The 443,762-nt window shown below is 63.5% G+C and carries 459 protein-coding genes, 2 tRNA genes and 3 pseudogenes (2 of these 464 cut by a window edge); 218 read left to right on the forward strand and 246 right to left on the reverse strand.

Features of this window, described 5'->3' with window-relative positions:
- On the reverse strand, nt 1-693 hold the 5' portion of the coding sequence (locus KJP30_RS07950) for a LysR family transcriptional regulator (RefSeq protein WP_218448509.1). 273 nt of this gene lie to the left of the window's left edge; the window shows 693 of its 966 coding nt (coding positions 1-693); it begins with the start codon at nt 691-693; its stop codon lies off the left edge, out of view.
- A gap of 65 nt (nt 694-758) precedes the next feature.
- Between KJP30_RS07950 and hisD the strand changes: the two genes are divergently transcribed.
- From hisD to cuyB, 3 genes are read left to right on the forward strand one after another with little or no spacing between them, the layout of a single operon-like run.
- Complete coding sequence (gene hisD / locus KJP30_RS07955; protein WP_218448510.1) at nt 759-2,072, forward strand: histidinol dehydrogenase; 1,314 nt, start codon at nt 759-761, stop codon at nt 2,070-2,072.
- A 3-nt stretch (nt 2,073-2,075) separates the two neighbouring features.
- The gene (gene cuyA, locus KJP30_RS07960; protein WP_218448511.1) at nt 2,076-3,086 is read left to right on the forward strand and encodes a D-cysteate sulfo-lyase; all 1,011 of its coding nucleotides are present in this window, start codon (nt 2,076-2,078) and stop codon (nt 3,084-3,086) included.
- Nucleotides 3,083-3,748, forward strand: a complete 666-nt coding sequence (gene cuyB, locus KJP30_RS07965) for a cysteate racemase (RefSeq protein WP_218448512.1) — start codon at nt 3,083-3,085, stop codon at nt 3,746-3,748. The genes cuyA and cuyB overlap by 4 nt, the downstream gene beginning before the upstream one ends.
- 7 nt (nt 3,749-3,755) lie before the next feature.
- Here cuyB and KJP30_RS07970 read toward each other — a convergent pair whose 3' ends face one another.
- Both KJP30_RS07970 and KJP30_RS07975 read right to left on the reverse strand, forming a co-directional pair.
- Nucleotides 3,756-4,106: an arginine transporter gene (locus KJP30_RS07970; protein WP_218448513.1), complete on the reverse strand. Its 351-nt coding sequence runs from the start codon at nt 4,104-4,106 to the stop codon at nt 3,756-3,758.
- An 89-nt stretch (nt 4,107-4,195) separates the two neighbouring features.
- Entirely contained in the window at nt 4,196-5,863 is a 1,668-nt protein-coding gene (locus KJP30_RS07975; protein ID WP_218448514.1) for a tetratricopeptide repeat-containing sulfotransferase family protein, read from the reverse strand.
- Nucleotides 5,864-6,049: 186 nt separating this feature from the next.
- Here KJP30_RS07975 and KJP30_RS07980 point away from each other — a divergent pair, with 186 nt between their 5' ends.
- From KJP30_RS07980 to KJP30_RS07990, 3 genes are all read left to right on the forward strand, one after another.
- Entirely contained in the window at nt 6,050-6,670 is a 621-nt protein-coding gene (locus KJP30_RS07980) for a hypothetical protein (RefSeq protein ID WP_218448515.1), read from the forward strand.
- A 117-nt stretch (nt 6,671-6,787) separates the two neighbouring features.
- Nucleotides 6,788-8,593, forward strand: a complete 1,806-nt coding sequence (lepA, locus tag KJP30_RS07985; protein WP_218448516.1) for a translation elongation factor 4 — start codon at nt 6,788-6,790, stop codon at nt 8,591-8,593.
- Between the two features lie 204 nt (nt 8,594-8,797).
- Nucleotides 8,798-9,112 carry a hypothetical protein gene (locus tag KJP30_RS07990; RefSeq protein ID WP_218448517.1) on the forward strand — a complete coding sequence of 105 codons (315 nt, stop codon included), beginning with the start codon at nt 8,798-8,800 and terminating at the stop codon, nt 9,110-9,112.
- 21 nt (nt 9,113-9,133) lie between these two features.
- Here KJP30_RS07990 and KJP30_RS07995 read toward each other — a convergent pair whose 3' ends face one another.
- The gene (locus KJP30_RS07995) at nt 9,134-9,412 is read right to left on the reverse strand and encodes a hypothetical protein (protein ID WP_218448518.1); all 279 of its coding nucleotides are present in this window, start codon (nt 9,410-9,412) and stop codon (nt 9,134-9,136) included.
- 99 nt (nt 9,413-9,511) lie between these two features.
- Entirely contained in the window at nt 9,512-10,378 is an 867-nt protein-coding gene (locus KJP30_RS08000; RefSeq protein WP_218448519.1) for a DUF1353 domain-containing protein, read from the reverse strand.
- 142 nt (nt 10,379-10,520) lie between these two features.
- Between KJP30_RS08000 and KJP30_RS08005 the strand changes: the two genes are divergently transcribed.
- Nucleotides 10,521-10,700, forward strand: coding sequence for a CTP synthetase (locus KJP30_RS08005; protein ID WP_218448520.1), 180 nt, complete (start codon nt 10,521-10,523; stop codon nt 10,698-10,700).
- On the opposite strand, the gene KJP30_RS08010 is transcribed toward KJP30_RS08005, so the two are convergent.
- Entirely contained in the window at nt 10,691-11,140 is a 450-nt protein-coding gene (locus KJP30_RS08010) for a low molecular weight protein-tyrosine-phosphatase (RefSeq protein WP_218448521.1), read from the reverse strand. The two genes, KJP30_RS08005 and KJP30_RS08010, sit on opposite strands and share 10 nt — an antisense overlap.
- 45 nt (nt 11,141-11,185) lie before the next feature.
- Here KJP30_RS08010 and KJP30_RS08015 point away from each other — a divergent pair, with 45 nt between their 5' ends.
- The gene (locus tag KJP30_RS08015) at nt 11,186-11,878 is read left to right on the forward strand and encodes an NAD-dependent deacylase (RefSeq protein WP_218448522.1); all 693 of its coding nucleotides are present in this window, start codon (nt 11,186-11,188) and stop codon (nt 11,876-11,878) included.
- 53 nt (nt 11,879-11,931) lie between these two features.
- On the opposite strand, the gene KJP30_RS08020 is transcribed toward KJP30_RS08015, so the two are convergent.
- The 4 genes from KJP30_RS08020 to meaB form a co-directional block, all read right to left on the reverse strand.
- Complete coding sequence (locus KJP30_RS08020) at nt 11,932-12,417, reverse strand: copper chaperone PCu(A)C (protein WP_218448523.1); 486 nt, start codon at nt 12,415-12,417, stop codon at nt 11,932-11,934.
- 39 nt (nt 12,418-12,456) lie between these two features.
- On the reverse strand, nt 12,457-12,804 hold the full coding sequence (locus tag KJP30_RS08025) for a hypothetical protein (protein ID WP_218448524.1): 348 nt from the start codon (nt 12,802-12,804) through the stop codon (nt 12,457-12,459).
- Between the two features lie 105 nt (nt 12,805-12,909).
- Nucleotides 12,910-13,197 (reverse strand): 50S ribosomal protein L28, encoded by a 288-nt coding sequence (gene rpmB, locus KJP30_RS08030; RefSeq protein WP_218448525.1) that lies wholly within the window; start codon nt 13,195-13,197, stop codon nt 12,910-12,912.
- 264 nt (nt 13,198-13,461) lie between these two features.
- Entirely contained in the window at nt 13,462-14,442 is a 981-nt protein-coding gene (gene meaB / locus KJP30_RS08035) for a methylmalonyl Co-A mutase-associated GTPase MeaB (protein WP_218448526.1), read from the reverse strand.
- Between the two features lie 106 nt (nt 14,443-14,548).
- Between meaB and hrpB the strand changes: the two genes are divergently transcribed.
- Nucleotides 14,549-17,005, forward strand: a complete 2,457-nt coding sequence (gene hrpB, locus KJP30_RS08040; protein WP_218448527.1) for an ATP-dependent helicase HrpB — start codon at nt 14,549-14,551, stop codon at nt 17,003-17,005.
- Between the two features lie 75 nt (nt 17,006-17,080).
- On the opposite strand, the gene argF is transcribed toward hrpB, so the two are convergent.
- Together argF and KJP30_RS08050 are read right to left on the reverse strand one after the other, a co-directional pair.
- Nucleotides 17,081-18,007, reverse strand: a complete 927-nt coding sequence (argF, locus tag KJP30_RS08045; RefSeq protein ID WP_218448528.1) for an ornithine carbamoyltransferase — start codon at nt 18,005-18,007, stop codon at nt 17,081-17,083.
- A 69-nt stretch (nt 18,008-18,076) separates the two neighbouring features.
- On the reverse strand, nt 18,077-19,252 hold the full coding sequence (locus KJP30_RS08050) for an aspartate aminotransferase family protein (RefSeq protein ID WP_218448529.1): 1,176 nt from the start codon (nt 19,250-19,252) through the stop codon (nt 18,077-18,079).
- Between the two features lie 253 nt (nt 19,253-19,505).
- On the opposite strand from KJP30_RS08050, the gene KJP30_RS08055 reads away from it, so the two are divergent.
- Nucleotides 19,506-20,486 (forward strand): membrane dipeptidase, encoded by a 981-nt coding sequence (locus KJP30_RS08055; RefSeq protein WP_218448530.1) that lies wholly within the window; start codon nt 19,506-19,508, stop codon nt 20,484-20,486.
- 9 nt (nt 20,487-20,495) lie between these two features.
- On the opposite strand, the gene KJP30_RS08060 is transcribed toward KJP30_RS08055, so the two are convergent.
- The gene (locus KJP30_RS08060; protein ID WP_218448531.1) at nt 20,496-21,665 is read right to left on the reverse strand and encodes an amidohydrolase; all 1,170 of its coding nucleotides are present in this window, start codon (nt 21,663-21,665) and stop codon (nt 20,496-20,498) included.
- 123 nt (nt 21,666-21,788) lie between these two features.
- Here KJP30_RS08060 and KJP30_RS08065 point away from each other — a divergent pair, with 123 nt between their 5' ends.
- From KJP30_RS08065 to KJP30_RS08075, 3 genes are all read left to right on the forward strand, one after another.
- A complete protein-coding gene (locus KJP30_RS08065; protein WP_218448532.1) occupies nt 21,789-23,438 on the forward strand; it encodes a hypothetical protein in 1,650 nt (549 codons plus the stop codon).
- On the forward strand, nt 23,435-23,956 hold the full coding sequence (locus KJP30_RS08070; protein ID WP_218448533.1) for a hypothetical protein: 522 nt from the start codon (nt 23,435-23,437) through the stop codon (nt 23,954-23,956). The genes KJP30_RS08065 and KJP30_RS08070 overlap by 4 nt, the downstream gene beginning before the upstream one ends.
- 68 nt (nt 23,957-24,024) lie before the next feature.
- Nucleotides 24,025-24,822 carry a phytanoyl-CoA dioxygenase family protein gene (locus KJP30_RS08075; RefSeq protein WP_218448534.1) on the forward strand — a complete coding sequence of 266 codons (798 nt, stop codon included), beginning with the start codon at nt 24,025-24,027 and terminating at the stop codon, nt 24,820-24,822.
- A 4-nt stretch (nt 24,823-24,826) separates the two neighbouring features.
- Here KJP30_RS08075 and truA read toward each other — a convergent pair whose 3' ends face one another.
- Entirely contained in the window at nt 24,827-25,597 is a 771-nt protein-coding gene (gene truA, locus KJP30_RS08080) for a tRNA pseudouridine(38-40) synthase TruA (RefSeq protein ID WP_218448535.1), read from the reverse strand.
- 192 nt (nt 25,598-25,789) lie between these two features.
- Here truA and KJP30_RS08085 point away from each other — a divergent pair, with 192 nt between their 5' ends.
- The 5 genes from KJP30_RS08085 to KJP30_RS08105 all read left to right on the forward strand — a co-directional run bounded on the left by KJP30_RS08085 (nt 25,790) and on the right by KJP30_RS08105 (nt 32,322).
- A complete protein-coding gene (locus KJP30_RS08085; protein ID WP_218448536.1) occupies nt 25,790-27,205 on the forward strand; it encodes a YcjX family GTP-binding protein in 1,416 nt (471 codons plus the stop codon).
- Entirely contained in the window at nt 27,202-27,669 is a 468-nt protein-coding gene (locus tag KJP30_RS08090; protein ID WP_343222754.1) for a GNAT family N-acetyltransferase, read from the forward strand. Before KJP30_RS08085 ends, KJP30_RS08090 begins: the two co-directional genes overlap by 4 nt.
- Before the next feature lie 2 nt (nt 27,670-27,671).
- Nucleotides 27,672-28,685, forward strand: coding sequence for a YcjF family protein (locus KJP30_RS08095; RefSeq protein WP_218448537.1), 1,014 nt, complete (start codon nt 27,672-27,674; stop codon nt 28,683-28,685).
- A gap of 94 nt (nt 28,686-28,779) precedes the next feature.
- Nucleotides 28,780-31,518 carry a DUF2339 domain-containing protein gene (locus tag KJP30_RS08100; RefSeq protein WP_218448538.1) on the forward strand — a complete coding sequence of 913 codons (2,739 nt, stop codon included), beginning with the start codon at nt 28,780-28,782 and terminating at the stop codon, nt 31,516-31,518.
- A 96-nt stretch (nt 31,519-31,614) separates the two neighbouring features.
- Entirely contained in the window at nt 31,615-32,322 is a 708-nt protein-coding gene (locus KJP30_RS08105; RefSeq protein WP_224874236.1) for a VIT1/CCC1 transporter family protein, read from the forward strand.
- Between the two features lie 15 nt (nt 32,323-32,337).
- Here the strand turns inward: KJP30_RS08105 and KJP30_RS08110 are convergent, their stop codons facing one another.
- Nucleotides 32,338-33,522, reverse strand: a complete 1,185-nt coding sequence (locus KJP30_RS08110) for an FAD-dependent oxidoreductase (RefSeq protein ID WP_218448540.1) — start codon at nt 33,520-33,522, stop codon at nt 32,338-32,340.
- A 155-nt stretch (nt 33,523-33,677) separates the two neighbouring features.
- On the reverse strand, nt 33,678-33,926 hold the full coding sequence (locus KJP30_RS08115) for a hypothetical protein (protein ID WP_218448541.1): 249 nt from the start codon (nt 33,924-33,926) through the stop codon (nt 33,678-33,680).
- A 412-nt stretch (nt 33,927-34,338) separates the two neighbouring features.
- On the opposite strand from KJP30_RS08115, the gene ileS reads away from it, so the two are divergent.
- A complete protein-coding gene (gene ileS, locus KJP30_RS08120) occupies nt 34,339-37,257 on the forward strand; it encodes an isoleucine--tRNA ligase (RefSeq protein WP_218448542.1) in 2,919 nt (972 codons plus the stop codon).
- A 137-nt stretch (nt 37,258-37,394) separates the two neighbouring features.
- Entirely contained in the window at nt 37,395-37,886 is a 492-nt protein-coding gene (locus KJP30_RS08125; protein ID WP_218448543.1) for a histidine phosphatase family protein, read from the forward strand.
- A 37-nt stretch (nt 37,887-37,923) separates the two neighbouring features.
- Here KJP30_RS08125 and KJP30_RS08130 read toward each other — a convergent pair whose 3' ends face one another.
- The gene (locus KJP30_RS08130; RefSeq protein ID WP_218448544.1) at nt 37,924-38,526 is read right to left on the reverse strand and encodes a response regulator; all 603 of its coding nucleotides are present in this window, start codon (nt 38,524-38,526) and stop codon (nt 37,924-37,926) included.
- Between the two features lie 270 nt (nt 38,527-38,796).
- Between KJP30_RS08130 and KJP30_RS08135 the strand changes: the two genes are divergently transcribed.
- Both KJP30_RS08135 and KJP30_RS08140 read left to right on the forward strand, forming a co-directional pair.
- Nucleotides 38,797-41,406 carry a hybrid sensor histidine kinase/response regulator gene (locus KJP30_RS08135; RefSeq protein ID WP_218448545.1) on the forward strand — a complete coding sequence of 870 codons (2,610 nt, stop codon included), beginning with the start codon at nt 38,797-38,799 and terminating at the stop codon, nt 41,404-41,406.
- Between the two features lie 82 nt (nt 41,407-41,488).
- The gene (locus tag KJP30_RS08140) at nt 41,489-43,000 is read left to right on the forward strand and encodes a malonate--CoA ligase (protein ID WP_218448546.1); all 1,512 of its coding nucleotides are present in this window, start codon (nt 41,489-41,491) and stop codon (nt 42,998-43,000) included.
- Here the strand turns inward: KJP30_RS08140 and tsaA are convergent.
- Genes tsaA through KJP30_RS08155 form a run of 3 tightly spaced genes read right to left on the reverse strand, consistent with a single transcriptional unit; the run spans nt 42,992 to nt 45,202 of the window.
- The gene (tsaA, locus tag KJP30_RS08145; RefSeq protein WP_218448547.1) at nt 42,992-43,489 is read right to left on the reverse strand and encodes a tRNA (N6-threonylcarbamoyladenosine(37)-N6)-methyltransferase TrmO; all 498 of its coding nucleotides are present in this window, start codon (nt 43,487-43,489) and stop codon (nt 42,992-42,994) included. The two genes, KJP30_RS08140 and tsaA, sit on opposite strands and share 9 nt — an antisense overlap.
- 57 nt (nt 43,490-43,546) lie before the next feature.
- A complete protein-coding gene (locus KJP30_RS08150; RefSeq protein WP_218448548.1) occupies nt 43,547-44,407 on the reverse strand; it encodes an SMP-30/gluconolactonase/LRE family protein in 861 nt (286 codons plus the stop codon).
- A gap of 9 nt (nt 44,408-44,416) precedes the next feature.
- The gene (locus KJP30_RS08155; protein WP_425515702.1) at nt 44,417-45,202 is read right to left on the reverse strand and encodes an SDR family NAD(P)-dependent oxidoreductase; all 786 of its coding nucleotides are present in this window, start codon (nt 45,200-45,202) and stop codon (nt 44,417-44,419) included.
- A gap of 142 nt (nt 45,203-45,344) precedes the next feature.
- Between KJP30_RS08155 and KJP30_RS08160 the strand changes: the two genes are divergently transcribed.
- The 6 genes from KJP30_RS08160 to KJP30_RS08185 all read left to right on the forward strand — a co-directional run bounded on the left by KJP30_RS08160 (nt 45,345) and on the right by KJP30_RS08185 (nt 50,249).
- The gene (locus KJP30_RS08160) at nt 45,345-45,581 is read left to right on the forward strand and encodes an Lrp/AsnC ligand binding domain-containing protein (protein ID WP_043136551.1); all 237 of its coding nucleotides are present in this window, start codon (nt 45,345-45,347) and stop codon (nt 45,579-45,581) included.
- A 23-nt stretch (nt 45,582-45,604) separates the two neighbouring features.
- Complete coding sequence (locus KJP30_RS08165; protein WP_218448549.1) at nt 45,605-46,741, forward strand: ABC transporter substrate-binding protein; 1,137 nt, start codon at nt 45,605-45,607, stop codon at nt 46,739-46,741.
- Between the two features lie 75 nt (nt 46,742-46,816).
- Nucleotides 46,817-47,737 carry a branched-chain amino acid ABC transporter permease gene (locus KJP30_RS08170; protein WP_218448550.1) on the forward strand — a complete coding sequence of 307 codons (921 nt, stop codon included), beginning with the start codon at nt 46,817-46,819 and terminating at the stop codon, nt 47,735-47,737.
- 100 nt (nt 47,738-47,837) lie between these two features.
- Nucleotides 47,838-48,821 carry a branched-chain amino acid ABC transporter permease gene (locus KJP30_RS08175; RefSeq protein ID WP_218448551.1) on the forward strand — a complete coding sequence of 328 codons (984 nt, stop codon included), beginning with the start codon at nt 47,838-47,840 and terminating at the stop codon, nt 48,819-48,821.
- Nucleotides 48,814-49,563, forward strand: coding sequence for an ABC transporter ATP-binding protein (locus KJP30_RS08180; RefSeq protein WP_218448552.1), 750 nt, complete (start codon nt 48,814-48,816; stop codon nt 49,561-49,563). Before KJP30_RS08175 ends, KJP30_RS08180 begins: the two co-directional genes overlap by 8 nt.
- Nucleotides 49,560-50,249, forward strand: a complete 690-nt coding sequence (locus KJP30_RS08185) for an ABC transporter ATP-binding protein (protein WP_218448553.1) — start codon at nt 49,560-49,562, stop codon at nt 50,247-50,249. The genes KJP30_RS08180 and KJP30_RS08185 overlap by 4 nt, the downstream gene beginning before the upstream one ends.
- 10 nt (nt 50,250-50,259) lie before the next feature.
- Here the strand turns inward: KJP30_RS08185 and KJP30_RS08190 are convergent, their stop codons facing one another.
- Both KJP30_RS08190 and KJP30_RS08195 read right to left on the reverse strand, forming a co-directional pair.
- The gene (locus KJP30_RS08190; RefSeq protein WP_218448554.1) at nt 50,260-51,774 is read right to left on the reverse strand and encodes an SH3 domain-containing protein; all 1,515 of its coding nucleotides are present in this window, start codon (nt 51,772-51,774) and stop codon (nt 50,260-50,262) included.
- A complete protein-coding gene (locus tag KJP30_RS08195) occupies nt 51,771-53,030 on the reverse strand; it encodes a trypsin-like serine peptidase (protein WP_218448555.1) in 1,260 nt (419 codons plus the stop codon). Before KJP30_RS08195 ends, KJP30_RS08190 begins: the two co-directional genes overlap by 4 nt.
- Nucleotides 53,031-53,125: 95 nt before the next feature.
- On the opposite strand from KJP30_RS08195, the gene KJP30_RS08200 reads away from it, so the two are divergent.
- The 5 genes from KJP30_RS08200 (at nt 53,126) to KJP30_RS08220 (ending at nt 57,857) form a co-directional block, all read left to right on the forward strand.
- Nucleotides 53,126-53,761 (forward strand): OmpA family protein, encoded by a 636-nt coding sequence (locus KJP30_RS08200; RefSeq protein ID WP_218448556.1) that lies wholly within the window; start codon nt 53,126-53,128, stop codon nt 53,759-53,761.
- A gap of 25 nt (nt 53,762-53,786) precedes the next feature.
- On the forward strand, nt 53,787-54,446 hold the full coding sequence (locus tag KJP30_RS08205; RefSeq protein ID WP_218448557.1) for an OmpA family protein: 660 nt from the start codon (nt 53,787-53,789) through the stop codon (nt 54,444-54,446).
- A gap of 181 nt (nt 54,447-54,627) precedes the next feature.
- Nucleotides 54,628-55,953: an NAD(P)-dependent oxidoreductase gene (locus KJP30_RS08210; protein ID WP_218448558.1), complete on the forward strand. Its 1,326-nt coding sequence runs from the start codon at nt 54,628-54,630 to the stop codon at nt 55,951-55,953.
- A 123-nt stretch (nt 55,954-56,076) separates the two neighbouring features.
- Complete coding sequence (preA, locus tag KJP30_RS08215; RefSeq protein ID WP_218448559.1) at nt 56,077-57,381, forward strand: NAD-dependent dihydropyrimidine dehydrogenase subunit PreA; 1,305 nt, start codon at nt 56,077-56,079, stop codon at nt 57,379-57,381.
- A gap of 179 nt (nt 57,382-57,560) precedes the next feature.
- On the forward strand, nt 57,561-57,857 hold the full coding sequence (locus tag KJP30_RS08220) for a hypothetical protein (RefSeq protein ID WP_218448560.1): 297 nt from the start codon (nt 57,561-57,563) through the stop codon (nt 57,855-57,857).
- Here KJP30_RS08220 and KJP30_RS08225 read toward each other — a convergent pair.
- Nucleotides 57,854-58,483 carry a TetR family transcriptional regulator C-terminal domain-containing protein gene (locus KJP30_RS08225; protein WP_218448561.1) on the reverse strand — a complete coding sequence of 210 codons (630 nt, stop codon included), beginning with the start codon at nt 58,481-58,483 and terminating at the stop codon, nt 57,854-57,856. The two genes, KJP30_RS08220 and KJP30_RS08225, sit on opposite strands and share 4 nt — an antisense overlap.
- Before the next feature lie 150 nt (nt 58,484-58,633).
- Here KJP30_RS08225 and KJP30_RS08230 point away from each other — a divergent pair, with 150 nt between their 5' ends.
- The 4 genes from KJP30_RS08230 (at nt 58,634) to KJP30_RS08245 (ending at nt 62,286) form a co-directional block, all read left to right on the forward strand.
- Nucleotides 58,634-59,884 carry a Zn-dependent hydrolase gene (locus KJP30_RS08230; RefSeq protein WP_218448562.1) on the forward strand — a complete coding sequence of 417 codons (1,251 nt, stop codon included), beginning with the start codon at nt 58,634-58,636 and terminating at the stop codon, nt 59,882-59,884.
- A 126-nt stretch (nt 59,885-60,010) separates the two neighbouring features.
- The gene (locus tag KJP30_RS08235) at nt 60,011-60,292 is read left to right on the forward strand and encodes a GIY-YIG nuclease family protein (RefSeq protein ID WP_343222756.1); all 282 of its coding nucleotides are present in this window, start codon (nt 60,011-60,013) and stop codon (nt 60,290-60,292) included.
- Nucleotides 60,293-60,350: 58 nt separating this feature from the next.
- Nucleotides 60,351-61,805, forward strand: coding sequence for a dihydropyrimidinase (gene hydA / locus KJP30_RS08240; protein ID WP_218448563.1), 1,455 nt, complete (start codon nt 60,351-60,353; stop codon nt 61,803-61,805).
- A 58-nt stretch (nt 61,806-61,863) separates the two neighbouring features.
- The gene (locus tag KJP30_RS08245) at nt 61,864-62,286 is read left to right on the forward strand and encodes a VOC family protein (protein WP_218448564.1); all 423 of its coding nucleotides are present in this window, start codon (nt 61,864-61,866) and stop codon (nt 62,284-62,286) included.
- A gap of 11 nt (nt 62,287-62,297) precedes the next feature.
- Here KJP30_RS08245 and KJP30_RS08250 read toward each other — a convergent pair whose 3' ends face one another.
- On the reverse strand, nt 62,298-62,696 hold the full coding sequence (locus KJP30_RS08250; RefSeq protein WP_218448565.1) for a cupin domain-containing protein: 399 nt from the start codon (nt 62,694-62,696) through the stop codon (nt 62,298-62,300).
- A 79-nt stretch (nt 62,697-62,775) separates the two neighbouring features.
- Here KJP30_RS08250 and KJP30_RS08255 point away from each other — a divergent pair, with 79 nt between their 5' ends.
- The 5 genes from KJP30_RS08255 to KJP30_RS08275 are packed head-to-tail and all read left to right on the forward strand — an operon-like array spanning nt 62,776 to nt 66,768.
- A complete protein-coding gene (locus tag KJP30_RS08255) occupies nt 62,776-63,597 on the forward strand; it encodes an ABC transporter ATP-binding protein (RefSeq protein ID WP_224874074.1) in 822 nt (273 codons plus the stop codon).
- Complete coding sequence (locus KJP30_RS08260) at nt 63,594-63,935, forward strand: EamA family transporter (RefSeq protein ID WP_218448566.1); 342 nt, start codon at nt 63,594-63,596, stop codon at nt 63,933-63,935. The genes KJP30_RS08255 and KJP30_RS08260 overlap by 4 nt, the downstream gene beginning before the upstream one ends.
- A complete protein-coding gene (locus tag KJP30_RS08265; protein WP_218448567.1) occupies nt 63,932-64,882 on the forward strand; it encodes an ABC transporter permease in 951 nt (316 codons plus the stop codon). Before KJP30_RS08260 ends, KJP30_RS08265 begins: the two co-directional genes overlap by 4 nt.
- Nucleotides 64,879-65,730, forward strand: coding sequence for an ABC transporter permease (locus KJP30_RS08270; RefSeq protein ID WP_218448568.1), 852 nt, complete (start codon nt 64,879-64,881; stop codon nt 65,728-65,730). The genes KJP30_RS08265 and KJP30_RS08270 overlap by 4 nt, the downstream gene beginning before the upstream one ends.
- A gap of 51 nt (nt 65,731-65,781) precedes the next feature.
- Nucleotides 65,782-66,768, forward strand: coding sequence for an ABC transporter substrate-binding protein (locus KJP30_RS08275; protein ID WP_218448569.1), 987 nt, complete (start codon nt 65,782-65,784; stop codon nt 66,766-66,768).
- Between the two features lie 52 nt (nt 66,769-66,820).
- Here KJP30_RS08275 and KJP30_RS08280 read toward each other — a convergent pair whose 3' ends face one another.
- The 3 genes from KJP30_RS08280 to rfbA are packed head-to-tail and all read right to left on the reverse strand — an operon-like array spanning nt 66,821 to nt 68,994.
- The gene (locus tag KJP30_RS08280; protein ID WP_218448570.1) at nt 66,821-67,336 is read right to left on the reverse strand and encodes a thioesterase family protein; all 516 of its coding nucleotides are present in this window, start codon (nt 67,334-67,336) and stop codon (nt 66,821-66,823) included.
- Between the two features lie 3 nt (nt 67,337-67,339).
- Nucleotides 67,340-68,122, reverse strand: a complete 783-nt coding sequence (locus tag KJP30_RS08285) for an enoyl-CoA hydratase-related protein (protein WP_218448571.1) — start codon at nt 68,120-68,122, stop codon at nt 67,340-67,342.
- Nucleotides 68,119-68,994, reverse strand: coding sequence for a glucose-1-phosphate thymidylyltransferase RfbA (gene rfbA, locus KJP30_RS08290; protein ID WP_218448572.1), 876 nt, complete (start codon nt 68,992-68,994; stop codon nt 68,119-68,121). The genes KJP30_RS08285 and rfbA overlap by 4 nt, the downstream gene beginning before the upstream one ends.
- 169 nt (nt 68,995-69,163) lie before the next feature.
- Here rfbA and rfbC point away from each other — a divergent pair, with 169 nt between their 5' ends.
- The 5 genes from rfbC to KJP30_RS08315 all read left to right on the forward strand — a co-directional run bounded on the left by rfbC (nt 69,164) and on the right by KJP30_RS08315 (nt 75,798).
- A complete protein-coding gene (gene rfbC, locus KJP30_RS08295) occupies nt 69,164-69,736 on the forward strand; it encodes a dTDP-4-dehydrorhamnose 3,5-epimerase (RefSeq protein ID WP_425515703.1) in 573 nt (190 codons plus the stop codon).
- Nucleotides 69,733-70,776 (forward strand): dTDP-glucose 4,6-dehydratase, encoded by a 1,044-nt coding sequence (gene rfbB / locus KJP30_RS08300; RefSeq protein ID WP_218448573.1) that lies wholly within the window; start codon nt 69,733-69,735, stop codon nt 70,774-70,776. Before rfbC ends, rfbB begins: the two co-directional genes overlap by 4 nt.
- Nucleotides 70,773-71,618 (forward strand): dTDP-4-dehydrorhamnose reductase, encoded by an 846-nt coding sequence (gene rfbD, locus KJP30_RS08305; RefSeq protein WP_218448574.1) that lies wholly within the window; start codon nt 70,773-70,775, stop codon nt 71,616-71,618. Before rfbB ends, rfbD begins: the two co-directional genes overlap by 4 nt.
- Nucleotides 71,619-71,806: 188 nt before the next feature.
- Entirely contained in the window at nt 71,807-73,549 is a 1,743-nt protein-coding gene (locus tag KJP30_RS08310) for an alpha-amylase family glycosyl hydrolase (protein WP_218448575.1), read from the forward strand.
- Between the two features lie 149 nt (nt 73,550-73,698).
- Nucleotides 73,699-75,798 carry a DEAD/DEAH box helicase gene (locus KJP30_RS08315; RefSeq protein ID WP_218448576.1) on the forward strand — a complete coding sequence of 700 codons (2,100 nt, stop codon included), beginning with the start codon at nt 73,699-73,701 and terminating at the stop codon, nt 75,796-75,798.
- A gap of 7 nt (nt 75,799-75,805) precedes the next feature.
- Here KJP30_RS08315 and KJP30_RS08320 read toward each other — a convergent pair whose 3' ends face one another.
- The 4 genes from KJP30_RS08320 to KJP30_RS08335 form a co-directional block, all read right to left on the reverse strand.
- Nucleotides 75,806-77,038, reverse strand: a complete 1,233-nt coding sequence (locus KJP30_RS08320; RefSeq protein WP_218448577.1) for a glycosyltransferase family protein — start codon at nt 77,036-77,038, stop codon at nt 75,806-75,808.
- A gap of 5 nt (nt 77,039-77,043) precedes the next feature.
- Nucleotides 77,044-77,814 carry an HAD-IIB family hydrolase gene (locus KJP30_RS08325; protein WP_218448578.1) on the reverse strand — a complete coding sequence of 257 codons (771 nt, stop codon included), beginning with the start codon at nt 77,812-77,814 and terminating at the stop codon, nt 77,044-77,046.
- 133 nt (nt 77,815-77,947) lie between these two features.
- Complete coding sequence (locus KJP30_RS08330; protein WP_218448579.1) at nt 77,948-78,580, reverse strand: nucleoside triphosphate hydrolase; 633 nt, start codon at nt 78,578-78,580, stop codon at nt 77,948-77,950.
- Nucleotides 78,581-78,990: 410 nt separating this feature from the next.
- Complete coding sequence (locus KJP30_RS08335; protein WP_218448580.1) at nt 78,991-79,293, reverse strand: hypothetical protein; 303 nt, start codon at nt 79,291-79,293, stop codon at nt 78,991-78,993.
- 530 nt (nt 79,294-79,823) lie between these two features.
- Here KJP30_RS08335 and KJP30_RS08340 point away from each other — a divergent pair.
- Nucleotides 79,824-80,618: an alpha/beta fold hydrolase gene (locus KJP30_RS08340; protein WP_281421412.1), complete on the forward strand. Its 795-nt coding sequence runs from the start codon at nt 79,824-79,826 to the stop codon at nt 80,616-80,618.
- Between the two features lie 4 nt (nt 80,619-80,622).
- Nucleotides 80,623-81,885: a DUF2254 domain-containing protein gene (locus KJP30_RS08345; protein WP_218448582.1), complete on the forward strand. Its 1,263-nt coding sequence runs from the start codon at nt 80,623-80,625 to the stop codon at nt 81,883-81,885.
- Nucleotides 81,886-81,890: 5 nt separating this feature from the next.
- Here the strand turns inward: KJP30_RS08345 and KJP30_RS08350 are convergent, their stop codons facing one another.
- From KJP30_RS08350 to KJP30_RS08375, 6 genes are all read right to left on the reverse strand, one after another.
- Nucleotides 81,891-82,907 (reverse strand): AI-2E family transporter, encoded by a 1,017-nt coding sequence (locus KJP30_RS08350; protein WP_218448583.1) that lies wholly within the window; start codon nt 82,905-82,907, stop codon nt 81,891-81,893.
- Between the two features lie 16 nt (nt 82,908-82,923).
- Nucleotides 82,924-83,310 carry a hypothetical protein gene (locus KJP30_RS08355; protein WP_218448584.1) on the reverse strand — a complete coding sequence of 129 codons (387 nt, stop codon included), beginning with the start codon at nt 83,308-83,310 and terminating at the stop codon, nt 82,924-82,926.
- Nucleotides 83,303-83,698 carry a phage holin family protein gene (locus KJP30_RS08360; protein ID WP_218448585.1) on the reverse strand — a complete coding sequence of 132 codons (396 nt, stop codon included), beginning with the start codon at nt 83,696-83,698 and terminating at the stop codon, nt 83,303-83,305. The genes KJP30_RS08355 and KJP30_RS08360 overlap by 8 nt, the downstream gene beginning before the upstream one ends.
- On the reverse strand, nt 83,685-84,044 hold the full coding sequence (locus KJP30_RS08365) for a hypothetical protein (RefSeq protein WP_218448586.1): 360 nt from the start codon (nt 84,042-84,044) through the stop codon (nt 83,685-83,687). The genes KJP30_RS08360 and KJP30_RS08365 overlap by 14 nt, the downstream gene beginning before the upstream one ends.
- Nucleotides 84,045-84,186: 142 nt before the next feature.
- Nucleotides 84,187-84,447 (reverse strand): DUF883 family protein, encoded by a 261-nt coding sequence (locus tag KJP30_RS08370; RefSeq protein WP_218448587.1) that lies wholly within the window; start codon nt 84,445-84,447, stop codon nt 84,187-84,189.
- Between the two features lie 114 nt (nt 84,448-84,561).
- Nucleotides 84,562-84,723, reverse strand: coding sequence for a DUF1328 domain-containing protein (locus tag KJP30_RS08375; RefSeq protein WP_218448588.1), 162 nt, complete (start codon nt 84,721-84,723; stop codon nt 84,562-84,564).
- Between the two features lie 206 nt (nt 84,724-84,929).
- Between KJP30_RS08375 and KJP30_RS08380 the strand changes: the two genes are divergently transcribed.
- From KJP30_RS08380 to KJP30_RS08395, 4 genes are all read left to right on the forward strand, one after another.
- Nucleotides 84,930-86,084 (forward strand): GAF domain-containing protein, encoded by a 1,155-nt coding sequence (locus KJP30_RS08380; protein WP_218448589.1) that lies wholly within the window; start codon nt 84,930-84,932, stop codon nt 86,082-86,084.
- A 217-nt stretch (nt 86,085-86,301) separates the two neighbouring features.
- Complete coding sequence (locus KJP30_RS08385) at nt 86,302-88,014, forward strand: sensor histidine kinase (RefSeq protein ID WP_218448590.1); 1,713 nt, start codon at nt 86,302-86,304, stop codon at nt 88,012-88,014.
- A 12-nt stretch (nt 88,015-88,026) separates the two neighbouring features.
- Nucleotides 88,027-89,502: a phospholipase D family protein gene (locus KJP30_RS08390; RefSeq protein WP_218448591.1), complete on the forward strand. Its 1,476-nt coding sequence runs from the start codon at nt 88,027-88,029 to the stop codon at nt 89,500-89,502.
- 110 nt (nt 89,503-89,612) lie between these two features.
- Complete coding sequence (locus KJP30_RS08395; protein ID WP_218448592.1) at nt 89,613-89,810, forward strand: CsbD family protein; 198 nt, start codon at nt 89,613-89,615, stop codon at nt 89,808-89,810.
- A gap of 66 nt (nt 89,811-89,876) precedes the next feature.
- Here KJP30_RS08395 and KJP30_RS08400 read toward each other — a convergent pair whose 3' ends face one another.
- Both KJP30_RS08400 and KJP30_RS08405 read right to left on the reverse strand, forming a co-directional pair.
- Entirely contained in the window at nt 89,877-90,578 is a 702-nt protein-coding gene (locus KJP30_RS08400; RefSeq protein ID WP_218448593.1) for a gamma-glutamyl-gamma-aminobutyrate hydrolase family protein, read from the reverse strand.
- Entirely contained in the window at nt 90,575-91,537 is a 963-nt protein-coding gene (locus KJP30_RS08405; RefSeq protein ID WP_218448594.1) for an amidoligase family protein, read from the reverse strand. Before KJP30_RS08405 ends, KJP30_RS08400 begins: the two co-directional genes overlap by 4 nt.
- Nucleotides 91,538-91,698: 161 nt before the next feature.
- Here KJP30_RS08405 and KJP30_RS08410 point away from each other — a divergent pair, with 161 nt between their 5' ends.
- From KJP30_RS08410 to KJP30_RS08420, 3 genes are all read left to right on the forward strand, one after another.
- Nucleotides 91,699-91,959 carry a DUF7218 family protein gene (locus KJP30_RS08410; RefSeq protein WP_218448595.1) on the forward strand — a complete coding sequence of 87 codons (261 nt, stop codon included), beginning with the start codon at nt 91,699-91,701 and terminating at the stop codon, nt 91,957-91,959.
- A gap of 62 nt (nt 91,960-92,021) precedes the next feature.
- Nucleotides 92,022-92,210, forward strand: coding sequence for a PLDc N-terminal domain-containing protein (locus KJP30_RS08415; RefSeq protein WP_425515711.1), 189 nt, complete (start codon nt 92,022-92,024; stop codon nt 92,208-92,210).
- Nucleotides 92,211-92,319: 109 nt separating this feature from the next.
- Entirely contained in the window at nt 92,320-92,817 is a 498-nt protein-coding gene (locus KJP30_RS08420) for a Dps family protein (protein WP_218448597.1), read from the forward strand.
- Nucleotides 92,818-92,886: 69 nt separating this feature from the next.
- Here the strand turns inward: KJP30_RS08420 and KJP30_RS08425 are convergent, their stop codons facing one another.
- Nucleotides 92,887-93,699 carry a response regulator gene (locus tag KJP30_RS08425; RefSeq protein ID WP_218448598.1) on the reverse strand — a complete coding sequence of 271 codons (813 nt, stop codon included), beginning with the start codon at nt 93,697-93,699 and terminating at the stop codon, nt 92,887-92,889.
- Between the two features lie 101 nt (nt 93,700-93,800).
- On the opposite strand from KJP30_RS08425, the gene KJP30_RS08430 reads away from it, so the two are divergent.
- Together KJP30_RS08430 and KJP30_RS08435 are read left to right on the forward strand one after the other, a co-directional pair.
- Nucleotides 93,801-93,971, forward strand: coding sequence for a NepR family anti-sigma factor (locus KJP30_RS08430; RefSeq protein WP_218448599.1), 171 nt, complete (start codon nt 93,801-93,803; stop codon nt 93,969-93,971).
- Entirely contained in the window at nt 93,964-94,509 is a 546-nt protein-coding gene (locus KJP30_RS08435; protein WP_218448600.1) for an RNA polymerase sigma factor, read from the forward strand. The genes KJP30_RS08430 and KJP30_RS08435 overlap by 8 nt, the downstream gene beginning before the upstream one ends.
- 67 nt (nt 94,510-94,576) lie before the next feature.
- Here KJP30_RS08435 and KJP30_RS08440 read toward each other — a convergent pair whose 3' ends face one another.
- From KJP30_RS08440 to KJP30_RS08480, 9 genes are all read right to left on the reverse strand, one after another.
- Nucleotides 94,577-95,317, reverse strand: coding sequence for a class I SAM-dependent methyltransferase (locus KJP30_RS08440; RefSeq protein ID WP_218448601.1), 741 nt, complete (start codon nt 95,315-95,317; stop codon nt 94,577-94,579).
- Between the two features lie 115 nt (nt 95,318-95,432).
- Nucleotides 95,433-96,359 (reverse strand): metal ABC transporter permease, encoded by a 927-nt coding sequence (locus tag KJP30_RS08445; protein WP_218448602.1) that lies wholly within the window; start codon nt 96,357-96,359, stop codon nt 95,433-95,435.
- Entirely contained in the window at nt 96,359-97,576 is a 1,218-nt protein-coding gene (locus KJP30_RS08450) for a metal ABC transporter permease (RefSeq protein WP_218448603.1), read from the reverse strand. The genes KJP30_RS08445 and KJP30_RS08450 overlap by 1 nt, the downstream gene beginning before the upstream one ends.
- Nucleotides 97,573-98,388 carry a metal ABC transporter ATP-binding protein gene (locus KJP30_RS08455; RefSeq protein ID WP_218448604.1) on the reverse strand — a complete coding sequence of 272 codons (816 nt, stop codon included), beginning with the start codon at nt 98,386-98,388 and terminating at the stop codon, nt 97,573-97,575. Before KJP30_RS08455 ends, KJP30_RS08450 begins: the two co-directional genes overlap by 4 nt.
- Nucleotides 98,385-99,311, reverse strand: a complete 927-nt coding sequence (locus KJP30_RS08460) for a metal ABC transporter solute-binding protein, Zn/Mn family (RefSeq protein WP_218448605.1) — start codon at nt 99,309-99,311, stop codon at nt 98,385-98,387. Before KJP30_RS08460 ends, KJP30_RS08455 begins: the two co-directional genes overlap by 4 nt.
- Nucleotides 99,312-99,522: 211 nt before the next feature.
- Nucleotides 99,523-100,335 carry a class I SAM-dependent methyltransferase gene (locus KJP30_RS08465; RefSeq protein WP_218448606.1) on the reverse strand — a complete coding sequence of 271 codons (813 nt, stop codon included), beginning with the start codon at nt 100,333-100,335 and terminating at the stop codon, nt 99,523-99,525.
- 58 nt (nt 100,336-100,393) lie between these two features.
- Nucleotides 100,394-101,104, reverse strand: coding sequence for a hypothetical protein (locus KJP30_RS08470; RefSeq protein ID WP_218448607.1), 711 nt, complete (start codon nt 101,102-101,104; stop codon nt 100,394-100,396).
- Between the two features lie 79 nt (nt 101,105-101,183).
- On the reverse strand, nt 101,184-103,727 hold the full coding sequence (locus tag KJP30_RS08475; protein ID WP_218448608.1) for an ATP-binding protein: 2,544 nt from the start codon (nt 103,725-103,727) through the stop codon (nt 101,184-101,186).
- Nucleotides 103,728-103,794: 67 nt separating this feature from the next.
- A complete protein-coding gene (locus KJP30_RS08480) occupies nt 103,795-104,193 on the reverse strand; it encodes a response regulator (protein ID WP_218448609.1) in 399 nt (132 codons plus the stop codon).
- Nucleotides 104,194-104,463: 270 nt separating this feature from the next.
- On the opposite strand from KJP30_RS08480, the gene KJP30_RS08485 reads away from it, so the two are divergent.
- From KJP30_RS08485 to otnC, 5 genes are all read left to right on the forward strand, one after another.
- Entirely contained in the window at nt 104,464-104,829 is a 366-nt protein-coding gene (locus tag KJP30_RS08485) for a hypothetical protein (RefSeq protein ID WP_218448610.1), read from the forward strand.
- 117 nt (nt 104,830-104,946) lie between these two features.
- Nucleotides 104,947-107,523 carry a protein translocase subunit SecD gene (secD, locus tag KJP30_RS08490; RefSeq protein WP_218448611.1) on the forward strand — a complete coding sequence of 859 codons (2,577 nt, stop codon included), beginning with the start codon at nt 104,947-104,949 and terminating at the stop codon, nt 107,521-107,523.
- Between the two features lie 222 nt (nt 107,524-107,745).
- Nucleotides 107,746-108,864 (forward strand): isocitrate/isopropylmalate dehydrogenase family protein, encoded by a 1,119-nt coding sequence (locus KJP30_RS08495; RefSeq protein WP_218448612.1) that lies wholly within the window; start codon nt 107,746-107,748, stop codon nt 108,862-108,864.
- 15 nt (nt 108,865-108,879) lie between these two features.
- Nucleotides 108,880-110,145 carry a 3-oxo-tetronate kinase gene (gene otnK, locus KJP30_RS08500; protein ID WP_218448613.1) on the forward strand — a complete coding sequence of 422 codons (1,266 nt, stop codon included), beginning with the start codon at nt 108,880-108,882 and terminating at the stop codon, nt 110,143-110,145.
- A complete protein-coding gene (otnC, locus tag KJP30_RS08505) occupies nt 110,142-110,780 on the forward strand; it encodes a 3-oxo-tetronate 4-phosphate decarboxylase (protein WP_218448614.1) in 639 nt (212 codons plus the stop codon). Before otnK ends, otnC begins: the two co-directional genes overlap by 4 nt.
- A gap of 1 nt (nt 110,781) precedes the next feature.
- Here otnC and KJP30_RS08510 read toward each other — a convergent pair whose 3' ends face one another.
- The 5 genes from KJP30_RS08510 to KJP30_RS08530 form a co-directional block, all read right to left on the reverse strand.
- Nucleotides 110,782-111,579, reverse strand: a complete 798-nt coding sequence (locus tag KJP30_RS08510) for an N-acyl homoserine lactonase family protein (protein WP_218448615.1) — start codon at nt 111,577-111,579, stop codon at nt 110,782-110,784.
- Complete coding sequence (locus KJP30_RS08515) at nt 111,576-111,866, reverse strand: putative quinol monooxygenase (RefSeq protein ID WP_218448616.1); 291 nt, start codon at nt 111,864-111,866, stop codon at nt 111,576-111,578. Before KJP30_RS08515 ends, KJP30_RS08510 begins: the two co-directional genes overlap by 4 nt.
- An 11-nt stretch (nt 111,867-111,877) precedes the next feature.
- Nucleotides 111,878-113,158 (reverse strand): TRAP transporter large permease, encoded by a 1,281-nt coding sequence (locus KJP30_RS08520; RefSeq protein WP_218448617.1) that lies wholly within the window; start codon nt 113,156-113,158, stop codon nt 111,878-111,880.
- On the reverse strand, nt 113,155-113,658 hold the full coding sequence (locus KJP30_RS08525) for a TRAP transporter small permease (protein ID WP_218448618.1): 504 nt from the start codon (nt 113,656-113,658) through the stop codon (nt 113,155-113,157). The genes KJP30_RS08520 and KJP30_RS08525 overlap by 4 nt, the downstream gene beginning before the upstream one ends.
- Nucleotides 113,659-113,721: 63 nt before the next feature.
- On the reverse strand, nt 113,722-114,726 hold the full coding sequence (locus tag KJP30_RS08530) for a TRAP transporter substrate-binding protein (RefSeq protein ID WP_218448619.1): 1,005 nt from the start codon (nt 114,724-114,726) through the stop codon (nt 113,722-113,724).
- A gap of 144 nt (nt 114,727-114,870) precedes the next feature.
- On the opposite strand from KJP30_RS08530, the gene KJP30_RS08535 reads away from it, so the two are divergent.
- Nucleotides 114,871-115,920: a Gfo/Idh/MocA family protein gene (locus KJP30_RS08535; protein WP_218448620.1), complete on the forward strand. Its 1,050-nt coding sequence runs from the start codon at nt 114,871-114,873 to the stop codon at nt 115,918-115,920.
- The gene (locus KJP30_RS08540; protein WP_343222757.1) at nt 115,917-116,588 is read left to right on the forward strand and encodes a GntR family transcriptional regulator; all 672 of its coding nucleotides are present in this window, start codon (nt 115,917-115,919) and stop codon (nt 116,586-116,588) included. The genes KJP30_RS08535 and KJP30_RS08540 overlap by 4 nt, the downstream gene beginning before the upstream one ends.
- An 18-nt stretch (nt 116,589-116,606) precedes the next feature.
- Here the strand turns inward: KJP30_RS08540 and KJP30_RS08545 are convergent, their stop codons facing one another.
- The 3 genes from KJP30_RS08545 to KJP30_RS08555 all read right to left on the reverse strand — a co-directional run bounded on the left by KJP30_RS08545 (nt 116,607) and on the right by KJP30_RS08555 (nt 118,489).
- Entirely contained in the window at nt 116,607-117,386 is a 780-nt protein-coding gene (locus KJP30_RS08545) for an SDR family NAD(P)-dependent oxidoreductase (RefSeq protein ID WP_218448621.1), read from the reverse strand.
- A gap of 72 nt (nt 117,387-117,458) precedes the next feature.
- The gene (locus tag KJP30_RS08550) at nt 117,459-117,761 is read right to left on the reverse strand and encodes a DUF1330 domain-containing protein (protein ID WP_218448622.1); all 303 of its coding nucleotides are present in this window, start codon (nt 117,759-117,761) and stop codon (nt 117,459-117,461) included.
- Between the two features lie 20 nt (nt 117,762-117,781).
- On the reverse strand, nt 117,782-118,489 hold the full coding sequence (locus KJP30_RS08555) for an NAD(P)H-dependent oxidoreductase (RefSeq protein ID WP_218448623.1): 708 nt from the start codon (nt 118,487-118,489) through the stop codon (nt 117,782-117,784).
- 108 nt (nt 118,490-118,597) lie between these two features.
- On the opposite strand from KJP30_RS08555, the gene KJP30_RS08560 reads away from it, so the two are divergent.
- Nucleotides 118,598-119,503 (forward strand): LysR family transcriptional regulator, encoded by a 906-nt coding sequence (locus KJP30_RS08560; protein ID WP_218448624.1) that lies wholly within the window; start codon nt 118,598-118,600, stop codon nt 119,501-119,503.
- A gap of 81 nt (nt 119,504-119,584) precedes the next feature.
- On the opposite strand, the gene KJP30_RS08565 is transcribed toward KJP30_RS08560, so the two are convergent.
- From KJP30_RS08565 to KJP30_RS08580, 4 genes are all read right to left on the reverse strand, one after another.
- Complete coding sequence (locus tag KJP30_RS08565) at nt 119,585-121,876, reverse strand: adenosylcobalamin-dependent ribonucleoside-diphosphate reductase (RefSeq protein ID WP_218448625.1); 2,292 nt, start codon at nt 121,874-121,876, stop codon at nt 119,585-119,587.
- A gap of 179 nt (nt 121,877-122,055) precedes the next feature.
- Nucleotides 122,056-122,295 (reverse strand): hypothetical protein, encoded by a 240-nt coding sequence (locus KJP30_RS08570; RefSeq protein WP_218448626.1) that lies wholly within the window; start codon nt 122,293-122,295, stop codon nt 122,056-122,058.
- A gap of 153 nt (nt 122,296-122,448) precedes the next feature.
- Nucleotides 122,449-122,661 carry a hypothetical protein gene (locus KJP30_RS08575; RefSeq protein WP_218448627.1) on the reverse strand — a complete coding sequence of 71 codons (213 nt, stop codon included), beginning with the start codon at nt 122,659-122,661 and terminating at the stop codon, nt 122,449-122,451.
- Nucleotides 122,662-122,789: 128 nt separating this feature from the next.
- Nucleotides 122,790-123,674 carry a sulfotransferase gene (locus KJP30_RS08580; RefSeq protein ID WP_218448628.1) on the reverse strand — a complete coding sequence of 295 codons (885 nt, stop codon included), beginning with the start codon at nt 123,672-123,674 and terminating at the stop codon, nt 122,790-122,792.
- A 116-nt stretch (nt 123,675-123,790) separates the two neighbouring features.
- On the opposite strand from KJP30_RS08580, the gene KJP30_RS08585 reads away from it, so the two are divergent.
- Nucleotides 123,791-124,222 (forward strand): DUF1489 family protein, encoded by a 432-nt coding sequence (locus tag KJP30_RS08585; RefSeq protein ID WP_218448629.1) that lies wholly within the window; start codon nt 123,791-123,793, stop codon nt 124,220-124,222.
- Between the two features lie 149 nt (nt 124,223-124,371).
- On the forward strand, nt 124,372-124,761 hold the full coding sequence (locus KJP30_RS08590) for a hypothetical protein (protein WP_218448630.1): 390 nt from the start codon (nt 124,372-124,374) through the stop codon (nt 124,759-124,761).
- Nucleotides 124,762-124,784: 23 nt separating this feature from the next.
- On the opposite strand, the gene KJP30_RS08595 is transcribed toward KJP30_RS08590, so the two are convergent.
- Nucleotides 124,785-125,255 carry a YdcF family protein gene (locus KJP30_RS08595; protein WP_218448631.1) on the reverse strand — a complete coding sequence of 157 codons (471 nt, stop codon included), beginning with the start codon at nt 125,253-125,255 and terminating at the stop codon, nt 124,785-124,787.
- 106 nt (nt 125,256-125,361) lie between these two features.
- Between KJP30_RS08595 and yghU the strand changes: the two genes are divergently transcribed.
- On the forward strand, nt 125,362-126,192 hold the full coding sequence (yghU, locus tag KJP30_RS08600) for a glutathione-dependent disulfide-bond oxidoreductase (RefSeq protein ID WP_218448632.1): 831 nt from the start codon (nt 125,362-125,364) through the stop codon (nt 126,190-126,192).
- A gap of 69 nt (nt 126,193-126,261) precedes the next feature.
- Here yghU and hisG read toward each other — a convergent pair whose 3' ends face one another.
- The 3 genes from hisG to hisS are packed head-to-tail and all read right to left on the reverse strand — an operon-like array spanning nt 126,262 to nt 129,505.
- Nucleotides 126,262-126,954 (reverse strand): ATP phosphoribosyltransferase, encoded by a 693-nt coding sequence (gene hisG, locus KJP30_RS08605; protein WP_218448633.1) that lies wholly within the window; start codon nt 126,952-126,954, stop codon nt 126,262-126,264.
- On the reverse strand, nt 126,951-128,036 hold the full coding sequence (locus KJP30_RS08610) for an ATP phosphoribosyltransferase regulatory subunit (protein ID WP_218448634.1): 1,086 nt from the start codon (nt 128,034-128,036) through the stop codon (nt 126,951-126,953). The genes hisG and KJP30_RS08610 overlap by 4 nt, the downstream gene beginning before the upstream one ends.
- Nucleotides 128,033-129,505, reverse strand: coding sequence for a histidine--tRNA ligase (hisS, locus tag KJP30_RS08615; RefSeq protein WP_218448635.1), 1,473 nt, complete (start codon nt 129,503-129,505; stop codon nt 128,033-128,035). The genes KJP30_RS08610 and hisS overlap by 4 nt, the downstream gene beginning before the upstream one ends.
- 132 nt (nt 129,506-129,637) lie before the next feature.
- Between hisS and KJP30_RS08620 the strand changes: the two genes are divergently transcribed.
- Nucleotides 129,638-129,844, forward strand: a complete 207-nt coding sequence (locus tag KJP30_RS08620; RefSeq protein ID WP_218448636.1) for a SlyX family protein — start codon at nt 129,638-129,640, stop codon at nt 129,842-129,844.
- Between the two features lie 23 nt (nt 129,845-129,867).
- On the opposite strand, the gene KJP30_RS08625 is transcribed toward KJP30_RS08620, so the two are convergent.
- Both KJP30_RS08625 and dnaE read right to left on the reverse strand, forming a co-directional pair.
- A complete protein-coding gene (locus KJP30_RS08625; protein ID WP_218448637.1) occupies nt 129,868-130,686 on the reverse strand; it encodes a hypothetical protein in 819 nt (272 codons plus the stop codon).
- Nucleotides 130,687-130,785: 99 nt separating this feature from the next.
- A complete protein-coding gene (gene dnaE, locus KJP30_RS08630) occupies nt 130,786-134,286 on the reverse strand; it encodes a DNA polymerase III subunit alpha (protein WP_218448638.1) in 3,501 nt (1,166 codons plus the stop codon).
- Nucleotides 134,287-134,424: 138 nt separating this feature from the next.
- On the opposite strand from dnaE, the gene KJP30_RS08635 reads away from it, so the two are divergent.
- Nucleotides 134,425-135,375 carry an alpha/beta fold hydrolase gene (locus tag KJP30_RS08635; protein ID WP_218448639.1) on the forward strand — a complete coding sequence of 317 codons (951 nt, stop codon included), beginning with the start codon at nt 134,425-134,427 and terminating at the stop codon, nt 135,373-135,375.
- Nucleotides 135,376-135,380: 5 nt separating this feature from the next.
- Here the strand turns inward: KJP30_RS08635 and KJP30_RS08640 are convergent, their stop codons facing one another.
- Nucleotides 135,381-136,889 carry an MDR family MFS transporter gene (locus tag KJP30_RS08640; protein ID WP_218448640.1) on the reverse strand — a complete coding sequence of 503 codons (1,509 nt, stop codon included), beginning with the start codon at nt 136,887-136,889 and terminating at the stop codon, nt 135,381-135,383.
- 143 nt (nt 136,890-137,032) lie between these two features.
- Between KJP30_RS08640 and KJP30_RS08645 the strand changes: the two genes are divergently transcribed.
- The 8 genes from KJP30_RS08645 to KJP30_RS08680 all read left to right on the forward strand — a co-directional run bounded on the left by KJP30_RS08645 (nt 137,033) and on the right by KJP30_RS08680 (nt 147,165).
- Complete coding sequence (locus KJP30_RS08645; protein WP_246594450.1) at nt 137,033-137,656, forward strand: MarR family winged helix-turn-helix transcriptional regulator; 624 nt, start codon at nt 137,033-137,035, stop codon at nt 137,654-137,656.
- Between the two features lie 209 nt (nt 137,657-137,865).
- Nucleotides 137,866-139,242, forward strand: a complete 1,377-nt coding sequence (gene xdhA / locus KJP30_RS08650; RefSeq protein ID WP_218448641.1) for a xanthine dehydrogenase small subunit — start codon at nt 137,866-137,868, stop codon at nt 139,240-139,242.
- Nucleotides 139,239-141,581 carry a xanthine dehydrogenase molybdopterin binding subunit gene (xdhB, locus tag KJP30_RS08655; protein ID WP_218448642.1) on the forward strand — a complete coding sequence of 781 codons (2,343 nt, stop codon included), beginning with the start codon at nt 139,239-139,241 and terminating at the stop codon, nt 141,579-141,581. The genes xdhA and xdhB overlap by 4 nt, the downstream gene beginning before the upstream one ends.
- Complete coding sequence (gene xdhC, locus KJP30_RS08660; RefSeq protein ID WP_218448643.1) at nt 141,578-142,516, forward strand: xanthine dehydrogenase accessory protein XdhC; 939 nt, start codon at nt 141,578-141,580, stop codon at nt 142,514-142,516. The genes xdhB and xdhC overlap by 4 nt, the downstream gene beginning before the upstream one ends.
- Complete coding sequence (locus tag KJP30_RS08665; protein WP_218448644.1) at nt 142,483-144,006, forward strand: ABC transporter ATP-binding protein; 1,524 nt, start codon at nt 142,483-142,485, stop codon at nt 144,004-144,006. Before xdhC ends, KJP30_RS08665 begins: the two co-directional genes overlap by 34 nt.
- Nucleotides 144,007-144,045: 39 nt before the next feature.
- Nucleotides 144,046-145,131, forward strand: coding sequence for an ABC transporter permease (locus tag KJP30_RS08670; RefSeq protein WP_218448645.1), 1,086 nt, complete (start codon nt 144,046-144,048; stop codon nt 145,129-145,131).
- Nucleotides 145,131-146,054, forward strand: a complete 924-nt coding sequence (locus KJP30_RS08675; RefSeq protein WP_218448646.1) for an ABC transporter permease — start codon at nt 145,131-145,133, stop codon at nt 146,052-146,054. Before KJP30_RS08670 ends, KJP30_RS08675 begins: the two co-directional genes overlap by 1 nt.
- 34 nt (nt 146,055-146,088) lie before the next feature.
- A complete protein-coding gene (locus KJP30_RS08680) occupies nt 146,089-147,165 on the forward strand; it encodes a BMP family ABC transporter substrate-binding protein (protein WP_218448647.1) in 1,077 nt (358 codons plus the stop codon).
- Nucleotides 147,166-147,272: 107 nt separating this feature from the next.
- Here KJP30_RS08680 and KJP30_RS08685 read toward each other — a convergent pair whose 3' ends face one another.
- From KJP30_RS08685 to KJP30_RS08695, 3 genes are all read right to left on the reverse strand, one after another.
- Nucleotides 147,273-147,779, reverse strand: coding sequence for a pilus assembly protein N-terminal domain-containing protein (locus tag KJP30_RS08685; RefSeq protein WP_218448648.1), 507 nt, complete (start codon nt 147,777-147,779; stop codon nt 147,273-147,275).
- A 93-nt stretch (nt 147,780-147,872) separates the two neighbouring features.
- Complete coding sequence (locus tag KJP30_RS08690; protein WP_224874081.1) at nt 147,873-148,601, reverse strand: vWA domain-containing protein; 729 nt, start codon at nt 148,599-148,601, stop codon at nt 147,873-147,875.
- Nucleotides 148,602-148,670: 69 nt separating this feature from the next.
- A complete protein-coding gene (locus KJP30_RS08695) occupies nt 148,671-149,105 on the reverse strand; it encodes a CBS domain-containing protein (RefSeq protein WP_218448649.1) in 435 nt (144 codons plus the stop codon).
- A 128-nt stretch (nt 149,106-149,233) separates the two neighbouring features.
- Here KJP30_RS08695 and KJP30_RS08700 point away from each other — a divergent pair, with 128 nt between their 5' ends.
- Nucleotides 149,234-150,163, forward strand: coding sequence for an aldo/keto reductase (locus KJP30_RS08700; RefSeq protein ID WP_218450095.1), 930 nt, complete (start codon nt 149,234-149,236; stop codon nt 150,161-150,163).
- 7 nt (nt 150,164-150,170) lie between these two features.
- On the opposite strand, the gene KJP30_RS08705 is transcribed toward KJP30_RS08700, so the two are convergent.
- Nucleotides 150,171-150,839, reverse strand: a complete 669-nt coding sequence (locus tag KJP30_RS08705) for a nitroreductase (RefSeq protein WP_218448650.1) — start codon at nt 150,837-150,839, stop codon at nt 150,171-150,173.
- Nucleotides 150,836-151,912 (reverse strand): CaiB/BaiF CoA transferase family protein, encoded by a 1,077-nt coding sequence (locus KJP30_RS08710; RefSeq protein ID WP_218448651.1) that lies wholly within the window; start codon nt 151,910-151,912, stop codon nt 150,836-150,838. The genes KJP30_RS08705 and KJP30_RS08710 overlap by 4 nt, the downstream gene beginning before the upstream one ends.
- 175 nt (nt 151,913-152,087) lie before the next feature.
- On the opposite strand from KJP30_RS08710, the gene KJP30_RS08715 reads away from it, so the two are divergent.
- From KJP30_RS08715 to KJP30_RS08725, 3 genes are all read left to right on the forward strand, one after another.
- Nucleotides 152,088-154,526: a ligase-associated DNA damage response DEXH box helicase gene (locus tag KJP30_RS08715; RefSeq protein ID WP_218448652.1), complete on the forward strand. Its 2,439-nt coding sequence runs from the start codon at nt 152,088-152,090 to the stop codon at nt 154,524-154,526.
- Between the two features lie 66 nt (nt 154,527-154,592).
- Nucleotides 154,593-155,273 (forward strand): ligase-associated DNA damage response endonuclease PdeM, encoded by a 681-nt coding sequence (gene pdeM, locus KJP30_RS08720; protein ID WP_218448653.1) that lies wholly within the window; start codon nt 154,593-154,595, stop codon nt 155,271-155,273.
- Nucleotides 155,274-155,377: 104 nt separating this feature from the next.
- Complete coding sequence (locus KJP30_RS08725) at nt 155,378-155,758, forward strand: PaaI family thioesterase (protein WP_224874083.1); 381 nt, start codon at nt 155,378-155,380, stop codon at nt 155,756-155,758.
- Between the two features lie 50 nt (nt 155,759-155,808).
- On the opposite strand, the gene KJP30_RS08730 is transcribed toward KJP30_RS08725, so the two are convergent.
- The 10 genes from KJP30_RS08730 to tolQ all read right to left on the reverse strand — a co-directional run bounded on the left by KJP30_RS08730 (nt 155,809) and on the right by tolQ (nt 165,846).
- A complete protein-coding gene (locus KJP30_RS08730; RefSeq protein ID WP_218448655.1) occupies nt 155,809-156,396 on the reverse strand; it encodes an MOSC domain-containing protein in 588 nt (195 codons plus the stop codon).
- A 12-nt stretch (nt 156,397-156,408) separates the two neighbouring features.
- The gene (locus tag KJP30_RS08735) at nt 156,409-157,224 is read right to left on the reverse strand and encodes a methyltransferase domain-containing protein (RefSeq protein WP_218448656.1); all 816 of its coding nucleotides are present in this window, start codon (nt 157,222-157,224) and stop codon (nt 156,409-156,411) included.
- On the reverse strand, nt 157,221-159,137 hold the full coding sequence (ftsH, locus tag KJP30_RS08740) for an ATP-dependent zinc metalloprotease FtsH (RefSeq protein ID WP_218448657.1): 1,917 nt from the start codon (nt 159,135-159,137) through the stop codon (nt 157,221-157,223). The genes KJP30_RS08735 and ftsH overlap by 4 nt, the downstream gene beginning before the upstream one ends.
- Nucleotides 159,138-159,215: 78 nt before the next feature.
- A complete protein-coding gene (gene tilS, locus KJP30_RS08745) occupies nt 159,216-160,532 on the reverse strand; it encodes a tRNA lysidine(34) synthetase TilS (RefSeq protein ID WP_343222758.1) in 1,317 nt (438 codons plus the stop codon).
- Nucleotides 160,533-160,536: 4 nt separating this feature from the next.
- On the reverse strand, nt 160,537-161,367 hold the full coding sequence (gene ybgF, locus KJP30_RS08750) for a tol-pal system protein YbgF (protein ID WP_218448658.1): 831 nt from the start codon (nt 161,365-161,367) through the stop codon (nt 160,537-160,539).
- 3 nt (nt 161,368-161,370) lie between these two features.
- Nucleotides 161,371-161,886: a peptidoglycan-associated lipoprotein Pal gene (gene pal / locus KJP30_RS08755; protein WP_218448659.1), complete on the reverse strand. Its 516-nt coding sequence runs from the start codon at nt 161,884-161,886 to the stop codon at nt 161,371-161,373.
- Between the two features lie 67 nt (nt 161,887-161,953).
- On the reverse strand, nt 161,954-163,279 hold the full coding sequence (gene tolB, locus KJP30_RS08760; protein ID WP_218448660.1) for a Tol-Pal system beta propeller repeat protein TolB: 1,326 nt from the start codon (nt 163,277-163,279) through the stop codon (nt 161,954-161,956).
- 196 nt (nt 163,280-163,475) lie between these two features.
- Nucleotides 163,476-164,663, reverse strand: a complete 1,188-nt coding sequence (gene tolA, locus KJP30_RS08765; protein ID WP_218448661.1) for a cell envelope integrity protein TolA — start codon at nt 164,661-164,663, stop codon at nt 163,476-163,478.
- Between the two features lie 7 nt (nt 164,664-164,670).
- Nucleotides 164,671-165,147 (reverse strand): protein TolR, encoded by a 477-nt coding sequence (gene tolR / locus KJP30_RS08770; protein ID WP_218448662.1) that lies wholly within the window; start codon nt 165,145-165,147, stop codon nt 164,671-164,673.
- A gap of 3 nt (nt 165,148-165,150) precedes the next feature.
- Nucleotides 165,151-165,846 carry a protein TolQ gene (gene tolQ / locus KJP30_RS08775; protein WP_218448663.1) on the reverse strand — a complete coding sequence of 232 codons (696 nt, stop codon included), beginning with the start codon at nt 165,844-165,846 and terminating at the stop codon, nt 165,151-165,153.
- A 216-nt stretch (nt 165,847-166,062) separates the two neighbouring features.
- Between tolQ and KJP30_RS08780 the strand changes: the two genes are divergently transcribed.
- Complete coding sequence (locus KJP30_RS08780; RefSeq protein WP_218448664.1) at nt 166,063-166,767, forward strand: SDR family NAD(P)-dependent oxidoreductase; 705 nt, start codon at nt 166,063-166,065, stop codon at nt 166,765-166,767.
- A gap of 15 nt (nt 166,768-166,782) precedes the next feature.
- Here the strand turns inward: KJP30_RS08780 and ybgC are convergent, their stop codons facing one another.
- Both ybgC and KJP30_RS08790 read right to left on the reverse strand, forming a co-directional pair.
- The gene (gene ybgC, locus KJP30_RS08785) at nt 166,783-167,169 is read right to left on the reverse strand and encodes a tol-pal system-associated acyl-CoA thioesterase (RefSeq protein WP_218448665.1); all 387 of its coding nucleotides are present in this window, start codon (nt 167,167-167,169) and stop codon (nt 166,783-166,785) included.
- A gap of 79 nt (nt 167,170-167,248) precedes the next feature.
- Nucleotides 167,249-167,551: an HNH endonuclease family protein gene (locus tag KJP30_RS08790; protein WP_218448666.1), complete on the reverse strand. Its 303-nt coding sequence runs from the start codon at nt 167,549-167,551 to the stop codon at nt 167,249-167,251.
- A gap of 70 nt (nt 167,552-167,621) precedes the next feature.
- On the opposite strand from KJP30_RS08790, the gene KJP30_RS08795 reads away from it, so the two are divergent.
- Together KJP30_RS08795 and KJP30_RS08800 are read left to right on the forward strand one after the other, a co-directional pair.
- A complete protein-coding gene (locus KJP30_RS08795) occupies nt 167,622-168,971 on the forward strand; it encodes a mechanosensitive ion channel family protein (RefSeq protein ID WP_218448667.1) in 1,350 nt (449 codons plus the stop codon).
- Nucleotides 168,968-170,176: a TIGR03862 family flavoprotein gene (locus KJP30_RS08800; protein WP_343222759.1), complete on the forward strand. Its 1,209-nt coding sequence runs from the start codon at nt 168,968-168,970 to the stop codon at nt 170,174-170,176. Before KJP30_RS08795 ends, KJP30_RS08800 begins: the two co-directional genes overlap by 4 nt.
- On the opposite strand, the gene KJP30_RS08805 is transcribed toward KJP30_RS08800, so the two are convergent.
- From KJP30_RS08805 to dgcN, 4 genes are all read right to left on the reverse strand, one after another.
- Nucleotides 170,173-172,350, reverse strand: coding sequence for an OmpA family protein (locus KJP30_RS08805; RefSeq protein WP_218448668.1), 2,178 nt, complete (start codon nt 172,348-172,350; stop codon nt 170,173-170,175). The genes KJP30_RS08800 and KJP30_RS08805 overlap by 4 nt on opposite strands.
- Before the next feature lie 4 nt (nt 172,351-172,354).
- Nucleotides 172,355-173,218 carry a D-amino-acid transaminase gene (locus KJP30_RS08810; RefSeq protein WP_218448669.1) on the reverse strand — a complete coding sequence of 288 codons (864 nt, stop codon included), beginning with the start codon at nt 173,216-173,218 and terminating at the stop codon, nt 172,355-172,357.
- A gap of 117 nt (nt 173,219-173,335) precedes the next feature.
- Nucleotides 173,336-174,301 carry an N-acetyl-D-Glu racemase DgcA gene (gene dgcA, locus KJP30_RS08815; RefSeq protein WP_218448670.1) on the reverse strand — a complete coding sequence of 322 codons (966 nt, stop codon included), beginning with the start codon at nt 174,299-174,301 and terminating at the stop codon, nt 173,336-173,338.
- A 157-nt stretch (nt 174,302-174,458) separates the two neighbouring features.
- Nucleotides 174,459-175,460: an N-acetyltransferase DgcN gene (dgcN, locus tag KJP30_RS08820; protein WP_218448671.1), complete on the reverse strand. Its 1,002-nt coding sequence runs from the start codon at nt 175,458-175,460 to the stop codon at nt 174,459-174,461.
- Between the two features lie 220 nt (nt 175,461-175,680).
- Between dgcN and KJP30_RS08825 the strand changes: the two genes are divergently transcribed.
- Nucleotides 175,681-177,186 (forward strand): COG3904 family protein, encoded by a 1,506-nt coding sequence (locus KJP30_RS08825; RefSeq protein ID WP_218448672.1) that lies wholly within the window; start codon nt 175,681-175,683, stop codon nt 177,184-177,186.
- A 99-nt stretch (nt 177,187-177,285) separates the two neighbouring features.
- Nucleotides 177,286-178,245, forward strand: a complete 960-nt coding sequence (locus KJP30_RS08830) for an HpcH/HpaI aldolase/citrate lyase family protein (RefSeq protein ID WP_218448673.1) — start codon at nt 177,286-177,288, stop codon at nt 178,243-178,245.
- Between the two features lie 30 nt (nt 178,246-178,275).
- Here KJP30_RS08830 and KJP30_RS08835 read toward each other — a convergent pair whose 3' ends face one another.
- A complete protein-coding gene (locus KJP30_RS08835; RefSeq protein ID WP_218448674.1) occupies nt 178,276-179,073 on the reverse strand; it encodes a hypothetical protein in 798 nt (265 codons plus the stop codon).
- A gap of 57 nt (nt 179,074-179,130) precedes the next feature.
- The gene (locus KJP30_RS08840) at nt 179,131-179,583 is read right to left on the reverse strand and encodes an Lrp/AsnC family transcriptional regulator (RefSeq protein WP_218448675.1); all 453 of its coding nucleotides are present in this window, start codon (nt 179,581-179,583) and stop codon (nt 179,131-179,133) included.
- Between the two features lie 72 nt (nt 179,584-179,655).
- On the opposite strand from KJP30_RS08840, the gene KJP30_RS08845 reads away from it, so the two are divergent.
- The 4 genes from KJP30_RS08845 to KJP30_RS08860 all read left to right on the forward strand — a co-directional run bounded on the left by KJP30_RS08845 (nt 179,656) and on the right by KJP30_RS08860 (nt 182,565).
- On the forward strand, nt 179,656-180,249 hold the full coding sequence (locus KJP30_RS08845; protein WP_218448676.1) for a LysE family translocator: 594 nt from the start codon (nt 179,656-179,658) through the stop codon (nt 180,247-180,249).
- A gap of 106 nt (nt 180,250-180,355) precedes the next feature.
- Nucleotides 180,356-181,318, forward strand: a complete 963-nt coding sequence (locus tag KJP30_RS08850) for an acetyl-CoA carboxylase carboxyltransferase subunit alpha (protein ID WP_218448677.1) — start codon at nt 180,356-180,358, stop codon at nt 181,316-181,318.
- Nucleotides 181,319-181,409: 91 nt separating this feature from the next.
- Nucleotides 181,410-182,123 carry a cytochrome c biogenesis CcdA family protein gene (locus KJP30_RS08855; RefSeq protein WP_218448678.1) on the forward strand — a complete coding sequence of 238 codons (714 nt, stop codon included), beginning with the start codon at nt 181,410-181,412 and terminating at the stop codon, nt 182,121-182,123.
- A 25-nt stretch (nt 182,124-182,148) separates the two neighbouring features.
- Nucleotides 182,149-182,565, forward strand: coding sequence for a thioredoxin family protein (locus tag KJP30_RS08860; RefSeq protein WP_218448679.1), 417 nt, complete (start codon nt 182,149-182,151; stop codon nt 182,563-182,565).
- Between the two features lie 6 nt (nt 182,566-182,571).
- Here KJP30_RS08860 and KJP30_RS08865 read toward each other — a convergent pair whose 3' ends face one another.
- Together KJP30_RS08865 and KJP30_RS08870 are read right to left on the reverse strand one after the other, a co-directional pair.
- On the reverse strand, nt 182,572-183,747 hold the full coding sequence (locus KJP30_RS08865) for a cation:proton antiporter (RefSeq protein ID WP_218448680.1): 1,176 nt from the start codon (nt 183,745-183,747) through the stop codon (nt 182,572-182,574).
- Between the two features lie 56 nt (nt 183,748-183,803).
- Nucleotides 183,804-184,451, reverse strand: a complete 648-nt coding sequence (locus tag KJP30_RS08870; RefSeq protein WP_218448681.1) for a GntR family transcriptional regulator — start codon at nt 184,449-184,451, stop codon at nt 183,804-183,806.
- A gap of 177 nt (nt 184,452-184,628) precedes the next feature.
- Here KJP30_RS08870 and KJP30_RS08875 point away from each other — a divergent pair, with 177 nt between their 5' ends.
- A complete protein-coding gene (locus KJP30_RS08875; protein ID WP_218448682.1) occupies nt 184,629-185,129 on the forward strand; it encodes a J domain-containing protein in 501 nt (166 codons plus the stop codon).
- A gap of 4 nt (nt 185,130-185,133) precedes the next feature.
- On the opposite strand, the gene KJP30_RS08880 is transcribed toward KJP30_RS08875, so the two are convergent.
- Nucleotides 185,134-185,823 carry a M48 family metallopeptidase gene (locus KJP30_RS08880; protein ID WP_218448683.1) on the reverse strand — a complete coding sequence of 230 codons (690 nt, stop codon included), beginning with the start codon at nt 185,821-185,823 and terminating at the stop codon, nt 185,134-185,136.
- Between the two features lie 106 nt (nt 185,824-185,929).
- On the opposite strand from KJP30_RS08880, the gene KJP30_RS08885 reads away from it, so the two are divergent.
- From KJP30_RS08885 to KJP30_RS08895, 3 genes are all read left to right on the forward strand, one after another.
- Nucleotides 185,930-186,253 (forward strand): TIGR02300 family protein, encoded by a 324-nt coding sequence (locus tag KJP30_RS08885; RefSeq protein ID WP_218448684.1) that lies wholly within the window; start codon nt 185,930-185,932, stop codon nt 186,251-186,253.
- 195 nt (nt 186,254-186,448) lie between these two features.
- Nucleotides 186,449-186,524, forward strand: a tRNA-Ala gene (locus tag KJP30_RS08890).
- A 99-nt stretch (nt 186,525-186,623) separates the two neighbouring features.
- Nucleotides 186,624-187,112 (forward strand): DUF6653 family protein, encoded by a 489-nt coding sequence (locus tag KJP30_RS08895; RefSeq protein WP_246594451.1) that lies wholly within the window; start codon nt 186,624-186,626, stop codon nt 187,110-187,112.
- 6 nt (nt 187,113-187,118) lie between these two features.
- On the opposite strand, the gene KJP30_RS08900 is transcribed toward KJP30_RS08895, so the two are convergent.
- Nucleotides 187,119-187,436, reverse strand: a complete 318-nt coding sequence (locus KJP30_RS08900) for a hypothetical protein (RefSeq protein WP_218448685.1) — start codon at nt 187,434-187,436, stop codon at nt 187,119-187,121.
- Between the two features lie 5 nt (nt 187,437-187,441).
- Entirely contained in the window at nt 187,442-188,209 is a 768-nt protein-coding gene (locus KJP30_RS08905) for a sulfite exporter TauE/SafE family protein (RefSeq protein ID WP_218448686.1), read from the reverse strand.
- A gap of 226 nt (nt 188,210-188,435) precedes the next feature.
- Between KJP30_RS08905 and KJP30_RS08910 the strand changes: the two genes are divergently transcribed.
- The 3 genes from KJP30_RS08910 (at nt 188,436) to KJP30_RS08920 (ending at nt 191,255) form a co-directional block, all read left to right on the forward strand.
- Entirely contained in the window at nt 188,436-190,121 is a 1,686-nt protein-coding gene (locus tag KJP30_RS08910; protein ID WP_218448687.1) for an acyl-CoA dehydrogenase family protein, read from the forward strand.
- A 237-nt stretch (nt 190,122-190,358) separates the two neighbouring features.
- A complete protein-coding gene (locus KJP30_RS08915; RefSeq protein ID WP_218448688.1) occupies nt 190,359-190,700 on the forward strand; it encodes a carboxymuconolactone decarboxylase family protein in 342 nt (113 codons plus the stop codon).
- Nucleotides 190,701-190,784: 84 nt separating this feature from the next.
- On the forward strand, nt 190,785-191,255 hold the full coding sequence (locus KJP30_RS08920; RefSeq protein WP_218448689.1) for an EF-hand domain-containing protein: 471 nt from the start codon (nt 190,785-190,787) through the stop codon (nt 191,253-191,255).
- A gap of 54 nt (nt 191,256-191,309) precedes the next feature.
- On the opposite strand, the gene pheT is transcribed toward KJP30_RS08920, so the two are convergent.
- The 7 genes from pheT to KJP30_RS08955 all read right to left on the reverse strand — a co-directional run bounded on the left by pheT (nt 191,310) and on the right by KJP30_RS08955 (nt 198,498).
- Nucleotides 191,310-193,715 carry a phenylalanine--tRNA ligase subunit beta gene (pheT, locus tag KJP30_RS08925; protein WP_218448690.1) on the reverse strand — a complete coding sequence of 802 codons (2,406 nt, stop codon included), beginning with the start codon at nt 193,713-193,715 and terminating at the stop codon, nt 191,310-191,312.
- Nucleotides 193,716-193,815: 100 nt separating this feature from the next.
- Entirely contained in the window at nt 193,816-194,604 is a 789-nt protein-coding gene (locus tag KJP30_RS08930) for a type 1 glutamine amidotransferase (RefSeq protein WP_218448691.1), read from the reverse strand.
- A 99-nt stretch (nt 194,605-194,703) separates the two neighbouring features.
- A complete protein-coding gene (locus KJP30_RS08935) occupies nt 194,704-194,985 on the reverse strand; it encodes a YrhK family protein (protein ID WP_218448692.1) in 282 nt (93 codons plus the stop codon).
- Nucleotides 194,986-194,993: 8 nt separating this feature from the next.
- Entirely contained in the window at nt 194,994-195,383 is a 390-nt protein-coding gene (locus tag KJP30_RS08940) for a hypothetical protein (RefSeq protein WP_218448693.1), read from the reverse strand.
- A gap of 68 nt (nt 195,384-195,451) precedes the next feature.
- On the reverse strand, nt 195,452-196,504 hold the full coding sequence (locus KJP30_RS08945; protein WP_218448694.1) for a hypothetical protein: 1,053 nt from the start codon (nt 196,502-196,504) through the stop codon (nt 195,452-195,454).
- A 120-nt stretch (nt 196,505-196,624) separates the two neighbouring features.
- Nucleotides 196,625-197,698 (reverse strand): phenylalanine--tRNA ligase subunit alpha, encoded by a 1,074-nt coding sequence (gene pheS / locus KJP30_RS08950; protein WP_218448695.1) that lies wholly within the window; start codon nt 197,696-197,698, stop codon nt 196,625-196,627.
- A gap of 74 nt (nt 197,699-197,772) precedes the next feature.
- Complete coding sequence (locus KJP30_RS08955; RefSeq protein ID WP_218448696.1) at nt 197,773-198,498, reverse strand: gamma-glutamylcyclotransferase; 726 nt, start codon at nt 198,496-198,498, stop codon at nt 197,773-197,775.
- Nucleotides 198,499-198,812: 314 nt separating this feature from the next.
- On the opposite strand from KJP30_RS08955, the gene KJP30_RS08960 reads away from it, so the two are divergent.
- Nucleotides 198,813-199,391, forward strand: a complete 579-nt coding sequence (locus tag KJP30_RS08960) for a hypothetical protein (RefSeq protein ID WP_218448697.1) — start codon at nt 198,813-198,815, stop codon at nt 199,389-199,391.
- An 80-nt stretch (nt 199,392-199,471) separates the two neighbouring features.
- Here KJP30_RS08960 and rplT read toward each other — a convergent pair whose 3' ends face one another.
- Together rplT and rpmI are read right to left on the reverse strand one after the other, a co-directional pair.
- A complete protein-coding gene (gene rplT, locus KJP30_RS08965) occupies nt 199,472-199,837 on the reverse strand; it encodes a 50S ribosomal protein L20 (protein ID WP_218448698.1) in 366 nt (121 codons plus the stop codon).
- 15 nt (nt 199,838-199,852) lie between these two features.
- On the reverse strand, nt 199,853-200,053 hold the full coding sequence (gene rpmI, locus KJP30_RS08970; protein ID WP_218448699.1) for a 50S ribosomal protein L35: 201 nt from the start codon (nt 200,051-200,053) through the stop codon (nt 199,853-199,855).
- 238 nt (nt 200,054-200,291) lie between these two features.
- Here rpmI and KJP30_RS08975 point away from each other — a divergent pair, with 238 nt between their 5' ends.
- Nucleotides 200,292-201,407 (forward strand): AI-2E family transporter, encoded by a 1,116-nt coding sequence (locus KJP30_RS08975; protein WP_218448700.1) that lies wholly within the window; start codon nt 200,292-200,294, stop codon nt 201,405-201,407.
- A gap of 13 nt (nt 201,408-201,420) precedes the next feature.
- On the opposite strand, the gene KJP30_RS08980 is transcribed toward KJP30_RS08975, so the two are convergent.
- Together KJP30_RS08980 and pyk are read right to left on the reverse strand one after the other, a co-directional pair.
- Entirely contained in the window at nt 201,421-201,645 is a 225-nt protein-coding gene (locus KJP30_RS08980; RefSeq protein ID WP_218448701.1) for a hypothetical protein, read from the reverse strand.
- Nucleotides 201,646-201,671: 26 nt separating this feature from the next.
- Nucleotides 201,672-203,117, reverse strand: a complete 1,446-nt coding sequence (gene pyk / locus KJP30_RS08985) for a pyruvate kinase (RefSeq protein WP_218448702.1) — start codon at nt 203,115-203,117, stop codon at nt 201,672-201,674.
- Nucleotides 203,118-203,278: 161 nt separating this feature from the next.
- Between pyk and KJP30_RS08990 the strand changes: the two genes are divergently transcribed.
- Together KJP30_RS08990 and KJP30_RS08995 are read left to right on the forward strand one after the other, a co-directional pair.
- Nucleotides 203,279-204,019, forward strand: a complete 741-nt coding sequence (locus KJP30_RS08990) for an N-formylglutamate amidohydrolase (RefSeq protein WP_218448703.1) — start codon at nt 203,279-203,281, stop codon at nt 204,017-204,019.
- 14 nt (nt 204,020-204,033) lie between these two features.
- Entirely contained in the window at nt 204,034-204,348 is a 315-nt protein-coding gene (locus KJP30_RS08995) for a DUF1244 domain-containing protein (protein ID WP_218448704.1), read from the forward strand.
- A gap of 42 nt (nt 204,349-204,390) precedes the next feature.
- On the opposite strand, the gene KJP30_RS09000 is transcribed toward KJP30_RS08995, so the two are convergent.
- The 6 genes from KJP30_RS09000 to KJP30_RS09025 form a co-directional block, all read right to left on the reverse strand.
- Nucleotides 204,391-204,978 carry a glutathione S-transferase family protein gene (locus tag KJP30_RS09000; RefSeq protein WP_218448705.1) on the reverse strand — a complete coding sequence of 196 codons (588 nt, stop codon included), beginning with the start codon at nt 204,976-204,978 and terminating at the stop codon, nt 204,391-204,393.
- Nucleotides 204,979-205,000: 22 nt separating this feature from the next.
- Nucleotides 205,001-206,026 carry a DNA polymerase III subunit delta gene (holA, locus tag KJP30_RS09005; protein WP_218448706.1) on the reverse strand — a complete coding sequence of 342 codons (1,026 nt, stop codon included), beginning with the start codon at nt 206,024-206,026 and terminating at the stop codon, nt 205,001-205,003.
- Nucleotides 206,023-206,511 (reverse strand): LPS assembly lipoprotein LptE, encoded by a 489-nt coding sequence (lptE, locus tag KJP30_RS09010; RefSeq protein WP_218448707.1) that lies wholly within the window; start codon nt 206,509-206,511, stop codon nt 206,023-206,025. The genes holA and lptE overlap by 4 nt, the downstream gene beginning before the upstream one ends.
- Nucleotides 206,498-209,053 carry a leucine--tRNA ligase gene (leuS, locus tag KJP30_RS09015; protein ID WP_218448708.1) on the reverse strand — a complete coding sequence of 852 codons (2,556 nt, stop codon included), beginning with the start codon at nt 209,051-209,053 and terminating at the stop codon, nt 206,498-206,500. The genes lptE and leuS overlap by 14 nt, the downstream gene beginning before the upstream one ends.
- Nucleotides 209,054-209,130: 77 nt before the next feature.
- Entirely contained in the window at nt 209,131-209,493 is a 363-nt protein-coding gene (locus tag KJP30_RS09020; protein WP_218448709.1) for a hypothetical protein, read from the reverse strand.
- A 75-nt stretch (nt 209,494-209,568) separates the two neighbouring features.
- A complete protein-coding gene (locus tag KJP30_RS09025) occupies nt 209,569-209,841 on the reverse strand; it encodes a hypothetical protein (RefSeq protein WP_218448710.1) in 273 nt (90 codons plus the stop codon).
- 224 nt (nt 209,842-210,065) lie between these two features.
- Here KJP30_RS09025 and KJP30_RS09030 point away from each other — a divergent pair, with 224 nt between their 5' ends.
- The gene (locus KJP30_RS09030; protein ID WP_218448711.1) at nt 210,066-211,325 is read left to right on the forward strand and encodes a glycosyltransferase family 4 protein; all 1,260 of its coding nucleotides are present in this window, start codon (nt 210,066-210,068) and stop codon (nt 211,323-211,325) included.
- A gap of 83 nt (nt 211,326-211,408) precedes the next feature.
- Here KJP30_RS09030 and KJP30_RS09035 read toward each other — a convergent pair whose 3' ends face one another.
- Nucleotides 211,409-211,918, reverse strand: a complete 510-nt coding sequence (locus KJP30_RS09035) for a DUF3576 domain-containing protein (protein ID WP_218448712.1) — start codon at nt 211,916-211,918, stop codon at nt 211,409-211,411.
- A 290-nt stretch (nt 211,919-212,208) separates the two neighbouring features.
- Between KJP30_RS09035 and KJP30_RS09040 the strand changes: the two genes are divergently transcribed.
- The 7 genes from KJP30_RS09040 to KJP30_RS09070 all read left to right on the forward strand — a co-directional run bounded on the left by KJP30_RS09040 (nt 212,209) and on the right by KJP30_RS09070 (nt 219,426).
- Nucleotides 212,209-213,168: a porin gene (locus tag KJP30_RS09040; protein ID WP_218448713.1), complete on the forward strand. Its 960-nt coding sequence runs from the start codon at nt 212,209-212,211 to the stop codon at nt 213,166-213,168.
- 93 nt (nt 213,169-213,261) lie between these two features.
- Nucleotides 213,262-214,722, forward strand: coding sequence for a tetratricopeptide repeat-containing sulfotransferase family protein (locus tag KJP30_RS09045; RefSeq protein ID WP_218448714.1), 1,461 nt, complete (start codon nt 213,262-213,264; stop codon nt 214,720-214,722).
- Nucleotides 214,713-215,372, forward strand: coding sequence for a YggS family pyridoxal phosphate-dependent enzyme (locus KJP30_RS09050; RefSeq protein ID WP_218448715.1), 660 nt, complete (start codon nt 214,713-214,715; stop codon nt 215,370-215,372). The genes KJP30_RS09045 and KJP30_RS09050 overlap by 10 nt, the downstream gene beginning before the upstream one ends.
- Before the next feature lie 55 nt (nt 215,373-215,427).
- On the forward strand, nt 215,428-216,894 hold the full coding sequence (gene pdxR / locus KJP30_RS09055; protein ID WP_218448716.1) for a MocR-like pyridoxine biosynthesis transcription factor PdxR: 1,467 nt from the start codon (nt 215,428-215,430) through the stop codon (nt 216,892-216,894).
- 68 nt (nt 216,895-216,962) lie between these two features.
- Entirely contained in the window at nt 216,963-217,895 is a 933-nt protein-coding gene (locus KJP30_RS09060) for a bifunctional riboflavin kinase/FAD synthetase (RefSeq protein WP_218448717.1), read from the forward strand.
- Complete coding sequence (locus KJP30_RS09065; RefSeq protein ID WP_218448718.1) at nt 217,892-218,362, forward strand: YcgN family cysteine cluster protein; 471 nt, start codon at nt 217,892-217,894, stop codon at nt 218,360-218,362. Before KJP30_RS09060 ends, KJP30_RS09065 begins: the two co-directional genes overlap by 4 nt.
- Nucleotides 218,359-219,426, forward strand: coding sequence for a threonine aldolase family protein (locus KJP30_RS09070; protein WP_218448719.1), 1,068 nt, complete (start codon nt 218,359-218,361; stop codon nt 219,424-219,426). The genes KJP30_RS09065 and KJP30_RS09070 overlap by 4 nt, the downstream gene beginning before the upstream one ends.
- 62 nt (nt 219,427-219,488) lie before the next feature.
- On the opposite strand, the gene hspQ is transcribed toward KJP30_RS09070, so the two are convergent.
- Nucleotides 219,489-219,815, reverse strand: a complete 327-nt coding sequence (gene hspQ, locus KJP30_RS09075; RefSeq protein ID WP_218448720.1) for a heat shock protein HspQ — start codon at nt 219,813-219,815, stop codon at nt 219,489-219,491.
- 248 nt (nt 219,816-220,063) lie between these two features.
- Here hspQ and KJP30_RS09080 point away from each other — a divergent pair, with 248 nt between their 5' ends.
- Nucleotides 220,064-220,657 (forward strand): transglycosylase SLT domain-containing protein, encoded by a 594-nt coding sequence (locus tag KJP30_RS09080; protein WP_218448721.1) that lies wholly within the window; start codon nt 220,064-220,066, stop codon nt 220,655-220,657.
- Nucleotides 220,658-220,694: 37 nt separating this feature from the next.
- Here KJP30_RS09080 and KJP30_RS09085 read toward each other — a convergent pair whose 3' ends face one another.
- The 4 genes from KJP30_RS09085 to KJP30_RS09100 all read right to left on the reverse strand — a co-directional run bounded on the left by KJP30_RS09085 (nt 220,695) and on the right by KJP30_RS09100 (nt 228,101).
- Nucleotides 220,695-221,297, reverse strand: a complete 603-nt coding sequence (locus tag KJP30_RS09085; protein WP_218448722.1) for a LolA family protein — start codon at nt 221,295-221,297, stop codon at nt 220,695-220,697.
- A 943-nt stretch (nt 221,298-222,240) separates the two neighbouring features.
- Nucleotides 222,241-225,414 (reverse strand): DNA translocase FtsK, encoded by a 3,174-nt coding sequence (locus KJP30_RS09090; RefSeq protein WP_218448723.1) that lies wholly within the window; start codon nt 225,412-225,414, stop codon nt 222,241-222,243.
- A gap of 30 nt (nt 225,415-225,444) precedes the next feature.
- Nucleotides 225,445-226,623, reverse strand: a complete 1,179-nt coding sequence (locus KJP30_RS09095; protein ID WP_218448724.1) for an aminotransferase class I/II-fold pyridoxal phosphate-dependent enzyme — start codon at nt 226,621-226,623, stop codon at nt 225,445-225,447.
- A 146-nt stretch (nt 226,624-226,769) separates the two neighbouring features.
- Nucleotides 226,770-228,101, reverse strand: a complete 1,332-nt coding sequence (locus tag KJP30_RS09100; RefSeq protein WP_218448725.1) for an amidase — start codon at nt 228,099-228,101, stop codon at nt 226,770-226,772.
- 49 nt (nt 228,102-228,150) lie between these two features.
- On the opposite strand from KJP30_RS09100, the gene KJP30_RS09105 reads away from it, so the two are divergent.
- Together KJP30_RS09105 and KJP30_RS09110 are read left to right on the forward strand one after the other, a co-directional pair.
- Nucleotides 228,151-229,398: a UbiH/UbiF/VisC/COQ6 family ubiquinone biosynthesis hydroxylase gene (locus tag KJP30_RS09105; RefSeq protein WP_218448726.1), complete on the forward strand. Its 1,248-nt coding sequence runs from the start codon at nt 228,151-228,153 to the stop codon at nt 229,396-229,398.
- A gap of 57 nt (nt 229,399-229,455) precedes the next feature.
- Nucleotides 229,456-230,208 (forward strand): SDR family NAD(P)-dependent oxidoreductase, encoded by a 753-nt coding sequence (locus KJP30_RS09110; RefSeq protein ID WP_218448727.1) that lies wholly within the window; start codon nt 229,456-229,458, stop codon nt 230,206-230,208.
- A gap of 63 nt (nt 230,209-230,271) precedes the next feature.
- On the opposite strand, the gene KJP30_RS09115 is transcribed toward KJP30_RS09110, so the two are convergent.
- Nucleotides 230,272-231,798 carry a DUF2125 domain-containing protein gene (locus KJP30_RS09115; RefSeq protein WP_218448728.1) on the reverse strand — a complete coding sequence of 509 codons (1,527 nt, stop codon included), beginning with the start codon at nt 231,796-231,798 and terminating at the stop codon, nt 230,272-230,274.
- Between the two features lie 154 nt (nt 231,799-231,952).
- Here KJP30_RS09115 and KJP30_RS09120 point away from each other — a divergent pair, with 154 nt between their 5' ends.
- Both KJP30_RS09120 and KJP30_RS09125 read left to right on the forward strand, forming a co-directional pair.
- Entirely contained in the window at nt 231,953-232,708 is a 756-nt protein-coding gene (locus KJP30_RS09120; RefSeq protein ID WP_218448729.1) for an SDR family oxidoreductase, read from the forward strand.
- Nucleotides 232,705-233,319 (forward strand): enoyl-CoA hydratase/isomerase family protein, encoded by a 615-nt coding sequence (locus tag KJP30_RS09125; RefSeq protein WP_218448730.1) that lies wholly within the window; start codon nt 232,705-232,707, stop codon nt 233,317-233,319. Before KJP30_RS09120 ends, KJP30_RS09125 begins: the two co-directional genes overlap by 4 nt.
- Here the strand turns inward: KJP30_RS09125 and KJP30_RS09130 are convergent.
- Nucleotides 233,316-233,543, reverse strand: a complete 228-nt coding sequence (locus tag KJP30_RS09130) for a hypothetical protein (protein ID WP_218448731.1) — start codon at nt 233,541-233,543, stop codon at nt 233,316-233,318. The genes KJP30_RS09125 and KJP30_RS09130 overlap by 4 nt on opposite strands.
- A 95-nt stretch (nt 233,544-233,638) precedes the next feature.
- Here KJP30_RS09130 and KJP30_RS09135 point away from each other — a divergent pair, with 95 nt between their 5' ends.
- Nucleotides 233,639-234,526, forward strand: a complete 888-nt coding sequence (locus tag KJP30_RS09135; protein WP_218448732.1) for a LysR family transcriptional regulator — start codon at nt 233,639-233,641, stop codon at nt 234,524-234,526.
- A 3-nt stretch (nt 234,527-234,529) separates the two neighbouring features.
- Here the strand turns inward: KJP30_RS09135 and choV are convergent, their stop codons facing one another.
- The 4 genes from choV to choX form a co-directional block, all read right to left on the reverse strand.
- On the reverse strand, nt 234,530-235,537 hold the full coding sequence (gene choV, locus KJP30_RS09140) for a choline ABC transporter ATP-binding protein (RefSeq protein ID WP_218448733.1): 1,008 nt from the start codon (nt 235,535-235,537) through the stop codon (nt 234,530-234,532).
- Complete coding sequence (gene choW, locus KJP30_RS09145) at nt 235,534-236,364, reverse strand: choline ABC transporter permease subunit (RefSeq protein WP_218448734.1); 831 nt, start codon at nt 236,362-236,364, stop codon at nt 235,534-235,536. Before choW ends, choV begins: the two co-directional genes overlap by 4 nt.
- A gap of 48 nt (nt 236,365-236,412) precedes the next feature.
- Nucleotides 236,413-238,539: a methyl-accepting chemotaxis protein gene (locus KJP30_RS09150; protein WP_218448735.1), complete on the reverse strand. Its 2,127-nt coding sequence runs from the start codon at nt 238,537-238,539 to the stop codon at nt 236,413-236,415.
- 172 nt (nt 238,540-238,711) lie between these two features.
- Nucleotides 238,712-239,632, reverse strand: coding sequence for a choline ABC transporter substrate-binding protein (choX, locus tag KJP30_RS09155; RefSeq protein WP_218448736.1), 921 nt, complete (start codon nt 239,630-239,632; stop codon nt 238,712-238,714).
- 247 nt (nt 239,633-239,879) lie between these two features.
- On the opposite strand from choX, the gene ade reads away from it, so the two are divergent.
- Nucleotides 239,880-241,574: an adenine deaminase gene (gene ade, locus KJP30_RS09160; protein ID WP_218448737.1), complete on the forward strand. Its 1,695-nt coding sequence runs from the start codon at nt 239,880-239,882 to the stop codon at nt 241,572-241,574.
- A 78-nt stretch (nt 241,575-241,652) separates the two neighbouring features.
- Here ade and KJP30_RS09165 read toward each other — a convergent pair whose 3' ends face one another.
- Nucleotides 241,653-242,828: a lytic murein transglycosylase gene (locus KJP30_RS09165; RefSeq protein WP_218448738.1), complete on the reverse strand. Its 1,176-nt coding sequence runs from the start codon at nt 242,826-242,828 to the stop codon at nt 241,653-241,655.
- A gap of 236 nt (nt 242,829-243,064) precedes the next feature.
- On the opposite strand from KJP30_RS09165, the gene KJP30_RS09170 reads away from it, so the two are divergent.
- A complete protein-coding gene (locus tag KJP30_RS09170) occupies nt 243,065-243,427 on the forward strand; it encodes a response regulator transcription factor (RefSeq protein ID WP_218448739.1) in 363 nt (120 codons plus the stop codon).
- A gap of 6 nt (nt 243,428-243,433) precedes the next feature.
- On the opposite strand, the gene KJP30_RS09175 is transcribed toward KJP30_RS09170, so the two are convergent.
- The 7 genes from KJP30_RS09175 to def (KJP30_RS09205) all read right to left on the reverse strand — a co-directional run bounded on the left by KJP30_RS09175 (nt 243,434) and on the right by def (KJP30_RS09205) (nt 247,659).
- Complete coding sequence (locus KJP30_RS09175; protein WP_218448740.1) at nt 243,434-244,423, reverse strand: glutathione S-transferase family protein; 990 nt, start codon at nt 244,421-244,423, stop codon at nt 243,434-243,436.
- A 108-nt stretch (nt 244,424-244,531) separates the two neighbouring features.
- Nucleotides 244,532-244,765: a GlsB/YeaQ/YmgE family stress response membrane protein gene (locus tag KJP30_RS09180; protein ID WP_218448741.1), complete on the reverse strand. Its 234-nt coding sequence runs from the start codon at nt 244,763-244,765 to the stop codon at nt 244,532-244,534.
- Nucleotides 244,766-244,837: 72 nt separating this feature from the next.
- The gene (locus KJP30_RS09185) at nt 244,838-245,074 is read right to left on the reverse strand and encodes a hypothetical protein (protein WP_218450099.1); all 237 of its coding nucleotides are present in this window, start codon (nt 245,072-245,074) and stop codon (nt 244,838-244,840) included.
- 58 nt (nt 245,075-245,132) lie between these two features.
- Nucleotides 245,133-246,044, reverse strand: a complete 912-nt coding sequence (gene fmt / locus KJP30_RS09190) for a methionyl-tRNA formyltransferase (protein ID WP_218448743.1) — start codon at nt 246,042-246,044, stop codon at nt 245,133-245,135.
- Nucleotides 246,045-246,140: 96 nt separating this feature from the next.
- Complete coding sequence (gene def / locus KJP30_RS09195) at nt 246,141-246,635, reverse strand: peptide deformylase (RefSeq protein WP_218448744.1); 495 nt, start codon at nt 246,633-246,635, stop codon at nt 246,141-246,143.
- Complete coding sequence (def, locus tag KJP30_RS09200; RefSeq protein ID WP_218448745.1) at nt 246,632-247,135, reverse strand: peptide deformylase; 504 nt, start codon at nt 247,133-247,135, stop codon at nt 246,632-246,634. Before def (KJP30_RS09200) ends, def (KJP30_RS09195) begins: the two co-directional genes overlap by 4 nt.
- Nucleotides 247,132-247,659 carry a peptide deformylase gene (gene def, locus KJP30_RS09205; protein WP_218448746.1) on the reverse strand — a complete coding sequence of 176 codons (528 nt, stop codon included), beginning with the start codon at nt 247,657-247,659 and terminating at the stop codon, nt 247,132-247,134. Before def (KJP30_RS09205) ends, def (KJP30_RS09200) begins: the two co-directional genes overlap by 4 nt.
- Nucleotides 247,660-247,763: 104 nt before the next feature.
- On the opposite strand from def (KJP30_RS09205), the gene KJP30_RS09210 reads away from it, so the two are divergent.
- Nucleotides 247,764-248,939 (forward strand): MalY/PatB family protein, encoded by a 1,176-nt coding sequence (locus KJP30_RS09210; protein WP_218448747.1) that lies wholly within the window; start codon nt 247,764-247,766, stop codon nt 248,937-248,939.
- A 66-nt stretch (nt 248,940-249,005) separates the two neighbouring features.
- On the opposite strand, the gene KJP30_RS09215 is transcribed toward KJP30_RS09210, so the two are convergent.
- The 6 genes from KJP30_RS09215 to KJP30_RS09240 form a co-directional block, all read right to left on the reverse strand.
- Complete coding sequence (locus KJP30_RS09215; protein ID WP_218448748.1) at nt 249,006-249,626, reverse strand: trimeric intracellular cation channel family protein; 621 nt, start codon at nt 249,624-249,626, stop codon at nt 249,006-249,008.
- On the reverse strand, nt 249,623-250,075 hold the full coding sequence (gene rnhA, locus KJP30_RS09220) for a ribonuclease HI (RefSeq protein ID WP_218448749.1): 453 nt from the start codon (nt 250,073-250,075) through the stop codon (nt 249,623-249,625). Before rnhA ends, KJP30_RS09215 begins: the two co-directional genes overlap by 4 nt.
- Nucleotides 250,068-250,658 (reverse strand): class I SAM-dependent methyltransferase, encoded by a 591-nt coding sequence (locus tag KJP30_RS09225; RefSeq protein ID WP_218448750.1) that lies wholly within the window; start codon nt 250,656-250,658, stop codon nt 250,068-250,070. Before KJP30_RS09225 ends, rnhA begins: the two co-directional genes overlap by 8 nt.
- Nucleotides 250,659-250,743: 85 nt before the next feature.
- Complete coding sequence (locus KJP30_RS09230) at nt 250,744-251,196, reverse strand: DUF3429 domain-containing protein (protein WP_218448751.1); 453 nt, start codon at nt 251,194-251,196, stop codon at nt 250,744-250,746.
- A 129-nt stretch (nt 251,197-251,325) separates the two neighbouring features.
- Nucleotides 251,326-252,282: a 4-hydroxy-3-methylbut-2-enyl diphosphate reductase gene (gene ispH / locus KJP30_RS09235; protein WP_218448754.1), complete on the reverse strand. Its 957-nt coding sequence runs from the start codon at nt 252,280-252,282 to the stop codon at nt 251,326-251,328.
- Between the two features lie 167 nt (nt 252,283-252,449).
- Nucleotides 252,450-253,022 carry a LabA-like NYN domain-containing protein gene (locus tag KJP30_RS09240; protein WP_043142294.1) on the reverse strand — a complete coding sequence of 191 codons (573 nt, stop codon included), beginning with the start codon at nt 253,020-253,022 and terminating at the stop codon, nt 252,450-252,452.
- Nucleotides 253,023-253,159: 137 nt separating this feature from the next.
- Between KJP30_RS09240 and folK the strand changes: the two genes are divergently transcribed.
- The 10 genes from folK (at nt 253,160) to rnc (ending at nt 261,606) form a co-directional block, all read left to right on the forward strand.
- Complete coding sequence (gene folK / locus KJP30_RS09245; RefSeq protein WP_218448755.1) at nt 253,160-253,720, forward strand: 2-amino-4-hydroxy-6-hydroxymethyldihydropteridine diphosphokinase; 561 nt, start codon at nt 253,160-253,162, stop codon at nt 253,718-253,720.
- 108 nt (nt 253,721-253,828) lie between these two features.
- Nucleotides 253,829-254,182 (forward strand): DNA-directed RNA polymerase subunit omega, encoded by a 354-nt coding sequence (gene rpoZ / locus KJP30_RS09250; RefSeq protein WP_218448758.1) that lies wholly within the window; start codon nt 253,829-253,831, stop codon nt 254,180-254,182.
- A gap of 22 nt (nt 254,183-254,204) precedes the next feature.
- The gene (locus KJP30_RS09255) at nt 254,205-256,349 is read left to right on the forward strand and encodes a RelA/SpoT family protein (RefSeq protein ID WP_218448759.1); all 2,145 of its coding nucleotides are present in this window, start codon (nt 254,205-254,207) and stop codon (nt 256,347-256,349) included.
- A 16-nt stretch (nt 256,350-256,365) separates the two neighbouring features.
- A complete protein-coding gene (locus KJP30_RS09260) occupies nt 256,366-257,004 on the forward strand; it encodes a DUF2062 domain-containing protein (RefSeq protein WP_218448760.1) in 639 nt (212 codons plus the stop codon).
- Nucleotides 257,005-257,092: 88 nt separating this feature from the next.
- The gene (locus KJP30_RS09265; protein ID WP_218448762.1) at nt 257,093-257,842 is read left to right on the forward strand and encodes a pyridoxine 5'-phosphate synthase; all 750 of its coding nucleotides are present in this window, start codon (nt 257,093-257,095) and stop codon (nt 257,840-257,842) included.
- A 113-nt stretch (nt 257,843-257,955) separates the two neighbouring features.
- A complete protein-coding gene (locus KJP30_RS09270) occupies nt 257,956-258,789 on the forward strand; it encodes a 2OG-Fe(II) oxygenase (protein ID WP_218448763.1) in 834 nt (277 codons plus the stop codon).
- 89 nt (nt 258,790-258,878) lie between these two features.
- The gene (locus KJP30_RS09275) at nt 258,879-259,337 is read left to right on the forward strand and encodes a hypothetical protein (protein WP_218448764.1); all 459 of its coding nucleotides are present in this window, start codon (nt 258,879-258,881) and stop codon (nt 259,335-259,337) included.
- Between the two features lie 67 nt (nt 259,338-259,404).
- The gene (gene acpS, locus KJP30_RS09280) at nt 259,405-259,809 is read left to right on the forward strand and encodes a holo-ACP synthase (RefSeq protein ID WP_218448766.1); all 405 of its coding nucleotides are present in this window, start codon (nt 259,405-259,407) and stop codon (nt 259,807-259,809) included.
- Nucleotides 259,810-259,997: 188 nt separating this feature from the next.
- Entirely contained in the window at nt 259,998-260,831 is an 834-nt protein-coding gene (gene lepB / locus KJP30_RS09285) for a signal peptidase I (RefSeq protein WP_218448767.1), read from the forward strand.
- A 91-nt stretch (nt 260,832-260,922) separates the two neighbouring features.
- Nucleotides 260,923-261,606, forward strand: a complete 684-nt coding sequence (rnc, locus tag KJP30_RS09290; RefSeq protein WP_218448770.1) for a ribonuclease III — start codon at nt 260,923-260,925, stop codon at nt 261,604-261,606.
- Here rnc and KJP30_RS09295 read toward each other — a convergent pair.
- Nucleotides 261,593-262,264 (reverse strand): thermonuclease family protein, encoded by a 672-nt coding sequence (locus KJP30_RS09295; RefSeq protein ID WP_246594453.1) that lies wholly within the window; start codon nt 262,262-262,264, stop codon nt 261,593-261,595. The genes rnc and KJP30_RS09295 overlap by 14 nt on opposite strands.
- A 144-nt stretch (nt 262,265-262,408) precedes the next feature.
- On the opposite strand from KJP30_RS09295, the gene KJP30_RS09300 reads away from it, so the two are divergent.
- The 8 genes from KJP30_RS09300 to KJP30_RS09335 all read left to right on the forward strand — a co-directional run bounded on the left by KJP30_RS09300 (nt 262,409) and on the right by KJP30_RS09335 (nt 267,709).
- Nucleotides 262,409-263,281 (forward strand): DMT family transporter, encoded by an 873-nt coding sequence (locus KJP30_RS09300; RefSeq protein ID WP_218448772.1) that lies wholly within the window; start codon nt 262,409-262,411, stop codon nt 263,279-263,281.
- An 85-nt stretch (nt 263,282-263,366) separates the two neighbouring features.
- Nucleotides 263,367-264,275 carry a GTPase Era gene (era, locus tag KJP30_RS09305; protein WP_218448775.1) on the forward strand — a complete coding sequence of 303 codons (909 nt, stop codon included), beginning with the start codon at nt 263,367-263,369 and terminating at the stop codon, nt 264,273-264,275.
- On the forward strand, nt 264,275-264,604 hold the full coding sequence (locus tag KJP30_RS09310) for a DUF1491 family protein (protein ID WP_218448776.1): 330 nt from the start codon (nt 264,275-264,277) through the stop codon (nt 264,602-264,604). The genes era and KJP30_RS09310 overlap by 1 nt, the downstream gene beginning before the upstream one ends.
- Before the next feature lie 136 nt (nt 264,605-264,740).
- Nucleotides 264,741-265,472 carry a DNA repair protein RecO gene (gene recO, locus KJP30_RS09315; RefSeq protein ID WP_218448780.1) on the forward strand — a complete coding sequence of 244 codons (732 nt, stop codon included), beginning with the start codon at nt 264,741-264,743 and terminating at the stop codon, nt 265,470-265,472.
- Between the two features lie 58 nt (nt 265,473-265,530).
- Complete coding sequence (pgsA, locus tag KJP30_RS09320; protein WP_218448781.1) at nt 265,531-266,196, forward strand: CDP-diacylglycerol--glycerol-3-phosphate 3-phosphatidyltransferase; 666 nt, start codon at nt 265,531-265,533, stop codon at nt 266,194-266,196.
- Nucleotides 266,196-266,441 (forward strand): molybdopterin converting factor subunit 1, encoded by a 246-nt coding sequence (moaD, locus tag KJP30_RS09325; RefSeq protein WP_218448782.1) that lies wholly within the window; start codon nt 266,196-266,198, stop codon nt 266,439-266,441. Before pgsA ends, moaD begins: the two co-directional genes overlap by 1 nt.
- A 4-nt stretch (nt 266,442-266,445) precedes the next feature.
- Nucleotides 266,446-266,889: a molybdenum cofactor biosynthesis protein MoaE gene (locus KJP30_RS09330; RefSeq protein ID WP_218448783.1), complete on the forward strand. Its 444-nt coding sequence runs from the start codon at nt 266,446-266,448 to the stop codon at nt 266,887-266,889.
- Between the two features lie 49 nt (nt 266,890-266,938).
- Nucleotides 266,939-267,709 carry an FCD domain-containing protein gene (locus tag KJP30_RS09335; protein ID WP_218448786.1) on the forward strand — a complete coding sequence of 257 codons (771 nt, stop codon included), beginning with the start codon at nt 266,939-266,941 and terminating at the stop codon, nt 267,707-267,709.
- Nucleotides 267,710-267,830: 121 nt separating this feature from the next.
- Here KJP30_RS09335 and KJP30_RS09340 read toward each other — a convergent pair whose 3' ends face one another.
- Both KJP30_RS09340 and KJP30_RS09345 read right to left on the reverse strand, forming a co-directional pair.
- On the reverse strand, nt 267,831-269,189 hold the full coding sequence (locus KJP30_RS09340) for an ammonium transporter (RefSeq protein WP_218448788.1): 1,359 nt from the start codon (nt 269,187-269,189) through the stop codon (nt 267,831-267,833).
- A gap of 32 nt (nt 269,190-269,221) precedes the next feature.
- Nucleotides 269,222-269,560: a P-II family nitrogen regulator gene (locus KJP30_RS09345; RefSeq protein WP_094033158.1), complete on the reverse strand. Its 339-nt coding sequence runs from the start codon at nt 269,558-269,560 to the stop codon at nt 269,222-269,224.
- A 256-nt stretch (nt 269,561-269,816) separates the two neighbouring features.
- Between KJP30_RS09345 and KJP30_RS09350 the strand changes: the two genes are divergently transcribed.
- On the forward strand, nt 269,817-271,967 hold the full coding sequence (locus tag KJP30_RS09350; protein WP_218448790.1) for a transglycosylase domain-containing protein: 2,151 nt from the start codon (nt 269,817-269,819) through the stop codon (nt 271,965-271,967).
- Between the two features lie 70 nt (nt 271,968-272,037).
- Here the strand turns inward: KJP30_RS09350 and KJP30_RS09355 are convergent, their stop codons facing one another.
- Both KJP30_RS09355 and KJP30_RS09360 read right to left on the reverse strand, forming a co-directional pair.
- Entirely contained in the window at nt 272,038-272,637 is a 600-nt protein-coding gene (locus KJP30_RS09355; protein ID WP_218448792.1) for an MlaC/ttg2D family ABC transporter substrate-binding protein, read from the reverse strand.
- 34 nt (nt 272,638-272,671) lie between these two features.
- Entirely contained in the window at nt 272,672-273,418 is a 747-nt protein-coding gene (locus tag KJP30_RS09360; RefSeq protein ID WP_218448793.1) for an MlaA family lipoprotein, read from the reverse strand.
- Nucleotides 273,419-273,618: 200 nt separating this feature from the next.
- Here KJP30_RS09360 and KJP30_RS09365 point away from each other — a divergent pair, with 200 nt between their 5' ends.
- The 6 genes from KJP30_RS09365 to KJP30_RS09390 all read left to right on the forward strand — a co-directional run bounded on the left by KJP30_RS09365 (nt 273,619) and on the right by KJP30_RS09390 (nt 279,476).
- Nucleotides 273,619-275,343, forward strand: coding sequence for a type I secretion system permease/ATPase (locus KJP30_RS09365; RefSeq protein WP_425515704.1), 1,725 nt, complete (start codon nt 273,619-273,621; stop codon nt 275,341-275,343).
- On the forward strand, nt 275,340-276,644 hold the full coding sequence (locus KJP30_RS09370; protein WP_218448796.1) for an HlyD family type I secretion periplasmic adaptor subunit: 1,305 nt from the start codon (nt 275,340-275,342) through the stop codon (nt 276,642-276,644). Before KJP30_RS09365 ends, KJP30_RS09370 begins: the two co-directional genes overlap by 4 nt.
- Nucleotides 276,645-276,741: 97 nt before the next feature.
- On the forward strand, nt 276,742-277,206 hold the full coding sequence (locus KJP30_RS09375; RefSeq protein ID WP_218448797.1) for a RidA family protein: 465 nt from the start codon (nt 276,742-276,744) through the stop codon (nt 277,204-277,206).
- Nucleotides 277,206-277,955 (forward strand): glycerophosphodiester phosphodiesterase family protein, encoded by a 750-nt coding sequence (locus KJP30_RS09380; RefSeq protein WP_218448799.1) that lies wholly within the window; start codon nt 277,206-277,208, stop codon nt 277,953-277,955. Before KJP30_RS09375 ends, KJP30_RS09380 begins: the two co-directional genes overlap by 1 nt.
- Nucleotides 277,956-277,989: 34 nt before the next feature.
- Nucleotides 277,990-279,189, forward strand: coding sequence for a GNAT family N-acetyltransferase (locus KJP30_RS09385; RefSeq protein ID WP_218448801.1), 1,200 nt, complete (start codon nt 277,990-277,992; stop codon nt 279,187-279,189).
- Nucleotides 279,186-279,476, forward strand: coding sequence for a 4a-hydroxytetrahydrobiopterin dehydratase (locus tag KJP30_RS09390; RefSeq protein ID WP_218448803.1), 291 nt, complete (start codon nt 279,186-279,188; stop codon nt 279,474-279,476). The genes KJP30_RS09385 and KJP30_RS09390 overlap by 4 nt, the downstream gene beginning before the upstream one ends.
- A gap of 93 nt (nt 279,477-279,569) precedes the next feature.
- On the opposite strand, the gene KJP30_RS09395 is transcribed toward KJP30_RS09390, so the two are convergent.
- A complete protein-coding gene (locus KJP30_RS09395) occupies nt 279,570-280,058 on the reverse strand; it encodes a peroxiredoxin (protein ID WP_218448805.1) in 489 nt (162 codons plus the stop codon).
- Between the two features lie 82 nt (nt 280,059-280,140).
- Here KJP30_RS09395 and KJP30_RS09400 point away from each other — a divergent pair, with 82 nt between their 5' ends.
- On the forward strand, nt 280,141-281,346 hold the full coding sequence (locus tag KJP30_RS09400; RefSeq protein ID WP_218448806.1) for an NAD(P)/FAD-dependent oxidoreductase: 1,206 nt from the start codon (nt 280,141-280,143) through the stop codon (nt 281,344-281,346).
- Entirely contained in the window at nt 281,343-281,918 is a 576-nt protein-coding gene (gene rsmD, locus KJP30_RS09405) for a 16S rRNA (guanine(966)-N(2))-methyltransferase RsmD (RefSeq protein WP_218448822.1), read from the forward strand. The genes KJP30_RS09400 and rsmD overlap by 4 nt, the downstream gene beginning before the upstream one ends.
- Here rsmD and KJP30_RS09410 read toward each other — a convergent pair.
- Nucleotides 281,894-282,940 (reverse strand): TRAP transporter substrate-binding protein, encoded by a 1,047-nt coding sequence (locus KJP30_RS09410; RefSeq protein ID WP_218448823.1) that lies wholly within the window; start codon nt 282,938-282,940, stop codon nt 281,894-281,896. The two genes, rsmD and KJP30_RS09410, sit on opposite strands and share 25 nt — an antisense overlap.
- Nucleotides 282,941-283,195: 255 nt before the next feature.
- Here KJP30_RS09410 and KJP30_RS09415 point away from each other — a divergent pair, with 255 nt between their 5' ends.
- Nucleotides 283,196-284,176: an MBL fold metallo-hydrolase gene (locus tag KJP30_RS09415; protein ID WP_218448825.1), complete on the forward strand. Its 981-nt coding sequence runs from the start codon at nt 283,196-283,198 to the stop codon at nt 284,174-284,176.
- Between the two features lie 40 nt (nt 284,177-284,216).
- Here the strand turns inward: KJP30_RS09415 and KJP30_RS09420 are convergent, their stop codons facing one another.
- From KJP30_RS09420 to KJP30_RS09440, 5 genes are all read right to left on the reverse strand, one after another.
- On the reverse strand, nt 284,217-284,666 hold the full coding sequence (locus tag KJP30_RS09420) for a hypothetical protein (RefSeq protein ID WP_218448827.1): 450 nt from the start codon (nt 284,664-284,666) through the stop codon (nt 284,217-284,219).
- Entirely contained in the window at nt 284,663-285,793 is a 1,131-nt protein-coding gene (locus KJP30_RS09425) for a saccharopine dehydrogenase family protein (protein ID WP_218448835.1), read from the reverse strand. Before KJP30_RS09425 ends, KJP30_RS09420 begins: the two co-directional genes overlap by 4 nt.
- The gene (locus KJP30_RS09430; protein WP_218448836.1) at nt 285,790-286,845 is read right to left on the reverse strand and encodes a saccharopine dehydrogenase; all 1,056 of its coding nucleotides are present in this window, start codon (nt 286,843-286,845) and stop codon (nt 285,790-285,792) included. Before KJP30_RS09430 ends, KJP30_RS09425 begins: the two co-directional genes overlap by 4 nt.
- A gap of 75 nt (nt 286,846-286,920) precedes the next feature.
- A complete protein-coding gene (locus KJP30_RS09435) occupies nt 286,921-287,580 on the reverse strand; it encodes a histidine phosphatase family protein (RefSeq protein ID WP_218448838.1) in 660 nt (219 codons plus the stop codon).
- 64 nt (nt 287,581-287,644) lie between these two features.
- On the reverse strand, nt 287,645-288,589 hold the full coding sequence (locus KJP30_RS09440; protein ID WP_218448840.1) for a mechanosensitive ion channel family protein: 945 nt from the start codon (nt 288,587-288,589) through the stop codon (nt 287,645-287,647).
- A gap of 130 nt (nt 288,590-288,719) precedes the next feature.
- On the opposite strand from KJP30_RS09440, the gene map reads away from it, so the two are divergent.
- Both map and KJP30_RS09450 read left to right on the forward strand, forming a co-directional pair.
- Nucleotides 288,720-289,529: a type I methionyl aminopeptidase gene (map, locus tag KJP30_RS09445; protein WP_218448848.1), complete on the forward strand. Its 810-nt coding sequence runs from the start codon at nt 288,720-288,722 to the stop codon at nt 289,527-289,529.
- Between the two features lie 6 nt (nt 289,530-289,535).
- Nucleotides 289,536-290,738, forward strand: coding sequence for an MFS transporter (locus tag KJP30_RS09450; protein ID WP_218448849.1), 1,203 nt, complete (start codon nt 289,536-289,538; stop codon nt 290,736-290,738).
- Nucleotides 290,739-290,810: 72 nt separating this feature from the next.
- On the opposite strand, the gene KJP30_RS09455 is transcribed toward KJP30_RS09450, so the two are convergent.
- Genes KJP30_RS09455 through KJP30_RS09465 form a run of 3 tightly spaced genes read right to left on the reverse strand, consistent with a single transcriptional unit; the run spans nt 290,811 to nt 293,152 of the window.
- The gene (locus KJP30_RS09455; RefSeq protein WP_218448851.1) at nt 290,811-291,935 is read right to left on the reverse strand and encodes a CaiB/BaiF CoA transferase family protein; all 1,125 of its coding nucleotides are present in this window, start codon (nt 291,933-291,935) and stop codon (nt 290,811-290,813) included.
- Entirely contained in the window at nt 291,935-292,603 is a 669-nt protein-coding gene (locus tag KJP30_RS09460) for a DsbA family protein (protein ID WP_218448854.1), read from the reverse strand. The genes KJP30_RS09455 and KJP30_RS09460 overlap by 1 nt, the downstream gene beginning before the upstream one ends.
- A gap of 36 nt (nt 292,604-292,639) precedes the next feature.
- Complete coding sequence (locus KJP30_RS09465) at nt 292,640-293,152, reverse strand: DUF721 domain-containing protein (protein WP_218448862.1); 513 nt, start codon at nt 293,150-293,152, stop codon at nt 292,640-292,642.
- A 94-nt stretch (nt 293,153-293,246) separates the two neighbouring features.
- Here KJP30_RS09465 and mutY point away from each other — a divergent pair, with 94 nt between their 5' ends.
- The 3 genes from mutY (at nt 293,247) to KJP30_RS09480 (ending at nt 296,527) form a co-directional block, all read left to right on the forward strand.
- Nucleotides 293,247-294,293: an A/G-specific adenine glycosylase gene (mutY, locus tag KJP30_RS09470; protein WP_218448864.1), complete on the forward strand. Its 1,047-nt coding sequence runs from the start codon at nt 293,247-293,249 to the stop codon at nt 294,291-294,293.
- Between the two features lie 67 nt (nt 294,294-294,360).
- Nucleotides 294,361-295,494 carry an alkane 1-monooxygenase gene (locus tag KJP30_RS09475; protein ID WP_218448867.1) on the forward strand — a complete coding sequence of 378 codons (1,134 nt, stop codon included), beginning with the start codon at nt 294,361-294,363 and terminating at the stop codon, nt 295,492-295,494.
- Between the two features lie 112 nt (nt 295,495-295,606).
- Nucleotides 295,607-296,527 (forward strand): manganese-dependent inorganic pyrophosphatase, encoded by a 921-nt coding sequence (locus tag KJP30_RS09480; RefSeq protein ID WP_218448869.1) that lies wholly within the window; start codon nt 295,607-295,609, stop codon nt 296,525-296,527.
- A gap of 107 nt (nt 296,528-296,634) precedes the next feature.
- On the opposite strand, the gene sfsA is transcribed toward KJP30_RS09480, so the two are convergent.
- Nucleotides 296,635-297,357 (reverse strand): DNA/RNA nuclease SfsA, encoded by a 723-nt coding sequence (gene sfsA, locus KJP30_RS09485; RefSeq protein ID WP_218448871.1) that lies wholly within the window; start codon nt 297,355-297,357, stop codon nt 296,635-296,637.
- A 48-nt stretch (nt 297,358-297,405) separates the two neighbouring features.
- Between sfsA and KJP30_RS09490 the strand changes: the two genes are divergently transcribed.
- From KJP30_RS09490 to KJP30_RS09505, 4 genes are all read left to right on the forward strand, one after another.
- A complete protein-coding gene (locus tag KJP30_RS09490) occupies nt 297,406-298,146 on the forward strand; it encodes a competence/damage-inducible protein A (RefSeq protein ID WP_218448873.1) in 741 nt (246 codons plus the stop codon).
- A gap of 80 nt (nt 298,147-298,226) precedes the next feature.
- Complete coding sequence (locus KJP30_RS09495; RefSeq protein ID WP_218450101.1) at nt 298,227-298,964, forward strand: GNAT family N-acetyltransferase; 738 nt, start codon at nt 298,227-298,229, stop codon at nt 298,962-298,964.
- Nucleotides 298,961-299,530 (forward strand): peroxidase-related enzyme, encoded by a 570-nt coding sequence (locus tag KJP30_RS09500; RefSeq protein WP_218448875.1) that lies wholly within the window; start codon nt 298,961-298,963, stop codon nt 299,528-299,530. The genes KJP30_RS09495 and KJP30_RS09500 overlap by 4 nt, the downstream gene beginning before the upstream one ends.
- The gene (locus KJP30_RS09505) at nt 299,502-300,464 is read left to right on the forward strand and encodes an OmpA family protein (protein ID WP_218448877.1); all 963 of its coding nucleotides are present in this window, start codon (nt 299,502-299,504) and stop codon (nt 300,462-300,464) included. Before KJP30_RS09500 ends, KJP30_RS09505 begins: the two co-directional genes overlap by 29 nt.
- Nucleotides 300,465-300,485: 21 nt before the next feature.
- On the opposite strand, the gene KJP30_RS09510 is transcribed toward KJP30_RS09505, so the two are convergent.
- On the reverse strand, nt 300,486-301,391 hold the full coding sequence (locus tag KJP30_RS09510) for a LysR family transcriptional regulator (RefSeq protein ID WP_218448879.1): 906 nt from the start codon (nt 301,389-301,391) through the stop codon (nt 300,486-300,488).
- Nucleotides 301,392-301,598: 207 nt separating this feature from the next.
- Between KJP30_RS09510 and KJP30_RS09515 the strand changes: the two genes are divergently transcribed.
- A complete protein-coding gene (locus KJP30_RS09515; protein WP_218448881.1) occupies nt 301,599-302,039 on the forward strand; it encodes a DUF4399 domain-containing protein in 441 nt (146 codons plus the stop codon).
- 88 nt (nt 302,040-302,127) lie between these two features.
- Here KJP30_RS09515 and KJP30_RS09520 read toward each other — a convergent pair whose 3' ends face one another.
- Nucleotides 302,128-304,152 carry an NADPH-dependent 2,4-dienoyl-CoA reductase gene (locus KJP30_RS09520; protein ID WP_218448882.1) on the reverse strand — a complete coding sequence of 675 codons (2,025 nt, stop codon included), beginning with the start codon at nt 304,150-304,152 and terminating at the stop codon, nt 302,128-302,130.
- 169 nt (nt 304,153-304,321) lie between these two features.
- On the opposite strand from KJP30_RS09520, the gene deoC reads away from it, so the two are divergent.
- The 6 genes from deoC to rlmH all read left to right on the forward strand — a co-directional run bounded on the left by deoC (nt 304,322) and on the right by rlmH (nt 309,345).
- Nucleotides 304,322-305,317, forward strand: a complete 996-nt coding sequence (deoC, locus tag KJP30_RS09525; protein ID WP_218448884.1) for a deoxyribose-phosphate aldolase — start codon at nt 304,322-304,324, stop codon at nt 305,315-305,317.
- A 4-nt stretch (nt 305,318-305,321) separates the two neighbouring features.
- A complete protein-coding gene (locus KJP30_RS09530) occupies nt 305,322-305,612 on the forward strand; it encodes a hypothetical protein (RefSeq protein ID WP_218448886.1) in 291 nt (96 codons plus the stop codon).
- Nucleotides 305,613-305,620: 8 nt separating this feature from the next.
- Nucleotides 305,621-305,974, forward strand: a complete 354-nt coding sequence (locus KJP30_RS09535) for a hypothetical protein (RefSeq protein WP_218448888.1) — start codon at nt 305,621-305,623, stop codon at nt 305,972-305,974.
- Nucleotides 305,971-308,307 carry an aldehyde dehydrogenase family protein gene (locus tag KJP30_RS09540; protein WP_218448890.1) on the forward strand — a complete coding sequence of 779 codons (2,337 nt, stop codon included), beginning with the start codon at nt 305,971-305,973 and terminating at the stop codon, nt 308,305-308,307. Before KJP30_RS09535 ends, KJP30_RS09540 begins: the two co-directional genes overlap by 4 nt.
- 213 nt (nt 308,308-308,520) lie before the next feature.
- Complete coding sequence (gene rsfS, locus KJP30_RS09545; RefSeq protein WP_218448897.1) at nt 308,521-308,871, forward strand: ribosome silencing factor; 351 nt, start codon at nt 308,521-308,523, stop codon at nt 308,869-308,871.
- Between the two features lie 3 nt (nt 308,872-308,874).
- Nucleotides 308,875-309,345 (forward strand): 23S rRNA (pseudouridine(1915)-N(3))-methyltransferase RlmH, encoded by a 471-nt coding sequence (rlmH, locus tag KJP30_RS09550; RefSeq protein WP_218448899.1) that lies wholly within the window; start codon nt 308,875-308,877, stop codon nt 309,343-309,345.
- A 9-nt stretch (nt 309,346-309,354) separates the two neighbouring features.
- On the opposite strand, the gene KJP30_RS09555 is transcribed toward rlmH, so the two are convergent.
- The gene (locus KJP30_RS09555) at nt 309,355-310,158 is read right to left on the reverse strand and encodes an undecaprenyl-diphosphate phosphatase (protein WP_218448901.1); all 804 of its coding nucleotides are present in this window, start codon (nt 310,156-310,158) and stop codon (nt 309,355-309,357) included.
- Nucleotides 310,159-310,386: 228 nt separating this feature from the next.
- Between KJP30_RS09555 and KJP30_RS09560 the strand changes: the two genes are divergently transcribed.
- From KJP30_RS09560 to mtgA, 4 genes are all read left to right on the forward strand, one after another.
- Entirely contained in the window at nt 310,387-311,823 is a 1,437-nt protein-coding gene (locus KJP30_RS09560) for an NAD(P)-dependent oxidoreductase (protein WP_218448903.1), read from the forward strand.
- 71 nt (nt 311,824-311,894) lie between these two features.
- Nucleotides 311,895-312,644 (forward strand): hypothetical protein, encoded by a 750-nt coding sequence (locus tag KJP30_RS09565; RefSeq protein ID WP_218448905.1) that lies wholly within the window; start codon nt 311,895-311,897, stop codon nt 312,642-312,644.
- A 147-nt stretch (nt 312,645-312,791) separates the two neighbouring features.
- Nucleotides 312,792-317,327, forward strand: a complete 4,536-nt coding sequence (gene gltB / locus KJP30_RS09570; protein ID WP_218448907.1) for a glutamate synthase large subunit — start codon at nt 312,792-312,794, stop codon at nt 317,325-317,327.
- Nucleotides 317,328-317,447: 120 nt separating this feature from the next.
- Nucleotides 317,448-318,188, forward strand: coding sequence for a monofunctional biosynthetic peptidoglycan transglycosylase (mtgA, locus tag KJP30_RS09575; protein WP_218448908.1), 741 nt, complete (start codon nt 317,448-317,450; stop codon nt 318,186-318,188).
- 62 nt (nt 318,189-318,250) lie between these two features.
- Here mtgA and KJP30_RS09580 read toward each other — a convergent pair whose 3' ends face one another.
- From KJP30_RS09580 to KJP30_RS09600, 5 genes are all read right to left on the reverse strand, one after another.
- Nucleotides 318,251-331,132 carry a DUF7933 domain-containing protein gene (locus tag KJP30_RS09580; protein ID WP_218448911.1) on the reverse strand — a complete coding sequence of 4,294 codons (12,882 nt, stop codon included), beginning with the start codon at nt 331,130-331,132 and terminating at the stop codon, nt 318,251-318,253.
- Between the two features lie 289 nt (nt 331,133-331,421).
- A complete protein-coding gene (locus tag KJP30_RS09585) occupies nt 331,422-332,633 on the reverse strand; it encodes a type II secretion system F family protein (RefSeq protein ID WP_218448913.1) in 1,212 nt (403 codons plus the stop codon).
- A complete protein-coding gene (locus KJP30_RS09590; protein WP_218448915.1) occupies nt 332,630-334,099 on the reverse strand; it encodes a GspE/PulE family protein in 1,470 nt (489 codons plus the stop codon). Before KJP30_RS09590 ends, KJP30_RS09585 begins: the two co-directional genes overlap by 4 nt.
- A gap of 87 nt (nt 334,100-334,186) precedes the next feature.
- Nucleotides 334,187-336,121 carry a secretin GspD/PilQ domain-containing protein gene (locus KJP30_RS09595; protein WP_218448917.1) on the reverse strand — a complete coding sequence of 645 codons (1,935 nt, stop codon included), beginning with the start codon at nt 336,119-336,121 and terminating at the stop codon, nt 334,187-334,189.
- 132 nt (nt 336,122-336,253) lie between these two features.
- Complete coding sequence (locus KJP30_RS09600) at nt 336,254-336,727, reverse strand: type II secretion system protein N (protein WP_218448918.1); 474 nt, start codon at nt 336,725-336,727, stop codon at nt 336,254-336,256.
- Nucleotides 336,728-336,843: 116 nt separating this feature from the next.
- On the opposite strand from KJP30_RS09600, the gene KJP30_RS09605 reads away from it, so the two are divergent.
- On the forward strand, nt 336,844-337,356 hold the full coding sequence (locus tag KJP30_RS09605) for an outer membrane protein assembly factor BamD (RefSeq protein ID WP_218448920.1): 513 nt from the start codon (nt 336,844-336,846) through the stop codon (nt 337,354-337,356).
- 7 nt (nt 337,357-337,363) lie between these two features.
- On the opposite strand, the gene KJP30_RS09610 is transcribed toward KJP30_RS09605, so the two are convergent.
- Complete coding sequence (locus KJP30_RS09610; RefSeq protein WP_218448922.1) at nt 337,364-338,338, reverse strand: DMT family transporter; 975 nt, start codon at nt 338,336-338,338, stop codon at nt 337,364-337,366.
- 133 nt (nt 338,339-338,471) lie between these two features.
- Between KJP30_RS09610 and KJP30_RS09615 the strand changes: the two genes are divergently transcribed.
- Both KJP30_RS09615 and KJP30_RS09620 read left to right on the forward strand, forming a co-directional pair.
- Nucleotides 338,472-339,410, forward strand: a complete 939-nt coding sequence (locus KJP30_RS09615) for an ABC transporter ATP-binding protein (protein ID WP_218448923.1) — start codon at nt 338,472-338,474, stop codon at nt 339,408-339,410.
- Complete coding sequence (locus tag KJP30_RS09620; RefSeq protein ID WP_218448924.1) at nt 339,407-340,168, forward strand: ABC transporter permease; 762 nt, start codon at nt 339,407-339,409, stop codon at nt 340,166-340,168. Before KJP30_RS09615 ends, KJP30_RS09620 begins: the two co-directional genes overlap by 4 nt.
- Before the next feature lie 19 nt (nt 340,169-340,187).
- On the opposite strand, the gene KJP30_RS09625 is transcribed toward KJP30_RS09620, so the two are convergent.
- Genes KJP30_RS09625 through gspG form a run of 7 tightly spaced genes read right to left on the reverse strand, consistent with a single transcriptional unit; the run spans nt 340,188 to nt 344,599 of the window.
- A complete protein-coding gene (locus KJP30_RS09625; protein ID WP_218448925.1) occupies nt 340,188-340,676 on the reverse strand; it encodes a type II secretion system protein M in 489 nt (162 codons plus the stop codon).
- Nucleotides 340,673-341,836 carry a type II secretion system protein GspL gene (gspL, locus tag KJP30_RS09630; RefSeq protein ID WP_218448926.1) on the reverse strand — a complete coding sequence of 388 codons (1,164 nt, stop codon included), beginning with the start codon at nt 341,834-341,836 and terminating at the stop codon, nt 340,673-340,675. Before gspL ends, KJP30_RS09625 begins: the two co-directional genes overlap by 4 nt.
- Nucleotides 341,829-342,710, reverse strand: a complete 882-nt coding sequence (gene gspK / locus KJP30_RS09635) for a type II secretion system minor pseudopilin GspK (RefSeq protein ID WP_218448927.1) — start codon at nt 342,708-342,710, stop codon at nt 341,829-341,831. The genes gspL and gspK overlap by 8 nt, the downstream gene beginning before the upstream one ends.
- Entirely contained in the window at nt 342,707-343,354 is a 648-nt protein-coding gene (locus KJP30_RS09640; RefSeq protein WP_218450102.1) for a type II secretion system protein GspJ, read from the reverse strand. Before KJP30_RS09640 ends, gspK begins: the two co-directional genes overlap by 4 nt.
- Nucleotides 343,351-343,719: a type II secretion system protein gene (locus KJP30_RS09645; RefSeq protein ID WP_218450103.1), complete on the reverse strand. Its 369-nt coding sequence runs from the start codon at nt 343,717-343,719 to the stop codon at nt 343,351-343,353. The genes KJP30_RS09640 and KJP30_RS09645 overlap by 4 nt, the downstream gene beginning before the upstream one ends.
- Nucleotides 343,704-344,159, reverse strand: coding sequence for a prepilin-type N-terminal cleavage/methylation domain-containing protein (locus tag KJP30_RS09650; RefSeq protein WP_218448928.1), 456 nt, complete (start codon nt 344,157-344,159; stop codon nt 343,704-343,706). The genes KJP30_RS09645 and KJP30_RS09650 overlap by 16 nt, the downstream gene beginning before the upstream one ends.
- Nucleotides 344,144-344,599 (reverse strand): type II secretion system major pseudopilin GspG, encoded by a 456-nt coding sequence (gene gspG, locus KJP30_RS09655; RefSeq protein ID WP_281421413.1) that lies wholly within the window; start codon nt 344,597-344,599, stop codon nt 344,144-344,146. Before gspG ends, KJP30_RS09650 begins: the two co-directional genes overlap by 16 nt.
- Before the next feature lie 118 nt (nt 344,600-344,717).
- Here gspG and KJP30_RS09660 point away from each other — a divergent pair, with 118 nt between their 5' ends.
- The 6 genes from KJP30_RS09660 to KJP30_RS09685 all read left to right on the forward strand — a co-directional run bounded on the left by KJP30_RS09660 (nt 344,718) and on the right by KJP30_RS09685 (nt 352,515).
- Nucleotides 344,718-345,452, forward strand: coding sequence for a prepilin peptidase (locus KJP30_RS09660; RefSeq protein ID WP_218448929.1), 735 nt, complete (start codon nt 344,718-344,720; stop codon nt 345,450-345,452).
- A gap of 80 nt (nt 345,453-345,532) precedes the next feature.
- On the forward strand, nt 345,533-347,110 hold the full coding sequence (locus KJP30_RS09665; protein ID WP_218448930.1) for a tetratricopeptide repeat protein: 1,578 nt from the start codon (nt 345,533-345,535) through the stop codon (nt 347,108-347,110).
- A 2-nt stretch (nt 347,111-347,112) separates the two neighbouring features.
- The gene (locus tag KJP30_RS09670; RefSeq protein ID WP_218448931.1) at nt 347,113-348,312 is read left to right on the forward strand and encodes a tetratricopeptide repeat protein; all 1,200 of its coding nucleotides are present in this window, start codon (nt 347,113-347,115) and stop codon (nt 348,310-348,312) included.
- Nucleotides 348,313-348,397: 85 nt separating this feature from the next.
- Nucleotides 348,398-348,820 carry a hypothetical protein gene (locus KJP30_RS09675; RefSeq protein ID WP_218448932.1) on the forward strand — a complete coding sequence of 141 codons (423 nt, stop codon included), beginning with the start codon at nt 348,398-348,400 and terminating at the stop codon, nt 348,818-348,820.
- A gap of 144 nt (nt 348,821-348,964) precedes the next feature.
- Entirely contained in the window at nt 348,965-352,024 is a 3,060-nt protein-coding gene (locus KJP30_RS09680) for an FG-GAP-like repeat-containing protein (protein WP_218448933.1), read from the forward strand.
- 104 nt (nt 352,025-352,128) lie between these two features.
- Nucleotides 352,129-352,515: a VOC family protein gene (locus tag KJP30_RS09685; RefSeq protein ID WP_218448934.1), complete on the forward strand. Its 387-nt coding sequence runs from the start codon at nt 352,129-352,131 to the stop codon at nt 352,513-352,515.
- 47 nt (nt 352,516-352,562) lie between these two features.
- Here KJP30_RS09685 and KJP30_RS09690 read toward each other — a convergent pair whose 3' ends face one another.
- Nucleotides 352,563-353,180, reverse strand: a complete 618-nt coding sequence (locus tag KJP30_RS09690) for a GNAT family N-acetyltransferase (protein ID WP_218448935.1) — start codon at nt 353,178-353,180, stop codon at nt 352,563-352,565.
- A 340-nt stretch (nt 353,181-353,520) separates the two neighbouring features.
- On the opposite strand from KJP30_RS09690, the gene fzlA reads away from it, so the two are divergent.
- The 5 genes from fzlA to KJP30_RS09715 all read left to right on the forward strand — a co-directional run bounded on the left by fzlA (nt 353,521) and on the right by KJP30_RS09715 (nt 357,236).
- Nucleotides 353,521-354,186, forward strand: coding sequence for an FtsZ-binding protein FzlA (gene fzlA, locus KJP30_RS09695; RefSeq protein WP_218448936.1), 666 nt, complete (start codon nt 353,521-353,523; stop codon nt 354,184-354,186).
- Between the two features lie 99 nt (nt 354,187-354,285).
- Nucleotides 354,286-355,317, forward strand: coding sequence for a tRNA epoxyqueuosine(34) reductase QueG (queG, locus tag KJP30_RS09700; protein WP_218448937.1), 1,032 nt, complete (start codon nt 354,286-354,288; stop codon nt 355,315-355,317).
- A 237-nt stretch (nt 355,318-355,554) separates the two neighbouring features.
- A complete protein-coding gene (gene msrB, locus KJP30_RS09705; protein ID WP_218448938.1) occupies nt 355,555-356,004 on the forward strand; it encodes a peptide-methionine (R)-S-oxide reductase MsrB in 450 nt (149 codons plus the stop codon).
- A complete protein-coding gene (gene msrA, locus KJP30_RS09710; RefSeq protein ID WP_218448939.1) occupies nt 356,001-356,507 on the forward strand; it encodes a peptide-methionine (S)-S-oxide reductase MsrA in 507 nt (168 codons plus the stop codon). The genes msrB and msrA overlap by 4 nt, the downstream gene beginning before the upstream one ends.
- 84 nt (nt 356,508-356,591) lie before the next feature.
- Complete coding sequence (locus tag KJP30_RS09715) at nt 356,592-357,236, forward strand: class I SAM-dependent methyltransferase (protein WP_246594454.1); 645 nt, start codon at nt 356,592-356,594, stop codon at nt 357,234-357,236.
- A 3-nt stretch (nt 357,237-357,239) separates the two neighbouring features.
- Here KJP30_RS09715 and KJP30_RS09720 read toward each other — a convergent pair whose 3' ends face one another.
- Nucleotides 357,240-358,127, reverse strand: coding sequence for a LysR family transcriptional regulator (locus tag KJP30_RS09720; protein ID WP_218448940.1), 888 nt, complete (start codon nt 358,125-358,127; stop codon nt 357,240-357,242).
- A 112-nt stretch (nt 358,128-358,239) separates the two neighbouring features.
- Here KJP30_RS09720 and KJP30_RS09725 point away from each other — a divergent pair, with 112 nt between their 5' ends.
- The 4 genes from KJP30_RS09725 to KJP30_RS09740 are packed head-to-tail and all read left to right on the forward strand — an operon-like array spanning nt 358,240 to nt 361,211.
- Nucleotides 358,240-358,995: a class II aldolase and adducin N-terminal domain-containing protein gene (locus KJP30_RS09725; RefSeq protein WP_218448941.1), complete on the forward strand. Its 756-nt coding sequence runs from the start codon at nt 358,240-358,242 to the stop codon at nt 358,993-358,995.
- 3 nt (nt 358,996-358,998) lie between these two features.
- Entirely contained in the window at nt 358,999-360,027 is a 1,029-nt protein-coding gene (locus tag KJP30_RS09730) for a fatty acid desaturase (RefSeq protein WP_218448942.1), read from the forward strand.
- 1 nt (nt 360,028) lies between these two features.
- Complete coding sequence (locus tag KJP30_RS09735; protein WP_218448943.1) at nt 360,029-360,877, forward strand: 3-methyl-2-oxobutanoate hydroxymethyltransferase; 849 nt, start codon at nt 360,029-360,031, stop codon at nt 360,875-360,877.
- A 19-nt stretch (nt 360,878-360,896) separates the two neighbouring features.
- A complete protein-coding gene (locus tag KJP30_RS09740; RefSeq protein WP_218448944.1) occupies nt 360,897-361,211 on the forward strand; it encodes a non-heme iron oxygenase ferredoxin subunit in 315 nt (104 codons plus the stop codon).
- Here the strand turns inward: KJP30_RS09740 and gloA2 are convergent.
- The 7 genes from gloA2 to uraH form a co-directional block, all read right to left on the reverse strand.
- Nucleotides 361,208-361,630, reverse strand: coding sequence for an SMU1112c/YaeR family gloxylase I-like metalloprotein (gloA2, locus tag KJP30_RS09745; protein WP_218448945.1), 423 nt, complete (start codon nt 361,628-361,630; stop codon nt 361,208-361,210). The two genes, KJP30_RS09740 and gloA2, sit on opposite strands and share 4 nt — an antisense overlap.
- Nucleotides 361,631-361,724: 94 nt before the next feature.
- Complete coding sequence (locus tag KJP30_RS09750) at nt 361,725-364,718, reverse strand: error-prone DNA polymerase (protein ID WP_218448946.1); 2,994 nt, start codon at nt 364,716-364,718, stop codon at nt 361,725-361,727.
- A 165-nt stretch (nt 364,719-364,883) separates the two neighbouring features.
- The gene (locus tag KJP30_RS09755; RefSeq protein WP_218448947.1) at nt 364,884-366,068 is read right to left on the reverse strand and encodes an amino acid aminotransferase; all 1,185 of its coding nucleotides are present in this window, start codon (nt 366,066-366,068) and stop codon (nt 364,884-364,886) included.
- Between the two features lie 12 nt (nt 366,069-366,080).
- Nucleotides 366,081-366,938 (reverse strand): 3-mercaptopyruvate sulfurtransferase, encoded by an 858-nt coding sequence (gene sseA, locus KJP30_RS09760; RefSeq protein WP_218448948.1) that lies wholly within the window; start codon nt 366,936-366,938, stop codon nt 366,081-366,083.
- Between the two features lie 66 nt (nt 366,939-367,004).
- Nucleotides 367,005-368,264 carry an alpha/beta fold hydrolase gene (locus KJP30_RS09765; protein WP_218448949.1) on the reverse strand — a complete coding sequence of 420 codons (1,260 nt, stop codon included), beginning with the start codon at nt 368,262-368,264 and terminating at the stop codon, nt 367,005-367,007.
- Nucleotides 368,265-368,331: 67 nt separating this feature from the next.
- Nucleotides 368,332-368,808 carry an SsrA-binding protein SmpB gene (gene smpB, locus KJP30_RS09770; RefSeq protein ID WP_218448950.1) on the reverse strand — a complete coding sequence of 159 codons (477 nt, stop codon included), beginning with the start codon at nt 368,806-368,808 and terminating at the stop codon, nt 368,332-368,334.
- A 47-nt stretch (nt 368,809-368,855) separates the two neighbouring features.
- Nucleotides 368,856-369,212 carry a hydroxyisourate hydrolase gene (gene uraH, locus KJP30_RS09775; protein WP_218448951.1) on the reverse strand — a complete coding sequence of 119 codons (357 nt, stop codon included), beginning with the start codon at nt 369,210-369,212 and terminating at the stop codon, nt 368,856-368,858.
- Between the two features lie 89 nt (nt 369,213-369,301).
- Between uraH and puuE the strand changes: the two genes are divergently transcribed.
- On the forward strand, nt 369,302-370,714 hold the full coding sequence (gene puuE, locus KJP30_RS09780; protein WP_218448952.1) for an allantoinase PuuE: 1,413 nt from the start codon (nt 369,302-369,304) through the stop codon (nt 370,712-370,714).
- Nucleotides 370,715-370,743: 29 nt separating this feature from the next.
- Nucleotides 370,744-371,253 (forward strand): ureidoglycolate lyase, encoded by a 510-nt coding sequence (locus tag KJP30_RS09785; RefSeq protein WP_218448953.1) that lies wholly within the window; start codon nt 370,744-370,746, stop codon nt 371,251-371,253.
- Nucleotides 371,254-371,318: 65 nt separating this feature from the next.
- Here KJP30_RS09785 and KJP30_RS09790 read toward each other — a convergent pair whose 3' ends face one another.
- Entirely contained in the window at nt 371,319-371,618 is a 300-nt protein-coding gene (locus tag KJP30_RS09790) for a hypothetical protein (protein WP_218448954.1), read from the reverse strand.
- 174 nt (nt 371,619-371,792) lie between these two features.
- Here KJP30_RS09790 and KJP30_RS09795 point away from each other — a divergent pair, with 174 nt between their 5' ends.
- Together KJP30_RS09795 and KJP30_RS09800 are read left to right on the forward strand one after the other, a co-directional pair.
- Entirely contained in the window at nt 371,793-372,110 is a 318-nt protein-coding gene (locus KJP30_RS09795) for a hypothetical protein (protein ID WP_246594455.1), read from the forward strand.
- A complete protein-coding gene (locus tag KJP30_RS09800) occupies nt 372,085-372,789 on the forward strand; it encodes a winged helix-turn-helix domain-containing protein (protein WP_218448955.1) in 705 nt (234 codons plus the stop codon). The genes KJP30_RS09795 and KJP30_RS09800 overlap by 26 nt, the downstream gene beginning before the upstream one ends.
- Before the next feature lie 11 nt (nt 372,790-372,800).
- Here the strand turns inward: KJP30_RS09800 and KJP30_RS09805 are convergent, their stop codons facing one another.
- The 7 genes and pseudogenes from KJP30_RS09805 to KJP30_RS25215 form a co-directional block, all read right to left on the reverse strand.
- Complete coding sequence (locus KJP30_RS09805; protein WP_218448956.1) at nt 372,801-374,411, reverse strand: tryptophan halogenase family protein; 1,611 nt, start codon at nt 374,409-374,411, stop codon at nt 372,801-372,803.
- A 64-nt stretch (nt 374,412-374,475) separates the two neighbouring features.
- Nucleotides 374,476-375,000 carry a 2OG-Fe(II) oxygenase gene (locus KJP30_RS09810; protein WP_246594456.1) on the reverse strand — a complete coding sequence of 175 codons (525 nt, stop codon included), beginning with the start codon at nt 374,998-375,000 and terminating at the stop codon, nt 374,476-374,478.
- A gap of 162 nt (nt 375,001-375,162) precedes the next feature.
- Nucleotides 375,163-376,065, reverse strand: a complete 903-nt coding sequence (locus KJP30_RS09815; protein ID WP_218450107.1) for a 5-dehydro-4-deoxyglucarate dehydratase — start codon at nt 376,063-376,065, stop codon at nt 375,163-375,165.
- A 21-nt stretch (nt 376,066-376,086) separates the two neighbouring features.
- Nucleotides 376,087-376,893 carry an NAD-dependent epimerase/dehydratase family protein gene (locus KJP30_RS09820; RefSeq protein ID WP_218448958.1) on the reverse strand — a complete coding sequence of 269 codons (807 nt, stop codon included), beginning with the start codon at nt 376,891-376,893 and terminating at the stop codon, nt 376,087-376,089.
- 45 nt (nt 376,894-376,938) lie between these two features.
- Nucleotides 376,939-377,820, reverse strand: a complete 882-nt coding sequence (locus tag KJP30_RS09825) for an SMP-30/gluconolactonase/LRE family protein (RefSeq protein ID WP_218448959.1) — start codon at nt 377,818-377,820, stop codon at nt 376,939-376,941.
- On the reverse strand, nt 377,810-378,514 hold the full coding sequence (locus KJP30_RS09830) for a FadR/GntR family transcriptional regulator (RefSeq protein ID WP_218448960.1): 705 nt from the start codon (nt 378,512-378,514) through the stop codon (nt 377,810-377,812). The genes KJP30_RS09825 and KJP30_RS09830 overlap by 11 nt, the downstream gene beginning before the upstream one ends.
- 605 nt (nt 378,515-379,119) lie before the next feature.
- A pseudogene (locus KJP30_RS25215) lies at nt 379,120-380,738 on the reverse strand (DUF6537 domain-containing protein); the annotation flags it as partial.
- Nucleotides 380,739-381,463: 725 nt separating this feature from the next.
- Between KJP30_RS25215 and KJP30_RS25220 the strand changes: the two are divergent.
- The 8 genes and pseudogenes from KJP30_RS25220 to KJP30_RS09875 form a co-directional block, all read left to right on the forward strand.
- A pseudogene (locus tag KJP30_RS25220) lies at nt 381,464-381,946 on the forward strand (3-methyl-2-oxobutanoate hydroxymethyltransferase); the annotation flags it as partial.
- Nucleotides 381,947-382,203: 257 nt separating this feature from the next.
- On the forward strand, nt 382,204-382,503 hold the full coding sequence (locus KJP30_RS24895) for a Rieske 2Fe-2S domain-containing protein (protein ID WP_246594460.1): 300 nt from the start codon (nt 382,204-382,206) through the stop codon (nt 382,501-382,503).
- On the forward strand, nt 382,504-382,737 hold the full coding sequence (locus tag KJP30_RS09850) for a hypothetical protein (RefSeq protein ID WP_218448963.1): 234 nt from the start codon (nt 382,504-382,506) through the stop codon (nt 382,735-382,737).
- Nucleotides 382,738-382,817: 80 nt separating this feature from the next.
- Entirely contained in the window at nt 382,818-382,976 is a 159-nt protein-coding gene (locus KJP30_RS09855) for a hypothetical protein (protein ID WP_218448964.1), read from the forward strand.
- A 27-nt stretch (nt 382,977-383,003) separates the two neighbouring features.
- Nucleotides 383,004-383,264, forward strand: a complete 261-nt coding sequence (locus tag KJP30_RS09860; protein WP_218448965.1) for a hypothetical protein — start codon at nt 383,004-383,006, stop codon at nt 383,262-383,264.
- Nucleotides 383,261-383,563, forward strand: a pseudogene (locus KJP30_RS25225) (GntR family transcriptional regulator); the annotation flags it as partial. The gene KJP30_RS09860 and the pseudogene KJP30_RS25225, both read left to right, overlap by 4 nt.
- Nucleotides 383,544-383,933, forward strand: a complete 390-nt coding sequence (locus KJP30_RS09870) for an FCD domain-containing protein (RefSeq protein ID WP_281421422.1) — start codon at nt 383,544-383,546, stop codon at nt 383,931-383,933. The pseudogene KJP30_RS25225 and the gene KJP30_RS09870, both read left to right, overlap by 20 nt.
- A gap of 154 nt (nt 383,934-384,087) precedes the next feature.
- Complete coding sequence (locus KJP30_RS09875; protein ID WP_218448967.1) at nt 384,088-384,465, forward strand: hypothetical protein; 378 nt, start codon at nt 384,088-384,090, stop codon at nt 384,463-384,465.
- A gap of 81 nt (nt 384,466-384,546) precedes the next feature.
- Here KJP30_RS09875 and KJP30_RS09880 read toward each other — a convergent pair whose 3' ends face one another.
- The 10 genes from KJP30_RS09880 to KJP30_RS09925 all read right to left on the reverse strand — a co-directional run bounded on the left by KJP30_RS09880 (nt 384,547) and on the right by KJP30_RS09925 (nt 392,032).
- Nucleotides 384,547-385,206: a DUF3592 domain-containing protein gene (locus tag KJP30_RS09880; protein ID WP_218448968.1), complete on the reverse strand. Its 660-nt coding sequence runs from the start codon at nt 385,204-385,206 to the stop codon at nt 384,547-384,549.
- Nucleotides 385,207-385,386: 180 nt separating this feature from the next.
- Nucleotides 385,387-386,265: a TonB family protein gene (locus tag KJP30_RS09885; protein WP_218448969.1), complete on the reverse strand. Its 879-nt coding sequence runs from the start codon at nt 386,263-386,265 to the stop codon at nt 385,387-385,389.
- Nucleotides 386,262-386,651, reverse strand: a complete 390-nt coding sequence (locus tag KJP30_RS09890; RefSeq protein ID WP_218448970.1) for an ExbD/TolR family protein — start codon at nt 386,649-386,651, stop codon at nt 386,262-386,264. Before KJP30_RS09890 ends, KJP30_RS09885 begins: the two co-directional genes overlap by 4 nt.
- A complete protein-coding gene (locus KJP30_RS09895) occupies nt 386,648-387,031 on the reverse strand; it encodes a biopolymer transporter ExbD (RefSeq protein ID WP_218448971.1) in 384 nt (127 codons plus the stop codon). Before KJP30_RS09895 ends, KJP30_RS09890 begins: the two co-directional genes overlap by 4 nt.
- Entirely contained in the window at nt 387,024-387,677 is a 654-nt protein-coding gene (locus tag KJP30_RS09900; RefSeq protein WP_218448972.1) for a MotA/TolQ/ExbB proton channel family protein, read from the reverse strand. The genes KJP30_RS09895 and KJP30_RS09900 overlap by 8 nt, the downstream gene beginning before the upstream one ends.
- The gene (locus tag KJP30_RS09905) at nt 387,674-388,108 is read right to left on the reverse strand and encodes a hypothetical protein (protein WP_218448973.1); all 435 of its coding nucleotides are present in this window, start codon (nt 388,106-388,108) and stop codon (nt 387,674-387,676) included. The genes KJP30_RS09900 and KJP30_RS09905 overlap by 4 nt, the downstream gene beginning before the upstream one ends.
- Before the next feature lie 118 nt (nt 388,109-388,226).
- Complete coding sequence (locus KJP30_RS09910; protein WP_218448974.1) at nt 388,227-389,009, reverse strand: heme ABC transporter ATP-binding protein; 783 nt, start codon at nt 389,007-389,009, stop codon at nt 388,227-388,229.
- Nucleotides 389,006-390,073: a FecCD family ABC transporter permease gene (locus KJP30_RS09915; protein ID WP_218448975.1), complete on the reverse strand. Its 1,068-nt coding sequence runs from the start codon at nt 390,071-390,073 to the stop codon at nt 389,006-389,008. Before KJP30_RS09915 ends, KJP30_RS09910 begins: the two co-directional genes overlap by 4 nt.
- 4 nt (nt 390,074-390,077) lie before the next feature.
- The gene (locus KJP30_RS09920) at nt 390,078-390,977 is read right to left on the reverse strand and encodes a heme/hemin ABC transporter substrate-binding protein (RefSeq protein ID WP_218448976.1); all 900 of its coding nucleotides are present in this window, start codon (nt 390,975-390,977) and stop codon (nt 390,078-390,080) included.
- On the reverse strand, nt 390,974-392,032 hold the full coding sequence (locus KJP30_RS09925) for a hemin-degrading factor (protein WP_218448977.1): 1,059 nt from the start codon (nt 392,030-392,032) through the stop codon (nt 390,974-390,976). The genes KJP30_RS09920 and KJP30_RS09925 overlap by 4 nt, the downstream gene beginning before the upstream one ends.
- 200 nt (nt 392,033-392,232) lie before the next feature.
- On the opposite strand from KJP30_RS09925, the gene KJP30_RS09930 reads away from it, so the two are divergent.
- The 3 genes from KJP30_RS09930 (at nt 392,233) to KJP30_RS09940 (ending at nt 398,480) form a co-directional block, all read left to right on the forward strand.
- Entirely contained in the window at nt 392,233-394,260 is a 2,028-nt protein-coding gene (locus tag KJP30_RS09930) for a TonB-dependent receptor domain-containing protein (RefSeq protein WP_218448978.1), read from the forward strand.
- Nucleotides 394,261-394,497: 237 nt separating this feature from the next.
- Nucleotides 394,498-396,387, forward strand: a complete 1,890-nt coding sequence (locus tag KJP30_RS25175) for an acyltransferase family protein (protein WP_343222782.1) — start codon at nt 394,498-394,500, stop codon at nt 396,385-396,387.
- 203 nt (nt 396,388-396,590) lie between these two features.
- On the forward strand, nt 396,591-398,480 hold the full coding sequence (locus tag KJP30_RS09940) for an acyltransferase family protein (RefSeq protein WP_218448980.1): 1,890 nt from the start codon (nt 396,591-396,593) through the stop codon (nt 398,478-398,480).
- 25 nt (nt 398,481-398,505) lie between these two features.
- On the opposite strand, the gene kce is transcribed toward KJP30_RS09940, so the two are convergent.
- Genes kce through KJP30_RS09955 form a run of 3 tightly spaced genes read right to left on the reverse strand, consistent with a single transcriptional unit; the run spans nt 398,506 to nt 400,372 of the window.
- Complete coding sequence (gene kce, locus KJP30_RS09945; protein WP_218448981.1) at nt 398,506-399,435, reverse strand: 3,5-dioxohexanoate:acetyl-CoA acetone transferase; 930 nt, start codon at nt 399,433-399,435, stop codon at nt 398,506-398,508.
- Nucleotides 399,432-399,593, reverse strand: a complete 162-nt coding sequence (locus KJP30_RS09950) for a hypothetical protein (protein ID WP_218448982.1) — start codon at nt 399,591-399,593, stop codon at nt 399,432-399,434. Before KJP30_RS09950 ends, kce begins: the two co-directional genes overlap by 4 nt.
- Nucleotides 399,590-400,372, reverse strand: coding sequence for a 3-hydroxyacyl-CoA dehydrogenase NAD-binding domain-containing protein (locus tag KJP30_RS09955; protein ID WP_218448983.1), 783 nt, complete (start codon nt 400,370-400,372; stop codon nt 399,590-399,592). Before KJP30_RS09955 ends, KJP30_RS09950 begins: the two co-directional genes overlap by 4 nt.
- On the opposite strand from KJP30_RS09955, the gene KJP30_RS09960 reads away from it, so the two are divergent.
- The 7 genes from KJP30_RS09960 to KJP30_RS09990 all read left to right on the forward strand — a co-directional run bounded on the left by KJP30_RS09960 (nt 400,360) and on the right by KJP30_RS09990 (nt 405,866).
- Nucleotides 400,360-400,812, forward strand: coding sequence for a type 2 periplasmic-binding domain-containing protein (locus KJP30_RS09960; RefSeq protein ID WP_343222783.1), 453 nt, complete (start codon nt 400,360-400,362; stop codon nt 400,810-400,812). The two genes, KJP30_RS09955 and KJP30_RS09960, sit on opposite strands and share 13 nt — an antisense overlap.
- Nucleotides 400,813-400,914: 102 nt before the next feature.
- Nucleotides 400,915-401,430 (forward strand): TRAP transporter small permease subunit, encoded by a 516-nt coding sequence (locus tag KJP30_RS09965; protein ID WP_218448985.1) that lies wholly within the window; start codon nt 400,915-400,917, stop codon nt 401,428-401,430.
- On the forward strand, nt 401,427-402,740 hold the full coding sequence (locus KJP30_RS09970) for a TRAP transporter large permease (protein WP_218448986.1): 1,314 nt from the start codon (nt 401,427-401,429) through the stop codon (nt 402,738-402,740). The genes KJP30_RS09965 and KJP30_RS09970 overlap by 4 nt, the downstream gene beginning before the upstream one ends.
- A gap of 431 nt (nt 402,741-403,171) precedes the next feature.
- Nucleotides 403,172-403,360 (forward strand): type II toxin-antitoxin system HicA family toxin, encoded by a 189-nt coding sequence (locus KJP30_RS09975; protein ID WP_218448987.1) that lies wholly within the window; start codon nt 403,172-403,174, stop codon nt 403,358-403,360.
- Nucleotides 403,361-403,423: 63 nt separating this feature from the next.
- Nucleotides 403,424-403,852: a type II toxin-antitoxin system HicB family antitoxin gene (locus KJP30_RS09980; RefSeq protein ID WP_218448988.1), complete on the forward strand. Its 429-nt coding sequence runs from the start codon at nt 403,424-403,426 to the stop codon at nt 403,850-403,852.
- A 252-nt stretch (nt 403,853-404,104) separates the two neighbouring features.
- The gene (locus KJP30_RS09985) at nt 404,105-404,920 is read left to right on the forward strand and encodes a KilA-N domain-containing protein (RefSeq protein ID WP_218448989.1); all 816 of its coding nucleotides are present in this window, start codon (nt 404,105-404,107) and stop codon (nt 404,918-404,920) included.
- A 193-nt stretch (nt 404,921-405,113) separates the two neighbouring features.
- Nucleotides 405,114-405,866 carry a DUF3800 domain-containing protein gene (locus tag KJP30_RS09990; protein ID WP_281421414.1) on the forward strand — a complete coding sequence of 251 codons (753 nt, stop codon included), beginning with the start codon at nt 405,114-405,116 and terminating at the stop codon, nt 405,864-405,866.
- A gap of 381 nt (nt 405,867-406,247) precedes the next feature.
- On the opposite strand, the gene KJP30_RS09995 is transcribed toward KJP30_RS09990, so the two are convergent.
- The 37 genes from KJP30_RS09995 to KJP30_RS10170 all read right to left on the reverse strand — a co-directional run bounded on the left by KJP30_RS09995 (nt 406,248) and on the right by KJP30_RS10170 (nt 433,091).
- Complete coding sequence (locus tag KJP30_RS09995; protein ID WP_218448991.1) at nt 406,248-406,427, reverse strand: hypothetical protein; 180 nt, start codon at nt 406,425-406,427, stop codon at nt 406,248-406,250.
- Complete coding sequence (locus KJP30_RS10000; RefSeq protein ID WP_218448992.1) at nt 406,387-406,629, reverse strand: hypothetical protein; 243 nt, start codon at nt 406,627-406,629, stop codon at nt 406,387-406,389. Before KJP30_RS10000 ends, KJP30_RS09995 begins: the two co-directional genes overlap by 41 nt.
- Nucleotides 406,626-407,111 (reverse strand): N-acetylmuramoyl-L-alanine amidase, encoded by a 486-nt coding sequence (locus tag KJP30_RS10005; RefSeq protein ID WP_218448993.1) that lies wholly within the window; start codon nt 407,109-407,111, stop codon nt 406,626-406,628. Before KJP30_RS10005 ends, KJP30_RS10000 begins: the two co-directional genes overlap by 4 nt.
- 3 nt (nt 407,112-407,114) lie before the next feature.
- The gene (locus tag KJP30_RS10010; protein WP_218448994.1) at nt 407,115-407,546 is read right to left on the reverse strand and encodes a hypothetical protein; all 432 of its coding nucleotides are present in this window, start codon (nt 407,544-407,546) and stop codon (nt 407,115-407,117) included.
- A complete protein-coding gene (locus tag KJP30_RS10015; RefSeq protein ID WP_218448995.1) occupies nt 407,536-407,718 on the reverse strand; it encodes a hypothetical protein in 183 nt (60 codons plus the stop codon). The genes KJP30_RS10010 and KJP30_RS10015 overlap by 11 nt, the downstream gene beginning before the upstream one ends.
- Entirely contained in the window at nt 407,715-407,936 is a 222-nt protein-coding gene (locus tag KJP30_RS10020; protein WP_218448996.1) for a hypothetical protein, read from the reverse strand. The genes KJP30_RS10015 and KJP30_RS10020 overlap by 4 nt, the downstream gene beginning before the upstream one ends.
- 3 nt (nt 407,937-407,939) lie before the next feature.
- Entirely contained in the window at nt 407,940-410,168 is a 2,229-nt protein-coding gene (locus KJP30_RS10025; protein WP_218448997.1) for a hypothetical protein, read from the reverse strand.
- Between the two features lie 12 nt (nt 410,169-410,180).
- Nucleotides 410,181-412,115 (reverse strand): phage tail protein, encoded by a 1,935-nt coding sequence (locus tag KJP30_RS10030; RefSeq protein WP_218448998.1) that lies wholly within the window; start codon nt 412,113-412,115, stop codon nt 410,181-410,183.
- Nucleotides 412,108-412,500 (reverse strand): DUF6950 family protein, encoded by a 393-nt coding sequence (locus KJP30_RS10035; protein WP_218448999.1) that lies wholly within the window; start codon nt 412,498-412,500, stop codon nt 412,108-412,110. The genes KJP30_RS10030 and KJP30_RS10035 overlap by 8 nt, the downstream gene beginning before the upstream one ends.
- Nucleotides 412,500-413,081 (reverse strand): hypothetical protein, encoded by a 582-nt coding sequence (locus KJP30_RS10040; RefSeq protein ID WP_218449000.1) that lies wholly within the window; start codon nt 413,079-413,081, stop codon nt 412,500-412,502. Before KJP30_RS10040 ends, KJP30_RS10035 begins: the two co-directional genes overlap by 1 nt.
- Nucleotides 413,078-413,818, reverse strand: coding sequence for a hypothetical protein (locus tag KJP30_RS10045; protein WP_218449001.1), 741 nt, complete (start codon nt 413,816-413,818; stop codon nt 413,078-413,080). Before KJP30_RS10045 ends, KJP30_RS10040 begins: the two co-directional genes overlap by 4 nt.
- Nucleotides 413,815-416,091, reverse strand: a complete 2,277-nt coding sequence (locus KJP30_RS10050) for a phage tail tape measure protein (protein ID WP_218449002.1) — start codon at nt 416,089-416,091, stop codon at nt 413,815-413,817. The genes KJP30_RS10045 and KJP30_RS10050 overlap by 4 nt, the downstream gene beginning before the upstream one ends.
- The gene (locus KJP30_RS10055; protein WP_218449003.1) at nt 416,081-416,242 is read right to left on the reverse strand and encodes a hypothetical protein; all 162 of its coding nucleotides are present in this window, start codon (nt 416,240-416,242) and stop codon (nt 416,081-416,083) included. The genes KJP30_RS10050 and KJP30_RS10055 overlap by 11 nt, the downstream gene beginning before the upstream one ends.
- A 161-nt stretch (nt 416,243-416,403) precedes the next feature.
- Entirely contained in the window at nt 416,404-416,745 is a 342-nt protein-coding gene (locus tag KJP30_RS10060; RefSeq protein ID WP_218449004.1) for a hypothetical protein, read from the reverse strand.
- Nucleotides 416,745-417,188 (reverse strand): phage tail protein, encoded by a 444-nt coding sequence (locus tag KJP30_RS10065; RefSeq protein WP_218449005.1) that lies wholly within the window; start codon nt 417,186-417,188, stop codon nt 416,745-416,747. The genes KJP30_RS10060 and KJP30_RS10065 overlap by 1 nt, the downstream gene beginning before the upstream one ends.
- Nucleotides 417,189-417,228: 40 nt before the next feature.
- Entirely contained in the window at nt 417,229-417,582 is a 354-nt protein-coding gene (locus KJP30_RS10070) for a hypothetical protein (RefSeq protein ID WP_218449006.1), read from the reverse strand.
- Nucleotides 417,582-417,716: a hypothetical protein gene (locus KJP30_RS25080; protein WP_281421415.1), complete on the reverse strand. Its 135-nt coding sequence runs from the start codon at nt 417,714-417,716 to the stop codon at nt 417,582-417,584. Before KJP30_RS25080 ends, KJP30_RS10070 begins: the two co-directional genes overlap by 1 nt.
- The gene (locus tag KJP30_RS10075) at nt 417,716-418,180 is read right to left on the reverse strand and encodes a hypothetical protein (protein ID WP_218449007.1); all 465 of its coding nucleotides are present in this window, start codon (nt 418,178-418,180) and stop codon (nt 417,716-417,718) included. The genes KJP30_RS25080 and KJP30_RS10075 overlap by 1 nt, the downstream gene beginning before the upstream one ends.
- The gene (locus KJP30_RS10080; protein ID WP_218449008.1) at nt 418,177-418,515 is read right to left on the reverse strand and encodes a head-tail adaptor protein; all 339 of its coding nucleotides are present in this window, start codon (nt 418,513-418,515) and stop codon (nt 418,177-418,179) included. Before KJP30_RS10080 ends, KJP30_RS10075 begins: the two co-directional genes overlap by 4 nt.
- Complete coding sequence (locus KJP30_RS10085; protein ID WP_218449009.1) at nt 418,512-419,084, reverse strand: head-tail connector protein; 573 nt, start codon at nt 419,082-419,084, stop codon at nt 418,512-418,514. The genes KJP30_RS10080 and KJP30_RS10085 overlap by 4 nt, the downstream gene beginning before the upstream one ends.
- Before the next feature lie 6 nt (nt 419,085-419,090).
- Complete coding sequence (locus tag KJP30_RS10090; protein ID WP_218449010.1) at nt 419,091-419,324, reverse strand: hypothetical protein; 234 nt, start codon at nt 419,322-419,324, stop codon at nt 419,091-419,093.
- 95 nt (nt 419,325-419,419) lie between these two features.
- Complete coding sequence (locus tag KJP30_RS10095; RefSeq protein ID WP_218449011.1) at nt 419,420-420,712, reverse strand: phage major capsid protein; 1,293 nt, start codon at nt 420,710-420,712, stop codon at nt 419,420-419,422.
- A 13-nt stretch (nt 420,713-420,725) separates the two neighbouring features.
- Nucleotides 420,726-421,571, reverse strand: a complete 846-nt coding sequence (locus tag KJP30_RS10100; RefSeq protein WP_218449012.1) for a head maturation protease, ClpP-related — start codon at nt 421,569-421,571, stop codon at nt 420,726-420,728.
- A 13-nt stretch (nt 421,572-421,584) separates the two neighbouring features.
- A complete protein-coding gene (locus KJP30_RS10105; RefSeq protein ID WP_218449013.1) occupies nt 421,585-421,746 on the reverse strand; it encodes a hypothetical protein in 162 nt (53 codons plus the stop codon).
- Nucleotides 421,733-422,977: a phage portal protein gene (locus tag KJP30_RS10110; protein WP_218449014.1), complete on the reverse strand. Its 1,245-nt coding sequence runs from the start codon at nt 422,975-422,977 to the stop codon at nt 421,733-421,735. The genes KJP30_RS10105 and KJP30_RS10110 overlap by 14 nt, the downstream gene beginning before the upstream one ends.
- Nucleotides 422,974-424,710, reverse strand: coding sequence for a terminase large subunit (locus KJP30_RS10115; protein WP_218449015.1), 1,737 nt, complete (start codon nt 424,708-424,710; stop codon nt 422,974-422,976). The genes KJP30_RS10110 and KJP30_RS10115 overlap by 4 nt, the downstream gene beginning before the upstream one ends.
- The gene (locus KJP30_RS10120) at nt 424,711-425,184 is read right to left on the reverse strand and encodes a hypothetical protein (protein WP_218449016.1); all 474 of its coding nucleotides are present in this window, start codon (nt 425,182-425,184) and stop codon (nt 424,711-424,713) included.
- Between the two features lie 85 nt (nt 425,185-425,269).
- Nucleotides 425,270-425,626 (reverse strand): HNH endonuclease, encoded by a 357-nt coding sequence (locus KJP30_RS10125; protein WP_218449017.1) that lies wholly within the window; start codon nt 425,624-425,626, stop codon nt 425,270-425,272.
- 109 nt (nt 425,627-425,735) lie between these two features.
- Complete coding sequence (locus tag KJP30_RS10130) at nt 425,736-426,644, reverse strand: hypothetical protein (protein WP_218449018.1); 909 nt, start codon at nt 426,642-426,644, stop codon at nt 425,736-425,738.
- Nucleotides 426,645-427,106: 462 nt separating this feature from the next.
- Complete coding sequence (locus tag KJP30_RS10135; RefSeq protein ID WP_218449019.1) at nt 427,107-427,397, reverse strand: hypothetical protein; 291 nt, start codon at nt 427,395-427,397, stop codon at nt 427,107-427,109.
- Nucleotides 427,394-429,247 (reverse strand): DNA primase family protein, encoded by a 1,854-nt coding sequence (locus KJP30_RS10140; RefSeq protein WP_218449020.1) that lies wholly within the window; start codon nt 429,245-429,247, stop codon nt 427,394-427,396. Before KJP30_RS10140 ends, KJP30_RS10135 begins: the two co-directional genes overlap by 4 nt.
- A gap of 26 nt (nt 429,248-429,273) precedes the next feature.
- On the reverse strand, nt 429,274-429,717 hold the full coding sequence (locus KJP30_RS10145; protein WP_218449021.1) for a hypothetical protein: 444 nt from the start codon (nt 429,715-429,717) through the stop codon (nt 429,274-429,276).
- Nucleotides 429,718-429,955: 238 nt separating this feature from the next.
- Complete coding sequence (locus KJP30_RS10150; protein ID WP_218449022.1) at nt 429,956-431,122, reverse strand: DUF7146 domain-containing protein; 1,167 nt, start codon at nt 431,120-431,122, stop codon at nt 429,956-429,958.
- A complete protein-coding gene (locus KJP30_RS10155; RefSeq protein ID WP_218449023.1) occupies nt 431,119-431,448 on the reverse strand; it encodes a hypothetical protein in 330 nt (109 codons plus the stop codon). Before KJP30_RS10155 ends, KJP30_RS10150 begins: the two co-directional genes overlap by 4 nt.
- Nucleotides 431,445-431,768: a hypothetical protein gene (locus KJP30_RS10160; RefSeq protein WP_218449024.1), complete on the reverse strand. Its 324-nt coding sequence runs from the start codon at nt 431,766-431,768 to the stop codon at nt 431,445-431,447. Before KJP30_RS10160 ends, KJP30_RS10155 begins: the two co-directional genes overlap by 4 nt.
- Nucleotides 431,765-432,397, reverse strand: coding sequence for a hypothetical protein (locus KJP30_RS10165; protein WP_218449025.1), 633 nt, complete (start codon nt 432,395-432,397; stop codon nt 431,765-431,767). Before KJP30_RS10165 ends, KJP30_RS10160 begins: the two co-directional genes overlap by 4 nt.
- 211 nt (nt 432,398-432,608) lie before the next feature.
- Nucleotides 432,609-433,091 (reverse strand): hypothetical protein, encoded by a 483-nt coding sequence (locus KJP30_RS10170; RefSeq protein ID WP_218449026.1) that lies wholly within the window; start codon nt 433,089-433,091, stop codon nt 432,609-432,611.
- An 83-nt stretch (nt 433,092-433,174) separates the two neighbouring features.
- Between KJP30_RS10170 and KJP30_RS10175 the strand changes: the two genes are divergently transcribed.
- Both KJP30_RS10175 and KJP30_RS10180 read left to right on the forward strand, forming a co-directional pair.
- Entirely contained in the window at nt 433,175-433,537 is a 363-nt protein-coding gene (locus KJP30_RS10175; RefSeq protein WP_218449027.1) for a hypothetical protein, read from the forward strand.
- An 81-nt stretch (nt 433,538-433,618) separates the two neighbouring features.
- Nucleotides 433,619-433,945: a hypothetical protein gene (locus KJP30_RS10180; RefSeq protein ID WP_218449028.1), complete on the forward strand. Its 327-nt coding sequence runs from the start codon at nt 433,619-433,621 to the stop codon at nt 433,943-433,945.
- A gap of 59 nt (nt 433,946-434,004) precedes the next feature.
- Here KJP30_RS10180 and KJP30_RS10185 read toward each other — a convergent pair whose 3' ends face one another.
- Nucleotides 434,005-434,208 (reverse strand): hypothetical protein, encoded by a 204-nt coding sequence (locus KJP30_RS10185; RefSeq protein ID WP_218449029.1) that lies wholly within the window; start codon nt 434,206-434,208, stop codon nt 434,005-434,007.
- On the opposite strand from KJP30_RS10185, the gene KJP30_RS10190 reads away from it, so the two are divergent.
- Nucleotides 434,207-434,935, forward strand: coding sequence for a helix-turn-helix domain-containing protein (locus KJP30_RS10190; protein ID WP_218449030.1), 729 nt, complete (start codon nt 434,207-434,209; stop codon nt 434,933-434,935). The two genes, KJP30_RS10185 and KJP30_RS10190, sit on opposite strands and share 2 nt — an antisense overlap.
- A gap of 286 nt (nt 434,936-435,221) precedes the next feature.
- Here the strand turns inward: KJP30_RS10190 and KJP30_RS10195 are convergent, their stop codons facing one another.
- Nucleotides 435,222-435,431 (reverse strand): hypothetical protein, encoded by a 210-nt coding sequence (locus KJP30_RS10195; RefSeq protein ID WP_218449031.1) that lies wholly within the window; start codon nt 435,429-435,431, stop codon nt 435,222-435,224.
- Between the two features lie 262 nt (nt 435,432-435,693).
- Here KJP30_RS10195 and KJP30_RS10200 point away from each other — a divergent pair, with 262 nt between their 5' ends.
- The 6 genes from KJP30_RS10200 to KJP30_RS10225 all read left to right on the forward strand — a co-directional run bounded on the left by KJP30_RS10200 (nt 435,694) and on the right by KJP30_RS10225 (nt 438,260).
- Nucleotides 435,694-435,948, forward strand: coding sequence for a hypothetical protein (locus tag KJP30_RS10200; protein ID WP_218449032.1), 255 nt, complete (start codon nt 435,694-435,696; stop codon nt 435,946-435,948).
- 22 nt (nt 435,949-435,970) lie between these two features.
- Nucleotides 435,971-436,312 carry a hypothetical protein gene (locus KJP30_RS10205; RefSeq protein WP_218449033.1) on the forward strand — a complete coding sequence of 114 codons (342 nt, stop codon included), beginning with the start codon at nt 435,971-435,973 and terminating at the stop codon, nt 436,310-436,312.
- Nucleotides 436,309-436,617, forward strand: a complete 309-nt coding sequence (locus tag KJP30_RS10210) for a hypothetical protein (RefSeq protein WP_218449034.1) — start codon at nt 436,309-436,311, stop codon at nt 436,615-436,617. The genes KJP30_RS10205 and KJP30_RS10210 overlap by 4 nt, the downstream gene beginning before the upstream one ends.
- The gene (locus tag KJP30_RS10215; protein WP_218449035.1) at nt 436,614-436,811 is read left to right on the forward strand and encodes a hypothetical protein; all 198 of its coding nucleotides are present in this window, start codon (nt 436,614-436,616) and stop codon (nt 436,809-436,811) included. Before KJP30_RS10210 ends, KJP30_RS10215 begins: the two co-directional genes overlap by 4 nt.
- Complete coding sequence (locus KJP30_RS10220; RefSeq protein WP_218449036.1) at nt 436,808-436,999, forward strand: hypothetical protein; 192 nt, start codon at nt 436,808-436,810, stop codon at nt 436,997-436,999. The genes KJP30_RS10215 and KJP30_RS10220 overlap by 4 nt, the downstream gene beginning before the upstream one ends.
- Nucleotides 437,000-437,255: 256 nt before the next feature.
- A complete protein-coding gene (locus KJP30_RS10225; RefSeq protein ID WP_218449037.1) occupies nt 437,256-438,260 on the forward strand; it encodes a tyrosine-type recombinase/integrase in 1,005 nt (334 codons plus the stop codon).
- Between the two features lie 18 nt (nt 438,261-438,278).
- On the opposite strand, the gene KJP30_RS10230 is transcribed toward KJP30_RS10225, so the two are convergent.
- Nucleotides 438,279-438,355, reverse strand: a tRNA-Arg gene (locus KJP30_RS10230).
- A gap of 122 nt (nt 438,356-438,477) precedes the next feature.
- Between KJP30_RS10230 and KJP30_RS10235 the strand changes: the two genes are divergently transcribed.
- Complete coding sequence (locus KJP30_RS10235) at nt 438,478-439,503, forward strand: LacI family DNA-binding transcriptional regulator (protein WP_218449038.1); 1,026 nt, start codon at nt 438,478-438,480, stop codon at nt 439,501-439,503.
- Nucleotides 439,504-439,512: 9 nt separating this feature from the next.
- On the opposite strand, the gene KJP30_RS10240 is transcribed toward KJP30_RS10235, so the two are convergent.
- The 5 genes from KJP30_RS10240 to metK form a co-directional block, all read right to left on the reverse strand.
- Nucleotides 439,513-440,127 (reverse strand): (d)CMP kinase, encoded by a 615-nt coding sequence (locus tag KJP30_RS10240; protein WP_218449039.1) that lies wholly within the window; start codon nt 440,125-440,127, stop codon nt 439,513-439,515.
- Between the two features lie 32 nt (nt 440,128-440,159).
- Complete coding sequence (gene aroA, locus KJP30_RS10245; protein WP_218449040.1) at nt 440,160-441,515, reverse strand: 3-phosphoshikimate 1-carboxyvinyltransferase; 1,356 nt, start codon at nt 441,513-441,515, stop codon at nt 440,160-440,162.
- A gap of 146 nt (nt 441,516-441,661) precedes the next feature.
- Complete coding sequence (trmB, locus tag KJP30_RS10250) at nt 441,662-442,375, reverse strand: tRNA (guanine(46)-N(7))-methyltransferase TrmB (protein WP_218449041.1); 714 nt, start codon at nt 442,373-442,375, stop codon at nt 441,662-441,664.
- Nucleotides 442,376-442,400: 25 nt separating this feature from the next.
- Nucleotides 442,401-443,039 (reverse strand): COG3904 family protein, encoded by a 639-nt coding sequence (locus KJP30_RS10255; RefSeq protein ID WP_343222760.1) that lies wholly within the window; start codon nt 443,037-443,039, stop codon nt 442,401-442,403.
- 159 nt (nt 443,040-443,198) lie between these two features.
- Nucleotides 443,199-443,762, reverse strand: the end of a protein-coding gene (gene metK / locus KJP30_RS10260; protein WP_218449042.1) for a methionine adenosyltransferase. It continues 615 nt past the right edge of the window; 564 of the gene's 1,179 nt are visible here — the last part of the coding sequence; the start codon falls outside the window, past its right edge — the gene reads right to left on this strand; the stop codon is at nt 443,199-443,201.

The following is a 443,762-nucleotide window of genomic DNA, read 5'->3' on the forward strand; positions in this document are numbered from 1 at the left end:
CAACGACAGGTGCGCGCCAATTTCGAAACGCTCTGCAAATTCCAGCTTTTGCCGCGCAAGATGCGCCTCGATCTGGCGACCGATCAACTGGGCGCGGTCGTAGCGCAGGATCGGCAGACTGCGCATCAACGGCTCTACTCCCCCTGCGGCCTCTGCCGCCCCCTTGGCGCAAACGAGGATGTAAGGGTCTCGGACCAAAGGATATTCCACGATCCCCTCCATCACCTCTCCGCTGCTGGCGGCAATCGCGAGATGCAAGCGCCGCGCCTTGATCTCGGCCGAGATCTCATGGCTGGGCGCGGTGATCAGCTTGAACCGGCAGCGCGTCATGCTTTCGGCAAGGATGGTGACAAGCCGCGGCGTCAGATCATTGTCGAAATCGTCGATCACGCCAAGGCTGAGCGTGCTGAGATGGGTCAGATCCATAACCGTCAGTTCGTTCTGCGCCAGCCGCAATTGCCGCAGCACTGCCTGCGTACGTTGCAGGAACGACCGGCCCGCCGGGGTCAGCCGCATCGGGCGACGTCCGTGATCCACAAGATCCACGCCCAGCGCCGCCTCGAGATTGCGCATTTGCTGACTGACGGCGGGTTGGCTCAGCCCTGTCACCTCGGCTGCCTTGGCCACCGACCCCGTCTCTGCCAGCGCCTCGAAGACCTCAAGCCCTCGAAGCGTCACACCCTTCATCAACATCACAGATCTCCCGAGGTCACAGTTTCCGTTTTTGTGAACCTATCCGCCGCCGTCAAGGAAAACACATGTCCCGCCTGATCAAATCCGCTCCCGGCTTGCCGCCCGCCTCTCAGGCGGACATCTCAGATACCGTCCAGATCATGCTTGCCCGGCTGAAAACCGGCGGCGAGGAAGCCGCCCGGGATTATGCCCGGCGCCTAGACGGCTGGACCGGCGAAATCACCGTGCCGCCGGACATGGCCCGCGAAGCAGGTCGCCACGTGCCCGACGCCCTGAAACAAGCCTTGGACTATGCGCATGACAACATCCGTCGCTTTGCCGAGGCGCAGCGGCAATCGGTGCAGGATTTCGAACTCGAACTTCATCCCGGACTGACCACTGGACAGAAATGCCTGCCGGTCTCGGCGGCTGGTTGTTACGTGCCGGGCGGGCGGTACGCGCATATCGCCTCGGCGCTGATGACCATTGCCACGGCCCGCGCGGCGGGCGTGCCGCATGTCACCGCCTGCGCCCCGCCACGTCGCGGCCCGGATGGAACGGCGCTGGGGATTGACCCGGCAACGCTCTACACCATGCATCTCGCCGGGGCTGACACGATCCTGACCCTGGGCGGCGTTCAGGGCATCGCGGCCATGGCCTTTGGCATGTTTGGCACCCCTGCCGCCGACGTGCTGGCGGGACCGGGCAACGCCTATGTGGCCGAAGCCAAGCGACAGCTTTTTGGTCCCGTCGGCATCGACATGTTCGCCGGACCGACCGACGTTCTGATTGTCGCGGATGCCACCGCCGACCCCGAGCTTGTCGCGCTGGATCTTGCCGGACAGGCCGAACACGGGCCGACCTCGCCCTGCTGGCTGGTGACGGATCACGAACCTCTGGCCCGCCGGGTGGCCGAAATCATGCCGAAAACCTGCGCACTGATCGGCGGGGACAACGGTGCGACCGCGCTGCAAGCATGGGAGGCGATGGGCGAAATCCTTCTTTGCAACAGCCGTGAGGAAATGGCCGCCGAGGCCGACCGCTATGCGCCCGAACACCTGCATGTCCAATGCGCAGACCTGCCGTGGTGGAACGCGCGGCTGAATGCCTACGGCTCGCTGTTCCTTGGCCCGAACACCACGGTGGCCTTTGGTGACAAGGCCTCGGGGCCCAACCACGTGCTGCCCACTGGCGGGGCCGCGCGCTACACTGGTGGGCTGTCGGTGCACAAGTTCCTGAAAACCGTCACATGGCAGAGGGCCGAAGGCGAGGCCCTGCCCGCCCTTGCCCGTGCCACCTCGGTCATTTCCCGCGCCGAGGGCATGACCGGTCACGCCTTGACCGCCGAAGCGCGGCTGGCCAACCTCTCTCCACGCGCCTGCGTTGCCAATGAAAGTTGAATCATGAATCTTGCCAAGTTCCCCCGTGTCCGCCTTGCCCATCTGCCCACCCCGCTGGAACCCCTGCCCCGCCTTAGCGAATTGTTGGGCGGTCCGGAAATCTGGATAAAACGCGACGATTGCACCGGTCTGTCAACAGGCGGAAACAAGACCCGCAAACTGGAATTCCTCATGGCAGAGGCCATGGAACAGGGCGCAGACGTTGTCCTGACGCAGGGCGCAACCCAGTCGAACCATGCCCGCCAGACCGCCGCGGCCGCCGCCAAGCTGGGGATGGAATGCCATATCCTGCTGGAGGACCGCACCGGCTATAACCACGAAAACTATCGCTACAACGGCAACGTTCTTCTGGACGTGCTGCATGGCGCCTCGATCGAACATCGCGGCCCCGATCTGGACATGAACGCCGAGATGGAGGCCGTGGCCGAAGATATGCGCGCCAAGGGCAAGCGCGCCTACACGATCCCCGGCGGCGGATCGAATGCCACCGGCGCGCTGGGCTATGTCAACTGCGCGCTTGAGATGCTGAACCAGTTTGTCGAAACCGGGCTGCGCGTCGATCACATCGTCCATGCCACCGGCTCGGCCGGGACGCAGGCCGGGCTGATCACCGGGTTGAAGGCCATGAACGCTGACATTCCCCTGTTGGGAATCGGCGTGCGCGCGCCCAAACCCAAGCAAGAGGAGAACGTCTTCAACCTAGCCGTGAAGACCGCCGAGAAACTGGGCTGCCCCGGTGTCGTTGCGCGCGAAGACGTTGTGGCCAATACCGATTACGTCGGTGACGGCTATGGTATTCCCGCCGAAAGCACGCTGGAGGCGATCGACCTCTTTGCCCGCCATGAGGCGATCCTGCTGGACCCGGTCTATTCCGCCAAAGGCGCGGCCGGGCTGATCGACTTGATCCGCAAGGGCCATTTCAAAAGCCACGAACGCGTGGTGTTCCTGCACACCGGCGGCGCCATCGGCCTGACCGGCTACACCCATGCATTCGACGTGAAATCGCGGGCATGAGGCCTGTAGGAATCCTTGGCGGGATGGGGCCACAGGCCACCATCCTGCTGATGCAAAAAGTGCTGGACGCGGTGCCGGCGCAGGATGACGCCGATCATGTGCCGCTGATCGTGCATCAGAACCCGGCGGTGCCTTCGCGCATCGCCGCGCTGATCGACGGCACCGGCCCCTCACCCCTGCCCGCCTTGCAGGCCATGGCCCGCGATCTTGAGTCAGCGGGCGCCACGGCGCTGGCCATGCCCTGCAACACCGCGCATCACTATGCGGCGGGCATCCGGGCCGCGACCGACCTGCCCTTTATCGACATGCTCTCGGCCACCGCAAAGGCGCTGTCGGACAAGGGGCGGATCGGCATCCTTGCTTCTCCAGCCACGCGGCTGACCGGCGTCTTCGATCATTACCTTGACGCGCCTTTTACCGCGCCCCCCGACGACGCGCCGCTGCTAGGGATGATCCGCGCCATCAAGGCCGGCGCGACCGCGCAACAGATCCTGCCCGCGCTGACCGAAGAGGCCCGGCGGCTACAGGAACGCACCGATCACATCCTGATCGCCTGCACGGAACTGTCACTGGCCGCCCCGCTGCTGCCGCAGGACGTCGCCTGGACCGATAGCCTCGATTGTCTTGTCGCGCGGATCGTGGCGCAGGCCAAGGTCGCCTGACCACCGCCTATTGCCCGCGACAGACCTGTTCTGCGCGGGCGGCAAAGGCCTTGTAGCGCTGCCAGAACGCCTCGTTCCGGGGATTGTCCGACTGGCGGATTTCCTGCGCGCGATGCGGGTCCGAAAAGAAGGTCACCGCCAGGCGTTGATCCGAAACCGAAAGATCCCGATCCGCCACGCCCTGCACACAACCGCACAGCCGCCGCGTTGCCCCTTGCCGCCCGGCGGCGACGCAGGCGTCCGCGATGGGGCCCGAACTGATCCGCACCTGCGGCGCGCCATAGGACCGCTTGGAGGAATTTCCGCCGCCACATGCCGCCAGCCCAAGGCAGGCAGCCAGAATTACCGCTTGCTTCATAATTACCTGTCTCTCGTTGACCGGCCGCGGATTTTCCGTCTGAACCGGCTCTGCCCTCGAGCGTATCATGCGCCAAACCGCGCGCCGCTTCAAGAAACCTCGTGCAAACGGCCAAAGGCCTCGGCCACCCATGGCGCATAGGGGGGCCAGCCATCCTTGCGCGCCTTGTAGAGCGGTTGCCGCACCTGCCCGGCCGAGGCCGTATGCACCCGCCGCCGGTTGTCCTGAGGCGCAAGACAGGCATCGTCCCACGCAAGCCCGAGTTCCGAAATCAGCGCCTGTATTTCCTGCGTCGGGGCTTCGGTCAGACCGCCATAATCCAACCGCTGCACACGCCCCGGCCAATCCGCCTCACATCGCGCGGTCCAGTCTTGATACAGCCCGTAATAGGCCACGACATCCTCCAGATCATAGCAATAGCCCAGCGATTGCGCGGTAAAATACTGCCGCAGGTTGGACCAGCAGACCGAGACCGCATCCCGAACCACATGGACGATCCGCGCCTCGGGGAAGGCCGCGCAGATCAGCGGCAGGAAACAGAAGTTATGCGGCATCTTGTCGGTGACATAGCGCGCGCCCCCGGACAGTTCCGCAAGCCGCGACAGATAGGTGTCCCGCAGGTCCTGCAAGGCCTCTGGCGTCACGGGATCGCCGGTCAGGAACCGCCGGGCCAGATCGGCAAGGTAAGGCAGTTCGCCACCCCCGGCCACGTCGCGATGCGCCGAGATGATCTGTTCTGTCACGGTTGTGCCGGATCGCGGCATTCCAAGGATAAAGATCGGCACCACCGGGGGCGAAGGAACCTCGCACAGCGCCGGCACCTCCAGATCCGCAAGCCTTTCAAACAGCGCATCATCCTGCGCGATATCATAGCCCATCATTGCCTTGCGCAGGGCGTTGCCCTCTTCAAGAAAAGGCCATGCACGGTCGGGCTGCCCCAGTTTGTCATAGGCGTCGAAGAGGCCAAAACAGATGCGCGCCCGATCCATTGGCGACTGCGCCGGGTCGTCGTACAGGGCGCGCATCTGGCGCAAATGGGCATCCGCGCCGTCCCACCGTTTGATCGCTGCAAGGTTGCGATGCGCCTCGGCGAAAGCGGGCGCAATCGCGACCGCACGCCGATAGCTTTCCTCTGCCTTGGCAAAATCGCCTTGTTCATAGGCCGCCACGCCAAGAATGTTGTGGGCCACGGCAACATCGGGCGAGGCCGCGATCACCTCATCGCACAGGCCGGCAGCCTCTGGCAGATTGCCCCGATCCGCCAGAACGGCCGCCAGTTCCATCTTTGCCCCCAAATGCGCGGGGGCCAGGCGCAAGGCGGTGCGGGCGGCGCTTTCGGCCTCTTCCATGCGACCCGTAGCGCGCAGGGCGACGGAATGATTGACCCACGCTTCGGGCAGGTCCGGGCGCAGTTCCGCGGCGCGCGCCAGCGATTGCTCTGCCTCGGCAAAGGCACCAAGCTCCAGCAAAACGCCGCCGTGGATTTGCCACAGAACATAGCTTTCGGGATAGACGGGCAACAGCCGCCCCGCCTCTTCGGCAACCAGAACCGTATGCCCGGCCTTGTGAGCCTTGACCAAGAGGTCCAGCACCTCTTGCGGTGGAGCATGTTCGGGCAGGCGCGCAATCAAGGTCCGCGCCTTGGCATTGCCGGGATACCGCGCCAGCACATCGCGGCACAATGCGCGCGCCTGCCCGGCATCCCCCTTGCGTTCATGTGCCCTGGCCCGCGCCAGCGTGGTTTCGACCCTCGCCATATCCTGCCCCCGTTTTTATCCGCGGGGACATTAGGCGCATCAAGGTAAACGGTGGGTTTCCGAATGCGCAACCGACAGCGCGCGCCTGTTGCCATGACCCCACAACTGCACAGATGCCACAAATCCCGCCATTGCCCTGCGGCACCTGATTTGCAAGGCAGCCCACGGTCAGAAAAGGAACGGCTCATGTCTTGGTCCGCCCGCCTGTTTTTGCTTGCCGGTTTCGTCGCGCTCGTCGGCTGTGACGTCAGCGGCGGAGATCTGGAACGCGCAAGGATGAGCTTTGGCGTCAGTGATCCGCGACCGGCGGCCTTTCAGATCTGCGGCAGTCACAACTGCAACAAGCGCGTTCCCGTGTCGCTGGCACCGGCGGAATGGAGGCAGGCGAAAGCCCCGCTTGCCTCATTTCCCCGTTCTGCCAAGGCTGAGCGCCGCGCCCTGGCAGAAACCCTGCGCCGGCTTGAGGTCATCGTCGGCCACAAGACCGGCTACGACAGCGACAAGGCCGGTTCGACGCTGCAACTGGGCGTCAAGGCACAGGATTGCGTCGACGAGATGGTGAACACCGCTGTCTATCTCAAAATGCTGGACGACGCGGGCCTGTTGCGCTTTCACCGCCCCGGACAGCGCGTCACCCTCGGCTTTATGACCCGCGAATTCTGGACACACACGGTGGCATCTATCTTTCAGACAGACACCGGTCAGGAATTCATCGTCGAAACCTGGGCCGTGGATTTCGGCGAAACACCTTACATCATGGACCGCAAGGCCTGGGCGGCAAACGAACCACTCCGGCGCGAGTTCTGAACCGGTCCCGCCACCGCCCAAGGCCCGCCCTCATCGCGCAGTGATGATTGCCGCGTCATACCGGCAAACCTCCATGCCCACTTGACCAAACCCCTATTCCGCAGCATATCGCGGGACATGAGCACACCCCTTTCGCACATCCGCAACTTCTCGATCGTCGCCCATATCGACCACGGGAAATCCACCCTGGCCGACCGGCTGATCCAGTCCACGAACACCGTGTCCGACCGCGACATGAAAGAGCAGCTGCTCGACGCGATGGATATCGAACGGGAACGCGGCATCACGATCAAAGCCAACACCGTCCGCATCGACTACACGGCGCAGGACGGTGAAAAATATGTGCTCAACCTGATCGACACCCCCGGGCACGTCGACTTTGCCTACGAGGTTTCCCGCTCGATGCGTGCGGTCGAAGGTTCGCTGCTGGTGGTCGACGCCTCCCAAGGGGTCGAGGCGCAGACGCTGGCCAACGTTTATACCGCTATCGAGGCGGACCACGAGATCGTTCCGGTGCTCAACAAGGTCGACCTCCCCGCCGCCGAACCCGAACGCGTGGCCGAACAGATCGAGGATGTGATCGGCATTGACGCCTCGGACGCCTGCCTGATCTCGGCCAAGACCGGTATCGGCATCCCGGACGTGCTCGAAGCTATCGTCAAGCGTCTGCCCCCGCCTCACGGCGGCGACCGTGACGCGCCGCTCAAGGCGATGCTGGTCGACTCGTGGTATGATCCCTACCTTGGCGTTGTCGTCCTTGTGCGCATCATGGACGGCGTGCTGAAGAAGGGCGACAACATCCGCATGATGCAGACCGGCGCGAAATACGGCGTCGACCGCATCGGCGTCTTCCGCCCCGCCATGCAGAATGTCGACGAGCTTGGCCCGGGTGAGATCGGATTTCTCACCGCCTCGATCAAACAGGTGCGCGACACCAAGGTCGGCGACACGATCACCCACGACAAGAAACCCTGCGAAAAGCCGCTGCCGGGCTTCAAACCCTCGATCCCGGTTGTGTTCTGCGGGCTCTTCCCGGTCGATTCCGCGGAATTCGAAGACCTGCGCGACGCGATCGAGAAACTGGCGCTGAACGACGCCTCTTTCAGCTACGAGATGGAAACAAGCGCCGCCCTTGGTTTCGGCTTCCGCTGCGGTTTCCTCGGCCTGCTGCACCTTGAGGTGATCCGCGACCGGATCGAACGCGAATATGACATCGAGCTGATCACAACCGCGCCCAGCGTGATCTATCACGTCTTCATGCGCGATGGCGAAAAGATCGACCTGCACAACCCGGCAGACATGCCGGACCCGTCCAAGATCGAACGTATCGAAGAACCCCGCATCAAGGCGACGATCCTTGTGCCGGACGAATACCTTGGCGACGTTCTGAAGCTCTGTCAGGATCGCCGTGGCATCCAGATGGACCTGACCTATGCAGGCACGCGTGCCATGGCGGTCTATGACCTGCCGCTGAACGAGGTGGTCTTTGATTTCTACGACCGTCTGAAATCTGTCACCAAAGGTTATGCGTCCTTCGACTACCAACTCGAAGGCTACCGCGAGGACAACCTCGTCAAGATGCAGATCCTTGTGAACGACGAACCTGTGGACGCGCTGTCGATGATGGTCCACCGCGACCGGGCCGAGATGCGTGGACGCGCCATGTGCGCCAAGCTCAAGGACCTGATCCCGCGCCAGATGTTCAAGATCCCGATTCAGGCGGCCATCGGCGGCAAGGTCATCGCACGTGAGACCCTGTCCGCCCTACGCAAGGACGTGACCGCAAAATGCTACGGCGGCGACGCGACGCGTAAGAAAAAGCTGCTGGAAAAGCAGAAAGCGGGCAAAAAGAAGATGCGCCAGTTCGGCAAGGTCGAGATTCCGCAAGAAGCGTTTATCTCGGCACTCAAGATGGATGAGTGAGCACCGATCGACCTTGGTTTATCCGGTAAAGGTAAAGGTAAAGGTTGGGGCCTTCGTGCCACAACCTTGCTGCCCGCCAGCCTGAAGACAGCCACCGTCCAAGCCCTGGGCGTAAATTCCATCGAACTGCGCCCCAAGGGGCGAAACCAAACGGACGCTTTGCCGCTTTGCGCCCCGTGGGCAAGCGACTAATCTCCCGGCCTCATGCACCTGATCCGACTCGCCATATGCCTTGCCGCCCTGCCCGCTGCACTTGTCGCGCAGGAACCGGGTGAGTGTATTGGCCATGACCTGAACAGCCCCCAGCAGGGGATCGCCCTGCTGTCGCCAACCCACACGTGGACGCTCTACAACCTTGGGCCGGGGCAGGTTCAGATCCGGGCCAGCAACGGTGCCACCCTGCCCGGCCCCGCCCCCAGCAGCGAACCCAGCCCCGTGCCGTTTCAAGGCGAAGTCGGCGTGAGCTATGAACTCTCGCTGGCTGCACCGGGGTTGACCATCGTCTACGTCTGCCCCTGATCGGTCACGGGATCGGCCGCTTTAGGCGGGCGCACCACGCGCCGCCTCGGGGTGCTCTTTCAGGAAGTGATGCAAGACCCCGTACAGGTCTTTTGCGTGTTCCTTGTCGCCCCGGTGCAGCGCCTCGCGGATGTCCTCACAGATCATCTGCTGGACCTTCGCCGCGCCGTGGTGTTGCTGCATGAGGTATTCGGCAAGACATGACGCATTGACCTCGGGCAGGTGGTCATGTTCGGCGACCGCCTCGATCTCGTCGCGTGTCAGGCAGGTCATGTCCTCGATATCGTCCAGCGTGATCATATGCTCCTCCGGGATCGTCTGGGATCGCCGAAGCCTATCGCGCCGCGCGGCAAACGACCTTGATCCGGATCATCCCCCGCGCCGCTATCTCCTGCCTGCTCAGGGGCTGGTCAAACCCGCCGCCGGATCAGTCAGACCGCCCGTCATTCCCGGGTCGACGAAGGAATAACCATAGTCGCCATAGCCGTATTCCTCATAGGCCGCATCGACGTAATCGTCGTTCAGCGCGTTGGGGAAGGTCGCCTGCACCAGTTGCGCCTCTACCACGCGGAGGTATCGGATCAGACGAGGCAACGGCGGACGCGTCCCCTCGATATAGCTTTTGACGCGGCGCATCGCGGCCTGTTTCTCGCGGACCGGAACACGGTCCATCGGGTTGACGTAGGCGACACCGCGCCCGCCTCCCTGCCCCTGCGTCGACACCACCCCGCCGGTCGGATCCTTCCAGCGGGGGCCGCCCAGCCAAACCGCGGCGAACATGATCTTGGCGCGGATCTCGGGCGTGCCGCCGACGATCAGCCCGTCATAGAACATGACGTGCACGTCCTCCCACTTGGCGCGGTGGTACATCGGGCCGTCCTCGTTGCCGATGCCGCAATAGGCATCATGCACGGCGGCGGCATTGATGAACTCGGGCGAAGTGGGGTCCCCGACAATACTGACAAAGATCTTGGGGATCGAGGCCCCGTCGGTCAGCGTCCGCGGCGGAGCGTTCCATTGCCCGCCTTTGGCATCGACAAAGTTCAGCGGTTCAGCCGTCGGAAAGAACTTGTACGGGCGCTTGGGGATCTCGACGGGTTCGTCCAGCACCCGCAAGGGGGACTGACTGAAAACGCAGCCGCCCTTTGGCTGCGTCAGACAAGAGATTTCGGGCGCATCGGCGCGGCTGCTTTGGGCGATATAGGTCGTGGGATCACAGGCCGCCAAGGCAAGGGCGCATACGGAAAGGAAAGCAAATTTGCGCATGGTCTATCCAGTTGGGTGAAATTTCTTGCCGCGAAAATAGCGGGAATCGCCCGGCCCGATCAAGCGGCGGCTGACCCAGATCAAGGATAACGCATGCGCCTGAGCCTATGTGTCGCGCAAACCAGCACCGCCGGAGACCATCATGTTTCGACTCGCCAGCCTGTTCTATTCGTTGATTTCGACCTCGCTGGCCGGAACATTCATCATCATAGTGCTGGTGGCGGGGTTCGGCACGCTGACACCGATCCTCATCGCTGCCGCCACAGGGTTCGTGGCCGCCGCCCCTTTGGCCTGGCTTCTGGCGCGGCGGCTTTACAACTGATCCAGCAAGCCGTCCGCACAGCGTTCGATCAGATCAAGCGTTCCGTCGAAATCGCGCGTGTAATAGGGATCGGGCACATGGGTCGCACCAGTATCCGGCGCAAAATCCGTCATCAGGCATAGCCCTGCTTGGCCCGTCCCGGCGGCTAGATCCTTCAGGTCGTCCAGGTTCTGACCGTCCATCGCCACGATCAGATCAAACCGGTTGAAATCCTCGATCGTAACCTGCCGCGCTCTCAGGTCCGACATTTCGTACCCGCGCGCCCTCGCCGCCTTTTGCATCGCACCGTAGGGCGGTTCTCCGACATGCCATGCACCAGTGCCGGCGCTGTCAAGGTGCAGGTCCAGCCCCCGCGCACGGGCCTTGGCGCGCACGACGGCTTGGGCAGAAGGAGAGCGGCAGATATTGCCGAGACAGACAAAGAGGATACGATGGCGCATGACCGGGTCCTAGCGGCCAGAAGGGAACAGGGCAAGGATCGACACATGGGCGACAAGATCGTCATCCTCACCGGCGCTGGCCTGTCCGCAGAAAGCGGGCTGGGCACATTCCGGGACGAAGGCGGGCTGTGGGCGCGGCACCGGATCGAAGACGTGGCGACGCCCGAAGGCTTTGCCCGCGATCCCGCACTGGTCCACGGGTTCTACAACGCGCGGCGCAAGCAGGCGGCTGCGGCCACCCCCAACGCCGCCCACATGGCGCTGGCACGCCTGCAAAAGGACTGGCCCGGAGAGGTGATCCTTGTGACCCAGAACGTTGACGGCCTGCATGAGAAGGCGGGCGCAAAGGCGATGCACATGCACGGCATCCTCGCGGGCGCGCTCTGCGCGGCTTGCGACCATCGCTGGACCGCACCGCAAGAGATGCAGCCGGGCGACCTCTGCCCGGCCTGCAAGGCCGCCGCAACCCGCCCGGATGTGGTCTGGTTCGGAGAAATCCCCTACCACATGGAGGAGATCGCCGATCACCTTCATGAATGCACGATCTTTGCCGCTATCGGAACCTCTGGCCAAGTCTATCCCGCCGCGGGTTTCGTGGTCGAGGCGGCGATGGCGGGGGCGGAAACCGTGGAACTGAACCTGGAGCGCACCGAGGTTTCGCGCGCGTTCAGCCAGCATCATATTGGCCCGGCTTCGGATGTGGTGCCGCGCTGGGTGGACAGCCTGCTGCACCGCTAGGCCCCATTGCGCTTTGGGGGCAGGCAATCCTGCCCGCCCCCCCGGCACGTGGTTCAGTTGGTGGCACCCATTCCGTGGCCCATGCCATGCCCCATGCCATGCATCGGCTTACGCTCGAGATCGACGGGGATGTCGACAACCATCTCGCCCGCTTTTTCAAAGGTCAGGGTGACAGACACGGTGTCGCCCTGCGCCATCGGCCCTTTCAGTCCCATGAACATGACGTGGTCGCCGCCGCGTTGCAGCGCATGGGTCCCACCGGCGGGCACGGCAAAGCCTTCCTTGACTTCCATCATGCGCATCACGCCTTCCCCCATGTCCTTGTGGGTGTGCAACTCGACACGCACCGCCACGTCCGAGCTTACGGCGATCAGGCGGTCGTCCTCGTCGCCCGTGTTCTCGATCACCATGAAGGCCGCGCCTGCCTTGGCCGCCGGGCCCGAGCTGCGCGCATAGGCATCCGTGATGATGATTTCAGCAAAGGCAGGGTTTGCAAGCACCAGCGCACATGCACCGGCAAAGAGGGTTTTCAGGGTCATTCTCTTGTCCTCAAGTATCTCTGTCAGTTTTCGTTTCTGTCAGAGAGAGGCAGGAGGCCCCCGCGCCCAAGTGTGCATGACCGCCGCGCGCGCCTGTACCGGGCGTGCCTGCGGCCAATCCACGGCCCGCCATGTCACGGCAATCGCCGCAGGAAGATCCGTTTCGCCTGTCTCGACAAACAGCGCCAATGCCGCGTCCGGGCAGATATGTGGCTGTTCGACGGGCTGGCCCTCGGCGTCCACCAGAATGGTGGCCACTGTCAGGCCCTTGCAGATGACAATGCTGCCCGCCGGACCGGTCTGGCCGCGTGCGTGCGCCGCCGACAGGCCCGTGACGGCCAGAACGACCGCAAGGAAAATACCTATGAACCCGCGAAACACCTGCATCGTCAGGCAGATATATCCACACTGTTGGCCCGGCCCAAAGCGACAAAAGGAAACAGCCCCGCGGCGCAAGCCGCGGGGCTGTCATCACTGTCCCTCAAAAGGCGATCAGGCTTCGGCCTGTGCCTTCATGATTTCTTTCTTGACCTTCAGCGCGCGGTCCGACAGTTCCACGTCTTTTGCCTTGGCAAGGAACTTGTCCAGACCGCCACGGTGATCGACCGAACGCAGAGCATGCGCCGAAATGCGCAGCTTGATGCCACGACCCAGCGTTTCCGACTGCAGGGTCACATCATTCAGGTTCGGCAGGTAACGCCGCTTGGTCTTGTTGTTGGCGTGGCTGACATTGTTGCCAACCATCGGGCCTTTACCGGTCAGTTCGCAAACACGCGACATGGTTTCGTCCTCATTGTCTCGGGGCCGGGACCATGCCCCACCCGCCAATATCAAAGGGCGCCGCCCGTTTTGGTTATTCGGGGGGCGCCCGGAATCTGGTCTGACGGTGCATATGCAGATGCGCAGGGTTCGTCAAGTCCTTCGCAACACTGTTGGCGCAAACCGCACCAGCGCTGCAAAAACGCCGGGTTCGCCGGGGTTTTGAGGGCATCACGGCGCGTCCTGCACACCCCCGTTTCACAGTTGCCCGCCGAATCGACCCGATCAGCTCATTTGCAGGTGATCGCGCAGGAACTCTTCGGCGGCAGCGGACGGGGTCAGGGCACCGTCCTCCACCTGTCCGGCCAGCGACAGCATCGCCCCGCGGGCAGGTTCGCGCGCCAATCGTGCCAACAGGCGCTCGCGCACCTCTGCCTCGAACCAATAGCGTGCCTGCGCTGCGCGGCGCGCATCCAGATGTCCGTTGGACCGGCGCCAATCAGACAGCGCCGTCATTTCGTCCCACGCTTTTGCCAGCCCGGCCTCTTCCAATGCCGAAACCGTCATCGCCTTAGGGAAGCCTTCGGGATCCTGGGGCCGCTTGCGCAGCAGGCGCAACGCCCCGGCATAATCCGCACAGGTCCGGATTGCGGTTGTCTTCAGGTCGCCGTCGGCCTTGTTGATCAGCAGGATGTCGGCCATTTCCATGATGCCGCGCTTGACGCCTTGCAATTCGTCGCCGCCCGCCGGGGCCAGCAACAGCAGGAACAAGTCGGTCATTTCGGCCACCATGGTTTCGGACTGGCCGACCCCCACGGTTTCCACCAGCACCACGTCAAAGCCCGCCGCCTCGCAAAGGTCGATGGCCTCACGCGTTCTGCGCGCCACACCACCCAACTGCGATTGCGAAGGCGACGGACGGATAAAGGCATTGCGGTCCCGCGACAGCCGCTCCATCCGTGTCTTGTCGCCAAGGATTGACCCGCCCGACCGGGCCGAGGACGGATCGACCGCCAGAACCGCCACCTTGAGGCCCTGCGCCGTCAGCATCATGCCAAAGCTCTCGATAAAGGTGGACTTGCCCACTCCCGGCGTTCCGGACAGCCCGATGCGCAGCGCTTGCCGCCCGTGCCCCTTCAACCGTTCCAGCAGCGTCAAGGCCTGCGCACGGTGATCCGCACGACCGCTTTCCACCAGCGTGATCGCGCGGGCCAGCGCCCGCCGTTCGCCCGCCAGAATGCGGGTTCTGAGATCTTCGATATCCATGGCCGCTTTCATCCCGCGCCCCCGCGCAAAAGTCCAGACCGACAGCTTGCGTCACATGGCGCAGGCGACCTTTCCAAGCTCGGTTGCATTGCGCATAAGGCCCCACATGCATCTGCCAATTGACGACGCCCTTCCGGAACTGATCTCTGCTCTGCGCGCCAAGGGGCGTGCCGTTCTGCAAGCGCCCCCCGGTGCGGGCAAGACCACCCGCGTGCCGCTGGCCCTTTTGGATGCCGGCCTGACCGCTGGCCGCATCGTGATGCTGGAACCCCGCCGCCTTGCGGCGCGGGCCGCGGCACAGCGTTTGGCCGAACAACTCGGAGAAGAGCCGGGGCAGACCGTGGGCTACCGAATTCGCGGCGACTCGAAGGTTTCGAAACAAACCCGGATCGAGGTTGTCACCGAGGGCATTCTGACCCGCATGATCCAGTCCGACCCGGAACTGACCGGCGTGGGCGCGGTGCTTTTCGACGAATTCCACGAACGCTCGCTGAATGCCGATCTGGGGCTTGCGCTTTGTCTTGAGATCGCCGGGGCCCTGCGGGACGATCTGCTGTTGCTCGCCATGTCCGCGACACTGGATGCGGGGCCGGTCGCCGACCTCATGCACGCGCCCGTCGTCACCTCTGAAGGTCGCGCCTTTCCGGTCGAGACACGCTGGCTAGATCAACCGTTGCCCAAACGCCAACGGTTCGAAGACAGCATGGCCCAGTTGATCCTCAACGCGCACGACCAAACCCAAGGCGGCATCCTCGCCTTTCTGCCCGGCGAAGGAGAGATCCGCAGGACCGAGGCCCTGCTGCGGCCCAAACTGCCCGCCGACACCCACCTGCGGCCCCTGTTCGGCGCCATGGACCTAAGCGCCCAGCGTGCCGCGATCCGGCCGGAAAGCGCGGGTCGCAAGCTGGTTCTGGCCACCTCCATCGCCGAAACCTCGCTCACCATCGAGGATATTCGCGTTGTCGTGGACGGCGGCAAGGCGCGCCGCGCCCGGTTCGATCCCGGTTCGGGGATGTCCCGGCTTGTGACAGAACGTGTCACCCGCGCCGAGGCCACTCAGCGCGCGGGGCGTGCCGGACGGGTGGCCCCGGGGGTTGCCTTCAGACTTTGGACGAAAGGTGAGGAAGGGGCGCTAAGCCCTTATCCGCCCGCGGAAATCGAATCCGCCGACCTGTCTTCCCTTGCGCTCGAACTGGCGCTTTGGGGGGCCGATCCCGTGCAACTTCCCTTCCTGACGCCGCCGCCCGAAGGCGCTTTTGCCGAGGCACAGGCGCTTTTGCGGATGTTGGGTGCATTGGATCGCGAAAACCGGATTACAGCGCACGGGCGGGCGCTTTCCAAGGCTCCGCTGCACCCACGCCTTTCACATATGCTGACAATTTCCGGGCCAAATGCCGCCAATCTCGCCGCGCTCTTGTCTGATCGCGATCCACTCACAGGGGCGCCCACGGATCTGCTCCTCAGGCTTGATGCTCTGGCCGATCCGCGCCGATTTTCCGAACGAAATAGCGCGCAGATTAACCGAGCGGCCCTTGAAAGGATCCGGACAGAGGCAAAACGCCTGGCACAGAACGCGAGAAATTCCTCGCAACAGCCTTTAAAGCAAACAAAATTCACCCCAGCGGAATTGGCCGCCCAAGCCTATCCCGACCGGATCGGCCTGCGCCGCAAAGGCGACGCGGCGCGCTATCAGCTTTCCGGCGGCAAAGGCGCGGTGATGCAGGATCACGATCCACTTGCGGGGGAACGCCTGATCGTCGTCACCGATACCGACGGCAACCCGCGCGAAGCGAAGATCCGTCAGGCGCTGGCCATTTCACTTGCCGAGTTGCGCCATCTCTTTGCGGACCAGATCAACTGGCACGATGTCTGCGAATGGTCCCGCCGCGACCGTCGCGTGGTGGCCCGGCAGCAGGAAAGGCTGGGCGCTATCGCGCTGGATGACCGCATCTGGAAAGAGGTTCCCGGGGATGTCGTCGCCCGCGCCATGCTGGATGGCGTCCGCGATCTGGGGATCACCCTGTCCGACGCGGCGCGCCGCTTTGTGGCACGTGTTGATCTGGCCCGCGACGCGGGTCAGGACCTGCCCGACATGTCCGCCGAGGCGCTGCTGGACGGGATCGAGGTCTGGCTGCTGCCCTATCTCAATGGCGTGAAAACCGCCGCCGACTGGAAACGGTTCGACCTGCTGCCCGCCCTACGCGCCCGGCTGGACTGGAACCAGATGCAGGCGCTGGATACCGCGGTGCCCGCGCATTTCACCACGCCGCTGGGGCGCCAGATCCCCATCGACTATTCCGGCGATCACCCGGAGATCAGCCTTCGCCTGCAAGAGATGTTCGGCCAGAAAACCCATCCGCTGGTGGGCAAGACGCCGCTTAGGGTGACGCTGTTGTCGCCCGCGCAACGCCCGGTCCAGACCACGATGGACCTGCCGGGCTTCTGGTCCGGATCCTACGCGGATGTGCGCAAGGATATGCGCGCGCGTTATCCAAAGCACCCCTGGCCCGAAGATCCGACAGAGGCCGACCCCACCCTGCGCGCCAAGCCGCGCGGCACCTGATCCACAGGAGTGGCTGGAGGGTGGGCCGCTGACGCGCGCAGGCGCGTCAGTCAGGGCGCAGGTGAATGCCCGCCCTCAGACGCCCAGACACCAGCGCATGATGGCTTTCTGCGCGTGCAGACGGTTCTCGGCCTCATCCCAGATGACCGAATTCGGCCCGTCCATCACCTCGGAGGTCACTTCCTCTTCGCGGTGCGCCGGCAGGCAGTGCATGAACAGCGCATCGGGTTTGGCCGCTTCCATCAGGCGTTTGTTCACCTGGTAGGGCCGCAGCATGTTGTGACGCCGCTCCCGCGCCGATTGCGCGTCATGCATCGACACCCAAGTATCCGCCACAATCAGATCCGCACCCTCGACTGCCTTCATCGGGTCACGCTCGATCATGATCTCGGCGCCCTGCCCGCGCGCCCAGCCGACGAACTCCATTTCCGGGTCAAGCTGCACCGGCCCCGAAAAGGTCAGGTCGAAACCGAACTGCCCGGCGGCATGCAGGAAAGAGGCGCAGACATTGTTGCCATCGCCGCACCAGACCACCTTCTTGCCCGCGATGGGGCCGCGATGCTCTTCGAAAGTCTGCACATCGGCCATGATCTGGCAGGGGTGCGTCCGGTCCGTCAGCCCGTTGATGACCGGCACGCTGGCATATTCCGCCATTTCTTCGAGCACGGATTCGTCAAAGGTCCGGATCATGATCAGATCGACGTAGCGCGACAGCACGCGCGCGGTATCGGCAATGGTTTCGCCATGCCCCAGTTGCATGTCCTGCCCGGACAGCACCATCGTCTGCCCGCCCATCTGGCGCACGCCCACATCAAAGCTCACCCGTGTCCGGGTCGAGGGCTTTTCAAAGATCAGCGCAACCATGCGCCCGTCCAGCGGCAGCTCATCATCGGCCGCACCGCGCGGACGCCCTGCGCGGGCCTCCTTCATCACCTTGGCGTTGTCGATGATGGACCGCAGTGCCTGTTTGTCCGTCTTGTGGATATCGAGAAAATGATTCATCGCAGTTTTCTTCTTCTTTGTGCCGGAGGCCGGGCAGAACGCCCCTGCCCCCGGGTGTCTTTCCGGGCGTCAGGCAGCTGTGACTGCCGTCGCGGCCGCATCAAGACGCTTCAGCGCCTCGTCGATTTCGTCTTCGGTGATGTTCAGCGGCGGCAGCAGGCGGATGATATTATCCGCCGCGGGCACCGTGATGACCTCGGCGGCATAGCCTGCCTTGACCACGTCCACGTTGGGCGTTTTGCATTTCAGCCCCAGCATCAGGCCGGTGCCCCGCACGCTTTCGAAGACATCCGGATGCGCGGCCACGAGGCCTTCGAGCTTTTGGCGCAGCAGGCCGGCGCGGGCGCGCACATCGTCAAGGAACGCGTTGTCCGAAACGATATCCAGCACCGCCTTGCCTACGGCACAGCCCAGCGGGTTGCCGCCATAGGTCGACCCATGCGTGCCCGCGACCATGCCGCTGGCCGCGTCTTCGGTGGCCAGCACGGCACCAAGGGGAAAGCCGCCGCCGATGCCCTTGGCCGCCATCATGATGTCCGGTGTGACCCCGGCCCATTCGTGGGCAAACAGCCGCCCGGTCCGGCCCACGCCGCATTGCACCTCGTCAAGGATCAGCAGCAGGCCCTTTTCATCGCAAAGGTCACGGAGCCCCTTCAGGCATTGATCCGGCAGGGCGCGAATGCCGCCCTCGCCCTGAACCGGCTCAATCAGGATCGCGCCGATGGTGTCGTCGATCGCCGCGTGCAGCGCGTCGTGATCGCCCCATGGCAAGGTCTTGAACCCCGCCAGAACCGGCCCGAAGCCTTTGACCATCTTCTCGGCCCCCGAGGCCGCGATGGCTGCCGAGGAACGCCCGTGAAAACAGCCTTCGAAGGTCAGGATGCCGGTCTTTTCCGGCTGTCCTTTCTCGTACCAGTATTTCCGCGCCATCTTGACGGCCAGTTCGCAGGCCTCGGTGCCCGAGTTGGTAAAGAACACCGTGTCGGCAAAGGTGGTCTCGACCAGCTTGTCGGCCAGCGCCTGCTGTTGCGGGATCTCGTAGAGGTTCGAGACATGCCACAGCTTGTTCGCCTGCTCTGTCAGCACCTCGACCAATTTCGGATGGGCATGGCCCAGCGCGTTCACCGCGATGCCGCTGCCAAGGTCCAGGAATCGGCGGCCATCCTCCTCGATCAGCCAGCAGCCTTCGCCCTTCACGAAATGCAGGGGCGCGCGGTTGTAGGTCGGCAGAACGGAGGGGATCATTGTCGCTGTCCTCGTAGGAATTGAGGCCCGATTGGTTGCAAGGCAGGAATGCCAAGTCAAGTCAGGCCATGTTTTGAAGGAGAAAAAGACGCAAACCGGGTGGCAAGAAGGCCCCCAGCGGGAAAAGAGCTCAGGCTCGTCGGTTCTTGGAACGTTGCGTCATGGCTGCGCTCATACAGCAATTGCACCGCAAGGCAAGCCCCGCTTGATCGGCCGTGTTGCACGGCTCCCTGCGCCCAGCTAGCGTCACCCTATGAAAGCGCCCCTGATCGACAACCTGCAATACTGCAACTTCTCGGAAAAGATCTTTCGCCAGCTGCGTGCCGGCGAGGTGGACGCGATCCATGTCACGATCGCCTACCATGAATCCTTCCGCGAGATGGTGCTGAACCTTGAACGCTGGAATCGCTGGTTCGAACGCTATCCCGACCTGATCCTGCGCGGGACAGAGGCGCGCCACGTTCGCGAGGCGCAGGAGACCAGGCGCACCGCCGTCTTCTTTGGCTTCCAGAACCCATCGCCCATAGAGGATGACATCGGCCTGATCGAGATCGTACACCAGCTAGGCGTGCGCTTCATGCAGCTGACCTACAACAACCAGTCGCTGCTGGCGACCGGCTGTTATGAGGACGAAGACACCGGCCTGACCCGCATGGGCCGCGCCGTGGTCGCGGAGATGAACCGCGTCGGGCTGGTCATCGACATGAGCCATTCGGCAGAGCGGTCGACGCTGGAGGCGATCGACCATTCCACCCGCCCCATCGCCATCACCCACGCCAACCCCGACTGGTGGCATCCCGCGCTGCGCAACAAGTCCGACGAGGTGCTGCGCGCCTTGACAAACTCCGGCGGCATGTTGGGCTTTTCGCTTTACCCGCATCACCTTGCCGGCGGCACGAATTGTTCGCTCACCGGGTTCTGCGAAATGGTGGCCGAGGCGGCGGATCGCTACGGCGCTGAAAATCTCGGGATGGGCACCGACCTCTGTCAGGATCAGCCGGACAGCGTGGTGGAATGGATGCGGGTCGGGCGCTGGACCAAGGAAATCGACTATGGCGAAGGCTCGGCTTCGACCCCCGGTTTCCCGCCCATGCCCGACTGGTTCCGGGACAACCGCGACTGGGACAATATCCGCGACGGACTGCGCGAGGTCGGCTTTTCGCGCGAGGAAACAGATGGTCTGCTGGGCGGCAACTGGATGCGGTTCTACGAGGCCAGTTTCGGCCCCGCCTGAGGACGCATTTCATCGCTGCGCATCAAAAACCTCCGCGCGCTGCCCGGCAAAGGCCGTGACCGCGCGCAGAAAGATCCCTGCGCCCACTTCGATCAACCCGTCGGGAAAATCATAGTCCGGTGCGTGCAGCGCCGGGCAGTCCTCACCCGCCCCAAGGAACAGCATCGCCGCAGGCATGACGCTGCCGAACAGGCCGAAATCCTCGGAAAAGCGCAGCGGCAACAGGCCTGCCGCCCGGGGCAACGCGGCGCATGCGGTCTCAAGGACCGCAACCGCCTCAGGCGCGTTCACGCAATGGCCAAAGGCCTCGTGAACGGTGATCTCGCTGCCCACCCCCTCGGCCACCTCTTCCACAAGGGCGCGCGCCTCGGACTCCAACGCCGCCATCTGGTCATCCAGCAGCGTGCGCAGGGTGACAAAGACCTCTGCCTCGCCCGGTGCCACGCCGAAACTCGGCTCACCCAGCCGCGCGTGGGTCACGGTGGCCAGTCGGAATTCTGGATCAGTGACCGGCAAATCGCGCCGCAGCGCCTCCAGCGCCGGAATCAACCGCGCCAGTGCCACGCCGGGCGACAGGCCCTTTTCTGGCTCCGAGGCATGCGAGGTCCGCCCCGTCAGCCGGATTTTCAACCCGCGCGAGGCGCAGTTGACTGCCCCCTCCGCCAAAGCAACTGCCCCAAGCGGCAGCCCCGGGAGGTTGTGCAGTGACAGCGCCATGGTCGCGCCAAGTGCTGCGAAACGGGGATCTGCCAGAACCGCGCGCGCCCCCGCGCCGGTTTCCTCGGCCGGTTGGAACAAAAGGATCACACGGCACCCCGGATCATGGGCGGCCAGTTCCCGCGCCACCACGCCAAGGATCGCCATATGCCCGTCATGGCCGCAGAGATGCGCAACGCCCGGCCGTTCGGACCGCCAAGGGCGATCGCCGGTTTCCATGATCGGCAGGGCGTCCAGTTCACAGCGGATCATCAGGCCGCCCGCGCCAGAGCCCTGCCCGAACGCGGCCGCGACACCGGTCCCGCCAAGGCCCTCGACGACCTCGGCCCCCAAGGCCCGCATCTCCTGCGCGATCCTGTCCGCCGTCGCGGTTTCGACACCGGACAGTTCCGGCATCCGATGCAGGGCATGGCGCAACGCAAGGGCCGCCGCAAGGTTGCTTTCGTCAATCCGGTATCCCAAGGCTTCCTCCTGCTGCAATCGGCGTCACGGTTTCACGCCATGTCGTAGCCCGCAACTCCCCTCTGTTTTCGGACCGGCAATCGACCCTATGCAGATGGCCGACCTTTTGGCACAGTCACACAGATGAAGGACCTTGCCACGCAGCCGCCGCAGGTCGACCTGCGCCCGCCCTCCACCGTCATGCGGCTTGCCCGCATGGGGGCTGGTTTTCCCACGCGGCTGAGTTTTCTGCGGGTGCTGATGCGGCGGCTTGGGGCCGAAGGGGCGCAGTTGCGACGCTCGGTCTGGAACATCGGCGCGGATGGTTATGGGCACGCGGTCTATACCATTTCCCTTGGCGGTCATGACTATAGCCTTGTCGCCGTTTCAACCCATCTGCCGGATGAGATGCGCACCGACCGGGTGATCGCAACCGCATGGGACAGCAGCTATGTGCTTTACGATGGCATCCCTTCACCCAAGGAAATCGCCCGCATCTGCGCCGCTGCCCCGAAACAAGAGGCCGGGCGCTTTACCCAACGCGATCTCGTCCTGTCACGCGCCAATAAATCGGTCAGGCTGTTTGCCCATGTGGTCGAGCGTCTGCGCGCGGGGCAACAGCCCGACGCCGACCTGATCAATCGTGTCGGTTACCTGATGCGGACAACCGCGGTTTACGGCAATGGCAAGTTCGGCATCGCGGACCGGGGGCTGATCGCGGATCGCCCGGGGATCCAAGGCCCTTTCGCCGCCGAGATGCTGACGGTCTGGATGATCCGCAACTTTACCCATGACCTTGTCGAACATCTGGGCGGCGCGCCCTTGGACCCACGTCTGAAACGCCACCTTGGGATCGGCAACTCCACCGGATTGGGCATGGCACCTTTCCTCGTGTCGCATCCGATGCTGCTGCACAACTGGATCGTTGCCCGCGAAACGGCACTGGCCCGTGTGCGGGCGCTGCCCCGGATCACACGGGATCAACGCGTCCGGTTGGTTGCTTTGTCTGACAGGGTCGCGGCCCATCTGGCGGAATGGCAGGTGCCGGCCCCGGACCATCAGGCAAGGATCGACCTGCTGCGCGCCGAATGGCCGGCCATTCGCGGCCTGATCGAGGAGCTTCCGCAGGATCGGCCCATAGAGACCCTGATCCGACAATCCGAACAATATGCCATCGACACACAAGAGCTCTGCGTGGCACTGGCGTTGGAACCCTTTGCCGATCTGGTCGACGATCTGGCAGACGGTATGTCCGACCACGATGGCCCGCCAATCGCGCCGTTCCCGGAAGCCACGGCCCTGCGCCTGGCCATCGAAACCGCTTTTGGCTGGGCGCTGGACATCGATTTTGCCGATCCGGCGCAGGTGGGGCGCTTTTGGTACGTGTCCGAAGAAAAGCTGGAACCGCGGCTGGGCGAGCGGTTTGCCGAACCGGGGGCGGAACGGGAAAGCCCGCTGGACATCGCGCGCCGTGTGCAGGCGCTGTATCGCGCGCTGGACGGCGTCGAGGACCTGCAAGGATTTCGCGCGCAATCGCCGGAACATGAGCTTGCCCTCGCGCGGGTTGCCTGCCTGCTGCGGCACCCCTACGCGGAAATCCGCGACAACCTGATCGCCGCAACTTGCCTGCCCATCGACATGCTGCGCTGCAAGCTGGCTTTTTTCGGGGCGACGAAATTTGATCCGAAATCGGACCGCTGGACGCGGATCGCATTGGCGCAGGGTGCGCCATTGCCCGAGGATATGGGGACGGATCGCGCCGATGACTGGTGGCTGGCGGGGCTGACGAGATGAGCTATTCCGCCAATGAAATCGCGGGCCTTGCCCAAAAGGCCGCGCGCGGGGCCGGGTTTCCGCCACGGCAGGCGGACCTGTTCGGCGCTGCAACAGTCCGCTATCTTGCCGACGGCGGCCCGCCCGAGGCGCTGGACGCAGCGCTGGCCGATCCGACCAACAGTCCGATCCTGCGGCTGCCCCTGCTGATCGAGGACATTCTGCGCGCGGTCGAACTTGTCGGTCCCGAGGTCACGCTGACCATGCAGCCGGGGGACGAGGCACTGGCCGTTTCCTATGCAGAACTGCTGCCGCTTGGGATCGACCATGCGGACGTAGACCTGACCGACGAAGGGTTGCCCCGCCTGACCCTGCGCAGCGATCCGCAACAAACCGCCCGGCGCGCGCTGCCCCCCCGTATCGAGGCTCCCGCCGCACTGGTCGACCGTCTGACCCTGCTGGCCCGGGAAACCTATGTTCCGGCCTCGGACACATCGCGCGACGCAGGCGCCGGTGCCGGGGACATCGACAACGACTGAGCTGCCGTTTCGGCGCTTGCAGTGCCGCGCCCGCCGTGGTTCCTTGCGCTTCCGACAGGAGGACCGCCATGCCACACCCGCTTTTGACCCAGGCCGATATCGATGCCTTTCAGCGCGACGGTGTCGTCGTGATCCGCGGGCTTTGGGCGGATCAGGTCGACCAGCTTCGCGCCGGGATCGACCGCAACATGGCAGAGCCGGGTCCCTATGCGGCCGAGAACCTCAAAGAGGGCGAAGCGGGGCGGTTCTTTGACGATTATTGCAACTGGCAGCGGATCCCCGAGTTCGAAGAGGTTATCCGCACCTCTGCCGCCGCCGAGGTGGCCGCCGACCTGATGCAATCGGACAGTGCGCAATTGTTCCACGATCACGTTCTGGTCAAGGAACCGGGCACGTCGAAACCCACGCCATGGCATCAGGATGCGCCCTATTATTTTGTCTCGGGCCGCCAGACCGTCAGCTTCTGGAGCCCGCTAGACCCTGTGACCGACGCGACCCTGCGCTGCGTCGCGGGATCGCATAAATGGGACAAGCCCGTGCTGCCGACGCGCTGGCTGTCCGAGGAAAACTTCTACCCTGACGAAGACGCCTATATGCCGGTGCCGGACCCGGATGCCGAAGGTATGACGGTGCTGGAATACCCGATGGCGCCGGGCGATGCCGTCGCCTTCAACTTTGACATCCTGCATGGCGCGCGCGGCAACGAACGCGCCGAACGCCGCCGTGCCTTTTCACTGCGTCTGGTGGGGGATGATGCGCGCTATGTCACCCGGCCCGGGCGCACCTCGCCTCCCTTCCCCGGGCACGGGATGCAGGACGGCCAACGCCTGCGCGAAGATTGGTTCCCGATTCTGTTCCGGCGCTGATCCGTTACCGGGCGAAAGGGTCGTCGGGATACCCGACACCCATCAGGCTCAGCCCGTCAGGCGGGCAGACCGGGCCACAGGCCGCACGGCTGCGGGCCTCCAGCGCGGCACGAACGTCGTCCGGGGCCCATGTCCCGGCCCCGACCCGTTCCAGCGTCCCTACGATAGAGCGCACCTGATTGTGCAGGAACGACCGGGCGCGCAGGTAGAAATGCACCTCTGCTCCGGCCAGCCCTTCGACCCGCTTGATAGTGATCTCATCCATCGTCTTCACCGGAGATTTGGCCTGACACATGACGGATCGAAAGGTGGTAAAATCGTGCTGGCCAAGCAGGAATGATGCGCCCTCCTGCATGGCGGCGATATCCAGTTGGTGGTTCACGCGCCAGACCTGACCTGCCTCCAGCGTCGCAGGCGCCCGCCGCATCAGCAGGCGGAACAGGTAGCGCCGCTCGACCGCGGAAAAGCGCGCGTGCCATTCATCGTCAACGGCCGCCGCATCCCGGATCGCCACCGGCAGGGGTTTGAGGTGAAAGTTCAGCGCCTCAGACAGGCGGAAAGGATCCCAATCCTTTGTCATGTCGCAATGGGCCACCTGCCCGCGGGCGTGAACCCCGGCGTCGGTCCGCCCTGCCGCCGCGATTGTATGTTCGCGCGGTTCCAGCCGTGCCAAGGCAGCCTCGATCGCCGCCTGCACCGAAGGTTGGTCCGCCTGTCTCTGCCACCCGGCAAAGGGACGACCGTCATATTCCACGAGAAGAGCATACCTGGGCATGATCTGCCTCCTAGCCTCGGCACGGGCCAAGGGCAACCGTCCCTGCGCGGGGCGGGCCGGGGTCGGGCGGGTGGGAGGCCCGTCCCGCGCAGGGAGAGGCATGTTGCGCCGGTTTCCCCCCGAAGCCCCTCTGGCCCCGCGCCGCCGCAATGACTAAGTTGCCAGAGAACCGCAGGGAAAGGCCCGCACTTCATGGTCATTGGCACCATCGCCGACACGCTGACCCGCAGCGTCGAAAACGTCACCGGCGCCCTGTCGGAAACCTTCTTCGAACCCACTCTTCGGCTGGGGGTCACCGGCCTGTCCCGCGCGGGCAAGACCGTTTTCATCACCTCGCTGGTGGCGAACCTTCTGGATCGGGGCCGGATGCCGCAACTGGTGGCAGAAAGCGAACAGCGCATTCTCTCGGCCTTTCTGCAACCACAGCCCGACGATACGCTGCCCCGGTTCGACTATGAAACCCATCTTGGCGCGCTGACCGCCCGCAGCCCGCACTGGCCCGACAGCACCCGCGCCGTTTCCGAATTGCGCCTGTCGCTCAAGATCCGGCCCGCGGGCCTGCTGTCTGGATTGCAGGGCCCGCGCACACTGCATCTCGACATCGTCGATTACCCCGGCGAATGGCTGCTGGATCTCTCGCTGCTCGACAAGAGCTATGCGGAATGGTCGCAGGACATGCTGGCGCGGCTGGAATTGCGCCCGGAGGGGCCCGCCGTTCTGGACCGGCTGAAAGCCGAGGACGCCGGTCAGGAACTGGACGAAAGCCGCGCGCGCGCCCTGTCGGATGCCTATACGGCCAGCCTGCACACCGCCCGCGCCGCCGGATTTTCGGATTGCTCGCCGGGGCGGTTCCTGCTGCCCGGCGAGCTGGAAGGCTCTCCCGTGCTGACCTTCGCCCCCCTCCCGCCAGTAGAGGGTGCGCCGCGCCGCTCGCTGTATCGCGAGTTCGAGCGGCGGTTCGACAGCTACAAGTCGCGCGTGGTCAAACCCTTCTTTCGCGATCATTTCAGCCGCATCGACCGGCAGATCGTTCTGGTCGATGCTTTGGGCGCAATCCATGCTGGCCCCCGCGCCATGGAGGATCTGCGCCGCACGCTGGCCGAAATCCTGACCGCCTTCCGCCCCGGTGCCAATGCTTTCCTGTCCAAGCTGTTGCTGGGCAAGCGGGTGGAAAAGATCCTGTTTGCCGCCACCAAGGCCGATCACCTGCACCACCTGCAACATGGCCGCCTGACCGCCATCATGGAGGCCCTGACCCGCGAGGCGCGCGACCGCGCACGCTTTGCCGGGGCCGAAACGCAGGCCATGTCCATCGCTGCCCTGCGCGCCACGACCGAACAGATGATCGCTCATGCCGGGGCCGATCTGCCCTGTGTGCGCGGCACCTTGCTGGAGACAGGCAAGCAGGCCGCCTTCTACCCCGGCGCCCTGCCGGAAGACCCCTCGCATCTGCTCGGGGCTGCCCGCGATGGTGCGGAACAGTGGTTGGATCAGGACTATTCGGTGATGAATTTCGCGCCCGCGCCCCTGTCGCTGAAACCGGGCGAAGGCCCGCCCCATATCCGGTTGGACCGGGCCGCGCAGTTTCTGATCGGTGACCGGTTGTGACAGCCGCCGAAATCACCCTGCGCCCCGCGCACCCACGGGATGCCAACCGCCTTGGCGCAATGATCACCGAAGCCGTCGATGCCCGCGCATGGAAGCCGCGCCTGCATTCCGGGGCGCAGGACATCTCGCATGCGGGCACTCTGATCGACCGCGGCTGGGTGACGGTGGCCGAACTGGGACGGGACACCGCGGGTTTCCTTGCGCGCGAGGGCCATTTCATCCACGCGCTTTTCGTTGCCGCATGGGCACAGGGGCAGGGTCTGGGCACCGCGCTGCTGCATGACGCCAAGGACCGGGCCGAGCGTCTGGAACTCTGGACCTTTCAACAAAACGAAGGCGCACAACGGTTTTACCTGCGCCATGGGTTCGGCGAAACCGGCCGCACCGAGGGCGACAACGAGGAAGGTCTGCCTGACATCCGTTACCTGTGGCGCCGCCCGCAGACAGCCTCCTGGAGCCTTTGACCATGAGCAAGCCCCCCAAGGGTCCCATCCTGATCGACCTTGACGACGAAGGCACCGAGGCCCCCAGCCCCGCCAGCGCCCCACCGGTGCCCGAACCGCATCTGCCACCGCCTGAAGGCGCGGCCATGACAACGGTTGCGGCGCTGGCCGCTCGGCAACCTTCGGCACTGGCGCGCTGGTTCTGGCGTCTGTTGCTGGCCTTGGTAGGAACGCTTGTGTCCATCGCCGCCTGGCGCTTTGTGACCGATCTGATCGCCAGCAATGCGGCACTTGGCTGGGCGGTGACCGCGCTGTTCGGTGCTTTCGGGCTGGTCTGCCTGATGATCGTCATCAAGGAACTGGCCGCATTTTCGCGCCTGTCGCGGATCGACGCCTTGCACCACGCCGCCGAAACCGTGCTGGCCGACGAAGACCTCGCCGGCGCGCGCAGGCTGACTGACGACCTGGTGGCACTGTACAAGGGACGCGAAGATACGCGTTGGGGCCGCGACAGGCTGACCGCGCAGCGGGACGATATTTTTGATGCCAAGGGCCTTGTGGATCACGCGGAAACGGCACTTTTGGCCCCGCTGGACGCCGCCGCCCGCCGCGAGGTCGAGGCCGCGGCCCGACAGGTGGCCACCGTGACAGCTCTGGTGCCGCTGGCGCTGGCGGATGTGATCACCGCCCTGACGGCCAACCTGCGGATGATCCGGCGGATTGCCGAGATCTATGGCGGGCGGTCGGGCACCTTGGGCAGTTGGCGGCTGACCCGGGCTGTGATGTCGCATCTGGTGGCCACTGGTGCGGTGGCGGTGGGCGATGACATGCTGGAACCGATCCTTGGCGGCGGGTTGCTGGGCAAGCTTTCGCGCCGCTTTGGCGAAGGTATGGTCAACGGGGCCCTGACCGCGCGGGTGGGTGTTGCCGCGATGGAGGTCTGCCGACCGTTGCCTTTCGGCGCAGGAAAGCGGCCCTCGGTCCGAACCATCATCCGGTCCAGCCTCAGCGGTTTGGTGATGCAGGACAAGGGTTAACCCCGGCCCGGGGCTGGTCCGGCATTCCGGACCTGTCTCTGACGGCCGGGCCGGTCTAGACTTCGCCTTCGAAGTATTCGGAGACCGGCATTTCATGGAAGCGCTTCTCGTTCTCTTGGGTCTTGCCGTGCTGGCGCTGCCCGTCGCGGTGATCTTTCTGATCTTTGCGCAGGTCAGACTGCGCCGCGATTTCCGCGCCGTTCAGGGCCGGTTGCAGGATCTCGAACGCAGTGTCGCCCAAAACGGACGCCCCGCCCCACGTGGGGCCGGGCCGCGACCTGTTCCGCTGCCGGTTGAACCCCGGCCCCAACAGATCCGCCCGGTTGAACCGGCCAATGCCGCGCCGCCGCCCGTTACGGCGGACCCGCCCCTCCCCTCGGCACCGCCACAACCGACCACCCCGACACATCCGACGCCACAGCCCAAAGGCCCCTCGGGCTTTGATCGGCTGTTCGGCTGGTTGCAGGAAAACTGGTTCTACGCGATTGCCGCTGTCTCGCTGGCGCTGGCGGGGATCTTCCTTGTCCAATACGGGGTCGAAACCGGCCTGCTGACGCCCGGCGCACGGGTCATTGCCGCGCTGGTTTTCGGCGGAGCGTTGATCGTCGGGGGCGAAACCATCCGCAGACGTTTTGGCGACGGGGCCGACAAGGCCAGCGCCTACCTGCCCTCGGTCCTGTCCGGCGCGGGGCTTGTTTCGCTGATGGGGGGCATTCTCGCCGCCCGCCTTCTGTACGATCTGGTTGCGCCCGGACCGGCGCTGGCCGCCTTGTTCGGCATTGCCCTGTTCGGTCTGGTGCTGGGCTGGCGCCACGGGCCGCTATTGGCTGCAATCGGCCTGATCGGTGGCATGGCCGCGCCTTTCCTTGTTGGCGGCGAAAGCGACAATCCCGAATGGCTGCTGGTCTATTTCGGCCTGCTGGCGATGCTGGGACTTGGCATCGACACCTTGCGCCGCTGGGCATGGGTCAGCCTGCTGTCCGTGGCCCTTGGCTTTGGCGCGGCGGTCCTTCTGCATCTTTCGGCCCCGTCGTCCGAACCCATGATGGCCAGCCTTGCGGTCTATGCCGTCGCGCTGGTTCTGGCGAGCCTTCTGATCCCTTCGCGCGCCTTGTCTCCTGATCATCAAGGAACCTGTCTGACAGGGGCCATTTTTGAAACCGGTGACCGGGGCCGCCCGATTTTTCCCGTGATCCTGTCTTGCCTGACGCTTTTGGCGGGCTGCGTTCTGCTGGCCTATACCGCACAGGAAAGCGCGCTGACATGGCGCCTGTCGGCCGGGCTGACGGCGGGTCTGGGCACCGCGATGGTCCTGTGGTCGCGGGGCGCTCCTGCCCTACAGGATCAGGCAGCGCTGCCAGTGCTGACGTTGCTGGCGCTGATCGCTGGGCCGGATCTGAACACCGCCATGCAAGACAGTCTGACCGCGCGTTTCATCGCCGGGCAAGAGCTGACCGAGCAGCGGATGATGATGGATTTCACGCTGATCCTTTTGGCCGCGGTTCTGACCGGGCTGGCGGCGGCATGGCGCAGCCTGCAACCCGGCGGCTATCCCGCGCTCTGGGCCGGGGCGGCGGCGCTGATTGCCCCGCTGGCCGGACTTGCGCTGGAATTCGGCTGGCAGCCGGCGATGATGATCGGGGCCTGGCCCTGGGCGCTGCATGCGCTGGCGCTGGCGGCACTGATGGTGGCCAAGGCCGCCCGCTTTGCCCGCGCCGATAAAGCGGACCGGCTGCGGCCCGCCTTGGCCACGGTTTCGGCGCTGGCCTGCATTGCCTTTGCCCTGACGCTGCTGCTGACTTCGGCGGCGCTGACGCTGGCGCTGGCCGCCGTGGTGGTCAGCGCGGCGGCGCTTGACCGGCGGTTTGACCTGCCGCAGATGACCGTGTTCATTGCCGCCGGAATCGTGGCGCTGGGGTATCGACTGGTATTTGATCCGGGGCTTGACTGGGCCTTTGGCGCCCCGGTGCTGGAGATGCTGGCCACCTACGGCGGCACGCTGGCCGCCCTGCTTTCCGCCCTGTGGCTGGGTCTGACGCGCCCGCGCCCCCGCGCCCGCGTCCTTTTGGAAAGCGCGGCGTGGTCGGTGGGCGGCATGACCGTCAGCCTGACCTTGTTCCACGCCATCGAAGCCTATGTCGGCCACGTCCCGAAAGAGGCGCATTGGGGCATAGGCCTTTACGCCTCGATCTGGATCTGCACTGCGCTGGCGCAACTGGAACGGCTGCGGCTGGGCGGGCCGTTGCGCTGGGTACGGGTCATGCTGGCGGGCAGCTTTGGCCTGATAGCGCTGGGGTTCATCGGGCTGGGCCTGTCCTTGGGCAACCCGGTTTTCGAAGAACAGACCGTGCATGGCGTGATCGTCCTGAACACGCTGATCCCGGCCTACCTTCTGCCTGCGGTCCTTCTGGGGCTGGGCGCGCTGCGGCTGGCCCGTCTCAGGATTTGGCTGCGGGTGGGACTGGGCGGCCTTGGCGTTTTGCTGGCGCTGGTCTGGGCTGGGTTGGTCATCCGCCATGCGTGGCAGGGCGGCACCCTGATGCATTCCGCCAACGGCATCACGGATGGCGAGTTGTACAGCTATACCGTTGCCTTGTTGCTGGCGGGCGCGGGCCTGTTTTACCGCGCGCTTGCGCATCGGTCCGATCTGTTGCGGCGGGCCGGCGTCGCGGTGATCGCGCTGGCCGTCGCCAAGGTCTTTCTGATCGACATCTCGGGGCTTGCCGGGCTGGTAAGGGTCTTTTCCTTCCTGCTGCTGGGTCTGTCATTGGCCGGGTTGGCCTGGTTCAACCGCTGGGTCCAGACGCGGGCCGGTGCCCCTTTGGACGGCTAGGCCCGGCGGATACGGAATTGCGAGTCGCTCTCGCTTGACCCTCGGCCCGCGAAACGCCACCCACGGCGCGAACAACCGAGGAGATAGCGAATGGACCTGCCCGAACACGGCCACTCTGACACCGAGATTGCCGAGCGGCTTGCCAATCCGCCCGGACGCGGAGATCTGGGCGATGCCGTCTATGGCGCAATCGACGGCGCGGTGACAACCTTTGCCATCGTTGCCGGTGTCGCGGGAGCGGGCCTGTCGCCATTCGTGATCGTCGCGCTCGGGCTGGCCAACGTTCTGGCGGACGGGTTCTCGATGGCGGCAGGGAACTATTCGGCCACCAAGGCGGAACGCGACAATAAACTGCGCCTGCGGATGATCGAGGAGCGGCATATCCGCCTGCACCCCGAGGGCGAAAAGCGCGAGTTGCGGGCGATCCTCGAACAAAAGGGGCTGTCCGGCGCAACGCTGGAGGATGCCGTAGACCAGATTTCGCGCAATCACGAGATCTGGATCGACACCATGCTGGAGGGCGAATACGGCATCGGTTCCGTTGACCCGCACCCGCTGCGGGCGGCACTGGTGACCTTTGGCGCGTTCCTTGTTGCCGGGTTTGTGCCCTTGCTGCCCTTCCTGATCGGCATGACGCAGGGCTTTGCCGTGGCCAGCGTGCTGACGCTTGTGACCTTCTTCGCCATCGGATCGCTGAAAAGCCGCTGGTCGCTGTCGCCGTGGTGGCGGTCCGGTCTGGAAACGCTGGCCATCGGCGGCTTTGCCGCGGGGATCGCCTATTACGTAGGTTCGCTGTTCGGCTGATCCCTCCCCCTGCCCTCAGCTCTCCAGAGAGCCAAGTGGCGGCAACAGGTCGCCGCAGACAAGCCGCGTCAGAATGCGCTGAATCGGCGTCCATGTCGACATCGGGTACAGCAGCTTGTCCCGCAGCACCGGCAGGCTGCGGCTGTCTCCCTGATATTGTGGCGTGAACAGGCGGCTCATCATCTGATAGCCGCGCACATGCCAGCGGCGTGCGCGGGCGTAGGTCAGCGCCGCCAGCGGCAGGTCATCGCGCGCCGCCTTGAGCGCCTGCGCCAATGCCCAGGCATCCAGCAACGCCATATTGGCCCCCTGCCCCAACTGCGGGCTGGCGCGGTGGGCGGCGTCACCGATAAAGATCAGCCCCTCTTCGAAGGGACGCCGCAACGTGCCGTGGGCATAGCGCGCCATGGTCATTTGGGCCGGATCAGTGATCTGTTCGACAAATGGCGCAAATTCGGGCCAGAGGGCGACGGCCTCGTCCCGCCAGGCCTGCAAGCCGCCCGCGTGCCACGAGTCGAAACTGTCGGACGGCAGGGACCAGAATATCGAGGTGCGGAACCCGTCCTGATCCGGGACCTGCCCCACAGGCAAGACGCCCATCATCCGATCCGCGCGACGATAGGCCTGACGCAGTTCGTTGCGCGGCAAACCGGTGCCCGCCGGCCATTTCACCGTGCCCCAAAGTGCCCCGTACCCCAGCGGTCGCGCATGCATGGGAGACAGCGGAGACCCCGCCCCGGTGGCGTCCACGATCAGGTCAAACGGGCCTTCGCGGCCATGTTCGAAAATCAGCGTTCCGTCCTGACGTCCAATCACCCGATGACCTGCGACGATCTCGGCCCCGGCGTCCTGCGCCGCATCGTACAGCGCCTGAAACAGTGCCGCCCGGTGAATCGCCAGTCCGAAACGGGGATCGCCGGGGGCGTCATAAGCCACGTCCAGCACCGGCTGGCCGCTCTGCGCCTCGTGCCCGAACATGCGGTGGATACGGTTGCCGGCGGCCATGGCAGCGGGCAAGGCCCCGACGCGGTCCAGAACCTCTAGCCCGACAGGCTGCATGACAAGGCCAGACCCCACCGGTGCTGGCGCAGCGAACTGGTCAAAGACCGTCGCACGGTGCCCCGCCTGACGCAGGGCCGCCGCAGCGGCAAGCCCGCCCATGCCGGCACCGGCAATTGCGATGTTCAGCACTCTGGCCATGATTTCCTCCCGTGGGAATGGAAAGCCTGCCACGACTGATAGCGCAAGCGGTGCACTGTCGCAGGGTAGGGAATAACGCCACCCGACCCCCGTATTCGGGACGAAAAACCCCGGAACCGGCGGCCGGGCCCGGGGTAAAGACCCTTCGGGCGGTATCAGCGGGCCGGTGCGTCCGACGCCGCGGGATTCACCGTCACGGGGGCATTCACCGGATCAGTGGTCATGGATTGGCCCACGCCAATCACCACGACCATGCCAACGGCGATGAACAACGCCACCACCAGCCCCAGCGCCGAGGTCGCGGATCGCCGCGTCGTCGCATGGCGCACCTCGGGGTAATCCTCGGGTGTGTAATGGGTTTCATATTGCCGCAAGTTCGGCGCATCGGTCGTCTGGTAGGTCATCTGCCTGTCCTTTCCTCCTGTGCGCCGAGCCACGGCGCCTGCACGAAGGACATGGCCCCGCACAGCCCGAACCGAAAGCCATCTCGGCCAATGGCCTGCCCCTTCGGTCTGTCGCCGCCGAAACAGGGGACGCCGCTCGGCGGGTTCCAGCGGAGAGGGTGCCAGAGGGCCTTCGGGGCGCTGGATTCCGCCCATGGCGAACCTGCGGCAAGGCGGGGTCCCGCCGAGACCCGACGCATCTTTACCTGCGCGCACACCGGGCCTATAAGGCGCGCAAGATGACGTACCCTGTGTTCATCATTCGAATTACATGCCCGGCGCTCTGAGGATACGAGCTGCCGGGACAAGGCGTTTGAGACGTCGCGCCGCCCCTTCTTCCTGACCGACACGACTGATTCAAAGGACGCCACAAATGTGCGCCGACACTCCTGACACGACCGCCGACTACAAGGACACTCTGTCCCTTCCGAAAACCGATTTCCCGATGCGCGCGGGCCTGCCCAAGCGCGAGCCCGCATGGCTGGAGCGTTGGGAAAAGATCGGCGTCTACGACCGCCTGCGCGCCAAGGCTGAGGGCCGCAAGCCCTTTACCCTGCATGACGGCCCGCCCTATGCCAACGGCCACCTGCACATCGGCCACGCGCTGAACAAGACGATCAAGGACATGATCGTCCGGTCGCACCAGATGATGGGGTTTGAATCGCGCTACGTGCCCGGATGGGACTGTCACGGTCTGCCCATCGAATGGAAGATCGAGGAACAGTACCGCAAGAAGGGCAAGAACAAGGACCAGGTGGATGTGGTCGACTTCCGGCAGGAATGCCGCAAGTTCGCCGAAGGCTGGGTCGATGTTCAGCGCGCCGAGTTCAAGCGCCTTGGCATAACCGGCAACTGGGACGATCCCTATCTGACCATGGCCTTTCACGCCGAACGCGTGATCGCGGAAGAATTCCAGAAGTTCCTGATGAACGGCACTCTGTATCAGGGCTCCAAACCCGTGATGTGGTCGCCGGTGGAAAAGACCGCGCTGGCCGAGGCCGAGGTCGAGTATCACGACAAGGAAAGCTTTACCATCTGGGTGAAGTTCAAGGTGCTGGGCGAGAGCGATCTGGCCGGGGCAAATGTCGTGATCTGGACCACCACGCCCTGGACCATCCCGTCGAACAAGGCGGTCGTCTATGGCGCGGATTATGCCTATGGCCTTTACGAGGTCACCGGCACGCCCGAGGAATGCTGGCTGAACGTGGGTGAGAAATTCATCCTCGCCGACAAGCTGGCCGCGCAGACCTTTGCCAAGGCACGCCTGAACGATGACCAATGGACCCGCGTCCGCGATGTGACGGCCGATGAACTGGCGGGCCTGAGCCTTGCCCACCCGCTGGCCGGGGCCGAAGGCGCGAATGGCGAATGGGACGACCCGCGCGACTTCCGCGCCGCCGATTTCGTCACCGACGAGGAAGGCACCGGTTTCGTCCACTGTGCGCCCAGCCACGGGATGGAGGAATACGAGCTTTACCGCGAACTTGGGATGCTGGAGCAGGTCATCACCTACAACGTGATGGACGACGGCGGTTTCCGCGCCGACCTGCCCTTCTTTGGCGGCACCTACATCCTTGACCGCAAGGGCAAGGAGGGCAATGCCAACAAGGCGGTGATCGACAAACTGGTCGAGGTCGGCGGCCTGATGGCGCGCGGCAAGATCAAGCACAGCTATCCGCATTCGTGGCGGTCCAAGGCACCGGTGATCTACCGCAACACGCCGCAGTGGTTTGCCGCCATCGACCGCCCCGTGGGCGACGATCAGGACGACCACGGCACCACGATCCGCGAACGCGCGCTGAAATCCATCAACGAACTGGTGAAGTTCACGCCCGTGTCGGGTCAGAACCGCCTGCGCTCGATGATGGAGGCGCGCCCCGACTGGGTGCTGTCGCGCCAGCGCGCATGGGGGGTGCCGCTGACCTGCTTTACCAGAAAGGGCGCCCTGCCCACGGACCCGGATTTCCTGCTGCGCGACGCAGCCGTGAATGCCCGTATCTGCGAGGCATTCGAGGCAGAGGGCGCGGACGCATGGTACAAGGACGGCGCCAAGGAGCGCTTCCTTGGCGGCGACTACAATGCCGACGAGTGGGAGCAGGTCTTTGACGTGCTGGACGTGTGGTTCGACAGCGGCTCGACCCATGCCTTTGTGCTGCGCGACCGCGAAGACGGCACCGAGGACGGCATCGCCGACGTCTATATGGAGGGCACCGACCAGCATCGCGGCTGGTTCCATTCCTCCATGCTGCAAGCGTGTGGCACGCTGGGCCGCGCGCCCTATCGCAACGTGGTCACGCACGGGTTCACGCTGGACGAGAAGGGCAACAAGATGTCCAAATCGCTCGGCAATACCGTCGCGCCCGAGGATGTGGTCAAGCAATACGGTGCCGATATCCTGCGCCTCTGGGTGGCCCAGACCGACTACACCGCCGACCAGCGGATCGGACCGGAGATCCTGAAAGGCGTCGCCGACAGCTATCGCCGGTTGCGCAATACCATGCGCTACATGCTGGGCGCGGTCACGCATTTCTCCGAGGATCAGCGGGTGGAACCGGCGGAGATGCCGGAACTGGAACGCTATATCCTGCACCGTCTGGCCGAACTGGATCACACTGTGCGCGCGGGCTATGCGGCATTTGATTTCCAGGGTGTTTACCAACAGTTGTTCAACTTCTGCACCGTGGAACTGTCGGCCTTCTACTTCGACATCCGCAAGGACGCGCTGTATTGCGACGGCGACACGCTGCGCCGCCGCGCCGCGCGCACGGTGATGGACCTGCTGTTCCACCGCCTGACCACATGGCTTGCACCCGTTCTGGTGTTCACCATGGAAGAGGTCTGGCTGGAACGGTTCCCGGGCGACGACAGCTCGGTTCATTTGCAGGACATGCCGGACACGCCGAAGGACTGGCTGGACGAACCGCTTGCCGCCAAGTGGCAGATGGTGCGCCGCGCCCGCCGCGCTGTGACCGCCGCACTGGAGGTGCAGCGCACCGACAAGGTGATCGGCGCCTCGCTGGAGGCGGCCCCCACAGTGCATGTCCGCGACCCGGAAATGCTGGCCGCGCTGAAATCGGTCGCCTTCGAAGATGTCTGCATCACTTCGGACATCGTTCTCACCGGCGACCCGATGCCGGGCGAAGCCTTCCGCATGCCCGAAGTCGAGGGCGTCGGCGTGGTGTTTGAAAAGGCGGATGGCGAAAAATGCCAGCGCTGCTGGAAGATCCTGCCGGACGTGGGCACCCACGGCCACGCAGGCACCTGCAAGCGCTGCAACGACGCACTGGGCTGAACAAAAGGGCCGGGATCCAGCAAGGACCCGGCCCTTTTCCCCGGACGGCCCCTGTGGCGGCCTGCCTCGTCGTGCGGCAACAGTTGCCCTTGCGTCAGGCAGCGGCTAGCCTTTGGTCAAAACGACCGAGGGACCAAATGAAAAGACGTCATTTCCTGCTGGGTGCCTGCGCGCTTGTGCCTGCCTGTGGCATGATGCCGGGACAGGGGCTTGCCCTTGCGCCCAATTCCACACTGATCGTCACGCGCCACGCGGATCGCGATGGCGAAGATCTGAACGCCCGTGGGAAAGAACGCGCGCGGGCGCTGGTCACAGCGGTCAAGGAGTTTGAGATCGACCTGATCTACAGCCCCGGCATCAAACGCAACCTCGATACTGCCGCACCATTGTCCAAGGCGCGCGGACTGGTGGTGAACCGCCTGCCGCAAGAGGCACCGACCGGCGGGCTGGTGCAAAACGGCGCCGGCAAGACGCTGATCTGGATTGGCAACAAGGGCAACATCGCAACGATCTGGGAAGATCTGGGCCTGCCGGAACCGATGCCAATCGAATATGGCGATCTGCATATCGTTCGGGCCGACGCGCAGGGCCGCGTGACCGTCGAACGTCGGCGCTATGGCCCCCGGTAACGCACAGGACCGGCTGTCATCACCACGCGCGGGCCGATCAGATCAGCCCGCGATCCCGGCCGATCATCGCCGCATGGGTGCGATTGCGCGCCTCCAGCTTGCGGCTGAGCGTCTTGACATGCAGCTTGACGGTCACTTCTTGCAGGTCGAGGTCGCGGGCGATTTCCTTGTTGGACTTCCCCTCGCAGATGCCGCCAAGCACTTCTTGTTCGCGCCGGGTCAGCGGGCTTTGCCCCTCGGCCGAGTCGGATTTCATAAACTCGATCGGGGTATAGATCTCTCCGGCGGCCATGAAACGCGCCGCCGTCAATAACGATCGCGCGCTCAGGGTCTTGGGGATGAACCCCTGCGCCCCGGCCTTGAGCGCCGCTGTGGCCACATCGCGCGTGGCACTACCGGACAGGATCGCCACCGGGCGCCCCTCATTCGCGGCGCGCATCCGCTCCAACCCTTCCAGCCCGTTCATGCCGGGCATGTTGTAGTCCAGCAGGACAAGGTCAAAGCTGCCGCTGCTGCGCGCCATGGTCACCGCGTCCTGTAACGTGGCAACGGTTCGCACCTCTTCGACATCGGAGCCGTCAAGGTACGCGGCAATCGTATCCCGAACCAGGTCATGATCATCGGCAACAAGAATTCTCATTGGTTACTTGCCTTCTGTGTCCGGCACGCGCCCCACGTGCATCGGCCGGATGTCCATTCAAGACATCCCCTGCATGAAAAGATATAGAAACCTGTATATTTTACCAGATCCAGTCGGTGTAAGGGTTAACCATACGTCACCTCCCCCTTGCACAAGCCCCGCTGGCCCGCTTTGCTTTGCGGACCATCAGGGAAAACACACAAACCGCATGACCACCCGCCTGCCGACCGTCACGATTGATACATCCCGGCCCCTGCCGGGTAGCATCGCATGACCCCCCCCACGGAAAAGGCCAGCCGCTGGCGGCTTTGGGCCGCCCGCCTGCCAAACTGGCTGGCGGGCGGGGTCATCGTTCTGATCGTGGCGGCCATCGCGATCCTTGTTCTGGACCTTCAGCAACAGACGCGGCGGCTGGCGGCTTCTGCGGCGGACAACATGCAATGGACGCTCGGGCAGGCCGAGGTCGAGCTGATGGCGCTGGAAATCGCGGCCTTGCACGCGGCCCAGGGCGAAGGTTCCCTGTCCGAGGTCCGGCTGCGGTATGACATCTTTTTCAGCCGGATCGACACGCTGACACAAAGCCACCGCTTTGCCGAGCTTTTGATGATCGGCGTCATGCCGGACCGCATCAAGGAAATCACCCGGTTCCGCGATCAGTGGCTGCCCCTGATCGACGGCCCGGACGCCGAACTTGCCGAAGCCCTGCCGCGTTTGGCGACTGACGCAAGTTTTGCCCGCGGCGCGGTCCGGGACACGACACTGGCCGGGGTCGAACATTTCTCGCAACTGGGCTTTGAACAGCGTGACAGCCTTGGCAAAAGCATGGTGCGGGTCGGTGTGCTGACCATGGCGCTGGTGGCCATGCTGGTCGTGCTGGCACTAATGATGTTCCGGCTTGCCCGCAACAGCGATGCGGAGGCGCGGGCCAATCGCGAAACGCGGGAACGGATCGAAACCATCCTGTCCACCTCACTGGACGCGGTTGTCGTTTCCGATGCCGCGGGGCGGATCGTGGATTACAACGGCGCGGCCGAGCGGATCTTTGGGTATGAACGCAGCGCGGTGATCGGGGCCGACATGGCCACGTTGATCGTTCCGGCACATTTCCGCGACGCGCATCGGCGTGGGATGGCGCGGTTCCGTCAGGGCGGCGCTCCGCGCGTCATCGGCAAGGGCATCGTGCAACTGGACGCCCAGCGCCGCGATGGCACGGTCTTTCCCGTCGATCTTTCGCTTGCACAGGCCCACAGTCCCGAGGGCGAGATCTATATCGCCTTTATGCGCGACATCTCGGACCGGGTCCGCAGCGAGGCCGAGCTGAAACGCGCCCGTGACCGCGCCATCGCTGGCGAAAAGCAAAAGGCGGAACTCTTGGCCGTCATGAGCCACGAGATGCGGACACCGCTGAATGGCATGCTGGGCACTCTGGAGCTTGTCGACGAACAGGTTCTGGACAGCCGTCACCAACGCTATTTGCGGATCGTCCGCGACTCGGGGCGGATCCTGCTGCGCCACGTGAACGACGTTCTGGACATCTCACGGCTGGACGCGGGCAAGATGACATTGTCCAAGACCGCCTTTGACCTGATCGCCCTTCTGGAAGACGTGATCGACAACCAGCGAGAGCACGCCCGCGCACGGGGCAACCGCATCGTCCTTGTGCCGCCCAACCCCGAGCTGCATCGGGTTCACGGCGATCCCGACCGGCTGCGTCAGATCCTGCTGAACCTCGTCGGAAACGCCGTCAAATTCACCCGAAACGGGCGGATCACCATCGAGGCCGATTGCGCCGACGGGCTGGACCCGGTGGAACTGCGGGTAACCGATACGGGGATTGGCATCGCCGAAGAGGATCTGGACCGGATCTTCGAAGATTTCGTCACCATCGACAGCACCTATGGCCGCAGCACCTCGGGCACGGGCCTTGGCCTTGGCATCTCGCGGCGGCTGGCAACCATCCTTGGCGGCGAGTTGGGCGTGGAAAGCGAACCGGGGGATGGCAGCATCTTCTGGCTGCGGCTGCCTCTGGCCCCGCCGGAACATCGCGACCTGCCGCCACCCGCGCTGGATCAGGTCGCGCCCGCCGCGCTTCCGCCAGCCAGCCGTATCCTGCTGGTCGAAGACAACGAAACCAACCGGCTGGTGGGGCAAGACCTGCTGGAACACGACGGACACCGCGTATCGACCGCCGTCAGCGGCGAGGCCGCGCTGAGTGTCCTTGCAACACAGCGCTTTGACGTGGTCATGATGGACATTTCGATGCCGGGCATGGACGGCATCGACGCCTCGCGCGCGTTGCGCGCCGGGGGTGGGCTGAACGCCGACACGCCAGTTGTGGCCACCACCGCTCACGCCCTGCCCCAAGAGGTGCAGGCCTTTTACGGCGCGGGAATGCAGGCGGTCCTGATCAAACCGCTGACGCTGGATGCCATTCGGCGGACCTTGAACGAGGTTCTGCTGGGCGGGGGCAAGGCGACGCCCGAGATCCCCAAAACCTTGCCGCCGGATGGCCCCCTGATCGATCGGGGGCATCTGGACTCGATGCGGCGGGACCTTCCGATGGGGCGCTTGCAGGAATTGCACGATCGCTTTCAGCAAGAGCTTGGCGGCTTTGTTGCCGCTCTGCCGGGGATGATCGACGGGATCGACGGGATCGGCGACGATTTTGGTCCGCTGGCCGCCGAGGCACATCGCATGGCAGGAACCGCCGGACTGTTGGGGGCGACGCGACTGACGGCACAATTGCGCCTGTTACAGGAAGAGGCGCGCGCCAGAGACCGCGCGGCTGTCGCTTCCCGTCAAGCCGCGGTCGCGACCTGCTGGCAGGCCACGCAAGAGGCGCTGGCCAGTGAAACCGGAGCCGCCGCAACCCTCCGCTGAACCACGCGGGCTGTGGGGACAAAGGGTTGATCGGCCCTGCCTCCTGCCCCTAAACACAGGGGCCATTTCGACAGGAGCCCCCATGTCCAACCCGCTATATGACGCGCTGCTCGGTCATCAGTCCGAAAACGAAACGGTTTTCCTGTATCTGCCCGATGGCAGAGAGATCAGCTATGCCGGGTTCACCGCCCGGGTGGCGCAATTTGCCGGGGCCTTGCGGGCAATGGATCTGGCCCCCGGCGACCGGCTGGCCATGCAGGTCGAGAAAAGTGCCGACGCGCTGGCGCTGGTCTTCGGCTGCATTCAGGCGGGCGTGATCTTTTTGCCGCTGAACACCGGCTACACCGCCGAGGAAATCGCCTATTTCGTCGAAAACTCGGGCGCGCGCGTGCTGATCTGCGATCCGTCCCGGATCGACAGGCTGTCCGCCGTCGCCCAAGGGTGCGGCGCGGAATGCGAAACGCTGGGAACAGACGGCACCGGGACACTGGCCGCTCGCGCCGATGCCGCACCGCCCAAAGCCCCGGTCGAACCGCGCGACAGCGATGACATCGCCGCCTTTCTATATACGTCGGGCACCACGGGCCGGTCCAAGGGCGCGATGTTGAGCCAGGACAACCTGCTGTCCAACGCGCTGACGCTGGTGGATCACTGGCAATTCACCCGCGATGACGTGCTGTTGCACGCGCTGCCGATCTTTCACACCCACGGGCTGTTCGTGGCGACCAATGTGATCCTTGCCGCGGGCGGGGCGATGGTACTGTTCCCGAAACTCGACGCCGGCGCGCTGATCGACTGGATGCCCAAGGCCACCAGCCTGATGGGCGTGCCCACCTTCTACACGCGCCTGCTGGACAATCCGCGTTTCGACAAGGCGGTGACCGCGAACATGCGGCTGTTCATATCGGGTTCCGCCCCCTTGCTGGCCGAAACGCACCGCCAGTTCGAGGCCCGCACCGGCCATCGCATCCTTGAACGCTATGGCATGACCGAAACCAACATGAACACCTCCAACCCCTATGACGGTGACCGACGGGCGGGCACCGTTGGCCTGCCCCTGCCCGGGGTCGAGGCCAAGGTCTGCGACGAGGCGGGCGCGGAATTGCCGCGTGGTGAGATCGGCACGCTGGAGGTGCGCGGGCCAAACGTGTTCAAGGGCTATTGGCAAATGCCGGAAAAGACCGCCGCGGAACTGCGCGAGAACGGTTTTTTCATCACAGGCGACCTCGCCGTGATGAGCGAGGACGGCTATGTGACCATCGTCGGACGCGGCAAGGATCTTATCATCTCGGGCGGGTTCAACATCTATCCCAAAGAGATCGAGGAACTGCTGGATGCCCAGCCCGGCGTTCTGGAGTCTGCCGTGGTCGGCGTGCCGCATCCGGATTTCGGCGAGACGCCGGTGGCGGTGATCGTGCCTTTGCCGGGCGAAGCCCCGGACCTTGACGCCATCGGCACCGAGGTCGCAGCCAAGCTGGCCCGGTTCAAGCATCCCCGCCACATGGAACTGATGCAGGCCCTGCCCCGCAACACCATGGGCAAGGTGCAAAAGGCGGCGCTGCGCGACCAGTTCGCGGATCTGTTCCTAGGTTGAGACCCCGGGCTTGGCGCGCGCTTGCACCGCGTAGGAACAGCGGTAGGGCTTGATGTCCAACAGCGGCGTGCCGTTCAGACAGTCAAGACCACGCACCCGCAACACCGGCCCATCACGCGCCAGCAGCCGCACCATAGAGGTGCCGATCGGGTTCGGCCTCAGGGGCGAACGCAGCGAGAACGTGCCGCGGGTCTGACCATCCGCCTTGGGGCTTTGCGTCAGCAGATCGCGTCGCGCTTCGTGTAGCCAGTACAGCAGTTCGATCTGATCGAACTGTTCGATCCCGTCCAGCGCCGGCGCGTAGACGGTATCAAGCATCACCTGACATTCCGGTCCATGGTCCGGGTCGCCCTGCCGCGGGCAATCGGCGCGGACATGGAAAGGGGTTTCGATCCTGCCGATGAACCGCAGCCCCGCATCACTGGCGGCCGGAAATTCGGCCGCAGTTTCGCCGGGGCGGATCTGATCTCGATGAACGGATGTGGACATATGGGCAGAGTGCCCGGCGCGCCGTCCCTTTGCCAGAGACATTATTGGCGCAGGCCGTCAAAGCCCCGGTATCAGCACGCGCGGTTCCGCCCGTCCGGTCACATCCGTTTCCACGACAAAGGTCTGCCCTGCTTTCAGGTCGTCGTCCGGCAATCCCTCGGCGGCCGATGTCGCCATCAGGCGCGTCAGGTCCGGCCCGCCGAAACAGGGACAGGTGATCTGCGGTGTCGGCAGGCTCACGCTGCGCAGGTACTGCCCATCGGGCGCATAACAGGCGACGCGGCTGGCGTTCCACTGTGCGTTCCAGAAATTGCCTTCGGCGTCGGTCACAGCCCCGTCCGGGCTCAACCCCTCCGGGCCAAGGTCCAGCCAGTTCTCGGCATTGCCCGCGGGCCAGCCTTCCTGATCCAGCGCGACCCGCTGGATCATCTTGCTCAGGGTGTCTGTGAAATAGGCATGCCGCCCGTCAGGCGAAAAGCAGATCGCATTGGTGATGCTGAGACCATCGAAAAGCTTGCGCAGTTCGCCTTTGTACCAGCGATAGATCGCCCCGGCTCCGCTTTCGGCGTTATAGCCCATGGTCCCGATCCAGAAGCCGCCCTGCGGGTCGGCGCGCCCGTCATTGGAGCGGGTCACGGGATTGTCGGCCTCAAGATCGACAACATGTTGCTGGGTTTCGGATTCGAGATCAAAGATGAACAGATCCCGGGACGAAGCCACCATCAGCCGCGTCCGGTCAATCCAGCCGGCGGCGGAGACCGGCCGGTCGAACTGCCACGCGCGTTCCGCGTTGCCGTCGTGTTCAAACAACCGGTGACCAAGGATGTCGAACCACAGGAAACTGCCGCGCTCGGGGTGCCATAGCGCCCCTTCACCAAGGATACAGCGGGTGTCGGACAGGGTTGTGCAATCGGTCATGAAGTTCCCTCAGGCGGCGGTTGTGACAACACCGCCATCTACGGCAAGGCATTGTCCGGTGATCATTTCGCTGGCCCGCGAGGCAAGGAACAGCACCGGACCGGCGATGTCCCGCGGCGCCAGATGGCGGTCAAGGCATTGTTTCGTCAGAAAGTCGTCCAGTGCCTCGGGCGAGGCCCAGAGCCGCATCTGACGCTCTGTCAGCACCCATCCCGGCGCCACGGCGTTGACGCGGATGCCGTCTCGCCCGAATTCGCGGGCATGGCCGCGCGTCATCGCGGTGATGGCCCCGTTGGCGGTGGTATAGGCGGTCATTTCTGCCATGCCCAGCATGTAGCTGATGGAACTGAAATTGACGATGGCCCCGCCCCCGGCTTCCATCATGCCGGGTACGGCTATCTGCGTGGTCAGGAAATAGCTTTTCAGGTTGACCGCGATCAAGGCATCCCAGTCCGCCGACGTTGTGCTGAGCGTGTCGTGACGGGTGTCATTGGCGGCATTGTTGACCAGCACCGTGATCGGCCCGTGCGCATGGGCCGCCTTTGCCATCGCGATCCGCAGAGCGCGCTCGTCGGTGATGTCGCAGGGCAGGAACAGCGGCCGGTTGCCGTGCCGCGTTTCCATGCGATCGCAGAACACGGTGACATCGGACCGCTGCACAAAGGCCACTTTGGCCCCCTGCTGGAGAAAGGCCTCGGTCAGCGCGGCCCCGATCCCCGACCCGCCCCCGGTGATAAAGACCGAAGCGCCGCGCAGGTCCGGGAACATGGCCCCGCCGGCCATCTCGTCGGTCATGCCTCATCTCCCCCTCTTGTCTGAACGCCACTGTCGCCGGGCAGGCCAATCCACGCAAGGCCCGTCGACAAGGCGTCTCAAAGGGCTGGAACCTTCCGGCGATATCGGGTGTATTCGGGGCACGACCGGAAGGGAGGGTTCCATGAACTGCGTATTCGTCCAGATCCGATGCCGCCCAGGCACCGCCTATCGCGTGGCTGGCGACATTGCCCTGCGCGAGATCCATTCCGAACTGTACTCGACCAGCGGCGAGTACGACCTGCTGCTCAAGATCTACATTCCCAAGGAAGAAGACACGGGCAAGTTCATCAATGACAACCTGCTGGATATCGACGGGATCGAACGCACGCTGACGACACTGACGTTCCGCGCGTTCTGAACACTGGAAACAGGGAGAGTGAGATGAGATTCAGGACTTTGGCCCTGGGCGGAGCGCTATGCGCAGCCCTTGCCGGCGCGGCGGCCGCCGAGGTGAAGGTCGGCATGATCACCACGCTGTCGGGCGGCGGCGCGGGGCTTGGCATCGACGTGCGTGACGGTTTCATGCTGGCGATCGAACAATCGGGCCGCACCGATATCGAGGTCATCATCGAGGACGACCAGCGCAAGCCCGACGTGGCGGTGCAACTGGCCGACAAGCTGGTGCAATCGGAAAAGGTGGACGTGCTGACCGGGATCATCTGGTCGAACCTCGCCATGGCGGTGGTGCCCAGCGTGACCGCGCAGGGCAAATTCTATCTCTCGCCCAACGCGGGCCCCTCGCAACTGGCGGGGCGTGGCTGCCACAAGAATTATTTCAACGTGGCCTGGCAGAATGACGCCTTCCACGAGGCGGCGGGCAAGTTCGCCGCCAGCGAAGGCAACGGCAAGGCCATCGTGATCGCGCCCAACTATCCGGCGGGCAAGGATGCGATCACCGGGTTCAAGCGCGGCTTTGGCGGCGAGATCGCCGCAGAGGTCTATACCAAGCTGGGCCAGACCGATTACGCCGCCGAGATCGCGCAGGTCAAAGCCTCGGGCGCGGATGTGCTGTATTACTTCCTGCCCGGCGGCATGGGCATCTCCTTCATGAAGCAATACTCGGGCTCGGGCGCAGAGGTTCCGGTGATCGGACCGGCCTTTTCTTTTGACCAGGGCATTCTGGGCGCCATCGGCGAGGCCGCATTGGGCGTGAAGAACACCGCGCACTGGTCCAAGGATCTGGACGCACCCGGCAATGCCGAGTTCGTCGCCGCCTTTACCGAGAAATACGGCCGCCTGCCCTCGCTTTACGCCGCGCAGGGCTTTGACACCGGACTGTTGTTGGTCTCGGCCTCGGCCAAGGCGGATGTCGCGGATGCGGATGCCTTCCGCGCGGCGCTGAAAGAGGCCGATATCCAGTCGGTGCGCGGGGCGTTCAAGTTCGGCGAGAACCACCACCCGATCCAGACCATCTACATGCGTGAAGTGGTCAGCGAAGACGGTGTGGTCACCAACCGTCTTGTTGGTCCGGCCGCTGTCGATTACGCCGATCCCTACGGTGCCGACTGCAAGATGTAAGCCGGTGGCCGGGCATCCGCCCGGCCTGCCCCACGGCCCGGCGGTCCAGCGCCGGGCAGACTGCCAGGTTCCCCGATGTCACTGATCCTCATCGCCGAACAGGTCCTGAACGGCCTGCAATTCGGCATCATGCTGTTCCTGATGGCCGCCGGGCTGACGCTGATCTTTGGCGTCATGGGGTTGATCAACCTGGCCCATGGGTCGCTTTACATGGTGGGCGCCTTTTGCGCGGCGGCAGCGGCGGCGGCGACCGGGTCCTTTCTTCTGGGGCTGGTCGCGGCGCTGGCGGGCGCGGCGGCGGCGGGCGCGCTGATCGAACTGGTGGTGATCCGGCGGCTTTACCACCGCGACCACCTGGACCAGGTGCTGGCGACTTTCGCGCTGATCCTGATCTTTTCCGAGGGCACGCGATGGCTCTTTGGCTCGTTCCCGCTGTACCTTGACGTACCGGCGCTGCTGTCGGGGCCGATCACGCTGCCCGGTGGCATCCAGTATCCGCTGTACCGGCTGACGCTGATCCTTGTCGGACTGACTGTGGCGGCGGGCCTGTTCTGGCTGATCGCGCGGACGCGGATCGGCGTACAGATCCGCGCCGGGGAAAACGACCGCGAGATGATCGCAGCACTGGGGGTCGATATCGACCGGCTGTATACGTTCGTCTTTGCGCTTGGCGCCGCGCTGGCGGGGTTGGCCGGGGCCTTGGTGGGCGCGATCCAGTCGGTGCAGGTGGGCATGGGCGAACCGGTGCTGATCCTGGCCTTTGTCACCATCGTCATCGGCGGCATCGGCAGCATCAAGGGTGCGCTGGTGGGCGCGCTGCTGGTGGGGCTGACCGATACGCTGGGATCGGTTTTCCTGCCAGAACTGTTCAAGCTGTTCATGGCACCCGCCGCCGCGACGCAGACCGGTGCCTCGCTGGCGTCGATGGCGATCTATATCCTGATGGCGATGGTGCTGATCTGGCGGCCCACCGGGTTGTTCGGAGCGCGCGCATGAGGCTGCCGGCGATTTGTGGGGGCTCTGCCCCGTCACAGCAAAGCTGTGACTCCCCGGGATATTTTCAGACAGAAGAAACAGCGGCGTGGGGCGCGGTCAGATGAGCCGGGAAACTGTTTTCAACTGGGTGGTTCTGGCCGGGCTGGTGGCGCTGCCGTTGTATGCGCATCTGGTCGAGGAGCCGTTTACCATCACGCTGGCGACCCGCGCGGTGATCCTGTCGCTGGCCGCCGTGGGGCTGAACATCGCGCTGGGGATCGGCGGGCTGGTCAGCCTTGGCCATGCGGTGTTTTTCGGAATCGGCGGCTATGCCATGGGCATCCTTGCCTTTCACGCCCAGAATTATGTGCCGCTGATGGAGGCGCCCCTTCTGATCGAGGGCACCAAGTCGATGCCGGTGATCTGGCTGGTGGCGGTGATCGCCTCGGCCCTGGCGGCGCTGGTGATCGGGCTGTTGTCGCTGCGGACCTCGGGTGTCTATTTCATCATGATCACGCTCGCCTTTGCGCAGATGTTCTACTATTTCGCGATCTCCTGGTCGGCTTATGGCGGCGAGGACGGCATGTCGATCTACGTCCGCAACAGCTTTCCCGGGTTGAATACGCTGGTGCCGATCCAGTTCTACGGTCTGTGTTTCGCAGCGCTTTGCCTTGCGCTGGGGTTCAACGGTTTGCTGGCGCGCGCGCCTTTCGGGCTTGCGCTGAACGCGGCGCGGCAGGTGCCGGAACGGGTGCGCGCGGTGGGCATGGACCCGTTCCGCCTGCGGCTGGTGGCTTTTGTGATCTCGGGCGCGATCACCGGGTTTGCCGGGGCACTGTTCGCGGATCTCAACCGTTTCGTTTCGCCCACCATGTTCAGCTGGCAATTGTCGGGGGAGTTCATCGTCTTCATCATCATCGGGGGCACCGCGCGGCTGTTCGGGCCGGTTGTGGGCGCCTGTCTTTTCGTGGCCCTGGAACATTACATGGGCGGTTGGTCGGACTATTGGCACATCTGGTTCGGCCTGTTGTTGTTGCTGATTGTCCTGTTCGGCAAAGGCGGCGTCATCGGATTGATCGCCGGAAAGGCGCGCAACCATGGGTGACGCGGTGCTGGAAACGCGGCGGCTGAACAAGGCCTTTGGCGCGTTGCAAGCGACGGATGACGTGTCAATCACCCTGCGCCCGGGCGAAATCCACGCGATCATCGGGCCGAATGGCGCGGGCAAGTCGACGCTGATCGGGCAGATCAGCGGGGCGCTGCAACCGGATGCCGGTGCGGTCTGGCTGGGCGGGCGGGATGTGACCGGCCTGACGGTGCAGGCGCGGGCGCGGGCGGGGCTGGCTCGGACGTTTCAGATCAGCCAGTTGGCGATGGAAGACACGGTCCTGCAGAATGCCGCGCTGGGGGCCCTGGGGGCGCGGGGCGGTGCCTTTGGCATGTTCCGGTCGGCGCTGCGGGATCGTGAGATCCGCAGCCGGGCCGAGGCGGCGCTGGAACGGGTCGGCTTGACAGATCAGCGACACCTGCGGGCCGCCGAGCTGAGCCACGGGCAGCGGAGGCAGCTGGAGGTTGCCGTGGCGCTGACGCTGAAACCGCGCGCCTTTGTCATGGATGAACCGATGGCGGGTCTTGGCACTGAAGGGTCGGCGCGGTTGACCGGTTTTCTGGACGGGCTGCGCGACGAGGCGCCGATCTTGCTGGTGGAACATGACATGGACGCGGTCTTTGCCCTGGCGGACCGGATCAGCGTGCTGGTCTATGGCCGGGTGATCGCCAGCGGCGCGGTGGACGAGATCCGCCGCGACCCGGCGGTGCGCGACGCCTATCTGGGGGACTCGGCATGAGCGCCTTGCTGCGGGTTGAGGGATTGCAGGCCAGTTACGGGACCAGTCAGGCGCTGTTCGGCGTCGATCTTGACGTATCGCCCGGCGAAGTCGTGGCGTTGATGGGCCGAAACGGCATGGGCAAGACGACCACCCTGCGCTGTATCTGTCGGCTGATGCGCGCCAAAGGCAACCTGCGTTTCGATGGCACCGATCTGATGCATCTTCCACCGCACCGGGCGGCGCGGCTGGGGATCGGGTTGGTGCCCGAGGGGCGGCGCTGTTTCGCGGATCTGACCGTACAGGAGAACCTGACCGCCGCAGCCCGCCCTGGGTACTGGACGTCGGACACGGTGGGGCAGTTGTTCCCCCGGCTGAGCGAGCGCAAATCACAGGTTGCGCGGTCGCTGTCGGGCGGGGAACAGCAGATGCTGGCGATCGGGCGGGCCTTGATGACCAACCCGCGTCTGCTGATCCTCGACGAGGCGACGGAAGGGCTGGCGCCGCTGATCCGGCAAGAGATCTGGGACGCCATCGGCCGCTTGAAACGCGAGACCGGCATGGCGATCCTGATCGTCGACAAGAGCCTGAAGGAACTTGCCGCCGTGTCCGACCGCGCGGTGATCCTGAACCGGGGCCGGACCGAATGGACAGGCGTTCTGGACCGGCTGGACCCGGAAATGGCGCACCGCTTCCTCGGGGTCTAGTCGTCGGGCCTTATTCGAACCCGACCGGGCGGATCATCATGTCCCAACCGGCCAACGCAGGCACATCGACATAGCGCGCGCTGGCCCAGCCGGTCTGCCCCTTGGCCACCAGCTGATACCACCCCCCCTGCCCATCCGCTGACAGCGCGCAATCCGTCACCTCGACCGGCGTGCCTTCGGTCCAGCGGGCAAGGCGATCACCGCCCGGCCCGGTGCGGATGTTGAGATTGGACGCCAGCCGTGCGCCCGACCAGTCCAGCGGCACAACAGGCGCCTCTGGCGCGTCAAAGAGTTCGCCAACCCACCGATAGTCTTCGGGCTTTTCCTCTTCGAGAAAGGCATTGCCGTCATCCCACAGGTAATACCGGCGTGTCAGCGCACCGCCGTGACAACCCAGACTGTCAGCCAGCAGCGCACCGGTGCCAGTGGGCAGGCGCGGACCGAAATCGCTGTAGCCATAGTCATCGCGGGGCGCGGCACACCAGCCGCCGCCGCTGGATTGGCGGCCACAGTCGCCGAAACTCGCAATGCCCAGCGTATCGTCATCCTGCCATTCGATGCTGCATCCGTCATTGACGATCCGGCGCTCGCCCAGCCGCTGGAAAAGGGTTTTCAGCGGCGTGTCATCGGGAAACTGGCTGCCGATCTCGACGGGCCAGAACTCATAGGCCGCGGCAATCATGGTCCGCCCCCGCGAGTAGGTCAGATACTGGCACATGTTGAATGCATCACGCTGTGTCAGTCCGTCCAGCGCAAGGGGCGTCGCCCCTTTGGGACCGGCGACCGGGACGAAATCCATAAAGCGCGTCACCAACCCACCGCGTAACAGCAAGAATTCCTGCGGACGGCGATAGTGCAACGCGTTCTGCACCAAGGCCGGGGGCGCAATGCCATTTCCGATCAGGCGAATGTACTCGGACATGATCTGATAGGTCAGATCCATGGCCGCGGCGATTTCGGTTTGTCGCCCCTGCTGGTCCACGGGAACAAAGGGCATGTGAAAGCCCAATCGCGCGCCCAGTTCCACGTAGCGCACCGATGCGCCGGAATCCCGTGGCAGCGCGGCCAAAGCAAAGGCCACGGCGCAGGCCGACATGCATTCGCCTTCGGCCAGAACGATGACAGCGTTCAACGCGGGATCGCCGTTGCCGCCGCGATGGCCCGCCAATAGTTCGCCCAGCGCCACGCCTTCAAGGAAACTGCCGCCCGGGCTGTCCAGAACAGCCGCGAAGGAGCTGATCTGATCCTCGGGGCCGATGAGGGCTTGTAGGCGCCGGGCATCGCCTTCCTCGATCACCCCCGACAGGGAAATGATCTTGAGCCCGCCATAGTAAGGCGCATTCCCGGCCCCTGCTGGCAGCAGCACGGGCTCTCCGCGTCCCGTATTCGTCATTTCACCATAGATCGGCCATAGCTGCGCCAGGCGGGGGCGCAGGTCGTCGCGCAAGGTGATGTCAGCGGCCTGCCCCACAGCGGGAACAAGCGCCAGAACGCAAGCCAAGGCCCGCAAGATCCTGCGGGTCATTCGATCACGTAGCTCTTGAAAGCATAGCCCACCGAACCACCATTCACCGCGACCGCCCCGGTCATCAGTCCGTCGTCCAGTTTATCCAGAACCAGCCGCAGGGCCGATTTCAACTGTTCCGCGTCGCTGACGCCCGAGGACGTGCACAGATAGCCGATGCGATGTTCGCCCTTTTCATCCTGTTCTTGCACGACAAGCGCATAGGTGCTCGTCGGCGTGATCTGATAGCGGTACTGCACGTCTTCCGTCATTTCGACCTTTTCAAAGATCTCGAGCGGGATCGGCGTCAGTTCCAGACTGGGCGCGATGTCGACAAAGGCGGGGGTGCATTCGGCGGGCACATCGGCGACCAGCGACATTTCCGTGCCAACACTCAACGCGGCAGGAAAGACGGACATCAACAAAGGCAACGGCTCCGGTTTCGGAACAGGGCCAACAGTCAGGACCTGCGACGCGGCGAGGATCTGCGCCATTGGAATGCCAAAGTTCACGCCGATCCGGCGATCCCCGGAATTGTGCAGCGCGATAACCTGCCGTGAACTGCTGTCGATGATCGGCGAACCCGAATTGCCGCCCAGCGTATCGCAGGTATGGCGCAGCCGGTCCCCGGTCTGTGGTTCCGGCGCAGCTTGCAGCACCGGCCGCGCCGCCCGGCAACCTTCCCGGCTGATATGCTGGGATTTGCCAAGCGGATGGCCGATGATCCAGAAAGGCATTCCCTCTTTCAACTCTGCATCGGTCAGCGGCAGCGGCGGAAACTGGTCCACCGGGATGCCCTTCACCTCCAGCACGGTGTAATCCAGATCGGGCGACGTCTCGACCGGGACAGGATTGACCTCGAACCGCTGTGCTTCGTCCACGCGGCCCGGTTCGATGAACCCCGCCACCCATGTGACAGAGGTGATCTTGGTCGCACCGATACGGGGGTCTTCCAGCACGCCGGGAATACAGTGGTGGTTGGTCAAAAGATGGGTCGCATCGACAAGAAAGGCCGTACAGGGATTTTCGCCCGCGTCATGCTTGATGCTCAGAAGGCCGACACCGCGGCCAAGCCGCCGGAAATCGGCATCGACTGAATAGGTATTGATCGGTTCGTTGTTGTACCCTTGGATTTCGACTTCGGTCTGGATCCCGGCTTGCGGAACCGGCTCTGCGGCAAGCGGTGCGGCGACCAGCGCCGCAGCTGCGGCAAAGCAATGACGGCGAAAGGCGGGCAACATGGCAATCCTCTGGTCAATCAATGTCCGCCAAAGCATAGCAAATCCCCCTGCCCTCGCCCCAAAAAAATTGCGGCGGCTGGAAAAATCGGCCTCTATCGTCTAACCTAGTGGTCGATTTGATGGAGGTCGGCATGACCAGACCGGTATTTTCCATGACCCTTGCCCTTATGGCCGTTTCCGGCCCTGTTGCTGCGCAGGACGTGACCGATCTCAAGACCTTCAGCCTCAAGGACGACCCGGCCCCGCAGGCGGACAGCAAGGAAATGCAGGATTGCCTGTTCGACCCGACCTCTTGCCAGAGCAGCGAGTTCAGGACCTCCAGAACCCTCTCGCTTGAGGACGTACAAAACCTGGGCGTGATCAAACGCGAACCGCAGAAACCCGGTGAAACCAAGGTTGCCACCAAGCCGGCCGAGCCCCTGCCGACCATAGATATCGAGGTACTCTTTGCCTATGACTCGGCTGACCTGACGCCGCAGGCGCAGGTCAAGCTGGCCAGCCTTGCCTCGGCACTGAACGATCCGCGGTTGGCTGGCAGCACGCTGCTTTTTATCGGCCATACCGACGCCGTGGGCAGCGCGGTCTACAACAAAGCCCTGTCGCAGCGGCGCGCCGATGCGGTGGCACGCTATATCCGGCAATCGATGCAGCTTGCGCCCGGTCGCATCAAGTCCATTGGCGTCGGGTTCGACGACCTCAAGACACCCGCTTTTCCCGAAGCCGCCGAAAACCGGCGGGTTCAACTTGTCCTAGTCCCTGACGCCTGATCGTCCCTCAGCAGGATTTTTCGCCATGACACGACTGCATTTCCTGACCTTCTGCACCGCGCTTGCCCTGCCCGGGCTGGCTGTCGCGCAATCCACTGTGACGCTGGACAGCTTTTCGCTGAAAAGCGATCCGAAACCCTCGGGCGAGGCCGCCGAGATGGCCGATTGCCTTGTGAATCCCGAAAGCTGCAAAAGCGCCGAGTTCGGCGGCGGCGCGACCTTCACGCTCGACGATGTGGTCAACCTTGGCGTGGTTAAGCGTGAACCCAAGACATCCACGGCGCAACAGCCCGTCACCGCCGGGCTGGCCGTGACCGAGCGTGAGCCGCCCAAACCCTTGCCGACGATCGACCTCGAAGTGCTGTTCGGCTACGATTCGGACCGCCTGACGCCGCAGGCCATGGCCAAACTCTCGACGCTGGCCAATGCGCTCAGCGACCCGCGCCTTGCAAATAGCAAGCTGGTCTTTATCGGCCATACCGACGCGGTGGGCAGCGCCGCCTACAACAGGGACCTGTCTCAGCGCCGGGCCAATTCGGTGGCTCAATACGTGCGCAGCACCATGCGCCTGTCCACCGGGCAGGTCGAAGCCGTGGGCGTCGGGTTTGATTATCTCAAGAACAGCCGCATCCCCGATGCTGCGGAAAACCGGCGGGTTCAGTTGCTGCTGGTGCCCGGCAGCTAGGCCCAACCGTCAGCATTCGACCAGACCGAAAGGGGGCCACGCGCCCCCTTTTTGCCGTGTGTTTCATCGGAACGGGCGAAAAAGCGGGCTTTTGAGCCGCTTCATAATTTTACCGTTTGATAAAATTCGGACCTGTGGCAGGCTGATTCCAATAAAACGCAAAAAAGCACAGGGAGAGGCCATGACCAGCCCGCAGACCCCCGGGATCCAGCCCGGGCGCCTCAGCCAGGATCAGTTGGCGCATAATTTCGAAGACCTGCACGCCCCCTATGACGGGCACGAGGCATCGGTGGCGGCGGATCGCTGCTACTTTTGCCACGATGCGCCCTGCGTGACGGCCTGCCCCACGGACATCGACATCCCGCTGTTCATCCGCCAGATCGCCACCGGTCAGCCAGAGGCGGCGGCGCAAACGATCTTTGAGCAGAACATCCTCGGCGGCATGTGCGCCCGGGTCTGCCCCACGGAAACGCTTTGCGAAGAGGCCTGCGTGCGTGAAGCCGCCGAAGGCAAGCCGGTGGAAATCGGGCGCTTGCAGCGGTTTGCAACCGATGCGCTGATGGCGCGGCAAGGGCATCCTTTTCAGCGCGCCTCAGAGACCGGCAAACATGTGGCAGTCGTTGGCGCCGGCCCTGCGGGCCTGTCCTGTGCGCATCGCTTGGCGATGAAGGGCCACAAGGTCACCATCTATGAGGCGCGCGCCCGGTCGGGCGGACTGAACGAATATGGCATTGCCGCCTACAAATCTGTCGATGACTTTGCTGCGCGCGAGGTCGACTGGCTGCTGGGCATTGGTGGCATCACCATCGAAAACGACCGCAAACTGGGTGTCGAGATCACATTGGAGGGGCTGCGCGAGAATTTCGACGCGGTTTTCCTGGGCATGGGGCTCAGCGGCGTGAACCTGCTGGAAATAGACGGCGGCGAAAAGGCCGGGGTCGAGGATGCGGTGCGCTTTATCTCGGACCTGCGGCAGGCCGAGGATCTGGCCGACCTGCCCGTCGGGCGCCACGTGGTGGTGATCGGCGGCGGCATGACCGCCGTGGACGCGGCGGTACAGTCAAAGCTGCTGGGCGCAGAGACCGTGACGCTGGCCTATCGCCGGTCGCAGGACGAGATGCCCGCCAGCCGCTACGAACAGGATCTGGCCACGTCGAAAGGCGTGCGCCTGCTGTGCAATGTCATGCCCGTTGCCATGCATGGGAACGGCGCGGTGGCAGAAATCGAACTGGAATACACCGCCGATGTGGATGGCAAGCTGCAAGGCACAGGGGAAACCCTGCGTATCCCTGCCGACCAGGTGTTCCGCGCCATTGGCCAGACCCTGTCGCCGGTCGATGGGCTGGAACTGGACGGCCGCAAGATCAAGGTCACAGGCGCGGGCCGGACCTCGGCCGCAGGCGTCTGGGCAGGCGGCGATTGCACGCCGGGCGAGGATCTGACGGTGGTCGCCGTCGCCGAAGGGCGCGACGCGGCAGAAGATATTGACGCGGCTTTGATGGCATGACCCCGCGTCCCGGGCTTGCCCCGGGACCTCGGCGCTGCTGCCGGAACGGAGGCCCCGGATCAAGTCCGGGGCTGGTTCCGCAAACAGGCACCGGGACGCGACGGCACAATAGGAGACACTGACATGGCTGATCTCACGACTGATTTCCTGGGCATCAAGAGCCCCAACCCCTTCTGGCTGGCCTCGGCACCGCCGACCGACAAGGAATACAACGTCCGCCGCGCCTTTGAGGCCGGATGGGGCGGCGTAGTCTGGAAGACATTGGGCGCCGAAGGCCCCCCGGTGGTCAACGTCAACGGCCCCCGCTACGGCGTGATTCACGGCGCCGACCGGCGGCTGCTGGGCCTGAACAACATCGAGTTGATCACCGACCGTCCGCTGGAGGTAAACCTTGAGGAGATGGCGCGGGTCAAGGCCGACTACCCCGACCGCGCGCTGATCGCCTCGATCATGGTGCCCTGCGAAGAAGCCGCCTGGAAAGCCATTCTGCCGCGCGTGGCAGAGACCGGCGCCGACGGGATAGAGCTGAACTTTGGTTGCCCGCACGGGATGAGCGAGCGCGGCATGGGCGCCGCCGTAGGCCAGGTGCCCGAGTACATCGAGATGGTGACCCGCTGGTGCAAGCAGTATTATGACAGGCCTGTCATCGTGAAGCTGACGCCGAACATCACCGACATCCGCAAACCGGCGGCAGCAGCCAAGAACGGGGGCGCGGATGCGGTCTCGCTGATCAACACGATCAATTCGATCACCTCGGTCGATCTGGACAATTTCGCCCCGGAGCCGACCATCGACGGCAAGGGCAGCCATGGCGGGTATTGCGGACCGGCGGTAAAGCCGATCGCCCTGTCGATGGTTTCGGAGATCGCGCGCGGTGCCGATACCCACGGGTTGCCGATCAGCGGCATCGGCGGCGTCACCACCTGGCGCGATGCAGCAGAGTTCATGGTGCTGGGTTGTGGCAACGTGCAAGTTTGCACCGCCGCCATGACCTATGGGTTCAAGATCGTCGAAGAAATGAAGCGCGGTTTGAGTCAATGGATGGACGAAAAGGGCTATCGCTCGACATCGGAGTTCATCGGCAAGGCGGTGCCGAATGTCACCGACTGGCAGTATCTGAACCTGAACTACGTCACCAAGGCCAAGATCGATCAGGATGCCTGCATCAAGTGTGGCCGCTGTTACGCCGCTTGCGAGGACACCAGCCACCAGGCGATCTGGATGAAGGAAGGCCGGGTTTTCGAGGTCAACGACGCCGAATGCGTGGCCTGCAACCTGTGTATTGACGTCTGCCCCGTTGAGGATTGCATCACCATGGAGCGGATGGAGGCTGGGTCGGTCGACCCGCGCACCGGCAAAACCGTGTCGGACGACTATGCCAACTGGACAACGCATCCCAACAATCCAATGGCGAAAGCGGCGGAGTAAGGGTGGAGGGGCCCTGCCCCTCTGGTCCTGCGGACCATTCACCCCGGAGTATTTCAGCCAAGAAGAAGCAGGGGGCGGGGCGCTGATCGGCGCGCCGCCCCTTTTGCTGGCGCGACGGTGATCTGGCAGGGCTTGTCGGCGGGGACAGCGGTTGCCATGCTTGGTCCGGGAGGTGGTCCATGCGCTTGTTCAATCTGACCCGCTGGCCGAATGCCGCCGTTTTCCTGCTGGCAGGTTGTGCGGCGGCGCTTTTTGCCTTTGTCACCGTAAACCTGTTTTCGCAGGCCATGGCGAGCGTCGCCTTTATTAAGAAATTCAGGTGGGAGGCGATACGTCACGGCGCGCTCTGGCAGGTGGCGGAACTGACGCTATGGGGGGCATTGGGCTTGATGTGCTGGCTGATCTTCAAGATCTGCGAGCATATTCTGGAGGATCGCTATCTGGCCTGGGCCCGCCGGGGAGCGGACAGACCTTAGGGTGTCAGCAATCGCCGGAACAGTGTTTCAAGATGCTGTTCGGCCCCGGGGAAAGCATCTTTGTCGCCGAGCACCGCCTGCACCTGCGCGTCGAAATCCGCGTAGTGCTGGGTCAGTGACCAGATTGAGAACATCAGGTGGCGCGGGTCGATCCGGGCCAGTCTGCCGTCAGCGATCCAGCCGTCGATCACCTTCGACAGCCGGTCGACGGTTTCCCGCAGCTCACCTTCGAGGACCGGTTTGATCCGCGGTGCGCCTTGGACGATCTCATTGGCGAACAAGCGGCTTTCGCGCGGGAAATCGCGCGACATCTGGAGCTTGTGGCGGACGTAGCCGAGGATTTCCTCAACGGGTTCGCCCTTGGGGTCGATGGCGTGCAGCGGGTCCAGCCAAGTTTTCAACAGGCCACGCAGGAGGGCTTCGTAGATGGCGTCCTTGGAGGGATAGTAGTAGAGCAGGTTCGGTTTCGAGAGCCCTGCCTCTCCGGCGATCCGATCCAGGGTGGCGCCTCGAAAACCGGCCTCGGAGAAGACCGTCAGGCCGGCTTCGAGGATGGCTTCGCGTTTGGCGCGCTGGATGCGTGTCTGTGGTGCGCCTTCTTGACCGTTTGCCGTTTTTCCCGCCATGTTCGTCCCCTCCCGCCTCATTTCCAAGCATTTGCCCTGAAACCCGGCACGACGCTTGACTGACTCCTTCCCTCTGGTAGCGTTCATTTGACCGGTTGGTCAAATCGGAACACCCAAAGGGTGACGGGGAATTTCACGGGGAGACATGCCATGGCCGCGCCTGCTGCAAATATGACCATCAACGGGGACCGCCTGTGGGACAGCCTGATGGAGATGGCAAAGATCGGCCCCGGTATCGCGGGCGGCAACAACCGGCAGACCCTGACAGATGAGGATGGCGAAGGTCGGGCTCTGTTTCAACGCTGGTGTGAAGAGGCCGGGTGTACGATGGGGCTGGACACGATGGGCAATATGTTTGCCCGGCGTGAGGGAACCGACCCGGACGCCCTGCCCGTTTATGTTGGATCGCACCTGGATACACAGCCCACGGGCGGCAAATATGACGGGGTGCTGGGCGTGCTGGGCGGGCTGGAGATCCTGCGCACACTGAACGACATGAACATCAAGACCCGGCACCCCATTGTCGTGACCAACTGGACCAACGAGGAAGGCACCCGCTTTGCCCCGGCGATGTTGGCCTCGGGTGTTTTTGCCGGGGTGCACAGGCAGGACTGGGCCTATGACCGCGAGGATGCCGAGGGCAAGAAGTTCGGTGATGAACTGGTCCGGATCGGCTGGAAGGGCGATGAGGAGGTGGGTGCGCGCAAGATGCACGCATTCTTCGAGTTGCATATCGAACAGGGGCCTATCCTCGAAGCGGAAGGCGTGGACATTGGCGTTGTCACCCATGGACAGGGGTTGAGCTGGACACAGGTGACGGTGACGGGCAAGGAGGCGCATACCGGCTCGACCCCGATGCCGATGCGCAAGAATGCCGGGCTGGCCATGGCGCGTATTCTTGAGAAGGTCGAGGAGATCGCGCTGAGCCATGCGCCGCACGCGGTGGGCGCGGCGGGCCATATCGACGTCTATCCCAACTCGCGCAACGTGATCCCCGGCAAGGCGGTGTTCACTGTCGATTTCCGGTCGCCCGAGTTGGCGGTCATCAAGGACATGGAAGAGCGGATGAAGGCCGCCGCGCGGGACATCTGTGCGCATATGGGCATGGAGGTGGCATTCGAGAAGGTCGGCGGGTTTGACCCGGTGGATTTCGACGAGGGCTGTGTGGGCGCGATCCGCAATGCGGCAGAGCGACTGGGCTATTCGCATCGCAACATCATCTCGGGCGCGGGGCATGACGCGTGCTGGATCAACCGGGTGGCGCCGACGGCCATGGTGATGTGCCCCTGCGTTGATGGCTTGTCGCACAACGAGGCCGAGGAGATTTCCAAAGACTGGGCCAAGGCCGGGGCGGATGTGCTGTTCCACGCGGTGTTGGAGACGGCGGGGATTGTGGAGTGATCTGCGGATGTGACCCTGTCCCGGGCTTGCCCCGGGACCTCAGGGTTTCCAAGCCGGCGGAGGCCCCGGCTCGGAGGCCGGGGCCGGGTTTACGCCCTGTTGACCAAAGTGTCCGCATCAAGGGGCGTGGCATATTTCGTTTATATCATGGCCTCTCGCCCCTGCGGTGCGCTGTACATCGGGCGCAGCACCAACCTGCGCGCGCAGGTCGAGGCGCATCGCGCCGGCCTGTCCGGGCATACTGCGAAATACAAGATCCGAACCTTGGTCTGGTTCGAAGAACATGCCGAGTTCGAACCTTCCATACGCCGCGAGCGCCGTCTGAAAAAATGGCGCCGGGCGTGGAAAAACCAGTTGATCACCGAAGCCAATCCAAATTGGCAGGACATGACACACGCCATTCCTTGATCCCGTGGGCGAGGCCCCGGCTCAAGGCCGGGGCGAGAGACAGCAGGGAGACAAGACAATGACCACAGTCATCAAGAACGGTACCGTCGTCACGGCGGACCTTAGCTGGAAGGCCGATGTACTGGTCGACGGCGGCAAGATCGTCGAAATCGGCGACAACCTGAGCGGCGACACCCAGTTGGACGCCACCGGATGTTACGTGATGCCCGGCGGGATCGACCCGCACACCCACCTTGAGATGCCCTTTATGGGGACCTATTCCAGCGATGATTTCGACAGTGGCACACAGGCGGCTCTGGCCGGCGGCACCACGATGGTGATCGACTTTGCGCTGCCTTCGCCGGGCCAGGGCCTGCTGGACGCGCTACAGATGTGGGATAACAAATCAACCCGCGCACATTGCGACTATTCCTTCCACATGGCGGTCACATGGTGGGGCGAACAGGTCTTTAACGAGATGAAGACCGTGGTCGAGGATCGCGGCATCACCACCTTCAAGCACTTCATGGCCTACAAGGGCGCGTTGATGGTGCAGGACGACGAGATGTTCGCCAGCTTCCAGCGCATCGGTGAACTGGGCGGTATCGCCATGGTCCATGCCGAAAACGGCGACGTGGTGGCCGATTTGCAGGCCAAACTGCTGGCCGAAGGCAACACCGGCCCCGAAGCGCACGCCTATTCCCGCCCCCCGCAGGTGGAGGGCGAGGCCGCCAACCGCGCCATCATGATCGCCGACATGGCCGGTGTGCCGCTCTATATCGTGCATGTCAGCTGTGAGGAGGCGCATGAGGCCATCCGCCGGGCCCGCCAGCAGGGCAAGCGCGTCTGGGGTGAGCCGCTGATCCAGCACCTGACGCTGGATGACAGCGAATATGCCCATCCCGATTGGGACCACGCCGCGCGCCGCGTCATGTCCCCGCCTTTCCGCAACAAACTGCATCAGGACAGCCTCTGGGCCGGTCTGCAATCGGGGTCTCTGTCCGTGGTGGCCACCGACCACTGTGCCTTTACGACCGAGCAGAAACGCTATGGCGTGGGCGATTTCACCAAGATCCCCAACGGCACCGGCGGGCTTGAGGACCGGATGCCGATGCTCTGGACGCATGGCGTGGAAACGGGCCGCCTGACGAAAGAAGAATTCGTTGCCGTCACCTCGACAAATATCGCCAAGGTGCTGAACTGCTACCCACGCAAGGGCGCAATCCGGGTGGGCGCTGACGCCGATATCGTCGTCTGGGACCCGAACAAGACCAAGACGATCACCGCCGCCAAACAGGTCTCGGCGATCGACTACAACGTCTTTGAGGGACATGAGGTCAAAGGCTTGCCGCGTTATACGCTGACCCGCGGTCAGGTGGCCGTCACCGACGGCAAACTGACCAGCCAGGAAGGTCACGGCGAATTCGTTGCCCGCTCGGGCAGCACACCGACCAACAAGGCGCTGTCGACCTGGAAAGAACTGACCGCGCCGCGCCCGGTGAAACGGTCGGGCATCCCGGCAAGCGGGGTGTGAGAGTGCGCCACTTTCGGGACGCCATGAGAGAAGCAAAACCACAGTGCGGGGCCTCGGCATGAGCGCCCCCCTTCTCTCCAGCGTGCTCGAAACGGCGATCTACGTTGACGATCTGGATGCCGCCGAGGGGTTCTATGGCACCATGCTGGGCCTTGAGCGCATCACGCGTGTCGACGGGCGGCATGTGTTCTTTCGCTGTGGTGCCTCCGTTGTGCTGACCTTTTTGGCTGAGGCGACGGAACAGCCGCCAGCCGAAGGCGCCCTGCCCGTCCCGCCGCATGGCGCGCGCGGGCCGGGGCACCTGTGTTTCGCCGTTCCAGGCGAGGACCTGAACGCGATGGTGGCGCATTTGACCGCCCAAGGCATCGAAATCGAAAGCGATTTCAACTGGCCGCACGGGCCGCGCTCTGTCTATGTGCGCGACCCTGCGGGCAACAGCGTGGAATTCGCAGACCCCTCTCTTTGGGGGACTCCCGCATGAGCGCCGTGCGGTCAGGCCGGCACCAGCCCCTCCAGCTCCGGCAACAGGACAACCGACTCCTGTTCATGCGGATCGGTTCGGGCAATCACGGCAACAGCCGGTTCGTCGCCGTTGTTGAACGGCAGGTGCGGCACGTCGGCGGGGATGTAGATCATATCGCCTGCGCGGATTTCCATTCGGTGCTCAAGCCGCCCGCCCCAGTACATCGTAACCTGCCCCGAGATCGCGTAGATCGCGGTTTCATGCGTCTCATGTTTATGCGCCTTGGCGCGGCCGCCCGGCGGCACCGTCAGCAGATGCATGCAGACACCCTGCGCCCCGACGGTTTCCTTTGCGATGCCTTCAAAGTAGGAAAAGCCCTGCTTGCCCGCGTAGGTTCCTTCGGGGCGCAGCTTTACGCAATCGGCCATGGTATATCTCCTGCCAGCACATGCCATGCGCCCAAGCCTAACCCGGCACGACCGCTCTACCAAACAAGGATCCTGCGTGTTGAGTGACGAAGAAATCAAGAACTGGCCCAAAGAAGGCCCGGCCCCCACGTCTCCGGTCATCCGGGCCCAACATCTGGATCTGACGTTCCAGACCAATGACGGCCCTGTGCATGCGTTGAAAGACGTGAACCTCGACATCGAAAAAGGCAGTTTCGTCAGCTTTATCGGCCCCTCGGGCTGTGGCAAGACCACCTTTCTGCGCTGCATTGCGGCGCTGGAACATCCGACCGGCGGCAGACTGACAGTCAACGGAATGACCCCCGACGAGGCGCGTCAGGCGCGTGCCTATGGCTATGTCTTTCAGGCTGCGGGCCTGTACCCTTGGCGGACCATCGGACGCAATGTCGCGCTGCCCCTGGAAATCATGGGGTACAGCAAGGCCGAACAGGCCGAACGCGTCGCCCGGGTGCTGGAACTGGTGGAACTGGGCGGGTTCGAAAAGAAATTCCCCTGGCAACTTTCGGGCGGCATGCAGCAACGCGCATCGATCGCGCGGGCGCTGGCCTTTGACGCCGACATCCTGCTGATGGACGAACCTTTTGGCGCGCTGGACGAAATCGTCCGGGACCGCCTGAACGAAGAAGTTCTGAAGCTGTGGGCCAAAACGGAAAAGACCATCGGTTTCGTCACCCACTCGATCCCCGAAGCGGTCTATCTGTCGACGCATATCGTGGTCATGTCCCCGCGTCCGGGCCGGATCACCGACGTGATCGAAAGCCCGTTGCCCAAGGAACGGCCGCTGGACATCCGCGACACGCCCGAGTTCATCGAGATCGCCCATCGCGTGCGTGAGGGGCTGCGCGCGGGGTACGAGGAATGAGCGCCGGTTTCCTGACCTGGCTGGGCGGGGCGATGGCGGTGTTTCTTGCCGCCAGCGCAACGCTGCGCGCCTATATTGATCATCCGCGTATCTTGCTGCTGGGCGGCGCGCTGGTGCTGTATACTCTGGGCAACCTGATGATGGTGCGCCTGATGCGCGAAGGCGGCATGGCGGTGGCCATCTCCTTGTCTGCCGTGCTGCAACTGGTTCTGGCTGCGCTGGTCGCCTTTGTCTTTTTCGGGGAACGTCCCCTGCCCCTTCAAATGGTCGGCATCCTTCTGGGGGTGGTCGCCGTGGCGCTGATCCTCTTTGCGCCAAGCGCGGGGGCCACAAGATGAGCCGCTTGATCCCCCCTGTTCTGGGCGTTGTTCTGGCGCTTGTCGCCCTGTGGTACGTGGCCGTTGTGCCGATGAACGTGAAAGAAGTCCTGACAGCGGCGGAACGCGCCGGCGTCGAAGTGTCACCACCCAAAGCCATCGACAGGCGCGACATGTCCAACTGGGCGCTGGTCTTTGCCAATACACATGCCCTTGGCGATAGCTGGAGCCTTGATCGTCCGCGCCTGCCCGCGCCGCATCAGGTGCTGGTCGAACTGTATGACTCGACCATCGACGAGGAACTGAACGGTCGGCGCGGCCTTGTGCGGTCTGGCAGTTTGTCGAACCGGAGCCTTGTCTACCATGCGCTGGTGACGCTGAACGCGACCTTTCTTGGTTTCGTGATCGGCGCGGTCCTTGGCGTCACGCTGGCGGTGGGCATCGTCCACAGCCGGGTCATGGACATGAGCGTGATGCCCTGGGCCATTGTCAGCCAGACCATTCCCATTGTGGCACTGGCGCCGATGATCATCGTGGTCCTCTATTCCATCGGGATACAGGGGCTGATCCCCAAGGCCGTGATCTCGGCCTATCTGTCGTTCTTCCCTGTCGTGGTCGGCATGGTGAAGGGATTGCGCAGCCCGGACGCGATGCAAATGGACCTGATGCGGACCTATAGTGCGCCGGTGTCCTCGGTGCTGATAAAGCTGCGCCTGCCCTCGTCGATCCCCTACCTGTTCGCCTCGCTCAAGATCGCCATCGCGGCGAGCCTTGTGGGCGCCATCGTCGGGGAACTGCCGGTGCAGAAAGGCGGGCTTGGCGCGCGGATGCTGGCGGGCAGCTACTATGGACAAACTGCTCAGATCTGGGCGGCCCTGCTGGTAGCGGCGGCGCTGGCCGCGCTGCTGGTTTATGCCATCGGCTGGATCGAGCGACGCACACTGCGCGGAATGGGGATGATGCCATGATGCTGGTGCTTTTTGCAGGCCTCCTTTGGCTGGCAGGTTTTGCCCTGAACGTCGTGCTGGCGAATGGTCCGGCACGCACCACCGGCGCCGTCCGGTTGGCGGTTCCCTTGATCTTTGGTGCCACTTTGCTGGGCATGTGGGAACTGGTGGTCCGTGGGCTGGAGGTTCCGCTGGTCATCCTGCCGCCGCCGTCTGTCATCGCGGTCAGCTTTGGGCAGAACCTTCCCCTTCTCTGGGGCGATTTCGTGCAGACGATCCTCAAGGGGGCCGTTTCGGGCTATGCCATCGGCTGCGGCGCGGCCTTTCTGACGGCCCTTCTGGTCGACCGGTCCGATTACCTGCGCCGAGGCCTGCTGCCGCTGGGCAACTTCATGGCGGCCCTGCCCATCGTGGGCACCGCGCCGATCCTCGTCATGTGGTTCGGTTTCGGCTGGCAATCCAAGGCCGCGGTGGTCGTTCTGATGGTCTATTTTCCGATGCTGGTGAACACGGTGGCGGGGCTGTCCGAAACAACCGCCATGCAGCGCGACCTGATGCGCACCTATGCCGCGACATGGGGACAAACGCTGTGGTCGCTGCGCCTTCCCGCGGCGTTGCCGTTCATCTTCAACGGGCTCAAGATTTCCTCGACGCTGGCATTGATCGGGGCCATCGTTGCCGAGTTCTTTGGCAGCCCGACGCTGGGACTTGGCTTTCGCATCTCGACCAGCATCGGACAGCTTGACCTTGGCATGGTCTGGTCGGCCATCCTTGTGTCGGCGCTGTCGGGAACGGTGTTCTACGGGCTGGTGGCCCTTGCCGAACGCCGCATGACATTCTGGCACGCCTCGTTCCGGGGCGGCCGATAACCGGACCGGACAAACCGGCCAAAGACTTAGGCACCAAGGAGGTACTGAACGATGAAACAGACATGGATGGCAGCCGTTGCGGCGCTGGGACTGGCCAGCCCTGCCCTTGCGGCGGACGAAGTCACGCTGCAACTGAAATGGGTCACACAGGCCCAGTTCGCCGGCTATTACGTGGCGCTGGAAAACGGCTATTACGAAGAGGCCGGACTTGACGTGACGATCCTGCCGGGCGGCCCCGACATTGCGCCGACACAGGTGATCGCAGGGGGCGGTGCCGATGTGGTGGTCGAATGGATGCCCGCCGCGCTGGCCGCCCGCGAAAATGGTCTGCCGCTGGTCAACATCGCGCAGCCGTTCAAATCCTCGGGCATGATGCTGACCTGCTGGAAGGACGCCGGGATTTCCGAACCCGCCGATCTGGACAACCGCACGCTGGGTGTCTGGTTCTTTGGCAACGAGTACCCCTTCCTGTCGTGGATGAGCCAACTGGGCATCAAGACCGACGGCAAGATGGATGGCTCGGTCGAGGTGCTGAAGCAGGGCTTCAACGTCGATCCACTGTTGCAGCGTCAGGCCGATTGCATCAGCACGATGACCTACAACGAATACTGGCAGGTCATTGACGCGGGCGTGGATTCCTCGGAACTGGTGACCTTCAAATACCAGGATCAGGGCGTGGCCACGATGGAAGACGGTCTTTACGTTCTGGAAGAGAACCTCGACGATCCGGCCTTTGTCGACAAGATGTCCCGCTTTGTCGCCGCCTCGATGCAGGGTTGGAAATGGGCCGAGGAAAACGCCGAGGACGCGGCCATGATCGTGCTGGACTACGACGAAACCGGTGCCCAGACCGAAGCGCACCAGATCCGCATGATGGGCGAAGTCGCCAAACTGACGGCCGGTTCGAACGGCGCGCTGGATCCCGCAGATTACCAGCGGACCGTCGATACGCTGCTGGCGGGCGGGTCTGACCCGGTCATCACCAAGCAGCCCGAAGGTGCCTGGACCCACGTGATTTCCGACGCCGCACTGGAATAAGCGGCCAAGGTTTGGCGAAAGATGCAAGAAGCGGCCCCCGGGGGCCGCTTTTTCATTTTCGTTTCAGGCCGATCCCCTGCCCGGCCTGTACCGGGCGGTCCAGCGCAGAATGTACTCTAAGGACTTCGGCCAGCCTGTCGGAGACAAGCGGCAACCATGCTTCGGCCCGACGGGTTTCAAGGTTGAACCCCAGCATCTTGACCTCATTCGTGGCGCTGAGTTCACCCTTGTCGTCCAGCACCCGGTGAAACAGCACAAAACGCTTGGCGTCCACGTCCAACAACTGGGTTTCGATGCGGAACGCCGCGCCCTCGGCCAATTCGCCGGAATAGGTTACATGGTTTTCGACGATGGCATATTCATGGCCAGCGCGGCCTTCGATCGTTTGCACCGGATGGTTGATCCAGTTCCAGAAAGCCCAGTTCGCCTGATCACAGACGGTCAGGTAATGGGCCATGTTCATATGACCGTATTCGTCGATCCATTCTTGACGCACCCGGTTTTCGACAAGGCACAGCGGCGTGGCGATCTGGCCGGTCCAGTCATGCAGGAATGTCTCGGTTACCATCGCTCAGCGTCCCTTCCAAACCGGATCGCGCTTTTCACCGACCGAAGCGATGCCTTCGGCGGCGTCCTCGCTGTCATAGATCACGGAATAGGCCGGCAGGTCGCCCTGACGGATACGGGCATAGGCCGCTTCCAGCCCAAGTCCCTGAGTCGCTGTGTCGATTTCCTTGATCGCGCGCAGTGACAACGGTGCGCTGGTCGCAACCTGTTCGGCCAGTTCCAGCGCCGACTGCATCAGCGTCTCTCCGGGAACGACGCGGTTGACCAGCCCCCAGCGGGCCAATTCCTCGGCCGAGGCTCGCCGCCCGGTCATCAAGAGTTCCATCGCAACGGCACGTGGCAAGACACGCGGCAAACGGATCACGCCACCCGAATCCGCAACCACACCAATGGTGGCCTCGGGAAGGCCGAATTCGGCATGGTCCGCCGCCACGATCATATCCGCGGCCAGTGCCAGTTCGAACCCACCGCCCAGCGCCATGCCGTTCACTGCGGCGATCACGGGCTTGGTCAGGCCCCAGTATTCGGTCAGCCCGGCAAAGCCGCCCACCCCCTGATAGGCGTCCGCCGCCTCGCCTTCGGAGGCCGCCTTCAGATCCCAGCCCGCCGAAAAGAACCGGGAGCCGCCGCCGGTCACCACGCCGACAGACAGGCTGTCATCTTCTTGCAGGGTCTGAAACGCCTCTCCCAGCGCGATGCTGGTTGCCGCGTTGATGGCATTGGCCTTGGGCCGATCCAAGGTCACGATCAGCACGCGCCCGTGCCGTTCCGTTTTTACGTCGCTCATGTTTCAACCAGTCGCGCCAGATAGGCTCCATAGCCTGATTTCCCAAACATGCGGGCCCGCTCCATCAGCGCATCCGCGTCGATCCAGCCCTGTTGATAGGCGATCTCTTCGGGGCAGCCAACCTGTTGACCCTGCCGTTCCGAAAGGGTCCGCACGAAATTCCCGGCATCCAGCAGCGAGCCATGCGTTCCCGTGTCCAGCCATGCATAGCCTCGCCCCATCTGGCGCACACTCAGCGCGCCTTGGTGCAGGTACATTTCCAGTAGTGAGGTGATCTCCAACTCGCCGCGCGCCGACGGCGTCACGGCCTTGGCCCGCTCAGGCGCCGTTCCATCAAGAAAATACAACCCCGTCACCGCATAGGGCGACGGCGCCTTGGTCGGTTTCTCGATAATGGCCTGAACCGTTCCGTCCGCTGCAAAATCCACCACGCCATACCGTTCGGGATCGGCAACCCGGTAGCCAAAGACCGTCCCGCCCGAAGGCTGCGCATCGGCCGCCCGCAACTGTTCGGGCAGTCCGTGGCCGAAAAAGATGTTGTCGCCCAGAACCATGGCCGAAGGCGCCCCATCCAGAAAGTCTTCGGCCAAGAGATAGGCCTGCGCCAACCCGTCCGGCGAGGGCTGCACCACATAGTCCAGCGACAGCCCCCACTGGCTGCCATCACCAAGAGTGCGCTGAAACTGCTCTTGGTCCTGCGGCGTGGTGATGACACAGATCTCGCGGATGCCCGTCAGCATCAAAACCGACAAGGGATAAAAGATCATCGGCTTGTCATAGATCGGCACCAGCTGTTTCGAAATGCCCATCGTGATCGGGTACAACCGCGTGCCCGATCCGCCTGCCAGGATAATACCCTTGCGTCTGGTCATGCGACCCTCCTGCCCGATTTCCGTCTTGTCTTGCCCCGGCACTCTGGCAGGAGTGTGGCGAAAGGGGAAACAATCCGGGTGATACCGGGCCGATCTGCCGCGCTTGCGCCTTACTGTTGCCCCGCGGTTTCGCTAGACAGGCATGGAACAAAGGACCGACGGGGGTTTGATGCTGGACGTACAACCGACCGCCCTGCCGGGCGTCGTCATCCTGACGCCACGCCGTTTCGGCGACGCACGCGGATTTTTCAGCGAAAGCTGGAACAGACAGCGCATGGCCGATCATGGTTATGCACTCGACTTCGTGCAGGACAACCATTCGCTGTCGTCCGACGTGGGCACCGTCCGGGGTTTGCATTTTCAGTCCCCGCCCCATGCGCAGGACAAGCTGGTGCGCTGCGGACGCGGGCGTCTCTTTGACGTTGCGGTCGACATCCGGCGCGGCTCTCCGACCTATGGCAATTGGATCGGGGTCGAACTCTCTGCCGAAAACGGGCGGCAATTGCTGGTGCCCAAGGGGTTCCTGCACGGATTCGTCACGCGAGAGCCGGATACGGAGATCGTCTATAAATGCACCGATTACTACGCGCCGGACTGCGACGGCGCGGTGCGGTTCGACGATCCGGACATCGGGATCGACTGGGGGTTTGATACGGCCACCGCCGTTTTGAGCGACAAAGACACCAAGGCGCCGCTGTTGCGCGATTTCCAGTCGCCTTTCACCTGGGAGGGCGCGGCATGAAACTGCTGGTCACCGGCGGTGCCGGCTTCATCGGGTCCGCAGTGGTTCGGCGGGCCATCGCCGAAGGGCACGAGGTCGTCAACCTTGACGCGCTGACCTATGCCGCCTGTCTGGAAAACGTGGCCAGCGTGGCGGACAATCCCGGCTATGCCTTCGAACAGGCGGACATTCGCGACCGCGCCGCCCTGGACCGTATCCTTGCCGCGCACCGCCCAAATGCCATCATGCACCTTGCCGCCGAAAGCCACGTGGATCGCTCCATCGATGGGCCGGGCACCTTCATCGAAACCAATGTCATGGGCACCTTCCACCTTCTGGAAGCCGCCCGCGCCTATTGGATCCGCGAAGGCAAACCCGGGGATTTCCGCTTTCACCATGTTTCGACCGATGAGGTCTTTGGCTCGCTCGGCCCCGAGGGCCAGTTCACCGAGGACACCCCCTACGATCCACGCTCGCCCTATTCCGCCTCCAAGGCCGGGTCGGATCACCTGGTCCGGGCATGGCACGAAACCTATGGCCTGCCGGTGGTCCTGACCAATTGTTCGAACAACTACGGCCCGTTCCACTTTCCGGAAAAGCTGATCCCGGTGGTGATCCTGAACGCGCTCGCGGGACAACCGCTCCCGATCTACGGCGACGGATCGAACGTGCGGGACTGGCTCTATGTCGAAGACCACGCCGAGGCACTGCTGCTGGTCCTGCGCCAAGGCCAGCTTGGCCGCTGCTACAATATCGGCGGCGAAAACGAACGGTCGAACCTCGATCTCGTCCGCAGCCTCTGCGCGATCCTCGATCGCAAGCGCCCGAAAACCAGCGGCAGCTACGCCGACCAGATCACCTTTGTCTCCGACCGCCCCGGCCACGACGCCCGGTATGCGATTGATCCCACCCGTATCCGCGTGGAACTGGGCTGGCGTCCTTCGGTAACGGTCGAGGAAGGGCTGGAACGCACCGTGGACTGGTATCTTGCAAACGAACCTTGGTGGCGGGCACTGCAATCCCGCCAAGGCGTCGGCACCCGACTCGGGGTCACAGCATGATCCTTGTTTTTGGCAAGACCGGTCAGGTGGCGCGAGAACTGCAAGCGCTCGCTCCGGTCACGGCGCTGGGGCGTGACACCGCAGACCTGTCCGACCCGGAGAGCTGCGCCAAGGCCATTCACAGCCACCGCCCAAGGATTGTCATCAACGCCGCCGCCTATACCGCCGTCGACCACGCCGAAGACCAAGAGGCGCTGGCCACCGTGATCAACGGCAAGGCACCGACCGTTATGGCCCAGGCCTGCGCCGAAACCGGCGCGGCCCTGGTCCATATCTCCACGGACTACGTCTTTGACGGCAGCGGCACCGCCCCTTGGTCCCCGACCGCACCAACCGCTCCCATCAACGCCTACGGACGGTCGAAACTGGCCGGGGAAACCGGCATCCGCGCCACAAGGGCCCGCCATGCCATCCTGCGGACCTCCTGGGTTTTCTCGGCACATGGCAAGAATTTCGTCAAGACCATGCTCCGCCTCGGAGCCGAACGCGATCATCTGAACGTGGTCGCGGATCAGATCGGCGGGCCAACCTCGGCCCACGCCATTGCCAAGGCTTGCCTGATCATCGGCAAATCCTTGAATGACACCCCGGCACACACGGGCCTCTACCACCTGTCCGGCGGCCCCGATACAAGCTGGGCGGATTTCGCCCGCACCATCTTTGCCCGCGCCCGCTTGTCCACCGAGGTCACCGACATCCCCAGCAGCGCCTACCCGACCCCGGCGGCCCGCCCCGGGAACTCGCGCCTCGACAACAGCACGCTCAGCGCAACCTTCGGCATTCCCCGCCCCGACTGGCGACGCGACCTCGAAGACGTATTGCAAGCGCTCGGCAAAACCTGACGCCTACCGCTTCTTCTGTCCTGAAATATCCCGGGGGTGAAGGCCGCAGGCCGAGGGGGCAGAGCCCCCTGCCCGCCCAATTTCTGTGCAACTGCCCTTGAATCGCGCCTCGCAGCCCCCCGCACGCTTTCAAGACAGCCTCGGGGTTTCCTATAAAGGTCACTGGACATACGCCGGACCCAAGACTGATGACGCCTCCCGCCCCGCTGATGACACGCCTGCGCGACCTTCTTTTGCGCATCTACCCCGAACGGGACACGGATGCGCTGGCTCATGAAGTCTGCGCTGCGTTCTGGCCCGAAGAGGCAACCGCCCGCAAACGCGCACGCAAACCCGGCAATACGCTCTGGTCACAAAAAGACGCTTTGCTGATCACCTATGGCGACAGCCTGATCGACGGCGTCTACAAGCCGCTGGACCTGCTGCGTGATTTCCTTGGCAGCTATATGCCCGGCGTGGTCAACGGCGTGCACATCCTGCCATTTTTTCCCTTCACCTCGGACGATGGTTTTGCCGTCACCGACTACCGCAAGGTGAACCCAACGCTGGGTGACTGGCCCGACATCAGCCGCATCGGGGACGAATGGCACCTGATGTCCGATCTTGTGCTGAACCATGTCTCGTCACAGGGCACATGGTTCAACGCCTACAGGCAGGGACAGGCCCCCTACGACAAATTCTTCTACGAAGCCTCGCCCGAGGACGACCTGTCGATGGTGGTGCGCCCGCGCACCACGCCCCTGCTGCAAGAGGTCGAAACCTCGATGGGCAAGCGCCATGTGTGGTGCACCTTCAGCCACGATCAGGTCGATCTGGATTTCCGCAACCCCGAGGTTCTGCTGGAGATCATCCGTATTATCCGCCTGCACGTAGATGCCGGGGTCAAGATCATCCGGCTGGATGCCGTGGCCTTTGTCTGGAAGGAACCCGGCACGCCTTCGATCCACCTGCCCAAGACCCACGCCATCGTGCAGTTGCTGCGCGTGCTGGCGGATTTCGCCGCCGAGCCCATCGTGCTGTTGACCGAAACCAACGTTCCCAAGGCCGAAAACCTCAGCTATTTCGGCCAGCTGAACGAGGCACATTGGATCTACAATTTTCCGTTGCCGCCGCTGATCCTGCACGCAATGTTGTCTGGCGATGCGCGGGCCCTGTCGCATTGGCAGCGCGCCATGCCCCCTGCCCCGCACGGGTGTGCCTATCTCAATTTCTCGGCCAGCCATGACGGCATCGGGATGCGTCCGGCCGAGGGGCTGCTGCCGGATGAAGAAATCGAAAAGATGATCCGCACCGTCCAGATCGGTGGCGGGCTGGCCTCGATGCGCGCTCTGCCCGGCGGCGGCACTTCGGTCTACGAACTGAACACCACCTTCTTTTCGGCCATGCAGCGCACCTACAAGGGCGAGGACGGGTTGCAGGTGGATCGCTTCATCTGCTCGCAAACGATTGTCATGTCGCTGGAAGGCATCCCCGCCTTCTACATCCACGCCATGCTGGCAACTGAAAATGACCTTGACGGCGTGGCGCGGCGCGGCATGAACCGGGCGATCAACCGCCATCGCTGGAACTATCCCGACCTGCGCGACCGGCTTGCCGATCCCGAAAGCGATCAGGCCCGCGTTCTGGGTGCGCTGTCGGATCGCCTGCGAATCCGTGCGAAACAACCCGCCTTTCACCCCAATGCCACAAATTTCACGCTTTCGGTCGATGACCGGGTCTTTGCCGTCTGGCGGCAGGCACTGGACCGCAGCCAATCCATCTTTGCACTGCATAATGTCAGCGCGGAAACCGTCGAACTGCCACCCAAGTCCTTGAACCTGATTGCTGATGAGCATTGGGTGGACCTTTTGTCCGGCGACGTTCTGCACCCCGAAGAAGACGGTGTCACGCTGGAACCGTACCAATGCAGGTGGATCACAAACCGGGCTTAGCGCCAGGAATGGACAACTTGCCTGAAACGGCGCTGTACAAACGCCTTTGAAAGGCGTATCTGCGCAGCTTGTCGTTTCGGAACGGCCCGCGCAGGTTTGCCCCGCGCCGCCTTCCCCCTGCCTCCCGGACCAAAGAAAAGACCCTGCCTGTGAAACAAGCCCTTCGTGATGCCCTCGATGACCGGGGATATGACTCTCTGACACCCGTGCAGGAAGCCGTTCTGGCGCCCGAACTGGAAAGCGCCGACCTGCTGGTGTCGGCACAGACCGGCTCGGGCAAGACGCTGGGCTTTGGTCTTGCGGTCGCGCCCACCCTGTTGAAAGAGGCCGAGGTCTTTGACGAGGCGGCAGCCCCGCTGGCGCTGGTGATTGCGCCGACGCGGGAACTGGCCTTGCAGGTCAAACGCGAACTGGGCTGGCTTTATGCCAAGGCGGGCGCGGTTGTGACGTCCTGTGTCGGCGGCATGGACATGCGCGACGAACGTCGTGCGCTGGCACGTGGGGCGCATATCGTCGTGGCCACGCCGGGCCGCCTGCGCGACCACATCATGCGCGAAACCATCGACCTGTCGCATATCCGCGCCGTGGTCCTCGACGAGGCGGACGAGATGCTGGACCTCGGCTTCCGCGAGGATCTGGAATTCATCCTTGGCGAAGCGCCGGAAGAGCGTCAGACGCTGTTGTTCTCGGCCACCGTGCCCAATGCGATTGCCCAACTGGCCAAAAGCTATCAGCGTGACGCCATTCGCGTGGTCGCCAAATCGGAAACCCAGCAGCATGCCGACATCACCTATCGCGCCATGATGGTGGCCGAAGGCGATACGGAAAACGCCGTCATCAACACGCTGAGGTATTACGAGGCCCCCAATGCCATCGTCTTTGCCAACACGCGCGCCATGGTCAACCGCCTGACCACGCGCCTGTCGAACCGCGGTTTCCACGTCGTTGCCCTGTCCGGGGAACTGTCGCAGGCTGAACGGTCGCACGCGTTGCAAGCCATGCGGGACGGGCGGGCGCAGGTCTGTGTCGCGACGGATGTGGCCGCGCGGGGCATCGACCTGCCGAACCTCGACCTTGTGGTCCATGCCGAATTGCCCAACAACCATGAAACCCTTCTGCACCGGTCTGGCCGGACCGGGCGCGCGGGCCGCAAGGGGGTCAGCGCGCTGGTCGTGACCCGCAAATCCCGCAAGAAGGCCGAGCGCATTCTTGGCTGGGCCAAACTCAAGGCGGAATGGTGCGACGCGCCTTCCGCCGCCGAGGTCCGCGCCCGTGACGAGGACCGTCTGTTCGCCGATCCCGAATGGCAGGAACCGGTGCCCGAAAGCGACCGCGAGATGGTCGACAAGCTGGTTGCAGCCTTTACGCCGGAACAGCTGGGCGCGGCCTATCTGCGCCTTGTGCATTCCCAGCGCTCCGCGCCCGAGGAACTGGCCGATGTGGATGCCAAGCGCGAGCCGCGCAAGGAATTCGGGCCCAGCGTCTGGTTCGCCGTCGAAGGTGGCCGCAACGCGGGTGCAGAGCCGCGCCGCATCCTGCCGATGATCTGCAAGGCCGGCGGGCTAAGCAAGGACGACATCGGCGCGATCCGGGTGCGCCCGGACCAAAGCCTCGTGCAGATTCGCGAAAGCAGCGTCGCCAGTTTCCTTCAGGCTCTTGGGCCTGAGATGAAACTGCGCGAAGGCGAAAAGGTTACGCAACTGGACGAAGCTCCGGCGATGGAACCGCGTCCCGACCGCAAACCGGGCTTTAAAAAGCGTGATGGTCAGGATCGTCCCGACCGTTCGGAAAAGCCGCGCCCGCACCGCAAAGCGCCGCGTGAGGCCGAGACCGATACAGCGCCCGCCGCTACGGCCCCGGCCGCGGAACCGCCCAAGAGCCCCGCGCGCAAACCCGCCCCGCGTGACCGGGCACCGTCGACCGAAGCCAAACCCGCGCGCAAGGAACGCCCCTTTGCCGCCGATCCTTCGGTCCGGGCCGACCGGCCCGCGCGCAAGCGGGACGACCGTCCCGGGGGCGGTCCCGACAAGCCCCGCCGCCCGGGCAAACCCGGCGGTTCCGAGGCCCCGCGCCGTGGTCCCGGTGATCGCAAGAAAGAGGGTTTCGGCGACCGCGCCGGCAAGCCGGGTCGTACGCCGAAAGGCCCGCCCCCGCCTGCCGGGAAGCCCAACAGCAAAAAGAACAAGGCCCGCGCCGCAGCGGCCAAGTCCGAGGGCGCATCGTTTCGGCCCAAGCGCAACAAGCCCTGACCGGCCCCTAGAAGGCCATCGGTGAAAAATCTGCGTTGTCGGCGGCCACGGCCGCCCGCAACTCGCTGACGATCCCGGCGTCGGCAGCGTTCACCCGGCTCCAGTTCGGGACAAAGGGCGTCTCGTTCGGCTTGTCGAGAAAGACCTGCCCCGCCTCCATGATATTATTGGCGAAAAGTTCGACCGTCCGCTCCTCGCGGTGGCGGTCGATGGTCAACCCGTTCATCTTGGCGTCGTTGTCGTAGAACTCGATCAAGTCCAGCGCGACACGGTAATAAGTGGCCTTGAGCGCGCGAAAGATATTCGGCGTAAAGACTGTGCCATCGGCGGCCAGCTTGCGAAAGATCGCCTTGCAAATGTCCATGGACATGCGGTTCAGGCCGGTCTTGGCGTCCTCTTCGCTGACCTGCTGGTGTTTGTGGTCGTATTGATCGGCAATTTCCACTTGGCAGACCGAATGGCGGCCAAGGTTGCGCCAGACCTCTGACAGGACCCCGATTTCCAGCCCCCAGTCCGACGGAATGCGCAGGTCGGGCAGCAGCGAAGTGCGCAGCGCGAATTCACCCGACAACGGATAGCGGAAGGCGCGCAGGTAGTCGATGTAATCCCGGTCCCCGATGGTGCGTTTAAGCGCGATCAACAGCGGTGAGACCAGCAATCGCGTCACCCGCCCGTTCAGCTTGCCGTCACCGATGCGAGGGTAGAACCCCTTGGACAGCTGATAGCGGAAATTCGGGTTCACCACCGGATAGACAAGCCGGTCCAGCAAGTCCCGCTGATAGGTGACGATATCGCAATCATGCAGGGCCATGACCGCGCTGTCGGCGCAGGAAATCAGGTAGCCCATGCAGGTCCACATGTTCTTACCCTTGCCCTGCTCCTGCGGTGCCAGCCCCATCTCGGACAGCTTGGCGTCCAGCGCCTGCATCCGGGGACTGTCATTCCACAGCACGACGTGATCCTGCGGCAAGCGGGAAAAGAAATCGCGCGCCCGGCGGAATTGCTGTTCGTCTGCCCGGTCCAGCCCGATGATGATGCGGTGCAGGTAGGTGACCTTGCTCAGCTCGTCGAGGATGTTGCCCATGGCCGGGCCCTCGAGTTCGGAATAAAGGCAGGGCAGGACAAGGCTGATCTTGCGGGTCTGGGCGTAGGTTTCGATCTCGTAGATCAATTCTTCCTGTGGGCGGGTGCGCAGGTTGTGAAACTGCGCGATATTGCCGTTCTGGTGAAAATCCGCCATGGAAGTCAGTCCTTTATCTCGTTCAAGATACGCAACACTTCGCTGGCCCAACCTTGCGGTCCGGGCAGTGTGCTGCGTCTGATGGTGCCCTTGGCCTCGCCCGGAAGGGGCGGAATGCCGGGGCCATGGTCGTTGCGGATGATGACACCCATGTCTGCCGCTTGCAGCATGTCCGTGTCATTGGGCGCATCGCCCAGCGCCAGCGTCCGGGCCGCGCCCAGTGCACTGGCAATTTCGCGCAGGCCGTCGGCCTTGGTCCGTCCGTGGGACAGCGTCAGAAAGCGCCCCCCTGACCGCGCGGCAATGCCCTTTTCGGCAAGGGCACTCAGAAAAGCCTCCCGCGTGGTGTCATCACCCTGCCACAGACCCGGTTCAGAATGCTGTCGGCGGCGCGCCAGTGCGGCATCCTGCAAGGGCAAGCCGGTTATCCGCGCAACCTTTGCATCGCTCATGTCGCCGAAGCCCGTGAAACCCGAGCGCAGATCAGGCGGCAACGCATCCAGTACATCGCGCAGTGCATCGTAACGTGCGGTATCCGTGGCCGCCTTGCCCGGGCGGAAAAGCCCCGCCCCGTTTTCGACAATGGCGGGCCAATCGCCCAGATCCAGCGCCCGGTGCAAAAGGGCAACCTCGGCCGCGGTCTTGGAGGTGGCAAGGATCAGGGGGATGTTGCGTTCTGCCAAGGCTGCCAAGGCCGGGCGCGCCGGTTCGAAGGAATAGTTCCCGTGATCCAGAAGCGTTCCGTCCAGATCGCTGAAGACAACCAGTTCTGTCACGCGGTCAACCGTTCATCCCACCCATGCCAAAGTTATGGCGCCCCCGCGGAACACAGGCCAGCACCCTCGCAACACGGTCAGTCAAGCCGGGCCCACAACGGGTTGATGCACAACTAGTGACCGGAATGCCCTTTTATTGGGCATCCTTTGTATGCGTCACGACGAGATCAACATGGGCACGCCCGGCCATAATGCGGCGCGCGTTGGGGATATCATTGGCCAAGGCCTTGGTCCGCGCTTCTGCTTTCTGAAAGCCAAAGCCAAGCCAGCGATTCACCAGCCGCCGCTCCAGCTCGTCCTCTGGCACGTCCAGGAATACGGACAGGTCCCAAATCGGCATAAGGCTGGCCCAGGGGTCCTCGGCAAAACACAGGTAATTGCCCTCGGCCACCACAATGCGCGTGTCCGGGCCGATCTCTTGCGCGCCTGCGATGGCAATCTCGCGTGAGCGGTCAAAGACCGGCAGGATGACCGAAGGCTCGGACGCTGCCCGGGTCAGCGCCGATTTCAACCCATGGAAATCAAAGGTCTCTGGCGCGCCCTTGCGCGGCAAGAGTCCGCGCGGCTCCAACAGGCGATTGTCCAGATGGAACCCATCCATCGGGAACAACGCCGCTTCAGGCCCAAGGTGGTCGACCAAGGCCTCTGCCAAGGTGGATTTGCCCGATCCCGGCGGCCCTGCGATGGCCAATACAAGTCGGCGGCCCTTGGGCGCGATGCCGGGCACCAGAGCCGCGATCTGGCGGATACTGTCGTCGATGCTCATGACTGCACGTCTGACAACAAGGGCCGAGCCCTAAGGCGATCCCGCCCGGTGGCGGCAAAAACTTGGGTCAAATCAGATCCTCCCCCTTGCGCCCGCACAGGTCATTGCCCGGGGCCTTTGGCGTCCATTTTTGCGGCCTAGGTCGATCAAGGACAAGGGGGCGGCGGCGCAGCCCGCCCCCGCTGCCGGGCCGTTTGGAAAAAACTTCGCTCCTCGGGGAACCATTCCGCATCTGGCGCATTACATTTTTGACAGGCACGTCGCGCGGGTGCAGATCCCTCATCCCCCAGCCCCGCGCCAAACGCCCTCACCGAACTGCGGTGAGGGCGTTTTCCTTTTGAGCCCACGCAAAAAAGGAAAGCCCCCGCGCCGGGACCGGACGCGGGGGCCTTGGTTGGAGGGGAAGAATGTCAGTTGCGCAATTCGGAATGCAGCGTCGGGGCGTCCCCATGCATGTCGACATGGCGCAGGGCATCGTGGTCTTGCAGGATGTCGTGGATCGCCAGCACCTTGGCCACATGCGAGGCCTCAGGGTGGTCGACAATCATCTGCAAACGGGCCTGCCCCGCGGGGGGCACCTGCGACAGTTCAAACGCATCGACGAAACGGTGCAAGTCGGTCGCCAGCCCGTCCCGAACCTGTGCGCCTGCGGCTCCTGCCGTCAGGGCGACGGCAAGCGAAAGGGTCAGCATCTGGATCGTTGAGCGGAGCATGGGCAGCCTCCTGGTCCTGGTTTCATCGGGTTCGGGCAAGACTTGCCCGTCAAGCCAAACCGGTGCGGTCTGGCCTGTGGTTGTTGAACTGCGGTTCGGGGTTGAGTGAGTTTAACGCAGCATCGCTACTTAAATGGGAGGTCAGTCGCGTCCCGGAAAGGGGAAGAATCCATTGGGGGTATCCCCTGTGCGTGAATGCACATCAGCACTGTCATCGTTCCATTTCCTCCGGTCAGCAGTCCGGTCACCTCAATGGCACCACAGGTGCGGTACCCCAGCGTAGGGCATTTGCCGTATTGGCGTCAGCCTCCTTCCGCTGTCTTCGTAAACCAAACGTTGACATGGGCGAAAAGGTTCCCGACCCGCCTGCATTTGGTTTGAAAAGCGCATCCGGGAACCGGCTGTATCGCGTGGGCGTTATTCACCGGGGCATCCGCCCCGACGATGCTCCACAGGCGCAGCCTCCAGACAAGGCAAGGTCCCGCATGAACGCCATATCCCGATCACGCAACCCCGGTTCACCGGCCCCCATGTCAAAAAGCACCGTATTCTTGCCCGGCCTCTTCATGACGCGGGACGCGTGGCGGCCCTTGTGCCGGAACATGGGGCTGGCGCAAAGGCTGCTGCTGGATCTGCCTGGCCACGCGGCCGGTCAATCGCCCGCGGATGTGGCGCGGGATCTGTCGTCGGGGCGCTGGCTGGACCGCATGCTGGAACGCATAGCCAGCTTTGCCAAAGGTCATCCCGTGCATATGGTCGGGCATTCAAGCGGTGGTCTGGTCAGCCTACTGCTGGCTCGGCGCGCGCCCGAACTGGTCCGGTCGCTGATCCTTGTCGGCTCTCCGGTGACCGGGCACCGGGACCTGCCCCGCGATCTTGGCGCGGCTGTCATGGCGCATGACGTGGTCGGACGCTGGTCCATGCCGCTGCTCTGGCGTCTTGGTCTTGCAACCCGTGCGAACTTTGAACGGTCCATGGCCACGGTCCTGCCCCGCGACGCGGCCAGACAGGTGCCCGACGCCATGCGACAAAGCCTGCAAGGATGCGATCCGGAATCCATCCGCCAATTCGGCAAATGGGTGCTGGAACAGGATGTCACCGGCATCATGGAAAAAATTGACCAGCCCTGCCTTGCCGTGATCGGCCGGGCCGACACGGTTGTCCCCGCACATCACCAGTTGAAATTGCTGCAACATCTGCCGCAGGCTCAGGCTCAGCTTGTTCCCGGCGGGCACCTGCCCTTCGTCGAACACCCACGGCATTTTGCCCGGACCCTGCGCGGCTGGCTTTCGCTGCCGCACCGGGCCTTGGCCGCAACCGGATAAACAGATGACACCCAGTTTTCCCAAGACCCTGGTCCAGACGATGCAAACGCTGCGCCGGGTCAGCCGCATTCTCTGGGTCCGGGTGGCGCTGATTTCCGCCCTTTCGGTGCTGGCTGCCCTGTCGGCCGAAGGGCTGGGGCCATTGATCCCCGACGGCCCGCGCGACCGGTTTTCCGAACAGGCGACCCTGCCGATCCTGACCATTCTGGCAAACGGCATGTTGGCGGTGGCGACCTTTTCGCTGGGCGTGATGGTATCGACCCACCGCACCCTTGCACAACAAAGCACCCCCCGCATCCATCGCCTGTTGATGGAAGACACTTCGACCCAGACGATGCTGGCCACCTTTATCGGGGCCTTCGTTTTTGCGCTCTCTTCGATCATCCTTTACCGGGCCGGATATTATTCGGACAGCGCCTCGGTCATCGTCTTTGCGGCGACGGTTTTTGTCGTGGCGGCCATTGTCGTGTCGCTGGTGCGCTGGATTGGGCAATTGTCCAAGATCGGCAGTCTGGAATACGCGCTGTTACGGGCGGAACAGACCGCGCGTGAGATCCTGCGCCAGCAGCGCAAATTGCCCCGGCTTGGCGGTCGGCATCTGACAGAAACACAGCCAAAGGACGAGTGTTCGCAGGTGACGGCCACCAGTTCCGGCATCCTGCGCCGGATCGACATGGAAGAACTGCAACGCCTTGCGGCGGCGTCGGATACCGCGGTCTACGTGGACCATCTGCCCGGCGACATCGTGCTGCGCGGTCAGCAAGTGGCCCGGGTGCGTGGCGCGGCAGACCCCAAGCCATTTTCGGCCTGCTTTCTGTTGTCGACCGAACGCACCTATGAACAGGACCCGGGCTATGCCCTTCAGGCGTTGCGGGAATCCGCGTCCAAGGCGCTTTCCCCCGGGATCAACGACCCCAAGACGGCGATTGACGTGATTGCCCGGCTGGAACGCCTTTTGTGGGATTGGTCTCAGGCGCAAGAGGACGCGCCAGATCCTATCTTTGACCGTGTCTACCTGGACGAACTTGGCGCGGATGCGCTGGTCGAGGCCGGGTTCCGCGATATTTCGCGGGATGGCGCGGCGTTTGGCGATGTGTTGCAGACGCTGGCCGAGGCGTTGGTCCGCCTGCGCGGCCCGATGACGGAACCGGGCCGCGCCGTGATCGACGATCTGCTGGCGGATCTTCGCGCCCATGGCGAGGCGGGGTTGATGACCGATCGCGAACGGCAGCGCCTGTCGGACCGGCTGACCCAACTGGGCTGCTGAACCGCTCATCCGATGGCGGGTGCCCCCGGGCCACTGGGCATTTGCAGCATCGTCGGGCGCAACAGGACGCCCAGCCACAACATCACCGGCAAGGCAACAATTGCCCCGACCGGCCCCCACAGCCACAGGCCGAACACGATGGCCACGAAGACGCCCAGCGGGTTCATCGCCAATCGCTGTCCCACCACCCAAGGCGTGACAAAGTTGGCTTCGGTGAAATTGACAACAAGATACAGCGCCGGCGGCAACAGCGACATGGCACCGGTGAATTGCAAAAGCCCGGCGATGGTCAGCCCCGCGATGATCAGCAGCGGCCCAAGGTACAGCATGTAATTCAGGATAGCAGCCGCCAGCCCCCAAAGCATCGGATACTCAACACCGATGGCCAGCATGATCGCCGCCGTCAAGACACCCAGTCCGGCATTGACCAGCGTCACGGCGGCAAAGTAGCGGGCGACGGCCCGGTCCGCCTTGCGCAGCTTTGGCTCCAATTCGCCCACCGCGCCATAAAGATCGTTCCGGGTCAGCACGAAAAAGAACAGCGTGCCCACGAAGATAAAGAACTGCGCACCGAAATTCGGTGCCATCCACAGCGCGTCGCGTACCGATGGCAGGGCGCTGGCCGCTCCGTCATCCGCGCCCGATTTGGCACCTTCGATTTCCTTGCTGATGGTTTCGATTCCGCGCAGCACGTCCGAAACCGAAGCGATCCAGCGCGCTGCCCCGGCCTTGAGCCGCGGCAATTGACGAATAAACATATCCAGCAGGGGTTCGACCATCAGCACCAAAAGCGCGATCAGACTGGTGGTTACCAAAAGCAACAGCATCGCAACCCCAACGCGCGGCACCCCCAGTCCGGTCAACCGCTCGGCCAAAGGTGACACCACGATGCCCACGACCAGCGCGAAAACGATGGGCGCCAGCACCTGCTGTCCCAGTTGCAGCGCGGCGGTGACGGCAATCACCGTCAGGATCAGCAGCATCACGCGCTGTGCGCGTTCGGTCAGGGCCGTTGTCAGCATGGTCGTGTCCAATGGATCATTCCGGGGCATCGTCGGTGTCGCCTTCGGGCTTGCGCGGCAGCAGGGCCGCCGCAAGGGCACCGGCGCCTAGCGCCAGCGCGCCAATGGTCAGCATTTTGTCGCGTCCGCCGTCCTCCGGCGTATCCTGATCGTCGTCCGAGCGCTTTCCTGCGCCGGTGGCAAACAATCCCGCGCCAAGGCCCACGAGGGCGGCAGCGGCAGGATTGCGCCGCGCTGCCCCCATGGCGCCACGGCTCAGACGGCCCGCCTGCGCCTGCGCCAGACCGGTCAGCGGGGTTGTCAGGCTTGCCCCCCGGGTGCTGTCACTCAGCGCACCCAAAGCGATCTTGAGCCGCGCCCGATCTTCGGCGGCCCGCATTTCCAGTTCCTCGATCTCAGCCACGACGCGCCTCCTGAAGAGTTTCCATATCCCGCCTGAGGTTGTTGAGGCTGCGTTGCGGCGTTAGCACCTTGGCATTCACCCGCCGCCGCGCCAGAAGCGCGCAGACAACCGCCAACGCCAGCAGACCAAGGCCCGAAGCGCCCGCGGCCTCTGCCGCTGAAAACCCACGGGTCTGGAGCCAGGCCACGACAGCACCGGCGAGTGTGTTCAGGGCGACGATCCCCAGCACCAGCGCGGCGGCGTACAACACGAACCCGGCGCTTGCTTTGGACAGGTTCTGTGACAGTTCCGCCCGCGCCAGACGGATCTCGCTTTGAGCAAGCGATGTCACCTGATGCATGACCTCGTTCAGGATGCGCGGCGCGTCGCGCAGATCAGGACCGGCCATTGCGGCGCTCCAGCTCCATACGCTTCAGGATATTGCGGTGATCCATGGCCGAGGGGCGCGCAGAATGGGCTGTTGCCGCCTGCGATGCCCAGGCGTCGCGCACCTTGGTGTCGGCTGGCGGCAATATCCGCCCCTTCAGACCGGCACGGCGGCCCGCCGCATAGCCTGCAAGGGCGGTTGCAGCCACGGCCAACGCCGGGTGGCGCTGCATGATCCGCAGCGCCTGCGAGACCATGCCAGCCGGGCCACCCAACCCCGCCCGCACAGCAAGCCCGCCCGCATCCCGAGCAAGGCTCCCCTTGTTGCGTTCCGTCGAAGGATTGCGGTTTCCGGATTTGCGAGACATGACGGCTCCCCTTGTGTGTCACAGGTTGATGATGGAACCATTGGCGGATCAAAAAGTTCCCTCTGACAGCACAACCAACTGCATCCAAAAGAAAAAAGGCGCCGCATGTGCGACGCCTTCGACATCGGTCGGCAGACGGGCATTACCCTTTCTTGCCAAGGGCCAGACCCAGCAACAGCCCAACACCCACAGCACCGGCCACCGCAAGCACTGGATTGTCGCGGACCATTTGGGTGGACTGCTGCGCTGCCCGGTCAAGTTCCGCGCGGCTGTCTTCGATTGCGCGGTCGATTGTATCCTGCACTTCGTCGAACCGGTCACCCGCGGCGCGCACATAAGCTTCGCCTGCTTCGGCGGCCCGGTCTGCACCGTTGCGGATTCTGTCTTGTGTCGACTTGCTCATGGTCTTGCTCCTTTATCCGTGGTCGAAAGGCGATGCGGCCCGGCACCGGCAGTGTCCGGCGGCCGGGCCGCGCCATCTGCCGCGGGCCGTGTCAGCCCGCAACGCAGTCAGTCGTCATCCTCGAACGACGCGCGCCACCAGCGACACGACGAAGAGGACGAGGAACACGAAGAACAGGATTTGTGCGATCCCGGCGGATGCGCCGGCGATGCCGCCAAAGCCAAGAACTGCCGCGATAAGGGCAACGATGAGGAAGGTCAGGGCCCAGCCAAGCATGGGTTTTCTCCTTGTCTGTTTTCCAGGTGCGCCGTCTGTGGCGCTCTGACAGGAAAACGTGACCCCCGGACAAAAGTTCCGGACGATCTTGGGCGCGTGCCCCAAGAGCCTGCCAAAAAACGGCAAAAAACCGCCCCTTGACCCGTTGTCTTTGGTCCCGATGCCCTATTTACGCTAGGTGAGGGATTGTTGAATGGACCCGTCCGATGAAAGATACGCCTGAATTTCGGACCGAGGTTCATGATGTGACCCACGAAAAACGCCTTGCGGACCCCGAGCGCCTGCAAGCTCTTGCTCGAACCGGCATGATGGACAGCCCCGCGCCGGGTGCGCACCAAAGGGCGGCCCGCGTTGCCGCTCGCCTGCTGAATGCACCTGTCAGTCTGGTGTCCTTCGTGGACGACAAGCGTCAGTTCTTTTCTGCACAGACTGGGATCACCGGCCCGGCGGCCGAAGAACGTGGTACGCCGATCAGTCACTCCTTCTGCCAATATGTCGTGTCTTCGGAAAAGCCGTTGATTGTGCCCGACGCCGAACAGGACCCCGTCCTGTGCAGCAACGGCGCGGTTCAGGACCTGAAGGTGCGTGCCTACCTTGGTGTGCCGATCCGGTCCCCCGATGGCCATGTTCTGGGCTCTTTCTGCGTGATCGATGAACGCCCCCGGGAATGGACGGATGACGATCTGGCACAGTTGAGCGACATCGCCGAAATGATCGAAAGCGATTTGCGCCTCCGCGAAACGCTGGAAGAGCGCGATATCGTGCTTCAGGAAATGCGTCATCGGGTGAAGAACCTCTTTACCATGATCAACAGTATCCTGCGCATGGAACGGCGATCGCATGACACCGCGGATGAGCTGGCCGAAAGCGTGGGTGCGCGGCTCAAGGCGCTGAGCGATGCGCATGAAATGATCGTGCCCGTGGTGAACGCGCGCCGGAGCGAAGGCGCGACAACCACGCTGGACGCGCTGACCCGCAAACTGCTGGCACCGCACGGATCCGAACATGAAACACGGATCGTGATCCGCGGCGAACATGTGCCGGTGGGTCCGAAGGCCGCCGTTTACCTGACGCTGGCGCTGCATGAGCTGGCGACCAACGCCGCGAAATACGGCGGGTTGTCCACCGATGGCGGACAGCTGACCGTGCAATGGCGGCTTGGCGACAAGGAAGCCGTCGAAATCAGTTGGGAAGAGACCGGCCTTGCATGGGACACGGATGCCACGCCGCGTTCGGGTTTCGGTTCGCGCCTTTTGTCGATCGCGGTCGAGGGTCAACTGGCTGGCCAGATCGACACGGTTGTGGACACGGACAGGTTCGTCCGCCGCCTGCAAGTGCCCTTTGCCCGGTTGCAGGCGTAAACGCTCAAATTTTCTTGGAACCAATCCCGGGCCAACTGCATTTGCAACAAGGGGAATACAGTACGTATGGGGAAACCGCATGGTGTTCAGGCGGATAAATCTGTGTGACCGCAAACCGGGTGTTGCGCCCGCCGCCTTTGCGCGGCCGCGTTTTTCGGTGCGCCCACACAGGCCTTCCCTTCCCGTTCCGCAGATGATCCAGGACTGACCGCTTCACATGCCCACGCGTCTGAAAAGCCTTTACCGCCTGTCCCGCAGCCTTCCGGTGCGGATTGCTGGTCTTATGACCATCGCAATGCTGCCTGTCGGGCTGATCGCGGTTTATCAGACGCAGGCCGTGATCGAGAGCGCGCGCGAACAGAACCGCGCCGCCATGGTTGCCCAACTGCGCGCCGAGGCGGTTCAGGAAACCACTTTGATCGAAGACGCGCTGGCGGCGACCCGTGGCCTTGCGGTGCTGATCACCCGTCTGGGTGAGGACAATTGCAACGACATCCTGCGTGGCTTTGTCGATGGCAACGAGAATTACATCTTCGCGGGCTTCGTAACTTCTGACGGGATGCTGAATTGCAGCTCGACCGGAGACCGCCGCGACCTGTCCCAGCGCCAGCCCTTTCAGACGGCCATGGCGCGCGGCGGCGCAAGCGTTCAGGTGAATCCCTCGGGCGCGGTGACGGGCCGTAACGTGGTGATGATCACCCAGCCCGTTCGCGACGAAGGCGAAGTCATCGGCTTTGTTTCGCTGTCGATCCCGCATTCCGTGGTGGTCGGCAAACTTGAGGATCCAACCCAGAACGAGGCGTTGCGGCTGGCCGCGCTGGACATTGACGGCGGGTTGATCGCCGCCTCTTTAGGGCTGGATGAATCGGCAGATTTCCTGCCGCGCGACATCCCGCTGGCTGAACTGGCGCAAAATCCGCGCGGCACCTTCCGGGCGGTCAGCGGATCGGGCGAGACACGGTATTTTGCAGTCACGCCCATGGTCCCCGGCAAGGTTGTCCTGCTGGGCAGCTGGCACCTTTCCGCCGTGCCTGATGCCGAAAGCCGACTGCAAAGCATCATCGCCACCTCGCTGCCTGTCCTGATGTGGATTGCCGGTGTAGGTGTCGCCTTGTTCGGCGTTCAGCGGCTTGTGATCCGTCATGTCGCCCAGCTTCGCTCGGCCATGCGCCGCTTTGCGCTGGGGGAGCGTGCGGAAAGCACGCTGGTCCTGCGCGACCCGCCGGCCGAACTGGAAGAGGCACAGCGCGCCTTCAACCGTATGGCGCTGTTGATTACCGACGGCGAGAAACGCCGCGAGCAGGACCTGAAAGACAAGGAAGTGTTGCTGCGCGAGGTGCACCACAGGGTCAAGAACAACCTGCAATTGATCGCCTCGATCATGAACATGCAGGCCCGCGACCTTGAAACCGACGAGGCCAAGCATGTCGTGGCCGAGCTTCAGCGCCGCGTCCGAGGCATGGCCGTCCTGCACCGCGCCCTGTACAACACGCCCACCAGCACGACAGTCGATGCCGCCGATCTTGTCCGCGCCGTGGTTTGCGACATGCAGGACCTCTTTGGCCCGCGCAAGGCGCCCGACATCGAAACGACGCTGGAACATATCGCCCTTTACCCTGATCAGGCGATCCCCTTGTCGCTCTTCGTGGCCGAGGCGCTGAACACCGCGATCCGTCAGTCCGCCTTTGCAGAGGTTCGCGACCGGATTGCGGTCGAACTGTCGGCAGACAACGAGGACGGGGTACGCCTGAGCATCGACAGCGGTCCGGCCACCTCGGCCGGGCCCAGCGCAACAGAGCGGCTGGACGGTATGGCGCAAAAGATGATCGCTGCCTTCCTGCGGCAACTGGACGGAAAGATGGAAACAACTTCGGACGGCGGACGTTACCGGGTCACAGTGTTGTTTCCGCGCGCCGTCTACGGCGCCTGACCAGGAGGCCCCATGGCCGTCGATTTCAAGGTGATGATCACGGCCGACGAGGCATGGCCGGAGCTGGAGCGTGCCGTTCTGAACGCGCGCACCAGCTTTGTCGCCGGGTTCCGCATCTTTGACATGACAACCGCGCTGCGCAGCGCCGAGGCGCGCGCCGTGGGCGACGATTGGTTTGATCTGCTGGCGGATGCGCTGCGGCGGGGCGTGCGTGTCGATCTGACGGTCAGCGATTTTGACCCTGTCATGGCCACCGCCCTGCACCAATTGTGCTGGCGAACCGTGCGGCAGGGGGTCACGCTTGGCGAGGTGACGGGCGCGGGCCCCGACCTGCTGCAAGTGCGCGGCCATTTGCATCCGGCGCAGGCCGGGCTGTTGCCGCGTCTTGCCTTTCTGCCCACGGTGTTGCGTCGGCGCTGGGAGAGGATGCGCGAAACGACCCCGGCGCGGCGCAAGTTCGAGGCCGTGGGCCTGAACCGTCCCGGACTGCCCCGCATGCACCCCGTTTCTCATCATCAAAAGGTCGCGGTGATCGACGATGAATGGCTGTATGTCGGCGGGCTGGACCTGAACGAACGCCGCCACGACACGCCCGAGCACGACCGGCCCGCGCGGCACACCTGGTCGGACGTTCAGGTTCTTTTGCGCGGTCCCGAGGCACGGGCCGCAGGCCGACACCTTGCCAGCTTTCGCGAGGTGACCGAGGGCCGGGCAGATCCCCCGAGCTGTCCCGGCCTCCGCCGCACCTTGTCGACACCGCGCCGGGTGCAACTGCCGTACCTGTCGCCCCGCAACCTGCTGTCGGAAATCGAAGAGGCGCATCTTGCGGCGTTCCGCGAGGCGCGCCACCTCATTCACATCGAGACACAGTTCATCCGCTCCAGCCGGATCGCTGAAGCACTGGCAGAGGCGGCGATGGGCAATCCAGAACTGGCCGCGTTGATGATCTTGCCGTCGTTGCCCGAGGATGTCGCCTTTGATGCCTCGGACAGTCTGGATGCGCGCTATGGGCTTGCGCTGCGCAAACAAGCGGTTGCGACCCTGCGCGAGGCTTTCGGCCCCCGGTTGACCATCGCAACCCCGGTCCGCCCGGTCATGGCCGCGCGCGAGACCTGCGAAACGCTGGCCGGATCGCCCCTGATCCATGTCCACAACAAGGTGCTGGTCCGTGACGATGCCTATGCGCTGATCGGTTCGGCCAATCTGAACGGGCGGTCAATGCGGTGGGACACGGAACTGGCCGTGGAACTGGCAACACCGGACCGGGTCGCTCATGCACGGGATCGCCTGTTGTCGCACTGGTGGTTCGCGCCCCTCCCGGACGAGGCCATGCGGCCCGAAACCCTGCAACCGTGGTGGGATGCCGAAATCCGCCGCAACGGGTTGCGGCGACCGGAAAACCGCCTTGGCTTTCTGGTGCCCTTTGACGGCGAGGAGGGAGAGGATCTTGCCCAACCCCTGCCCGGTGTGACCGAGGACATCGTCTGACCATCGGCACAACCCGTCTGCTTTTTGCCGGAACGGATCCGCCTTGGGAACGTTCATTCTACAGACACCCGGTACATGCCGGGCCGCCACAGAGCAAAGGAGAGTTTCCGATGGACAAGGACCTTATCGAAGGCAAATGGACCGAAGTCAAAGGCCGCCTGCGCGAAGCTTATGGCGTGCTCTCGGACGATGAACTTGAAGAAGCGCGCGGCGACCGCGAACAGCTGGAAGGCAAGTTGCAACAGCGTCTTGGCAAATCCAAGGACGAAGCCCGCGCGGCGTTGGACGATATTCTTGCCAAGATCTGATGCTTTCGTCGTCACACACGGACTTAAGAATGAAAAGGCCCGCCACGCATGGCGGGCCTTTTTGCGTCAGGCAGGGGCAAAAACCTGTCTGCGGCCTTGGGCATAGGCCTGCGCCGCCGCGCTGAGTGCCCGAAAGATCGCCCTTTGACGATGGGCATAGAACAGGTGTTCCGGATGCCACTGAACACCAAGCGCAAAAGGATCCCGGCACCGTTCGATGGCTTGGACCATGCCGTGCGTATCGCGGGCGGCGACGCGAAATCCCTGCCCCAACAGATCCACAGCCTGCGTATGCAGCGCATTGACCCGCATCGGTTCGCCGCCCAGCCAGTTCGACAATTGCGAAGCGTCGCTGACGCAGACTTCGCGGCGTGGCAGGATGGTTTTGACCGGTTTTGCATCCGGGTAAAGCGACCACGCATCCTGATGCAATGTGCCGCCGGCGGCGATGTTCAGCATCTGCGCGCCGCGACAGATGCCCAGAACGGGGATACCGTCGCCCAGCGCCTGCCGGGCGATGTCATGTTCCATGGCATCGCGATCCGGATCCAGCCGGGCGGTGACTTCAAGGCGCGCACCGTAGAGGTCGGGTGAAATATCGTCACCGCCGCCGATGATTACACCGTCGACCCGGTCAAGGTCGATGTCGGACCGGGTGGTCCATCGCTGCGCCCGCGCACCGGCCAGCCAAAGGTTGAACCGGACAAGAGGAAAGATGCGCCACCCCGACCGGGTCGAGGTGGTTACGCCGATCAGAGGCCGGTTCATTGAAACAACGCCTCCCCCTCGCGCCCGATATGCTGCGACACCACGTCGATCCACAGACCACTATGACCCGCCCCCGCCGCCCAGGCGCTGCGCAGGGCATCAAACCGCGTCTCGTCCGCGGCCAAAGCCTCGACCAGCCACCAGCGTTCCCATTCGTCGGCAATGCTCCAGCCCGGCTCATCCAGACGGCAGTCCGGCATGCGGAAATGAAAGGCGGGACGGGCACCGCTGGCTTCGCTGCCAAAGATCGCCGCAAAGGCATCAGGGTCGTGCGCATGCAGGATCGGCAGAAGGTCCAACCCGTAGTTGCGTCCGTTCAGATGGCTGTGAACAAGTTGGCGCAGCGCCACAAGGTCGGGCTCATCGGACAGCACCAGGGCGTCTATGAAATGCACCGGCCATGGATCGACAAACGGCAGGATGCGGCGCGAGATGTCCAGCGGACGCCATTGCCGCAGCCAGCTTTCCAACAGGCCAAAGGCAATCACGGTGCGCATCAGATAGGGATCGTCGTAGCCGGTGATCTCGGGATTGAAATGAATCCCGAACCCGGCAAACAGGCTGTCTGACGTGCCTTTGGCTCCGACATGGGACAATTCATCGGTCAATTCGATCACGCGGTCCATGTGCTCTGGCAACAAGGGGGGCGTGATGATCTCGACCGGGACAATCACGCGCGCTGCATCCAGCACGGTTTCCGGCACAAATTCATTTCCGGGTTTGGCATAACGCGTGTCCAACTCTACGCAAATCGTTCCCATCGCGGATGTTTCGATGGTAAAAAGATGCGGCGCCTGCCGCGTGACAAGGCCGCCGAGGACACTTGCTACTAGCTGCGCTGACGCATCTTCGTTCAAACCGGAAAATTCGATCTCGATCCCACAGCGGCGCGGTTTTCCGGCGCGGGTCGTGGAAATGGGCAGGGTCCGAAACCCTCTGAGGCAATCGGTATTCTTCATGCGAGGTGAACGCGCGCGCGCGCGCGAAGGTTCCCTTCCGCGACGTCACGTCACGCAGGGGGCTTGTGGAACCCTCGACCGCGGCTTGGCGTTTTCCTGTCAACTGCCTGAACCGCCGGACCCGTGACAAGCGGCCCGGCGCAGAACCAAGGAGACACCCGATGAGCGATCAGCACGGGTCCTCGATCAAGGACGACGACACCTATGAGGCCCTTCGCGACAAGGGCTATGACAAATCAAAGGCCGCGGCCATCGCCAATGCGCAGGCCAATGACGACATGGCCCCCTCCCGCAAGGGCGGCAAAGCCCCACCCTACGAAGAGTGGACCCGCGACGCACTGTACGACCGCGCCCGCGAACTGGAGATTTCCGGTCGCTCGGACATGACCAAACAAGAGCTGATCGACGCTTTGCGAGCGTAATTGCCACCGGGCCGCAGGGTGCGGACACCGGAATCGAATTCAAAAGGAGAAGACCCATGGGTATTGAAATCGCAGGACTTGGCGGACTTATCCTGCTTGGCCTCGCCGTCTGGGCCATCGTCAACATCGTAAATTCCAGCGCCAGCACCGGTGGCAAGGTCCTGTGGACCTTGTTCGTGCTGCTGCTGCCGCTTCTGGGGTTCATCATCTGGCTGATTGCCGGTCCGCGCGCTTCGCGTCGTCTGGCCTGACCCGCCGCAAGCGCCGTTTCGGCCCCATCCCGGAATTGCGCCCCGGGGGGATGGAACCTTTCCCCCGCCCACCCGTTTTTCACTCAACCGATCTAATCAGGAGGTTATCATGACCGACTCGTTGAAAGTTGTCCCCACCGCCGATCCCGTTTCCACCGGCGTCCGCAATACCGAAAGCCTTGCACATGCGCTGGCAGATGTTCTGGCAGATACCTACCGCCTGTTGTTCAAGACGCACGCGATCCACTGGAATGTCGAAGGTCCGCTGTTCTACTCGGTCCACAACCTGACCGAAGCGCAGTACAAGGACCTGTTCGAAGCGGCTGACGATCTGGCAGAGCGCATTCGCGCCCTCGGCCATCTGGCCCCGGCGCGCCTTGAGGAAATCACGGACCGTTCGCGCGTTCATGACGTGTCCAAGGATGCGACCACGGCTGGCATGATCGAACAGTTGGCAAGCGATCACGAAAAGCTGGCCCATCGTCTGCACGCGCTGATCGAACTGGCCGGCACCCACAAGGATCCGGTGACCGAGGACCTTGCGACCGCCCGCAGCGCGTTCCACGAAAAAGCCGCTTGGATGCTGCGGTCCCTTTCGAAAAGCTGAGCGCCCTGAGTGCCAAAAGAAAAGGCCCGCCGGAAACGGCGGGCCTTTTGCTGTCGGGATGATCCGCGTTTAGCGGATCAGTGTTTCCGTGGAGGCAAAGAACAACGCCTGGCTCACAGCCGACCGCACCTGGTTTTCGGTGTAGGGCTTGGAGATCAGGAAAGCAGGCTCCGGCCCTTCGCCTGTCAGCAGCCGTTCCGGGTAGGCGGTGATGAAGATCACGGGCCGGTTGCCGTCGCGCTCCAGAATCCGGTTCACAGCGTCGATCCCGCTGGAGTCATCGGCCAGTTGGATGTCGGAAAGGATCAGATCGGGCTCTTCGCTTTCAGCAAGGTCCAGCGCGCTTTGCTCGGTGCGCGCAACACCGGTGACCCGGTGGCCCATGTCCATGACGATGCTTTCCAGATCCATGGCGATGACGGCTTCGTCTTCGATGATCATGATCTTGCCGGAAATCGCATCGCGCATTTCAAGGAAGGCCGTGTCGACATATTGTCCGGCTTCCTCGGTCGAGACCTGCATGATCTGGCCCACTTCTTCGATCGAAAACTCTTCGATCGTGTGCAGCAAAAGCGCCTCGCGTGTGTTTTCCGTCAGGCGCGACAAATGTTTCTGGGCCCGGGCGGCAAGGCCGACTTCGCCGCCATCCTCGACCGGCATCCCGGATGAGATCCAGATCGCGTGGAAAACGCGGAAAAGGGCGACCTTGTGGGACACGCCACCGTCGTAAAGCTCGGGCTCGTTGAGGATGGCCTCAAGCGTGGCCGCTGCATAGCGGTCACCACTGTCCTGGCGCCCGGTCAGCGCGCGTGCGTAGCGCCGCAGGTACGGAAGGTTGTCTCCGATTGCGGTTGTCATGTCCGGGGAAGACTGACCTGTCATGCTTGTCGCTCCAATTTTTAGTGCTACTTTCGGAACCAAACGCGCCCAGCAACGTTTTGGTTCCGTACCGAGGCGTTGCGAGACACAAGATGACAAAACACATGACGCGAAAACAACTCGATTCAAGAGTCGTCGATGAAATCGACAAGAACTTGAGACAGGCCTTCGACGACATGGCGCAGCAACCGGTGCCCGATCGCTTTACCGATTTGCTGGCACAGTTGCGTGCGTCCGAAGACAAAGCCAAGCGCGGGGGCGACGAAAATGTCTGACCCCCGCGAAGAACTGACCGAGCATATCGGCTCGCTGCGCGCCTTTGCGCTCAGCCTGACCCGGAATTCCGCCACCGCCGACGATCTGGTGCAGGACACTTTGGTCAAGGCATGGACAAATATCGACAGTTTTCAGCCCGGCACCAACATGCGGGCCTGGCTGTTTACGATCCTGCGCAACACCTTTTATTCGCTGCGACGCAAGCGCAAGCGTGAGGTCGAGGACGCAGATGGCTCCATGGGCGAAAGCCTTGCCACCAAACCCGATCACGATGGCCGCCTGAACCTGCGCGATTTCAAGGTCGCCTTCGATCAGCTGCCCGACACCCAGCGCGAAGCACTGGTTCTGGTCGGCGCTCAGGGTCTGGCCTATGAAGAGGCCGCCGAGGTTTGTGGCGTTGCCGTCGGCACAATCAAAAGCCGCGTCGGGCGCGCCCGGGCCCGCTTGGCCGAATTGATGGAACTGTCCGAAAACGAAAGCCTCGAAATGACCGATGCCGTTACCCAGGGCGTCATGGGGACTCGCCCCGCGGCCTGAGGCGCGCGCTCCTCTCGCAACTTCCTGCCCTTGGCCCGCGCCTCTCCGGTGCGGGCCATCCGCGTTTTCAGGCAGGCTTGTCCCAGATCATCATGTTGAACCACGGCACGCGGCGGAACTTGTCCGCCGCGTCGGGATCTCTGCCAGTATATCCCGGCTCCTCATAAGCTCGAAGGACCAGCCCCGCCCCTAGAAAGGCGCTCATGTAATCGGACAAAGGGCGGTGATAATTGGTGATGCGAATACCCGCCCAAGAGGTCGCATATCCGCGCCCGGCCATGTAGTCGTCGATCGCAAAATAGCGCCGTGCGCCAGCCTCATGCACCCACCCTCCCCGGCCCTCTGGCCAGTTCCGGGGAACCGCGGTGACAAAGGGATTAAGATTGGCCACCAGCAGGCGGCCTCCCGGCGTCAAGACCCGCGCCATCTCGGCTATGGCGCGCATGTGGTCGGGAATGTCGATCAGAGACAGGTAAGACACCACGAGGTCAAAGCTGTTGTCGTCGAACGGCAGGTGCTCGGCCCGGCCGGACTGATAGTCCGCATCCGGGTCCAGTTCCCGTGCCCGGCTCAGCAATTGCGGTGTGGGGTCCAGACCCACAGCCGTTATCCCGATACTCCGCAACATGCGGCAGAACCGGCCCTCACCACAGCCGACGTCCAGCGCCGTCACCGCGCCCGAATCCTTGGCCGCCGCCATCATTGGTGCGTCAAGAACATCGATCCGGCCCTGATCTCCCGCGCCGCCCAAATGGTCGATCCATGCCTGCGCCGAGGCCTGCCACCCACCGTCCTGATCCTGAGCCATCGCGCTGTCCCCCAAAAAGGTTTCGCGCCTGCCTACAGGCAATCCGGTCGGGGTGCATCCGCCAATCAGGCGGAACAGCGCGGGATGGTGGCCGGGACGAGCGTCCGCCCCGCCATCACACCTCGGCCCGGGCACCAACGCGCGATCTGTGCGGACCAAACAGGCAGGCCAGCCCGAGAATGACACCGGACACGGTGGCGATCATCCCCGCTGCACTGACCGCGTTGTCGCCGCCCAGCCACAAGGGGCCATACCCTGCCAGAACATACCCCATGACCGCCGAGATCACCGCAAACAGGACCGACCACCAGACCTGTCGCTCCAGCCCGTTGGTCATCATCCGTGCCGCTGCTGGCGGGCAGATGAACATGGCAATCACGATGATCGAGCCAACCGCATCAAAGGCCGCCACCGCGGCCACCGCCGCCGTGATCACAAGGCCCAGTCCGATGGCCCCAACCGGCAAACCCAGCGCCTGGGCAAAACCTTCATCGAAGGTCGAGATTTTCAACCAGCGCCAAAAAACCAACGTCAGCACAATGACCGCGACACAGACCATTGCGATGCGCGGCAGTTCTTCGGGCAACCCGGCAAGAGCCCAGGGATCCACCAGCGAAGACCAGTCCGTCGCCCGCAACCAGACCAGCGATTCAAGATTGCCCATCAAGGCGTGTTCCACGTCCAGATGGACACTGGAGGTGTCGCTTTGTTCCAACAACAGCACGCCCCCGGCAAAAAGCGTGGTAAAGGTCACGCCCATGGCAGCCCCCGGTTCGATGCGGCCAAGCCGCTTGATCGCCTCGATCAGCACCACCGCCACAACCGCCGCCCCCGCAGCGCCCAACAACATCGGACCGGCGGCCACGACGCCCGTCAACAGAAAGGCCACCACGATCCCGGGCAGCACCACATGGCTGATCGCATCTCCGATCAGCGCCTGCCGCCGCAGGATCAGGAAATTCCCGGGCAAGGCGCAGGCCACCGAGGCCAGCACGCCGATCAGCATCGGCGTCAAAGAGAACATCACGAAATCGCTGCCCATCAGGCCCCCTCCTCCACCGCACGCGGTCCACCGATGCGACGGTCGAATTCGGCGATTTCATCAGGCGCAAAGACCTCTTCGATCGGGGTCAGCCCGTCATAGCGTCCGGTCAGCCCGGTGTCCTGATGGATTTCACGGGCCACGTCCCAGCGGCGTTCATCACGCGCGATCTTGGCCGCCTGCGCGCGGCCCGTATCTGTCGCCACGCCATCCGGGCGGATCAGGTTTTCGGCGCGCAGCACCCGCAACGTCAATTCGTCATGGATCGGCTCTTGTCGGGACAAGGCGAGCAAGCCCTGCCTGCGATGCACCTTGTGCTGAAAGCGCCGATGCCGGAACAGCGCCGCTGCGACGCCCCGCGCCGGGGCAAGAAACAGCGACAACAGGAACAGCACCGCCGAGACAAGAACGATGATCGGGCCGGTTGGCAGATCCGGTGCCGAGGCCGACAGCGCCGCACCAAGATAACCTGCCACGCCCCCCAGCCCGCCCGCGTACCAGACCACCTGCTGGCTGCGTTCGGTCCAGAAACGCGCCGTGACAGGCGGAATGATCAGCAACGCCACGATCAGGATCAGCCCGACGATCTTTAACCCGATCACTGTCACCGCCATGACCAGCGCCATCATCAGGCGATCTATCGCTGCGACGTTCACGCCGCTGGCGGCCGCATATTCCGCATCAAAAGCCACCAGCGTCATCGGGCGGCGCATCACCCATGTGGCGAGCACCGCCAGCGACCCACCCACGGCGATTACCACGGCATCCTGAAACAGCATCCCCGCGGTAGATCCCAGCAGAAAGCTCTCCAGCCCCGCCTGCCGCCCGGAACTCATGGTCTGGATTACTGTAAGAACCACGATGCCCAGCCCGAAAAAGACCGACAGAACCGCCCCGATGGCGGCGTCTTCGGACAGGCGCGTGCGGCGCGTCATCCATTCGACCGCCAAAAGGCCCAGCCCCGCTGTTACCGCCGATCCCGCAAGCAAGCCCAGCAGATTGCGCCCGTCGCCTCCCAGCGCGACCATCACGATAAAGGCCAGACCAACACCGGGCAGCGTGGCATGGGCCACCGCATCCGACACAAGCGCTCGTTTGCGCAGGAACAGAAACGTGCCCGCCGCCCCTGCCGCGAACCCCAACAGCGTGGCCCCAACGGCCACCAAGGCCGCGTTGTAACCCGCTTGCAACAACAGGGCTTCGATCAGGGGGCTCACACGCCCTCCGCCAGGTTCAACTGGTCGATATGGGTGGCTGCAAGACGCCCGCCATAGGTCGCGTTCAGCGTTTCGCCCCGGAAGGTCGTGGCCACCGGGCCTTCGGCGATCTTGCGAACGTTGATCATGAAGACATGGTCGAAATAGTCCCGGACCGTGGCCAGATCATGATGAACACAGACCACCGCCTTGCCCTCGGCCTTGAGTGATTTCAGCACATCGATGATCGCCCGCTCGGTGGCGGCGTCGACCCCGGCAAAGGGTTCGTCCAGCAGGTAGAGATCCGCATCCTGCGCCAACGCGCGCGCCAGAAAGACCCGCTGTTGCTGACCGCCCGAAAGCTGGCCAATCTGTCGGTCCGCAAAGCTGCCCATGCCAACCCGGTCCAGGCATGCCACGGCCCGCGACCGCAACGCGCCGGTCAGGCGTCCCAGCAAACCGACTTTGCGATAAAGCCCCATCAGAACCACGTCGATGACCGTGGTCGGGAAATCCCAGTCCACGCTGGCGCGCTGTGGCACATAGGCGATCCGCGCCCGCGCAGTTTCGATTGGCTGACCAAAGACCGCGACCTCTCCTGACAAGCGGGGGATCACGCCCAGCGCCGCCTTGAGCAGCGTGGATTTGCCCGCACCGTTCGGCCCGATGATCGCCGTCATCTGTCCGGCGGGAAAACTGGCATCGACGGAAAACACCGCCGGTTTCTCTCCATAGGAAACGGTCAGCCCGCGCAGCACCAGCGGCGCATCCGAAGACGGCTGAACCGCCGTTTGGCCGTCCAGTGCGGCCAGGGTCACGGGCGTCTCGCTCATCCGTTCAACAATCCTTTCATGCCGGCGCGCGGCACGTCTCCGCCCAATGCATGGGCAATGGTTGTCGCGTTGTGGTCGATCATGCCGACGTATGTGCCCGTATAGGTGCCAGGTTCGCCCATGGCATCCGAATACAGTTCCCCGCCGATGGCCACCTTGTGCCCCTTGGCCGCCGCGCCTTCGATAAGGGCGCGAATGTTGCGGTCGGACACAGAGCTTTCGACGAAAACCGCGCTGATATTGCGGTCCACCAGCAAATCGACAAGATCCGCAATACGCCGCAGACCGGCCTCGGATTCCGTGGAAATTCCCTGAATGCCCATGACGTCGAACCCATAGGCCTGCCCGAAATAGTTAAAGGCATCATGCGCCGTGACCAGTACCCGGCTTTCGTCCGGGACAGAGGCAAGGATCCCCTTGGCGTAGGTCGACAATTCAGCCAGTTCTGCCAGATGCGCCTCTGCATTGGCGGCAAAGACATCGGCCGCATCGGGGCGGGCCGCGCTCAATGCATCACGGACCGTGGCCACCACATGCTGCCAGAGGTCCGGCACCATCCAGACGTGCGGGTCAAACTTGTCATCGTAATCGTCATGCGCCAGCAGCAGATCGCGCGGGACACCTTCGGCGACAGCCGTGACCGTGCCCTTGTCCTCAAGCTCATGCAGGAATTCTTCCATCTGCGCCTCAAGGTAGAGCCCGTGCCACAGGACCACATCGGCGCGCGCCATGGCGACAATATCGCTGCGGGTCTGGCGATAGCTGTGCGGGTCCACACCCGGTCCCATCAGCGCCTTGACCGTGACAAGGTCCCCGCCGACCTGCCGTGCCGCATCGGCAATCATGCCGGTGGTTGCGACGACGGTCAGCGCGCTTTGCGCCACCACGCGCGTAGCGGGCAACACAAATGCCGCAGCGCCCATTCCGGTCAGAAACTTTCGTTTGGTCAGCAATGCCTGGCCCACCCCATAATTGAGGCGCCCCCCGGCCACGTGGCGCAGGAAGGGCGCCTTGTTCTGCCTATCTATATTGCGACCAATTCGCAAAAGTCAACGCTATTGCGAAGCATTCGCATCTAGAGCGCAGATTCCCTGTGCGCACAGATCAATCCGCCCAAGAAAAAGGCAGAATCTGTCAGCGCTGCGCCGTCACCACATTCGACACATGCGGAAAGCGGATCGCCTTGCCATCGAAACAGCCCCCCATCCGGTCGAGGAACAACTCGAAACAGGCGTTTCGACTGGCGCGATCGAGGCTCGACAGCTTGTCCCCAGTGTGCATTCCGCCCATGGCACCTTCGGCATAGGCGCGCCCGTCTGGATGATGCAGCATCAACCCCACGCGTTCGACCCGAATGTTTGAAAACCCGGCTTCGTCGAACAGCGTGCGGATCCGGTCCCCGCCAACCAGGCCGCAAATGGCGCGCACGGCGCGGCCGGCCTCGGGACCGGCAAAGTGTTCCAGCGCCTCGGCCTGCGCCTGCAACAACGGGTTTTCCTCCAGCCCGGTCGTGACACAAAACGCCACGCGCCCGCCCGGCCTCAAGACGCGGCGCAGATCGGTCAGCGCAGCGTGCCGATCGGGGAAAAACTGCAAGGCTTGCTGGCAAAAAGCCACGTCAAAGCTGTGATCCGGAAAGGGCAATTCGCCGGCCAACGCCTGAACAAACCGCGCCTCGATGCCTGTGGCACCAGTTGTTTCACGCGCCACTGACAGCATATCGTTGCTCATATCCGCGCCCGTCAGGCTTCCGAACCGCCGCCCGGTCGCGATAAGTTCGCGGGTCACGGCCCCGGTGCCGCAGGCAAGGTCGAGGATGTCCTCTCCATCCTTGGGCGCGGCCCGGGCGATCAGTTCCCGCGCCCATGGCTGAAAAATCACTGGAACCATGACACTGTCGTACCGGCGGGCGAAGGCGCCCGCCGTCGTTTCGGATGCCCCGGTCATCGCTGGTCTCCTTTTCCAGACAGGGGGCAATCATACCATACCCACGCGACCGACGGACCTAGCCGTCTTTTGGTGTCGCATCCCCTGCCCCGGCCGACCGGAATGCAACGCCATGCGCCTCGCAGGCGGTCAGCAGCACCTCGATCCCTTTTTCAAATGCATCACCCGGGATGACCCAGCGCTCGCCATCCGTGCCCACCAGCGCAACGCCGCGACTTTCGCGCGACACCATCAAAGCCCCGGCTGCCCCCGGCTGACCGGCGGCCACCAGCAGGGGCGCCAAGGGGCGGATCTTGCGCACCAGATCGCCGCGCCATGGCTCCACCGCCTCGATCCGGTCAAAGCGCATTTCGACATGGCGCAGTCCTGTGTCCGCACGCAGCCCCTTTGCATCGATGTTCAACGCAAAGGCATCGCGTCGCCAACCGATTACCAAAAGCGCAACGAACACTGCCCCCACCGGCCAGACCAGTACCGACGAGGGATGCAGGCCACCTTCGATCCGCGAGGCGATCAATGGCACGCCGAAAAACGCCGAAACCAGCACAAGACCCATCATGTCCGGGCCGATCACCGCGGCCCCCCGGCGATAGCGCAAAGCCCCATGGGCAGGCGCGGGCACGGGCCAGAAAGCATACACCGCCAGAGACAAGGCCAGCACCGCAGCCGATCCAAACCACGGTAACGCCCCCAATGTTGCGACAAAGCCAATCCCCAAGGTCACGCTGAACAAGCGTTGAAACAACAGGTGAATGCCCCGGTTCGTCATCCGCAGTCTCCTTTGCAACAAGAGACTGGCACAGCACCGCCATCCCGGCCTTGCCCTGCATCAAGAAGGGTAAGTCACGTCAGGACTGGCCAAAGGCCTTGCGCACGGCCTTGAGCAACTCGGCGCGGGGCACCGGCTTCATCAGGCGAATGTCCTCGGGGCGCAGCCCATTGCCGTGTACGGTGGCCTCTGCCGCATAGCCGGACATGAAGATCATCGGCAGGTCGGGATCCATCTCCCGCACGGCCCGCGCCAACCCGGTGCCCTGCAAGGTGCCCGGCATGACGATGTCGGTAATCAGCAGATCAAAGGCGGACGCCTCTTGATATTTGGTCATGGCCTCGTCCCCGCTGGCCGCCGGCGTGACCTGATAGCCCGCCGCGCCAAGCGTCACCTGCAACATCTCACGCACAGCCGTGTCATCCTCGACCAAGAGGATCCGCTTGCCCTGCAAACCGTCCTCAGCCTGATCGGGCACATGTTTCGACGCATCCGTCACCGGCGCATTGGTCGCCGGGAAATAGAGCTTGAAGGTCGTGCCCTCTCCCGGTTCGGAATAGACCTGAACCGTGCCACCGGATTGCTTGACGAAGCCTTCGACCATCGACAGACCGATCCCCGATCCTTTGCCCGGCCCCTTGGTGGTAAAAAAGGGGTCAAATATCTGGGCCATGGTCTCGGCATCCATGCCCTTGCCGGTGTCACTAACCGCCAGCATGACATAGCGGCCCGGTGTCAGTTCCTTGTCCCGACTGTCTATATAGGCCTCGTCAATGCGGGTGTTGGCGGTTTCGATTGTCAGTTTGCCATGACCTTCCATCGCGTCCCGGGCATTCAGCAACAGGTTCAGCAAGGCGCTCTCGATCGAAGCGGCGTCCAGACGGACCTGCCAGAGCCCCGCCAGAAGCGACACCTCGATTTCGACCGTGGCCGGAAGGCCGCGCCGCATCCAGTTCTTGGCGTGGCGCACCACCTCGTTCAGATCCAGCGGCTCTGGGTCCAGCCGCGCGCGGCGGGCAAAGGCCAACATCCCCTGTGTCAGTTCGGCCCCGCGCCGCGAGGCCTCCAGCGCCGAGTCGATCATCCGCGCCTGTTTCGGTTCTGTCACCTCGTCTTCAAGCAATTCGAGATTGCCCATGACGACCGCCAACAGGTTGTTGAAGTCATGGGCAATACCGCCGGTCAGCTGCCCGATGCTTTCCATCCGCTGCGCGCGATGCGCCAGTCCGGCCTGACGATCGGCCTCTTCGCGCGCCGCGACTTCGTTGGTGACATCCACCACGACGCCATCGACGCGGTACGTTCCGTCGCCAAGCGGGGTGGCATTGCCGTGAAAGTCGATCCAAGCGTAGGGCACTTTCATCCGGGTATAGATGGGCTTTCCGCTGCGCACGTTTTCCAGCATCATCGCAGTGACTTCGGCGATTTTCTCGGGCGGCTTGCCGCGCTCCAGAAGGCCCGGATTGTCATAGGCCTCTTGCGGTTCCACCCCCCAATAGGTCTTGCAGTTGTCGCTGAGATACAAATGCCGGACCACGCCCGTTTCGGACCATATGCCTTGATAGATCATGCCGGGAAAGCCTTCGGACGCGATCTTGAGCCGCTCCCGCGCCTCGTCCCGGGCCACTTCCATCTGTAGGACGTCGGTCAGATCCTGCATGGTGGCAACCACCCGCAACTCACCGGTTTCCGGGTCTATGTGATTGGTCCAATGGGCGTGCAGATGGCGCAGTGCCCCGTCGGACTTTCGAAAGATCCGCACGTCCAGCGGCGTGGGACGGTCACGCAGATTGCCGGAGGCCACACTGGCCTTCTTGAAAGCGTCGACGTCGTCGGGATGCAAAAGATCAATGAACTCACGCATAGGCACCGGCCCCGGTGCCCGGTCGGTCAACCCGCAGATCTCCAGCGTGCGCGCGTCGAAATTGGTGAACCCGCTGCCGTGAACCGTGTCCGAAAACCCCATGCCCGAAGCGTACAGCGCAAGGCCAAGTCGTTCGTTCAGGGCGTTGGTTTCGGTGATGCGCCGCGCCATGCGATAGGCCAGTGCGATGATCTGCCATGTCGCCAGGATCGATACCAGCCCGAGGATGAAAATGAACGTCAGCCCGGTCAAGCTGAAACCCGGCTGACCGGCGGCGGATCTGAACAGGCCCAAGGCAAGGATCGGGATCGCTTGCGCCACGATGAAGCCGCCCAGCAAGGCCCAGATCGCGCGCGACGGGATCATGGGCCAATCTGCTGGTGGCAGGAAAAACCGGACCAGCATGCCCACGGCAACAAGGCTGAGATGCACCAGCACGCCGATCACCTGCCCCGCCAGAGGGCCGCCTTCGGCAATTCGGTAGAGCGCGCTGATCAGCGCGGCAACAGCCCCGCCCCAAGGACCGCCCAGATAGCCCGCAATCACCAGCGGCCCCGGCTTGGCGGACATCGGAACGGCGACGCCTTCGATCTCAAAGGCGCTTATCCCCAGAAAGACCACAAGCACGCCAAGCACGAGCCCCACCAGCGCCTGTCGCCAGATCTCGTGCCGCTGGATCGCGGGGAGTGTAAAGACAAGCTGGCAAAACACACCGGCCAGCGTCAGGGCCGTCAGGCTCTGGATGCCGGGAACGATCACTTGCCCTGTCTCCGCCGAGAGGCATTCCCGACGAACGGGCAGACCGTCCAGCGCCGCGCCCGGGTGGTCATTCCGCGCTCATGCTGGCCAGAAGGTCCGCCTCTTCTTCGAGCAGCGTCATGAACTTGGCCTTCGCGATGGGCTTGAAGATATTGCGTCCGACGCTGAGTTCGCGGGCCGAGGCAATCAAGCCTGCCGCGATCATCGGCGCGCTGTCGCCGCCTGTCATGAACCGAAGTCGGACCGGTCGCGGCAGATCCTTCAGCCGATCAACCACTTCGATTCCATCGACAATCGGCATGTTGATATCAATCAGCAGCAGCGCCGCATTGGTGCCCGAGGTCGCCGCCTCGATCAAATCGCGACCGTTTGTGCAGGTTTCAACCGTCCATCCCGCGCGCAGGCACATGGTTGAAAGAAGATCTAAAAATCCCTCGTTGTCATCGGCAATGATCACGTGGGGCATGGTTAATCACCGTCATTCAATCGAACGCCCCAACGGTACCGCGCATGTCTTTTTTGTAAAGGGGGGCGGCACGGACCCGAAAAGACAGTCGGGCAAATCACGCAAAATACACGGTAAGCGACTGAATTATCCGACACCGCATATTTTTTCACACCCTAGGCTCGAGAATGAGAATTGGCCATTCCGCCTTTATCGGCGTGGCATTTGACGCCGAAAATGTGATGGCACGGGCAATTGACGCCAACTGGTTTTACCACCAAATGCGCGGTCATGAACGCGCGCAACAAGCAATCCATCTGGTGGATCAGGACCGGTTTGGCCCTGCTGATCGCGCTTGCCCTGTCGCTGGGCGCCGGGGCCCGGCTGCCGCAAGGCGTGGCGCCTGCGAACGCAATGGCACAAGAAAGCCTTGTCCGGTTAGCGGTTGCGTCACCCGAGCAGCGCCTTGAACTGCGCCGTGGTGAACTGCCTGCGGTTCCCGCGGGCGGCGGCACGGACAGCGATCCGCTGCTTGTCCCTGCCCTGCAACGACCGCCGGCAAACCGCTTGCGCCAAACGGCGGTCCCACGGGCACCCCCGGCTCTGGCCAGCCGGGCGGCGCGTGCCCACCCGGTCCGCGCACCACCATTCGCATGATCTCCTGACGTCCGAACTGCCCCCTCCCCGGGGCGCACCGGGCGCTTTTGCCATTCAGACCACCTGAAACGGACAGGCAGACCGAGGCCGCGCGCCCGCGCCTGTCATGGAGAGATCATGAAAAGACCAACTTTGCTGAAACGCCTCGGCGTTTGGGGCATCTGCCTGCTGTGCCTGTGGCTGGCATTGCCCAATGCTTTTTACAACCGTGTCGACACCTACAATACCGCAGCGGAAAACACTGCGATCACCGCGCCCGAGGGCTGGCCAAATTGGCTGCCAACTTCTTTGGTCAATCTTGGGCTGGACCTGCGCGGCGGCGCCCATCTGCTGGCCGAGGTGGACACGCAAGAGGTCATCTCCAAACGCCTGGACGCTCTGTGGCCCGACTTGCGGGACGCGTTGCGCGCCGAGGGCGGCACAGAGAGCCGGGTTCGTCGGTTGGACGCCCCAGAGGGCGAACTGCGCGTTTCCCTGACCCCGGACATTGCCGCCCGTGCCGAACAGGTCGCCAGCGGTTTCGCCACTCGGGTTGTAACCCCGACGGGTGCCACCGACCTTGACCTTGCCATCGCGCTGGACGGGGACACCCTGATCCTGCGCTATTCCGAGGCTGGGACCACGGCCCTGACGGATCAGCTTGTGGCGCAAAGCCTTGAGGTCGTGCGCCGCCGCATCGACGAGGCCGGCACCCGCGAACCGACAATCCTGCGGCAAGGCAGCGACCGGATCCTGATCGAAGTGCCCGGTTTCTCCGACGCAGACGCTTTGAAGGCGCTGATCGGCACAACGGCGCAACTGTCGTTTCACCCTGTCCTGACAGACCCCAGCGCTGATGCCATGGTTTTGCCCGCCGCCGACCAGCCAGAGACCACCTACCGCCTTGACCCGCGCCCGGTGGTATCGGGCCAGCAGCTGACCGATGCACAGGCGACCTTTGACCAGAACGGGCGGCCCGCCGTATCTTTCCGCTTCGACGCATCGGGCGCGCGGGCTTTCGGCGCTTTCACTGCCAGCCATGTCGGCAGCCCCTTCGCCATCGTCCTTGACGACGAGGTGCTGTCCGCCCCGGTCATCCAAAGCCACATTGCTGGCGGCAACGGTATCATCACCGGGCAATTTTCAACCGAGGACAGCACCCGGCTGGCCACTCTGCTGCGCGCAGGGTCCCTGCCAGCAGACCTGACCTTTCTGGAGGAAAAGACCGTTGGTCCGGAACTGGGCAGCGACAGCATCGCCGCAGGGTTAAAGGCGGCATTGGCAGGGTTGGTCGCCGTTTGCGTGCTGATGGTTGGCTGTTATGGGGGGCTGGGCCTGATGGCGGTCGGCGCGCTGGCGATCAACATGGTGATCCTCATGGCCGTGCTGACCGTGGTCGGCGCCACCCTGACCCTGCCCGGAATGGCGGGGCTGGTCCTGACGCTGGGCATGGCGGTGGACGCCAACGTGCTGATCTTTGAACGTATCCGAGAAGAGGCCCGCAAGGAACGCAACCTTTGGCGCGCCGTAGGCAACGGCTTTGACAATGCGTTTTCCTCGATCCTTGACGCCAATATCACCGGCCTGCTGACGGCGGGCCTGATGTTCTGGCTGGGGGCCGGGCCGGTTCGCGGCTTTGCCGTGACGCTGGGACTGGGCATCCTGACCTCGATGTTCACGGCGCTGGTGGTGACCAAGCTGATCCTGCAAGGCTGGCTGGAGTGGCGCCACCCCAAGGTGCTGCCCCTGAACGGGCTGTTCCGGTTCCTAAATGCGCGGCCGGTGTTGGATTTCTTCCGCCTGCAATGGGTCACTTTGGGGGCTTCGGCGCTTGCGGTCCTCGCCTCTGCCGCGCTGATCGCGACACTTGGCCTGAACCTTGGCATTGATTTCACCGGCGGCACCAGCTTGCGGATAGAAACCCCGCACCTGCTTCAATTCGATGCCTACCGCAGTGCACTGGACGGGCTGGGCCTGACCGACGTCGCCCTGTCCGAGGTGTTCAGTCCCGGTTCCGGGGGCGACAGCCATGTCGCAACCCTGCGGATCGCCGCCGAGGGCATTGCGACCCTGTCGGCCGAACAGATGGCGGCGGTGCGCGCCGCCCTGTGGAGTGTGGACCCCGACCTTGCCTTTACCGCCAGCGAAACCATCGGGGGCAAGGTCTCGCCCGAGCTGGTTCGGGCCGCCCTGATGGCCATTTCCGGCGGCGTCCTGTCGATCCTTGGCTATGTCTGGTTGCGGTTCGAATGGCAGTTCGCCTTGGGCGCGGTGATGGCGCTGGCCCATGATGTCATCCTGACTTTGGGTCTGTTCGCCCTGCTGGGATTGAAGATCGACCTCGCCTTCGTGGCGGCATTGCTGACCATCCTTGGCTATTCGATCAACGACACAGTGGTGGTCTTTGACCGCGTGCGCGAGAACCTGCGCCGGCATGTCGCCCTGCCATTGCGCGACGTGATGAACCTCTCGGCCTGCGAAACGCTTAGCCGGACGCTGCTGACCTCGGCCACGACGCTGGGGGCGCTTGTGGCGCTGTTGGTGCTGGGCGGCGATGTGATCCGCGGTTTTGCGCTGGCCATCACTTTTGGCGTGCTCGTGGGGACTTACTCTTCGATCTACGTTGCCAAAAACATCGTGCTGTTCCTCGGCGTGGATCGCAGACCCGTCGAATACCGCCGGATCAAGGGGCAGTTCGACCATATCGAGGCCTGACACCCTGCCCGGCCGCGCCGCCTGTTGCGGCCGGGCAATTCCAGCGGCGGCGACAGCGCATAATTTAATGTATGCGTTATTTTATTTGACAATGCATCGGCGCACTCGGTAAAGCTTGCCGAGACCCGGACACTGCATCAGTATTTCCCCTGCACAGCGAAACGATTGCGGAAAGACTGGCGGCGGGTACGGATGTGATCGACCGCATGCACTGGAGGCCCGATGAACAAACAGCTGACGATCGCCCTGATCAAGGGGGATGGCATCGGCGTCGATGTCTCTAACGCGACATGCGAAATCATGGCGGCGGCGCTGGACCGGGCCGCCGCCCCAGCCCTGCTATTCGACGAAATCCGCGCGGGTGCCGGGTATTTCGCTGAAACCGGGCGCGACATCGAACCGGACGGCGAAGACCGCGCCGGAGCCGCGGATGCGATCTTTCTGGGGGCCATCGGCCTGCCCTCGATCCGCCACGCGGACGGCACTGAAATCAGCCCGCACCTGCGCCTGCGCGACCGGTTCGGGCTTTATGCCGGGGTGCGCCCGGTCAAGGCCTACCCCAATGCGCCGCAGCGCCTAGCCGATCCGCGCGCGGCGGGGATCGACATGGTGATCCTGCGCGAAAGCACCGAAGGCCTGTTCTATTCCGCGGCCGCTCATGGGCGCAGCGACGTGCGCGGCGACGAAGAGGTGCGCGACACGCTGCGCATCACCCGCGCCACCACCGAGAAATTGCACCGGTTCGGATTTCGCCTTGCACAGAAACGCAAGGCCAAGGGGCGTCCCGGACGCCTGACCTGTGTCGACAAGGCCAACGTTTTCACCTCCATGGCGTTTTTCCGCAAGATCTATGATGAAATCGCCCCCGAGTTCCCCGAGATCGAAACCGGCTATGCCTATGTGGACGCGCAGGCGCTGAACCTGATCCGCAGCCCGTGGGAGGCCGACGTTCTGGTGATGGAAAACATGTTCGGCGACATCCTGTCGGACCTTGCCGGCGGGTTGGTCGGCGGCATGGGCATGGCCGCCTGCGCCGAGATCGGAGACAGCACCGGCCTGTTCCAACCGGCGCACGGGTCGGCCCCGGACATCATGGGGCAAGACAAGGCCAACCCGCTGGCCGCGATCCTGTCCGGTGCGCTGATGCTGGACTACCTTGCCGAAAAATCCGGAAACCCGGCCTATGCGCAGGCCGCACAACGGATCGAGGCGGCGGTCGACGCAGGGTTCGCCGCCAACCGGTTGCGCCCGATGGAATTCGGCGGTGACATGGGCACACGGGCCGTGACCGATGCATTGCTGTCGCTGATCGCCGCGGGTGCGCCCGTCGAAACCGCCTGAACAGGAGGCCCGACCATGCCCATCGTTCTGGGAGCCATCGCCGATGATTTCACCGGCGCGACGGATCTTGCCAACACCTGGGTCAGGGAAGGCGTGCGCGTCGTGCAGGTCATCGGCGTGCCAGACAATGACATCGACCTGACCGGGGCCGAGGCCGTTGTCGTCGCCCTGAAATCCCGGACTGCGCCGGTGGAGGCCGCCGTCGCCCAGTCCCGCGCGGCGCTGGCGTGGCTACAGGCCCAAGGCGCAGACCAGATCCTGTTCAAATATTGCTCGACCTTCGATTCCACCGCGCGCGGCAATATCGGCCCGGTGGCGGATGCCTTGATGGCCGATCTTGGGGTGTCAATTGCGCCGGTCTGTCCGGCCTTCCCCGCCAATGGGCGCACGGTCTACCAAGGCACCCTGTTTGTCTGGGACCTGCCGCTGGCGGAATCCTCGATGAAAGATCACCCGCTGACGCCAATGCGGGATTCGAACCTGATGCGGCTGATGTCCGGACAAAGCCGCCATGCCGCCGGGTTGGTTCCCTTTGCATCTGTACGTGACGGCGCGACGGCCGTTCGCGCCGCCATGGACCGGTTGACCGAAGCCGGTCAGCGCTATGCCGTGGTGGACGCGCTGGACGATGACGACCTGCGCACCATCGGGCGCGCCTGCAAGGGGATGCCCCTTGTGACCGGAGGGTCAGGCGTTGGCATGGGCCTGCCCGCCAACCTGCGCGAAGACGGAAAGCTGGGATCGGCCAACGCCCCGGAAATGCCTATGGCCGGGGGCCGGGCCCTTGTCATCGCCGGCAGTTGCTCTGCCGCAACCCGAGCCCAGATCGGAGCCGTGCAAGATCGCTGGCCGACCCGCAAAATCGATCCCGACAGGCTTGCCGAGGGTTCGGCCCACGTACAGGAGACCATAGATTGGGCCATGGCCCAGCCCTCGGATTCACCGGTTCTGGTCTATGCCTCTGCCGACCCGGCAGAGGTCGCCGCCGCGCAAGCGCGGCATGGCACGGAAAAGGCAGGCAACATGGTCGAACAGGCACTGGCGGATGTGGCGCAAGCCCTTGCGCAGCGGGGAGTTGACCGGATCGTCGTGGCGGGGGGCGAAACCTCGGGGGCGGTGGTATCGGCGCTTGGCGTGCAAAGCCTGCGCATTGGCCCGGAAATAGCGCCCGGTGTGCCCTGGACAGAGGCGCAGGGCGATACCCGTCTGGCGCTGGCGTTGAAGTCCGGAAACTTCGGCGGAACCGAGTTTTTCAACGATGCCTTCGGGATGTTCCCATGACCGAAACGCGCCAGCGCGAAGAGATCGCGACGCTAGCAAAATCGCTGTTTGACCGGGGGCTGACCTTTGGGTCGTCAGGCAATATCTCGGTCCGACTGGACGACGGTTGGCTGATGACGCCCACGGGGTCCAGCATGGGCGATCTGGACCCGGCGCGGATTTCCCGGCTGGATGCGCAGGGGCGGCATATTGGTGGCGACGCGCCCACGAAAGAGGCCTTTCTGCATACGGCCATGTATGATCAACGCCCCCGCGCAGGCGCAATCGTACATCTGCATTCGACGCATTCTGTCGCCGTTTCCTGCCTGCACGACGTCGATCCGGCCAATGTCTTGCCGCCGCTCACGGCCTATTACGCCATGCGTGTGGGCACCCTGCCCCTGATCCCTTATTTTCCGCCCGGCGATCTGGATCTGGCCAAGGCGGTGGCCGAGATGGCCTCGGACCACCATGCGGTCCTGCTGGCCAATCACGGCCCCGTCGTGGCGGGCAAATCCTTGCGCGACGCGGTCTACGCCACCGAAGAACTGGAAGAGACGGCCAAGCTGTTTCTGGCCCTGCAAGGCATGCGCACCCGCCCGCTGACAGAGGCACAGGTGGCCGAGATCCGCAGACGGTTCCCGACCCAGACCTGACCTAGATCGGAACCGCGCCCTGAGGTCCGCGGTCCAACCGGATCACATGCGGGGCGATGTCGGCGGGGAACAATTGACGCACCAGCGGGTCATGCCCGGGAACGATCAGCCTGCGGTCGCTGGCAAGCGCCTCAAGCCGGTCAAAACCGTCCAGCATGTTCTGAAGGTCGACAACAATCGGGAAGGGTTTTCGCGCAAAGAGGTTTTCGTAATAGTGCGCCGCATCCGAGGCCAGCACCAGCCAGCCCGCCTGCGTGCGCACCCTCACGCATTGCAGGCCCCGCGAATGGCCGCCGATGCAATGCACGCTAACCCCGTCGGCGATCTGTCCGTCGCCGTCGTGAAAGGTCACGCGCCCGGAATACAACCGCTGCACCGCTTCACAGACATGATCCGCGGTAAAGGGCATCCGCAACGTTCCATGGCACATGCATGGGCCGGTGGCATAGGCCATCTCGGCCGCTTGCAGGTGCAGACGCGCATTGGGGAACAGGTGCAAACCGCCCGCATGGTCATAGTGCAGATGCGTGACGATAACCTGATCGACGGCCTCTGCCCGGATGCCAAGGGGTTTCAGCGCATCACGCGGATCCATCAGGATCGGGCGGTCGCGGCGCCCGGCCTCGGGCGTATCGTACCCGGTGTCGACAAGGATGACTTCGGCACCGCGCCGCAGAACCCAGATGAAATAGTCCATCGCGTGCGGCGCATCATGATTGTCGTCAAATATAAAACTGTCCGACCGGGTGCGCGCGTTGCGTTCGGCATAGCGGACGGCAAAGACCTCCCAGTCGCTCATGACATCACCTCAGAGAAACAGGCCACCTGCTTGTCGGCCACCATCCCGGCGGTGGTCTTGTCAAAGCTCTTGAAATGCTCCGCCGCCAGATGGATCTGAAAGGCGGCGGCATCCTCATACAGCTCGTAAAGAAACACCGCCTCTGGTTGGTCGGGATCGGTACAGACGTCGAACCTGTGACAGCCTTCTTCGACGCGCAGGCTGGTGGCGGCATTGTCCCGCATCAGCGGCAGAAAGTGCTCTGCCTGCCCCGCGTGCAGGGTGAAACGAACGGTCACGGCATACATGGGCGGCCTCCTCAGAACAGACGTGGCAGGGTCATCGACAGCGACGGCACATAGGTGACCAGCACCAGCGCAAAGATCGCAGCCGCGTACAGCAGCCCCATGTGACGCGCGATGCCCAGAACACCGACCCCGGAAATCCGCGAGGCCACGTAAAGCGTTGCGCCCACGGGCGGCGTGAACAGGCCGATGGCCACATTGCAGGTCATGATGACACCAAGGTGCACCGGGTCAACGCCGAATGTCTGCGCCATGGGCAGGAACAGCGGCGCAGTCAACAAGATGGCAGGCACCGGGTCCAGCACAAGGCCCAACACCAGCATCACGATGTTGACCAACAGCAGGAAGACCCAAGGCGAGCTGGACAGGCTTTGCACCGCGTCGACCAGCACGTAGGGCATCTGCTCCAGCGTGATCAACCAGCCCAGAACCGAGGTCGCGCCGATGACCACCATGACGATGGCAGAGGTGACAAAAGCGTCAATCATCAGGCGCGGCAGGTCCCGCAGGTGAAAGTCCCGGTAGATGAACAAGGTCACGATCAACCCGTAAATCACCGCGACGGCCGCGGCCTCGGTCGGGGTGACAAAACCCGAGAAGATCCCGCCGATGATCAGCACCGGCATCAGCAGTGCAGGCAGCGTGCCGACAAAGGCCCGCCACAACTCGGCCGCCGGAGTGACATGCCCGCCGGCGTCACACCCCGACGCCTTGCCGATGCGATAGCAGACCCCCATGAACAACAGCCCGAACAGCAGACCCGGCACCGTGCCCGCAAGGAACAGGTCGGCGACTGAAACGCCACCGACAAAGCCGTAGATCAACATCGGGATAGACGGCGGGATAATGATCCCGATGGTCCCGGCTGCGGCAACCAGACCCGCGGCAAAGGCGGGTTTGTACCCCTGTTTCGCCATGTTCTTGATCATGACGGATCCGATGGCCGCGCTGTCCGCGATGGCAGAGCCGGAAATCCCGCCAAACAGCATCGAGGCTCCGACGACAACCATGCCAAGACCGCCGGGAAGAAAGCCCAAAAGTGCGCGGGAAAAGGTGATGATACGTTCGCCAACGCCGCCGCGGCTCATCAATTCACCGGCGACGATGAACAGCGGGATCGCGATAAAGTGGTTGGGTTCGACCCCGCCGATGAAATTCAGATACAGCGCCTGCAACGGATAGCCGAGGTCAAAGACAAGGATCGGCAAGACGGCCGTGATCAGGATCGCCCAGACCAGCGGAACGCCGATAAAGACGGTGAACAGAAAGACCGCGACAACAAACAACAGGATCATGCGCCTGCCTCCCCCTGCGCACCGCGCAGAACCAGCCATGTGTTGAACAAGTGAAAGATCAGCGCCAGCGCCATTCCCACGGGCATCGAGGCATATAGCAGCCCCACCGGCCAATAGAGTACCGTCGTCTTTTGCGCCCACTGATGGGCGGCAATGGACCAGCCATGCCAGATCAGCGACAGGATCATCGCGGCGATCACAAGGTTGATGACATGTTCAAGGTGGTGCACGGCACGGCGGCTCAGCAAGGACGCGCTGATCTCTGTCACCCGCATATGGGCACCGCGCGCAATCGCTCCCGCGCAGCCCAGAAACGTCGTCCAGAGCAGCAAAAAGGCCGTCACTTCCAGCGACCAGGCAAGGTCGAACCCCGCCAGCCCGCGCAGCGTTGCATTGGAAAAGGCAAGGATCAGGATGGCAAGGCCGCCAAGGGCCAGAAGCACGTCAATGCCGGAAGACAGGGCACGCAGCCCCGCCGGATAGTGGTCTCGGAAATCCATAGGTCGCGTCCAGGGAAACAGATGGCCCGGACGCCAACAGCGCCCGGGCCGCAGGTTGAGAAATCAGTTGGCGGCGCGGATTGCGGCGGCATCCGCCAGCACCCGATCCACCACGTCGGCCCCATAGACCTCGCGTGCCTTGTCGTAGACAGTGGCCACAGCCTCGCGGAAGGGACCGATTTCAGGCGTGATGACGGTGGTGCCTTCGGCCGCCAATTGATCCAGCTGTGCTGCAACCGAATCCGCCACCAGCTTGCGGCTGTAAGCCGAGGATTCGGCGGCTGCCTTGAGGATCGCCTGCTGATCTTCCTCGGACAGTTTGGCCCAGGTCCGCTCTGCCACGGTCAATGGCAGCGGCGAATAGACATGGCGGGTCAACGTCAGGTTCGGCGCAACCTCGGCAAACTTGAGCGATACGATGGTATCGACCGGGTTTTCCTGCCCATGCACCGTGCCCTGCTGGATGGCAAGGTAGACGTCCGTGACCGGCATCACCACTGTCTGAAAGCCGATCGCCTCCATCGTCCAGCGGATCATGTCATTCGGAAAGACCCGCATCTTTTTGCCTTCGGCGTCTGCCGGACTGTTCAGTGGGAAGGTGGTGGTAAAGCTGCGGAAGCCGGCCTCCCATGTGGCCAGCACCCGGATCCCTTTTTCCGGGAGTTTGTCGAATTCCCCCTGCAACCACGCGGATGAATCGTAGAACGCCCAGCCTTGTTCATAGCTGTCCACGAGGAACGGCATCGCTGTCAGGTTCAGTGAGGGCATATGCGTCGCATAAGACCCGGTTGCCGACACGGTGAAATCCACGCCGCCCAGCTGCAACTGCTCGATGGCCTTGGGGTCATTGCCCAACTGCCCGGCCGGAAAGATCCGTACCTTGTAACGGCCTTCGGTATAGCTCTCGACCTTTTCGGCAAAAACCTTGGCGGCCTTGTCCCGCGAGCCGCCCGGATTGTCGGTATGGCTGAACTTGAGAATGGTCTGCGCCTGCGCACCAACGGCGCCCAGCGCCAAAGCCGCCGTCGCGGCGACAACCTTCAGAAATGTGGTTCCAGCAAATTTCATATCTCGTCCTCCCTGAGAAATTCTTGTTCGCATAATTTTGCGTATGCATTAATCAATGCATTGTCAATTGCAACCTTCACGTATAGTGATCCGGAACCGACGATGCCCCGGCTGACCCGGGCACAGCGCAGGGGGGGATATAAGATGACAATCGACCAGAACGGGACGGCCTTGACGCCCCTGCGGGTTGCCTGCGTCGGGGCGGGCTATTTCAGCCAGTTTCACGTCGACAGTTGGCAGCGGATGCCCGCTGTCCAGTTGATGGGCCAATGCGATCACGACGCGACCAAGGCCGCCTCACACGGGGCCCCGCCCTTTACGGATCTCGACCGGATGCTGCGCGAAACCCGGCCCGACGTTCTGGACATCATCACGCCTCCGCCCAGCCATGCGGCCTGTATCCGCGCCGCCTTGGCACAGGGGGTGCGCACGATCATCTGCCAGAAACCATTTTGCCGCGACATGGCAGAGGCGCGCGCCATCATCGCCGAAGCGGAGGCCGCCGGCGCAACGCTGGTGGTGCATGAAAACTTTCGCTTTCAGCCGTGGTATCGCGCCATCCGCCGGTCACTGGATGACGGACGCATCGGAACTGTCCTGCAAATGACATTTCGCCTGCGCACCGGCGACGGACAGGGCCCGCGCGCCTATCTCGACCGTCAGCCCTATTTCCAAAAGATGGAGCGATTCCTTGTCCATGAAACCGCGGTACACTGGATCGACACCTTCCGGTTTCTTCTGGGCGCACCAAACGCCGTTTACGCGGATCTGCGGCGTGTCAATCCCGTGATCGCGGGTGAAGACGCGGGCTATATCCTCTTTGACCATCCCAACGGCGTACGCAGCCTCTTTGACGGCAACCGCCTGCTGGATCATGCCGCCGAAAACCACCGCAAGACGCTGGGCGAGGCTTTGGTGGAAGGCACCAAAGGCACCCTCAGCCTTGGCGGCGACGGCGCGGTGCGGTTCCGCGCCTTTGGAAACTTGACCGAGGAGGTGTTGCTGCCTGCGCAAGACTCACCCGGTTTCGGAGGTGATTGCGTACACCTGCTGCAATCCCACGTGATCGACGCCGTGCGAAATGGCGATACTCCGGAAAATACCGCCGCAGACTATCTTGCGGTCATCGCGATAGAACAGGCAATCTATGACTCCTCGGAAACCGGTAGAAAAGTCAGGCTTGCTTTAACGTGACTGCCCAAGGTGATCTATCTTACACCCAACGCGCCCAGATCCGGCTGCGTGACATGATCTTGTCCGGCGAACTGGCCGCGGGCACCGATCACCTCGAAAGCGAGCTTGCCGCCCGACTGGAGATGTCACGCACACCGATCCACGAGGCCTGCGTCATCCTCGAGTCGCGCGGCCTGTTGACGGTGCGCCCCCGCAAGGGCGTGCGCATCCTGCCGGTATCGCCTGCCGACATGGAAGAAATCTATGACATCCTGACCGAACTGGAAACGCTGGCCGCCCGCAAGGCGGCCGAACTGCGCCCCGAAAACGACCGGCTTGCCCCTCTCGACGCGGCCATCGCCGACATGGACGCCGCCCTTGCCGCAGATGACCGCGAGACATGGGCCGAAGCCGATCACGCCTTTCACCGCGAACTTATGCGGCTGGGCGGCAACCATCGCGCCATGGATATTTTCGAGATGATGAGCGATCAGGTCGCGCGCGCGCGCCTGACCACGCTCTACATGCGCCCTGCCCCGGACAAGTCGAACGCCGACCACCATGAAGTTCTGGATGCGATCCGCGCAGGCGACGCCACCCGCGCCGCCACCCGGCACCGTGAACATAGGCAATATGCCAAGTCCATGCTGCTGGACCTGCTCAAAAAGCACCGGCTCAGCCTGCTTTGACCCGCGCCGGCCGCAGGGTCAGGCCTGAATGATCCGGTCCAGTTCCGCCATCAGGGCCGCCCGGTTTACCGGCTTCTGCGCGAATCCATGCGGATCGGCAAACCGTCCCGCGTCATTGTCGAAATAGGCACCGGAGCGATTGGCGAATGTATCGGACAGGGCGGCGGCCTCCAGCACTTTCGCCCCGATCCCGATGTCATGACCCGCGATGCCGTAGCCCTCTTTGACCATTTTCGTCGCCAAGAGCGAACCCGGGTTGACCGAAACAAAGGACGGTCCCTCGGGATACTGATCGGCCATGGCACTGTTCCAGGCGGTCAGCGCCAGCTTGCTTTGCGCATAGGCCGCCTGCGCAGCAAGACGGGTGGCCCCGCGCAGCGCGGTCAGATCGAAAGGAGCCTGCGCCGCAGAGGACAGGTTCACCACCCGGCCCGATGCGGGGATGATCGAAAGCAAGGCACGGGTCAGTGCATAAGGCGCGATGGTATTGACCATGAACCGCAGATCATACCCATCGTTCGTGATCTCTTGCGCGGTCTTGAAGACGCCCGCGTTGTTGATCAGCACGTCCAAGGTCTCATGATCGGCGGCCACCGATTTCGCAAGATCCAGCGCTCCTGCAACGGAAGACAGATCCGCGACATAGCCCGCTGCCGCCCCGGTTTGCGTCAGCGCAGCGTCCAGTCTGGACCGGTTGCGGCCATGCAGTATCACGCGCTGCCCCGCCGCAATCAGGCGCTGCGCCGCCTGTAGCCCGATCCCGTCGGTGGACCCGGTGATGAGGATGGTCTTTGGCATCAGCTGTCTTCCTTGTTCAAGTTGCGTCCGGCCGGTCAGGTCCGGCGCCATTGGCGGGCGCCGGACAAGGTGTCAGGCAAGGTCGTCCTTGCCTTCGATCAGGTAGTGATGGCTGGTCGAACCGTCTGTCCGCGCCTTGAGGTGTGGCACATAGGCGTCATCCGCCATGAAGGCCAAGGCGTTTTCCTTCGAGGGCCACTCGATGATGATACGCAATCCGGCCGGGGTTTCGCCGCCTTCAACCTGTTGGTGGTTGGCAGTGCGGGCCAGATACCTGCCGCCATGCGCCGCGACGCGGGCGTTGGCCGCGGGCAGGTAGTCCGCGATCCAGTCTTCGCTGGTCGGCGTAACATCCAGAACGGAATAATAGGCCATGATCGGTTTCCTTTCGTGGCTCAGAACCAGGCGACGGTGTCTTGCATCGCGCGGCGCGTCTTGGCGAACTCCGGATCCTTGGCGCGATAGCCAAAGGCGAACATGACTGCGGGTTTCCATTCTGTCGGGTCTATGCCGAAATGCTGATCCAGCGTGGCGCTGGTCTGCGCCATGTCAAAACCCTCGATCGGGCAGGAATCGATGCCCATCAGCGCGCCGACCGTCATCATGTTTGCCAGCACGATATAGGCCTGTTTGCCCGACCAATCCGTGATCTCTCGGTCCGTGGTGACGTTGTGATCGGTGGTCTGGAACTTGCCGTAGGCACCGTTGAAGATCTCGATCACTTCTTCCGGCAACTGCTTTACGTCGCGATAGAAATCCTGAAGGTAATCAGACCCGGCCGTCATGGTCTTGCCCGTGCTGGCCAGCAGGATGCCAAAGTGGCTGGCAGTCCCAAGCTGCCCGGTCGACCCGTTCATCATGCCATTGGCCCCCCAGGAAAACTCGCGGAACAGCTCTCGCTTGTCCTGCGACTGGATCAGCAGGATCTTGAACGGCTCGTGACCGAAAGAGGTCGGCGACAGGCGCGCTGCTTCGAGGATGGTGGCGAACTGGTCGTCGGGCACTTTGCGGTCCGGGTCAAAGACCTTGGTCGCGTGGCGGAAATTGAAGGCATCGATGATCTGGGATTGCAGGTCGGTGCCAACCTTGGTGATCGCGTTCATGGGAAACTCCATCGGGTATCTCGTTGCCCGATGGAAATATCACTTGCCCGATGCGATAAAATCACCCCAAACACGAGTTCAGTATTCCGGTTTGCAGGATAATACCCCATGGACACGGACAATCTGCGCCTTTTTGTCATGGCCGCCGAACGATTGAACATCAGCGCGGCGGGACGCGAACTGGGCCTTGCCCCGGCTGTTGCCAGCGCACGACTGGCAAAGCTGGAAACCGAACTGGGGGTCGAACTGCTGCGACGCACCACGCGCAAGGTGGCCCTGTCGCTGGAAGGGTCCGAGTTTCTGCCCTACGCGCGCGAAATTCTGGCCCAGTCAGAGGCCGCCCGCGCGATCCTTGGCGGGTCCAGCGCCGGACCACGCGGCACCCTGCGCTTTGCAGCGCCCAGCAGTTTTGCGCAGATGCACATCATGCCGCTATTGCCAGAGTTTCATGCCAGCTATCCCGAGCTAACGCTGGACCTGCGCCTGTCGGACACGCGGTTCGACGCGATCGAGGGCAGCTTTGACCTTGCGCTGCGCAATGCACCCCTGTCGGACAGCAGCCTCAAGGGCCGCAAACTGTCCGACGACACGCGCGTTCTTTGCGCCGCGCCCGCCTATCTGGACCGTCACGGCGTACCGACGCGCCCCGAGCATCTTGCAGATCATGCGTTTATTGCCTGGGCCAACCTGTCCCGACGCGAGTTGATCGACAGCAAAGGCGCCACTGCGCCGCTTGATCCACAGGCCATGACCTGCCGCACCTTCCTTGACGACGGCGATGCCCAGCGCGAAGCGACGATTGCCGGCGCGGGCCTGTCAATCAACTCTCTCTGGAGCATCGCGCGCGAACTGGACAAGGGGCGGCTGGTTCGCGTGTTGCCGGACTGGCGCCTGAACGATCACGCGGTGCTTTGGCTGGTCTATCCGCGATCCAATGTTCTGACACCGAAAACGCGGCTATTCATGGACTTCCTGATTGACCGGCTCGGCAACCGGTCGGACTGGCGCGAATAGAAAAGGCCGCCGCGCAAAACGCACGGCGGCCTGAAAGAGTAGGTCATCGGCTGGGGTCTTACATACCCCCGCGCACCAATGTCAGCCGCACTTGCTGTGGCCGCAGGAGCCGCAGGTCATACAGCCTTCGACCATGCGCATGTCGTATTGGCCGCAGTTCGGGCAGGCCGGGCCGCGGGGTTGTTCAAGGTTGACGACCTGCGCCTGCGGGTCGCTTTTCAGGCCCATCCCCTCGCCTTCAAGGAAGCCCGTTGCCACCATGTGACGTTCGATCACGCCGCCGATGGCCGCAAGGATCGAAGGAATGTATTTTCCCTGCACCCAAGCACCGCCACGCGGGTCAAAGACCGCCTTCAGCTCTTCGACAACAAAGGACACATCTCCGCCGCGACGGAACACTGCCGAGATCATCCGGGTCAGCGCCACGGTCCAGGCAAAATGCTCCATGTTCTTGGAGTTGATGAAGACCTCAAAGGGCCGACGGTGCCCGCCCACGACGATATCATTGATGGTCAGATAGATCGCGTGCTCGCTGTCGGGCCATTTCAGCTTGTAGGTCGCCCCCTCCAGTTCGGTGGGACGGTCCAGCGGTTCGGACATGTAGACCACTTCGGCGCCCTGCCCGGTCGGCTTGACCTGCTCGGGCGCTTCGCCCGGGGCAACGTCTTCCTTCTCGGACACGCTCAGCACCGATCCGGTCACGTCGTTCGGGCGATAGGTCGTACAGCCTTTGCAGCCGGTTTCATAGGCAGCAAGGTAGACGTCCTTGAAGTCCTCGAACGAAATATCTTCAGGGCAGTTGATCGTCTTCGAGATCGAGGAATCCACCCAACGCTGTGCCGCCGCCTGCATGCGCACGTGATCCAGCGGCGCAAGCGTCTGGGCGTTGACGAAATACTCGGGCAATTCCGCATCGTCGCCGAATTTCTCGCGGTACATCTGCACCGCGTAGTCGACGACCTCTTCCTCGGTCCGGGTGCCGTCCTTTTGCAGAACTTTGCGCGTGTAGGCATAGGCAAAGACCGGCTCGATCCCCGACGACACGTTCCCCGCATAAAGCGAGATCGTCCCGGTCGGCGCGATCGACGTCACCAGCGCGTTGCGAATGCCATGTTCGCGGACCGCGTCGCGCACGTCCTCATCCATGCCCATCATCGTACCGCTGGCCAGATAGGCCTCGGCATCGAACAGTGGGAACGGTCCCTTTTCCTTCGCCAGTTGCACCGACGCAAGGTACGAGGCGCGGGCAATCTGCTTGAGCCAGTGTTCCGTCTGGCGTGCCGCCTCTTCCGACCCGTAGCGCAGACCGCACATCAGCAACGCATCGGCCAGCCCGGTCACGCCCAGCCCGATCCGGCGCTTGTTGCGGGCTTCTGCCTCTTGCTGCGGCAGTGGGAATTTCGACGCATCGACCACGTTGTCCATCATGCGGATCGCAGTGGTGACCATTTCCTGCAATTGTTCTTCGCAGACATGCGCCTTGCCATCCTCGAAGGGATGCCAGACCAGCCGCGCAAGGTTGATCGACCCCAGCAGACAGGCGCCATAGGGCGGCAGCGGCTGTTCGCCACAGGGATTGGTGGCGGCAATCGTCTCGCAATAGTTGAGGTTGTTCGCCTCGTTGATCCGGTCGATGAAGATCACACCCGGTTCAGCGTAGTCATAGGTCGCGCGCATGATCTTGTTCCACAGATCCCGCGCGGGCAGCGTGTGATAGACCACGCCGTCAAATTGCAACTCCCACGGGCCGTCCGCCTTGACCGCCTCCATGAAGGCATCCGTGACCAGAACGCTGAGGTTGAACATACGCAGTCGCGCGCTGTCTGCCTTGGCGCTGATAAAGGATTCGATATCCGGGTGATCGCAACGCATGGTCGCCATCATCGCGCCGCGGCGCGACCCTGCGGACATGATCGTGCGGCACATGGCATCCCAGACGTCCATGAAGGACAGCGGGCCGGACGCGTCCGCAGCAACGCCCGCCACCGGGGCCCCCTTGGGCCGGATGGTGGAAAAGTCATACCCGATGCCACCGCCCTGCTGCATCGTCAGGGCCGCTTCTTTGAGCATCTCAAAAATGCCGCCCATGTTGTCAGGGATCGTTCCCATGACAAAGCAGTTGAACAGGGTGACGGTGCGGTTGGTGCCCGCACCGGCGGTGATCCGGCCAGCCGGCAGGTATTTGAAGTCTTCGAGCGCGGTGTAAAATTTCTCTTCCCATTGCACCGGATCGGATTCGACGGAGGCCAACGCGCGCGCAATCCGGCGCCACGTGTCCTCGACGCTGAGGTCGACAGGTGTACCGTCCGACTCTTTGAGACGGTACTTCATGTCCCAAATCTGTTCGGCGATTGGGGCGGCAAAGCGGGTCATAGTGAGCGATTCCCTCTGATGGCAGACCGGCAACCTAACCGGTTCGCGCAACAGGTTGAAGACAGGGAAGCGACTTATACCATATCGTGATCCTATTGAGGAGAGGGAACCGATAGGGCGCGCAGCCTCTCAGCCCCTGAAACTTGGGAAATCAAGGCCAAACCCACCCGTTTCGCCACCTAGATATCGGGAAATTCAGATAGCGGCGGCGGATCGTTCGGGTCCAGGTCATAACGTTCCGTGATCAATCCCTGGATCACGCTCTTGGCGTGGTTGAGCGACTCCAGCGCCGCTTCGCGGGCCGACTCGTGGCTTTGATGCCGGAAATGGTTTTCCACCGCCGCCCGGTTCACGAGGTAAAAGGTCTCGCGGTTCAGATCGACCGTGAATGTTTCAAAGATAAAGGCGTCTTCGGGCATGTGCCGTCCTCCTAACGCAATGAACCCCGAAAACCGGGGCGCGGGAAAAGAGACTCGTAAGACAGAGGCGCATTATACACGAAAGGCCGCCGTTTCTCTACGGCGGCCAAGGCAGGGGCGGGCTGGGCCCGACGGGACAAAAGACCCCGGCGGTCAAAGCCAAAATTCGTCACCCGGCAGCAGATCCGCCAAACCACCGCTGTCTGCGGGGTCCACCGTTGTGGTGTCCGCAGTCTTTACACCGACGTCGCTGCCAACGAACCGCTGGAAAGACGCGTCGCGCAGGATCGTTTCCACGCCATCGTCGCGCGTCTGCGTTTTGGTAAAGACGAAACCGATATCTCCGAAAAATCCATCTTCGGGCATGTTCTCAAACTCCTCTAAGGGGTCCGCATCGCGGAACCGATTGCAAAATGGCTTTGTATCAAAGCTCGCCTCGAAACCGGCGACCTTGGAAAAAGGATCGGTGAAAACGTCTGCCGCGCCCAGTCAGGTTATCCTTGCCATGCGGCAGGCAAATCGGCGCCGAACCGCGCATGGCAAAAGGCGTATTGCGGCGCCAGCGCCCGCAGGAAGGCCCGGCGCGCCTCTTGCGGCAGCGCGGTCTTGACCTCGGTCTCATTGCGCCGCGTCTGCACGTCGGCCTTGATCTGCGGCACATCAAGGAAACGACACAACCGCTGCAAGGCGGGCTCTTGCGTCAGGTTTTCATAGAACAGGTAGAGGATGTCATCAGCATCGAAACATCCATCCAGCGCGGTGACGATCCGGCGGTAATCCCCTCGTGCCATTATGGCCTCGGAAGCCAGCGCCTTTGACCAGACCGCCCCCGCGTCGTCGATGATGGTCTGTTGCTGCATATGGCGCAGCTGCGACCACAGCCGCGTCACCGGATCGCGCATTACAAAAAGGATCTTTGCCCGCACCGCCTGCGCCGCACACAATTCACGCATCCAGGCAAAACCTTCGGCCCCGATCGAGGAATAAGCCGGGGTCACATCGCAAAGCACCTTGGTGTCAGCAGTACAGATCCTTGCGAAATGCCCGAAATAAGCGTTGTCGTCATAGATCATCTGCACGCGGTCCAGCGCCGCCCGGATCAGAGGCGACCCCCTGACGTGCCCTGCCGGATTGCCCTCTTGCGACAGAAACAGCATCAGCCGCCGGGTGGCCAGCAGGTCCATGTCGCTCAGCGCCAGACGAGGAAACTTGCGATTGAAGAAGTGCAGTTCCTTCAGCGGCGACGGCGTGACACCCGGCAGGCTGTCCAGATAGCCGTGCAGCCAACTGGTGGCACATTTGGTACCGCCGACGCAGATCAGCAGGGTCTTGCCCTCCAGCTCGGGATAACGGCGGTAGCGCGCGATTTCCAAGGTCATGCCATGTCCCCTGCCGGTCTGGACCAAGGCTCTCACAGGCGGGGCGCGCGCTCAAGCTGCGCCGCCTTGAACCCGCCCGCCCGTCCGCTATGATCTCCTGCACTCAAGGGGGACCCATGGCCGCCACGACCCATCTGATCAAGCTCAGCGTCGGGACCGACAGCGTCGAAAGCCTGCTGGACTGGCAGGGCACCCGCCGTGCCCAGACAGAGGACGGCCTGCCCAGACATGTCACCCGCATGTGGCCCAAACGCGAGGCCGAAGTTCTGAACGGCGGCTCGATCTACTGGGTGTTCCAGGGGTTGATCCAATGCCGCCAGCGCGTTTTGCGGCTGGACCCGGTCACCGGGGCCGACGGGATCAACCGCTGTGCGCTGGTGCTGGACCCAGAGGTGATCCGTACCGCAGCCGCGCCCAAGCGCGCCTTTCAGGGCTGGCGCTACCTTGCCCCCGAAGACGCGCCGCCAGATCTGCCCCGCAGCCGCGCCGAAGAAGAGCCCCTGCCGCCGGAACTTGCCGGGGCGCTGGCGGAAATCGGCGTGCTCTGACAGCGTGGCTGGCCCGAATTCTTGGACCGAATTCTTGGACCCTATTCCCGGCCCCTCTATTCATGGCCTGAATCCTTGGCCTGTATCAATGTCCGCCCCTGTCGCGCCTGCTAGACTCTGATGGTCAACAGCAGACACGGGAGGTTTTCATGAAACGCCGCTTTCTCCTATCCGCCCTCGCACTGGCGCTTGTCGCACCGGTAACAGCGCAGGCACAACAACTGATGGGGTCCTACAACGCCTTCATTGGTCAGCAGGATCTGTACAACTCCAGAGGCGTGCGCCTTGGGACACCCGCACAGGTTCTGCGGCAGGACCGGGCAAATTATCACCGCTTTGGCATCTCGCAGTATGGCGATCAGTGGGATCCCTATTTCGGCGACATCAATGCCCGCGCCCGGCTGGAACAAATGGTCAACAGCGGCTACATGCCGCCGCATGTCGCCAGTGCCATCATGCGCGGCAACCTGCATGTGATCGTCAACGTCTATGGTCAGAACGGCTATATGCAGTTTGTCGAGGTGATCCTGCCCGGCTGACCCCGACAGCGAAGCCACCTTGATCAGCGCCCCGCGCCACGCAGCCAATACCAGGCAAAGGCCACCGCTTCGCGTGACCATGCGCGCATGACGCGCCAGGCCGGTGCGCCGGTCAGACCGGGGCAACTGGCGCACACCGTCAATCCCGCCCGCCGCGCCACAAGGCACGCGCGGGCGGCGTGGTATCTGTCCGTCACAACCACGACGCAGGGCGCGCCCATGCGCGAGACCAACGGTGCGGACAGCCGCATGTTGTCTTCGGTGGTCAGGGCCTCGGGCTCCAGCACCAGAGCCGTATCCGGCATCCCCGCCGCCCGGCACAGGCGCGCCATGACTTCGGCTTCGGTCGGGGGATGTGTCCTTGTGCCGCCCGAGAGGATCAGCGCCCTCACATCTCCGCGCCGCCACAGGTCGACCGCGTGCAGGGTGCGCCGCTTCAGCGCCGGCGACGGTGACCCATCAGCCTGCACCGCCGCCCCGAGGACCAATGCCACCGGTCTTTCCTTTATCTCCGCACAGTCACTGTGCACCGCCGCCCCCTCTGGCAATCCGTCCCCGACTCTATAAGTTCCGCCGCAGGACATGAGAAGGACACGCGCCATGAGCGAACAGTACACGCCCCCCAAGGTCTGGACATGGGACAAGGAAAACGGCGGCGCCTGGGCCTCGTTGAACCGCCCCATTGCCGGGGCCACCCATGACAAGGAATTGCCGGTCGGGGAACACCCCTTTCAACTATATTCCCAAGGCACGCCAAATGGCGTCAAAGTCACCATCCTGCTGGAAGAGCTGCTGGCCGCCGGTCATGATGCCGAATACGACGCATGGCTGATCCGCATCGGCAAGGGGGATCAGTTCGGGTCCGGGTTCGTCGAGGTGAACCCGAACTCCAAGATCCCCGCACTGGTGGACCGTTCCGGCGCGGAACCGATCCGCGTTTTTGAATCCGGTGCCATCCTGATGCATCTTGCGGAAAAATTCGGCGCGTTCCTCGGCGCACCGGAAAAACGGGCAGAGATGCTGTCATGGCTGTTCTGGCAGATGGGCAGCGCGCCCTATCTCGGCGGCGGCTTTGGTCATTTCTATGCCTATGCCCCCTACCCGATGGAATACCCGATCAACCGCTTCGCGATGGAGGTCAAACGCCAACTGGACGTTCTGGACCGCCACCTTGCCGAAAACCGCTACATGGTGGGTGAGGACTATACCATTGCCGACATGGCGATCTGGCCGTGGTACGGGCGCACCGTTCACGGCGCCTCCTATGACGCGGGCGAGTTCCTCGACGTGAAGAGCTATTCCAATGTCCTGCGCTGGGCCGACGAGCTTATGGAACGCCCCGCCGTTCAACGCGGCCGCATCGTCAACAAGACCGAGGAAGGCGCTCTGGAAGAACGTCACGCAGCGTCGGATTTCGACGGACTCGTTTGACCCCGAGACAGATCGGCAAAAACAAAAAGGCGCCGGGGAACCGGCGCCTTTTTCGCATCAGCGGATCGGTTACAGCCCCAGCAGATCTTCCAAGGCCCGCAGGGTGTCGCGCCGGGTGTCATCCAGCGGTGCCATGCGGGACTTGAACAGCGTGGCCTGACTGCGCAGCACGGGCTCTTCGGACAGGATCTTGAGGTGGTTCGCGCGCAGGGTCTCGCCCGTCGAGGTGATGTCAGCGATCGCTTCGGCCGTCAGGTTCTTGACGGTGCCTTCGGTCGCCCCCTGACTGTCGACCAACTGGTAATCGGCCACGCCGCCGTCGTGCAGATAGGCCCGGACCAGCCGGTGATACTTGGTGGCGATCCGCATCCGAAATCCGTGCCGGGCCCGAAAAGCCGCCGCCGCCGCATCAAGATCGTCCAGCGTATCCACATCCACCCAACAGGCAGGCACCGCGACAATCAGATCCGCGTGGCCAAAGCCCAGTTCGGCCAGCGGCGCGACCTTCTGGTCCCACTGGACCAGTTTTTCCTGCACAAGGTCAGTGCCCGTGACGCCAAGGTGAATGCGCCCGGCTGCCAGTTCGCGCGGAATTTCCCCGGCGCTCAGCAGCACCAGTTCCACACCGTCAACGCCCGTCACCTCGCCGGAATATTCGCGTTCGGACCCGCTTCGCGCCAACCCGATGCCACGCGCACCGAACCAGTCAAAGGTCTTTTCCATCAGCCGCCCCTTCGAGGGCACGCCCAGCTTGATGCTCATGCGCTTGCCTCCTTGAGGTCAACCAGAAGGCCGGGCCGGATCACGCCGCCGACGGCCGGGATCTCTCGTCCCTGCCCCAATTGGCGGGTCAGCGCATCGTACCGCCCGCCCGACGCCACCAAGGGCCAATCGGGACGTCCCGGCGCGGAAAAGCCAAAGACGAACCCGTCGTAATATTCCATCGACGTGCGTCCGAAATTCGCGTCAAACGGTAGGCTGTCCACGTCGACACCGCGCGACGACAATGCGTCGCACCGCGCGGCCAGCCGGTCAACCGCGCTGCCGATGGCCGGCATGTCCACCGCAATGTCACGCAATTGTTCCAGCGCGTTGCTGCATGTTTCCGAAACCCGAACCAGCGAATCCAGCAGGTCGACCTGTTCGCCCGCCAGACGCGGCTCTGCCGCATCGGCCCGCAGCGCGGTCACGCGATCCTCGATCTCATCCTCACCGCGCAGCCCGATCATCGGCCCTGCCTGCGCCAGAGGCGCGCCAGCGCCCAACAGGGCGGTGCGGCTGGGCGGCACCGGACTGCGCCCGGCATAACGTTCCAGAAGCGCCCGGAAACGCCGCGGCCGCCAGATATGCCGCATCAAGGCGGCCTTGCGCGCGGCGCTGGTGTCCAGCCCGTGGACCGCCGCAATCAGGATGCCAATATCTCCGACGACGGCGCGCAGGCCATGAGGCGCCAACAAATCCGCAAAGCGCGCGAATACCTCGGCATCGGCCCCGGCCGGATCGGCGCGGTCAAAAACCTCATAGCCCACCTGATGGTATTCGGACGGCCGCTCGGGGTGCTCTTCCTGCCGGCGAAAGATCTCTCCGGCATAGGTATAGCGCGCCGGCTCCGCCCCTTCAGCCATATGCTTTTGCACGACGGGCACGGTGAAATCCGGGCGCAGGATCACCTCGCCCCGCACCGGATCATGGGTCAGGAAAGCGCGAGTGCGAATATCCTCGCCATAAAGATCCAAAAGCGCCTCTGCCGGCAACAAAACCGGGCAATCCACCGAGACGGCCCCGCTTTCGACGAACCGCGCCTTCAGCGCCGCCGCCTTGTCCTTGATATCCGCAAGGGTCATTTGTGCAGGTCCAGAATCTCACGCACCTTGGCGACCAGTTGATCGCGCGGCACTTCGTACTGGCTGGGATGATCCTTCCATTCCTCCAGGCTGGCGTCGGCGGCCAGCTTGGCACCAAGGATCAGATCCTTGATCTGGACCACACCCTTGTCCTTTTCGTCACCGCCTTCGATCACCGCCACGGGCGAATTGCGCTTGTCCGCGTATTTCAGCTGGTTGCCAAAGTTTTTCGGGTTGCCCAGATAAACTTCGGCCCGCAGCCCGGCACTGCGCAGCTCCGCCACCATGGCCTGATAATCGGCCATCCGGTCGCGATCCATGACGGTGACAACCACCGGCCCCTGCACCGAGCCGCCGATGCGGCCCTTTTCGCGCAACGCCGCCAGCAGACGGTCAACCCCGATGGAAACCCCCGTCGCCGGGACAGGCTGCCCGGTAAACCGCTTGACCAGATCGTCATAGCGCCCGCCGCCCGCGACAGAACCGAACTGCCGCTTGCGGCCCTTCTCGTCGAGGATCTCAAAGGTCAGCTCCGCCTCGAAGACAGGCCCGGTGTAATAGCCAAGGCCGCGCACGACGGAAGGGTCGATCATGATGCGATCCGGACCATAGCCCAGCGCCGCCAGCAGATCCGCGATCTGCTCAAGCTCGGCCACACCTTCCTCGCCCACGGCAGAGCTGCCGATGGCCGCCCGCAGGTTGGCAAGCGTCTCGGCCGCATCCAGCCGTCCCGAGGTCAGGAAGGCCACCACCGGATCAGCCTGCGCATCGCTCAGGCCCACCCCGTCGATAAAGGCGCCCGAAGCATCCAGACGTCCCTTGCCCAACAATTCGCGCACACCGGCCTCGCCGACCTTGTCGAACTTGTCGATGGTCCGCAGCACAGCATCGCGCTGCGCATCATCGTCCAGCCCCATGCATTCCAGAACGCCGTTCAGAACCTTCCGGTTGTTCACCCGGATCAGGTAGTCCCCCCTCGGAATGCCCACCTGTTCCAGCGTGTCCGACAGCATGGCACAGATCTCCGCATCCGCGGCCACGCTGGCCGCCCCCACGGTATCCGCATCACACTGGTAGAACTGGCGATACCGCCCCGGCCCCGGCTTTTCATTGCGCCAGACCGGCCCCATGGCATAGCGCCGATAGGGCAAAGGCAGATCATTGCGATGCTGGGCATAGACCCGCGCCAAGGGCGCCGTCAGATCATAGCGCAGCGCCATCCAGCCATCGTCCTCGTCTTCCCAGGCAAAGACACCTTCGTTCGGACGGTCCACATCGGGCAGGAACTTGCCCAGCGCCTCGACGGTCTCGACGGCCGAACTCTCCAGCGCTTCGAATCCGTATCGATGGTAAACCCCGGCGATGGTCTGCAACATCTCGGCGCGCTCGGTCACTTCGGGCCCGAAATAGTCGCGGAACCCCTTGGGCGTCTGCGCCTTGGGGCGCGGGGCTTTCTTCTGCTTGGCCATGGGTCATCCCCGGTTGTCGGATTTGTCGCGCTCCCTCTATCCCTTTGCCCCACGCGGGGCAAGCAGAGCGCCTTGCAGCTTCTTCTTGGTCCAAATACTCAACTGTCCAACCGAGCCACGGAGCGCCACGCCATGAGTGACAGAACCGACCTTCTCGAAGAACGCCTTGCCCATGCCCTGCGTGCCATCGACGACCTGTCTGAAACCGTGGCCCGACAGGACCGCGAGATCACGCGCCTGACGGCCCGGGTCGAAATGCTGCTGATGCGCGAAGCCGAACGCGAGACCGAGGGCTCAGGCGGCGTCATCCTCGGCGATGAGCGCCCCCCACATTACTGACCCATGCGGGCTGACCGCAGGGTTCAGCCTTTCATGTCCATGGCCAGCACTTCACCATCGTGCAAGAGGATGTTCTTCCATCGGGGATTGCTGCCGAACCGTTCGTAGACGCTGACAAAAACCGTGTTCCGCGCCAGCCTGTTCATCTTGGACCCGCAGGGTTTGCCCTTACGGACACCGCAGACCCGGCGTTTGAGCTTTTCATAGGCCTCGTCGGTTTCGGACACCGGCAAGGCCTCACCAGACGGCCCATAGTGGATCTGCTCGTAGCTTTCCGGCGATCCAAAGATCACCAGCGCCGCGGTGAACTGGCGGGCACAGCCATCGCTGAAGCCGGTGAGATAGAAACTGCGCGGTCCGGTCGAAGCGGGCGCGCTGTCGTACAGCACGAATTTGCTGCCGCGCTCCGGATACCCCTCGACCTTCTTGCCCAGCTTGCGGCGCGGTGCGTCGCAGACACGGGCCAGCGCGCCATAGGGCAAGGTCGCACCAAAGGGCACCTCGCGCGCGTCGGGCGCACCGCGACGCGGCGGGCGGGCACGGGCCGGGGCTGAAACCTCGGCCAGTTCGACAGGGTCCGCAGCCTCGGTGGCACCGGGATCCGGCACCTCTCCCTTGGCGGCGGCCGCCTTTGCCCCGAACAGGCCCAAAAGCCCACGCTTGGGCGCCGGGGCCGTTGCCGGGGTCCGCGGTGTTTCGGGCGGCAGGACATCCGCCTGCCCCGCATCTTCGGCCACAGGCACATCGCTGTACCTGGGAACCTCGGACAGGGGATCGCCGCACCCCGCCAGCGCCAGCCCCACGCAAAGCAATATTCCCCCTCGGATCACGCTGGCGCGCATGTCTTTACTCCCCGAAACCTTCGGGGGGTTGTAGCGCGCCAGATGGGCCTCCGTCCACCATGCCTGTGGACAACCCGCAGAGATCCGCGCCTGCCGGTCTCACATGTCCTCGACCGCCAGCACACCGTCCAGCGATTTGACCGCGCCCTTGATCTCGGGCGTCACCGGGAAATCCGTACCGGCGTCCAGTTCGACTTCACCGGGCAGTCCCGGATCATTGAGCAACAGATGGATCGGGCCGCGCCGCGCCTTGGGCATTTGTTCCGCGGCCCGGCCAAGAACCGAAGCGATCTGCGGCAGCGCCCCCGGCGTTTCCACGTAAATCCGCAGCCCCGTCACTCCGGCTCCGGCGACACCGGCCTCGACCGGGGCAACCGAGCGGCCCAAGAGCTTGAGCTGGTCGGATTCCATCGTCGCCTCGACCGTTACCAGCACCTTGGATCCGCTTTCCAGAAAATCGCGTGATTTTTCCAAGGCTTCCGAAAACAACGTCACCTCGTAGGCCCCGGTCGGATCGCTGAGCTGGGCAAAGGCGAACCGGTTGCCGCGCGCCGATTTCCGCTCTTGCCGGCCGGCCACCACCCCGGCCAGCTTGGCCACCAGCGGTGAGGACTGCGCCTTGTGCGTGACCTCGTCCAGCGTCATGACGCCGTTGCGCTTGAGCGCGGGCATGTAATCGTCCAGCGGGTGGCCCGACAGGTAGAAACCGACGGCCTTGAACTCTTCGGCCAATCGTTCGGCGGGCAGCCAATCGGGCACGGGCGACATGCGCGGTTCGGGCAGATCTTCGCCCGCTTCGCCAAACAGCGACACCTGAGCCGAAGCCTTTTGTTCGTGGATCGCCGCCGAATAGGCCACCAGCGAGTCCAGCGAATCAAAGATCCGCCGCCGGTTCGAATCCAGCACGTCGAAACAACCCGCCCGGGCCATCATCTCCAGCGGCCGCTTGCCGATCTTCTTGAGATCCACCCTGCGGGCAAAGTCGAAGACGTTGACAAAAGGTTTGTCGCCACGCCCGGCCACCACAAGCCGCATGACCTCCAGACCCACGTTCTTGAGCGCTCCCAGCGCATAGACCAACTGTCCGTCCACCACGTCAAAGGTCGCCAGCGACCGGTTCACGCAGGGCGGCACCCAAGGCAGTTTCAGCCCTTTGCGGACCTCTTCGAAATAGACCGCCAGCTTGTCAGTCAGATGGATATCGCAGTTCATGACCCCGGCCATGAATTCGACGGCATGGTTCGCCTTCAACCAGGCGGTCTGATAGCTGACCACGGCATAGGCGGCGGCGTGCGACTTGTTGAAACCGTAGTTGGCGAACTTTTCCAGCAGGTCGAAAACCTCGGATGCCTTCTTGGCGTCCACGCCGTTTTCGCCCGCGCCCTTGGTAAATTTCGGGCGCTCGGCGTCCATCGCCTCCTTGATCTTCTTACCCATCGCTCGACGCAGCAGGTCGGCGCCGCCCAGCGTGTAATTCGCCATGACCTGCGCGATCTGCATCACCTGTTCCTGATAGACGATGATGCCCTGCGTTTCCTCAAGGATATGGTCGATCAGCGGATGGACCGAGGTAATGTCCTTCACCCCGTTCTTGACCTCGCAATAGGTCGGGATGTTTTCCATCGGGCCCGGACGATACAGCGCCACCAGCGCGACAATGTCCTCGATACAGGTTGGCTTCATGCGCTTGAGCGCATCCATCATGCCCGAGCTTTCCACCTGGAACACGGCGACCGTCTTGGCGCTGGCGTAAAGCTTGTAGGTGACCTCGTCATCCAGCGGGATGGCGTTGATCTGGTTTTCCGCCCCTTCGGCGGGTTCGTAAAGCAGCGTACCATCCGCCGCCACGTGCAGATCCCGCCCGGACTTGAAAATCAGGTCCATGGCGTTCTGGATCACGGTCAGCGTCTTGAGGCCGAGAAAGTCGAACTTCACCAACCCGGCCTGTTCAACCCATTTCATGTTGAACTGTGTCGCCGGCATTTCCGAGCGCGGATCGCGGTAAAGCGGCACCAGTTCATCCGTCGGTCGATCGGCGATCACAACACCGGCGGCGTGGGTGCCCGCCGACCGCAACAGCCCCTCGACCTGCATCCCGTATTTCAACAGGCGGTCAACAACCTCTTCGTTGCGGGCCTCTTCGGCAAGGCGCGGTTCATCCTGCAACGCCTTTTCGATCGACACCGGTTTGACCCCTTCGACGGGGATCATCTTGGACAGGCGATCAACCTGACCGTAAGGCATTTGAAGAACGCGGCCCATATCGCGGACCGCCGCCTTGGACAAAAGCGCACCAAAGGTGATGATCTGCGCCACCCTGTCGTGGCCGTATTTGTCCTGCACGTATTGGATCACCTCTTCGCGGCGATCCATGCAAAAATCGATGTCGAAGTCAGGCATCGACACCCGTTCCGGGTTAAGGAATCGTTCGAACAGCAGCGAATAGCGCAGCGGGTCAAGGTCGGTGATGGTCAGCGCATAGGCCACCAGACTGCCCGCCCCAGACCCCCGCCCCGGCCCGACGGGAATGTCGTGGTCTTTGGCCCACTGGATAAAATCCGCAACAATCAGGAAGTAGCCGGGAAACCCCATGCCCTCGATGATGCCCAGTTCAAAATCCAGACGTTCCTGGTACTCCTCGACGCTGACCGCATGGGGGATCACCGCAAGACGCGCCTGAAGCCCCTCGTTCGCCATGCGGCGCAGTTCGGCAACCTCGTCGTCGGCGAATTTCGGCAGGATCGGATTGCGCCGGTAAGCCATGAAAGCACAGCGCCGCGCAATCTCGATCGTGTTGTCAAGCGCTTCGGGCAGGTCGGCAAACAGGACGGCCATTTCCTGCGGTGTCTTCAGATAGTGCTGTGGGGTCAGACGGCGGCGCGGCTCCTGCTGGTCGACATAGGCCCCCTCGGCGATGCAGATCATCGCGTCATGCGCCTCGTACATGCCTTCCTTGGGGAAATAGACATCGTTGGTGGCGACCAAGGGCAGGTTCATCTCATAGGCCATTTCGACAAAGCCGCGCTCTGACAGGCGCTCTGCCTCGGGCGGTGTGCCATCTTCGCCCGGATGGCGCTGCAATTCGACATACAGACGGTCGCCATAGATTTCGGCCAGCCGCGTCATCAGCGCCTGCGCCGCGCCCCTGTGGCCCTGCCGCAAATGGCGGCCAACCGGCCCGTCCGGCCCACCGGACAGGCAGATCACATCCTCGGAATGCCGGGCCAGTTCCTCCAGTGTCACGTGCGGCAACTCGTTGTCGCGGCGCATGTAAAGGCACGAGTTGAGCTTCATCAGATGCTCATACCCGGCTTCGCTCTGGGCCAGCAGAACAATCGGCGCGGGTGGCTTTGCCCGCTCGCCCGGCTGCGGTTCGACATAGCGCAGGTCCATCTGACAGCCGATGATCGGTTGCACCCCCGCGCCGCTGGCACCAACGGAAAACTCCAGCGCCGCGAACAGATTGTTGGTGTCCGTCACCGCAATCGCCGGCATGCCCATATCAGCGCAAAGCCCGGGCAGCTTTTTCAGCCGCACAGCCCCTTCTAGCAGCGAATATTCGGTGTGGACGCGGAGGTGAATGAATCGGGGATCAGCCATGGAGATACATTATTCTGTGGTCGGGACCGGCAAAAGCCCCAATCCCGCACCGAACCGCCCGTAAGCCGGATGACCTAGCGCCCGCTTGGCGCTCGCGCCTAAATTGTGCCATCTTTGCGCGGCACACTTTGGAACGGATTGTTCGCAAACACAGGCTCCTTTGACCCGGCCATGCAGCCCCCGGCCCATATTGCCCCGGCCCCGATGCCGCGCAGGAATGATCTTGGCACCCCCCTGCCGGGCCGACCCAAAGGTGTCCGGGCGCGGTTGCGGCGGTCGGCTGTCATGTCGGCCTCTGTCCTTGCGCCAAGGCTTGCCGCGGCGCATCTGGCCCGGCGCTATCTGACTGCCGATCAGGCCGTGATTGATGATCTGGCCCACAGGAAACACCGCTTTGGGATCGTTCCGCTTGGTGAAGACACGGCGATCCTGCGCATGGCCGCGCGCCACTTGCCGGACAATGGTCCCCGCGTTCTGGTCCTGCCCGGTCACGACGGGCATTTTCGCCAATTCACCCGCGTTGCCCGCGCCCTGCAAAAACGTGGCGGCGCCGTCGATATGCTGATCTTTCCCGGACATGCCCACAGGTCCAGCGGTCTGTGCAGCCTGCGCCACATGGTCGGGGCGATCCTGCGCGCCACCCGTCAGCAAGGCCCCTACAACGGCATCGTTGCCCATTGCGTTGGGTCCAACGCCTTGCTTCATGCTCTGGAGGAAGGCCAAAGTCTGGCGAACAGACTGGCGCTGATATCCGTTCCTTTGGACCTGCCGGCGCTGGTGCGCCTTGGCGGGCGACAATACGGTCTGAACGGGCGCTGTCTTGACCATTTTGTCCGGCATGTCGACGCCATCGGTGCGCCCTACGCGCTTGGTCACGACTGGCAGCCCCTTGCCCGTTCCCGCAGCGAAGGTTTGCTGATCGTGCAGGCGCGCAATGACTATGCCGCGCCGCTGGAAAACCTGCGCCCGCTGGCCGAGACTTGGCCCGGCGCGCGGCTGGAGGTGTTCGAACAAGGCGACCACAACGGTATCCTGAACGTAACCTCTGCCATACGCGCCATTGCCGAATTCATTGTACCCGGTGACTAAAGGACTCAGCCCTCGGCAAATGGGACCTCGCGCAACAGCATAGAAGCAAGACAGGCAACTACCGCCGCCGCCGCTGCCGCCCAGAAAATCGGGTGCAGCGCATCCGAGAACCCGTCCAGAACCCGGGCCTGCGTTTCCACAGGCAGGGCCTGCACCACACTGGTGCCCAGCGCGCCGATGCCCCCCGACACGCCACCCGGCAGCTCTCCGGCAAGGTTGCGCATCAAACCGGCGCTGAACATCGCGCCGAAAACCGCCGTTCCAAAAGACCCCCCGATCAGACGGAACATATTGGTCGAAGCCGTCCCGACCCCCATCATCGCCCGCGGCACCGCGTTCTGGATCGCGGCCACGCCGACGGCAAAGACCGGGCCAAGCCCCAGCCCGACCATCACCATGATCGCGCCGATGGCCCACAGTGCGCTACCGCCATCGATGCGCGACATGCCAACCAGCGCCACGGCCAACAGCCCCGTCGACAGCACCGGCATCAGCTTGTAATGCCCGGTGGCCGACATGATTTTGCCTGCGGCCATAGAGGACAGGATCAGCCCGCCCATCATCGGTACAAGGAACAGGCCAGAGGCCGTCGGACTGACCCCTTTCACCATTTGCAGAAACAGCGGCAAAAAGGTGATCGTGCCGAACATCCCCATACCGACCAGAAAACCCACGAGGTTGATGACAAGGAAGGTGTTGTTGGAAAACAGCGACAACGGCAGGATCGGCTCGGCAGCCCGCCGTTCGGTGATGACGAACCCCGCCAGCGCCAGCGCAAGCCCCATCACCAACCACGCCACCGGCAGGCTGGACCAGCCATAGCTGCCCGCCGTATTGGGCAACAGCACTACGCTGCCAAGGATTGCCGCCAGCAGCGCCGCACCAAGGTAGTCCACCGGCTTGTCCGACCGCGCGACCGGGTCCGGCAAGGCGCGGTTCAGCACGAAAAAGGCCACAACGCCCACCGGTAGGTTGACGAAAAAGATCCAGTGCCAGCCGATGCTCTGCACGATGGCCCCACCCAACAGCGGGCCGATCACCGTGGACACACCGAAGGCCGCGCCAAGAAAGCCCTGCGCCTTGCCCCGCTCGCGCGGCGGCATCAGGTCGCCCACGGCGGTCATGCAGGTCACGATCAGCCCTCCGCCGCCCAGCCCTTGAACCGCACGCCCGGCGATCACCATTTCCATCGAGTTCGCCGTGCCGCAGATCACGGCGCCAAGCACAAAGACAAGGATCCCGCCTTTGAGCACCACCTTGCGCCCGTAAAGGTCCGACAGCTTGCCAGCCACCGGCGCGCCGATTGTCGAGGCCATCAGATAGGCCGTGATCACCCATGTGATATGGTCCATACCGCCAAGATCGGCCACCATGATCGGCATGGCCGTCGATACAATGGTCTGACCGAGAGAGGCAAACAGCAGCGTCGCGGCAATCGCCGTCAGGGCAAGCCGCAATGTGGCCGGGTCGGTGGATGAAACGGCAGGGGAAACAGGGGATTCGACAAGAGACATGCAAATTTCCTTGAAACAGGGGCGGACGGCCCGTGCTCGGCGGATCCGGCGCGGGCAAGAGGATTGCAACGGGTCTGAACTGGGCCTAGATATGTGCCAGACGCAATTACATGTCAACAGCATGCATTTGCCACTTACATGCAATGATGCACATCGAGGGCCGCATGGGCGCACGGGATGACAAACTGAAAGAGCGGCTCGCCCGCGCCGGTGTCGGACACGATGTGGCCGAGGCCGCGCTGGACATTGACGCCATCCTTCAGTCGTGGCGGCGGCGGTTCACCAAAAGGGAACTGGGGCTGCGCGCCCTGGGCGATCTTGGGCTGGACATCGAGATGGCCGAGCTGGACGTGCTGATCGCCGTTCGCGCCCCGGTCAATGAGTTCGGTGAAGGATCGGGCGAGGAAACCATGGTCTCGACCGTGGCCAGCCGCCTTGCCATCGACCCATCCCGCGCCAGCCGCCTGACCAGCCAGTTGATCAAACGTGGGTTGCTGCGCCGCGCTGTCAGCCAGCAGGACGCACGCCGCGCCGTGCTGGAACTGACAGAGGCAGGGGAACGCGCGGTCGAGGCCGTCCGCAGTTACAAGTTCCTCGTTCTGGGGTCTTACCTCAAGGACTGGACGATGGAAGAAATCCAGACCTTCCTGCCGCTGCTTGAACGGTTTTCAGCGTGGTCGGAAAAGGCCGCCTGCCCCACGGGGCCGGTTGAGGACGAGGTTGCCAAACTGCGCGCGGCGCTGGCCGAAGACCTGAAAAACGGCTGACGCCGCCTGCGGGCCGCGCCAGATGCCCGCAAGCGCGGCAAATCCCCCTGCTTCGGTCCATCCGCGGGCAATTTTTCCTTGCCATGCCGCGAGTCCACCGCCTAGCCTGTGGTCCGACAACGGGAACGCGCGTTTTCTATGCCGCATCGAGGGCGCGCACCCCGCAGGCTGCTGCGGGGTATATTGGTAAGGCGGCGGGTCACAGACATATGAATATCACCTTTCTTCTGAATGGAGAGAGCGTGGAACTGACAGAGGTTTCGCCCACCGAAACACTGCTGGACTGGTTGCGCGAACGCCGGGGCCTGACCGGCACCAAGGAAGGCTGCAACGAAGGCGACTGCGGGGCCTGCACGGTCATGGTCACCGATGCGCGCGGCGCGCGGGCGCTAAACGCCTGTATCTTGTTCCTGCCACAACTCCACGGCAAGGCCGTCCGCACAGTCGAGGGACTGTCCGGTCCTGACGGCCAGATGCACCCGGTACAACAGGCGCTGGTCGAACATCACGGCAGCCAGTGCGGGTTCTGCACCCCCGGCTTCGCGGTTTCGATGGCCACGGCACATCTGAATGGCGACACCAATGCCAAGGATGCACTGGCGGGCAACCTGTGCCGCTGCACCGGTTATGCGCCGATCCTGCGCGCGGCCGATGCGGCCGCCAAGGTCCCGGTTCCCGCTTGGATGGCCACCGATGCGACCTATGCCAACGGCGAAACGCCAAAGGCCCCCACCTCTTTCACGCCGGAAACCTCCGATGATCTGGCCCGGCTTTACGCCGAGATGCCCAAGGCCACGCTTGTGGCCGGGGCGACAGATGTGGGCCTGTGGGTCACCAAACAATTGCGCGATCTCGGCCCCGTCATTTTCCTCAACCGGTGCGCCGACCTGCAAGAGATCGAGGAAACCGACAGCGAAATCCGCATCGGGGCCGGGGTCACGATGGATCGGGTCCATGAAGTGATGAAGACCCACGCGCCCTCCTATTCAGAGATGATCCGCCGCTATGGCTCGACGCAGGTGCGCAATGCCGCGACCATCGGCGGCAATATCGCCAATGGATCGCCCATCGGGGACAACCCGCCCGCCCTGATCGCGTTGGGGGCCAGTTTGCACCTCCGCAAGGGCAGCGAAAGGCGCAGCCTGCCGATCGAGGATTTCTTTCTGGATTATGGCAAACAGGACCGGGCCCCGGGCGAATTCGTCGAGGCTGTCAGCCTGCCCAAACCGATGGGCGGTCTAAAAGTCTTCAAGCTGTCAAAACGGTTCGATCAGGATATCTCCGCCGTTTGCGGGGCTTTCAACCTGAACATTGAGGACGGCCGGGTCTCTGCCGCGCGCATCGCCTTTGGCGGCATGGCCGGAACGCCGAAACGCGCAAGCAATGTCGAGGCCGCGCTGACCGGTCAGCCCTGGACCGAAGCCACATTGGCAGCCGTCGCGCCCGCCTGGGTACAGGATTTCAGCCCGATGACCGACATGCGCGCCAGTGCCGACTATCGCCTGACCGCCGCCCGAAACATGCTGCACCGTCTTTGGGCCGAGGATCAGGGGCAGGCCACCAGCGTTCTGGAGGTGCGGGCATGAGCGTTTCGAAACCCCTCCCGCATGATGCCGCAGCCCTTCATGTTACCGGCAAGGCGCGATATGTCGATGACATTCCGACCCCGGCGAACTGCCTGCATCTGGCCTTTGGCCTATCGCCCATTGCCGCCGGCAAGCTAACCGGACTTGATCTGTCGGCGGTGCGCGCGGCACCCGGCGTTGTCGCGGTCTGGACCCGTGCGGACCTGCCCTCGGACTGTGATTGTTCACCTTCGGCCCATGACGAACCGCTGCTTTGCGACGGGACGATCCATTATCTTGGCCAACCGCTGTTTCTGGTTGCCGCCGACAGCCACCTTGCCGCGCGCCGCGCCGTTCGGTTGGCCGGGATCGAAACCGAGGAAACGGCCCCGATTCTGACGATAGAACAGGCGTTGGCCGCCAATAGCCGGTTCGAGGAAGGCCCGCGCATCTGGGCGCGCGGCGATGCCGATTCCGCCATCGCCGCGGCCCCGCGCATCATCGAAGGCCGGATCGAGATGGGCGGACAAGAGCATTTCTATCTCGAAGGTCAGGCCGCGCTGGTGTTCCCGCAGGAAGACGGGGACATGCTGGTGCATTCCTCGACCCAGCACCCGACCGAGATCCAGCACAAGGTTGCGGACGCACTCGGCCTTGCAATGCACAACGTGCGGGTCGAAACCCGCCGCATGGGCGGCGGTTTCGGCGGGAAGGAAAGCCAGGGCAACGCTCCGGCGATCGCCTGCGCCGTTGCGGCATCGGCCACCGGGCGTCCGGCCAAGATGCGCTATGACCGCGACGATGACATGGTCATCACAGGCAAACGCCATGACTTCCGCATCGACTACCGCGTGGGTTTCGATGAAACCGGCGTGATCCAGGGCATCGCGTTCGAACAGTATACCCGCTGTGGATGGTCGCAGGATTTGTCTTTGCCGGTGGCGGACCGCGCCATGCTGCATTCGGACAATGCCTATTTCCTGCCCGACGTGCGGATCGAAAGCCACCGGCTGCGGACCAACATGTGCAGTGCCACCGCCTATCGCGGCTTTGGCGGGCCGCAGGGTGTCGTCGGTATCGAACGGGTGATCGATCATATCGCGCATGATCTGGGCCTTGATCCGCTGGAAGTGCGGCGGGTCAATTTTTACGATCCGATGGAGGGGGGCGCCGCCCCCCGCTCGGCCAAGCCGAGCCCCCCCGGAGGTATTTCGGCCAAGAAGAAGCCCAGGAATGTCACGCCCTACGGTCAGGTGGTGGAGGATTTCATCCTGCACGAGATGACCGATGCGCTGGTCACCTCCAGCGACTATGAGGCCCGGCGCGCGGCGGTGCGGGCCTGGAACGCCGCCAACCCGGTGTTGAAGAAGGGCATCGCCCTGACCCCGGTGAAATTCGGCATTTCGTTCACGCTAAGCCATCTCAACCAGGCGGGCGCCCTGGTGCATGTCTACCAGGATGGCTCGATCGCCATGAACCATGGCGGCACGGAGATGGGTCAGGGCTTGTTTCAAAAGGTGGCGCAGGTGGCGGCAACTGCCTTTGGCGTGCCGATAGAGACCGTCCGCATCACCGCCACCGACACCGCGAAAGTGCCCAACACATCGGCCACGGCGGCCTCGTCCGGGTCGGATCTGAACGGCGCGGCGGTGAAGATTGCCTGCGAGACGATCCGCGCCCGCATGGCGGAGCATCTGGCGCAGATGCACCAGTGCAAACCCGAAGAGGTGGTTTTCGACGCAGGTCGCGTGCGGGCCGGAGCCGAGGAGATGAGCTTTGCCGAAGCGGCGGCGCATTGTTACGCGGGACGGGTCAGCCTATCGGCCACGGGATTTTACAAAACGCCCAAGCTGAGCTGGGACCGGATCAGCGGCACCGGGCGGCCGTTCTATTATTTTGCCCATGGTGCCGCCTGCACCGAGGTGGTGGTCGACACGCTGACCGGCGAATACCGGATGCTGCGCACCGACATTCTGCATGACGCGGGCGCCTCGCTGAACCCTGCGCTGGATATCGGGCAGGTGGAAGGCGGGTTCATTCAGGGCGCGGGGTGGCTGACAACCGAGGAACTGGTCTGGGATGATCGGGGCCGTCTGCGCACACATGCGCCGTCGACCTACAAGATCCCGGCCTGCTCTGATGCGCCGGAGATCTTCAACGTGGCGCTTTGGGACGGGCGGAACCGCGAGGATACGGTCTATCGTTCGAAGGCGGTGGGCGAGCCACCTTTCATGCTGGGTGTATCGGCCCTGATGGCCCTCTCGGATGCTGTTTCGACCTGCGGACCCGGCTATCCGATGCTGGACGCCCCCGCCACGCCGGAACGGGTTCTGGCGGCGATCCGGCGGATGCAGTCATGAGCTTTGACATTGACGGCCTGCGCCGCGCGGTCGACCGCCATGGCCGCGTTGCGCGTGTCGTCGTCGCAAGCGTCGCCGGGTCGGCCCCGCGCGAAGTGGGGGCCGCGATGCTGGTCTGGGACGGCGGACAAACTGGCACCATCGGCGGCGGCACATTGGAGTTCGAGGCCGCGCAAATGGCCCGCCACCGTGACGGGCTGACCCGTCATGCCCTGGGTCCGGACCTTGGCCAATGCTGCGGCGGCGCGGTGACGCTGTTGACAGAGCATTTCGACGCCGCCGCCCTGCAGGCCATCGAAGGGCACGAGGTCATCGCGCGCGGAACGGGCGAGATGCCTCTTGCGGTTCACCGGCTGATCGACAGGGCGCGCGCGCGGGGAGAGATCCCCGCGCCGCAACTGGTGCAGGGCTGGATGGTGGAACCGGTCTTGCGCCCCGATTTCCCGATCTGGATCTGGGGGGCTGGCCACGTTGGCCGCGCGCTGGTTTCGGTACTGGCGCCCCTGCCCCGCCTTGCGCTGACATGGGTGGACACCGGTCCGGACCGCTTTCCCGCCGAGGTGCCCGGAAACACCACGGTTCTGCCGGCCCCCTTCCCCGAGCGTGCCATACCCCTGGCCCCGAAGGATGCCGCGCACCTGATCCTGACCTACAGCCACGAGATCGACTTTGCCCTGTGCCATGCGGCGCTGTCGCATGGGTTCGGCTTTTGCGGCCTGATCGGATCGGACACGAAATGGGCGCGTTTCCGCAAGCGATTGCAGTCGCTTGGCCACACCCGCGCCCAAATCGACGCCATTTGCTGCCCAATCGGGCAGAAAGCGCTGGGCAAACATCCGCAGGCCATTGCCATCAGTGTGGCCTCACAGATACTCAGCTTGCAGCAACAGAAGGAGCAAGCGTGGCAGACACCCTCCTCAGCCTCCAGGGTCTGACCAAGGTCTACCCCGGCGTGATCGCCAATGATGACGTGACCTTTGACATCGGTCGCGGCGAAATCCACGCGCTGCTTGGCGAAAACGGTGCCGGGAAATCGACGCTGGTCAAGATGATCTACGGGCTGAATGCGCCGGACAAAGGGCAGATGTTGCTGGATGGGGCACCTTTTGCCCCGTCCAAGCCATCCGAGGCCCGGCAGGCGGGCATCGCCATGGTGTTCCAGCATTTTTCGTTGTTCGACGCGCTGGACGTGGCGGAAAACGTCGCCCTGGGGATGGAAACACCGCCGCCCATGTCCGACCTTGCCCGCCAGATTCGCGAGGTTTCGGAAACCTATGGCCTGCCGCTGGACCCGTCGCGCACCGTCGGCACCCTGTCGGCGGGGGAACGTCAGCGGGTCGAGATCATTCGCTGTCTGCTGCAAAACCCGCGCCTGCTGATCATGGACGAACCCACCAGCGTGCTGACCCCGCAGGAGGTCGACATTCTGTTCGAAACCCTGCGCAAGCTGAAGGCTGAAGGCACTTCGATCCTCTACATCTCGCACAAGCTGGAAGAGATCCGCGCGCTTTGCGACACCGCGACGATCCTGCGGCTGGGCAAGAAAGTGGCCACCTGCACCCCGGCCGAAACCTCGGCCCGGCAACTGGCCGAAATGATGGTGGGAGCAAGCTTTGCCACACCAGAGGCCAAGGGCGGCAAGACGGGAGACGTGCTGCTGGCGGTCAAGGACCTGAGCCTGCCTGCGCCCGGCGCATTTGGCACCCCTTTGCGCGAGGTCAGCTTCGAGATCTGCGCCGGCGAAGTTCTGGGCATCGGCGGCGTCGCTGGCAATGGTCAGGACGAACTGCTGAGCGCGCTTTCGGGCGAACGGCTTGCCCCGGCAGGCAGCATTCACCTTGAGGGCAAGGACATCAGCCGCGCCGGTCCGGTCGCACGGCGGGGGCTTGGGCTATTGTCCGGCCCCGAGGAACGGCTGGGCCATGCCGCCGCCCCGGATATGAGCCTGATCGAAAACGGCGTGCTGACCGCTGCCCGCAGCGAAGGCATGCTGACGCGGGGCTTTATTTCCTGGGGCAAGGCCCGGCGTTTTGCCGAAGAGGTGATCGGTCATTTCGACGTGCGCACCCCCGGGCCGGGCACGGCGGCCCGCGCGCTGTCGGGCGGCAACCTGCAAAAATTCGTCGTCGGCCGCGAGATCCTGCAAGGCCCGCGGGTGCTTGTGCTGAATCAGCCCACGTGGGGGGTGGATGCGGCGGCGGCGGCCTTTATCCGTCAGTCCATCCTCGACCTTGCCGCCAAGGGCGGCGCCGTGGTTGTCATCAGTCAGGACCTTGACGAGTTGATGGAAGTCTCGGACCGCTTCGGGGCCCTGAACGAAGGCCGCCTGTCACCGACGCGCCCTGTCTCTAGTCTTGATATCGAACAGATCGGCCTGATGATGGGCGGCGCGCATGACATGGAGGTGGCGCATGTGGACGGCTGACCCCAACCCGGCGGCAAACCCTGCACCCGGAGCCTTGTCATGATCCGCCTTGAACGACGGCCCCAGCCTTCGCGCCTGTGGACCTACCTGACGCCGGTTCTTGCCGTGCTGTTGACCATGATCGTGGGCGGCGTTCTGTTTGCCTTTCTCGGGGCCAACCCGGTCGAGGCAATCCGCACGATTTTCTGGGATCCGATCTTCAACGCGCAATTCGCCGGGTTCACGCGTCCGCAATTGCTGGTCAAGGCGGGGCCGTTGATCCTGATCGCCATCGGCCTGTCGATCGGTTTCCGGGCCGGGATCTGGAACATCGGCGCCGAAGGCCAGTATATCATGGGCGCCATCTGTGGCGCGGCGGCGGGCCTTGCCTTTTACCCTTCGGACAGCATCCTGATCTTTCCGCTGATGATTGTTGCCGGGGCACTGGGCGGCTGGGCTTGGGCTATGATCCCCGCGGTGCTGAAAACGCGTTTCGGCACCAATGAGATCCTCGTTTCTCTGATGCTGGTCTATGTCGCCGAAACAATCCTTGGGTCGGTTTCGACCGGGCTTCTGCGCAACCCCGAAGGGCGCGGCTTTCCGGGGTCGCGCAATTTCAAACAATGGGATGCGGCCCACAACAGCGACCTGATCGCCAACACGGGCATGCACTGGGGCGTTGTCTTTGCCTTCATCGCGGTGATCGGGGCCTATGTTTTGTTGTCACGCCATATGCTGGGCTTCAACATCCGCCTGACCGGCGAAGCCCCCCGCGCGGCGCGTTTCTCGGGTGTGAACCCGGCGCGGATCGTGCTGATCTGCCTTGGTATCTCGGGGCTGCTCGCCGGCATGGCGGGACTGTTCGAGGCCACCGGCCCCGCCGGACAGATCAGCATCGACTTCAACTCGGGCTACGGATTCACGGCGATCATCGTCGCCTTCCTTGGCCGGTTGAACCCTATCGGCATCCTTTTGGCGGGGCTCCTGATGGCGCTGACCTATATCGGTGGAGAGCTGGCGCAGTTGATGCTGGGCCTGCCCGGCGCTTCGATCCAGCTGTTCCAGGGGATGCTGCTGTTCTTCCTGCTGGCGATGGATGTCTTCACCAATTTCCGCCTGCGCTGGTCAAAGAGAGAGATCGCCTGATGGACCTGAGCTCGATCAACCCGATCCTTCTCGTGGCCTCGATCATGGTGTCTGCCACGCCCATCCTGCTCGCCGCCATCGGCGAGATGGTGGTCGAAAAGTCCGGCGTTCTGAACCTTGGCGTCGAAGGGATGATGATCACAGGCGCGGTGGTGGGCTTTGCGATTGCGGTGAATTCCACCTCTCCGGCGCTGGGTTTTGTCGCGGCGGCCGCGGCAGCGGCGCTCTTGTCGCTCGCTTTTGCGCTGCTGACGCAGTTCCTGCTGTCCAATCAAGTGGCAACGGGGCTGGGCCTGACGCTGGTGGGGCTGGGCCTGTCCAGCCTGATCGGCAAACCCTACGAAGGCATGAAAAGCCCCACCCTGCCGAAACTCGACATCCCGGTCCTGTCCGACATTCCCGCGCTGGGCCGCATGTTCTTCAGCCATGACCTGATGGTCTATTTCAGCCTCGCGCTGGTCGTCGCGGTCTGGGCCTTTCTGAAATACACCCGCGCCGGGCTGATCCTGCGCGCCGTCGGCGAAAGCCACGACAGCGCCCATGCGCTGGGCTACAAGGTGGTCTACATCCGCGTTCTGGCAATCCTCTTTGGCGGCGCCTGCGCGGGCCTTGGCGGCGCCTATCTCAGCCTCGTGCGCGTGCCGCAATGGACCGAGGGCATGACCGCCGGCGCAGGCTGGATCGCACTGGCCATCGTGGTCTTTGCCTCGTGGCGGGCGGGCCGCGTCGCCATCGGCGCTTATCTGTTTGGCGGGGTCACGGTGTTGCAGCTGAACCTGCAAGCCGCAGGCGCGAACGTGCCGGTCGCGCTGCTCTCGGCCTCGCCCTATCTTGTCACGATCCTCGTGCTCGTGATCATCTCGGCCCGTGGGGCGCATGGCGCGCCCGCTTCGCTGGGCCGGCCCTTCCACGCCTCGCACTAGGGGCCAATACTTGAACCACCAACAGGGGAAATCCATGAAAAGAAGAACACTCCTCTCCACCGCCGCCCTTGCGCTGACCCTTGGCTTCGGCTCTGCCGCCGCGGCTCAGGATGTCACCGCGGGCTTCATCTACGTCGGCCCGGTGGGCGACGGCGGCTGGACCTATGAACACAACGAAGGACGTCTGGCCGTCGAAGAGCATTTTGGCGACAAGGTCAAAACGATCTTCCAGGAAAGCGTGCCGGAAGGTGCTGACGCCGAGCGCGCGATCACCCAGATGGCGCTGTCGGGTGCGGACATCATCTTTACCACCTCCTTCGGTTACATGGATCCGACCATCGCCGTGGCCGAAAAGTTCCCGAACGTAAAGTTCGAGCACGCCACCGGCTACAAGCGCGCCGACAACGTCAGCGTCTACTCGGCCCGTTTCTACGAAGGCCGCGCCATTCAGGGCCACATCGCGGGCAAGATGACCAAGACCAACAAGGTTGGCTACATTGCGTCCTACCCGATCCCCGAGGTCATCCGCGGCATCAACTCGGCCTATATCCACGCCAAGAAGGTGAACCCGGATGTCGAGTTCTCGATCATCTGGGCCTACACTTGGTTCGATCCGGCCAAGGAAGCCGACGCCGCCCGCGCCCTGATCGAAAACGGCGCCGACGTGATCCTTCAGCACACCGACTCGACCGCGCCGCAGGCCGCCGCCGCCGAGGCGGGCAATGTCATCACCTTCGGGCAAGCCTCGGACATGGGTGAATACGCGCCCATGCCGCGCGTTTCCTCGATCATCGACAACTGGGCGCCCTATTACATTGCGCGCGTTCAGGCGGTGATGGACGGAAGCTGGACCAGCAGTGACACCTGGGACGGCATCGGCCCGGGCATGGTCGGTATCGGTGAAATCTCGGACGCGGTCCCGGCAGAGGTCAAGGCCGAGGCACTGGCCATGAAAGACGCCATCGCCGCTGGGGATTATCACCCCTTCACCGGCCCGCTGAACAAGGCCGACGGCACGCCCTGGCTGGCGGATGGCGAAGTGGCCGATGACGGCACCCTGCTGGGCATGGATTTCTACGTCGAAGGCATCAACGCCGAGATCCCGCAGTAACCTACTATCCGGCACCCCTGTCCCATGTGGGACTCGGGCCATGGTTTCCCCCCGCGCCGAAAGGTGCGGGGGTTTTCAGTCAGGCAACAGGCCGACGGCACACGGCTTCAACAGCGGCCCAGGTCGCTCAGCGTCACATAGCCCCAGTCCTTCAACTGCGACACGACGTTTCCCACGGCACCTTCTTCGCGCGGGGAGGCAAGGCACCCTGAAACGGTGATCGTCACGCCATCCCGTACCAAGGTGACCCCCTTGGCAGAGGCCGCCAGAAAGGCCTGCATCGGGCCCACGTCCCGATAGGAAATCACGGCCACGCTTTCCAAATCGGACGCTTCGGCGTTCGAGATCAGCGTAAGCGTAGTCTTCCCCACTGTTTTGCCGACCACATAGACCAGTTGGTCCGAAAGGCTTGCGATATCGGCCACTTCGGGATCGGCCATGGACAGTTCGACAAAAGCCTTGTCGAAGAACAGGGCCAATGCCGTGGACACCTCAACTTCGACCGTGCGTTCGGGGGCGATGACCTTGAACCCGGCGTCTTGCGCGATTGCCGCGCCCCCGGCGGCCAGCAATAACAGGCCTCCCGCAGTCGCGGTTGCAAATCGTCCAAACATATCCTTGCCTCCTGAAATCAGGCCCAAGCGGACCAGCTGAAAAAAGACCCGGATGCCGCGTTGCAAAGAACGCACCGCCGCGGGGACAAAGACCTAGGACGCCCCTCTGCGGCGCGGTTGATCAACCGCCCCCAAAACGTTGCACCCCAGCGTGACCCGCAATGCGCCGATCAATTCGTCGACCGTCTCGGCCCGCACATAACGGCCGCCTGTCCGGTCTGCGAGGCAACGGGCAACCGTTGTGGCGGTCTGATCGTTCGGGTTGGACCAATCGAAATGATCGCTGCGCACCTTGAACCCGATTACATGCACCGTCAGCTCCGGCGCCATTGCGGCGATTTCGGCAGCCAGCGAACAGGGCGCACCGCCGCAGGTCTCCTTGCCATCGGTGACCAGCACGACAGTGCCCGGCTTGTTGATGTAATCCAGCGCCTCGGCCGCGCGGCGCACGCTTTCGGTCAGCGAAGTGCCCCCCGCCGGCCGCAACGCTTCGACATCGGCAAGGATGCGCGGCCCGGCCTGCCATTGCGGCGCAAAGCGTAGGTCCGTGTTGGCACAGGTCCGGTCTCCGGAAGGCCCGTAAATCACAAGGCCCAACCGCCGCACGGTCGAGATTGAGGGGATCACCCTTCGCATCGCGGCGCGCGCTTCGGAAATGCGCGGCACGCCGATTGCGTTGTAGCCGATTTCGGCCATGCTGCCCGACCCGTCAAAGACGATCATCGCGTCCTCGGTACAGCTTTGCCCTGCGCCGGTCGCCACCGGCGCAACAAACAGGGCGGCCAGACAGGCCATGGCGGGCAGTCGCGGGACAAGGTGCATCCGCGGGTCTCCTCTCGGTGACAGGATGGCAGGTGAAGGCCCGCCTGTCGAGAAATCCCGCCTCTGCCCCTACAAAGAGGCCGCGTCCACGCCCCGATATTCGCGGAACCGCTCGACCATCAGGCGGTATTCGGTCGGTATGTCACGCATCGACAACATGCCGATGGCCCTGCCCGCCTCATCCACAACCGGCAGATGGCGGAACCCGCCTTCGAACATCTTGGTCTGGGCGTCGGCAAGGCTGGCATCCCGCTGCACCGTCACGGGAGCCTGCGTCATGACCTCGGCGACCTGCGTCTCGGCGGTCTTGCGATCCCCCGAGATACAGCGCCGGATGACATCGCGTTCGCTCAGCACTCCAACGAGCTTGCCATTGTCCACAACGGCCAAGGCGCCAATGTCATGGGCGGTCAACAAGGCGCAGGCGGCCTTGACGGTTTCCTGCGGCGCAACGGAAATCAGCCCGCGCTCGTTCAGAAGATGCGCAATAGACTTGATAATCATGAAAGACCTCCATCGAAGAGTCCGGCATTGTAACAGTTTTATGACAATCACAGAGTAGGCATTTCCCGACCATTGCAGACAACTTGCGGACGCTTGGCCTGCCCGCCAGCCCGTGGCAGGGTGTCGCCATGACCCTGACCACGCTTTCGGGTGCCACGCCCGCCCGCTTCGCCTTTGGCTGCATGCAATTCGGCGGCCGCGCCACCGAGGCCGACGGCCGCGCCATGTTCGACGCCTGCCGCGCCGCCGGCATTGCGCATTTCGACACCGCCTATGTCTATACGGATGGCGAATCCGAACGCCTGCTGGGCCGGTTCGCCGCCGATGCGCGCGAAGATCTGTTCATCGCCACCAAGGCGAAATTCGCCGGCGGTGCCAGCCGCGACAACATCCGTGCCTCGCTGAACGAAAGCCGCAAGCGCCTGAACATGGAGGTGATCGACCTCTACTACATGCACCGATGGGACGGCGACACACCGCTGGAAGAGACTTTCGAGACACTGGCGCAGCTTCAGGCGCAAGGCGCCATCCGTTACATCGGCGTCTCCAACTATGCCGCATGGCAGGTAATGAAGGCACAGGCCGTGGCCGCGGGCCTTGGCACCCGGATCGACGTGATCCAGCCGATGTACAACCTCGTCAAACGTCAGGCAGAGGTCGAAATCCTGCCCATGTGCGCCTCTGAGGGCATCCTGCCCGTGCCCTATTCCCCCTTGGGCGGTGGCTTGCTGACCGGAAAATATGCCAAGGGCGGATCGGGACGCCTGACCGAGGATGCGATGTACAGCACTCGCTATGCCCGCCCGGAAATGCACACGGCGGCCGAGGCGCTGTCCGATCTGGCCCGGGAATTGGGCACCGATCCGGCCACGCTTGCCGTGGCATGGGTGGCCGCGCATCCTTCACGGCCCGCGCCGATCCTCTCGGCCCGGAACGCGGATCAGTTGCGTCCTTCGCTGGCGGGCATGTCCCATGCGCTGGAGGAGTCGCTTTACGCCCGGATCTCTTCGCTCAGCCCGACACCGCCGCCCGCAACCGACCGGCTGGAAGAGGTCTGACCCCGCCTCAGCGCCAATCGACCACCTCGTCCGGCGCGGCCCGTTCGGTGCGATAGCTGTGTACGGGGTGGTCCATATCGGCATAGCCCAGCGCGATGGCGCAAACCAGGTCGCGGTCCTCGGCGATCCCATAGCGCGCACGCACAAAGGGCGAAAACCCCGCCACCGCCGCCTGCGCGCAACTGGCCACGCCGCGCGCCTGCAAGGCCAGCAGGACCGCCATCACATAGGCCCCGCAATCCAGCACGCCATAGGTGCCAAGGTCACGCGGCGAAGTGATCAGCAGGCAGTTCGGCGCCCCGAACAGCCGGAAATTCTCCCGCGTCTGCCGCGCCGAAGCCTCGCGGTCGCCGCGCTGGATGCCCAGCGCACCATATAGCTGCCAGCCACAGGTGCTGCGCCGTTCTTTGTAGATGCCCGCGTAGCGCGCCGGAAACGGAATGTCGCTTTGGTGCTCGGCCTCGGGCGCATGGGCATAAAGCGCCTCGGCAAAGCGCGCGGTCTCCTCGGGCGACAGGGCAATGACCTGCCAGGGCTGGACGTTGTTCCAGCTCGCCACATGCTGTGCGTCCTGCAAGGCCTCTGCGATCACCGCCTGCGGCACCGGCGCTTCAAGGTACTTCCGGCAGGAAAACCGCGCCTTCAACAGCGCGGCAAATGTCTCGGCCTGGTTCATAGCAGCCCCCTTTCCGTCAATTCTTGCAGGATCTCCCTGTCATGCTGGCCCGGATCCGGCGCCGGTCCCGGCTGCACCACCCGCCCGTCAAACCGGGGCGCAGGCAAGGCGCTGTCCGGCACATGGCCCCGCGCCCCCATATGCGGATCGCGCGCCGCCGCCTCGGGGCTCAGCACCGGGGCCACGCAGGCGTCGCTGCCCTCGAACAGATCCACCCAGTGGGACAAGGGCCACGCGGCAAAGACCCCCTCCAGCCGCGCCACCTGCCCCGGCCATTGCGCCCTGACGAATTGCTCGGCAAGGACCGGATCCGTCTCCAGCCCCAGCTTTTCCAGGAACAGCGCATAGAACTGCGGCTCAAGGCATTGCACCGCCACATGTCCCCCGCATGCGCAACGATAACAACGCGACCAATGCGGCCCGTCCAACAAGGACTGCCCCCGCGCGCCGGTATCGAATTGCGCGCCCATCGACCGCAACAGCGCCATCATGTGTTGCGCCCCGTCGACGATCGCCGCATCCACCACCGTACCGCGCCCGCTCTCGCGCGCCCGCAAGATGCCCGCCAATATACCAACGGTCAGATAAAGCGCGCCGCCACCGATATCGCCCAGCAGGGTCGGCGGCACCCCGGGCACCGCACCGGGCAATCCGCCATAGAACAAGGCCCCCGACAGCCCCAGGTAATTCAGGTCATGCCCCGCCTGCCGCGCCCGCGGCCCTTCCTGCCCCCAGCCGGTCATCCGGCCATAGACCAGCCCCGGGTTCAGCGCCCGCGCCTCCTCGGGCCCCAGCCCCAGACGCTCCATCACCCCCGGGCGCATCCCTTCGATCAAGCCATCGGCGCTCCGGATCAGCGCCCGCGCCACCCGCAGGTCCGCCTCGGCCTTCAGGTCCAGCGAAATCGAACGCTTGCCCCGGTCCAAAAGCCGCGTCGCCCCTTTGGCCGGGTTGCCGCCGCCGCTCTTGCGCTGCACCAGGATCACCTCGGCCCCCAGATCCGCCAGATGCATGGCGGCAAATGGCGCCGGTCCCAGAGCCTCGAACTCGATGATGCGAATACCCGATAACATGGCTGTCCTCCCCGGCGCGAGTGAACCGCAAGCCCCGCGGAATGAAAACCCCGTATCCGGCGCCGCGCGCCCCGCCCCCTTCTTCTGTTCTCAAATATCCCGGGGAGCGCGAGGGGCTGGCCCCTCGCCTGCACAGACGGTTTTGCTTTTGCCCGACAGGCATTATCTCCCCCCCATGACCACGCTTCCCGACAGCCTGCAAAACTGGTTCGACAGCCGCGGCTGGCAGGTGCATCCGCACCAACGCGCCATGCTGGAACGCGCCAACGATCCGGCGCTGCTGCTGATCGCCCCCACCGGCGGGGGCAAGACGCTGGCGGGCTTCCTCCCCACGCTTTCAGATCTTGCCGAAACCCCGCACAAAGGGCTGCATACGCTCTATATCTCGCCGCTCAAGGCGCTGGCCGCCGACATCCGGCGCAACCTGCTGATCCCCATCGAAGAGGCGGACCTGCCGATCCGGGTCGAGGACCGCACCGGCGACACCCCCGCCAGCCGCAAGAAACGCCAGCGCGCCGACCCGCCGCATATCCTGCTGACCACGCCCGAAAGCCTCGCGCTGCTCACCTCATACGAGGACGCGCCGCGCATGTTCGCGGGCCTGAAACGGGTGGTGGTGGATGAAATCCACGCGCTCAGTGAAACCAAGCGCGGCGACCAGTTGATGCTGGCGCTGGCCCGGTTGCAGGCGCTCTGCCCCGGCCTGCGCCGCGTCGGCCTGTCGGCCACCGTCGAGGACCCGCAGGCCATCGCCCGCCTGCTGGCACATGGCGACCAGCCTTGCGACATCCTGCAAGCGGACCCCGGCCCCGATCCGGACATTTCGATGCTGGTCACCGACGAGGCCCCGCCATGGTCCGGTGGCGGTGCCGCTTATTCCATTCCCGCCGTGCTGGAACAGGTCAAACAGCACCGTACCACGCTGATCTTTCACAACACCCGCGCCCAGGCCGAGATCTATTTCCACAATCTCTGGCTTGCCAATGAGGACGCGCTGCCCATCGGCATCCACCACGGCTCGCTGGATCGAGGCCAGCGCGAAAAGGTGGAACAGGCCATGGTCGCGGGCCAGTTGCGCGCCATTGTCTGCACCGGCAGCCTTGACCTTGGCATCGACTGGGGGGACGTCGACCTTGTGATTCAGGTCGGCGCGCCCAAGAACGTCAAGCGGCTGGTACAGCGGATCGGCCGCGCCAACCACCGCTACAATGCGCCGTCCAAGGCGATCCTCGTCCCCGCCAACCGTTTCGAGGTGGTCGAATGCCTCGCCGCACTCGACGCGGTCAAAGAGCACGATCTGGACGGCGACCCCCGCGGCCCCGGCCCGCGTGACGTCCTGTGCCAGCATATCCTGATCGCCGCCTGTTCTGGCCCCTTTGATGCCGACGGTCTGTTCGACGAGATGCGCGGCGCGGGCGCTTATGCCGGTCTGACCCGCGCAGAATTCGACGCCTGCCTCGATTTCTGCGCCACCGGGGGCTATGCGCTGCGCGCCTATGACCAATGGCAACGCCTGCAACAGCGCGCGGATGGCAAATGGCAGCTGCGCGATCCGCGTTCGGCCACCCGCATCCGCCAGAACATCGGCACCATTCAGGACAGCGACACGCTCAAGGTCAAATGGCGCGGGCGCGGCGGCGCGCCGCTGGGCGAAGTCGAGGAAGGCTTTGCCGCCTCGCTGACCAAGGGCGATACCTTCCTGATCGGCGGACAGATCGTCCGCTACGAAGGGCTGCGCGAACTGACGGTCGAAGTCACCCGCGACCCCGGGCGCAAACCCAAGATCGCCACGTTCATGGGCACCAAGTTCGCCACCTCCACCCAGCTCAGCACCCGTATCCTGCGCATGTTCCGCGAAACGGACTGGCCCGGCCTGCCCGCCCACACGCGCGACTGGCTGCACCTGCAACGCGAGGTCTCGCGCCTGCCGGAACCGGGCCGCCTGCTGGTGGAAAGCTTCCCGCATGACGGTCGGCAGCAACTGGTGGTCTACGGTTTTGCGGGCCGCAACGCGCAACAGACGCTTGGCCTGTTGCTGACCAAGCGGATGGAAGAGATGGGGCTGGCACCCATGGGTTTTGTCTCGACCGATTATGCCACGCTGATCTGGGGGCTGGACGCGGTGACCGACCCGACGCCGCTGTTCGACCTCGCCGCGCTCGAGGCCGGGCTTGACGGCTGGCTGGCGGGCAACGCGGTGATGAAACGCAGCTTTCGCGCCTCGGCCACCATCGCCGGGCTGATCGAACGGCAGGTCGGTGGCCAGCGCAAGACCGGGCGGCAGGCCACCATGTCCTCGGACATCCTCTATGATACGCTGCTGAAATACGATCCGGACCACCTGCTGATGCAGATCACCCGCGAAGAGGCCATGCGCGGGCTGGTCGATTTCGCCCGCATCCGCGAGATGTGCGCCCGCGTCGGCGACCGCATCGACCACCTGCGCCTCAGCCGCATCACCCCGCTGGCCGCGCCGCTGTTCCTTGAACCGGGCCGCGTGCCGATCAGGGGCGCCGCCGACGAACGCCTGATGGAAGAAGAAGTCACCCGCCTGCTGAACGAAAGCGGGCTGGCGGCGGTGGAGACCAAGCCCGCATGGCGGGTGCCCTGGTAACGGCAAACGGGCAAGAGCACCCCGCACGGCTTGCGGCAGCGCCAAAGCCGTGGCATGGAACAAGCCATGAACACCCACGCGTTCACCTTTTTCGGGGCCTCCCTCCAAGCCCTGCCTTCCGGCGCGCTGTACTGGCCGGACAGGGCGCTGCTTGTGGTGTCCGACCTGCATCTCGGCAAATCCGCGCGGCTGTCCGCCGTGGGCGGCGCGCAATTGCCCCCCTATGAAACGCGCGAAACGCTGCAACGGCTGGATGCGGATCTGGCTGCCACTGGGGCAAACCGCGTCATCTGCCTTGGTGACAGTTTCGATGCGCCGGGCGTCGACAGCGCCCTGCCCGAGGAAGACCTGCTTTGGATCACACGGCTACAGGCCGGGCGTGACTGGGTCTGGATCGCGGGCAATCACGATCCTGCCCCGGTCTCGCTCAAAGGCGCGCATCTGGCGGAGTACCAGTTGGAGGCGCTGACCTTTCGCCATATCGCCACCACAGACGGCATGGCCGAGGTATCTGGCCATTTCCACCCCAAGGCACGCCTGTCCCTGCGCGGACGCAGCCTCACAAAGCCCTGCTTTCTGCTGGACGGGCAACGTCTGATCCTGCCGGCCTACGGGGCCTATACCGGGGGCCTGCATTGTGATGCGCCGGTACTGTCCGATCTTATGGCCCCGGATGCGCTGGCCATTCTGACCGGGTCCCGCCCCGTGGCGATCCCCATGCCACGCCGCGCCCCGTCCAGAGCCTGACAAAACCCCGACGCAGCGTCATTCTTGCCTTGATACCGACGAGCGGGCCTTTTTTCGCCATGGATATTGAACAGCACCTCCGCCGCACATTTGAAATGCAGAGCATGATGAAAACGCTTGGGGCCGAACTGGTCTCGGTCGGTCAGGGCACGTCCGAGATTACCGCGCCCCTTGCCCCGGCCTTTATGCAACACAACGGGTTCGGCCACGCGGGGCTGACCTTTTCGCTGGGCGATACGGCGGCGGGCCTTGCCGCCATGACGATCCTTGGCACCGATCAGGGCGTCGTGACCTCGGAAATCGGCACCCATCTACTGGCCCCCGCCATCGGAGAGCGTCTGATTGCGCGCGGGCGTATCGTCAAACCCGGAAAACGGCTGATCGTCGTGGCCTCGGATGTCTATGCCATCAAGGACGGGGCCGAACGCCATGTGGCCATGCTGACGGGAACCATGGTTCCGATCCCGCTGACAACCGACGGATAAGGCACCGCGAGGCGGCTCCTTGACCCTCATCAGGCGGCGGTCCCTCCGGATCAGCCCTCTGGCTGCCAGGCCCGCTGACCGGGAATGTGCAGGCGCAGGGCATCGCCCAAGGCAATCCGCCCTTCACGGGCGACCATGGCGGTCACACCGCGACGACCTTCCGCAGCCGGTTTGAACCCGCGTCCCTTGCCGGGAGCGACCTTCTCAAGGCTTTTGGCCGGGTATTGGCAAGGCTGGTTCTGCATGTCGACGGTCAATGTCGCACCAGACGGGGCCTGCAAGCGCGCCGAAGGCGGCAGGTGGCTGAAATCCGGCAAGCCACTTAGCACCATCGAAGCCCCCAGCCGGGCCGGATCAATCTGGTCGACCCCGATCGCGGCGGCGATCAGCGCCAGTTCCTCTTCGCTGACGATGCTCAGCTGTCGTTCGTTGCGAATCTCTGTCCCGCGCGGATATTGCGACTTCACCCGGCCACAGGACGCCCTTGTCGCGCCGCCGTGTACAGATCCGGCGATGCCCTCGAATGTCAGGTCCAGCGCCGCGCGCACCTCGGACAGCAATTCATCGCGGTCAGTTGTCGTGACCACGCCCAGCCACGTCACGGTGGCGAAATAGTCAGTTGGGATCAGTGCCGGCATCCATGGTCCTCGTCATCCTGCGGGAACCGAACGCCCCGCCCGCGTTACCGTGAAGAACATGCGCCGGAAAGGAAAGAGCGCGCCGCCCCCCTCTGACAGCGGATAAGCCTTGGTGATCAGGTCGTCATAGGCATGAACCAGCCTGTCCCGCTCGGCCTCGCCCAGCGTTTGCAGGATAGGCCGGGCATAGGTCGCCTCGGTAAAGCGGCGCACGGGATGGCCCGGCGCGCAGGGCGGCAGCATCTGGAAATACTCACTGGACCATAGGTTCACCGCGCCCAGCGGTTCGAGAAGGTGAAAATACTGCGCCGGGCGCAACACCTCGGGCAGCGCCACCTGAGCAAGATGACCGGGGCACAGTTCCTCGGCCAGCGTGCGCCACAACCGGTGCGACGGAGCATTGTTCTGAAAGGGCACCTGCACCGCAAGCGTGCCACCGGGGGCAAGGCTCTGGACCAGTCGCACAAGCAGGTCCTGATGATCGGGCACCCAATGCAGCGCCGCATTGGAAAAGATCAGCGCAGGCACGCTTTCTGGTGCCCATTGCGCAATGTCACAGACGTCCAGCCGGTCATAGACCTCTTGCGCGCGGGCCCGTTCCATCATCGCCGGAGAGCGGTCAACCCCGATCAGGCGCGCGCCTGTTGTCTTGCAAAATCGCAGGTGAAGTTCCGGGGCCACGTCGCCCGCCCCGCAACCAAGGTCGATCACATCACCCGGCGGGACCGGGCCAACCCGCGCCAGCAGATCCAGTGCGGGCCGCAAACGATGACCCCGGAACCTGTGATAGGTCCCGGGGTCCCAGTCGTTCTGCCTCTCTCCGCTCATGCGGAAGGTTCAGGTTCCAGCCCGCCGTCGGACGGTTTGGACTTCGGCTTGGTCTTGGGAATCGCGGTCAGCGAAGGTTTGTCATCGGCGACGCCGGTGCCGTCGTCGTCATTGCCCGAATGCGGGTCTTCGCCACGCATCACGCGCTTGATCTCGTCACCGGTCAGGGTCTCGTATTCCAAAAGCCCCTGCGCCAGTCGCTCCCATTCGTCCTTGCGGTCGGTCAGGATCTGGTAGGCGCGTTCATAGGCTTCCTGAATGAAGCGGCGCACCTCTTCCTCGATCAATTCCTTGGTGTGGGCCGAAACGGACAGGCCAGCAGTGTTGCCCTGATAGCCCTCATGCGCCTCGGCATAGTCGATGTTGCCGATCTTGTCGGACATACCCCAGCGCAGCACCATCGCACGGGCCAGCGCGCTGGCCTGCTGAATGTCCCCCGCCGGACCGTTCGAGACGTTTTCCTCACCGTATTTGATGATCTCGGCCGCCTTGCCCGCCATGGTCATGGCCATCTTTTCCTCGCACTCGGACTTGTGCCAGTTCAGACGGTCGATTTCCGGCAGGCTGACCACCATCCCCAGCGCGCCGCCGCGCGGGATGATCGTCGCCTTGTAGACCGGGTCACATTGCGGCAGGGCAAGCCCAACAACCGCGTGACCAGCCTCGTGGTAGGCGGTCTTTTCCTTCTGCTCGTCGGTCAGGACCATGCTGCGGCGCTCGGCGCCCATCATGACCTTGTCCTTGGCGTTCTCGAAATCTTCCATGGTGACGAACCGCCGTCCGACTCGCGCCGCCATCAGCGCCGCCTCGTTGACAAGGTTCGCCAGGTCGGCACCCGAAAAACCGGGCGTGCCGCGCGCGATGATGCGCAGGTCCACATCGGGGCCCAGCGGGGTCTTGCGCGCGTGCACGGCAAGGATCTTTTCGCGGCCCTTGATGTCGGGATTCGGCACCGTCACCTGGCGGTCGAAACGACCGGGACGGAGCAGTGCCGGGTCCAGAACGTCACGACGGTTGGTGGCGGCGACGATGATCACGCCTTCGTTCGCCTCGAACCCGTCCATTTCGACCAGCAGCTGGTTCAGCGTCTGTTCGCGTTCGTCGTTGCCACCGCCGTAGCCTTGGCCACGGGCGCGGCCCACGGCGTCGATCTCGTCGATGAAGACGATGCAGGGCGCGTTCTTTTTCGCCTGCTCGAACATGTCGCGCACACGGCTTGCACCGACACCGACAAACATTTCCACGAAGTCGGAACCGGAAATGGTGAAGAAGGGCACGCCCGCCTCGCCCGCAATCGCGCGCGCCAGCAGCGTCTTACCGGTGCCCGGAGGGCCAACCAGCAGTGCGCCCTTGGGGATCTTGCCGCCCAGACGGCTGAATTTCTGCGGGTTGCGCAGGAATTCCACGATCTCTTCCAGCTCTTCCTTGGCCTCGTCGATGCCCGCCACGTCGTCAAAGGTCACACGGCCATGCTTTTCGGTCAGAAGCTTCGCCTTGGACTTGCCAAAGCCCATGGCCCCGCCTTTGCCGCCGCCCTGCATCCGGTTCATGAAATAGATCCAGACACCGATAAGCAGCAGGAAGGGAAGAAGCGACAGCAGGAAGGCCTGAAAGCCCGACTGTTCCTGCGCCTCGGCCTTGACCGGCACGTTGTTGTCCAACAGCAGGTTGGTCAGTTCCGCGTCTTCGGGCTTGATGGTGACGAAATCCTGCCCCTCGGACGAGCGATAGCGCACCTGTTCCCCGTCGATGGTCACCGAACTGACGTTCTGCGTCTCGACCGCACGAACGAAATCGGAATAGCTGACCTCACGGCTCTGCAAGGTGGTGCCACCACCCGAGAACAGGTTGAAGAGCGCCAGGATCAGGAGGAACAGAACGACCCAGAAGGCGATGTTTCTTGCGTTACCCAAGGGGGGAACTCCTTTGAAAGCTTTGCGGGCTCATAGCACGGCGAGTTGGATTGTAACATAGAGATACCTGACGCGGCTTCAATGCACCGGCAGGAACTCGCAAGGGTCAAGACCGTGGCACAGACGCGCAGTTTCGCCCGGCCCGACGCCCAGCGCGTCACAGGCCACCAACCTGTCTCCCCGCCAGAGCGAGGGCAGCGACAGCGCGACGCGAAACGGCGGCGCGCCCTCGGGACGATCGGCAACCTGTTTCCAACCATCCTCGCCCAGCGCGCGGACCCGGCAATCTTCGAATCCCGGTCGCAGGATTTGCCATCGCTTGTCCCATGTCGCCCCCGGCCGGGCCGCACCAGCAAGGCCCGCGACCGAGGCAAATTCCCGGAACATCACCAGGCGGCCGCGATGGTGGATCACCTCACAGCCCTGCAACGTGCCGCCCCCGCCGCTGGCCATACGTTCGCGCAGGGTTTCCAAGGCCTCGGCACGCGGGGCATAGTTTCCGCCCGCCACAGATCGGATCATCGCTGCCAGCAGGCGACGCTGGGTGGCAGGATCGCAGGCCGTTAGCCAATCCGGATCCAGCGTCAGGATGCCGGTGCCCTCGCCCAGCGTGCCGCCAAACCTGCCCCAAACCTGTCGCGCATAACGGTGCAACGCGCGCGAGTCGTCTCGCAGCCGTCCGGCCGTTGCGGCCAGCACATCCCGGCCCAACCCGGCCTCGGTCAAAAGGGGCAAGAGCCTACGCATCTGAACCCGCTCATAAGACGGATCGTCATTCGATGGGTCCTCGACCCAACGGCCATGCAGAACCTGCAGGTAGTGCCGCAATTCGTCCCGTCCCATGTCAAGGCACGGCCGGACCAGATGAAACCCCTCTCCACCCCGGTCCCCCGGCGGGCACTCTCCTGTCAGCTCTCCCACCGATCCGCCGTCCGGTCGCACAAGGCGAGACGACTCCATCGCGGCCAGACCATCGGCACCCGATCCGCGTTTCAGGCGCATCAGAAAAGTCTCGGCCACGTCGTCGCGCGTGTGCGCCATCAGGACATGACGAATGCCGCCCCGCCAACGGTCGATCAGGTCCAGACGGGCCCGGCGAGCAGCATCCAGCTTGTTGCCCTGCCCGTCCCAGTGCCAGCGCAGCACGGCGTGCGGCCAGCCCAACAGTTTGCATTCCTCGGCCACCATCCCGGCCTCGGCGGCGCTTTCTTCGCGCAAGCCGTGGTCAACGGTCACCACCCAAAGCCGCACGCCCCAAACCCGCGTCCAGTTGTGCGCAAGATACAGCATCGCCATGCTGTCCCCGCCACCGGAGACAGCCAGCGCAATATCGGTTGGAAAATCGGGGCCCAGCAACTGGCCCATCGACTCGGCAAACCGCTGGTCGAGCGTCACCGGATTATTGGCAATTCAGCTTTTGACGGCTGGCTGCCGCCTGTGCCACCGCATCCGACCCGGGATACCGCGCGGCCACCTCGCCCAGCGTGATGCAGGCCTCGCTCACCGAGCCAAGGGCCGCCAATGCATCGCCCAACCGCCACAGCGCCTCGGGCGCGACACCGGCATCGGGGAAACCCGAATAGGCGGAAAGATAGCGCCGCGCCGCTTCGCGCGTGTCGCCCTGCGCCTCCAATGCGCGCCCCTCTCCGACCAGAGCAGCCGGTTCCAGCGGTCCCATCGGATAGGTTTCCCGGAATTGCGCGAACAGCAGCTCGGCGCCGGAATAGTCGCCTTCTTCCAGAGCCTTCAAAGCCGCCCGAAAATCGGCCTCTTCGCTGACGGCCAGTTCGCCGTCAAAGGGAAGCGCATCCGTCGCAGGGGCCGGTGCCGGTTGAGCGGGCGTTACCGACGGGACGGCACCGCCCCCCAATGGGTCTGTCTCGGCCAGTTTGCCGATGTCACATCCCGGCTCCAGCTCGCACAGGCGAAATTTCAGATCGCCAATGCGGTTGGTGCCATCCTCGACAACACGGCCAAGGCGGAACTCCAGCTCTTCGGTCTTGGCGGTCAAACGCTGCAATTCGCGTTCGATTGCCGTGATCCGGTCCAGAGCCGAGCCGCCGATCGAAACCGATGGCGCACCCGTGGTGTTCAGTTCGCTGCGCAATTTGCGCAATTCGACCGTCAGAACGGCAAGGTCCTGCCGAACGTCGGCAAGCGTTTCACCCTGCTGGGCCGCAGCCATTCCGCCTGCCAACAGGCAGCTTCCGAACACCAAAGCGCGCAGCATGTCTTACCCCGTCAGGCTGCTGGCCGAGATCACCGTCACGGCGCGACGGTTCTTGGCATAGCAGGATTCCTCGGAACAGATCTCCAGCGGGCGTTCCTTGCCGTAACTGACGAACTTCAGCCGGCTTTGCGAAATCCCCTTGGCGACAAGGTATTCCATCACCGCGTTGGCCCGGCGTGCGCCCAATGCAAGGTTGTATTCCCGCGTGCCTTGCTCGTCCGCGTGACCTTCGATGATGGCCAGATAGTCGGGGTTGTCCATCAGCCACTTGGCCTGACCATCCAGCACCACGCGTGCCTCGGGCGACAGCGACGACTGATCGACGGCAAACAGGACGCGATCGCCGACACGAGCCGAGAAATAGGCCGGCGAGGCCGGATCGTCGATGCTGCCGGGGGCATAGGTGCCCGGGCCGCCCGCCCCACGAGAAGCGTCGTCGCCATTGAACCGCGACGGGCTGGTACAGGCCGCCGTGGCCAGCGCCGCGCCAATCAGGATGGCCTTGGTAAGGTGTTTCATGGATCTGGTCCTGCTCTGGTCATTGCGTCCGTTTTATCACAGGGCGCAAGATATGGGAAATGACGTCTTATTGCAGCGGGCCCCAGCTGGGGTCCGACGCCCCGGCCGGTGTCCGCACCCGTTTGAGGTTGCGCCCGGAAATATCGACGGAATACAGCGCCGACGACCCCTGCGCGCCCTGCGTTTCGCGCGAGAACATGATGACCCGTCCGTTGGGGGCCCATGTCGGGCCCTCGTCAAGGAAAGAGGCCGTCAGCAGGCGCTCCTCGCTGCCGTCCGTGCGCATCACGCCAATATGGAAACGGCCGCCATTTTGCTTGGTAAAGGCGATACGGTCGCCGCGCGGGCTCCAGACAGGGGTGCCATACCGACCCTCGCCAAAGCTGATCCGCTGCGCTTCGCCGCCCATGGCCGGCATGACGTATAGCTGCTGAGTGCCCGAACGGTCGCTTTCAAAGACGATGCGCTGACCATCTGGCGAAAAACTCGGCGCGGTCTCGATCGAAGGGGCCGAGGTCAGCTGCCGTGTTGCACCACTGGCCAGATCCATCGCGTAGATATCGGTGTTCGACCCTTGCGTCAGCGAATAGACCACCATCCGCCCGTCCGGCGAAAAACGCGGCGCAAAGCTCATGACCCCGTCGCCGACCTGAAGGATCGTGCTGGACACGGTGCCGACGGTCAGCAGGTGGATGCGGGGAAAGCCGGTCTGATAGCTGGTGTACAGAACCCGGTCGCCATTGGGTGAAAAGCGCGGCGCCAACACGATCGAGCTGTCGTCAGTGACATACTGCACGTTCGCGCCGTCGTAATCCATGATGGCCAGCCGTTTCTGCCGCGCATCCTTGGGACCGGTTTCGGAAACGAAAACCACGCGGCTGTCGAAATAAGGAGACTCGCCGGTCAGGCGGCTATAGACCTCGTCGGCGACCTTGTGCGCAAGCCGGCGCCAACCGCTGGTGTCCGAGGCGAACTGCATGCCCTGCCCCAGCTCTTGCCCGGCGAAAACATCCCAGACCCGGAACTTGACCACCAGTCGGCCCGATGCGTCGGCAGAGACCGAGCCGGTGATCAGCGCCTGTGCGTTGATTGCCTTCCAATCGGCGAATTGTACCGGCGCGCCAAAACTGCTGACCCGGGCGATATGCGCGTCGCGCGGGATTTCACGGAACAGGCCCGTCCCGGTCAGATCCGAGGCGATCACGCGGCTGAGTTCGGCGGCAAACTGTTCGGCTTCGGCGGATTCGGCGACAAAGTCGGGCACCGCGTAGGGCAAGGGTTCGATGACACCTTCGGTGATCTCGATCCGCAGGGGGCCGGACTGAGCCGTCGCGGCCACGGGCATGAAGGCCGTGGCACAGACAAGAACCAGGGCGGCGATGCGTGCGATCATCTGGGATTTGCCTCCTTCGGGCGCTGCTCGGACCGGATGCGGCGGGTCTCTGCCCGCCTGCGGTTAACCTATCCTGATTTGATGTGCCGCAAAACAGGCAATCCCGGTGTCGCAAGGGGGAATTTGCGCAGGAAATCGCTCATTTCGGGCGGTTTTGTTTCGAAACACCTTGGGCAACACCAACCGGGAACGCCGGTCAGCGCAACCGCATCTGTTCGGGGTTAAAGACCATCTCGACCTCTTTCCACTGGTCGTATTTATCGGCGGGAAGATCGTAGCCCTCGGTTCCCTGACAGCGCAGGACCGCGCGGCGCGCCGCCTGAAAGGCTGTCTGAACGGCGGCCGAACTGCCTTCGGTTGCGCCGACCAGATTCAGGCTGCCCGGAATCACCTTGCCGTCCGGATCCAGTTCCATGCCCAGCGTGACGGTGACATTCGCCGCCTCGGAGCCGACATCGACCACCCAACAGGCCTGCACCGCAAGGCGCAACGCCTCGCGTTCGCCACGGGTCAGCGGCGGGCCGGACGGGCCGGCGGGGGGTGTTGCCGCAAGCGCATCGGCCAGCGCCGACGTAATATCGGCGTTCACATCCGGCAGGACAGGTGCCTGAGGCGTTGGGTCGGGCGTGGTGGCCGGAGCGGGATCGGTCGCGGGATCGGGTGTGGCGGACGGGGCCGCCGGACGCGGCGCACGCGCCTGCGGGCGCAGGGATGCACTGGGCGCAAAACGCTCCTCTGCCTCGGTCACGATTTCGGTCGAGGTTTCGGGCGGGGCTGTCGGATCGCGTTGCTCTTCCACGACCTCGGGACTGTCGGCATCGGGATCAGCGGCGTCGACACGTTCCTCGGCCCGCTCGGTGGTCGGATCGGGCGGGGGGGCAACCGGTTCGCTGGCCACGCGATCCGCCGGTCGCGCCTGCGGACGCAACGATGCCGAAGGTGCGCGCGTCGCCGGGGGCGGCGCAGGTTGCGGCGCGATCGGAGCGGGCACAGGTTCGGGATCCGGCAAAGGCGCGGGCACGGGCAAAGGATCCGGTTCGGGCACCGGTTGCGGCTCCGGTTCCGGTTCTGGCTCTGGCTCCGGGGTCGGCTCTGGTTGTGGTTCCGGCACCGGGTCAGGCTGCGGGGCTGGTTCCGGCACGGGTTCAGGTTCTGGTTCGGGCGTCGGAGGCGGCACCGGGTCGACAGGCTCGGTGGGCGTTACCGGATCCGGCGTCGGATCAACCACGGTCTGACCGGTCAGAGCGGCGAAATCCTCCTCGCTCAGCACGGTGACATCGGCCACCTGCACCTGTGGCGGGTCCGCCGAGAACACATCGCCCAGCACCAGCCAGGCAAACAGCAGGGCATGCGCCCCGCCGGATATGTATAGATAGCGGTTCATCCGCGCCTCAGCCGCCGTCGCGCCCGTCAAGCGCCGGGCCACCTGCATCCGTCACCAGCCCGATCGACGAAAAGCCGCCCGCGTTCAACGCGCCCATGATCTGGGCCACGTCGCTGTAGGGAACTGTCCCGTCGGCCCGCAGATACACCCGGTCGTCCGCCCGTTCCGCCGCAATGGCGCGCAAACGGTTCACCAGATCCTCCCGCGCGATTTCGCTGTTCTGGATCAAGACGGTGCCATCGGCTGCAAGCGTGACGGTCAGCGGCTCCTGCGGGTCGCTGGGCAGCGCCTGCGCCGCCGTCTTGGGCAGTTCCACCGGCACGCCCACCGTCAACAGCGGTGCCGCAACCATGAAGATGATCAGCAGCACCAGCATGACGTCCACAAAGGGCGTCACGTTGATTTCGGCCATGGGCTGCGCCCTCCGCCGGCGCGATCCGCGCCGCCGCTTGCCTCCGCCCGATTTCATGACCCCGGCCCCCATGGCTCAGGAATCCAATTGGCGGGACAGGATGGTGGCGAATTCGTCCGCGAAGGCTTCGTAGTTGCCCACGATCCGATCCGCATCCGCCGAAAACTTGTTGTAGAAGATCACCGCCGGGATGGCCGCCAACAGACCAAGGCCCGTGGCCAACAGCGCCTCGGCGATGCCGGGCGCCACGACAACCAGCGAGGTATTCTGTTGTTCGGCGATCTGGATGAAGGAATGCATGATCCCGAAAACGGTCCCGAACAGCCCGATGAACGGCGCGGTCGATCCCACGGTGGCCAGCACGGGCAGACCGCGCTGCAACTGATCAGCTTCCTTCTGGATCGCCACATCCATGCTGCGGTCGATTCGGCTTTGGGCATTGGCGATCAGCCCGCCATCCTCGCGGTGGCTGCGCCGCCATTCCATCATGCCCGCGGCAAAGACCCGTTCAGACCGCCCCTTGGGGTCCGGCCCCAGTTGTTCGAACAATTCGTCCAGCGGCTCCCCCGACCAAAAGGCGCGGTCGAATCTTGACGCTTCGCGCCGGGCGCGCCGGTAGCTGACGAATTTCTCGATGATGATGGCCCAGGCCCAGACAGAGGCCGCCATCAGCATCAGCATGACGAGTTTCACCGTCAGTGTCGCGCGCATGAAAAGGCCCCAGAAGGAGAAGTCGATCTCCGACGCGAGGGCAAGCGTTCCTGCTTCCATTGATCTGCTCATTTCCTGTCGGCCCCTGTGGCCGGGGCTCTGATTACAGGGATATCTACCCGATTTGCAGGGGAAACGCCAATAGATTGGCAACAGGATGCCGGTTTGCGTGAAGATGGGCGATTCCCCGCCTGAGGCCCGCCTCCGGCCCTGGATTTCGGCGGCTTGGGGGCTTTGTGCTATGCTGTGCAGGTGTTTCCGGCCAGAGGATCCGCCATGTCCAAGCCTTTATGCCTTCTCATCGGCCACGGCCCCGGCCTTGGCGCAGCCTATGCGCAGAGGTTCATTGACGCGGGCTATGACCTGATCCTGCTCAGCCGGTCAGGCGCGGTGTTTGACGGCCACATGCCACCGGGCGCCGAAGCCCGCGCGCTGGCCAGCGACGCGGGTGATCCGGACGCGCTAAGCGCCACCCTGGACACCGTGGTCGCGGATCATGGCCTGCCCGACGTGGTGCTGTATAATGCCGACGTGGCGGTTTTTGGCACGTTGGATGACGTGAACGAGGCGCAGTTCGAACAAAGCTGGCGGGTCAGCACGCTTGGTCTGTTCACCACCGCGCGCAAGCTGGGTCCGCTGATGGCTGCGCGCGGGTCCGGCGCGGTGATCGTCTCGGGGGCGACGGCGGCGCTGCGCGGCAAGGACTGGACCACGGCCTTTGCCCCCGGTAAGGCCGCCCAGCGCATCCTTGCGCAATCGCTTGCCCGACAATTGGCCCCCAAAGGCGTGCATATCGCCTATATTGTGATCGACGGGGTGATCGACACCGCCGACACACGGTCCGGGTTTGCCAAGGGCAAACCCGATGATTTCTTTATTCAGCCCGCGCGGATCGCGGACACCGCGCTGATGCTGGCGCGGCAGGACCGATCGGCATGGAGTTTCGAGATCGACCTGCGGCCCTTTGGCGAAATCTGGTAGCCGCCGCCTCGCGGCCTAGTGCACCTGTTGCCGCAAAGCCTTGGGCAAACGCGCCGGTTGCCCGTCGCGGGTCACGCAGACCGCCGTGACCTCGGCCCGAAAGACCGCCTCTTCGCCGCGCATAACCTCTTGGGTCATGATCAACCGCACGCCGGTCATGCTTTTGACCGTGGTGCGCACCTCCAGCGCGTCATCATATTTCGCGGTCATCAGGTAATCGGCCTCGATCCGCCGCACGACAAAGACAATCCCGTCCTCCTCGCGCATCGCGTTCTGGTCCAGCCCCTGCTGCTTGACCCAGTCAGAGCGCGCCCTTTCGATGAACTTGAGATAGTTGGCATGATAGACGATCCCCGCCATGTCAGTGTCTTCATAGTAGACGCGGATCTGAAAACGATGCATCGGCGGGCTCCTTTTCGGTCTGCGCGGACCCTAGGCGCGCCGACCATCGGCGGCAACCACAGGCAGGCGGATTTCTCTGTCAGCGCTTGCGCCGCCCGCCCGCGCTGCGGCTGTGAAAGCTCGGCGGGCGTTTCGCAACCCAGGCAAGGAACCGGGCCATCTGGGGGTGGGCGCGCAGCTTTTCGACCGTGTTCAGATCGCGCGCCAGTTCCGCCTCGGTAAAGCGGGCGTGAATCTCGCTGTGGCAGATCTGGTGCAACAGGACGACCGGCCCGCCCTTGCCGCCTTTCAGCTTGGGCACCAGATGATGCAGGCTTTGCCGCGCATCTCGAGGGATCGGACGCAGGCACAGCGGACACATCGGTTCTGATCCGTCTTCCATATCGCTCCCCTTGTCCCCGGACGGCCCTTTGGGCAAGAGGATGTGACGCAGACGTCAAGGATCAAGCGAAATGGACTTCGACCTCGCCGAGCAGCCCGAGATCGTGCAACAGGCCGCAGGCTACGCCCTACAAGGATGGGACATCGCACGCGAATGGTTGCTCTCCCCCGCCGCGTGGTCGCAATTCGGCCTGCTGGCGGGTGCCTTTGTCCTGGCTTGGCTTCTGACACGCAGGCTGCGGCCTTGGCTGGAGCGGGTGCTGACCCCGGCGCGGGCGCGGGTTTCGATGCTGTCTTCGACGCGCCGTTTCCTTTTGATATTCGTGCCCCTGTTGCTGCCGCTACTGGCATGGGCCTTTACCGGCATCGGGGAAAGCCTGACGCGGGCGATCTTCAACTCGGGCGCGGTGATCGCCTTTGGCAAACGGGTGTTCCTGTTTCTGGCCGCCCGCATCCTAGTGCGAGAAATCGTGCAGGACGGTTTTCTGAAAGTCTTGGGCCGCCTGATCCTGCTGCCCGTCATGGCGCTATACGCCGTTGGCCTGCTGGATACGGCCACCGACCGTTTGAATGAACTGACCGTCAGCCTTGGCAATATCGAATTCACCGCAATGGCCGTGATCCGCGGGCTAATCGCCGGATCGATCCTGTTCTGGCTGGGCCGCTGGTCGAACGACCAGACCGGGGCCTATATCCACAAGCAGGAGGAAATGCGCCCCGCCACCCGGCAACTGGCCGCCAAGGCGGCAGAGTTCACGATCTTTGGTCTGGCTTTTCTGCTGCTGATGAACATCGTCGGCATCCCGCTGACCTCGCTTGCCGTTCTGGGCGGTGCCATCGGCGTCGGTCTTGGCTTTGGCCTGCAAAAGATCGCCTCGAACTATATCTCGGGCATCATCCTTTTGCTGGAGGGTCAGGCAACGGTTGGCGACTACGTCGAACTCGACAATGGCGAAACCGGCACGATCGTCCAGACAACCGCCCGCGCCATGATCCTTGAAACCTACGATGGCCGATGGATCGTGGTGCCGAACGAGGATTTCATCACCACCCGCGTCATAAATTATTCCGATCAGGGCAGCGCCAACCGATACGAGGCGCCCTTTTCGGTCAGCTACAAAACCGACATCAACAAGGTGCCCGACATTGTCGAGGCCGCAGTTGCCAAGCACCCGGCCGTTCTGGCCGAGCCCTATCCGCCCGATTGCGAATTGCGCGGGTTTGGCGAATCCGGTGTGGATTTCGCGGTGGAATTCTGGGTGAACGGCATCGACGACGGGCCAAACAAATACACCTCTGACGTGTTGTTCCTGATCTGGAATGCGCTGAAGGACAACGGGATCGAGATCCCCTACCCGCATAGGGTGGTCGAAATTCAGAACCCGACAGATGGTTCCGCGCCAAAGGCGCAGGGACAGTGACGGCGCGCGCGCTGGTCATTGGCGGCGGGCCGGCGGGGCTGATGGCTGCGGACGCCTTGCTGGCGTCGGGGCACGCTGTGACCCTCGTCGAAGCCAAACCCTCGCTTGCCCGCAAATTCCTGATGGCCGGCAAATCCGGGCTGAACCTGACCAAGATGGAGCCGTTCGACCGCTTCCTGACCGCTTATGGCGAGGCCGCGCCACGCCTCGAACCGATGCTGAAGCAATTCGGCCCGCAAGACGTATCTGACTGGGCCGAAGGTCTGGACCAAGAGGTGTTTGCCGGATCGACCGGGCGGCTTTTTCCCAAGGCGATGAAAGCCTCTCCTCTGCTCAGAGCATGGCTGGCGCGACTGGATAGCATGGGGCTTGACCGGCGAACCCGCTGGCGCTGGCAAGGCTGGGGGACGGACGGCGCTTTGGGTTTCGACACGCCGGAGGGCCATCGGGACATGCGCCCGCACGTCACTGTTCTGGCGCTTGGCGGCGCAAGCTGGGCACGACTGGGGTCAGACGGCGACTGGGCGGCGCATTTCCGGGCGCACAACCTGCCCGTCGCCCCCTTTGCGCCGTCAAACGCCGGGCTGTCTGTGCCGTGGTCCTCGCATATGGCACCGCATTTTGGTCAACCGATCAAGAACATCGGGCTGTATGCCGGGGGCCTGTCCAACCGGGGCGAAATCGTGGTCTCGGCACGTGGGTTGGAAGGCGGCGGTCTCTACCCGCTGACCCCGGCCCTGCGGGAGGGGCGTCCGCTGCGGATCGACCTGAAACCGGACCTTGACCTTGGGGCACTGACAGACCGGCTTGCCCGTCCGCGTGGCAAGCAAAGCCGCGCCAATGCCCTGCGCAAGGCGCTGGGGTTGTCACCTGCCGCGCAGGCCTTGTTGATGGAATTCGCCCGCCCGCTGCCGGATACGCCCGAGGCCCTTGCCAGACGGATCAAGGCGCTGGAGATCCCCGACGCCGAAGTGCGCCCAATGGACGAGGCGATCTCGACCGCAGGCGGGGTGCCGCTTGCGGCGCTGGATGACGGCCTGATGCTAAGGCAGCGACCGGGCGTTTTCTGCGCCGGCGAGATGCTGGATTGGGAGGCCCCGACAGGGGGCTACCTGCTGACCGCCTGCCTTGCCACAGGACTGTGGGCGGGGCAGCACGCAGCCGCCTATCTGGACGCCAACGACGGCCCCCAAAACCGGGCCTAGCGGCGGGACGCCGCAACTTTTGACCAGATCAACGTCGTGCGATTGTTCAGGGCCCGCCCGTCCGCAGTGTCATTGTCAGCCACCGGATCATCGGCCCCGAAACCAAGGGCTTTGATCCTTTCAGGCGGAACACCGCGCCTGATCAACGCATCAGCCAAAAGCCTCGCCCGCTGCTCGCTGAGCCTTTGATTGACCGAAGCGGCACCAAAATTGTCCGTATGGCTTTCGATCCGCAAGGCCAGACCGCCATCGCCCGTACAGACGCGCGCCACCGCTGCAAGCTGGTTCACCGACGCCATGGCCCCGGAGGCCAGCCGCGCCGCGCCCGGCAAGAACCGCGGTGCCCCGGCAAGACGGGTTTGCCGGGCGCATTCCGCCACCGAGGGTGCAAAATCCAGCGATGGCAACCAATGGCCGGACAAAAGGACCTGTGTGCCAGCCAGCGCAGCATTCCAGCGCCGCGTGCCGTCCGGCGGCAAGGCTCCACGCGCAACCTGCCGTAAATCCAAGCCGTCCGATTGGGCCAAGACCGCGCGGATCTGGTCGCGAAACAACGGCAGATCGCCGCCGGGCGAAAGCACCGCCTCGACGTTGATCACATCGGGGGACATCGACAGGCTCAGGGCTTCGACTTCGGCCAGCCAAGGCGCGATGACGGCCAGCAAGGCGGTCGCGCGGGGCAAAGGCGCGTCTTCATCCATAGGCAATGCCGCCTCGGGCGCCGGCAACCCCAAAAGACCCGCAGCCGCAAAGGCATCCAGATCGGCGGGCAAGACACCTGAAAGGACCATGCCCGTGTCCGGCAGATAGCTCAGGCGAGCCTTTAGCGTCCGGCCATCATCCAGCAGGTCAAACTCTCGCTGCTGGACGAACCCCTTCGGCAGCAAAGCCAGATGCGTTTCGACCCGCTGTGCGCTTTGTGGATCGGCCAAGACAGCCGTCAGGCTGAGCCCCCTTTCCTCCAGCCGCAAGCGGCCTTCGATCACCTCGGCAAAGATGTCCTGAACGGAATCCAAGGTCAGCAACCAGCCCTCGGTGTCCGGATAGGGAGAGATCACAACACCCGCCCCGTCGGCCCGCAGGTTCGCCAGCCAGTCTGGCGGGAACTCCCGCGGCAAATAACCTTGCGCCTCAACCGTTTCGCCCCTGCGATCCAGTTGCAACCAGAACGGATGCGGCCCCGAGGCGGGCAACAGCGTAAAGTCCAGCGAATAGCCCTTGGGCAGATCGGCGCGCAGTTCGTCCAGTGCGGCCCGCAATTCTGCTCCGCCGTGCAGGTTGGTCAAAACCACCGCGCCCGCAGAAACAAGGGCCAGCCCCTGTTCGGCCCGCGCCAGCACGGCAACCGCGCCTGTCATGGCAAGCGCCAGATCCGGATCTTGCGGATCAACCGGACCAACGGTCAGTTCGACGCTCTGGACGTTGTCGAAAGCCGCAGCCAAATCCGCCTCGGATACGGTGGGGGGCAGTTTGCCACGCAGGGTCACGCCGCGGCGAGGGTGGCTGTCCGCGACCAGAAGGAACGGCCTGCCATCGTCCCGCGCCGACAGGTCGTGCGTCACGTTCAGCCCCTCTGGCAGTTCGTCCAGCGCCGCGTGAACCGCCCGCAGATCCGCTGGCCACAGCACCTCGCCGGTGATCGTTGCACCTTTGGCGGACAGCCGCGCTTCGCCCCGCTGCAATGGGGCCATAGCCTCGGCCAGTGTCAGAACCGCCGGGTCCCAATCCTCAAATGGCGCACCGCGGGCAATCTGAATCGCCCCCGCAGGCGCGCCGATCCTGCGCGCAAGCGCGTCCGAGGCTGCACGCCGCGACAGGTGGCCCGTGACCTTGGTGCCTGTCTCGTCCTTGCGCAGCGAAAAGGTGAAATTGGGGACATGCGGCAAGACCGCCAACCGTGAATCGAGGCTTTCCATCCCCTTGATGTCGCGCAGCGCGCCTTCGATGGCGCGCCGCTCTGATTGGCTTTGCACCAACCCTTCGACAATCAGCGTCCGCCCCTTGACCGTCAAAACAGGCGGATCGGGAAACCCGGCAAGGATTGCCGAGGCCTGCGCCTGAAGGCCGGCCTCGATCGTCGGGTCCTCGCTTGGCACCTGAAAAAGGCCCAGACCGGCGAGGGTCAGGAATATGACCAGCGCGCCGATGGCTTCGACAAGCGCCTTGGCCGACATCCGGTCAGATCGCGGCCTTGCGGCTTTCCTCGAGATAGATCTCGCGCAGGCGCAGGGCACGCGGACCCGGCGTGCCACCGGCCAAAGCGACGCCGTCGATTTCCACCACGGGCATCACGAAAGTCGAAGCCGAGGTGATGAAAGCCTCATCAGCCCCCTGTGCCTCTTCGATGGTGAAATTGCGCTCTTCGACTTCCATCTGCGCCTCCTTGGCGAAACGCAGGACAGCGGCGCGCGTAATGCCGTGCAGGATGTCGTTGGACAGACCACGGGTCACGATCTTGTTGCCCTTGATGAAATAGGCATTGTTCGAGGTGCCCTCGGTCACGAAACCGTCCTCGACCAGCCAGGCATCATCGGCACCGGCCTTTTTGGCCATCATCTTGCCCATGGACGGGTAAAGCAACTGGACCGTCTTGATATCGCGGCGGCCCCATCGTTGATCTTCGATCGAAATCACGCGAATGCCTTTTTGTGCCGCCGGGCTGTTGGCAAGGCCCGGTTTGTTCTGGGTGAACAGCACGATGGTCGGCGGGGTGGTGTCCGGGTCGGGAAAGACAAAATCGCGATCATCGGGGGCACCGCGCGTGATCTGAAGGTAAACGAGGCCCTCTTCGATCTCGTTGCGCTCCACCAGTTCGCGGTGGATTTCCAGCAGTTCTTCGGTGCTGACCGGGCTGCGCATGTCCAGTTCGTTCAGCGAGCGTTGCAGGCGTGTTGCGTGGCCCTCGAAATCGATCAGCTTGCCGCCAAGAACCGAGGTCACCTCATAGACGCCATCGGCCATCAGGAAAGCCCGGTCAAAGATCGAGATCTTTGCCTCGTGCTCGGGCAGGAATTCTCCGTTCACGAAAACGGTGCGGGTCATGGGCGTATTCCTTGAAGGCTGTTGCGGAGGTGTTTTAGGCAGCCACCGGGCGGGCCGCAAGTGTTACGGTTTCGTGCGGGCACTGCGCCGGGGCCCTGCCCGACCGGGTGCCCTGCCCTAGCCCCAGAGCCGGGTTTCGGGCGGGTGGACGCCGCTCTGGTCAAAGACCAGCGGCGTTTCGCGGTCCTCGGCCAGCAGAAGGGGCCCGTCCAGGTCCGTGACCTGCGCGCCCTGCGCCACCAGAACGGCGGGCGCCATGGCAAGGCTGGAACCGACCATGCAGCCGACCATGATGCCATAGCCCTCGGCCAGCGCGGCCTCGCGCAGGGCCAGTGCCTCGGTCAGGCCGCCGGTCTTGTCCAGCTTTATGTTGACCACGTCGTATTTGCCCTTGAGACCGGGCAGCGAGGCGCGGTCGTGACAGCTTTCGTCGGCGCAGACGGGCACCGGGCGCTTCATGCCGATCAGGGCCTCGTCCTCGCCGGCGGGCAGCGGCTGTTCCACCAGCGCCACGCCAAGGCGTTGCAGATGCGGGGCAAGATCGGCATAGACCTCGGCGCTCCAGCCTTCGTTGGCGTCGACGATGATGCGGGACTTGGGGGCGCCACGACGGACGGCCTCCAGCCGGGGCATGTCATCCGGGGTGCCAAGCTTGATCTTCAACAGTGGCCGGGCGGCATGTTTACGGGCAGCGGCTTCCATGTTTTCGGGCGAATCCAGCGACAGCGTGTAGGCGGTGATTTCAGGGCCCGGCGCGGGCAAACCGGCCAGTTCCCATGCGCGCTGACCCGCCGCCTTGGATTCCAGATCCCAAAGCGCACAATCCACGGCATTGCGTGCGGCCCCCGCAGGCAATGCGTCGTACAGACCGGCCCGAGTGATCCCCTCAGGCAGGGCTTCGATCTCGGCGGTGACGCTGTCCAGCGTTTCGTCATAGCGGGCGTAGGGGACACATTCGCCCCAGCCCGTGACCTGCCCGCGCCGGATGCGCACCGTCAGTACCTTCGCTTCGGTTCGCGAACCGCGGCTGATCGTAAAAGCCTCAGCCAGCCGGAACACATCGCGCGTCACGGTGATGGTCATGCCCGTTCTCCCTGCTTCTTTTGGGTGGTTATGGCCGGAATACGCCCCGCCTGCCAGCCTTGGCCGCAGGATGCCACGCGCCCCAAGGGACGGTGGGCGGGGCGCCTTTCGCGCCTTGCGCGAAACAGCGTCCGGCCAAAGGCCGGACCGCCCGACGTCAGAGCGCGGCCAGCGCGTCGACCAGACGGTCGGCACCGTGCCGGAACGGATCCACCGTCGGCAGCCCCAGACGGGCCTCGACCTCTTCGCAATAGCTGCGCGCCTCCGCTTCACCCATGTGCTGGGTGTTGATCGAAACGCCGACAACCTTGCAGTCAGGGTTCGCCACCTTGGCAAGGCTCAGCGACAGGTCCCGCACCTCTTCCAGCGATGGCAGCGCATAGCCCGGCAGGCCGCGCATATGGCTGCGCGTGGGTTCGTGGCAGAGGATAAGCGCGTCGGGCTGGCCACCGTGGATCAGCGCCAGCGTCACACCCGAGAACGAGACGTGGAACAGGCTGCCCTGCCCTTCGATCACGTCCCAGTGGTCCTCGTCATTGGCGGGGGTCAGGTATTCGATCGACCCGGCCATGAAATCCGCGACAACCGCGTCCAACGGAACGCCGTCGCCGGTGATCAGGATACCGGTCTGACCCGTGGCGCGGAAGGTGGATTTCATCCCGCGCTCGCGCATCGCCGCGTCCAGCGCCAGTGTGGTGTACATCTTGCCCACCGAACAATCGGTGCCCACGGCCAGCACGCGCTTGCCCGGACGTTTGACGCCATCGGCGATGGGATAGTCGACTTCGGGCACGCGCACGTCATGCAGGGCGCGGCCGGTCGCCTCGGCCACGGCTTTCAGGTCCGGTTCGTCACGCAAAAGGTTGTGCAGGCCGGAAGCCAGATCAAATCCTTCTTCCAGCGCCGCAACCAGCACCTTTTTCCACGCCTGACTGATCTTGCCGCCCCGGTTGGCCACGCCGATCACCAGCGTCTTGGCCCCTGCGGCCTTGGCTTCGGCCAGGGTCATGTCGGTCAAACCCAGATCGGCCTTGCACCCTTCCATGCGGTACTGGCCGACGCAGTTCTCCGGACGCCAATCGCGGATGCCCTGTGCGACCTTGGCGGCCAGCCCGTCGGGCGCGTCGCCCAGGAACAGCAGATAGGGTGTCTCGATCATTGTCGTCTCCAATTCGCGTATTCCACCAAGCTTGGCCGAGTCGCTCTGCAAAGCGGTTGCTTTTCAAGCGCCCATGTCATGTTTTTGCGAAGATTCTTGCGCAGCTTTGCGCGTTTGCCGAAGAAACGTGCAGGTCGATGGTGGAATGGCGGGTTGAGCCACCGCCCGCTGCATTCTAGCCTCGAAGGGGATTGTCGCATTCACTTCAAAAGGTTGCCTCATGCTCCATCGCCTTGCTCCACAAGTCCGCGCATTTGCGGCCCTTTTGTTCTGCGCCGCCGCTCCGGCCGGGGCCGCAGAATTTCTCGAAGGCGGCGATGCAGACCTTGGCTGTATTCTGACCATCGAGGGCCAGATCGGGCCCGGCGATGCCGAGGCCTTTCGCGGTGCGCTGGACCGGATCATCGGCGACCCTTACCGGGGGGACAGCGACTTTCTGGACCGGATGGACATGCGTGGCGGTCTGGCCGTGCCGCGCATCTGCCTGAACAGCCCCGGAGGCTCGCTGGCCGAAGCGCTGAAAATGACCGATGTGCTGACCAATCGCGCCGGAACCAGCGACTATCTGTATACGTCGATCGGCACCGCCGTTCCGGCCCGGGCGATTTGCCATTCCGCCTGCGCGGTGCTGTTCATGGCGGGCGGCACCCAAAGCGAAAGCGAGGCCGGCCGCCTGCCCAACCGTGTTCTGCACGCTCGCGGATCGCTGGGGTTCCATGCCCCCGGCCTGTTCATCGCGGATGGAAATTACAGCGCCGAAACCGTCGGAAAGGCTTTCAGCATCGCGGTGCAATCCATCGGAGAACTCAGCGACAGGCAGAATGCCCTGCGGTTTCCGGCCTCGTTGCTGAATCGCATGGTCGGCACACCGCCTGAGGACATGTATGTGCTGACCACGGTCGGCGAGGCGACACAGTGGATGATCGACATTGCCGGGCTGCCTTATCCAGAGCGTCCCGGCCTGAATCATCTGGTGAATGTCTGCCTGAACGCGCAACCCGCGCTGCGCCCATCCGCCGGATACAGGCAAAGCTATGTCACGCCGCACGATGGCGACGGGCGCAGCTTTTTCAACGGGCGCAAGCTGGGCAATCTGGCCCAGTCCGTCGCGCAGTACTATGGCGGCGGCGAAGCGCGGATCAACCTTGGCGGGGATGAGTTCGGAGAGGCCTATTTCAACAGCGATCCCGAAGAGCCGGTCACCGGCGGACTGAACTGCGAAGTCAATTTCGGCGGGCGCTGGCCGCTGGAGTCACCGATGCGCGGCAACACCCGCCGCTTTGCCGTATCGGCCTACCAAGGCGGACAAATGGCGGTGGACCAGGCCGCACTGTACCCGCCCTGGGCCCGGTTCGCCGACATGGCCGCACGGCATGGGTCCCGCCCGGTCCCCGCCCGAACGATCCTGTGGGACGACAACAAGACCGTGGCGACCCGGTGTTATGTCTACAACTCCAATGACCGGATGACAGATGACGATCCCTGCACGGCCGTGGAAAGCGTGCAGCTCCTTGGGGACGGCAGTTTCGAACTGGTGCATCAGTTCACATGGCCCAGCGGATCGCGCACCACGCTGACGTGGCAAGGCTATGATGTGCAGATCAACGGGAACCGCGCCGAAGGTGCCTATATCGAGGCGGCAAGTGCCGAAGGCGTGGAGATCATGTGCCTGCGCAACAGCGCCTCTGGCAATGCGTTCTGCTTTCAACAGGTGCCTTTCGACTAGGATTGCTGCACCTGCGAAAAAACAGCTTGCGGGTCAGCGCGCAGTTTTATAACTCGATCACCAAGAATTGCGCAACTTTATGACCGAAAGGCCCTGCCAATGTCCTTCCGTATTCAGCCCGCCGCCCCGGCCCGCCCCAACCGCTGCCAGCTGTTCGGCCCCGGATCGCGCCCGGCGATCTTTGAAAAGATGGCGGCCTCGGCGGCCGATGTGATCAACCTCGACCTCGAGGATTCGGTGGCGCCGTCGGACAAGGACAGCGCACGGGAAAACATCATCAAGGCAATCAGCGAGGTCGACTGGGGCAACAAGACCCTGTCGGTGCGGATCAACGGGCTGGACACGCCCTATTGGTATCGCGACGTGGTCGACCTTTTGGAACAGGCCAGCGAACGGCTGGACCAGATCATGATCCCCAAGGTTGGCTGCGCCGGTGACATCTACGCGGTCGACGCGCTGGTGACGGCGGTGGAACGCGCCAAGGGCCGCAGCAAGCCGATCAAGTTCGAGGTGATCATCGAATCCGCCGCAGGCATCGCCCATGTCGAGGAAATCGCCGCCGCCAGCCCCCGGCTGGAGGCGATGAGCCTTGGCGCGGCAGATTTCGCCGCCTCGATGGGCATGGCGACCACCGGCATCGGCGGCACGCAGGAAAACTATTACATGATCCGCGAAGGCCAAAAGCACTGGTCCGACCCGTGGCACTGGGCGCAGGCCGCCATCGTCGCTGCCTGCCGCACCCACGGCGTTCTGCCGGTTGACGGCCCGTTCGGCGATTTCTCCGATGACGACGGCTTCCGCGCGCAGGCGCTGCGCTCGGCCACGCTGGGCATGGTGGGCAAATGGGCGATCCACCCGAAACAGGTCGCGCTGGCGAACGAGGTTTTCACCCCCTCCGAAGAGGCGGTGAACGAAGCGCGCGAGATCCTTGCCGCCATGGAAGAGGCCAAGGCCAAGGGCGAAGGTGCAACCGTCTACAAGGGGCGCCTTGTGGACATCGCCTCGATCAAACAAGCCGAGGTCATCGTGCGCCAAGCCGAGATGATCGCAAGCAACTAGGCCATTTCGGGCCGGGCGTGCGGCCCGGCCCTAGCCGCCCCGGCGGGTCTTGCCGCCCCGGCGCAAGTCTTTCAGCAAATCGGTCTTGGCGCGGCCCAGCGCCGCGTCGTCCATATCGGAGCGGTTGAGCGCCAGAAGCGCCTCGACCCCGTCCGAGGGTTGCACATTCTGGCGATCGGGCGGCATCAGCCCCACGGTCGATACGCCCAGCCTGTCCAACGCCACCCCCAGCGGCCCCAAGGGGCCATTGGCGCAGGCTTCGAGCGGCGTGGCCGATACCGCGGCCCGCGCGCCGATCCGCGCCGCGACCCTTTCCACCACCGCCGCATGATCCGCAGCACCCTGCATCCGCAGCGAGAAACCGGCCAGATCCTCGGTCAGCCGCTGGCTGCGCAGGATCTGCCAGTAGAGGCTTTTGAGCCACGGCCGGGGCGCGCGCGTGGTAAACCAAAGGGTCATCGACGCCGCTGTCAGGTGATCCGACAGGACATCGACGACATGAGACAGCACCTCTGGCGCGGCGTCGTACCCCGTGACGGATTTGCGCCCGGGCATCAGCCCGCTCAGATGCTCTGACGAGATCAGCAAGGGCCGCGGGTCTTGCGAGTCGATCCCCGAGGCCAAACCGGCCAGCGCCTCGCGAAGCGCGGCCACACGCTTTGGCACAACACCGAGGGACAGGCGTCGCGCGGCGAAATTCACCTGCTCCATGTCATGCGGCAGCAGCAGCCTGACGCGCGATTCCAACACGCGACGCTGGCTGTCTGCGCCCCGTTGCAGGCTGGTGGTTCCGGTCTTGTGAAACCCCGGATGGATGAGCACCCGCATGGCAGCCTTCCTGAAGTTGTTCCCGATCGCGCCCCGATCAGCCCGTAGGACTGGGGCTCAGGCCCTTTCGTCCTTGGGCGAGCCCATGACCACATAAGAGGTCAAGGTGCGCACCATGGGCAAGGCCCCAAGAATATCGGTGTGGAAATGCTTGTAGGCAGCCAGGTCCGACACTTCGACCCGCAGCAAGTATTCCACCGGGCCGGTGATGTTGTGGCATTCGCGGACCTGCGGCGCGGTCGCCATCGCGCGTTCAAAGGCTTCTTGCGCGGGTTTGGTGTGCTGGTTCAACCCGACGGTGATATAGGCGCAAAAGCCGATGCCGGTCTTTTCGGCGCTGACCACGGCGCGGTAGCCGCTGATCACGCCGCTTTTCTCCAGCGCCTGGGTGCGGCGCAGGCAGGCCGAGGGCGACAGCCCCACCCGATCCGCAAGAGCAAGGTTGCTGAGCCTGCCGTCACGGGTGAGTTCACGCAATATCTTTTGGTCAATGACATCCATGGCGCTCATGGATTGCACAATTAGCCCGCGCAGGGTGCATATTGCAATTTAATACCGACAGATTTGCGCAATCATTGCGCCATGACACCTGACCTCCTCCTCGCGCTTGCGCTTTTCGCCGCTGCCACCGTCTTTTCACCGGGGCCGAACAATTTGATGCTGATGACCTCTGGCGCCAATTTCGGCCTGCGGAGGTCGCTGCCGCATCTTGCCGGCGTGGCCTATGGGTTTCCCCTGATGATCTTGCCGGTGGGGCTGGGTGTCATGCAGTTATTCGAGGCATGGCCGCCTGCCTTTACGGTGCTCAAGGCCGTTTCCGTACTCTACCTCCTGTGGCTGGCATGGAAGATCGCGAATCAATCCGCCCCCGGCGAGGCCAGGGCGGACGCCCGCCCCCTCAGCTTTGTGCAGGCGGCAGCCTTTCAATGGGTCAACCCCAAGGCATGGTCGATGGCGCTTGGCGCGATCACGCTATATGCCGCCAGCCGCGATCTTGTGGCCGTGGCATGGGTTTCGGGCACCTATGCGGTGATCGGCACCGGATCGGCCCTGACATGGACCGTGTTGGGCACGGGCCTGCGCCGCTGGCTGACGGTGCCGGGACGGTTGCGGCTGTTCAACTGGACCATGGCCGCCCTGTTGCTGGTTGCGATGGCCCCGGTCTTGCTGGGCTGAAACCCGCGCCGGATATCGCAACCACAGGGCATCCGGGCATGAATACGCGTGCTTTATTGCATCCGACGCGCAGCGAGGTCATATAGCGCTCTGCAAGGAGACCCGGATGACCCATTACCTCGACTTCGAAAAACCTTTGGCCGAAATCGAAGGCAAGGCCGAAGAACTGCGTTCCATGGCCCGCGACAATGAGGAAATGGATGTCACGGCCGAGGCGGCTGCGCTGGATCAGAAGGCAGCGACCCTGCTGAAAGACATGTACTCCAAGCTGACTCCCTGGCGGAAATGTCAGGTCGCACGGCATCCGGAACGTCCGCATTGCAAGGATTACATCGAAGCGCTGTTCACCGAGTTTACGCCACTGGCAGGCGACCGTGGCTTTGCCGACGATGACGCGGTCATGGGCGGGCTGGCCCGGCTTGACGATCGTCCGGTCATGGTGATCGGGCACGAAAAGGGCCACGACACGACCTCGCGCATCCAGCACAACTTTGGCATGGCGCGCCCCGAAGGCTATCGCAAGGCTGTGCGCCTGATGGATATGGCCGACCGTTTCGGCCTGCCCGTTGTGACGCTGATCGACACACCCGGTGCCTACCCCGGCAAAGGTGCCGAGGAACGCGGCCAATCCGAGGCCATCGCCCGGTCGACGGAAAAATGCCTGCAAATCGGCGTGCCTCTTGTCTCTGTCGTGATTGGCGAAGGCGGATCGGGCGGCGCAGTAGCCTTTGCCACCGCAAACCGTGTCGCGATGCTGGAACATGCGGTCTATTCGGTGATCTCGCCCGAAGGCTGCGCCTCGATCCTGTGGAAGGACGCCGACAAGATGCGCGAAGCCGCCGAGGCCCTGCGCCTGACCGCGCAGGACCTGCACCAACTGGGCGTCTGCGACCGTGTCATCCCCGAACCGCTGGGCGGCGCACATCGCGACCCCAAGCTGACGCTGACCGCCGTGCGTGATGCGATCTCGGGCTTGATTTCGGACCTCGACGGGCAATCGCCTGCCGATCTGGTCCGAATGCGGCGCGAAAAGTTCCTGAACATGGGCTCCAAGGGCCTGACCGCCTAAATCGTCGCGCGAAACAAACCCCACGTGGTCGTGACAGCGCGTCAGGGTATTGTCGGGTGACAGACGCGCCTGTCCCGGCAATATCTGGGGCATGGAACTTGTCTTTGCATATGGCGCAGGCCTTCTGACGCTGATCAACCCCTGCGTTGTCCCGGTGCTGCCGATCGTGATCGCCACCGCGTTGCAGGCCAATCGCGCGGGCCCCGTGGTGATGGCCGCAGGCCTCAGCCTGTCATTTGTCGTGCTGGGGGTGGGGGTGACCGCCTTCGGGCACCTTCTGGGCATAGGCGTCGACACGGTCGCCAAGGCTGGTGCGGTGCTGATGGTGCTGTTCGGGCTGGCGCTATTGCTGCCGCGGGCCGCTGGCGTGCTGGAAACGGCGACCGCCGGTCTGGCGGCGCGTGCCGATGCCCGTATGGACGATGTGGACCGCTCGGGCCTGCGCGGTCAGTTCCTTGGCGGCCTGCTGCTTGGCGCGGTCTGGAGCCCCTGCATCGGGCCGACCCTCGGCGGCGCCATTTCATTGGCCAGCCAAGGGCAAAGCCTTGGTTGGGCCACCTTGATCATGTTGTTCTTTGCGCTGGGGGTTTCGACCCTGATCCTTGGGCTTGCCTATGGCACCCGCGGCGCAGTTGGCCGCTATAACAGCCAGTTGCGCGCCCTTGCGCTGCGCGCTCGTCCGATCCTTGGCGCGACTTTCGTGGCCGTGGGGCTCGCGCTGTTCTTCAATGCCCACCACTATATCGAGGCCTGGCTGATCGGCGTTCTGCCCGCTTGGCTGATCGATCTTTCGGTTTCCATCTGACCACCCCTCATCAAAGGAGAGCCCCATGGACCGCCGTACTTTTCTTGCCCTCAGCGCCGGTGCCGCCACTGCCGCCCTGCCCCTGGCCGCAATCGCCGCACCGCTGGCCTACACCCCGGGCCTTGTGACCAAGCACCTGAACAAGGGCGACACGGTCTTTCTGGACTTCAAGGCAAGCTGGTGTACCACCTGCGCTGCACAGGAGCGCGTGCTGAAGGCGCTGAAAGACGCCGATGCCAGCTATGAAGCCAATGTGACCTTTATCGACGTCGATTGGGACGACCCGGCCAGCGCGTCGCTGATCAAGTCGCTGAAGATCCCTCGCCGGTCGACCCTTGTTGTGCTGAAAGGCGACCAGGAACTGGGCCGGATCGTCGCCCAGACCTCGCGCGCGTCGATCAAGGGGTTGATGGACACCGCTTTGGGTGCGGCCACCGCCTGACCCTTGTCAGGTGGCAGTTTCTGCCGCCTGAACCCTGCGCACAGCCAACATCGTCGCAATCGGTCCGATCAATTCGAAAACGACCGTTGTGCCGATGGTCAGCGTCAGAATGGTCTTGCCCAGTTCGGGCAAGGCCGATGCCGCAACCAGCGCCATGCCCACGGCCACACCGGCCTGCGGCAACAAGGCCGGGCCGATCCAGCGGCGCTGGACCGGCGGCAGCCCTGCGGCGCGCCCTCCGATCCATCCCCCTGTCAGGCGCGAAACGATGCGCAGGATGACATAAGCGGCACCGATCCAGCCAAGGGCCGCAAGCGCGTTCAGTTCCATCGCCGCCCCGGCGAGAATGAAGAACAGGATCAGGAAAGGCCTTTCGATCCACTCTATCTCGTGAAAGGCCCGTTCGTGGTGATGCGCGCGATTGGCGATCACGGCCCCTGCCACCATCCCGGCAATCAGAAAGCTGATGTCCAGCCACAACGCCAGCCCGGCGCAGAGAAAGACGAGCCCCAAGGCTTCCAGCTGCGTGGGTTCACCCGGGCTGAGCCGTCCGGTCAGCACCGCCGCAGGCAGCCCCAGTGCCAGCCCCAACAGGGCCGCGCCGCCGACTTCCCAGGCGACCAGCCCAAGGTGATGCAGGTCGAAGCCACCTTGTGTCATGGCCTGCGCAGCCACGATCACAAGTGCAAAGACCAGCATCCCCCAAGCATCGTCGATTGCGACGATGCCGCGGATCAGATCGGCAAAACCACCCTTGGCCCCGGTTTGCCGCAGGGTTTCTTCGGTGGCGGCGGGCGCGGTCGCGGTGGCGATAGCCCCCAGCACCAGCGCCAGCTCCGCAGGCAAGCCAAGGGCGAACAGACCTGCCGACACGGCGAAAACCGTCATCAGAACGATGGTGACGGAAACCAACAGGATCGCGCGGCCATGCGCCGCGACCTTATCGTGCCGAAGCGCGGACCCCAGCAGGAATGCCACCATCGTCAGCGCAAGGATCGAAAGCGGTTCGTACCAGCCCACCGCCGCCTCTGGCAGCAGCGCCAGAACGGACGGTCCCGCCACAACCCCCATCAGCAAAAGCAGCGTCACTCGGGGCACACGGGTCCGCCGCCCCAGCGCATCCGCCGCCAGCCCTGCAAGGAACAGCCCGCCGAGGGCCACGAAAACCTGCGCCATATCCATGGTTCAGCTATGCGCGCCGGAACAGGGTTTGCCCATGCGTCGCGGCGCCGCCGGTGTCAGCCCGCCAGCATCCGCAGGCCCTGCGTCACATCCGACCGCACCGCCAGCCGCAGACCCGGTTCATCCCCGGCCTTGAGCGCGGCGATGATCAGGCGATGGTATTGCGGCGGTTCGCTGCGGCGCAGGCGGCCATAGAGCGCCCGCATGGTCGGCCCAAGTTGCAGCCAGACTGTTTCCGCCATGGCCAGCATCGCGGGGGCCTGCGCCCGCAGGTACAGCGTGCGGTGAAATTCAAGGTTCGTGCGAATATAGCCCACGGAGTCCCGGTTCGAGACCACGTCCGCAATGGTCGCGTTGATCGCCTGCAACCGATCGATCAGCGCGATATGCGCCCGCGGCAACGCGCGCGATGCCAGTTCGACCTCAATCAAGGCCCGCAGCGCGGCCAGTTCCTCGATCCGTTCATTCGACAGCTCGGGCGTGGAAACCCGCCCCGAGGTGGACATGGTCAGCGCCCCCTCCGCCACGAGTCGGTTTATCGCTTCGCGCGCGGGCGTCATCGAGACGTCGAACTCTTTCCCGATCCCGCGCAAGGTCAGCGGCTGACCGGGCGCGATCTGCCCGTGCATGATGCGCGTGCGCAGCCCGCGATAGACGCGGTCATGGGCAGATGCGGCGACTTCGGTGCGGGGAACGGCTTGCATGGCGTGCTTGTGATCACATTTGCCACCAAGGTCAATGGCGCCCCCGTCTTAACCTTTCGGATTGAAACAAGATGAAAAAGATACGGGGCTAATTTATCTACATATTGAACGGTATTCTCACTGTCTGCGAAACCGGACAGCAGGTGCCAGCGAACAGGACCAACCCGAGGACAGGACATGACCCGTATTGCGCCACAGACCGCCTATGCCGTTCTTGGTGTCACGCATGAGGATGATTTTGCGACGGTGCGGCGGGCCTGGATCAGACTGGTCAAGGCCAACCACCCGGACGCACTGGGCGGCGACGTGGAAACCGCCACCCGGCGTCTGGCGCGGATCAACGAAGCCTATGACGCCCTGTGCTGGCACAATCCCGAGAAACTGCGCATCCACAAGGAACGCGCATTGAACAAGCGCCGCGAAGAGATGAAGCGCCAGTTGCGCGCGTCCCGCACCCTGCGCGCGGCACCCCGTCCGGCGCAACCGGACGAAACGCCAAAACAGGTTGCCCCCGCATGGGACGGCAAGGAACGGCGCAAACCACAGCGTATCCAACCCCCGGCCAAGCCATCCCGCAGTGGGGCGGCGATCTGCGCCCAATGCGGCTATCACGAAGGTATTGCCGCCACCGAGCGTGACCCGCGCTTTGCCGGGGTTCAACTGGCGCGCAGCGTCTGACGTCTTAGTCGAACTTGTACCGGTGCAATTCCGCACCGTGGTCCTTCAGCCATTTTCGCGGACTACGCCAATCGCCATAGAGCGCCTCGACCTGCCGCCAGAACGCAGCAGAATGGTCCATGTGCCGCAAATGCGCCACTTCATGCGCGGCAACATAGTCCAGCACTTCCGGATGACCGAGGATCAAACGCCAGGAATACATCAGTCCGCCATCATGGGTGCAGGAGCCCCAGCGCGACCGTGTGTCCCGCAGGGTGAGGCGATTGTACCCTCGCCCCAGACGCGCCGCATATCTGTCCGAAGCCTCGGACAGACGGTCCCGCGCCTGCGTGCGCAACCAACCCTTGAGCCGCGCGGCCACGCGCTCCTCCGGCCCCGGCACATAGATCCCGCCGTCCCCCAGCCGCACTTGCCGCCCGCTCCCGGGGCGCACCTCGCGCAGCACCCCCTCGACCGGGAGCTTGGCGCCCATGGCGACCGTCACCGGGCCGGAAACGCCCGCAAGATGCCCGCGCAGCCAGTTTTCCTTGGACCGCAAGAAGGCCAGCCCCTCGCTTTCGGGTACGGCCTGCGGCAGGGTCAGCGTCACCCGCCCGTCCAGTTGCGAGATCCGCAAGGATAACCGGCGCGCCCGCGCCGACCGTCGCAGGGCAACCGCAATCGGAGGGTTGCCAGCCAAGGTGATCTGCCCCATATGCCCCCTGTCCCGTGACCTGCCGCTAAAACTTTTGACATCCGCCAACTGATATGGCAGGGGGCACGGATTGTCGACAGACACTGAGAGTTGAAGGGGATCACCCATGCCCAAGGAAGAATGGGGCACCAAGCGTGTCTGCCCCACCACCGGCAAGCGTTTCTATGACCTGAACCGCGACCCGATCGTCAGCCCCTATACCGGCGAGGTTGTGAACCTCGACACCGGCAAGCGGAGCATGATCGCAGCCGACAACGAAGATGCGGCCAGCACCAAGGCCAAGCAGTCCGATAATGACGTCGATCTGATCGATGATGACGATGATGTTGATGTCGGTCTCGACGATGACGATGTGCTCGAGGACGAGGACGACGACAACGTTTCGCTGGACGACATTACCGACGTCTCGAACGAAGACGACGATTCCTGATACCTTCTGCAACTTGCGGAAGACAGCAACGCCGGTCGGAGTTTCCGACCGGCGTTTTTCGTTGTCGGGGGCCTTGGCGAACTTGCCGTAAGGGCGCATGAGGAAAATCGTACCGCGCTGTAATTTTCCGCTTGATCCCACCCGTGGCAAGGCGTAATCACCCCCGCACGGCGCCCATGGCGCCACCCAGGGAATGGGGCCTTAGCTCAGCTGGGAGAGCGCTACAATGGCATTGTAGAGGTCAGGGGTTCGATCCCCCTAGGCTCCACCATCCCTCCTCCTCAGACGAAACCATGATATAGTTCACCCCGCTCGGGGACTGATCGTACCGGTTTTCCCCGGTCATATAGCGCCATCGCAAAGGGTCGTCATGGACATCGGACAATTGACCGAACGGCTTATGGGCATGGACGACCGAACCTGGGCCCGCCATGCCAATCCGTGGAGCGGGTGGAGCCGTGTAACCATTCTGCCGCTTCTGGCGTTGACGCTGTGGTTGCGGGCTGGTCTTGGCCTTTGGACATGGGCCGCCCTTCTGGGGCTGGTCCTATGGACATGGCTGAACCCCCGGCTCTTTCCCGAACCACGTCACCTGAACGGCTGGATGTCCCGCGGCGTATTGGGAGAGCGCATCTGGCTTGCCCGCAAGACAACGCCGATTCCCGCACACCACGCGCGTGCAGCCCTGATCCTCAACAGCGTTGCCGCAGCCGGTACAATTCCTCTGGCTCTGGGGCTATGGCGGTATGAGGCGGGACTGGCGCTTGCCGGACTGGCACTGACGATGGGCGGCAAACTCTGGTTCCTTGACCGCATGGTCTGGTTGCTTGCGGACACACAGAACAGCCACCGGTGCTGATCAGCCTCAGACCGAAGCGAAACAGCCCAGCGCTGGCCCGTGCACGCCAATGTCCAGCGGTCCGAAATCGCTGTCGACGCAGAGCGTGAAATACCCCGCGCGCGGAAGGAACAGCACGGAATAGGCCCCGTCTGACCGCGTGACGCTATAGCAGGTCTGTGTCAGACCTCCGCTGAAGTTCACGGTGATCGGACGCGGGCGACGCACCCGCATACTCCGAAACTCTTGCAGCAACATCCTGTCTCCGCGGGTATGCACCGCGAAGGCCTCGACCTCTTCATCCACCAGCCGCGTAACCCGCGCTGGCCAATCCTCTTGCGTCATGCGGTCTAGAGTAAGGCCCGCCGGACAAGGTTCAAGCCCGCGACAAGCAGTACAACCAAGGTGGCGCGCCGAAAGGCTTGCTGGTCAATACGGTCCTGCACCCGTCCGCCCAGCCACATGCCGATCAAGGCAGGCGGCAGCAACAGCAGCGACAACCAGACCGTCCGTCCATTCAGCACCCCCGAGCCAAGGTGCCCGACCGTCAGGGCCACCGCCCCCAGCCCGTAAATCACCCCCTGCACCCGCATCTGCTCTCGTTTTTCGGTGCCCATGGCGGTCAGATAGGCCACGGTCGGCGGCCCCCAGACACCGGACAGCCCACCGATGAACCCTGCAATGCCGCCGATGCCAATCTCCAGCCCGCGATGCCCCTCACCGCCGACGCGCGGCTGCCATCCCGCCAGTTGCAACAGCGCGAACAGCGTGATCGGCCCGCCGATCATCAACAACAGAACCTGCGTTGGCAGGACCGACACCAACTGCGAGGACAAAAGCAACAGGACAAGCAAGGCACCAAGAAACACCCGAAAGCGCATAACCGAATCGAACGCGGCCCGCGGTCCCTGCGCCATGGCTTGAAACCCGTTGGTCGCCAGTGTCGGCAGAATCAGCCCCGCTAGCGCAAGTTCCGGCGAAATCACACTGCCCAATCCCGAGATCAGAACCATCGGCATTGCAAAACCCACCAGCCCCTTGATCACACCGGCAAGCAGCGCAATTCCTACGGCAGACAACAGGATCAGGGGCGGGAGGTCAGCAAGCAATCCAGGCATGATCGCCTCATATCACGCCGTTTGACCGGCGCACGCAAATTTGCGACGCGCAATAAATGAACAACTCCGCCGCACTCAAGGTATTTTTGTTGCGCTGCACCTGCAAAGTAGTTAGGACCATCGGGACAACGGGCGCGGGGCTTTCCCCGCCCACGACAGGTAAAACGATACATTGGCACGGTGGGACCGCCCCGGGCGGCCCGCGCAGCATGAGAGGACCCGGTACATGGCGCATGACGGACAAGACCTGAGCCTTGGCAGCGTGATTCTGCCCGATCTTCTGAAACTCACCGGCGAGGCCGTGGCCCCCGTCGAGTCCATCCTCGAAACCGCACGGGGCCACGTGCGCCAGATGGTTCTGGTGGATGGGCGGGTCTCCGGCGCGCTGATAGAAGAAAACCAGTTTGCCGCCCATGGGCTGGCATGGCTGGCCACCTATGTCGAATCGCTGCGCCAGATGCAGGCCTGGGCCGAAAAGCTGAACGCCGAGGGGAATTTCGGCGAAGTCGAACAGCTGCTGCACCAGATCGCCTTCGGCGAATACCTTTCGCAGATCCATGGCGGCATCCAGATGAACCAGGGCGAAATCGTGCGCCTTGCGGACATGGGCCTGAATCAGGACGAACGCCGCGCCATGCTGACCCCGACGGTCGAACACCTCATGCAGCACGGCAACAATCCCGGCGCGCGCGCACGGCTTGTGACGCTGATGCAGGAACGTCAGGCCGAGGTCACTGTCGGCCGCACCGGCCTTGATGAAGAACTGGAGATGATCCGCGACCAGTTCCGCCGCTACGCGGTAGAAAAGGTCGAACCCTTCGCCCATGAATGGCACCTCAAGGATGAATTGATCCCGATGGAGGTCATCGAGGAACTCTCCGAAATGGGGGTCTTCGGATTGACCATCCCGGAAAACCTCGGCGGGTTTGGCCTGTCCAAGGCCTCGATGTGCGTGGTCTCCGAAGAACTGTCGCGCGGCTACATCGGTGTCGGCAGCCTCGCCACCCGCTCTGAAATCGCCGCCGAACTGATCCTCGCGGGCGGCACAGACGAGCAAAAGGAAAAATGGCTGCCCCGCCTGGCTTCGGGCGAAACCCTGCCCACCGCCGTCTTTACCGAACCGAACACCGGCTCGGATCTGGGCAGCCTGCGTACCCGCGCGGTCAAGGACGAAAACGGCGATTACAAGATCACCGGCAACAAGACATGGATCACCCACGCGGCGCGCACCCATATCATGACACTGCTGGCCCGCACCGATCCGGCGACGGACAACTACAAGGGCCTGTCGATGTTCATCGCCGAAAAGACCCCCGGCACCGATGAAACCCCCTTCCCGACCGAAGGAATGACCGGCGGCGAAATCGAGGTGCTCGGCTATCGCGGCATGAAGGAATATGAACTCGGTTTCGACAATTTCCACGTAAAGGGTGAGAACCTCCTCGGCGGCGAAGAAGGCAACGGTTTCAAACAGCTGATGGAAACCTTCGAATCCGCCCGCATCCAGACAGCGGCCCGCGCCATCGGCGTGGCGCAATCGGCAATGGATGTCGGCATGCAATACGCGATCGACCGCAAACAGTTCGGCAAATCACTGATCGACTTCCCCCGCGTCTCCGGCAAGCTGGCCATGATGGCGGTGGAAATCATGATCGCCCGGCAACTGACCTATTTCTCCGCCCGCGAAAAGGACGACGGCCGCCGCTGCGACCTCGAGGCCGGTATGGCAAAACTGCTTGGCGCCCGAGTGGCCTGGGCCAATGCGGACAACGCGCTCCAGATCCACGGCGGCAACGGCTTTGCCCTCGAATACAGCATCAGCCGCATCCTCTGTGACGCCCGCATCCTGAACATCTTTGAAGGCGCGGCCGAGATTCAGGCGCAGGTCATCGCCCGCCGCCTATTGGGCTGATCCCCTCGATACATTGTACATCAAACGGCCCCCGCGTGGGGCCGTTTTCGGTTGGCCGCAACGCCCCCGTTTCTTCTGTCCCGAAATATCCCGGGGGGAGCGCGCAGCGCGGGGGGCAGAGCCCCCCTTCCCGGTCCGCGTAGACCCCAGGATAATCCCGCCACGGCTTGATCCAGCACAAGGCAGGCACGGGCACAGCGTGCTCATGAGACGCCATAAACATCTCAGGAGACCGATATGTCCTTTACCGAGAAATTCGCCGAGACCCGCAACAACCTGCGCAACCTGCGCAAAGCCATTCCCGACACCTTCGCCGGATTTGTCTCGATGGAAAAGGCGGCCAGCGCCGACGGCGTGCTCAGCCACAAGGAAAAGGAACTGATCGCCCTCGGCATCGCCGTGGCGCTGCGGTGCGAAGACTGCATCACCAGTCATGTCGGGGCCTGTCACCGCGCGGGCGTCACGCGCGAAGAAATGGTCGAAGCCCTGGGAACGGCAATCCAGATGTCCGGCGGTCCGGGCCTGATGTATGCCTCCAAGGCGCTGGCCGCCTTTGACGAGGGTCTGGCGGCCGCCTGAACCACGCCCTGCGTCAGGCTGTCGCGACGGGGTCACATTCAAACTCCGTTATATGATTATCAACTCAACCAACGGATGGACCCGATGATCAGGTATCTTGCTTTCGCCCTCACCCTCACTGCCGTTCCGGCGCTTGCCCAACAGGGCCAGCCCGGCGCACATTTCATTGAAATGTGGGATCTGGACGGCGACGGCAAAGTCACGGTCGAAGAAGCCGCCGCAAGGCGGGCCGATGTCTTTGCCGCTTTCGACAGCAACGAAGACGGCTTCCTCGACGCCGAGGAATACGTGCTGTTCGATGACGCGCGCGAGGCCGACATGGCAGAAAACGGCGGTCACGGCAAAGGCGCGATGATGCGCGCTGCCGATGGCATGCTCTTGGAACGCAACGATGCCGACGAGGACGGCAGGGTCAGCCTTGCCGAATTCGTCGACGGCGCAAAGGCCTGGATCACCCAGATGGACCGCGACGAAGACGGGGCCGTCACCACCGCGGATTTCGGCCGCGGCATGGGTCAAGGTCAGGGCATGGGGAAAGGCAAGACAGGCAACTGAGCTTGCCTGAAAGGATGCGCGGCGGATCGTCCCCCGCCGCGCATCTGATTGGGTTCAGCCGCGCAGCGTACCGCCGGTGGCCTTGGTCACTTTTTCGACGATCTTCGCGGCAACCGCCTCGATGTCTTTTTCCTTCAGCGTCTTGTCCGTCGGTTGCAGACGCACGGTGATGGCCAGAGATTTCTTGCCCTCGCCAAGGCTGCCGCCGATGAATTCGTCAAAGACGCGCACATCCTCGATCAGCGCCTTGTCGGCACCGGCCGCCGCGTTGACCAGTGTCAGCGCCTCGACATCCGCATCGACCACAAAAGCAAAATCACGTTCGACCGACTGAAGATCGTTCAGCACCAGCGCAGGGCGGGTCGCGCCGCTTTTGCGGGGCATCGGCACCTGTTCCGGCCAAATCACAAAGCCCACCGCCGGGCCTTTGACGTCCAGCGCGTCCAGTACCTTGGGATGCAGTTCGCCAAAGACGCCCAGCGTCTTTTTGGGGCCAAGGCACATGCGGCCATGACGGCCCGGGTGCCACCAGCTTTCACCGCCGCGCAGCACCTGCATCTTGGCCGGCGCGCCGATTGCGGCCAGCACGGCCTCGGCGTCGGCCTTGGCGTCATACAGATCCACGGGGCGCGAGGCGCCATGCACGTCCTTGGGTCCGGTGCGGCCAATCAGGACGCCAGCCACCTGAAGATGCTGTTCGCCCGGCTCGCCCCCGTCAAAGACGTGACCAACCTCGAACAGCGCCTGGTCGGCAAACCCGCGCGCCTGATTGCGGGCTGCCGCCTGCAACAGGCCAGGCAGCAATGCCGGCCGCATGTGGCTCATTTCCGAGCTGATCGGATTTGCCAGCATATGCCCATCGTCACCGCCGTCAAACAGCGCCGCCGCGGCCTGATCGATAAAGCTGTAGGTGACGCATTCATTGTAGCCCAGCGCCGCAACCGTCCGCCGCGCCGTGCGCTGGCGCACCTGCATCGGCGACAGGATCGGGCGCGGCACACCGTCGGACAGGCGCGGAAGGGGCTTGCCCTGCAGCTTGGTCAGCGAGGCGATACGCGCCACTTCCTCGACGAGGTCTGCCTCGCCCAGAACGTCGGGGCGCCAACTGGGCACCTGCGCCATGTCGCCGTCCATGACAAAGCCAAGCGCCTCCAGCGTCTGGCGCTGCACGTCGGCGGGGATCTCCATGCCCACCAGCGAAACAACGTGATCCGTGTCCAGCTTGTAAGCGCGGCTGGTGTCCGGCACCTCGCCTGCGAACACGATTTCGGAGGCTTCACCACCGCAAAGATCCAAGATCATCTGCGCCGCATCTTCCATGGCCTGCATGTTGTAGGCCGGGTCGATGCCGCGTTCGTTGCGATAACGCGCGTCCGAGTTGATCTTGAGCGCGCGGCCCGTGTGAGCAATCTGGATACGGTCCCAGACGGCAGCTTCGAGGAAGACATTGGTGGTCTCTTCGGTGCAGCCGGTCGCAAGACCGCCCATGATACCGCCGATGGATTCGATGCCCTCGGCATCCGAGATCACCACCTGACCGTCGGAGAAGCTGTATTCCTTCTCATCCAGCCCCGTCAGTGTCTCACCCGTTTTGGCGCGGTGAATGCGCAGCGCGCCGCCCTTGACCTTGTCCGCGTCAAAGACGTGCAGCGGACGGTTGCGATCAAAGGTGAAGAAGTTGGTCACATCGACCAGCGCCGAGATGGGGCGCAAACCGATGGCCTTTAGACGGTCCTGCAACCACTGCGGGCTGGGTCCGTTCTTGACGCCTCGGATCAGGCGTCCGGCAAAGATATGACAGCCACCCTCACCTGCTGTATCCGCGTCGATCGTAACGCCGATGGGACAGGGGAACTGTCCGGCGACCTTTTCCTGTTTCAGCGGCTTCAGCGTGCCCAGACCGCGCGCGGCCAGATCGCGGGCGATGCCATGCACGCCCAGCGCATCCTGCCGGTTCGGCGTGATCGCGATTTCGATCACCGGGTCGACCTTGGCCGGATCGTTCTGCGCCAGCCAGTCGGTGAACTTTTGCCCGACCTCGCCCGAGGCAAGCTCGATGATGCCGTTGTGTTCGTCCGAAAGCTCGAGCTCGCGCTCCGAGGCCATCATGCCGTGGCTCTCGACGCCCCGAATGTTGCCCACCGACAGCGTCACGTCGATGCCCGGCACGTAGTCGCCCGGCTTGGCCAGAACCACGGTGATCCCTGCCCGCGCGTTCGGCGCGCCGCAGACGATCTGCTTTTCGCCCTCGTCGGTCATCACCTTGCAGACCCGCAGGCGGTCCGCATCAGGGTGCTGTTCCGCTTCCAGCACCTTGGCAATGGTAAAGGGGGCCAGCGATTTTGCCGGATCGACAACCTCTTCGACCTCAAGGCCGAGATCGGTGAGCGCCTCGGCGATCTCGTCGACCGTGGCCTGTGTATCCAGGTGCTCCTTGAGCCAGGAGAAGGTGAATTTCATCGCGTCGTGCCCCGTCTATCCGTCACGTCGCGCCGTCCTTAGCGGATCGACCGGGGGGTGAAAAGAGGCCTCGCCGCGACATCTGGATCGCGGCCCGCGATCAGGCGGCCTGTGCGCCGGACTTGCGGGCCCGAACATGGGCCAGCCAGTTGCACAGTTCCATGGCGCGCACCGGCAGATCAAGATCCCCCGGCGCAGCGCCAAGCCGCGCTGCGGCATCGGGATCGGACTCTGCGTTGTCCATGTCTTCCGCCAGTTGTGCGTCGCCGTCGCGGCGGCGCAGGGCATCGGCAATCAGCGGCGGTGCGATCTCGGGGTGGTACTGTGTACCCCAGAAATCCACCCCGCCCTTGGACACGGTAAAGGCCTGTACCGGGCTGTGATCATTCGTCGCCAACAGGACTGCATCCGCGGGCAGCGCCTGCACCTCGTCGCGGTGGATGGTGCAGGCGGTAAAGACCGGCTTGCGGCCCGCCATCATCGGGTGCCCCTGCCCCGCCTCTGTCAAGGTCAGCGCCCGGCCCAACCCGATCTCGACGCCCTTGGGCGAGGCACCGACCTTGCCGCCCAGCACCACGCCAGCCAGTTGCATTCCATTGCACGACCCCCAGACCGGCAGGCCAAGGGCAAAGACCTGCTCCATCGCCCTGCGGTGCGGCTCAGCCTCGGGCGCATCGGCTGCATAGACCGTGGATGACCCAGTAAAGACCACGCCGTCCACGAACTCCAGCGCGTCATCGGTCAGCGGTTCGTGGTTGGGGTTCAGCACATCCAGATCGACCGAGGGGTCCAGCGCGCGGAAGACCTGCGAAAAGACCTGCGCATAGTCGGGCGAACCGGCCGCGATCACTTCAAGCGGGTTACCGTTCAGGATCAGCAGTCTGGACATGTGTCACCTCTTACGCTGCGGGAATAATCAAGGCCTAGCGCGGCGGGGGCCTGCGGGCCGCACCGTCCGCGGCACCGAAGGGTCAGCCAGCGACATGGATCATTCCCGGAACCTGTCAGCCAGATCCTGCTCGCGCCCCATGGCGGCAAGTTTCAGTTCACGGACAAGCCGCAACGTCGGCTTGACGGCGAAAAAGACCGATCCGACCACAAAAAGCCAGATCGCCGGGGTTTCCCATGCTGGCCAGAAGAAGAGAATCGATCCGGCCAGAAAGCTGAACGCCGCCAGAAAATCCACAATCGTATGGGCCAGTTCAAAGGCCGCGAATACGCGCCGCGTTTCGGCATTGCGCTCGCGGTTTTCGTGCGAAAACAAAGACATGATTCAGATCAGCGCGCCTCGGCCCGGATCGAATGGGCAAGCGGCCCGAAACAATCGCCCAAGGTCAGCGTGAAAGAGGTCGGAAACGACGGCCGGTCAAAGCTGATCAACGCCTGCCCCCATTGATGCCCCGACTGGGCCCCAAGGGTCATCGAGCTCAGGCAATCGCCCGCGCCTTCTCCCATCCAAAACCCATCATGAACGCTGCGATTGTCATAGTTCCCGGCCAGTCCGGGGACCACGACAATGGCCCGATAGCCGTCGACATTGGTAAAGGACAGGATCGCCGCCCCCTGCGTGTCGGTTTCATAGATGATGTCGCCCATGTCGCTGGTCCAGACCTCATCGGCAAGGGCAGGCGCGGCAAGAAAGCTGGCAAGGGTCAGGGCGCGGAACATGGCTGGTCTCCGGTTTTGGAAGATGCATAAGTGTGCCATGCGGATATGCGTCCGCATAGCCCCGGTCATCAGGTTCCGTTGACACAGTGATCGGCAGCAAAGCGCAGATTGACCCGGCTGTCGGCAAGGCTGGTCTTGGCCCACATATCCTCGTAGGGCGGTTTGACCTTGATGGTCCATTCCAGACGGTCGGCCTTGGTCAGCAAGGCATCTGTGTAGACTTCCGGCACCTCGAACAGAATCTCAGAGGCCTGCCGGTCGACCTGTACGACGTCCACGGGGGAAGGCCCGACCGAAAACACATCGGTCGAGATCGTGACCTCGCGCACCGCACCGCCGATGATCTTTGCCGGGCCGTGGATTTCAAGGCTGAGGAACAGGCTCCCCGGGTGTTCCGTGTCGCAAAACAGGTTCATTTCAAATTCGCGCTCCGCATCCGTTCCGACGCGGACAAAGGCCTCGTACCCGTCCTTCCGAAGGTCCAGCCGCCACAGTTCCTGCGCCGCCGGTGTCTTGCCCGTCAGTTGCCGGATTGCGCGCGGCTCGCTCTTGGCGAATCCGACCTCATCTGTGCCCGGGTAGCGGGTCAGCCCCCAGCCGTCGCTGTCCTGCCGTGAAAACCAGAGCAATTCATCCGGGGGCGTATAGGTAACGAAGGCAGCAACGCTGCCGTGCGAAACGCCATGTGCGATTGCATGTTGGGCGAGGATTTCGTTGCACTCGGGAACCGGCTGACCGTCCTTGGAACAGGAATGCTGCCCAAGGGAGCCGAAATGTTCGACCGTTTTGATCTGACCGCCAATGAAGACCAGCGAAGCACAGGCCGAAGCGCAGCGTGCCCCATCGGGAATGACGGTATGGAAGGGTGTGGTATCAAAGAACTCTGAGATCCGCATCGCTTCGCCCACGGAACCGCCTGGGCTGTCCAGCAGCAGGACGGGTAGACCATGCGGAAAGGTCTCGGCCTTGTCGACCACCGCTTGCAGTTTGGCCAGATCGCCGTTTTCAATGATCCCGGTCATGCGCAGCACGGTCTTGCCGCGCCATTGCTCGGGGGTGAATTCAACCGCTTGAACCGGCAGGGCAATGAGCATGGCAAAAAGCGAGAAAACAAATCGCACGAAAAACGCCTCCAGATTGAATCTGGAGGTAGCCTAGCAACCACACATGCGGCACGACAAGCATGCCCTTCCTATTGGATCAAACTGGCGTCCGGCCTCGACCGGACGCGTCAGCGGCGTTTAGCGCGACAGACCCGCAAAGGTTGTCGGCTGATCCAGCGAGGCAAAGCCGTAGTGGCGCAGCCACCGCAGGTCGCTGTCAAAGAAGGCGCGCAGGTCGGGGATGCCGTATTTCAGCATGGCAATCCGGTCGATCCCAACGCCAAAGGCAAAGCCCTGCCACTGGGTCGGATCGATGCCTGCGTTTTGCAGCACTTTGGGATGAACCATGCCCGACCCGAGGATTTCGAGCCAATCATTGCCCTCACCCACTTTCAGCACGCCACCCTCCCAGGAACACTGGATATCGACTTCGGCCGACGGTTCGGTGAAGGGAAAATGCGAGGCGCGGAAGCGCAGCTCGACGTTGTCGACCTCGAAGAACGCCTTTACGAATTCTTCGAGCACCCATTTCAGGTTCGCCATCGAAATATTCTTGTCGATGGCCAGCCCTTCGAACTGGTGGAACATCGGCGTGTGGGTCTGGTCATAGTCGGCGCGATATACACGGCCCGGGCAAATGATGCGGCACGGGGCGCCATGCGCCTCCATGTGGCGGATCTGGACGGGCGAGGTGTGGGTACGCAGCACGTGCGGCGGGCGATTGTCGCCCTCGGCGCGGTGCATGTAGAACGTATCCATCTCGGCGCGGGCCGGGTGGTGGCTGGGGATGTTAAGTGCGTCGAAGTTGTACCAGTCGCTGTCGATCTGCGGGCCCTCGGCCACGGCAAAGCCCAGATCCGCAAAGATCGCCGTGATCTCGTCCATGACCTGGCTGACTGGGTGAATCGTGCCTCGGCGCGTCGGGCGGCCCGGCAATGTCACGTCCAGCCATTCCGAGCGCAGCCGCTCTTCCAGCGCAACATCCGCCAAAGCGGCCTTCTTGGCGGCGAGGGCGCTGTTGATCTCGTCCTTGAGCTTGTTCAGCGCGGGGCCGGCCACCTGACGCTCTTCCGGGCTCATCTTGCCCAGTTCGCGCATCTTGAGACTGATCTCGCCCTTTTTGCCTACCGCGGCCACCCGCAGGTCTTCCAGCGCGGCTTCGTCGCCGGCGTTGGCAATCAGGTCGATGTATTTCTGGCGCAGATCTTCCATGTCCGGTCCCTCAGGCTTGCCCGCGTGGGGTTAGCCTTGCCTCGCCCGGTTTGCAACCGTCTGATTGGGTCGCCTCAGGGTGCCCCGTAGCTGCGCACATCCGCCAAAAGCCGCGTCACTTCGGGATCGTCGATGTCGAATTCCGCCAGATGCGTGGCAAGGCTCTCAAGGTAATCGCGGCTGGTGCCAAGGTGGCCCACCCCGGTCGCGATCAGTTGCACCTGTTCCTCATGGGTCAGATCGCCCCGGATCGAAGGCCTGTCGTGGTTGGCCATGAAAGTCAGCGCCTCGATGGGGCCAAAGTCGGTTTGGACCTCGATGAAATGGCTGAGATAGGCATGGGCGATCCGTTCGCGGCTCCACAGGCTGAAAGTCTCGGACTCCAGCCGCGCCGCCGGGATGCGGAACACAAGCCCGTGACAGCCTTCGCCCGCATCCAGCGCCGCCATCAGCCCCGGCGCATCCTGTGTTCCCCGCGCCCCGTTGACATCATAAAGGATAAAGCGCCGCGCCGCCTCTCGCGCAAAGGCGCGCCGCACCTCGGCAAAGCGGATTCCCGGATCCCACATCAGCGACCCGTAGCCAAAGACCCACAAATCCCGCCCCCACCGTTCCGCCATTGTGGCGGCCCGGTCCGCGTCGCGTTCATCGTCGTCCATGATCCAGTCATCTGACAGGCCATTTTCCCGCGCCATGGCTCTCACCCGGTCCGGGTGCATATCCAGAAAGAAGGACTCTGCCGGAGGTTTGACCAGCGGGCGCAGCTTTGGATGGTGGCGAAAGGGATCAATTTCACACAAGGGCGCAGACCTTTCAGGCAGGGCTGGATCAGCTTGGCCGCAAGACATTGAGAAAGAAAGTGCAAAGGAACGCCTTTCCGCCTGTCTGTGCGCCTTTGACCTTCCTCAAGGCTGGAACCGCACCGCGCAGCTAACGTTGGGCGCTAGGGAAACAAGGGGGGCGGGGCTACCCCGGCCATGGGATGAAAACACTCTGGTTTCGGCTTTTGGCATATGTTGGTGCCGGAATGGGGTTAGGTGGTGGGGCGTGGCTGACCGCTGTCGGAATACCCCTGATTTTTGCCGCATCCTCGGCCCTTGCGGGGCTGGGTTTGATGCTATGGGCAATGCTCCGCGCCCATGATGCCCCTTTGATCGAACCGCCCGAAGGGATGCGCGCAATCACGCTACGCATCACCCCCGGAACCGCATTGATCGGCATGGACATCGTCGCGCTGATCGCCTCGGCGCTGACCTGCTTCTTTGCCCTCGACGGATTCGGGCCAAGGCTCGCCGGGTTTCCGCCCTTGGTGACTGATCCGCTGGCTGCCGACGTCATTGCCGTGCTGTTTCTGCCCTCAGCGCTCGTGTTGGCGGGTTTTGTCACGTCAACCGGGGAACAGCGGCTGTCACTTGGCCCGGATGGCTTGTTTCTGAGTTCGCCGTTCGGCGGTCGCTCTGCGCGCTGGCCAGAGATCACCTCGCTCGGCTGGCGGGACGAATACGTGGTGGTTTCCCGTGTCGGCCTGCCGATCCGGCGCAGGTTGCGGACCAACCTTGCAATCGAAACCGCGGACGGATGTCGGCTTACGGTTTACGAACCCGCCACGGGGAGCGGGCGGCGCCACCTGTTGGACGGGTTGAAACGGTTTGCCCCGGCGCATTTGACGGCGAACCTGACCGCGGCGGCCTAACACCACCGCCTCCCTTACCCGCAAACGAAAAAGGCCGCCGGGGATCCGGCGGCCTTTGGATTGGATGCGTTGTCTGCGGCTTATGCCGGCAGAGCGCCTTTCGCCTGATCGACGATGGCAGCAAAAGCTTCGGGCTCATGCACGGCCAGATCGGCCAGAACCTTACGGTCCACTTCGATACCGGCCAGCGTCAGGCCGTTGATGAAGCGCGAGTAGGTCAGCGATTCGTCATGTGCGCGGACAGCGGCGTTGATCCGCTGGATCCACAGCGCGCGGAAGTTGCGCTTGCGGTTCTTGCGGTCGCGGGTCGCGTACTGGTTGGCCTTGTCGACTGCCTGCGCCGCCACCTTGAAGGTGTTCTTGCGGCGACCGTAGTAACCTTTGGCCTGGTTCGTGATCTTCTTGTGACGCGCGTGGGTGACGGTTCCGCCTTTGGTACGGGGCATCTCTATATACTCCTATCAGCGGTCGTAGGGCATGAACTGCTTGACGATCTTCGCGTCAGGCTTGCTCATGACAGTGGTGCCGCGTGCGTCGCGGATGAATTTCTTGGTGCGCTTGATCATGCCGTGGCGCTTACCCGCCTGGGCCGTGATCACCTTGCCTTTGGCGCTCACCTTGAAGCGCTTTTTCGCGCTCGACTTGGTCTTCATCTTGGGCATTTTGCTCTCCGTTATTTGGCGCGACTCGGCATGCCACTCGTGGCCGGCCGCGCGGGTGAGCGCGCCGTATAGGAGCCATAAGCACATTTGGCAAGCATTTCCTGCGCAGAGGGCATCGAAAGCACCAATTGGCGGGGCCGAACCTGCGCCGGGTGTCCTTGCCCGTCGGGGGCACCCTCTCTATCCTTGCCGGACTGCCTTCAGGACATAAACAACCGCAAAGCCGCTGCCACACCACATGCCCAATCTGCCCGAGAAAGACCAGCACCCGCGCCCCGAGATCGCCGACATCCGCAAGGCCCAGACGTGGTTCCTTGGGATCATCGCCTTTGCGGTGATCCTCTTCCTGCTGGTGCAGGCAAAGTTCCTGCTGATTTCGCTGGCCATCGCGATCATGCTGTTTTCGCTGACCTCGGACGCGATCAACTATTTCCAGCGTCTGCGGATCGGAAGCGCCCGGGTCTCGATCTGGATCGCCTCGATCCTTGCCGTCATGCTGATCGCGACCATCCTGATCTCGGCGTCGCTGATCATCATCGCGCAGGCGAACACGGTTGTCGTGACCACGCTGCAATATACCGGTCCTGTACAACAGACGGTGGCCGATCTGGTTGGCTGGATGGGCGAGGACGTGGAAACCGCCGTGCTGGACTGGATGCAGAGCATACAATTCGGCCCCTACCTGTCCTCGCTCGCCGGTCAGGCCGGAAACATCGTGTCGGGTGCGGTGCTGGTTACGCTGTTCGTCGGCTTCATGTTCCTTGAGCGGCTGTGGTTCTCGACCAAACTGGTCAGTCTCATGGGGGACGAACACAGTGCCCGGCAGGCCGAGCGCATCATCTCTTCGATCATTCACCGGGTGAACCGTTACCTCGTGGTCAAACTTGTCATCAGCACGGTAACCGGTGCGCTGGTCTACGCGGTCATGACCGCCTTTTCGCTGGATCTTGCGATGCCGATGGCTGTGCTGACCTTCGTGCTGAATTTCATCCCCAACATCGGCTCCATCGTGGCCACGGTGATCGTGGCGCTGGTCAGCTACGTTCAGACGGGCGATGCGTTTACCGGTGTAATCATCTTGTCCATCGTCACCGTGATCCAGTTTTCCGTTGGTCAGGTGCTGGACCCGCTGTTGCTGGGCAAGACGCTGCGGTTGTCGTCCTTTGGCATCATTGCCAGTCTCGCCTTCTGGGCAGCGGTCTGGGGGATTGTCGGAATGTTCCTTGCCGTGCCGATCATGGTGTCGATCATGATCATCTGCTCGCATATACCGCAGGTGCGCCCGGTTGCGGTTCTGTTGTCGCGCGAAGGGCTGCCTGACCTCGAACTGGACGGCGACCCTGACCGCGACTGAGGGCACGGCGTGATCAGGGCAGCATTTGCCCGATCACGGAATAGATGACGTCGGGGATGTCGGCCGGGCGATAGCCGCCCGGTTTTTCGCGGAAGGCCCAGACAACCAGCCCGCCGCCCGCCAACAAGACAAGCGCCCCCACACGAGGCGCGCGATTGTCGGCCCATGCGGATACGATCGACGGCAGGGACAGCACCAACAGCCCCATGCCGGTCACCAGCATCACGTCAGGTTCCATGTCCCGCTCCCCTCATGGGGATCAGGTTATTCCGGGTCGGTGGAATAGATCAAACGTTCGTTGCAGGGCGCGACGCGCAGGATGTTCGTCGTTCCCGGCTGGTTGAACGGCACACCCGCAGTGACGACGATCTGGTCCTCTTCACCCGCATAGCCCTGCGCCCGCGCAGCCCGCGCCGCATTGACCACCGCCTGTTTGAAGCGTTCCAATTCGCCGGTCATCACGGTCTGGGTGCCCCACGTCAGCGACAGGCGCCGCGCCACGCCACGCATGGGGGTCATCGCGATGACCGGCACGCGCGGGCGTTCCCGCGCCACCAGCGACGCCGTGGTCCCCGAGGAGGTAAAGCAGCAGATCACCTTGACGTCCGTGGTTTCGGCAATCTCGCGTGCGGCGGCGACGATGCCGTCGGCAACCGAGGTCCGAACCGCAGTGCGGGAGGCTTCGATCACGTCGCGGTAGGTCGGGTCGCTTTCCACCGAAACCGCCACGTTGTTCATCGTGGTCACAGCCTCGATCGGGTACTGGCCCGCTGCCGATTCCGCCGACAGCATGATCGCATCGGTGCCTTCATAGATCGCGCCGGAGACGTCCGAAACCTCGGCCCGCGTCGGCATGGGCGACTCGATCATCGACTCCAGCATCTGGGTCGCGACGATCACCGGTTTGGCCGCCGCGCGGCACTTGCGCACAAGGCGTTTCTGGATCGGCGGAACCGCTTGCACCGGCAGTTCGACCCCAAGGTCGCCACGGGCAACCATGATCCCGTCCGAAACTTCGAGGATATCGTCGAAACAGTCCACCGCAGAGGGCTTTTCGATCTTCGAAATGATCGCGGCCCGGCCCCAGACCAGCCGGCGCGCCTCTTCCACGTCCTCGACACGTTGCACGAAGGACAGGGCGATCCAGTCGACCCCCAGCGCACAGGCGAATTCCAGATCGCGCCGGTCCTTTTCGCTCAGCGCGGCAAGTGGCAGAACCACGTCGGGCACGTTCACGCCCTTGCGGTTCGAGATCGTCCCGCCCGCCTCGACGATGCAATTGGCATGATCCTTGCCACAGTCGGCAACCCGTAGACGGATCTTGCCATCATTGACCAATAGGTGCGACCCACCGGTGAGAGCCGCGAAAATCTCGGGGTGCGGCAGTTGCACGCGCGTCGCGTCACCCGGGGTCGGGTCCAGATCCAGACGGAACTGCGCGCCCCATTCCAGTTCTTCCGAACCATTGGCAAATTCGCCAACGCGCAGCTTGGGGCCCTGAAGATCGGCAAGGATGGCAATCGGGCTGTCCAGGTCCTTCTCGACCTGCCGGATCATCTTGTGCCGTTCTTCGATTTCCTCGTGGGTTCCGTGGCTCATGTTCAGGCGAAAGACATCGGCCCCTGCTTCGTGCAGGGCCCGGATCATCTCATAGGTATTGGATGCCGGGCCAAGCGTGGCCACGATCTTGACGTTACGGTCGCGTTTCATGTCAGTCTCCCTGCCCGAGCGGCGGTGGCGGTCCGGCGCCTCTCAAACCAGAGCGCCTATCCTTGCAGTCGCGGCGTTACCGCTAACGACATCGGGGTTATCCCGCATTTCCCTTTGCCGTGCAACTGGCATATGTGTAGCGGGCCAAAGACGACGAGACCATGACATATTCCCCCTGCGAGATCATCGGCGAAAGCCGCAAAAGCCGTTTCCTGATCACCTGCGACCACGCCGCAAACACGGTGCCGCCGGATCTGGGCGGGTCGCTGGGGCTGCCGGTGTCCGACATGGCCCGGCACATCGCCTATGATGTGGGCGCGGCGGGCGTGGCGCGGGAATTGGGCGAACTTCTGGACGCGCCGGTGGTCCTTTCCAATTTCTCGCGGTTGGTGATCGATCCGAACCGGGGCGAAGACGACCCCACCCTGCTGATGAAGCTCTATGACGGCTCTGTCATTCCCGGAAATCGCCACGCCGGCGCCGAAGAAAAGGAACGTCGGCTGGCTGCCTATTACCGCCCCTATCACGACGCGCTGGCACGAATGGCTGCCCGGCATGAGGATGTGGCCATCGTGGCGATCCATTCCTTTACGCCCCAACTGCACGGCAGACCGCCACGGCCATGGCACGTGGGCATCCTGCATGCGGCATGGGACGCGCGCCTGTCCGATCCGCTCATTGACATGTTGCAGGCAGAACCCGATCTGGTTGTGGGACGCAATGAACCCTATCCCGGCCACCTGCCCGGCGACGCGCTGGACCGCCACGCCTTGCAGGACAAGCGACACAACACCCTGATCGAGGTCCGGAATGACCTGATCGAGGAAGAGGTGGGCCAACGGCATTGGGCAGCGCGACTGGCCCCCCTGCTGGAACGCGCGCTGGCCGCCGCCGCGGATTAAAAGGAGAAACACAGATGGATGACCAGACCCGTATCGAGATCGAAGCCGCCGCCTTTCGCCGGTTGCGCCAGCACCTGATGGAAGACCGTCAGGACGTACAGAACATCGACCTGATGAACCTTGCAGGTTTCTGCCGCAACTGCCTTAGCCGCTGGTATCAGGAAGCGGCCAATGAAAAGGGCATCGAGATGGGGAAGGAAGACGCCCGCGAGATCTATTACGGAATGCCCTATTCCGAGTGGAAGGACAAATTCCAGACAGAGGCCGGTTCGGACAAGCAGGCTGCCTTTGAAAAGGCGTTCAAGGAAAACGTCTCGGACAAGGCCTGAACGGCTTTCGGGGGCGCATCAACTGCGCCCCTGGCGCCCCGCCTACAGCCCGGCGGTCTTTCGAAAAGCGGGCCGCGCGCGCAAATTGGCCAGATAGGCAACAAAGGTTTCACCACCATCCGGGAACTTGGCGGCCTGCGCCCAGTTCCCGCAATGGGCCAGGATCAGGTCCGGCACCATCGGTTCCTGTCCCATCAGGCAGGGGCCCTCCGCCTCGGCCATGATGCCTGCGATGTTGCGCGCATACTCCGTGGCACAGGCAGGTTTGACTGCGGGCACACGCTCTTCTTCGGGCAGGACGAAACTGTGCTTGGAGGCCGTCCAGAGCAGCGATTCCACTTCGTCGAGGATACGGAAGGTCCACGCATCCTGCCGGGCCCGCTCCAGCGTGCCCGCCGGGTGGGTTAAGGCCCCATGTTTGTCCGCGAGATAGGTCAGTATGGCGGTGGAATCCCGCACCACATCCTCGCCATCCTTCAGCACGGGCACCTTGCCCAGCGGGCTGACGGCCCGGATCTCGGGCGATCTGGGAGCAGCGGGCACATGATTGTAGGGCACCCCAAGCTCTTCCAGCAACCAGAGCACGCGGAACGCGCGACTGCGCACCGCGCCATAAACCGTATAAGTCATTGATCCCCTCCCAAGGTAACCGTCAGCCGCGCCCGAGGTAGGCGAGCCGCACAAACGCACGTTCCACAAGTGCCATCTGCGGGGCCTTTTGGCCCGCCGAGCGCAGCTTGAGGTCCGTGTCCATCAACAGTTTCAGCGCCTCTTCCAGTCGCGAGGACGACCAGTTCTGCGCCTGACGCAACATCCGGTCGCGGCGCGGACCAAAGATCGGCGGGCGCAGCTTGCCGATGCCCTGCGCCGGCCCACCGGGGGCCGAGGCAATGGCAAAAAGCGTCCGGAAATGCCGCATTCCCATGATGAGCAGCGTAACAGGCTGGACGCCCTGTGCGGTCAGGCGCTGCATGACCGGGGCGATGTCGCCGGTGCGCCCCTCGGCCAGCACGTGAAAGACCTCGTCGATCTGCGCCTCGACCGAAGCGGGGGCGTTCAGCGCCACCTCGTCCGGGGTCAGCGGTGCCTCGTCCTGAAACTTGTAAAGCGCGATCTTTTCCAGCGTCTGCCGAAAATCCCCGGGCGTCAGGTCACGAGACAGGTGTTCCAGCGCGCCCATCGCCTCGCGGTCGATGTTTTTCAACCCGGCCCGGGCCAATTCCGATTCGATTTCGGCCCGGCCCATCGGATCATTGTAAAGCGCCGCCGCATAAGCGTTTTTCGCGTTCTCGAACAGTTTTCGCAACGACGATCGCGCAGTCAGAGAGCCGGCGGTGGCAATGATCTGGGCATCCCCCTCGCGCCAGTCCGCAAGCGCTGCTTTCATCGCCTCGGACACGCCGTCCGCCGCCTCTTCGACCAGAACGGCGCGGGCACCGGGAAAGAAGCCCTGCGCCTTGACCGCATCCAGAAGCTGCGCGGGATCGCGGCGCAGATCGCCGCCGTTCAGGCGGGTCAGGCGCATTTCCTCTTCGCCGTTGGGGCCGACGATGGCCGAGATCACTTCTTGCCGTTTCATCGCGACGCGCATGACGTCTTCGCCATAGATCAGCAGGCCCGCAATGGCGGGATCGGGTTTGCGAAAGAACCCGTTGGCGTCGCGCGGCGACAGTTTCATGGGGCGGTGACACCCGACAACAGCAGCCCGTCGATGACCTGATCGGCCAGCAACACCATCAATCGCCCACGGGCATCGTTTTCCGCCGCCCGCGTGGCCACAGTGGACCCGGTGGTGGAATACCCGGTGAAAGCATTGGTGCGGCTTTCGAACAAGGTCTGGCCGGTGGCCGTGTCGACAAGCGAATAGAACACCCGCCCGACCAACCTATACCGCGTCGTGCTGCCTGCCGAGGTCGAGCCCATGTCCTGCTCATCGGTCTGGATGCGCAGATCAAGGCTGTAGGGCGCGCCTGCACCGGCGCGGCCCAGACGTTCTTCGAACCGGCGGTTAAACGCATAACTCGCCTGATTTGCAGGCTCTGGCAGCGTGACGGCGTTCTGCAATGCCGTCCCCCCGCCCTGCGGCCCGTAGACCGGGGTAAACCCGCAAGCGGCAAGCGCCAGCGGGCTGACGAGGAAGGTTCGGCGGTTACACGACCACATTGACGATTCGCCCCGGCACAACGATCAGCTTTTTCGGCTGGCCCCCGTCGAGGGCCCGCACCACAGCTTCGTGCGCCAGTGCCAGCTTTTCAACCTCTTCCTTGGGCAGGTCCTTGGGCACTTCGATTTCGCCGCGCCGTTTGCCGTTGACCTGGATCGGCAGGGTCACGGTATCCTCGACCAGCATCTTTTCGTCAGCCTTGGGCCAAGGGGCATTGGCAATCAGCCCGTCACCGCCCAGCAACTGCCAGATTTCCTCGGAGAGGTGCGGCGTCATCGGCGACATGAGCTGTGCAAGCGTCTTGGCGGCCTGTGTCCTGACCTCTTTGCCCGCGCGCGATTTCGCCAGCGTGTTGGTAAAGGCATAAAGTTTGGCGATGGCGGCGTTAAAGCCAAAGCTCTCGACGCCCATGGTCACGTCATGGATCGCCTTGTGCATTTCCTTCAGCAGGGCGGCGTCCTCATTGGTCGAGGGTGCATCGCTGGCGGCGATTTCTGCGGCGATCCGGTAGACGCGGCCAAGGTGCTTGCTGGCGGCCTCGGCGCCCGAGGCGGTCCATTCCACGTCGCGCTCCGGAGGCGAGTCGGACAGCACGAACCAACGGGCCGTATCGGCACCGTAGGTGGCAATGATGTTCATCGGGTCCACGACGTTGTTCTTGGACTTCGACATCTTGGCCGAGGGGACGATGGTCACCTCGGTCCCGTCCTTGAGAAAACCCTTGCCGTCTTTCAGTTCCACATCCTCGGGGAAATGATAGACGGGGCGACCATCCTCTCCCTGCGTCTGGTAAATCGCGTGGGTCACCATGCCCTGCGTGAACAGCGCGTTGAAAGGTTCGGCCGCGGTTTCCGGCAGATGGCCGGTCGCAATCATCGCCCGTGCGAAGAAACGCGAGTACAGCAGGTGCAGGATCGCGTGCTCGATGCCGCCGATATACTGGTCAACGTTCATCCAGTAGGCAGCGTCTTCCATGTCGGTGGGCGTGTCGGCGTGGGGCGCGGTGAACCGTGCGAAATACCACGAGGAGTCAACGAAAGTGTCCATCGTGTCGGTTTCGCGTTTCGCCGGCTTGCCGCAGTTCGGGCAGGCGCAATCGCGCCACGTCGGGTGGCGGTCCAGCGGGTTGCCGGGGATGTCAAAGCTGACATCGTCAGGCAGAACGATTGGCAGGTTTTCCTTTTTCTCCGGCACCACGCCGCAGTCATCGCAATGCACAACCGGGATCGGGCAGCCCCAATAGCGCTGACGGCTGAGGCCCCAGTCGCGCAGGCGGAACTTCTCGACGCCCTTGCCAAGGCCCTTGGCCTCCATCCAGTCGATGGTGGTGTCGACGGCTTCCTGCCCCGTGGCCACGTCGAGACCGGCGAAATGGTTGATCCATTTCACCTGTTCCGTCTTGGCGGGCACAAAGGCCTCGGTGTCGACCGGCTTGGGGTCTTCAAGCGCCGTGAAGGTGTCGATCACCGGCAGATCGTATTTGCGGCAGAAATCAAGGTCGCGCTGGTCATGCGCCGGGCACGCAAAGATCGCGCCGGTGCCATAGTCCATAAGGATGAAGTTCGCGACCCAAACCGGGATCTCCCACGACGGGTCCAGCGGGTGCCTGACCTTCAGCCCGGTGTCAAAGCCCAGCTTTTCGGCCTTTTCCAGCGCCTCTTCGGTGGTGCCGCCCTTGCGCATCTCGCCGACGGCCGCGGCCAGTTCGGGGTTGTCCGCCTCCAGCGCCTTGACCAGCGGGTGATCCGGCGACAGGCCAAGGAAGGACGCGCCCATCAGCGTGTCGGGCCGCGTGGTGTACACGTCGATCTTGTCGATGCCATGGGTCGGCTCGGTCAGATCCCAGGCGAATTGCAACCCGCGCGACCGCCCGATCCAGTTCTGCTGCATCAGCTTGACCTTGGCGGGCCATTCGTCCAGCCCGTCGATGGCGTCAAGCAATTCGCCCGCCATGTCGGAGATCTTGAAGAACCATTGGGTCAACTCGCGCCGTTCGACCTCGGCCCCCGAGCGCCAGCCCTTGCCGTCGATCACCTGCTCGTTGGCCAGAACCGTCATGTCGACCGGGTCCCAGTTCACCACCGCGTTCTTGCGGTAGACAAAGCCATTTTCGAGGAAATCCAGGAACAGCGCCTGCTGCTGGCCATAGTAATCCACATCGCAGGTGGCGAACATGCGCGACCAGTCAAGGCCAAAACCCAGCGGCTTCATCTGGCCGACCATGGTGTCGATGTTGTCGTAGGTCCATGTCTTGGGGTGACCACCGGATTTCATCGCGGCGTTTTCCGCCGGCATCCCGAAGGCGTCAAACCCCATCGGATGCAGCACGTTATGGCCGGTCGACAGCTTGTAGCGCGCGATCACGTCGCCCATCGTATAGTTGCGCACATGGCCGATATGGATGCGGCCCGATGGGTACGGGAACATCTCGAGCACGTAATACTTTGGCTTGTCGCCGGTCCGGCGCGCCTTGAAGGTCTCGGCCTCTTCCCAGGCCTTTTGCCATTTTGGCTCGATGGTAGCGGGGTCGTAACGCGACATCTGGGATCCTCGAACGCGGCTTGGTTTTGCGCGGTGATAGGGGGAACGAGAGGAATCGTCCAGACCACGGCGCCCGGTCAGCAACTGGCAGCCCCACGGCGGATGCGCCGGGCCTTGCGCAACATCGCCTTTTTCGCCTCTTTGACATAGGGATCGGGCAAACCGCTGCGGTTGAGCGCCAGAAAAACTTCTTCGAGGCCCAGAGCCGGGCGCATGTTCAGGCGAGGCGCACATTCGGGCCACACCCGCTCCGGCACTCCTGCCAGGCGTAGCAGCGCCGCCGCTGCCCCCAGGGGGACTGCTCCAACCTGTTCCAACGCGACACTTTCGACCCGGCAATCCGGCACGGCAGAGCTGACCTGCCGCAAGATCAGGTCAAAGTCAGCCGCCTGCGCATAGGTTTCGGCAAAGGCTTCCAAGCTGTAGACCGCCCGGGTCACGCGCAGGTTTTGCCACCAGGGACTGGCCAGCCAGGTAGCGGCCTCGCGCGTGGTGTAGACGAAACTGATATTTGCCTACGGACCAATTCGCGCCCGCAGAGCATCCCGAAGAACACCCGCCAGCGATATTGCGGCGGAATAATCGCGCACCTTTTGGCGTCCCGGCGGAGCACCGGAAAGGTCCTCCGCAGATACAACCATGGGGCGCAAGTCATCCGGATCGATGCCGGAAAATGCCTGATCTGCCGCCTGTTGAAACTTCCTCAAGTTCTGCGGCCCAGGGTCATGCGAAAATGCGCGCGCAGCGGCTGGCAGTTCGCCAATGTCATCACGCAGGGCAATGCGCATATACGGCGCCAAACGCGCGCGCTCTGTTTCCAACAAGGTCTGAGCGCTAGTCGTCCCCGTCTTGTGAAACCCAGTGTGAAGGATGATCCTGACCATCAACCGCCGCCTTGTTACCCAACTACATGGTTGGATTTGCCACGTGCAGGTGGTTTGCGGCAATACAGGTCTGGCCCCCGGCGCGGGACAAGGCAAAAATGCGGACAGGCACCTTCGAGACAGAGCAGATGAAAATCCTTTTGATTCACCAGAACTTTCCCGGCCAATACAAACACCTTGCCCCGGCACTTGCCGCGCAGGGGCATCAGGTCGTCGCACTGACCTGCAAGGTCAAAAAGCCCCAGACATGGCAGGGCGTCCACATCATCCCATACGAGATCAAAGGTGCCAGCACGCAGGGCATTCACCCCTGGCTGGCGGACTTCGAAACCAAGATGCTGCGCGCCACCTCCTGCTATCGGGGCGCATTGGGTCTGAAAGAACAGGGCTTTGAACCTGATGTGATCTGCGCCCACCACGGTTGGGGCGAAAGCATGTTTCTCAAGGATGTCTGGCCCAAGGCCCGACTGGGCCTGTATTGCGAATTGTATCACCTGACCGAACATCCCTTTGTGGATTTTGACCCCGAATTCGCCAGCAAGAACCCGGCCGGTGACAAGCTGCGAATCCGGATGAAGAACCTCAACAACCGCATGCACGAAGAGGTCATGGACGCCGGCATTTCGCCCACCCGCTTTCAGGCGTCGACCTTTCCCGACCACTGGCAGGACCGCCTGACCGTCGCCCATGACGGAATCGATACCGCGCTTGTGCGCCCTGACCCGGATGCACGTCTGGTCATAGAAAACGGTCCCGTCCTGACCCGCGATGATGAGGTCATCACCTTCATCAACCGCAACCTCGAACCCTACCGGGGTTACCATGTCTTCATGCGCGCGCTGCCGGACCTGTTGAAACGCAGACCGCAAGCGCATGTGGTGATGTTGGGCGGGGACGGCACGTCTTATGGGTCGAAACCGCCGAACGGGCAGACATGGAAACAGATCTACATCGACGAGGTGCGCGACCAGATTTCCGACGCAGACTGGAACCGCGTACATTTCCTTGGTCGCGTTCCCTATGATCGGTTCCTTGCGATGATGCAGATCAGCCGTGTCCACGTCTACCTGACCTACCCCTTTGTCCTCTCTTGGTCGCTTCTCGAGGCTATGAGCGCCGAGGCAGCCATTGTCGCCAGCGACACGCCCCCCGTGCGCGAGGTCATGACAGAGGATGAAACCGGGTGGATGGTCGATTTCTTTGACCGCACGGGACTGGTGGACCGGGTTTGTGACCTGCTGGACGATCCCGCGACGCGGGCCCGCCTAGGGGCCAATGCGCGGGCTCTGGTGCAACAGCAGTACGATCTGAAAAACATCTGTCTGCCGCAGCACTTGAACTGGGTTTCACACCTGGGCGACCAGACCGCGCGCCCGGTGCGGGACTAGGCGGCCCCGGGTTCCGCACTCATAGAAAAAGGCCGGGCCTTTTCGGGCACCGGCCTTTCGAAAAACTGTCCGCGACAGGCGGATTAGAATTTGCTGTCCTGTTTGCGCAGCTGGCGGGCACGGGTCAGGATCGCATCCTCAATCGCGCGCACCGTGGCCGGGTCCACCGGGCCCGAGCGTGTGTGCAGCGCGAGGTTCAGCGACCGCGCATCCAGCGCCGGATCGCTGATCAGGATGGTCGCACGGTAAGCACGACCGCCGCCCGGTGGCGTTCCGTAGCCAGTGGTGATCACCCCCGAGAAGGGATCGACCGTCTGCACCGGCAGAAAGTCCAGAACATCCAGCGAGGCATTCCAGAGGTAACGGTTCACCGCGCCGACGCGGCCGGGATCCTCACGCTTTTTGAAGATGTCCCAGATCGTCCCGTTGGGGCGCGCGCCCCCTTCTTCGGCCTGTAGATCGGCAAGGATCTCATCGTTGGTCTTGGTCCGGACGGGCTTGCGCTCGCCATTCCCGCCAAGCGAGCCACAGCCCGAAGTCACAAGCATCACCGCGACCAGCGAGCTGCCGATTAGGATTCGCGACGTGGTCATGACAGTTCCTCTTGTGGCAACAACATTGCCGCCCTCCATACAAGCGGTGGCCCCCTGCGGCAAGCACGGATCATCGGCGGGTTTCTGCCCAACAAATGCCGCAAGACGCTGCTATGGCGTACAAACATGGATCCCGGCAAATCCTCTTGTGGCAATAACGCATCACTGGATTGCTTGTTGCCGACGACATTTCCCGATGGCTTGCATTGGCCGCCCGCCAAAGCGCATAGAAACCACATCAAGGCCGGGCAATCGGCTTGGTACGTGCCTTTGAACACATGAGGGAAACAATGAAAAAGATCCTGTTCGCGACCACCGCACTGGTTGCTTCCGCAGGTTTCGCCGCGGCCGAAGTGAAGGTCACCGGCGCAGCCGAAATGGGTATCATCGACGGTGATCACCTGGCCACCGCCCAGTTCCACACCGACGTCGACGTCACCTTCACCCTGTCGGGCGAAGCAGACAACGGCCTGACCTTCGGTTCGAAGGTGAAGTTCGAAGAAGCAGCCGGCGGCATCGCTTCGCGCGTCGAAGACGACTTCGCAGTCTGGATCGCATACGGCGGCGCAACCCTGACCATGGGTGACACCGACGGTGCATTCGACTGGGCCATGAAGGAAGTTGGCATCGGCGGTTCGATCGCTGACGACCACACCACCCACACCGGCTTCAACTTCAACTCGGGCCTCGACGGCACCTACGACGGTCAGATCGCTCGCTTCGATTACACCTACGACTCGTTCGCAGTTGCAATCTCGGCTGAGATCGACGACACCGGCACCTTCGACCCGGTCTGGGGTATCGGTTTCAAATACTCGGGTGAGCTGGCTGGCCTCGACCTCGGCGTCGGCATCGGTTATCAGACCGTTGACCTGGGTGCGGACGTGGACGTCTGGGGTATCAGCCTCGACACCACCTTCGACAACGGTCTCCAGGCGATCGTGAACTACTCCGACTTCGACATCGCCGGCACCAACGTGACCCACTGGGGTCTGGGCCTGGGCTACACCATGAACGCCCTGACCCTGTCGGCCAACTACGGTGAGTACAGCTTCCCGGGTTCGGCAAGCGACAGCGGCTTCGGCCTCGCAGCCAACTACGATCTGGGCGGCGGTCTGTCGGTTCAGTTCGGCTACGGCTCCTCGTCGGCTGACGTTGCTCCGGCCGTCTTCGGCATCGGTGGCGGTCGTTTCGCTGGCGTGACCGGCGACAACGAGAGCTACTCGTTCGGTCTGGCAATGTCCTTCTAAGGACACCAGCCAACTGGCTTAGGGAAGAGCGGGCGCTTGCGTCCGCTCTTTTCTTTTGGTTGAACGGGCGCCACAGCGGACCAGAGGCCTTTCATGACGCCCCAGCAGATCAAGACGCAATTCGCCCGCGCCCTGACCCAGATCGAAAAAGGGCAACTGGCCCCGGCCGAGGGGACGCTCAAGGCGCTTTTGCTACCGACCAAAGGGGCGGCAGAGATCCATTTCCACCTCGCCCGCATCGCCGAAGCCCGCGGCGACACCCGTGCACAAATCCGCGAATTGCAACGCGCACTGGAAAAGAAGCCAGCCGAAAAAATCCTGCTTCACGCCGCGATCGAGGCACATTCCCGACTTGGCAACACCGATGCCGTCCTCGGTTTGCATGACCGGCTGATCGCGCTTGAACCGCAATCTTACCAGCCGCGCGGTGAAAAGGCCGTCTACCTTCAGCATGTCGGCCGGTTTGACGAGGCCGAAAAGATCCTTCGCGCCCTTCTCAAACGTGTGCCGCGCGATGGCGAGATTTACCGCGTTCTGGGGTCCGGCCGCAAAATGCCCAAGGGCGACCCCTTGATCGAAACCATGCTGGGCCTGTGGAAGGACGACCAACTGCCCGATGCCTCGCGGATGCATCTTGGCTTTGCCCTTGCCAAGGCGATGGAAGAGATCGGCGAAACCGGCAAGGTCTTTGGCTATCTGAACAAGGCCAATGCCCTGCAACGCAAGCTCGCCCCTTTTGATCCTGAAGAGCGTGATGCCGAGTGGCGCGCCTTTTTGGATGCACAGGAAACCGATGATTACGCAACGCTGGGCAGCGAACAGTCCCCCCGCGCGGTTTTTGTCACCGGCATGCCCCGGTCTGGCACGACGCTTGTCGAACAGATCATCGCCAGCCATAGCGAGGCCCACGCCGGGGGCGAAATGGGCCATGCGCTGAAACAGGCGGTGATGCACTTTGGTCCGGCACATAAAATGGCACCACTGGCAAAACTGTCGTCGACCAAGCTGGGCCGCTGGGCCGAAGCCTACACCCGCCTCGTGCGCCGTGACACCGGCCAGACCGGGGGCGTCGTCACCGACAAGTCGATCCAGACGCACATGGTGTTTGGCCTGATTGCGCGCGGCCTGCCCGGGGCAAGGTTGATCGTGGTCCACCGCGATCCGCGTGACACGGCACTGTCGATCTATAAGAACCACTTCAAGCTGGGCACGCACCGGTATGCCACGGATCTGGCCGACATCGCCGATGCCATCAAGATGTTCCGCCGTTCAGTCGCGCATTGGAAGGCGCGCATTCCCGACCGCATACACGAAGTGCGGTACGACGATCTTGTGGCCGACCCGGATCCCAACGCCCGCGCCCTTGTGGACGCCGCCGGGCTGGAATGGGAGGACGCCTGCCTGAACTTCCATACTTCGAAACAGAACGTAAAGACATTGAGCCTGATGCAGGTCCGCCAGCCGATCCACGCCGGTCGGCGCGAGGCTTGGCGCAAGTACGAAACCGAACTTGCCCCCTTCATCGAGGCATGGGGAGACGAACCATGGGATTGAGCGACATTCGCGCGAGGATCGCCAAGGCCTGCACCGCGGCCGAACGCAACGCCGAAGACGTCGAGCTGATCGCCGTCAGCAAGGTGCAGCCGCTGGACCGGGTCGAGGCCGTTCTGACCGAGGGCCATCGCCTGTTCGGGGAAAACCGCGTTCAAGAGGCCGCTGGCAAGTGGCCGGATTTCAAGGCGCGCTTTGACGGCGTTTCCGTACATCTGATCGGCCCCTTGCAGACCAACAAAGCCCGTCAGGCCTTTGATCTGTTCGACGCGATCCATTCCCTCGACCGGCCCAAGCTGGCCAAGACCATTGCCCGGCTTGCACAAGAAGAAGGTCACTGCCCCGAGCTTTTTGTGCAGGTGAACACCGGAGAGGAGCCTCAAAAGGCGGGAATCCTGCCCGCCGAAGCCGATGCATTCATCGCAGAGTGCCGCCAGATGGACCTGCCCCTGCGCGGACTGATGTGCATCCCCCCGGTCGAAGAAACCCCCTCGCTGCATTTCGCGCTGCTGCGCAAGATCGCGGGGCGCAACGGGCTGAGCGGCCTGTCCATGGGCATGAGCAGCGATTTCGAACAGGCCATTGCGCTTGGCGCGACACATGTGCGGGTCGGCTCGGCTATCTTTGGCGACCGGGTTCCGGCGACGCAGTAGCCCCTGACACCGGTCCAGATTGCGCGCCGGATAAGTCCAGCCTAATCTGGCGCGCATGGCGATCCCTGTCGAAACCTTCCACCTGTCACCCAGCGCGCAAGGCACCTTGCAGGCGCGTATTCAGCAGATGGTGGCCGAAGGCATCCTTGCAGGTCGGTTCCGCCGCGGTGAAAAGCTGCCCTCCACGCGCAAGCTTGCCCGGCATCTGGGCGTCAGCCGGATCACAGTGACGCTTGCCTATACTGAACTGCTGGCGAACGATTACCTCGCATCGCGCGGGCGGTCCGGGTATTTCGTTTCGGACAACGCGCCCGAACCGCCGGATTTCGGCACCCCACCCGCGCGCGAGGAACGGGTGGATTGGGACGCCGCGCTGGCACAACGGTTTGCCGATGGTCCATCGCTGGGCATGAGCAAACCCGCCGACTGGCGCAATTATAAATACCCCTTTATCTACGGACAGGCGGACCCAAGCCTGTTTGATCACGCCAACTGGCGGCTTTGCGCGATGCAAGCGCTTGGCGCGCGGAACTTCGACGCACTGACGCAAGACCAATTCGACGCCGACGATCCCGAACTGGTCAGTTTCATCGCGCGCCACACCCTGCCCCGCCGTGGAATCCTTGCGCGCCCGGATGAAATCCTTGTCACCCTCGGGGCGCAGAACGCGCTGTGGCTGGCGGCGCAAATCCTTGCCGCCGGGCGCGACGTAGCGGTCGAAGACCCCTGCTATCCGGCCCTGCGTCAGATCCTGCGGCAGGCACATAGCCGGTTGCACCTCGTCCCGGTCGATGAGCACGGTCTGCCGCCCGAACATGTGCCCGCCGGAACGCGGGTGATCTTTACCACGCCCAGCCATCAATGCCCGACCTCCGCCACCCTGCCCCTGCGCCGCAGACAGGCCCTTTTGACGCGCGCGGCGCACCTTGGCGCGCTGATCGTCGAGGATGACTACGAGTTCGAAATGTCTTATCTCACCCCACCCAGCCCGGCGCTGAAGAGTCTGGATGAAGACGGACGAGTGATCTATGTCGGCAGCTTTTCCAAATCACTCTTTCCCGGGCTGAGGCTGGGCTATCTTGTCGGTTCCGCGCCATTCATCCGCGAGGCGCGCGCTTTGCGTGCCAGCGTCTTGCGGCATCCGCCCGGCCATGTTCAACGCACCGCCGCCCAATTCCTCAGCCTTGGGCACTACGATGCCCTGATCCGCCGCATCGGCAAGGCACTGGCGGCGCGGCGGCGCGTCATGGAAGACGCCGTGGCTCAGCACGGGCTGCGGGTTGCCGGGCGCGGCGCGCATGGCGGTTCCAGTCTTTGGATGAAAGCCCCCGAAGGCGTAGATGCCGCAGAACTTGCTGAGGCCTTGCGCGCCCAAAGCGTGCTGATCGAACCGGGCGTGGCATTTTTCTCTGGGTCCGATGCGCCGCGCAATTTTTACCGCCTAGGCTACAGTTCGATACCCTCGGAACGCATTGGCGAGGGGATCGCGCGCATCTCCAGCGGGCTGAAAGCGCTGATGTGACCACCCGGACCCAGCCCCATGGCGCGGGGTGCTTGCACGCGCGGGCGCGGGCCGGTAACGGATGGCCCATGCGGATCGTTCGGGACTATCAATTCACCCGCGCCGAGGATCGTGGCGCCAGCGCGGCCATCGGCAATTTCGACGGGGTTCACCTGGGCCACCAGGCCGTCATCGACCTTGCGCGCCGGTCGGCGCCGGGGGCGCCGCTTGGCGTCATGACGTTCGAGCCGCATCCGCGGCAGTATTTTGCGCCGGATGCGCCTTCGTTCCGACTGATGAGCGCCGAAGCGCGTGCCGCACGGCTTGAAAAGCTGGGGGTCGAACGGCTTTACCAGCTGAACTTCAACACTGCGCTGGCCTCGCTGACCCCGCGCGACTTTGCCGAGCGCGTCATTTGCAAGGGCTTTGGCCTTGTCAACGTGGTGGTCGGCGCCGATTTCTGCTTTGGCAGGGGGCGTGCGGGCCATGTGGCCGATCTGAAACGCTTTGGCGAGGAATTGGGATTCGGGGTGACCGTGGCTGAACTTCTGGAAACCGGGGGCGTTCAGGTGTCCTCGACCGCGATCCGCGACGCATTGAGCGAGGGCCGTCCCCGCGACGCCGCCACCCTACTGGGCCATTGGCACCGGATCGAAGGCGAAGTCATTGGCGGTGAACAACGTGGCCGAGAACTGGGCTTTCCCACCGCCAACATGTCGATCGAAGGCCTGCACCCGCCGCGCTTTGGCGTCTACGCGGTCTTGGTGGACGTGCGCGACGGCCCGCACAAGGGCAGCTATCACGGCGCCGCCAGCATTGGCGTCCGTCCGATGTTCAACGGCGAAGTGCCCAACATCGAAACCTACCTATTCGACTTCAAGGGCGACCTCTATGGGTCCACCCTCTCTGTGGCGCTGGTCGACTATCTGCGCCCCGAGTTGAAGTTCGACAGCCTGGAGGCGCTGATCGCGCAGATGGACGCGGACTGCCTGAAGGCGCGCGAAATCCTGGCCGCGGAATGAGCGATCCAATCGAACGTGCCGGCCTGATGCCGCGTTTCTGGGAAAAGAAACGCCTGCGCGACATGACCGAGGCCGAGTGGGAGGCGCTTTGCGACGGGTGTGGCAAATGCTGCCTGAACAAGCTCGAAGACGAGGACACCGGCGAAGTCGCCCTGACCCGCGTCGCATGCCGCCTGTTCGACGACAGCACCTGCCGCTGCGCCCAGTACCAGATCCGTCATCAGTTCGTTCCCGAATGCATCGTGCTGCGCCCCGCGAACATCGAAAAGAACCTGTACTGGATGCCGGAAACCTGCGCCTACAAACTATTGTGGAACGGTGAGCCGCTGTTCGACTGGCACCCGCTGATTTCCGGCACAGCCGAAACCGTCCACGCGGCGGGCGTCAGCATGCAAGGGGCCACCGTGCCAGAGTTCGAGGTGGACGAGGACGACTGGGAAGACCACATCATCGAGGAACCGCGATGAACTTTGCTTCCGATAACGCATCCCCTGTCCCGCCGCAGGTCCTAGAGGCGCTGACGCGGGCCAATACCGGGTACGCAGCCAGCTATGGCACCGATGACACGACCGCCGAGGCCGCCCGGCTGATGCGCCAGACACTGGAGGCCCCGAAGGCCGCCGTCTATTTTCTGGCAACGGGTACTGCGGCCAATGCCTTGGCGCTGGCCACGCTTTGCGCGCCCTTTCAGACGGTCTTTTGTTCGGAACACGCGCATATCCACGAGGATGAATGCAACGCGCCCGAGTTCTATACCGGCGGCGCCAAGCTGACACTTGTCGCAGGTGGCGACGTGATGACGCCCGACATTCTGCGGGCGGCGATTGAAAGTCAGGGAAACCGAGGCGTCATGGGGCCGCAGCGCGGGCCGGTGTCGATCACCAATGTGACCGAAGGCGGCAATCTCTATTCGCTGGACCAGATGCGCGCGCTTTGCAGCATGGCCAAGGACTATGGCCTGCCGGTGCATCTGGACGGCGCGCGTTTTGCCAATGCCTGCATCAAGCTGGGGTGCACACCCGCCGAACTGTCGTGGAAGATCGGCGTAGACGTTCTGGTATTTGGCGGCACAAAAAACGGCTTGATGGATGCCGAGGCCGTGGTGATCTTTGATCCCGACGCCCCCGCCAGCAGCGGCTTTTCCCGGGCGCAGGAATTTGAACTGCGGGTCAAACGCGGCGGGCACCTGTATTCCAAGCATCGCTACGTCGCGGCGCAGATGCTGGCCTACCTGCAAGATGACCTCTGGCGTGATATGGCAACCCGCGCCAACACAAGCTGTGACTCCCTTGCCGAGGGGCTAAGCGCGCTTGGGCTGGACATCGTCAACGACAGCTACGCCAACATGCTGTTTTTCCGCGCCCCCTTGCGCGTCCACGAAGCGGCCAAGGCGGCGGGGGGCGTCTATCACTACTGGGGTCAAGTCCCTTCGGACGCGGACGAACCGGCCATTGGGCGACTGGTGTGCAGCTGGTCCACCACAAAGACCGAGATCACGGACTTCCTTGCGGCGGTGCGGAGCGCGCTTTGACACAGCGCCGCCGGTCAGGCGGACCCCGATAGCGAAACGGGCGGGATCATCCCGCCCAAACCTCAATTCATCTGGAAATGCAGCGCGTAGGCGCCATCCTCGAAGGCGCCGAACAGATCCGGAATGTCCGGGTGATCGACCGGTTCTCCGGAATAATCGGCAACAAGATTCTGCTCCGAAACATAGGCCACGTAAAAGCTCTGATCGTTTTCGGCCAGCAGATGGTAGAATGGTTGCTTCTTGGACGGACGGCTGTCTTCGGGGATGGATTCGTACCATTCCTCGGTATTCGAGAACTCGGGGTCCACGTCGAACACCACGCCCCGGAAGGGGTGCTTGCGATGGCGGACGACCTGACCCAGGTGATATTTTGCGCGATTGTGCAACATGACAGACCTCTTCCTGTCCCCCTTAGTATCGTTTCCGGCGGGCGGTTGTCCAACTTTCGCCTCAAATTGGCGGGAAACACTCTGTGAATCACCCGCCAACAGTGCCTTTTACAGGCAGTCCCGCCTCCTCTGCCACCCTCGAAACACACCGGCAACGACCTGCCCGGCTGGTGGAAATGTGATTCCCTCGCCCGCCGGCTTCGGCTAAAATGGCCCTCAATAAAAAGACAAAACGAGGCGAGTGGCAAATGAGCAGAGTCCTTCGCGCCTTGGTGATCGTGCTTCTGGCGGCCTCCTGCGGAGGAGGTGGCGGGTCTGGCACGTCTCCGCGCAACCTAGACAACGCCTGTTCGATTCTCGAACAGCGACCCGGATATTATCGAGCCTTCCGCAGCGCCGAACGGCGTTGGGGCGTGCCGGTACATGTGCAAATGGCGACGATCTATCAGGAAAGCAAATTCGACAGCGATGCACGGACACCGTTCCAGTATCGGCTGGGCGTGATCCCCGTGGGCCGGCAAAGCTCGGCCTTCGGCTATAGTCAGGCGCTGGACGGCACCTGGAAGGAATACCTTGCCGCCGAAGGGCGCGCCGGGGCAAGGCGTGACAATATCCGCGACGCGACCGACTTTATGGGCTGGTACATGAACCTCACCAAGGATGAGCTTGGCATCCCGCTCTGGGACGCGCGTCGCCAGTACCTCGCCTATCACGAAGGCCGCGCAGGCTATCGTCGGGGCAGCTACAATGCCAAGTCGTGGCTGATGCGTGTGTCCAGCCAGGTGGGCGAACGCGCGCTTCTTTACGAACAACAGCTGCGCTCCTGCCGCGCCGCGCGCTAGCGGAAAGGGCGGCCCTCCCGGGCCGCCTTTTCATTTTTCAGCGGTTGATCTTGGACAGTTCGTCGTTGATCGAAAAGACACTGTTGGACAGGTTCGCCGCCTGCAACCCGCCAAGGATCACCGTGGTCTGCGTGCCGTTGCCGTCAGTGATGATCCACTGGCGCAGCTCCACCGGCGATCCGGTAAACTTCATCTGGATGGTCCCGTAATCCGGGTGGTCGGGATCCTGCGCGGTGACCGTTGTCGCAGTGCCGTCAAACCCGTGCCCCACGACCATCCCTGCCCGTCCCAGATCGACATTGCGATCAAGGATGATCGACAGAGGCGTCTGGCGCAGCGGATAGGTATCCGGACGCGCGCCCAGCTTGCGATCAAGGATATAGACGGCGCCGGCCGTCGCCATGACCAGCGCCCGTTCCGGCGGGTTGTAGTCAAACCGCACCTTGCCGGGCCGCTTGATGGCAATTGTCCCGGTCGAAATCGTGCCATCCGCATTGATCTGGGTAAAGCTGCCGGTGGCCGAGGTGATCCCGTTCAGATAACGCGAAATCTCGTTCAACGAGAGCTGTTGCGCGCTGGCGGGCAACGCTGCAAGGGTTCCAAAGGCGAAAAGACCAGCGGTGAAAGCTCTGCGGATCATGTGTTTCCTTCCTGCTCGGATGCCCCTTATGTGGCATCTGGGGCGGCGATATGCGATAGCAGCCCCTGTTCAACCTGATATCGTCGGCGAAAGGCCACCGATCAAGGGTGCCATCCCATGTGTTTGAACCCGTAACCGCAACGATCGGTTCCCTCTTGGCCGCCCGACACAGATTTGCCGCCATTGTCCCGGAGCAGGAGCTCTCCGATCCGCAACGCGCCACCAAATACCACGGGGCGGGCGGCTAGGCCTCCTTTCAGGACTGCGCCTCATCCCTGCGGGGCCAAAAGCCGGATTGCACAGGGAATGGCCCCGATACCCTCGACACTCACAAGGACGGTCAGAACCTGCGACGCCCGTTCGATCAACTGCGCGATGCAGCACTGGCACATGCGAATTGCGACCCCATTCTGTCAGCGCCAGTTCCGCTTAGATCACGCTGGCATTCAGCCTCACGATGCTGTGACGAGGCCGGAAGTCCGGTCTTCGAACCACGCAACACATGCGACCTGCTGGAGCAAAGGCGAAATTCTTGGCGCTGGACCCGCCGCACGCCCTCTCTTCCTGCGCGCCCCCACCGCCAAACCGACCCGATACCTCACCACTCCACGCCTCGCGCCCGCGACTCCTGCACTGGATCGCACTCAAGAAACCACCAGACCTCCGGGCGCGGCGCCCGCAGACGCCTGACCCTGACCCTGACCCTGACCCTGACCCTGACCCTGACCCTGACCCTGACCCTGACCCTGACCCTGACCCTGACCCTGAAAGACAGCGCCAAAACCGGTCGCGAAATCAACCTCGCTCAGCGCAGCCGCTTCAGGCTGCATGTCTTTCCACGTCAACAAACACGAAAAAGGCGCCCCCCATGGGCGCCCTCGTCCTTGCTTCTTCTGTCCGGAAATATCCCGGGGGAGTCCCGCAGGGACGGGGGCAGAGCCCCCTACTGCTGTTCCGGCACAAGGATCTCGCGCTTGCCGACATGGTTGGCCGACGACACGACCCCCTCATCTTCCATCTGCTCGACCAGTCGCGCAGCCTTGTTATAGCCGATGCCCAGCTTGCGCTGGATGTACGAGGTCGAACACTTGCGGTCCTTGATGACAATCGCCACCGCCTGGTCGTACAGCGCATCTTCGCCACCGGTGTTGCCGCCGGTATTCAGCCCCAGCACCGCATCGATGTTCTCCGCCTTTTCCTCGTCCGGGCCCTGCACCACGCCCGACACATAGTCCGGAGGGCCAAAGGCCTTGAGGTGGTTGACGATCTCTTCGACCTCTTCGTCGCTGACAAACGGACCATGGCAGCGAGTGATCTTGGCCCCACCCGCCATGTACAGCATGTCGCCCATGCCAAGCAGTTGCTCGGCCCCCATTTCACCGAGGATCGTGCGGCTGTCGATTTTCGACGTCACCTGGAAGGAAATCCGGGTGGGGAAGTTCGCCTTGATCGTACCGGTGATGACATCGACCGAGGGACGCTGCGTCGCCATGATCAGGTGGATCCCCGAGGCCCGCGCCATCTGGGCAAGACGCTGGATGCAGGCTTCGATCTCTTTGCCCGCAACCATCATCAGGTCGGCCATCTCATCGACGATGACGACGATATAGGGCATCTTCTTGGGCTCGAATTCATCCGTCTCAAAGACCGGTTCGCCGGTTTCGTCGTCAAAGCCGGTCTGGACCGTGCGGCTGAACATTTCGCCTTTAGACAGCGCGTCTTCGACCCGGCCGTTGTAGCCGTCGATGTTGCGCACGCCCATCTTGGACATCTTGCGATACCGGTCTTCCATCTCGCCCACGACCCATTTCAGGGCGACGACCGCCTTTTTCGGGTCCGTCACCACCGGCGAGAGCAGATGCGGGATGCCGTCGTAAACGGACAGTTCCAGCATCTTGGGGTCGATCATCACCATCCGCAGGTCTTCGGGCGGCAGCTTGTACAGCAGCGACAGGATCATCGTGTTGATCGCAACCGATTTGCCCGAGCCGGTTGTCCCGGCGATCAGCAGGTGGGGCATCTTGGCAAGGTTGGCCACCACCGGTTCACCGCCGATGTCCTTGCCCAACGCCAGAGGCAGCTTGTGTTTGCCATCGCCATAGTCGCGCCCGGCGAGGATCTCGCGAAAGGAGACCATCTCGCGGTTGTCATTCGGCAGTTCGATCCCGATCACGCTGCGGCCCGGCACGGTCGAGACACGGGCCGACAACGCCGACATCGACCGTGCGATGTCATCGGCAAGGCCGATCACCCGGCTTGCCTTGAGACCCGGTGCCGGTTCCAGTTCGTACATGGTGACGACCGGGCCGGGGCGGACGCTAACGATCTCGCCCTTGACGCCATAGTCATCCAGCACGGTTTCCAGCATCCGCGCGTTTTCCTCCAGCGCCTCGTCGCTGAGGATGTGACGTTCGATCTGGTCGGGTGACATCAAAAGGGACAGCGGAGGAAGCTCGTATTCCGCTTCGGATTCGTCGAAGGCAAGGGTGGGCTGTGCCTCCAGCTTGGCGCGGGTAGACAGTTGCACAGGTTTGCGCACCGGCTGCTGGACGACCTTCTTGGGCTCGGGCAGCGGCACGGCGGCGCGCGCTTGCGGCGCGGGCTGCGGCTCTGGCTCGGGCCGATAATCGTCGGTCAGCATCTCGGCTTCGCCATCGTCATAGCGGTCGTCATAGCCATCATCGTAGGCATCGTCTTCGCCGTAGTCGTCGAAATCACTGAGTTCCGAATAGACCTGAGTATCGACCTCTGGTTCCTGCGCGGGCGCACGGGACAGAACGCGGGGCGCGGACTCGACTGGAGGCAATTCCGTTTCCAGCTCTGGCTCGGGGGCCGGCTGGTATTCTGCCGACACCGCCGACACTGATGGCACGGGCACAGCTGTGGTCAGCGGAGGTTCAGGCGGCAATTGCCGCGCGGCAGCCGTCAGCGGCGGCTCGGGCGGCAAGGCGGGCGCGCGCGGTGTGTCCCGGAACACGATGGGCTGTGGTCCATAGCCACGGCCCTTGGTCAAAGGCTTGTCCGCCGCGATATGCGGAGTCTGGCGACCGGGCAGAACGGTGGCGCGGGATTTGACGGCCCGCGCGATCTTGGCGCGAATGCGATCCTCGCCGGGCACCTCGACATCATGGTCGAACAACTCTTCGACCAGTTCCGGCTGCGGCATCGGTTCGGGTTCTGCGCGGCGGATCATGCGGGACAGGAAGCCGGGCTTTTCAGCCTGTGGCATCGGTTCGTCGTCGATCAGATCCTCGTCTTCCAAATCGTGGAAACCGGCCTCGGGCGATGGCGGCACACCCATGTCGGCACGCAGGATGCGCGATGCTTGCGGCACTGCCACCGGGGCAGGTTCTGCCGTGGCAACCAGATCCGCGGCCGCAGCCTCGGCGGCACGCCGTTCAGCCCGGACCGCACGGCGTTCGGCGCTGGCGGCCTGCACACGTTGTGCCGCGACCAGAGCACCGCTGGCACCATGGCCCATCAAACGCACCAGCGTTGCATAGACCATGACCACGCCGACAACCAGAAAGCGCGCCAATGCCTTCAGCTCATCCCGGGTAAAGCCAAGCACAAAGGCCCCCATCAAGAGAATCCCGCCGCCAAGGCCAAGCTGCATGATCTTCAGGCCCGTGCCCGGCGAAAACGGCATCACGGTCAGGGCGGACCCCATCATCATGTCGCCGAACAGGCCGCCAAGGCCAAAGTTATGCGTCCAGTCGGCGGTTTCGTGCAGGCCCGAGGCATAGACTGCACAAAGCGCCACCCAGATCGGCGAAAAGATCAGGCAGGAAAAGGCGCGCCCATTGCCCTTGTGCAAGGCCATCCGCGCGCCCCAGGCCAACAGAACCGCCGCAAGCGCCCATGTGCCCAGACCGATGATCATGAACAGCGGTGCGGCCACGTAGGAACCCAGCCGCCCCATCCAGTTCTGCACCGGCGCATCCGTCGCCGACAGCCAAGACGGGTCATCCGGCGTATAAGAGGCAATCATCGCAGCCACCATCAGACCCAGCGCCACCAGCCCCAGCCCGATCAGTTCGCGGCCCCGCTTTTCCAGGGTCGCGGCGGTATTGGTGTCGAAAAGGGGATTCCGCCCCCTTGCCTGAAATGATGCCATCTTCGCCTCGTCGTTCTTGTTTTTATGGTCTTATGAAAACAGGCAGTCGCGGATGCGGATCAGCCCGTCTTTTGTTTCGTCAAAGGGCGCAACCAGTGCCGCGCGGATATACCCCTGCCCCGGGTTTCCATCCGCCGTGTCGCGCGAAAGATAGGCGCCGGGCAATGCCCTCACGCCGGTTTCCGTCCAAAGCTTCAGTGTCGCCGCCTCGCCGTCCTCGACCGGCAGCCAGAGGAACATCCCGGCCTGCGGCGGCATGTAGCCGGGAACATCTCCTAGGAGTTCATCGGCCAACGCATATTTCGGCGCCCATAGCGCGCGGTTCTCCCGCACATGGGCCTCATCGGACCACAGCGACTCGGACGCGCGCTGCAACGGCAGCGGCACCGGAGCCCCGGCATAGGCGCGCAACTGGCGCAGGCGGGCGATGCTTTGCGGCCCTCCTGCAACGAATCCCGAACGCAGGCCCGGCAAGTTCGACCGTTTCGACAAGGAATGCAGCGACAAGACCCGCTCGGGGTCGGCACCCATGGCCGCCGCAACCTCCAACGCGCCTGTGGGCGGCGTGTCGCGGTAAAGCTCGGCATAACATTCGTCGGCGACGATCTGGAAATCGTGCTTTTCGGCCAAGGCGATCAGGGTTCGCCAATATGTCTCGTCCGCCATCACTCCCTGCGGGTTGGCAGGGGAGCAGATATAGCACAATGCGGTGCGATCCAGAACATCAGCGGGCAAGGACGCGTAATCCGGCAGATGCCCTGTCGCTGCCGTTGCGGGTACAAAAACCGGCTCTGCCGCGACCGAAATCGCCGAGATCATGTAGACCTGATAGAACGGGTTCGGCATCAGGACCGCCGGACGCGCACCGTTCTTTTGTTCAGGACACAGCGCCATGCCGATGTTGTACAGCCCTTCGCGGGTGCCATTCAGGTTCATCACCTGCGTGTCGGGATCCAGCGCCACACCATAGCGGCGGTTCAGCCAGCCGGTGATGGCCGACCGCAATTCCGGTGTGCCCTCATTCGGCGGATAGCGTCCGAATTCCCCGGAATGCTGCGCGATGATGTCCGAAACCCACGCCGGAAAGGCATGTTTCGGCTCACCAATGGACATGTGCAGGGCCGGCCCGCCGGGATCGTGGTGATCCAACAGCGCGCGCAAACGCGGGAACGCATAGGCCGGTAGGTTCGAAAACCGCTCGGGGAACATAGGAACTGCCTCAAGAGTTGCGGGATCATTCGTGTGCCCCGCGTTTGGCCGCAGGATACGGAAAAACAGGGGGTTCTGTCCAGAATCAAGGACCTGCCAAACCCCGATGTGACGTCAAAGCCGCAGTCGCGCGGAATTAACCAAAGTTAACCGGACAGCGCGCCCTCGACCGCGGCGGCCAGCCGAAGCAGGCGATGTTCGCCCATCGGTGCCCCCATCAGGGAAATCCCGCAGGACGGCGTGCCTGTGGGCAAGGTCACGATGGCGCCGCCCAGCAGGTTGCCGATCCGGGTATTGCGCAACGTGCGCAGGTTCGCCTGAACATAGGTGTCGCCCAGCTCCATCAGCTTGTCGACCTTTTCGGGCAGATTCGGAGCCGTCGGGCAGAGAACCGCATCGAATCCCGCCGTGACCTCGGCCCAGCGGGCGCGCATGACGTCAATGCCTTGCCAAGCCGCGATGAAGTCCGCCGCCGAATGGGCGGCACCTGCCTCGAACCGTTCGCGGATCGGGGCAAACATCACATCGGGCTGCGAAGTGATGGCCTCGCGCCAGGTGGCCCAGGCCTCGGCTGTGTACAGCATCCCGGAATCGGCATGGGGGCGGGCAATTTCGGGAAACTCCAGCTCGACGATGCTGGCCCCGGCTTCGCGCAGCTTGTTCAGTGCGGTGGCATAGGCGCGCGCCGGGGCGTCGTCCAGATCGTCCATGACCACGGTTTGCAGCGCGGCAAAGCGCCGGCCAGACAGGTCCACACCGGTCAGATCGGGGGCCGGAGCGCCCTCTAGCGCTGACAGCATCAGCGCCGCGTCCTCGACCGTGCGGCACAGCGGGCCGACCGTATCGAATCGCGCGATCAGAGGCACGACCCCGGACAGGCTGAGCCGCCCGGATGTGGTTTTCAGCCCGACAAGATCGTTCCAGCAGGCCGGAAGCCGCACAGATCCGCCCGTATCAGAGCCGACCGCCGCCGGGGCCAGACCAAAGGCAACAGAGGCTGCCGCCCCAGAGGATGACCCTCCGGCCACAGCCTCGGGGTCGTTCACGCAAGGGGCGGTCGCGGTTACGGGGTTGAGGCCAAGCCCGGAAAAGGCCAGTTCTGACATATGCGTCTTGCCGAGGCAGACCATGCCGTTGCGCGTGGCATTGCGCAGCACCTCTGCGTCCCGGTCCGGAATGCGCCCCGCCAGCAGGCCCGAGCCCGCCTCGGTTACGGTTCCGGCGGTGTCATATAGATCTTTCCAACTGATCGGCACGCCGTCCAGAGGATGCACGCGCAAACCCAGTTGCGCGCGCGTTTTCGCGGCCTCTGCCTCGGCCAGCGCGCGATCGGGCGTCAGCCGGGCATAGATTCGGTCCCGCATGGGATGCGTGTTGATTTGGTTCAGGAAATGTTCGGCCAGCGCCACCGGATCGATTGCGCCCTCCGCGATTCCACGTCCCAGATCCGCGGCGGTCATTTCAGTCCAGTCGCTCATTCTGCCCTCCCCTTTCGCTGCGACCCCGACGGTAGCGGCAGGCGGGCGCATGGACAATCCCGTGCGGGCCTCCATATTGCGGCTCATGAAGTATGACCTGATTATCATCGGCGGCGGTCTGAACGGCCCCGCGCTTGCCCTTGCCGCCGCCCAGGCCGGTCTGCGGTCCTGCGTCGTGGATGCCCTGCCGCTGAACAGCCGCAAGGCAGAGGGTTTCGACGGGCGTTCCTACGCGCTTGCACGGTCGTCGCAACGCATGCTGGAACGGCTTGGGCTTTGGTCCGAACTGGATGCCCATGCCCAGCCGATGAACCAGATCAAGGTCTCGGACGGGCGGGTTGGCGATGCCGGTGTGTTTCTTGGCCTGCATTTCGACAGCGCCGAGATCGAGGATGGCCCGATGGGCTTTATGGTCGAGGACCGCTATATCCGCCGCGCCCTGCTAGAGGCTCTGGCCGGGTCCGAATTGATCGACCACAGGTCAGAAACGCTGGCCACGGGGCAAGCGATCGATACCTCCGGGGCCTCGGTGACGTTGGCGGATGGCACCGTTCTGCAAGGGCGCCTGATCGTGGGCGCCGACGGACAGCGCAGCGGCGTCGCGCGCCGCGCCGGAATCCGCCGCATGGGTTGGAGCTATGGGCAAACCGCGCTGGTCTGCGCGATTGCACATGAACAACCACATGACGGCGTTGCGCATCAGTTGTTCCTTCCCGCCGGTCCGCTGGCGATCCTGCCGCTGACCGGCAATCGGTCCAGCATCGTCTGGAGCGAAACAGACAGCCGGGCCAAGGCCATCAATGCCCTGCCCGATCCGGAATACCTGCAAGTGCTGCGACCCCGCTTTGGCGACTTCCTTGGCGAGATTTCACTTGAGGGGGCGCGTTTCACCTATCCGCTGACGCTGTCTCTGGCGCACGATTTCGTTTCGGATCGTGTGGCGCTGGTCGGGGATGCGGCACATCGCATGCACCCGATCGCAGGACAGGGCCTGAACGCAGGGCTGCGCGACGTCGCGGCGCTGGCCCATGTCATCATCCATGCGGTACGGCGCGGCGAAGACATCGCCGGGCCGGGTGTGCTGGACCGTTATGCCCAATGGCGGAGGTTCGACACCGCCTCGCTTGCGGCCTCGACCGACCTGTTCAACCGACTGTTTTCCAATGACAACCCGCTGTTGCGACTGGGCCGCGATATCGGCATGGCCGCGATCAATGCCGCCCCTGGATTACGGCGCGGGTTTATCCGCGAGGCAGCAGGATTGACCGGCGACCTGCCCGACCTGATGCGCGCCTGAAGGCCTTTACCCTTGCTGCTTTGGGCGTAGACTGCGCCCAATTCAGGGAGGAACTTCATGGAAAAGAAATGCGCGATTGTCACCGGGGCCGCGCGCGGCATCGGGCTGGCCACCGCTGACCTGTTTCTGGAAAACGGCTGGCATGTGGCGATGCTGGACCGCGACGGTGACGAGTTGCTGAAACAGACCGCCACGCGCGAAAACGTGCTGCCACTGGTCCGCGACGTGTCGAACCCACAGGACGTTGGCGCCATGGCGCGCGAGACGATGGACTGGGCCGGGCGCATCGACGCGCTGGTCAACAATGCCGGCGTGGCTGAGTTCGGCCCCGTCGCGGATTGCGATTTCACCATGTGGCGGCGTGTGATGGAAACGAACCTCGACGGTGTGTTTCTGTGCTCGCAAGAGGTGGCCCCGCATCTGAAGGAAACCCAGGGCGCCATCGTCAACATCGCCTCGATCAGCGGGCTGCGCGCTTCGACCCTGCGGGTGGCCTATGGCACCTCCAAGGCAGCGGTGATCCAGTTGACGAAACAACACGCCGCGGAACTTGGGGAATACGGCATCCGGGTGAACTGCGTGGCACCCGGGCCGGTCAAGACCAAGCTGTCGATGGCCGTGCACACGCCCGAGATCATCCAAGCCTACCACGATTCCATTCCGCTGAACCGCTATGGCAGCGAACGCGAACTGGCCGAGGTGATCGTTTTCCTCGCCTCGGAAAAGGCTTCTTACGTGACGGGACAGATCGTGGCCGTGGATGGCGGGTTCGATTCCACCGGCGTGGGTCTGCCGGCGCTGCGCGCCTGATCCGCCGCCGCAAACGAAAAGGGCGGGGATTGCCCCGCCCTTTCCATGTCGCCTGACGGCGATTTACTTGATGCGCTGACCGTTGGCCAGAACATGGCCTTCGGCGTTGACTTCGATGGTCGAGGTCATCGAATCCGGCTCTTCGCCCGGAACGGTGAACATCGACATCATCATGCGGAAGCCCATCGCATCCTCTTCGGGCAGCAGACCCATCGAGATCAGGTTGTCGATCAGCGTGTTGGCACCGGAAACCTGAAGATCCAGCTTGCCTTCCGGACGCGGGAAACCGTCAAAGCTGTCGAGATCCGTGTTGTCGAAGGTGAACGCCCCCGAACCAAGGACCACGCCGCCAACCATGTCGACCACGAAATCGCTGAGCGTGAGCGAGTTCAGCTCACCCGGAACGCCACCGGTCATGCCCAGCTTTTCCATCGCCTCGGTATCCATGAGGCTGACGAAAGGCGTAACCATGGCGTTCAGGTTGAAGGCAACGGTGGCCGGATCGCGCGGCAGAACTTCGCCCGGATCGAAGATGTTCCACAGCATGTTGTCCATGGTGAAATCACCAAGGATCACCGACAGCGACGCCGGCTGCGGTTCTTCCGACGGGCTCAGCGGCAGTTCCAGAGCGAAACCGACCTCACCCAGTTCGGCGCTGATCGGCAACGGCAGGTCCGGGCCCGCCATGGCAACCGACTGCCCGGTGCCCGAGATGGCATAGGTCAGGTTGGTTTCAGACACTGCAACGCCAAATTCGCCGCCGGTCGAGCTGAACTTGCCGGTGGTCGGGCCATCGCCTTCGTCGAAGGCGAATTCGGTCTGGCCGCCGGTATGCTTGAGCACGACATCGACCGCGCCGCCGTTCTTGAACATCGAGGTCGGATCCTCGATGTCGAGATCCAGCGGCAGGTAGGTGGAGCCACCGCTGCTGAGGCCGGTCAGGTTCATCGAGAACATGCCGCCCTCGTCCCCTTCGGGATCGTCGAACTTGACCGACAGCGCCAGGTTGCCCATCGACATGTCCTGTTCGATCCGGCGCATGGTGTCGTCGATCATGATATGCGAGGTGCCGGACAGCGGCCCCATCGACATCGACGCATCGACAACGTCGCGCCCGATCTCTTCACCCTCTTCGTGGTCAAAGATCCGGACCAGCTGCAAGCCGATGCTGTCGCCCGAATAGGTGTAGGTCAGGTCGCCGGGGTCGCCGGTCACCATCATCTCCAACCCGCTGTGGGTCATGGCGACGACGATTTCTCCGACAGTTTCATCACCTTCGACGAAGAAGGCGGTAAGCTCACCGGATTCGGGGTAGGTGACGGAAACCGCGCCCTCGCCTGCTTCGGCGAAGGTCATCGGCGGCATCACAAGGCGGATGACGCCGTCTTCCTCGGGGATGGTCACGACCATGGTCATGTCCGACACCACGAGGGACGAGCCTTCCATCGCCTCGGTGGCGGTGATCTCGTACCCGAAATTGGTCATGTAGGCTTCGAAATCGTCCCAGACCTGCTGGGGCGTGACGTCGGCCCAGCTCGGGCCTGCCATCGCGACGATGGCCAGCGCCGAGGCTGTTGCGTAGCGTTTCATAATGTCTCCTCTCTGTCGGGGCAAACGAATGTGTGTAGTCTCAAGGCCTTCTTGGGCCCGGTCAAGGGACTGGATTCCATACTATTGAGCGATTACGACAGTTGCGAGACGCCATTTTGTGGCGCAGTAGACCAATTCCTGCAGGAGACCAGACATGGGCGTCGACCTAGGCGGAAAGACGGTACTGATCACGGGCGCAAGCCGCGGAATCGGGGCCGAAGCAGCGCGGGCATTTGCCGCGGCAGGCGCAAAAGTGGCGCTGGTGGCACGTTCGGCCGAAGCGGTGGCCGACCTTGCAGGCGAGATCGGTGAACAGGCCGTGGCCATTCCCTGTGACATCGCCCGATACTGGGAAATGGAGCAGGCCGTCGCAAAATGCGTCGAGGCGCATGGCGGTCTGGACGTCCTCGTGAACAACGCAGGCGTGATCGAACCCGTCGCCCATATGGCCGACGCCGACCCGGCAGCATGGGGCGAAGTGATCGACATCAACCTCAAGGGCGTGTTCCATGGAATGCGCGCCGCGCTGCCTGTGATGCTGGACAACGGCGGCGGAACCGTGCTGACCATCGGATCCGGCGCGGCGCATGGCCCGGTCGAGGCGTGGTCGCACTATTGTTCGTCCAAGGCAGGCGCTTTGATGCTGACCCGGATGCTGGACAAGGAATACCGCGACAAGGGCATCCGCGCGCTGTCACTTTCGCCCGGCACCGTGGCCACGCAAATGCAGCGCGAGATTAAGGCGAGCGGCATCAACCCGGTCAGCCAGTTGGACTGGTCGGACCATATCCCCCCCGAATGGGTCGCACGGGCCTTGGTCTGGATGTGTTCTGACGCGGTGGACGCCTATCGCGGCGGCGAAATCTCGCTGCGGGACGAAGACGTGCGCAAGGCGGTCGGCCTGACATGATCCGGCTGGACAAGGACGAGGCGCTGTGGATCGCCACGATCGACCGGCCGGACAAGGCGAACTCGCTGACCGCCGAGATGCTGGTCACACTTTGCGAGATCGCCGAAGCGGCCCAGACCGGTGCGCGGGCATTGATCCTGACCGGCTCGGGCAAGGTGTTTTCGGCAGGCGCGGACCTTGACGCCGCCAAGGCGGGTCTGGCGGTCTCTCCGCTTTGGGAACGGCTGTCGGGGGCGATTGTCCGCCACCCGGGCCTGACGATCTGCGCCCTGAACGGCACGGTGGCGGGTGGAGCCATGGGCATGGCGCTGGCCTGTGACCTAAGGATCTCGGTTCCCGGGGCCAAGGTCTTTTACCCGGTGATGAAGCTCGGATTCCTGCCGCAGCCGTCAGACCCGGCGCGCTTGGCGGAACTGGTCGGCCCCGCTCGGGCCAAGATGATCCTAATGGCCGGGCAGAAGATCCCGGTCGAAGAGGCGCAGACCTGGGGCCTGATCGACCGGATCGTGGACAGCGACCTGATCGGCACGGCGCTCAGCCTGACCGAGGACACAATCGGCGCGGATCCAGCCCATGCGCGGGCGATCAAGGGGCTGATCGGTCAGCGTTAGAACCGGCCGGGATAGACGTGCATCATCTGGTGCACGTCGCATTCGCTGGCAAAGGCCTCGGGGCTGCGGTCGATCATCTCGCGCATCAATGCGCGGGTCGCTGCGGCCTCTTCGTGGCTGTTTCCGATCGGCCTTGCCGAGGCAAACAACCGGGCCAAGGTCCGGCGCAGGGCCGTGTAGGCGGGCAAGCCTGCGGAGGTCTGGGGAAAGTCGATCAGGGCCATGGCGGGTCTCCGGGGCAACGGCGTGGACTGACCTTAAATTACCATACGTCAACTTTGGACTGGTATCCTCTGCAACGTTGTGTTGCTCTACATAAATGAAGAGCTCGCTTCGCAACTGGTCCGATCTGCGCGTGTTCCTTGCTGTCGTACGCAAGGGTTCGACATTGGCGGCCAGCAAGGGGCTGGGCATGGCGCAACCCACCGTGGCCCGAAGGATTGAGGCGCTGGAACATGAACTGGGGTTGGTGCTGTTCGACAAGGACACGCGCGGTTTTCATCCCACCGCTGCGGCGCTGGACATCCTGCCCTTGGCCGAAAACATAGAGCACGCCGCCACCGCCCTGTCCGAAAGGGCCGCCGCGCTCGCTGCGCCGCGCATGATCCGGATCACCGCGGTCAACCGCAATTTCTCTCCTCGGGCGATGGCGATCTTCGACGCCTTCGCCGAACGTCACCCCGAAGTCAGCTTTGATTTCCTGCCCAGCGTGACTCCGCTGGACCTGATGGGCGGCGAGGCCGACATTGCCCTGCGGCTGACCCGCAACCCGGTGGACCCTGATCTGATCTGCCGCAAGATCAGCACCGCACGGTTCGCCCTTTTCGGATCAGACCGGTACGCGGAACGATACGGCCTGCCGCGATCCGTCGAAGAAATGGCAGACCACCGCTTTGTCAGTTTCATGCGCCCCGGTGTTCCCCCGGCGCTGCATGATTGGTTGCTGCGTCATGTTCCCCAAAGCCGGATCGTGCAGGTCTTTGCCGAGATCGACCTGTTAGAGGCCGCCATCGCCTCGGGCCGCGGGCTTGGCGTGCAGAACGTCCGGCTGGCGGCGGACAGGCCCGGCATCCGGGCCTGTTTCGATCCGATCCCGGAGCTTGATATGCAGCACCTGATGCTGATTTCACCCCGGTCTTATCGGCGCCCCGAGGTAAAGGCTTTTGCAAGGTTCTTTGCCCCGCGTTATGCCGCCATCTTTCGCTGACGCTCAGCCTTCGCTGCACAGACGGTGGATCACGCTGTCGGCGGTGACACGGCCAAGGACCGCACCGCCCTCCGTCACAGTCAACGGCCCCTCCTTGAGGCGCGGCATCAGATCACGGATTGCCGTTTCGGCGGCGACTTCGGCCTGCCCCGTGCCCGGCTCCATCACGTCCCGTGCCGTCAATACGCCCAGCGGGTTCATATTGGCCACGAAATCGGCCACATAGTCCGAGGCGGGCGCGGAAAAGATCTCTCGCGGGGTGCCGGTCTGGACGATGCGTCCACCTTCCATGATCGCGATGCGATTGCCGATCTTGAACGCCTCGTCCAGATCATGGCTGACAAAAAGGATGGTGCGTTTCAACTCGCGTTGCAGGTCAAGCAGTTCATCCTGCAACCGGGTCCGGATCAACGGATCCAGCGCCGAAAACGGTTCATCCATCAAGAGGATCGGCGCATCGGTGGCAAAGGCGCGCGCAAGCCCCACCCGTTGCTGCATCCCGCCCGACAGTTCGCCAACCTTGCGGCTGCCCCAGTCCGACAGCCCCACAAGCGCCAGTTGACGATCAACGGTGGCCGCGCGTTCACTGGCGCCCTGCCCGGCCAGTTCCAGACCAAAACCAACGTTTTCGGCCACAGTGCGCCAAGGCAACAGCCCAAACTGCTGGAACACCATGGCGACGCGTTTTTGGCGGATTTCGCGCAGACGATTTGACCGGCAGTCCGCCACATCGACCATTTCACCGCCATCGTTCACCAGAACGCGGCCCCGCGCGACCTTGTTCAACCCGTTGACAGCGCGCAAAAGGGTCGACTTGCCAGAGCCAGACAGCCCCATCAGGACGACGATTTCCCCCTCTTCGACAGTCAGGCTGCAATCATGCGCGCCCAGAACCTGCCCGGTCTCGGACTGGATGCCCGCCCGGTCCATACCTTTGTCCGCCAGAGGCAGCGCCGCCTGCGGGTGATCGCCAAAGACGATCGAAACATTTTCAAAAGATACTGCGCTCATTGTTTCCACCTCAGCGCACGGTCCAGCATGATGGCGACCACGACGATGATCAGCCCGGCCTCAAAGCCAAGCCCCGTATCGACCCGGTTCAGCGCCCGCACAACCGGAACGCCCAGACCGTCGGCCCCGACCAGTGCCGCGATGACCACCATGGACAGCGACAGCATGATGGTCTGGTTCAAGCCCGCCATGATCTGCGGCAAGGCCGAGGGCAATTCCACTTTCCACAGCTTTTGCCCCGGGGTGGCGCCAAAGGCATCCGCGGCCTCCAGCAGCGACTTGGGCGTCGAGGATATGCCCAGATGCGTCAGGCGGATCGGCGCGGGGACAACGAAGATCACTGTTGCAATCAGGCCCGGCACCATGCCGATACCGAAAAAGACAATGGCCGGGATCAGGTACACAAAGGTCGGCAAGGTCTGCATCAGGTCCAGGATCGGACGCATAAAACGATACAGGCCCGGGTTATGCGCCGCGACGATGCCGATGGGCACGCCGACCCCCATGCAGACCACGCAGGCGGACAGAACCAGTGTCAGGCTTTCGGTCGTTTCTTCCCAGTACCCCTGATTCAGGACAAACAGAAAACCGACCAGCACGAGCGTCGGTGCCTGCCATCTTCGGTGCAAGGCAAAGGTTGCCAATGTCAGCACCACGATCACGATCAAAGGATGCGGTTCCTGCAACACCCAAAGGATGCCGTCGATCAGCGCCTCCATCGCGACGGCCATGCCGTCAAAGAACCACGCGCCATGATCCTGCAACCAGTCGAAACCCGCCTCGGCGGCGTCCCCCACGGGGATCTTGTACTCTGTCAGCCATTCCATGGCGCAAACCATCGTCCCGCCCCGGGCAGAGGTCAAGCGCGCGGAAGGTCAGGCCGCGCGTTTCGGTACGGTTTGCGGAGACCGGGTCGCACCCTGACCAAGGGTGAATTCGCCCACCAGACGCGACAGTTGCCCTGCCTGCCGGGCAAGGTCCGTGGCCGCCGAACGGCTGGCTTCGGCGACCTCGGTGTTCTGGCCGGTAAGGCTATGCAGCTCGGTCATATTGGCCAGAACGGCATCAAGGCTGCGGGTCTGGCCGTCGGCGGCACGGGCCAGTTCAGCGATGGTTTCGTCCACGTCGCGCACACGGTCGCGGATCGCCTCCAACGCGCCGCCGGTTTCATCCACAAGATCGACCCCGGTGCGGATTTCCCGCCCGCTTTCCTCGATCAGCTTCTTGATGTCCATCGCGGCACTGGCCGAACGGCTGGCCAGTTCGCGCACTTCTTCGGCCACGACGGCAAAGCCCTTGCCCGCGCTGCCCGCCCGGGCGGCCTCGACCCCCGCATTCAGGGCCAAAAGATTGGTCTGAAAGGCGATATCCTCGATCAGCGCCGAAATCTGACTGATCTGTTCGGACGATCCCGAAATCCTGTCCATGGCGGCGATGGCCCTGCGGACCACCTCGCGCGATTCATCGGCGCGCGCACGGGCGTCATCGGCAAGGCTCTTGGCGCTGCCAAGTGCCTCACGCGCCGTGTCCTGCGCCGCAACCAAGGCGCCCACCGCATCGCCGGCGTGGCCGATGGTTTCGACTTGCCGTTCCGTTCGCCCGGCCAGATCCCCGGCGGTGCCGCGCATGTTGCCAGCACGTGAATCGAGGTCACCGGCGGTTTCGGCAAGCGCCCCAAGCACGGTGCGCAACCGCGCCGCCGCCGTGTTGAAATCGGTGCGGATGGCATCGTATTCCGGTGCCAGAGGCACATCGAAATGCAGCGATAAATCTGCCTCGGCCAGAGCGCGCAGCCCCTCGGTCACAAGGTCGACCACCTGTTGGTGCTTGGCGTTCAGTTCAGCCTCATTGGCCTCGCGGATGCGGTCATTCTCGGCGCGAATAGCCAGTGTCTTGACCTTCAGCTCTTCGATGGAGCGGGCAAGATCGCAGATCTCGCTTCCACCGTTCAGGCAGGGAACGTCCAGATCAAAGCGATCATTTGCAAACTCAAACAACACGGCGCGCAGCTGCCGGATGCGACGGGACATGATCTCGAATATGAGGACAGCCAATCCAACCACCAGGATGGCGGCACCGATAGCGGTCCAAAGCTGGCGGCGCCGGACGTCATTTGCCGTCGACCGCGCCACCGCGGCCAATGACATCGTATCCTCGATCAGCTCGGTCTCGATCCCCTGAAGGGCGGCCTGCCAGTCCGCGTGAACACCGATCCAAGCGTCGAAGGACAGCGCCTCCCAGTCACCCGAGCCCAGCCGGGCGCGGAAGATTGCGTTGCGACTATCCTGCAATGCCGCCCAGGCCGCCCCCTCTGACACCGACGTGCCCAGCGCCGGTTGACCGGAGAGGCGACCCGCGGTTTCCAGCCCGATACCTTCCAGCCGGATCGCGGTCAGGAACTCGGAATAGGCGACAGTGTTGAAGGACCATTCGGTGACCGCGGTTGCGCCCAGCGCCGCCTCTCTTGCGGACCAAAGGCGCACTTCGGACAGGGCCGCCATGGCCCGCAGGCGGTCCAGCACGGCGCTGTCGGCGCGGATCGACAAAGCCGCCTCTGCCAGACGGTCCAGATCCTCCAGCAGCGCGGCATAAACAAGGCGGCCATCATTGGCCGGCACCAGAAGGTCATCGACATTCCCGCGCGCCACGCCCAACCGCTCTGTCAGCGTGATCAGGCGGTCCCCGGCCTGCGGCGCACGCCCGGTCAACAGCGAAAGACCTGTTTGCAAGCGGTCCAGTGCTGCGTCGGTCACGGCAACCTGCGCCGCGAAACCCTCGGCCCCCGCATCGCCGAACGACCCCAAGACACCGGCCGCCAACGCCATTTCCGCGCCCAGGTGATACTGCGCCTCTCGCAGCAGCCTGACCTCGGCGATCACGTCGTAAACCTGACCGGCCTGCGCGGCCTCCTTGTCCAGCCGGTCGATCTGTAACCAGACATAGAACCCCAACAGCCCGACCATCGGCGCAAGCAGGGTCAAGAGGATCCACCGCAGTTTCATGTAAAGCCCTTCCTCGACGCACTGGACACAACCCGGGCCGCGGCGCGGGACCCGCGCAGGCTCGTCAAGAAAGGTGAAGGATGATTGAATAAGCCTTTGCGCGCTTAGGGCGCATTTTGTTCAATTGCCCCAAGGCAATGGGCGAGGCACCAATGCGCCCCGCCCGATTTTCTTATTGCAGCGCGCCCATGACCGCCGCCTTGGCGTCGCCGCCATCCTTGGCGGTCACGCCGTCAAGCCAACCATCCAGCACCTGCGTATTGGCCGAAAGCCAGGTCTTTGCTGCGGCCTCCGGCTCTTCGCCTTCGTCCAGGATCAGGCCCATGATCTCGTTTTCCATCGCCAGCGAAAACTCGAGGTTTGTCAGCAAAGCGCCAACGTTCGGGCATTCCTCGACATAACCCGCGCGGGTGTTGGTATAGACCGTGGCACCACCCAGATCGGGGCCAAAGTAATCGTCCCCGCCCGTCAGGTAGGTCAGATCATAGTTGGCGTTCATCGGGTGCGGCTCCCACGCGAGGAAGATCACCGGTTCGTCACGTTTCACCGCACGCCCGACCTGTGCCAGCATGCCCTGTTCCGAGCTTTCCTTGACCTCGAAAGCGTTCAGTCCAAAGGCGTCCTTGTCGATCATGTCGATGATCAGGCGGTTGCCATCATTGCCAGGTTCGATGCCATAGATGGTTTCGTCCAGAGCATCCGCATGCGCCGCGATATCGGCGAAGTCCTTGATCCCCATGGCGGCCCCTGCCGCATTGGTCGCCAGCGTGTATTTCGCGCCATGCAGGTTGGCGCGGACGGTGTCGACGGTGCCGGCATCCCGATAGGGGGCGATATCTGCCTCCATCGTCGGCATCCAGTTGCCGAGGAAGATGTCGATGTCGCCATTGGCCATGGAGGTATAAGTGACGGGCACCGACAGAACTTTGATCTCGGTCTCGTAGCCCAGCGCATCCAGAACCAGCGTGGTGGCCGCCGTGGTGGCCGTGATGTCGGTCCAGCCTACGTCAGAAAAGGTGACGGTGCCGCAATCGGCCAGGGCGGTGCCAGCGGCAAAGCTGAGCGCAAGTGCGGAAGTGAGGGTCTTTTTCATTGCTTTCTCCCATGTTGGTTTTGCGCGCAAGTAGACAGCGCCTTGCCGCCCATTGCAACCGGACAAGGGGGCTCTGCCCCCGGCGCCCTGCGGTCGCCTCCCCCGGAGTATTTTTGCCAAGAAGAAACCGGGACGACGGGCATGTGACTGCACTGTGTTGCGGGCGGCCCTTTGCCGCTCGGGAAGGTCTCGCAGGTGGGGCGGGCCTGTGCCATCATCGGGACCAAGGCGGCACGGAGGCAGGCAAATGGCGGATCTGGAACGGCGCATCGCGCAGGGACGCGGCGACGAGGTGGCGGACAAGGTCCTGCGAGGCGCGCGCATTTTTGACCTTGTGACCGGAGCCTTGCTTGAGGGGGACGTCGCGATCTGCGGCGACACGATCGTCGGTGTCTTTGACAGCTATGAGGGGCGTGAGGTGATCGACGTGTCGGGCCTGATCCTTGTACCCGGCTTTATCGACACGCATCTGCACATCGAAAGCTCGCTGGTGACGCCATTCGAATTCGACCGTTGCGTTGGGCCGCGCGGGGTGACGACGGCGATTTGTGACCCGCATGAAATTGCCAATGTGGTGGGCGAAGCCGGGGTCCGCTATTTCCAGCAGGCGAGCCTGCACACGCTGATCGACATCAAGGTGCAACTGTCGTCCTGCGTGCCCTCGACCCACATGGAAACAGCCGGTGCCGAACTGGATGCGGCGGCGATTGCCCGGCTGATGGGGCACGCATCGGGACTTGGGCTGGCGGAGTTCATGAATTTTCCCGGCGTGATCCACCGTGACCCGGGTTGCATGGACAAGCTGCGCCTGTTCGAGGGCGGACATGTGGACGGGCATTGCCCGCTGCTGTCCGGCAAGGATCTGAACGCCTATGTGGCGGCGGGCATCCGCACCGAGCACGAGGCAACCTCGGCCCCTGAAGCCTTGGAAAAGCTGCGCAAGGGGATGCGGGTTCTGATCCGCGAAGGATCGGTGTCGAAGGACATGCACGCCCTGCAACCGCTGCTGGACGAGCGCACGGCACCCTACATGTGCCTGTGTACCGATGACCGCAATCCGCTGGACATCGGGGAGCACGGCCACCTCGATTACATGATCCGCGAGATGATCCGCCTTGGCTCATCGCCGCTGGCGGTTTACCGGGCGGCGACCTTGTCGGCGGCCGAGGCGTTTGGCCTGAAGGATCGCGGCATGATCGCCCCCGGCAAGCGGGCGGATATCGTGGCACTGGGATCGCTGGAGGACTGCGATGCGCAAATGGTGCTGGCCGGGGGCGTTGTCCTGTCCGAGGCGGCCTTTGCCGCGCGCGAGACAGTGGCCCCGGTCGGGCGGCAGTCGGTCAAGGCGCCGCGCGTCGTGGCCGAAAACTTTCGCGCCCGCGCCAACCGGGTGGACACCGATGTGATCGGCATCCGCGAGGGGCAGATCCTGACCGACCACCTGCACGAAGACATTGCCATCGAGGACGGCGACAAGATGCCGGACGTGGAACGCGATCTGGTGCGGATCGCGGTGGTGGAGCGACACGGGAAGAACGGCAATATCGCCACGGGCTTCGTCAAGGGATTTGGCCTGAAAGCGGGGGCAATTGCCTCGACCGTCTGCCATGACCATCACAATATCGCCTGCGTGGGCGTGGATTATGGCGACATGGCCGTGGCGGCCAATCGGCTGGGTGATATCGAGGGCGGTTTCGTTGTGGTCCGTGACGGCGCGGTGCTGGCGGAACTGGCCCTGCCGGTGGCCGGCTTGATGAGTCTTGACCCATTCGAGGACGTACGTGCCCGGCTGGTGGACTTGCGGGCGGCGGCGAAATCGCTGGGCGTGGGGCTGGAAGAACCGTTTTTGCAGCTTGCCTTCCTTGCCTTGCCGGTGATCCCGGCGCTGAAGATCACCGATCGGGGCATGGTGGACGTGAACCGGTTCGAGATCATCGGATAGCGAGCTGCCCCAGCCCGCCGCGGCGGCAAGACGGCCGCATTGCACCGGCCCTTTGCGGGCCGATGCAGGTCAAGAACCTTACAGCCGGTTCAACAACGCAGGGGTCGGCCATGCGTCGGCGGGCATGCCCAGTTCGCGCTGGACGTCACGCACGGCGCCGCGCGTGCCGGCACCGAGAATGCCGTCGATCTTGCCCACGTCATAGCCGCGCGCGGCCAGCTTGGTCTGCAAGAGCTTCATCTGCTCGCCCGACAGGCCCTGTTCGGGGTTGCCCGCGTCATAGACCGGCGCGCCTTCCAGCCGGGTGCCGAAATAGGCGGCGGTCAGAACATAGGTAAAGCTCTGGTTCCACTCAAAATAGATGCTGAAGTTCGGGTACGCGATAAAGGCTGGTCCCTTGCGGCCCTGCGGGATCACGATAGATGCCTCCAACCGGCCGTCATCCAGCGGACCGTGCTTGCCGCGCACGCCGAGCTGTTCCCATTCGGCGACGGTCTTGGTGGCGTGCATCCCGGTGTCATACCACTCGAGATCGGCGGGCAGATCGACCTCTTGCAGCCAAGGCTCATTCGGACGCCAGCCGAGATGCGACAACATCTTGGCACCGGACATAAGCGCATCGGGGGCCGAGGTCTTGGGCGTGACATGGCCATCGCCATCGCCGTCGACGCCATTGATCAGGATGTCCTTGGGCAGCATCTGCACCATGCCGATCTCACCGGCCCATGCGCCCGTCGTTGTGCGCGGGTCGAAATCGCCCTGTTCATAAAGGGACAGGGCCGCAAAGATCTGGGGCCGGAAGATTTCCGGGCGGCGGCAATCATGCGCCAGCGTCACCAACGCGTTGAGCGTGTTGAAATCGCCCTGAAAGGCGCCGAAATCGGTTTCGAAGGCCCAGAAGGCAAGCAAAACGCCGCGCGACAGACCAAATTCGCTTTCGATCCGGTCGAACACGCTATCATAGCGGCTGGACATCTGGCGCCCCTTGTCCAACCGGTTCTGGCTGATCAGCTTGCGCGAGAAGGTGATGAACGGATCCTGAAAGATCCCTTGGCGGCGGTCAGCCCGCAGCACCGCATCGCTTTTCTGCGCGCTGGCAAAGAACCGCTGGACTGCCGCTGGGTCATGGCCAAGCGTGACCGCCTCCTGTGCCAGCCCATCGACAAAAGCGCCAAAGCCTCCGCCGCAGGGCACGTCCTGTGCCTGGGCCGTGCCTGCCAACATCAGCGCACCGAAAATAGCCGAAAAACGCATGATTTTCCCCGATTGCTCCGTTTGGGCAGCACAGTAGCAAGACAGGCGCGCGGGGCAAGCGGGCTTCGTTCGTCGCGCGTTCCGGCGCCACTTTGAACGGGCATCGGCAGAAATTTACCGGATGTTCAGAAAACTGACCAAAGTTAACCGTTTTTTCACTGTTGTGAACGATTGATCAATTTAACGAGTTGTTGATGTATGTGCCCCGAAACCGGATCGGGCGTCAGGAGGTCTGCTTGAACGTGCTGATTGTCGAAAGCAGTGAGCCTTTGGCACAACTGTGGAAGCATCACCTGCAAAGAAGCGGAGCACGGGTCTGGACGGCCACGACACAGGACGCGGCCTTCGAACTGCTGGCCAAACATCAGTTCGAAGTCATCATTCTTGATGTCGTGCTGGAGGATGGCAGCGCGCTGGCAGTTTCGGACCTTGCCCAGTTCCGGCAGCCCGACGCACGTATCATCTTTGTCACCAACACGACGTTCTTTTCCGACGGGTCGATTTTCAACCTGTGCGCCAACGCCTGCGCCTATCTGCCAAGCACCACCGCCCCGGACGATCTGGCGACGATGGTGCAGCATTACGCCCGCGCCGGTTAGGCCCGGTCAGGCCGCCCGCAGCGCATCACGCCCGTGCGGCGCCCAAAGGTCCAGTTCGGGGCCCACGGGAACGATACGATGGGGATTCACGGTGTCATGGCTGTAGTAATAGTGCCGCGTGATGTGATCGAAATTCACCGTCGCGGCGACGCCCGGCCACTGGTACAGTTCCCGCGTATAGGCCCAGAGGTTTGGAAAATCGACGATCCGCGACCGGTTGCACTTGAAATGCCCGTGATAGACCTTGTCGAACCGGATCAGCGTGGTGAACAGCCGCCAATCGGCCTCGGTGATCGTGTCGCCCATCAGGTAACGCTGCCGGGATAGACGCTCTTCGATCCAGTCCAGCGTGTCGAACAGCGGGCCGACAGCCTCGTCATAGGCGGATTGCGAGGTCGCAAAGCCGGATTTGTAGACGCCATTGTTCACCGTGTCATAGATGCGGGCGTTCACCTCTTCGATGGCATCGCGCATTTCTGCGGGCCAATAGTCGTTCCGGTTGCCGGTGATCCCGTCGAAGGCCGAGTTGAACATGCGGATGATTTCCGAGGACTCGTTCGACACGATGGTTTGCCGCTGCTTGTCCCAGAGGACCGGGACCGTCACGCGACCGGTGGCCGCGGCATCGGCCTTGGTATAGATGTCACGCAGGAACGGCAGACCATATAGCGTGTCGCCACGCGCCGCCTTGTCATCGGTTTCAAAGGTCCAGCCGTCGTCCAGCATATCAGGATGCACGACGCTGACAGAGATCATATCCTCCAGCCCCTTGAGGCTGCGAAAGATCAGCGCGCGATGCGCCCAGGGACAGGCAAGGCTGACGTAGAGGTGATAGCGACCCGGTTCCGCCTTGAAGCCCCCCTGCCCTGTCGGACCGGCCTCGCCATCCGCGGTGATCCAGTTGCGCCACGACGAAGTCGAACGGACGAATTTACCGCCCGACGCCTTGGTGTCATACCAACCCGAGTGCCATGTACCTTCGACAAGTTGTCCCATTGGGGCCTCCTATTCCTTGGGAAAGGAGGTAGCCCCGACCGGCCTGCATACAAAGGCCGCTTGGCGCGCAGGGGACTTGCGCAGGCGCACAGGCCCGCAGATCAGACGCTAGCGCAGGTAGGTCTGCCAGAGCCAGATCAGCAGCATTGCCCCCAGCACAGCGCCGACCAGACCGGCCAACATGCCCCCAATGGTCAGCAGAAAACGCAGAACCAGACCGCCGATCAGCGCGCCGCCGATGCCAATGGCAATGGTCGGCACGATACCGGTATCCATCCGCATCAGGCGGGTCGCAAGGAAACCGGCGGCGGCGCCGATGATGACAAGCCAGACGATGGGCATTGGGAGCTCCTGATCCGGGGACTCGATGGACTATGGGAGCAGGATAGGCGAGCGCGCCCCAAGCGGCCAGCCCTAGCGCCGCCAGCGCGTGGGCACGATGACCAGCGCCCCGATCGAGGCGAGGATGGCGTTCAGTCCCGGGCTGCCGAATCCCACGCGGAACATGACGCTGACAAAGTAGAACAGGAATGCGCCGCCGATGCAGATGATGATGCTTGGCAGAAAGCCGTTGCGGGTAAAGCCGGTTTTCTCAGAGGCATAGCCGATGATGCCCGCGATGACGACGGTGCCGATCAGGGTTGGGAACATCTGCGCCTCCTTCGGTTCGCGGCCACGATAGGCGTCATGGCCGCCGATGCCCAGAGGCTCAGCCGCCCAGCTGCGCGCCAGCTTCCAGCGGGTAGCCATTGAGGAACACGGCACTGTCTTGCGCGCCCTTGCCGGCCCTCTGGGCACGGGTGATGCGCAACGCGCCGGTGCCGCAGGCCACGGTCAGCCGGTCATCCAGCAGACGGCCCGGCGCGCCCTGCCCGGTTGCCGGCTCTGCTGCCAACAGCTTGATCCGGTTGCCGTCATGTATCGTCCATGCGCCCGGAAAGGGGGACAGACCGTTGATCTGGCGCAGGATTTCCGCCGCCGGCCGGGTCCAGTCAACGGCGGCCTCGGCCTTGTCGATCTTGGTGGCATAGGTCACACCCTCGTCGGGTTGGGGTTGCGGCACAAGATCGTCGAGCTTGGCCAACGCCTCGACGATCAATCCGGCCCCCATGGCGCTGAGTCGATCATGCAGTTCGCCTGTGGTCTCGGTCTCGCCGACCGGTGTCGCCTCGCGCAGGAGAACGGGGCCGGTGTCCAGCCCTGCCTCCATCTGCATGATGCAAATGCCGGTTTCCGCGTCGCCTGCCATGATCGCCCGGTGGATCGGTGCGGCCCCACGCCAGCGCGGCAAAAGGGAGGCATGAATGTTCAGGCAACCATGTTCCGGCGCATCCAGCACGGCCTGCGGCAGGATCAGCCCGTAGGCCACCACGACGGCAACATCGGCCCCGAGATCCGCGAAGGCCTGTTGTTCCTCGGCAGATTTCAAGCTGGCCGGGTGTCGGACCGGCAGGCCCAGCGCCTCGGCCCGCTGGTGAACGGGCGTTGGCCGGTCTTTCTTGCCACGTCCGGCCGGGCGCGGCGGCTGGCAATAAACGCAGGCGATCTCGTGCCCCGCGTCGACCAGAGCGTCGAGGACGGGAACGGAAAATTCGGGGGTGCCCATGAAGATGACGCGCATCGGCCTGCTCCTGCGGTGGTTACAACGCGGGTGTAGCGCAAGGCCGAGCGCGGGGCCAGACGACAGCGGTGCGCTGTGAATGCGCTCCCAGCGGCGTCAGACGCGTTTGCGGGCCTTGCGCAGCAACATGTCCCGTTTGACCTTGCTGAGCCGGTCGAAATACATCCGCCCGTTCAGATGGTCGATCTGGTGCTGGACCGAGGTCGCCCATAGCCCGACCAGATCCTTGCGCACCTTCATTCCAAGGTGGTCAATGTAGGTCACTGTCACAGCGCGCGGGCGGCTGATCGTGGCATGGACACCCGGCAGGTTCGGGCTTGCCTCGTCATGGTCGCGGAACTCGACCGAGGCATGCAGGATTTCCGGGTTGGCCATGCGGATTGCCTTGCCCCGTTCGTCCGAGGCATCCACCACTGCCAGACGCATCATCACGCCGATCTGCGGCGCGGCAAGGCCAACGCCGGGCATCGCCTCCATAGTGTCGATCATGTCATCCCAGATGGCGCGGATCTCGTCGGTGATCTCGCTTACGGGAGCTGCGGCTGTGCGCAGGCGCTTGTCCGGCCAAGGCACGAAGGGGCGTTTGGTCATGTGTCAGAGGCTTTCTGGTAGTCGGCCAGCAGGGCATCGCGTGCGGCCGGGTCCAGCCGGTCGAAATGCATGATCCCGTCAAGGTGGTCCAGTTCATGCTGGGCAATGGTCGCCGCCGCGCCGCTGAGCTGCACCTGATGGGCCACCCCGTCGAGATCGGTGAACCCAAGGGTCACTTCGGCGGGGCGCGTCACCTCGGCGGTCACGCCCGGAACCGAAAGACAGCCTTCGGGACCGGTGAACAGGCTATCGCCACTGGGGGTGATCGCGGGGTTGATGCAGACAAGCGGAGCCTTGTCGCCGTCCTTCCAGCCCGAATCCATGACGAAAACCCGGCGCATCACGCCCACCTGAGGCGCGGCCAGACCACGACCGGGCGCATCGTACATGGTGTCGAGCATATCCGCCACGAGGGTCGCCAGCCCGGCCGGATCGTCGACCGGGGCACAGGGCTGTGCCAACCGGGTGTCCGGCCATGTCAGGATTGGCAGAATGCTCACGCCTTTTCCCGCGCGCGCTCTTTCTTGAGCTTGACCATCTTGCGCGTGATCATCTGGCGGCGCAGCGGTTTCAGGTAGTCGATGAACAGCTTGCCATCGAGGTGGTCGATCTCATGTTGGACGCAGGTGGCCCAAAGCCCGTCAAAGGTTTCGCGTTGCAGCTTGCCGTCGGCATCCAGCCATTCGACATCCACAACCTTTGGGCGCTCGACCTCGGCATATTGATCGGGGATCGACAGGCAGCCTTCCTCATACACGTTCTGTTCATCGCTGCTGGCCACGACCTGCGGATTGAACATTACAAGCGGGCGCGGGTCCTCGCCATCGTCCTTCTTGGCACAATCCAGCACGATCAAACGTGACAGCACGCCGATCTGCGGGGCCGCCAACCCGATTCCCGGTGCGGCATACATGGTTTCCAGCATGTCGTCCGACAGGACGCGCAGCTCATCCGAGAGGTCGTCCACGGCGGGACAGACCTTTTTCAGGCGGGGGTCGGGATGGATCAGGATCGGCCGTTTCATGGGCAGCGATTTAAGCATGGCGGGCGATATAGGCAAGCGCGGCCTCTTGCCCCTGCCTGCCAAGGCGTTAAGCCTGCAAGCAACAGAGGCAAAGGAAAGACATCATGAGCCGTTTTGACGAGGACATCGACCGCGTGGGCACCCATTCGCTGAAATGGGACATGATGGAAGCGCGCTATGGAGTCTCGCCCGAAGAGGGGCTGGCCATGTGGGTGGCAGACATGGATTTTCGCCCGCCCGCCTGCATTCCGGCCGCGCTGCAACGCATGGTGGAACACGGGGTCTTTGGCTATTTCGGACCAGACGATGCCTATAAGGGCGCGATCCGCTGGTGGATGGACGAGCGCCACGGCTGGGAAATCTCGTCCGATTGGATCTTTTCCACGCATGGGCTGGTGAACGGCACGGCGCTTTGCCTGCAAGCCTTTACCGATCCCGGTGACGGCGTTGTGCTGTTCACCCCGGTCTACCACGCTTTTGCGCGGGTCATCCGCGGCTCCGGGCGCGAGGTCGTGGAATGCCCGCTGACCTTGGTGGACGGGCGATATGAAATGGACTTCGACGCCTACGACGGGATGATGACCGGTCGGGAGAAGATGGTGATCCTGTGCTCGCCGCACAATCCCGGTGGTCGTGTCTGGACCGAGACCGAGCTGCGCGGATTGGCAGAGTTCGCCAAGCGGCACGACCTTGTGCTGGTGTCGGACGAGATCCACCATGATCTGGTGATGCCCGGTCAGCGCCACATCCCGATGGCGACGCTGGACGCCGGAATCGAGGATAGGCTGGTGATGATGTCGGCCACCACCAAGACATTCAACATGGCAGGCAGCCATATCGGCAATGTCATTATTCCGGACGCGACACTGCGCAAAAGGTTCGGCGACGTGATGACCGGCCTGAGCATCTCGGCCAATGCGTTTGGCATGGTTACGGCCACAGCCGCCTATTCACCGGAAGGCGCGCAGTGGGTGGACGAACTGTGCACCTATCTGGATGGCAACCGCCGCCTGTTCGACGAAGGCGTGAATGCCATCCCGGGCGTGCGGTCGATGCCGATGGAGGCCACGTACCTCGCCTGGGTCGACTTCGCCGATACAGGCATGTCGGTCGAAGAATTCACCACCCGGGTCGAAAAAGAAGCCCGGATTGCCGTCAATCACGGCGGCACCTTCGGACTGGGCGGGGAAAGCTATCTGCGGTTCAACTTTGCCACCCCCCGGGCGCGGGTCGCAAAGGCGGTTGAACGGTTGCAAGAGGCCTTTGCCGATCTGCAATGAGGCCCCGCAGCGGGTGCGAGGGGCCAGCCCCTCGCGCTCCCCGGAGTATTTGACCCAAGAAGAAGATCAGGCGCGCGGCGGGCGCGGTTTATAAACCGGCAGTCGCCAGCCGAGCGCCAGAGAGCCCGCCCGCAGGGCAAAAGTTGCCGCCACCGTCAGGATGCCGCTGAGAGCCGGGGCGGCCCCCAGCGCGGCGGCGATGACCGTGGCCAGTGAACCGACCAATGCACAGGTGACGTAGAGTTCGCCCTGCTTCAGGACCAGCGGCACCTCGTTCGCGACCACGTCGCGCGCGAGGCCGCCCGCGCAGCCGGTTGCGATCCCCATGACCATGACCACCGCCGCCGGCTGGCCCATGCGTTGCGCGACGCCCGCGCCCGCCGCCACGGCCACGCCCAGCGCCACGGCGTCCAGCCAGTGGATCGCCTTCAGCCGGCTTTCGATCAGATGGGCGGTGAAGAAGACGAAGATCGCGGCCAGTGTGACCACGGCGAGATAGTTGGGATCGGCGATCCAGACCGGGGTCCGGTCCAGCAGCACATCGCGCAGGGTGCCGCCGCCCAGACCTGTCAGCCCGGCGAGGAAGGCAAACCCCACGATGTCCAGCTGTGCCCGGCTGGCCACCAGCGCGCCGGTCAATGCAAAAACCAACGTGGCGGCGTAGTCGAGCAGAACGAGCAGCGTCATGACTTGAAAGGTGCCATGCCCGCGCGGGCCAATTCATCCGCGCGTTCGTTTTCCGGGTGTCCCGCGTGGCCCTTGACCCATTCCCATGTCACCTGATGGCGTTTCTGCGCCTCGTCCAGACGCTGCCACAGTTCGACGTTCTTGACCGGTTTCTTCGCGGCGGTTTTCCAGCCGTTGCGTTTCCAGCCGTGGATCCAGCCGGTGACGCCGTTCTTGACGTAGGCGCTGTCTGTGACGACCGTAATCGTGGAGGGACGCGCGAGGCTTTCCAAGGCGTTGATCGCCGCCAGAAGTTCCATGCGGTTGTTCGTGGTCTGCGCCTCTCCGCCCTGTAACTCGCGCTCTTTGACGATGTCTTCGCCGTTCATCGCGCGCAGCAAGACGCCCCAGCCACCGGGGCCGGGATTTCCGGAGCAGGCTCCGTCGGTATAGGCAAAAAGCTCAGGCATGGGCGGTCACCGTGAACCAGCGGGCCATGACTTTGTCCAGCCCCAAATCCTCTCCGAAGGTGAAAGGTCCGGGAGCAAAGCCTGCGTCCCGCAGAAGCCCCGTCATCTCGGGTTCGGTATAGTAGGTATAGAGGCGGCCCAGCTTATCGCGACGCGCGCCAGTGCCTTCCTTGACGCCGATATGGAACAGTCCGCCAGGCCGCAGGGCGCGGTGGATCGCGGCCAGGTGGCGCGGCATGTCCTCACGCGGGGCGTGCAACAAGCTGAAATTGGCCCAGATGCCGTCAAAGCTGTTCTCGGTCGTCAGCGCATCGAAATCGGCCTGCCGTGCCGTCACGCCCGGGTGCCGTGCGGCAAGCGTCACCATTCCGGCAGAGGCATCCCATGCGTCGACCCGGAGGCCAGCGGCGGCCATATAGCCGGCGGATTTTCCCGGCCCACAGCCAAGATCCAGCACTTCCGCCCCCTTTGGCAAGGCCGCAATAAACGCGGCGAGGGTGGCGTCAGGCGCGTCAGAGGCGGTCACGCGGGCATATTCGTCCGCCCGGTCGTCGTAGATGCGGATGGTTTCACGGTCTGTCATGGGCCGTGGTCTGGCCTTTTCCGGCGGCGCGCGCAAGTGGACCAAGAGTGTCGCCGAGGATTTCCGCCAGTTCGCTGGCGGGCCGTTACAATAGCGCGGTGACCAGCAGGCAAGGCACGACCAGCGCGGTCAGGAGAACCCGCAGTGACATCCACCACGGCGGTGCCAGCCCCCAGCGCCAGAACGCCAGATCAAGGAGCAGCAGCCCGAGAAACCCGAAGCTGAGGTTCATCGCGGCGGCACCCTCGCCGCCACCGGTGGTGAAAAAGGCCCAGAGCGCCGGGAGGACGGACAGCGCATAACCCGTGGTCGCCTGCCTGCCCTCGGCCTTGGTGGCAAACCCCCAAAGCACGCCGGACATGAAGGACAGGATCACCGCACCATAGAACAACTGGACATAGGGGCCGACGAAACGCGGGCCCATGACGCCAATCGCCCCGTCATGCAGCCCCGGGATCAGCAGCGTCGCCAGCCCCCAGACAAAGGGCAGGACACCGGCAAGGCCAAGCAAAAGGGCGGAACGCGGGATCTGGGTCATGTGTTGATCGTCACGATTTCAAAGTGAGGTGCAGCGCCAGATAGGTCAATCGGTCTGCGCGACCAGCGTCAGGTGGGACGGCGGGCGGGGCGATGTTCCGGCCATGGGCCGGGACGAGCGGCGCCCCCGTCACGCCGGCTGACGCAACACCCGAGGCACTTTGAACTCGACGTTCTCCTGCGCCGTTTCCACCAATTCAACCGTCACGTCAAACCGGTCGCGGAAGGCGTCGATCACCTCTTCGATCAGCACCTCGGGCGCCGAAGCCCCGGCCGTGATGCCCACCGACGAAATCCCCTCCAGCGCGCGCCAGTCGATGTCCGTCGCCCGCTGCACCAATTGCGCATAGGCACATCCCGCGCGACGCCCCACCTCGACAAGGCGCTTCGAGTTCGACGAATTCGGCGCGCCGACCACCAACAGGGCATCGGCGCGCGGCGCCAGCGCCTTCACCGCCTCCTGCCGATTGGTGGTCGCGTAACAGATGTCTTCCTTGTGAGGGCCGACGATGGCAGGAAAACGTTCCTTCAGCGCGGCAACGATCCCCGCCGTGTCGTCCACAGACAGCGTCGTCTGGGTGACGAAAGCCAGCCGCTCGGGGTTTCGCACCTGCACCGTCGCCACGTCTTCGACGGTCTCGACCAGCAGAACCTCCCCTTCGGGCAGCTGCCCCATGGTGCCGATGGTTTCCGGATGGCCGGCATGGCCAATCATGATCATCTGCAACCCGTTCTCGTGATGCCGGGCGGCTTCGATATGAACCTTGGAAACCAGCGGGCAAGTCGCATCGACATAGATCATCTCGCGCTGCGCGGCCTCGGCCGGGACGGACTTGGGCACGCCATGTGCGGAAAAGATCACCGGACGATCGTCGGGGCAATCCTCCAGTTCTTCGACGAAAACCGCGCCCTTGGCGCGCAGATCGTCGACGACGTATTTGTTGTGAACGATCTCGTGGCGGACATAGACCGGCGCGCCCCATTTCTCCAAGGCCATTTCGACGATCTTGATGGCGCGGTCGACACCCGCGCAAAAGCCGCGCGGCGCGGCAAGGTACAACGTGAGCGGCGGCAGTGTATCGGTCATGGCGCGGCCTTTCATCCCGGGTTGCCCCTGACCTAAGACCTTGACCCCGCCGCGTCCAGCCCACCCCCGCCAACGCGCCGGTCGCAAAGAAAAAGGACGGCGCCACGGCACCGTCCTTTCAATCTGTACGCCTTTGGCCCCGTCATCCCGGCGCGGCCAATCTGGGCTTACTTGCTGGACGCCACTTCGAAGTTGCGTTCCACCTGCGTGTCGCGCGGCGGGCGGCCAATGACTTCGCGCAGCTCGTCCAGTTCGATGAAGTTGTCGGCCTGACGGCGCAGTTCGTCGGCAATCATCGGCGGCTGCGACCGGATGGTCGAGACCACGGAGACGCGCACGCCCTGACGTTGCAGGCTTTCGACCAGCGGGCGGAAGTCACCGTCGCCGGAGAAGAGCACGATATGATCCACGCGGGGCGCAAGCTCCATCGCATCGACCGTCAGTTCGATGTCCATGTTGCCCTTTACCTTGCGTCGGCCCTGGCTGTCGGTGTATTCCTTCGCGGGCTTCGTCACCATGGTAAAGCCGTTGTAGTGCAGCCAGTCCACCAGAGGGCGGATCGGCGAATACTCGTCGTTTTCCAGCAGAGCCGTGTAGTAGAAGGCCCGAACCATCTTGCCGCGGCGAGCGAATTCCTGCCTCAGGAGTTTGTAGTCGATATCAAACCCAAGAGCCTTGGCCGCTGCATATAGATTGGAACCATCTATGAACAGCGCGAGCCGTTCGTCCTTGTAGAACATAAAATTTCCTTTCGTCCAATCGGCCCGCTGGAACCGTGAGTGTGAGTGTGGTAGCGGGCGCGTTCGAGAGACATTATGGTTTTTTCCGCGCGTCGCAAGGCGCGGCCAAGTCTCAAAAGAATAGTACGTTGGGGCAAATGGCACAAGAATTCCTTATAGCACTGGGTTCTAACCTCCCTTCACAAATTGGCGATAGCCGAGACACGCTGTCGGCGGCCGTTCTTGCCATGGCTTCGGCGGGATTGCGTCTGCGCCGCGCCAGCCGCTTTTTTGCCACCCCTTGCTTTCCGCCCGGCAACGGCCCCGATTTCGTCAATGCCTGCGTCGCCGTAACCTCGCCCGGCGGGCCAGAGGAGGTTCTAAAGGCGCTGCACGACATCGAAGAAGAATTCGGCCGCACCCGAAAAACCCGCTGGGCCAGCCGGCCGCTGGATCTGGACCTGCTGGCCGCCGGGTCCGAGGTGCGCCCCAACGCCGAGGTGCAGGACCGCTGGCGCGGCCTGCCCCTGGATGAACAGTTGCGCCTTGCCCCGGGCGAGATGATCCTGCCTCATCCCCGCATGCAGGACCGTGGCTTTGTCCTTGTCCCGCTGGCGGACATCGCCGCAGGCTGGTGTCATCCGCTGACCGGCCAGACGGTGTCCGGCATGCTGGCCGCCCTGCCCGCCGCCGCCCGCGACGAGGTGGTGCCGTTGTGACACGCATCGCGTGGCAGGCCGACTGCGCCTTGCCCCTTGTATCCCGGGCGGGGCCACGTTATGTCATTCCTTTCTGAGGCCCTCGAAACAGAATAACGGAGCGCTCTTATGGCCCGCGTGACGGTAGAAGATTGCGTTGACAAGGTCCCGAACCGGTTCGAACTGGTGATGCTCGCCGCCCATCGTGCGCGCGAGGTTTCCGCCGGTGCCGCGATCACGGTCGACCGCGACAATGACAAGAACCCGGTGGTCGCCCTGCGCGAAATCGCCGAGGAAACCCAGTCCGCCGACGAACTGCGCGAACGCCTGATCGAGTCGAACCAGACCCAGATCGAGGTGGACGAACCCGAAGACGATGCCATGGCTCTGCTCATGGGTGCCGAACAGGACAAGCCGCAAGAGGACGACATGTCCGAAGAAAAGCTCCTGCGCGCACTCATGGAGGCGCAGGGTCAGGGTTGACCGTTTAGGGCGGTGAGGGGACATGATCTCGGCTGAAGACCTCGTTGACCTTGTCCGCAACTACAATCCGCGCACCAATGAAAAACTGATCTCCGCGGCCTATGACTATGGCCGCGAGATGCATGACGGGCAGTTCCGCAAGTCGGGCGAGCCCTATTTCAGCCATCCGGTTGCGGTGGCGGCGATCCTGACCGAGCAACAGCTTGACGACGCCACCATCATAACCGCCCTGCTGCATGACACCATCGAAGACACGCGGTCCACCTTTTCCGAGGTTGAACAGCGTTTTGGCCGCGAAATCGCGGAACTGGTCGATGGCGTCACCAAGCTGACCAACCTGCAACTGTCCAGCTCGGAAACCAAGCAGGCGGAAAACTTCCGCAAACTGTTCATGGCCATGTCCAAGGATCTGCGTGTGATCCTGGTCAAGCTGGCCGACCGGCTGCACAACATGCGCACCATCCGTGCCATGAAACCTGAAAAACAGGTGCAGAAGGCGCGGGAAACCATGGATATCTACGCCCCGCTTGCGGGACGGATGGGCATGCAGTGGATGCGCGAAGAGTTGGAAGACCACGCCTTCCGCGTGCTCAACCCCAAGGGCCGCGACAGCATCATCCGCCGTTTCATCACGCTGCAACGCGAAACCGGCGATGTGGTTCAGCGCATCACCGGCGATATGCGGCACGAGCTGGAAAAAGCCGGGGTCGAGGCCGAGGTTTTTGGCCGCGCGAAAAAGCCCTATTCGATCTGGCGAAAGATGCAGGAAAAGAAGATCGGCTTTTCCCGCCTGTCCGACATCTATGGGTTCCGCGTCATCACCCGGTCCGAGGCTGATTGCTATACCGCGCTGGGTGCGATCCACCAGCGGTGGAAATCCGTTCCCGGACGGTTCAAGGATTACATCAGCCAACCCAAATCGAACGGCTATCGATCGATCCACACCACTGTCTCCGGCCGCGACGGCAAGCGGGTCGAGGTACAGATCCGTACCCGGGAAATGCACGAGGTCGCCGAAACCGGCGTGGCGGCGCATTGGTCCTATCGTGACGGCGAACCTGCGGAAAACCGCTTTGCCGTCGATCCCGCGAAATGGATCGCCAGCGTCACGGAACAGTTCGACGCCGAGGAAGATCACGACGCCTTTCTCGAAGCGGTCAAGCTTGAGATGTATTCGGACAAGGTGTTTTGCTTCACGCCGCAGGGCGACGTGGTGAAACTGCCGCGCGGGGCGACACCGATCGACTACGCCTATGCGATTCACACCCGCATCGGATCCAAATGCGTCGGCGCCAAGGTCGACGGGATTCGCGTGCCGCTGTGGACCCGGCTGAAGAACGGCCAGTCGGTCGAGATCATCACCGCCGAAGGACAGGCACCGCAGGCGACCTGGCTGGACATGGCGACAACCGGCAAGGCCAAGTCCGCGATTCGCCGCGCCCTGCGCGAGGCGAACAAGGAACGATACGCCAAATTGGGGCACGAACTGGCCCGCGCAGCGTTCGAGGCACGTGGCAAGAAGGCGACCGACAAGGTTTTGGAAAAGGCCGCCGCGACCCTGCGTCTTGAAGATACCGAAACGCTGCTGGCTCGGCTGGGTAGCGCCGAACTGACCGCCTCCGAGGTAGTCGAGGCCGTCTATCCCAACCTCGCCATTCGCGACGATGGCGTGATCGAGATGAAGCGCGCGGTTGTCGGATTGGAACATGGGCAGGGATTCGAACGCGCCCGCTGTTGCCAACCCTTGCCCGGGGAACGAATCGTCGGCCTGGCGCATCGCGGGCGCGGCGTGGCCGTTCATGCCATCGACTGTGCCGCACTGGCCGATCACGAGGATCAGGCCGAACGCTGGCTGGACCTGCACTGGGCCGAGGGCAAGCACCCGGCGGTCTATACCGTGTCGCTGGAACTGACCATCGGCAACGACGCAGGGGTGCTGGGACGGATTTGCACATTGATTGGCGAGACCAAGGCCAATATCTCGGACCTGAACTTCAAAGATCGCAAACCGGATTTTTACCGCCTTGTGATGGATGTCGACCTCAGGGACGCCGAGCATCTGCATTCGCTGATCTCGATCCTCGAGGCCGAAAGCAACGTGGCGGCGGTGGTCAGGCAACGCGACCCAGAGCTTGAGACGGTTCCGGCGGCAACTGCGGCGGAATAGGCAGGAAAGGCACAGCGTGGTCTTCAGAAGACGCGACAGGCGGCCCATCGGTCGGATCGTGCTGGAAACGCTCTGGCCGCGCGGTGGCTGGGCGCGTGCAGCCCGCTATGTCCAGTTGCGGGTCAACCGTCTGCCCGACCCGCCCGACCGCATCGCGCGCGGGATCTTTGCCGGAATTTTCACCACCTTCACGCCGTTCTACGGGTTTCATTTCGTGACCGCGGCGCTGATTGCATGGATCATGCGCGGCAACATCCTTGCCGCGATCCTGTCGACCTTCTTTGGCAATCCGCTGACCTATGTGCCCATCGGCGTCATCGCCATGAAGACGGGCTATTGGCTGCTGGGGCTGAAGGCGAACGAGGACCACGGTTCGATCGGCAAGAAATTCATCAAGGCCGGTGAGGATCTTTGGGACAATTTCATCGCCATCTTCACCCCGGACAGGACCGACTGGAGCCACCTCAAGATATTTTATGACGAGGTGTTCTTTCCCTACATGGTGGGCGGGATTCTTCCCGGGCTTATCTGCGGGATCGTGGCCTATTACGTGTCGTTGCCGCTGATCACCGCATTTCAGAACCGCCGCAAGGGCGCGATCAAGGCCAAGCTGGCCGAATTGAAGAAGAAAAAGGCCGAACAAAGGGCCGAGTGACCGGTTTCCCGAAGGTCACTATTCGCGCTTTTCTTTTTGGTGCGCGCCCCCTAGGTTTTGATCAAATTCCAGCAGCGGGAGCGTGACCATGACCCAGCCCGGACACCTGCGCCTTGGCGTGAACATCGACCATGTGGCCACCGTGCGCAACGCACGCGGCAGCGCCTATCCGGATCCGGTACGCGCCGCCAAACTGGCAGAAGAAGCCGGGGCCGACGGGATCACCGCGCACCTGCGCGAAGACCGCCGCCACATTTCGGACGAGGACATCGACCGGCTGATGGAGCATCTCAGCGTGCCCCTGAACTTCGAAATGGCCGCGACCGAGGAAATGCAGCAGATCGCCCTGCGTCACAAACCTCATGCCGTCTGCATCGTCCCCGAAAAGCGCGAGGAAAAGACCACCGAAGGCGGGTTGGAAGTGGCGCGTGAGGAAAACAAGCTGGCCCATTTCATCGCCCCCCTGCGCGATGCCGGTTGCCGGGTGTCGATCTTCATCGCCGCCGACCGGCGCCAGATCGAGGCCGCCCACCGGATCGGCGCGCAGGTCATCGAACTGCACACCGGGGCCTATTGCGATTTCCATGCCGAAGGACGGTTCGAGGAACGCGACATCGAGCTGGAGAAGATGCGTGAAATGGCCAGCTTTGCCCATGGGCTGGGGCTGGAGGTACACGCCGGTCACGGGTTGACCTATGAAACGGTGAAACCCGTCGCAGCCTTTCCCGAGGTGATGGAACTGAACATCGGGCACTTTCTGATCGGCGAGGCGATCTTTCGCGGTCTCGACCCTGCCATCGCGGAAATGCGCCGCCTGATGGACGAGGCGCGCGCCTGATACCGGGGCGGCGTATCTGCGGATGCGCCGCATTCCATACGATTGTCACCATTTTTTTGCCGCAAACTTGGGGTAGACCTTAGGTCAAGCGCGCTTCAAGCAAGGTGACCGTCATGCCCGTCATCCCCATGGATCCCGAAACGCTGGCCATCGACGCCGCCGCCGCCAAGGCGGCAGGCGCTGCCGCATCGGAAACCTATCGCACCCGCCAGCCCTACCCCTATGGCAGTTTTGACGATTTCCTGCCCGAAGAGGTGCTGGATCGCGTACTGGAAGAGCTGAAACAGCTCCCCGAGGCCGAGGACATGTTCAACCGCCCGCAGGAAAAGCTGAAATCCAGCTACCTGCCCGAGCGTCTGCCGCCCTACACGCGCAACCTGTTCTACGTGCTGAACTCGCGCCCCTTCGTGCGCTTTCTCGAAGAGATGACCGGCATCAACGGGCTGATCCCGGACCCCTATTTCGCTGGCGGCGGCGTCCATGTGGTCGCCAACGGCGGGCATCTCGATATTCACGCCGATTTCAACCACAACCAGAAGCTCAACCTCGAACGGCGGCTGAACGTCCTGATCTACCTCAACAAGGACTGGAAAGCGGAATACGGCGGCACTTTCGAAGTCTGGAACACCGACATGACCGAAAAAGTCGCGGGTTTTGTCCCGGTCTTCAACCGGATGTGCTGTTTCAACACCGGCTCTGACACATGGCACGGCAATCCCGAAACGGTGAATCACCCGGATGGAGAGCCGCGCATGTCGCTGGCGCTGTATTACTACACGGCCACCTGGGACTATACGCGCAAATCGCACACCACCCTGTTCAAGCCGCGCCCCGGCACGCAGGACAAGGCGGACAAACAGGTGAAACGTGCCGACATGCTGCAAGAAATTCTGCCGCCGGTGATCTTTCGCAGGGTGATCGGCCGGTTGCAGCGTCTGGGCTTCTAGCCGGTCGCCGGTCGGGAAAACCCGTCCTCGCACCCGACGTGATGCAAGGCTATCCTTGGAAGGAAGTAATTTCTGACAAGGATCGGCCCATGACCCGCCTGCTTTGCGCCCTGCCCTTTGCCCTTTTGCCTGCAATGACCATGGCACAAGACAACTCGGTCACCGTGCTGGACTGCGATTGGCAGGCCAGCGCTGCGGCCATCGTCGAGCCATGGGAAGAAAACAGCCGCACCTTTTCCAACGGCAAGACACGGCTGGCCCTTCTGGACACCGTCGAGCCCGCGGCAGCCTGGGCCTGGATGCTGGTGCTGTCGCCGCCCTATTCGGAACTGGGGGACCGCCAGTGCAAGGTGATCGGCGTCGATGGGTCCGGCTTTTCCGGCATGGATTTCGCTGCGCTCACAGCCAGTTACGATCCGGCCACCGGGCTGACCTTTACCGTGCCGGTGCGGGCCTACAATAGCGAGATCGCAGATTTCGATCCCTTCACGCTGCGGTTTACGCTCAATCAGGCGACAGGGGCCATCGACGGACAGATCCTGGACTGAGCTTGACCTTTGCGCCCTGCCGGGGTTTCTGACCCGAAGGCCGGCCCGGCCTTCGGAGGCAGACCTAATGATCCTTGGCATCGGCACTGATCTTGCCAATATCGACCGTATCGCCGGCACGCTGGAACGGTTCGGAGACCGGTTCCGCAATCGTGTTTTTACCGAGGTCGAACAAGCCAAGGCCGAACGCCGCGCCGATACGCCTGGCACCTATGCCAAGCGGTGGGCCGCGAAAGAGGCATGTTCCAAGGCACTTGGCACCGGTCTGCGCATGGGCATCGCGTGGAAGGACATGGCCGTCAGCAACCTGCACACCGGCCAGCCGGTGATGGAAGTGACGGGCTGGGCCAAGGAACGGCTGGAGGCCATGACACCCGACGGGTTCGAGGCGATCATCCATGTCACCCTCACCGATGATCACCCATGGGCGCAAGCTTTTGTGGTGATCGAAGCACGTCCGAAAGCCGCCTAGCCCCCGTCGAGACAAGCCCCTTTCCCGGCTGACCACCGCCCGCGCAGACCGCCGGGCCGCGACGGCCACCGCGCGGGACAGGCAAATCACGGCGGCGGTACCGGCACCGCTCCCGCCGCCCTCCTGCCTTGACACGCCCTGCCCTGCCGCCCATGAAGCGGCAAAGGGTGAGGCAAAGGGCAGTTCACATGGCCAAGGAAGAAAAGAAAGGCGGTTTTCTTGAGACCGTCAAGACCGTCGTCTATGCGCTGCTGATTGCGGGGGTCTTTCGGACCTTCCTGTTTCAGCCCTTCTGGATTCCCTCGGGATCCATGAAAGACACATTGCTGATCGGCGACTTTCTTTTCGTGAACAAGATGGCCTATGGCTATTCCTATGCCTCCTGCCCCTCGATCATCATCCCGCGCTTTGGCGTCAACGTCGACGCGCAGGATTTCTGTGGCTGGGCCGACGGCGACAACACCCGCCTGTTTGGCGGCAAGCCCCAACGTGGCGACGTCGTCGTGTTCCGCCACCCGGTCTCGGGCCGTGACTTCATCAAGCGACTGGTGGGCATGCCCGGCGAACAGATCCAGATGCGCAACGGCGTGCTGCACATCAATGGACAGCCGGTCGAGCTGACACCGGACGGCACCTTTGAGGAACTCGCCGCCCCGCAGGGCCCCCAACGCCTGCGTCCGCGCTGTGCAAATGGCACGGTTGGCGACGGCGCGACCTGTGTGAAGGAAAAGCTGATCGAAACCCTGCCCGGCGGCGTCAGCCATTCGGTGCTGAACATCTCGATGCAGGGATCGGACAATACGCCGATCTACACCGTCCCCGAAGGCCATTATTTCTTCATGGGCGACAACCGCGACAACTCATCTGACAGCCGAGTGCCGAATATCGCCGCGGGCGTCGGATTTGTGCCTTATGAAAACCTGATCGGGCGCGCCGACCGGATCATGTTCTCGTCCGCTGGCCGTTCGATGCTGTATTTCTGGACATGGCGGGGCGACCGCTTCTTCCACGCTATCGACTAAGCGCAAGACGGCACCGGGCGGTTGCGAACAGCCCCCGCCGGGTGCTCTACTTGCCGGAGAGGCGCACAGGGCGTCATCCAAGGACCATCCAATGAAGGTTTCCGCCGAACTTACCGCTTTTCAGAAAACGTTGGGACACCGGTTCACCGACCCGCGCCTGCTGCGCCGTGCCGTGACCCATGCCTCACGCTCAGGCCCCGACCGCGAGGACAACCAGCGGTTGGAATTCCTCGGCGACCGCGTTCTGGGGCTGGTCATGGCCGAAGCCCTGCTGGAACGCGACCGCGCGGCCACCGAAGGTCAGCTTGCCCCGCGGTTCAATGCCTTGGTGCGCAAGGAAACCTGCGCCGATGTCGCGCGTGAGATCGGGCTGGGCGACGTGTTGAAACTGGGTCGGTCCGAACAGCTATCGGGCGGACGGCGCAAACAGGCCCTTTTGGGCGATGCCATGGAGGCGGTGATTGCCGCGGTCTATCTGGACGCGGGGTTCGACATGGCGCGGGCGCTGATCCTGCGCCTTTGGGACTCGCGCATCGACGGCGTCGAAGAAGACGCCAAGGACGCCAAGACCAGCCTTCAGGAATGGGCACAGGCCCGTGGCCTGCAACCCCCGAGATACGTGGAAACCAGCCGCTCGGGCCCGGATCACGCGCCAGTCTTTACCATCGAGGTCCAGTTGCCCAGCGGCGAAGTCGCCGAGGCCACCGCCGGATCCAAGCGGCAGGCGGAACAGGCGGCGGCCAAAGCGCTGTTGGAACAGCTTACAGCCCCTTAGCGGCTTTTGCTGCCTGCCGCGCCTCAAACTTTCGCCAAACGTGCATATGGCCCTTCTGCCGTGCATCCGCCAACCACATCTTTTTTCGGGCATCCGGCGTTTCCAGGTGTGCATAGACACCCTCCGAAAACTTGGGCCAATCTATTGCCAGCCCCTGCTTGACCATCTCGGCAGATAGATCGCGTCCATCAGGAAGGTAACATTTGGCGACTGTACGATCATGCGCATCCACTGCGACAAGCTCTGCTCGGACGCTCTGTCCCTTGCACATGCGGACCAATGCCCATTTCGCCTTTTTGCCAAAGGGGTGGTTCATCTCAGGAGCATCCACGCCAAACAAGCGGATTTGCGTCCCCTTGATGACAATCGTGTCACCATCGACAACATAAGCAGCCCCCACAACCTCTTCGCCTTCGTGGGCTGGACGCACGCCGCCGTCAGCATCGAAAGCTTCGGGAAGATTGTGCATGGCTTCACCCTCTGCGGCGGGCGCCTGCTCTTCTTTTTGGGGCAGCCATGGTTCCGCGGTCTTGGACCGCTCTTCTATTCGCCCATTTCTGGATTTGTCCGGCGCGCCGTCACTATTTCCAGTTCCGCTGGCAATAAACCAGGCAATCAGCAACACGGGCATGAAAGCCAATACCAATTCAAACGGCATGAATGACCCTTTTTTGAACAAACTGAACGCCGTATTGGCAGCACGAATGGATCAGGCCGACAACCCAATGCCTAAAAAAACATCAAAACGCTTGTTCTGCTTCGCCGGGCATGAAAAGCCGTCGCGGGACAAGGATTGTTCACCATGACCGACAATCTCAAAGGCAGCCTCTGGATGATGCTGGCCATGCTGGGCTTTGGCGTCGAGGATGCCTTCTTCAAGGCGGCGACCGGGTCGGGTGGCATAACGCCGGGCATGGGCACCGTGCAATTCGGCCTGATGGCCATGGCCATCTACGCCATCATGGCGCGTCAGGCGGGCGTTCCGTTGTGGGATCCCGCCTACCTGCGATGCGGCCTGTTGATCCGCACCGGGTTCGAGATCCTTGGCCGCCTGTTCTTCGCCCTCAGCCTTGCCTATACGCCCCTGTCGACCACATCAGCCATCCTTCAGGCCGCCCCCTTGGTGGTCATGGCCTCGGCGGGCCTGATCCTCGGCGAAAAGATCGGTCCCCGCCGCTGGGCCGCCATGGCCGTGGGCTTCATTGGTGTCCTGCTCATCATTCGCCCATCACCCGCCGGGATTGAGGCAAATGCCATCTTTGCCCTGCTTGGCATGATCGGCTTTGCCGGGCGCGATGTGGCCACACGCACGGCCCCCGCCCATATTCGTCCCGCCCAACTGGGCGTGCTGGGCTTTGCCGTCGTCACCTGCGCGGGATTGGTCATCATGGCCTTCGAACCCGCAATCACCCGCCCCAGCCTGCCCGCCACCGCCCTGATCTGCGGCACCGCCCTGTCCGGTGTGATCGGGTACAGCGCGCTCACCGCCGCCATGCGCACGGGCGAAGTTTCGGTTGTGGCCCCTTTCCGCTATTCGCGCCTTTTGGTGGCGCTGATCCTCGCCTACACGGTGTTCGGCGAACGCCCCGACACGCTGACTCTGGCAGGCGCGGCACTGATCGTGGGATCGGGGATCTATTCGCTCTGGCGCGACGGGCGGGCCAAAAAGGCGTGAATATCGGCAAGGTCTCCGATTTCACTGGCCTTGACGCGGCATCTCGCCTAAGGAACCCTCTTCGAAATCCCAGTCGGAACAGACAATGACCACACGCGCCGGTTTCATCGCCCTGATCGGAGAGCCCAACGCGGGCAAATCCACCCTCACCAATGCCATGGTCGGGGCCAAGGTCTCGATCGTGACCCATAAGGTCCAGACCACCCGCGCCCGCATTCGTGGCGTCGCCATGGCCGGTGACAGCCAGTTGGTCTTTGTCGACACGCCCGGCCTGTTCAAACCCCGCCGCAGGCTGGACCGCGCCATGGTCGCCGCCGCTTGGGGCGGGGCCGCCGATGCCGATGTGATCGTCCTTCTGATCGAGGCGCACCGCGGCATCACCGACGGCGTCAAGACAATCCTCAAGGGGCTGGAAGATCTGCCCAAAGGCCGCACCATCGCGCTGGCCATCAACAAGATCGACCGGGTCGAGGCACCGGTTCTTCTGGCCCTGACCAAGGACATGAACGAACGGTTCAACTTCGCCCGCACCTTCATGATCTCTGCCGAAAAAGGCCATGGGATCGAGGATCTGCGCGACTGGCTGGCACAGGAAGTCCCTGAAAGCCCCTGGCTCTACCCCGAGGACCAGATCGCTGACCTGCCGCTGCGCATGATCGCGGCCGAAATGACACGTGAGAAACTGACACTGCGCCTGCATCAGGAATTGCCCTACCAATTGACCGTCGAAACCGAAAGCTGGCAGGAACGCAAGGACGGCTCCGCCCGCATCGATCAGGTGATCTACGTCGCCCGCGACGGCCACAAAGGCATCCTGCTGGGCCACAAAGGCGAAACGATCAAGGCAATATCCAAGGCCGCCCGCGAGGAACTCAGCGCCTTCCTCGATCGTCCGGTGCACCTCTTCCTTCAGGTCAAGGTCCGCGAAAACTGGCTTGAGGAAAAGGAACGCTACTCCGAAATGGGGCTCGACTTCCGCGACGGCAACGCCTGATGCCTCGGCTCACGGCGCGCTTCTGGGTGGACGCCTATCTCACCCACCTGCGCCTCCATGACATTCCCGCCTTCGTCACCGCCCATGGCGATGACACGGCCGGCGCGGTGCTGGTCAAGCTGAACACGCTCGACGGACAGGCCCGCGCCTTCTCCCGCAGCTTCGACCTCATGACCGGCGATCGGAAATGGACCGAACTCGCCAGCGGCCCCGAGGCGGACACGGACAAAACCATCACCCGGCAACGGCGCTTCGACCCCGACCTCTGGGTGATCGAGGTCGAGGACCGGCAGGGCCGCCACCTTCTCGACGATCCGATGCTCGCCTGAACGCCGGGCTTCTTCTTGGTCAAAATACTCAAAAAACCCGAGGCCCCGCAGAGGGGCCAAGACATCCTGCGCAGCCGCAGGCTGCTCCTTCGGATCACGGCTTGCCAAATCGCGGGCCGCGGCCCAGCTTGATACAATGGACTGGCGCGACACGGGCATCCTGCTCGGCACCCGAAAACATGGCGAAACCTCGGTGATTCTCGAGGCCTTCACTCCCGCGCATGGACGCCACCTTGGCGTATTGCGGGGCGGCACCTCGCGCAAGCTGGCGCCGCATCTGCAACCTGGTGCGCAACTGGATCTTGCATGGCGCGCCCGGTTGGAGGATCACATCGGCAGTTTCACCGCCGAGCCGCAACGTTCCCGCGCCGCCGCCGCGCTTGGTGACAGGCTGGCGCTGGCCGGGTTGAACGCGGTCACCGCGCTGCTGGCCTTCAGCCTGCCGGAACGCGAACCCCACCCCGCACTCTACGATCGTTCCGAAAAGCTGCTGGATCTGCTCGGCCACCGCGATCTCTGGCCGCTGGCCTATCTGCAATGGGAACTCGCCTTGCTCGAAGAACTTGGGTTCGGTCTTGACCTGACGTCCTGTGCGGTCACCGGCGCAACCGAGGGGCTGGCCTATGTTTCGCCCAAGTCCGGGCGGGCGGTCACCGCCAAGGGCGCCGGGGACTGGGCGGACCGTTTGTTGCCCCTGCCGCCCGTGTTGCTTGGCGAAGGCGAAGCCACGGACAGCGAAATCCTCGAGGCGCTGGCGACTACTGGCTATTTCATGGAAAACCGCCTTGCCCCCGAGTTGCGGGACCGCCCCCTTCCCGCCGCCCGCGCCGCGCTGATCGCCCGGCTGACGGCGCGGGTCGTACCATAGTCACAAGCTGCATCGGCAAGCCTTCCCCCTCCCCCGAGAACCGGCTAGGAAGACAGCGATGAGACTGACGCTGCCCAACCTCCTGACCATCCTGCGTTTGCTCGCCGCGCCCGGCGTGGCGGTGATGTTCCTCTATTTCTCGCGTCCGCTGGCGGATTGGGCGGCGCTGTTGCTCTTTGCCGGTGCGGCCGCGACCGACTGGCTGGACGGCCACCTTGCCCGCAGTTGGCAGCAGGAAACCAAGCTTGGCGCGATGCTGGACCCGATCGCCGACAAGGCCATGGTGGTCATCGCGCTGATGGTCATCGTGGGCTTTTCTTCGTGGTCGCCTTGGCTGGTGCTGCCCGCGACGGTGATCCTCTTCCGCGAGGTCTTTGTTTCGGGCCTTCGCGAATATCTTGGCGACACCGCCGGAACGCTCAAGGTCACCAAACTGGCCAAATGGAAGACCACGGCGCAGATGGTCGCCATCGCGGTGCTCTTTGCACAGGGCATCTTTGAACACTATCTAGTGGTGTCCAGCATCGGCATGGACGACCAGATCATCGGACAGATCCTGCGGGGCGAAGCAGAGGACGTGCTCGGCCTGCGCTGGAAAATGCAGGGGATGATCTGGTCGGGAAATACCGGTCTTGCCTTGCTCTGGGTCGCTGCCGCGCTGACATTGATCACCGGCTGGGATTACTTCCGCAAGGCGCTGCCGCATCTGAAGGAGGACAAGTGATGGACGTTCTTTATTTCGCATGGGTGCGCGAACGCATCGGCCTCCCGCGGGAGAAAGTCACAACCGATGCGGCGACCGTGGCCGATCTGGTCAATGAACTGCGCGCCCGCGAAGAACGCTATGCCGTGGCCTTCGAAGACCTCAGCGCGCTGCGCGTGGCCCTGGATCAGGAACTCAGCGATTTTGACGCGCCTTTGGCCGGAGTGCGCGAAGTGGCCTTTTTCCCGCCCATGACCGGGGGCTGAGCCAATGCGGATCGTCGTTCAGGAAGCTCCTTTCGATTTCGGTGCCGAGGCGGCGCAATTCGCCGCCGGGCGGCATGATATGGGAGCCGTCGTGACCTTCACCGGCATTGTCCGCGATCTGCGGGATGGCGGCCTGCAAGCCATGGAGATCGAACATTATCCCGGCATGACGCAAAAGGCGCTGGAAAAAATCGCGCAAGAGGCGGTCGACCGCTGGTCGCTTGGCGACGCGCTGGTGATCCATCGTTTTGGCCGCATGACCCCGGGTGAACAGATCATGATGGTCGCCACTGCTGCCCCGCATCGCAAAGATGCTTTTGAGGCTGCCGAATACCTGATGGATTACCTCAAATCCCGCGCCCCCTTCTGGAAGAAGGAGTTTACCGGCACGGATGACAGTTGGGTCGCCGCCAAGGACGAGGACGAGGCCGCCTTGACCCGGTGGTAAGTTTCTGGCGGTTTTGGTAAGATTACCTGACCACCAGAAAGAACCGGCGATGCCCTTCGAAAAAGTCCAGTCCGAAAAGCTCTCGAAAACCGTGGTCCGGCAGATCGAACTGCTGATCCTGCGCGGGGTATTGCGCCCCGGTGAACGCCTGCCTTCGGAACGGGACCTGTCTGAACAACTGGGGGTGTCCCGCCCCTCACTGCGCGAGGCCGTGTCCGAATTGCAGGAACGCGGGCTGCTGACCTCCAAGGCAAGCGCCGGGATTTTCGTGACCGAAGTTCTGGGCAGCGCCTTTTCCGAGCCGTTGATCCAGCTGTTCGCCAATCACGACGAGGCGGTCTTTGACTACCTCTCCTTTCGGCGCGACATGGAAGGCCTGGCCGCCGAGCGCGCGGCAATCCACGGCACTGACAGCGATCTGGCCGTCATCGCGGCGGTCTTTGCCAAGATGGAAGCCGCCCACCCCAAGAGGAACCCCGCCGAAGAGGCCGCGCTGGACGCCGAATTCCATCTGGCCATCATCGAGGCCAGTCACAATGTCATCATGCTGCACATGATGCGGTCGATGTATCAACTGCTGCGCGAAGGGGTGTTCTATAACCGCCAAGTCATGTTCAAGCTGCGGGCGACGCGCGCAATGCTGCTGGAACAGCACCGCGCGATCAATGACGCCCTACAGGCCCGGGACGCGGCCGGGGCGCGTGCCGCGGTCAAGGCGCATCTCGATTTCGTCGAAGCCGCCCTGACCGAAGACCGCAAGGCCGAAAAGAACGAGGCCATCGCACGTCAACGCCTGAAACGCGAGACCGAGCGCCCCTGACCCGCCGCAAGCGCGCCTGACCTTCGCAATATCGCTATCGCCAAGAAAAGCCTGTGCAAGAAAAAACCCGGGCGCGAACGCCCGGGCCAGTTGGTCGCAAAAGCTGAGTGGAAGGAGAAGCTCAGCCTTTGGAGAACTCGGGGTAGGCCTCCATGCCCAGCTCCGCCATGTCGAGACCGGTGATCTCTTCCTCTTCCGAGACGCGGATGCCCATGACGGCCTTGAGGATGTACCAAAGCACCAGCGAGGCGACGAAGGTGAAGACACCGTAGGCGATGATGCCGGTGAACTGGACGCCCAGCTGCTGGCCGAAGGTCCGCTCGACACCTTCGCTGATCTCGGTGCGGGTGTGGAAGGCAACGGCGATGGTGCCCCAGATGCCGGCCAGCAGGTGAACCGGAATGGCACCGACCACGTCGTCGATCTTGAGCTTGTCCAGCGCCGGCACGGCGAAGACCACGATCACACCACCGATGGCACCGATCCACAGCGCGCCGAAAAGCGACGGGGCAAGCGGTTCCGCGGTGATCGAGACCAGACCCGCCAGCGCGCCGTTCAGCACCATGGTAAGGTCAGGCTTCTTGTACATCAGCTGCGTCAGGACCAGCGCTGTCACGGCACCTGCCGCTGCGGCCATGTTGGTGTTGGCAAAGATGCGCGACACGTCCGACACGTCACCCACGGTGCCCATCGCCAGCTGCGAACCGCCGTTGAAACCGAACCAGCCCAGCCACAGGATGAACGTGCCCAGCGTCGCCAGAGCAAGGTTCGAACCGGGGATCGGGATCACGCGGCCGTCCTTGCCGTATTTGCCCAGACGCGGGCCCAGCACGATGGCACCTGCAAGCGCTGCCCAGCCACCGACCGAGTGCACGACGGTCGAACCGGCAAAGTCAGAGAAGCCCATTTCCGACAGCCAGCCGCCGCCCCACTGCCAGGAACCCGAAATCGGATACAGGAAACCGGTCAGCAGGATGGTGAAGATCAGGAAGGGCCACAGCTTGATCCGTTCTGCCAGAGTGCCGGACACGATCGACGCGGTCGCGGCAACGAACACCAGCTGGAAGAAGAAGTCAGAACCGATCGAGGCATAGTCAAGCGCCGCATCGGCCGCCGCAACACCCACCGGATCCAGAACGGTCGGCACGAAGAAGCTGCCGACGTAGCCGTTGAACTCGCCCGGGTACATCAGGTTGAAACCGACCAGCCAGTACATGATGGCCGCGATCGAATAGAGCGCAATGTTCTTGGTCATCTGCATGGTGACGTTCTTGGACCGCACCAGCCCGCCTTCGAGCATGGCGAAACCGGCGGCCATGAAAAACACCAGGAAGCCCGCCATGCAGAACAGCAAGGTTGTCATGATGTAGGGGCCGATTTCGTCGAACCCGGGCGCGGCCGCCTCTGCGTCCTGCGCAAAACCCAGGCTGGGCAGCGCGATCAGCGCCACGGCCGGGAGAAGTGTCTTGAACTTGGTCATCTCTGTTTTGTCCCTTGAATGATCTGCGCGACTCAGAGCGCGTCTGCGTCGGTTTCGCCGGTCCGCACGCGCACGGCCTGAAGCACGTCGAGCACAAAGATCTTGCCGTCACCGATCTTGCCGGTCTGCGCGGTGGTCTTGATGGTCTCGATCACCTGATCGGCCATCGACGCGGAAACGACGATTTCAAGCTTGATTTTCGGCACGAAATTCACGGCGTACTCCGCGCCACGGTAGATTTCGGTATGGCCGGACTGAGAGCCGAAGCCCTTGATTTCCGTCACCATCATGCCGCGCACGCCGATGCCGGTCAGGGCTTCGCGCACCTCTTCCAGCTTGAACGGCTTGATCGTTGCAATGATCAGTTTCACCTTGGTCCCCTTCGGTCTGGCGAGGCGCCGCCCCGCATTTGCCCCTGCAGAAAAACTGTTCTGCGGGCCAAAACAGAAGTCATCGGCCCGGTTTTCAGGCAAATTTCAGAGGCTATGTGATTATTTTTTGCGCATCAAGACATTATCGCACAATATTTGGGCGATAAATTAACCGTTGAAGCGGATCGGGACGGTCAACATTCCCTTTCAGGGCAGGTAAACTCTGCTCAAACAAGATGGTGACGGGCAGATCGTTATGAGTTCCTCGAAAGGCAAGTCCAGCCGGCTGGTGGCCGACCGGCGCTATCCGCGCGGCAAGGCCAAGCCTGCCGCAAAGGGCACCAAGACGCGCAAGACCACGACGCGCCGCAAACCTGCCCGCCGACAAAGGCGCGGCGGCATCCTTGGCTTCTTCGGCGCGATCCTGCGTTGGATCGTTCGGCTGATCTGGCGGGTTACCCTGTCTGCTACGGTGGTGACGGCGCTGATCGTCGGGGCCGCGGTGTTGTATGTGTACAGCTCGCTGCCCGAAATGGCCGCCGTGGTAGACGGCCGCGCCCGTGGATCCGTCACGCTGCTGGACCGCAACGGCGAGGTCTTTGCCCTGCGCGGCGACCAGTTCGGCGGCGCCGTGACCGCAGACACCGTGTCCGAACACCTGAAGAACGCGGTTGTTGCCACCGAAGACCGCCGGTTCTACTGGCATTTTGGTGTCAGCCCGCGCGGCGTGGCCAGCGCCATCCGCATCAACCTGCGCGAAGGCCGCGGCCCGCTTTCCGGCCACGGTGGTTCGACCATCACGCAGCAGACCGCGAAACTCTTGTGTCTTGGCGTCGAATACGACCCCGAGCAATGGAAGTCCGAAGCCGACTATGTGTCCGAATGCCGCCGCAGCTCGCTGACGCGCAAGGCGCATGAGGCGATCTATGCCATGGCCATGGAGGCCAAGTACACCAAGGCCGAAATCCTTTCGATCTACCTGAACCGTGCCTACATGGGCGGCGGCGCCTACGGGGCCGAAGCCGCTTCGCAACGCTATTTCGCCAAACATGCGGCGGCGTTGAACCCGGCCGAGGCCGCGATGCTGGCCGGCTTGCTGACCGCCCCATCGACGCTGGCGCCAACCTCGAACCTCAGCCGCAGTCAGGACCGTGCCGCCACCGTCCTGCGGTTGATGTACGATCAGGGCTACCTGACCGAAGAAGAGATGCGCCATTATCAGGCCAATCCCGCTACGCTGGCGCAGGGCGCCAACAGCCTTGGCGGCGGTTATTTCGCGGATTGGATCATGTCGTCTGACATGGATTACCTGATCGGCGATACGACCGAAGACATCATCATCGAAACCACGCTGGACCAGCGGATGCAAACCGCGACGGCCCGCGCAGTGGACAAGATCTTTTCCGAAAAGGTCAAACCGGGATCAAAGGCACAGGTGGCCGTCGTGGTCATGTCCGCAGATGGTGCCGTCCGCGCCATGGTCGGCGGCCGCGACACCGATGCCACCGGCCTGTTCAACCGGGCGACTCAGGCGGTGCGTCAGACGGGGTCGGCCTTTAAACCCTTCGTTTATGCCACCGCGCTGGAACTGGGTTATTCGCCGCTCGACACCGTGGTTGACGCCCCCTATTGCCTCAACATTCCGGGTTCGGGCCAATGGTGCCCCGAAAACTACTCGCGACGCCACTATGGCACGGTCACACTGGTCGAGGCGCTGAAGAAATCGCTGAACATTCCGGCGGTGAAAGTATCCGAGGCCGTGGGCCGCGATCTGGTGCTGCGTGTGGCGCGCGACTTTGGCATTTATCGCGACCTGACCGATACGCCTTCTCTGGCGCTTGGCGCGGCAGAGGCGACCCTGCTGGAGATGACCGGCGCCTACGCGGGAATTCTGAACGGCGGCTCGTCGGTCAAACCCTACGGGCAGCAGTTGATCCGCTACAAGGGATCGTCTGATCCGCTGATGCAGGCCAGCGGCGGCATGGGCGAACGGGTGGTGCGCGAAGATGCCGCCCGCCAGCTTGTCTGGATGATGCAGAAAGTGGTGTCCGAAGGCACCGGCGGGCGCGCTGCGTTGCCCGATCGACAAGTGGCAGGCAAGACCGGCACCAGCCAAGAGGCGCGCGACGCATGGTTCGTGGGCTTTACCGCCGACTATGTGGCCGGTGTCTGGATGGGGTACGACGACAACACGCCGCTGACCGGCGTCACCGGAAGCGGGCTGCCGGCCGAGATCTGGCATGAAGTGATGCTGCGCGTCCACGAGGGGCTGCCGGTGCGCAGCCTGCCGATGACAGAACCTGTGCCCCCCAAGATCATCGAGCCGGAACCCGCCCCGCAGCAGCCGCGCCGCCGCGAGACGATCCTTGAACAGGTGCTGCGCGACATCCTTGGCGGGGGCAACTGACCCCTCGACCATGCAGACAACAAAAAAGGCCGGGCGCTCTGCCCGGCCTTATTCATTCCAGTGACGGCAGTCAGCTCGCCGAGCGCAGATCCGAGATCAGCGCATCGATGTCGCCGCGGCGCGCATCCAGCATGGACCCGATGGTGGTCTTTTCGGATTGCAGCAGGTCCACGCCGTCCACATGCATGTTGTAAAAGCGGTTCGTTTCCAGAACAAAAAACACCACGTCGAAGGGCTTGGACCCTTGCAGATCAGCCTGACACTTGACCTGGAACCCTCGCGGGATCGGCCCCACGGATTTGACCTGCAAATCGCCCCCGATAAACTTGCGAAACTGCTTGCCATATTTGCGGGCGATGAAACCGGTGAACGCATCGGTAAAGGCTTTGCGCTGCGCGTTGCTGGCGCGTCGTGCGTCCGTGCCCAGAACAGTGGCCGCGATACGGGGGGTATCGCCGTATTTCTTGAAGATCCGCTCGAAATCCTGGAACATCGCGCTTTCGGATTTACGGTTCTTTTGCACCGCTTCGATGATCGTGTTGATTTCGGCAACCATGCCGTTGATCAGGCCGACCGCCTGCTTGTCGGTCAGGGCGAACGCGGGCATGGCCGGAAGCGTCGACAGGGCGACGCTGCCCGCGAAAAATGCACGTCGGGTCAGATGTGTCATGACGGACTCCTTGGTCATTACCTTACCAACGACTCTAGAAGCCTTCGGTATCCACGGAAAGTGGATCAAAATCGGCACCCGGCGCTTTTTCGCCAAGCTCGTAGCGGCGCATTTGCAGATACATCAGGCGGATCTGCGCATAGCTGTCGGCGCTGCCGTGCAAGACCGGATCGATCAGATCCTTGTACTTGGACCGTTCGCCGACCTTGTCGATCGCCTTGGCCGCCGTTCCGATATAACGGTCGGGGGTGGGCACCACGTATTTCAACGGATCGGTGAACAGGTCGACGACGTCGCCGGCCACGTCCCGTTCGGTCGACGGTCCCTTGAAGGGCACCTCAAGATACGCGCCCTCGGGCACGCCCCACACGGCCAGCGTTTCGCCGAAATCCGTGTCATCCCGCGGCAGGCCCCATTCCGTCGCCACGTCGAACAATCCCCCCACCCCGATCGTCGCGTTCAGGGTAAAGCGCATGGTGTTGGACGTCGCCCGCACCAGCCGCCCTTGCAGGATCTGGTTCACCACCGTTTGCGGCAAGGATACCGTGTCGGCAAAGTTCGACACGGTCATCTGCACGCCCTTCGGCACGGTTTCCGCGTAGCCGGGACCGTCACCGGCAAAGAACCGGGCATCCACCTTCTTGTTGAATTCGTGAACCTTGCGGTTCTGCGTTTCATATGGATCGTGGATGCCTCCCGGTGCCGCGCCGGGGCCCGGCACCGAACAGCCGGCCACGCCCAACATGACGGTCAGCACCACAACCGGCCTTACATCCATCATGACCCTCAGTCCTCTTCAAATCTCTTGGGAAAGCGTGCAGGCTTCCCTAAAAGGGTAGATAATTTCATCACCGAAGCTTCCCAACGAAGGATGCCGGATTCACAGCCGATGTGGCACAATGGCGACATGAGGCAAGACAGATTCCACTGTCACCGATTCCGGCCCGGGACACAACGCAGGGCTGACGCAAGCATATGAGCATGGCAGCAAAAGACACCGGTCGCGACGAACTGCGCGCCGCCCGCAGGCAGAGCCGCCCGTATTTCTGGTTCGTCGGCATTTTCAGCTTTTTCGTCAACATCCTGATGCTGACGGGACCGATGTACATGCTTCAGGTCTATGATCGCGTTCTTGGCTCACGGTCCGAGGCGACGCTGATCGCGCTCTCGGTCCTTGTGATCTTCCTTTACTCGATGATGGGCTTGCTGGACTACGTCCGCGGTCGGATCATGGCCCGGGTCGCGGCGCGCTTTCAGGCGGTGCTTGATCTACGGGTTTTCGACGCGGTACTGCGCCGCGCCGCAGTGCAGAATGATGAATTGGCCCAGACCGGCCTGCGCGACCTTGAATCGGTTCAAAGGCTGATGTCTTCGCCGGTCCTGATGGCCCTGTTCGATATTCCATGGACGCCCTTCTTCATCTTCGCGATCTTCGTCTTCCACCCGTGGATGGGCTATCTGGCCATCGGCGGCGGGCTGTTCCTTGTTCTGGTCACGATCATCAACCAGATCGTCAGCAAGGCTCCGACGCTGAAATCCAACATGGCCGTGATGCAGGCCGAAAGCACCGCCGACCAGATCCGGCAAGAGGCCGAGATGGTGCAGGCGCTGGGGATGCGCGGCGACGCATTTACCCGATGGATGCAGGCGCGGTCGCAATCGCTCAGCGGCCAGATCGCTTCGGCTGACCTTTCGGGCACCTTCACCACAATCACCAAGACCTTTCGGATGCTTTTGCAATCGGCCATGCTGGGGCTTGCGGCCTATCTGGTGTTGCAAGGCAACCTGACACCGGGCGCAATGATCGCCGGGTCGATCCTCATGGGGCGAGCGCTGGCACCGATTGAATTGCTGATCGGCCAATGGGCTCTGGTTCAGCGGGCCCGCAAGGGCTGGGACAACCTCTCACAGCTTCTGGGCGAGGTCCCCGAGGCCGCCGAACGCACCGCCCTGCCGAAACCGCAGGCCAAACTGGACGTCCAGCAGTTGACCGTCGTGGCCCCTGGCGAACAACAGGCCGCACTGCGCCTTGTGTCCTTCAACGTCGGCCCCGGTCAGGCATGCGGCGTGATCGGCCCATCTGGCGCGGGCAAATCCACGTTGGCCCGTGCGCTGACCGGCGTCTGGCGCCCGGCCGGTGGCAAGATCCGGCTCGACGGTGCCTCGCTGGAACAATACGGCGCCGAAACGCTGGGTCAGCACATCGGCTATCTGCCGCAACGCGTCACGCTTTTTGACGGCACAATCGCGGAAAACATCGCCCGGTTGTCACCGGAGCCGGACGCCGAAAAGGTGGTAGAGGCCGCGATGAAGGCGGATGCCCACGAAATGATCCTGAAACTGCCGCAGGGATATGACACGCGGGTCACCGCCTCGGGCGGGCGCCTGTCGGGCGGCCAGATGCAGCGGATCGGCCTTGCACGTGCCATGTATGGCGATCCCGTCCTGCTGGTTCTGGACGAACCGAACTCGAACCTCGACAACGAAGGATCCGAGGCGGTGAACAAAGCCATCAAGGGGTTCAAGGCCGAGGGCAAAGCCGTGCTGATCATGGCCCACCGCCCGGCAGCCATCAAGGAATGCGACCTCCTGCTGATGTTGGAAAACGGCGGCCGCGCGGCCTTTGGGCCCAAGGACGAAGTGTTGCAAGCCATGGTCAAGAACCATCAGCAACTGCAAAAAGCAGGCCCCGGAGGCGTGAGATGACCCCTGAACAACAGTTTTCGCTTCGCGTTCCCATGATTGCGGGGATCATCGGTCTGCTGATCCTTGTCGGCGGCTTTGGCACCTGGGCTTCGACGACCAATATTTCGGGCGCCATTGTTGCCTCGGGGCAGATCGAGGTCGACCAAAACCGGCAGATCGTCCAGCACCCCGACGGCGGTGTTGTGGCCCAGATCCTTGTCGACGAGGGCGACACCGTGACCGAGGGGCAGGTTCTTATCAAGCTGGACCCGACCCTATTGTTGTCCGAGATGACCATCATCGAAGGCCAATTGTACGAGATCATGTCCCGGCGGGCACGGCTTCAGGCAGAGCGGGACAGCAAAGAGGAAATCGTCTTTGCCGAAGAGGTCCTGAAGCGCGCCGAAACCGATCCCGAGGTCGCGGAACTGGTCGAAGGTCAGCGCAATCTCTTCTTTGCCCGCCGCGAATCGATCGAAAGCGAGATCGGCCAGCTAAAAAAACGTGCCGACCAGATCACCGATCAGGTGATCGGGATCGTCGCCCAGCAAGAGGCGCTGGACCGGCAACTTGAACTGATCAAGGAAGAACTGGTCAACAAGGAGGAACTGCGCCGTCAGGGACTGGTCCGCGCACCCGAAATCCTTGCCCTTCAGCGCGAGGAAGCCCGGCTGGCCGGGTCCGTCGGGGAACTCAAGGCTTCGAAAGCGCAGGCCGAGGGCCGCATCACCGAAATCGACATCCAGATCCTGAGCCTGCAAACCAAGCGCCGCGAAGAGGCAATCACCACATTGCGCGACCTTCAGTTTCAGGAACGCGAACTGGCCGAAAAGCGGGTCGCCATACGCGAACGCCTCAGCCGTCTCGACATCACTGCCCCGGTGGGCGGGGTGATCTATGGCCTGACCATCTTTACGCCGCGTTCGGTGATCCGCCCGGCCGACCCGGTCCTGTTCATCGTCCCGCAGGACCGCCCGCTGGTCATCGCCGCGCAGGTCGAACCGATCCACATCGACAAGCTTTTTGTCGATCAGGAAGTCTCGCTGCGGTTTTCCTCGCTGGATCAGCGCGAAACGCCCGAACTTTTTGGATCCGTGGTGCAGATTTCGGCGGATGCGTTTGAAGACCAGAACTCGCGCGTGCGCTATTATCGTGCCGAAATCGTGCTGAACGAAGGCGAGATCGACCGCCTGCCGGAAGGCACGGCGCTGATTCCCGGGATGCCGGTCGAGGCCTTCATCCGCACCGAGGACCGCACGCCGCTGGCCTATCTGGTAAAACCTTTCACCGACTATTTCGCCAAGGCCTTCCGCGAAAGCTGACCCTGCGAAACACCCTGTCGCGCAAGCCGATTCCGCGGCTTGCGCCCTTGCCGTCCCGGGTCTAGCGTGGCCGCGAAATTCCACGAGGAAACGCATCATGACCAACGCCATCGACGCCCGCCTGGCCGAACTGGGCCTGACCCTGCCCGACGCCCCGGCCCCCGCAGCGAACTATGTCCCCTTCGTCGTGACGGGAAACACCGTCTATGTCTCGGGTCAGATCAGCATGGATGCTGACGGACTTATCACCGGCAAGTTGGGTGCCGATCTCAGTGTCGAACAGGGTGCCGCCGCTGCCAAGCGCTGCGCACTCAGCCTGCTGGCTCAGGTCAAGGCAGCCTGTGACGGCGACCTGAGCCGCCTCAAGCGCGTTGTCAAACTGACCGGTTTCGTGAACTCCACCGCCGAGTTCACCGATCAGCCAAAAGTTGTGAACGGCGCCAGCGACACGCTGGTCGAAATCCTGGGCGATGCGGGCCGGCATTCGCGCTCTGCGGTTTCAGCGGCCTCGCTGCCGCTGGGCGTCGCGGTCGAAATCGAAGGCATCTTCGAGATCGCCTGATGATCCCCCTTCCCGCGTCCTTCCTGGACCGCCCCATCGCGCACCGGGCCCTGCACGGCCCGGGGCGTCCGGAAAACTCGCGCGCCGCGATCCGCGCCGCGATTGACCACGGCTATGGAATCGAGATCGACCTGCAACTGTCCGGCGACGGGCAGGCCATGGTCTTTCACGACTATGACCTGAAACGCCTGACCGGCGCCGCCGGCGCGATCCAGCAACAAAGCGCAGAGGCGCTGGACAGCCTGACTCTGATCGGCGGTGACGAAGGCGTGCCCACGCTGCGCGAGGTGCTGACGATCGTGCAGGGTCAGGTGCCGCTGCTGATCGAACTCAAGGATCAGGACGGCCGAATGGGGCCGAACACCGGAACGCTCGAACGCGCAACCGCCGAAGCTGTGGAAGGGTATGACGGGCCGCTGGCCTTCATGTCGTTCAACCCGCATTCCGCCACCCTTATGGCCGAACTCTGCCCCGACCGCCCCCGCGGGCTGACAACCTGCGCCTATGGCATGTCGGATTATCCGACCCTGTCGGCGGACACCCGCGCCCACCTGCGCACCATGCCAGGGCTGGCTAAAATGGGTGCCAGCTTTATCAGCCATCATCATCGCGATCTTTCCAGCCCCCTCGTGGCCGAACAAAAAGACCGCGGTTTGCAGGTACTGTGCTGGACGATCCGCTCGCCCGAGGAAGAGGCAACCGCCCGGCGCATCGCCGCGAATGTGACCTTCGAAGGCTACATGGCTTGATCGACGCGCCGCAGATGCCAGATTGACCAGTGTCATGACGGATCAAAGCCCGACCCACACGCTCAGCATCGAAGTGCTGTCTTCGATCAACCAGATCGCCCCGGCGGTCTGGGACGCATGCGCCTGCCCCGAATGTGCCGATGGCGGTCGCCCGGCGGATCCCTTCACCACCCATCGCTTTCTCAAGGCGCTGGAAGACAGCGGCTCCGTCGGCCCTGGAACCGGCTGGGAGCCCCGTCACCTTGTCGTGCGCTCGGATGAAGAGATCATCGCCGTTGCGCCGCTCTATGGCAAAAGCCACAGTCAGGGCGAATATATCTTCGATTTCAACTGGGCACATGCCTTCGAGGGCGCCGGGGGTCGCTATTACCCCAAGCTCCAGATCGCCGTTCCCTTCACCCCCGCCACCGGACGCCGCTTCCTGACCCGACCGGGGCAGGAACTCACCGGGATGTCGGCCCTCATCCAAGGGGCGGTGCAACTGGCCGCCGACAACGACCTGTCGTCGCTGCACGTCACCTTCTGCACCGAGGCCGAGGCCATAGCCGGCGAAGAAATGGGCCTGCTGCGCCGCACGACCCAGCAATTCCACTGGCAAAACAACGGCTACGCGGATTTCGACGGCTTCCTTTCCAGCCTCAGTTCGCGCAAGCGCAAGATGATCCGCAAGGAACGGGCCCGCGCGCAGGCCTTTGGCGGCGAAATCCGGATGATGACAGGTAACCAGATCCGCGCCGAACATTGGGATGCCTTCTGGGTCTTTTATCAGGACACCGGCAGTCGCAAATGGGGCACCCCCTACCTTACCCGCGCCTTCTTCGACGCGGCGCATCAGACGATGCGCGATGACATGGCACTGGTGATGTGCACCCGCGATGGCCAACCGGTTGCAGGCGCACTGAACTTCATCGGGCGGGACGCGCTATTTGGCCGTTACTGGGGCTGTGTCGAAGATCATCCCTGCCTGCACTTCGAAGCGTGTTACTATCAGGCCATCGACTTTGCCATCACCCATGGGCTGGCCTCGGTCGAGGCGGGCGCACAGGGCGAACACAAGCTCGCGCGCGGCTACCTGCCGCGCCAGACCCATTCGCTGCACTGGATCGCGGACCAAGGCTTTGCCGATGCCGTGGCCCGTTACCTCGAGGCCGAACGCCGCGCCGTGGACGAAGACATCGAAGTGCTGACCGCCTACGGCCCCTTCCGCAAGGACAGACAGGAGGAACAGGAATGACCGAAAAACTGTCGGACACCGCGCGCAAAACTGTGCTGGCGCCGCTCCTCGACAATGGCTGGTCCATGGTCGAGGGCCGCGATGCCATCGCCAAGACCTTCGAATTCAAGGATTTCACCGAAGCCTTCGCCTGGATGACCCGCGCAGCGCTCTGGGCCGAAAAATGGAACCATCACCCGGAATGGTTCAACGTCTACAAAACCGTTCAGGTGACGCTCAGCACCCATGATGTGGGTGGCCTGTCCGCACTCGACGCGAAACTGGCGCGCAAGCTGGACACGCTTTGACACCCCCGGGTTTCTTCTGTCCGAAAATATCCCGGGGGTGAATTGGCCCTCGGGCCAAGAGGGGGCAGCGCCCCCTCCCCTTCCTGTTGCGGTTCAGATCGCGTCCAGCATCGCCTCGCCGCTGGAGGTTTCACAGACCCCCGGGTTTTCTTCCAGATGCAGCACCTTCACGGTGCCGTCCTCCACCATCATGGCAAAGCGGCGCGAACGGTCGAAGAACCCGACCGGCGGCGCGGTGAAATTCATGCCGATGGCCTTGGTGAACTCTGCCGCCGGATCGCCCAACATCCCGATTCCGGCTGCGGTTGCGCCGGTATCCTTGCCCCAGGCATCCATCACGAAAGGATCGTTGACCGAAACGCAATAGACCGCCTCGATCCCCTTCGCGCCCAATCCGTCCATCGTGCGCATGAAACTGGGCACATGCGCCGTGGAACAGGTGCCGGTATAGGCCCCGGGCAGGCCGAAGATCACCACTTTCTTGCCCGCCACAAGGTCGCTCATCTGCACTTGTTCGGGACCATTGTCGCCCATCCGCGCCAAAGTTGCCTCCGGCAGGCGGTCGCCTTCGGAAATCGTCATTGTCCTGTCGCTCCTTGGAATTGCGTTTTCCCAGAAACGGACTGTAGGTTGTCCGGGCCAAATTGAAAGCGGGAGAGGCGAAATGAGCGATATCGTGGTGATCGGCGCGGGACAGGCGGCAGCCTCCCTTGTCGCACGACTGCGGTCCAAAGGGCACGAGGGCAAGATCACCCTGATCGGAGAAGAGCCGGTGCCCCCGTACCAGCGCCCGCCGCTGTCCAAGGATTATCTTCTGGGCAAGATGGAACTGGAACGGCTGTTCCTGCGCCCCGAGGCTTTCTACGCCGAGAACGGCATCGAGTTGCTGACCTCGGAAACCGCTGTCTCCATCGACCGCGCCGACAAGAAGGTCGTCGCCGGGGGCGAGGCGATTTCCTACGATCACTGTGTGCTTTGCACCGGGTCCGTCCCGCGCCGCCTGCCCGGCGCCATCGGCGGCGAGCTTGACGGCGTACATGTTGTCCGAACGCTGAAGGACGTGGACGAAATGGCCCCGGCCTGCACCGAGGGCAAGCGCGTGCTGATCGTCGGCGGCGGCTATATCGGGCTGGAGGCGGCGGCGGTCTGCGCCAAGCTGGGCCTGAAGGTCACGCTGGTCGAGGCGGCGGATCGCATCCTGCAACGGGTCGCCGCGCCGGAAACCTCGGCCTGGTTCCGCGATCTGCACAAATCACATGGCGTCGACCTGCGCGAGGGCGTCGGCCTGAAACGGTTGATCGGCGATACCCATGTAACCGGCGCCGAACTGGCCGACGGCACCGTGCTGGATGTGGATTTTGTCATTGTCGGCGTCGGCATCACCCCGGCGACCGCGCTGGCCGAGGCCTGCGGCCTTGAGATCGACAATGGCATCGCCGTCAATGAACGCGGCCAGACCTCCGACCCATCAATCTGGGCGGCGGGCGACTGTGCCTCTTTCCCGCAGAACGGCGGTCGGATGCGTCTGGAATCCGTCGGCAACGCCATCGACATGGGCGAACTGGTCGCGGACAACATCATGGGCGTGGAACGCGACTATGTCGCAACGCCGTGGTTCTGGTCCGATCAATACGATGTCAAATTGCAGATCGCCGGCCTGAACGCGGGCTATGACCGGATCGTGGTGCGCGAAGACGGCGATGCCCGCTCGCACTGGTACTATAGCGGCGACAAGCTGCTGGCCGTGGACGCGATGAATGACAGTCGGTCCTACATGGTGGGCAAACGCCTGATCGAAGCCGGCAAAAGCCCCGATCCCGAGGCCGTGGCCGACCCGGCAACCAACCTCAAGGCGCTGCTCAAGGCGTGAGGATCGTTGCAGGCGATTGGCGCGGGCGCAGGCTGGCCGCGGTTGGCAAGGGGGATGCAGGTGCACATCTGCGCCCCACCACCGACCGCGTGCGCGAGGCGCTGTTCAACATGCTGGCGGGCGGGCGTTTCGGCGACCCGTTCGATGGCACGCGGGTGCTGGATCTCTTTGCGGGCACCGGCGCGCTGGGGCTGGAGGCCCTGTCGCGCGGGGCCGCAACGGCCGTCTTTGTCGATGATGGCCGCGTCGCGGGCAAGCTGATCCGCGAGAACATCAAAACCCTCGGTTGCGCCGACCGGGCGCGGTTGATCGCCCATAATGCCACCCGCCTGCCCGCGGCAGATGCGCCCTGCGATCTGGTTTTTCTGGATCCGCCTTATGGCAAGGCCCTTGGCACCAAGGCCTTGCTGTCCGCACAGGCCGGCGGCTGGATCGCGCCGGGCGCGCTGGTGGTCTGGGAAGAACAAAGCCCCCAAGAGGCTCCCGGGGGCTTTGATCCGCTGGACACGCGCCGCTATGGCGACACGCATGTCACCCTGTTGCGCGCTCAGGAACCGGACGCGCCGTCCTGAGCCGCTGCCACCAAGGCGCGGGCATCATCCACCAGTTGCTGCGCCGGAAGACCCTTTTCGGTCTTTTCGATGATCCATTCGGCAATCACCTCATCGCCCAGCGCCTTGATCCGCGCGGTTTCCGCGTCCGACAAGGTGGCGATCTGGTTGCCCGCCGCCTGCATCACCTTCTTGCCCTCGGCATCGCCGGTGTCATGCGCCCGTCCCGCCCAGGCCGAGGCCATCAGGCCCGAATTGGCGTCGATCACCGCGCGCAGGTCGTCAGGCAGGCTTTCGTAGACATCCTTGTTCATCGCCCAGATGAAATAAAGGTTGTACAGCGACCGATCCCCGGCCACGTCCGTATGGCTGTCCGTCAGTTCGTCCAGTTTCAGCGATGGCGACATCTCCCAAGTGATGACACCGCCATCCACCACGCCTTTGGACAGCGCGTCGGGAAAGGCCGGAACCGGCAGGCCAATGGGTTCGGCCCCCAGTTTCTCCAAAAGCAAGGTGGCCGGGCGCGACGGCCCGCGCAGCTTGAGCCCCGCCAGATCCTCGACCGTTTCGATCGCCGGACCGGTCTTGTGAACCAACCCCCGCCCATGCATATGCGCGGCAATCAGGTGAACATTCTCGAAATCGTCGGCAAGGTATTTCTGCGTGAAATGCCACGCCGCGACCGAAGCCTCCTCGGCCGATTTCGTCACCATGAAGGGCAGTTCCAGCACCTCGGCCTCGGGGAAGCGCCCGGCCTGATAGCCCGGGATGACCCAGCCGCCGTCGATCACCCCATCCTGAATCAGGTCGAACTGATCGGGCGCGGTGCCGCCCAACTGCATGAAGGGATAGATCTCGACCTTGATACGGCCGTCCGATTCCGCCGCGACCTTGTCGGCCCACGGCTGGATGAAGTGTTTCGGGTTCGCCGAGTTCGGCGACACGAAGTGCTGAAAGCGCAGCGTGACCTCTTGGGCCAAGGCGGTTGAGGCCAGCAGGCCAGTGGCCAAAGCGATCGAAACGATGCGCAAGGTCCGGGTCATGGCGGATCTCCTTTTCCGGATCAAATCGTCGCCGCAATGCAGCGGCGGGCCAGAAATACGGCGCGCGGATGCGGGCCGCAATGTCGCCCTGCGGACATTCTGACGCGGAATGCCTTTTAACCAATTGGTAAAAAACACTTTTCCAAACAGACACGAGAAACCGCAAAGCTTTTCCCGCTGGACGTATCACGCTGGAAATTTCGCCTTTCAGTGGTATCTTCCAATTCGAATGCATGAATGACTTGGGAGGTATCCATGTCCGTTTTCCGCCCCTCACGCCGCGATATCCTGAATATCGCCGCCATGTCGCCCGCGCTGGCCCTGCCGGCGCTTGCGGCGACGCCCGCCCGCGCGCAGGCGCTTGGCGCGCCTGCCGTTGCAAACCCGGCGCATTTCCGGTTCCAACTGGGCGAGGCGGTGCTGACCGTGGTCTCGGACGGGCATCTGGAAACTCCTGCCGACGGGCTGGGCGTCAATGCCGAGCCCGAACTGGTCAAGGCCTTTCTCGAAAGCTACTTCCTGTCGACCGAGATCAATTTCTCGCACACCAATCACCTCGTGATCGAACTGGGCGATGCCAAGGTTCTGGTAGACGTGGGGTCGGGAAACCGTTTCCTGCCCACGGCGGGAAAGCTGATGGAAAACCTTGATGCCGCCGGGATCGACGCGGGCGGGATCACCCATGTCGTTATCACCCATGCCCACCCGGACCATGTCTGGGGCATCCGTGACGATTTCGACGAGGCGCTTTTGCCCGACGCGCAGTATTTCATCGGCGGCACCGAACGCGATTTCTGGTTACAGGACGGGCTGGTGAACAACGTCCCCGCCGAGATGCAGCAATTCGTCGTCGGCGCGGTAAATTCGCTGAATGTGGATGGGGCGGACTGGAAGGTGGTCAGCCACGAGACCGAGATCGCGCCGGGCGTGCGGGTGATCGATACCCCGGGCCACACCAAAGGCCATATGTCGGTTGTTGTCGAATCCGGCGGCAAGCAGTTGATCGCGCTGGGTGACAGCATGAACCACGCCTGGATGAGCACCGTACACCCGGAATGGGTCAGCGGGTTCGACATGGACGGAGATCAGACCGTCGCGACGCGCAAGCGCCTGCTGGACATGGCCGCGGCCGACCGCATGGCGGTTCTGGGTTACCACTTCCCCTTCCCGGGCGTGGGTCACATTGCCAAGGAAGGCGACGCCTACCGCTTTGTCCCTGCGCTCTGGCAGTGGTGACACAGTGGCGGGGGGCGCCCCCCCGCCATGGCCCATCAGTTCAGTCGGCGTAGCGGAAACAAACGGTCAGCACGCCGTCATTGTCCGACAGATCCGCATCGGCCTCGTTGATGCGAAACTCGATCCGGCCGATGTTCATGTTGAAAACACCGGCCTGCGTGATCGCGCCGTGAAAGCGCGACCATTCCATCTTTTGGACGGCTCCGGCGACCTCGAACCGGACCAGCAAGGCACCGTAGTGGGCGCTGGCATTTGGTCGGCTTTCGGCGCGGGCGTCCAACGACTTGGCGTCTTGCCCGCCGTGCCCCTGTGTTCCCGCCGGGGTTAATCCCGGCGCAACCGACCAGAACCCGCTGCTGCGTACATCCTGGACCAGACCGTTGGGGAAATCGGCTGCCTGCCAGCCCTGTGTCGCGTCGATGTCATGACAGACATCCGCCGCAAAGGCAGGTGCCGCAATCACACAGGCCACCGCCGCCAGCCCCCTCATGCGAGGTGGTCCACCACATCAAGGTGCTGGGCAAGGGTTTGCACCTTGTCCATATAGCGTTCGACCAGCTTGGGATCAGAGGGAGCCGCGCTGACACCGGCGGGGATTTCACGGTTCAGTACCGATTCAACCGCCAGCGATACCGGGATCGACACCAGCCGCGCCATGGCAGAGCCGCGCGCGTCACCCCATGCATCCATCACGTAGGTCTTGTGATAGACCGGCGCCCCGTCCTTTTCCGCCTCCAGCGCGACACACAGAACCACACGGTCAGGCTCGCCCTCGTCATAGGCGTTCTCTTCCAGAAGCTTGTCCGCGATTTCCTGCAAGCGGGCGTCCGTGGCGGTCCCGGCCTCGGCAAAAATATCGGCCCATGCGTCTGCCCAACCGTTCAGCCGCAATGTGCCGCGCACGAAGTCCTTGATCTTCCAGTCCGCGTCAAAGCCGTATTCCGCGATGAACGGCAGGCTGTCGCGGTTCGGATAAACCTCGAAACTTTCGGGCGTGGGCAGCGGGGCATCATAGCGCGACAGCGCATCCCACGGCCGGTTCACGTTCAACTCGCTGAAATGCCGGATCGAACGCGAGGGCGAGCGCAGCGCCTTGAGCACGCCAACCGGTGCCCATGAAAACTTGTACCGGAAGGCATTGGGGATCTTGGGCACCCCGCCACAATAAGACGTGAAGGAAAGCGCGTTTTCCGCGTCAAAGCCAGCCGAAGCGCGGTAGTCCGCCATCAGCCAATGCGCCATCAGGTGATCGATACCCGGGTCAAGGCCCACCTCGTTCACCAGCCGTGCATCCGCCGATTTGGCCTTGTCGTCCAGCGCCCGCATCTCGGGCGAGATGTAACTGGACGAAACGAAGTCCGCGCCTTTTTCAAGCGCCAGTTCGGCCAGCGGGACATGCCAGTCGCCCGGCAGCATCGAGACGATCACATCCCCTTGCGCCAGCGCCTCACCCAGCGCCGCAATGTCAAAGGCCCGGATGTCGTCGGTCAGATCACCCACGGCCTCTTGTGCCTTGGCGGTTGTCCGGTTCCAGACGGTGACAGGGTGGCCGGCCTCGATCAGGCGGCGCAGGCCGGGAATGGCCGACAGGCCGGTTCCGCACCAATGAACGGTCATGCGCGTTGCTCCGGTTTATGTTGCAGGAAAGTCTGATGGGCACGGCCCCAGACGCCGCTGTCGATCTTATCCAGCGTCATCAGGTGCGGCAGCAGTTGTTCGGCGAAGTCCAGCGAGGATTCGCGCGGCATCAGCGACGGCAGGTTGTCGATGGCCATGATGTCCAACGGCGGGGCATCGCTGACCCGCGACACCGGCTGATCCCAGCTGGTTGCCGCATCATACAGGGGGATCGGATTGAAGGGGCTGTCAGGATCACAGGCGATATCCCCGATCACACGCAAGCGGCGTTCTCCCTGTACTGCGTCCCGTGGGACAAAGACCGGCACACCCGGCATGGCAAGAATGCAGTTCAGGAACACCCCGTGATCCAGAATCTCGGGGAACGGCCCGCCATGGGCGGTTTCCGCCATGTCCCAAGCGGTCACGGAAACGCCCATTTCATTACAGAGATCGCGGGCCCCGGTGCCCACGCGGCCCAACGCCCCGACCACGATGGCCGAACGGCATGGCGCAATGTCCAGCGCCGCCCGTAGGTCGTCACGCAGGCTGTCGGCATCGCGCCAAGTGGACACGGGGGGACAGGTCTTGCCGTCCGCCTGCGCGGCCCATGCCAACAACGACACGGCAGCGCCGGCATAGCCCGCCCAATAGCCAAAGGCGGCAACCCGCCGGCCGTTTTCGTCGACGAGGTATTCGAGGTCATACAAAGCGCCGCCACCAGCCGCGAACCGATCCAGCAGACGGGCACCCGCGGACTGGCCCTTGTAGGCATGACCGAACATGATGTGCCGATGCACCAGAGGCGTATCCGCCTCGGGCAGTTCCTTGAGGCCAAAGATGATGGCGTCTTCGGGCGCTTCGATCCAGCTGCCACGCGGCGCGATCTCTGCGCCGGCATCTGCATAGGGCTGCGGGCGCAGGATGCGGCGCGGGCAATCCTCGACCGTGACGCGAAAGCCCTTGTCCTTTAGCGCCGCAACGCCTTCGGGGGTTATGCCGGTGCGTTCTTCGTTGGGGCGGCCTTCCGCCCGGATCCAGAGATGGGTCATGTCTGTTCCTGATCTTTGCCGGGCAGAGAACCCTCGCCAACGCCGGGGTGCAAGGGTTTTCGCCAATTTCGGGGCTCAGAGATGGCTGCGGGCCTGTTGCCGCTCGGGTGTATCCAGATGCGGCAGGGCGTTGAACTGTGTCATCGCCAACCCGGTGGCCAGCGGTTGAATCCGGTGAAGCGAGCTGTTTTCGATCGCAAGGCACAGATGCGCCATCGCCTTCAGCTCCAGCTCCATGATCACCCTCATGGCCATTCCGATCAGCCCGCCCGAGGTCACGACCAGCGCGCGACCCTCGCCCCCCGCGATCTCGGTCAACGCTTCGGTAACGCGCTTTTCGAAACTGTCCCAGCTTTCCGGCGCGCCCTTGATGGCATCGTCCCGCCAAAGCATCAGCAACTGCGGCAGGTGAAGGATGAATTCTTCACGGTCGCCGGGAACGGCGATCCCGTGCTGCGCTTCGATCAACTGCGCCAGGTCGAAATAGGCCAGTTCGTTCAGGCGCGCGTCCTGAACCGGGGCGGCAAGGCTTTCGGGGCCGATGCCTTCGACGGTTTCGACGTGACGGCGCAATGTGCCGGAATAGACCCGGGCGAATTTCTCGCCCGTCTGCTGAAAATAGCCGCCCAGCCAGCGCGCCTGCTGCCAGCCAAGATCGCTCAGCCGGTCATAGCTGTCTTCGTCCCGGGCGTTGGAATTGGCCTGTCCGTGGCGGACAAGAGTGATGAAGGACATGGGCAAACTCCGACCTTTTCTCAGGCCCGGTGCTTAGCGCCCACATCCCGGGAAGGAAAGCCGCTCAGGCGCGGGCGGCGTCCTCTGGGTCTTCTTCCGTACCGTCAAACCCGCGACGGTCGCGCCCATTTGACCGGGAAGGCGCAGGCGGCTTGGCCGCATCCTCGACCACCAGCGTCCGCGTGGGGAACGGGATGTCGATGCCTTCGCGGTCCAGCGCCTCTTTGACCGCGCGTTTCATATCGGCCTGATATTGGAAATAGCTTGCGCTATCGACCCAGACCCGCACAAGGAAATCGACCGAACTGTCGTTCAGGTTGTTTACCTGAATGAACGGCGCGGGATCTGACCTGGACCGTTCGTCGCCCATGATCGTGTCGCGGATCACCTCTTCGGCCCGCTTGAGGTTCGCGCCATAGCCAACGCCAAACGTCCATTCCGCACGCCGCGTCGGATAGCCCGAATAGTTTTCGATCACATTGCCCCAGACCTCTGAATTCGGGACGAAAATCTGAACATTGCCGAGGCTGGCAAGCTCGGTCATGTTCAATGTGATGTCCTTGACGGTGCCCATCTCTCCGCCGACCTCGACGAAATCGCCGATCTTGATGGGACGAAAGATGACGATCATGACCCCTGCCGCAACATTCGACAGCGTCCCCTGCAAGGCAAGCCCGATGGCAAGCCCCGCCGCACCGATGGCCGCAACGATCGAGGTTGTCTGAACGCCAAAGGTGTTCAGCACAAAAAGCGCCGCAAAGCCCAAAATGACATATCGCGCCGCATTGCCCAGGAAATGGAACAGCGTCGTGTCGAATTTCGCGTGCCGCTCTCCAAGGCGCTGGATGCGGCGGCGGGACCAGTTCGCGATCATCCAGCCGATCAGCAGGATGACAATTGCGGCGACAACGCTTCCCAGCGCCTGCGCCAGAAAGTCGATCGTCAGCACATCCGAAATGGACGTGCCGTTGAGGATCTCGGTGTCTAGCAGCTGCTGCAACTGGTCCATGCGGGCATTCTCCTTGTGCTTTCACAGCCAACGCCTGACGTCCATCCTCTGTTCCGCTGCACGCATGGCCGCCCCACTGGCAAAACCCGCCCGTGACCGCTAGATAGGGGGAAAGAGCAAAGGACGTGACGTGAAAGACAAGGCTGGACAACGAGTGACCCGCGACGGCATCCGCATCCACACCCCGGCGGATTTCGAAGGTATGCGAGTGGCCGGACGGCTGGCGGCGCAACTGCTGGATGAAGTGGCCGAGCATGTCTTCCCGGGTCAGACCACCGGCGCCATCGACGCCTTCATCGAACGCCGCGTGACCGAAGAGGGGGCCACCTCGGCCACCATCGGCTACAAGGGCTATCAGCACGCCACCTGCATCAGCGTGAACCACGTGGTCTGCCACGGCATCCCCGGCGACAAAAAGCTGAAGGAAGGCGACATCCTGAACATCGACGTGACCGTGATCGTCGATGGCTGGTACGGCGACACCTCGCGGATGTATGTGGCGGGCAAGCTGCCGCGCAAGGCCGAACGCCTGATCCAGGTGACGCATGACTCACTGATGAAGGGCATCGAGGCGGTAAAGCCGGGCAACACCTTTGGTGACATCGGCCACGCGATCCAGACATTTGTCGAGGCGAACCGCATGTCCGTGGTGCGCGATTTCTGCGGTCACGGGCTGGGTGAAGTGTTCCATGCGCCCCCGAACGTGCTGCATTATGGCCGTGCGGGCACCGGCCCCCGGCTGGAAGAGGGCATGTTCTTTACCATTGAACCCATGGTGAACCTTGGCCGCCCGGAAACCAAGGTTCTGGCCGATGAATGGACCGCCGTGACCCGCGACAAATCGTTGTCGGCACAGTTCGAACATTCGGTCGGCGTAACCGCGGACGGGGTCGAGATCTTTACCCTCTCGCCCGGTGGCAAGTTCCACCCCACCTACTGATCCGTCGTGACCGCCACAGGGGCGACGCCAAGGCAAATCCCGCCGGGGCATGAGGTGCCGCGCGGGCTGTACGCCCTTTTGTCGACATGCAATTTCGTCATCGGCATGGGGGCTTTTGCCCTGATCGGGATGCTGGAACCCATGGCAGAGGCACTGGACAGTCCCGTGACCTCGGTGGCCGGGTTACTGACGGTCTATTCCATCGCCTATGCCATTACTTCGCCCGTTCTCGTCGCTTTGACCGGGCGGATCGGGCGGCGGAGGGTGCTGACCTTCGGGCTTGCTGTCTTTACCCTCGCCAGTGCCTTTTCGGCTCTGGCTCCCGGTATGGGCCTGCTGTACCCGGCACGTATCCTTGCGGCAGCAGGGGCTGGCATGGTCACGCCGGTTGCATTGGCGATTGCCGCCGCGCTCGCGCCCCCGGAGCAACGCGGCAGCGCGCTGGCTTCTGTTTTTCTGGGCATCACCCTTGCGCAGGTGGCCGGCGTACCTGTGGGCAGCTGGCTGGCTTACACCTTTGGCTGGCGCAGCGTTTTCTTTCTTGTGACCGTCATGGCGCTGCCCTGCCTATGGCTGGTCTGGACACGAGTCCCCGCCGGATTGAAGTTTTCGCCCGTGACGCTTGGGGATCTTGGCCGCGTGCTGCGCGATCCGGCACCGCTATTGACCGTCGGCTTTACCGTGGTCTTTCTTGGGGCGATCTACATGGTCTTCACCTATCTGCCACCGATCCTGTCGCAAAACATGGGCTATGGCCGCGACGGCATCAGCCTTGTGCTGCTGATCTTTGGCATCGGCGCTCCGCTGGGCAACATGCTGGGCGGCGTCATGGCCGACAGGCTGGGACCGGCCCGCAGCCTTGCGCTGATCTGCGCGCTTGAGGCGCTGTGCCTGCCGGTCTTTGCCATGCTGCCCCTGCCCGGCGCGCTGTTGCTGGGCTTTGTCTTTTTCTGGTCGCTGGTCGGCTGGTGTTTCTCACCGTCACAGCAATTGCGGCTGGTGTCACTGGCCCCGCAACTGGCCTCGGTGCTTATGTCGCTGCACGCCGCTTCGATCTATGTCGGCATCGCCGTCGGCTCCGGACTGGGCAGCCTTGTCGTCGGCGCGGCGGGATTGCAGGCGCTTGGTCCCGCGGCTGGTGTCGTCGCGCTGATCTCGCTGGGTGTCATGTTCTGGTCAGCGCGGGTGGCCCGGAAACGCGCAAGCTGACACGGAAAATGACAAACGGCGCCACGCAGGGGCGCGGCGCCGTTTGTCATTTTCACTTGCCGGGCAGTCGGCCTACTCTGCCTCACCAAGTTTGGGCGCGGGCCGTTCCAACACCAAGTCCGCATCAGAGAACCGGATCGGAGACCGCACCCCCGGCACACCACCCGGAGCGATCTGCAATCCACGCGCCTTGACCTGCGGATCGGCAAAAACCTCGGCCATGTCGTTGATCGGTCCGGCCGGCACGCCCACTGACTCGCAGGCCGACAAAAGGTCTGCCTTGTCGCGCAAGCGCGTTGCCGCGCTCAGCCGAGCGATCATGTGCTCGCGGTTGGCCACACGGTCGGCATTGCTGGCAAACTCGGGTGCCTCGGCCATTTCGTCCAGCCCCAACAGGCGGCACAACCGTTGGTATTGAGCGTCATTGCCGGTGGCGATGATGATATGCCCGTCGGCACAGTCAAAAACCTGATACGGCGTCAGGTTCGGGTGATAGTTGCCCGTCCGTCCCGGAGGCGTGCCAGTGCTGAGATAGTTCATCGCCTGGTTCGCCATGGCCGACACCGCGCAATCCAACAGCGCCATGTCCACGTGTTGCCCCCGGCCCGTGCGATCCCTCTGATGCAGAGCGGCAAGGATACCGGTCACCGAATAGAGGCCGGTGAACAGGTCGGTGATCGCCACGCCGGCGCGCTGCGGCTGTCCGTCCGGATCGCCGGTAATCGACATGAAACCGGACATGCCCTGGATGATATAGTCATACCCCGCGCGATGGGCATAGGGGCCATCCTGACCAAAGCCGGTGATCGAACAGTAAATAATCCGCGGATTCACCTGCGAGAGCGAGTCGTAGTCCAGCCCGTATTTGGCCAGCCCTCCGACCTTGAAATTCTCGATCAGGATGTCGGCATCCGCCACCAGCGCGCGCATCCGGTCCTGTCCTTCGGCGCTGGCAAGGTCGACGACCTCGGACCGTTTGCCCCGGTTGCAGGAGTGGAAATACGAAGCCGTCCGATCGTCTTCACGCTCGATAAAGGGCGGTCCCCAGCGGCGGGTGTCATCGCCCTGCGGTGCCTCGATCTTGATGACCTCGGCACCCAGATCCGCCAGCGTCTGACCGGCCCAGGGGCCGGCCAGGATACGGGCCAGTTCAATGACCTTGACCCCTTCGAGGGGCCCACGCGGAGCCGAGGTCATCAGTCCAGCTTGGCGTCCAGGATTTCCGAGAAATCCTCGTAGCTCATGTTGGTGTATTTCTTGCCGTCGATGACAAAGCTGGGGGTCGAGTTGATCCCGTGTTCAGCAGCGTTTTGCTGATACCATGCGATCAGGGTCGAGATCTTGCCAGTGTCGTTCAGGCAGGCCTCGATCTGGTCCCCTTCCATTCCGGCAAGGCGACCGATCTTGCGCAGTTCATCGACGACGGCGGCCTCGGATCCCTTGCGCGCCCAGTCCTGCTGACCCTTGTAGATCAGATCGGTGATGCCAAAGAACTTTTCCTCACCGCCACAACGGGCAATCAGCGAAGCCCAGACGCCGACCTTGTCGAAATAGACCTCGCGGTAGGTGAATTTCACCTTGCCGGTGTCGATGTAGTTTTCCTGAAGCTTGGGGATCAGGGTGGCATGGGCCGACGCGCAATGCGGGCAGGTGTAAGAGGCGTATTCGATCACCTCGATCGGCGCATCCGGATCGCCCTTGACCATCTCGACGATGGTCGAGGTGTCGACGTCGGGGGCCTGTGCCTCGGCCGCGCCGGGAATGCGCACATCCGCGACCCCGGTTGCCGAACCTTGCGTGAAATACCACGCTCCGCCGCCGATCAGCGCCAGCGCAACCGCGCCTGCCGGAAGGATCTTGTTCATGTCGTAAGCCTCTTTCCTGTCGGTCCTGGGGCCAGGTCAGTCCCGGCCCGTCCTCGATATGACGTTTGCCGCCAGACGTTCAAGCGCCGCGCGCAAATCCGCGTCGCCCACCTCGGCGGTGGCGGTGCGGGCCTGCGCCTGCACCTCCGGAGAGGGCAAGCCCTCTGCCGGGTTCTTCTTGCGATACTGGAAATCGACCTGCCCTTCGGCAAAGCCGGTCGCCGCGGTCTGCGTCACACGCACCCGCGCAATCGCGTTATATCCGTAGATTGCATTGATCCGCGCACGGATCTCTTCCTTGCGCATCTCGACCAGCGGCGCCTTTGCACCTGTGGTCAACAGGGTCAGCGTGCCGCCAAAGCCGCCCTTGGAATAGCTGACCTCGACCGGGCGGGCCAATTGGGCCACATCCGCACCGGCAACTTCTTCCCAATGGGTCAGCACGCGGGTCTGGGCGAATCCCCGCCCTTCCGCTGCCTTGCGGATGCGCCCCTGCAACAGCTTGGAGGCGCTTGAAAACCCATATGTGGTGGTCTTGCGTCCGGCCACGTTTGACTCCCTTTACCGCGCGCTATTCTAGTGGCACGGCAGGGCGGCGCCAGCCCCCTTCCGACACGGAGTTTCACCCTTGCGTGATGATGCCATGCCCACCCCTGACCCGCAGGAGCTTCTGCACTGGTACGACCGCCATGCGCGGGCGCTTCCCTGGCGCGTCGGTCCCGCAGCCCGCGCCCGCGGCGACCGCCCCGATCCCTACCGCGTCTGGCTGTCCGAGATCATGTTGCAACAGACAACCGTGGCCGCGGTCAGGGACTATTTTATTGCTTTCACCACCCGCTGGCCGACGGTCGAGGCGCTGGCCGGGGCCGAGGACGCCGATGTCATGGCCGCCTGGGCGGGGTTGGGATATTACGCCCGCGCCCGCAACCTGTTGAAATGCGCCCGCGTGGTGACGCAGGAACACGCGGGCCGGTTCCCGCAGGATCACGCCACCTTGCTGACCCTGCCCGGCGTCGGTCCCTATACCGCCGCCGCCATTGCCGCGATTGCCTTTGACGATCCGCAAACCGTGGTCGACGGCAACGTTGAACGGGTCATGGCGCGGCTATTTGACGAACACACGCCCCTTCCCGCCGCCAAGCCGATCCTGACCGACCACGCCGCCAGCCTGACACCGCGGGACCGCCCGGGCTGTTACGCACAGGGTGTCATGGATCTTGGCGCCACGATCTGCACGCCGAAACGGCCTGCCTGCGGTCTTTGCCCCTGGCGGCGCGCCTGCGCCGCATGGGCCAATGGGACCGCCGCCGAGTTGCCGAAAAAGACCCCGAAAAAGCGCAAACCCACCCGGCTGGGCATCGCCTATCTGGCCCGCCGCGTCGATGGCGCGTGGCTGTTGGAACGCCGTCCCGACAAGGGCCTGCTGGGCGGGATGCTGGGCTGGCCCGGCTCTGACTGGGCCGAGGACGCGCCGCAAGAGGCCCCGCCGATCCGCGCCGAATGGAAAACCATAGCGGGCGAGGCACGCCACACATTCACCCATTTCCACTTGCGCCTGACGGTGAAAACCGCGCTTGTGCCGATGGAGCGGCAACCGGATCGCGGAGAATTCATCGAATTGCCCGATTTCAGCCCCGCCGATCTGCCAACGGTGATGCGCAAGGCTTTTGACCTTGCGCAAGGAACGTAACGGCGCGCTTGGGCCAAAGTGAAGGCGGTCGTATGATCCCGGCAACGGCCCCAGATCGGAGACGCCCATGCTGACCGCAACACAGGTTGCAAGACCCGCCGCCGCCCTGCCCTTTTACCTGTCCTACGGGTTGATTCCGCTGGTCTGGATCGCTGCGGTGCAAGGCGGGTTCTGGGTCTTTCTGCCCATTGTCGCCACATGGTACCTGTTTTCCGCGCTTGATGCGGCGCTGGGGTTGAACTCGGAAAACGCCGATCTGGACACGCCGGATGCCGCGCTTGGCCTTTACAAGCTGCTGACCGCGCTTTGGGTGCCACTGCAATTCCTCAGCCTTTTTGGCCTGATCTGGTACGTCAGCGATGCCGCGCATCTGTCCGGGGTGGAGAAATTCGGCGTCTTCTTCGGCGTCGGCGTGATGACCGGCACCGTGGGCATCAACTACAGCCACGAGTTGATGCATCAGAAAAACCGGATGGAACGGTTTCTTGGCGACCTGCTGCTGGCGATGGTGCTCTATTCTCATTTCCGCTCGGAACACTTGCTGGTGCATCACCGCTATGTCGGCACCCCGCGCGACCCGGTGACCGCGCGCTACAACGAAGGTTTCCACAGGTTCTATCCCCGCGTGCTGCGCGAAAGCCTTGTGTCCAGCTTCAAGGCGGAAAAGGCCATGCTGGCCCGCAAGCGCCTGCCTTGGACGGACTTGTCCAACCCCTTCTGGCGCTATTGGGCGCTGCAACTTGTCATGATCGCGCTGGCGATGGGACTGGGCGGCTGGGCCGGGCTGGCACTGTTCCTCGTGCAGGCGGGTGTGGCGATCTGGCAGTTGGAACTGGTGAATTACGTCGAACACTACGGGCTGACCCGCAAGCACCTTGGCGATGGCAAATACGAACATGTCCTGCCCCGCCATTCGTGGAACGCGGCGCAAAAGGCGTCAAACTGGCTGCTCATCAACCTGCAGCGCCATTCCGACCACCACTACAAGCCTGACAGGCGCTTTCCCCTGTTGCAGAACCATTCCGAGACCGACGCGCCGCAGTTGCCTTATGGTTATCCCGTCATGACCATGGCGGCGATGATCCCGCCGCTCTGGCGTCGCGTGATGAACCCGCGCGTGCGGGCGTGGCGGCGCCAATATTACCCCGAGATCACCGACTGGTCTGCCTACAACAAGGCGTCCACGCCGCTGCCGCGCTAAGCCCGGCCCGGGCGCTGCCCCAAGGTCGCACCCCTCGTCAAAAGGGTGACAAGCCGCCCTGCCGGGTCTATGAGGCCCGCAAAATCGACGTTTCCACGGAAAGAGGATTCCCATGACCACGCAGGTTTTCGGCCACAAGTCCCCCGACACCGACTCCACCGGCAGCCCGATCATCTGGGCCTGGTATCTTAACGAAGTGAAGGGCGAAGCCGCCAAGCCCGCGCTGCTGGGCGAGCCCAACACCGAAGCCGCCTTTATGCTGACCCACTGGGGTCTCGACAAACCCGAGATCATCTCGGACGTCGAAGCGGATGCGCCGGTCGTTATCGTCGACACCAACAACCCCGCCGAACTACCGGCTTCGATCAACTCGGCCGACATCCGCGCCATCATCGACCACCACAAGCTGGTCGGCGGTCTGGAAACCAAGGGGCCGATCGACATCACCGTGCGTCCGCTGGCCTGCACCGCGACCATCATGGTCGACCTGATGGGTGACGACGCCGCCAAGATGCCCGAGGCGATCAAAGGCGCGGCCCTGACCTGCATCCTGTCGGACACGATGGAATTCCGTTCGCCGACCACCACCGACCACGACCGCGCGGTGGCGGAAAAGCTGGCCGCTGATCTGGGCGTGAACATCCCCGAGTTTGCCGGCCAGATGTTTGCCGCGAAATCCGACGTTTCCGCCTTTTCCGACGCCGAACTGCTGCGCATGGACAGCAAGGAATACGAAGTGGACGGCGTGAAATTCCGCGTCTCGGTTCTGGAGACCACCTCGCCCGAGATCCCGCTGGACCGCAAAGCCAGCCTGATGGAAACCATGAAGACCGTCAGCGCCGAGGATGGCGTCGACGAAGTGCTGCTGTTCGTGATCGACATCCTCAAGGAAGAGGCCAACGTGCTGATCCCGAACGACCGCGTGAAAGGCGTGATCGAAAAGAGCTTTGGCGCCAGTGTCGAGGGCGACACCGTTGTCCTGCCCGGCATCATGAGCCGCAAAAAGCAGATCATCCCCAGCCTCAAGGTCTGAGTGCTGGCGCCCTCCGGCGCGAGACTGGAAAGAGGATTGAACGGGGGCCAAGGCCCCCGTTCTTCTATTCCGGATGGGGGCGCTGCCCCCAAACCCCCGGAGAATTTTCACCAAGAAGAAGCAGCAGGAGCGGTGAAGGGCAAAGCGCTGCCCAGCGTGATTTCGAGGGGCGTGATCCGGCAAGCAACGGCCAGCGCCTCGACCCCGGCAGCTTGTGCCTGCCGGAACGCCTGAGCGTAGGCCGGGTCTATGTCGGCGGCGAGCGTGACATGTTCGCAATCGGTGCGCTGCACAAGGTAGAGCATGACAGCACGGTGCCCCTGCTGTGCCATGGCGGACAGTTCGCCAAGGTGCTTGGTTCCACGGGCAGTGACGCTGTCGGGAAACTCGGCCAGTCCCTTCTGGCGTGACAGTGTGACGGATTTGACCTCGACGTAACAATCGGCGCGGCCATTGCCGGTCAGCAGAAAGTCGATGCGACTGTTCTCGCCGTATTTCACCTCGGGCCGCACCAGATCGTAGCCGTCAAGCCCCGCGACCTCACCGGCCATCAGCGCGGCCTTCAGCACCCGGTTCGCCGCGCCGGTATCGACACCGGTGAAATGCCCGCCGGGATGTTCGACCAGCCGCCATGCGAATTTCAGTTTCTTCTTCGGGTCGTCATTGGGTTCCAACCAGATGCGCTGACCTTCGTCTTTCAGGCCCAGCATGGACCCCGGGTTGGCCACATGGGCCGTCACTTCGCGTCCGTCTTGCAACTGGCAATCTGCCAGAAAGCGTTTGTAGCGGCGGATCAGGGTCGCGGGGATGAGCGGGGTTTGAAAGCGCATGGTGCGGGCCTATACCCAAAGTCGAGACAAGCGCCAAGGAGCCCGACCATGCCCAATCCAACCGCCGCCATGCTGGTCATCGGGGACGAAATCCTGTCCGGTCGCACCCGCGACGCCAACATGCATTACCTTGCGCAGGAAATCACCAAACACGGAATCGACCTGCGCGAGGTGCGGATCGTCTCGGATGACCGCGATGCGATCATTGCCGCGATCAATGCGCTGCGCGCGGGCCACGACCACGTCGTGACGTCAGGTGGGATCGGGCCGACCCATGACGACATCACCGCGCCCTGCGTGGCCGAGGCTTTTGGTGTGGAGATTTCCGTTCGGGACGATGCGCGCGCCATCCTTCAGGCCCGCTATGATGCCATGGGAACCGAACTGAACGAGGCGCGCCTGCGCATGGCGCGCATCCCGGATGGTGCCACCCTGATCGAAAACCCGGTGTCGGGTGCGCCGGGGTTCAGCCTTGGGAACGTGCATGTCATGGCCGGTGTGCCTTCGGTCTTTCAGGCGATGGTTGCCGGCGTATTGCCTAAGATGACCGGCGGGCAGCCGCTTTTGTCGCAGAACCTGCGTATCGACCGCGGCGAAGGCGATATTGCCGGACCGTTGAGCGCGCTTGCGGACCGTTACCCGGAGCTGTCGATCGGGTCCTACCCCTATCAGCGCAACGGCATTTACGGGGCCAACGTCGTGATCCGCGGGTCCGACGGCGGGCAAATCGATTCGGCCATGGCCGAACTGATCGCCCTGTTTCCCGAGGCTGTCGCACAGCAAGCCTGACGAAAGGCGCGCGGGCCGCATGGACAGGGCGCAAGACAGAAGCCATAACGGTGAAAACCCTTGCAGAATTGGCCGCCGCAATGCCCGACGACCTGCCCACCCTGTTTGACGCCCTCGACGCCACATGGCCCGCCGCATCGCGGGTGACGGCCGGGCCATGGACCCTGCGTGAGGGGCGCGGCGGCGGCAAACGCGTTTCAACGGCCACCGCCAATGGCCCGTGGCGGGACGACGATCTGGCCGCGGCAGAGAAAGCCATGCGCCTGATGGGGCAAGCGCCGCTTTTCATGATCCGGCCGGGGGACGATACGCTGGACGTCGCGCTGGAGACGCGTGGATATGACCGCGTCGACCCTGTGCGCCTTTGGTCGGCCCCGATCGAGGCCCTGACTGACCTGCGCCTGCCCCGTGTCACCGCCTTTGCCATCTGGGAACCCCTCGCGATCATGCGCGAACTTTGGGAAGCGGCGGGCATCGGCGCGGAACGTCAGCGCGTCATGAACCGCGCCGCCATGCCCAAGACCGGCTTGTTTGGCCGCGTTTCGGATCAGCCTGCCGGGGCGGGGTTCTGTGCAATTCACGGCGCCACGGCCATGGTTCATGCGCTGGAAATCGCGCCTCAGCATCGGCAAAAGGGGCTGGGCGGCTGGATGATGCGTTGCGCGGCGCTGTGGGCGGCGGACCATGGTGCCACGCGGATCACCGTCGCCGCGACCGAAGACAACGCCGGTGCCTCGGCGCTTTATACCTCCTTGAAGATGGAGGTCGTCGGGCACTACCATTACCGCATCTTGAACGGCGACAGCGAGGACACGTGACCGACGATCTGCCCACCGCGCTCAACCTGCCTATGGTCGATCCACTTCCGGAGGCCACGCAGAAATACTTCGATGTTTGCCAGGACAAGCTGGGGCTGATTCCCAACGTCCTCAAGGCCTATGCCTTTGACATCCAGAAGCTTGATGTCTTTACGGCGATGTACAACGATCTGATGCTGGCGGACAGCGGCCTGACCAAGCTGGAGCGTGAGATGATCGCGGTTGTCGTTTCGTCGATCAATCGCTGTTTTTATTGCCTGACGGCTCATGGTGCGGCCGTGCGCGAACTGTCCGGCGATCCCAAGCTGGGTGAAATGCTGGTGATGAACTGGCGGGTTGCGGATCTGAACCACCGTCAGCGTGCGATGCTGTCCTTTGCGGAAAAGATGACAAAGGCCTCGTTCGAGATCGCGGAATATGACCGCGAGGCGTTGCGCGATGCGGGGTTCTCGGAACGCGACATCTGGGACATCGCCAATGTCACGGGCTTTTTCAACATGACCAACCGCGTTGCGAGCGCGACCGACATGCGGCCGAATGACGAATACCACGCGCAGGCGCGCTGAGGCGCTGGCACTGGGGTCGGCATTGGGGCTGGCCGTTTTGGCGGGAAGCGTGGGCGCGGTCGAACTGACCCTGCCCCGTGACGCGCAGCAGAGTTTCGGCACGGTGCAATCGCCGGGGGCTTATGCGCTGCCAACGGGTCCGTGGCAAAACGGTTACCTGCCCGTGGAACGGGTCGAAGGCCGGGTCGAGGTCGCCGCATGGCACATTCCAGACAACGGGGACACGCCGTTCCAACTGGCCCAGCCGTTGCGCGACGCATTGGTCGCCGCCGGGTTCGAAATCCTGCTGGATTGCCGCGCGCGGGCCTGCGGCGGCTTTGACTTCCGCTTTGGCACGCTGGTCCTGCCCGCGCCCGAGATGTTCGTGGATCTCAGCGACTATCACTTTATCTCGGCCTTGTCCGAAAAGGATGGCGCGGTTTCGATCCTGACCAGCCGTGACGCCCGCGCGGGCTATATCCAGATCATTCAGGCGGGCGGAAAGGTGGGCGAGGTCCGCTCGGCCCCTGCACCGAAACCGTCACAGCCCGCGACCGCCCCCCCTCCTGCGCCCAGCAAGGACATCGTGGACACGCTGGAAACCAAGGGCCACCTGATTCTGGGCGACCTGGTGTTCCGATCCGGTTCGACCAGTCTGGGGGAAGGGCGCTTTGCCTCGCTGGATGCGATAGCCGCCTATCTAGGCGCCAATCCGTCGCGCCAAATCCTGTTCGTCGGCCACACGGATGCCACCGGATCGCTGGAGGCAAACCGGCGCGTTTCGCTGCGCCGGGCCGAGGCCGCCATGGCCTATCTGCGCGACAGGCACGGGATCCCGGCGGCACAGATCGGAGCCGAGGGGGTTGGCTATCTTGCCCCGGTGGCCAGCAACCTCACACCCGAGGGGCGCGAGGCAAACCGCCGTGTCGAGGCGGTGCTGATCTCGACCGAATAGGCCCGGAAGGGCCCGGACCTGTTACCAGGACTGCGGGCCTTTTTCCGCGAAGGCATGGACAAGGAAATCGATGAAGGCGCGCACCTTGGGCTGAGTGAACCGGCCCGGGGGGTATACAGCGTATATGCCTTGCGTTTCGACCGGCAGATCGGGGATCGCATCTTCGACCAGCCCGGCCTCCATGGCTTCATGGTAGAGATACGAGGGCAGGTAGGCGATCCCGAGACCCGCGATACAGGCATTCAGCAGCGACTGGCCATCGTTCACCGTCAGCCAGCCCGCCGTGCGCACCTGACGCTTTTCGCCCGAAGGCGCGGTCAGCTTCCAGACATTGCCCGACGACTGGTTCGAGTAATGCAGCAGCTTGTGTTCGTTCAGGTCGTCAATCCGCATCGGACGGCCGTATTTCTGGAAATAGGACGGCGAGGCGATCATCCGTTTCGTGGTGTCCGTCAGCTTACGGGCACGCAGCGTGCTGTCTTCCAGCTCGCCGATCCGCACGGCCATGTCGAACCCTTCCGAGATCAGTTCGACGTAGCGGTTGTTCAGCACCATGTTCACGGTGATGTCGGGAAATTCGGCAAGGAACTCTCCCAAAACGGGGCTGAGGTGATTGACGCCGAAATCCGTCGCCACCGAGATCCTCAACAGGCCCGAAGGGGCCGATTGCATCGAGGTGACCAAAGCATCCGCTTCGCCCGCGTCGTTCAGAACCCGTCGGGCGCGGTCATAATAGGCCAGCCCGATTTCCGTCGGCGACACCCGGCGCGTGGTTCGGTTCAGCAGGCGGGCGCCAAGGCGTGCCTCAAGGCTGGAAACATGCTTGGACACGGCAGACTTGGAAATGCCCATCTTTTTGGCCGCGTCGGTGAATCCGCCCTGATCGACGACAGTCGCGAAAGCCTCCATTTCGGTCAGACGGTCCATTCAGGTCTCCATTCGATAGTCTGCGTTCCCTCGGACTATCCTTTTGAACTGGGGCGCAACTTGGGCAAGGAGGCGACAATTGAGGGGTATTCGCCCGCGCTGTCCGCGACCGGGAAACGCGAAAAAGACTGACCTGCGGGGTTTGACGGTGTAGCCTGAACGCCTGATTGATATGTCGACACACCCAATTTCAGGGAGGGAAACCCCATGTTCCGCAACTTTGCCTGCGCTGCCGCGCTGGTTCTCGCTCCGCTGGCGGCGTTGGCCGACGGCGTCCCGGCCCCAGAAGGCGCCAAGGTCTATTTCATCAATGTTGCCGACGGCGACACCGTCACCAGCCCGGTCACGATCCAGTTCGGGCTTTCCGGCATGGGCGTGGCCCCGGCGGGCACCGACAAGGAACACACCGGCCACCATCATATCCTGATCGACCGGGTGCCCTTTGGCGAAGGCCCAGAAGATGCCGAGTTCAAGGACTATGGCATTCCGGGGGACGACAATCACCGGCACTTTGGCGGCGGTCAGACCGAGGTGACGCTGGGACTGGATCCGGGGACGCATACGCTGCAACTGGTGCTTGGCGACATGAACCACATCCCGCACGATCCACCTGTTGTATCCGAATACGTGACGATCACCGTCGAATAGACGCTTTGAAACAGGGCGCGGAACGATGTTTCGGGCGGCCAGAGGTCCCGGCTCGGGGCCGGGACAGGGTCCGCCCGAAGCGGCGCTCTTACAAAGACGCCGCCAGCCGCGTGCCCTGATCGATGGCGCGCTTGGCGTCCAGTTCGGCGGCCACGTCCGCGCCGCCGATCACATGGGTTTCGACCCCCTTCGCGATCAAGGTGTCCGCCAGCGACCGCTCGCTGACCTGACCGGCACACAAGACCACTGTATCAACGGCGATCACCTCCGGGCGTTCGCGGGCCTCGCCATAGCTGATGTGCAGGCCCTCATCGTCGATGCGTTCGTAATTGACGCCGCTGCGCATCTCGACGTTTTTCATTTTCAGCGCCGCGCGGTGGATCCAGCCGGTGGTCTTGCCCAGACGCTTGCCCGGACGTTCGGCCTTGCGCTGCAACAGGATCACATCCCGTTCGGCGGCATCGGGTTTGGGGCCCTCGGGTGCAAGGCCTGCGCGCGCCTCGGCCGGGTCGGTCACACCCCATTCGCGCAGCCAGTCAGGCAGGTTTTCCGTCGGGCTGTCGCCGGTGACAAGGTATTCGGACACGTCGAAACCGATCCCGCCCGCACCGATAACAGCCACGCGTTTGCCAACATTGGCCCCGTTGCGCAGCACATCGACATAGCCCAGCACGCTGGGATGATCCTGACCGGGAATTTGCGGATCGCGCGGCAGAACGCCCGTGGCAACGATGACCGCGTCGAATCCTTCCAGCGCCTCGGGCGTCGCCTCGGTGCCCAGTTGCAGGGTGACACCTGCCTCTTGCACCATTGCGGCGAACCAATCGACAAGCCCGTGGAACTCTTCCTTGCCCGGCACCTGTTTGGCCATGTTCAACTGGCCGCCGATCTGGTCGGCCTTGTCGAACAACGTCACATCATGCCCGCGTTCCGCAGCGGTGATCGCCGACGAAAGGCCCGCCGGACCGGCACCGACAACCGCGATCCGGCGCGGCGCTTCGGCTTTTTCGACCACCAACTCGGTTTCGAAGGCCGCCTTGGGGTTCACCAGACAGCTGGACACTTTGCCCGAGAACGTGTGGTCAAGGCAGGCTTGGTTACAGGCGATACAGGGCGCGATCAGATGCCCCTGCCCACGCGCCGCCTTGGCGACGAAATCCGGGTCGGCAAGGAAGGGGCGCGCAAGGCTGACCATGTCGGCGCAGCCCTCCGCCAGCACTTGTTCGGCCACTTCCGGAGTGTTGATCCGGTTCGAGGTGATCAAAGGCACCCCCACCTTGCCCATCAGCTTTTGCGTCACCCATGCAAAGGCGCGGCGCGGCACGCTGGTGGCTATGGTGGGCACCCGCGCCTCGTGCCAGCCGATGCCGGTGTTGATGATCGACGCCCCGGCCTTTTCGATCTCCTGCGCCAGTTGGACCACCTCCTCATGGGTTGATCCGTTGGGAATGAGGTCGATCATCGACAGGCGGAAGATCACGATGAAATCATCGCCCACGGCGGCGCGCACCCGGCGCATGACTTCGACCGGCAGGCGCATCCGGTTTTCATAGCTGCCACCCCAACGGTCCGTGCGCTTGTTGGTATGGGTGACAAGGAACTGGTTGAGGAAATAGCCTTCGGAGCCCATGACCTCGACCCCGTCATAACCCGCCTCACGGGCCCGCGCGGCAGAAGTCGCCATATCGGCGATCTGCTTTTCGATGCCCTCTTCGTCCAGTTCTTTGGGTGGAAAGGGCGAGATCGGAGATTTGACCGGCGACGGCGCCACGCAATCAGGACCATAGGCATAGCGGCCCGCATGCAGGATCTGCATGGCGATCTTGCCGCCTGCGTCATGCACGCGGTCCGTCACCATGCGATGATTGGCGATGTCTTCGGGCGTGAACAGCCCTGCCGCACCGGGAAAAACGCCTCCTTCGCGATTGGGCGCCATGCCGCCCGTCACCATCAGTCCAACGTCCCCCCGTGCCCGGGTCGCATAGAATTCGGCCACCCGGTTCCAGTCGCCGCGCTCTTCGAGGTTGGTGTGCATAGACCCCATCAGCACGCGGTTCTTCAGCGTGGTAAACCCAAGGTCCAGCGGGCGCAGCAGGTGCGGATATTCGGTCATCATGTCCTCCCGGTTCGTCGCCGCTCACCTCACATGATGCACCTGACGCTGTCACGATCTACGTCACGTCATGGCCTCATCCCCCGGCCAGCGGCGGTGCTGCCTTTGCGTTCCGCTTGAAAAGCCGTGGCCGGAGGGGCAGGTTGACCACAAACCGATTGGAGGCGACATGACCACCGGCACCGTCGAAACCGACAAGACCGCGCAACTGCCGCAGGTCCACGAGGCGCGCAATCCCGGCATGGCGCTGGACATGGACTGGGTCCGCGCCGCCCGCGCCAACCGTTCGGCCATCGAACGCCGCGCCGCCACATTGCCGGGCCGACGTTCGGTCAAGAAGGACTATCAGGCCGCATGGCTGGCCCGCGCCGTGTCCTGCATCGACCTGACGACGCTGGCCGGGGACGACACAGCCGGCCGGGTGGCGCGCCTCTGCGCCAAGGCCCGCCACCCGGTGCGCGCCGACCTGTTGCAGGCACTTGGGCTGGAGGGGCTGACCGTGGGCGCGGTCTGCGTCTATCACGACATGATCGACCCCGCGGTTCGGGCGCTGGATGGGTCGGGCATTCCGGTGGCCGCCGTTTCAACCGGCTTTCCCGCGGGCCTGTCCCCCTTCCATCTGCGCGTGGCCGAAATCGAGGAAAGCGTCAAAGCCGGGGCGCAAGAGATCGACATCGTGATTTCCCGTCGCCTTGTGCTGCGCGGTGACTGGCAGGGGCTTTACAATGAAATGCGGGCTTTTCGCGCGGCCTGCGGCGACGCGCATGTCAAGGCGATCCTTGCCACGGGTGAACTGGGGACGCTTCAGAACGTGGCGCGCGCCAGCCTTGTCTGCATGATGGCCGGAGCCGATTTCATCAAGACTTCGACCGGCAAGGAAAGCGTCAATGCCACCCTGCCTGTCAGCCTTGTGATGGTGCGGGCGATCCGCGAATACCACGAACGCACTGGTTATCGCGTCGGCTACAAGCCCGCAGGCGGTATTTCCAAGGCCAAGGACGCGCTGACCTATCTTGCCTTGATCAAGGAAGAACTCGGAGACCGCTGGCTGCGTCCCGATCTTTTCCGGTTCGGCGCCTCGTCGCTGTTGGGGGACATTGAACGTCAATTGGAACACCATGTGACCGGGGCCTATTCTGCCTCGTGGCGGCACGCGGCGGGATGACCCGATGCAAATGACACCCGAATGGTCCCTGATGATGCTGGCGGTCGTCCTGATCATGGGCGCCAGCAACTGGCGACGTCGACGCCTGAAACGCGCCGCGCGGGACCTGCCAACGCGGCTGTTTCGCCTGTTGGGTCCCGAGCCGGACTATGATCCGCCCGAGGCCCTTCCCGAAGGCCTGGAAGACTTTGCCGCCCTGCACAAACGCAGCCTGCGGGTGCAACATTGGGTTTGGGGGCTTGCCCTGATCTGGCTGCTCTATGTCACATACCTTGCGCTTGGGGCATCGGCATGAAGGGCCGCGTGTTCCTTTTCAGCGCCGCCTTGGCGTCTGCCACGCCAGTCGCGGCGCAAACCTACGCCTGTGCCGCATGGTCGGGTGATACGAACGGGATGCAGCCGATTTCCGAGATCGTCGTCAGCGACCGCATGATGACCCTGAAACAAGACAGCCTGCGACTGACGGCGCGGATGGTGCAGGGATCTTTGCGACGCCGGGTCTTTGTCGATGAGGACAGCGTTCTGATCGTCCATGGCAAACCGGTGCTGTCAGGCGGCGCGCCGCCGAAATTCGGTGACCGGGTGACCTTGCACCGCCTGCACCTTGATGAAACAGCGCCAGTTCTGGCGCAGACTGCCTGCACGAGGCTGAAATGACCGTAAAAGAGATTTTCAAAGCGATGGACTATGGCCCCGCACCCGAAAGCGCAGGCGATGCTCTGGCTTGGATCGTCGATCAAGGGTCGCGCTTTGGCCATTTTATCGACGGGGCCTACACGGAACCCGGCGAAGGGTTCGACAGCCGCAACCCCGCCACGGGCGAGGTTCTGGCAACGCTGACGCAGGCCACGCAATCCGACGTGGACGCCGCCGTTGCCGCCGCGCGCGCCGCGCAACCGGGGTGGGAGGCTCTGGGTGGTCCGGGCCGCGCGCGGTTCCTTTATGCGCTGGCGCGACTGTTACAGAAACACGCCCGGTTGTTCGCGGTTCTTGAAACGCTGGACAACGGCAAGCCGATCCGCGAAAGCCGCGATATCGACATCCCGCTGGCGCAGCGGCATTTCTACTATCACGCGGGCATGGCCCAACTGATGGAAAGCGAACTGCCCGGGGCCCGAGCGTTGGGGGTCTGTGGCCAGATCATCCCTTGGAACTTCCCGCTGCTGATGCTGGCATGGAAAATCGCCCCGGCGCTGGCCATGGGCAACACGGTTGTTCTGAAACCGGCCGAGTGGACATCGCTGACGGCGCTGCTGTTTGCCGACATCTGCCAGCAGGCCGGGTTGCCCAAAGGCGTGGTCAACATCGTCACCGGCGATGGCGCGGTGGGCGAGATGATCGTGGCTGCCGAGGTCGACAAGATCGCCTTTACCGGCTCGACCGAGGTCGGGCGCAAGATCCGCAAGGCAACCGCCGGGCGTGGTATTGCGCTGACGCTGGAACTGGGCGGCAAGTCTCCGTACATCGTGTTCGAGGACGCCGATATCGACAGCGCGGTCGAGGGGCTGGTCGATGCGATCTGGTTCAATCAGGGCCAGGTTTGCTGCGCCGGGTCGCGGCTGATCGTGCAGGAAGGCATCGCCGAGGTCTTTCACGACCGGTTGCGCGCCCGCATGGACAAGCTGCGCATTGGCAACCCGCTGGACAAATGCATCGACGTCGGCGCTCTGGTCGACCCCCAGCAGCTACGCCGGGTCGAGGCGCTGGTCTCCGGGTCCGAAGGCACGGTCTATCGCGCCAACTGCCCCCTGCCGGAGGGCTGCTATTATCCGCCGACGCTGATCTCGGATCTGGCACCGGCCTCACCCCTGATGCAGGAAGAGATCTTTGGCCCGGTGCTGGTGTCCACCACGTTCCGCACCCCGTCCGAGGCCGTGCAACTGGCCAACAACACTCGCTATGGCCTTGCGGCCAGTGTCTGGTCCGAAAACATCAACACCGCGCTGGACGTGGCGCCGCAACTGGCGGCGGGCGTCGTCTGGGTGAACGGTACCAACATGTTCGACGCGGCGGCGGGCTTTGGCGGGCTGCGCGAAAGCGGCTTTGGCCGGGAAGGTGGCTGGGAAGGCCTGCGTGCCTATACCCGCACCGCTGACGACACCCCCGCCCTGCCCCCGGTCGAACCTTTCGGCGGCGACCGTGCCGAGCCGCAGGCGGTGGACCGGACGGCCAAGCTGTATATCGGCGGCAAGCAGGCGCGCCCGGACGGCGGCTATGCCAACAACATCTTTGACAAATCCGGCCAGTTGATCGGTCAGGCCCCGATCGCCAACCGCAAGGATGTCCGAAACGCGGTCGAGGCCGCGCGCGGCGCAGCGGGCTGGGCCAAGGCCACGGCCCACAACCGGGCGCAGGTGCTGTATTACATCGGTGAAAACCTCTCGGCCCGGGCCGAAGAGTTCGCCGCTCTGATCGACCGCCTGACCGGTGACACGAACGGAAAGGCCGAGGTCGAAACCGCGGTCAACCGGCTGTTCACCTACGCGGCATGGGCGGACAAATTCGACGGTGGCGTGCGCAGCGTCCCCCTGCGCGGCGTCGCGCTGGCCATGAACGAACCCTGCGGCGTGATCGGTGCCCTGTGCCCGGACGAAGCCCCTTTGCTTGGGCTGATCTCGGTCATGGCGCCCGCCATTGCGATGGGCAACCGGGTGGTGCTTGTCGCCTCCGAACCCTTCCCGCTGGCCGCGCTGGATTTCTACCAGGTACTGGAAACTTCGGATGTGCCGGGCGGCGTGGTCAACATTCTGACCGGCAGCCATGCCGAACTGGCCCCGACGCTGGCGACCCATATGGACATCGAGTCGGTTTGGTCGTTCTCATCGACCGATCTGGCCAGCGTCATCGAAGAAGGCACAGCCGGCAATCTCAAGCGCAGTTGGGTCAACAACGGGCGCGCGCGCAACTGGTTCAGTGCCTCAGGCGAAGGCCGCGCGTTTCTGGAAGCCGCGACCGAGGTCAAGACCATCTGGGTGCCATACGGCGCCTGACCCGGCGGCGAACTGCCCAAGCGGCGGGCGGGCCACACCGGGGGACATGGCTGCCATGTCCCCCGACATTGAGAATTTACATTGCAAGTGTTATGTTGGACATACGCCCATGGGCCCGGGCCAATGGGCCGAACATCGACATAGGAGGACTTTGTCCTGTCTTCGACGACACTTGCGGCGCAAGCCGCCGATCAAGGCCGGGGGGTTCCGGCCATGACGCAAAACGAGGCAACCGCCGAGACGCTTCTCGCGGCCGTGCTCGAAACTCTCTCTGACAACAAGGCCGAGGATGTCGTGCAGATCGACCTGCGCGGAAAGACCTCTGTCTGTGACTACATGGTCATCGCATCCGGCCGTTCGTCGCGCCAGGTGGCCGCGCTGTCAGAGAAACTGGCTGATCGACTCAAACAGGACTACGGCGTGCTCTCGACCATGGAGGGCAAGGACACCGGGGACTGGGTGCTGATCGATTCGGGGGACGTGATCGTGCATGTCTTCCGTCCCGAAGTGCGCGAGTTCTACCAGCTGGAAAAGATGTGGGCGCCGATGGCCGCTCAGGCCTGATCCATGCGTCTGCACATCTGCGTGGTTGGCCGGCTCCGGAAGGGGCCGGAAAAGTCGCTTGTCGATGATTACCTGACACGTTGCGACCGAACCGGCCGGGCCCTTGGCCTTGGGCCGGTCAATGTCGTCGAGGTCGAAGACCGCAAGGGCGGCGGCATGGCGGCCGAAGCGGCCCTGTTGCGGCGCGCCCTGCCCTCGGGGGCGCGGTTGTGCGCGTTGGACGAGCGTGGCCAGACATGGTCCTCGCCCGAATTTGCGCAAAAACTGGCCGGATGGCGCGATGGCGGCACGCAGGACATGGCCTTTGTCATCGGCGGCGCCGACGGGATCGACCCGGCGCTGCGCGCCGAGGCGCAGGATCTTATGTCCTTCGGGGCGATGGTCTGGCCGCATATGCTTGTGCGGGTGATGCTGAGCGAACAACTCTACCGCGCGGCGTCGATCCTTGCCGGATCGCCCTATCACCGCGTGTAACAGTCCGTATCAGCGATAGGCGATCCACAACAGGATCGCCCCCAGCACCACCCGATAGACCACATAAGGGGTAAAGCTGACCGAGCGCAGCAGGCGCATCATCAGCCACAGCGCCCCAAGTGCGGACACAAAGGCCAGCGCGGCGGCGATGGCTCCGTCGCGGGCTGCTTGCGCATCCGCTGTGGCCGCCACCTCCAGCCCCAGCAACGTCCCCGAAGCGATGATTGTCGGGATCGACATCAGCATCGCCAGCTTGGCTCCGTCATGGCGGTTGTAACCAAGGTGCCGGGCCGCCGTGATCGTGATCCCGGAGCGCGAGGTTCCGGGGATCAGTGCAATCGCCTGCCAAAGCCCCATGATGATCGCATCCCGCAGTGACCAGTCCGCGTCCGTTTTGTGCTGCGCGCCGCGCATGTCGGCCCAGTAAAGTACGATCCCGAAGACCAGCATGGTCCAGCCAATCACGGCAACCGATCGCAGCATGTCGTCCAGCCCGGTAACTTTCAGTGCCAAACCGAACAGGATGACCGGGATCGTGGCCACCAGCAAAAGAAAGGCCAAGCGTGCCCCGGGCGTATCGATCCGCCCCGTCGCAAGCCGCAACGTGCCTACCGCTGCCTCTTTCACGTCACGCCAGAAATACAACACGACCGCGAACAGCGTGCCGACGTGAACGGCCACGTCGATGATCTGCCCCTGGTCCTGCATGCCGGTAAGATTCGGCAAGAGAATCAGGTGGCCGGAGGAAGAAATCGGAAGAAACTCTGTAACCCCTTGGATCAGGGCGAGAATCAGAAGTTGCGTGAAAGGCATTGTCGGTGTCCAATTGATGTGACCCGCCTTGGTATAACCCCTTGTTTCTCAGGCGAAAGCCTGAATTTAGGTCCGCTTTGCGACCAATTTTTCCGACCCTTCAGGAGAAAGCGCCGCGTCGGCGGATAAATATTCCCCATATAGGTCAGCACTGCTGACTTTCATTCCTCGCGAAGCTTCTGTAAGGAACCCGTGACCAAGAAATGATGACCTGCAAAGGGTGAGTGAATGGCAAAGCAGCCGATGCTGAAATTTGTGTCCGTCGGACGTGAGATGCCTCAGAAGCGTGAGGCCGCTGAACGCCGGACCGACTTCGACGAGATCTATGCCGAATTCGCCGACGCCAAGGCCACCGAGCAGGCGTCGCGCTGTTCGCAATGCGGCGTGCCCTATTGCCAGAGCCATTGCCCGCTGCACAACAATATCCCCGACTGGCTGCGCCTGACCGCCACCGGTCGTCTGGAAGAGGCCTACGAGGTCAGCCAAGCCACCAACACATTCCCCGAGATCTGTGGCCGCATCTGCCCGCAGGACCGCCTGTGCGAAGGCAACTGTGTGATCGAACAGTCGGGCCACGGCACCGTGACCATCGGCTCGGTCGAGAAATACATCACCGACACGGCTTGGGAAAAAGGCTGGGTCAAGCCGGTTTCCCCGACACAGGAACGCAAGGAAAGCGTCGGCATCATCGGCGCAGGCCCCGGCGGCCTGGCGGCTGCCGACATGCTGCGCCGCGCCGGGCTTCAGGTCACGGTCTATGACCGCTACGACCGGTCCGGCGGGCTGCTGACCTACGGCATTCCCGGCTTTAAGCTGGAAAAAGACATCGTCATGCGCCGCAACAAGCAACTCGAAGAGGGTGGCGTGCGCTTCGTGATGAACTGCAACGTGGGCGAGGACATCTCCTTCGAGGAAATCCGCGCCCAGCATGATGCCGTCATCATCGCCACCGGCGTCTACAAGTCGCGCGATCTGGGCGGACCCGGCGCGGGTGCCAAGGGCATCGTCAAGGCGATCGACTACCTGACCGCCTCGAACCGTGCGTCCAACTTTGGCGACAGCGTACCGGAGTTCGACAGCGGCGAACTGAACGCGAATGGCAAGAAAGTCGTGGTGATCGGCGGCGGCGACACGGCGATGGACTGTGTTCGCACCGCGATCCGCCAAGGCGCGACCAGCGTCAAATGCCTGTACCGCCGCGACCGCGCCAACATGCCGGGCTCGCAGCGCGAAACCCAGAACGCCGAGGAAGAAGGCGTGCAGTTCGAATGGCTGACCGCACCCAAGGGTTTCAAGGGCGACCCAGTCAACGCCGTGGTTGTCGAAAAGATGCGCCTTGGCGCGCCGGATGCCACCGGCCGCCAAAGCCCCGAGGTCATCGAGGGGTCGGACTATGACGAACCCGCCGACCTTGTCATCAAGGCGCTGGGTTTCGAACCCGAGGAACTTCCGACGCTTTGGGGATGCCCGGAACTGGAAGTGACCCGCTGGGGCACCGTCAAGGCCGAGTTCACCAGTGGCCGCACCGCCCTGCCCGGCGTCTATGCCGTAGGCGACATCGTGCGCGGTGCCAGCCTTGTGGTCTGGGCAATCCGCGACGGGCGCGACTGTGCCGAGGCACTGCTGGCTGACCTGAGTGCAAAAAGCGCCGTGGCGGCGGAGTAATCCGCCCGCGCATCTGAGCAAAGCCGGTCCTCGCCGTTCCCCGCACCGGGGAGGACCGCAGTATCTGTCACATGGGAGTTGAAGGGTTGATCAAGGGCAAGGGCAAGGGCATCTTTCCGCATTACGCGGGGCTTGCGGCGCTGACGCTGCTGGCCTGTGCCGGACCCGCATGGGCGCAAGGCGGGCTGTTCACCCCGCCCGAAGGCTGCACCACTTATCTGACCGTGCAGTCCCGCAGTTGCGTCGTGACCAACCATTTCGTCTGCCCGCAGATCGACCCCGATCACAAGTTCCGTACCGATTTCGGCGAGGCCGGCCCCTATTTCACCAGCCGCATCGACGGTGACGGCCAGTGGATCGAAAGCGGCCCGCCCGAGGAACCCGCCCGCACCCGGACCATGCGGCCCGTCACCGATCCCGGGAGCGTTTCGGAACTGGTGGAAACCGGCATCGACAGCTTTGATTTCACCCAGCGTTCGACGACCGAGGGCGTGACCCGCGTTACCGGCTTTGACCGGATCGTCGGTGAGGTCGAAATCGACGGCGAACCGCTGTACCGGACCGAATTCGAGATGACCCGCCGTGACGTCAATGGCCGGGTGATCGAACATGTGACGGGCAAGGAATACGTCTCGGCCACGCATAAACGGTTTTTCGCGGGCTTTGCCGCCGACATAACCGACGAAGAACGGCAAACCAACGCGCGCGACCGTAGCCCGGTCGAATTCATCTATCCCGGCGAACAGGGCTTTCGCAGCACCTATCCCCGCCATGAATGCGACCTGATGAGCGGCCTGCCCCTGTCGGAGGACACAGCATGACCCCGCGCACAGAGCGCTGCCGGATCCTCGGCAACCGGGCCGAAACAACGAACTAGGAATTGGCGGCAGGCCGGCCAGATGGAACGGACTGCCGCGAACAAGGATGCCGGGCCGCGAAGTGCGGTCCATGAACGGAGGGCTTGAGCCATGACCAAATACGATGCCGACTGGGTGCGGGCCGAGGAAGCCAAGCGCAAGTGGATGAGCGAGAACGGCATGTACCACGAAAGCGAAGAGCACAGCTCTTGCGGCGTGGGCCTTGTCGTGAGCCTTGACGGCAAACCGTCGCGGCGCGTGGTCGAGGCGGGTATTACCGCGCTCAAGGCGATTTGGCACCGCGGTGCCGTCGACGCCGACGGCAAAACCGGCGACGGCGCTGGCATCCATGTCCAGATCCCGGCCCCCTTCTTCTATGACCAGATCGGCCGCACCGGCCATACGCCGCGCCGTGACGAACTGATGGCTGTTGGACAGGTCTTTCTGCCCCGCACCAACTTTGGCGCACAAGAAGCCTGCCGGACGATCGTGGAGACCGAAGTCCTGCGCATGGGCCACTATATCTATGGCTGGCGCCACGTGCCGGTGAACGTCGATTGCCTTGGCGAAAAGGCCAATGCGACGCGCCCCGAGATCGAACAGATCATCATCTCGAACGCCAAGGGCGTGGACGAGGAAACCTTTGAACGCGAGCTTTACGTCATCCGCCGCCGGATCGAAAAGGCCGCTGCCGCCGCCGGGATCACCCAGCTGTACATCGCCTCGCTGTCCTGCCGGTCGATCATCTACAAAGGCATGATGCTGGCGGAACAGGTGTCGGAATTCTATCCGGACCTTCAGGACGAACGGTTCGAATCCGCCTTCGCGATCTATCACCAGCGCTATTCCACCAACACTTTCCCGCAATGGTGGTTGGCCCAGCCCTTCCGCATGTTGGCCCATAACGGCGAGATCAACACGCTCAAGGGCAACGTCAATTGGATGAAAAGTCACGAGATCCGCATGGCCTCGGCGGCATTTGGCGACATGGCCGAAGACATCAAGCCGATCGTGCCCAACGGATCCTCCGACTCGGCCGCGCTGGACTCGGTCTTTGAGGTCATGGTGCGCGCCGGGCGCAACGCGCCGATGGCCAAGACCATGCTGATCCCCGAAAGCTGGTCTCAGCAGGCGGTCGAACTGCCGCAAGCCTGGCGTGACATGTATTCCTACTGCAATGCGGTCATGGAACCCTGGGACGGCCCCGCCGCACTGGCGATGACCGATGGTCGCTGGGTCTGTGGCGGTCTGGACCGCAACGGCCTGCGTCCGATGCGCTATGTGGTGACCGGCGACGGGCTGCTGATCGCGGGCTCGGAAATCGGCATGGTGCCGACGGATGAGGCCACCGCCCGCGAAAAAGGCGCGCTTGGCCCGGGACAGTTGATCGCTGTCGACATGAAAGAGGGCAAGCTTTACCACGACACCGAGATCAAGGACCGGCTTGCCGCGGCCCAGCCCTTTGGCGAATGGGTCGAAAAGATCACCGAGCTGGACGAGCCGCTGGCAGCCGTGACCGAGAAGCCGCTGTTCGAAGGTGCGGAACTGCGTCGCCGCCAGATCGCGGCCGGCTATACCATCGAAGAGCTGGAACAGATCCTCGCCCCCATGGCCGAGGACGGCAAGGAAACGCTGGCCTCGATGGGCGACGACACGCCATCCGCCGTTCTGTCCAAGAAATACCGTCCGCTGTCGCATTTCTTCCGCCAGAACTTCAGCCAGGTGACCAACCCGCCGATCGACTCGTTGCGCGAATACCGGGTCATGAGCCTCAAGACCCGCTTCGGCAACCTCAAGAACGTGCTGGACGAAGACAGCAGCCAGACCGAGATCCTCGTTCTGGACAGCCCCTTTGTCGGCAATGCGCAGTTCGAAGAACTGAAAAACCACTTCAACGCGCCCTGCAACGTCATTGACTGCACCTTCTCCACCGGTCCCGGTGCCCTGCGTGAGGGTCTGGCCCGCATTCGGGCCGAGGCCGAGGACGCCGTGCGCTCTGGTTCGGGGCACCTGATCCTGACGGACGAACACTGTGGACCCGACCGGATCGCGATGCCGATGATCCTTGCCACCAGCGCGGTGCACAGCCACCTGACGCGCAAGGGCCTGCGGACCTTCTGTTCGATCAACGTGCGGTCGGCGGAATGCATCGACCCGCATTACTTTGCGGTGCTGATCGGTTCGGGCGCAACGGTTGTGAACGCCTATCTGGCTGAGGACAGCCTTGCCGACCGCATCAAGCGCGGCCTGCTGGACATGACCCTGACCGAAGCGGTCACCAAGTATCGCGAAGCCATCGATCAGGGGCTGCTCAAGATCATGTCCAAGATGGGCATCTCGGTGATCTCGTCCTATCGCGGCGGTCTGAACTTCGAGGCGGTGGGCCTCAGCCGTGCCATGTGCGCCGAATACTTCCCCGGCATGATCTCTCGCATCTCGGGCATCGGGGTCAGCGGCATTCAGCACAAAGCCGAGGAAATCCACGCGCTTGGTTTCAAGCGTGGTCAGGACGTGCTGCCCATCGGTGGCTTTTACAAGGCGCGCAAATCGGGCGAGACACATGCTTGGGGCGCACAGACCATGCACCTGATGCAGGCAGCCTGTGACCGCGCCTCTTATGAGATGTGGAAACAGTATTCCAAGGCGATGCAGGCCAATCCGCCGATCCACCTGCGCGACCTGCTGGCGATCAAGCCGCTGGGCAAGTCGATCCCGATCGAAGAGGTCGAGTCGATCACCTCGATCCGCAAGCGGTTCGTGACCCCTGGCATGTCGCTGGGCGCGCTGTCGCCCGAGGCGCACAAGACGCTGAACGTGGCGATGAACCGGATCGGGGCCAAGTCGGACTCTGGTGAGGGTGGTGAAGATCCGGCACATTTCGTGCCAGAACCGAACGGCGACAACCCTTCCGCCAAGATCAAGCAGGTGGCCTCGGGGCGCTTTGGTGTCACCGCCGAATACCTGAACCATTGCGAAGAGCTGGAAATCAAGGTCGCGCAGGGGGCCAAGCCCGGCGAAGGTGGTCAGCTGCCCGGCATGAAGGTCACCGACCTGATTGCCCGCCTGCGGCATTCGACCAAGGGTGTGACGCTGATCTCGCCGCCGCCGCACCATGACATCTACTCGATCGAAGACCTTGCGCAGCTGATCTACGACCTCAAGCAGATCAACCCGCGCTGCAAGGTGACGGTCAAGCTGGTCGCCTCTTCGGGGGTGGGCACCATCGCGGCAGGCGTGGCCAAGGCCGAGGCCGACGTGATCCTGATCTCGGGTCACAACGGCGGCACCGGCGCCTCGCCTGCCACCTCGATCAAATACGCCGGTCTCCCTTGGGAGATGGGCCTGACCGAGGCACATCAGGTTCTGGCGATGAACAACCTGCGCGAGCGGATCACGCTGCGCACGGACGGCGGTCTGCGGACCGGCCGCGACATCGTCATGGCCGCGATGCTGGGTGCCGAGGAATACGGCATCGGCACCGCCGCGCTGATCGCGATGGGGTGCATCATGGTGCGCCAATGCCAGTCGAACACCTGCCCGGTGGGCGTCTGCACGCAGGATCAGGCGCTGCGGGACAAATTCACCGGCAACGCCGACAAGGTGGTGAACCTCATCACCTTCTATGCGCAGGAAGTTCGCGAGATCCTTGCCGAAATCGGGGCGCGTAGCCTTGACGAGGTGATTGGCCGCGCCGACCTGTTGCATCAGGTCAGCCGTGGGGCCGAACATCTTGACGATCTGGACCTGAACCCGCTTCTGATCCGTGTCGATGGCTCTGATGACATCGTCTATGACCGCCACAAGCCGCGCAACGAGGTGCCCGATACACTGGACGCCGAAATCGTGCGCGACGGTCATCGCTTCCTTGAAGACGGCGAAAAGATGCAGTTGTCCTACGCGGTCATGAACACGCACCGGACCGTGGGCACGCGGATTTCCAGCCACATCGTGCAGAAATTCGGGATGCGCAACGCGCTGCAACCGAACCACCTGCACGTCAAACTGACCGGCAGCGCCGGGCAGTCGCTGGGCGCCTTCGCGGCGCCGGGGCTCAAGATCGAGGTCTCGGGCGATGCGAACGACTATGTCGGCAAGGGTCTGTCCGGTGGCCTGATCGTGGTGCGCCCGCCGCTGGTGTCCCCGTTGAAGGCTTCTGAAAACACGATCATCGGCAACACCGTTCTGTACGGTGCAACCGACGGGCACCTCTTCGCCGCGGGCCGCGCAGGTGAACGGTTTGCTGTGCGGAACTCGGGTGCCAAGGTGGTGATCGAGGGCTGTGGCTCGAACGGCTGTGAATACATGACCGGCGGAGTTGCCGTCATCCTGGGGACGATCGGCGCCAACTTTGGTGCGGGTATGACCGGCGGCATGGCCTATATCTACGACCCCGAAGGCACCGCCCGGCAGATGATGAACATGGAAGGCCTTGTCACCTGCCCGGTCACCGTCGCGGAATGGGAAGACCAGCTGAAGTCCCTGCTGGAACGCCACGTGGAAGAAACCAACAGCCGCAAAGGCATGGACATCCTGCAAAACTGGGATCTGGAAAAGGCCCATTTCGTTCAGGTCTGCCCGAAAGAAATGCTGGACAAGATCCCGCACCCTCTGGGCATCGAAGGAGAGCTGGCCGTCCCGGCCGAGTGATCCCGAGGCACCGACAGGAAAAGGCCCGGCGGCAACGCCGGGCCTTTTTCGTGGGCAGAGGTGAACCGCGCGCCCGCGTCAGGCGTTGGCGATACGGCGGGACTGGTCTAGGAAAGACCCATGGCAGGCAAGGCAAAGAAACCGGCGCGCGGCAAGCGTTCCAAGTCCAGGAAATCTCAGCGCACCATCCGTCCGATGGTCTTTTTACGGCGCTGGCTGTTGCGGGCGGCGCTGGCGACAGCCGTTCTGGCGGTTGTGATGGTGGGCTTGTTCCGCGTCTTCAACCCGCCAACGACTCATACCATCTGGTCCGAATCCCGGCGTCTTGGCGGGGTCGACCGAAATTGGGTTGCAGTGGATGCCATCGCCCCGGTCATGCTGCGGTCTGCCGTGGCCGCCGAGGATGCAAATTTCTGCATCCACTGGGGTTTTGACATGGGGGCGATCCGCGCCGCCATCGAGGAAGGCGCACAGCGCGGCGGCAGCACGATCAGCCAGCAAGTCGTCAAGAATGTCTACCTCTGGCAGGCGCGCAGCTATATCCGCAAGGCGATGGAGGCACTGCTGACGCCGCTGGTCGAAGCGCTCTGGCCCAAGCGGCGCATCCTTGAGGTCTATCTGAACGTCGCTGAATTCGATGAAGGCGTCTTTGGCATCGACGCCGCCGCTCGCCATTATTTCGGTGTCGCCCCGGATGCGCTCAGTGCCCGTCAGGCTGCGCTTTTGGCCTCTGTTCTGCCAAACCCCAAGAACCGCGATGCGGCCCGCCCCAGCGCCCGAATGAACCGCCGGGCGACGGCGATCATGGATGGTGCAGCGCTGATCGAAAGCGACGGGCGCGCCGACTGTTTCCAGAAATAGCAACGGCCCGGCGCTGAACGCCGGGCCGTCTGTCTTTTTCTGTTCGGGCGCGGGAGCCGACCTCAGAAGTCGAGCGTCACGCCATGCTCCAGTTGCAGTGTCTGCTCTGTCGGCATCGACAGGCGGGTCACGACCGAGCCAAGCCCGTTGGCAAAGGGTCGCGCCCGCTTGATGTTGAAGGTGAAGCGGCGGCTTTCGTCGATCTTCTCGACATCCACTTCAAAGCCCCATGTCAGACCGCTGGCCACCTCGCGGCGCTCCCACGAAAAGGCCATGCCCACACCGCATTCCGCAGCATCATCATAAGACGACAGCGTACAGGACAGGCGCGGGGTAAAGGCCGTCTGCATCATGCTGGCCAGCGCTTCGGACCCGCCGGGTGCACCAAGGCTTTCGAACCGGATCTCTGCCGTGGCGCGAGCGCCCCGGAAGTCATCCATCTCGATCACGCCGGTGTGGGTCAGACCCAGTTGCTTGGCCGTCACATCAGAGTCCCCGGCCTTGGCATAGGCAAAGTCGATCCCGACGCGGGGCTTCATGACAAAGGTGTCGAAAGTCCGCTCACCCGAAATCCCTGCCCCGGCAAAGCCAGCGATATAGCTGTAATTGCCGGTGGCATTGATCGGGGCCGTGGCCGTGTCGAAATCAATGTCATAGCTGTGACGTCCGAATGCCCCGGCAAGGTAGTAGTCGAGGAACAGACCCTGGCCAAAGCCGCGCGCACCATAGACACCGCCATTGACGCCAAAGCCGTCGATTGCACCGTCACCCAGACCGCTGACATCCGTGCGGCTGTAATACCCGCCCAGGAAGTAGCCGGCGATCGACGTGTCGCTGGTAAACCGCTCACGCTGCCACGCGAACTGGACCAGCGCCTGTAGGCCCGTGTCCTCGGTCTTGTTCAGCGAGAAGGTGCCGTCAAGGATTTCGCGGGTGTCGGTCGCACAGTTGTAGACATCGCTGCCAAAGGTCCCGCGCGCCGTGCCGCTGGCATCCTGAATTTGCAGGCTGCCATTGACGTCCAGCGCCTGAAGCGTGCCGCAGGGCAGGTCGCGACCCGCTTGCAGACGAGTAAGCGCCCCTTTCGCCATCCGGCTAAAGCTGCGGGTCTGGGCGTCGATGGTCTCGGCCAGATCCTCTTCGAGGATTTCGGTCAGGGGGTCACGTACCTGATCCACAAGGTCATCCGCAACCGTCACGGCGGCAAGCGCCAGCGGCGCGCCATCATAGCGCGTGTCCGCCGAAGACACGACCACCGTGGGCTGACAGCTGTGAGTGCCTTCAACCTTGTCGTCATCGATGGCCCGGATCGTCAGCGCCTGCGGTGTCGTATAGTTCGCCGCGGTGAAGGTCAGGCTGGCCGGGGCAACAGTACACTGGCTGTCCCCGGCAAAACTCAACGTGACCGGAGAGCTTGGCGAGCCAAGCAGCGCAAAGGTCATCGTGGCGTCGTCATTGCCGCCCTCGTTGGTCACAAGGTCAACATTGACCACCGCGATGTCGGCGAAATCGTCATCGGTAATGGTGGCCGTCTGGGTCAGGGTCGTGCCCAGGATCGTCGTCAGATCCCCCGACACAACCGCGCCGAGCGTCAGTTCAACGGTTTCCGCGCCTTCGATGTCGCCATCTTCCAGCACCGGAACAGTGATGGTGGCCGAAGTCGCCCCCGCCGGGATCGTCACCGTCCCCGACAGCGCGGTGAAGTCAGCGCCAGAGGTCGCGGTGCCGGCCACCGTGTAGCTGATTACCGTGTCCTGCGTCGAAATCCGCGCCTGCGTCACCGTAAAGGTGGCGTCGGTCGGAGTTCCGCCATTGGCCTCTGCCCCGTCGGTGGCCGCGCTCAGCGTCACCGCGTTTTCCGCGCATTGCGTCATGGGGATGTTGTTGGCGAGCACGAAAGGATCGCCCGGTTCGATCACAAAGCTGGTGTAGAAGACCGGGTTGGCCGCCAGCGAGGCATCGGCAAGGAACCCGGTCGAGCCAAACTCGGTCGAGCCGATCACCGCCGGGTTCGACGGCAACAGCGTGGTCAGGTCCAGCGCACCAGAAGACAGCCGCGACGTGCTGGGGATACCGACCGCGGTCGGATAGCTCAGCGACATGGTGTACGTGCCCGGACGCAGGGCGAACCACTGGATTTCACCGGTCGACCCGTCGCGGGTGATGTTGATGAAATTCGCAGTTCCCAGCGAAGAGTTGGAACCCGTCGGCCCGGTGACGGTAAAGCCGCCGCCCGGAATGATGCGGCCATCATCCTCGCAGTAGAAATACCCCTGCGGATCGAAATCCTCATCGTCCGGGATGCCATCGCCGTCACGATCGTTCCCGACTTCAAAGAGGTCGGGCACACCGTCGCCATCCGAATCCGGCAGCGGAACAGGGTTTGGCGTTCCGGTCAGATCCGCAGTCACGGTGATTGCAGCGGCTGCGGTCGATAGGTTCCCTGCCGCATCCGCTGCCGCGCCCGCATCCAGCGAGATCTCGACCGGGCCGTCATGATCCGGCGTCACGGTAAAGCTGTAGTCCGCCCCCGTACCGGTCAGCGCCGAAGCAGTGCCGTTCGTGATCTGGACAGTGGCAAGCGTCAGCCCGGTCACATCTTCCGAGAAGGTCAGCGTGACAAGGAAGGGGTCCGCCTGCGCCGTGGTCGGACCGGTCAGGACCGCCGTCGGCAGAACGGCATCCTTGGTCGCGGTTCCCGTGGCGGCCGCGCCGGTGTTGCCCGCCGGATCGGTCAAGGCAACGCTGATCGTCAGCGTGCCGTCGCCAAGGCCCGACAGGTCCAGCCCGGTCACTTGATCGGTGCCCGTGGCGATGGTGCCCGTACCCGTGACGGCGGCGCCGCCCCCGTCCGAGGTGATGCTGTAGGCAAATGTTGCCCCAACCTCGGCCCCGGAAAGGGTGAATCCGACAGCCGACTGGTTACCCGCATTTACCGGGTCCTGATCGAAGGCAACGCCATATCCCGAAGGCGCGGTCGCGTCCTTGGTCGCGCTGGCCGTCGCCTGCGGCGCGGGGTTGCCTGCCGCGTCAGATACATCCGCCGTGATCAACAGGACGCCGTCCGCCAGACCGGTCAGGTCGATGGACAGGTTCCAGACGCCGCCGCTGACGGCTGCCGTGCCAGTTGCCACAGCCGCGCCATCACTGACCTCGACCGTGACGACCGCACCATCGGCCAGATCGGTCGTTGTCCCCGAAAGGACCGTGGCCAATGCCTCTGCCGCGTTGATGACGTCATCATCCTCGATCGGCGCATCAATGGCCACGCCGGGAATGGTGGCATCCTTGATCGCGGTATCGGTCGCATCGGCCCCGGTGTTGCCGGCCGGATCGGTCAGCGCCACGGTCAGCGTCAGCGTGCCGTCGCCAAGGCCCGACAGGTCCAGCCCGGTCACCTGATCAGTGGCCGTGACGATGGTGCCCGTGCCGGTGACGGCGGCGCCGCCCCCGTCCGAGGTGATGCTATAGGCAAATGTTGCCCCAACCTCGGCCCCGGCAAAGGTAAAGCCGGTCGCTGTCTGGTTGGCAAGGTTCACCGGATCGTCGTCAAGGCTGGCCGCGTAGCCCGCCGGGGCAACCGTATCCTTGGACGCGCTGGCGGTCGCCTGCGGTGCCGGGTTGCCCGCCGGATCGGTGGCATCGGCGGTCACGCTCAGGGCGCCATCCGCAAGGGCGGACAGGTCCAGCGTCACGCTCCAGACCCCGCCCGAGACGGTCGCCGTGCCAGACACAAGCCCGCTGGCCCCATCTGCGACGTCGATGGTCACGCTGGTTGCATCAGGCAGATCGGTGGAGGTGCCCGAAATCACAACCGTTGCGACCTCGGCGGCGTTGACCACATCGTCGCCCTCGATGGGTGCGTCGATGGCCAGCGTCGGAGCCGTGGCATCCTTGGTCGTGGTGGCCGTGGCCGCCGCGCCGGTGTTGCCCTTGAAGTCCGTCAGCGTGACGCTGAGCGTCAGCGTACCATCCGGCAGTCCGGACAGGTCTATGCCGGTCACTTGCTGGTCCGCCGCGGTGATCGTGCCGGTGCCTGTCACACTGCCAGCCCCACCGTCAGAGGTGATGGTATAGGCAAAGGTCACATCGGTGCCAGAGATGCCCGGCCCGACCTCGGCATTGGCGAAGGTGAACCCGATGGCAGTCTGGTTGGCGATGTTCACGGGATCTTCGTCAAAGCTGGCCGTGTAACCCGCAGGCGCGGTGGTGTCCTTGAGGAAACTGGTCGTCGCAGACGAACCGTTACCCGAGGCATCCGTGATCTCGGCCGTCAGCGTGATCGTACCATCGGCAAGGCCAGAGATGTCCAGCGCGTCGGTCCAGCTATGCTGGGCGCCCGGACCGGCTGTCAGGCCCGTTGTGACAGAAACACTGCCCGCCGCCCCGTCGGTGGCCGTGATGACCACCTGAACGGCATCCGCCGCATTGGAGGCTACGCCCGAGGCGATGAAGCCTGCGGCCTCGGCCGCGTTGACCGCATTGGCATAAAGGCTGTTGGCCGCATTTGGATCCGGATCCTGAATTTCGATCGAGGGGGCCAGCGTATCCTTGGCAAAGGAGGCCACCACCTGAACCGCGGCATTGCCCGCCGCGTCCGACACATCGGCGGAAAGGTCGTAATCGCCATCCGCAAACGCCGAAAGATCGTAGGATGTGTTCCAGACACCGCCCGTCACCGTAACATTGCGCGTGTCGACGACCGCCGTAGAGGCATCGCGCAGGGTCAGCGTGACCAATGTGCCATCGGCGACACCGCCAGCGGTGCCAGACACGGCAACCGCAGACGCTTCGGCTGTGTTGACGATGTCATCACCCGCAATCGGCGTATCAATGCCGACAACGGGAATGCCCGTGTCCTTGGTGGCCGAGGCCGTGACCTGGGTGGCCGGGTTGCCTGCCGCATCCGAAGCATCGGCTGCAAAGTCAAGCGTTCCGTCGGCCAGACCGGACAGGTCCAGTGTCGCCGACCACAGGCCGCCGGTCACTGTGGCCGTGCCCGTCACCGATCCTGCGCCGCTGTCACCGACCGAGATGGTGACGATGGTGCCATCGGCCAGATCACTGGACGTGCCCGACAGGACAACGGTAGCGGCCTCACCCGCATTGATCACATCGTCGCCTTCAATCGGAGTGTCGATGGTCAGGCTGGGTGCGAAGGCGTCCTTTGTCGCGGTATCTGTCACGGCGCTACCGGCATTCCCCGCGTCATCGGTCAGGATCACCGACAGCGTCAGTGTGCCATCGCCAAGGCCCGACAAATCCAGACCGGTCACCTGATCCGTGGCGGTGACGATGCTGCCGGTCCCGGTGACAGGCGCGCCGCCTCCGTCAGAGCTGATCGTATAGGCAAAGGCCGTGCCGACCTCTGCCCCCGCAAAGGTAAAGCTGATCGCCGTCTGATTGGCGATGTTCACCGGATCCTGATCAAAGGTCGCGGCATAACCCGTCGGCGCTGCCGTGTCCTTGGTGGCCGAGGCGCTGGCTTGCGGAGCGGGGTTGCCCGCCGCATCCGAGACATCTGCCGTCAGGGTCAACGGTCCGTCAGCCAGCCCCGAAAGGTCGATCACCAGCGACCATGCACCGCCAGCAACACCCGCAGTCCCCGTTGCGACGCCGGCACCGCCGTCGCTCACCGAAACGCTGAGCACGAGGCCGTCCGCGACGCCCGAGGTGGTGCCTGTCAGGGCGACGGCACTAACGTTTGCAGCATTGACAAATCCCGTGCCCGCCACCGGCGTATCAAAGGCAACGGCAGGGGCTGCGGTGTCCTTGGTCACGGTCGCCGTGGTATTCGCACCGGCGTTTCCTGCCGGGTCTGTCAGCAAAACCGTCAGAGTCAGCGTACCGTCCAGCAACCCACTGAGATCCAGACCGGTCACCGCGTCTGTTGCGGTTGCGATTGTCCCGGTTCCGGTCACAGGCGTGCCGCCGGCATCGGACGTGATGCTATATGAGAAATCCGCGCCGACTTCGGCTGCTGCAAAGCTAAAGCTCATCGCCGCCGCGTTTGCCGCGTTCACCGGATCCTGATCGAAGGCCACGCTATAGCCCGCAGGGGCCGTTGCGTCCTTGGCCGCGGCCGCGGTCGCCTGCGGTGCCGGGTTGCCTGCCGCATCCGACGCATCGGCGGAAACGCTCAACGCCCCATCCGCCAGCGCCGTCAGGTCCAGCGTCACCGTCCAGATGCCGCCCGCCACGGTTGCCGTGTCGGTGACAAGGCCCATGCTGCTGTCGCCCACATTGACTGTTACCACGGCTCCGTCTGCCAGGCCGTTGGACGTGCCCGAGATCACGACGGTCGATTGCTCGGCCGCGTTGACCACGCCATCGCCCTCGATCGGAGTGTCGATGGTCAGGCTGGGCGCGGTGGCGTCCTTGGTCGTCGTATCGGTCTCACGCGGGCTGGCATTGCCAACCGGGTCGGTCAGCGCGACCGACAAGGTCAGCGTGCCATCGGCCAGCGCCGACACATCGATGACGGTCACCTGATCCGTCGCCGTCAAGATGGTGCCGTTGCCTGCGACAAAGGCCGAATTGGCCGAGGATTCGATCCGGTAGGCAAAGGTTGCGCCCACTTCGGCCCCGGAGAAGGTAAAGCTGACCGCCGTCTGGTTGGCGATGTTCACCGGATCCTGATCAAAGGCCGCGCTGAACCCGGTCGGGGCAGTGGCATCTTTGGTCGTGGTATCGGTGGCATCTGCCCCGGTGTTGGTGGCGGCATCTGTCAGGGTAACGGTCAGCGTCAGCGTCCCATCGGGCAACGACGACAGGTCGATCCCGGTGATCTGGTCCGTGGCCGTCACAATGGTGCCACCGCCGGAGACGATCCCCGCCCCGCCGTCCGAGGTGATGCTGTAGGCATAAGTCGCGCCGACCTCGGCCCCGGCAAAGGTAAAGCTGGTCGCGGATTGATTGCCGGAGGTCACCGGATCCTGATCGAAGCTGACCGAATACCCCGACGGTGCGGTCCTGTCCTGTGCCGTGCCGCTGACCGTGATGTCATAGGGGTTTTCGTCCCGGTCGTCGTTGCCCAGCGAAAGGTCAAAGCTGAACGGGATCGAGGTGTTGGGATCGTCCACGATCCCTGCCCCGGGTGTGTACAGTACCGTGATCGTGGTGCTGCCCGAAACCGGGACCGACGTGGCCAAAGGCCCGGTCACACTATCGACCACGACATTGGTTTCGCCAGAGATGACCGGAACTGCCGACAGGTTCAGCGGCGAGGTTCCCGAGTTCGCGACAGTCAGGACCAGACTGCGCTGTGCGCCTGCGTCGGGTGTGCCCTGATCCAACGTGCCGCCATCCGCGACTGCGCCGCCAATGCTGCCCACGACGCCGATTTCAGGCGTCAACACAGTCAGCGTATCGGTTGCGCTGCCAAAGTTCCCGAAGGGCGAGGTCAGATCACCGGTGGTATTCACGAATGTGCCCGCATTGGCCGGTGTCACATCGACAGTCACGGTACAAACGGACGAGGCTGCAATCGCGGCGCCGGTGTAGGTGATGCTGCCTGCCCCCGAAGTGGCAGTCAACGTTCCCCCGGTACAGGTGGTCGACGCGTTTGACGGGGTCGCCACAACCAATCCGGACGGCAGGTTATCGGTGAAATCCAGCCCGCTGGTCGCGAAGGTCGCAGAACTGTTGTCGATGGTGAAAGTCAGCGTCGAGTCTTGCCCCAGCAGGATACTGTCAGGTGCGAATACCTTGGTGAAAGTCGGCTTGGGCTGCACGGTCAGAGTGGCCAGAGCCGCCGCCGAGTCACCCAGTTCAGAGGTCAGCGTTGTCAGATTGCTGGCGAAGCTGCCAGTCGAAGGCGCAACCACGCTGACCTCGACAAGACAGGCCGATGCCGCGGGGGCCGTGCCTCCGGTGTAGCTGAAGCTGCCTGCGCCGGGAACGGTGGTCAGCGTGCCGCTGCCACAGGTGGTGGAAGCGTTCGGCGTAGCCGCAATGACCAGTCCAGCCGGCAGCGAATGGTTGAAGGCCAGTCCCGACACCACGAAGGGCGCAGAGTTGCTGATGTCAAACCGCAGGACCGAAGCCTGATCCACATAGACCGTGGTCGGGGTAAAGGTCTGAACCGCGGTCAGCGGGTCATAGGCGGTCAGCGTGTCCGAGGCCGTCCCGGAGTTGCCGATGCTGGAGGTCAGATCATAGCTGGTGTTGTTAAAGGTCGCCGGTCCGGTGACGGCCACATCCACGGACAGCGTACAGGTTGCCCCGGCCGCAAGGCTGCCGCCCGTGTAGGTGATCCCGCCATCGCCCGCGATCGCCGTCAGCGTACCGCCGGTACAGGTGGTCGAGGCATTGGCAGGCGACGCCACCTCCATGTCGGATACCGAAGGCCCGACATGCGAGGGGAAGGAGTCGGTGAAATCAAGCGCGGTCGCGGCGAGAATAGAGGCGCTGTTGTCGATGGTGAAGGTCAGCGTGGTTGTCTGCCCGGTGCCAATATAGCTGTTGGCAAAGGCCTTGCTGAAACTGGGCGGCGCAACAACAGTCAGCGTGTCACTGGCCGTCAGCGAGTTGCCGAGCGATGAGGTCAGATCACCGGTTGTGTTGACATGCACACCGGCGCTGACCCCAACGACGTTCGCCTGCACGGTACAGCTTGCCCCGGCGGCGATCACGCCACCTGTGTAGGAAATCGTTCCGGTGCCCGCGACAGCCGTCAGAGTGCCCCCTGTACAGGTGGTCGAGGCATTCGGCGTTGCCGCGACCTGCATCCCGGCGGGCAGCGTGTCGGTAAAGTCCAGCCCGCTGGCCGCAAGGATTGATCCGGTGTTGTCGATGGTAAAGGTCAGCGTGCTGGGCGCAGCGGCAATGCCGATGGCGTCCGGCCCGAACAGCTTGGTAAAGCCGGGGCGCGGCACGATGGTGATCGTATCGCTGGCCGAACCAGAGTTGCCAACCGACGAGGTCAGATCACCCGAGGTGTTCGCCTGTGCGCCAGTGCTGGCACCAAGGACATTCACCGTGACAGTACAGGTCGCCCCCGCCGAAATGGCTCCGCCGGTGTAGCTGATCGTGCCCGTTCCGGCCACGGCTGTCAGCGTACCGCCGGTACAGGTGGTCGAGGCACCGGACGGCGACGACACCAAAAGCCCCGCGGGCAGGTTGTCGGCGAAGTCAAGCGAGGTGGCCCCAAGGGTCGACCCGCTGTTGTCGATGGTAAAGGTCAGTGTCGTGGTCTGGGCCTCGGCCATGGCGGCAACCCCAAAAGCCTTGGCAAAGGTCGGCAGCGGCTCGGCATCCAGCGTATCAGAGGCCGAACCGGAATTGCCCGAGGAGGAAGTCAGATCGCCGGTCGTGTTGAGGAATGTGCCTGCGGAGACAGGAATGACATCGACAGACACGGTACAGCTTGCCCCGGCCGCAACGGTGCCCCCGCTATAGCTGATCGTTCCGGCCCCGCCGACGGCGGTCAACGTTCCTCCGGTACAGGTTGTCGACGCATTCGGTGCCGCCGCAACCTGAACCCCTGCGGGCAGGTTGTCGGTGAAATCAAGCGACGACGCCGCAAGGCTCGACGCGGCATTGTCAACGGTGAAAGTCAGCGTCGACGTCTGACCAACCGCGACCACGTCGGGCGCAAAGACCTTGGCGAATGTGGGGGCCGGTTCCACGTTCAGCGTTGCCGAAGCCGCAACCACCGCAGGCAGACCGCCCGAAAACAACTGGCTGCTGACATTCGTATAGCTGCCCGCTGTGGCCGATGCTGGGATCTGAAGGTTCGCCGTCAGCGTACAGGTTTGCCCCGCCGCGATGCTGCCCCCGGTGAAATTCAGGAAAGAGGTGCCAGTCAGGTTGCCGCCGCCGCATTCGGCACTGGCCGACAGGCTCGTGGCGACCGTCCCGGACAGCATCGCGTCGAGATCGTCGGTGAAGCTGATATTCGTGGCCGACCCGCTGAGGCTGTTGTTGGTGATGTCGAACTGAAGGACAACCGCGCCGCCAGCAACCGTGTCACTTGCAAAGGATTTCGAAAAGCTCAGGTCAGCGCCAGAGCCGGTCACCAGGTTGTCCGTGGCGGCCGCCCCGGTGACAGGCAGGGAGGCAATGGTGCCGGTAACGCCGGAGGTCGTATTGGTGGCCGAGGCAAGCACCGGCGCACTGGCCGGAACGGTGACCGAAGTGCGGATGGTACAGCTGCCTGCCGCCGCGAGGGAGGCTCCGGTGACGGTGATCGTATCGGTGGTCGTTCCCGAAACCGTGGCGCCGCAATTATTCAGCAGGACACTGTCAAAAACCGTACCGCTGAGCATCGCGCCAAGGTCATCGGAAAAATCGATGCCGGTGGCCGCGCGGGTCGCGTCAAGGTTGGTCAGGGTGAACTCAAGCGTGACCGCATCGCCGGGCGACACGGGATCATCGGTAAAGTTTTTGGCCAGACCGATCCGCTCGCTCTGGACGACCAGCAAGTCGGATGCCGCCGGGGACAGCCCCAGGCTGGAAACAAGTGTCCCCGAGAGGCTGGCAAAAGAGCCGTCAGCCGCCGCCGCAGGAACAAGCACATCCAGTTCGATCACACAGCTTGCGCCCGCAGCAACAGAGCCCCCCGAATAACTCACCGAAGACGGAAGAGGCACGGTTACGGTGCCGCCACAGGTGTTCAGTGTGGGTGTCGCCGTGACGGTCAGATCAGGCGATCCGGGCAAGACAGTCGCGAGGTTGTCGGAAAAGGAGATCGAGGAGGCATCGCCAGCCGGGCTGGTGCTGTTGGGGTTCGTGATCGTGTACTGCAAGGTGATGGTGTCGCCGGCAATCGCAGGGCTGCCGACAAAGGCCTTGGCAAAAACCAGCAACTGGCTGTCCGTTCCGGTCAGATCGATGCTGTCGCTGGCCGGGGTGTTGACCAGAACAGCAGCGCTGGCGCCACCGATGCTGGCGGTCAGGTCAGAGGTGGTGTTGGTATAGGTTCCATCGCCCCCCGTCGCGCCCAGTTGGACGGCAATTGTGGTGGTACAGCTGTCATTGATCCCGACAGAGCCGCCAGTGAAGGTGACGGTCGACGTCCCAGTGATCGAACTGAACCCACACCCGTTCGACACCACCGACGAGAAGGTGGTGCCGGTGAGGAAGGTTTCGAGGTTGTCGGTAAAGCTGATGGTCGATGCGCTGACTTCGCCATTGGTCAGAATGAAGTCGATATTGACCGTGTCACCAAAGACCGCAGTTTCATCCTGAAAAGACTTCGCCAGGGCAAGACCGATTTCGCCCGCGCCCACGGTAAAGGTGGTCGAGGCCGGGCCGCCATCGGTGGTTTCGTTCGACGTAATGACCGAGCTGTCAACGGTATAGACTCCGTTCGGCAGCGCCGTGCCCACATCGTAAGTGATGGTGAAGCTACAGCTTGCGCCACCGGCAAGCGCGCCCCCCGAATAGACAAAACCGGACGACGGCAACGCCGGGAACGGCGGGCTGGGCAAGGTCGAGTTCGGGATCGAAACATACTGTCCGCCACAGTTCGGCTCTGCCGTGGGTCCGCCCAGAACGCCCGTTCCCAGCCCTACATAGCCCGAGCTCGAGTCGCCAAGGATCTGGCTATAATCCACGGTAAAGCCCAGACCGCTCAGCGCCGTTCCGCCATTGGGGTTGGTCAGCGTATAGACAACATCGACCGATCCGCCGGGGATCAGCGGATTGCTTTGAAACACATGCGTCAGAACCGGCGGCGACAGAACGGGCAGCGCCTCGACGGTCAGAGTGTCCTGCCCGAGCGAAGACCCGACAACCGACACGCCACCAATCGTTGCGGTGGCCGCGCTGGTTGTATTGACATAGGTGCCTGCGGCAGCGGCGCCCGGAACATTGACCGTCACGCTAAAGCTACATGACGCACCGGCGGCAAGTTCGCCTCCGGTGAAGGTAAGCAGGCCGGAGCCGCCCAGCGATGATCCCGCACCACAAGGCGTGGCCGGAAGCGCCGATGCGGTCGCTCCGGACAACATCGCATCCAGATCGTCAGTAAAGGTGATGCCGGTGGCCGACCCGCTGCGCGAGTAGTTGGTCAGCGTGAATTCAAGAGTGGTGGTTCCGCCTTGCAGGACCGGATCGGTGGCAAAGGACTTGACGATGCCAACGCCCGTGGGCGGGCTGACGGTCAGTTCTGCATAGCTCGCCCCTGCCTCCATCGAGACAAATCCGGAACTATACGTCATAGTTCCCGACTTCAGTTCGAAATCGCCCGCGCCGGTGGCAACGATGTCAACCGACACGGTACATGTTGCGCCGGCGGCGATCCCGGCCGAGCTGAGCGACAGGCTGTTGCTGCCCGGCGTCGCCGTGATGTTCGGGACGGCCGCGTTGTTACATGTGGTGGTCGCGTTCGACGGAGAGGCCACCACAAGTCCGGTGGGCAAGGTTTCGGAAAAGGCAATAAAGGTCAGCGCCGAAGCGCCACCGCTGTTGTCGACCTCATAGGTTACAGTGATCGGCTGACCGATATTCGCCGTGGCGGAGGACAGGCTCTTGCTGAACCCGGGCTTCGTTGCATCGACGACAAGATCGGTGGCGAAGGAAAGAGAACTGCCGGCGGAGCTGTTGAGCGTGACCGCCGACAGCGTATGCGTGCCCGGCGTGTTGCTTGTTACGCTGACGGTGATCGCACAGACACCTCCGCTGCCGATTGCAGTGTCGGCAAGCGTCACGGTAGAGCCGCCGTCCGGCGCGGTCAGTGTGCCGAGGGAGCAACCGCCGCCAACGGTTGGCGATCCGACAAGAGACACACCAGCCGGCAGGGCCGACGTAAAGGCAAGGTCCGTCACCGGCACACCAGAGCCGTTCGTGATCGTGTAGTTCAGATCCGCAACGGCCCCCGGCCCAATCGTGGCAGGGTTGAATTGCGTGTCCAGGGTTGGCTGCGCCTGCGCTGCAACCGGCGCAAGAGTTGAAACCAGCCACACAAACGCACAGCCCAGAACCCGTTGAATCGCCGACATGCCGAAAAACCCCTCGTCTCAAACCTGCCGGATCTCAGAGAACCTCTTTGAATACAGAAGTCGTCGAGTCACGGCTGCCTTTATCCCCATGACTGCGTAGCCGAGCGATTTACGTCGGGAAAGGCTGTCGTCAGTCTGGCGCTTGGATTCCGGGCAGGTGACGCCGATGTGCGACATTCCGGCGACACCGGGAGGAGGCGCGCAGACAGGGCATTACCAAAAAGTTAACGCAGACAGCCCGTTGCCAGACGGATTTGACATGCCACGTGAACCCGCTCAAGCCGCGCGTTCAGGGCGCGACAAGGGTTTGCAGATCAAAGATCGGAAGCAGAACCGACAGGACAATGACCAAGACCATCGCCCCGACCAGCATCATCAGCGCCGGCTCCATCAGGGCCGCAATTCGCTTGCGCTGGGTCGACAGGCCATTTTCCACCAGCGCCGCCGCCCGCCCCGCCATCCGCGCCAGCCGGGCAGACACTTCGCCTGCGCCGATCAACTGACGCGCGACTGGTGGCACAAAACTCAGCGCCGCCAAGGCATTGGACAGTGACTCGCCCGCGCGCACCGCTGTTGCAACCTGTTTCGCCTCGGCCTTGAACGCCGCGATGGTCAGGACCGATCCCGCGCTGTCCACTGCGATGGGCACCGTGTGCCGGGCCTCCAGCACCAATGCCAGCGTCCTCAGATACTGAACGGCCGCCGCCGTTCGGATCAGCCCGCCAACCACCGGCAGACGCAGCAAAAGCCTGTCCCGCGCTGCCCTCAGGGCAGACAGCCGTCCGCTGGCCAACCCCAGCAGGATCAGACCCATCGCACCGATCCCCAACGCCACCATATGCCGCTCGATCCAGCGGGCCAGCGCCATCATCACCCGTGTCAGATCCGGCAATGGCCGCCCCGAGGTCTCGAACAGGGCGACGATCTCTGGCGCCACCGTCACAAAGAGCACCCCAGCCACCAGAACCGAAACCACCGCCACGAAGGCCGGGTAGACCAGCGCCGAGCCAAGCTGCGCCCGGTCGCTGCGCGCGGTTTCCAAATGGTCGGCAAGGCTGTTGAATACGCTGGACAATTCCCCCGCCTTCTCTCCGGCCTGCACGGCGGCCAGGTAGTAGCGTGGAAAGCCTGCCCCGCTGGTCTCCAGCGCGACGGATAGCGGCTCCCCCTCCAGCAGCGCCGCCTGTGCGCGCGCCACCACAAGGTCCAGCGCCGCCGTGCTGCCGGCGCTTTTCAGCGTGCCCAGCGCCTCGTCCACCGCCATCTCGGCACCCAGCAGCACCGCCATCTGGCGCGTGAACACCGCTTGCAGATCGCGCGACAGCCGCGCCCGGCCCAGCCGCGCCCCCCGCGAGCGCGCCCGCGCCCGCGCGGTCAGTTCGGACACATAAAGCCCCTGCGCCTTGAGCTGTTCCGAGGCATGGGCCTCGGTCTCGGCCACCAAAGTGCCCGCCTTGCGCCGCCCCTCGGCGGTATAGGCGACATAGGCAAAGGCCCTCACGCGCCGTCTCCGACCACGCGCAGCGCCTCGGCCAGACTGGTCTGCCCCGTGGCCACCGCCCGCAAGGCCTGCCCGATCAGCCGGTCACGCGGCGGCAGCGCCTTGGCCCAAAGCGCGGCCTCGCCCGCGCCGTGGTTGATCTGCTCGCGCAGCGCCTCGCCCACTTCGAGGATCTCGAAGATACCGACGCGCCCGGCGTAGCCCGACCCGTTGCAGGCGTCGCACCCCTTGGCTTCGTGCAGCATCGTCGGCAGTGGCACCCCCGCCCGGTCGAACTGTGCCGCCTCGCTGACCGAGGGCGCATGTGGCGCACGGCATTCCGGGCACAACCGCCGCAACAACCGCTGCGCGATCACCCCGCGCAGGGTGGCCGCGATCAGGAAATTCTCCAGCCCGAGGTCGCGCAGCCGTACCACCGCCGCGACCGAGCTGTTGGCATGCAGCGACGAAAACACAAGGTGCCCGGTCAGCGCCGCCTGCGCCGCCGTGCTGGCGGTTTCCGTGTCGCGGATCTCGCCCACAAGGATCACATCCGGATCCTGCCGCAGCGTCGCCCGCAGCCCGGCCGCAAAGGTCATGCCGATCTCGGCGTTGATCTGGGTCTGCGAGATGCCGGTCAGGTCATATTCGATCGGATCCTCGACCGTGACGATGTTGCGCTCTTCGCGGTCCGCCAGTTTCAACAGCGAATACAGCGTCGTCGTCTTGCCCGCGCCGGTCGGTCCGGTGGCAAGGATGATCCCGTTCGGCGTGGCGGCCAGCCGTTCGAGCAGGGCGATCTGACTGCCATCCAGCCCCAGCCGGTCCAGCGGCATCAGCCCCGCCGCCCGGTCGAGGATCCGCAGGACGATCCGTTCGCCATAGTTGCCCGGCAACGAGCTGACCCGCGTGTCGATCATCCGCCCGCCCAGCCGCAGCGGGATGCGCCCGTCCTGCGGCAGGCGCGTTTCGGCGATGTCCAGACCGGCCATGACTTTCAGACGCGACACCACGCGTTTCACCGGCACGTCGGCGCGGTCCATAACCGTTTGCAGGAAGCCGTCGATGCGCATTCTTGCGCGCAACCCGCCCTCATGCGGCTCGATATGCAGGTCCGAGGCCCCGTCCAGCACCGCCTGCCGCAAAAGCTGGTTCACCAACTGGATGACAGGTGCCTCTTCGGCGTCTTCCAGCAGGTCGCGGCCCCGCGACTTGCCGCCCTCCTCGACAAGGTCAAAGCTGACCCCCTGCGCCTCGCCTCCGCCGCCCTTGTGGTAAAGCCGCGCCAGCACCGCTTCGAAACCGGCCTCGTCCAGCACCTCCAGCGGCACGTCCAGCCCGGCCCGCCGCTGCGCCTCGCGCAGGCCGTTGGGCGTTGCGCCGGGGCCTGCCACGACACGCGCGCCATCCAGCGCCACGCAATGATCGCGCGCAAGGGCATAGGGCAGGCTGCCGGGCCGATCAGGTGTCGGGAGGTCATCGGGCATTCGGGCTTCGCAGTCCTTGGTCTTTTGACCTTTGTGCCCGCAATCCCGCCATCCCCGCAAGCCTGTGGCCGTCCGGCGGCGCTTGCCTCAATACTTGCCGTTGAATTTCAACCGGCTGGGCAGCGGAGGATAATTCCGCGTCCGCGCCGCATTGTCGATGAAGGTTTCGTCGAACGGCTGGTTCAGATCCGCCCCGTCAAATGGCAGAGCGCCCAGCGGCGTCTGCGGAAAGCGCGTGCTGTCCTCGGGCTGAATTGCAAGGCTTGCGCGCTTTGCCTCACGCGCCAGTTCGCGGGTCAGGCGCGTGGCTTCCTGATCGGAATTGACGATCCGGGGCCGCAGCATGACCAGAAGAACCCGCTGGTTCTTGGTCCCTGACTTGCCACGGAACAGCCCCCCCACCAGCGGCAGCTTGGAGACGCCCGGCACCCTTTGCGAATTCGACCCAAAGCCATTTTCCAGCAGGCCGCCCAACATGATAACGTTGCCATCCCGCACCAGAACCGTGGTCGACAGGGCGCGTTTCGCGGTGATTTCCCCCCCGGCGGAAGAGGTGGCATTGGTCAGGTTCGACACTTCTTGTTTGATGACCAGCCGGACGGTGCCATCGGCGTTGATCTGAGGCGTCACGTTCAGGGTCAGGCCCACGTCCTGCCGTTCGATTGTCTGGAACGGTTCCGAGACCGCGCCCTGCCCCACCTGACTGAACTGCCCGGTGACAAAGGGCACGTTTTGCGCGACGACGATTTCGGCCTCCTGCCCGTTCAGGGTCAGGATCGACGGGGTCGACAACAGACGCGTGCTGCGGGTTTCCGCGATGGCCGTCAGCAGGCCCGCGATCCCGGTTTGCGCATCGCCGGACCGTCCGCCGATCACACCACCGTTGCCCGGGTTGGCCACATCACCGTTCAGAACGGTGGACACCAGACTGGTCAGGCTGGGCCGCCCTTCCAAGGCGAATTGCACGCCACCGATAATCGCATCGTTCAGGATCGCGCCGAATTGCACCGAGAGATCGGCGAAACCGTCCACGGACATTTCAAAGATCACTGCCTCGACCAGAACCTGTGTCGGGCGGCGATCAAGATGATGCACCATGGCAACAATTTCATGCATCCGGTCAGCGGGCGCCGAGATCAGCAACGAATTGGTGCCCGGTTCCGGGACGATGCGGATCTGGCCCGATGCCCCGCCGCCTTCACCTTGAAAGCTGCGCAAGACCACATCCGCCAGAGTTGCCGCCTGCGCGTAGTTCACCTGTACCACGCGGCTTTGCTGGCTGTTCTGCTGCGCGTCCAGCCGCCCGGCCAGCACGCGGATCTGTTCCCGCAGCGATTGCGGCCCCAGCACCAACAGAGCGTTCGACCGGGCGTCGACGCTGATGCTGGCCCCATCGGGAACGATGCCCATGGACTGGATCACCTGCAACACCTCGCGCGCGTCGGCATTGCGCAGGCGGATCATCTCGATCGGTTCGGAACGCGGCTGATCCAGTTCGGCAATGAGCGCTTGAATGCGGCGGTGATTTCCTGCCCGGTCCGACAGGATGATCAGCCGTGCATCGGGCACGGTCGAGATCACCGCTTCGGACGGCAAAAGTGGGCGCACCACGTCAACGACCTCGTTCACCGGAATATGGCGAACCGGGATAACCCGGGTTTCATAGACACCGGAACCGGCGGCCCCCGGGGACAATTCCCGCGCCGCGTTCAACGGAACGATCCGGTCCGCATCCACGCCCTTGACGATGGTCAGGCGGTTCACCTCCAGCACGTTGAGAAAGATTTCGTACAACGAGGCGGGGCCGACGTTTTGCGGCGCCAGAACGGTTACCGTCCCGCGTACACCCGGATCGATCACGAAGTTGCGGTTCGTCGCCTCGGACACGATCTGGACAAAGCTGCGCAGGTCCGCATCGCGCAGGTCAAGCGCCCCCTGTGCGCGGCCAAAGCCCGGGATCACCGTCAGAATTGCCAGAAACAGTGCAACGCACCACGCACGCCCCCATCCGGGGCCGGCCATGTCGACCGAAATTCCTGCCCGCACTTTCGTGCCCTCTCGATTATGTTCTCGCCGCGTGTTTCGCGGTCATTGGCGCCAACATACAAGGAAACGGGCGGCTTGTCTCCCCCGGCTGTTCCGTGACGGCAGGGCCTAGTCCGGGAAGGCCAGAAAGGCCTCTTGGCCGTGGTTGTCCAAACGGATGCCCCCCTGTTCGATGGCGGTGACGACAACACCCTCCGCAAGGCTTTCGCCGACGCGGATCAGACGTTCGCCGGTGGGATGAGACACGATGGCCCAGCGGCTGTCGCCGCTGTTGACCACACCTTTCAGGGCGTAGCCAAGGCTGTCAAGCGGTGGTGCGGGCGGCTGAGGTTCGACCACGACCGGCGGCGTCGGGGGTTTTGGCGGCTGCGGCTCGGGCGGCTCATAGGTGCCGAAAAGCGAGGGCCAGCGCATCGGCGGCTGCGGCTGAGGCAGGTCCAGCACAAGGCTTTCGTCCGGCACCGCCGGGGCCGGTGCGGCAAGGTCTGGCAACGGGTCCTGCATGACCCGGTACAGGTCATTTCCCGCCCAGATCGCGGCGGCCAGCGTCAGAGGGGTCAGCAGCCATGCAAGCCAGCGCATCACGGTTCGCATCCTATCCTGCGGGCGGTCTTGGGTTTTCGTGGACGCCGCCCCCGGTAAAGTGGTATCATCCCTGTCGATCAAGGCAAACCTTGGCGACGTTGAGGACAGAGCAGATGATTTTGGGACGGGTGATGCCGGCGCTGGTTGCGCTTGCTGCTATGTTGCCGTTGGCGGCCTGCGATACGGCAAAAGGCAATGCTTCGGGCTTTCGCAAGAATTATTTCGTGGCGCGGTCGGCGCTGGAAGAAGGCGAATACGTGCAGGCCAACCGGCAATACGCCAAGCTGATCGGCAGCGCGGGCCCTTTCCTGCCCCGGATTCAGTTGGAGTACGCCCATAGCCTGTTGCGCGCCGGCGATTACGCGCAGGCCGCCGATATGGCCGAAGCCATGGCGCTGAGCAGTCAGGGCGCGGCCAGCGCCGCCGCGCTGGCAGTGGCGGGCACGGCGCGGCACGAACTGGGGTTGGCTGCGCTGGCGCAGGGCGACCGGCAAGGCGGCAAGGCGCAGTTGCAGCGCGCACAAACCGCCATGGCACAGGTGCTGGACACCCACCCCGAACTTGACCCGCTGGGCGCGCTGGCCGGACGTCAGGCCAGCATCTCGGTCCGGCTGAAATCGCTTTGATCGCGGTCTAGCGCCGCCCCCACCGCGACCGGCGCCCCGGCGCCGGCTGTGCCTTGGCCTGTTCGCGCAGGAAGACAAAGATCCCCGCCCCGATGATCAGCACACAGCCGGCCCAGGTCGCCGGCACCGGCCATTCGCCAAAGATCATCCACCCCCAGAGGATCGCCAGCGGCAGACCGATGTATTCAAACGGTGCGATCGTCGCCGCATCGGCCAACCGGTAAGCCGCGCTGAGGCAATAGCCCACGACGCCCGAACACAGGCCCAGCCCCAGAAAGATCAGCCAGTCGTTCGGCGCGGGCCAACTCCACGCGCGCAACAGGAAGATCAGGCTTTCGTTTTCCACCCCCTCGGCAAACCGACCGTCCCCCGCGACAAGGAAAAACACCGACGACACGATCAAAAAGGTGCCTTGAATATAGACCGCCAGCGCCGAGGCCCGCGTCGTCATGCCCAGTCGCCGCGTCAGAACCTGCATCAGCGCATAGAACGCCGCCGCGATTACCGGCAAGGACAGCACCAACCGCGAGACCGACAGATCGGCCTTCCACGGTTCCTGCATGACGATGACACCGATCAGGCCGACCACCACGGCCCCGATCCGCAAGGGGCCGACCTTTTCCCCAAGGATCGGGATCGACAGCAGCGTGATCATCAGGGGCGCGACAAAGAACATCGCCGTCGCCTGTCCCAGCGGCAGAACCGCGAGGGCGCAAAAATAGGTCATGTTGGACAGGACAACCAACAAACCGCGCAGCAGGTGCAGCCAGGGGGTACTGGTCTTCAGCAAACCAAGCCCCCCTTCGGCAAAGACAAATCCGAAGGTAAACACAAGCCCGATGGCAGACCGCGTGAACACCATCTGATGCAGGGGATAGCCGCCCGACAGCAGCTTGATCAGCATATCATTCAGGGAAATCGCGAAGATTCCGATGCAGATGAAAAGGATGCCCAAACCGGGCCGGTTCAATGCAGAAGTCATGCGTATCGCTTAGGTTGTGCCCTGCGACACCGCCCGTCTGTTTGCGACATGCATGGGCACTATGCATTTCTGCTCAATTGCGCATCGCGCCAAGAAAGTTAGATACCGCGCGTGCGAACAAGGAGGGCGGATCATGCCCATGGTAGACATCCGCGACGTGCGGAAGAAATATGACGGCGGGTTCGAGGCGCTCAAAGGCGTTTCACTTGCCATTGAAGAAGGTGAAATTCTTGCGCTGCTGGGCCCGAACGGGGCCGGCAAGACGACGCTTATCACCGCCATTTGCGGGATCACCCGGATCACCGGCGGCAGCATCGCCGTCGGCGGTCATGACGTGGCCGACAACTATCGGCAGGCACGCAGCCTTGTCGGGCTGGTGCCGCAGGAATTGAACCTCGAACCTTTCCAGAAGGTCGCCGACGCCGTGCGCTTTTCGCGCGGGTTGTTCGGCAAAAAGGGCGACGAGGCCGTGGTGGAACGCATCCTGCGGCGGCTGTCGCTGTGGGACAAGCGCGACTCCAAGGTGATCGAACTGTCCGGCGGGATGAAACGCCGCGTTCTGATCGCCAAGGCGCTGGCGCATGAACCGCGCGTGCTGTTCCTTGACGAACCCACCGCAGGGGTCGACGTCGAGCTGCGCCGCGACATGTGGGACACCGTGCGCGAACTGAAACAGGACGGCGTGACCATCATCCTGACCACCCATTACATCGAAGAGGCCGAAGCCATGGCCGACCGCGTAGGTGTCATCAACAAGGGTGAGATCCTGCTGGTCGAGGACAAGGCCAGCCTGATGGCCCGCATGGGCAAGAAGGAACTGACCATCGATCTGGCCGACCCGGTGGATGCCATCCCCGAAACGATGTCGGACTACGCCCTCAGCCTGTCCGAGGACGGCACCCGGCTGACCTACAGCTATGACACCGGCGCCGATCGCACCGGCATTGGCCGGCTCATGGGGCTTCTGACCGAAAGCGGGCTGCGGGTGCGCGACGTGCACACGGCCCAGAACTCTCTCGAAGACATCTTCGTCGATCTCGTCGCCGCACAGGAACAGGAGGCCCGGGCATGAATCTTCCCGCTGTCCTAGCCATCTACCGCTTTGAAATGGTGCGGTTCTTCCGCACCATCCTGCAAAGTTTCGTTTCGCCGGTGATTTCGACCTCGCTGTATTTCGTCGTCTTCGGCGCGGCCATCGGTTCGCGCATCGACGAGGTCGAGGGGGTCAGCTATGGTGCCTTCATCGTGCCCGGTCTTGTTATGCTCTCGGTCATGACGCAGGCGATCTCGAACGCCAGTTTCGCGATCTATTTTCCCAAGTTCATTGGCACCATCTACGAACTGCTCTCGGCCCCGATCAACTTCCTTGAGATCGTGCTGGGCTATGTCGGCGCGGCGGCGACCAAGGCGCTGTTCATCGGGATCGTGATCCTTGGCACCTCGGCCTTTTTCGTCGACCTCGAAATCCAGCACCCCGGCGCGATGCTGGCTTTTCTTGTGCTGACCTGCATCAGCTTTTCGCTGTTGGGCTTTATCATCGGCATCTGGGCGCGCAGTTTTGAGCAGTTGCAGCTTGTGCCGCTTCTGGTGGTGACGCCGCTGGTCTTTCTTGGTGGCAGCTTTTACTCGATCAACATGCTGCCGCCGGCCTGGCAGACGGTGGCCTATTTCAACCCGGTGGTCTACCTGGTGTCCGGTTTCCGCTGGTCCTTCTTTGGCCTGTCGGATGTGCCAATCGCGGTCAGCCTGCTGGCGATTGCCGGGTTCACTGCAATCTGTCTGGCGGCGATCTGGTGGATCTTCCGCACTGGCTGGCGCATCCGGTCGTAATACTGCGGCCCGGGGGCGATCAGCCCTCGGGCACCACCTCGATCCGCGCGTCTACAAGGCCTTCTTCAGCGCCCCGATCGATGCGGAAGGCCGCGAACCGGTAGCCCCAGACCGGTTCAATCTGCGTCAGCCATGCAATCAACCGGTCAAAGCTGACGCCTTCGAACCGCATCTCGATCCCTTCACCCTGTCGCGCCGACAGCGTGGCGACCCGGTCCGCCAGCCCGGCCCCGGCAAGGCTGCGCTGCACCGCTGCCAAGCCGATCGGGGCGACCGGCTCCGGCCCCGAGGCATTGCGCAGCATCTGGGCATCCCCGGCCCGCGCCGTGACCCAAGCCTCAAGTGCGCGCGCCTCGATCAGCGCGGCTTCGGCCCCGGCCCGCCGTTCGGAAAGGGGCCACAACAGGCCCACCCCGGCACCGCAGATCAACACCAGCGCCATGACCAGCAACAGGCCGCGTTCGCGCGCGGTCAGCCGCAGCAGCTGTTCCACGATCCCGCCCGTCATCCGCCCTGCTCCGGTTCCGCGACGGTCAGATCCGCCTCAACGCTGCCACCGCTGCCCAGCCGTGCGTCGCGGATAGAAACCCGCAAGCCCCCGGCGGCAAGCGCCTCGACCAACGCATCCACAGCAGCGAAATCGCCCATTTCCACCCCAAGGCGCAGACCTTCGCCCGGCGTCCAGTCCACGGATTGCAGGCGCGCCTCCGCCCCGGACAACACCGGCGCCGCGTCGGCAAACAGGTCAAGCGGCGATGCCTGCCCGCTGTCGGCACGCAATTGGCCACGCTGTTCCGCCAGTGCGCGCGCCACCTGCACCCGCAAGTCAAGGATCGGGCCGGCGGGCAGGAATTCGGCCCTTGTGATCTCGACCGACCGCGCCGTCAGCGCCACTGTCTCTTGTTCGACGGCCCGGATCACCGTCATCTGCGCCGCAGCCCAAAGCGCCGCCGCGACGGCCCCTGTCAGCACGGGCCATTGCCAGACACGCACTTGCCGACGCAACCGTGTCCGCGAGGCCTGCGGATCGGCGCGCAGGTCCAACGCCGCCTCGCCCCGCGCAAAGGCCCGCGCATCAGGGTCCGGCTGTGTTTGCCATTCAATGCCTTTATCGGCCAGCAAAGCCTCGAAGGCAGGCAAAGGCGGACCAAGACGCACGACCTTGCCCGGCACGTTTCCGTCCGCAATGATACGGGTCGCTTGCAGGCACAAAGCGGCCTCGGTGGTGGTCACACCGTCGTGCGGGCCAAACCGGGCCCGAACCCGGGACGGAGAACCGCTGACGCTCCAGTCGCCCTTGGCTACCGGCAGGGCAAGATAGTCCGGCAAGATCGCAACGCAACGCCCCCCTGCTTTGGCGCGCCATTGGTCCAGAACGTCGCGCTCCGTCACCAAAACGCGCGTCCAGCTTTCTGCCTCTCCCTCCAGCGCGAAAGGCCGCATCTGCGTTGCCCCGGCGCGCGCGCCCATCACGTCTGCCAGTTGCCGTTGCGCCACCTGTTCGCGTGCCGCCCCACGGACACCCGGTGGCAAATCCAGCAGCAACAGCGGCACTTGTTCGCCCGGCACCAAAGCCACGTACCGCCCACGCGGCTGCGGCCCGGAAATGGGCGCCGTGGGCAGGCCGGGATCGGTCGGCAGGAATGCAGGGTCCGCGCGTTCAGTCATCGGGCCGACGATAATCGACCCGCACACCAACGGGAAGCGGTTGCCGGAAAAGGATGCTTTGCCGCGCAAGCTGCCGTCCTTCGAACTCGACCCTCGCACGGGCAAGGAACCAGTCGCTGCCGGTGCCCAGACGGGTGTCATCCAAATCGGCCGCGACCGCGGGCGGCAGGGCCAAAAGGAAATCGGACACCGAGGCAAAGGGCCGCCGCGCCCGTTCCGCCGCCAGGGCCTGCGCCTGCGCGACCGAAAGGCCCGGCACCCATGCGGCAAGAACCTCGGGCGGGGCGGTGTTTACATTCAGGCGGCTGTCGCTTGGCAGGGCCGCCATCAAGGGTTCTAACCGTTGGAACTGACGATCCGTCAGTCCCGGCAGGGCGCGAAGCTGGCGCAAATCCTTGACCGGCCCTCCCCTCGGCAAGACATCACCGAAACCGGCGGTGCCGACTGGCCCACCCGGCGACAGAAAGGCCCGGATCGCTGCGGCACCGTCCTGCGACAGGCCCAAGGTTGCAAGAAGACGGGCAAAAGCCTCTTGCGCCTGCGCATCCTCCGGCACCGCCAGCCAGTTGACATTGAACCGGCCTTGCAGGTCCTCCACTCCGCCGGAAATCCTGCTGCGGTCCAACGTGGCCTGCACGATTGGCTGCGCCCATGTTTCGCCAAGGTGGTCGGTGGGTCCGGGGTCGGCCTCCAGCAGCGTAGCCGCCAACGCATCAAACGCATCAAGATAGGCCTCGCCCTGCCCTGTCCCCTGCCATGCCAACTGGCGCTGTACGCTCATCTCTGCCCTCACCAAAAGGACCAGAGCCGCCGCGGCAAGCGCCCCCACAAGAACCAGAGCATTCACCAGAACAAAGCCGCGCTGCGCCCTCATGGCAGGACCTCCAGCAGGCGGATCTCGCCCAGAGTCTCGATCGAAAACAGCAATTCTACCGCGGTGGGCAGCCCGTCGCCGTAGCGGTTCGCCACCAGCGCAAAACTGCGGTCTTCGTCCCCCGGTGCGGTGCCAGTCACAGGAACGGGCGCGCCTGCTTCGATCCCGTCGATCCATCCCTGCCCTTTGCGGAAACTGCGCAGGCGGAAGGCCGAGACCCCGGTCAACAGGATCCGATCCGAACTGCGCAAACCGGCCTGCGACGGTTCCGTTACCGGCCATGCGGCGCGCGACAGCGTGCCCGCCGCCCGGTCAAAGCGCCACTCGACACGCTGAAACGGTGCAGCGTCCGGGGCCAGCGCCGAAACCGTCAGCCCCATGCGCGCACCTCCGGCGTCCAGCGACAGCGCCGATTGCGGCGGACCATCCGGCGGGTAGAACAGGACCGGCGCGGCCCGGTCCAGATCCGTTCGCAACAGTGCCAGCGTCACCGCAAGCGCACGGTCGCGATCATCCCGCCCGGTCAAAGCGTCACGGGTGCGGATGGTCCCGTTCAGGGTCTGCATCCCCATCACTGCGACCAAGGAAAACAGCGCCATTGCGACGACCAGTTCGATCAGGGACAATCCGCGTGTTCCCCTCATCGCACGCCCCCTCCTGCGGGCAGGAACGTGACCAGCACCGCGCCCGGCCCCTCGGAAGAGGTCACGACAATGTCGGCCCGGATCAGGCCCGCCGCCGTTGTCCGGCGGCGTGTTTCGATGCGGAAATCATAGGGGCCAAGCCGCACCGTATCCGGCAAGCTCCCGGCTTCGGGCAGGCGCAAGGCTTCGGCGCGGTTTTCGGCGGCAAGCTGCGCCAGAACGCGCGGGCCCGCCCCGCCCAGCACCAGCCGCGCTTGCCCGGTGGCCTTTAGCGTTGCCAGTGTCCCAAGCGACAAGACGGCAATGGCAATCACCAGTTCCAGCAGGGTCAGCCCCCGCGTCGCGCGGCCTACCCTTCGGCGCATGTCAAATCGCTCCAGCCGTCGCTGATGCAGCGCCACGTGGTGCCGCGCGTCCGAAAGGTGACCGCAAAGGCGCTGGCCCGGCCATCGGCACCCAGTCGGATCGGCGGTCCTTGCAAGGGGAGCGGCTCGGACAGCACAAGGCTTGCCCGTCCGCGCCATTCATGCAGAAGCTGGCCCGGCTCCCAGCCCTCGGGACCGCGCCGTGACAGGCGAACCTCCGTGGGTGTGACCTCCAGCCCGTGTTCGGCCCGCGCCATCACCGCCAAAGCCCAGGTCTGTTGAAACGCCTGCCGAAATCTCTGGGCATCACGTTCGGCCCCCGTAACCGCCCCGCCGGTCGACAGGCCTACGCCAACGGCAAGCACCGCCAGAACAGCCACCGAGACCATGACTTCAAGCAGGCTGAACCCCGCGTCGCCGGATCTCAGCCCTGCGTCCACGAGCCGATGTCCGCATCCGCGCCCGTCCCGCCGGGCACACCATCCGCTCCGTAGGTGAAGACGTCGAAATCGCCGTGAACTCCGGGCTGAAGATACTGATACGGACGCCCCCATGGATCCTGCGGCACCCGATCCATGTACCCGCCCGTGGCCCAGTTCTGCGGCACCGGCTCGGACGCGGGCCGCGTCACCAGCGCCGCCAGCCCCTGATCGGTGGTCGGATAGCGGAAATTGTCCAGACGGTAGAGGTTGATGGCGGCCTGTATGGCTGCGATGTCCGATTGCGCGCGGGCGGCGCGGGCCTGATCCGGCCGGTCGATCACACGCGGCACGATGACCAGCGCGAGGATCGACAGGATCACCACCACGACCATCAGTTCCAGCAGGGAAAACCCCGCGTCGGCGGGGCGGCGCGGCATGGCCTGTGATGTTTCGCTCATATGCTCCCCTGCGCCGCTGACGTGGCGCCCTCTTGACGTTTTGGCGTGATCCTAGACAGAAACCCCGGGTCAGACAATCGCCGCCGCACGCAGGGCGGGTGGGGCGCGGAGGACCGGCATGACAGGGTTCTGGACAGTGTTTCTTTTGCTGGTCTCACCGGCCATCGGCTCCTTTCTAGGTGTGCTGGTGGATCGACTACCGCGCGGGGAGAATGTGATCCTGTCGCCATCGCGCTGCCGATCCTGCAAGACGCGGCTGAGCCTGCGGGACCTTGTGCCGCTGCTGTCCTACCCGCTTTTGCGGGGGCGCTGCCGCCATTGCGATGCCGCCATCCCCGGTTGGCTTTGGTTGATGGAACTCGCCGCGACCGGTCTTGCCGGTCTTGCCATCCTGCGCGGCGGCACGGCGTGGGACATCTGGTGCGCGGCGGCTTTGCTGTGGTTGCTGCTGGCTCTTGCGGTTTCAGACCTCCGCAGTTTCCGCCTGCCGGATGCATTGACTGCCGCGCTGGCCGCGCTGTGCCTTGGCGCGGCGCTGGCCCAAGGTGTCTTTCTTCTGGCGCTCGCGGGCGGGCTGATCGGTGCGGGCAGCTTTTTGGCCCTCCGGATCGCCTATCACAGCTTGCGCGGCCGCGAGGGGCTGGGCCTTGGCGACGTCAAGTTGATGGCCGGTCTGGGCGCGCTGACCGGCCCGTTCGACCTGCCATTGCTGGTGCTGATTGCCGCGCTGACCGCGCTGGCCGCCGCCGTGATCCGGGTCGGAAAACTCAACCGACAGGTGGCGCTGCCCTTTGGAGCGGCACTGGCTGTGTCGGGCGCTTTCCTCTGGCTGTTTGAAAAAACGCTGCTCTAGGCGCGCTTCTCCTCTCGCACATCGCGTCAGGATCGCTAGGATCGCCCCACCCCGACACTGATCGCGACAACGGAGCCGCCATGACGTCCTTTAGCCGCCCAGTCCTTTCCGCAGCGCTGGCCTCGTTGCTGGCGGTTGCGCCTGTTGCCGCCGCCGCACAGGACGCCGGAACACCGCCCGCCGCGACCAAGGACCTGCCAGACATGGCCGAAATCGAACAGGCGTGGAACCGGGGGGATTTCGTCACCGTGCGGCAGGGGCTCAGGACGCTGGCCGAAGAGACCGGCACGCCGCTGGCGCAATACCGCTATGGCCGTGTGTTGATCGAGGGGCGCGGCGGCCCGCGTGATCCCGAAGGCGCCGTTCTGTGGCTGGGTCGCGCGGTTGACCAGAACCACGCCGAGGCCGCGACGCTTCTGGCGCGGATCTATCTCAGCGAGGTCCCGGGCGGCCCGGGCCGCGATCCCGCCAAGGCCGCCGGCCTGCTGACACGCGCCGCCACCCGGGGCGACGCCCCGGCGCAGTACCTGCTGGGCCTGCAATACCAGAATGGCGACGGGGTCGAACGCGACACCGAGGCCGCGTTCAACTGGCTTCTGGCCGCCGCCGAACAACGCCACGCAGAGGCGCAATTCGCGCTGGCCGCGCTGTATTTCGGAACGCCTGACGGCGATCAGACCGAAGGGATGCGCTGGCTTCGCGCCGCCGCGAAACAGGGCGTGACAGAGGCGCAGGTCCAACTGGCCACGCTGCTGGATGTGCCCGACACCGCCGTCACCAACCGGTCCGAGGCGCTGGACTGGTATCGCCGCGCGGCCGAAGCCGGCCACGTCATGGCGCAACGAACCCTTGGCACGCGCTACCTGACCGGCGATGGCGTCCCTGTCGATGCCCAAGAAGCTCTGCGCTGGCTGAGCCGCGCCGCCAAGGCCGGAGACGCCGCCGCCATGAGCAACCTTGGCTACGCTTTTGCCAGCGGGCAGGCCGTGGATCAGGACATGGCGCAGGCCGCGCGCTGGTATCGAATGGCATCCGAACACGGGTTGGGCCGGGCCATGGTGGCCCTCGCCCACCAATTTGAAACGGGATCTGGCGTTGCACTGGATTTCGATGCCGCGCTGGCGTGGTACGTGCAAGCGCTCAAGACGCGCGACGCCGCACAGGCGCGAATCGAGCTGGGCCGGCTGGCCGCCGAAGGCCGATTGGACGGCAAGGTCGCGCCACAACGGGCCGTACCATGGGTTCTTGCATCGGCCCGTCAGGGCAACGCCAATGCGCTGATCTGGCTTGAAGCGCAGGCCGAGGCGGAAGAACCGCGCGCGCAAGCCGCGCTTGGCCGTCATTTGCTGGACACAGATCCCGACCGGCGCGATCAGGCCGTGGCCCTGTTGCGCGCCGCTGCCGAACAGGCAGAGGAATCCGCGCAATTTGCCCTGGCCGAAGTTCTGGCCCGCGGCGATCATGGCGGGGCCCCTGACTATGTCGAAGCGCACAAGTGGTACAATATCGCCGCCACTTTTGGCCATGCGGAGGCTGCGAAACAGCGCGAGGTTCTGGGCAACCTGATGACCCCCGAACAGCTGGCGCAGGCCCAGACCGCCGCCCGCGACTGGTTCGAGGCGGACGCCCTGCGCGGACCCCGGCTTGGGGGGAACTGACCATGCGCGCCTCAGCCGTTCTGGCGCTGATCGTGACGCTGGGGCTTGGTCCGCAAACGGTGTCGGCACAAACCGATCCTCTGGCCGCGCTGCGGGCGGCGGCTGAGGCCGGCGATGTCCCTGCGCAACTGGCACTGGCCGAACGGCTGGAAACCGGGGACGGCGTGTTGCAGAACTATGCGCGTGCTGCGCAATGGTATGCGCGCGCCGCCGAGGCCGGAGACCTGACCGCCACCAACAAGCTGGGACGATTGTATCACGCGGGTCTTGGCGTCCCCCGTGACCCCGAACGCGCACTGGCACTGTTGGAACGGGCAGCGGACAGCGGCGCGGCCGAGGATCTGTACGACCTTGCGCTGGTGTTGGAAACCGCCCGCTCTGACGACGCATCGCTTGCCCGGGCAGCCGAACTGTACCGTCGGGCCGCCGAGGCAGGTCACCTTGATGCGGCTGTCAGCCTTGGCGTGCTCTTGCAGGACGGAAAAGGGGTTCCACAGGATTTTGCCGCAGCCGCCGAGCTGTATCGCAGCGCCGCCGACAAAGGGCATCCCAAAGCCCTGAACAACCTCGGTCTGCTTTACGTGCGCGGCGACGGAGTGGCGCAGGATTACGAACGCGCCGCCCAGTTGTTCAAGGCCGCGGCGGAACAGGGTCTGCCACAGGCGATGACCAATCTGGGCGTGCTGTATGACAACGGGTTCGGCGTACCGCAAAGTGACGAACTGGCTGCCTTGTACTATCGGCAGGGCGGACAGGCGGGGGCCAGCGACGGCAAGGCTCCGCAGATCGTCTATGACCCCCGGCTGGCCCCGCCCGCCGCCGACACCGAAAGCCTGCGTGCACTGGAACGCGCCGCCCGCGCCGGCGATCCTGTGGCCGAGTTTCAGGTCGCCTACCTGATGCTGAACGCGCATCCACTTGACCCGCGCCGCGCGGTGCAGGCCGCGCAACTGATGCGCCGCGCCGCCGAGGCAGGGCATGCCCCGGCCATGGCCAACACCGGCCTGCTGTATTTCAGCGGAACGGGGGTGCCACAGGATTATGTCATGGGACAGATGTGGCTGCTGCTGGCGAGCTCCAGCGGATTTGACGAGGCGTCCGGCTTCGCCGTTTTCTGGAACAGCCGGATGACCCCCGAACAGATCAACGAGGCACAAACGCGGGCCGAGGCAAAATGGGCGGAATGGCGCAACCGTCCCTAGACGCTGCCCAGCCGACCTTGACCGCGCCTGCTGCGCCAAGCAGAGTTACGGCATTCCCCTGCCGCCACCAAAGACAGGAACCGTCATGCGCATCTTTCGCCACGCCCCGATCCTTGCAACTGCGTTGTGCCTTGGCCTGACCGGCATGGCGCAGGCCGCCGATCCGGTGGCCCAGCACAATTCGACAGCCTTCTGGTTCGTCAACTGGTTCGGCCTGAACAACGCGACGCTGGACGTGGTTTCGCCCGATGGCGAAATCACGACCGTCTTTGCCGCCTCCGGCACCCCGGTCTATGAACTGGACCGCGCCAAGGCGATGGACGGCGTCTATCGCTACGAGCTGTCTGCCGCCACGGAAAACAAGGTCAAGATCGCCAATCCGCAGAACAACGGTCGTGGCGATCTGGCGTCCGATATGGCGCCGGAAGCCTTCTACCTGTCCGGCCAGTTCGTCGTCTCTCGCGGGGTCATCACCACGCCAGACGATATTTCCGAAGAAGACGGCTGAACCCGCGCCGCAATCGCGCGGCGCTTCCGCAAGGTCAACAAATCCTCCTGAACCGGGCCGATCCCCGGTCCTTCCGCTTGTGTTTCATACCGGGGCTGACGAATAGTGGTCATGCCCATCCGCCGGCAAGAACAAGAGGGACCGATGATCCTGGACAGCAATACCCCCCGCACCGATTGGCTCCGTCTTGCAATTGCTTCGGCGATCGTGGTCGTGCTGGCCTATCTTTTCTGGACCGGATCGCGCTATCCGGCGCTTGAGGAAAAGGCCATCATGTCCGGCGGCATCCAGTTGGAGGATCCGCTGGGGTTCGAGGCGAAATTCGCGCTGACCGAGGACATGACCGTTCTGGAACGCATGTTTTGGTCGACGCTGAACTGGATCAACACCAACAAGAAGGGCATGACCTTCGGGGTGCTTTTCGCCGCCGCCTTCCTGACCGCCGCGCCCTATGTCCGCCGCAAGAGCTTCAAGGGCGGGTTCGCCAACAGCGCGCTGGGGTTGGCCATCGGCACCCCTCTGGGTGTCTGCGTCAACTGCGCCGCCCCCATCGCACGCGGCATGTATTCCGGTGGTCTGCGGGCAGAAACCACGCTGTCCGCCATGATCGCCTCACCGACGCTGAACGTGGTGGTGCTGACCATGCTGTTCAGCCTGCTGCCGGTTTACATGGCGGTGACCAAGGTGGCGCTGAGCCTGCTGGTGATCCTTGTCATCGTGCCGCTGATCTGCCGCCACCTGCCGGAAACCGAACTGCCCCCGGCCAAGCGCGTCGCCACCGTGCCCCCTGCCCCGCTGCCGGGCGTGCATCACGCGCTGAAGGATGTGCTGGTCAGCTACGTCAAGAACCTCTGGTACATTTTCAAGATGACCGTGCCGCTGATGCTGCTGGCGGGGATCCTTGGCGCCGTGGTCGCCACGCTGCTGCCCCAGGACCTGATCACCGGGCTGGCCTTCAGCCTGATCGGTCTTGTGCTGATCGCCCTTGTTGGTGTCTTCCTCCCGGTTCCCATCGCCTTTGACGTGGTCGTCACCGGCGCTCTTCTGGGGATCGGCCTCAGCCATGGTTACGTCATGGCGCTTCTCTTCACGCTTGGGAGCTTCAGCATCTATTCCTTCTTCATCGTGACCCAATCCGTCGGCCTTCGTGCCGGGCTTTGGCTGGCTGCCAGTGTTGCGGGCCTTGGCGTCCTGTCTGGCGCCGGCGCGCATTATTACCACGAATGGCAAACCGACCGCGCCCTGCGCCTGCTGACCAGCGAGGCCGACACCCCGCCGCGCCTGCTCTGGGCCGCCGAAGCGGCCGAAGGCGACCCCTGGCAAGTCACCAGCGCCGATGCGGCCCGCATCATCGTCGAACCGCGCCCCTTCGCGGCACCCTCCGCCGCCGCACCGCGCGGCTTTACCCGGTTGGAAGGCTGGGAAATCGGGCTGGACCAGCCGATCGAATTCACCATGGCCGACATGTGGCCGCCCTTCTGGGAGGGCCGCAGCCTCGCCTCTGGCGACATCGACAATGACGGCGACATCGACCTTGCGGTCGCCTCGACAGAGGTCGGCCTGCGCCTGTTCGCCAATGACGGCAGCGGCCAGTTCACACCGTTGGAGATCGACCTTGGCCCCCTTGCCACCGCGCAGGTCTTTAACGCGGCCATCGTCGACATCAACAACGACGGGCACCGCGACCTCTTCCTTGCCACCTACCGGGGCGGCAACTTCCTGATCCTGAACGGGCCGGACGGTTTCGGCGCACCGCAGCCGGTCAAGAACACCGAAGGCACCTTCCTCACCATGGCGCTCAGCTTTGGCGATGCCGACCGTGACGGCGACCTTGACCTTGGCCTCGGCAACTGGGCCGCTGGCTGGTATCGCCGCATCCCGGGCGAGGAATCCCGCAACCGGGTGATCTGGAACGAGGATGGCGCGCTGACCGGCGATGCCTTCACCGTCCTGCCCGGCATCCCCGGCGAAACGCTGTCCATGCTGTTCACCGACCTCGACCGCGACGGCAATCAGGACCTGCTGCTGGGCAATGACTTCGAGATCCCGGATTATTACTACATGGGCGATGGTCAGGGCGGCTTTCGGGCGATCACCTTCCAGGACGGGAAGATGCCGCACACCACCACCACGACCATGGCGATCAAGACCGCCGACCTGATGAACGATGGCACGCCCGAACTGTACCTTGCGCAGATCGCGGGCCGCTCCTCGGGGGTGTCCAACATCCTCAAGATGCAGCCGCTCGAAGATTACTGCAACGTCATCAAGCGCGACGACCTGCGCGCCACCTGCGAAAAGAACATGGCCATCAAGACATGGTACAAGTCGGGCAACAGCTTTGACCCGACCTATGCCAGCCGCTGCCAGGAACTGACCGGGCGAGACCACGTCGAATGCAAGGCCATGCTCATCAAGGATCTGGCGATCCAGCGCAAGGATGCCGCGATCTGCGACATGATCCCCAAGGATCAGACCAAGGCGCATTCCTACTGCGTTGTGCACTTCAAACCGCCGCGCGCCATCACCGCCACCGAGGCGGACGAAGCGCTGCCGCAGATCCAGAATTTCAACGTGCTGCTGACGCAAGGGTCGGATGGCGTCTATACCGACGTAGCCAAAGATTGGGGTCTGCATATCGGCGGCTGGAGCTGGGACACCAAGATCGCCGATTTCGACGAAGACGGCTGGAAAGATGTCTATATCGTCAACGGCACTTGGGTCCCGAACGAGGTCAGCCCCTCGAACCTCTATTTCCAGAACACCGGGCGCGGTTTTGTCGAGGCCTCCGGTCCCTTCGGTCTGGAAGATTACCTGATGACCGCCGCCGCCACCCAGTTCGACATGGACGGGGACGGCGATCTGGATATCGTGACCTACACGGTAAACGGCCCGCTGACGGTCTTTCGCAACAATACGCAGGACGCCCGCGCACTGGTGGTCAGCTTCGAGGATCTGGCCGGCAACCGGGACGGCATCGGGGTTGAGGTCACGGTGACGGACACCGACGGCGTGACCCGGATGCAGGAAATCCAGCTGGGCGGCGGCTTTATGTCCTTCGACGCGCCGGTGGCGCATTTCGGACTGGGCGGCGCAAGTGGCGCCACCCGCATCGCGGTGCGTTGGCCCACGGGCGAGGAAACGGTGATCGAAGGCGATTTTGCCGCCGAGGTGCATTACCGCATCCGCCGGGGTGCCGAATAGTCAATGGTCCCGCACAGGCAGGCTTTGGGCCAGGTCGTTTCCCTCTGGCCCGAAGCAGGACCTGCCGGTTTCTAAGATTTTTCCAATAAGTTACGGAGCACCAGATGATTGATCACATGACCTTTGGCGTGACCGAGTTTTCCCGCTCGGTTGCCTTTTATGACCGCGCCTTTGCACCGCTGGGGGTTACCCGCCTTTTCACGGTGCCGCCGGAACACACCAACGGGGTCAAAGTCACCGGTTACGGCGATGACCGCCCATGGTTCTGGATCGCCGAAGAAGACGCCACGAAAGGCAAATTGCACATCGCATTGACAGCCAAGGACCGCGCCAGCGTCGATGCTTTCTACAAGGCCGCGCTTGAGGCGGGCGGCAAGGACAATGGCGCCCCGGGGCCAAGGCCGCATTATCACCCCGATTACTACGGTGCTTTTGTCCTTGATCCCGACGGGCACAATATCGAGGCCGTCTGCCACAAGCCCGCAGGCTAGGCCCGCGTTCACTTGCCAGAAAGGCCGGACAGGCCCCTGCCCGCGGCTCAGTCAGGGACCGCCTGCAACGGCTTGACCATCAGCACCCAATGGTGCCCCGGCCCGTCCCAATCGCCTTTGACCATCGCGCGACGGGCCTTTTCGGCAAAGCCGCAGCGTTGATACAGCCGGATGGCCCCGGCATTTGCCTCGGCCACCACAAGGGCCAATTGCCCGTGTCCGCCTGCGCGGGCGATGTCCTCGGCCAGCGCCATCAGGCGGGCCGCATGACCTTGCCCGCGACGCTCGGGCAAGGTGGCAATCACGTTCAGGCACCATGCCCCAGGAACCATGTTTTCCAGTTCGACCAGCGGAGCCCATTCCGGATCGACGCTTTCCACCGGCACCGGTTCAACCGGGTGCGGTTGCCCCATCAGGACAGCCTCGACCCCGGCGCCCCGATCCAGCACGGCCATGACCCAGCCGCTGTTCATCTGTTCGACCTGTTGCAGTCGACCTTCTTCCCAGGGATCTCCGCCCGGCCCCACCTTCCTGTTCCAGACCGACAGCAGAATGCCGCCCGAGGCCATGTCATTCAACCGCGCCACCGTTGCGGCGTCATCGACGTGGAAAGCGCGCAGCGGCGGGGCAAGGGGGACGGGAACAACGGCTTTGGTCTGCGGCATGGTCAACCTCGACGACATGATGCGAACTGCCTTGCCGGCAGCCGCCGGAATAGCGCCTGTGCAGGGTCGCTTTGGGCCCGGCACGCGCGAATGCTAGCAACACGCCTGATCGCAAGCCAGCTTGCAGGACGCCATAGTCTGCTCAGAGTCGCCCGCCGACACCTCTAGTGGTCGCGGGCACCGCGCAGTTTCCACCCGCAAGCCGCTGACTTTATGTCATTTTATGACACCAACCCGACGAACAGGCAAAATCTCGCGGGTCAGGTGGCCGCAATTCCGTTGAACCCCGCCCCTTTTCACGGCAAGTAGAGGGGGTTTCCCCCAACCCGCGCGGAAGGCCATGGCCAAGCTCTATCACGTCCCCCTCTCTCCTTTCTGCCGCAAAGTGCGGCTCAGCCTCGCCGAGAAGAAGATCGAATGTGAGCTGATCGAGGAGCGATACTGGGAAAAAGACCCGGATTTCATGCGACGCAATCCGGCCGCCAAAGTGCCGGTCCTGAAGATCGACGGCAAGACCATGGCCGAAAGCGCGGCCATCTGCGAATGGATCGAAGAGAAATACCCCGAACCCGCGCTGATGCCCCGGTCTGCCGATGCCCGCTACGAAGTACGGCGTCTGGTGGGCTGGTTCGATGATAAGTTCCACAACGAAGTGACGTCGAAACTGTTGTATGAACGGGTGAACAAGAAGGTCATGAAGGCCGGGTTTCCCGACAGCGGCAATGTCAAATCGGGCGCGCGGGCGATCAAGTATCACCTCGACTATATGGCCTGGCTGCTGGATCACCGCCGCTGGCTGGCCGGTGACAACATGACGCTCGCCGATTTCACCGCCGCCGCGCATCTGTCGGCGCTGGATTATATCTCGGACGTGGATTGGAACCGATCGAGCGTGGTCAAGGACTGGTATGCCAAGATCAAGTCCCGCCCGGCCTTTCGTGCGATCCTTGCCGATCAGGTCCCCGGTTTTCCGCCGCCCGCCCATTATGCCGATCTCGATTTCTGAGGCGGCGGCGATCTTTCTGCGAAAGATCGCAGGGGGCGCTGCCCCCGTCCCTGCGGGACTCCCCCGGGATATTTCCGGACAGAAGAAACAGGCGGGCGCATGTCCGGGCTGACGGCGCGTGTGAAGACCAAGGCGCGCGAGATCGGCTTTGCCGAGGCGCGCATCTGTGGTCCCGGTGATGTGCCGCAGGTCATGGAGCGGCTTAGGAGTTTTCTGGACCGCGGCTATCACGGGCAAATGGGATGGCTGGCAGATCGGGTACATTGGCGCGGCGCCCCGGATGTGCTGTGGCCCGAAGCGCGGTCGGTGATCATGCTGGCCGAGAACTATGGACCCGATCAGGACCCGCTGGCGGTACTGGAGGCGCGCGACCGGGCCGCGATCAGTGTCTATGCGCAGAACCGTGACTATCACGACGTTGTCAAGAAACGGCTGAAGCGGCTGGCGCGCTGGTTGATCGCCGAAGCCGGAGGTGAGGTGAAGGTCTTTGTCGACACCGCCCCGGTGCCCGAGAAACCGCTGGCGCAGGCCGCGGGGCTTGGCTGGCAGGGAAAACACACCAATCTGGTCAGCCGCAGACTGGGCAGTTGGGTGTTTCTGGGCTGTGTCTTTACCACGCTGGAGCTGGAACGCGACGCGCCGGAGCGCGATCACTGTGGGTCTTGCCGTGCCTGTCTGGACATCTGTCCGACCGACGCCTTTCCCGCGCCTTACCAGTTGGATGCCCGGCGCTGCATTTCCTACCTGACCATTGAACACAAGGGACCGGTGGATGAAGACCTGCGCCCTGCCCTTGGCAACCGCATCTACGGGTGTGACGATTGTCTGGCGATCTGCCCCTGGAACAAGTTCGCGCGCCGCGCGGAAGAGGTAAAATACCATGCGCGCCCGGATCTGTTGGCGCCGCCGCTGAACGAACTGGCCGCGCTGGACGATGCCGGGTTCCGTGCACGGTTTTCCGGATCGCCGATCAAGCGCATCGGGCGGGACCGATTTGTGCGCAATACCTGCTATGCCATCGGAAATTCGGGACGGGCCGACCTGCGTCCTGCCGTGCAGGCGCTGTGCGAAGACGCGGATGAAACCGTGCGGGATGCGGCGCGGTGGGCCGTGACCCGGTTGGGGTCTTGAAATACGGCCCGAACCGCGGCGAAAATGGGCGCTGAGCTGCCATCTCAGCGCCCCGAGCGACACCAGATTTTCTTGGGAGAAAATTACTGTCACTCGGCCGTTACATGGCAGCCGCACCGGTTTCGCGCAAGAGGCACGCAAGGCAACGTGAGAACCGTGTCATCCCGCTTTGATTTGGCGCGCTACACCCCATGTTATGCCATACCATCGGACGGCGCGATCCGAGAGGAGGACAAGATGCCAAAATATGAACGAAGACCAGAGGTTATCCACAGCCTGACGCCCGAGCAGTTCCACGTCACCCAAGAGAGCGGGACAGAGCGCCCGGGGACCGGCGAATATCTGCACACGAAGGAACCCGGGATCTACGTGGACGTGGTTTCGGGAGAGCCGCTGTTTGCCAGCGCCGCGAAATACGAATCGGGCTGTGGCTGGCCAAGCTTTGTCAAACCCATTGAACCGGACAATATCGTCGAGCTGCGCGACACCACGCACGGGATGATCCGCACCGAAGTGCGCTCGCGCCATGGTGACAGCCATCTGGGGCATGTTTTCCCCGACGGCCCCATGGACCGGGGTGGCCTGCGATATTGCATCAACTCGGCCTCGCTGCGGTTCATCCATCGCGACGAAATGGAGGCCGAGGGCTACGCTGATTACATCGACCAGGTGGAGGAAATCGAATGACCGAACGTGCCGTTCTGGCGGGGGGCTGCTTTTGGGGTATGGAAGAGCTGATCCGCAAGCTGCCCGGCGTGGAAAAGACCCGCGTGGGCTATACCGGCGGGGATGTGCCAAACGCCACCTATCGCAACCACGGCACCCATGCCGAAGGGATCGAGATCCTGTTTGATCCGGCGAAGATCAGCTATCGGCGCCTGTTGGAGTTCTTTTTCCAGATCCACGATCCGACCACGCTGAACCGGCAGGGCAATGACCTTGGGATGAGCTATCGCTCGGCCATCTACTACGTGGACGAGGATCAGCGACAATGCGCGCTGGATACGATCGCCGATGTCGAAGCCTCGGGGCTATGGCCCGGCAAGGTCGTCACAGAGGTGGAGCCGGTGGGTGATTTCTGGGAGGCCGAGCCTGAACATCAGGACTACTTGCAACGCTATCCGGGCGGCTATACCTGCCACTTCCCGCGGGCAGACTGGATCTTGCCCAAACGCGACGCGGCGGAGTAGCCCCGACAAAACCGGGCAGCCATGCGAAACCGTATGGCTGCCCTGCCACATTCGGCAATCCCTTTCTGAGCGTCTGCACCGTATATGCCGACCAGGTCAGGCGAATGGAGCGCAGAGATGACGGCGGCGGCTTTCTGGGACGGGATTGCAGAGAAATACTCAAGACAACCGATCAGCAACATCGAGGCCTATGAGGCCACATTAAAGCGGGTGCGGCATTGGCTGCGACCCGAGATGTCGGTGTTGGAAATCGGCTGCGGCACCGGGTCGACGGCGTTGAAACTGGCAGATGGGGTGGCCCGATATCTTGGCACCGACCTGTCCGGTGAAATGGTGCGGATCGGCAATGAAAAAGCCGCCGATGTCGACCATGTCTCGTTTCAGGTGGCCGCGGCCGAGGACGCCGGAGCGGGCCAGCGGTTCGAAGCGGTGCTGGCCTTCAACCTGCTGCATCTGGTGGAGGATCCGGCACGGGTGATGGGGCATGTGCGCAGTCTGCTGCCCGAAGGCGGGCTATTCATTTCCAAGACACCCTGCCTTGGTGGCAAACCCTGGTTCCGCCCGCTGATCTGGATCCTGCAAAAGATCGGCAAGGCCCCCGGCCCGGTTCATTCGTTGCGTCCGGCCCAGATCGAAGCTGCACTAAAGGCCTCCGGGTTCGAGATCGTCGAAACCGGCGGCTATCCGCGAAAACTGCCCAACTGGCTGGTGGTGGCCCGGGCGATCTGAGCCTCAGCCCCCTGCCTGAAATGCGGCCAGTTCGGCCCGCAGCCAGCCCTCGAAAGCGCGCGAGGCCGGCGTGGCGGCATGATCGGCAGGCGGAAGCAGAAAATACGCCTCTGTCAGGTCGGGGCAGTGATCGAAGGGCCGCACAAGGCGTCCGTCCGCCAGCATATCCCCGGCCAGCGTATCGTGCGCCATGGCCATGCCCGCCCCGTGTTTGGCGGCTTCGATGGCGATCACGAACGTGGAGGTCAGCATAACGCTGCCCTCACGATCAAAGGGTTTGCCCTGTGACGTGAACCACGCGCCCCACGTCCCCGTCAGCCCGGCGCAATCCATCAAAACGGCCTCATCGGGATTGGGGCGCCCCTCCTGAAAGGTTGGGGCACAGACCGGGAAAAACCTTTCCTGCGTCAGACGTTCGGCGGCGGCCGACATATCCTCGGGGCGCCCGAAACGGATCTCCATCGCCGCATTGGCCGAGTGACGCTCGGGATCCCAGATCGGCGTCACGATATTCAGAACAAGCCACGGATGTTGTCGCAGCAGACGGGACAGCCGCGGTGCCAGCCAGATCACCGAAAACGCCATGTTGCATTGAAGGATCAGGTGCCGCCCCCGGTCCCCCCCGGTGAAGGCACGTGTGCCGCTGGCCAGCAGGTCGAAGGCTTCGCGCAGCACCGGCAGATAGTTTGCCCCCGCTTCGGTCAGGTCAATGGCGCGCGTCCGCCGGACAAATAGTTCCCGCCCGAGAAAAGCCTCAAGACTGCGGACGTGCTGGCTGACCGCCGATTGGGTCAGGTTCAGCTCTGCCGCCGCCCGCGTGAACGACAGGTGCCGGGCGCTGGCCTCGAAGGCCCGCAGCCAGGTCAGGGGAGGCAAACCATCGGTCGTCATCGCATATATCATCCATGCATAAGCTTGTTTAATGTATAGGCGCGGAATCCATCGTTTGTCAGGTTTTCTGCCGCCAATTATCCCTTTGGCAGTCAAAAAGGGAGGCGGCGTCATGCTGGACAGACACGGACAGGAAAATCTTACCTTCTGGGACGAACGCGTGGACATGGCCGCGGCCTTTCGCTGGACCGCGCGGTTGAACATGCACGAGGCGGTGGCCAATCACTTCAGCCTCGCGGTCAATCCCGAAGGCACCCGGTTTCTTATGAATCCGAACCAGCGTCATTTCGCACGGATCAAGGCTTCGGACCTGTTGCTGCTGGACGCAAATGATCCGACGACAATGCAGCGCCCCGGTGCGCCCGATCCCACCGCGTGGGGGTTGCACGGGTCCATCCACCGGCTGTGCCCGCACGCCCGCTGTGTCATGCATGTGCATTCGATCCACGCCACCGTTCTGGCCAGTCTTGCAGACAGCAGCCTACCGCCGATCGACCAGAACACCGCCACATTTTACAACCGGGTGGTGATCGACGACGCCTTTGGCGGGCTGGCCTTCGAAGAGGAGGGCATGCGCTGTGCCGGGATGCTGACCGACCCCAAGAAAAAGGTCATGGTCATGGGCAACCACGGCGTGCTGGTGATCGGGGACAGCGTCGCGGACACGTTCAACCGCCTCTACTATTTCGAACGCGCGGCCGAAACCTATATCCGCGCGCTTCAGACCGGCAAACCTCTGCGCGTGCTACCCGCTGAAATCGCAGAAAAAACCGCGCAGGAGCTTGAGGATTACCCCGATCAGGCTGAACACCATCTGGCCGAGCTGAAAGCAATCCTCGACGACGAAGGCCTCAACTACGCGAGCTGACCCATGCCCGATTACCAGCCCACAAATGCCGCGTCTTCCGGTGTCAAACTCGACAAGAAGACCCTCAAGACCATCGCCGCGCGCAGCGACCGCCCCGGGGTGATCTGGCTGGCGCAATGGACCGTAGCCCTGATCGTCACCGGATCGCTGGTCTGGATCTTGATCGGGTCGCCCTGGGTCTGGCCCGCGATGATGCTGCACGGCATCTTTCTGTCGGTGCCAGCCTATTCCGCCAGCCACGAAACCGCACATGGGACGGCCTTTCGCACCCGTTGGCTGAACGAAGCCGTGCTGTGGGTCACATCCCTGATCTACATGGAAGAGCCGCTGCACCGGCGGTATACGCACACCAATCACCACACCCATACCTGGCACGTGGGCAAAGACAGCCAGATGCCTTTCGACACGCCGATGGGCTTTGGCGGCTGGCTGGCCGAGATCACAGGCTTTGCGCTGTTGCGCTTTCACCTTCAGGTTTTCTGGCACCTGTCCATCGGTCACTACACCGACACCATGCGCATGGTCACACCCGAGCAGGAATTCCCCAAGATGACCCGAAATGCCCGGATCATGGTGGCGATCTATCTTGTCGTCCTGCTGGCCCCGGCGGTCGGCATCTGGTGGCCGCTGTGGCTGATTGTTCTGCCCAGAATCCTTGGTGCGCCGATCATGTTGCTGTTCACGCTGATCCAGCACGTCGAGTTACAGGAAAACTCTCCTTCGATCCTTGAAAGCACGCGGTCGTTCCGCACCGGGCCGCTGGCCGCATTCCTGTACATGAACATGAACAACCACGTGGAACACCATCTGTATCCGCAGGTCCCCTTTCACGCGTTGCCGCAACTGGCCGAAGCGGTGAAGGATCAGGTGCCCGCCCCGGACAACGGCTTTTTCCGCAGCAACTGGGAGGTTGCCGTGGTGGTGCTGCGCCGGTCCATCGGGTTGTCGACCAAGGCGCCCACGCTGCGGCAAGCTCCGCACATGATCACAGAGGGCGGCCCGGTCAAGCGCATTGCGCAGAGGACGATGTAGGATGAAACGCATCTATGATTTCAGCCGCAAACCGGCCACCCGCAACTATACCATTGCAGACCTGAAGGCGTTGAAGGGATCCGGGCGCAAGCTGTCCATGGCAAACCCGGCAGACAACGACCAGATCCGCGCCTGCGTCGAAGCCGGGATTGACCTCTTTGTTGTTGGCACCGACCAGATGGAGGACCTGCGGCGGCTGGCCCCGTCGCATTTCGCCGGGGCAGGATCGACATGGGCGCAATTCGGATCTGATGACGACATCGTGGCCCATGCCTTCGAGGCGATGCGGCGCGGTGCGGACATGTATTACACGCTGCGGTCCTTCGATGTGATGGAACGCATGGCGCGCGAGGGCATCCCCGTACAAAGCCACATCGGCCTGATCCCCACGTTCAGCCACCATTGCGGCGGGTTGCGCGCCTTTGGCCGTACCGCCGCCGAAGCCATGCAGATCTGGGAAACGCTGAAGCGGATGGAAGACGTGGGCGTTTTTGCCGTCGAGGCGGAATGCATCGCCGAGGAAGTCCTGCAAGCCGTGAACGAAAAAACCGCTGTCGTGACTTTTTCTCTGGGGTCCGGGCCGCATGGAGATGCGATCTTTTCCTTCGTTGCCGACGTCTGCGGCGAGGCCAGCGAAGAGGAAAAGCCCCCCAAACATGCCCATGCCTTTGGCAACGTGGGGCGTCTGCACCGGCAGATCCATGAGGAACGCGTTGCGGCCTTGGCGACCTTTCACAACGAGGTGGCGGGCGGGACCTTTCCCTATGCCCGAACCAATATCGGCATGTTGCCGAACCAAGAGGAGATGTTCCTCGAAGCGCTCGACAAATGGGTTCCGGCCCACCGCTGACCGAAGGAAGGAAAGACATATGGGGAATTGGATCGACGCCTGTGCCACGACGGACGTGGACGACGAAGACCTGATCGCATGGGAGTACGCGGGACGGTCCTACGCGATTTACAACACGGAAAAAGGGTTCTTTGCCTCGGACCTGATGTGCACGCATGAAGAGCAGAGCCTTGAGGACGGCATGGTCATCGACTGTGTAATCGAATGCCCCCTGCATGGCGGCCGCTTTGACATTTGCACGGGCAAAGCACTGTCTTCACCGGCCTCGGTCGATCTGAGGACTTACCCCGTCAGGATCGAAGGCGGTCGCGTCCTTGTCGACCTGCCCGGCTAGGCCGGGTGCCGCTCCGGCGCGGCAAAGGGCACCGATTCATAAAGCTCCAGCGGCAGGTCATCCGGGTCGCGGAAAAAAGTGAACCGGTGCCCGGTGTATTCATCGACGCGCAGATCTTCGACCGGCACGCCGGCCGCTGTCAGGCCCGCCATGGTCGCCTCGATATCATCGACCGTAAAGGCAAGGTGGCGCAGGCCCTGCGCCTCGGGCCGCGATGGCCGCCGGGGCGGTTCGGGAAATGAGAAAAGCTCGATCTGCGCACCGTTCGGCAGGGCAAGGTCCAGCTTCCATGACTGCCGCTCGGCCCGGTAGTTTTCGGCCAGAACCGTCAGGCCAAGCGTGTCCACATAGAAAGTTTTGGAGCGTTGATAATCGGAACAGATGATCGCCGCGTGGTGGATTGCCTTCAGACCTGCCATTCCCCGATCCTCCTGTTCGCCTGCGCGCCCCTTGTAGCGATACAAGACAAACCGCGCGGCAACATCAAGCCATGGCCGCACAACCGATCCGCATTCATCGCCGCCCAACCGGGCTGGGCAGATCCCGCGGATGCTGTCCCCGGTTGCGCGCCAGTTCGGCGCGCAGGTCAGCCGGAGAGGAATCGCCCGCCGAGGGCACGCCCTGCCCGGCCTCCGGCGTCAGGATATGCCGCAACAGGGCCACCGGATGCGCACGCAGGGTCAAACGCATGGCGACGTAATCCTCGACCACCTGTTCGCCTTCGCTCATCTGGGGCAGCGCGGCGGCCACCTCAGAGATCGCCTCGCCATCCAGATCGCGGGCGAAAAGGGGCAGTTCGCCGCCCTTGTTCAGCGCCTTGGCCTCCCACAGCGCCTCGCGCCGGGCAAGGCCGAGGGCGGCAAAGGCATCGGCCTCGGCCAGCCGTTCCAGCACCCTGGGGGCCAACCCCGCGCGGCGCCAGACATCCGCCACCCGCGTATAACCGTTGCCGCGCGCGGTGGTCAGCCAGGTGGCGTCCTCCTCACCCAGCCCCTTGATCTGGCGGAACCCCAGCCGCAGCGCCAGCCCGCCGCGGCCGTCCGGCTCCATCACGTTGTCCCAGTAGCTGGCGTTGACGCAGACGGGCCGCACCATGACCCCGTGTTCACGCGCATCGCGCACGATCTGTGAAGGCGCGTAAAAGCCCATGGGCTGCGAGTTCAGCAGCGCACAGGCAAAAATCCCCGGGTGATGGCATTTCAACCAGGCCGAGGCATAGACCAGCAGGGCAAAGCTGGCGGCGTGGCTTTCCGGGAACCCGTAAGAGCCAAAGCCCTCGATCTGGCTGAAACAGCGTTCGGCAAAGTCGCGGTCATAGCCCTTGGCCGCCATGCCGCGCAGGAACAGGCTGCGGAATTCGCTGACATTGCCGTGTTTCTTGAAGGTCGCCAGCGAACGGCGCAGGCGGTCGGCCTGTTCCGGGGTGAATCCCGCGCCGACGATGGCGATCTGCATGGCCTGTTCCTGAAACAGCGGCACGCCCAGCGTCTTGCCCAGCACCTCTCCCAACTCGTCCGAGGGGAATTCGACGCGTTCCTCGCCGTTGCGGCGGCGGATATAGGGGTGGACCATGTCGCCCTGGATCGGACCGGGCCGAATGATGGCGACCTCGATCACCAGATCATAGAAGGACCGCGGTCGCATCCGGGGCAGAAAGTTCATCTGCGCACGGGATTCCACCTGGAAGACGCCGACACTGTCCGCCTTGCAGAGCATGTCATAGACCTCCGGATCTTCGGGCGGCAGGGTGGCCAGCGTGTGCCGGGCGCCGTGATGCCGCGCCACAAGGTCAAAGGCCTTGCGGATGCAGGTGAGCATCCCGAGGCTCAGCACATCCACCTTGAGAATGCCCAACGCGTCGATGTCATCCTTGTCCCAGCAGATGACGGTGCGCCCCTCCATCGCGGCGTTTTCAACCGGCACCAGCTCGTCCAGCCGCCCCTCGGTGATGATGAAGCCCCCCACGTGCTGCGACAGGTGGCGGGGAAAGCCGATGATCTCGTAGATCAGCTCCATCGTCAGTTGCAGGCGGCGGTCGTCCGGATCGAGACCGATCTCCGCCATACGCTGACGCTCCAACCCTTTGGTGGAAAAGAACCCCCACAACTGCGAGGACAGCGCCCCGATGGTGTCCTGGCTCAGGCCCATGGCGGCGCCCACCTCGCGGATGGCGCGTTTGCCGCGATAGTGGATCACGGTGGCGCAAAGACCCGCGCGATGGCGACCGTAGGTCTCGTAGATGTGCTGGATCACCTCCTCGCGCCGCTCATGTTCGAAATCGACGTCGATGTCGGGCGGCTCATCCCGCGCCTCGCTGACAAAGCGTTCGAACACCATGGTGCCGATCTCGGGACTGACCGAGGTGACGCCAAGGCAATAGCAGACCACCGAATTGGCGGCGGAACCGCGCCCCTGGCACAGGATCCCGCGAGACCGGGCAAAGGCCACGATGTCACGCACGGTCAGGAAATAGGGCTCAAACTTCAGCTTGGCGATCAGCGTCAGCTCATGCGCCAGCAGGCGCTGCACCTTCTCCGGCGCGCCATGCGGATAGCGCCAGCGCAACCCCTCATGCGCCAGCCGCGACAGGCGCGCCTGCGCCGTTTCGCCCTGCGCAATCTCCGACGGGTATTCATACCGCAACGAAGCAATGTCAAAGCTACAGCGCGCGGCCAGCGCGATGGCCCGGTCCACCGCCTCGGCATGACGCCCCAAAAGGCGACGCATCTCGCCTTCGCTGCGCAACCGCTGCTCACCATTGGCCAGCGCCGAACGGCCCAGCCGGTCAACCCGCGTGCCAAGACGAATGGCGGTCAGCACATCCGCCAGCCGCCGCCGCCGCCCATGATGCATGACCGGCAAGGCGGTGGCCACGGTGGGCAGGTCCAGCTCTCTGGCCAGCCGCACCAATGCATCGATCCGCTGCCCGTCCTCACCGTCATACGACGGTGCCAGCGCCAGATGCATCCGCCCGCGATGCGCCGTCAACAGGCCCGCCACGTGACGCCGCCACCCCGCATCCATCCGCCCCGGCACCTGCAGGATAAACTCCAGCCCCTCCGCCGCATCGGGCAGATCCGACAGGGACAGGTGACAGGATCCCTTCTCCGCCCGCCGCCGTCCGGCGGTCAGCATCCGGCACAAAAGCGCCCACCCCCCGCGTGAGGCCGCCAGCGCAACCATCTCCACCCCTTCGGTGAACACCAGCCGCGCGGCAGGGATCAACCGGGGCACATTGCGAACCGGCGCCCGTGGCGGGTCGGGCAGGCCCGGCGGCGCAGGCGGCCCGATCACGCCCCCCTCAGCCTCCAACCGCTCCAGTTCCGCCACCTGCCGCGCGATCTCGCGGCCCGCCGTATGCGCCCGCACGATCCCCGCAACCGAATTCACATCCGCCACGGCAATCGCCGCCAGCCCCGCAAGCGCGGCCCGCTCCATGTATTCCTCCGGATGCGAGGCCCCGGTCAGGAAGGTGAAATTCGAGGTGATACAAAGCTCGGCGAACATGCGGGACAATATATTCCCGTTTTGTTCTCATTTCGAGTCCGTGAAAGACCCCACCCCGGCTTCTTCTTGGCCAAAATACTCCCGCCGGAGGCAGGCCCGTGGCCACCGCCAAAGGCGGGTGCCACGGAAAACAAGCGCGGGCCCCAAAGGGCCCGCTCATCTGGATCAGACGCCGGATTTCACGATGGCTTCGGCCAGGATCGGCACCGTCTCGGCATTCAGCCCGGCGATGTTCATCCGCGAATCGCCCACCATATAGACACCGTGATCGCGGCGCAGGGCCTCGACCTGCTCCGGGTCGGCGCCAAGGCGCGAGAACATGCCGCGGTGCTGCGCCAGGAAACCGAAACGGTCCGATCCCGACAGGCGCTGCAATTCGCCGGCCAGTTGCTCGCGCAGACCCAACATGCCGTTGCGCATCTCTTCCAGTTCCGCCTGCCAATCGGCACGCAGCGCGTCGTCGGTCAGCACCATGGTCACCAGCCGCGCGCCATGGTCCGGCGGGAAGGAAAAGTTCTGCCGGTTGAGATAGTTCAGCGTTCCCTGGTTCAGCTTTTTCGCGCCACCGTCCTGTGCCACCGCCATCAACAGGCCAGTACGCTCACGGTAGATGCCAAAGTTCTTCGAACAGGAGGCCGCGATCAGGCATTCCGGCACCGACGAGGCGATCAGGCGCACCGCAGCCGCATCTTCTTCCAACCCGTCACCAAAACCCTGGTAGGCGATATCGACCATGGGCGTCGCGCCGGTCTTGAGCAGCAGGTCGATCAGCGCCTGCCACTGGGTCAGGTTCAGGTTGGCGCCGGTCGGGTTGTGGCAGCAGCCATGCACCAGAACGATGTCACCCGGCCCGGCCTGTGCCAGATCCGCCATCATGCCATCGAAATTGACGCCCCGCGTTTCGCTGTCGAAATAGCGGTACATCACGGTCTCGATGCCCATGTGTTTGAGGATCGACAGGTGGTTGGGCCATGTCGGATCGCTGACAAAGACGCGCGCCTTGGGATTGGCCATCTTGACCATGTCAAAGGCCTGACGCACGGCGCCGGTGCCGCCCGGGGTCGCTGCCGCGGCCACATTGTCGCGCGCCACCGCATCCCCCAGCACCAGCGCGATCATCGCATCGGAAAAGCCGGGATCGCCCGCAAGGCCGGTATAGGCCTTGGTCTGTTCCGCTTCCCAGAGTTTCTGCTCGGCCGCCTTGATCGCGCGCATGATCGGCGTATTCCCCGAGGCATCCTTGTAGACGCCGACACCGAGGTCGATCTTGGCCTCGCGCGGGTCCTCGCGGAAGGCCTGCATCAGCATCAGGATCTTGTCGGCGGGTTGTTCCTTGATGGTCTCGAACATCTCTGTCTCCGGTTATTCGGCGCCCGTGGCGACGGGCAGCGTCGGGAAGGCACCCCATTCCGCCCAGGAACCGTCGTAAAGTGAATGGTCGCTCTTGCCCATGCGCTGCATGGCAAGGCTCAGGATCGCGGCGGTCACGCCCGATCCGCAGGTGGTGATCGCCGGTTTCGACAGGTCCACCCCGGCGGCCTCGAAAACCGCGCGCAGGCTGTCATTGTCCTTCAGCGTGCCGTCCCCGGTCAGCAGGTCGCGGTAGTAGACATTCTTCGACCCCGGGATATGGCCGGACCGCAGCCCCTCGCGCGGCTCCGGCGCCTCGCCCGCAAAGCGCGAGGGCGACCTTGCGTCTATCACCTCGGTGTTCTTCAGCTTGGTCGCGGCGGACACCTGGGTCACATCGCGCACCAGATGCGCCTGACGGCGGACGGTCATGTGCCGGTCGCGCACGATCGGATCCATGTCCTCGACCTCGCGGCCCTCGGCCTGCCACTTGGCAAAGCCGCCGTCCAGCACGGCGATGTCATCCTTGCCCATCAGCTTGAACAGCCACCAGACCCGCGCGGCGGAAAAGATCCCCGCACCGTCGTAGACCACAACCTGATGTCCGTCGCCCACGCCCATCGCGCGCATCCGCGACATGAACTTTTCCGGCGGCGGGGCCATGTGCGGCAGGTCCGACCGGGCATCGGAAATCTCGTCGATGTCGAAGTAGCGCGCCCCCGGGATATGCGCGGCGGTGTATTCCGCGCGACCGTCCCGCCCCATATCGGGCAGATACCAGCTGGCATCCAGCACCCGCAGGTCGGGATCGTTCAGGTGTTTTGCCAGCCACTCGGTCGAGACGAGCGTCTTGGGATCGTCGACGAACATGGTGCCCCCTCAGCGGTCAATCCCCCCGTGCTTAGGCAAGAGGGGAGCGGCTTGCAAGCGCAGACCTCAGCGGGTGTGGCGCAGAAAGAAGGCTTCGACCATGTCCAGCGCCATGTTCCGTTCCCGGTCCCGCTCCTTGTAGATCTCGTGGAAAGCGCCGTTGATCGCAGAGAACTGGCAGACATAGCCCTTGTCCGCGGCAAGGCTGGCCGCATTCAGATCGTCGCAAAAAGCCGCGTGGCGGGAAAGGTCCGGGGTCGCTTCAAGAAAGCGCGCGTATTGACGATAGGCACGAAGATCGCGGGTACCGCTCAGCAGCATCACCGGCACATGCACCATCCGCGACAAGTTTTTATCCCGCCGAATTTCCCGCAAATAGCGCACGGACTCGCGCGCCCAAAGCGTGGTCGACCCGCCGATCTGCGGCCCCTCCCAATGCTCGCCCGCATATTCCCTCGCGCGGATCCCGGACCAGTCGAACGCATCCCACATGCGGGTGCGCAGGTCATATCGCGCCCGGCTTTGCGTCATCATCGACTCGCAGCCCGGTTTGAAACTGCGCGTGCAGCTTTCATAGGCTCCGAAGGTCCGCTCCGAGGCGTAACCCCGGCATTTCCCCGCATCCCAAATCCAGGCGACGTCGCACCGCCACCATCCCTGAAGGGCAACGCCGGTTTCCGAATAGATCCGCAGGTTCAGCCAACTGGCCGGTTTATCGGTAAAGCTGATGTAGTTCACATGGATCATGGCGCTGACCAGAACCGCCGCGTCAAACGGGTTGTCCGCACCAAGCTTTTGAAAGTACCCCGCCGCAATCGCTCCGCCCATGGAATTCGATGTCAGGTACAGCGGGGCATCCGGCACGCCCAGTGCCACAAGATCCTCCTGAACCGCCTCGACGAAAACCGCGAAATCCCGCAGGTAATCGTCGAAATCCTCGACGTGGCTCTTGTCGACATCCGGCAGCAGGCGCGGCGACAACCCCTGCCCCCGGTGATCGACCACGTAAACCGGGCCAAATCCACGTGCGATGAAATCCAACGCGGTCTCGGCATATTCATAAGAAGGCTCGCTGCGGCCGGGGGATATGACGATCGCCCCCTTCGCCCCGGGCACACAGCCAAAGCGGCTATAGCGCAGACGGTAGCCATCTCCCGGCATTTCCAGAACGCGCCGTTCCCAGCCGGGCGCGGCATTGGCCGCAGCGCAATCCGCATCCGCGCGCAAATAGGCGGTCACCGTTTCCAGCACATCGGTTTCATCCAGCGCGGCCACCGGGGCCGCCACCAGCATCATCAGCCCGATCAAGGCCCGTTTCAGGATCATGGGGAACGTCCTCTCTTGCGTGCCAAAGGATCTGCGAACCAATGGGCCGTTCAAGAGGTCAAGACGCTCAGCCGCCTTGTTTCAGCAACCGCTGTTTCTGCCGGTTCCAGTCGCGCTTGGCCTCGGTCTCGCGTTTGTCGACGTTCTTTTTGCCCTTGGCGATGCCGATCTTGATCTTGGCGATACCCTTGTGGTTGAAATACATCACCAGAGGCACAAGCGTCATACCCTTGCGCTGGGTCTCATTCCACAGGCGTGCCAATTCCCGCTTGGAGCACAAGAGTTTGCGGCGCCGCCGCTCTTCGTGGCCGAACATGGCGCGTTCGTAGGGGGCGATATAGCTGTTGACCAGCCACAGTTCGCCGTCCTCCACCGCCGCATAGCTTTCGGCGATGTTGGATGTGTTCTCACGCAGGGATTTCACCTCGGACCCGCTCAGCACGACGCCACATTCAAGATCATCCTCGATGGCATAGTCAAAGCGTGCGCGCCGGTTTTCGGCGATCACCTTGTAGTTCGGATTGCTGTCGGGTTTCTTGGCCATGGTGCGCCTAGATAGTCACTCACACCCGGCCTGTCCAGTTCCGCGCCTCAACTGCCGCGATAGGTCGAATAGCCATAGGGCGACAGCAGCAACGGCACATGGTAATGCGCCTCTTCGCTCATCCCGAAACGGATCGGCACCTGATCCAGAAACAGCGGATCAACGCCCGCCTGCCCGCTGGCACGCAGGTAATCGCCAGCACAGAAGATCAGCTCGTAACTGCCGGTTTTGAACTTGTCGGCGGGCAGGATCGGCGCATCGGTGCGCCCGTCGGCATTGGTCACCGCCTCGGCGATCTTGCGATGCGAATTGCCGGATACACGATACAGCATGATCCTGATGCCCTCCGCGGGGCAGCCCCGTGCCGTGTCCAGCACATGTGTCGTCAGAAAACCGTCGCTCATCGCTCTGCCCTTTCGCCGTGCCGCGGGGTTGACATTGGCGCCTGCCCGCAGTGGCTCTATGACAGAGGCAAAGCCAAAGGCAGGTCAAGATGAACCGTTACCCCCGCGACATGATTGGCCACGGCCCCAACCGCCCCGATCCGCAATGGCCCGGCGGCGCAAGGATCGCCGTGCAATTTGTTCTGAACTACGAAGAAGGCGGCGAAAACAACCTTCTGCATGGCGATGCCGGGTCCGAGGGGTTTCTATCCGACATCCCCGGTGCCGCCCCTTGGCCGGGGCAACGCCATTGGAACATGGAATCGATCTATGAATACGGCGCCCGTGCCGGGTTCTGGCGTCTGCACCGGCTGTTTACCGGCGCGGATATCCCGGTGACGATCTACGGCGTCGCCACGGCACTGGCGCGGTCCCCCGAACAGGTCGAGGCGATGAAAGAGGCCAGCTGGGAAATCGCCAGCCACGGGTTGAAGTGGATCGAACACCGCGACATGCCCGAGGACGAAGAGCGCGCCCAGATCGCAGAGGCCATCGCCCTGCACACCGAGGTGGTCGGAGAGCCGCCGCGCGGCTGGTACACCGGGCGCTGCTCGATGAACACGGTGCGCCTGACCGCCGAAACCGAGCAATTCGCCTATGTTTCGGACACCTATGACGACGACCTGCCTTATTGGCGCAAGATCGGAGATCATCATCAACTGGTGATCCCATACACGCTGGAGGCCAATGACATGCGCTTTGCGGGTGCTCCGGGCTGGGTCACCGGGCAGGATTTCGGCCAATACCTGATCGACGCTTTCGACACTCTTTATGCTGAAGGCATGCAGGGACGCCCGGCGATGATGAGCGTCGGGCTGCATTGCCGCCTGATCGGCCGCCCCGGCAAAATTGCCGGTCTGGAACGTTTCCTGAACCATATCGCCGCGCACCCCGGCGTCTGGACACCGACCCGCTTGCAAATCGCCGAACATTGGGCCGCCACACATCCGCCAACCACCGAAGAACGCCCCTCGCAGATGGACCGCGACAGGTTCGTGGCCCGTTTCGGCGGCGTCTACGAACACAGCCCATGGGTGGCGGAACGCGCATGGGACATGGAACTGGGCCCCGCCCATGACCGCCCTGCCGGTTTGTCCAATGCACTGGCCCGCGCATTCCGCCGCGCCACACCCGAAGAGCGGCTGGCCGTCCTGCGCGCCCACCCCGACCTTGCCGGGAAACTGGCCGCCGCCAAGCGCCTGACCGCAGACAGCACCGCCGAACAGGCCAGTGCCGGTCTGGATGCGCTGACCGATGAAGAACGCGCCCGCTTTACCGACCTGAACAGCGCCTACACCGAAAAACACGGCCACCCCTTTATCATCGCCGTGCGTGACCACGACAAACAAGGCATCCTTGATGCCTTCACACGCCGCCTGGAAAACGACAGCGCCCAAGAATTCGACGAGGCTTGCCGGCAGGTCGAACGCATTGCGCGCCTGCGGCTGGACGCGCTTCTGTGACGTCTCTTTCAACGAAGGCCGAAAGCCCCATGACCCAGATCACCACCCAACCACTGACCCCGGCCGCCTTTGCCCCGTTCGGCGAGGTGCTGGAGGTCTCCGGCCCGCCGGACAAGCTGATCAACGCGGGCAAATGCGGGCGGCATCACGATCTGGCGCAGTTGGATTTCGGCCCCGGCGGCCGCGCCGGGATCAGCCTGTTCGACGCCGAACCGCGCAGCCTGCCCTACCGGCTGGACCTTGTCGAACGCCACCCGGAAGGCAGTCAGGCCTTTTTGCCGATGCACCGTAATCCATGGCTGGTGATCGTGGCCGAACCGGGCGACACGCCCGGACCGATCCACGCCTTTCTGGCGGCCCCCGGACAGGGGGTGAATTTTCACCGGGGCACATGGCACGGAGTGCTGACGCCTCTTTCTGCGCCGGGGTTGTTCGCGGTCATCGACCGGATCGGCGAGACCGCCAACCTCGAAGAGGTCACGCTGGATCCGGCAGTCGAAATCGTATTGCCCCAAGCGCAAATGCGAAGGGACCCCTGACGAGATCCCTTCTGACACCGGTTGCGCCGGTGCTCCCCTTTATGTCGGGGCTGCTCGACTGAGATTTACCAGCAGCGCTGGCCGTGGCGGTTCCAACCATTGTGGCCACCGTGACGACCGCAGCTCTTTTGCTGCCAGCGCTTCTTTTTCCACTTGCCGTGGTGATGGCGCTGCGGGTGGCGCTGGATGATGACCCGCTTGCGATGATTGTTGTCGATCGCCTGTCCAAGGATGTACAGGCCGATGGCGGCGCCGAGGAATCTCTTGACGTCGTCGTTATGTCCGGCCTGAACCGGCGAAGCCGACCCAAGCGTTACGGCAAGGGCCGCAGCGGTGACGATGCTGGTAATGATGCGTGCAGACATGAGGTAATCTCCTCTCGCAGGGATGGGCGGGGGCCGCGTCAAGTCCGCAACTCCCGACCTCAGCCTTCCGCCGGCCCCGTGGTGGCGCAATATCACCCCGTCGCTATCGGATAACCGCCACGCCAGCCCCCTCTCGTTATTGAATTTCTCGGGCTGGCGGCGCAATTTGGGATCATGTCCAGAACCCGGCGCACCATCATGACCCCAGCCCTTGCCCGCCTGATTTCCGCTGCCTTCGTGCTGTTGGCAATGTCCCTGCCCGGCGCCGCCGCGGCGGATTGCTATATCCACTACAAGGCCAAGCGCGACGCACCCTATGCCCTGCACTACGGGATCGTTCGCGTGTCGGGCAGCTGTCCCTCTTCGCCCGAAGGCATCGTCCGGTCGCGTATTTCCGGCGGCGGCTGGAGCCTGCTGGGCCTTGTCAAGGTCACGACCTCCCCCCCCACGGCATCGGAAATCGAATTTGCAAAACCACACTATTACCGCTAGCGAAAGCCGCCGTTCCGGCACCCGTATCGTCACGCTGGGCATTATCGCCATCGTGGCGATCCTTGCGGTGGCCGGTGCGGTGTTGATGCTGACCCTGCCCGATGCCAATGCGTTCAACGCGCGCGTCGAACGGATCTTTCTGGAAAACGACAACCTCGCCAGCCAGGCGGAAATCAAGTTGCTGGAAATCCTCGCCCAGTCCGGCACCGCCTTTTCGGACACGCTGGCCAGTTACCGCATGGTGATCTTTGTCCTGCTGGTCTTTGCCGCCGCGATGCTGGTGGCGGCGCTGGTTTTCCTTGTCATGCTGGTGTCGCTGAACCGCCGCATGGCCCAGATCGAACGGTCCGGGATCGAAGTGTCCAGCCTCATCATCTCGCGCGAGGAAAACACCGTCTACCTGAACACCATGGGGTTCAAGCTGACGGATGCCATGATGGAAACGCTGGCCGTTCTGGCCGAGGCGCGGCTGGACGACGAAATGCTGAGCGGCGCCCAGATCGAGGCGATGATCTCGGGCAAGGCCGAAGCGGATTGCGACGAAGCCTCGGGGGCAACGCGGATCAAGCGGCTTCGCGACGGTCTGGGCAACCAGATGGTCAGCGAATTGCTGGTCAAGAACATCGCGCGGCGCGGCTATATGCTGGCCATCGACAAGGGCGTGATCGAGGTGGTCTGACCTGCCCCGGGTCAGAACAGCACCGGTTCGAACGCCCCGCCCTGCGTGACCTCCCCCAAATGCGCGCCGGGGGCCGCGGCCTTGTTCAACTCGCCCCGGAAAAACAGCAAGGTGCGCCGGTGGTCTGCCTTGTACTCGACCACCGCCCGGTTCCGAGCCGCAGATTTCCGCAGGAACTCTTTCCACAGCTTTTCCGACATGGCGAAGGAATGGTTCAGTTTGTCGGCCCCATAGCCCGTTTCGTAGGACCGTTTCCCCAGCAGGACCGCCGTAAAGACCTGATGTGAGAACAGGTAGGAAAAGGGCACATCCTGAAAGGTCGGCAACTGGTATTGCCACAGGTCCAGCAGGTGGTCTAACCGGTCCGAAATCTTCAACTGCGTGCGGGCGTCGATCCAATAGGGATCATCGGTCCGGTTGCCCAACCGATAGTGCAGGCAGATGAAATCGCGCACTTCGTTAAACAGGTTGTCCGAAACCTTGTTGAAGGCATTGCGCGTCGGCTCTTCGTAATCCTGACTTGGAAAGTACTCCAACAGCCAGCGCAGGCCCATGTCGATCATGTGGATGGCGGTGGATTCCAATGGCTCGATGAACCCACCCGACAGGCCCAGCGCGACGCAGTTCTTGACCCATGCGCGGCGTGACCGGCCAATTCGCATGGGGATCACGCGCGGCTCTGCCCCCTTGGGTGCGGTGTCGCCAAGATGGGCAAGGAATTCTTCGGCCGCCTGTTCGTCTGTCCGATGAGCCGAGGAAAACACGTAGCCGGTGCCAATCCGGTTGAACAGCGGCACGGCCCAGCTCCACCCGGCGCCCAGCGCGGTGGACTGTGTTGCGGCGCGGATTTTCATCGGGTCGGGATGCGGGATTGGCATCGCCATGGCCCGGTCGTTGCCAAGGTAGTCGGAATAGTCGACAAAGGGTTCGCCCAGCGCCTTCTGGATGATCAGCCCGCGAAAACCCGTGCAGTCGATCACAAGCTGAACCGCGTGTCGCCCTGTCTCACGCAGCTTTAGCGCTGCGACAAAACCCCGATCGTCCAATTCAACATCATCGACATCGTCAAGGATATGCTCAACACCACGCGCCACGCCCAGCTCGGCCAGCAGGCCCGCGAATTTCACGGCATCCAGATGATAGGCATAGCCGGCACGCGGCATCGGGTCGTTCTCTGCCCCCTTGAGCGAGAACGGTCCCTTCCAATGTTCGAAGAGATCGACCATTGGTGAATAGCTTTGGACAAAATCCCGTTTACCCGCGCCAAAGGCTTGAAAATACTGACTGACCTCCACGCCATCAATCCGTGGTGGGGTCGAAAACGGGTTCATGTAGGAAATGAACCGGCCCTTGCGGTCGACGTTCCAGTTATTGAACATCACGCCCATTTTGAAAGAGGCGTTGCAGCGGCGCATGAAATCCTGATCGTCGATGCCCATCTCGCGCAGCGTGACCGGCATGTGCGGCACCGTCGCCTCTCCCACGCCGACGGTGGGAATGTTCGGCGACTCGATCAGCGTCACCTTGATCTTTGGCGAAACCTTGGACCGCAGGAACGTGGCCGCAAGCCACCCGGCTGTGCCGCCTCCCACCACCGTGATGGATGAAACCGGGTTTCCCATGCGCCTGCCTCCCAAACTTTCCCCTAGGGAAGCCTAGCGACACAGACCCGTTTCGCAAAGCCTGTCAGGTAAACTCTGGTCCGTGAACCCATGTGGTCAGCGAATACCGCCGCCCGCGCGTGACCGGCGTGACGCGGTGCAGGACAAAACTGGGAAACAGGGTCGCGCCGCCGCGTTTTGTTCCGGCGCTATCGATCTGGCCATTGGCGTTGAGCTCCAACAGGCCACCGTCATAGTCGGCAGCGCCGCTGAGCTGGGCGACCAGCGTCAACTTGCGTTTCTGGGCAAACGGACCGTGCCCGATGTCCGAATGCCAGTCGAAATGCCCGCCCGCGTCGGCTTCATAAACAGCCACCTGCGCCCGTTCCGCGAACTCTGTCAGGGAAAAGCCGAAATGCGCGCGGTTCACCTCGCGCACCGTGTCGACAACGCGGCGAAAGATCCAGCCGGCCTCTCCCTCTTCGTCCAGCCAGACGATACGGGCGACACGGATGCTTTCATTCTGGCGTCCCCGCACCAGTCCAGCTTCGGCAAAGTCATCCGCATGGGCAAGCTGGATGATGCGGTCACATTCGGAAGTCGAGAACATGGAATCAACTGAGTAAGGCGCAAGCATGCGATGGGGCGTCCTGAAGCAAGGGATCGCGCATTTTCCCGATCCCCGCCCCACAGTCCGGCCAAATGGCGACATCACAGTCTGAATGCGTCACCAAAATGAATGGGTCGCCCCCGTTCTAGTTGCCGGCCCGGTTCATGTCCGGGCACCGATCACGTCCCTCAACATCTCGCGCTCTTCGCCGGTCAGGTCAGTCAGAGGCGAACGCACCGGACCGGTGTCGAATCCACGCAGGGCCACGCCCGCCTTGATGGCCGAGACGGCATAGCCGGTCTTGCGGTCCCGCACCTTGGCGAAAGGATAGTAGAAGTCGCGCAGCATCTGCTCGCAGGTCGCATCATCCCCTGCCGCGAACGCCGCGTGGAAAGCGAGCGCAGTTTCGGGGACAAAATTGAACACCGCCGAGGAATATGTATCCACGCCCGCGCCCCGGAAAGCCTGCGCAAAGAGCTCATGCGTGGGCATTCCGCCAATATAGGCCAGCCGGTCGCCCAGCCCCACGGTGATGCGTTTGACCGTGTCGATGTCCCCGGTGCCGTCCTTGAAGCCGATCAGGTTCGGGCATTCCTCGACCAGCCGTGCCAGTGTCTCGGCCGAACAGACGGATTGTCCCCGGTTGTAGACGATCACCCCCATGTTGGTGGATTTGCAGACGGCGCGGATATGCGCCTCGATCCCGTCTTGCGGCGCGCCGATCAGGTAATGCGGCAACAGCAGGATGCCGTCGCCACCCGCCGCCTCGATCCCGCGCGCCATCTCGCAGGCAAGCTTGGTGCCATAGCCGCACCCGGCAATCACAGGCTGGCCCGGCTGGGCGGCACGGGCGGTTTTCACCACCTCGATGACCTCGGACGGGGTGAGCGAGAACAACTCTCCGGTGCCGCCTGCCACGATCAGCCCGGCAATCTTGTGCGGGCTGAGCCATTCCAGATGCGCGGAAAAGGCGGCCGGGTTGAAACGGTCCTCGCCATCAAAGGGTGTGACGGGAAAGGACAGCAGGCCGGAACGGATGATGTCGCGCAGCGCATTCGGTTCGATCATTTGGATTTCCTTGTTTTGTCACTTTTCGTGGATACCGTCGGCGCAGAAGGCCCCGCCGTGATAGACCGCGCGGGCGTCATCGGCTGCGGGCGGATCCATGCTGGCGTCCAATTGCGCGCGAAAGATCTCGGCATCGTCCTGCGGTTGCCAGCCAAGGTAGCCGACCTCGCGGTTGTCCCAAAGCTGTGCCCCGTTGGCCGAGGCGCCATAGACGACAGGGCAGCCCAGACGCGGCACGGCAAAGATGCGTTCGATCATGCGGATGAAGTCATCAGGGCTGAGCCATGTGGACAGCATCCGGTGGTCACGCGGTTCTGGAAAGCAGGAGCCGATGCGGATGCTGGCGGTCTCGATGCCGAACTTGTCGTGGTACATGCTGGCCATCGCCTCGCCAAAGACCTTGGACACGCCATAAAGCCCGTCAGGCCGGGGCGTGACATTGGCATCCAGCCGCTGGGTCTGCTTGTAAAAGCCGATGGCGTGGTTGGAACTGGCAAAGATGATGCGCGGCGTGACCGACGATTTGCGCGCCGCCTCGTACAGGTGAAAGACACCGTCGATATTGGCGTGGCGCACCGTGTCCCAATCGGCCTCGGTCGACTGGCCGCCCATGTGGACGATGCCGTCACAGCCTTCGACCAATGCCTCGACCGCCTGCTTGTCCCCCAGATCGCAGGGTAGGATTTCTTCATGCGGGGCGGCCTGCCCCATATCAGCCCCCGGCAGATCGCTGAGGCGGATGGTTTCGGCGATGGGTTTCAGCCGCGTGCGGCATACCGCACCAAGGTTGCCAGTGGCCCCTGTGATCAGCAATTTCTTCAGCATGGTATCCTCTCGTTCAAAATCCGATGCAAAATCCGCGCGGCGGGATCATCCCTGAAAGCGGGTTTGCGGCAGGCCCTTGATGCCCAGACCGGTGATCGCGAACAGGCCTCCGGCCTGTGGTTGGGCGCGCGTCTCATCCAGACCAACGCCCAGCGATGTGACATACAGCGTGTCCAGCCCGCGACCGCCGAACATCGGCTTGCTGGGCTTTTCGACCGGCATGTCGATGGTCAGAAGGACCTCGCCCTCGGGCGACAGACGGTACAACTGCCAACCCGAAACGCCCGCCTGCCAGTAACACCCTTCGGCATCTACCGTGCCGCCGTCAGGCCGGCCCGCAACGTCCCGCGTGTCAAAGAACAATTCCGGGACGCCCGGCGTGCCCGTATCGATGTCATAGTCACAGACCCAGATCTTGCGCACGCCGGCATAGCTGTCGGACAGGTACATGCGCCCGCCATCAGGTGAAAACGCCAGACCATTGGTGGTGTAAAACCCGCCCCGCCAAAAAGTGACGCTTCCGTCCGAATCCAGCCGGTAAAAGCTGCCCTGAGGTTCGGGATCGCCGCCGTCCTTCATTGTCCCGGCCCAGAACCGGCCCTGCGCATCGGTCGCGCCGTCGTTGAAACGGTTTTCGGGCAGCTGCGCCTCCGGGTCGTGGATCGGCCTGCGCGCACCGGTTTCGGGATCAAAGAACCAGAACCCCGATTTCAGGGCCAGAACCAGCCCGCCCGCCTCGCGCAGGGCAAGGCAGCCAACAGGTTCGCCCATGTCGTAGGACAGGTTCTGCCCGGTGGCCGGATCAAAGCGATGCACCAGTCCGGCGGGAATATCGACCCACCAAAGGCACTGGGCGCGGTCGTCCCAAACCGCGCCTTCGCCTACCTGGCTGTGCGTGTCCGCGACGCAGGTGATCTCAATCGCCATCCATCTTTCCTTTGAAAACGCGCCGTTCCGATCCGTCGACATGGGCCAACATGGCCGCTCGGGCACCTTCGGCGTTCCTCGCGGCGATGGCATCGGCAATGGCCTGATGTTCTTCGATCATGCTGCCGCCCGTCCGGGTGCCTGCCCAGCCAAGGCTTTTCACGAAATTGCCCACGAAGATCCAACTGGGGCGCAGCATGTCGATGGTTTCAACGAGGAACCGGTTGCCGGACAATTCAGCAATGGCGGTGTGAAACCGGATGTCCTCTCCGACCGCATCTTCTCCGCGTGCCAGCAGGTCCTGCATGTCGCGGATGATCGCGTGCAACCGCGCCGCCCCGTCCGGGGTGCCGTTCAGCGCAGCCTGTGCGGCGCACTCGGCCTCGATCAAGCGGCGAAACCTGAAATAGCTGGCAATGTCGGAAACGCTGCCCAGCGCGGAAAAGCCCCGCACCTCTTGCAACGTGCCGCTGTTGACGAAAGATCCCGCCCCCTGCCGCGAGACGATCAGACCGGAATCGCGCAGCTTGGACAGCGCCGCGCGCACCACTGGGCGCGAAACACCATGCGCTTCGCACAGTTCATGCTCGCTGGGCAGCTTCTCGCCAAGCGCGTAGGTGCCGAAACGAATCTTGTCCAACAACTCGCGATAGACTTGGTTTTCCAATCGGTCGGCGGGGGCGTGATCAGACATGGGCATCCTTGCCATCAACCTGCAAGACAACCTTTACAAATTTGTCTGACAACTTGTCAACTGCGCAAGAAAAGAGGAGCGACGGGGAATGATCCGCCGCCCCAAGACCTGTCAGGACGTTCAGTCCATGCCGTAGGTCGTCACGTCCAGCTTGTCGTAGAGGTTGGCCTTGACCAACGCGGTCAGGTCGTCTTCGTCTGTGCGGTCGACACCGTCCAAGAGGCCCGCCCATTTGGCGATGTACCCTGAAAGGCGGTGAACAGCGCCTCGGGATCGTCCATGCGAAATTTGGACTCGGCAATGCCCAAAGCGGTTTCACCGACCGCCGCCACCCATGCGTCATAGGCGGCCTGCAACTCTGGCGAGTCGACCAATTCGACGCCGCTGGCGCGGGCCGACCCGTCAAAGGAAGCCCGCTTTCGCGGACGGCCGGGGCCGTGATGCGGGTGGGAAGTTCCAGCAACTCGACGATGCCCGGACCGGTGGCCGAAGGATCGGGATCGCGCTCGAACAGGTGCAGGCCGGTCACACGTGGACCTTCGCGGCTGACGCGATAGGTGCCCCAATGCGAAGACGTCAAAAGCGGACGTGTCATGACCATCCCGTCAGGCCGCATGCCGGGCGCTGCCCGCGATGCTTTCCAGTGCCGCCAACAGGCGGGTCCGTTCGGCGTCAGCTTTTTCGACGGCGGCCAGTTTGACCGGTCCATAACCGCGAATGCAGTCCGGCCATTCTGCAAGAGCCAGCACCCGGTCGCAGGTCTCGCGGGGCAACCGGGCCAGCCCCTTGTCCAACATGGCCCTGTAATCGTGGATCAATCGCCGCTCTTCCCGCCGTTTAGCGGTTCGGCCAAAGGGCTCGGCCCATGTCCCGCGCAGGTGTTTCAACCGCGCCATCCCCCGCAGCAAGGGCCGAACCCACGGGCCAAAGGCGCCTTTGCGCGGACATCCCGTGGCCGGATCACGGCCCGGAAGAAACGGCATCGCCAGGTGATAGGTCAGACGTGGCGCCCCTTCGAAGGTTTCGGCCAGATGCGCATCAAACGCACCGTCCGGGATCAGCCGGGCGACCTCGTATTCATCCTTGTAGGCCATAACCTTGTAAAGAATCCCGGCCACCGCCAACGCGATGGGCTGACCTGCTCCGGTGTCCTGTTGGGACACTTTCAAAACAAAGCTCTGATACAGACCCGCATACTCCGCATCCTGATAGGCGGTTAGTCGGCGCACGCGGTCCGCCTTGATCTGCGCGGGATCGCGCGCAAGGCGGATGTGCGTGGTGACTGCCCCGCCCTTTTGGGCCAGACCCGCCATGTCGATCAGGCCAACCCCATTGCCTTCCAGATGCGCCGCCATGCCCATCAAGGCCCCGACAGTCACCACCCCGATGCCACCAACCCCGGTAAGGGAATGCTGACGGGGCGATCCAGCGTCAGCATGGGCCCGGGCGCGGGTAGCTCCGCGTCCACGGCCTTGTGGCCAGTCGGCTTGCGCAGCTTGCCGCCCTCGACCGTGACGAAACTGCCTCCCCCTGAGGCACGAGAAATCCTTGTTGCAAGCGCTTTGGTCGATGGCGCGCTTGCGGCCCAGTGCCGTGCCCAGCGGCAGGATCGCGACACAGTTGCTTTGCACACCGCAATCGCCGCAACCTTCGCAGACCTCTGGATAAATCGCCACGCAGCGATCGGGATCGGGCATCGTTCCGCGCTTGCGCCGGCGGCGTTTTTCGGTGGCGCAGGTTTGCTGGTAAACCAGTGCCGTGACACCCGGACCCGCGCCAGCTCGCCCCGCACCGACTGAAGGTTGCCACGGTGGTGAACGGTCAGTTCCCCGGGCAGGTCCGCGTGATCTACCGCTTTTGGGTCATCAGAAACGACCTCAAGCCGCGTCACCCCCGCCGCGCGCAATTCCGCAATGATCTGCCCCGGTCCCAGCCCCCCTTCGTGGCTTTGCCCGCCGGTCATGGCGACCGCGTCACTGTAGAAGATCTTGTAGGTGATGTTCACACCGGCGGCGATGGCCGCTCGCACCGCCATCAGGCCCGAATGGTTATAGGTGCCGTCCCCAAGATTCTGGAACACATGCGACCGACTGGAAAACGGCGCTTCGCCGAACCAGTTGCCCCCTTCACCGCCCATGTGGGTGTACCCTTCGGTTGACCGGTCCATCATCTGGCTCATCCAGTGGCAACCAATTCCGGCATATCCCCGTGCGCCCTCGGGCAGGGCGGCCTTGGGCAGCACAGGCGCGGGCCGATCCGGCGGCAAAGCAACAGAGGCGTTGCTTTCGACGTTATCCTTGACGCATTTCAGCCCGACCCAAAGCCCGGCAAATCGGCTGAGCGCCCAGCCATGCATGCCAAAGTCCACGATCTCGGAGATGTCCGCCGGGTGCAGCACAGGCATCATCGCGTCGACCAGCGCATATTCGCTTTGGTGGCAGGTGGTCGAGCTTTCGCAGGTGTGATCGTCCCCCACCAGCGCCACAACGCCGCCCGGAGCCGCGCCGCCTGCATCAGGCACATGCGGACAAGCGCCTGGGTGCCCGTCAGATAGACCCGCCCGGTCGACAGGTCGAACTTGTCGGCAAGGGTCACGTCGCGAAGCGTCAGGGCAGGGTCGGTCATGCCGCAAACTTTTCATGGTGGGAAAAGGGCACCTCACCACGGCTAGATATTAATTGATATCCTAAACAAGTGAGATCTTGGGAGGCCTCTCATGGCAACAAAATTGGCGATCCCCGAACTGGCTGCCCGGAAACGCCGGTGACCGGTTGGTCATGGTCGCCGTTGGCGAAGTGCTGACCGCCACATGGGTGGAACGCCCCGGGTTCGACATCGTGGGTGTCGGGGACAGCCTTGGCGTGACGCTGGACCACATGATCCAGCACACGCGCGCCGTACACGCTCTGCCTGGTCTCGGTGCCCTAAGGTTCTTTCGCGACGCGGGACATGGCGGTGCAGAACGCCGTGCGCCTGATGAAGGAAAGCGGCGCGGACGCGGTCAATCTGCAAGGCGGACGCGAGAATTTCGACAGCATCAAGGCCGTGGCCGTTGCCGGTGTCCCGGTCATGAGCCATGTCGGCCTGCTCCCGCATTACGTGCACCGTTTTGGCGGCTTCAAGATGCAGGGGCGCACAGCCGAAGCCGCGATCGAGATCGTCGACAACGCCCGCGCCATTCAGGAGGCGGGGGCGATCAGGCTGGAAATCGAGGCCATGCCCTATGAGGTCGGCAAGGCCGGGGACGAAGCCGTGGACATCTTTACCTTTTCCATCGGCGCAGGCAGGGCCGGGAGCTGCCAGTTTCTGAATGGCTATGACCTGCTGGGGGCCTTCGACCGCTTCAAGCCGAAATTCGCCAAACGCTATGCGAACCTTGCCGAAATCGCGGTCAGGGCCTTCGCCGACTACGCCGAGGACATGCAATCCGGCGCGTTCCCCGACGCCGAGCATTCTTACCGGATGAAACCCGAAGAAATCGCACGTTTCCAAGACATACCCAGGGGAAAGGCAAATGAACGATCATGCAAACGGCCTGACCAAAGGTGGGCAACTGATCCCGAACGGCATGCTGGAGGACAACTATCCCCGCAACATGTGGTGGTGTACCGCCCACACGGACGAAGTGAACACGAAACCCATGGCACGATGGCTGCTGGAAAAACCTATTGTGATGTATCGTCTGAAGGATGGAACTCGGTCGCGCTGGACAACCGTTGTCCACATCGCTGCCCCCTCTGCCCGAGGGCCGCATGGTCGACGACCAGTTGGTCAACCCTTGTCACGGCATGGCCTTTGGCGCCGACGGCGGCTGTACCAAGGTTCCGACCCAGGCCAGCGTCCCGAAATCCGCGCGGGTCCAAAGCTATCCCCTGCGCCAATCCGGTGCCTTTCTGTGGATCTGGATAGGTGATCCCGAGGCCATAGATCACGAACCCGTCGACATGGCCGATACCACCGATCCCGGCTGGTCCTTCGTCACCGGCTAAATGGAGGTCGACGCCAATTGGGTGCTGATCCGCGAAAACGTGCTGGACCTGACGCATATCGCCTTCTTGCATGCCGACACTTTCAAACAGGGCGACTGGGACAATGTTCCCGAGGTCACGGTCGAGGGGGAAACCGTCATCTACCGACAGGATGTTGCCCCCTCCCCGCTTGGCCCGCTGTTCTGCGCCGGTTTCGGCTTTCCCGATGGCAAGGTCGTCAAACGCGAACAGTAAGGTCGGACGCCGTCGCTGGCGATCTCATTTTCGGACTGGGCCGCACATGACATCGAGGCTGCGCGCGGGTCGACTACCTTATGCGGGGCTGCCATATCGTCGCGCCCTCGGTCCGGGGCATCCCGGTCAGGATCGCCCGCTCCGGCTACTCCAATCAGGACGGCTTCGAGCTTTACCTGATGGACGGTCGCCGGGGCGCCGACCCGTGGAACATCATGCGCGAGGCTGGCGCGCCCTGAGGCATAGGCCCCGGCAATCCCAACCCGGTGGAACGGCTCGAAAGCGGGTTGTTGTCATTTGGCGGAGATACCGATGACGACACAAATCCCTTCGAGGTCCGGCTGGATCGCTCCATGGATCTCGGCCTTGGATACGACATGATCGGGATCCGGGCGCTGCGCCGGATCCGCGACGAGGGGCCAAGACGGCACAAACTGGATGACGAGACACCGCGGGCCGGGCATACGGTCTGGTACGACGTCTTCGCCGAAGGTGAACGGATTGGCAGCATGACCAACGGCGGATGATCGCCGCGTTTGCGGCGTGTGATCGGCTTTGCGCTGGTCGGGCGGGCAGACCTGCCCGCACATCGGAGCGGCAGAAAGGACCGGGTTTGAGCGAACAGGACAGCAAGGCAATCGACACGGGCAGCCTCGTCGACAGGCTGGTGGTCGTGATCCATGACGCAATCATTAGCGGCGAGCTTGCCCCCGGGGCACCTATTCGCCCCAAGACCATCGCCAACCAGCACGGCGTCAGCATGATCCCCGTGCTTGAGGCGCTCGCCCGGCTTCTGGCGTCGCGCCTTGTCCGCGAGGAACCCAACCGCGGCTGTTTTTGTCGCCGCACCCCCCCCCGCGGACATTCGCAAATTGCGCCGCCTGAACGACAAGATGCGCGCCATCGCGTCGGCATCCCGGCGCAACGTGACGGTCGAATGGGGCACCATGAACAGCGAATTCCACCAGACTCTGGCGGGGCTGGCCCGGAATGTCATTGTCGACGAACAGTACCGCAATCTGTCCTTCGGATTTCAGCATTTCCAGCTGGCGCAGGCCGCGAATGTCGAATTCACCAGCCTTTCATCGCTGGTGGAACAGCATGACGGCATGATCGACGCGCTGGAAAAGGGCGGCAAGCCGCTGTTACTTCGCCTGTTGTCGCCACACATCAACAACCTCAGCCTTTCGGATTGACGCGCCGTTGACGTGCCCGGGACGGCGCGCACGGCGGGCGACCCGCCGCCGGTCGGGCATTCCTTACCCGTCGAAACTCCTGCTCGAAACGCCCCGTGCATTGGGCATCGGCGGCCAGAACGGCCCCGATCAGATCCAGACAGGAGACACGACAATGACCATTGCAACAAAGACCGTTTCGACCTTTCGCCAGTTCGCAGCAGCGGCGCTACTGGCGTCTTTGGCCGCAACCTCGATCCTTCCGGCCCCGGCCATGGCCCGCGACGAGGCAAGGACCGAGCGCAGCATCCTGACCGAACGCAAGACAGAAGCCGCCAAGGGCAAAGGCACCATCGTGATGAAGTGCGGCTATATCAAGAAAAAGCACAAGCCCTACAAGCCGAGCCACGTAAAGGTCAAAGCCTACAAGACCAAGGTCAACTGCAACACGCTGCACAAGGGCAGCATCGTCATCCGCAGCTTCCGTGGCGAAACCGCCAACAAAACCATAAAGGAGTCGGTGGCAAAGACGGCGAACCAACATTACAGCTGAGGCCTTTTCGAAAAAACCGCGCCCCGCCGGAAGCTTCTGCGCGGGGTGCCTATCGGTTCAGGGATGGGCCAACGTCACGGATCAACCCGGCGCATTGGCCAGCCGGGCGTTGTGGGGGGCCTCGGGATCGTAGAGGATCTCAACCGTGTCACCGGGGGCAAATGCGCCCTGCATACGGGCCACCTGCACCTCTTGCCGCCGCCCCGCGCGATCATCGAAGGACACGGCCAGCTTGTGGACAATCCCCGATTGCACCAGTTCGGTGATCTTTGCCTCTGTCCGCACGCCCTGCCTGTCCAGCCGCCACGCACGGCGGCCTGACTGCCACCCGAACCGCCCGAGGGCCGCAGCCCCCGCAACGGCCAGAACGCCAATCGCCAGCGCCCAGATCGACGAGGCCCTCAGGCGTGCCGGCTCCACCCGGTACTGCGGCGGGTCGCCTTCCAGCTTGAGCACCGGCAGGGTCTGGCCCTCTCGGAGGCTCTCGTAAAAGGCGCGGTTGACCGACTCGCGATGCTGGTCGCCCGTCGCCACGACGGTCACGCGGTAGGTGGTACTGGTTGTGCCCGACTGCGTGCGCGAGAACTTTTCCAGCCGGACAACCCGACCTTCAACCGTGGGCGCATCGGCAAACGCGTTGGATTGCAGGGTTTGCGCCACCCCGGCATAAAGACCGGCAAGGCCCATCAACCCCAATACCAATGCAAGGCCGACGCCGCGCTTGAAGACATACCAGATCATGATCTGACCCCTTTGCAGGCCCTTGCGAAGACCGGTGTCGTTTCAGCCATGTGCCCTCCGGGTCTTCTTGCCTGCCTACGCTGCCAGACAAGGCGCATTCCCGGCCCGACGTCTTCAGTTATTTCATGGCCGTTTCCGACTTGCCAAGCCCTGATGCCGCCTGCGGGCCACGCGGTTTTTCTAGCGTCCCTTGATCTCGACCGAGAAACTGCGGCGTGCATTTGCCGGAGGTCTGGGGAATGGCGCGGCATTGCGAACGATCTGGATCGCCGCTCGGTCAAGTGCCGCCGAGCCAGAACTGCGCGCAACCGTGGCAGAGGCCACACCGCCGCTGGCCGATATGGTAAAGGACACAAGCGCTGCGCCGCGCGTATTGACACGCGGACGCCCGGCGCGGGACAGCACCCGCATCACTTGACCGGGATAGTTGCTGGCCTCGGCATTTCCCGGCGCGGGTTTGCCAGTTGGGGCACCGCTGGTCAGCGCCTTGGCGTTTTCAGTACCCGCAGCCTTGCCCGCGCGGGCATTGCGCGCGGCGCCACCGCCCTGTGGCGCCGGTTTCGGCCTGTTCGCGGTCTCAAGCTCTGGCGACCGCATCCGGGGGCGCAAGGACCGGGACACAGCCGCCGTGCGGGGCATGTCCGCAGTGATCCGTTCGGTCGTGTCAGCGGCAGGTGCGGCCGGTGTCGGCAGGACCGCCGGGGCCGACGATGCAACCGGGGCAGCGGCGCTTGGCGCGGGTGTCGCAGGCGTGACGGGCTCGGCTTGCACCGCCGCGGCGGCAGTCGGCGGCGGCGTCACACGTCGCGCCATCACACTGGTCTGTTGCGGCACGGCCCGGTCCGGCGCGTTGGCCATGGCAACCTCGACAGGCGCTTCGGCAGCGACCCGGTCAACCGCCATATCCGCAAAAGAAGAGCCAAGCCGCACTTCGGCACCGCCCGCCCCGCCCTCTGTCCGCACCGGCTCGGGCCCGGAAAGGGTCAACGCAAAGGCCCCGTGCGCAGCCAGCGCCACCGCGCCTGCGGCCAACTTGGCAATACGCGACGTCACAATCATTCCAGTCCCCTTTCGGTGACGATGACGACCTTTCCCGCACCGGCCAGCCGCAGGGCGCGGCCAATACGGATCAACTCTTCGGCGGGCAAGGCGCGGTCCGGCACGACACGGACGATCTCACGCGCCTCGACAGACAAGAGGGCCACTGCCTCGGCAGGCCCCGCGACGGCCGCCCCCTGCCACGCCATGCGCCCATCCGCATGGATGACAAATGCATCTTGCGGCGGCGCGCCTTCCAGCGCGGCAGTGCGCACCAAGGTCAACTCCTTGTCCAACGGCCGCGCCAATGTCCCCGCAACGAGGAAAAAGATCAGCATCAGGAAAACGATGTTGATCAGCGCGATCGTCGGCTCCCGGTTTGACCTGTGCCGGCTTACTCGGGTCATACTGCCCCCAGAACGGTGATGCGCAGGCCGGACATCCCGCGCAATGCGGCCAGCAGATCGGTCAGGCGTTGCGCCGAGACACCGCCCTGCAAGGCCACGACGACAGGCAGGTCATCCGCGACGCCCGCCTGACGCGCTTGCAGGACCTCCGGCAGGGCAGCCAGCGGATGTTGCGTGCCGTTCAGACTCAGCTGGTCCTCCCCCAAGCGCAGAAAGACCGGCGAGACCGGGGACAAAGCGCCAGATCCAACCCCTGCGGCCAGCTCCACCTCGCCAAACCGGGTAAATGTCGAACTCAGCATGAAAAACAGCAGCAGCAGAAAGATCACGTCGATCAACGAGGTCATGGACAACCTGCGCCGTGGCCTGCGCCTACGCATGGGCGGGCACCGCCGATGGCGCGGCCATGGCGTGTTCGGCCCCGGCCGGGGACAGGACGCTGCGCAATGCCTTTTGCGCCAGAACGCGCTCTGCATCCATCCGCGACTCGAACCAGCTGAGCACCAAGGCCGTGGGCATGGCGACGGCCAGCCCGACAGCCGTGGTCAGAAGGGCAACCCAGATCCCCCCCGCAAGGATGGATGGATCAACCTGCGCGCCCGCCGATTGCAGCGCCTGAAAGGCCGAGATCATGCCAAGGACAGTCCCGAACAAACCCAGCAGCGGCGCCAGTTGCGCCACGGAATCCAGCAGGCGAAACCCGGTTTCCAACCGGGCAAACCGGGCCTCTGCCTCGGCCTCCAGCCGCTGAGCGTCGGCCTGTCCGTCAAAGGCCATCGCCAGAACCGGACGCAGATAGCTGCGCGACTGGTCCAACTGTCGCCGCGCGGCCAATCGGTTGCCCATGTCCCAGGCTTCGACCGCCTCGCGCAGGGCCTTGTGCCGTCCAACCCCTGCCGCCGCGAACTGCCACAGCTTGTACAGGACAACGGCCAGAACAAGGATCGAAACCACGCCCAGCACTACGACAACCGGACCGCCCAAATCATAGACGCGGACCAGCGCGTCCGTCAGGGTTGCGATCATCCCAGAACCTCCACGTCGGTACGGCTGCGCAGGTCGAGACCGTCTGTGCAGGCTCCGCCAGGCAGGCCCGTCCCTTCACAGGTTTCCGCGCCATTGATCAGCAGCCGCCCAAGATCCGCGCAGGCCAGACCCGCCAGAACAAACTGGCGCACACGCGGGCGGGCCGCGGGCAGTTCGCCGAAATCAAACAGGGTCATGCGGTTCACCCGGCCCTGGGTGTCAAAAAGGACCGCCTCATAGACCGCCTGCGCAATGTCGGCCTCATGGCCATTCTGCACCACAAAGCTGATCCGGCAGGCACCATCCACCGGTTCCAGCGCGTTGAGCTCCAGCGCCACATGTGGGCCCTGCATGGTTTCGGCCCAAACCGGTGTGGCCAAAAAGGTTGCGGTGCAAACTGCCGCCACGGCCCTGTTAAGAAAAGAGATCATCCAGCCCTCGTCGATCGGATTGACAATTGGCTGGGGCCGCGGCCCTGGCTGGATAGGTGCGTGGTATCATTCGCCACGCGCCCGAACAATACCTGACAAAAACAATACGCCATTTTCATCAGGCCGTCGCCGCATGTGGCAAAACAAAGGGCACATCTTCCGGCGGTGGTGCCGAAACGCGCAGGGAACACCCATAGGCGCGCGACAGGATCTGATCCGTCAGCACCTTGGTCGGAGTACCGGCGGCAACGCAACGCCCCTCGGCCAGCACGGCGACGCAGTCAGCGAACAGGGCTGTCAGGTTCAGGTCGTGCATCACGGCAAGAACACCGCCTCCGGCCCGGGCGAAATCTCGGGCAATCTGCATGACTTGCAACTGGTGCCCGATGTCCAGACTGGAAACGGGCTCGTCCAACAGCAACCAGCGGGGCACGCCCTCTGACACCGGCGACCAGACCTGTGCCAGCACGCGGGCCAGCATGACGCGCTGCGCCTCACCGCCGGAGAGGTCCTGAAAGAACCGATCAGCGTAATGTGCCAACCCCACGCGGGCCAGCGCCTGCATCGGCACCTCGGGACGGTCGCCGGCAGTGCCGGATTGCAACCCGATCCGCACCACCTCGATCACGGTAAAGGGAAAGGCAAGGCGCGAGGATTGTGGCAGAACCGCCCGTTGCGCGGCCAGTTCATGAGCGGCCTGCCCGGACGTTATGCGCCCGTTCAGGGAAACCCGCCCCTCATACGGCAAGGTCCCGTCTATGGCGCCCAGCAGAGTCGATTTCCCCGATCCGTTTGGCCCCACGATGGCTGTGACCTCTCCGGGGCGCGCCAGCAGGTCGACGCCACGCAGGACTTCGCGCCGACCATAGCGCACACGGATGTTTTCGGCGTGCAGCGTCATGTATCGACCAGCCCCCGGCGTTGCAGAAGGATCCAAAGGAACACCGGCGCGCCCAGCACGGCGGTCACGATGCCTATGGGCAGTTCCGCAGGCGCGATCACCACGCGGGCAATCACATCGGCCAGGATCAAGAGACTGGCCCCCAGAAGCGCCGCGTTCAACAACAGGGTCCGGTGATCCGGCCCGGACCACAGCCGCAGCAGGTGTGGCACGACGATGCCGATGAACCCGATGCCGCCGGATACGGCCACCGCCGCCCCGGCCGCCCCCGCGACGGCAAGGATGGCAATGTTTTTCATGCGCTGAACATTGATGCCGATATGGGCAGCGGTCGCCTCGCCCAGCGCCAGCCCGTTCAACCCCCGCCCAAGCGCCAAGGCCGCGCCGATAGACAGCAGGATCAGCGGCCCGGCAGACAGAACCTTGGCCCAGCTTGCACCGGCAAGCGATCCCATTCCCCAAAAGGTCAGATCGCGCAGTTGCCGGTCATCGGCGATGTAGACAAGGATGCCCGACAACGCCCCCGACAGCGCCCCCAGCGCGATCCCGGCCAGCAACATTGTCGCCACAGAAGTCCGGCCCTGCCGAGTCGACACGCGGTACAGGATCAGCGTCGCGCCCCATCCCCCCAGAAAGGCCGCGAAAGGCGTCAGATGCGCCCCCGTGACCGCCTGAACGGACGGTGGGAGCGCCGCGCCCAGCACGATGGCAAGGATCGCCCCAAGGCCCGCACCGGCCCCGACCCCGACGATACCTGGATCGGCCAAAGGGTTGCGGAACAGGCCCTGCATCGCAGCCCCGGACACCGCCAGTGCCGCCCCCACAAGGACACCCAGCGCAAGCCGCGGCAGTCGAATGTCCAACAGGACGACCTTTTCGACCTGACTTAGGTCCGCCCCGCTCAGCAGTTTGCCCAGCAGTGCCGTCAGGGTCACATCCGCCGCCCCGACCTGAAGGCTTGCCAAAGCACAGAGCAACAGGACCCCAGTCAGGACGACATGCAGCGACCTTGCCCGGTCCAGCCGGTCGCGTGGCGGCATCAGTGGTTCGCTAAGTGCGGCCATCGGCTTATCCCGCGCCGCCGTACAGCGCACCATGCAGCGTCTCGACCGCTTCGGCAGTGCGCGGCCCGAAGCCAAGCATCAACAACCCGTCCAGACGCACGACAGAGCGCGTCGCGGCCGCCGGGGTCAACCGGATTGCGGGCATGTCAAACAGCGCGTCGTCCGGGGCTGCATGATCGCCTTGCCGTGTCATCATCAGGATAACGTCGGGCGCAGCACGGCCAACTGCCTCGTCCGTAAGCTGCTTGTAGCCGTCGAAAGCGTCGATCGCGTTGACACCGCCCGCCATGCGGATGATCGCATCAGCCGCAGTCCCGGTGCCCGAGGCGTTGATCTTGCCTCCCTGCGTCGACAGCACAAAAAGCACGCGCTTGCGATCCGCAGGTGCCACATCCGCTTGGGCGCGCGCCCTGTCCAGCGCTTGGCCGACCTCCTGTGCCAATGTCTCGGCCCGGTCCGGAACGCCCAGCGCATCTCCGATGACTGCGATTTTGCGCAGGATCCCCTCGGCATCCAGCGCATCGGGCACTTCGACAAAGTCCACTTCTGCCGCACGGATCACATCCAGTGTTTCCGGTGGCCCCGCCCCCTCTTCCGACAAGATCAGCGACGGCCCGACAGACAGCACACCTTCGGGAGACAGCGCGCGCATGTAACCCACGTCCGGCAGATGCGTCACCTCCGGCGGAAAGCTGGAGGTCGTGTCCCGCGCCAACAGGCGATGCTGTTGCCCAAGCGCAACGATGATCTCTGTCACCGACCCGCCAATGGACAGCACGTCCGCTGTCGGATGTTTCGGGTCCGGTTGCTGTGCCGAAACGGTCAGGGCGACAAGCGCGCCAAAGATCGCGGTCGACAGCCCGGTGAACAGGGCAATGCTCCGGGATGCAGACGTGCAGGTCATGCCGGCACCTCGTCCAGAACTGGCAGCGCCTCGACAATCCGGCCCCAAGCGGGACGGGAATCGCGGCCCTCCTTTCCGACACCGAAAATCTGAAAGATGATCCCGCCCTCGGCATCGAAGGCTTCGACCGAAATGGCCGGGCCGCGCTGCGTCGGTTTTTCCACGGCCCAAAGCTCGGCCACTTTGTCCAGTCGCAGGTGCAGGTTAAAGTCAGGATCCATCACGTTCTGCCACGGCCCCATCGGGTGAAGGGTCTCCAATGGGCCAGAGTGGATCTGGATGCAGCCACGGTTGCCGACAAAGACCATGACCTCGATCCCGGCGTCGCGCACCGCGTGCAACATCAGGTTGGTGGCCTGCGGGGCAAGCCTGTGCGCAAACGGAGCCCCGGCGATGCGGTAAGCCCCGAGCCGGTTCATCTTCAGCTTGGAACACAGGCGCAGGAACTGGTGCGTGTCGGTCAGCCGCGCCCATTCCTGCCGAAGGACGTCCAGCTTGTCAGGGCGCGATTTCGGCGCCTCCGTCGGCTGGCGTGGTTGAACCGCCTGCCCTTCGGACTGATCCTCCGACGCAAGATCCGAAACCAGCGAGGCCCAGTCCGCATGGGCCGACCCCTCACGCAGATGGATCTTGTGGATCGCATCCCCGGCTGCATCGAAGATCTGCAAGGACCGGCGCGGTGTGCCGCCCTCCCCGTCCGGCGCTTCCACCGCGAAAGCATGGACCCAATGGGACGGAAAGATCCGCAGGTCGATCTCTTCGGTCAGCACCATCGCCGCATGTTCGCCCGGGTGGTAATTGGAATAGCGCCCGACCTTTTCGTGAACACAGGCCTCGACTCGCGTCAGGGCCATGACCTCGCCCAGCCGCCCGGCGGCGGGCATCAGCACATCGGGATGCGCCGCGATGCGGGTCACGCCCTGACCGATACGTGCGGCGACAAGCTGAGCCTCGGCGATGCCGAGCTTTGAAGCCAGATCGCGGGCACGGAGTTTCGGGTTTTCCGCTGCGGCGGAGCGGATTTCGGCTGGCGACGGCGCAAGCTGCTCGGTCATGACATCCTCGGGGTTGGGAAGGTCTGCTGGCTTCGCACACCCAAGGTATGCGTGGCTTACGCTAATTACTTGACTGTTTTAGTCTGGATATCGTAACCCTGCAACCCGTCACGATAAGATTTATCGCATCGGCAACAATTCGCCCGCGCCAGCCCTTCGCAAGCCACGGCCCAGACCCATGGACATGAAGGACTGCACCCATGCTCACCCATTTCTTGCGCGGCACAACCGCGCTGGCCTGCCTGTCGCTGACGGCCCCCGCCACGGCGCAGGAAGACCCCGGTTTTCTTGGCACCTTGATCCTGACCGCAGGCAAGCGCGATCTCAGCTTTGGCACCGCCCTGTCACGCACCGTTATCGACGAGACCGAAATTCAGGACAGGCAGGCCAGCACCGTGGCCCAGCTGATCGACTCGGTCCCCGGTGTCACCCTGGTCAACGGCACCACGCCGCAAGGGTCGGGAATCAACATCCGGGGCTTTGGCGCCAACACGACCTACGGGTCGGACCAAAAGATTGCCGTTCTGGTGGATGGCGCGGCTGTGGGATCCGAAGAACTGTACCGGATCGGCACCCAGCTGTTCACCGACCCCCTGCTGTACAAACAGGCCGAAGTCCTGCGTGGCACCATCGGCAGCTTTGCCTACGGGTCCGGGATCATCGGCGGTGTCGTCCGGCTTGAAAGCAAGGATGCTTCGGATTTCACCGGCGGCGAACCGGGGCTGGCCGGATCCCAAACGCTGGAGTTCAGCTCGAACGGCGGTGGTGTGGTCAGTTCCTCGACGCTGGCTTGGCAACCGACCCGCCGGGCCGAGTTCCTGCTGAACTACACAATCCGCGATCAGGACGACCTGACAGCAGGGGATGGCAGGACCATCGGCAACAGCGCCTTTCGCACGCCCTCGGGGTTGGCAAAGGCCAAGTTCACCTTTGGCGAGGCCGACGCGCATGAACTGACCTTCAGCTATTCCCAGACCGTGGCTGACGACAAGGATGTGCCCTATGACCAGTTCGCCACCACCGGCGGCACCTTTGGCAATGTCGACCGGCTGACCGATACTAGGCAGGCCGTGATCGACTATCGCTACAACCCGGCCAGCGACCTGATCGACCTGCGCCTGAACCTGTCCTATGCGGATCAAATCATCGAATATGACTATGTGCCGGGATCGTCGCCCCTGGAAGGCACTCCGACCTTCGCCTTTCTGGAAAGCACGGTAAACGCCGACCAGCGTTACCAGACCAGCAAGCTGACCCTGTCGAACAGGTCTTTGTTCGGATCCGACGCCATGGAACATGACCTGTTGACGGGCGTCGAATTCATCAAACGCGACCGCAAGGACAACTCTGCCGCCAGCGCCCCGGGCGGGACGGACCGCCGCATCGCCCTGTTCCTTGTCGACGAAATCACCATGGGCGCGTTCACGGTGACACCCGCGCTGCGCTATGAAACCTCGATGATAGAAAGCGCGACAACCTACGGAAAGTTCACCAATGATGCGCTGATGGGCGGACTGGCCCTGGCCTATGATTTCGGCAACGGCCTGTCGGTCTTTGGCAGCGTTGCCTACACCGAGGGATTGCCGATCATCGACGATCTGGGGGCCAGCGCCGCCGCGCTTGCCCGGATGCACACGACCGAGAAATCACACACCTTCGAATTCGGCGCGGAATACACCGGGGCCGATGTTTTTGCCGCAGGCGACAGCCTGACCCTTCGCGGCAATGCCTACGCCACGACCATGTGGGACATCACAAGTTACACCGCCTCTGGTTCGACCTCGACGAACCTCGACCGGATCGAAACGCGGGGGTTCGAGCTTGAAGCCTCTTACGGCCATGCAACCGGGGTCTACGTCGATGTTGCAGGGCATATCGGCTCTGGCAAGGAATACGCGCCGGGGGTGGATGCGGTTGTCTGGCGCAACACGGCGGCCGACCGTTTGCAGGTGACGCTGGGCCGCAAATGGGGCGACACCCTCGACCTCAGCTGGGAAGCCGTGCATTCGGCCGACCGGCGCGACGCCCTTGGTGCCGATCTGCCCAAGGCGACCGTTCATAACCTGCGGGCAACATGGCGCCCGGAACAATCCGGCTGGATGGACGGCACCGAAGTCCGCTTCGGGATCGAGAATGCGCTGGACCTTGACTATGTCGGCCACCTGTCCTCGCCCACGCGCAAGGCCCCGGGCCGTACCTTCAAAATCAGCCTGACCAAGACGTTCTGACCCCGGCCACAGCACAAGAAAGGCGACGCACGCGCTGCGCCGCCTTTCCACCCCTCCCGGCGCATCTCTCCTGCACGTGGAATGACCATGGTTTCAGCGGGGCCCCCGCGCAACTGGCCCGCAGGCTTTGTTTCTTGGGTCCGGCCATGCAGACACGTTGCAATCGCAGGGCCAATCGGCTCTACGACCGACAAGACATTTGCTCGCCGAGGATGATTGATGAAGTAACAGCCTCACATTGATGGGCTCAGAACAGTTGCCGTTTTGCCCGTCGTCATTTTCCACCTCGGAAGCCCGCTGTTCCCCGGAGGTTACGTCGGCGTCGATGTCTTTTTCGTCATCAGCGGATTTCTCATCACGAGCATCCTTCTCGAAGACATCGAGAAAGACCGTTATTCGCTGCTGGACTTTTACAAGCGGCGCATTCTCCGAATATTGCCCGCTTTGTCGGTGGTCCTGCTGGCCACATTCTTCCTGTCCGGCCTGCTGTTCTTCGAGGCCGAAAGGGTCGAGACCGGCAAATCGATCATCGCCGCGGCGGCCTTCATTTCGAACTTCTACTTCTGGGCCGACGCCGGCTATTTTACCGCGCCGGCGGAATCGAAACTCTTGCTGCACACCTGGTCGCTGGCCGTCGAAGAGCAGTTCTACATCTTCTTCCCGCCACTTCTTTTTGCCATCGCGAAATTCGCCCAGCGCTACATGATCCAGATCGTCATTGGCCTGATCGTTCTGTCGCTTGCGGGCTGCATCGTGCTGACCATCAAGGACCAACCCACGGCATTCTACCTGCTGCCACCGCGGGCTTGGGAGTTGGGCATCGGCTCGCTGCTGGCAATACTCGCGCAAAGACAGCTTGCCCCGAAATTCGAAAAAGGCTGGATCGTCGGCTTGTTCGGTCTGGCCCTGACCATCCTGCCAATGGTCTTGCTGAACCGGACCTCTGCCTTCCCCGGCTGGAATGCCATCGCCCCGGTCCTTGGCGCCGCGCTCTTGATCGGTTGGGGCCAAAGCGGACCGGTCGGAGCGTTGCTGTCTTCCCGGCTTTTCGTCGAGATCGGCAAGGTCAGCTACAGCCTCTACCTTTGGCACTGGCCGGTCATCGTCTTCTGGAAAGCACATTCGGGCGAACATCTGTCCCTGACCGAAATGACCTTTCTTGCCGTTTTGTCGATTGCCTTGGCCGTGGCGTCCACCTACGGGATCGAACGCCCCTTTCGCACGTCGCGTGCCCGCGCATTCGCCCCGGCCAAGGTCACGTTTTGCGGCCTGATCGTTCTGGTCGCCTTTGGCGGTCTGGGATGGCTGGGAATGTCCGGCCTTGTTACCCTGCGCAGCTTTCCCGACAATGTCAGCCGCATCGCATCCTATGCGGACTACCGCAGCTGGCCCGATCACAAGGATCAGTTCCGCACCGGAACCTGCTTTATCACGCAATCCGACGCCTCGTTCGACGCTTTTGACCAACCCGGATGCGCAACCCCTGATCCGCAAAAGATAAATGTGCTTTTGATCGGTGACAGTCATGCCGCCCAATACCGCAACGCCCTGAACACGGCACTGCCGGAGGCACACGTGATGCAGGCGACGTCGTCTGGCTGCCGCGCGCTATTGGACGCAGAAGGGGCACCAAGATGCACCGACCTTCGTTCGTGGGTCTTCACCGAATTCCTTCCCGCCAACGATGTCGATCTTGTTGTCCTTGCCGGGCGGTGGCGTGAGGCAGAAATGCCATTTGTCTCCCCGACCCTGTCGCGGCTGTCGTCCTTGGCGGAACATGTCGTGGTGATTGGCCCCACCGTTGAATACGATGGCGTCTTTCCCGAAATTCTCGCGCGGAGCGAACTTACCGGGGACCACGTCGACTTTGATACGGTTCGGAAACCCGGCATGACCGCCATCAACGATGTGATGCGCCAAGCCACGGAAGCCTCCGGGGCGACCTATGTCGATGTTCTCGGCACCATCTGTCCCGACCAAACCTGCCATCTTGTTGCGCCTGACGGGGCACCGATGCAGTTCGACTATGGCCACCTGACAGCCTCTGGCGCGCGCTTTGTGATCCAAGAACACATCGAAACCCTCAAGGCGCTGACCGGGCGTGCAACAAATGATGACATGAAGTGACCTGACCACGGCCCAGCCAGGAACCCGCACACCTTTAGGTCCAAAAGCAGCTTGAGGATGCAATCCAGGCATCGCGCCCTGGCATTCCCGGGTTTGTCTTTGCGATCATCCAACTTGCGTGCAATAACCGCCGCGCGTTGTGACACGGCGGTCACCAAAGACCGCTACATTTTTTCTCGATTCTGCAATTCCAGGCGAACCAAATGAAGTACCAGCCTCACATTGATGGGCTCAGAACCGTTGCCGTGGTTCCTGTCATCGCGTTCCACGCCGCACATGACATTGCACCGGGCGGATTTATCGGGGTCGATGTCTTCTTTGTGATCAGCGGGTTTCTGATCACCTCGCTGCTTTTGTCGGACCTGGAGTCTGGAAAGTATACGATCGCGGAATTTTATGAACGCCGTGCCCGGCGCATCCTGCCCGCACTGCTATTCGTTGTCGCCTGTTCGTCGATCGCCGCTCTGGCGTTGCTGCCGGCGAACGATCTGCGCACCTTCGGGCTTAGCGTCACGGCCACAATGACCTTTGTGTCGAACATGTTCTTTTGGCGGGAAATCGACTATTTCGCCAACAACGCCGAGCTCAACCCGCTTCTCCATACGTGGAGCCTTGCGGTCGAAGAACAGTTCTACATCTTCTACCCGCTTGCTCTTGCCTTCATCTTCAAGTTCGGGCGCCGGGTCCTGCTGATCTCGATGGTCGCGGTTGGCATCCTGAGTTTCGGGCTGACGGTCGCGGCCATGGACATCAGTCCTTCGGCCGCCTTCTACCTGTTTCCATTGCGGGCATGGGAACTGCTGATCGGCGCGGTGGCGGTGTTTTTCTTTCGGCCGGCCGGATCGTCCGACCGCCCTGTCCTTGACAACCTTTTGTCGGCACTGGGCTTGCTTGCGATCCTGCTGAGCATTGCCTTTCTTGACGAAAGCCAGCCCTTTCCGGGCCTTCTGGCGCTGCCCGCCTGCGCCGGAACCGCATTGGTCATTCTGTTCGCCAGACCCGGAACCCTTGTTCATGCGGTTCTGACCCGCAAATGGATGGTCCTGCTGGGGCTGATTTCCTACAGCGCCTACCTTTGGCACCAGCCACTGATCGTCTTTTACAAACACGTATTCCCAGACGACACCATCGGTGTGATCGTCGCGGCCGTCGCGACGTTCCCCATGGCCTTCCTCAGCTGGAAATACATCGAACAGCCCTTCCGCAAGAAAACTTCGGGCCTGTCGAGGGCGCAGGTTCTGAAATATGCGTCAGTATCGCTTGCGGGGTTTGCATTGCTTGGCTTGTCGCTGACGGCCAACAACGGCTGGGAATTTCGCCACAGTCCCGCCGAACGAAAGGTGCTGAGCAGTTTCATCGACGGCAAGGACTATGTACCGGGACGGTTCAATGCCCTGCGTGGCCGGGCTTTTCCCGACGACACGGCCAAACCCAAGATCCTTGTCATCGGCGATTCCTACGGGCAGGACCTTGTAAACGCGATCTACGAGATCGGGCTGGACAAGGAACTGGAACTTTCGACCTACCATATCTCGGCCCGCTGCGGGAATCTGATGCTGGAGGATCTGGCCACCTATCAGGATGCCGCCGACCGTCGGCGATGCGCAAAAGCGTCGGACTATGATGATCCGCGTCTGGCGGCGCGGTTGCGTCAGGCGGACCAGGTGTGGCTCGTTTCGTCGTGGAACGCGTGGTCGGCCCCCCTGTTGCCCGCGTCCCTTGACGCGATGGCCAAGGCAACAGACGCAAGGATCGTCGTCTTTGGCCGGAAACACTTTGGTCTGCGCTCGACACACCGGTTCTTTTCGGGCGGGGTCGCTGCGCTGGTTGGCGAACGCGATCTTCCCCTCGATCTGGCCGAGGTCAGTCGTGAGATGAGCCAAACCATCCCACCACATGCCGACTATGTCGATCTTCAGAAGTTGCTTTGCGCAAGTTATGAAACCTGCACCAATGCGGATGCCGATGGAACGCCGCTGACCTTCGATGGCACGCATCTGACGCCTGAGGGCGCAAGGCACATGGGTGCCCTTTTGCGCCCCGTCCTTGACCAAATACTGTCCGCTCAAGTGGACATCGGGACCGACCCATAAGGGCCGGCCCCGCGCCGGTCGCGGATCAGAACGCGACCTTGTCTTTCCCCTTCAGCGCGAGCGCGGCGCGCGCTTCGTCGGGCGTCGCGATCTCCAGCCCGAGGTCTTCCAGAATGCCGCGGATCTTTGTGACCTGCTGGGCGTTTGAAACGGCCAGTTCGCCCTTTCCGATATACACCGAGTCTTCCAGTCCCACGCGCACATTGCCCCCAAGGATGGCCGCCATGGTCAGAAAGCTCATCTGGACGCGCCCGATGGCGAAGGCCGAAAGCCTGTAGTCCGACCCAAAAAGCTTGTCCGCGGTCTGCTTGAAATAGATCAGGTTCTCGGGGTCGGCCCCCATGCCTCCGGTCACTCCGAAAATCCCCTGGATCATGAAGGGTCCGGTGACCAGGCCTTTGTTTACCAGCGTCTTGAGGTTGTACAGGTGACCCAGATCATAGCATTCGTACTCAAAGCGGGTGCCATGCGCCTGCCCCACGTCGCGCATGATCTGTTCGATCATCTCGAAGGTATTGGGATAAATCGTCCCCCAGGTCTTTTCGAGGTAGGGCTTTTCCCAGCCGTATTTCCAGTTGTCGATCTTGTCGGCGACAGCTGCGGCTGAGAAATTCATCGAGCCCATGTTGAGCGAGGCAAGCTCGGGTTTGGCGCGGTGTGCCGGGGCCAGCCTTTCCTCCATCGACATGCCAATGCCGCCGCCGGTGGTGATTTTCACGATGGCGTCGGTGGACTCCTTGATCCTTGGCAGGAATTGCATGAACAGTTCCGGATCTTGTGTCGGGCGTCCATCGTCGGGGTTGCGGGCGTGCATGTGCAAGACAGCCGCGCCGGCCTCGGCGGCCTCGATGGCCGAGGCTGCGATCTCGTCGGGCGTGATCGGCAGGTAGGGTGACATCGTGGGCGTGTGAATCCCCCCTGTGATCGCGCAGGTAATGACGACTTTGCCGGTCATGATTGGGCCTCCAGTTCCGATTTCAAGGCAAGCAGCTTCATCAACGCCCGGTCGCGACGCTGCATTTCCCGCGCAAGGGTTCCTGCGGGCCGTTCCGACCGGCAGGCGGTTTCGATCTTTTTCAGGGTCTCGTCCGACCATGGTGCATCAACGGTCACCCCCGGCCCATGGATTGATAGTGAGCGCCAAACCGGCTGGCGTAGTCATAAAAACCGGACGGCGCATTCAGATCCATGGTCTGGAACGGCCCCATCAACGCCCAGCGCAGTCCAAGACTGTGCTTCATCACCGCATCCAGTCCTTCGGGGCTTATGACCCCCCGTGCAACCAACGCGACTGCCTCATTGACCACGGCTGTTTGCAGGCGGTTCATGACAAACCCTTCGATCTCTTTTTCGACGACCACAGGCACCTGCCCGACCGACTGCAAAAGCTCGCTGAACCGTTGCGTGATGGCAGAAGAGTGCCAGCCCGATGGGACAAGCTCGACCACCGGCATCAGGTGTGGAGGGTTCGCGGGATGCGCCACCATGGCCCGATCCCGGCCAGCAACCGCTTGCAGGAACTGCGAACCGGGGATGGTGCTTGTCGAACTGCCAATCAGGGCCTCAAGCCGCGCGGCCGCGTCAATTTCCGCGATCATCGCGGCCTTGACCTCGGCGTTTTCCGGACCGCATTCCTGAATATACGCGGCCTCTGCCACCGCGTCGGCGAGCGTTTCGCACAGGTGGATATCGCCCATCTGTGCGCCGCCGCCGGGCAACATCCCCGCCGTTTTCAGGTCCGCCAGCGAGGTGTGAACCGATGCCAACGCGAGCCGCGCTGCTTTGGGATCGTGGTCCCAAAGGTGGACGGCCCATCCCGCGCGGGCAAAGACAACCGCCCAGCCCCGCCCGATCAGCCCCGTGCCAACAATCGCGGCGCATTTCACCGTCATTCCTCCCACTCGATACCAGCCTCGCAACCGGCGTGATCGATGGCGCGGCGAGTTCCAATCTCATCGATTATCGGGATGGCGCATGGTTCGAACAGGCCGCCTATATCTGCCCGCACCCGCTGACGGGCGCTCAGGTCGCACCGACAATCGCCAACAAGGCACGTTTTGACAGCCTGCCTGACGACCTCAAGTCGATCCTTGAAAACGGCTCCTTGGTGCATGGCATCGATCAGGCCAACAAATCGACCACATGGGTGTCCGAGGCCGTCAATGAAATGGCCTCGAAAGGCATGAAATGGGGCCCGACCCTGTCGCCAGAGGATCAACAGAAATGGGCGGCTGCGGGCGACGCCGTCCTTGAGGAATATGCCGCCAACGATCCGTTCAGCGCCCGCCTGATCGAGATCCAGCGCCAGTTCGTCAAACGGATGCGCGCCTGACGCAAAGTGGCTGTCCCGGCACCAACCGCCGGGACAGCCCGGACCTGCAAAAGCGGTTCCTCTTTCGAAACATGACGACTTGAACGCACCGGGGGCAGGCTCATGGAAGTTGTAAAGCGGCTGGTCAGAGCAATTGACTGGATCAGCGCGAAGACAGGTTTGATCGTGGCCTTCCTTTTGCCGCTCATGGTGCTGGTGCTATTTGTTGAAGTGTTCAGCCGCTACGTCTTTCGCAGCCCAACCAGTTGGGCGCAGGAAGCTGCCATATACATGTTCGCCGCGATCGGTCTTGTTGCAGGTGCGGACGCCATGCGGAAAAAGGCCCACATCAGCGTCGATCTGTTCTACAGCATGTTTCCCGCGCGTGTCCGAGCCTGCGTCGACATTCTTGTGGCGGCCGTCGTCTTGTTCTTTCTTGGGCTGGTTATCTACTTCGGCAGCTTGGCCGCAATGGATGCCTTTTCCTTCGGAATGAAACGCCCGATGCGCCCTCAGCTGCCGCTGGGCCCGTTCCTTGCGCTGATCCCGCTTGGTGGACTGCTGCTGTTTCTGCAAACCGTCGCGAATACGCTCCGCAGCCTTGTCATGCTGCTGACTGGCAAGGAGCTTGAGGCATGAGTCCCGAAGAAATCCTCCTCATTCTTTTGGGGCTTGGCCTGATGGCACTGATCTCGGGCGGCCCGATCGGGTTGTTGTTCGGCGGCATGGCCATGGGGTTGGCCTATTTCAGTTGGGGGCCGCAAGCATTCCAACTGGTGGCCACGACCGCCAAGAGCAGCGTCGATTCTTTCCTACTGTTGTCGATCCCCATGTTTGTTTTCATGGGCCAGAACCTGACGCGCTCCGGCCTGGGCGAAGCAATGTTCCACGCAGGCCACGTATTGGCAGGACGCCTGAAAGGCGGGCTTGCCATTGCGGTCATCCTTGTGTGCAGTCTGATTGGCGCGATGGTGGGGATTGTCGGTGCCGGGATCATGACGGCCGGAACGGTTGCACTCAAACCCATGTTCGACCGTGGCTATGACCGCCGGCTTGCGCTTGGGGTGATCATGGCCGGTGGAGGTCTGGGCATTCTGATACCGCCCAGCGTGCCGATGATCGTCTTTGCATCGGTCACACAGACCTCGGTCGGCCAGATGTTCGCCGCAGCCCTTGGGCCGGCGGCTCTGATGATCGCGTGCTACATCCTTTACGTCGTCATCTATTGTCGGATCAATCCAGAGGCCGGGCCACCCCTGCCCCGCGAAGTCCTCGGCGGCACGAGGGAAAAACTGGTTGCCGCGCGCGATGGCGCAATGGCCTTCGGCCTGATCATCATCGTGCTCGGTTCGATCCTGGGCGGCATCGCCACCCCGACCGAAGCGGGTGCCGTTGGGGCCGTGGCCGCCATCGGCATTGCGATGATCTATCGCCGCTACAGTTTTTCCGTCCTGAAAGAATCGTCGGTCGAGGCCATGCGCCTGACCGGCGTTATCGTCTGGATCCTGATCGGCGTAACCGTCTTTACCAATTACATCATGTTCAGCGGCGGCGGCCGGTTGTTCCGCGAGTTCGCAGGCGACCTTGGCGTCGATCCGATCATGGTCATCATCCTGATGCAGGTCAGCATGTTGATCATGGGCTTTTTCATCGACGAGTTCATCATCGTCGTCGTCTGCGCCCCGATCTACACGCCTATCGCGGTCTCACTTGGGTTCGATCCGGTCTGGTTCGGTATCCTGATGATCCTGAACATGCAAATCGCCATCCAGACGCCGCCCTATGGGTTTGCCTTGTTCTATCTAAAAGCAGTCGCGCCCAGGGATGTCTCGATGGTCGAGGTCTATCGCTCGGTCGGTCCATTCGTGCTGATCCAGTTGACTGTGCTGATCACCTGCATGCTGGTTCCCGGCATCGTCACATGGTTGCCGAGCCTGCTGTTCCCCTGACCAATCTATTCGCCGCGCACGAAAGCAATGCTGCGCCGCCGCCCCTAGCCGGTGGCGAAAAACGATCAGTTTTCAAAGCGAAATGGCAGATATGGCGACCCCGGCAGGACTTCCTAAAATCCTAAAAACATGGGGAAATTTCGGCTATCCGGAAACCAAAACTCGCACGAGCCATCAATGGCTTACCCGGCGCGTGGAAACCGACCACCGGGGACCGCCACCGATGGTTTTCCACAAACGCAAAGCACGGCGCCAGCTTCCCAGCGGCCCTTTTTGAGGTGAGCCGGTCAAGGTTGGACGATCAATCAACCCTGACTGCGGGACTTCCGAAACAGCGCCCGCACCGCCTCGGAAAGTGTGTATTTATTTACACCAGCCTATTTACATCACCCATCAATCGGTGTATCTATATACACACGAAAGGAGGGGCGATGCAGCTTGAAACAAACTCCAGAAAGCTGCTGAAGGTTCTAAAAGGCGCAGGTTTCGAGGTGGTCTCGATCAAAGGCGATCACCACAAACTTCGGAAAGACGACATGACCGTGATTGTCCCGCACCCGAAGAAAGACCTGCCAATCGGAACCGTCAGAAGCATCTACAAAATGGCCGGGCTTCTTTAGCCCGGTCAACCAGTCCAATCAGTCTGTCCATCGCCCCTCCAACATCACGTTCGGAGTCTTATCATGCGCTATTACACAGCGATCGTTCACCAAGACGAAGGCAGCGCCTACGGCCTGACCTTCCCCGACCTCCCCGGCGCCTTTGCCGCCGCTGACTCTTGGGACCAGATCCCCCAAGTCACGGCGGAAGCGCTTGACCTCTGGTTTGAAGATCAACCGGATGTCGAGGCAGCTTCGCTGGAAGAGATCCGCCAAAGGCCGGAAGTTGCCGAAGAACTGGCGACTGGCGCCGTGCTGATGCCCGTCCCCTACATCCCCGCCGACACGGCCGCGGCGCGCGTCAATATCACCTTGGAACGTGGATTGCTGCGCGCGATCGACGAAACAGCCAAAGCGCGCAAGATGACCAGGTCGTCCTTCCTTGCATCCGCGGCCCGGAGGGAACTGACCGGAGTGAATCAGCAAAACATCGGCCGGATCAGCAAAGAGTAAAGCGGCAATATTTCTAAACCATTACGAAACAAGAAAAAAAACACCCAACAGTGGAGGTCTTGCCCTGACTAATCCGAAACTGGTAAAAAATGAATCACAGGAGCTTGAAGGGGCGACTTCCACACCAACCCCTTCAAGCTGAAACCTCAATACACGCCTGCAGCGTGGGGCTCCCTGTACCTCGGATATGACGAATAGTGTCAGATCCGTCAAGCCGCGCTGCAGCACAAATTGTCGCAGAAAGGCTTTGTGATGAGTAACATCGGTCCGGTAAGCCCGGAGAAAAGAGAAGCTGTCAGACGGCTGAATGTCCAATACAGCATGCAGCTGATCGAGCACGAGGTGCGAGGCGAACCCGTCCAACAGAGATCGACGGACGGCTACATAAACGCCACCGCTATGTGCCGAATCGCGGGAAAATCGTGGGGGCACTATCGCGAGAACGCCGGAACAACTGCGTTCCTGACAGCCCTCGAAAACGATGTCGGAATTCCGATATCGGTCCTCGTAAAGTCTGTGATAGGTGGTGCTCCCCATACACAGGGCACTTGGGTTCACCCTCAAGTTGCCATTCATCTCGCGCAATGGCTCTCGCCCGAGTTTGCAGTGAAAGTCAGCAAGTGGGTTTACGACTGGCTGAGCGGGACAAACCAGCAACCGGCCTATAGCTACCACCTGCGCCGCTACACTACCAACTTGCAGAACGTCCCGTACGGACATTGGTCCATGTTACAAGAATTGATGATCGGGCTCATTGGTCCGATGGAGGCGCGCGGCTATGTTCTCCCTGAGAACCTTCTGCCAGACATTTCGGAAGGGCGAATGTTCTGTAAGTTCCTTCGTGACGAAATGGGCGTAAACACTGACGAGTTGCCGACCTACCGGCACACCTTCGAGGACGGTAGAATAGTTTGGCCGAAAGCCTATCCGAACAAGCTCTTGCCACCGTTTCGAGAACACTTCTTTGAGATCTGGGTGCCCCAGAAAGCCGAGGGATACTTCCAAAAAAAGGACCCGAAAGCTCTTGAGTTCCTTCCTTACCTTCTTCCGAAGCCCTTCGCTGTGTGAGGCTATCGCTGGCCCTTCGGGGCCAGCATTATTCTGCGACCAGCACCCCTCCCTCACCCAGAAACCCGCGCATCCAACCTAAGTTCATGAGCATCCGCCTACAGCCCAAACCTCACTCGCCCCAGCGGTCACAAGCCCGGCCATTGCCCAAGCGCGGTTGACTCTTCTCTGCCAAAAGCGCTCTCCTCGCATTATGTACGACCATTATAAGCCAAGCATCCCTTTTCAAGACTACTCCATTTTTGCCGATGAGAGTGGGATAAGCAATGATCGGCACATGCTCGTCGGAGCTACAATTGTGCGCAGGGCATTCATGGAGTCCCTGTACGATAGGATGCAGAGGCTTCGCGAAGAACATTCAATGTTCGCAGAACTGAAATGGAGCAAGATTTCCAATCAAAAAATCGAAGCCTACAGGGCATTCGTTGATCTTTTTTTTGAGTTTACGGCGCGTGGAGCGGCTTCTTTTAGGGCCACCACGTTCGACAACCATATGTGGGATCATAACAGGTTTAACGATGGAGACGCCGACATCGGTGTCTCCAAGCTTTACTATCAGATGTTATTGCATCAGGTTATTGGTTGGTACGGTGATGTAGCTTCACTGTATATTTGCCTTGACCGTCGCTTGAGCACGACACCGCTCGAAAAGCTGCAACGGATATTAAACGCAGGCGCGGCCAAAGACTACAAGCTTACGTTCGGCCCAGTTCGAATTCTAACAGCGAGGGACTCCAAGAAGGAGGACTTGCTTCAACTGAACGATATTATTCTTGGTGCGGTAGCCTCTTACAAAAACAAACGCCACCTTGAGACTGGCGCAAGAGCGGCCAAGGTTGAAATAGCAAACTATGTCTTTGAGCGATCTGGTCTCAAAAGTTACGACACAGACAGCCCAAAATCTAAAAAAGACTTCCAGATCTGGAACAGAAAACCAAGGAAATGAGAGGAGCCCCATGTATCTAGGACTGTCTAGCAGTCTACGCTCATCGACGTTCTCCTGACCTCATCAGGATTTTCGACACATGATGACCCCTCGCAAATTTTATTGCACATCCCATGACCTTGACACAACCGTCTACTTTGTGTTTCGCGCGCGAGGCAAAAATTGGGCCCTTCGTGGGTGAGCCGCCTTCAGTAGGGCGGCATAGTGGCTCACCGGCTGGTCCTATAGGGCCAGCGACCCCCTCCAACCAACTCTATCCTTCGCCCCCTTAACAGCCCCGCGATCACCAAGAGCCTGCCCCCCGTTCCCCCCTACGCGTCACTTCCAAAACCCAGCCGCGCGTCTGCAATTTTCTTGCCCAACCCTACACCACCCCACCCGCTACTCCACGCACCCCCAGCGGTCGCAGGCGCGGTCCTGGTAGATCACCCATGCGCCGAAATCGGGATCTTCGACCAGCGCGTCAATTGTCTCCGGGCGGGCGTCGGGCGGCCGGCGCGACACGTCGCGGAACAGCGCGTCAGTCTGGACCGGGCCGGGACAGGCGGCGGTCCAGCTCACGGCGCAGAGCATCCCCATCGCGCGCCAGATCGTCAGTCTCATCATGCAGCTCCGTTGCGTCCTTCACCGTCTCGACGCGGCCGCGCGCCGCGTCCCGTTCGACCTCCAGCCGGGCGGCACGCCCGCCAAGCGCATAGACCGCCACCAGCAGCAGCACCGCCCCGGCCGCCCCGGCCAGAACCAACCGCAGCCGCCCGGTCACGCGGCCAGCCAGTCGCGTTGATCGACGCGCCAGCCCGGACAGCTCTTGTGGTCGGTGTAATCGTTGTGGCCCGTGACCCATTTCAGCGGGGTCAGCTCGCCCAGCTCGGCCAGGTAGTCTTGCAGGGCCACGCGCTGCGCCTCGGTGTAGTAATCCTCGAACCGGGCGCGATGCCGCAGAACCGAGGGCACCTCGCGCAGCGGGATCAGGCAGATCCCGATGGTCCCCCGGTTGCGCTCTTTCACATGGGCGCCAATCTCGGACAGCGAGCGCAGCAGGCTGGTGTCCCAAAGCAGCCGGCCATCGGTGCGGATGATCCGGTGATAGCCGATCTTGCGCCAGCCCTTCTGAACCACGTGCCAGCGCCAGAACGCATCGAGGATTTCTTGATCGCTCAGGCGTAGATCCCAATTCGCCGCCGTGGCCGAGGTGTGCAGAACTGCCTCGTGGACCGGGTATCGTGCCTTGCCTTGATAAATCATCGCTCAGTCCTCGTCTTGCTTCAGGCCACGGCGCAGCGCCAGCATCCGGTGCGGGTAAAACGCCATTTCAAGGGTGCGCCACTGGTGCCGCTCGCCGGCCGGCAGGCTCAGCCAGAGCGCGCGCAGATGCAGGTAGGCGGCCACGGCCCCGCCGCCCTTGAAAAACAGGTCAAGGTAATCGCCCAGGTTCCGCTGCCCCTCGATGGTCAGAAGCCCCGAATAGACCAGCGGATGCCCCAGCACCTGCCAGTAGAAGGCGTTGCCGCCATGGGCGAGAAAGCCCAGGAAAATGGCCAGCGCCAGCGTCCGCTCCGGGCGGTTCCGGCTGCCTTTTGGCCGGTAGGCCACCACGACCAGGCAACCCAGGGCCATGAGCGCCAGACCTGACGCAAAGCTGATCCAGTCGCCCGTGGCGGCGCAGATTTCACCGCACATCGTCCGGCCTCCTGTCGTTGAGTTCCAGTGTCAGGCGCAGCAACCGGTCCTGCCGGTCGCGCATCGCGGCCTTGGCCGCCTCGATCTGCTCGCGCCGCGCCGCTTCTTCCTTGTCGAAGCGGGCGCGCTTGGTGCTGGCAGGGGTCAGCCTGCGGAACAGGTCACGGATCATCGCCGGTCCCCCGCTGCGCGCTCCAGCGCGCGAATGGCCTCTTCCATGGTGCGCGACCCGTCCGCCGTGACCTGCATCATTTCGCGGAAATCGTTGAACCGCGCATCTTGCAGCTGATCGACGCGGCGGCGCTCGATCCACCAGGCCACGGCCAGCGCCACGATCACCACCGCGTTCAGGCCACCCCCCAGCATGTCGATCAGGGCGATCCAGTCCATCGGTCACAGATCCCGCAGGGTCCAGCGGAACGTCACATCCGCGCCGGGGTCCACATCCACCAGCGCGACGACATTCGTTGCGGTCACATTCGCCCACCATTTCGTGGCGCTGCCCCAGGTGCCCTCCGGGAAAATCGTCAACGCGCCGTTGCCCGGATCATAGGGCAGCCCATGCGCCTCGCTGGCGTTGGTGTTGCCGCTGGTGATCGTCACGGTCCCCGTCGCCAGCAGGCCATGTGACGGCACCCAGACCTCGCCGTTGAAATAGGCCCGGGCGCCGCCATAGTCCTGGCATTGCTCGACTTCCATGCCCTTGAACGGTGCGCCACCATTCAGGTCGTTCATTTCGGCCAGCGTATAGGCGCCACGGAAGATGATCTTGTTGTCTTGCTGGGTGCGGTTGTTGACGAAGGTCACGATCTCGCCTTGCCGCCTCGGGATGTACAGCGTGTTGTCAAAGCTGCCCGACCCGATGGTGATGGTGCCAACCAGATGCGAAAACTCCAGAACGCAGCTGGCGCAGTTGGTGACATTGACCCCGCCGCTGATCCGCGACCCGGGCAGCAGGTGAAAACCGTTCAACTGTGCCGTTTCACCCAGCTCAAGCCCAACGCCGCTGGCCGGCGCGGTCTGCAAGGCAATGCACGCCGATCCGCTCACGCCACCGTCGATCCTGACGCCCGAGGCGTAACTGGAAATGCAGTTCAGCTGAAGGTTCTCCAGCGTCCCGTCCTGAATGTCGGCGGCCCATTCGCAAAACGTGTCGCTGCCGCCCGCGATCCGCAGGGTGCCGGAAACGTAGGGGCTGACAGCCGAGGCGGGGTCTTTCTCGATCAGCAACCCCACGCCCGCCTCTGCGGTCGCACAACCGCGCACGATACCGGACAGGTCCCACCAGCCCTGCCGGATCTTCACGGCGGTCCCGTCGCTCTGCTCGCAGGCGAATGTCACGGCCCCGGACATTTTGCTGGCCCCCTCACAGGTGAAGAAGGTTGTGCAGTTGTGCGCGTTCATGAACAGCAGCAGCTCGTCCGGCGTGGTCGCGCCATTGGGCCGGATCAACAGCCCCGTGTCGCAGCCATCGGCCTGCACAAAAGCAGTGATATACTCGACCTGATTGGTGATCTCGACGCCGACATGACAGTCGGACGCCCCGAGGTGCAAAAGGCTCTGGTCGCGCTTCACCTGGTTCAGCACGATGCCGGTCACATCGGCGGTATTGTTCGACCGGTTGCCGTCAACACGCAGATCGACAGCGGCCGCGCGCGCATCGGCCCCATTGCTCAGGGTCACGCGGATCAGCTCGCCCAGCTCCGCGCCGTCCGCCTGTTTGAACACCACGTCGCCCAGCCGGGCAAGTGCCGCGTTCTGGCGCAAGTGCACAGGGTTCGACAGGGTTACATCGGAAAGGCTCTGATCGAGGTAGAATTTTACGCCGGCCGCATTGGTCAGGTGATGATCCGTTGCCTCGGCCGCCGCCACGGTCAAAACGGTATCCTCCGCGCGGGATCTGACCCGCGTCCCCTCGTCAAACCCGCCGTCAGAGGCCGCCAGGGCCAGCAATAGGCTGTCATAAAGGATCTCGCCCAGCCAACCGGTGCGCGAGGCCGTCGCGGCCCCCATCAGGTAGACCTGCATTCCCGGTGTCGAAGACACGAGAAAAACATCGTTCTCCGAAGAGGCCGCCTCACCCGCAGAAACGTTGGAAAAGATCGGCCTGCCCGCGGCGATGGCCGCCAGTTCGGATTGCGACTGCGCCGCCTCAGAGGCCGCACGGGCCGTCTCTGCGGCGGTCTGCGCGGTCTCCGCCGACCCCTGCGCCGTTTCAGCCCCGGTCTGCGCAGAAAGAGCGCTGTCGCGGGCGCTTTCAGCGGCCGCAACCGTCCCCGGCAGATGATTGACAACCCGGTATTGCGTGCCGTCAAACACGAAATCGAGCGCAGACCCGACAACCAGATCACCACCCGCCAGCGCATCGCCGGTGTTCGAGATCAGCGGCAATGCGGCGGTGCCGTCCAGCGCAAGGGACACCGGGCCGGTGTTCGCCGCGGCCACGATCATTCGGAACACGGCCTCTAGCGCGCCGCTGTTGTAGGACCGCCCGGAGGTTGCGGTGATTTCATCCCCCGAGCCTGTCGCCGTGACCGCAATCGGGCCGATCCGCGCGAGGATCGCCTGCAACTGGTCAAAATTCGCCACCTGTCCGGTAAGCGTGATCTCTGGATCCGCCATGCTTTGTATTCCTTAAACTACGGTAAGTGCGTGCGGCCCGTCAGGCGGGCCGAGACTGTCAGCCGACCAGGGCACGAGGTAAAAATCCGCCGCCCCCGTTGGCACGCCCGCGAAGGTCAGCGAAAAGATGCCGCCCGCGCTGACGGTTTGCGCCGCGCCCACTGGCTGCGCCGAGGCAAAGCCCGCGCCAGCAGACGCGCGGTACAGGCGGATCTGCGTATATTCCGCGTCGGGCGGCACGTCCCCGTCCGCGTCCACTTCGCCAGTGCTGGCGCCGAGGCTCAGAACCACGTCTTCCAGCGGCTCAAGCGGATCGACAATTTCCAATTCGTCCGTGGTTTCGTCCCAGTCATAAAAGGTCGAAACCTCCTCGCTGGCAGAGATCGGGACGCGCATCGCCACGCCGCTGCCGTCACCCCCGCCCGCCCCGGACAGCCACAGTCCGGGGTCCGCGCTGGTCACGCGATACACCCCACCCATGTGCGCCAATCCGTCGAGGTCAACCGTGAGCGTGCTGCCGGGCAGCAGGTCAAAGGCCGAGGGCGGCGCGGTGCAGGACAGCATTTTCTGCGCCTCCAAGCGGCGCGCCTCGATCAACTGGATACGCCGCGCCTGCGACGCGCTGGTGACCATGCCCAGGTCGAGCGCGCGCTCCTCGCCCGCGCCATCGCGGACCGCAACCGATGGCAGTTCCGCCGTCTCCCAAAGCCGCTGCGGGCGGGTGTAGGATGCCACCAGCCGCCGGGGAATGTCCCGCCCGCGCTGCATGGTCGTAAACTCGATAGGGCTGTCGTCCAGAACGTCGCTCAGCGTATAGCCCGGCGCTGTGTACTCGCCGGGGTAATAGCCGATCTTGCCGCCCGCGTAGAACAGCCTCCCTGCCCCGGCCCGCTCCAAGGGGCGCAACTGGCTGTAAAGCTCGCTTTCGGACCAATTGATCACGCCGGAAACCTCGTAGCGCGCTTCGGCTCCGCCGTTCAGCAGATCAATGGCCTCGTCGGCAACGTTGGCGGCATCCTCAAAAAGGCTCAGGATGATCTGCGTGTCGGGCCATGGCTGCGCCGGGTTCTGCCGGATAGCGTCCAGCAAGCAAAGCGCTTGGTTCCTGCTAAAGGACCATGTGGCCGGATCGTCCTTGTCCTGCGCCCCGTCCCGCGGATCCCAGACCCTGCTATAATCCATCACCACGTCAAAGGCGGGTGAGCGGGGATAATTGGGCCAGCGGTTCGGACGCTTTTCCAGCCCATCGGTGCCGCCGCCGCCGGTGTTCCAGCGATACCAGAGAACCGTCAGCCCGGTCCCGGCGTCGTTTTCTGTGAAATACCCCTCGGCCTCGTCGAGGATCCGCTGCGGCGGTTTCGTCTGGTCGCCCAGACCGATCCAGACACGCAGGAAATCATCGGTCAGGAAGCTACTGAAATCCTTGGGCTTGATGCTGTATCCGTCGCTGTCGAAATCGAAGGGATCGCCCTGCGTGTAGACCGGATCGCCACCACCGCCGAGGCCGAAGGTGTTGCCGATCTCTGCGGGCAGCGTAACCGGGCGGCTGTCCACGAAGATTTCCAGATCCCCGCCCTCGGACGGGCGCGACGACAGGATTACGCAGCCGTAGACCACCTTTTTGTTCGGCTCTACCGTCCCGCGATAGAAGCGCAGCGGCGTGCCCGAGGCCATCGTGCGGCCATAGGCATAGCGGATTTCCGGCTGGCTGGTCGGCTGTTTCAAGACTTGCCTTTGCCGAGACTGGCTGGCTGTCGGGATCCGCAACGCCGACGCGCCAAACGCGATCACAGCCCCCGCCGCCAGCACGCCAAGCACGTTCGCGGCCACACCTCCAAGGCCCGCCGCCGAGGCCCACATGGCGACCTGAATTGCAATCCCGCCAGCATCCGCAACGCTTGGCCAGACGGCCAGCGCCAGCAGGGAAATCACCGCTGCACTACGCATTCCACGACTCCACGACAGACGCGGGCGGCAGGATCAGAACGCCGCCCTCGGTTTTGACCCACCAGCCGCGCGAAAACCGCACGCCAAGAGCCGCGCCGAAACCGCGATGATGGCGGCCCTCGGGCATGGTCACGACGCCAAACTCGCCCAGATCGCCCGCGCCCTCGACCAAACCGGCCCGCGCCGCGCAATCCCGCGCGACCTGCAACAACCCGCCGCCGGACCTGACCAGCCGCAAAGCGCCGGGGAGGTCGGAACAGGCTCCGCGCAGAGAGCGCATCGGGTCGATGCCATGCCACCGTTCGAAGGCGTCACAGGCCGCCGTGCAACAATCAGAAACGCCCCACCCGAAGGGGCGGGCGTAAATATCCGCAATGTCCCGCATCAGCTTTCCTGATTTTCCACGCCCAGCACGAAAGCCGCCTCGACCCCCGCCGCATGGCGCAGCAGGGTGTCGCCCGGATGGCTGCGCTGGTGCTGCTCAGAGGTATGGAACAATCCGCTTCGCAGACGCTGTGACGGCCCCGTTGTCGCGCCAAGCCGCAATGAACGCGTGCGGCCAAGGTCAGAGGCGGCGATGCTTTCGCGCATCTGGTCGCCGCGCCCTCGAAAGATTTCCTGCGGCGTGCCTATCAACGCAGTCCCGGCCCGTTGCGTGACAGCGCCGAACCAGACCGCGCAATCGATGTCTCGCGCGTCCTCGGTGACAAGCGATGCCAGATCATCGGGCACACCCACCAGCGAGAATGCCGCCGTATCCGCCGCTGTCCCACGCTGTTCCGCCGGAAGCGCGATGCTTGCATACCCCGCGACGCCCGCCCATGTCTGGCCGTCAAAGGAAATGTCGCCCACGCCGGAATGCGCGTAAACCGGATCACTCGGCCAATCGACAAAGACCAGAAAGACCGGGAAAAAGAACGGCTTGCTGATCTCGGCCAGCAGGGCGCTGTCAACGTTGCGGCTCACCATGGGTCAATCTCGTTAAAGCTGCCGGAAACCTCGTCTTCGAACACCTCGCGAAACTTCCAAGTGTAGAACCACTGACCAGAAACCGGGACCATGGCGCGCGGGTACTCTATCGGGAAAAAAACCGCTGTGTCTCGCGTGCCGATGCTCACGCGCGCGGCCGTGGCCGGGGTCAATGGTCCGAATGTCCTGATCGTTGCGGCGCCGACAGCATCCGTGGTCGCCATGGCGACGATCTGCACAGTTTCGCCTGTGTCGTGCACCGTCAAAAACTCCCCGGGCCGGGCGATGATCACGCCCGGCGGCGCGCCGGTGACCGAAACTGTGTCAAAGCCGAGCCCATCGGTTCCGGTAGTCCCCTCGATATACCTGCCGGTGATCCAGATTACGGCACCGCCGGCATCCTCCCAGGTCACGGCACCGCCGGCATCCTCCCAGGAAACCGCTTGCGATTGCCGGTAGTCATCGGCGCCGATGCTTTCGCGGTTGATCTGCCACGAGTAGAGCCGCACAGCGTGCTGCCCCGCAAGCAATCGCTTGAGGATTTCCATGTAGCCGGCCCCGGCCTCGCTTACATCCACGCCGCCCACGGTCACGGTTGCCAGCTTGCGCGCGCGCTGCGTGGCGCTGCGTAGATCTCGGCCGGTGATCAGGCTGCGCGATTGCTCGACCGGATCAATGCGCGTCCACTCATGAGCAACCGCCCCCACCGGCGGCCACGCGTAGACATTCGTCATCCGATTGGCTCCTCGCGGGCGGTGGCATAGGTGGCGCGCACCGCCTCGGAAACGATGCCAGGCGCGGCGCGACCGACCGCGGCCTGCGCCTGACGGGCAACGTAGGCCACAAGCCGGCCGTCATCATCCACCGAAACCCGCACGTCTACGCCCTGGCTCGCGCCTTGCATCTTGCCGTGCGGGATGATCCGCGCCGGCCCCACGACAGCTTCCGGGCCAGCTTCGCCGGCAATCCCCCACTCCCCGGCGCCGAGCGTGCCCCCCTTGGCGAAGAACCCTTTGAAGCCGCCAAAAAGGCCACCGCCGCCGCCGCCGCCCAAAAGACCGCCAAACAAGCCGCCAATCAGGTTTCGAATACCGGATGCGATCAGATCATTTGCGATCTGCCTGAACACCCCGCGCAAAGCTGCGCCCATATTTTTGCCCTCCAGGATTGCTTGCGCCATCGCGTCGGAGATTTGCCCGACATAGCCCTCGAGCTGCGACGGCCCGGCGGCCTCGACGGCCTGATCCATCGCCGCCGTCGCCATTTCCCCGGCGGTGCGCGCCGCCGCCGCAGCCTCGCCGGCTTTCTGGCTGATCCCGATGCGCGCGCCGTTCATCAGGTCGCGGCCGATCTGCATGAACACCCGCGAGGGCGAATGACTGTCAACCGTCTCTTTCGCGACCCCGATCAGCCCGGTGAAGGCGCCCCGGATCGAGGCTTTCGCCGCCTCGATCTTTTCCGCGATCCCGAGCCTGATCCCCTCCACCAAGTCGGTCCCGAGCTGCTTGGCCGCGGCGATGATCGAGGCGGCCATTTCACCAATGGCCGCCACGATCTTAGGGCCAATGCCCTTCACGTATCTGACCGCATCCCCGACCATGGCCTGAACGCCGGTGGAAATGTAAATTCCAATATCCATGCCGGCGCGCGTCAGCACCGCACCTTGCGCGGCGATCCCTGACTTGATCTTGGTGACCAGATCACTGCCCAGCTTTGTGAAACCCGGGAAAGCCTCAGTGAATTTTGCCTTGATCCCCGAGATCGCGGTGATCACAGAGGTGGCACCGCCTAGAGTAAACAGGTCGAGCGCCGAGATCGCGCTTTGCGTGGCGGCTTCAACCACCTGCTTGAGGCCGCCCATGACGGCCGAAAAATCGCCCTCGATCAGCGCGCGGTAAGTCTCGAGCCCCGCGCGCAAAGCCAATTCGCCGGCCGCAAAATTGCGCCGCGCCGCATCTGCCATCCCTGCGCCGATTTTCTGGCCCGCGGCACCCACCTTTTCGAGCGCCTGCGCGGTGGCGGGATAATCGCGCTTGATACCGTCCCAATTTGCTACAACGTAACCGGCCGCCGCGGCCACCGCCGCCAGGCCGAGGATAACAAGGCCGATTGGCGACGCCAGCGAGGCCAGGCCCGCCGCAACAAAACCCAGCCCAATAGCAAGCGGCCCCACCGCCGCCGCCAGGGCCGCGGCCCCGGCGATGATCGCTTTCATGCGGGGGTCAAGTGCAGAAAACCGCGCCGCCCATTGCGCCAGGGTTTCAGCAATGCGGTTGAGCGCCGGCGCCAGTGCAACCGCCAACTGGTTGCCCAGGCCGCGCGCCACCAGGCCCAGGCCCGAGATCGCATCATTTGCGGTTTCGATGGCGTCCGCGTCCACCTCGGACACGACAACCCCGAACTTTTCCATCTCGAGGCGCGCCGCTTCGATTGTCGCGGCGTCCAGGCGCCCGGCCACCAGGCCCGCGCGCGAACCGAAAAGAGCCATCGAAACCGCCGCCTGTTCCGCCTCGGGCACGGTTTCGGAAATCGCCTTATTGATCGTGGCGATCTTTTGGTCGAGGTCCATTTTCGCCAGATCATCGGCGCGGATCCCCAACCGTTTCAGGGCATCGGCCGCCGGGCCTTTGCCCGTGGCGGCCACCTGGGAAAGCCGCTTTGTGAGCTGGCGCGAAACTTGCTCGAGCTCGCCCTGCGAAAGGCCGGCGCGATCCGCTGCACGTGCAAGCACCTGCACCGCCGCCGTCGAGGCGCCGAGGCTCTGCGCCATCTTGCTTTGCGCATCAATCGTCGCCATCGAGCTTTTGACCGCCGCGCCGGCGATCCCGACAATTGGCAAAGTCACGCGCGTTGTCATTTTGCGGCCAATGCTGCCCATCTTGTCGGCCGCGGCTTTCATCGAACGTTGCAGCCCGTTCATGCTCGATTGTGCCCGCTTGGCGCCGCGCTCGAATGCGGCGCTGTCCAGGCTCAGGAGGGCGCGCAGCGCGCCGATTTCAACTGCCATGCTTTTGCCCCGCCTTTTTCGTGTCGTGCGCCACCTGCACCGCGCGCCGGATCGCCGCGATCTCGCCCTCGACGCCAGAGGCGCGCGGCGCGAAATCGATCAGCTTGGGCGCTGTCGGGTAGTCGCTTGGTTGGTGATAGCCCTGGGCCACAAAGCGCCCGATGAGCCAGGCCTGCGCGTGATCGCGATAGGCCGCGCCGCGCAGAATATGATCGATCTCGCGCGGCGTATGCCCCCAGAGCGCGGCGGGGTCTTGCCCCGCCGCGGTCCAATGTTCGAGGAGGCGCCCGAAGTCCTGGCGCCGTCCATCTGTTACTTTTTGCCCTGGGGGATCGGCTTTCCCGGCGCCGGCGGCGCGGCATCGGGAAAGGCCGCCTCGCAGGCCTCTTCAAAGGCCGCCATCCCTGGCACAAGGCCCACCTGATCGAGGAGATCGAAAGCGGCCTCCTCATCGGCGCCGCGGCCGCCGTCCATGAGCTCGGCAAACACACCCACCAGGCCGGCAAAAGAGGTGCCGCCCTCCTCTGTCGTCATGCCGTCGAGGATCTTGTCGATCCCCTTTTTGTGCTTGCGCTCGAGCCGCACAATCGCGCGGGCCGAGAGCTTCAACACCGTGGCGCACTCCCCCGCGCCAAGGGGCACCTCGCCCAGCATCAGGCCGAGGCCGCGGTGAAGGTCGCCACGCCCGAGCGCTTGATCGTTGCCGATACCTCGGCCACGCCCTCAACCTCGCGCGTGCCGCCGGCCAGCTCGACAAAGCCCTTGTATTCGTACCGCGCGCCGGTGGCGGTGCCGTCCTCGGTCGCGAGCGTATGGCGCCAGTCAACCACCGTTCCGGCCACCTCGAGCGCATAGAGCGCCGCGTAATCGTCGGAATTGAAGTTGAAGGCAAAAGCCACGTCCTGCGGATCGCGCAGGCCCGGCGTGTATTCCTTTGTCCGGTTGGGCGAACTCATATGCGTGCGCTCGATCTTCTCGACCGCGTGCGCGGGCACGTCGCAGGTTTTCAGCTCGGCCACCGCGTTCCAGGTCGTGCCGCCATCCTCGGACCATTCCAAGGCATCGCCGTAACCGATTGTCGAAACACTTTCAGACATTCCGTTTCCTTTTCACAGATTGCGGGCCGCAGCCCGCGGTTTAGTCCCGATGCACAATCGAGAAGATCAGCGAGCGGCGCGCCAGGATCGAAACGTCTTTGCGCTCATCGTCGCGCACCAGTTTCAAAAACGCGCCCTTGATGGCGCCGCCGCGATAGCCGGAAAGCACCGCCTGCACCTCGCGCGCCGCGCCGATGGCTTGGCCGGCCGTCGCGCCGTAGCAATCAATTTGAATGCGGCTCGACACCAGGCCCGGCCCGCGTTGCGTATGATCCTGATCGCCGCCGGTTCGGAAGATCGCGGCGCGCGGCAGGCCGTCGCCATCGCCCAGCGATCCCCAGGAAATCCGCCAGGAAATCGCGGCCTCGAGGAGGGCGATCAATTCCTCCTCCATCACGCCGCCCCCACGCGAAAGAACACCCGCAAGGGCAAGCCGAGGCGCAGCCCCGCCCAAAGCATCAAGAGGCCCGCAAACCCCAGGCACCGCCACCAGCGGCGCGGCGCAATGCGCAAGGTAATCTCTGCCATCATTTCCCCTTTGCTGCGCGCCGCTTCATTGTCCGTTCGATCTCGGCCCATAGCGCTGCGCCAAGGCCCTCGATCATTCCGTGTTTGTGCATGTCCCAAGCCGGCCCGAGCATCGGAGACGGCGCCACCGCGCCGACATATTTTCCGCTTTTGTGCTGGCGCGGGCCGGTGCCAAATTCGATCAGGTGAGCCTCTGGCGTGCCGTTCATGCCGCCCGGAGCCCCTACATAGAGCGTTGAAACACTGCGCGAGGCGCGCGGGCCACGCTGCCCGCGGGCCAGTCGCGCCGCGACCCTGAAAACGTCCTCACTCGCGCCCGGCCAAAGCGCGTTTGCGGTGGCGGCAACCGGCTTGAGCTCGGCCCGCATGGCACGGCGCGCAACCCCCTTGGCCGTCGAGGCCGGAAGCTCGGCAAGCGCTTTCTCGATCTCGCGAAACCCCTTGGCCTGCATCTTGACTTTCACGGCATGGGCCCCTCGACCACAACCCAGACAAAGGCCCGGCCCGTCACCGCGTCCACCTCCTGCACATCCCAAAGCGTGCCCGCCGGCAGGAACCGCGCGCGCCACCCCACCTTGATCGAGCGCGCGCCGGTGCCGGTGCGCAGCTTGATCTTGACCGCCTGGCGGCCGGCCTCGCGCGCGGCGGCAACCGCATCGGTGCCGCGCTGATAAATCAGCTCACCGCGGGTTTCGTGCTGCACCTCCCAAGGCCCGGCCACGTCCTCGCCAAAATCGTTGCGCGTCACGGTCGGCGCCTCAAACGCCAGACGTTGCCGCAGCGATCCGGCGCCGCTCATGAGAACACCCGGAACGGCGCCAGGAGATCCGCCGCGCCCAGGGGCAAAGCCGCGAGATCGCCCTTTTCGACACCCTCGCGATGGCGGAAATAATGCGCCGCCGTCAGGCGCATGGCTTGCAGGATCGGCGCCGGGATCGCGGCCGCATCGGTATAGCCGGCGCGGAAATCGATCTGCACCTCGCCGCCCTGGGCCGAGGCCGGCCACGCGGCGCCAAAGGCCGGCGCCGCGTGGTGGCGCCCGGCGATCCGCATCAAGCGAAACGCGCCAGGATCGAGCGCGGCGAGCGATCCATCGGCTTGCGTGTAGCGCACCGCCTCGATCTCGATCACCGGCGCCAGAGGCAAGGCGATCTCGCAGGCCGGAAAGCCGGCCAGCGTCAGGCGCCAGCTCTGCGGCAGGAGCGCGCGCCGGGTATAGCCCTCGACATAGACGCGGGCCGCGGCCGCCTGCGCATCGATCAGCCCATCCTCATCGGTTTCCCCAGGCTCGAGCCGGAGCTGCGCGCGCAGGGTCACATCGGCCGAGGTCAACACCTCGGCCGCCGGTGGCGTCAGTTGCTCGAGCATCGCCGCTTATTCCGCCGGCTTTTCGGGCTTGTCGGCCGCGGGTTTCGCCGGCCCCCCGGTCCCGGCTGGATCGCCAGCGGGATTAGCGGCGGCCGTGAGCGCGTCAACCTCTTCTTGCGTGAGCCTCTCGGCAAAGCCGCGCTTGATGTAGTGCGCGAGCGCGGCTTTGGTTTTCGCGTTGGGCTCATAGATCACCCCCGCGTGAAACGTGCCGGCATCGCCGGTCTGCGTGCGCGTCATGCGCACAAATTTTGGTGCTGCGGCCATCGGTTTTCCCTTTCATGGCGGTTGCACCTGGGGCGAGATCAGGCCGCCCCAGGCGTCACGGTTTCAGATCAGGCGAAAGTGAAATCGCCCGTAACCAGCGAGGCCCCGCGCTTGACCGCCAGGGCAACCCGCTTGCTGCCCTTCATGGTTTTCATGCCGTCCACGAAATTGGTCCCGTGTTCGCTCGAGATCAGGATTTCATTTTCCTGGCGATCATAGAGCGTTGCGGCCATGAACATGGCGCCCACCAGCCAGGAACCGGCCGACATGCTGTTGCTTTCGACCACCGGCAGGCGCCACAGGCGCGGCCCCGCCGGGCTGTCCGCGTTGCCAATGACAAACCGGCCGTAATCGTCCTTGGTCAGCTCGATAGCCGTCCAATCGGTCGGATTGAGCACCATGGCATCGGCCGCGTAATCGTTCAGCACCACTTGCAGCATGGCAAGGCGCAGCCGCTCGATCCGGTTGGTGTTCGGCAAGCCCGCGGCGGCCGAGAAGGCCGTGGCCTCGGTGATCAGCCCCGAGAGGTTTTGACCGGTGCCGTCACCGGCGAGGATTTGTGTCTCCTCTTTCAGATCGAGGCCATAGCGCAATTCACCGTCAACGGTCGCTTGCAGGCCCACCACATCCGCGAGCGCCTCATCGGAGAGGTGCACCACATGCGAGATTTTGCGCACCACCGCATCGGCCTTGGTCCAGCCGTAATCCGAGGTCGGCGCGGTGCCGCCCTCGGCCACCATGGCCGCGGCATCGGTGCGCGTGGTCTGCTTGAGGTACTCGCGCGAATTGGAGCCGATCGGCACCACGTCGAGGAGCGAGCGCAGGAGCAAGCGCCGGCGCGGCATGTTGACCGGCGCCGCCTCGCGTTCGGACCAGGCCGCGCCCGAGCCGTCAACGGTCGTGATCGCCGCTTGCGGCTTGTAGGTCAGCGAGCCGGAAAGGCCGCCGGCAACATAGGCTTTCAGCTCGTCAGAGCCGGCAAATTCGGCACCCACGGTCTGCGCGCCCTGGGCGCCGCCGGCGCCGCTTGCGGCGAGCTGTTCCACGTCCAGCGTGCGCGCCTCGAGCGCCTCGAGCTTGCCCTCGAGCTTGGCCTGCGCCTGCGTGGCCTCGTTGAACTTGGGCATGATCTCATCGATCTTTGCCTTCAGCTCACCCGAGAGCGTTTCGCCCTTTTCGGCCTTCTGCACCGCCGCCTCGGCCGTGCGCATCACATCATCGCGCAGGCCGGAAACAGAGGCTTTCACCTCCGCGAGCATCTGCGCCACGTTGCCGGCATCGGCGCGCGGATTGCCCAGGACGCCGGCAGGCGTGTTTGCCACCATGGCCGCGGCCATGACGTTGAACGGAATGCGTTTCATTTTGGTTTCCTTGTCAGGTTTTCAGATCGGCCAGGAGCGCCCGCACCTCGGCCTCGAGATCGGCCGCGCCAGGCAAGCCGATTGCGGCCGCGCCAGGCTGGCCGCCTTTCAAATCGCGCAGGATCTCCCGCGCGTCATTGCGTCCGATGCCGGCCCGCGCCGCCACCAGGTCAAAGCGTTTTTCTGCGCGGATCGCCTCGGCCGCCTGGGCATCAGCCCCGGCCCGCGTCACCGCCTCGGCATCGAGATAGCCATCGGCAAAGCCGAGCTCGATGGATTTGGCCGCCGTCATCCAGGTTTCGCGATCCATCAGCCGCGCGATCTCGGCCTGATCCTGGCCGGTGCGCGCCGCGTAAACCTCGGCCATGGCCGTATCGAAGGGCTTGAGCCACTCGGCCACCTCGGCAAAGGTGTTGCGGTTGCCGGCGGCCACCACCCAGGAATTATGCACCATGAAGAAAGCCGAGCGGCCGATCAGCACCTCATCGCCGGCCATGGCGATGATCGAGGCGGCCGAGGCCGCCAGGCCCAGGACATGCACGCGCACCGGCCCCCGGTCGCGGGAATGCTGCCGCAGGAGCTCATAGATCGCGCCGCCCTCGAACACGTCGCCGCCTGGGCTGTTGATCTTGACAGTGACCGCGCGGCCGCCGATCCGGCGCAGCGCGCCCTCGATCCGCTTGGCCGTCACTCCCTCGCCCCACATATCGGCACCGATAGGGTCGAGGATCGAGATCGAGGCCTCATCCTCGGCCGAGGCGCGGATCGCCGCGTCCCAGCGCTTGATTGCGCCCGAGGTCACATCGGCGCGCACGTCAGGGCGCGCGCCCAGGGTCAGCGGTGGCATATTGTCGGGCATGTCGTAAACACTCCTAAAGTCTGTCGAGGGCATGGCGCGGGTAGGCGTAGGCGATCCGCCCAAGCTTGCGCATACGCCAGGCGCGCAGGTGCGCGGTGATCGGGCCGCAGCCATTGGCGCGGAAAAGCAAGGCCCATTGCCAAAAGCTCATGGGGCCGGGATCACTCGCCGCCATTGCCGGGTTCCCTTCCGGTCAGATCGCGCAGCGGGGCAAGCGCGGTTTGCGCGAGAAGGGCATTTGCCTGCGGATCGCCATGCGGCTCGAGGCCCAGCACCTCGCGGCGCTCGTTTGCGCTCATGGTGCCGCTTGTCGCCATGGCCGAGAGGTAAACCCCCTTGGCCTTGCTATCCATTTGCAGCATGGCCTCGCGGTCATACTCGACAAACCATTTCCCCCGCCGCTCGGGCGGGATCACATCGATATTCAGCCGCGCCTCGTTGCGCTTCAGAATCGGATTGATCCCGGTGCGCAACCAGGCCAGTTGAATAGCCTCGACGCCGGTGCCCCACATGGTCTGCCCTTTGCCGGCGTGGCCGATCACAACCGGCGGCGTGCCAAACCAGCGGCAAATTTCCTCCACCTGAAAGGCGCGGGTTTCGAGGAGCTGCACATCCTCGGGGTTCCACTGCACATCCTTCCACTCGAGGCCCGCCTCGAGCACCATGGCTTTCCCGGCCTTGTCCGATCCGGCAAAGCGGCCGAGGTGCGCGGCGAGCTGCGCGCGCTGATCCTCGGTCAGCGTGTCCTTTGATTGCAGCACGGCCGAGGGCTGCATCCCGTTCACAAACACCCGCGCGGCGGATCGCTCGGCCGCCAGGGCGGCGCCGAAACTCTGCGTGCCGTAGCGCACCGCCGAAAGCCCGAGGCCGCCACCCACGCCAAAGCCGCGCAGGTGCAACACCTCATCGGCTTTCAGGCGATAGCGCCGGCCCTCCTCGCGCAGCTCATACTCGAAACCGCCCGCAACCCGTTTCGGGGTCACATCGAGAAGCGGCTCGAAACCCACCGTGCGGCGCCCCACCTTGAGCCGGCGCGCGTAGGCATTGCCGCCGATGAGCTGTTGCGCGGTCATGCCTTCCCAAAACTCGACGCCGGTTTGCGTGGCGTTGGGCTGGCGAAAGGTGATCGCCTCGATCTCGGGCTCGATCCGCCGGCGCCGGCCATCGGCCGACACCTCGAAAACCCGGCAGGGCAGCGATGCCACCAGTTGCGCATTGGCCGCGGTACAAGCCCAGGCCGTCGAGAGGTTCATGATCGTCTCAGGGCTCACCACCGGCCCGGCATCGGATTTGCGGCCAAAGCCGGAAAGCGGCGCGGCCTGTCCGCTCACCACCTGCCAGCCCCCGCCGGCCGAGGCCAGCTCGGCCCGGATGCCACGCATTGCGGCCGAGAGAAAACGGATCATGCAATCACCACCATATTCGAGATCACCTTGCCCAGGTCGCGGCGCGGTGCCGCCTGCGGATGCAAGCTCATGAGCTGAAACGCATTCAGCATCGCGATCACCGGATCGATCTTGGCCGAGCCAGCCTCGGATTTATCCATCATCACCGCGGCCGTGGTCGCGCGCACCCGCGCATTGCCCACGCACCAGGTCATAAGCCTTTGCCCACCGTGCACCAGGCGCTTGTTTTTCAACATCACCGGCGCGCTCTGGATCGCGCCCTTGAGCTTGTAGCCCTGGCCCACCGCGACAACGTGATCGGCATCGAGGCCCTCACCCTCGAGGGCATCGAGGATCGCGGAAACGCCGTAGGCATCAAAACCCAGGCCGCCGGCCTCGGGAAACAACCCCAAGTCATACACCTGGCGACACAGCGTTGCGATCTCGAGATTTGCCTCCTCGAGGTCATCCACCAAGATCAGATCCCCCGAGGCCTCGAGCTCCTCGAGCTCGGCCGCGATCTTGGGGCGCAGCCCCAGCACCGTGCGGTCTGCCCAGGCACGCGCCCAGGCCTGCCAGCGCTTGGTTTTCGCGTGGCGCCCGATCAGGGCGAAGCCCAGGAGATCATCGAGGCCGCCGCCGTCGAGGCCGCCCACCACCACCTCGGAGGTCTCGAGGATATGCTCGAGCGTGAGCTCGGGCCGCGCCGCGCCAAGCCAATAATCTGCGCCCAGCCATCGGCCGGATTTGAGGCCGAGGCCCACCTGCACGTTGAGATGTTGGGAGGCAAATTTTGCCAGCGCCTCGATCCCATCCTCCTCGGCCTTGGTGAATTGCTGGCGCAGGAAGGCCTCGGACACCGAAAGGCCGAGGTTTGGATTGACAAGGCCCCAGGTCGCCGGATCGCGCCAAGCCTCTTTTTCCGCCATTTTGGGCGGCAGCTCATACATGACCGCCAAGAGCGGCAGCTCGAGCTTTCCATCCCGCACCGCGCGGGCGGTGTTCAGCTGCTTTTCGAACTCCCCTGTCGGGCGGTCCTTGCTCTGCGTCGTGATCTGCAAAACAAAGCCCTCGGGCCGCGAGGTCAGCCCGCCGCGCAGCTCGATCATAATATCCGCCGCCTTGGCCTTGGACAAAAGCACGTGGCTTTCATCGATCAGCACAAAGGCCGCTTTCGATCCCGTCACCACGTCGCCATCAGCCGAGAGGATGCGGATCACCGCCCCGGTCGTTTGATGCGTGATCTCCTGCTTGTGAGCGGCAACCTTGAAGATGCCGCCCTCGGCCCCCATGCCATCCGGCCCGCCGAGAACCGGATCGAGGCGGATAATCCCCTTTGCTTGCTTAAAGGCGATCCCGGCGATTTTCTGCGTCGGCGCGATCAGGACAAGCTCGTTTTCCGGCCGGTCGTTTAGGATCGCGGCCGTGACGATGATCGCCGCCGCAATCGAGCTCTTGCCGTTCTTTTTCGGGATCAGGAGGAAAAACTCGCTGATCATCCGTTGCCGGGTTTCCGGGTCGTAACTGCCAAAGATGGCCCGCACGAAATCGAAAACCCACTCCTCGCACACCTCGCCATAGGTCGGGTTTTCGTAAATGTCGGGCACCCGCAGGCGCTTGAAAATCCGCAGCGCCTTGTCGGCCGAGGCCGCAAAAAGCGGCAGCTCGGGCACCAGCGAGCGGCCCTCTAAAAGGCGCTCCTCCCAATCCGGCAGCGCTGTTGACCAGACGCCCCCCGCGACCGATGCGGCCATTTAGTGAATGCCCGGCGAGAGGTCGCCGCCCCATCCCTCTTGCGCCGCGGCCTCGGCCGCCTTTTTCGCCGCCGCCTTTTTCCCGAGCTTGGCAGCCGCCGGCTTCTCAGGTGCCGCCGCGGCCGCGCGCGTTAGCTGCTTTCGGTCGAATTGCTCGACCATCTTTTGCAACTGGCGATCCGCGCCGACATTGCCGGCGAGCGCCTGAGTCGCCAGGGTTTCGAGCCGCGCCAGGTCAAGCCGCGTGCGGTGCATGTCCCGCATTTTGAGCTCGGAAAAATAATGCTTGCGCAAAGTCGGCACCGATACCCCGAGCCCCTTTGCGATTTCCTCGACGCTGAGGCCCACCGCACAGCCCAGAATTACCCGGTTTGCCGCGCTTTGGCTCCTCTGGTGAGCTGGCCGCCCACGGCGCCCTGAGGGCATCACCGTGAGCTCCCCGAACAGGTCGCGGGTCGGTTTTTCATCGCTCATGAAAAAAAATCTCCGCGTGGGGGGGCTGTCGGTTTCCGTCTAACGGCCCCTGCGACTTTCAACCCACCCCTCCCCATTGAGGCGGTCAGGCAAGGCCCCGCTTTTCGAGCCGCTGCTTTTCGCTGTCGTGCCATTGCTTGCAGACCGCGTGCAGGTTGTTTTCATCCCAGAACAAGGCCGGATTGCCGCGGTGCGGGCGGATATGGTCAACCACCGCAGCATTCGGCGCGGTCCTGCCCGAGACCAGCGCCACGCCGGTGGTCTGGCAAACCCAGAGATCGCGGGCCAGCACCTTGCGGCGCAGGCGCGCCCATCGCGCGGTCGAGTACCACTTGCGCCAGGCATCGCCGCCCGGTTCCGTTCGGCGCTCCGGGGCTGGGGCCACACGCGAAGGCGCAGAACCCAAACGCCCCGGCAGGCCGCGACCTGCCAGCCTGCCCATGCCTGCCCCTCTTGTCTGGATGGATGAAACACAAAGCGCCCGATGACCTCTCGGCCCCGGGCGCATCTCGTGATGATGACATAGTCGTAAGATCCGGCGGACCTTCGTGTCAAGGCAGATTTTGCGGTCGGACCAAGTCGTACCCCCGCATCCTGTCCAATGCAGCGCCCAAAGCCTCACGCAAGAGGGTCCTCATCCGTTTGTTCGCGCCCCATCCATGTGCCACCAGCACCTGAGAAATCGTCGCGCCGCCAAGACAGACCTCATCCACCAGCGCCCGAACCCGGATCGCCGACCGCAACCCGCCTTTCGACGGGCGCACCGCATCTTTGGCCAGCCCGTCGCCAATCCGTCGGCGCAGCGCCGCCAGCCTCATCATGTCCCGCGCAACCGCTTCGGATACACCGCCAGCGCCGCCCCCGACCGCCTCGACTGACGAGCATTTGATGCCTGAGGCCGCAACCCGCTCGACCAGCGCCGCATAATCGCGCGCCACCGCCACCTGCCCGGGCGTAAAGGGCGCCTCGAACACAGGTTCAAAGAACTTCGGTGGGCGGAACCGGACAGGCTTCTCGCCTCGCGCAATCCGCGCTTTGTCCAACGCCAAGTGCCGCGCCCGCGCCTTCGCGATCACATCCGGATGTGCCTTGCGCGCGGCCTCGACCACACGGGGCCAACCGCGCCGGGCCTGCTCTTCCATCACGTCGAAGGCATCGCCGACTCGCAGCCGATCAAACCCGATCGGCGAGGCGCGGCGGTCGCGCGGCCCACTGGCGGTCATTACCGTCTCGCGCGGAACCTCGGCAATGCAGGGGCCGCGCGCCGGTGCCGCAGCGATATGCGGGCTAACCCGCCCGGGCAAACCCGCCGCATCGACCCGCGCCCGGGCGCGGGCATCCGCTTCGGCCAGGCGCGCGCGCCCAACACCGCTCCAGGGCCAATCCAGCCGCGCAACGCCGAAGGGCGAGACGTAGATAACCTCCGGCAACCGGTCGGACAGCTTGGGTTTCGTGCTCATGTCGGTCCTCAATTCCATATTTCGTCTTTTCTTTTGGTTTTGAAACAAGATGTTGATTTCAGGGAGGCAGGTATGGGGCAGCCGGGGCAGAACGCGCCAAGACGGGGCAGAACTTCCCGCAGGAAGCGGAACCGGCAAGACGCTGAAAACACGGCGCAAATCGGGGCGGTGGGGCACGCGGGGCAGATGGGGCGCAAGATTTCACCCTACACACGAGGAACACCACCCCCGGACCCCCGTAGTCTCGCGCGCGTGTGTAACCCGCAAATAACTGCCCCAAGCGCCCCGCCTGCCCCAAGAAGGCATCAACGCCTTGATCCGGCGGGATTTCCCATGAACGACCGCGCGCCAAGACATGCCCCGTTCGGGGCAGAACTCGGGACTTCTGCCCCGAATTTTCGAATTGGAGGATGCAGGGGTGCGGGGTGCGGGCGGCGCTCTGGCGGCTCACACCCCGCGCGGTCATGGCGTTTGACCCGTGTCAGGCGGCAGAGTGCGCAGCCAGGCGTTGACCTCGCGCGCCGGGATCTCGCAGAGGGACCGGCGCACCGGCACGGCGCTTCGGGACATCTGCCGGCGATCCCACTCCGCCGATCGCGCCCTTTGCAGCCAAGCGCGGCGCGCGACGTTGGTCGACAACCTGGATGTCGGGATGTGGCCGCACTGTTGGGCCTGCAGGATCATGTCCTGCAGCTCGGCCTTGCGGGCGGCCCTTGTAGGCTCCAGCAGCCAGTAGTCCTTGGGCAAGCTCATGTGCCCCAGTCCTCGCCTGCGCCGGACCCGCCGCTGTCCTTGCGGATCAGGGGCAGGCCCTTGGCATCGCGCGGGGCATCGTCCAGCCGGGCGCGCATGTCCTTGGTCAGCCGGATCCCGGAATAGCCCCAAGTCCCGTTCTTCTTGTGCCGGGTATAGGTCTTGCCCGTCGCCGGGTGCATGTACTTGCCCGACCGCTCTTTCAGCTTGCGCTGCAGGTTCCCGGGCTGCCAGGCGTGGCTGGTGTTCTCCAGCAGGTAGAGATAGCAGGCCTCGACCAGCTCGCGGGCGGGCAGGAAATCACCGCCGCCGTCGATCTCGCACCCCGTCGCCAGGAAGTCGCCCAGCGGGTCGCTGTCCTTGCGGTAATCCTCGGTCGCCTGGACCACCTGCGCCGGTTCCTGCAGACCGCCCTCAAGGTAATCCAGCAGACCCGCGATCATCCAGTTCAGGATCCCTGATCGCTCTTCCGAGAACAGCGCATCGCCCAGCTTCTCGTCCCGCTCCCCTTCCGGGATCTGCACATCGAAGGGGCACAACAGCGGCCGGCGCCAGATCCCGTCATCGGTGCCGCGGATCTCCAGCTTGTGGTTGCCGGTGAAAGTCAGCTTGAAATAGGGCGTGAAGGCAACAAAGTCGGAATGCAGGTTGCGCACCAGCATTTCATCCCCGCCGGTCATTTCCTTGACCTTCTGTTCCTGCAGGCGCTCGCCCTCTTCCGGCTCGTTGGTGATGGCCGCGCGCGCGCCGATCAGGCGCATCAGGTCAGGCGTCGCATCCGATCCGGACTTGCGGTTCTTTCCCGTCAGGCTCTCGATCCGGACCATCGTGGCATAGTCGCCCATCATCCGGCGCATCAGGTTGGTTAGCAGCGACTTTCCGTTGGCGCCCATGCCGTAGCAGTAGAGGAACTTCTGCACCGGAAGGGCCGTCATCGACAGGCCAAACCAACGCTGCAGGAAGGCCCGCATTTCGGGATCCGGCTGAACCCTGGCCAGGAACTTGTCGAACCGGGGACAGGTGGCCGTCGCATCGTATTCAGCCGGCATCATCTTAGTGATGTATTGCGCCCGGTTCCGGCCGGGGATCGTGACCTCGCGCGCATGGGGCAGCACGGACAACTCCGCCTGTTTGCTGCCCCCCTCTTCGCGCATATCGACCACGTTGAAGTGCAAGAGCCCGCTTGCGGTGTTCACGGTCAGTGGGTCCGCGTCCAGATCCTCGACATCGCGGTGCAGGCTGGTGACCGCCTCGGTCAGCATGTTCTTGATCGCGTTGGAATTGCCCGCCGACTTGGCAAAGGTCAGGTGCCGTTGTCGGCTGCTGCCCTTGCCCCAAAGCGCGCTGTTCAGAGTATCTTTTTCCTCCAGCAGCTTGCCGCGCCGTTCCAGCCTATCCTCTTCGCTCATCCGGTCGTTCGGGTGTTCAAGGTCGCGCAGCTCGGCGCGCACGTCGCTCAGCCGGTCCAGCTTGCGCTGTTCGGCCTCTTTCAACTGCAGATGCGGGATCTCTTTTGTAATCCGGTCATGAATGGTCTGGGCATGGCGCCGCACGGCGATCCCGTCCGGGTCCAGCTTCCAGCGCTTCTCATCCCAGATGTGCCAGCCGACGCGGGGCACATAGAGCGCCTCACCCCCGCAGTAGAGCGCGAAGCGCAACCCGTTCCCGGTGTCATTGAGGGGCAAGAGCGCCCCTTCGGTCTCGGGCGGCGGCGGATCATCCGGGCCACCCATGTCATGGGGCGGCCCGGGCGGGGGCATATCACCCGGACCGCCCGGATTCCAATCCTCGGGCGGGGTCACGTCCTCGGCCGCGTCCAGCGTGGCGCGCACGTCCTCGATGCCTGTCATGACTGCCTCCGCCGCTTTGCGGCTTGTTATTTGCCCACCTTGCGCAGGCCGAACTCTTGATCCATCTTTCCGCCCGCCCGGCTAGGGCGACAGAAATCCGGAAGCTCCAGGATCAATTCCCCTTGGCGCTCAAAGGGTTTCAACCGACAAGGCTCGGCCTTGCGGGGCGATTTCGGCAAGAGGTCCCAAGCCGCTACATAGAGTGTGGCCCCGCCTTTGATTCCCGCCCGCGCTTCGAAGGCGCCCATGGCATCAAGAAAGATTCGCAACCGGCCTTCATCAGATCCACGCCCGATCTGCACTGCAAATCGCTTTCCGGCGACAGGCCCGCCGAAACGCGCGGTCTGGACATCCTCACGCAGGGTCAAACGGACCTTGCCGCCCCCGGCCTTGTTGATTGCCAAGCTGATCGAAACCCCTGTGCCGGGCCCTGCGGCTTGGACAGGTGGTCTTGCATCTTTGAAAGGCATGAATAGTTTCCTTGTTGCTGGTTACAGATGGAATGAACGGCCCAAAAAGCACCCAAAAATCATTATTTTGCAGACCGCTAGCCGAGACCAAAGCCCACACCTGAAGCCGGTGATCGCAATTCGAGCGAACCAGTCAAAACGGTCGAATCCGCGCGCGCTAAAGGCCGCAGAAAAACACGCTTCCAAGTCCTTCTTCGCACTGTCGCGCTGTTCCCATCCTGTCATCACGTCCTCCCTCTCAGTTGATCAAATCGTTCAGGTCGACACCTTCGCCCGCGGGGACGATCTGCCCCCGCAGCCCAGGCGTCAGGCGCATGGCCCGGCGGATTCCGCATTCCAGCTTGGCGCGGGTCGGGCCGGGGTCGGAATCGCCGTCCATGACGAAGATCAGGCGACGCACCCAGGGCGGCGGATAGAACCCGTCCTCGCAGGCCATGTCCGGCAGGCCGGAATACCGTTTGCCCGGGATCTTGCGCATCTTGCCCGCCATGTGGCCCAGGCTGATCCCGGCCCAATAGGCCACCTCCGGCCCCAGCGCCTCGCGCCAGGCGACGGCGGCGGTCAGCGTGGTTTCGATGCCCTCACCCATGACCAGCGTGTCAAAGCGATCCGGTGTGATCAGGCGGATCGCGGCACGGCGCTGCGATCCCCGGGTCAGCTTGTTGCGCTGCCGGTCGCCCCGCCAAAAGATCTCGGGCTTGCCCTTCGGCCGGGACAGGTCGAACCATGTCTGGTGCACACAGGTCAGGCGCCCGTCCGGCCCCTGGATCGCGGCGATCATGGCCGGGCCGCGATGCATGGTCACCAGCTCGCGGCGCCCATCGACGACCCGTTTCAGCACATAGGCCTGGTCGTGCAGGCAGCGCAGGCACGCGGGTAGATCCGGCAACCGCTCCGGCGTGAGGCCCCGCAGGGCCAAGTAGTCCCGCACCGGCTGCATCCCCTGCCCCCTGGCCCGGGTCCAGATCCCGCGCGCGCCCTCGATCGCCTTTTCGCGGTGCCGCTCGGCCTCGGCCGCACGCCTTTCCTCGGCTTTGGCACGCTGCGCACGGCGGCGGTCAAGCTCCTCCTGCGTGACCTTCTCGGGCAGATCGCCGTGCATTTCCCGGACCGCGTCCATGAACTCCAGCCGCAGGGCCACCATGACCAGGTCGATCGGCCCGGATCCCCGCGCCTCGCAGCCCTTGCGGCAGAAGAACCCGCCGTCCCGCGTGTTGATGTTGAACCGGTCATGACCGCCGCAGACCGGACAGGGACCGGACAGCCAGCCCGACTTTTCCTCAAGGCCAAGCTGCAACTCCGCCACAACCTCGCGGATCGGGCGCGCCCGGCAATCCTCGATCGCGGCTTCGACGGCCATGCGCCGTGCCGTTTCAGCCCGCTGGCGATCCTTGGCGGTGGTCATTCCACGACCTCCCCACCCGCCTGCCGCGCGCGCCAAGCCTCCACCCAGTGGCCGGCGGCACCCAGGTAGTAGCGATGCACCTCGACTCGCAGCCGCGCCAGCGCCGCCGCCTGCGCGTCCATCGCCCTCGCACGGCACAGCGCCTCGGCGCTGGTCAGCATGGCGCTCATCGGTTTGGGGCAATGCCCGCAATCCTCGGCGATAGCTTGCAATTCCTGCAGCCAGAGCGCCAGATTCTCATCCTGCACCGTGGTCATGCACAAATGCGTGCAGATCGCGCGCAGGGCGTTTTCTGCCTCGGGGCTGGGCTTGCGAACCTTGATCATTGCAGATCCCTCCGCCCCTGCCAGTCAAAGAGCAGACCTGCAGCTTCGCCCTGCATCACGCCCTCTGCCTCTCGCGGGCTGACTCGGTCCAGCCACCCCTCAAGGAAAGCCTGCAAGGCGGCGCTGGACGCTATTGGATGATCCTCGACCGTGACGAGGAAATCCGCCACCGCGGCGCAGGCCTCGGGATCCTCGGGCACCTGCCGCAGGACAGTGGCGGCAAAGCCGACCCGGTCGCGCAGGGTGAAACGTCCGGATTTCGCCGCCAGGGCGGCGGCGCTCACGGCCAGTCCGAAGGCGATGATGGGGTTGCCGCTCATGGATAATCCCCCGGGCGTTCCAGCCGGCGACGGCAGGGCGCGATCCAGTGAAGGCGCGGATGATCCCCGACCCGGCTCAAATCCCAGACCAGCCAGCAATAGCTGGTTGCGGAACTGCCTTTCGCAACCAGCTTGCCCCGGTGCATCACGACACGCTCGGTGAACTGCAGGATGTCCGTGGGCGGTCTCCGCGAGAACAACTCACCGTGCCGGGCCACGCCTTCCAAAAAGGACGTCCGGACCAGCATCGCCACGCCGCGAAAACTGGTGTCCAGCGCCCGTTCGATGAACTGCTGTGCCAGTCGGAACGGCGGATTGGTGATCGTCCAGGCCGTTCGATCCAAAGGACCGAACAGGTAGTCCCGCACCGGCAGATGAACGCCGTAATCATGCACGTCGCTTGCCTCGACCGCGTGGAAATACTCCATCAGCGGCCGCACCATGTGGCCCCGATTCGCGGCGGGCTCGCGCACCACGAAACCGGACGGGCATTCGTCGAAGATCTTCGCACGTTCGGCAATCCACTCGCACAGCGCTCGTGTCGCCCAGGGCGGCGTCGGGAAATCATCGAGGCTGTTGTGTGGTTCGGATCGCCGCTGCATGACGGCGGATGATCTGTTCTGGCTCATGCCGCCCCCCCCCGGAAAAAGCGGGGGGCGCGGGACAGGCGCCCCCCGAAGTCTGACAGGGAGTCAGGTGGCGCGACATGACCCCGCGCGCCGAAGGGATTTGGCGTTTTCGGGGCGATATGAGAAAAACTCATAATCCGGGAGAATTTTCCGGAGAACTTTCCGGAGAACTTTCCGCAGCCCTGCGGGATTGGATATCCGGCCAGCCACATCATTCCGCAGCCCACCGACCGGCCTTAGGCAACATGTGATCCTGGAACCCGCCCGGAAAGGACATCTGCGCAAAAAGCGCCTTGTCCACGGTCGGGCGCCCGACACCATTCCACCAGTTGCGTCCAGTCTTGCCGTCGACATCGAAGAAGGCCGAAACCGCCTGCGCGCCGGAGAAATGTGCATGTAGAAAGGACATCCAGCGCGCCGGTGTCTGGTCGCGGAACTGGCGCAGGATCGACTCGCGCGACCCGGAGTTTTCTCCGGAGAAGTCTCCGGATGACGGCGGCCCGCTTTCCTGTCCATGCTGAGGGTATGAAACAGACACCCCCGACTCATTGGCCCGCTGTTCCGCCAGAGGCACCGCGTGGCGCAGATGATCCGCTTTCAGGCGAGCGCCATAGCCCCGCTCGTCAAAAGGCGCCGTGCTATTGGCATAGACGACAACAACCGGCGCATTTGGGAACTCGGAAGGACGAGTCATGAAACACCCCCACTCAACATTGACCGGGTTACGGCGCTGTGATCGTGTGCAAGCACGAATTGTACGAATGAAAAGGATTCCCGATGTTCGCCCGAATTGCAGGCGCCGCCATTCTCGCCCTCAGCCTGACCGCATGTGTCCCCTCGACTGTCGTTTCGAAAACGCCGATTACCGGCAAGCAGTTGACGACAATTCAGGACACGGTTGCCGAAAAGCTCAAAGACCCACGATCGGCGCAATTCAGGGACGTGTTTCAAATCGTCCGGCGCTACGAAAATGGAAAGATGGAGACCTACGTCTGCGGCGAGGTGAACGGGAAAAACAGCTTCGGCGGATACGTCGGCTTCACCTACTTCAAGGGCCACTTCGTCGGCAAATCCTTCCGGGTGGACGACATAGCAACGCCCGACTCCAACTGGCTGCTGGAAATGCACTGCCCCGTCTGATTGACGATCCGACCAGCGGGCGCGCCGGGCGGCAACCCGGACGCGCCCAACCACATGACGCAAAGTTAAAGGACACGTCACATGGAAACCGACGACAACCATTCAGAGGCCCCCACGATTTCGGTCAACGGCACCAGCCACCCGATCCTTTGCGGCCTCTGCCGCGCGCCGATAGCCTTCCGCGGAGAACCGGATGCGGACAGCGGCGATGTCGGTTGCGCAGCCTGCGACAACTGGGCGGACGTCCAGGAGGCTGCCGAGGTGGTCAAGCAATACGTCGTGGACGAAGGGCAGATGGCCCTCAACCGGGCCTTGCGGGACACCGCCCGCCGCAGCGAGCTCATGACATTCGAAGGCAAGACCCAAAGCCAGCAGACGCACGCCTTCATCATCGACCTTCAAATCTGACACCCAGGCATCAGAGACCGCGGCCCGCTCCCGAACGATTTGAGGTCCTGACCGCGCCATCATGCGGCGTCCTCCGTCTTCGGCGGGTTGTCAGCCATGTAAGCACGCAGCCGGTCCACGCGGGCCATGGTTGGGCTGGATCGGCCCGCCTTCCACGACTCCCATTCGCGCCCACCCGCGTCGATGGCCGCACGCAACACAGCCTGCGGCGTACGCTCAACAGCGCGCGCATAGGCCTCGATCTCTGAGATGAGCTGTTCCATGCTGGCAAAATGGGGATATTTCCCGATTTCGTCAACGGGAAATTTCCCGGTGGAAGCTGGGAAGCTTCCCCGGCACTTTAGTTGCATGGAGCGCTCAGAGAAATTCCTTGTCGGTTTGAAGGCAGTTATGTCTTCCAGAGGGCTGAAAGACGCTCCACTCGCTGAGCGCGCCGGGTTGGGTACATCCTTCATTCGCGACCTGTATCGAAAGAAGGCCGCGTCCCCGAAACTTGAAAACGCTCTGCGGATTGCTGATGCTCTCGACCTCACCGTCGAAGAGATCATTGCAGCAGCAGACGGACTATCTGCCGCCAATTCAATCACCATCGCGGGCAAGGTTGGCGCTGGGGCGCGGGTTCCGGTATTCGATGCCTATGAGAAAGGCGCAGGCCCCCAGGTCGAGGCACCGCCGGGCCTACCCCCTTCCGGCGTCGTAGCGGTTGAGATCCAAGGCGACAGCATGGAACCCGTTTTTAGCGCGGGAGACCTGCTGTTCTACAGCCGCAACAGCCACGACGGCGTACCCGTTGAAGTCATCGGGAAACGCTGCGTCTGCGAGGACACGGAGGGCATGGGCTGGGTGAAACTGGTCCGCTTGGGCCGCGACGAGGGCACATTCGACCTCCACAGCTTCAACGACGCCAGCCCAACCATGTACGGTGTCCGGTTGAAATGGGCCGCACCCGTGCGCCTGCACTGGCCGGCGGACCTGGTGAAGAAGCTGTGATTTCAGCTTGGCTGGAGGTCGCGGTTCAGGCCACCACGATTGTGACTTCGGTCGCGGCCATCGCCATATCAATTCTCGCCTATCGTCGCTCGGCAGCCCCAAAGACACCGTCGGCGTGGACGACCTTTGTGGGGGCCGGCGAGCAAGGCTGCACGGTAACCGTGCACATCAGGAACGACTTGAGGTCAACCGTACGCCTGCAAGAGATCGAAGGCAGAGGGACAGAGATATCATGGCCCCCAAAAGCCGTATACACCGAGAAACGCTTTCCGCCCAAACTGTCGCATCATGAACCGCCGCACTGGTCGAGACGCTTATCGCGATCAGAAGAACTCGCCCCCGGCGCCGAGGCCGCCATTAATATCTGCTTGTCGCGCAAGGCGATGAGCTCTCGGACCAACGTATCCATCCGCCTCTGGGTCCAGACCAGCTCTCGGACGATGAAAAGAAGGGCGATTACCGTCCCGATTATCGTGCCCACCAACACCTCCAGCATCACATCCTCCTGATCTTGGTTCGCCCAACTTAAACACAGGCATCCAGTGTTGCGCACACCCCGGGACCACCGAACGGTCACTTAACTTTTCAAAAACCCCGCCATCGCGCGGGGCTTTTCTTTATTCACGGCCCGGGCCGTGACGGCCCGTCTCTAGCACGCTACACCCGCCCGCGCCATCGTTTTCGGGATATTTCCCCATTATCAATTGACTTCGGGAAGTTTCCCCATATTCTGGCCACCATCAACCGATGGAGGCACCATGCTCATCCCAACCGATCCCATGATCCCGGCCCAGGCCTATTGCGGCCTGCCCGTTCGGATCGAACACCCCGACCCCGCCGAAGTCTTCGCTGACTGGTTCCATTTCTGCGCCAGCGGCTTCGACCTGCGTGACATGCGCCCGCGTGCGGATTTCGACGGCGGGGCGATGGGCCTTCCCCGGATCCGAAACGGCTTCACCGCGCAATGGTGCCCCCGCCTGCGCTGCGCCGTCGCCGACCAGTTTCGCCACTGACCCAGTCAAAGGGAGGCCCACCATGCCCACCACTCACGGACCCGCGCCGGGCCTTCCGCCAGCGCCAGCGCTCGATCGCAACCGCATCGCGGCGGCGGTCGAGCTGCTGGCCCAGGTCAGCCCCGAGGCGCGGCTGCTGCAGCTCCGCAACCTCTGCGTCAACAATGGCCTCTGGTGTGTTCCCGAGGACGCCCGCGACTACCGCCCGGTCCTGTTCGAAGTGCAGCTTTTCGGCGTTCCGGCGGTGGCCGAGACGCCCGGCGAACTGCCCGCCAACTGGATCCGCGCCGCCCGCCGCATTCTGGAGGGCGCACCCGCCGCGCCCGCCGCCGCCCACCCCATTCAATCGGAGAAGTTATCATGACCCGCATCCCTCGCGATTTCACCGGCGATCTGATCGTGCCGCCCTCAGGCCAGGTCCATCCCGTCGCTGCCATCGACGCATGGCTGCGCCTGAAAGAACGCCAGCGGCTGGAGGACGGCAGCAGCGCGGCCATCCCCCCGCACCGCCTCGCGCGCCTTCTGGGCCAGCCAGATCCCGTTGACGAGATCGACGCTGCCCGCATCCGCGCCCTGCCCGCAACCCGCGCCGCGATCGCCACGCTGGACGCCCGCGCCGGCTCGCGCGAAATCGCGACCCATATCTACGGCCCGGAGGGCGCAGCATGATCCACCCGGCCATTAACGCGCTGTTGTCCGGGCTTGTGACGGTCTTTCTGCCCGCCGCCCTCGCCGCGACCTTCATCCTCGCCGCCCACTGGCACCACCTGCCCAACGGCTGGCGGCTAGTCGGCGGGTGCGCAGCCTTCTGGCTCTGGACCGTGGTCATGGTCATCGCCATCGTCAATTGGGGGACCGCATGAACGCCTCCCTGACCCGCGAAGATGCGGACCCGCTCTGGTACGCCCGCACCGTCCTCGCCGACATCGCAGCCCAGGACGGTGCCGTCGTGATCGAAGCCTGCCGCACGATCGAAACACACAGCGCCGATCCAAGCGAGTGCCGCGACGCACGGGATCTGCGACACCGGCTTGAAGGCGAGACCGCTTGACCGCCCCCCGCCCGCTCACTGAAAAGGCACTTCGTGAGGCCGCTCAGGTCGCGGTCGATACCGGCTGCCCTATTGTGATCGAGAGCGGCGGGCGGGTTTACAAGGTCATGCCACCGGGCGCATCCTATCCGATCACGGTAGAGGAAAAGGATCAGGCGGAGTGCGACGCAGCGTTCGGGGTGTCAGATTGAAGGGACTGTGGAGGCACCCTCGCACCGGGCTCCCATATTACCGCACTCGCAGGGGAGGAAAGACGTTGCTGGTTCCGCTGCCTGTGGACCTAGCAGAAGACCACCCGGACTTCATCGCGGCCTGGGCCGAGGCCGCGCGCGGCGCGAAAGTTGAAAAACCCGCAGGCGGTACCCTGGCCAGCACATGGAATGCCGCGCTCGCCTCTGACAGTTTTTACACCTACAGCCGCGGATACCGCGCCATCATTGAGCGCGAGGCCGGGCGGATCACTGAGAAAGCCGGGAAGGTCAAAGCTGCGGCCATTGCAACCCGTCACGTCCGGGCCGATGTGATGCAAGCCGAGAACCCGGAGGCGCGGCTAAAAGCATGGCGCGTCTGGGCTGCGATCTGCCTGCCGATGGGGTGGATTATCGAAGACCCAACACACGGAATCAAAAAGCCGCGCCGCGCCGCGTCCACGGGACATCCGACATGGGCGCGTCCCGAGATCGACGCTTTCCGCAATGCATACCGTATCGGAACCACCGCCCGTGCGGTGATGGAATTGACCTACTGGACCGGCGCACGGATCGGGGACGTGGTGATGATAGGCCCTCAGCACGTCGAAAAGGACGGCGTCCTGTGCTTTCGCCAATCCAAGACCGGCGACATGGCCTATGTTCCCTGGTCCTGCGCCCTCCCGGATTGGGCTGCGCATATGGAAGACGATAGGGAGCTTTGCAAGGAAGCGGTCGCGCACCTATCAGGCGGGCTGACATTCCTGCAAACCAACAGGAAACGCCCGAGGTCGCACAAGAGTGCCGGCCAGGACATTTCGGCCGCCTGTCGTGCCATCGGACTCGAACGCAGCGCTCACGGTCTCAGAAAGGCGCGCGCCGTGGCACTGGCCGACTCAGGTGCCACCACCTCGCAGATCGGTGCCTGGACCGGGCATCGCAGCCTCTCTGAGATAGCCCATTACACCCGCGAATGGGACCGGCGCAGCGCCGTGCGCGGAACGAGAACAGAACGTGAATTGGAAACCAGAACCGACCAGATTGGAAACCAGATCCGCAAGGCTCAGAAATAAAAAGACTTTTTTGGAAGGTGGCGACCCCGGCAGGATTCGAACCTGCAACCTGCCCCTTAGGAGGGGGCTGCTCTATCCAGTTGAGCCACGGGGCCGTGCTAGCCTCCTTAACCTGCCTTGCAAGCCTTGTCATCCCGGATGCACAAGGTGACGCCCGCCCTTGCGCAGCGCCCTGATTGCGGTAACGTATCGCTATCTTTCGAAAAGGAATTCCCCCTTGGCCGCCGACGATACCCGCCCCCTGACCCTTCGCGATGTCTCCGAAGCTTCCGGCGTTTCGGAAATGACAGTCAGCCGCGTCCTGCGCAACCGTGGTGACGTGAGTCAGGCGACCCGTGAAAAGGTGTTGGAAGCCGCCAAAACACTGGGATACGTGCCGAACAAGATCGCCGGGGCACTGGCCAGCCAGCGGGTCAACCTTGTCGCGGTGATCATTCCGTCCCTGCGCAACATGGTCTTCCCCGAGGTTTTGTCCGGTATCAGCAGCGTGCTGGAAGAAACCGAATTACAGCCTGTCGTCGGCGTCACCGACTACCTGCCCGAGAAAGAAGAGCGCGTTCTTTACGAAATGCTCTCATGGCGGCCATCGGGCGTCATCGTCGCCGGTCTGGAACATACCGAAGCCGCGCGCGCCATGCTCAAGGCCAGCGGCATTCCCGTGGTCGAGATCATGGACACGGACGGCAAGCCGATCGACTGCGCCGTGGGGATTTCGCATCGCCGCGCCGGGCGCGAGATGGCCCGTGCGATCCTGAAACAGGGCTACCGAAACATCGGGTTCATGGGCACAAAGATGCCGCTGGACCACCGGGCCCGCAAACGCTTTGAAGGCTTCACCGAGGCGCTGGCCAAGGAAGGCGTCGAAGTCGTCGACCAGGAATTCTACTCGGGCGGTTCGGCGCTGGCCAAGGGCCGCGAGATGACCAAGGCCATGCTTGAGCGCGAGCCCGAGCTGGACTTCCTTTACTACTCGAATGACATGATCGCGGCGGGTGGCCTTTTGCACCTGCTGGACGCGGGCATCGACATCCCCGGCCAAGTTGGGCTTGCAGGTTTCAACGGGGTCGAGTTGCTGGACGGCCTGCCGCGCAAACTGGCCACTATGGATGCCTGCCGGGCCGAGATCGGCCGGAAAGCGGCTCAGATCATCGCCAGCCGCGTCGAAAACCCCGAGGCTGAGATCGATCCGATCCTTGAACTGACGCCCAAGCTGGACTTCGGGGATACGTTGAAACGGCGCTGAGGCGCCGTTTCACTCGGTCGCACCTGCGCGTTTCACGATGGCAATCGCCTCGGCCACCGCGGCCTCGATGCTCATGCGCGACGTGTCCAGCGTGACTGCATCCTCGGCAGGTTTCAGCGGTGCATCTGCACGGTTCATGTCGCGCGCATCCCGGGCCAGCACGTCGGCCAGAACCTCGTTCTGCGTCACCTCGTGACCAGACGCCAACAGTTCACGCCAACGACGCTCTGCCCGCACCTCGGGCCCCGCGATCACGAACAGCTTGGCCTCGGCCTCCGGACAAATCACGGTCCCGATATCCCGTCCGTCAAGAACCGCGCCGCCCGCACGCCGGGCAAAGGCGCGCTGCACATCAATCAGCGCCGCCCGCACCTCGGGCAACGCCGCCACTTTCGAGGCTGCCTGCGCCACGTCGGGCCCGCGCAGGTCGGCCGCATCCAGTCCGGTCAGGTCCAGCTGCAACGCCGCGTCCAGTGGCGGCGTGCCTTTCAGCATCTCACGGCCGACGGCACGATACAGCAACCCGGTGTCCAAATGGGCAAACCCGAAATGCGCCGCCAACTGGCGTGCGATCGTGCCTTTGCCGCTGGCCGCCGGACCGTCAATGGCGATGGTAAAGCTCACAACTGCCTCCTTCGGATCCAGACGCGGCCTGGCTAGGCGGTCGCAGGCGCGCGCGTGATCTCGGCACCCAACCCGCCCATCAGGCTTTCGAAAATCGGGAACGAAGTGGCAATCGGACCACCGTCATCCACGCTCATTGACTTGGCCGAGGCCATGCCCATGACAAGGAACGACATGGCAATGCGGTGATCCAGATGGCTTTCGACCGTGACGCCGCCGGTAACATTGCCATGGCCGCGCCCTTCGACAGTCCACCAGTCCTCACCCTCTTCGACGTGAACGCCAGCTGCGCGCAGCCCGGTTGCCATGGCATCGATCCGGTCGCTTTCCTTGACACGCAACTCCTTGACGCCCGGCATGTGGGTGCGGCCTTCGGCAAAGGCGGCGACCACGGACAGCACCGGATATTCGTCGATCATGCTGGCGGCGCGCTCGGCCGGCACCTCGATGCCCTTGAGATCGGGAGAGAACCGCGCCCGCAGGTCCGCCACCGGCTCGCCCCCTTCTTCACGCGCATTCTCATAGGTCAGATCCGCGCCCATCTCGCGCAGCGTGGTAAACAGGCCGGCCCGGGTCGGGTTCAACCCGATGTTCGGCACCAAAACGTCCGAACCCTCGGTGATGATCGCGGCGCAAACCGGGAAAGCGGCCGAGGAGGGGTCACGCGGCACCACGATGGTCTGCGGCTTCAACTCGGGGCGCCCTTGCAGGGTGATGACGCGCCCCTCTTCTGTCACCTCGGTCGAAATCGTCGCGCCAAATCCTGCCAGCATCCGCTCGGAATGGTCGCGCGTCGCCTCGCGTTCGATCACCACAGTCTGACCGGGCGCGTTCAGACCAGCCAGCAACACGGCGGATTTCACCTGCGCCGAGGGCACCGGAACCTCGTAGCGCACGGGCACGGGATCGGTGGCCCCCACGATGGTCATCGGCAACCGCCCGCCCGAGCGGCCATAGGACCGCGCCCCGAACAGCGCCAGCGGATCGGTCACCCGCGCCATGGGCCGTTTGTTCAGGCTGGCATCGCCGGTAAAGGTCGCCACGATGGGCGAACTCGCCATCGCCCCCATGATCAAACGCACCCCGGTGCCAGAGTTGCCACAGTCGATCACATTCTCAGGCTCGCCGAACCCGCCAACGCCCACGCCATGCACATGCCAGGTGTCGCCGATCTTTTCGACCTGCGCGCCAAAGGCCTGCATCGCCTTGGCGGTGTCCAGCACATCCTGCCCCTCCAGAAGGCCGGTGACTTTCGTCTCACCCACCGCCATGGCTCCAAGGATCAGGGACCGGTGCGAAATCGACTTGTCGCCGGGAACATGCGCCTCCCCCTTGAGCGGGCCAGCGGCGCGGGAAGTCATCGGGATCGGGGCACCGTGAGCGGACATAAGGGCTCTCCTGCAAAATCGTCGCTGCCTGATAGCAAGCGTAACAGGCAAGGTCCATCACAGTCGTATCCCGCAGTCCCCCGGGCTTCTTCTTGGCTCAAATACTCCGGGGGAGCCGAAGGCGGGGGCAGCGCCCCCCTGCCCGATCACAGCTTGCGGAACGTCAGGTAATGCGGCACCCGCCCTTCGCGCAGGGCTTTCTGCTCGTAGCGGGTCGACAACCAGTCGGACCAAGGCTGCCGCCAGTCCTCCGGCCCTTCGGCCAGCCACTCGAACCCGGCCTTTGGCACTTCGACCAGTGTCTGCCGCACGTAGTCGGGAATATCGGTCGCCACGCGGAATTCCGCCCCCGGCTTCAGCACTTGCGCCAGGGGTTCAAGGTGTTCCGCCGTGACGAAACGGCGGCGATGGTGCTTTTTCTTGGGCCAGGGATCGGGATACAGCAGGAAAGCCTTGTCCACCGATTGCGCGGGCAGCACGTCAAAGAGATTGCGCACATCGCCCGGGTAGACCCGCAGATTGTCAGCGCCGGCCTGCCTGATCTTGCCCAGCAGCATGGCCACCGCGTTCATGAAAGGCTCTGCCCCGATGATGCCCACATCAGGATTCTGCACCGCCTGATGGACCATGTGTTCGCCGCCGCCAAAGCCGATTTCCAACCAGACGGGGGCGCCACCAAACAGCGCCTCAAGGTCCAAGGGCACGCGGTCGGGGTTTTCCTCCCAGTCCACGGCTCCGGGCGACAACCGGTCAAGGTCCTCTTGCAGATATTCTTCCTGCTTGGGTCGCAGGGTCTTGCCGCGCACGCGGCCATAGAAATTGCGCCAGGGGGCGCCGGGATGCTTGTTCGACGTGGTCATGGCCGAGCCGCTTAGCGCCCCCGGCTCATTCGTGCAAGACACCCGCCGCCGCAAGTTCCGCCCGAGAGGGAAACCATATCGTGCTGCGCAGGCGTTTCGTCTCGATTGCAAAGGCCGGATCCACCCCGCGCGAGATCATGTAGGTCATTTCCTTGTAGATTTCGCTTTGTGCATCCTCATAGACCCACGATGCAAAATCAAAGGCAGTCTGCCAGGCTTCATCCTCGCGCCAGGCGTCATAATAGCTTTGCATGGCATCGGCCGACCAACTGCGCTGATGAAAGCCCAGCTTGCCGCCCCGCTCCAGAACCCGGCGCCCGCCCCCCAGAAACACCGTCACGCAAGAGGAACTGCATTCACGCGACACCCGCGTGTCCAGCTCGAAATCCATCACCAGTCGCGCCATTTCCTGCCCGGCCCAGACGCTGCCCCCGGTTGAATTCAACCAGATCTCGCTCAGCTCCGGATGCGCCCGCAGCAGGGCCAGCATCTCGTCCACGTCCTCGCTCAGAATCTCGCGCGCGTCCTCTTCGCGGGCGCTATCGCTGTCATAATAGAGCGTGGCACCTTCCACCCGGAACTTGCCGCTGACCTCATCCGGTTGGCTTTCTGCCAGCGCCAATACCGGCATGGCCAGCGCCACGAATACGCTTCTGATCAACACGATCCCTGTCACCTTTTGCCAAATCGAGTCACTGACCGCATGAAAACCGCCCCCCGGCGTCGCGACAAGGGGCGAGGGGCAATCCCTGCCCCCCCTCAAACGGAAAAGGGCGTCCCGGAAACAGGACGCCCTTAAAACAAATCTCAGGTTGGCGGGCCGTCAGACCGCTTTCTTCAGCGCCTCTGCCAGATCGGTACGCTCCCAGGAAAAGCCGCCGTCCGCCTCGGGCGCGCGACCAAAGTGACCATAGGCCGCCGTGCGCGAATAGATCGGCTTGTTCAGTTCCAGATGCGTGCGGATGCCGCGCGGCGTCAGGTCGATGACCTTGGGGATCGCCGCCTCGATGTCGCGTGCCTCAACCTCGCCGGTCTGGTGGGTGTCGACATAGATCGACAGCGGTTTGGCCACGCCGATGGCATAGGACAACTGCACAGTGCAACGTTCGGCCATACCGGCAGCCACGACGTTCTTGGCAAGGTAGCGCGCCACATAGGCCGCCGAACGGTCCACCTTGGTCGGGTCCTTGCCAGAAAAGGCCCCGCCCCCATGCGGAGCCGCACCGCCATAGGTGTCGACGATAATCTTGCGCCCGGTCAGTCCCGCGTCGCCATCCGGCCCGCCAATGACAAATTTGCCGGTCGGGTTGACCCACCATTCGGTCTCACCGGTGATCCATCCCTCGGGCAGGGTTTCGCGGATGTAGGGCTCGACAAGGGCGCGCAC

Origin of the sequence: Antarctobacter sediminis (assembly GCF_019218285.1) — a bacterium.
GTDB classification, from domain to species: domain Bacteria; phylum Pseudomonadota; class Alphaproteobacteria; order Rhodobacterales; family Rhodobacteraceae; genus Antarctobacter; species Antarctobacter sediminis.

What these genes read in the sequence shown, in the direction of transcription:
- KJP30_RS10085 (WP_218449009.1), bottom strand. Translation starts at nt 419,084, where the DNA reads ATGCTCGAGCAACTGACGCCACCGGCGGCCGAGGTGTTGACCTCGGCC.
- choX (WP_218448736.1), bottom strand. Translation starts at nt 239,632, where the DNA reads ATGAAAAAGACCCTCACTTCCGCACTTGCGCTCAGCTTTGCCGCTGGC.
- KJP30_RS10120 (WP_218449016.1), bottom strand. Translation starts at nt 425,184, where the DNA reads ATGAGCGATGAAAAACCGACCCGCGACCTGTTCGGGGAGCTCACGGTG.
- KJP30_RS09125 (WP_218448730.1), top strand. Translation starts at nt 232,705, where the DNA reads ATGATCCGGCTGGACAAGGACGAGGCGCTGTGGATCGCCACGATCGAC.
- KJP30_RS08165 (WP_218448549.1), top strand. Translation starts at nt 45,605, where the DNA reads ATGAGATTCAGGACTTTGGCCCTGGGCGGAGCGCTATGCGCAGCCCTT.
- KJP30_RS08575 (WP_218448627.1), bottom strand. Translation starts at nt 122,661, where the DNA reads ATGCCCGAAGATGGATTTTTCGGAGATATCGGTTTCGTCTTTACCAAA.
- KJP30_RS09690 (WP_218448935.1), bottom strand. Translation starts at nt 353,180, where the DNA reads ATGCCGCAGACCAAAGCCGTTGTTCCCGTCCCCCTTGCCCCGCCGCTG.
- gloA2 (WP_218448945.1), bottom strand. Translation starts at nt 361,630, where the DNA reads ATGGCAGGTCTGAAGGCAATCCACCACGCGGCGATCATCTGTTCCGAT.
- KJP30_RS09660 (WP_218448929.1), top strand. Translation starts at nt 344,718, where the DNA reads ATGACAGGGTTCTGGACAGTGTTTCTTTTGCTGGTCTCACCGGCCATC.
- KJP30_RS08410 (WP_218448595.1), top strand. Translation starts at nt 91,699, where the DNA reads ATGAGCGATCAGCACGGGTCCTCGATCAAGGACGACGACACCTATGAG.
- KJP30_RS08565 (WP_218448625.1), bottom strand. Translation starts at nt 121,876, where the DNA reads ATGACCCGCTTTGCCGCCCCAATCGCCGAACAGATTTGGGACATGAAG.
- KJP30_RS10025 (WP_218448997.1), bottom strand. Translation starts at nt 410,168, where the DNA reads ATGGCGGATCCAGAGATCACGCTTACCGGACAGGTGGCGAATTTTGAC.
- KJP30_RS09040 (WP_218448713.1), top strand. Translation starts at nt 212,209, where the DNA reads ATGAAAAAGATCCTGTTCGCGACCACCGCACTGGTTGCTTCCGCAGGT.
- KJP30_RS10095 (WP_218449011.1), bottom strand. Translation starts at nt 420,712, where the DNA reads ATGAAACGCATTCCGTTCAACGTCATGGCCGCGGCCATGGTGGCAAAC.
- msrA (WP_218448939.1), top strand. Translation starts at nt 356,001, where the DNA reads ATGACCGAACGTGCCGTTCTGGCGGGGGGCTGCTTTTGGGGTATGGAA.
- KJP30_RS08685 (WP_218448648.1), bottom strand. Translation starts at nt 147,779, where the DNA reads ATGTTTGGACGATTTGCAACCGCGACTGCGGGAGGCCTGTTATTGCTG.
- KJP30_RS08570 (WP_218448626.1), bottom strand. Translation starts at nt 122,295, where the DNA reads ATGCCCGAAGACGCCTTTATCTTTGAAACATTCACGGTCGATCTGAAC.
- KJP30_RS09165 (WP_218448738.1), bottom strand. Translation starts at nt 242,828, where the DNA reads ATGCGTTTTTCGGCTATTTTCGGTGCGCTGATGTTGGCAGGCACGGCC.
- KJP30_RS09060 (WP_218448717.1), top strand. Translation starts at nt 216,963, where the DNA reads ATGCGGATCGTTCGGGACTATCAATTCACCCGCGCCGAGGATCGTGGC.
- KJP30_RS09850 (WP_218448963.1), top strand. Translation starts at nt 382,504, where the DNA reads ATGGAGGTCGACGCCAATTGGGTGCTGATCCGCGAAAACGTGCTGGAC.
- rlmH (WP_218448899.1), top strand. Translation starts at nt 308,875, where the DNA reads ATGCGTCTGCACATCTGCGTGGTTGGCCGGCTCCGGAAGGGGCCGGAA.
- argF (WP_218448528.1), bottom strand. Translation starts at nt 18,007, where the DNA reads ATGAATCATTTTCTCGATATCCACAAGACGGACAAACAGGCACTGCGG.
- era (WP_218448775.1), top strand. Translation starts at nt 263,367, where the DNA reads ATGACCACACGCGCCGGTTTCATCGCCCTGATCGGAGAGCCCAACGCG.
- secD (WP_218448611.1), top strand. Translation starts at nt 104,947, where the DNA reads ATGAAAAGACCAACTTTGCTGAAACGCCTCGGCGTTTGGGGCATCTGC.
- KJP30_RS09275 (WP_218448764.1), top strand. Translation starts at nt 258,879, where the DNA reads ATGACCCGCCTGCTTTGCGCCCTGCCCTTTGCCCTTTTGCCTGCAATG.
- KJP30_RS09455 (WP_218448851.1), bottom strand. Translation starts at nt 291,935, where the DNA reads ATGACCTCGGCTCCGCGTGGGCCCCTCGAAGGGGTCAAGGTCATTGAA.
- KJP30_RS08465 (WP_218448606.1), bottom strand. Translation starts at nt 100,335, where the DNA reads ATGACCGGGGCATCCGAAACGACGGCGGGCGCCTTCGCCCGCCGGTAC.
- KJP30_RS09855 (WP_218448964.1), top strand. Translation starts at nt 382,818, where the DNA reads ATGCGGGGCTGCCATATCGTCGCGCCCTCGGTCCGGGGCATCCCGGTC.
- KJP30_RS09875 (WP_218448967.1), top strand. Translation starts at nt 384,088, where the DNA reads ATGACCATTGCAACAAAGACCGTTTCGACCTTTCGCCAGTTCGCAGCA.
- xdhA (WP_218448641.1), top strand. Translation starts at nt 137,866, where the DNA reads ATGAATATCACCTTTCTTCTGAATGGAGAGAGCGTGGAACTGACAGAG.
- KJP30_RS09955 (WP_218448983.1), bottom strand. Translation starts at nt 400,372, where the DNA reads ATGACGGTGAAATGCGCCGCGATTGTTGGCACGGGGCTGATCGGGCGG.
- KJP30_RS09670 (WP_218448931.1), top strand. Translation starts at nt 347,113, where the DNA reads ATGCGCGCCTCAGCCGTTCTGGCGCTGATCGTGACGCTGGGGCTTGGT.
- KJP30_RS08220 (WP_218448560.1), top strand. Translation starts at nt 57,561, where the DNA reads ATGCGCTTGTTCAATCTGACCCGCTGGCCGAATGCCGCCGTTTTCCTG.
- KJP30_RS08790 (WP_218448666.1), bottom strand. Translation starts at nt 167,551, where the DNA reads ATGGAAGACGGATCAGAACCGATGTGTCCGCTGTGCCTGCGTCCGATC.
- KJP30_RS08100 (WP_218448538.1), top strand. Translation starts at nt 28,780, where the DNA reads ATGGAAGCGCTTCTCGTTCTCTTGGGTCTTGCCGTGCTGGCGCTGCCC.
- KJP30_RS09735 (WP_218448943.1), top strand. Translation starts at nt 360,029, where the DNA reads ATGAAACGCATCTATGATTTCAGCCGCAAACCGGCCACCCGCAACTAT.
- KJP30_RS10155 (WP_218449023.1), bottom strand. Translation starts at nt 431,448, where the DNA reads ATGATCAAGGTTCGCAAGCCCAGCCCCGAGGCAGAAAACGCCCTGCGC.
- KJP30_RS10145 (WP_218449021.1), bottom strand. Translation starts at nt 429,717, where the DNA reads ATGCCTTTCAAAGATGCAAGACCACCTGTCCAAGCCGCAGGGCCCGGC.
- KJP30_RS08830 (WP_218448673.1), top strand. Translation starts at nt 177,286, where the DNA reads ATGTCCTTCCGTATTCAGCCCGCCGCCCCGGCCCGCCCCAACCGCTGC.
- KJP30_RS09895 (WP_218448971.1), bottom strand. Translation starts at nt 387,031, where the DNA reads ATGCGTAGGCGCAGGCCACGGCGCAGGTTGTCCATGACCTCGTTGATC.
- rplT (WP_218448698.1), bottom strand. Translation starts at nt 199,837, where the DNA reads ATGCCCCGTACCAAAGGCGGAACCGTCACCCACGCGCGTCACAAGAAG.
- KJP30_RS08470 (WP_218448607.1), bottom strand. Translation starts at nt 101,104, where the DNA reads ATGACGAACCGGGGCATTCACCTGTTGTTTCAACGCTTGTTCAGCGTG.
- KJP30_RS09210 (WP_218448747.1), top strand. Translation starts at nt 247,764, where the DNA reads ATGAGCCGTTTTGACGAGGACATCGACCGCGTGGGCACCCATTCGCTG.
- KJP30_RS09680 (WP_218448933.1), top strand. Translation starts at nt 348,965, where the DNA reads ATGATCCTGGACAGCAATACCCCCCGCACCGATTGGCTCCGTCTTGCA.
- KJP30_RS08625 (WP_218448637.1), bottom strand. Translation starts at nt 130,686, where the DNA reads ATGCGCGCCAGCGTGATCCGAGGGGGAATATTGCTTTGCGTGGGGCTG.
- KJP30_RS09720 (WP_218448940.1), bottom strand. Translation starts at nt 358,127, where the DNA reads ATGACGACCGATGGTTTGCCTCCCCTGACCTGGCTGCGGGCCTTCGAG.
- KJP30_RS08940 (WP_218448693.1), bottom strand. Translation starts at nt 195,383, where the DNA reads ATGTTCCGCGCCCTGACCCTTGCCAGCTTTCTTGCCGCGCCTGCCCTT.
- KJP30_RS09540 (WP_218448890.1), top strand. Translation starts at nt 305,971, where the DNA reads ATGACCGTAAAAGAGATTTTCAAAGCGATGGACTATGGCCCCGCACCC.
- KJP30_RS09505 (WP_218448877.1), top strand. Translation starts at nt 299,502, where the DNA reads ATGACGAATACCACGCGCAGGCGCGCTGAGGCGCTGGCACTGGGGTCG.
- trmB (WP_218449041.1), bottom strand. Translation starts at nt 442,375, where the DNA reads ATGACCACGTCGAACAAGCATCCCGGCGCCCCCTGGCGCAATTTCTAT.
- KJP30_RS08795 (WP_218448667.1), top strand. Translation starts at nt 167,622, where the DNA reads ATGGACTTCGACCTCGCCGAGCAGCCCGAGATCGTGCAACAGGCCGCA.
- KJP30_RS09605 (WP_218448920.1), top strand. Translation starts at nt 336,844, where the DNA reads ATGATTTTGGGACGGGTGATGCCGGCGCTGGTTGCGCTTGCTGCTATG.
- meaB (WP_218448526.1), bottom strand. Translation starts at nt 14,442, where the DNA reads ATGGATATCGAAGATCTCAGAACCCGCATTCTGGCGGGCGAACGGCGG.
- KJP30_RS09360 (WP_218448793.1), bottom strand. Translation starts at nt 273,418, where the DNA reads ATGATGGATGTAAGGCCGGTTGTGGTGCTGACCGTCATGTTGGGCGTG.
- hisG (WP_218448633.1), bottom strand. Translation starts at nt 126,954, where the DNA reads ATGAGCATCAAGCTGGGCGTGCCCTCGAAGGGGCGGCTGATGGAAAAG.
- KJP30_RS09740 (WP_218448944.1), top strand. Translation starts at nt 360,897, where the DNA reads ATGGGGAATTGGATCGACGCCTGTGCCACGACGGACGTGGACGACGAA.
- KJP30_RS08185 (WP_218448553.1), top strand. Translation starts at nt 49,560, where the DNA reads ATGAGCGCCTTGCTGCGGGTTGAGGGATTGCAGGCCAGTTACGGGACC.
- xdhC (WP_218448643.1), top strand. Translation starts at nt 141,578, where the DNA reads ATGAGCTTTGACATTGACGGCCTGCGCCGCGCGGTCGACCGCCATGGC.
- KJP30_RS08085 (WP_218448536.1), top strand. Translation starts at nt 25,790, where the DNA reads ATGGTCATTGGCACCATCGCCGACACGCTGACCCGCAGCGTCGAAAAC.
- KJP30_RS09915 (WP_218448975.1), bottom strand. Translation starts at nt 390,073, where the DNA reads ATGGCCGCACTTAGCGAACCACTGATGCCGCCACGCGACCGGCTGGAC.
- KJP30_RS09270 (WP_218448763.1), top strand. Translation starts at nt 257,956, where the DNA reads ATGCCCGTCATCCCCATGGATCCCGAAACGCTGGCCATCGACGCCGCC.
- KJP30_RS08365 (WP_218448586.1), bottom strand. Translation starts at nt 84,044, where the DNA reads ATGTCTCGCAAATCCGGAAACCGCAATCCTTCGACGGAACGCAACAAG.
- KJP30_RS08010 (WP_218448521.1), bottom strand. Translation starts at nt 11,140, where the DNA reads ATGCGCCATCGTATCCTCTTTGTCTGTCTCGGCAATATCTGCCGCTCT.
- KJP30_RS09185 (WP_218450099.1), bottom strand. Translation starts at nt 245,074, where the DNA reads ATGTTCCCAACCCTGATCGGCACCGTCGTCATCGCGGGCATCATCGGC.
- rpoZ (WP_218448758.1), top strand. Translation starts at nt 253,829, where the DNA reads ATGGCCCGCGTGACGGTAGAAGATTGCGTTGACAAGGTCCCGAACCGG.
- tolQ (WP_218448663.1), bottom strand. Translation starts at nt 165,846, where the DNA reads ATGGAAGCAGGAACGCTTGCCCTCGCGTCGGAGATCGACTTCTCCTTC.
- KJP30_RS08680 (WP_218448647.1), top strand. Translation starts at nt 146,089, where the DNA reads ATGAAAAGAAGAACACTCCTCTCCACCGCCGCCCTTGCGCTGACCCTT.
- KJP30_RS09330 (WP_218448783.1), top strand. Translation starts at nt 266,446, where the DNA reads ATGCGGATCGTCGTTCAGGAAGCTCCTTTCGATTTCGGTGCCGAGGCG.
- cuyA (WP_218448511.1), top strand. Translation starts at nt 2,076, where the DNA reads ATGAATCTTGCCAAGTTCCCCCGTGTCCGCCTTGCCCATCTGCCCACC.
- KJP30_RS10070 (WP_218449006.1), bottom strand. Translation starts at nt 417,582, where the DNA reads ATGGAGGAGGAATTGATCGCCCTCCTCGAGGCCGCGATTTCCTGGCGG.
- preA (WP_218448559.1), top strand. Translation starts at nt 56,077, where the DNA reads ATGGCTGATCTCACGACTGATTTCCTGGGCATCAAGAGCCCCAACCCC.
- KJP30_RS08645 (WP_246594450.1), top strand. Translation starts at nt 137,033, where the DNA reads ATGATGCACATCGAGGGCCGCATGGGCGCACGGGATGACAAACTGAAA.
- KJP30_RS08960 (WP_218448697.1), top strand. Translation starts at nt 198,813, where the DNA reads ATGCTATGGGCAATGCTCCGCGCCCATGATGCCCCTTTGATCGAACCG.
- KJP30_RS09590 (WP_218448915.1), bottom strand. Translation starts at nt 334,099, where the DNA reads ATGCCCGATGACCTCCCGACACCTGATCGGCCCGGCAGCCTGCCCTAT.
- KJP30_RS10190 (WP_218449030.1), top strand. Translation starts at nt 434,207, where the DNA reads ATGCTGGCAAAATGGGGATATTTCCCGATTTCGTCAACGGGAAATTTC.
- pgsA (WP_218448781.1), top strand. Translation starts at nt 265,531, where the DNA reads ATGAGACTGACGCTGCCCAACCTCCTGACCATCCTGCGTTTGCTCGCC.
- KJP30_RS09565 (WP_218448905.1), top strand. Translation starts at nt 311,895, where the DNA reads ATGGGAGTTGAAGGGTTGATCAAGGGCAAGGGCAAGGGCATCTTTCCG.
- KJP30_RS07995 (WP_218448518.1), bottom strand. Translation starts at nt 9,412, where the DNA reads ATGATCACGCTGGACGATATCGAGGACATGACCTGCCTGACACGCGAC.
- KJP30_RS08265 (WP_218448567.1), top strand. Translation starts at nt 63,932, where the DNA reads ATGAGCCGCTTGATCCCCCCTGTTCTGGGCGTTGTTCTGGCGCTTGTC.
- KJP30_RS09985 (WP_218448989.1), top strand. Translation starts at nt 404,105, where the DNA reads ATGAGTAACATCGGTCCGGTAAGCCCGGAGAAAAGAGAAGCTGTCAGA.
- KJP30_RS08850 (WP_218448677.1), top strand. Translation starts at nt 180,356, where the DNA reads ATGACCCATTACCTCGACTTCGAAAAACCTTTGGCCGAAATCGAAGGC.
- gspL (WP_218448926.1), bottom strand. Translation starts at nt 341,836, where the DNA reads ATGACTGAACGCGCGGACCCTGCATTCCTGCCGACCGATCCCGGCCTG.
- KJP30_RS10175 (WP_218449027.1), top strand. Translation starts at nt 433,175, where the DNA reads ATGTTCGCCCGAATTGCAGGCGCCGCCATTCTCGCCCTCAGCCTGACC.
- gspK (WP_218448927.1), bottom strand. Translation starts at nt 342,710, where the DNA reads ATGAGGGCGCAGCGCGGCTTTGTTCTGGTGAATGCTCTGGTTCTTGTG.
- KJP30_RS09765 (WP_218448949.1), bottom strand. Translation starts at nt 368,264, where the DNA reads ATGATCCTGAAACGGGCCTTGATCGGGCTGATGATGCTGGTGGCGGCC.
- KJP30_RS08975 (WP_218448700.1), top strand. Translation starts at nt 200,292, where the DNA reads ATGCCCAATCTGCCCGAGAAAGACCAGCACCCGCGCCCCGAGATCGCC.
- KJP30_RS09805 (WP_218448956.1), bottom strand. Translation starts at nt 374,411, where the DNA reads ATGGGAAACCCGGTTTCATCCATCACGGTGGTGGGAGGCGGCACAGCC.
- ybgF (WP_218448658.1), bottom strand. Translation starts at nt 161,367, where the DNA reads ATGCTGCGCGCTTTGGTGTTCGGAAGCTGCCTGTTGGCAGGCGGAATG.
- KJP30_RS09930 (WP_218448978.1), top strand. Translation starts at nt 392,233, where the DNA reads ATGCTCACCCATTTCTTGCGCGGCACAACCGCGCTGGCCTGCCTGTCG.
- KJP30_RS08860 (WP_218448679.1), top strand. Translation starts at nt 182,149, where the DNA reads ATGGACCGCCGTACTTTTCTTGCCCTCAGCGCCGGTGCCGCCACTGCC.
- KJP30_RS08055 (WP_218448530.1), top strand. Translation starts at nt 19,506, where the DNA reads ATGAAAGCGCCCCTGATCGACAACCTGCAATACTGCAACTTCTCGGAA.
- KJP30_RS08125 (WP_218448543.1), top strand. Translation starts at nt 37,395, where the DNA reads ATGAAAAGACGTCATTTCCTGCTGGGTGCCTGCGCGCTTGTGCCTGCC.
- KJP30_RS09595 (WP_218448917.1), bottom strand. Translation starts at nt 336,121, where the DNA reads ATGGCCGGCCCCGGATGGGGGCGTGCGTGGTGCGTTGCACTGTTTCTG.
- KJP30_RS10100 (WP_218449012.1), bottom strand. Translation starts at nt 421,571, where the DNA reads ATGCCCGACAATATGCCACCGCTGACCCTGGGCGCGCGCCCTGACGTG.
- KJP30_RS08025 (WP_218448524.1), bottom strand. Translation starts at nt 12,804, where the DNA reads ATGCAGGTGTTTCGCGGGTTCATAGGTATTTTCCTTGCGGTCGTTCTG.
- KJP30_RS09000 (WP_218448705.1), bottom strand. Translation starts at nt 204,978, where the DNA reads ATGACTTATACGGTTTATGGCGCGGTGCGCAGTCGCGCGTTCCGCGTG.
- tsaA (WP_218448547.1), bottom strand. Translation starts at nt 43,489, where the DNA reads ATGTCCACATCCGTTCATCGAGATCAGATCCGCCCCGGCGAAACTGCG.
- KJP30_RS09825 (WP_218448959.1), bottom strand. Translation starts at nt 377,820, where the DNA reads ATGGCGATTGAGATCACCTGCGTCGCGGACACGCACAGCCAGGTAGGC.
- KJP30_RS10110 (WP_218449014.1), bottom strand. Translation starts at nt 422,977, where the DNA reads ATGATCCGTTTTCTCTCGGCCGCAATGCGTGGCATCCGGGCCGAGCTG.
- KJP30_RS09640 (WP_218450102.1), bottom strand. Translation starts at nt 343,354, where the DNA reads ATGAGGGGAACACGCGGATTGTCCCTGATCGAACTGGTCGTCGCAATG.
- KJP30_RS09820 (WP_218448958.1), bottom strand. Translation starts at nt 376,893, where the DNA reads ATGCTGAAGAAATTGCTGATCACAGGGGCCACTGGCAACCTTGGTGCG.
- KJP30_RS09615 (WP_218448923.1), top strand. Translation starts at nt 338,472, where the DNA reads ATGCCCATGGTAGACATCCGCGACGTGCGGAAGAAATATGACGGCGGG.
- KJP30_RS09785 (WP_218448953.1), top strand. Translation starts at nt 370,744, where the DNA reads ATGACCCAGATCACCACCCAACCACTGACCCCGGCCGCCTTTGCCCCG.
- KJP30_RS08210 (WP_218448558.1), top strand. Translation starts at nt 54,628, where the DNA reads ATGACCAGCCCGCAGACCCCCGGGATCCAGCCCGGGCGCCTCAGCCAG.
- KJP30_RS09410 (WP_218448823.1), bottom strand. Translation starts at nt 282,940, where the DNA reads ATGACCCGGACCTTGCGCATCGTTTCGATCGCTTTGGCCACTGGCCTG.
- KJP30_RS09880 (WP_218448968.1), bottom strand. Translation starts at nt 385,206, where the DNA reads ATGATCTGGTATGTCTTCAAGCGCGGCGTCGGCCTTGCATTGGTATTG.
- fzlA (WP_218448936.1), top strand. Translation starts at nt 353,521, where the DNA reads ATGGCCAAGCTCTATCACGTCCCCCTCTCTCCTTTCTGCCGCAAAGTG.
- KJP30_RS08895 (WP_246594451.1), top strand. Translation starts at nt 186,624, where the DNA reads ATGGACATCGGACAATTGACCGAACGGCTTATGGGCATGGACGACCGA.
- KJP30_RS09025 (WP_218448710.1), bottom strand. Translation starts at nt 209,841, where the DNA reads ATGCGCATTGCCCTGCGTGATGACATTGGCGAACTGCCAGCCGCTGCG.
- KJP30_RS08070 (WP_218448533.1), top strand. Translation starts at nt 23,435, where the DNA reads ATGAGCTATTCCGCCAATGAAATCGCGGGCCTTGCCCAAAAGGCCGCG.
- KJP30_RS08385 (WP_218448590.1), top strand. Translation starts at nt 86,302, where the DNA reads ATGCCCACGCGTCTGAAAAGCCTTTACCGCCTGTCCCGCAGCCTTCCG.
- KJP30_RS09790 (WP_218448954.1), bottom strand. Translation starts at nt 371,618, where the DNA reads ATGTCTGCACGCATCATTACCAGCATCGTCACCGCTGCGGCCCTTGCC.
- KJP30_RS09030 (WP_218448711.1), top strand. Translation starts at nt 210,066, where the DNA reads ATGAAAATCCTTTTGATTCACCAGAACTTTCCCGGCCAATACAAACAC.
- KJP30_RS09340 (WP_218448788.1), bottom strand. Translation starts at nt 269,189, where the DNA reads ATGACCAAGTTCAAGACACTTCTCCCGGCCGTGGCGCTGATCGCGCTG.
- KJP30_RS08515 (WP_218448616.1), bottom strand. Translation starts at nt 111,866, where the DNA reads ATGTATGCCGTGACCGTTCGTTTCACCCTGCACGCGGGGCAGGCAGAG.
- rsfS (WP_218448897.1), top strand. Translation starts at nt 308,521, where the DNA reads ATGACGCAAAACGAGGCAACCGCCGAGACGCTTCTCGCGGCCGTGCTC.
- KJP30_RS09600 (WP_218448918.1), bottom strand. Translation starts at nt 336,727, where the DNA reads ATGCGCTGGCTTGCATGGCTGCTGACCCCTCTGACGCTGGCCGCCGCG.
- KJP30_RS08805 (WP_218448668.1), bottom strand. Translation starts at nt 172,350, where the DNA reads ATGTCGGCCAAGGCGCTTGTCGAAGCCATCGGCGCGCTGGTCATATTC.
- KJP30_RS08330 (WP_218448579.1), bottom strand. Translation starts at nt 78,580, where the DNA reads ATGAGCATCGACGACAGTATCCGCCAGATCGCGGCTCTGGTGCCCGGC.
- KJP30_RS08510 (WP_218448615.1), bottom strand. Translation starts at nt 111,579, where the DNA reads ATGAGCGACTGGGAGGTCTTTGCCGTCCGCTATGCCGAACGCAACGCG.
- KJP30_RS09530 (WP_218448886.1), top strand. Translation starts at nt 305,322, where the DNA reads ATGCAAATGACACCCGAATGGTCCCTGATGATGCTGGCGGTCGTCCTG.
- rnhA (WP_218448749.1), bottom strand. Translation starts at nt 250,075, where the DNA reads ATGCCTGAGCTTTTTGCCTATACCGACGGAGCCTGCTCCGGAAATCCC.
- KJP30_RS08620 (WP_218448636.1), top strand. Translation starts at nt 129,638, where the DNA reads ATGAGTGACAGAACCGACCTTCTCGAAGAACGCCTTGCCCATGCCCTG.
- KJP30_RS10115 (WP_218449015.1), bottom strand. Translation starts at nt 424,710, where the DNA reads ATGGCCGCATCGGTCGCGGGGGGCGTCTGGTCAACAGCGCTGCCGGAT.
- xdhB (WP_218448642.1), top strand. Translation starts at nt 139,239, where the DNA reads ATGAGCGTTTCGAAACCCCTCCCGCATGATGCCGCAGCCCTTCATGTT.
- KJP30_RS08380 (WP_218448589.1), top strand. Translation starts at nt 84,930, where the DNA reads ATGAAAGATACGCCTGAATTTCGGACCGAGGTTCATGATGTGACCCAC.
- KJP30_RS08050 (WP_218448529.1), bottom strand. Translation starts at nt 19,252, where the DNA reads ATGATCCCCTCCGTTCTGCCGACCTACAACCGCGCGCCCCTGCATTTC.
- fmt (WP_218448743.1), bottom strand. Translation starts at nt 246,044, where the DNA reads ATGCGCGTCATCTTCATGGGCACCCCCGAATTTTCCGTTCCCGTCCTC.
- KJP30_RS09080 (WP_218448721.1), top strand. Translation starts at nt 220,064, where the DNA reads ATGAGCAGAGTCCTTCGCGCCTTGGTGATCGTGCTTCTGGCGGCCTCC.
- KJP30_RS08395 (WP_218448592.1), top strand. Translation starts at nt 89,613, where the DNA reads ATGGACAAGGACCTTATCGAAGGCAAATGGACCGAAGTCAAAGGCCGC.
- KJP30_RS09375 (WP_218448797.1), top strand. Translation starts at nt 276,742, where the DNA reads ATGACCAACGCCATCGACGCCCGCCTGGCCGAACTGGGCCTGACCCTG.
- rfbC (WP_425515703.1), top strand. Translation starts at nt 69,164, where the DNA reads ATGCTGGACGTACAACCGACCGCCCTGCCGGGCGTCGTCATCCTGACG.
- deoC (WP_218448884.1), top strand. Translation starts at nt 304,322, where the DNA reads ATGACCACCGGCACCGTCGAAACCGACAAGACCGCGCAACTGCCGCAG.
- KJP30_RS08485 (WP_218448610.1), top strand. Translation starts at nt 104,464, where the DNA reads ATGAACGCGCGCAACAAGCAATCCATCTGGTGGATCAGGACCGGTTTG.
- KJP30_RS09120 (WP_218448729.1), top strand. Translation starts at nt 231,953, where the DNA reads ATGGGCGTCGACCTAGGCGGAAAGACGGTACTGATCACGGGCGCAAGC.
- rpmB (WP_218448525.1), bottom strand. Translation starts at nt 13,197, where the DNA reads ATGTCGCGTGTTTGCGAACTGACCGGTAAAGGCCCGATGGTTGGCAAC.
- KJP30_RS08560 (WP_218448624.1), top strand. Translation starts at nt 118,598, where the DNA reads ATGGACACGGACAATCTGCGCCTTTTTGTCATGGCCGCCGAACGATTG.
- KJP30_RS09265 (WP_218448762.1), top strand. Translation starts at nt 257,093, where the DNA reads ATGACCCAGCCCGGACACCTGCGCCTTGGCGTGAACATCGACCATGTG.
- KJP30_RS08590 (WP_218448630.1), top strand. Translation starts at nt 124,372, where the DNA reads ATGAAACGCCGCTTTCTCCTATCCGCCCTCGCACTGGCGCTTGTCGCA.
- KJP30_RS08545 (WP_218448621.1), bottom strand. Translation starts at nt 117,386, where the DNA reads ATGCCAAAGACCATCCTCATCACCGGGTCCACCGACGGGATCGGGCTA.
- KJP30_RS09215 (WP_218448748.1), bottom strand. Translation starts at nt 249,626, where the DNA reads ATGACGCTGCTCGTTCTGCTCGACTACGCCGCCACGTTGGTTTTTGCA.
- KJP30_RS09085 (WP_218448722.1), bottom strand. Translation starts at nt 221,297, where the DNA reads ATGATCCGCAGAGCTTTCACCGCTGGTCTTTTCGCCTTTGGAACCCTT.
- KJP30_RS08335 (WP_218448580.1), bottom strand. Translation starts at nt 79,293, where the DNA reads ATGCTCCGCTCAACGATCCAGATGCTGACCCTTTCGCTTGCCGTCGCC.
- KJP30_RS08430 (WP_218448599.1), top strand. Translation starts at nt 93,801, where the DNA reads ATGACGCGAAAACAACTCGATTCAAGAGTCGTCGATGAAATCGACAAG.
- pal (WP_218448659.1), bottom strand. Translation starts at nt 161,886, where the DNA reads ATGAAACACCTTACCAAGGCCATCCTGATTGGCGCGGCGCTGGCCACG.
- KJP30_RS08130 (WP_218448544.1), bottom strand. Translation starts at nt 38,526, where the DNA reads ATGAGAATTCTTGTTGCCGATGATCATGACCTGGTTCGGGATACGATT.
- KJP30_RS09355 (WP_218448792.1), bottom strand. Translation starts at nt 272,637, where the DNA reads ATGACACATCTGACCCGACGTGCATTTTTCGCGGGCAGCGTCGCCCTG.
- KJP30_RS08245 (WP_218448564.1), top strand. Translation starts at nt 61,864, where the DNA reads ATGAGCGCCCCCCTTCTCTCCAGCGTGCTCGAAACGGCGATCTACGTT.
- KJP30_RS08495 (WP_218448612.1), top strand. Translation starts at nt 107,746, where the DNA reads ATGAACAAACAGCTGACGATCGCCCTGATCAAGGGGGATGGCATCGGC.
- KJP30_RS09980 (WP_218448988.1), top strand. Translation starts at nt 403,424, where the DNA reads ATGCGCTATTACACAGCGATCGTTCACCAAGACGAAGGCAGCGCCTAC.
- KJP30_RS08375 (WP_218448588.1), bottom strand. Translation starts at nt 84,723, where the DNA reads ATGCTTGGCTGGGCCCTGACCTTCCTCATCGTTGCCCTTATCGCGGCA.
- otnC (WP_218448614.1), top strand. Translation starts at nt 110,142, where the DNA reads ATGACCGAAACGCGCCAGCGCGAAGAGATCGCGACGCTAGCAAAATCG.
- KJP30_RS08140 (WP_218448546.1), top strand. Translation starts at nt 41,489, where the DNA reads ATGTCCAACCCGCTATATGACGCGCTGCTCGGTCATCAGTCCGAAAAC.
- KJP30_RS08195 (WP_218448555.1), bottom strand. Translation starts at nt 53,030, where the DNA reads ATGCTTTGGCGGACATTGATTGACCAGAGGATTGCCATGTTGCCCGCC.
- KJP30_RS08135 (WP_218448545.1), top strand. Translation starts at nt 38,797, where the DNA reads ATGACCCCCCCCACGGAAAAGGCCAGCCGCTGGCGGCTTTGGGCCGCC.
- KJP30_RS10050 (WP_218449002.1), bottom strand. Translation starts at nt 416,091, where the DNA reads ATGGCAGTTGAAATCGGCGCGCTGCGCGCCCTCCTGAGCCTGGACAGC.
- KJP30_RS08435 (WP_218448600.1), top strand. Translation starts at nt 93,964, where the DNA reads ATGTCTGACCCCCGCGAAGAACTGACCGAGCATATCGGCTCGCTGCGC.
- tolR (WP_218448662.1), bottom strand. Translation starts at nt 165,147, where the DNA reads ATGGGGGCCGGGGTCATGAAATCGGGCGGAGGCAAGCGGCGGCGCGGA.
- KJP30_RS08440 (WP_218448601.1), bottom strand. Translation starts at nt 95,317, where the DNA reads ATGGCTCAGGATCAGGACGGTGGGTGGCAGGCCTCGGCGCAGGCATGG.
- rfbD (WP_218448574.1), top strand. Translation starts at nt 70,773, where the DNA reads ATGATCCTTGTTTTTGGCAAGACCGGTCAGGTGGCGCGAGAACTGCAA.
- choV (WP_218448733.1), bottom strand. Translation starts at nt 235,537, where the DNA reads ATGAGCGCAGTATCTTTTGAAAATGTTTCGATCGTCTTTGGCGATCAC.
- KJP30_RS09890 (WP_218448970.1), bottom strand. Translation starts at nt 386,651, where the DNA reads ATGACCCGAGTAAGCCGGCACAGGTCAAACCGGGAGCCGACGATCGCG.
- KJP30_RS09900 (WP_218448972.1), bottom strand. Translation starts at nt 387,677, where the DNA reads ATGATCGCAACCCTGACGGACGCGCTGGTCCGCGTCTATGATTTGGGC.
- KJP30_RS09230 (WP_218448751.1), bottom strand. Translation starts at nt 251,196, where the DNA reads ATGACCCAGATCCCGCGTTCCGCCCTTTTGCTTGGCCTTGCCGGTGTC.
- KJP30_RS09725 (WP_218448941.1), top strand. Translation starts at nt 358,240, where the DNA reads ATGCTGGACAGACACGGACAGGAAAATCTTACCTTCTGGGACGAACGC.
- truA (WP_218448535.1), bottom strand. Translation starts at nt 25,597, where the DNA reads ATGCCCAGGTATGCTCTTCTCGTGGAATATGACGGTCGTCCCTTTGCC.
- leuS (WP_218448708.1), bottom strand. Translation starts at nt 209,053, where the DNA reads ATGTCGCGTTACGACCCCGCTACCATCGAGCCAAAATGGCAAAAGGCC.
- lptE (WP_218448707.1), bottom strand. Translation starts at nt 206,511, where the DNA reads ATGTGGTCGTGTAACCGCCGAACCTTCCTCGTCAGCCCGCTGGCGCTT.
- KJP30_RS10125 (WP_218449017.1), bottom strand. Translation starts at nt 425,626, where the DNA reads ATGGGCAGGCTGGCAGGTCGCGGCCTGCCGGGGCGTTTGGGTTCTGCG.
- KJP30_RS24895 (WP_246594460.1), top strand. Translation starts at nt 382,204, where the DNA reads ATGGAACTCGGTCGCGCTGGACAACCGTTGTCCACATCGCTGCCCCCT.
- KJP30_RS10170 (WP_218449026.1), bottom strand. Translation starts at nt 433,091, where the DNA reads ATGACTCGTCCTTCCGAGTTCCCAAATGCGCCGGTTGTTGTCGTCTAT.
- ispH (WP_218448754.1), bottom strand. Translation starts at nt 252,282, where the DNA reads ATGACCGATACACTGCCGCCGCTCACGTTGTACCTTGCCGCGCCGCGC.
- KJP30_RS08690 (WP_224874081.1), bottom strand. Translation starts at nt 148,601, where the DNA reads ATGCACCTTGTCCCGCGACTGCCCGCCATGGCCTGTCTGGCCGCCCTG.
- KJP30_RS08715 (WP_218448652.1), top strand. Translation starts at nt 152,088, where the DNA reads ATGACCACGCTTCCCGACAGCCTGCAAAACTGGTTCGACAGCCGCGGC.
- KJP30_RS10135 (WP_218449019.1), bottom strand. Translation starts at nt 427,397, where the DNA reads ATGAGCTTGCCCAAGGACTACTGGCTGCTGGAGCCTACAAGGGCCGCC.
- KJP30_RS08900 (WP_218448685.1), bottom strand. Translation starts at nt 187,436, where the DNA reads ATGACGCAAGAGGATTGGCCAGCGCGGGTTACGCGGCTGGTGGATGAA.
- KJP30_RS09070 (WP_218448719.1), top strand. Translation starts at nt 218,359, where the DNA reads ATGAACTTTGCTTCCGATAACGCATCCCCTGTCCCGCCGCAGGTCCTA.
- KJP30_RS08885 (WP_218448684.1), top strand. Translation starts at nt 185,930, where the DNA reads ATGCCCAAGGAAGAATGGGGCACCAAGCGTGTCTGCCCCACCACCGGC.
- KJP30_RS09130 (WP_218448731.1), bottom strand. Translation starts at nt 233,543, where the DNA reads ATGGCCCTGATCGACTTTCCCCAGACCTCCGCAGGCTTGCCCGCCTAC.
- KJP30_RS08905 (WP_218448686.1), bottom strand. Translation starts at nt 188,209, where the DNA reads ATGCCTGGATTGCTTGCTGACCTCCCGCCCCTGATCCTGTTGTCTGCC.
- KJP30_RS08020 (WP_218448523.1), bottom strand. Translation starts at nt 12,417, where the DNA reads ATGACCCTGAAAACCCTCTTTGCCGGTGCATGTGCGCTGGTGCTTGCA.
- KJP30_RS09510 (WP_218448879.1), bottom strand. Translation starts at nt 301,391, where the DNA reads ATGGACCGTCTGACCGAAATGGAGGCTTTCGCGACTGTCGTCGATCAG.
- KJP30_RS08115 (WP_218448541.1), bottom strand. Translation starts at nt 33,926, where the DNA reads ATGACCTACCAGACGACCGATGCGCCGAACTTGCGGCAATATGAAACC.
- KJP30_RS09730 (WP_218448942.1), top strand. Translation starts at nt 358,999, where the DNA reads ATGCCCGATTACCAGCCCACAAATGCCGCGTCTTCCGGTGTCAAACTC.
- KJP30_RS08205 (WP_218448557.1), top strand. Translation starts at nt 53,787, where the DNA reads ATGACACGACTGCATTTCCTGACCTTCTGCACCGCGCTTGCCCTGCCC.
- holA (WP_218448706.1), bottom strand. Translation starts at nt 206,026, where the DNA reads ATGAAACTGTCGCCGCGCGACGCCAACGGGTTCTTTCGCAAACCCGAT.
- KJP30_RS09150 (WP_218448735.1), bottom strand. Translation starts at nt 238,539, where the DNA reads ATGAAACTGCGGTGGATCCTCTTGACCCTGCTTGCGCCGATGGTCGGG.
- KJP30_RS09400 (WP_218448806.1), top strand. Translation starts at nt 280,141, where the DNA reads ATGAGCGATATCGTGGTGATCGGCGCGGGACAGGCGGCAGCCTCCCTT.
- KJP30_RS08995 (WP_218448704.1), top strand. Translation starts at nt 204,034, where the DNA reads ATGGATGACCAGACCCGTATCGAGATCGAAGCCGCCGCCTTTCGCCGG.
- KJP30_RS09175 (WP_218448740.1), bottom strand. Translation starts at nt 244,423, where the DNA reads ATGGGACAACTTGTCGAAGGTACATGGCACTCGGGTTGGTATGACACC.
- rnc (WP_218448770.1), top strand. Translation starts at nt 260,923, where the DNA reads ATGAAGGTTTCCGCCGAACTTACCGCTTTTCAGAAAACGTTGGGACAC.
- KJP30_RS10045 (WP_218449001.1), bottom strand. Translation starts at nt 413,818, where the DNA reads ATGACGAATGTCTACGCGTGGCCGCCGGTGGGGGCGGTTGCTCATGAG.
- puuE (WP_218448952.1), top strand. Translation starts at nt 369,302, where the DNA reads ATGAACCGTTACCCCCGCGACATGATTGGCCACGGCCCCAACCGCCCC.
- KJP30_RS09095 (WP_218448724.1), bottom strand. Translation starts at nt 226,623, where the DNA reads ATGTTCCCCGAGCGGTTTTCGAACCTACCGGCCTATGCGTTCCCGCGT.
- KJP30_RS09520 (WP_218448882.1), bottom strand. Translation starts at nt 304,152, where the DNA reads ATGACCGAATATCCGCACCTGCTGCGCCCGCTGGACCTTGGGTTTACC.
- moaD (WP_218448782.1), top strand. Translation starts at nt 266,196, where the DNA reads ATGGACGTTCTTTATTTCGCATGGGTGCGCGAACGCATCGGCCTCCCG.
- KJP30_RS09975 (WP_218448987.1), top strand. Translation starts at nt 403,172, where the DNA reads ATGCAGCTTGAAACAAACTCCAGAAAGCTGCTGAAGGTTCTAAAAGGC.
- KJP30_RS08275 (WP_218448569.1), top strand. Translation starts at nt 65,782, where the DNA reads ATGAAACAGACATGGATGGCAGCCGTTGCGGCGCTGGGACTGGCCAGC.
- KJP30_RS08340 (WP_281421412.1), top strand. Translation starts at nt 79,824, where the DNA reads ATGTCAAAAAGCACCGTATTCTTGCCCGGCCTCTTCATGACGCGGGAC.
- KJP30_RS08780 (WP_218448664.1), top strand. Translation starts at nt 166,063, where the DNA reads ATGTCCAAGCCTTTATGCCTTCTCATCGGCCACGGCCCCGGCCTTGGC.
- sseA (WP_218448948.1), bottom strand. Translation starts at nt 366,938, where the DNA reads ATGTTCGTCGACGATCCCAAGACGCTCGTCTCGACCGAGTGGCTGGCA.
- choW (WP_218448734.1), bottom strand. Translation starts at nt 236,364, where the DNA reads ATGGAATGGCTGACAGAGTACAAGATCCCCGTGGGGGACGCCGCCGAG.
- KJP30_RS08000 (WP_218448519.1), bottom strand. Translation starts at nt 10,378, where the DNA reads ATGCGCAAATTTGCTTTCCTTTCCGTATGCGCCCTTGCCTTGGCGGCC.
- KJP30_RS09370 (WP_218448796.1), top strand. Translation starts at nt 275,340, where the DNA reads ATGACCCCTGAACAACAGTTTTCGCTTCGCGTTCCCATGATTGCGGGG.
- tolB (WP_218448660.1), bottom strand. Translation starts at nt 163,279, where the DNA reads ATGATCGCACGCATCGCCGCCCTGGTTCTTGTCTGTGCCACGGCCTTC.
- KJP30_RS10140 (WP_218449020.1), bottom strand. Translation starts at nt 429,247, where the DNA reads ATGACAGGCATCGAGGACGTGCGCGCCACGCTGGACGCGGCCGAGGAC.
- kce (WP_218448981.1), bottom strand. Translation starts at nt 399,435, where the DNA reads ATGACCGGCAAAGTCGTCATTACCTGCGCGATCACAGGGGGGATTCAC.
- queG (WP_218448937.1), top strand. Translation starts at nt 354,286, where the DNA reads ATGTCCGGGCTGACGGCGCGTGTGAAGACCAAGGCGCGCGAGATCGGC.
- dgcN (WP_218448671.1), bottom strand. Translation starts at nt 175,460, where the DNA reads ATGATCGAGACACCCTATCTGCTGTTCCTGGGCGACGCGCCCGACGGG.
- hspQ (WP_218448720.1), bottom strand. Translation starts at nt 219,815, where the DNA reads ATGTTGCACAATCGCGCAAAATATCACCTGGGTCAGGTCGTCCGCCAT.
- KJP30_RS08870 (WP_218448681.1), bottom strand. Translation starts at nt 184,451, where the DNA reads ATGCAAGCCGTTCCCCGCACCGAAGTCGCCGCATCTGCCCATGACCGC.
- def (WP_218448744.1), bottom strand. Translation starts at nt 246,635, where the DNA reads ATGACCAAACGCCCCTTCGTGCCTTGGCCGGACAAGCGCCTGCGCACA.
- KJP30_RS08150 (WP_218448548.1), bottom strand. Translation starts at nt 44,407, where the DNA reads ATGACCGATTGCACAACCCTGTCCGACACCCGCTGTATCCTTGGTGAA.
- KJP30_RS08930 (WP_218448691.1), bottom strand. Translation starts at nt 194,604, where the DNA reads ATGTCCAGACTGCTGATCCTGAACGGTAACCCGCTTGAAGTGATCGCG.
- KJP30_RS08535 (WP_218448620.1), top strand. Translation starts at nt 114,871, where the DNA reads ATGACAATCGACCAGAACGGGACGGCCTTGACGCCCCTGCGGGTTGCC.
- KJP30_RS09115 (WP_218448728.1), bottom strand. Translation starts at nt 231,798, where the DNA reads ATGAAACGCTACGCAACAGCCTCGGCGCTGGCCATCGTCGCGATGGCA.
- KJP30_RS08350 (WP_218448583.1), bottom strand. Translation starts at nt 82,907, where the DNA reads ATGCTGACAACGGCCCTGACCGAACGCGCACAGCGCGTGATGCTGCTG.
- KJP30_RS09050 (WP_218448715.1), top strand. Translation starts at nt 214,713, where the DNA reads ATGGGATTGAGCGACATTCGCGCGAGGATCGCCAAGGCCTGCACCGCG.
- rpmI (WP_218448699.1), bottom strand. Translation starts at nt 200,053, where the DNA reads ATGCCCAAGATGAAGACCAAGTCGAGCGCGAAAAAGCGCTTCAAGGTG.
- KJP30_RS10215 (WP_218449035.1), top strand. Translation starts at nt 436,614, where the DNA reads ATGATCCACCCGGCCATTAACGCGCTGTTGTCCGGGCTTGTGACGGTC.
- KJP30_RS09490 (WP_218448873.1), top strand. Translation starts at nt 297,406, where the DNA reads ATGCCCAATCCAACCGCCGCCATGCTGGTCATCGGGGACGAAATCCTG.
- KJP30_RS08675 (WP_218448646.1), top strand. Translation starts at nt 145,131, where the DNA reads ATGGACCTGAGCTCGATCAACCCGATCCTTCTCGTGGCCTCGATCATG.
- KJP30_RS07970 (WP_218448513.1), bottom strand. Translation starts at nt 4,106, where the DNA reads ATGAAGCAAGCGGTAATTCTGGCTGCCTGCCTTGGGCTGGCGGCATGT.
- KJP30_RS08990 (WP_218448703.1), top strand. Translation starts at nt 203,279, where the DNA reads ATGACATATTCCCCCTGCGAGATCATCGGCGAAAGCCGCAAAAGCCGT.
- KJP30_RS09675 (WP_218448932.1), top strand. Translation starts at nt 348,398, where the DNA reads ATGCGCATCTTTCGCCACGCCCCGATCCTTGCAACTGCGTTGTGCCTT.
- KJP30_RS10035 (WP_218448999.1), bottom strand. Translation starts at nt 412,500, where the DNA reads ATGCGGGACATTGCGGATATTTACGCCCGCCCCTTCGGGTGGGGCGTT.
- def (WP_218448746.1), bottom strand. Translation starts at nt 247,659, where the DNA reads ATGAAACGGCCGATCCTGATCCATCCCGACCCCCGCCTGAAAAAGGTC.
- KJP30_RS08425 (WP_218448598.1), bottom strand. Translation starts at nt 93,699, where the DNA reads ATGACAGGTCAGTCTTCCCCGGACATGACAACCGCAATCGGAGACAAC.
- KJP30_RS08825 (WP_218448672.1), top strand. Translation starts at nt 175,681, where the DNA reads ATGCTCCATCGCCTTGCTCCACAAGTCCGCGCATTTGCGGCCCTTTTG.
- rfbB (WP_218448573.1), top strand. Translation starts at nt 69,733, where the DNA reads ATGAAACTGCTGGTCACCGGCGGTGCCGGCTTCATCGGGTCCGCAGTG.
- KJP30_RS09965 (WP_218448985.1), top strand. Translation starts at nt 400,915, where the DNA reads ATGGAAGTTGTAAAGCGGCTGGTCAGAGCAATTGACTGGATCAGCGCG.
- KJP30_RS09885 (WP_218448969.1), bottom strand. Translation starts at nt 386,265, where the DNA reads ATGATTGTGACGTCGCGTATTGCCAAGTTGGCCGCAGGCGCGGTGGCG.
- KJP30_RS08835 (WP_218448674.1), bottom strand. Translation starts at nt 179,073, where the DNA reads ATGCGGGTGCTCATCCATCCGGGGTTTCACAAGACCGGAACCACCAGC.
- KJP30_RS08865 (WP_218448680.1), bottom strand. Translation starts at nt 183,747, where the DNA reads ATGGATATGGCGCAGGTTTTCGTGGCCCTCGGCGGGCTGTTCCTTGCA.
- KJP30_RS09035 (WP_218448712.1), bottom strand. Translation starts at nt 211,918, where the DNA reads ATGACCACGTCGCGAATCCTAATCGGCAGCTCGCTGGTCGCGGTGATG.
- KJP30_RS09910 (WP_218448974.1), bottom strand. Translation starts at nt 389,009, where the DNA reads ATGACGCTGCACGCCGAAAACATCCGTGTGCGCTATGGTCGGCGCGAA.
- hisS (WP_218448635.1), bottom strand. Translation starts at nt 129,505, where the DNA reads ATGGCCAAGCAGAAGAAAGCCCCGCGCCCCAAGGCGCAGACGCCCAAG.
- KJP30_RS10030 (WP_218448998.1), bottom strand. Translation starts at nt 412,115, where the DNA reads ATGCGTAGTGCAGCGGTGATTTCCCTGCTGGCGCTGGCCGTCTGGCCA.
- KJP30_RS08225 (WP_218448561.1), bottom strand. Translation starts at nt 58,483, where the DNA reads ATGGCGGGAAAAACGGCAAACGGTCAAGAAGGCGCACCACAGACACGC.
- KJP30_RS08840 (WP_218448675.1), bottom strand. Translation starts at nt 179,583, where the DNA reads ATGAGCGCCATGGATGTCATTGACCAAAAGATATTGCGTGAACTCACC.
- KJP30_RS08445 (WP_218448602.1), bottom strand. Translation starts at nt 96,359, where the DNA reads ATGGGCAGCGATTTCGTGATGTTCTCTTTGACGCCGATGCTGATCGGC.
- KJP30_RS08705 (WP_218448650.1), bottom strand. Translation starts at nt 150,839, where the DNA reads ATGAACCAGGCCGAGACATTTGCCGCGCTGTTGAAGGCGCGGTTTTCC.
- KJP30_RS08585 (WP_218448629.1), top strand. Translation starts at nt 123,791, where the DNA reads ATGGCCGCCACGACCCATCTGATCAAGCTCAGCGTCGGGACCGACAGC.
- KJP30_RS09240 (WP_043142294.1), bottom strand. Translation starts at nt 253,022, where the DNA reads ATGTTCTACAAGGACGAACGGCTCGCGCTGTTCATAGATGGTTCCAAT.
- KJP30_RS09090 (WP_218448723.1), bottom strand. Translation starts at nt 225,414, where the DNA reads ATGGCATCATTTCAGGCAAGGGGGCGGAATCCCCTTTTCGACACCAAT.
- KJP30_RS09645 (WP_218450103.1), bottom strand. Translation starts at nt 343,719, where the DNA reads ATGCGCCGAAGGGTAGGCCGCGCGACGCGGGGGCTGACCCTGCTGGAA.
- KJP30_RS10005 (WP_218448993.1), bottom strand. Translation starts at nt 407,111, where the DNA reads ATGATTTATCAAGGCAAGGCACGATACCCGGTCCACGAGGCAGTTCTG.
- KJP30_RS09395 (WP_218448805.1), bottom strand. Translation starts at nt 280,058, where the DNA reads ATGACGATTTCCGAAGGCGACCGCCTGCCGGAGGCAACTTTGGCGCGG.
- KJP30_RS08530 (WP_218448619.1), bottom strand. Translation starts at nt 114,726, where the DNA reads ATGAAATTTGCTGGAACCACATTTCTGAAGGTTGTCGCCGCGACGGCG.
- KJP30_RS25080 (WP_281421415.1), bottom strand. Translation starts at nt 417,716, where the DNA reads ATGGCAGAGATTACCTTGCGCATTGCGCCGCGCCGCTGGTGGCGGTGC.
- KJP30_RS08260 (WP_218448566.1), top strand. Translation starts at nt 63,594, where the DNA reads ATGAGCGCCGGTTTCCTGACCTGGCTGGGCGGGGCGATGGCGGTGTTT.
- KJP30_RS09685 (WP_218448934.1), top strand. Translation starts at nt 352,129, where the DNA reads ATGATTGATCACATGACCTTTGGCGTGACCGAGTTTTCCCGCTCGGTT.
- smpB (WP_218448950.1), bottom strand. Translation starts at nt 368,808, where the DNA reads ATGGCCAAGAAACCCGACAGCAATCCGAACTACAAGGTGATCGCCGAA.
- KJP30_RS10165 (WP_218449025.1), bottom strand. Translation starts at nt 432,397, where the DNA reads ATGAGCCAGAACAGATCATCCGCCGTCATGCAGCGGCGATCCGAACCA.
- KJP30_RS08460 (WP_218448605.1), bottom strand. Translation starts at nt 99,311, where the DNA reads ATGGGCGCTGCGGCATTTGTGTTGCCCGCTACGCGCGTGGTGGCGCAA.
- KJP30_RS08730 (WP_218448655.1), bottom strand. Translation starts at nt 156,396, where the DNA reads ATGCCGGCACTGATCCCAACTGACTATTTCGCCACCGTGACGTGGCTG.
- KJP30_RS08155 (WP_425515702.1), bottom strand. Translation starts at nt 45,202, where the DNA reads ATGACCGACGAGATGGCCGGCGGGGCCATGTTCCCGGACCTGCGCGGC.
- ade (WP_218448737.1), top strand. Translation starts at nt 239,880, where the DNA reads ATGGCGGATCTGGAACGGCGCATCGCGCAGGGACGCGGCGACGAGGTG.
- dnaE (WP_218448638.1), bottom strand. Translation starts at nt 134,286, where the DNA reads ATGGCTGATCCCCGATTCATTCACCTCCGCGTCCACACCGAATATTCG.
- KJP30_RS08700 (WP_218450095.1), top strand. Translation starts at nt 149,234, where the DNA reads ATGACCCTGACCACGCTTTCGGGTGCCACGCCCGCCCGCTTCGCCTTT.
- KJP30_RS09180 (WP_218448741.1), bottom strand. Translation starts at nt 244,765, where the DNA reads ATGCCCATCGTCTGGCTTGTCATCATCGGCGCCGCCGCCGGTTTCCTT.
- KJP30_RS10065 (WP_218449005.1), bottom strand. Translation starts at nt 417,188, where the DNA reads ATGTCTGAAAGTGTTTCGACAATCGGTTACGGCGATGCCTTGGAATGG.
- uraH (WP_218448951.1), bottom strand. Translation starts at nt 369,212, where the DNA reads ATGAGCGACGGTTTTCTGACGACACATGTGCTGGACACGGCACGGGGC.
- KJP30_RS08880 (WP_218448683.1), bottom strand. Translation starts at nt 185,823, where the DNA reads ATGGGGCAGATCACCTTGGCTGGCAACCCTCCGATTGCGGTTGCCCTG.
- otnK (WP_218448613.1), top strand. Translation starts at nt 108,880, where the DNA reads ATGCCCATCGTTCTGGGAGCCATCGCCGATGATTTCACCGGCGCGACG.
- KJP30_RS09560 (WP_218448903.1), top strand. Translation starts at nt 310,387, where the DNA reads ATGGCAAAGCAGCCGATGCTGAAATTTGTGTCCGTCGGACGTGAGATG.
- KJP30_RS07980 (WP_218448515.1), top strand. Translation starts at nt 6,050, where the DNA reads ATGTCTTGGTCCGCCCGCCTGTTTTTGCTTGCCGGTTTCGTCGCGCTC.
- KJP30_RS08640 (WP_218448640.1), bottom strand. Translation starts at nt 136,889, where the DNA reads ATGTCTCTTGTCGAATCCCCTGTTTCCCCTGCCGTTTCATCCACCGAC.
- KJP30_RS08845 (WP_218448676.1), top strand. Translation starts at nt 179,656, where the DNA reads ATGACACCTGACCTCCTCCTCGCGCTTGCGCTTTTCGCCGCTGCCACC.
- gspG (WP_281421413.1), bottom strand. Translation starts at nt 344,599, where the DNA reads ATGAGCGAAACATCACAGGCCATGCCGCGCCGCCCCGCCGACGCGGGG.
- KJP30_RS09795 (WP_246594455.1), top strand. Translation starts at nt 371,793, where the DNA reads ATGTCCAGAACCCGGCGCACCATCATGACCCCAGCCCTTGCCCGCCTG.
- KJP30_RS09480 (WP_218448869.1), top strand. Translation starts at nt 295,607, where the DNA reads ATGACCACGCAGGTTTTCGGCCACAAGTCCCCCGACACCGACTCCACC.
- KJP30_RS09610 (WP_218448922.1), bottom strand. Translation starts at nt 338,338, where the DNA reads ATGACTTCTGCATTGAACCGGCCCGGTTTGGGCATCCTTTTCATCTGC.
- sfsA (WP_218448871.1), bottom strand. Translation starts at nt 297,357, where the DNA reads ATGCGCTTTCAAACCCCGCTCATCCCCGCGACCCTGATCCGCCGCTAC.
- KJP30_RS09750 (WP_218448946.1), bottom strand. Translation starts at nt 364,718, where the DNA reads ATGTTCGCCGAGCTTTGTATCACCTCGAATTTCACCTTCCTGACCGGG.
- mtgA (WP_218448908.1), top strand. Translation starts at nt 317,448, where the DNA reads ATGGCAGGCAAGGCAAAGAAACCGGCGCGCGGCAAGCGTTCCAAGTCC.
- KJP30_RS09415 (WP_218448825.1), top strand. Translation starts at nt 283,196, where the DNA reads ATGTCCGTTTTCCGCCCCTCACGCCGCGATATCCTGAATATCGCCGCC.
- KJP30_RS09625 (WP_218448925.1), bottom strand. Translation starts at nt 340,676, where the DNA reads ATGACGGGCGGGATCGTGGAACAGCTGCTGCGGCTGACCGCGCGCGAA.
- KJP30_RS09515 (WP_218448881.1), top strand. Translation starts at nt 301,599, where the DNA reads ATGTTCCGCAACTTTGCCTGCGCTGCCGCGCTGGTTCTCGCTCCGCTG.
- KJP30_RS09365 (WP_425515704.1), top strand. Translation starts at nt 273,619, where the DNA reads ATGGCAGCAAAAGACACCGGTCGCGACGAACTGCGCGCCGCCCGCAGG.
- pheS (WP_218448695.1), bottom strand. Translation starts at nt 197,698, where the DNA reads ATGGAAGATCTGCGCCAGAAATACATCGACCTGATTGCCAACGCCGGC.
- KJP30_RS09105 (WP_218448726.1), top strand. Translation starts at nt 228,151, where the DNA reads ATGGACAATCCCGTGCGGGCCTCCATATTGCGGCTCATGAAGTATGAC.
- KJP30_RS10015 (WP_218448995.1), bottom strand. Translation starts at nt 407,718, where the DNA reads ATGATCCGTGACCTGTTCCGCAGGCTGACCCCTGCCAGCACCAAGCGC.
- KJP30_RS08320 (WP_218448577.1), bottom strand. Translation starts at nt 77,038, where the DNA reads ATGGCGGATTTTCACCAGAACGGCAATATCGCGCAGTTTCACAACCTG.
- folK (WP_218448755.1), top strand. Translation starts at nt 253,160, where the DNA reads ATGGCACAAGAATTCCTTATAGCACTGGGTTCTAACCTCCCTTCACAA.
- KJP30_RS09970 (WP_218448986.1), top strand. Translation starts at nt 401,427, where the DNA reads ATGAGTCCCGAAGAAATCCTCCTCATTCTTTTGGGGCTTGGCCTGATG.
- KJP30_RS08270 (WP_218448568.1), top strand. Translation starts at nt 64,879, where the DNA reads ATGATGCTGGTGCTTTTTGCAGGCCTCCTTTGGCTGGCAGGTTTTGCC.
- KJP30_RS09380 (WP_218448799.1), top strand. Translation starts at nt 277,206, where the DNA reads ATGATCCCCCTTCCCGCGTCCTTCCTGGACCGCCCCATCGCGCACCGG.
- KJP30_RS09925 (WP_218448977.1), bottom strand. Translation starts at nt 392,032, where the DNA reads ATGACCGAGCAGCTTGCGCCGTCGCCAGCCGAAATCCGCTCCGCCGCA.
- KJP30_RS08455 (WP_218448604.1), bottom strand. Translation starts at nt 98,388, where the DNA reads ATGAGCGAGACGCCCGTGACCCTGGCCGCACTGGACGGCCAAACGGCG.
- KJP30_RS08180 (WP_218448552.1), top strand. Translation starts at nt 48,814, where the DNA reads ATGGGTGACGCGGTGCTGGAAACGCGGCGGCTGAACAAGGCCTTTGGC.
- KJP30_RS09135 (WP_218448732.1), top strand. Translation starts at nt 233,639, where the DNA reads ATGAAGAGCTCGCTTCGCAACTGGTCCGATCTGCGCGTGTTCCTTGCT.
- KJP30_RS10200 (WP_218449032.1), top strand. Translation starts at nt 435,694, where the DNA reads ATGCTCATCCCAACCGATCCCATGATCCCGGCCCAGGCCTATTGCGGC.
- KJP30_RS08405 (WP_218448594.1), bottom strand. Translation starts at nt 91,537, where the DNA reads ATGAAGAATACCGATTGCCTCAGAGGGTTTCGGACCCTGCCCATTTCC.
- KJP30_RS09100 (WP_218448725.1), bottom strand. Translation starts at nt 228,101, where the DNA reads ATGAGCGACTGGACTGAAATGACCGCCGCGGATCTGGGACGTGGAATC.
- KJP30_RS09665 (WP_218448930.1), top strand. Translation starts at nt 345,533, where the DNA reads ATGACGTCCTTTAGCCGCCCAGTCCTTTCCGCAGCGCTGGCCTCGTTG.
- KJP30_RS10090 (WP_218449010.1), bottom strand. Translation starts at nt 419,324, where the DNA reads ATGACGCGCACGCAGACCGGCGATGCCGGCACGTTTCACGCGGGGGTG.
- KJP30_RS08555 (WP_218448623.1), bottom strand. Translation starts at nt 118,489, where the DNA reads ATGAACGCGATCACCAAGGTTGGCACCGACCTGCAATCCCAGATCATC.
- KJP30_RS08810 (WP_218448669.1), bottom strand. Translation starts at nt 173,218, where the DNA reads ATGACCCGCACCGTTTTCGTGAACGGAGAATTCCTGCCCGAGCACGAG.
- KJP30_RS09920 (WP_218448976.1), bottom strand. Translation starts at nt 390,977, where the DNA reads ATGACCTGCACGTCTGCATCCCGGAGCATTGCCCTGTTCACCGGGCTG.
- KJP30_RS08710 (WP_218448651.1), bottom strand. Translation starts at nt 151,912, where the DNA reads ATGTTATCGGGTATTCGCATCATCGAGTTCGAGGCTCTGGGACCGGCG.
- pdxR (WP_218448716.1), top strand. Translation starts at nt 215,428, where the DNA reads ATGGCGATCCCTGTCGAAACCTTCCACCTGTCACCCAGCGCGCAAGGC.
- KJP30_RS08390 (WP_218448591.1), top strand. Translation starts at nt 88,027, where the DNA reads ATGGCCGTCGATTTCAAGGTGATGATCACGGCCGACGAGGCATGGCCG.
- KJP30_RS08075 (WP_218448534.1), top strand. Translation starts at nt 24,025, where the DNA reads ATGCCACACCCGCTTTTGACCCAGGCCGATATCGATGCCTTTCAGCGC.
- ileS (WP_218448542.1), top strand. Translation starts at nt 34,339, where the DNA reads ATGTGCGCCGACACTCCTGACACGACCGCCGACTACAAGGACACTCTG.
- KJP30_RS08345 (WP_218448582.1), top strand. Translation starts at nt 80,623, where the DNA reads ATGACACCCAGTTTTCCCAAGACCCTGGTCCAGACGATGCAAACGCTG.
- KJP30_RS08110 (WP_218448540.1), bottom strand. Translation starts at nt 33,522, where the DNA reads ATGGCCAGAGTGCTGAACATCGCAATTGCCGGTGCCGGCATGGGCGGG.
- aroA (WP_218449040.1), bottom strand. Translation starts at nt 441,515, where the DNA reads ATGTCCGCTCACGGTGCCCCGATCCCGATGACTTCCCGCGCCGCTGGC.
- KJP30_RS08580 (WP_218448628.1), bottom strand. Translation starts at nt 123,674, where the DNA reads ATGACCTTGGAAATCGCGCGCTACCGCCGTTATCCCGAGCTGGAGGGC.
- KJP30_RS08875 (WP_218448682.1), top strand. Translation starts at nt 184,629, where the DNA reads ATGACCCGTATTGCGCCACAGACCGCCTATGCCGTTCTTGGTGTCACG.
- KJP30_RS09335 (WP_218448786.1), top strand. Translation starts at nt 266,939, where the DNA reads ATGCCCTTCGAAAAAGTCCAGTCCGAAAAGCTCTCGAAAACCGTGGTC.
- KJP30_RS09555 (WP_218448901.1), bottom strand. Translation starts at nt 310,158, where the DNA reads ATGCCTTTCACGCAACTTCTGATTCTCGCCCTGATCCAAGGGGTTACA.
- KJP30_RS08095 (WP_218448537.1), top strand. Translation starts at nt 27,672, where the DNA reads ATGAGCAAGCCCCCCAAGGGTCCCATCCTGATCGACCTTGACGACGAA.
- KJP30_RS09755 (WP_218448947.1), bottom strand. Translation starts at nt 366,068, where the DNA reads ATGTTCGAGACCATCAAGGAACAACCCGCCGACAAGATCCTGATGCTG.
- KJP30_RS10220 (WP_218449036.1), top strand. Translation starts at nt 436,808, where the DNA reads ATGAACGCCTCCCTGACCCGCGAAGATGCGGACCCGCTCTGGTACGCC.
- KJP30_RS08920 (WP_218448689.1), top strand. Translation starts at nt 190,785, where the DNA reads ATGATCAGGTATCTTGCTTTCGCCCTCACCCTCACTGCCGTTCCGGCG.
- KJP30_RS08285 (WP_218448571.1), bottom strand. Translation starts at nt 68,122, where the DNA reads ATGAGCGACGTAAAAACGGAACGGCACGGGCGCGTGCTGATCGTGACC.
- KJP30_RS09425 (WP_218448835.1), bottom strand. Translation starts at nt 285,793, where the DNA reads ATGACCGTTCATTGGTGCGGAACCGGCCTGTCGGCCATTCCCGGCCTG.
- KJP30_RS07990 (WP_218448517.1), top strand. Translation starts at nt 8,798, where the DNA reads ATGCACCTGATCCGACTCGCCATATGCCTTGCCGCCCTGCCCGCTGCA.
- KJP30_RS10080 (WP_218449008.1), bottom strand. Translation starts at nt 418,515, where the DNA reads ATGAGCGGCGCCGGATCGCTGCGGCAACGTCTGGCGTTTGAGGCGCCG.
- pheT (WP_218448690.1), bottom strand. Translation starts at nt 193,715, where the DNA reads ATGAAATTCACCTTCTCCTGGCTCAAGGAGCACCTGGATACACAGGCC.
- KJP30_RS09990 (WP_281421414.1), top strand. Translation starts at nt 405,114, where the DNA reads ATGTACGACCATTATAAGCCAAGCATCCCTTTTCAAGACTACTCCATT.
- tolA (WP_218448661.1), bottom strand. Translation starts at nt 164,663, where the DNA reads ATGAACCGCTATCTATACATATCCGGCGGGGCGCATGCCCTGCTGTTT.
- lepA (WP_218448516.1), top strand. Translation starts at nt 6,788, where the DNA reads ATGAGCACACCCCTTTCGCACATCCGCAACTTCTCGATCGTCGCCCAT.
- pyk (WP_218448702.1), bottom strand. Translation starts at nt 203,117, where the DNA reads ATGAAACGCGACCGTAACGTCAAGATCGTGGCCACGCTTGGCCCGGCA.
- KJP30_RS09940 (WP_218448980.1), top strand. Translation starts at nt 396,591, where the DNA reads ATGAAGTACCAGCCTCACATTGATGGGCTCAGAACCGTTGCCGTGGTT.
- ybgC (WP_218448665.1), bottom strand. Translation starts at nt 167,169, where the DNA reads ATGCATCGTTTTCAGATCCGCGTCTACTATGAAGACACTGACATGGCG.
- KJP30_RS08005 (WP_218448520.1), top strand. Translation starts at nt 10,521, where the DNA reads ATGTTTCGACTCGCCAGCCTGTTCTATTCGTTGATTTCGACCTCGCTG.
- KJP30_RS09225 (WP_218448750.1), bottom strand. Translation starts at nt 250,658, where the DNA reads ATGACAGACCGTGAAACCATCCGCATCTACGACGACCGGGCGGACGAA.
- KJP30_RS08525 (WP_218448618.1), bottom strand. Translation starts at nt 113,658, where the DNA reads ATGGATTTCCGAGACCACTATCCGGCGGGGCTGCGTGCCCTGTCTTCC.
- KJP30_RS08175 (WP_218448551.1), top strand. Translation starts at nt 47,838, where the DNA reads ATGAGCCGGGAAACTGTTTTCAACTGGGTGGTTCTGGCCGGGCTGGTG.
- KJP30_RS08280 (WP_218448570.1), bottom strand. Translation starts at nt 67,336, where the DNA reads ATGGTAACCGAGACATTCCTGCATGACTGGACCGGCCAGATCGCCACG.
- KJP30_RS08230 (WP_218448562.1), top strand. Translation starts at nt 58,634, where the DNA reads ATGGCCGCGCCTGCTGCAAATATGACCATCAACGGGGACCGCCTGTGG.
- KJP30_RS08200 (WP_218448556.1), top strand. Translation starts at nt 53,126, where the DNA reads ATGACCAGACCGGTATTTTCCATGACCCTTGCCCTTATGGCCGTTTCC.
- KJP30_RS10195 (WP_218449031.1), bottom strand. Translation starts at nt 435,431, where the DNA reads ATGCTGGAGGTGTTGGTGGGCACGATAATCGGGACGGTAATCGCCCTT.
- KJP30_RS09460 (WP_218448854.1), bottom strand. Translation starts at nt 292,603, where the DNA reads ATGAACAAGATCCTTCCGGCAGGCGCGGTTGCGCTGGCGCTGATCGGC.
- KJP30_RS10105 (WP_218449013.1), bottom strand. Translation starts at nt 421,746, where the DNA reads ATGGCGGCGAGTGATCCCGGCCCCATGAGCTTTTGGCAATGGGCCTTG.
- KJP30_RS09045 (WP_218448714.1), top strand. Translation starts at nt 213,262, where the DNA reads ATGACGCCCCAGCAGATCAAGACGCAATTCGCCCGCGCCCTGACCCAG.
- KJP30_RS08015 (WP_218448522.1), top strand. Translation starts at nt 11,186, where the DNA reads ATGGGCGACAAGATCGTCATCCTCACCGGCGCTGGCCTGTCCGCAGAA.
- rfbA (WP_218448572.1), bottom strand. Translation starts at nt 68,994, where the DNA reads ATGACCAGACGCAAGGGTATTATCCTGGCAGGCGGATCGGGCACGCGG.
- KJP30_RS09350 (WP_218448790.1), top strand. Translation starts at nt 269,817, where the DNA reads ATGAGTTCCTCGAAAGGCAAGTCCAGCCGGCTGGTGGCCGACCGGCGC.
- KJP30_RS08855 (WP_218448678.1), top strand. Translation starts at nt 181,410, where the DNA reads ATGGAACTTGTCTTTGCATATGGCGCAGGCCTTCTGACGCTGATCAAC.
- KJP30_RS08915 (WP_218448688.1), top strand. Translation starts at nt 190,359, where the DNA reads ATGTCCTTTACCGAGAAATTCGCCGAGACCCGCAACAACCTGCGCAAC.
- KJP30_RS10010 (WP_218448994.1), bottom strand. Translation starts at nt 407,546, where the DNA reads ATGTGCGGTGAAATCTGCGCCGCCACGGGCGACTGGATCAGCTTTGCG.
- yghU (WP_218448632.1), top strand. Translation starts at nt 125,362, where the DNA reads ATGAGCGAACAGTACACGCCCCCCAAGGTCTGGACATGGGACAAGGAA.
- KJP30_RS10210 (WP_218449034.1), top strand. Translation starts at nt 436,309, where the DNA reads ATGACCCGCATCCCTCGCGATTTCACCGGCGATCTGATCGTGCCGCCC.
- KJP30_RS07975 (WP_218448514.1), bottom strand. Translation starts at nt 5,863, where the DNA reads ATGGCGAGGGTCGAAACCACGCTGGCGCGGGCCAGGGCACATGAACGC.
- KJP30_RS08520 (WP_218448617.1), bottom strand. Translation starts at nt 113,158, where the DNA reads ATGATCCTGTTGTTTGTTGTCGCGGTCTTTCTGTTCACCGTCTTTATC.
- KJP30_RS08250 (WP_218448565.1), bottom strand. Translation starts at nt 62,696, where the DNA reads ATGGCCGATTGCGTAAAGCTGCGCCCCGAAGGAACCTACGCGGGCAAG.
- KJP30_RS09300 (WP_218448772.1), top strand. Translation starts at nt 262,409, where the DNA reads ATGACCGACAATCTCAAAGGCAGCCTCTGGATGATGCTGGCCATGCTG.
- hydA (WP_218448563.1), top strand. Translation starts at nt 60,351, where the DNA reads ATGACCACAGTCATCAAGAACGGTACCGTCGTCACGGCGGACCTTAGC.
- KJP30_RS10160 (WP_218449024.1), bottom strand. Translation starts at nt 431,768, where the DNA reads ATGAGCGGCAACCCCATCATCGCCTTCGGACTGGCCGTGAGCGCCGCC.
- KJP30_RS09715 (WP_246594454.1), top strand. Translation starts at nt 356,592, where the DNA reads ATGCCGACCAGGTCAGGCGAATGGAGCGCAGAGATGACGGCGGCGGCT.
- KJP30_RS09420 (WP_218448827.1), bottom strand. Translation starts at nt 284,666, where the DNA reads ATGAGGGGGCTGGCGGCGGTGGCCTGTGTGATTGCGGCACCTGCCTTT.
- cuyB (WP_218448512.1), top strand. Translation starts at nt 3,083, where the DNA reads ATGAGGCCTGTAGGAATCCTTGGCGGGATGGGGCCACAGGCCACCATC.
- mutY (WP_218448864.1), top strand. Translation starts at nt 293,247, where the DNA reads ATGCCCACCCCTGACCCGCAGGAGCTTCTGCACTGGTACGACCGCCAT.
- KJP30_RS10180 (WP_218449028.1), top strand. Translation starts at nt 433,619, where the DNA reads ATGGAAACCGACGACAACCATTCAGAGGCCCCCACGATTTCGGTCAAC.
- KJP30_RS09440 (WP_218448840.1), bottom strand. Translation starts at nt 288,589, where the DNA reads ATGGACCAGTTGCAGCAGCTGCTAGACACCGAGATCCTCAACGGCACG.
- KJP30_RS09390 (WP_218448803.1), top strand. Translation starts at nt 279,186, where the DNA reads ATGACCGAAAAACTGTCGGACACCGCGCGCAAAACTGTGCTGGCGCCG.
- KJP30_RS08725 (WP_224874083.1), top strand. Translation starts at nt 155,378, where the DNA reads ATGATGAAAACGCTTGGGGCCGAACTGGTCTCGGTCGGTCAGGGCACG.
- KJP30_RS09385 (WP_218448801.1), top strand. Translation starts at nt 277,990, where the DNA reads ATGACGGATCAAAGCCCGACCCACACGCTCAGCATCGAAGTGCTGTCT.
- KJP30_RS08400 (WP_218448593.1), bottom strand. Translation starts at nt 90,578, where the DNA reads ATGAACCGGCCTCTGATCGGCGTAACCACCTCGACCCGGTCGGGGTGG.
- KJP30_RS09475 (WP_218448867.1), top strand. Translation starts at nt 294,361, where the DNA reads ATGCTGACCGCAACACAGGTTGCAAGACCCGCCGCCGCCCTGCCCTTT.
- KJP30_RS09495 (WP_218450101.1), top strand. Translation starts at nt 298,227, where the DNA reads ATGCCCGACGACCTGCCCACCCTGTTTGACGCCCTCGACGCCACATGG.
- KJP30_RS09065 (WP_218448718.1), top strand. Translation starts at nt 217,892, where the DNA reads ATGAGCGATCCAATCGAACGTGCCGGCCTGATGCCGCGTTTCTGGGAA.
- KJP30_RS08670 (WP_218448645.1), top strand. Translation starts at nt 144,046, where the DNA reads ATGATCCGCCTTGAACGACGGCCCCAGCCTTCGCGCCTGTGGACCTAC.
- acpS (WP_218448766.1), top strand. Translation starts at nt 259,405, where the DNA reads ATGATCCTTGGCATCGGCACTGATCTTGCCAATATCGACCGTATCGCC.
- recO (WP_218448780.1), top strand. Translation starts at nt 264,741, where the DNA reads ATGGACTGGCGCGACACGGGCATCCTGCTCGGCACCCGAAAACATGGC.
- KJP30_RS10060 (WP_218449004.1), bottom strand. Translation starts at nt 416,745, where the DNA reads ATGCTGGGCGAGGTGCCCCTTGGCGCGGGGGAGTGCGCCACGGTGTTG.
- KJP30_RS09620 (WP_218448924.1), top strand. Translation starts at nt 339,407, where the DNA reads ATGAATCTTCCCGCTGTCCTAGCCATCTACCGCTTTGAAATGGTGCGG.
- KJP30_RS08935 (WP_218448692.1), bottom strand. Translation starts at nt 194,985, where the DNA reads ATGTCTTTGTTTTCGCACGAAAACCGCGAGCGCAATGCCGAAACGCGG.
- KJP30_RS09435 (WP_218448838.1), bottom strand. Translation starts at nt 287,580, where the DNA reads ATGTCCTTCATCACTCTTGTCCGCCACGGACAGGCCAATTCCAACGCC.
- KJP30_RS09310 (WP_218448776.1), top strand. Translation starts at nt 264,275, where the DNA reads ATGCCTCGGCTCACGGCGCGCTTCTGGGTGGACGCCTATCTCACCCAC.
- KJP30_RS08370 (WP_218448587.1), bottom strand. Translation starts at nt 84,447, where the DNA reads ATGAGCAAGTCGACACAAGACAGAATCCGCAACGGTGCAGACCGGGCC.
- KJP30_RS08735 (WP_218448656.1), bottom strand. Translation starts at nt 157,224, where the DNA reads ATGAGCGGAGAGAGGCAGAACGACTGGGACCCCGGGACCTATCACAGG.
- KJP30_RS08160 (WP_043136551.1), top strand. Translation starts at nt 45,345, where the DNA reads ATGAACTGCGTATTCGTCCAGATCCGATGCCGCCCAGGCACCGCCTAT.
- KJP30_RS10130 (WP_218449018.1), bottom strand. Translation starts at nt 426,644, where the DNA reads ATGAGCACGAAACCCAAGCTGTCCGACCGGTTGCCGGAGGTTATCTAC.
- KJP30_RS08310 (WP_218448575.1), top strand. Translation starts at nt 71,807, where the DNA reads ATGACGCCTCCCGCCCCGCTGATGACACGCCTGCGCGACCTTCTTTTG.
- KJP30_RS09110 (WP_218448727.1), top strand. Translation starts at nt 229,456, where the DNA reads ATGGAAAAGAAATGCGCGATTGTCACCGGGGCCGCGCGCGGCATCGGG.
- pdeM (WP_218448653.1), top strand. Translation starts at nt 154,593, where the DNA reads ATGAACACCCACGCGTTCACCTTTTTCGGGGCCTCCCTCCAAGCCCTG.
- KJP30_RS08980 (WP_218448701.1), bottom strand. Translation starts at nt 201,645, where the DNA reads ATGGAACCTGACGTGATGCTGGTGACCGGCATGGGGCTGTTGGTGCTG.
- KJP30_RS08480 (WP_218448609.1), bottom strand. Translation starts at nt 104,193, where the DNA reads ATGCCCCACGTGATCATTGCCGATGACAACGAGGGATTTTTAGATCTT.
- hisD (WP_218448510.1), top strand. Translation starts at nt 759, where the DNA reads ATGTCCCGCCTGATCAAATCCGCTCCCGGCTTGCCGCCCGCCTCTCAG.
- KJP30_RS10150 (WP_218449022.1), bottom strand. Translation starts at nt 431,122, where the DNA reads ATGACCACCGCCAAGGATCGCCAGCGGGCTGAAACGGCACGGCGCATG.
- KJP30_RS09580 (WP_218448911.1), bottom strand. Translation starts at nt 331,132, where the DNA reads ATGTCGGCGATTCAACGGGTTCTGGGCTGTGCGTTTGTGTGGCTGGTT.
- dgcA (WP_218448670.1), bottom strand. Translation starts at nt 174,301, where the DNA reads ATGACCATCACCGTGACGCGCGATGTGTTCCGGCTGGCTGAGGCTTTT.
- lepB (WP_218448767.1), top strand. Translation starts at nt 259,998, where the DNA reads ATGGCCAAGGAAGAAAAGAAAGGCGGTTTTCTTGAGACCGTCAAGACC.
- KJP30_RS10020 (WP_218448996.1), bottom strand. Translation starts at nt 407,936, where the DNA reads ATGGACTGGATCGCCCTGATCGACATGCTGGGGGGTGGCCTGAACGCG.
- KJP30_RS08610 (WP_218448634.1), bottom strand. Translation starts at nt 128,036, where the DNA reads ATGACCCTTGCGGATATCAAGGACAAGGCGGCGGCGCTGAAGGCGCGG.
- KJP30_RS08550 (WP_218448622.1), bottom strand. Translation starts at nt 117,761, where the DNA reads ATGGCCTATTATTCCGTTCTGGATGTTACGCCGACCAGCGAAGACTGG.
- KJP30_RS08190 (WP_218448554.1), bottom strand. Translation starts at nt 51,774, where the DNA reads ATGACCCGCAGGATCTTGCGGGCCTTGGCTTGCGTTCTGGCGCTTGTT.
- KJP30_RS09905 (WP_218448973.1), bottom strand. Translation starts at nt 388,108, where the DNA reads ATGATCTCTTTTCTTAACAGGGCCGTGGCGGCAGTTTGCACCGCAACC.
- KJP30_RS09830 (WP_218448960.1), bottom strand. Translation starts at nt 378,514, where the DNA reads ATGTCTGATCACGCCCCCGCCGACCGATTGGAAAACCAAGTCTATCGC.
- KJP30_RS08360 (WP_218448585.1), bottom strand. Translation starts at nt 83,698, where the DNA reads ATGGCCGGTCCTGATCTGCGCGACGCGCCGCGCATCCTGAACGAGGTC.
- KJP30_RS09255 (WP_218448759.1), top strand. Translation starts at nt 254,205, where the DNA reads ATGATCTCGGCTGAAGACCTCGTTGACCTTGTCCGCAACTACAATCCG.
- KJP30_RS10185 (WP_218449029.1), bottom strand. Translation starts at nt 434,208, where the DNA reads ATGGAACAGCTCATCTCAGAGATCGAGGCCTATGCGCGCGCTGTTGAG.
- msrB (WP_218448938.1), top strand. Translation starts at nt 355,555, where the DNA reads ATGCCAAAATATGAACGAAGACCAGAGGTTATCCACAGCCTGACGCCC.
- KJP30_RS09810 (WP_246594456.1), bottom strand. Translation starts at nt 375,000, where the DNA reads ATGTTCTCGACTTCCGAATGTGACCGCATCATCCAGCTTGCCCATGCG.
- KJP30_RS09430 (WP_218448836.1), bottom strand. Translation starts at nt 286,845, where the DNA reads ATGACCCATCTCTGGATCCGGGCGGAAGGCCGCCCCAACGAAGAACGC.
- KJP30_RS08065 (WP_218448532.1), top strand. Translation starts at nt 21,789, where the DNA reads ATGAAGGACCTTGCCACGCAGCCGCCGCAGGTCGACCTGCGCCCGCCC.
- KJP30_RS08695 (WP_218448649.1), bottom strand. Translation starts at nt 149,105, where the DNA reads ATGATTATCAAGTCTATTGCGCATCTTCTGAACGAGCGCGGGCTGATT.
- KJP30_RS09295 (WP_246594453.1), bottom strand. Translation starts at nt 262,264, where the DNA reads ATGCCGTTTGAATTGGTATTGGCTTTCATGCCCGTGTTGCTGATTGCC.
- hrpB (WP_218448527.1), top strand. Translation starts at nt 14,549, where the DNA reads ATGCATCTGCCAATTGACGACGCCCTTCCGGAACTGATCTCTGCTCTG.
- KJP30_RS08420 (WP_218448597.1), top strand. Translation starts at nt 92,320, where the DNA reads ATGACCGACTCGTTGAAAGTTGTCCCCACCGCCGATCCCGTTTCCACC.
- KJP30_RS08170 (WP_218448550.1), top strand. Translation starts at nt 46,817, where the DNA reads ATGTCACTGATCCTCATCGCCGAACAGGTCCTGAACGGCCTGCAATTC.
- gltB (WP_218448907.1), top strand. Translation starts at nt 312,792, where the DNA reads ATGACCAAATACGATGCCGACTGGGTGCGGGCCGAGGAAGCCAAGCGC.
- KJP30_RS08910 (WP_218448687.1), top strand. Translation starts at nt 188,436, where the DNA reads ATGGCGCATGACGGACAAGACCTGAGCCTTGGCAGCGTGATTCTGCCC.
- KJP30_RS10205 (WP_218449033.1), top strand. Translation starts at nt 435,971, where the DNA reads ATGCCCACCACTCACGGACCCGCGCCGGGCCTTCCGCCAGCGCCAGCG.